The sequence below is a fragment of the Pseudomonas sp. TE3899 genome (genome assembly GCF_056279105.1).
This window is the reverse complement of sequence record NZ_JBWBQR010000001.1, coordinates 3,803,962-4,127,500: the sequence shown is the minus strand read 5'-3', so window position 1 is coordinate 4,127,500 and position 323,539 is coordinate 3,803,962. Positions and strand designations below refer to the sequence as shown.

Sequence of the window (323,539 nt, the reverse complement as noted above, 5' to 3'; positions counted from 1 at the left end):
AGTGGCTTTGAGATTAGCGGAACGTTCTGGAAAGTACGGCCATAGTGGGTGATAGCCCTGTACGCGAAAATCTCTTAGTCATGAAATCGAGTAGGACGGAGCACGAGAAACTTTGTCTGAATATGGGGGGACCATCCTCCAAGGCTAAATACTACTGACTGACCGATAGTGAACTAGTACCGTGAGGGAAAGGCGAAAAGAACCCCGGAGAGGGGAGTGAAATAGATCCTGAAACCGTATGCGTACAAGCAGTGGGAGCCCACTTTGTTGGGTGACTGCGTACCTTTTGTATAATGGGTCAGCGACTTATTTTCAGTGGCGAGCTTAACCGAATAGGGGAGGCGTAGCGAAAGCGAGTCTTAATAGGGCGTCTAGTCGCTGGGAATAGACCCGAAACCGGGCGATCTATCCATGGGCAGGTTGAAGGTTGGGTAACACTAACTGGAGGACCGAACCGACTACCGTTGAAAAGTTAGCGGATGACCTGTGGATCGGAGTGAAAGGCTAATCAAGCTCGGAGATAGCTGGTTCTCCTCGAAAGCTATTTAGGTAGCGCCTCATGTATCACTGTAGGGGGTAGAGCACTGTTTCGGCTAGGGGGTCATCCCGACTTACCAAACCGATGCAAACTCCGAATACCTACAAGTGCCGAGCATGGGAGACACACGGCGGGTGCTAACGTCCGTCGTGAAAAGGGAAACAACCCAGACCGTCAGCTAAGGTCCCAAAGTTATGGTTAAGTGGGAAACGATGTGGGAAGGCTTAGACAGCTAGGAGGTTGGCTTAGAAGCAGCCACCCTTTAAAGAAAGCGTAATAGCTCACTAGTCGAGTCGGCCTGCGCGGAAGATGTAACGGGGCTCAAACCATACACCGAAGCTACGGGTATCACTTAGGTGATGCGGTAGAGGAGCGTTCTGTAAGCCTGTGAAGGTGAGTTGAGAAGCTTGCTGGAGGTATCAGAAGTGCGAATGCTGACATGAGTAACGACAATGGGTGTGAAAAACACCCACGCCGAAAGACCAAGGTTTCCTGCGCAACGTTAATCGACGCAGGGTTAGTCGGTCCCTAAGGCGAGGCTGAAAAGCGTAGTCGATGGAAAACAGGTTAATATTCCTGTACTTCTGGTTATTGCGATGGAGGGACGGAGAAGGCTAGGCCAGCTTGGCGTTGGTTGTCCAAGTTTAAGGTGGTAGGCTGGAATCTTAGGTAAATCCGGGATTCTAAGGCCGAGAGCTGATGACGAGTGTTCTTTTAGAACACGAAGTGGTTGATGCCATGCTTCCAAGAAAAGCTTCTAAGCTTCAGGTAACCAGGAACCGTACCCCAAACCGACACAGGTGGTTGGGTAGAGAATACCAAGGCGCTTGAGAGAACTCGGGTGAAGGAACTAGGCAAAATGGCACCGTAACTTCGGGAGAAGGTGCGCCGGTGAGGGTGAAGCATTTACTGCGTAAGCCCATGCCGGTCGAAGATACCAGGCCGCTGCGACTGTTTATTAAAAACACAGCACTCTGCAAACACGAAAGTGGACGTATAGGGTGTGACGCCTGCCCGGTGCCGGAAGGTTAATTGATGGGGTTAGCTAACGCGAAGCTCTTGATCGAAGCCCCGGTAAACGGCGGCCGTAACTATAACGGTCCTAAGGTAGCGAAATTCCTTGTCGGGTAAGTTCCGACCTGCACGAATGGCGTAACGATGGCGGCGCTGTCTCCACCCGAGACTCAGTGAAATTGAAATCGCTGTGAAGATGCAGTGTATCCGCGGCTAGACGGAAAGACCCCGTGAACCTTTACTATAGCTTTGCACTGGACTTTGAATTTGCTTGTGTAGGATAGGTGGGAGGCTTTGAAGCGTGGACGCCAGTTCGCGTGGAGCCAACCTTGAAATACCACCCTGGCAACTTTGAGGTTCTAACTCAGGTCCGTTATCCGGATCGAGGACAGTGTATGGTGGGTAGTTTGACTGGGGCGGTCTCCTCCTAAAGAGTAACGGAGGAGTACGAAGGTGCGCTCAGACCGGTCGGAAATCGGTCGTAGAGTATAAAGGCAAAAGCGCGCTTGACTGCGAGACAGACACGTCGAGCAGGTACGAAAGTAGGTCTTAGTGATCCGGTGGTTCTGTATGGAAGGGCCATCGCTCAACGGATAAAAGGTACTCCGGGGATAACAGGCTGATACCGCCCAAGAGTTCATATCGACGGCGGTGTTTGGCACCTCGATGTCGGCTCATCACATCCTGGGGCTGAAGCCGGTCCCAAGGGTATGGCTGTTCGCCATTTAAAGTGGTACGCGAGCTGGGTTTAGAACGTCGTGAGACAGTTCGGTCCCTATCTGCCGTGGACGTTTGAGATTTGAGAGGGGCTGCTCCTAGTACGAGAGGACCGGAGTGGACGAACCTCTGGTGTTCCGGTTGTCACGCCAGTGGCATTGCCGGGTAGCTATGTTCGGAATAGATAACCGCTGAAAGCATCTAAGCGGGAAACTAGCCTCAAGATGAGATCTCACTGGGACCTTGAGTCCCCTGAAGGGCCGTCGAAGACTACGACGTTGATAGGTTGGGTGTGTAAGCGCTGTGAGGCGTTGAGCTAACCAATACTAATTGCCCGTGAGGCTTGACCATATAACACCCAAGCAATTTGCGTCGAAAGAGCAGATTGCGGTGTGTGAAGACGAAACGAACCGAAAGTTCGAAAGACTCACAAAACACCGAAAGCTATCACATACCCAATTTGCTGAAGCGAGGCCAGCTGGCCGCGACTCAGTACCCGAATTTCTTGACGACCATAGAGCATTGGAACCACCTGATCCCATCCCGAACTCAGCAGTGAAACGATGCATCGCCGATGGTAGTGTGGGGTTTCCCCATGTGAGAGTAGGTCATCGTCAAGATTAAATTCCGAAACCCCTATCTGCGTATGCAGGTAGGGGTTTTGTTTTTGCCTGCAAGAAAGTTCGTACAGCATTCTCGGACGGCTCCCGGCTGTCACAGTGTCTCGACAGTGCTAAGGTTCGGCCCTAGCTTTTCTATTTTTCCAAGGAAGCCTTTATGTCGGACGCCGCGTCCCTCAATGCCGGTTTTATGGTGGTTCAAAGCAACAGTCTGGATGAACTGCGTAGCCTGGTGATCAGCGTCATGCGGCACTACCCGCGGGCTCCCCTGGAAAATGAAATAGCCTTGGTACAGAGCAACGGCATTGCTCAATGGCTGAAACTTGCACTGGCCGAAGACCCTGAAGACGACGATATGGGTGGCTGCGGCATCGCGGCTGCTATCGATGTTCAACTGCCGGGTAGCTTCATGTGGCAGCTCTATCGGATGGTCCTGGGGCGTGATGAAATTCCGGTCAAATCCCTGCTCGATAAGGCGCCGTTGACCTGGCGTCTGATGCGCCTGCTGCCGCAGTTAATCGACCAACCCCATTTCGAACCTTTGCAACGCTTCCTGACCCACGACGCCGATTTGCGCAAACGCTATCAATTGTCTGAGCGTCTGGCGGATCTGTTCGACCAATACCAGGTGTACCGCGCCGATTGGCTTGAGGACTGGGCTGAAGGCCGACATCAACTACGCAATGGTCGAGGCGAAGCCAAGGCCCTGACCCCGGCCAATTGCTGGCAGGCAGCACTATGGCGTGCGCTGCTACTGGATGTTGGGGAGCAAGGCATGGCGCAAAGTCGTGCCGGTGTTCACCAACGGTTTATCGAACGCATCAACAGTCTCGACGTGGCACCTGCCGGATTACCTTCCCGAGTGATCGTTTTCGGGATTTCTTCACTGCCCGCTCAAGCACTGGAAGCGCTCGCCGGTCTGGCTCGATTCAGCCAGGTGCTGCTTTGTGTTCACAACCCGTGTCGTCACCATTGGGCGGACATCGTCGCCGATAAAGACCTTCTACGGCATCAATACAAGCGCCAAGCCCGCAAAAGCGGTATGCCGGTTGTCCTCGATCCGCAAACCCTTCACCAGCATGCACATCCCCTGTTGGCTGCATGGGGCAAGCAGGGACGGGACTACATCAACCTGCTCGACAGCTACGACGATCCCGGCAGCTATCGCTCGGCATTTCGCGACGGTCGCATCGACCTGTTCAGCGATAGCCAGCCACAAAATATGCTTAATCAGTTGCAGGACGACATCCTGGAGCTGCGTCCCCTAAGCGAGACCCGTGAACATTGGCCCGCTGTTGATCTGCAGACCGACAAGTCGATCCGTTTTCACATCGCCCACAGCGCCCAGCGGGAAGTGGAAATCCTTCACGACCAACTGCTCGAACGCTTCAGCGCCAGTCCGGATCTGAGGCCTCGCGACGTGATCGTGATGGTCCCGGATATCGACAGTTACGCTCCGCATATCCGCGCGGTATTTGGTCAACTGGAACGCAACGACCCGCGCTTTATTCCTTTCACCCTGGCGGATCAGGGCCAGCGCGGTCGTGACCCGCTGCTGATCGCTGTCGAACACCTGCTCAAGCTGCCGGACAGTCGCTTCCCGGTCAGCGAGATCCTCGATCTGCTGGACGTACCCGCACTGCGTGCCCGCTTCGGCGTGGAAGAGCCCGACCTGCCAACCTTGCACCGATGGATTGAAGGCGCCGGCATCCGCTGGGGAATGAATGCCGAACAACGAGCCGCCCTCGGTCTGCCGCAAGAGCTGGAGCAAAACAGTTGGCGTTTCGGCCTGCGTCGGATGCTGCTCGGTTATGCAGTCGGCAGCGCCAGTGCCTGCGAAGGCATCGAACCCTATGATGAGATCGGCGGGTTGGATGCCGCGCTCATCGGTCCTTTGGTTGCGCTGCTGGACGCGCTGGAAATCGCGCATCAGGAACTCACGCAGCCGGCTCCGCCAAAACAGTGGGGAGTACGCTTGCAAGGGCTGGTCCAGCTGTTTTTCAAGGCCAGCAACGAACATGACGACTATTTGCTGGCTCAACTCGAAGAGCTGCGCGAAACCTGGCTCGATACCTGCGAGTCAGTGGGGCTACAGGACGAGTTGCCACTGACGGTCGTCCGCGAGGCGTGGCTGGCCGGTCTTGATCAGGGGCGTTTGTCCCAGCGTTTTCTGGCCGGCGCAGTCAACTTCTGCACCTTGATGCCGATGCGGGCGATCCCGTTCAAACTGGTTTGCCTGCTCGGGATGAATGACGGGGATTACCCTCGTGCACAACCGCCGCTGGATTTTGACCTGATGGGCAGTGACTACCGACCCGGTGATCGGTCTCGGCGTGAAGATGATCGTTATCTGCTGCTGGAAGCGCTGCTGTCCGCCCGCAATCAACTCTATATCAGCTGGGTAGGCCGTAGCATTCGGGATAACAGCGAGCGACCGGCGTCGGTATTGATCGGGCAGTTACGCGACCACCTCGCCAGCGGTTGGCGACTCGATGAAGAACACAAACACCTGCTCGAAGAAATGACCCAGGAACACCCCCTGCAACCGTTCAGTGCCCGCTATTTCCACGAAGGCGATGCTTTGTTCAGCTACGCCAGCGAATGGCAGGTGCTTCATCAAGCTAACAAGCAAACCGCTGATATCGAGATTCTGGAACCCTACATTCAGGATGAACCACTGGGTCTGGGACAATTGCAGGACTTCCTGCGCAATCCCGTACGACATTTCTTCAGCCAGCGACTCAAGGTGTTCTTTGAAGCGGCCGAAGTCCCTTTGGCTGATGAAGAACCTTTCGTGCTCGACGCACTGCAACGCTACAGCCTCAGCGACAGTTTGCTTGAGGCGGCACTGAGTCAACTGGACCACTCTGATCAGGCGTTGGAAGCTCACGCCATACGCCTGCAAAACAGCGGCCTGCTGCCCATGGCCGGTTTTGGTGAATGTCTGCAGCGAGAGTTGATCGAGCCGCTGCCGGATTTGCTGCAACGTTATCAACAGCTCCTGGCGCTGTGGCCGACGCCCCTGACCAGTGCTTTGCCGGTGAATCTGGAATTACACGACTTGCGCCTTGAAGGTTGGCTCAGTGGCCTGCATCAACGCGCCGATGGGGGAATGTTGTCGGTCACCACAATTCCCAACAGTATCGGCTCGATCAAGACCCGCAAGTGGCATCGACTGACGCGGCCCTGGGTCAATCACCTGGTGGCGTGCGCCAGCGGTCTGGCGATGACCACAGCGCTGGTAGCCAGTGATGACACTCTGCTGCTGGAGCCTCTGGAGAAGGGGGGCGCGTTACAGATCCTTGGTAACCTGCTGCTGGCCTGGCAAACGGGCATGCGCCAACCACTGCCGATCGCAGTGAAAACCGCGTTCGCCTGGCTCGGTCAAACCGACCCGGTCAAAGCCGAGGCCGCTGCGCGAAAAGCCTATGAAGGCGATGGCCAGACCACCGATGGCGAGCGACGCGAAAGTCCGGCACTGGCCCGGCAATTCGCCGACTACGACAGCCTGGTTGCAGATGAAACCTTCCCCGGTTGGTGCGACGCTTTGTACCGGCCATTGCTAGAAGCGCCTTGGCGTTCACTGACCAGCGAAGGCGCACGCTCATGACTACCAAAACACCGCTGGCCCTGGCCTTTCCTCTGCGCGGCAGCCAACTGATCGAAGCCAGCGCCGGGACCGGCAAGACCTTTACCATCTCTGCACTTTATTTGCGTCTGGTGCTTGGGCACGGTGGCGAGTCGACGGGGTTTGGCCGTGAGTTGTTGCCGCCGCAAATCCTCGTCGTGACCTTTACCGATGCCGCCACCAAAGAACTGCGCGAACGTATTCGCACACGCCTGGCCGAAGCGGCAAGGTTCTTCCGGGATGAGATTCCGGCGCCCGATGGCCTGATAGCCGAGTTGCGGGACGAGTTCCTTCCCGAGCAATGGTCCGGCTGCGCAAACCGTCTGGACATCGCCGCTCAATGGATGGACGAAGCGGCAGTCTCAACCATCCACAGTTGGTGCCAGCGCATGTTGCGTGAGCACGCGTTCGACAGTGGCAGCCTGTTTACCCAGACCCTGGAAACCGATCACAGCGATCTGCTGGGCGAAGTCCTGCGCGATTATTGGCGGCTGTTCTGTTACCCGATGCAAGGCGACGCGCTGAACTGGGTGCGTGGTAATTGGGGCGGTCCCGCCGCGTTGCTGCCGCGAGTGCGAGGGTTGTTCGCCAGCGAGCGCGACAGTGTCGAGGGAAAAGAGCCTGCTGAGCTGATTGCCGAGTGCCTGCTCGAACGACGCACAGCGCTGCTCGAACTCAAGATGCCCTGGCGCCAATGGGCGGACGAATTACTGGCGATCTGTCACCAGGGCGTGGCGAGCAAAAGCGTCGACGGGCGCAAGATGCAGGCACGCTACTTCGAACCATGGTTTGAAAAGATCAAAGCCTGGGCTGAAGACGAGGCCCTTGAACAACTGGACATCGGCACCGGCTTCACCCGCCTGACTCCCGATGGCATGGCTGAAGCCTGGAAGGGTGAAGCACCGCGTCATCCCGGTTTGGAGGCGATGCCTGGCCTCAAGGTCAGTCTCGATGGTTTGCCGACGCCGGATGCTGCGGTGCTGCAACACGCGGCCCAGTGGGTCGGCGCACGGTTCGAAGAGGAAAAGCGTCGCCGCGCGGAAATGGGCTTCGATGACATGTTGCTGCGCCTCGATGCAGCCTTGCAGTCCGACGGCGGCGAACGCCTGGCTACCCTGATCCGCGAACAGTTCCCGGTGGCGTTGATCGACGAATTCCAGGACACCGACCCGGTGCAATACCGCATCTTCGAAAGCATTTATCGCATCGAAGACAACAACCCCGAATGCGGGTTGTTCCTGATCGGCGACCCGAAGCAAGCGATCTATGCCTTTCGCGGCGCCGACATCTACACCTACCTGCGTGCCCGTCAGGCCACCAGCGGCCGCTTGCATACGCTGGGCACCAACTTCCGTTCCAGCCACGGCATGGTCGATGCGGTGAACCATGTTTTCGCGCGTGCCGAGTCGCGGGAAGCCGGGCGCGGTGCATTCCTCTTTCGCGAGAGCAACGGCGACAATCCGGTACCGTTCCTGCCCGTCGAATCCCAAGGTCGTAAAGAGGTTCTGCAGGTTGAAGGCCAGGGTGTGCCGGCGCTGAACATCTGGCACCTGTCCGCGGATCAGCCGCTGTCCGGTGTGGTGTACCGACAACAACTGGCCGCTGCTTGCGCCAGTGAAATCACGGCGTTGCTCAACGGTGGGCAACAAGGTCGCGCTGGGTTTATACAAGACGGCAAAGATTTCCGGGGGCTGCTGCCGGCCGACATCGCGATCCTGGTGCGCGACGGCAAAGAAGCCCAGGCCGTGCGCGGTGAACTCTCTGCACGCGGTGTGCGCAGCGTTTATCTGTCGGACAAGGACTCGGTGTTCGCCGCCCAGGAAGCCCACGACCTGCTGACCTGGCTCAAGGCATGCGCCGAGCCGGACGTCGAGCGTCCACTGCGCGCCGCCCTGGCTTGCATCACGCTGAACCTCTCATTGACTGAACTCGAGCAACTGAACCAGGACGAACTGGCCTGGGAAGCGCGGGTCATGCAGTTCCGTCGTTATCGCGAGATCTGGCGCAAACAGGGCGTGCTGCCGATGCTCCGGCGTTTGCTGCATGACTTCCAGTTGCCCCAGGCATTGATCACCCGTAGCGACGGCGAGCGTGTATTGACCAACCTGCTGCACCTGTCCGAGCTGCTGCAACAAGCCGCCGCCGAACTCGACGGCGAACAAGCCCTTATCCGGCATTTATCCGAGCACCTGGCGTTGTCCGGGCAGGTGGGTGAAGAACAGATCCTGCGTCTGGAAAGTGACGAGCAACTGGTCAAGGTTGTGACCATCCACAAGTCCAAGGGCCTGGAATATCCCCTGGTGTTTCTGCCTTTCATCTGCTCGGCGAAACCGGTGGATGGCAGTCGCTTACCGCTTCACTACCACGACGCCTCGGGCAAGGCGCAGGTGACTTTGAGGCCGACGCCCGAGTTGATCGCCCAGGCCGACGACGAGCGGCTGGCCGAGGATCTGCGCTTGCTCTATGTTGCGCTGACTCGCGCGCAACATGCTTGCTGGCTCGGGGTGACCGACCTCAAGCGCGGCAATAACAACAGCTCGGTGCTGCACTTGTCGGCCTTGGGCTATCTGTTGGGCAGCGGTGCGATATTGCCCGAGTCCGCCGGTCTGAAGCGTTGGCTGGAAGACCTGCAACAGGATTGTCCTGCGCTGAGCTACGCAGAGATGCCCGAAGCGACTACCGAGCATTACCATCCGCCGCGTAACGAAGCGACGTTGCTCGCACCGTTGGTGCCCAAGCGCAAGGCCAGTGAAAACTGGTGGATTGCCTCCTATAGCGCTCTGCGCATTGGCGACAGCATGAGCGTGGGTACTGACGAGGCGCCGGAAAGCCCACAAGCGCAAAAGCTCTTCGACGATGAACGTCTCGACCCCGAAGCCCCGCGGGAAGTAATGACCGGTGGCGCGGATATTCACCGATTTCCTCGCGGTCCGAACCCCGGCACCTTTCTCCATGGTTTGTTGGAATGGGCCGGTGACGAAGGTTTCAGCGCAATGCCAAAAGCCGTGGAAGATGCCGTTGCCCGTCGCTGCAATCGTCGTGGCTGGGAGGGCTGGATCGTCACGCTGAGCGACTGGCTGCAGCACCTGCTCAAATCCCCGTTGCACATTGGCGGCGGTCAGCCACCGGTCGTGTTCGAGCAACTGGTCCAATACCGGGTCGAGATGGAATTCTGGTTCGCCAGCCATAAAGTCGATGTGCTCAAACTCGATGAACTGGTGCGCCAATACACCCACAACGGTGTTGCCCGAGTGGCCGCCGAGCCGGTGATGCTCAATGGCATGTTCAAGGGTTTTATCGACTTGACCTTCGAACACGATGGTCGCTATTACGTCGCCGACTATAAATCCAACTGGCTTGGCATCGACGACGCGGCCTACACCGAGCAAGCCATGGAGCAGTCGATTCTCGACAATCGCTACGACCTGCAATACGTGTTGTACCTGCTGGCATTGCATCGTCAGCTCAAGGCGCGACTGCCTGACTACGATTACGACCGGCGCATATCGGTGGCGCCCTTTACCTGTTCCTGCGCGGTACGCGAGCGGCCAGCCAGGGCGTGTATTTTGCCCGTCCGCCACGGGAGTTGATCGAGCGTCTGGATCGTCTGTTCCAGGGCAAGCCGGAACCCAAGGCCGAACCCGCCTGGGAACAGGGAGTACTGCTATGAGCCGCACCTTTGCCGATTTGCTGCCCACGCCACTGGCGGATGAAAGCCTGACGGACCTGGCGCCGCTGACCCGCGCTGATGATCTTTTGCTGCTACTCACCCGGTGGGTCGAACGGGGTTGGCTGCGTGCCCTGGACAAGGCCTTCGTCGCCTTTCTCCACGAACTCGCCCCCGATGATGATCCGCTGGTCTTGCTGGCGGCGGCGTTGACCAGTCACCAGCTCGGCCACGGTCATGTGTGTCTGGATCTGTTCGAGACACTCAAGGCGCCGGACTTTGCCCTGTCACTGCCGCCAGAAGGTGATGTGCAAGGTGGCGCGATGTTGCTGCCGTCGCAGTTGCTTGAAGCGCTGGACGGCGCTCACTGGTGCAAAGTGCTGGCCTCCAGCAGTCTGGTGGCGTTGGCGGTCGATGGTCGTGAGGCCGCGCGGCATCGGCCACTGGTGTTGTCCGGAAAGCGCCTGTATCTGCGCCGCTATTGGGCTTACGAGCGCCGCATCGATAATGCGTTGCGCCAACGCCTGTCGGAGCACGAGGCAACACCCGGCGATTTGCTTCAGCGCCTGACCGGTTTGTTCGGCCCTGCCAGGCCTGGCGAGGTGATCGACTGGCAAAAACTCGCCTGTGCCCTGGCCACCCGCGGTGCGTTCAGCATCGTGACTGGCGGGCCGGGGACCGGCAAGACCACCACGGTCGTGCGCTTGCTGGCACTGCTTCAGGCGCCAGCCGTGGAGGCGGGAAAACCGCTACGTATTCGCCTTGCCGCGCCCACCGGCAAGGCCGCGGCAAGGCTGACGGAGTCCATCAGCCAGCAAGTCCAGACCTTGACCGTTGCCGAAGCGGTGCGGGCAAAAATTCCGTCCGACGTCACCACCGTGCACCGTCTGCTGGGCAGCCGCCCCGGCACCCGACATTTCCGTCACCACGCCGGTAACCGCTTGCCGCTGGATGTGTTGGTGGTCGACGAAGCCTCGATGATCGACCTGGAGATGATGGCCAATCTGCTCGACGCATTGCCCGCGCATGCGCGGTTGGTGCTGCTCGGTGACAAGGACCAGTTGGCCTCCGTGGAAGCGGGGGCCGTGCTGGGGGATTTGTGTCGCGATGCCGAGGCCGGTTGGTACAGTCCGCAGACACGCCAGTGGCTGGAGGCCGTCAGCGGCGAAAGCCTTGAAGCCAGCGGTTTGCACGAGGATACCGAGGGCACTCATCCGTTGGCCCAACAAGTGGTAATGCTGCGTCACTCGCGTCGATTCGGCGAAGGCAGCGGCATTGGCCAGTTGGCCCGATGGGTCAATCAACAACACCCCGAAGAAGCGCGCAAGCTGCTGGCCGAACGCAGCTTTAAGGACGTATTTTCCTTGTCCCTCAAAGGTGAGCAGGACAAAGCGCTGGAGCGTTTACTGCTCGACGGTCACGACGACGGCCCACAAGGTTATCGACATTACCTGAGCCTGCTGCGCACGCAGCGACCACCCCTCGGCAGCAGCCTCGATGAGCCTTGCTGGACCGAGTGGGCACGGCAGGTGCTGAATGCTTTCGATACCTTCCAGTTATTGTGCGCCGTACGCAAAGGGCCTTGGGGCGTCGAGGGTTTGAATCAGCGCGTGACCGAGGCCTTGCTCAAGGCCCGGTTGATCGACAGCGATCAGCAGTGGTACGAAGGCCGACCGGTGTTGATGACCCGCAACGATTACGGCCTGGGCTTGATGAACGGCGACATCGGTATTGCGCTCAAGCTGCCGGAGCGCGACGGGCCCGAGGCTGGCAAGCCGGTGCTGCGTGTCGCCTTCCCGCGTAACGACGGTCAGGGCGGCGTGCGATTTGTGCTGCCGAGTCGCCTCAATGACGTCGAGACGGTCTACGCGATGACCGTACATAAGTCCCAGGGCTCGGAATTTGCCCACACGGCGTTGATCCTGCCGGACGCCCTGAATCCGGTCCTGACCAAGGAATTGATCTACACCGGAATCACCCGGGCCAAGGACTGGTTCACCCTGATCGAACCGCGTGCCGGGGTGTTTGAAGAGGCGGTGCAACGCAAGGTTAAGCGCTTGAGCGGACTGATGCTGGAGCTGGAGGAGGGTATTGAGTTTAGCCCTTAATATGCCAATCGGTTGACGACGTAAATCTGTCCGAAGCGCCGTGTTCTGCGGCCTCGCGGGCATTTCGGTGCTGTGCTATCGTTGCGGCATCATTTCGTTGTAATCGAAGAGAATCCCTGCATGAAGTTGGCTGTCCGGGCGACAGAGAGCGTTACTGGCTGCAAGCGATTTTTGCTTGTTGGCCTGCTCTGTTTGCTGACCGGCATTGCGTTCGCACAACCTGAAGCCGCCGTCAGCATGGCCGATCAACGGGCTAAAGCGGTGACCCAGGTGGTGCTCGGGATCCTCAGTTATGCGCGCTGGCCGGTGGAGCCTGCGCAGTTGCGCCTGTGCGTGGTCGGCCCGACCGAATACACCGACAATCTGGTCAAGGGCTCGACCCAGGCCACCGGGCGTCCGGTCACCGTACGACGCCTGCTGGCCGACAACCCGGCGATTGTCAGTGAGTGCGATGCGGTGTACATCGGCAAGTTGACCGCCGATGAGCGCAGCCGTCTGTTCGCCTCGTTGATTGGCCAACCGGTGTTGAGCATCAGCGAAAGCAGCGATCAGTGCACCGTCGGCAGCCTGTTCTGCCTGCGGGTCAGCGACGATCAAGTGTCGTTCGAGGTCAATCTCGACTCCGTCGCCCGCAGTGGCGTGCGCATTCACCCCAGCGTGCTGCAACTGTCGCGCCGTAAGCCGGCGGCGCCATGAGCCTCTTCAAATCGAAAAGTCGTCTTACGTTACGTTCGGTCATCGGTCGCGGCCACCTGATCGTCGCATTGGTGGGCGTGACCATGGCCAGCGTGTCCCTGACCCTGCTCGGGGTCCTGGCGTTGCGGGTCTATGCCGACCATAACCTGCACCTGATCGCACGCTCGATCAACTACACCGTGGAAGCTGCGGTGGTGTTCAACGACAAGTCTGCGGCCACCGAAGCCCTGGCGTTGATCGCCTCCACCGAAGAAGTCGCGGATGCCCAGGTGCTCAACGCCCGGGGCGTGTTGCTCGCTCGTTGGCAGCGACCGGAAACCGGATTGTTTTCCGATCTGGAAGCGCAGATCGCCAAGGCCTTTCTCGAAAAACCCATCAACATGCCTATCGTCCACCAGGGCCTGGAAATCGGCAGCATCCAGCTCACCGGACATGGTGGCAGCCTGATGCGGTTTTTGCTCAGCGGTCTGATGGGCATTGTGTTGTGTACCGCCATCAGTGCCTGGGTTGCGCTGTATCTGGCGCGCCGCCAGCTTCGCGGAATCACCGGGCCACTGCGCAGTCTGGCCGCCGTAGCCCACGCCGCGCGCAGAGACCGAGCCTTCGACCAGCGCGTGCCGCCCGCCGACATCGCCGAACTGGACGACTTCGGCAATGACTTCAATGCCCTGCTTGATGAACTGGAGTCCTGGCAAACCCACCTGCAAAGCGAGAACGAAACCCTGGCCCACCTAGCCAGCCATGACAGCCTCACCGGGCTGCCGAACCGGGCGTTTTTCGAAGGTCGACTGATTCGTGCGCTGCGCAATGCCCACAAGCTCAACGAGCGGGTGGCGGTGCTGTTCCTCGACAGCGACCGGTTCAAGGAAATCAACGACAGCTTCGGCCATGCCGCCGGCGATGCGGTGCTGGTCGCGGTGGCTACGCGGGTACGTGCGCAATTGCGCGAAGAGGATCTGGTGGCGCGTTTGGGCGGCGATGAGTTTGCCGTGCTGCTGACGCCGCTGCACAAGACCGAAGACGCCGAGCGGATCGCCGACAAAATCATTGCCAGCATGGAAGTGCCGATCACCTTGCCGGGCAACACCACGGTGTTGACCTCCCTCAGCATCGGCATCGCCGTCTATCCCGATCACGGCGCCACGCCCGGCGCTCTGCTCAACGCTGCCGACGCGGCGATGTACCAGGCCAAACGCTTGTCCCGAGGCGCACAGCATACGGCCGGGTCGGAGCTCCCGGTCGCCCACATTCAAACCAGGAGCTAATTTCTGTGTTCTCAATTCCCCAGCGTTACCTGCGATTGTTCTCCATCACCCTGTTCATGGCTTTATTGGCATTGACCGGATGCCAAACCACGCCGCAAAAAGGCCTGACCCCGGCGCAAATCTCTGTGCTCAAGCAACAAGGCTTCGAACTGACCGACGAGGGCTGGGCGTTTGGCCTGTCCGGCAAAGTGTTGTTTGGCAGCGATGTCGAAAACCTGAATGCGCAAAGCACCGAGATCGTCCAACGCATCGGCAAGGCCCTGCTGGGCGTCGGGATTGAGCGGGTGCGGGTCGATGGTCACACCGACGCTTCGGGTAAAGAAACCTACAACCAGCAACTGTCCCTGCGGCGGGCGAAAAGTGTCGGCAAAGTCCTGAGCGAGGTCGGGATGAAAGAGCAGGACATCAAGTTGCAGGGGCTCGGCAGCAAAGAGCCGGTGGCATCCAACGACACACCGGCTGGCCGTACCGAAAATCGTCGAGTCTCGATTGTGGTGAGCGCCGACTAATCCGCAAACACCATCTCCCGACTGTCCCCCATCAACAGACGCTGATTCTGCTCGGTGACTTCGCGGATGTAATCCCACAACAGGGTGATCCGCATGAGCTTGCGCAGATCCTCCCGGCAGTACATCCAGAACTGTCGGGTGATGTTGATCTCAGCCGGCAATACCGGCAGCAACCGCGGATCCTGCGCCGCCAGAAAGCACGGCAGAATCGCCAGCGACCGCCCTTGCTGCGCCGCCACGAACTGCGCGATCACGCTGGTGCTGCGCAGGTTGGCGCTGGCGCCGGGCAGTACGTTCGCCAGGTACAGCAGCTCCGAGCTGAACGCCAGGTCATCGACATAACTAATGAATGAATGTTTGGCCAAGTCGGCCGGGCGGCGGATCGGTGGGTGTTTGTCCAGATAGTCCTGGGTCGCGTAGAGCTGCAATTTGTAGTCGCAGAGCTTGCAGCAGACGTACGGCCCGTGTTCCGGGCGTTCCAGGGCGATGACGATGTCCGCTTCGCGTTTGGACAGGCTGATGAAGTGCGGCAGCGGCAGGATGTCTACCGAGATGGCCGGGTAGGCGTCGACGAAGTGGCTCAGCTGCGGGGTGATGAAAAAACTGCCGAAACCTTCGGTGCAGCCCATGCGCACATGCCCGGACAGCGCCACGCCGGAGCCGGAAACCTGTTCGCAAGCCATGTGCAGCGTGCTTTCAATCGACTCCGCGTACCCCAGCAGGCGCTGGCCTTCGGCGGTCAGCACGAAACCGCTGGTCCGGGACTTTTCGAACAGCAATGTGCCCAATGCCGCTTCCAGCGAACTGATGCGCCTAGACACGGTGGTGTAATCCACAGACAGGCGCTTGGCCGCGGTGCTGGCCTTGCGGGTGCGGGCGACTTCGAGGAAAAACTTGAGGTCATCCCAGTTCAGCGAACCTAAAGACGTGATGTTTTTTTGCATGTTGGACCGGCTTTTATGTGCGTTCTTATTAGAAGTTTGCACATCTATACTCCAAAAACAGTCCGACAACCAATTCGCGACACACGCCTCATCTCAAGGCGACTTACCCGCCTTGGCTCCCTGCATAACAATAAGTATTGGAGACCAGCATGAACGCATCGCTCACGCCCAACGAAACCACCGTCCAGACCGTCAAGCTGTTGATCAACGGCGAGTGGGTCGAGTCCCAGACCACCGAGTGGCACGACATCGTCAACCCGGCGACCCAGCAAGTGCTGGCCAAGGTTCCCTTCGCTACCGCGCAAGAAGTCGACGCCGCCATCAGTGCCGCCCATCGCGCCTTCCAGACCTGGAAGCTGACGCCGATCGGCGCGCGGATGCGCATCATGCTCAAGCTCCAGGCGTTGATCCGCGAGCATTCCAAACGCATCGCCGTAGTCTTGAGCGCCGAGCAGGGCAAAACCATTGCCGACGCTGAAGGCGACATTTTCCGTGGCCTGGAAGTGGTCGAGCACGCGTGCTCCATCGGCACGCTGCAGATGGGTGAGTTCGCCGAGAACGTCGCCGGCGGCGTTGACACTTACACCCTGCGCCAGCCCATCGGCGTCTGCGCAGGCATCACCCCGTTCAACTTCCCGGCGATGATTCCGCTGTGGATGTTCCCGATGGCCATCGCCTGCGGTAACACCTTCGTGCTCAAGCCGTCCGAACAGGATCCGCTGTCAACCATGCTGCTGGTGGAACTGGCGATCGAGGCCGGCGTTCCGGCGGGCGTGCTCAACGTCGTTCACGGTGGCAAGGACGTGGTGGACGCACTGTGCACCCACAAAGACATCAAGGCTGTTTCCTTCGTCGGTTCGACCGCCGTCGGCACCCACGTCTACGATCTGGCTGGCAAACACGGCAAGCGCGTGCAATCGATGATGGGCGCCAAGAACCACGCTGTGGTGCTGCCGGATGCCAATCGCGAACAAACCCTCAACGCCTTGGTCGGTGCCGGTTTCGGTGCGGCCGGTCAGCGTTGCATGGCCACTTCCGTGGTGGTGCTGGTGGGCGCGGCCAAGCAATGGCTGCCGGACCTGAAAGCGCTGGCGCAGAAGCTCAAGGTGAACGCGGGCAGCGAGGCGGGCACTGACGTTGGACCGGTGATTTCGAAAAAGGCCAAGGCGCGGATTCTCGATCTGATCGAAAGCGGCATCAAGGAAGGCGCCAAGCTCGAACTGGATGGTCGCGAGATCAGCGTTCCGGGCTTCGAGAAAGGCAACTTTGTCGGCCCGACCCTGTTCTCCGGCGTAACCACCGAGATGCAGATCTACACCCAGGAAATCTTCGGTCCGGTGCTGGTGGTGCTGGAAGTCGACACCCTCGATCAGGCGATTGCCCTGGTCAACGCCAACCCGTTCGGCAACGGCACGGGCCTGTTCACCCAGAGCGGTGCGGCGGCGCGCAAGTTCCAGAGCGAAATCGATGTCGGCCAGGTCGGCATCAACATCCCGATCCCGGTGCCGGTCCCGTTCTTCAGCTTCACTGGTTCCCGTGGTTCGAAACTCGGCGACCTCGGTCCGTATGGCAAGCAAGTGGTGCAGTTCTACACTCAGACCAAGACGGTCACCAGTCGCTGGTTCGATGACGACAGCGTCAATGACGGTGTGAACACCACCATCAACTTGCGTTAAGGAGCCAGGCATGAAAATCGCTTTTATCGGTCTCGGCAACATGGGCGCGCCGATGGCGCGCAACCTGATCAAGGCTGGCCATGCGCTGAGCCTGGTCGATCTGAACAAAACCGTACTGGCGGAACTGGAGCAACTGGGCGGCAGCATCAGCGCTACGGCGCGGGAAGCGGCTCTGGGTGCAGAACTGGTGATCACGATGCTCCCAGCCGCTGTGCATGTGCGCAGCGTCTGGCTCGGTGAAGACGGCGTGCTCGCCGGTATCGGCAAGGGTGTGCCGGCGGTGGATTGCAGCACCATTGATCCGCAGACGGCCCGCGATGTGGCGGCCGCTGCTGCCAAACAAGGCGTGGCCATGGCCGATGCGCCGGTGTCCGGTGGCACTGGCGGTGCAGCGGCGGGGACGTTGACCTTTATGGTCGGCGCCACCCCTGAGTTGTTCGCCACCCTGCAACCCGTGCTGGCGCAAATGGGCCGCAACATCGTCCATTGCGGCGAAGTCGGCACCGGGCAAATCGCCAAGATCTGCAACAACCTGTTGTTGGCGATCTCGATGGTCGGCGTCAGTGAAGCCATGGCGTTGGGCGATGCGTTGGGGATCGACACCGGTGTGTTGGCCGGGATCATCAACAGCTCGACCGGGCGTTGCTGGAGTTCGGAAATGTACAACCCGTGGCCGGGCATCGTCGAAACGGCGCCGGCCTCGCGCGGTTATACCGGCGGTTTCGGTGCCGAACTGATGCTCAAGGATCTGGGGCTGGCCACGGAAGCGGCCCGTCAGGCGCACCAACCGGTGGTGCTTGGCGCAGTGGCCCAGCAGTTATATCAGGCGATGAGCCAGCGCGGAGAGGGTGGCAAGGACTTCTCGGCGATCATCAACAGCTATCGCAAACCTCAATAAGAGGTTTTCCCGGGGGCTGCGTCGGGCAGATCCCCGGTTTTTTATTCAGGGGAAAAGAAAAGATCGCAGCCTTCGGCAGCTCCTTGGGATGTTCACATTCCCATGTAGGCGCTGCCGAAGGCTGCGATCTTTTGCTTTGTCAGGCAAACACAAAATACTTACGTACTGTCTCCACCACTTCCCACGTGCCTTTCATCCCTGGCTCGATGACGAAGATATCCCCGGCGCGCAGGTGGATCGGCTCTTTGCCCTCGGGGGTGATGATGCAGTAGCCCTCGCGGAAATCGCAGTATTCCCACTTCACGTATTCCACATACCACTTGCCCGGCGTGCAGATCCAGGTGCCCATGATCTTGCTGCCGTCTTCGCTGGTGTAGGCGTTAAGGTTGACGGTGTGCGGGTCGCCTTCGAGCTTTTCCCATTTGCAGGCGTCGAGGACGGGCAACGGGTGGGTATCGCGAAGGACGGTGATAGGTGCGGACATGACAGCTCCAGGCGAATGACAGGTTTGAACAGCCACCCTATCGTTCGGCGGCAGTGGCCGGATGTCTGGCTTCGACATCCAGTTACCTGTTAGCGCTGGGGACATTCACTGCGCAGGAATAACGAGTTGCACCGATTTTGTGCAGATATGACGGAACTACTACAGTAATGCACCATAAAAGTTCAGTATTTTTTTAGACTTAAACGAGATAACCAGCCGGACACCTATTGCAAAACAAAATCGTCTGTACTATAACATTCGTACTAAAGGACATTCCCCTCAATGGAGTTACATCGTAGTCACGGACGGACTTAATTCAGCAAGCTCTCTCGTTAATATCTGACTTGGCCCCGGCACAAGCGTGGACATTTATCTGTCATTTATGGAAGGCGATCAGATAATGGAACAGTCAGTTAATTAAGTGGCGCAGACGCAACGTCAGGCGTGCTTAGAGAAGTTTGATTTATCACTAATTAGTTAACAGTTGCGCATCGGCTGACTCAGTCAGCGAAGTTTTGTGCGCGCTGAATTTATTATGTTCCCGGCATCAATGGAATGAGGCTTTATTGTGGACGATATTAATCTGATCGAAGTTTTAACGACGATTGATTCCGCCAGCGACCTGGGTCGACATGTCTGGATTCGGGCGGCCTGTCGCCTGGAAAGTGCGGAATTGGGCGATGACATTTTTGTCGGCTTCAAGTCGGATTTGCGCCATGTCAGCCTCGGCAAGTCGAGCATGCTGGCGACCGGAGTGCAGTGCCTGGGCACCCCGGAGGCACCGATTCGGGTCGGCGAAAATGCCTGGCTCGGCGCCAAGGTCACGGTGCGTGCCGGCGTCACCATCGGTGCGGGGGCCGTGATTGCGGCGGGTGCCCTGGTGACCTCGGATATTGCGCCGGACGCCATTGCCGTGGGCCGCCCGGCTCGGGTGATCAGCTATCGCAAAGTGATCGAGGATGGTACGCCGAGCCCGGCTCATGTGTTGGCCAAAGTGCGGGACAGAGCCCGCCAGGGCTTGCCTTCGCTGATCGACAAAGCGTCGCTGTCCGTGGCCCGGCTCAAGAAGTTGAACCCCGACACCATCACCTGGGACATCAGCGAAGACGCGTTGATTGATGCCGAATTGCGTGGCGGTGCGTCGGTGGAAATCGCCCGGGACTGCATCCTGATCGGGCGCAGTCAGCGCCAGGGTGGCCTGTCCCAGCAAGGCGGCATTGAACTGGGCACCGGCGCCACGCTGGGTGAAGGCGTGGTGATAGAGGCCGCCGGTGGTGTCGCGATCGGCGACTTCACGGAGGTCGGCGCCGGGGTCACGATTGTGGCTTCAACTCATGATTATTCGTTTCGTTCACTGCCTTGGGAGGAAGCTCCGATAAGGATCGGAAGTCGTTGCGTTATTGGCGAAGGTGCCATCTTGGTAGGTCCACTGAATATTGGTGAAGGTGCCGTTATAAAGCCCTATTCCGTGGTTATAAGGGATGTATTGGAAAACACTGTGGTTCATGGCGTTGTTCAACTAATGGAGATTCAAGAATGATTTTATTTGCCCCTAATCCAACCGGTTCCGGTCATAACATGCGCGCGCTGTCCATCGCCCAGGCGATTAAAAAGCAAACGCCGGACATGCCGCTGACTGTCGCGCTGGCGTCCTTGCAACCCACGTTTACACCGTTGTTTGAAAAGGCCGGTGTCGAGGTCGTGGATATTGCCGGCCGGTTGGTCGACTACTCGAAAAAGAGCAACTTGTCGAAAGAACTGGACTGGGCCAATTACATTGGCGGTTATATCGCCAATACGTTCTTGTCCGGCGAGCGAATTCTGTCTTACCTGGCGCTGATCACCGAGTACAAACCTTCGGTGCTGGTCTCGGACTACAACATGGCCGCTTGCCTGGCCGCCATTTTCAGTGGCACGCCGCTGGTGTTTGTCACCGAACGCTATGACTTCACCCTCTGCCAACTGGAAGACCATGACCTGGCCGACGGTGGCTTCGAGGTCAATGCACTGGAAATGGCCCGTGCTCGAGCGGCATTGCACAGCCAGTTCAGCTGGATGATCAACCAGACCCAATTGGTCTTGACCGATAAGCCGTTTGTGGCAGCGCTTGATCAGGGCACGCCGGTCGCCGAAGCCCTGAGCAACGGCAAGGCGCACTTTGTCGGGCCGATGATTCGCGAATACGTGCAAAGCGGTCTGGATGTGCGCGCCGAACTGAACATCGGCGATTCGCCGTTTATCGTCGCGTCCATCAGCGGCACCACGATGTTCTCGCAAAACAAGGATGCGCTGCTCGCCGCCTACCTGGACAGCTTCAAGACCCTGCGCGAACGCAATCCCGACCTGAAAATGGTGCTGCTGGGACGTCAGGACATCGCGGCCCAGGACGGCGTGATTTGCGTGCCGTACTACCCGGACTGGATGGGCTTGCTGCATGAAGCCAGCCTGCTGATTTCCGCGCCGGGCTGGATCACCGTGACAGAAATTGCCGCGTTGAAGATCCCGACCTTGTTCGTGTTGCCGTCCAAATCGGAATACCACGAACTGGAAGCCTTGCGTCGCCTGGAACTGCTCGGTTTTGCAACGCACCTGGGCCACGACCAGCACCGCATCGTTGAATTGGTCCAGGCCGAACTCGACAAAGACACCCAGGCCCTGAACTATTTTGCGCCGCATCAACAGGTCGCCTCCCCGGACGGCGACGGTGCCGCCCGCGCCGCCACCCGCATCATCGAGTTGTGCCAGGGCGTCGTGATGCCGCTGGCTGAAAGCCAGGCCGCTTAACCTCAAGGAAGAGGGATTCACCATGTCGCTTCATCCGCAGTTCTTTTTTGATCAAGGCCTCGCCGACCCCGAGCACGGTGGCTATTTTGCAATCACCGATGCCAGTGGGCAGGTCGCCATTTCCAGTGACAAGCAGTTGCAGGATCAGGTTGAGGCGACGCTCTACCAGGCCGAGCATGGCGATGAAGCGCAATTGCGCTTCGCCCATGACGGGTTGATGGGTCTGTACGATGCCCAGAACGCGGGGTTCCATGAACTGGCCGATCAGTTCTGGACGCCCCACGGTTCGGGGCGCTGCCGGACCCTGGCGCTGCAACTGGATGCGCTGAATGCCTTGATGGCCTATCAGCGCCGGGTGCCACAGAGCGCGGCGAACCGCGAGCTCATCAGCGCGATGCTGGAAAAGATCGAAGCGCTCTACGCCCGGTCCACCGTCGCCGGCGTCTACAGCAGCGATTGGTCGACGCCCCTGGAAGTGGCGACGTCCATTGAGCTGGATATCAGCGCGGCCAACCTGCTCACCCGGATCGGCAACGATCCGTTGGGCCAGGGACTGGTCGGGCACCTGCAGGTGCATACCGAAAACCTGATCGCACGCATCGCCGGCGGTGACAGTGACTCGTGCGTCGACGTGGACTTGAGCCGCTGCGCCGTGCGCGCCCACATCAGCCTTGCACTGGCGCGACTGGCGAATGTTCGCGACGACAATGCACTGTCGAATCTGGCGCGCTCGTTTCTGCTGCAAACCCTGGCGCTGTTTCGCGATCCGGCCTATGGCGGGTATTGGGACCGGGTGTGCATCAACGGCAAAGTGCGGGTCGACTGGCACACCTCGTACAAAAAACACGAGTCGCCGTTCCCGATCAAAACCGCCTACGACGTCGCGTTACTGTTGCAGGCGATGCGGGCATTCCCGGGCGGTTTCGAAGGGCCGGATCGCACGTCGGTGACTGCTGCGTTGCTGGAGTTTCATGACCGCTGCAACGGCGGGCTGTTCCTGGGCAAGGGCTACTTCTGGTCCACCCCCGACGACCCGACCGTGCCGTTTATCCGGCAGTTTTGGGCGCCGCCGCGTCAGCCGGGGATCTTCAGCATCGGCAACCTGACTTACTTGCCGCTGCACTTGAAGAGCCTGAAAACCCAGTTGGCCGCCGCCCACGCCCTGCAAAACCTGGCGCCACCGGCCACCGTGCATCATCACGACGATGCGGCGTTGGTGGCGCAGGAACTGATCGCGATCGATGGCAGCGGCGATGTGCAAGACATCCATCCTGCGGCCGTGCCCGCCATCAACGTGGATCTGAAACGCTACCTGGCCTGGCTGTCCAAGGCCCGCGCTTCAAGCGATACGCCGTACGGGCTGACCGCCGAAACCGCGCCGCTGGGCTTTCGGGCGGACAAGACCTGGCAGGTGTTTTCCGGCTTGCACGTGATCTCGGACCTGCACGCGCTGGGCATCCAGATTGAAAACAAGGCGAGCCTGATCGATTGCATCAAGTCTTCGCAAAACACCGACGGCGGCTTCGCCGAGCAGCCGGGGCACCTGAGCGATGTGTTCGCCAGTTACTGCGCGGTGTTGTCGTTGCGGGTGCTGGGCGCTCTGCCGAACGATATCGACGGTTGCGTGCGTTACTTGCAGGCAAGCCAGAACCCGGACGGTGGTTTCGGCGATGTGCCGGGTTTTGCCTCGGATATCTGGCACACCAACCTGGCGGTGCTATCGCTGCATGCGCTGGGCGCCAAGGCCCCGGACGAGCAAGCGGTCCTCGCGTTCGCGTTGCGCTGCCGCACCGCAGACGGCGGGTTTGCCAACAAACCGGGTTATCCGCCGGACGCGTTTTCGGTGTACCGCGTGGTGTCGACGCTGTTCATTCTCAACAAGCGCATCGTCGACGCCGGGCACACCGTGGCCTGGCTGCAAAAACTGCAATTGGCCAATGGTTCGTTCCATTACCGGCCGGGCAAAGCCGTGAGCCTGGTGGGCACGTACATGGCCATTGCGGCGATGTACTTGCTTGATGCCCAACCGGTTTATCTGCAGGAATCGAAGGACTGGATTGCCGCCCATCAAAAACAGGACGGCGGATTCGGCCCGCTCAACTCGACGTCGGCCACCACCGATGAAAGCTTTGTCTGCATCCAGACGCTGCTGATTCTGGAGCAGGGCTTGAGCCAGTACGGGGTGGCTTTGCTCAACTGAGCGAACGTTCAAGGATTGTTGAATCATCAATTGGCCAAGGGAGGCGCTGATGAAAATTTTAGTGACTGGGGGCGCGGGTTTTATCGGCTCGGCCGTCGTGCGGTATCTGATCAATGAAACCGACTGCGAAGTCATCAACGTGGACAAGTTGACCTACGCCGGCAACCTGGATTCGTTGGCCGACGTGGCCGCCTCGCCGCGCTACTCGTTTTACCAGGTGGATATCCGCAGCAAGAATGCGCTGGACGAGATCTTCGCCGCCCAGCAACCCGATGCCGTGATGCACCTGGCCGCCGAGTCCCACGTGGACCGCTCGATCGAAGGCCCGCAGGCGTTCATCGAAACCAATATCGTCGGCACCTACACCTTGCTCGAAGCGGCGCGCAGCTACTGGAACCGACTGGATGCGCCGCGCCAGGCCGCGTTTCGCTTCCACCACATTTCCACCGATGAAGTGTATGGCGACCTTGAACCCCAGGACCCGGCCTTCACCGAAACCACGGCTTACGCGCCGAGTTCGCCGTATTCCGCGAGCAAGGCCAGTTCTGATCACCTGGTGCGTTCATGGCACCGCACCTTCGGTTTGCCGGTGGTGCTGAGCAATTGTTCGAACAATTACGGGCCGTTCCATTTCCCGGAAAAACTGATTCCCCACGTCATTCTCAATGCGCTGCAAGGCCAGCCGTTGCCGGTGTACGGCGATGGCGCGCAGATCCGCGACTGGCTGTTTGTCGAGGATCATGCCCGGGCCTTGTATGCCGTGGTCAGTCGTGGCGAGGTCGGGCAGACCTACAACATCGGCGGTCACAACGAGAAGACCAACCTGCAAGTGGTGCACACCTTGTGCGATTTGCTGGAGGAGCGCGGCGCGGTCAAACCGGAAGGCGTCGCGCACTTTCGCGACCTGATCACCTTCGTCAAGGATCGCCCGGGCCACGACAAACGCTACGCGGTCGACGCCGGGAAAATCCACGCCCACCTGGGCTGGACGCCGCAGGAAACCTTCGAGACCGGCATGCGTAAAACCGTCGACTGGTACCTGGAAAACAGCCCTTGGTGGGCGCGGGTCCTGTCGGGCGACTACGCCCTGGAACGCCTCGGCGAACACGCCACCGAATCGGTTGAAGCCTGAACATTACCCCCTTCAAACCTCTCTGCTTAAAAGGAAAAAAGCATGGCCAAGTACAAAGGAATTCTGTTGGCGGGCGGCGCCGGTTCGCGTCTGCACCCGATCACCCTGGGCGTGTCCAAACAGTCGCTGCCGGTGTATGACAAACCGATGATCTACTACCCGCTGTCGGTGTTGATGCTGGCGGACATTCGCGAAATCCTGATCATTTCCACCCCGGAAGATTTGCCCGGTTTCCAGCGCATGCTCGGCGACGGCAGCCAGTTGGGTTTGAACCTGAGCTATGCCGTGCAGCCAAGCCCGGACGGCCTGGCGCAGGCCTTCATCATCGGCCGCGAATTCGTCGGTGAAGACAATGTGTGCCTGGTGCTGGGCGACAACATTTTCTACGGCGCCGGCTTCGGCGAAACCCTGCTGCAAGCGGCCGGCCGCGACGAGGGCGCGACGGTGTTTGGCTACTACGTGGCCGACCCCGAGCGCTTTGGCGTGGTCGAGTTCGATGCCACCGGCAAGGCCTTGAGCATCTGCGAAAAACCGACCGATCCGAAATCCAATTTCGCCGTCACCGGTCTGTATTTCTACGACAACGAAGTGCTGCAGATCGCGGCGGATATCAAGCCGTCGCCTCGGGGCGAGCTGGAGATTACCGACGTCAACAATGTCTACCTGCAACGGGGCAAATTGAATGTCTCAGTGATGGGGCGCGGCATGGCCTGGCTCGACACCGGCACCCATGATGCGTTGCTGGAAGCAGGCAATTTCGTGCACGCCATCGAGAAGCGCCAGGGCTTGAAAATCGCCTGCCTGGAAGAGATCGCCTACAACAAGGGCTGGATCGACGATGCGCAGTTGCTGGTGCTGGCCGGCGCCATGAGCAAGACCGGTTACGGTCAATACCTCGCCCGGCTGATTACCGATGATGTGTTGACGGTGATGGGCGCGCATCCGCCATTGCGGGGCGCGGCCTGATCCTCGGCAAGGGCCCTCGATGGATCGAGGGCGCTTGCCGGGTGGTTTTATCGACCGGTGACGGTGTCGTGAGACGTGGTTTTCAAACCGGTTCGCGGGTCGATTTCAAGCATCTGTGTGGAATGCAAATGGGCCAGGCGATTGGCGTGGGTGGGGGCTTCGGCCGCCAGCGGCGAACGGCGTTTGCGGGTTTCTTCGCGCAGCACCGGCAGCACTTCGGCGCCGAACATGTCCAGTTGTTCCAGCACGGTTTTCAACGGAATGCCGCCATGGTCGAACAGGAACAATTGGCGCTGGTAGTCGCCGAAATGCTCACGAAAGGTCAGGGTCTTGTCGATGATTTCCTGGGGGCTGCCCACCGATAACGGGGTCATCTCCATGAACTCTTCGAGTGACGGTCCATGGCCGTACACCGGGGCATTGTCGAAGTAGGGACGAAACTCGCGTCGCGCATCCTGGGAGTTGCGGCGCATGAAGATATGCCCGCCCAGGCCGACGATGGCTTGCTCGCGCGTGCCATGGCCGTAGTAGGCAAAGCGTTCCCGGTAAAACTCGACCAGGGCAATGAAGTGTTCGCGGGGCCAGAGGATATGGCTGGCGAAAAAACCGTCGCCGTAATACGCCGCTTGTTCGGCGATTTCCGGGGTGCGGATCGAACCGTGCCAGACGAAGGGCGGCAAGTCGTCCAGGGGCCGGGGAATCGAGGTGAAGTTCTGCAACGGGGTGCGAAAACGACCGCTCCAGTTGAGGTCTTCTTCGCGCCACAACTGGTGCAGCAGCCGATAGTTTTCCATCGCCAACGGCAGGCCATCGGTGATGTTTTTGCCGAACCAGGGGTAGACCGGCGCGGTGTTGCCGCGACCCAGCATCAGGTCCATGCGCCCGCCACAGAGGTTTTGCAGCAGCGAGTACTCTTCGGCCAGGCGCACCGGGTCGTTGGTGCTGATGAGGGTCGTGGAGGTCGAGAGGATGATGCGTTGGGTCTTCGCCGCGATGTACGCCAGCAGGGTAGTCGGGGAAGAGGTAATGAACGGCGGATTGTGGTGCTCGCCGGTCGCGAACACATCAAGACCGATGTCCTCGGCTTTTTGCGCGATTTGCAGGGTGGCCTGAATGCGCTGAGATTCACTTGGGGTACTGGCGTTGGTCGGGTCTTGCGTGACGTCGCCAACGGTGTAGATCCCGAATTGCATAAAGCCTCCTTGCCTTGCGTATAGGTATGTTTGAAACCGGTGCTCCGAAGGTTAAATAATCGAGGCACTTGAAATGTACGCCTGTACACGTACAATCGCAATTCTGATTCGCCGTGCAACGGACATTCCGGGCACCTGACACCGACAGGAGCAAGACATGGAACTGGGTTTTATTGGTTTGGGCACGATGGGCGCACCGATGGTGCTGAACCTTCTGAAGGCCGGTCATCAGGTCCGCGTGTGGAATCGCTCGCCGGCGCCGCTGGAAGAACTGGTCCGTGCCGGCGCTCAAGCGGTCGACCGTCCGGCCCTGGCGGCGAACGCCGAAGTGTTGATCTCGATGCTGGGCGACGATGCCGCCATTCGCTCCGTGTTCATCGATGCCCAAGCGCTGGACGGCCTGGCGCCGGGCAGCGTGCATGTGAACATGTCCACGGTGTCGGTGGCGCTGGCTAAGGAAATGGCGGCGCTGCACGCCGAGCGCGGGGTGGCTTATGTGTCGGCACCGGTGCTGGGGCGGGTGGATGTCGCGGCGGCCGGCAATCTGAATATTCTGGTGTCCGGGCCGGCCGATGCGTTGGCGCGGGTCCAGCCATTGTTCGATGTGCTGGGGCGCAAGACCTGGCCGTTCGGCGAGTGTGCAGAACTGGCGTGCGTCGCCAAGCTGTCGGCCAACCTGATGATTGCCGCGGCGATCGAATCAACGGCCGAGGCCTCGACCCTGGCCAGCGGCTACGGCATCAGCCGTGCAGCCTTCATCGAGATGATCACCTCGACGCTGTTTGCGGTGCCGGTCTATCAGGGCTACGGAAAACTGATGGTCGACAAACAGTTCGAGCCGGCCGGGTTCAAATTATCCCTGGGCTTAAAAGACATTCGCCTGGCGCTGGAGGCGGGTGAAGCGGCGCAGGTGCCGTTGCCGTTTGCCAGTGTCTTGAAGGACAACCTGCTGGATGGCATGGCCCACGGCCAGGGCGATCAGGATTGGGCATCGCTGTCGGAGGTGAGCGCACGACGCGCCGGCGCACGCTAATTCCTTAGTGTTTAAACGCCGTAACTTCGTTGCAAGTTCGGATGTTTCTTTTCGCCTTTAATTATTATCAGTGCCTTCTAAAAAATAGGTATTGCTCCTGATAATAACGCTTGCCAATGTACGACTGTAGACGTACATTTTTCACGGGGTTTAATAACAATAAAACGTTGTCTGTTTTTCGTCTGCTGAACGTTAATAAATAATAGCTAGGAGCCGTTATGAAAAATCTAATGCAATGGAATAACCTTCCCACCGAATCCAATGAATGGCTTGAGAAGGTACGTGCACTGAATCCTTTGATCCTTAAACACCGGGATTACAGCGAGCAGACGAATGCGACTCACAAGGATGTGATGTCTGAGCTTTTCAAGGAAGGCTTTGCCCGGACCTCCGTGTCCAGGGCGTTTGGCGGTTCCCAGGTCGATATCCAGACCACCTCCGCCATGCTGCTGGAATTCGCCCGGCATGACGCTTCCGTCTCCTGGCAATTGGCCGTACAAGTGGCGATGGGGCGCCTCTCCGACTATTTGCCGGAGCACACTTCCGAAGCGATCTACAGCACCTGCAACGGTTTCGTGATCGGGGCGATCCACTCCGGCGGCGAAGCGTTGCCCGTGGGCGACGACTACCTGTTGAGCGGCAAATGGGCCTTCGCCAGCGGCTCGGCCCACGCCGACTGGCTGGTGTGCACCGCCACCGTCAAAGGCCCGGCCAACGGCTCGGCGCCTGAGGTGCGGATGTTTTTCGTCCCGGCCAGCCAGTGCAAGATCAACCACACCTGGGACACCCTGGGCATGCGCGGCACCGGCAGCAACCACTTTGAATGTTCACAGGTGCTGGTCAACAAGGCGTTCTCCCTGGACGTCGAAACCCTGAAAAAATCCCCGGAAATTCGCAGCTCCCGCGCTTATGCCACGGGGTACTACGAGTTCGGCACGCTGGCGGCGATGTCCACCGTACTGGGCGTGGCCCGGGCCGCGGTCGATCACTTTCGCAATGACCGCGCGGTGAATACCGATCCGGGGCTGGAAGGGGTGATTTTCGAGAAGACCGGCCGCGCCATTTCTTCGGTGCACACCGCGCAATTGTTGCTCGAAGACGCCATCTGCCAAGTGATCAACCGCGGTGAAACCATCGGTGAACCGGTGAGCGCACGGGTCGGCCTGGCCGCTTCGGTCCTCACGGAAAACTCGGTGAATGCGGTCAATCAGATCTATGCACTGGCCGGTTCCAAGGCGGTTTACAAAACCAGCTTCCTGGAACGTTGCTTCCGCGATATTCATACCGGTTCAAAGCACTTCACCTTGTCGCCTTTGAACTTGCACGGTATTGGCAAACTGTATTTGGATAAAACCAACGTACTGATTGCGGCGTAATACGCTAATAAACAAGTTCGGCGAGTTATGAGTGATTGATCACAGGGATTAATAACTCGCCGGGTTTGTGTTGCCTCTTTTTTCTTAATTCTTAAACTTTTGTGCTCGCAGTAAAGAGTCAAGGGAGTGCCACATGCTTGCTCGAAATATAGTTAAAACACTGGTCTTTATTATCTTCGTCGTGATCATTTCCAGCGCATTGGGCTGGCGTTTCTGGTCACCGGCCCCGGCGGCTGCCGAACAACGAATCCCCAGCACCCGGGTCGGTCTGGCCCAGGTCAAGAAGCAACCGTACACCTACTACCTCGAAGCGATCGGCAAGCTCGAAGCGCAGCGTCAGGTCTTGGTCTCGGCTGAAGTCAGCGGCAAGGTGGTTGATATCGATTTCGAGTCCGGCGATGAAGTGAAGGCCGGGCAAGTGTTGCTGACCCTTAACGATGCGCCCGAACAGGGTGAGCTGGTACGCCTCAAGGGCGAGTTTGAATCCGCCAGGGCGCAATTCGCCCGGGTGCAGGAACTGGCCAAGACCGGTGCCGAAAGCCGCCGTGCCTTCGACAGTGCCCGCGCTCAACTGGATGCCGCCAAAGGTGATATGGAGCGCATGCAGGCGCAGATTGCCCAGCGGCATATCCGTGCACCGTTCGCCGGCACCCTGGGCATTCGCCAGGCGCATCTGGGCCAATACCTCGAAGCCGGCGGCGCTGTCGCGACGCTGACCGATCCGGGTGTGCTGCGGGTCAACTTCACTCTGGCCGAGCGCGATGGTTCCCGCGTGGAACTGGGCCAGACCGTGCAGGCCAAGGTCGATGCCTGGGCCGATGTGAAATTTCTGGGAAAGATCGTGGCGGTCGATCCACAGATCAACCAGTCCCACACCATTAACGTCCAGGCGGTGATTACCGATACCAAAAAACTGCTGCGCCCAGGCATGTATGCCCGGGTTTCGGTGACGCTGCCGCAGACCGCGGAACTGCTCATCCCGGAAACCGCCATCACCTACAACGCCTACGGCGAAAGCGTGTTCTCGGTGTACCTCGACGAGGCCGGCGTGACCAAGGTCAAACGTGAAAGCATCAAGGTCGGTGAGCGTCGCGATGGCTGGGCGGTGGTCAACAAAGGCCTGACCGAAGGCGTGCAAGTGGTGACTTCCGGGCAGTTGAAACTCCATGACGGCGTGGCGGTGGAAGGTGTTCCGGACACGATTGGTCTTAACCTCGCAACCGGGTCGAAACAATGAAATTTACCGACATCTTTCTCCGCCGCCCCGTGCTGGCAGTGGTGGTCAGTACGCTGATCCTGCTGTTCGGTGTGCGTGCGTTGCTGAACTTGCCGATCCGTCAGTATCCGATGCTGGAGACGTCGACCATCACGGTCACCACCCAGTACCCCGGCGCTTCGTCGGAGCTGATGCAAGGCTTTGTCACCCAGCCGATCAGCCAGGCCGTGGCCTCGGTCGAGGGCATCGACTACCTGTCGTCGTCATCGACCCAGGGCCGTAGCCTGGTCACGATCCGCATGGCCCTCAACAGTGACTCGATCTCGGCGTTGACCGAGGTGATGGCCAAGGTCAACCAGATCAAGTATCGCTTGCCCAAGGATGCCTATGACCCGGTGGTGGAACGCACCTCGGGCGGCTTCACCAGCGTGGCCTACGTAGCGTTTGCCAGTTCCAACCTGACCATCCCGGAGATGTCCGATTACATCTCCCGCGTCGTCGAGCCGATGTTCGCCGGTATCGAAGGCGTGGCGAAAATCAACATCATGGGCGAGCAGAAACTCTCCATGCGCCTGTGGCTGGACCCGCAACGCCTGGCCGGTTACGGCATGACCGGGCAAGACGTGTCGAAAGCCATCGAAGGCAATAACTTCCAGGCCGCACCGGGTCAGGTCAAAGGCCTGTACGTGGTCAGCAACCTGCGGGTCAACACCGACCTCAACAGCGTCGAAGACTTCCGCGACATGGTGCTGCGCAACGACAACGGTCGCATCATTCGAGTCCGCGATGTGGGCACGGTCGAGCTGAATGCGGCCGCGACCGACACCAGTGGTTCGATGAGCGATGTCCCGGCGCTGTTCCTCGGCCTCGATGCCGCACCGACCGGCAACCCGCTGGTGATCGTCAAGCGTGTGCGGGAACTGATCCCGCAGATCCAGGAAACCCTGCCGCCGGGTGTGACCGTACAAATCCCGTTCGAAGTGGCGCACTTCATTCAGTCCTCGATTGATGAAGTGTCGTACACGCTGCTCGAAGCGCTGGTGATTGTGGTGCTGGTGATTTATCTGTGCCTGGGCACCTTCCGCACCGTGCTGATTCCGTTGGTGACCATTCCGCTGTCGATGCTCGGCGCGGCGATGTTGATGCAGATGTTCGGCTTCAGCCTCAACCTGCTGACCTTGCTGGCGATGGTGTTGGCCATCGGATTGGTGGTGGACGATGCGATCGTGGTGGTGGAGAACGTCCACCGGCACATCGAGGAGGGCAAGACCCCGTTCGATGCCGCGTTGATCGGTGCCCGTGAAGTCGCGGGGCCGGTGGTGGCGATGACGTTTACCCTGGCGGCGGTGTACGCGCCGATCGGCTTGATGGGCGGCCTGACCGGTACGCTGTTCAAGGAATTTGCGCTGACCCTGGCCGGTGCGGTGGTGATTTCCGGGATCGTCGCGCTGACGTTGTCGCCGATCATGAGTACCCGCCTGCTGGATGCCAAAAGCAGCGAAGGCTTCATGGCGGTCAAGGCCGACCGCTTCTTCCAGTACCTGGCCCGGCGCTACGGCGCATTGCTCGGCGGTTCCCTGGCTCGACGCTGGATCAGCCTGAGCGTGGCCCTGGTGATCTTTTTCAGCCTGCCGTTCCTGTACCGCTCGGCCCAGACCGAACTGGCGCCGCTGGAAGACCAGAACATCCTGCTGACCGCCATCAAGGCACCGCAGCATGCCAACCTCAACTACCTGGAAGCCTACGCCCACAAGCTCTACGAAACGTTCAACGAGATTCCCGAGGGTTACAGCAACTGGGTGGCCAACGGTTCCGACGGGCTGTCCAACAGCGTCGGCGGGATCAACCTGGTGGACTGGGAAAAACGCGGTCGCGACGCCAACACCATCCAGCCCGACTTGCAGGCGAAGGTGAACCAGATCGAAGGCACCAGCATCTTTGTGTTCCAGATGCCGCCATTGCCGGGCTCGACCGGCGGGTTGCCGGTGCAAATGGTGATTCGCAGCGATCAGGAATACCTGGCGTTGTTCAACGTGATGGACCAACTCAAGCAGGCGGCCCAGGCCAGTGGTTTGTTTGCGGTGGTGGACAGCGACCTCGACTTCAACAACCCGGTGGTCGAAATCCAGATCGACCGCGCCAAGGCCAACGCCCTGGGCATTCGCATGCAGGACATCGGCGAAACCCTCAACAGCCTGATCGGCGAGAAATACGTCAACCGGTTCTCCTTCCACGGGCGTTCCTATGACGTGATTCCGCAGTCGATTTCCGCCGACCGCCTGACCCCGGAAACCCTCAAGCTGTATTACGTGAAAGACCAGAAGGGCAACCCGGTGCCGCTGTCGACGCTGGCCACCCTGAGCATGAAGGTCGAGCCTAACCGCATGACCCAGTTCAACCAGCAGAACTCCGCCACGTTCCAGGCCATTCCGGCCCCGGGCGTGACCCTGGGCGATGCCGTGGGCTTCCTGCAAAAACAATCGGAAAACTTCCCGGCCGGCTTCAGTTTCGACTGGCAGTCCGATGCGCGTCAGTACGTGCAGGAAGGCAACAGCCTGGTGTTCACCTTCGGCCTGGCCCTGGTGATCATTTACCTGGTGCTGAGCGTGCAATACGAGAGCTTCCGCGACCCGTTCATCATTCTGATCAGCGTACCGCTGTCGATCTGCGGTGCCCTGGTGCCGCTGGCGCTGGGCATGACGTCGTTGAACATCTACACCCAGATCGGGCTGATTACCTTGATCGGATTGATCAGTAAGCACGGGATCCTGATGGTCGCGTTCGCCAATGAACTGCAACGCAAGCAAGGCATGGACCGCGTGCAAGCGATTCAACATGCCGCGCAAGTGCGTCTGCGGCCGATTCTGATGACCACCGCCGCGATGGTGGTGGGCCTGGCGCCGCTGTTGTTCGCCAGCGGCGCGGGTGCCAACAGCCGCTTCGGTCTGGGTCTGGTGATTGTGGTGGGGATGCTGATCGGCACGCTGTTCACGCTGTTCATCCTGCCGTCGGTCTACACCTTGCTGAGCTCGATCAAGCAGCCGGCTCGCGCCGCTGAAACTCACTCGGTCAGTGCGCCGCAACCCATCTGAGGAAGTTGTATGTATCGGATTACACGCTTCATGCTGGCGCCGCTGGCCGCTTCGATCCTGTTGACGGCCGGCTGTGTGAACTACGCCGGGATCGATCATCAGGGCCAATTGCTGAGCATTGACCAGGCGTCCTCGAACAGCTTGAAAGACACGCTGCCACCGGCCAATTGGCCCCGTGCCGATTGGTGGTCGTCCCTCGGCGATCCACGCCTGGGGGCTTTGATCGAAGAGGCTTACGCGAGCAACCCGGATTTGCAGGAAGTCTCGGCGCGGGTCGCCAAGGCCAACGCTTTTCTGGACTTGCGCGATGCCGAGCGTTACCCGGAAATGGACGCCTCGGCGGGCGTCACCCGTGGGCGTCTGTCGAAGTTCGAGGACTACAGTGGCGAAGGCCACAAGTACTTCACGGCGCGCAACCTGGCGGTCAATTTCAACTACACCTTTGACCTGTGGGGCGGCCAGCGCGCGGCCTGGGAATCGGCGCTCAACAGCGCCATGGCGGCGGAAGTCGACCTGCAATCGTCGAAGCTGATTCTCACGGTCAACGTGGTCAAGGCTTACAACCAATTGGCGTATGCCTGGCAGGTCTCGGAGCTCAATCGCCGGGATCTGGAGCGCTTGAGCAAACTGGTGGAATTGTCGGACTCGCGCTACAACTCGGGGCTGGACAACCTGTCGCAGTTGAAGCAGGTGCAAAGCCTCAAGGCCCGCTCGGAATCGACCCTGATCGGTGCGCTGGACGACATCGAAATTGCGCGGCTGCAATTGTCTGTGCTGGTGGGCAAGGGCGTTGATCGGGCGCAGGGCATCGAGCGGCCTTCGACCTTGCAAGCCAGCGCGGTGGCGCTGCCCGCACAACTGCCGGCGCAGTTGCTCGGGCGCCGGCCGGACATCGTCGCGGCGCGTTGGCGGGTGGAGGCCGAGAACAAGAATGTCGACGCGGTCAAAACCACGTTTTATCCCAACATCAACCTGGTCGCTGCGGCGGGCACACATGCCTTGTCTGGTGACGCGATTTTCGCCAGCGTCAGCAAGTTCTGGAACATCGCGCCGACCCTCTCCTTGCCAATTTTCGATGCCGGGCGCTTGCGCTCCGACCTCAAGGCCGGGAATGCCGAGCTGGATGTTTCCATTGCTCACTACAACCAGGTGCTGACGTCGGCGCTGCACGAAGTCGCGATCTCGGTGACGCAGCTGCGTTCCTTCGAACAGCAGATCGTGGTGCAACAGGATGCGTGTGCGATTGCCCAGTCGTCCTATGAGCTTTCGCAGTCGCGCTACAAGGCCGGGGAAGATACGTTCCTCGACGCGCTAAACATCGAGCAACAATTGATTCAGGACGAGATGCGCCTGGCTTACCTCAACAGCAAGCACGTCGACAGTTCGATTTCATTGATGGCGGCGTTGGGCGGCGGCTTCCAGGAGCCTGAATCGCCCTTGGCGAAGAACACCGAACAGTAGCGTTCAGCGGGCAGTAGCGCCCGGGGCGTTGATCGCGGGAAAAGGGATCTTTGTGTATAGTCTTACTGTTCTCGTATAGACGAATTCACGCATGACTTTTCCCGCCTATATCCTCAAAGGTACCTACCTATGAACGTCCCGAATCACCCCAACCAGGATCAGATCTTGTTAGAGAATGTTCTGTCCGCGCTGGGGAGCCCGTTGCGCCTGACCGTGTTGAAGGTGTTGGCCGATGGCCAGGAACACCCCTGTGGCCGGATCCTCAAGGGCGCATCGAAGTCGACCATGACCCATCACTGGCGGGTTTTGCGCGACAGCGGCCTGATTTGGCAACGGCCGTACGGTCGGGAAAACCTCTTGTCCTTGCGCCGCGAGGACATGGACCTGCGGTTTCCCGGGCTGCTCGATTCGCTGCTCACCGCGGTCAAGTTCGATGAACAGACTGTTGATGTCATCAGCAAGCATGAAGTCACCGAAGACGCCGACGCTTGAATGCAGTTGATCCACCGCAGGTGAAGGGCAGTGCCCTTCACGGCAACCAACCGATTCACGATCACCAGGGAGGTGTGTGAGCATGGGAACGAATCATTATTGGTCATCCGGGCCGTTGTCGGAGTTGACCGCCCCCGAGCACCATTGGCTGTTTTTGCCCGGCGCGTTGACCCCGCGCCTCAAAGCCATGGGCGACTATTCCATCGAAGTCATCGAGCAGTCGCATACGCTGCTCAATCATGACGAAGCCGAAGCGCTTGATGTCCCGCCGACATCCACCGGCTGGGTGCGCGAAGTGGTGATGAAGATCGACGGCGAGGCCTGCGTCACGGCGCGCAGCCTGACCAGTGTGCCGGCCCTGAGCGCCGATTGGGCTGAGTTGAACGGGTACGGTGGCCGACCGCTGGCGGAGATTCTCTACCGCTCGGAACAGACCCTGCGCGAACCGTTCCAGTGTGCCTTGCTGAGCCCCGGCGCGCCGTTGGCGGCGCTGTCCTATCGTTACGCGCCACACGCCAAACGGCTGCTGGCCCGGCGCTCGCGCTTTACGCGCAACGGCTCGGCCTTGTTGGTCAGCGAGTGCTTTCTACCGGCGTTCTGGGCGCGGGTCTAGTTCGACATCAGGCTCGGCAATCGAGCTTGAAAAAACACCCAGACATCATCCCCCAAAGATCATTTCCCCAGCCGCTATCATCGGGCGGCGAACCCTTGGCCGTTGGCCGGCCAAAGGGCTGTCTGCCTGATGCGTCTCAGAGGTTGATCACGGCTTCAATCTGGCTGATGGCCGGGGTGAGGGCCAGGGCCAGTTTTTCCGCTTTCGACGTCGGGCGCATCGTGTTGCACGAGCGCAGGAACAGCGGGTCATCAAACTTCTTGCGCAAGCGCGCCAACGAACCACTGATTGCCGGCTGTTTGACGTGCAGGCGTTCGGCCGTGCGCGAAACACTTCGCTCGCGAAACAACACCAGGAAAATGATGATCAGGTTCAGGTCCAGATCCGCGAAGTTGTCTTCATTGAATAACATGGTTTCATCCCTGTCATGACCCGTTGCGCACGAGCTGCCGGTCAGCAAAAACCGGCGGCGGTCACGCAGGTCGGGGCATCGATTACTGATCGGGGGCCAAGCGCATTTCGTCATTGAGACGGTAGTAATTGCGATTGAAATAGACCAGGCCTTCCTTGGCTTCGCTGTGTTTGAGCTCAAGGATTTCACAGTAAAAAATGCTGTGGGTACCGACCTCGTCAATCTTGCTGACACGGCAGTCGAGATTGACCAGCGCTTCTTCGATGGCCGGCGAGCCGGTCACCAGGGTCTGGCAGTTAACGCTGGAGAAGCGTTCCTGCATGGTCAACTGACGATTGGCGAAGGCGCCGGAGGTGGATTGGTGGCCCCCGGTCAGCACGTTCACACAGAGCACGCCGTTGGTTTTGAAATGCTCGTGGTTGGCCGAGGCGCGATTGACGCACACCAGCAGCGTCGGCGGCGAATCCGTCACGCTGCACACGGCAGAAGCGGTGAAGCCGAAACGGCCTGCGGGGCCATCCGTTGTGACGATGGTGACGGCGCTGCCCAGCATCGCCATTGCGTTACGAAACTCCGATGAATCAACCATAGCGTCCCCTCATTCCTTGTAGGTTATTGGAGCTGATCCGTTCTTCCTTGACCGCTGTCGCTGTGCGAAAACGGCTCTCGGACAACACGTTCGCTCCGGAGCTATAGTACGTATGTAGCCGTACCTTGCAAGTTATTCCTTGGGCTTATTTTGCGTTGATTAACGTACGGACAATGGCGTTCAAGTTCGCTCTAAAGGGCAGTGTTTCCAGGCGTTTTGCAGGCTGTCTTCAAACTCGACCAATTGCGCGTGCCGTTGGGTCAGCGCCGCGATCTGGTCGTGGACCTCGCGCTTCTTGTCCGTGATCGCCTGCTGCGCGTCGCTCCATGCCAGTGGCTGGCCGGTGTGGCCGGCGAAAATCGCCTGCAACTCCTTGAGCTTGAAACCCAGTTGCTGGGCGCACTTGATGATGCTCAGCAGATCGACGCTCTGTTGGTCATAAACCCGGTAGTTGCCCTGGCGCCTGGCGGGCGGCAACAGGCCGATGGCCTCGTAGTGACGGATGCTCTTGACGGTGGTTCCTGAACGCTGCGCAGCCTGGCCGATGTACATGGAAAGTCCTTTTTTGCCGTGGGTTAACCGGGCCCATTATCGGCAGACTTATTGGCCGGCGATAGCCTGGGCTCGCAGCAGCCAGGCTTCGCGCTGACCCGCGCTGGAGCCCAGGATCGGGCCGAAGGTGAGGGTGCGCCGGGGTTCTATGCCACAAAACGCCAGGGTGGTTTTGCGGATCTGGTGCAGCCCCGGCATGCGATAGACCCAGCGGTAGTACCAGGGCGGTGTGTCCATGGTCACCAGCAAATGCGCGGTGCGACCGTGCAGGAGTTTGTCGGGAAACGCCTTGCCTTCGCGGTACTTGAAGGCAAATCCGGGCAGGAACACCCGGTCGAAAAAGCCCTTGAGCAACGCCGGAATCCCGCCCCACCAGATCGGATACACCAGCGTCAGATGCTCGGCCCACAGAACGTCGGCCTGAGCCTGGCGCAGATCGGCTTCCAGCGGTTGGATCTGTTGATAGCCTTCACGCAGCACCGGGTCGAAATCCAGCTGGCCGAGAAACAACTGCCGCACTTCGTGCCCGGCGCGTAACGCCGATTGCGCATACCGCTCGGCCAGCGCGCCGCAAAAACTGTTGCTGGAAGGATGACCGAGAATCACCAGAATTTTCTTGCCCATCGTCTGCGTCCTTGAGGATGAAACCTCAAGGGTAAAGTCTGCCCCTCAGGGGAGAGTCAAGGCGTGCAGCAAGGCGTTGGCGTAACCGGGCAGTGCGGCGAAGTCCCGGGCGCACAGCAGCAGTTTGCGTTGGGCCCAGGGCTCTTGCAGGGCGCGGCTCTGGAAAGGCTTTTCGCCTGGCCAGCGTTCGACGGCGGCCAAGGGCACGATCGCCAGCCCGGCGCCCCGGGCGACCATGCGCATCACGCCATCGAAGCCGTCGGCGCGGATGCGGATTTGCATCCTCGAACCGATATGCAGGGCTTGTTCTTCCAGGTACACCGCCAGTGCGCTGTCGGCACTCAGTCCTACGTAGTCATGGTGCAAGGTGTCGCTGAAACTGACGTCGCCGGCGTCGGCCAACGGGTGATCGCGGGGCAGGATCAAGACCAGCGGGTCGTCGCGGAAAGGCCGGGTTTGCAGGTCGTCGGTGTCGATGGCGTCGGAAACGATACCCAGGTCCGCCGCCCCTTGGCGCAGGGCATGGGTGATGCGCGCGCTGGGCAGTTCTTGCAGGTCGATGTCGAGGTTGGGGTGCTCGCGCAGGAAGTCCGCAAGTAACTCCGGCAGGTATTCCGTGATCGCCGTGGTGTTGCACAACAACCGCACCTGGCCTTTGACCCCTTTGGCGTAGTCGGCGAGATCCTGCTGCATGCGCTCGGCCTGTTGCAGCAGCACCCGGGCGTGTTGCGCCAGCGCCTTGCCGGCGGGCGTGGGCGTGACGCCGCGGCGATTCCTTTGTAGAAACTCGATACCCAGCGACGCCTCCATGGCGCGGATGCGTGCACTGGCGGCGGCCAGGGACAGATGCGTGCGGCCGGCGCCGGCGGTGATGTTGCCGGTGTCGAGGATGTTCAGGTAGAGGCGCAGGTCGGTGAGGTCGAAGTGCATAAGTTTCCACAGGATCGTTCCCACGCTCTGCGTGGGAATGCCTCATTGGACGCTTCGCGTCCGCTTCGGCAAGTGACGCGGAGCGTCACGGGCTGCATTCCCACGAGAGCGTGGGAACGATCGTGCCTCTGTCATTTCAAGAGGCACCCTCAGTATATGGCAGATTTTCAACCCGGCCGCCGGGGCGCAGGATAACCCCATGAATACACTCGCCGCGTTCTACCAAAACCTCGGTCTGGCCCTGTCTGTATTGGTCATCGCCACCTTCCTGCTGGCCGGCATGATCAAGGGCGTGATCGGCCTCGGCCTGCCCACCATCGCCATGGGCCTGCTCGGCCTGGCTATGGCGCCGTCGCAGGCTGCCGCGTTGTTGATCATCCCGGCGACCCTGACCAACGTCTGGCAACTGGCCTTCGGCGGGCATCTGCAAGGGCTGATCAAACGCTTGTGGCGGATGCTGCTGGCGATCTTCATCGGCACCGGCGCCGGTACGCTGTGGATCGGCATGGCCGGCGGGCATTGGGTGGTGCGGGGATTGGGGGCGGCGTTGTTGGTGTACGCCTTGAGCGGATTGTTTCTGCCAGCGTTGCGAGTCAGCAGTCGCACCGAGCGTTGGCTCGGCCCGGTCTGCGGTGTGCTAACCGGCGTTATCACTTCAGCCACCGGCGTGTTCGTGATTCCGGCAGTGCCTTATCTGCAAGCACTGGGCTTGAACAAGGATGAACTGGTGCAGGCGCTGGGGTTGTCCTTCACCGTCTCGACCCTGGCCCTGGCCGCCGGCCTGTTCTGGCGCGGTGCCTTGGGCGGTGGCGAGTTGAGCGCCTCGCTGTTGGCGCTGATCCCGGCGGTGCTCGGCATGTTGCTCGGGCAGTGGTTGCGTCAGCGGATCAGCGCCGTGCTGTTCAAGCGGGTGTTCTTCATCGGCCTTGGTGTACTCGGCGGCCACTTGCTGATCAGCGGCTAGACGACGGGCTGAGCATCTCGATGGCGCGAATGTCGAAATCCCGCTCAAGGAAGTTCATGCGCTGCTCGCGGAACTGCTTCATGTGCGGCAGGTTCGAGTGCACATCCAGATGCGCCTGGGATTCCCAGATCTCGTAAAAGATAAACAGCGTCGGGTCCTGCTGGTCGCGCAGCATGTGGTACTCGATGCAACCGGGTTCGGCGCGGCTTGGCGCGACATAGGCGCGAAACAGCGCTTCAAAGGCCTCGGCTTTTTCCGGGCGGGTCTTGGCGTGCAGGATGAAGCCTTGTACATCACTCATCGAAAAAATCCCTCGAAAATAAGAATCGGCGAAAGTCTATGGCAACAATCGCCTATCGATTCGTGCGTTTTGGTCAAATGAATTTTGTGAATTCGTGGCTTATTCCGCGCGAGGCGCATCGCTACTCTGCCGCCATCGAATTCCCAACCTTCTGAGATCCTTCATGAAAAAAGTCCTCTTGCTCAACGGCGGCAAAAAGTTCGCCCACTCCGATGGCCGCTACAACACCACCCTGCATGACACCGCGCTCAGCGTGCTGGATCGTGGGGGCCTGGACGTGAAGACCACGTTCATCGACGAGGGCTATGACCTCGCCGAAGAAGTCGCCAAGTTTGTCTGGGCCGACGTGATCATTTACCAGATGCCGGGCTGGTGGATGGGCGCGCCGTGGACCGTGAAGAAGTACATCGACGAAGTCTTCACCGAAGGTCACGGCAGCCTCTACGCCAGCGACGGCCGCACCCGTTCCGATGCGTCACAAAAGTACGGCAGTGGTGGTTTATTGCAGGGCAAGCAATACATGTTGTCCCTGACCTGGAACGCGCCGCAGCAAGCCTTTGACGATCCGACCGACTTCTTCGAAGCCAAAGGCGTGGACGCGGTGTACTTCCCGTTCCACAAGGCCAACACCTTCCTCGGCATGACCGGTTTGCCGACTTTCCTGTGCGTGGACGTGATGAAACGCCCGGACATTGAAGGTGATGTGAAGCGCTATGAGCAGCATTTGACTGAGGTGTTTGGGCTCAAGGCCTGACAGTCAGCTACTATCGACAGTCGGAATCTGTGACCAGAGCCACAGTAAACCCCTCATCTCCAGGGATTTGTCGCAGCAATATCGATAAGAGGAATTCAGTGAAAGCCAGATCCGATGAATTGCAGATTTTCGTCTGCGTGATTGAATGCGGGTCGATTTCCGCTGCGGCCGAGCAAGTCGGGCAAACGCCGTCGGCGGTCAGCCGCACGTTGTCGCGCCTGGAAGCCAAGCTCGATACCACGCTGATCAACCGCACCACCCGGCGCATGGACCTGACCGAGGAAGGCAAGTATTTCTTCGAACACGCCAAGCGGATCCTCGATCAGATGGACGAACTCGAAGAACGCCTCAACTCCCGCCAGCAAACCCCGTCCGGACGCCTTCGCATCAATGCCGCATCACCGTTCATGCTGCACGCCATCGTGCCGCACATCGATGAGTTCCGCGGTCTCTACCCGGACATCCAGCTCGAACTCAACAGCAACGACCTGATCATTGACCTGCTGGAACAAAGCACCGACATCGCCATCCGTATCGGCACCCTGGCGGATTCGACCTTGCATGCGCGCTCCCTGGGTTGCAGCCCGCTGCACATCGTCGCCAGCCCGGCTTACCTTGAGCAACACGGCACACCCACTGCCGTCGCCGACCTCAACGATCACACGCTGATCGGCTTCACCCAGAACGAAGGCCTCAACCAATGGCCGTTGCGTCATGTGCACGGTGATCGCTGGCCGATCAACGGGGCGATCAACGCTTCCAGCGGCGAGACGGTGCGGCACTTGGCGCTGGAAAACCAGGGCATCGCCTGCCTGTCGGATTTCATGACCCACGACGACATCCGCGCCGGACGCCTGAAAGAGGTGTTGTCGGCATTCAATAGCGGTTATCGCCAACCGATCAACGCGGTGTACTACCGCAACTCGCAACTGGCCCTGCGCATCCAGTGCTTCCTGGACTTCATCCAGGGCAAATTGGCGGTGTACGCGAATTCCGATTTCAAGGGCTGATTCGTGATCCCTGCGCAAGAGTGAATTGGGCCACCGGGGATTTTTCGACAGGGATCGGTCGTTGATACTCGTTGCATCACTTATTCACGCAGGGAGTTTCTCCATGAACGTATTCGTTACCGGCGCTGCCGGTTTTATCGGCGGTTCCATCGCCACGGGTCTGGTCCAGGCCGGCCATCACGTCACCGGTCTGGTGCGCAGCGCCGAACAAGCCAATGAACTGACCGCTCTGGGCATCACGCCGGTAATCGGCACCCTCGATGACAGCGCCTTGCTGGCCGAGCAGGCCCGCGCCGCCGACGCCGTGATCAACGCCGCCAGCAGTGACCATCGCGCCGCTGTAGAAGCTTTGCTCGATGCGTTGCGCGGTTCCAACAAAGTGTTCCTGCACACCAGCGGTTCGAGCATCGTCGGCGATGCGTCGGGCGGTAAATCCAGCGACGTCATCTACTACGAAGACAACCTGCCGGCACCCACCGTCGACAAAGCCGCCCGAGTGGCCATCGACGACCTGATCCTCGCCGCCGCGAAGGACGGGGTGAACTCGGCCGTCATCTGCAACACCCTGATCTACGGCCACAGCCTGGGCGTCAAGCGCGACAGCGTGCAGTTGCCGCGCTTGCTCAAACAGGCCCGTAAAAGCGGTGTGGTGCGCCACGTCGGCACTGGCCAGAACATCTGGTCCAACGTGCACATCGAAGACGTCGTCGCCCTGTACCTGCTGGCGCTGACCAAAAACGTCCCGGGCACGTTCTACTTTGTCGAAAGCGGCGAGTCGTCGTTTATCAACATGACCACCGCCATGGCCAAGGCCCTGAACCTCGGCGAGCCGCAAGACTGGCCGCTGAAAGACGCCGAAGCCGAGTGGGGTTATGAAATGGCCAACTATGGCCTGGGGTCGAACAGCCGGGTGCGCGGCAAACATGCCCGTGAACAGCTGGGCTGGGCGCCGAAACGAACGTCGGTGACCGAGTGGATCCTGCACGAAATGGTCTGAGGCAAATGCCGACTGATCCTGTCTGAAGTTACAAGCAATGGCCTGCCGACGAGCAAAATGCTCTTCGGCGGGCCTTTTTTATGCCGGGTGAATCTAACTGTTTATTTTGCCCACTGAAGTCCCCGGAAACAGGGGAGGTCAGCGTGGTATTTAATTTTTAGTGGAGGGTGCAAGAGATTCTTCGCAAGTTTGCTACTAGGCTGTTGCCTGCACCGACATAGCCAACTCTGATGGCAAGAATAAGAAGTATCGACATCCACTTGTTACCCCGGCATGAAGCCGGGCACACAGGTAAATGCCCGTGGACTTTTTTTGCAAAAGGACTTTGCGATGGCAATACACACTCTTGATGTCTTCCCGTAAGGCATATCTCAGGCGAGCCGTTTGACTCCGCCACTTCACCTTTTATGACGTTCGGCGATAGACGCCGCAAATTCGCTCATAAACCCAGGCTAGAGCGCTGCGCTTATCAAGCGTAGGCACAGTCATCACTGGAATTGGCAAGAACAAGGAGCAGTTATGATCATTTTAGGCATTACTAATAATGATTTGTCGGGTGCCTGCCTGGTACGTGATGGTCAGATTCTTTCAGCGGTCAGCGAAGAGCGCTTTACTCGTATAAAAGATCACAAGATCTGGCCGGAACAGTCCATTGAGTTTGTACTGAGCCAAGCGGGGTTATCACTCGAAGATGTCAATTATGTTGCGTATGGATGGAATGCCGGTTTCAGTGCCGATAAACACCTTGAGTTGTACTTTGATCGCATCGTTGAAGAAGTCCGGAATAATCCGCAAGGGCTGACACAATTCCGACAACGTATAACGGATGAAGTCAAAAACGATAAAGAGAAACGAACCGAGTTTGAAGCATTCATTACGGCCAATGAGTTGACCGGCAAGGCTTATTACATTGACCACCATGAGTGCCATGCCCTCGGCGCCTATGTCTGCTCACCGTTTGACGAGGCATTGACCCTGACCTGCGACGGCCGCGGTGATTTCCAGTCCTTGACCGTGACCTGGTACAGCCCCACCGAAACCACGGTGTTGCAGCGCGAAACCAGCGTCGACAGCTTGGGTTATTTCTACGGTCGGATCACCCACTTGCTCGGTTACAAACCCAATCGACATGAAGGCAAAGTCACTGGCCTGGCCGCGTTTGGCGATCCACAAAAGCTGCTCGGGGTGATGCAGCAAATGATCCGTTTCGAAGACGGGCGCATCAAGGCCTGCTGCGGTGATCTGTTCCTGCCGTCCTACCACCACTACAGCGAACCGCTGGAAACCCTGTTCGCCCGGCAAACCCCCGAAGACATCGCCGCCGCCGTGCAACGCCACACCGAAGACCTGCTGGTGGCGACGGTCACGCATCACCTGGCGCAACGGGGCAGCACCAACCTGTGCCTGGCTGGCGGCGTGTTTGGCAACGTAAAACTCAATCAGCGCCTGCGGGAAATTCCAGGGGTGAAGAACGTCTACGTGTTGCCGTGCATGGGCGATGGTGGCCTGGCCTTGGCGGCGGCGGTCGGGGCGGCGTACCTGGAAAACGGCACCCGTTTCAAGAACCCGGCGATGGCCCTCGGGCCGCAAGCGCGCAGCGTGTCGCAGAACATCAACCTGATCACACGTGACTACCCGGAACTCGGTTACCACACGCCGTCGAACATCATCGACGTCCTGACCGAGGCGCTGCTGGAGAATCAGGTGCTGGGCATGTTCAAGGGCAAGATGGAATTCGGCCCTCGTTCGCTGTGCAACCGCAGCATCGTCTATCACGCCCAGGATGCCGAGGTGAACGACTGGCTCAACAAGCGCATGCACCGCACCGAGTTCATGCCGTTCGGCCCGGTCACGGCCATTGAGCAGGCCGCCGCGTGCTACGTCGGCTGGGATGAGGATCAGGTCGCGGCAGACACCATGACCATGACCTACGATTGTCACCCGCAGTTTCGCGAGGCCAGCCCGGCGGTGGTGCACATCGACGGCACCGCGCGGCCGCAGGTCATTCGCCCGCAAGGCGACCCGTTCATGCATCGCCTGTTGAACGCCTGGCACGACAAGACCGGCCAGGCAGCGTTGATCAACACCTCGTTCAACCGGCATGAAGAACCGATCGTCTGTTCGTCCCAGGACGCGCTGGATGCGTTGAAGGAAGGCATGGTCGATCTGGTGGTGATGAGTGAATCGCTGATCGTCTGGCGCAAGGGCAAGAACAGCTTCACCCAACAACGCTTCGAATAAGGGATCGTTTTCAGGGCTCCCGTGGAGCCCTGCTTTGGAGCATTGAGCGTATGGTTGACGAATGTATTTGATCTTTTTCGGGTTCTTTGCGGCCGAGGGGATTATTTATCCGTTCTGGCCGACCTGGCTGGATTCGCTGGGGTTCAGCGCCAGCCAGATAGGCCTGCTGATAGCAGCGGCTTATTGGCCCCAGGTGTTTACCGGGGTGTTTATCACGTACGTGGCCGACTGGCGCGTGGACCAACTGCGTCTCGCCGCTTTTCTCGGGTTCTCGGCGTCATTCTGTACGTTGCTGTTCTACTTCATGCCGGCGCACCTGTGGATCTTCGTGTGCGTGAGCGTGCTGTTTGGCGGACTGTGGATGGTGGTGTTGCCACTGTCCGAGTCCTATCTGCTCAAGCGTGACAAACAGGCATTGCAGAACTACGGCTGGGTGCGGGCGGTGGGCTCGTCGGCGTTTATCCTGACCTCGACCCTCGGCGGTTTGTTGTTCGCGCACTCCAGCCAATCCTGGGTGCCGATCGTGATTGCGGCGAGCATGTTGTTCACCGCGCTGGCCTGTCTGTGCTTGAAGCGCCAAGTGTCCCGGGCACATTTGCAGCCGGTCAGCCGCACGATTAAACGACCGGACTGGAAGGCGCTGTTTGCGCACAAAAGTCTGTTGATCGCGATTGCCGCCGCCAGTTTTATTCAGCTGAGCCACACCCTGTACTTTTCCACGGCGTCGATTGGCTGGGGCGTGAAGGGCTACTCTTCGGCCTATATCGGCGCGTTCTGGTCGGTGGCGGTGTTGGCGGAAATCACTTACTTCGCGCTCTCCAATAAGGTCCTGTCGTTCTGTTCGCCCTTGTCCATCGTGATCTTTTCCAGCGTCTGTGCGGCGCTGCGCTGGGCGGTGTTTTCCAACAGTGATGCGGTGTCGGTGATTCTGCTGGGGCAGTGCCTGCATGCCCTGAGTTTTGCCGCGTACCACTCGGCGATCATGCGGTTTATTCGCGACCATGCGCCGCAAGACATTCAGGTCTTTACTCAGGGCGTCTATTACTCCCTGGCGGTGGCGCTGCCCATGGGCCTGGCCACGCCTTTTGCCGGGTACTTGTACGAAACGCAGCCGCAGTGGTCCTACTACGTAATGGCGCTGTTTGCCCTGATCGGCACAGTGCTGGCGTTTATTGCTCATCAGAAGATGCGAAGTTCAACTCATGACACAACGAACGTTTACAGCCGTCTGCTTTGATATGGACGGCGTGCTTATCCAGTCCCGCGACGTCATCGAATTCGCCTGGACCAGCGTCGCCCGGCGCTACGGCGTGGCCGTGGATCAGGCCTTTATCGCCGAACACATTCACGGCCGCCCGGGCGGTCATACGATGCAGGCGCTGTTCGGTCAGTTTGACGAGCCGCAGCGCGTGGCGATCAAGCAGCAAGTCGATGCCGTCGAGCAGGTCTCGACTTGTGCGCTGGTGCCGGGGGTGGCCGCGTTTATCGCGCAACTCAAGGCGAGCGCGGTGCCCATGGCGCTGGTCACCAGCAGTTGGCGAGCGCGGGTCGAACATGTCCTGCAGCAACATAATCTGACATCGGTGTTCGACAGCATCATTTGCCGCGACGACGTGCGCAGCGGCAAACCGGCGCCGGATGCCTATCGCCTGGCGGCGGCGCAACTGGAGCGCCAGAGCGATGAATGCCTGGTGTTCGAGGACTCAGTCAGCGGCGTGCAGTCGGCGATCAGCAGCGGCGCGCTGTGTGTCGGCATCGGCGAAGACTCGACGTTGACCGATCACGGCGCGGCGCGGGTGTATGCGGATTTCACCGCGCTGCCGGTCTCGCTGACCGATCTGGGGCCTCACGTCTTTGGCAATAGCGGTCTGTTCATCAGTGGGCGGGTTGCCCAGAGGTTCGCCCGATCATGACGCCGACCCTGCAACACGCCACCGTCCTGTGGGACTTCCTCGGAGCAGGGCGCCAGCACCAGGCTTGCGAGCTGATCGTCGTCTGTGGTTCCTATGATTTGCGGGTCTGCGATTACGCCTGCGAACTGCTGAAAAACGGCGTCGCCCCGCACCTGCTGTTCACCGGCAATACCGGTAACTGGACGAAGCATTTGTGGAAACGCACCGAAGCCGATATTTTTGCGCAACGAGCCCTGGCGCTGGGGGTGACGGCGGATCAATTCACCCTGGAACCGCGCGCCACCAACTTTGCCGAGAACATCGCGTTTGCCAAGGCGCTGTTCCCACAGGTGCATCGAGCGACGTTCCTGACCAAACCGAACTCCATCCGCCGTGTGGCCTTGACCTTGCCCGTGCAGTGGCCCGAACTGGAGGCGTGTGTGGATGCGCCGTCGTTCGCTTTTCCGGGAGGGATCAGCAACCTGATCGGGGTCCTGGGGCTGATCGACGAGATGGTCGGGGATGTGCACCGCATCATGGTTTACCCTGCGCAGGGCTTCCAGGCGGAACAGGTGATTCCCGACGAGGTTCAGGTCGCCTGGCGCTACCTGGTGGAGCAAGGGTTCGATCACCATTTGATCAAGGGCAGGCGCTGAGGCCTGGAGACTGACATGTTGTACGACACACTGATTCGCAACGCCCTGGTCATCGACGGCAGCAACTCGCCCGGTTATTCCGCTGACGTGGCCATTTTGAACGGCCGCATCGCGTTTATCGGCGACCTGCACGACGCTCGCGCCACGGATGAAATTGACGCCGCCGGCCGGGTGCTCGCGCCGGGTTTTATCGACGTGCACACCCACGACGACACTGTGGTCATCCGCCAACCGCAGATGCTGCCCAAACTCAGCCAGGGTGTAACCACCGTGATTGTCGGCAACTGCGGGATCAGTGCCTCGCCGGTCAGTCTGCGCGGCGATCCTCCGGACCCGATGAACCTGCTCGGCACCCGTGCGGCGTTTGTGTATCCGAGGTTCAGCGATTACCGCGCCGCCGTCGAAGCGGCGAACACCACGTTGAATGTGGCGGCGCTGGTCGGCCATACCGCGTTGCGCAGCAATCACCTCGACGACCTGTTTCGCACGGCCACTGCGGATGAAATCAGCGCGATGCGCGAGCAGCTGCGCGAAAGCCTGGAGGCGGGCGCGCTGGGGTTATCCACCGGCCTGGCCTATGCCAGTGCGTTCTCGGCGTCCACCGATGAAGTCATGCAATTGACCGAAGAGCTGAGCGCGTTCGGCGCGGTCTACACCACCCATTTGCGCAGTGAGTTCGAACCGGTGTTGGAGGCCATGGACGAGGCGTTCCAGATCGGCCGTCATGCCAAATCCCCGGTGATCGTGTCCCACCTCAAATGTGCCGGCGTCGGCAACTGGGGTCGCAGTCCGCAGTTGTTGGCGTCCCTTGAACATGCGGCGAAAACCCACCCGGTGGGCTGTGATTGTTATCCCTATGCGGCAAGTTCCTCGACCCTGGACCTCAAGCAAGTCACCGATGCCCATCGCATCACCATCACGTGGTCCACGCCCCATCCTGAAGTGAGTGGCCGCGACTTGATCGACATCGCCGCCGAGTGGAGCATGCCCCTGCTCGATGCCGCCCGGCGCCTGCAACCGGCCGGTGCGGTGTATTACGGGATGGACGAGGCGGATGTGCGGCGCATCCTCGCGCATCCGTTGTCGATGGTCGGCTCCGACGGGTTGCCGGAAGATCCGTTTCCTCATCCACGTTTGTGGGGGGCATTCCCGCGGGTGCTCGGGCATTTCAGTCGTGATGTCGGGCTGTTTGCGCTGCACACCGCCGTGCACAAGATGACCGGGTTGTCGGCGGCGCGCTTTGGCTTGAAAGAACGCGGTGAAATTCGTGAAGGGCATTGGGCGGATCTGGTGTTGTTTGATCCGTTGACCGTTCGCGACGTGGCGGATTTCCATGACCCGCAACGGGCGGCGGAAGGGATTGATGGGGTGTGGGTCAATGGTGTGTTGAGTTACATCGATGGCCAGGCGAACGGCAAAAGGGAAGGGCGGTTTCTGGCGCGGGAAGGGGATTTGCGCGACGGGTTCCGGTAAACATTCCGAGAGCTGCATCACAGTGGTGGCACTCTGCAATTAAAGAAAGCCATCGCCAAGCCGAAGCGCTGACATCCAGCCCAGCTACACTGGGCCTTTCCAACCAGGGAGCAACCCATGAGCTTCGGCAAAACCACCCCGATCCTGCGGATTTTCGATGAAGCCAAGGCAGTGGCGTTCTACGTCGACTTCCTGGGCTTCAACATCGATTGGCAGCATCGCTTCGAAGCCAATTTCCCGTTGTACCTGCAAGTCTCCCGGGGCGAATGCGTGCTGCACCTGTCCGAACACCATGGCGACGCCACGCCGGGTTCGGCATTGCGCATCGAGACCGATGAACTGGAAGCCTTTCAGCAACAACTGAGCGCCAAGGATTACACCTACGCCAAACCGCAGATCCAGGCCACGCCATGGGGCAGCCAGGACCTGACCGTGATCGACCCGTTCGGCAATCGGTTGGTGTTTACCAATGCGATTTGTGTCTGAGTTTCAGCCTTCGTCCGGCGCGCGGTGGGTCTGGCGAAACTCGCCGGGCGGCATCCCGCGCCGGCTCTTGAACGTACGGTGAAACGAGCGCGGTTCGGTGAAACCCAGGTACTGGGCGATGTCCTGGATCGGCAAGGTGCTGTTGAGCAAATAATGCTCGGCCAGCTCCTGGCGCAGGTCATCGAGAATCTGCTGGTACGACGTGCCCGCCTGATGCAACTGGCGTTGCAGGGTGCGCACCGACACGGCGCATTGCTCGGCCACCTGCTCTTTGCGCGGCAGCCCTTCCTTGAGCAACTGGCGCAGGATGCTTTTGACCCGCTGCTCCAGTGACGCGTCCTCCAGCGTGGCCATGAGTCCCAGGGCATGTTCTTCCAGGGTGCGCAGCAATTGTGGATCGGCCTGGCGCAACGGCAACTGCAAATACGGCAACGGCACAATCAGGGCCGAATAGGGCTGGTCGAACAACACCGGGCAGTCGAAGAACTGTTCGTACTGCGCCTGCGTCGTGTCGGCCGGTCGTGGATGTTCGAGCCAGACGGCGGCCGGTGACAGTTGGGTATCGGCGATCCAGCGCGCGTATTGCAGCCAGGAACCGAGCACGTTTTCCACCAGATGCCGGCGGATGCGCGGCCGTTGATGACGGCAGGTCCAGATCAAGTGCACATGACTGTCCCGCACCTCGGCGCGGCTGACCCCCATGTCCCCCACCAGCTTCTCGAACGGCATGATGCGGCTCATGGCATCGCCCAGGGTTGCGCAGTTCATGGTGATGTAACCCAGCACGCTCCAGGAGTTGGGCAACACAAAACGCGCGGCGTTGAGGCCGAACAACGGATCGCCCGAATGTTCGCAGAAATAATCGAGCAACCGTTCATGCACTTCGCCCGGCAAGCGCAGGCTGTTGTCGCTCAACTGCTGCGCCAGCAACCCGGCCGCCGCCAACGCCGGCTCGATGGCCACGCCCAGTTGTTCGGCATGGCGCACGTATTTGAGCAGCGGAGGGACCGAAGTGAAGCCCAGGGATTGCATGATCGTAGTCCTTTGATCAAAGCCCGCGTGCGCGGATCAATGCGCTGAAAGGTAAGTTGAAACCACAGCTAAAGTAAATGGCTGAGGTTTACGCGACGTTTGACTCAATTGGCTACTCGAACTGGCCGGATGCGACCGTGACACTTTTCGGCAGCTGACTAGTATGGGCTCCTGAAATATCACTATCAGAACCGCAAAAGGACACACGCATGCGACGCTGGAACGGCTGGGGAGATGCAACCACGGTGGTCGAACTGCCGGCCCAGGGCGCGGGATTTCTCAATGAGCGGCTCGGTGTCGGTCGAACGTTGCCCGATGCAACGCTCGAGACGGCATTGGCCCGCGTGCCGGCCTCACGGTTGGCGGAACATCCCTTGTACAGCGTGACGGCGCAGGATCGTCTGTTGCATGCGCGGGGTCAGAGCCTGCCGGACTGGCTGGCGCTGCGCGAAGGAGCGCCGGGGCTTTATCCCGACGCCGTGGCCTTCCCCGAAAGCGCCGAGCAGATTCGTCAATTACTGGCGCTGGCCCAGGCGCAGGACCTGTGCCTGATTCCCTATGGCGGCGGCACCTCGGTGGCAGGGCACATCAATCCGCCGCGTTCCACACGGCCGGTGGTGACGGTGTCCCTGGCGCGGATGAATCGCCTGACGGACCTCGACGAACAGAGCCTGCTGGCAACCTTCGGCCCCGGCGCGACGGGGCCGCAAGTGGAAAGTCAGTTGCGTGCCCGGGGTTACACGTTGGGGCATTTCCCGCAGTCGTGGGAACTGTCGACCCTGGGCGGTTGGGTCGCCAGCCGCTCCAGTGGCCAGCAATCGTTGCGCTATGGGCGCATCGAGCAGTTGTTCGCCGGTGGCACCCTGGAAACCTTTGCCGGTCCTCTGGAAATTGCCACGTTCCCGGCCTCGGCCGCCGGTCCCGATCTGCGCGAAGTGGTACTGGGCAGTGAAGGCCGTTTCGGGATCATTTCCGAGGTCAAGGTGCGGGTCAGTGCGCTGCCGGCCGATGAGCGTTTCTATGGGGTGTTCCTGCCCGACTGGCCGCAGGCGCTGCGAGCCATCCGTCAGTTGGCCCAGGCCCGCGTGCCGCTGTCGATGCTGCGCTTGTCCAACGCGGTGGAAACCGAAACCCAGTTGGCGCTGGCCGGTCATCCACAGCAGATCACCTGGCTGGAAAAGTACCTGGCCCTGCGCGGCGCCGGTGCGGGCAAGTGCCTGCTGACGTTCGGCGTGACCGGCAATCGCCGGCAAAATGCGCTGTCCCTGAGCCAGGCCCGGCAGCACCTGAAAGCCTTCGGCGGCGTGTTCACCGGCACCTTGCTTGGCAAGAAATGGTCGCAGAACCGTTTCCGTTTCCCCTACCTGCGCGAGAACCTGTGGAACGCCGGTTACGTGGTCGACACCCTGGAAACCGCCACCGACTGGAGCAACGTCGACAACCTGCTCGGCCGGGTCGAAAACAGCCTGCGCGACGCCTTGGCCGCTGAAGGCGAGCAGGTGCATGTGTTCACGCACCTGTCCCATGTCTATGGCGAAGGGTCGAGCATCTACACCACTTACGTGTTCCGTCCGGCAGCGGACTACGCCGCCACCCTGGCGCGCTGGCAGGCGCTCAAGCAGGCCGCGAGCCAGACCATCGTCGACCACCACGGCACCATCAGTCACCAGCATGGCGTGGGCAAGGACCATGCGCCGTACCTGCTGCGGGAGAAGGGCGCACTGGCGATGGACACCTTGCAGGCGCTGAGTCGGCATTTCGATCCGGCCGGGCGCCTGAACCCCGGCACGCTGTTGCAGGAGTGACGGCCATGAGCCTCGACTGGAACGCGGCGTGGCGCCAGCAGATAGTGCCAACGCTGGCGGATGAAACCTGGGACCTGATCGTCATCGGCGGCGGCATCAGCGGCGCCGGCATCCTGCGCGAAGCCGCACGGCGTGGCTGGCGTTGCCTGTTGCTGGAGCAGCGGGATTTCGCCTGGGGCACGTCCAGCCGTTCCTCGAAAATGGTCCATGGTGGTTTGCGTTACATCGCCAAGGGCCAGTGGCGCCTGACCCGCGATTCGGTCCGCGAACGCCAGCGCCTGCTCGACGAAGCGCCGGGGCTGGTGGAACCGATGAGTTTCCTGATGCCGCATTACCGTGGCGGCTTTCCCGGCCCACGGGTATTGGGCGGTTTGTTGAGTGTTTATGACGCACTGGCCGGGCGGCGCAGTCATCACTTCCATGATCCGCAGCAGCTGGGTTATCTCGCGCCAGGCGTGAAGCAAAAAGACCTGCTGGGCGGCACCTGTTTTGTCGATGCCCTGACCGATGACGCGCGCCTGGTGATGCGGGTTTTGGGCGAGGCCAGGGCCGACGGCGCCGTGGTCATCAACGGCATGCGCGTGCAGCAATTGCTGCGTGAAGAGGGGCGGGTGTGCGGGGTTGAGGTCGAGGACGGCGAGGGCGGTGCATCGCTGCGATTGCGCTGTGCGGTGTTGGCCGTGGCCACCGGCGCCTGGGCTGAACGCTTGCGGCCATCCGACGCTCCGCGTCAGTTGCGCCCGTTGCGCGGCAGTCATGTGTTGCTGCCGGGCTGGCGCCTGCCCGTGGCGCAGGCCTTCACCTTCCTGCATGAGCGCGACCGTCGACCGGTGTTTGTTTTCCCTTGGGAAGGCGCCACGGTGGTCGGCACCACGGACCTCGATCATCAGGACGATCTGGACCAGAGCGCGAGCATCAGCGCCGAGGAACTCGACTATCTGCTGGCCGCCTGCGCTCAACAGTTTCCCGATGCCGGCGTGGTCGCCGCCGATGTGTTGTCGACCTGGTCGGGTGTGCGCCCGGTGGTCGGCAGTGCGGCGGGTGAGCACCAGGGCAAACCGTCGAGTGAAACCCGCGAGCATGTGCTGTGGCTGGAGCCCGGCTGCGTGACCCTGGCCGGTGGCAAGCTGACGACCTTTCGCCCGCAGGCCATCGAAGTGCTCAAGGCCTGCGCGACGATGCTCGGGCGCGCCTTCAATGATGACGGCGGCCCGGTGTTTGCCGCCGTGCCGCCGCTGCCGATTGCCGGGCTCAGTGGCAGTCAATGGCGGCGCCTGGCCGGACGCCATGGCCGTGACCTGCCGAGGCTGGCGCACCTGATCGCCGAACTGGGCCATGCCTGCGTCGGCGCCACGGACACCTTGTGGGCGGAACTGGCCTTTGCCTGCGACACGGAAATGGTCCTGCACCTGGATGACCTGCTGCTGCGGCGCACCCGTCTGGGTTTGTTACTGCCAAGTGGCGGCGAGGATTACTTTGCCGCCATTCGCCGACTCTGCCAGCCGCGACTGGGCTGGGACGATGAACATTGGCAGCAGGAACAACAGCGTTACCAAGCGTTGTGGCAACGTCATCATGGTTTGCCGGATGCCTCGCAAAATGCCCATTGAAGAGAGCTCCATGGATAACCACCCGAACAAGCGTTACCTGCTGGCGATCGACAATGGCACCCAGAGCGTGCGCGCGCTGCTCTTCGACTTGCAGGGCAATCTGCTGGGCAAAGGCAAGGTCGAGTTGCAGGCCTATTACTCGACACAACCTGGCTGGGCCGAGCAGGACCCGGACTATTACTGGGCAAAATTGGGGGAGGCCTGCCAGCAGTTATGGCAGCAAACCGGCATCGACCGCGCGCAGATTGCCGGCGTGTCCCTGACCACCCAGCGCGGCACCGTGATCAACGTCGATGCCCAGGGCAAAGCGCTACGCCCGGCGATCCTGTGGCTCGATCAACGCCAGGCCGAAGTCGAAGGCCGGCTGAAGGGACCGTGGGGCTGGCTGTTCAAACTGGTCGGTGCGCAAGCCACCGTGGATTATTTTCGTGCGCAAGCCGAGGCCAACTGGATCGCGCGCCATCAGCCTGACGTGTGGGCGGCGACCGACAAGTTTTTGCTGCTGTCGGGGTTTCTCACCCATCGCTTGTGCGGGCGGTTTGTCGACTCGGTGGGTTGTTGCGTCGGCTACCTGCCGTTCGACTTCAAGCGCCTGCGCTGGGCCGCTCCCCGCGACTGGAAATGGCAGGCGCTGGCGGTGCGTCCCGAGCAACTGCCCACGCTGCACAAACCCGGTGAAACCCTGGGTCACATCAGCGCCGAAGCCAGCCGCCACACCGGTATACCCGAGGGCTTGCCGCTGATTGCCGCCGGTGCCGACAAGGCCTGCGAAGTGGTGGGTTCCGGCGTGGTCGATGCGGACACGGTGTGCCTGTCCTACGGCACCACGGCGACGATCACCAGCACCCGCTCGCGCTACCTGGAAATTGTCCCGTTGATCCCGCCTTACCCGTCGGCGGTGCCGGATCAGTACAACTGCGAGGTGATGATTTATCGCGGCTACTGGATGGTCAGCTGGTTCAAGAACGAGTTCGGCCTGCGAGAAATGCAGCAGGCCAAAGCGCAAGGCATTGAGCCCGAGCAATTGTTCGACGCGCTGGTCAACGCCGTGCCCCCGGGCTCCATGGGCCTGATGCTGCAACCCTACTGGTCGCCCGGCATTCGCGAACCGGGGGTGGAAGCCAAAGGCGCGATGATCGGCTTCGGCGACGTGCATACCCGCGCGCATATTTACCGGGCGATCCTCGAAGGTCTGGCGTATGCCCTGCGCCAGGGTTTGCAGAGCATCGAGCAGCGTTCGAAGGTCTCGATCAAGCGCTTGCGCGTCGCCGGCGGTGGTTCCCAGAGCGATGCCGCGATGCAGCTCACGGCGGACATTTTCGGCCTGCCGGCCGAGCGTCCGCACGTGTACGAAGCGTCCGGTCTGGGCGCGGCCATTTGCTGCGCGGTGGGGCTTGGCTTGTACGCGGATTTCCCCACGGCGATGGCGGCCATGACCCGGGTCGGCGCGATTTTCATGCCGCAACCCGAGGCGCAGCAGGTCTATGAACGACTGTACAAGGAGGTCTACCTGCGCATGTACCGCCAGCTCAAGCCGCTGTATCAAAGCATTCGAAAAATCACCGGGTACCCGGCCTGACGTGTGTTTTGCACCCGGCGTAGACCGTGGGTGAACGTGGCGCTATCGGAGAACTTTTCTGGTGAGATTGGACAGTGTCAGCGGCGGGGTCGGTTGTTAGGCTCACCCCCACTGCATATCCAATAAGAACTAAAAGCAATGAAGCTGACATTCCTCCTGCTGCTGTTGTGTGGAACGGTCCCGACAGCCTGGGGCTGGTCCAACCATACGGTGGGCAGCTACCTGGCCTTGCAGGATCTGCCGGTTTTGCGCGACGCCTCCCTGGTCGACGTCGAACCGCTGGAGCAGTTCCTCGCGCAGCAATACGACGCCGTGCGCGCCTTGCTGGATGAGCAGGAAACCTACGCCCGTCAGCACTTCGCCCAGTACCCGCCGCGCCCCGACAACCTGCAACTGCCCGCCCTGCCGGGGGACAATCTGCGCCACGACTTCCTCACCGCGTTACGCATCAATCCCCTGATTCATCTGGCCATGGTCATCCAGCCGCTACCGGGCAAGGACCTGCCCGAGCGTGAACACTTCAAGGCCGAGCAGGTGATGGTCGAACAGACCCTCTCGCCGTGGAATCGCCAGCGCTTTATCCGCGTGATCGACGGCGAACAAGTCGCGCCGCTGGCCGTGCTCGCCAGCGCCGCCGATGAACCCGATTACGGCCACGACATCAACCTGTTCAGCGACAACCCTGGCGAGGTCGGCGCGGTGTACGGCTTCGGTCCGCAGCCGTTCGGCGATGCGCGGTTTCAGTACAGCTCCCAGGCGCCGTTCCACATGGGCTTCTTCCATGAAAGCGCGGTGGTGTATGCCGCGGCCGGGTTTCTCCAGCGCAGTTGGCCGGACTGGCGCGCTTACCAGTACATGGGCCTGGCGCGACTGGCGTTTGCCAGTGGTCATCCTTACTGGGGCTATCGTTTTCTCGGCTGGGGCCTGCACCACATCCAGGACCTGACCCAGCCTTATCACGCCAAACCGCTGCCCGGCGTCGAGCTGTCGAGCCTGCTGCTGCTCGAAGGCAAGGCACTGGCCGGGTATGAGGCCGACAAACACGCGGCCATCGAACGGGTCGCCACCCGGCACATGGAAGTGGAGAAATATCAGTCGACCTGGCTGCGTCGCCTGCTGCGCGCCGGCCAGCCACATCCGATGCTCCAGGCGTACGCCGACTTTGCCCAAGACGCCCGTTACCCGCCGTACTCGGTGGATGACCTGCGCGACGTCGTGAGTGCCGAATCCGCCGACGCATCCGCCGCCTTCGATGAAGCGATCGGCCGATGGCTGGAGACGGCGCCGATCACCAGCGATTTCAGCGCCGGCAATCAGGTGCAGCACGAAGACTACGACCATCCGGCCTTGAACCAGCAGCTGTTCAAGTTGCTGGGGCATTTCGGTGCGCACAGCCGGATTTATGTCAGTGCGGGCCTGGCGCCCTAGCCATTGCGACAACGTTGACCGGACACAAAAACAAAAAAACAGACAAGGAGGAACAGACCATGAGGATTCGATTGCGCCTGTCTGGCGCGGCGCTACCCGGCGTCGGCCTGGCCGGGCTGCTGCAACTGTGCGTGGTCGACGGGGTGCAGGCCGTGGAGTTCAGCGTGCTGGACAAACAGGTCACCGGCTCGTTCGACAGTACCTTGTCCTATGGCCGCTTGTGGCGGGTTCAGGGCCGGGACAAGAGCAACGATGACGTCAACACCAACGACGGCAATCGCAACTTCGACACCGGGCTGGTTTCCGAGGTGTACAAAATCACCTCGGAGCTTGAAGCCAACTATCAGAACTACGGGCTGTTCATGCGCGGCACCGCGTTCTATGACACCCAGTTGATGGACAAGCGCAACGATTACTACCGCAACAACAGCCCGTCGCAACCCAGCCAGAGTTACCCGCAGGACGACCGTTTTACCGGCCAGACCCGCGACATCGCCGGCAGCCGGATCGAGATGCTCGACGCCTATGTCCACGGGAGCTGGGACGTGGCCCAGATGCCGGTCACGGCCCGCCTCGGGCGCCAGGTGTTCAACTGGGGCGAGGGGATTTTCTACCGTGGCGGGATCAACACCACCAACCCGGTGGACGCCGCCAAGTACCGTTTGCCCGGCGCCGAGGTCAAGGAAGTGCTGGTGCCGGTGGAAGCGCTCAGCTTCAACATCGGCCTGACCGACACGTTGACCATGGAAAGTTTCTACCAGACGAACTGGAAGGAAACCCGCATTGATCCGGTCGGCACGTTCTACTCGCAAACCGACCTGTTCGCCGACGGCGGCAACACCGCCTACAACGACTTCACCGGCACCGCGCTGGACACCCCGGTGCCCGGCTTCGGCAACGTGATCGATCTGTACAGCGCGCTGGGCAACAACCCGCTGCTCAAACAGGCCCTCGGCGGCACCGGCCTGTACGCCAACGGCGTGACCCCGGCCTTCGGCAACACCCTCAAAGTGGCCTCGGTCGGCAAGGATTACAACGCGCGCAACGACGGCCAGTTCGGCTTCGCCTTTCGATACATTGCTGAAGAGCTCAACAGCACCGAGTTCGGGCTGTACATGGTCAATTACCACGCCAAGGAGCCGACCGTCTCCGCCGATCTTGGGGGTTATAAAGGCATCGACATGAACGCCCTGACCAACCTGTTGGCTGGTGTCGCCGGCAGCCAGGCGGGGCAACTGGCCAATGGTTTGGCGACCGCGGATGTGCTGGGCAATATTCAGGCGCACCGGCGCTACGCCGAGGACATCCGCATGTACGGCTTCAGCTTCAACACCACCCTGGGCCAGGCGTCGGTGTTCGGTGAAGTCGCCTATCGGCCGAACCTGCCCATCGGCGTCGCCGCCACCAACGACTTGATCGGCGACCTGGCCAATGGCGCTGCCGCTGCGGCGGCCGGCAAGACCATCAACATCGGCGGGCAGAGCGTCACCCTCGACAGCCAGATCAACAACGGCGAGCGGGTGGAAGCGTTCAACACGTCCCTGGGCAGCATCTACAACTTTGGCCCGAGCCTGTCGTTCGACTCGATGTTCGGCGTGTTCGAACTGGCGTCCGAGCACCTGCGCGGCAGCAGCCTGCAATACACCGCGTATGACGGCAGCACCCGTTATTACGCCGGCACCGGTAACTATTCCTATGTGTCCGGAGGCGAACGCAGCGACCAGGTCGACCGCAATTCCTACAGCTACACCGCGATGTTCAATGGCACCTGGAACGACGTGTATGCCGGGGTCAACGTCTCGCCCTACGTCGTCTACAAGGACGACTTCAAGGGCAACAGCTACCAGGCCGGCAACACCATCGAGGGGCGCAAGGCCTACACCCTGGGGGTCAAGGCCAATTACCAGAACAAGCTGGAGGCCGAGCTGCAATACACCAATTTCTACGGCGGCGGGCAGGACAACGGCCTTCGCGATCGGGACAACGTCGGCTTCAACCTCAAGTACTTCTTGTGAGTGCCCCTAACCGCGAGTTATTTCGGAGAACCTCCATGTTCACACCTCGACTGACCAAGACCACGCTGGCGCTGGTCCTGAGCCTGGCGGCCGGCAGCGCCCTGGCCGCCATCACGCCCCAGCAAGCCCAGCAACTGAAAACCACACTGACGCCGCTGGGCGCCGAACGCGCAGGTAACGCGGCCGGCACCATTCCGGCGTGGGACGGCGGCATCACCCAGGCTCCGGCGGGCTACAAGCCAGGTCAGCATCACCCGGACCCCTACGCAGCGGACAAGCCGCAGTTCACCATCACCAAGGCCAACCTTGAACAGTACAAGGCCCACCTCAGCCCGGGCCAGATGGCGCTGTTCAACAGCTATCCCGACACGTTCCAGATGCCGGTCTATCCGTCTCGCCGCTCGGGCTCGGCGCCGCAATGGCTGTATGACAACACCTTCAAAAATGCGACCTCGGCCAAGCTGCTCGACGGCGGCACCGGGTTTGCCGATGCCTATGGCGGCGTGCCATTCCCGGTGCCCAAGGACGGGATCGAGGCGCTGTGGAACCACATCACCCGTTATCGCGGCACCTACGTGGTTCGTCGTGCTTCCGAAGCACCGGTGCAGCGCAACGGCAGCTTCGCGCTGGTGACTTCGCAGCAGGAAGGGCTCTTCAACTATTACCGGCCGGGCGGGCAGTTTGCCGACCTGAAAAACATCCTGTTCTACTACTTGGCCTTCGTAAAAAGCCCGGCCCGGCTGGCCGGCGGTGCAGCGTTGATCCACGAGACCCTCGACCAGCTCAAGGACCCGCGCCAGGCCTGGGTCTACGACGCCGGCCAACGCCGGGTGCGTCGCGCGCCAAACCTGGCGTATGACACGCCCATCGCCTCGTCCGACGGCCTGCGCACGGCGGACGATACCGACCTGTTCAACGGCTCGCCGGACCGCTACGACTGGAAGCTCAAGGGCAAGCAGGAAATTTACATTCCTTACAACAGCTACAAAGTCGGCAGCCCCGACGTGAAGTACGCGCAATTGCTCACACCCGGCCACCTCAACCCGCAATACACCCGTTATGAGCTGCATCGGGTCTGGGTAGTCGAAGGCACGCTCAAACCCGGTTCGCGGCATATCTATTCCAAGCGCGTGCTGTTTCTGGACGAGGACAGCTGGGGCGCCGCACTGGTCGATCAATATGACGGGCGAGGGGAGCTGTGGCGGGTGTCGATGGCCTACCTGAAAAACTTCTACGACCTGCCCACCACCTGGAGCGCGCTGGACGTCTTCCACGACTTGCAGGCGCGCCGCTACTACGTGCAAAACCTGGACAACGAAGAACCCGCCACCGTGGACTTCACCCAACCGGTGCCGGAGGACGCGTACTTCATGCCGTCGGCATTGCGTCAGCGCGGGACGCGGTGAATGGGGGGTGGAGCGTAAGCGGCGTTACTCCGGCATCGAGCGGAGGATGTCCGCCAAATCGTCCCGGGTGATTTGATTGGCCTTTATGGCGGCGGCGACGTCTTCCTTGGACAGGGGGAAGCGTTTGAACAGGTCCTTCAGCGTATCGGCGTCGATGTTCGATAACCAAAGCGGATCAATCAAAGCGCCGCCGTATTTCGGCTGCATCGGCACTTCTTCGTGGGCGATGACGCCTTTGTGGTTCAAGTAAACCCAATAACGATCGAATCCTTCGGGGTAGCTTTTATCGTAATAAAGCGTGGTTCCGAGGGGCAGCACGTAGTCATGTTCATCGCCGTTGCGACCTTCGATCAGAAGAGGTTCTGTGGTTTTGATCATGTGCCGGCCATAGGCGCTTGAGACGTTGCTCAGCACGACGGCTGCCAGCACGGCGATATTCACCAGCACCAACACGGCAAGGCCTAGGTAGATTCGCTTCTTGGTAGACATTGTCATGACACGCCTTGGGATTTTCTTCGAGCTTAGCGGGTGCCGGGCTGGGGAGGGTAGTCGTCGGGTTTGATGTTGGCTATCAGGGCCTCTTCGCGGGCAAGCCTCGCTCCTACAGGATTTGCGTCGACCACATTGATCGTTCCCACGCTCCGCGTGGGAATGCAGCCCGTGACGCTCTGCGTCACATGCCGAAGCGGACGCGGAGCGTCCATTGAGGCATTCCCACGCGGGAGCGTGGGAACGATCAGACAGGATTTGCGTCGACCACATTGATCGTTCCCACGCTCTGCGTGGGAATGCAGCCCGTGACGCTCTGCGTCACATGCCGAAGCGGACGCGGAGCGTCCATTGAGGCATTCCCACGCGGGAGCGTGGGAACGATCAAACAGGATTTACGTCGACCACGTTGATCGTTCCCACGCTCTGCGTAGGAATGCAGCCCGTGACGCTCTGCGTCACATGCCGAAGCGGACGCGGAGCGTCCATTGAGGCATTCCCACGCGGGAGCGTGGGAACGATCAGACAGGATTTACGTCGACCACGTTGATCGTTCCCACGCTCTGCGTGGGAATGCAGCCCGTGACGCTCTGCGTCACATGCCGAAGCGGACGCGGAGCGTCCATTGAGGCATTCCCACGCGGGAGCGTGGGAACGATCAGACAGGATTTGCGTCGACCACATTGATCGTTCCCACGCTCCGCGTGGGAATGCAGCCCGTGACGCTCTGCGTCACATGCCGAAGCGGACGCGGAGCGTCCATTGAGGCATTCCCACGCGGGAGCGTGGGAACGATCAGACGGTGAATGTCAGACCCGGAAGTGGCTGACCATCTGCTGCAACTGACCACCCAGGCGTGCCAGTTCAACACTGGACGCGGCGGTTTCGTCGCTGGCGGCGGCGGTTTGTTCGGAGACGTCGCGCACGTTGATGATGCTGCGGCTGATCTCTTCGGCCACGGCGCTTTGCTGTTCGGCAGCGGCGGCGATCTGCTGGTTCATCGACTGGATGTTGGACACCGTGCGGGTGATGTTTTCCAGGGACACGCCAGCCTTGCGAGTCAGGGCGACGCTGCTGTCGGTCAGGGCGCGGCTGTTGTTCATCACCGCCGACACTTGTTGCGTGCCGTTCTGCAAACCGGCCACCAGGCCTTCGATTTCTTCGGTGGATTTCTGCGTGCGTTGGGCCAGGCCACGGACTTCGTCGGCCACCACGGCAAAACCACGACCGGCTTCACCGGCACGGGCCGCTTCAATCGCGGCGTTGAGCGCCAGCAGGTTGGTCTGTTCGGCCACAGCCTTGATCACGTCCATGACGCTGCCGATCTTGTCGCTTTCCTGTTGCAGCACGCTCATGGCTTCGGTGGAACGCGCCACTTCAGTGGCCAGGCGTTCGATCTGGGCGATGGCTTCGTTGACCACTTTGTCGCCGGCGCGGGCTTCGCCGTCAGCGGCGGCGGCCGCCTGGGAGGCTTCTTCGGCGTTACGCGCGACTTCCTGCACCGTGGCCGTCATCTCGTGCATCGCGGTGGCCACCTGATCGGTCTCGATCTTCTGGCTGTTGACCCCGGCGCTGGTTTGTTCGGTCACGGCGGACAACTCTTCGGCGGCGCTGGCGATCTGGGTGACGCCGTCGCGGATGCCGCTGATCAAGTCGCGCAGGGTCACGCCCATGCGGCCGATGCCTTGTTGCAACACACCGAGTTCGTCGCGGCGGGTGACTTTGACGTCCTGGGACAGGTCGCCGCTGGCGATGCGGTCGACCACGGTCATGGTTTCACGCAGTGGGCCGGTGATCTGACGGGTGATGACCACGGCGGCAATCACGCCCACCAGCAACGCCAGCAAGGTGCTGATCAGTTGCAGGGTGCGGGCCTGGGCGCTTTCGATGTCACGACGGTCGATCTGGAATTGATAGAGCTTGTCGCTCAGGTCGACGATGGCGGTGCCCTGGTCGGTCATGTCCTTGCGCACGCGCACGGCGTCGGCAGTGGCGGTTTTGAACGCCAGCAAGGCGCTGCGGTAATTGGTCAGCGCGGTGTCCAACTGACGCAAGGCGTCTTGCTGGGTGTCGGCGAAATGCACGTTCAGCGGCTTGAGGCTGGCGATGGCCGCGTCCAGTTGACCGACGGCTTTTTGCTCTGTCTCGGCGTTGGTGGTGGCGGTGTAGCCGCGCACTTCGTAGCGGGCCAGCATGAACGCTTCCTTGGCTGCCGTAACGGCCTGGAACTGCTCGAAACGCTGATCGCTCAGGGGCATTTCCTGGACCCGCTTGCCGATCGTATTGATCAGCGTGTTGGCGGCTTCGGCATTGGCGCCCATGGCATCGCGGGCGCTGTTACCGGTGCGGTAAGCGCTGCGCATTTCCTTGAGCGAGGCCTGATAAGCGGCGATGACGCCGGCCTGCTCCTTGAGCATTTTCAGGTTGTCGACATTTTTGAAACTGCCCAGCAGCGCGGTTTGTTGCGCGGCAAAACTGTCGAGGGTGGTTTGTACGTTCTGTGCGGCGGTTTCGTCGCCGTTGGTCAGCATGTATTGCAGACGCACCACACGCAGCTTGGTCAGGCCGGCATTGAGCTGGGTGATGTCGCTCATCCAGTTGCTGCGGTCGATCAACCCGCCCAGGCTCGTCCAGCCGGTGAGGGCCAGGACGCAGGTCAGGGCCAGGACCAGGCCGAATCCCAGGCCCAGTTTCATATTCACGCTGATGTTGCCGAACCAGCTATTCATCACAATTCCTCCAGGAACGTTGCATTTCTCTATCGTCAGTTGGCTGGAAGATTGTTGTTTTTAGGTGCCAGCAAGGTGTGTCGCAGACCTGTATCGGCAGCATTGCCGAGAGCTGAAAGGATTTTGTCGGACAGAACCTGTAACAAGGTATTGGGTCGGTTTTCAGCTTTTTTTCACATGGGTTTCACTTGCCGGGGACGCTTGCCTCTCTACCCTCGCGGCATCTAGTGACAGGTGCGACATGTCGGCGAGGCGGCTTGATGTGGAAGTGAGACTGAGTCTGTTCGGGATAAAGCGCTCGATTGATCTGAGCCGTTTGGCCCGTTATCGCAACACCTTGGTGGTGCTCGCCTCGGCGCTGTTGGTCATTCCGCTGACCTTCTGGCTGCTGGCGCCCGCCGCTGTGCCGGACCTGGCCCATGGCAACGTGGCCGGGGCCAAGGCGTTGATGTCCGGCTGGGCCAAGGGCGACATGATTGTGCTGGTACGCCACGTCGAGCGCTGCGATCACTCCACGGCGGCATGCCTGAGCGGCAACGATGGCATCACCGATCGCTCCCGTGGCGTCGCCGTGGAGGTGGGCTCGCATTTCGAACGCCTGGGCCTGGCCAAAGCTGATATTTATAACAGCCCGATGGTGCGCACGGCGCAGACCGCCGGCTACATGTTCAACTCGGTCAGTGCCGGTGAAGACTGGTTGATCAGTTGCAAGGGCACCATGCTGCGTGACGCCCTGGCGCATAAAGTGCCGGGCCGCAACCTGATTCTGGTGACCCACAGCGAGTGCATGACGGCGCTGGAAAAAAGCATGAACGTGTCGACGTCTACCCTGGGTTACGGCGCCTCGCTGTTCGTGTCGACCGAAACACCGCAAGCGCCCACCATTCTCGGTTACATCGAGGCCTCTGACTGGCGCTCGGTGACGACCCGATAATTTCCCTGACTCAGGATTTCCGATGCAGACGGCTTCTTCTAAGCGCTTTTATTGGGTGAACTTCGGCATTCCACTGGCCTGCGCGGCGGTGGTGTTCCTGATGTTCGACATGACCAACATCGACATTGCCTTCAGCAATCTGCTGTTTGACCCGGTCGCCCAGATCTTCCCGCTGGACAAGGTTCACTTCTTCGAGAAGCTGACCCACAAATGGGCGCGGATCATTCCGAACTGGACCGGTGAAGTTGCCGTGATCGGCGCGATCCTGTCGTTTGTCTGGCCACTGATCAATCCGCAGAAGCACCCGCGACTCGGCGGTTTTCTGCAGCGCACTAAAGCGTTGCCGGTGCTGCGCTTTGCCCGTGATCATCGGCGGGATTTTCTGTTCGTGGTGGTCGCGTTTGCCATTTGCACGGGCGTGATCCATTTCCTCAAGGCCCACACCAGTGTGTATTGCCCGATTGAGACGACCCTCTACGGCGGCAAACTCGCCCACGTGGAGTGGTACAACAACTTCCAGCTGTTCAAGGAGGCGGGCGAGGGGCGCTGCTGGCCAGGCGGGCACGCTTCGGGTGGCTTCACCATGCTCGCGCTGTACTTCGTGGCGCGCCGCTACCGCTGGCGCTATTCGAAAGCCGTGATGTGGGGCTCGTTATTGCTCGGGTTCATCTACGGCACCGCCCGGGTCCTGCAGGGCTGGCACTACATGTCCCACACCTTCTGGGCCGGGATCTTTGTGTGGCTGGCGTGTTTGCTGACGGCGCTGGCGTTTTATGGCCGGGCGCGGCTGGAGGTGCCGGTGTTGCAGCGACATGAGCGGGTGGGGCAGATGGCTGAGGCGCAGACTGTCGGCTGAACACGGTCCTGAATGACAAAAACCCGCCAGCCTCTGATCGAGGGTGGCGGGTTTTTTGTTGTCTGGATTGGGGGATGGTGGTGGCAGGGAGATTGCTTTCGCGGGCAAGCCTCGCTCCTACAGGGTTTGTGTCGCACACAACTTTTGTGATCGACCTCGCTCCTGTAGGAGCAAGGCTTGCCCGCGAAGAACGATAACGCGGCCTACCTGAAGGAATCACTCCCCGACAAAATAATACGGCTGCCGTCCTACCATCATGACCTTCAGCACCTTCAATGGCGCGACGGGCTCGCTTTCGCCAGACATCACTGCGACGTTGGTCGGCGATGCTTTCAGAAACTCATGCAACTGAGCCTCGGTGTCCAAGCCCTTGAGCACTTTCCGGGTGTAGAACACGGTCGCGCCGCCGACCCGTTCATTGGCCTGGAACAGGGCGACTTGTTGCCCATTGGCCTGTAGCGTTTGAATCTGCTCGGTCAGCGGCAGGAAGGACAGCGCGACATCGGCCCGTGGCATTGCCCATTGTGCGGCAGCCAGGTAGCTGGCGATCACCACGGTGAGCAAACCGGCGGCCAAGCCCTGCCGGTGCCGGGCGATACGACCGATCAGGGTCGAGGCACCTTCGCGGGCCTTCAGCCTTTCAAACAGGACACGGGCATATTCCGCTGCAATCACCGCCGCGGCAGGCGTCATTGACATCAGGTACACCGTGCGTTTGCTCGACGCCAACGACAGCATGACGAACTGTGCCAGGATCCACAGGGTGAAAAACAGCAAGTAACGATTGGCCATCAGGCTTTTGCGAAAGTGCCACAACCCCAGGTACACCAGGATATTCCAGGGCAGGAAGGCTTCCGGCAGTTTGGCGAGGTAGTAGTAGAACGGTTCGTAATGCCCGGCTTCTACAAAGGAGCCGCTGAAACGGCCGACGCTGTTGGTCAGCAACACTTCGCTCACTGCATGTGTACCGCCGCGCTGATAGAGCACGGCGAGCCAGATCAGCAGGGGGATCAGCCCCACTAGCGTCAACAGGCCGGGGCGCAGCCAGTCAGTGATTTTCAGGCGTTTATCCATCAGGCTCTCGGCCAGCAGGAACGCGAAGATCACCACACCTGGCATCGCCAGGCCCAGCACGCCTTTGCTCAGGGTCGCAATGGCAATCCCGAGAGCGAACAGCAAGGCATTGCCGACCGTGGCATGTCGCTGTCCCTGGAAAAACGCCAACAGCGCCATGGTCACACCGAGGGCGAGCAAGGCGTCTTCACCGACACCCCGCACGTTGCTCCAGTAACTGGCCATGGTCGCCAGCAGGATCCCGGCGGTCCAGGCAATGGCTTTTGGCCGGCCGAACCGACGCAGCATCGCGTACAACAGCATCACGCTGAACAACCCGGCAAACGCCGATGCCAGTCGTACCGCCCACGGTGTGCCGCCGAATGCACGAACTGCCCCGGCGTCGAGCCACAGGCTCAGGGGCGGTTTCTCCAAAAAGGGTTCACCGAACAGGCGCGGGGTCACCCAGTCGTCATCCAGGTGCATTTCCATAGCGATTCCGGCAACCCGGGCTTCGGTGGAGCCTTGTAGCTGGTGATTGCCAAGTGCGAAGAAAAACAGCAGACAGCCAAGCAGAAACAGCAACGGGGCAGGACGCGACATAAGGTTCTGGCTACCGGAGAAAAGGGGCCGAAAAGAACGGGCTGAAAAAAGTATACGGGGCGAATTCTTAACAAAGTGTGAACAAACGATGTGATCTATTACTGGCAGACGCCGAACCTGTTTTTCCCTTATGCCTGACTGGCCCTGCCAAGTGAGCTCTTGATTGAAACACACCCCAACTCCATTGCCGGCTGCAAGACGTGCCGCTCTTGGAAAAGCTGTTCGCAGGTCCGGTATTGCCTTGATCATCCTGCTGATCGCCGCAGCGATTGTGGGTTACTGGATGTTCACACCACCGGCGCCGTATGTGCCGTTGATTGACCTGGACCCTGCAGTCGTGTCGATGATTGCCTTGGGCGATCAGGGCAGCGGCGATCTGCAACAGTGGCGAGTGGGGCAGGCCATGGAGCGTGTCGCGGCCAGGGACGGGCGGCTGGACATGGTCGTGTTGTTGGGCGACAACTTTTATGGCAAATCGCTGACCGGCATTCACGACCTGAGCTGGCAGATGAAATTCGAGCGCGTTTATTGGGGCAAATGGCTCAGCCACGTGCCGTTCTACGCCGTGCTGGGCAATCACGATTACCCGGTGTCGCAAAAGGTCGAAGTCGAATATGGTCAGCGGCACGAGGGCTCGGGCCGCTGGCAGATGCCGAGCACGTTCTACGTCAAGGATTTCGGCAGCGTCGATGGGCGCCCATTGGTGCGCATGGTGTTCCTCGACACCTCGGCGCCACGGGAATCCTTCCAGCAGCAGATCGATTTGCTTGACCAGGCCTTCCAACAACCGGGACCAGCGCCTGTATGGCGCATCGCGGCAGCCCATCACCCGGTGCGCAATCATGGCAAGCACGGTGAGGACGGCGAACTGGTCACCCTGTTGTTGCCCGCCCTGGAGCGCAACAAGGTCGACGTGTTCCTGGCCGGGCACGATCACAATCAGCAACTGTTGTTACGCGCCGCTGAGCCCGCCTGGGTAGTGTCCGGGGCTGGCGGCCAAAAACTCTACGCCGTTGGCGCCACTGCGCTGGACACCTCGTTTGCCAATGCGCACGCAGGTTTTGCCAAACTTGACTTCAATGCGAGCCAACTACGGCTGAACTACTACGACGACCGAGGCAATCTTGAAACCGGTTTTCTTTGGGCCAGGGATTGTCAGTGGATGGCCAAGGGGTGCTTGTTGCCCGATGTCGCGCAACAGATCGTCGCGCAATAACACGCTCAGTGTTTAACGGAATTGGGCATGTGGTGCCGAGTTGATCAACGCCGTCAGCACATGATCCTGCCAGCGCCCGGCGATGCTCAGGTACGCCTTGGCGTAGCCCTCACGCTCAAATCCCAGGCGCTCCAACAGCCGCGCACTGCGTTCATTGCCCGGGATGTAATTGGCCATGATCCGGTGCAGTTGCTGTTCTTCGAACATGTAGCGGATCCCCGCTTCCAGCGCTTCCTGCATCAAGCCGCGCCCCTGATGGGCTTCGTCGATGTGGTAGCCGAGATAGCAGGCCTGGAATGCGCCGCGCGTGATGCCGCTGAAATTGCAGGCGCCGATCATCTGGCCGTTGTCCGGGTCGAGCAGCGCGAAGTGCACCGCCAGGCCGGCGGCAAAAGCGCTGGCCTGCACTTCAAGGCGCGGGCGGGTGCGTTCAGGGCTGTGGTAATCGGCGGGGCGAATCGGTGACCAGCGGGCGAGGTGTCTTTGATTGCGCCGGTAGAAGTCGCTTTCCAGCGACGCCTGTTCAGGGTCGAGCACCGCCAGCGTCAGGCGTTTGCAGGGCAGGGACAACAGCGGCATACAGCGCTCCGGTACGCGGGGGATCGTCGCGCAAGCATTACGCGGTCAGCGGAAAAACTCAAACCACCAGCGGCAATGTCACGATAAAAGTACTGCCCTGGCCATCGCCGTCGCTCATGCCGACCACCTTGCCGCCGTGGGCTTCCACCAGTTCGCGCACCACCGTCAGGCCAATACCGAGGCCGGCGCCGTTGAAGCCGATGGCATGCACGTCTTGCACAAACGGCTCGAAGATAAACGGCAAGGCCTGGGCGGAAATACCAATGCCGTCATCGCAAATGCTCATTTCCAGCACGTCATCCTTGGCGGTGACGGACAGCGTGACATTGCCCCCGGCCGGTGTGTACTTGGCCGCGTTACCCAGCAGGTTGCCGAGGATTTGCGTCAGGCGTACCGGGTCGCCGTCCACCGACAGCGCGCACGCGGGCAGTTCGGCGTTGAAGTGCAAGTGACGGGTGTTCATCACCGGGCTGCACACTTCGATGGCGCCCTGGATGATTTCCACCATGTCGACGATCTGGCGATCAAGGCGCAGCTTGCCGGTGCTTGCGCGGGACACGTCGAGCAAGTCGTCCACCAGCCGCGACATGTGCTGCACCTGGCCTTCAATCAGCGCCTGCATGCGCGGCAGTTCTTCGGCGGGCACTCGTACCAGGCGACCGGCGATCATGCTGATGGGCGTCAGCGGGTTGCGCAGTTCATGGGCCACCAGGGTCAGGATGTTGCGTTGCTGCGCCAGCGTGTGTTCGGCCGAGGCTTGCAGGTTTTGCGCGCTGAGGGCGGCGATCACCAATTGTGCATTGGCCTCGCGCATCTCCAGGAACAGCCGTTGCTCTTCTTTCGAGCGCTGGGGTTTTTCCGCATCGGTTTGCGCCAACAGCACCGCCAGCACCAATTGCTGATTGGCTTCGACCAGATGCTCGATTTGCTGGGCATCCACCAGTCGATTGTTGGTGTCGTTCAGTTCTTTTTGCAGCGCCGTCAGCACCGCACGTGCTTCCACGGTTTTCTGGCCGAGCAGGAACAACTCACGCGCGGCGGTTGCCATCGCTTGTGCGTTCGTGCCAGTGGCCTCAGTCATGGTCCTTGTTTACACCTTGTCCTGGAGGGTGGGCCGACGGGTTGGCCGGCCACCGAGCAAACCTTCCTGATCCGGCAGCATCTCGCCGATCTGCAAGCCGTCATCGTCGATGCGGTACAGGCGCAGCTCATCGGAGTGCGCGCTGGCGCGGACCTTGACCACGGCCATGATGCGCAGCAAGCGGCTCTGCACTTCGATGTAGCGCTGGACGATGATCGCGTCGGTGAGGAACGCCGTGCCGTAAGGGCTGAAACGCAGGTCGGTGTAACGGTCTTCCAGCTCCGAGGTCATCAATACGCTGACCCCGGCACTGGTCAGCGCGGTGACCATGCGCGACAGCGACTCGCGAAAGTCCTCGCGGAAGGTCGGCGCCAGCGCCAGTTCGAAGCCCGAGAGCGAATCGATCACCACGCGGGTGGCTTTGAGTCGGTCAATCTCGCTGAGCAGCAACTGGACGATTTCATCGATGGACAGGTCCGGCGCGCGGCTGTCGACCAAACCGACCTGGCCGCTCTGGATCAACCCGGCCAGCGTAGCGTTTTGCGAGTGATTGGGCCGTTGCTCGAACACGGCGATCACGCCGGTCTCGCCATTGCGCGCGCCTTCGGCGAGGAAGGTTGCCGCCAGGATGCTTTTGCCCGAACCCGACGGACCGGCCACCAGCAACGAATAACCCCGGGGCAAACCGCCGCCGAGCATGTCATCGAGCTGCGGCACGCCCATTTTCAGGCGTTTGATCGGGAACTCCAGCGGCGCTTCAACCGGGTTCAGGGGGGCGGGGGCGAAGACCTTGATCCCCGACGAGTCAATGCGGAAGGTGTGCAGCCCCGGCAATGTCGGCTGGCCGCGCATCTTCATGATTTCCATCTTGCGCACCATCGAGTTGCGCTGAACGCTCTGGCGCAGCCAGATCAGGCCATCGGCCACGGTGAAAATCGGGTTGGTGTCGGTTTCGGTGAAATATTCGCCAATCAGGAAGGTCGTCGCCTGCCAGGTGGTCATCAACATGCCCAGTTGCTGAACGAACTGCGGCAGGTTGTTATTGGGGTTGTCCTGGGTCTGGCTGGCCAGCACCACGGAGCGGAACGAGTCGACAAACACCAGTGACGGAGAGTGGGCCTCGACCTCACTGACGATGCGCCGCAGCACCTCGTCCAGATTCCCGGCCAGGGTATCGTCGGCCAGGTTGATGTAGCGGATCGACTGGTTGATCGCTTCGGCATCGAAAAAGTCGAATTGCTGCTGGTAGCGCAGCATCTTCAGCGGCGGCTCGCCCAGTACGGTAAAGAACAACGCCGGGCGTTCAGGCGTCGCCAGGGCGAACATCATCTGATGCGCCAGGGTGGTTTTGCCACAGCCTGGAGGACCCGCAATCATGTTGAACGAAAATTCCGGCAAACCTCCGCCCAGCACCTCGTCCAGGCCTGGCACGCCGGTGGCCAGACGGTTGATAGTTACTTTGGTGCTCATGGCGAATTTTCCTGCGAAGGGGTGTCGCTCAAAGAAGGTTCCCACACGCCACGAAGCAAACGTGCGGTGAGCGAGGGCCCGATCAGCGTGGTCAGCAATTCATAGAACGTGGTCAGCAGCACTTCACCGAAAAACAGTGCATCGACTTCGCTTTGCTCGACGAGTACGGAGTTGAGGGCAATCAGATCCAGCGCGGCCTGCACACTGTCATAGGTGCCGGCCAGACGCGGATGAGTGGAGGCGCAGAGGTGGAGGCTGCGACGATAGAGAGCGACAACCCCTTGCTGGCCGATGATGGGCGTGAGGGCTGCGTTCATATCCTGCAAGGTGGACACGATCGCCTGGGCGATGCTTGCAGTGTCAGCGTTGGGACCAACACGGTGCGCCAGAGAAGCTACGATCTGGCGGCTCTCTTCGCTTAGCGTGGACATGGCTAACTGATATCTGATTGACAGGTGCCGATGGTACACCGAATACGGGGGTTGGAAGTGATTTGCATCAACGATATTAAGCGCCCGGAAACAGGGCGTTTCGTGGCTTGCCAGTCAATTGCCAGGCAAAAAAAAAGCCCGCGGGAGGGCGGGCAAACCGTAGTTTCTTGAATGAGCGAGGGCACTGTACCGGTTGGCGCGGGGCGAATGGGTGAAGAAAAATTCATCTGCGTGGGCCCATCGCAAGGATTAGGGCAAATGGTCTGCCGCAAAATCCGCCTCCGAACGCGCCTGCAAGCGGCCCTTGCGACAGGCCTTCTGAAACAGCTCGAAGTCCTGCTCGTTCTGCCTGGCATAGCCTTTGGCGTACTTGAACAGCGCATCGGCCAGCGCCTCGCTTTTGCCGATGTAACCACTGATCTGCGCGGCGTGCCCTGACGATTTGGCGTGAGCCCGGGCCAGGGCGCGGCCACAGGTCCGGGCGTAGGCGGCGAAGGTTGGTGCATCGAACGTCTCGATTTCCGCCGAGACTTTCATGTCCCGCAGCTGACGCACATAAAAGTACCGGCCACTGGGCCCGGTGGTCCAGCCGAGAAACAGATCGCTGGCCGATTGCATCAAGCGCTGGCCATTCACCACCCGCTGTCCCTCGTGCTGCACTCGCGGCTTGGTCTTGACGTAACCGGCGAGCACCGAGCGCCGCGCTTCCTTGAATTGCAGGAACAGCGGGTGCTCCTGTTCGTCGGTCAGCAGCGCCACCAGGCAACGCGTGCCGACACTGCCCACGCCCACCACTTTGAACGCCATGTCGTGGGCATGAAAACGCGACAACAGTTCACGTCGATCCGCTTGCAGCGTTGCCCGATAGTCGCCCATGAACGTCTCGTAAAGCGGCTTCCAGTCCGACAGACGCAGCCAGTCATCATCGGCATCCAGCAACGTGGTGTTTTTATGCAGGTGGAAGATTTCCGGCAAGTCATCGCGAATCGTCAGACGGCCATTGGCGTCACGTTCGCAGATTTTCGGCAGCAACTCCGCGTGGGTGCGTCGTTCGGCTTTCTCGATGGCCCGCTCCACGTGTTCCAGCGTGGCTTTGCTGGCTTGCTCCAGCAAGTCGTCGTAGCTGATGGACTCGTACCAGGTTTCCATCGCGCTCTGTTCGGCGCACTCGACCATGGTTTTCTGATAGGCCGCGACCACCTCGCGGCACACCGCTTCCTCAACCGTTTCGCCGTGCCGCAGGTCCTTCGCGGCGATCAGGAAACTCGCCACCAACCGTTTAAGGTCCCACTCCCAAGGCCCGGGGTGCGCTTCGTCGAAGTCATTGAGGCTGAACAGCAGATTGCGCTCGGGCGTGGCGAAACCGCCGAAGTTCATCAAGTGACTGTCACCGCAGATCGGCGAGATCAGCCCCATGCTGGAGGTGCCCGCCAGGTCATGGGCCTGGAGCAGGGCGTTGCCGCGATAGAAGGTGAAGGGGGAGACCAGCATGCGGCCGTAGCGCAACTCGACCAGCGACTTGATGCGGCCCTCGCTTGACGCCTTGATCAATGGCAGCGGGTCGCGATCGACGTGGCCGAGGGACGACTGGGTGTTGCGGGGGCAGGTTCTACGCGCGTCCTTGCCTTGCTTGAGGCGGTCTTTGAGGGTGGTCATGGGGGCTCGGTCGGTGAGTTTTTGGAGGAAGCGAGATGAGTGTAGAAGGGCGGTTGGGTTCAGGTGTTGTGTTCGTGGGACAAAAAGCTTTGCTTTGAGAAGGTTGTATGGGTGTTGATTGGGCAATATTTAAATGTCCCTCGCGGGTACCGTATTGATGTTACGTATATGCTGCATTTAGTTATAAATGTAACGGTAGCGGAACATGGATTATCACTTATTGATTTTGCGACTTGCTACGCAGATACGCGAAAAGCGTATGAATCGCGGCCTGACGCAGGCAAATCTCGCCGAACTCGCCGGGCTGACTCGCCAAAAGGTCATTGCTGTGGAGAAGGGCAGTCCTTCCATAGGGATGATCGCCTATGCGCGGGTTCTGAGCGCTCTGGATTGTGAGCTGGCTGTCATTCCGGCAGCCATGCCGACACTTGAAGAGCTTGGAGATTTGTTCGAATGAAAATGACTTCTCTCAAAGTCAGTACGCCTGAGGGCAGCAGCGGCAGCATTCTGACAAGCCGCGTGGATTTTATTTTCCGCTATCACGACGATGCATCTCCCAACATGGCCATCAGCCTGTCGATGCCCGTTCGAGCTGACGAGTTTCGTCGCCGAGACCTGCACCCGATCTTTCAGATGAATCTGCCGGAAGGGTATGTGCTGGAACAATTGCGTAATCGTCTGGCTAAAACCGTAAACGTCGATCCGATGTTGCTGCTGGCTCTTTCCGGTAGCAGTTCGCCTATTGGCAGGGTTCAGGTGCGTTCCGAAGCGGTCGATGTTTTGCTTGGCGGACGGCAATTTCCAGGTGAAAAACTCGAAGAGATCCTGAGCTGGGATGGGACGGAAGATATCTTCGGCGGCCTTCTTGATCGCTACATCCTGCGGGCTGGTATTTCGGGTGTTCAGCCCAAGGTGCTGGTGCCGGAGCAGCAGCAAACCGAGGTGCCAAGGGTGACCTCGAAAACCTCGGACTTGATCATCAAAAGTGGTCGGGACGAGTTTCCCGGACTGGCGATCAATGAATTCCTGTGCATGTCCATCGCCAAGGACGCCGGCATTCCCGTGCCGGAGTTTTACCTCTCTGATAACGCCAGGCTGTTTGTCATGCGCCGCTTTGACCGAGACGAGCAGCTCAATCCAATTGGCTTTGAAGACATGGCGGCGCTGATGGGGCTTTCGGCTGATCAGAAGTACAGCAAAAGTTATGCGGCTATCGCTAAAGCAATTCGGTTGTTTTGTCCGGCGCAGCATCATCGATCCTCGCTTGATCAACTCTTCGATAGCGTGGCCTTAAGTTGCATCGTTGGAAACGGTGACGCTCACTTGAAGAATTTCGGCTTGCTCTACTCAGACCCTACGCAACGGGATGCGCGGCTGGCGCCGGCATACGACATCGTCAACACAACCGCTTACATCCCCGAGGATGTTTTAGCGCTGGATCTTATAGGTAACAAGTCAATGTTGGCCTCGCGGCAAGGACTGCTGGAGTTCGCGCAGAATTGTGAGATTGAACGCCCCAAAGAACGTATTCAGCGGTTGCTTGCTTCTGTTGAACGCGTGCTTGAGCGTTATCCTCAGCATAAGGAAAAGGCGCCCCACGTGGTGAGCGCCATCCAACAGTCTGCGGCGCCCTTTTCTTTGACCTTTGGGTAGTGTTGATCTCAAAAGCGATGGAGGTGTCAGCATTAAAAGGGCGACTTCAATGAAGTCGCCTACTCAGTATCAGACCGGTTCAATCCTGGACTCGCGCGAGCGGATGTTTTCCAGCGCCTGCTTGACCAACAGCTCAACCAAGGCAGTCAGCCGCTGAATCGTAAGTAACACGTTGCGATCGGGCCTTTCGGACTGGGCTGCCAATTTGGCGGACATGAACGTCAACACGGCGAGGTTCTGACTGGCGTGAGTGAGCAGGGTATGCGTGTCGATGTCCGGGTTGACGGCGAAAATATTCTGCGCCGGAACAGATCGTGTCGGGTTGCTCTGGCGAGCGCTGACGCGGCGCTGGATTTCTTCGGATATTTGGGTCAGGTCGAGCGCGTTGGATTCTGGAAAGTTCGGATTTTTAATCAAGGTCAGGCGGGGCTTTTTCATGGAAGAACTCCGGAAGGTTGGGGATCCCACGCTTTACGGCTTTGCAAAACCGTTCGCCGGGTTACAACACGAATGGGAAGTTATCTTCTCGGGCCTCCGCTCGATACTTCATGGAGTTCGACAGACCTTGAGGGAAATGTCCTAGGACGTGATGGGTGTTGATGACAACTCACTCGATTTCACCGTGTGCCCAAAATGATGCTCCCAAAGCCGCACCCCCAACCCACCCGTCCGATCCAGCGATGAACCCACCGTCAAATCCGTAATCAACGTCGGTCGCAATCCCGCATCGAACAACGCAAACCCCGCCGCCAGGCAACAAGTCTCGGTCTGTAGCCCGCAGACCAGTACCCGATCCACCTTCAGGCTTTTCAAATACTCGATGGTTTCCGGTGACGGCGCATAACCGTGCTTGATGAAGATGCGATCAGCCTGGATCAGGCTGTCGTCGTCCGGCGCAGGGTGCCAGCCGAGTTGCTTCTGGAACGGGGTTTTGGATTCGTCGTGGCGTTCGACGGTGGCGACGCTGGGCAAGGTACCGATGAGCGCCTGAATGCCGTCGATGAGCCATTGCGGTGGGGCGAAGCTGGGTTGGACGTCGATGATGAGGAGGGCTTGGTGCATTGGCTTCTCCAGGGGGCAGTGATGGTTTGTCATACCCCAGATGCAACAAAACCCGCACTTGGCGGGTTTTGTTTTGCTTCGTTTGGTGGAGCCGGGGGGATTTGAACCCCCGTCCGCCAGTACTCCGCTGTCGGTACTACATGCGTAGCCGTATCTATTAAGTTAACCCTCAGCGACCCGAAGGGCAGGGTGCTTTGGGCGAGTTGTGTAAGTTTTAGCCGCTTCGTCCACAACGTACTGCACGGCGATTCTGTTCTATATGACAATCACTTTGGGTTTACAGACATCCCCTGGTGATTGCTGGACCCGAAGGTACCAGAAGCTCAGGATCTAAAGCTGCTTACGCAGCGAGAGAGAATTCCTGGCCGTAGGTTTCGTCATTGGCAACTATAAGAAGTTGCAACAGTGGATTTACGAGTTCTGTTACCAACTCGGCATGCACCTAAAGTTTCGCGACCGGCGTCGAATCCTAAACGGCCCCGTGCCTGTTGCTCGGTGAATCTTATTGAGCAACAGACGTGCGCAGTGTACGCCAACGCAGCTCAGAAGGCCAACCCGAAGGTTGGCCTCGACTGATTATGGGTTCGGTTCGTTGGACAGCTTGTCCGCACGGGACAGCGCCTGGGTGGCTTCGGTGACGCATTTCTTGTCATCGCCGGCGGCTTTTGATGCCTGGGCGCTGGCGAGCAATCGGTTGAGTTCCATCTTGGTGTTTTCGGACGTTGCCGGCAGTGACGTCACTTTGTCTTTGAGCTCTTGCACCTTGACGGTACAGAGGTCGTTGTCCGCAGCGAATACGGGAGAGGCCAACATTGCAGCGGAAATGAACAGACCAGCGAGTGCGGTACGTTTCATGGGTATCTCCTGAACGTTTGGTCTCGATGCTGAGGCGCTTAATGGCCGCCACGTCGAGTCAGTGATAAGCCTTGTTCTACCGGGCTTATACAAATGACTACGGAGACGTACAGGAATTCGGTTTTTTTGAAAAAGGCTATGAAAAACCGGTTATTCGGAGAAAAGAGCACTAAAAAGGGGCGCATTCGCCCCTTCTGCTTAGTGAAATTGCTTCACGCTGACCTGGCCTGGGTCACCCGATCCACCAGATAGACCAGCCCGTGGTAGTCAATGCCGCCGTGTTGCGTCAGCCCGATCTCACACGTCCTACTGGTGGAAATCCCCTCGCTGCAGTGCTGGACCGCGTCCTTGAGCGAGCGCAGCGAATGCGCGTTCAGCTCCGGCGTGGTAAAGCCCTTGTCACCGGCAAACCCACAACAATGAATGCCTTCGGGAATGACCACATTGTTGCTGCATTTACGTGCCAGATCGATCAGCGCCTGGCTCTCCCCAAGATGCTGGGTGCTGCACGTGACGTGCACCGCGATGGGCGCATCCTGCGGGGTGAAGTCCAGTCGATCCATCAAATGCGTACGGATGAAGCGCACCGGGTCGTACAGATCCAGGCGCACTTCGCCGAGGTCCTGCACCAGGCGCAAGGTGCAGGGGCTGGTGTCGCAGTAGATCGGATCGAGCCCGCCGCGGCTGGCGTGCAGCAGTGCGCCGATCAGTTCCTGGCGTTTGTGTTCGGCCTGTTCGGCGTAACCTTTGGAGGCAAATGGCTGGCCGCAGCAAAGGTTGTCCTGATTGTCTGGAAAGACCACTTGGTAACCGGCCTTTTCCAGCAGCCCACGGGTTTTGTCGTACAGCGACATCTGCTCTTTATCGCCCGCCGCCGGGCCCATTGCCCGTGAGACGCAAGCCGCCAGGTACACCACCCGCGGGCGTTCGTCCGATACGGTCGGGCTGAAGCGAATGGCTTTTTCCGGTTGCGGCATCGCGTTGGTCCATTGTGGGACCTGGCCTTTGGATAACCGTGTCAATGTCGCCGACAGCTTGGCCAACCGTGGCGCCCCCAACAGCATCCGCGCGCCATTGGCCACGTGCAGGGTGAAGCGCGCACCTTGCAGTGCGGTGGCGAAATTTCCTTCCAGCCAATTGGCGGTTTTCGTGTGCGTCGCCTTACGGCTGCGCAGCTTTTTCACCAGGTCGCCGGTGTTGATTCCTACAGGACAACGTTGCGCACACAACCCGGTCGCGGCGCAGGTGTCGATGCCTTGGTATTCGTAAGCGGCTTCAAGTTCGCGGGTGTCGACACCGGCACGTTTCTTCGCCTGAATGTCACGCCAGATAACGATGCGCTGACGCGGGCTCAGGGTCAGTCCTTTCGACGGACAGACCGGCTCGCAAAACCCGCACTCGATGCACTTATCCACAATCTCGTCAGCGGCGGGCAGCGGCTTCAGGTGTTTGAGGTGGATTTGCGGGTCGTCGCTGAGCACCACGTCCGGGTTAAGGATGCCGTTGGGGTCGAGCAATCGCTTGAGCTGCCACATCAACTGATAGGCATCGCTGCCCCATTCCAGTTCGACGAAGGGCGCCATATTCCGCCCGGTCCCATGTTCCGCCTTCAGCGAACCACCGAACTCCACGGCCACCAGTTGCGCCACGTCATCCATGAACGCCTGATAGCGTGCGACTTCTTCCGGGTTGTTGAAGCCTTGGGTGAAGACGAAGTGCAGATTGCCTTCCAGGGCGTGTCCGAAAAGGATCGCTTCGTCGTAGTGATGTTTGTCGAACAGCTCGATCAAGCGGTTCACGCCGATCGCCAGTTGTTCCACCGGGAAGGTCACGTCTTCGATGATCACCGTGGTCCCGGTTTTGCGCACCGCGCCGACTGCCGGGAAGGTGTCCTTGCGGATCGCCCAGAGCCGGGCGTTTTCCAGCGGGTCTTCGGTGAAGTCGACTTGTTTTTCCACCGGGAACGAAGCCACGGACGCCATGATCTGCGCCAGTTGTTCGCGCAACAACGTGGACGAGGCCGCGCGGGATTCAATCAGCAGGGCGCAGGCATTGTTCGACAGCTGCTGTACGAAAGCGGGCATGCCGGGTTTGTCCTGCACCGAGCGCAGGCTGCGGCGGTCCAGCAGCTCCACGGCCGACACCGGTTGGCTTTTCAGCACGGTGACGGCGTTGCAGCAGGTTTCCACGTCCGGGAACACGATCAGCGCCGAGGCTTTGTTCGGGTGGTCGATCACCGTGTCGTAAGTCACCGCGCTGATGAAGCCGAGCGTGCCTTCGGAGCCCACCAGCAAATGGCTCAAGATATCCACAGGCTCGTCGAAATCCACCAGGGCGTTGAGTGACAGGCCGGTGGTATTTTTCAGACGGTATTTGTGGCGGATTCTGGCAGCCAGTTCGGCATTGGCGCGGGTCTCGCGGCCCAACGTCGCCAGACGCTCCAGCAGTTCGGCATGGCTCTGGCGAAACGCCTCGACACTGTCGGCATCTTCGGTATCGAGTCGGCTGCCATCGGCCAGCACCAGACGAATGCCGGCCAGGGTGTGATAGGTATTTTGCGCCGTACCGCAGCACATGCCACTGGCATTGTTGGCGACGATGCCGCCGATCTTGCAGGCGTTGATCGAGGCCGGGTCCGGGCCGATCTTGCGCCCGAACGGCGCCAACCACGCATTGGCCTGGGCGCCGATCACGCCGGGTTGCAGGCGGATTTGCGTGCCTTGGCCACGGATCTCGCGACCGTTCCAGTTATCTCCCAGCACGATCAAAACTGAATCGCTGATGGCCTGCCCGGACAGGCTGGTGCCCGCCGCGCGAAAGGTCACCGGGACCTGATCCCGTTGCGCCAGTTTCAGCAGCGCGACCACTTCGTCTTCGGACTCGACACGAATCACCAGTTGCGGAATCAGCCGATAGAAACTGGCGTCGGTGCCGAATGCCAGCGTCGATAGCGGGTCGTCGAAACGTCGGTCCTGGGGTATCAGTTGCTGCGCATCACGCAGGAAAGTCGAGGGTAACGTCATTGATCCTCCAGGATCAGCACCACCAGGTCCTTTGGACCGTGGGCGCCGTAAGCCAGGACTTGCTCGATGTCGGCAGTCTTCGACGGACCAGACACCAGCAAGGCGTTGGTCGGCATGCCCTGGGCCCATTCGAATTCCTGCTGCACTTGATAGAAGTTGTCGCGGATTTCACTGGCCTTGAGCAGGGCGAAATGCACCGGCGGCACCAGGCTCATCAAACGCGGTTCTTCCCGCGTCGGCCAAAGAATCAGGCTACCCGTCGCGGCGATTGCGCCGAGTGTAGTCGTGAGGCTGGCCGGGGTGTCGTTAAACAGTTCGGCTTTCCAGTCTTCTATCGGGCGGTCGTAGGATTTGAGCGTCGGCAGGCCGGGATTGTTCGACCAGTGTTGAGTGACACGTTGCCCATGCGCTGTCGTCGGCGCGATCAACAGGCTCGGCAACTGACGATCTCGCAACAGTTGGGCTAACAACTCAGGCCAATCTTCGCCCGAGGTCAGATGGATTTCGGTGTGCACCGCTTCCATCAGTTTGCGCAATTGCGGGATGCGTTGTTCGGGCGCGTAGGTGTAAGGGGCGGTCAGCAGTTCCACATCGAACTCGTCAGGCACCGGCGTCGTTCCGGTCAGACTTTTCCGCAATTTGCCGAGGATATTTTGCTTGGCGCTCATCAACGATCTCCCTGTTTGGCCAAGTGCTCGCGGGCCAGGTCATGCAGCGAGCGGGCAGCGGGTTTTGGTGCGCTGTGGTTTTGCGTCCACGGGCCGACATTGCTCGGTGCAAGCGCGCGCAGGCGCGTGGCGAAGAAGCCGAACAAACGATAGAGCGTCGGCGAGCTGTTGAGTCGCGCCCAGGCGTTCCAGATAAAGCGTTCCTTGCGCGAATACTTGCTGCCCTGGCCGCGCATGACTTGATGCGGGCTGTCCGGGGCCTTGACGTTTTCTTCCCGCAGGCGCCGCAGCAGTGCCGGAATCGGAATTTTTACCGGGCAGACTTCACCGCAGGCGCCGCACAACGACGATGCACTCGGGTGATCCGGGACTTTCGCCAGGCCAACCATGTGCGGGGTGATGATTTTTCCGATAGGCCCAGGGTAAACCTCCCCATAGGCGTGGCCGCCGATTCGGGTGTAGACCGGGCAATGATTCATACAGGCGCCGCAGCGGATGCAGTTCAGGGTCTGGCGCAATTCGCTGTCGGCGAAGGCCTGGCTGCGACCGTTGTCGAGCAATACCAGGTGCACTTCTTGCGGGCCGTCAAGTTCATGCGCCTTGCGCGGGCCGGAGATCATGTTGACGTAGGTGGTGATGGGTTGGCCGAGGGCCGAACGAGTCAGCAGCGATAGCAGCGGGACGACGTCGCGCAGGTTTTCAACGACTTTTTCGATGCCGGTGACGGCTATGTGCACCGGCGGGACCGTGGTGGTCATGCGCCCGTTGCCTTCGTTTTCCACCAGCAGCAGGGTGCCGGTTTCCGCCACGGCGAAGTTGACACCGGAGACGCCGATGTCTGCTTCGAAGAATTTCTGTCGCAAGACTTTGCGACCGATCTGAATGAGTTGGTCAACGTCCTTGGTGTATTCCACGCCAAGTTTGTCGTGGAACAAGGACGCGACCTGACCGGCGTTCTTGTGGATCGCCGGCATAATGATGTGTGAAGGCTTCTCGTGGTCGAGCTGGACGATGTACTCGCCCATGTCCGATTCCAGGCATTCAATGCCTTGATCAGCGAGGAAATGATTCATCTCCATCTCTTCGCTGACCATCGATTTGCCCTTGATCACTTGCCGCCCCTCGTGAGCGCGGATGATCGATAAGACGATGCCGTTGGCCTCGTCCACCGTTTCCGCCCAGTGCACTGTCACACCGTTGCGGATCAGGTTTTGTTCAAGCAGCTCGAGCAGGTCGGGCAACTTGGATAACGCACGGGCGCGGACAGCATTGCCCAGCACTCGCAAATGTTCTCTTTCATGGGCATCGCTGAAAGACGCGGCCCGTTTTGTCATCAGTGAATCCATCGCGCTGCGAAAGTTATTTCGCAGTTGCGTGTCAGCCAAAGCCTCATGAGCCCGGCCGCGAAAATCTTCTTCCACGGCAACCGTAGGAATAATCGCGGAAGCGTTCATCGAACACCCCCGGTGCGTTGCCAAAGGAAACTGGCCAGATGTTGGCCGCGCAACGCTTCCTTTTGTTTCTCCAGAGAGCCGTTGATGTTCATCAAGCAACCGCAATCGGCACTGAGTACCTGATGCGCGCCGGATTCCTTCAGCGACCGGGTCTTGTCCGCCACCATAGCGCCGGAAATGTCTGGCATACGGACGCTGAAAGTCCCGCCAAAGCCACAGCATTCACTTTCGTGGCTGTGATCGACCCGTTCTACGTTGCCCAACTGCGCCAGCAACTCGCGACCGTGCAGGTGAGTGTTCATCTCCCGGCGGGCTGAACACGAGGTGTGCAGCGCCACTTTTACCGGTGCGCCGCGGTCCTTGAGCTGCACCTTGCAGACAAAGAGCAAGAACTCCGCCAATTCATAAGTCCGGGCTGCAAGCGCCTGAACCTGTTTCAACGTGTCCGGCTCGTCCTTGAACAAGTCGGCATAGTGCTCGCGCAACATGCCCGCGCAAGAACCCGACGGCACCACCACCGGGTAATCCCCGGCAAACAGCGCCAGTTGCGAGCGCGCCACGGTCCGGGCCTGTTCGGTGTAACCCGAGGTGTAGGCCGGTTGCCCGCAGCAGCTTTGCCCTTGCGGATACTCGACACGAATGCCTTCGCGTTCCAGCAGGTGAATCGCGTCCATCCCGGCTTCGGGGTAGAACAAATCCACCACGCAGGTCCCGAACAGGTACACCCGTGACGGTTTTTCGCCAGGGTATTGCCGAGGCTTGGGCAGTGGCGGGGCGACGCGGGTCGCGTTTGGCACCGCGTTGTAAAAAAGCTCGCTCATCAGGCGTGTCTCCGGGTGGTCCCGGTTATCCGTCTGAGGCTGCTGAATATAGAGAGAGAAGCTTTCAGCAGCCTTACAGACCGGGTTGTGAATAGCTGACGCCGGAATCGTGGTCCGGCGTCGGTTTTTTCCGTGTTGCTTGTAGGCTTAGTGCACCAGCATGCCGGTGAGCCAATAGGCCTGGACGTAGGTGATCACGCCCACGATTGTTGCGAAGAACAGGCTGTGCTTGAGGGTGAAGCGGAACAGGTCCGACTCCTTGCCCACCAGCCCGGTCGCGGCGCAGGCCACGGCGATGGATTGCGGCGAAATCATCTTGCCGGTTACGCCGCCGCTGGTGTTCGCCGCCACCAGCAACACATCGCTGACGCCGATCTGGTGTGCGGTGGTGGCTTGCAACGAACTGAACAGCGCATTGGACGAAGTATCGGAACCGGTCAGGAACACGCCCAGCCAACCGAGGAACGGCGAGAAGAACGGGAATGCCGCGCCGGTTGCGGCCAGGACCAGGGCCATGGTCGACGACATGCCCGAGTAGTTGGTAACGAAGGCAAACGCCAACACCATGCCGATGGACAGAATCGGCCAGCGCAGTTCGTAGAAGGTCTCTTTCAAAGTGGTAAGACCAATTTTGAAGTTGATCTTCAGCACCAGCATCGAGATCAGCGCCGAAAAGAAAATCGCCGTGCCGGTCGCGGAAATCGGGTCAAGTTTGAATACGGCTGGAAGGGCGGTCGGAGCCGTCACGATCGGCGCGACCTTGATCACCATTTGGTCCAGGTGCGGGATGGCGAAGTTGAACACCCAGCTGTACATCGAACCGCCCGCGGCAAACATGGCCTTGAACGGTTTCAGGGTCCAGATCGTGACCAGCACGGTGAGGATCAGGAACGGCGACCAGGCCTTGAAAATTTCCAGCAGGCTGTAGGGCGAAGCCACGGTGGTGCGCTTCTGGCCGAATCCTCCGACGCTGGCGGTGACCACGGACGCCGAGACGGCGCCGGCGACGTGTTGGCCGGCGGCGCGTTTCGGCTGCCAGACTTTCAGGAACAGGGTCAGCGACACCAGGCTGACCAGCGCCGAGGTGATGTCCGGCAGCTCCGGGCCGATGAAGTTCGACGTGAAGTATTGGGTCACGGCAAAGCTCAAACCCGCCACCAGTGCGGCCGGCCAGGTTTCGCGAACGCCGCGCAGGCCATCCATCATGAACACCAGCCAGAACGGCACGAACAGCGACAGCAGCGGCAGTTGGCGACCGGCCATGGCGCCGATCTTGAACGCGTCGATGCCGGTGACTTGTCCGGCGACGATGATCGGAATCCCCAGGGCGCCGAACGCGACGGGCGCGGTGTTGGCAATCAGGCACAGGCCGGCGGCGTACAGCGGGTTAAAACCCAGTCCTACCAGCAGCGCGGCGGTAATCGCTACCGGCGCACCGAAACCGGCGGCACCTTCCAGGAACGCGCCGAAGCAGAAGCCGATCAGCAGAACCTGCAAGCGCTGGTCGTCGGTGATCGACAGCACTGAGCTGCGGATCACTTCGAACTGCCCGCTCTTGACCGTCAGTTTGTAGAGGAACACCGCCGCGACGATGATCCAGGCAATCGGCCACAAGCCGTAGGCGAAGCCATACCCGGCGGCGGCGAAGGCCATATCGACCGGCATCTGGAAGGCGAAGATCGCCACCGCAATCGATAACGCCAGGGTGATGCTGCCGGCCACATGGCCTTTGAGGCGAAACACGGCCAAGGCCAGGAAGAAAAATACGATGGGGATGACGGCCGCGAGCGCGGACACGCCGAGACTGCCGAGCGGGCTGTAGAGCTGTTGCCAGGTTTGCATATGGGGTGGCCCCTAATTGTTGTTGGTCAGGCACTGTCAGCGTTCTTGGTTAATTGGTAATACCAATTTACAATCGCTGTTGGCTAGGGTAAAAGCCTTGAAGGCGGTGTGTCAATTTGTCGCCCTAAAACTTTTGTCGAATAAGCGGTGCAGAACGCATCTGAGCTGTTCGCTCAGGCGTCGTCTGGTAGGTGCTGCCGCAGCGCCGATAGGCCAGAATAGAGAGCCCGGCGAGCTGCCGGGATCGTGGAGAATTGAGTTATGGGGTTTGATCAGATTCGTCAGCGCCGTTTGTCTGACGATATTGTCGAGCGGCTCGAGGGGATGATTCTCGAGGGCACGCTGAAGTCCGGCGAGCGCTTGCCGGCCGAACGCGCGTTGGCCGAGCAGTTCGGCGTATCACGCCCTTCGTTGCGCGAAGCGATTCAGAAACTGGCGGCCAAGGGCTTGCTGGTCAGTCGCCAGGGCGGTGGCAATTATGTGGTGGATTCCCTGGGCTCGACCTTCAGCGATCCGCTGCTGCATCTGCTGGAAAGTAACCCCGAGGCCCAGCGCGACCTGCTGGAGTTTCGTCATACGCTGGAAGCGTCCTGCGCTTATTACGCGGCGTTGCGTGCTACGGATGTTGATCGCGAACGGCTGACGGCGGCATTCGACGAATTGCAGGATTGCTACACCCGTCACGATGAGGTGAGCCGGATAGAAGAGGGCGCGGCGGATGCAAAATTCCACCTGGCCATCGCCGAAGCCAGCCACAACGCCGTGTTGTTGCACACCATTCGCGGGCTGTTCGACCTGCTCAAGCGCAACGTGGTGACCAACATTGGCGGCATGTACAAACAACGTACCGAGACGCGGGACATGCTGATCAGTCAGCATCGCGAGTTGTACCTGGCGATTATCGAAGGGCGGGCGGAGCAGGCGCGGGAAGTCTCCAGTCGTCACATTTTGTATGTGCAGGAAGTGCTGGAAGAAGTGCGTCAGGAAGTGCAGCGCATGGCTCGGGCGGAGCGGCGCAAGGGGATGTGATTTCGTCGATGGGTTTCAATGTGGCGAGGGAGCTTGCTCCCGCTGGGGTGCGAAGCGGCCCTCGCTTGGGCGACGGCTTCGCAGCCGAACGGGAGCAAGCTCCCTCGCCACAGGAGCCGGGATCAGGCCAGAAGACTAATCTTCCTTGCCCTTGTTCCGCACCGCACGCTGCAACTCGCGACCGGCGTCGCGTTCGCGCTCGGTATCACGCTTGTCGTATTCCTTCTTGCCCTTACCCAGAGCGATCTCGCACTTGACCATGTGCTTGCTCCAGTACCAGGACAGGCATACGCAGGCGTAACCTTTTTGCTGCACGGCCGTGGCGAGCTTTTCCAGCTCGCGGCGGTTGAGCAGCAATTTGCGGGTGCGGGTCGGATCTGCGATGACGTGGGTGCTGGCCGTCATCAGCGGCGTAATGTGGCTGCCGAGCAGCCAAGCTTCGCCATCCTTGAGCAGGACATAACTGTCAACCAGTTGCAGCTTGCTTGCCCGCAGACTTTTTACTTCCCAGCCGGCCAGGACCAGACCAGCCTCGAACTTATGCTCGATGAAGTAATCGTGTCGCGCCTTTTTATTTTGCGCGATGGTCCCTGTTGGGTGTTTCTTCTGTTTAGCCATAGGGGCGGCATTATAGGGAGTTGCACGCAAGTCGGCTACGGTATCGCTACGTGCTTGAGCAGGTTGATTGAATCCCGGACAATGCGGCCTCTTTTTTGAACGCTTGGGCGTGATAACGATGTCGACAGACAAGGTTTCTGTCCACGGCAGTTGGGCTAGCCGCTGGGTCTTCATACTCGCCGCGACCGGTTCGGCCGTGGGCCTGGGTAGCATCTGGAAATTCCCGTACATGGTCGGCGTCTATGGCGGCGGTGCGTTCGTGCTCATGTTTCTGGCCTGCATCGCGTTGATCGGTGTGCCGGTCATGCTGGCCGAAACCCTGATTGGCCGCCGCGCCCGGCAAAGTCCGGCCAACGCCTTGAAGGTATTGGCGCTGGAGGCGGGGCATTCCGGGAGATGGTCCTGGGGCGCGTTCGCGGGGATGATCACGGCGTTGCTGATCCTGTCTTTCTATAGTGTGGTCGGCGGCTGGTCGCTGGATTACATCATCGACATGGGCCGTGGCGACTTTCAGGGCGTGACGGCGGATCAGGTTGGCGCGTATTTCGGCAATGTGATCGCCGATCCATGGCGCCTGACACTTTGGCACACGATTTTCATGCTGCTGTCCGCCGTGGTGATCGCCAAAGGCGTGGTCGCCGGGCTTGAGCGCAGCCTGCGCATCATGATGCCGCTGCTGTTCGTGATGGTGATTGTGCTGCTGGGTTACAGCATGACCACCGGCCACTTCATGGAAGGCGTGCATTTCATGTTCGACTTCCACCCGGAAAAAGTCCTCGACGGCTTGCTGCCCGCCATGGGGCACGCGTTCTTCTCCCTGAGCGTGGGCGTTGGTTCGATCATGATCTACGGCGCTTATATGCCGAAGAACTCGTCGATTTCCGGCACAGTGGTTGGCGTGGCGCTGCTCGATACCTTTGTATCGTTGGTGGCCGGTCTGGCATTGTTTCCGATTGTGTTCGCAGCGGGCCTGAACCCGAGCGAAGGTCCTGGCTTGATGTTCGTCAGCCTGCCATTTGCCTTTGGTAACGTAGCGTTCGGTCAGTTGATGGGCGTAGTGTTCTTCGTACTGGTGGCGGTTGCGGCCTGGAGTTCGGCGATTTCATTGCTCGAACCGATGGTGGCGTATCTGGTTGAGCGCACCAAAATCAGCCGTGCCTGGGTGACTTTCTGGCTGGCATTCATCTGCTGGTTCGTCGGTCTGGGCACGGTGTTTTCCTTCAATATCTGGAAGGAAGCCAAATTTTTCGTGAACGAAGGCGGGATGTTCCATCTCTACCAATGGGGAGCTGCTGGCGGTCTGGACTTCTTTGGTGTGATCGATTTCTTCACCTCACGGATCATGTTGCCACTCGGTGGTTTGTGTTTCGTGGTGTTTGCAGGCTGGATCATGGGGCGTGAAGCGGTGCGCGACGAGTTGTCGATCCGCAGCCCGGTTCTGTTTGCCCTGTCTTTGTTCTTGATGCGCTATGTGGCGCCCATCGGCATTCTCGTAGTGTTTGCCGCCCAGCTGTGGAAGTGACGCTGACATGACGACACATATTCAACGGTCGGCCCTGTTGCCGTACCCGGCGCAAGCCCTCTATGACCTGGTCAACGACGTGGCGCGTTATCCGGAATTCCTGCCGTGGTGCTCCGCGGCGGAGGTTCTGGAGAGCTCCCCTGAACACATGCGTGCCAGTGTCGGCGTGGCCAAGGGTGGGCTGAGCCAGCATTTCGTGACGCGCAACACCCTGGTGCCCGGGCATTCGATCGAGATGAACCTCGAGGAAGGCCCGTTCAACCAGTTGCATGGCGTCTGGGTGTTCAAGCCTTTGGGTGAGAAGGCCTGCAAAATAAGCCTGGACCTGTCGTTCGACTACGCCGGGCCAATCGTGCGGGCGACGCTGGGGCCGCTATTCAATCAGGCCGCCAATACGCTGGTGGACGCGTTCTGTCAGCGCGCCAAGCAGATGCATGGTTGAGTCGGTGATCGAGGTTGAAGTGGTGTATGCCGCCGTCGATCGTCAGGTGTTGCTGAGCGTGACGGTGCCGGCGGGTGCGACGGTTCGGGATGCGTTACGCAAATCCGGCGTAGGTGCCGAGTTTCCTGAACTGGACTTGGCCAGTTGTCCGGTCGGGATCTTCGGCAAGGCGATTGCGGATCCTGACGCTCGCGTGGTTCTGGCGGGCGAGCGCATCGAGATTTACCGCCCGTTGCTCGCCGATCCAAAAGAAGTTCGCCGCTTGCGCGCTGCCAAGGCCGCCGAGGCCAAAGCGCGAAATCAGTGATCCACTAATCGCCAGACAATAAAAAACCCGGACATGCCGGGTTTTTTATTGCGTCGCAAATTATTGCGGCGTGGTGTCCAGCGGTTCCGGACTTGGGACGGGAACGGTTTCTACGCCGTCGACGTCCTTCTGGATCTGGTCCAGCAGCGAACCTGGCTTCACCGGTTTTTCCGGTTTTGGCTTCTCGGTGTTTTCTGCAGGAGCGGTCACGGTAGTGCCGGGTTCCTTGCCGAGAATGGCTTCGTCGCGGCTCACGCCAGGCATGAAGTCGCCTGACAGGCTGACAAGCTGGTCATTAGGGTTGAAGATAACGCTTATGCGTTCCTGTTGGCGTTCACCACCACCCGGTTGCAGGCTATACAGGTAATCCCAGCGATCGGCATGGAACGTGTCGGTCAGCAGAGGGTTGCCCATGATAAACCGTACTTGCCGACGGGTCATTCCCGGGCGTAACTGGTCTATCATGTCCTGCGTGACGACATTGCCCTGCTGGATGTCGATTTTGTAAACCCCGGGGAATGAACAACCGGCGAGTGCGAGCAGTCCCACGAAGGTGAAACTGGTTAGCAAGAGCTTGGTGTTTTGCATCGGTGGGCGACTTCCACTATCTTGGCTGGGACAACGTAAACGCCGATCATACCCGCATTAAGAGAAGCTGCGAAGCAGCATCGCGAGAAAGCTGACCATGGTTGAAAATAGCGAACTACGAAAAGCCGGCCTCAAAGTGACCCTGCCACGGGTCAAAATTCTGCAAATGCTCGATTCCGCCGAGCAACGCCACATGAGTGCCGAGGATGTCTACAAGGCCCTGATGGAGGCTGGTGAGGACGTCGGTCTGGCCACGGTTTACCGTGTACTGACTCAGTTCGAGGCAGCTGGCCTTGTGGTGCGACACAACTTCGACGGCGGTCACGCGGTCTTCGAACTGGACGACGGCAAGCATCACGACCATATGGTCAACGTCGAAACCAGTGAAGTGATCGAATTCTTCGACGAAGAAATCGAGCGTCTTCAGAAGGCGATCGTCGATAAGTACGGTTTCGAGATGGTGGATCACAATCTCGTGCTGTACGTACGCAAGAAAAAGTAAGTATGTCGCGCGAACAGGATGTTCGCGAAACGAGCGAAGGCGACCCCAGGGTCGCCTTCGTGCTTTCTGCCGCGCTTAAATTTTCGCGGTGATGACCATTTTCTTCGCGTGAGCCAGGGATTCCTTCGTGAGATCGATGCCCCCGAGCATACGCGCGACTTCTTCGACACGATGGGTTTTGCTCAACTTGGACACCGCCGTGTGGGTGGCATCTTCGCCGCGTACTTTGTGCACGAATAAATGCTGGTGACCTTGCGCCGCCACTTGCGGCAGGTGAGTGACCGTTAATACCTGCCCGCGCTCCCCGAGTCGTCTCAGCAACTGGCCGACGATCTCGGCAGTCGGCCCGCCGATGCCCACGTCCACTTCGTCGAACACCAGAGTTGGAACCCGGGAGGTCTGTGCGGTGATGACCTGGATCGCAAGGCTGATTCGGGACAGTTCGCCGCCCGACGCCACTTTCGCCAAGGCTTTCATCGGTTGTCCGGGGTTGGCGCTGACCAACAGTTCTACCTGTTCAAGTCCATTGGGCAGCAATTCATTGCTGGTATTGGGGCGCAACTCGATGGTGAAGCGCCCGCCGGGCATGCCCAGACGCTGGATTTCCTGTTCCACCGCGCTGGCCAGACTGCCTGAGGCTTGATGGCGCAGGTCGCTCAGGTCGCGCGCCTTCGCTTGATAATGACGGGCATAGGACGCCAGTTCATCGCTCAGGCGTTCGATGGATTCGTCGTTGGCATTGAGAGTTTCGATTTCATCCAGCAGCTTTTGCTGCATCTCGGCGACTTCGGTTGGCTGGATGCGGTGTTTGCGCGCCAGGGTGTAGATCGCGTCGAGACGTTCTTCCAGGTATTGCAGGCGTGCCGGGTCGGCGTCGAAGTTGTCGAGGAAGCGGTTCAGTTCGCCGACGGCTTCTTCAACCTGGATCTGCGCACTGGTCAGCAGGCTGCTGGCCCTCCCCCAGGGCGCTGATCGAGTTGTTCACGCTCGACAGCCGGTTGAGGCTGGCGGTCAGTGCGTTGAGTACATTGCCGGAATCACTTTCGCTGCATTGCTCGACCACTTGTCGGCAGATGCCTAGCAGCGTTTCCGCATTGGTCAGGTTCTTGTGTTCCTGTTCCAGTTGCTCCAGTTCGTTTTCGCCGAGGCCGAGGTTTTCCAGCTCTTCAAGTTGATAGCTCAGCAATTGGTGGCGAGCACGCTGCTCGTCGCCGGAGTTGGAGAGGCGTTCCAGCTCCTGACGAGTCTGGCGCCAGCGCTGGGCCGCCAGCTGAACCTGGCGGGCAAGGTCCGTGGCGCCGGCGTACTCGTCGAGCAAGCGGCGGTGGGTATCGGTCTTGAGGAGGGATTGGTGTTCGTGCTGGCTGTGGATATCGATCAGCAATTCGCCCAAAGCCTTGAGATCGCCAAGCGGGCAGGGCGTGCCGTTGATATAGCCGCGTGAACGGCCTTCAGCGGTGATCACCCGGCGCAGGATGCACGGGCCGTCGCTTTCCAGGTCGCGTTCGGCCAGCCAGGCACTGGCTTCCGGTATATCGATCAGGTCAAAGGTCGCCAGGATATCGGCCTTGTCGGCGCCGGGGCGAACCACGCCGCTGTCGGCGCGATCGCCCAGGGTCAGGCCCAGGGCGTCGAGCATGATCGACTTGCCGGCGCCGGTTTCCCCTGTGATCACGCTCATCCCGCGATCGAGTTCGAGATCGAGATGTTCAACGATGGCGTAGTTGTGTACGGACAGGTGCACCAGCATAAAGGCCGCTCCCAGGCTTTAGGTCTGGTTATTTATACAGTGTTTTATTTGTGGCTGACAATGCCCTCGCTTAGCTCGTTTTGCTTGATCCGACGAAATCGTTAGCGCATCAGGGAATGACAATGCAGTGCTTTTTGTAGGGTTAATCACCGCAAACCCCTTGAAGCTGAATTTTGCGACCCCATATAGCTGGGCAGAAGCGCGAGTTGAGCTCGCGGACGTTATTGAAAGGAGAAATTCTATGGCTGACGAACAGACAGTGGATACGCAAAATCTCGACGCCGATCAGGCCGCCCAGGTTTCGGGTGATGAACTGGCGGCGCGTGTACAAGTGCTCGAAGAGCAACTGGCGGGTGCTCATGATCAGGCTTTGCGTGTAGCGGCTGATCTGCAGAACGTCCGCCGTCGCGCCGAGCAGGATGTCGAAAAGGCTCACAAATTCGCGCTGGAAAAATTCGCCGGCGACCTGCTGCCGATCATCGACAGCCTGGAGCGTGGCCTGGAGTTGTCCAATCCGGATGACGAAAGCATCCGCCCAATGCGCGAAGGCATCGAGCTGACCCTGAAAATGTTCCAGGACACCCTGAAGCGTTATCAGTTGGAAGCAATCGATCCGCATGGCGAACCGTTCAACGCCGTTCATCATCAGGCAATGGCCATGCAAGAAAGCGCCGATGTCGAGCCGAACAGCGTGCTCAAGGTGTTTCAGAAGGGCTATCAGCTTAACGGTCGTTTGCTGCGCCCGGCCATGGTTGTGGTCAGCAAGGCACCTGCGCCGGTTTCGCCTTCGATTGATGAGCAGGCTTGAAATCAGCCGCAAGGCCCCCATTTATAAGTCAAGCGTTTAAGTGCTACCGCAGTTAGCCACCACTGCTGCGGCAACCAAATCCAAAGTTTCGGGAGAGTTAACATGGGCAAAATTATCGGTATCGACCTGGGGACCACCAACTCCTGCGTCTCCGTGCTGGAAAACGGCGTAGCCAAAGTCATTGAAAACGCTGAAGGCGCGCGTACCACGCCGTCGATCATCGCTTACGCCAACGATGGTGAGATCCTCGTTGGTCAATCGGCCAAGCGTCAGGCTGTGACCAATCCGCACAACACCCTGTATGCGGTGAAGCGTCTGATCGGTCGTAAGTTCGACGAAGAAGTCGTACAGAAAGACATCAAGATGGTCCCGTACAAAATCGCCAAGGCTGACAACGGCGACGCATGGGTTGAAGTGAACGGCCAGAAAATGTCGCCGCCACAGATCTCGGCTGAAATCCTGAAGAAAATGAAGAAGACCGCCGAAGACTACCTCGGCGAGCCAGTGACCGAAGCGGTGATCACCGTTCCGGCCTACTTCAACGACAGCCAGCGTCAGGCCACCAAAGACGCCGGCCGCATCGCGGGCCTGGACGTTAAACGTATCATCAACGAACCCACCGCAGCCGCTCTGGCTTACGGTATGGACAAGGCGAAGGGCGATCACACCGTGATCGTTTACGACCTGGGCGGCGGTACTTTCGACGTTTCCGTAATCGAAATCGCTGAAGTCGATGGCGAGCACCAGTTCGAAGTGTTGGCCACCAACGGTGACACGTTCCTGGGTGGTGAAGACTTTGACATTCGTCTGATCGACTACCTCGTCGACGAATTCAAGAAAGAAAGCGGCATGAACCTCAAAGGTGACCCGCTGGCCATGCAGCGCCTGAAAGAAGCCGCTGAAAAAGCCAAGATCGAACTGTCTTCGAGCAATTCGACCGACGTGAACCTGCCGTACATCACTGCAGACGCCACCGGTCCTAAGCACTTGAACGTGAAAATCTCCCGCGCCAAGCTTGAAGCGCTGGTGGAAGACCTGGTTCAACGCACCATCGAACCTTGCCGCATCGCTCTGAAAGACTCCGGTATCGACGTTGGCGCAATCAACGACGTGATCCTGGTCGGCGGTCAGACCCGTATGCCACTGGTTCAGAAGCTGGTGACCGAGTTCTTCGGTAAAGAAGCGCGTAAAGACGTGAACCCGGACGAAGCCGTTGCCATGGGTGCTGCTATCCAGGGCGCGGTATTGGCCGGCGACGTGAAAGACGTTCTGCTGTTGGACGTCAGCCCACTGACCCTGGGTATCGAAACCATGGGCGGCGTGATGACCGCGCTGATCGAGAAAAACACCACGATTCCTACCAAGAAATCGCAAGTGTTCTCGACTGCCGACGACAACCAGGGCGCTGTGACTATTCACGTGTTGCAAGGTGAGCGTAAGCAAGCGGCTCAGAACAAGTCCCTGGGCAAGTTCGACCTGGCCGAGATTCCACCAGCACCACGTGGCGTGCCACAAATTGAAGTGACCTTCGACATCGACGCCAACGGCATCCTGCACGTAGGCGCCAAAGACAAGGCTACCGGCAAGACTCAGTCGATCGTGATCAAGGCCAACTCGGGTCTGTCCGAGGAAGAAATTCAGCAGATGATTCGCGATGCTGAAGCCAACGTCGACGCCGATCGTCAGTTCGAAGAGCTGGCCGCTGCCCGTAACCAGGGCGATGCACTGGTTCACTCGACGCGCAAAATGGTCGCTGATGCTGGCGACAAAGTAAGCGCTGAAGAGAAGACTGCAATCGAAGCAGCCGTTGTTGCCCTGGAAGCCGCCGTCAAAGGCGACGACAAGGCTGCAATCGACGCCAAGGTTGAAGAACTGTCGAAAGTCTCCGCGCCAGTGGCTCAGAAAATGTACGCCGAACAGGCCCAGCCTGCTGAAGGCGCTGCACCGCAAGGCGAATCGGCTGAGAAGGCTGACGACGTCGTCGACGCTGAGTTCGAAGAAGTCAAAGACCACAAGTAAGTTGTTGGTCGGCCGGTTGACTGCCTTTGGGCGGTGACTGGTAGGATGTCGCCGCGCGGGAGCTTGCTCCCGCGTTGGCGTGTCTGGAGTTAGCGATTTTTTACAGCATGCGACAACGCTCGGGTGCTGGCGGTATGGCCGGGAATGCTCCTGCTTTTCGCGCCGAAAGTACCGCAATGAACAAAGACCAGGATCGTTGAATTGACGTGAGTTGGGTCCGGGCCTGTATTGGGGCTCAACGAGTTTGGCGAAGCTCAGGAGGGGTTTGCCGAACGTCCTTAAGAGTGCAAAGACTTATGGCAAAGCGTGACTATTACGAAGTATTGGGTGTTGAGCGCGGCTCAAGCGAAGCAGACCTGAAAAAGGCCTACCGTCGCCTGGCGATGAAGCATCACCCGGACCGTAATCCCGATGACAAAGCATCGGAAGACATGTTCAAGGAGGCCAACGAGGCCTACGAAGTGCTGTCCGATTCCAGCAAGCGCGCGGCTTACGACCAGTACGGTCATGCCGGTGTCGACCCGAGCATGGGTGGCGGCGGTCCCGGTTTTGGCGGTCAGAACTTCTCCGATATCTTTGGCGATGTCTTCAGTGACTTCTTCGGTGGTGGTCGCGGTGGTTCTCGTGGCGGCGCTCAGCGCGGCAGCGACCTGCGTTACACCCTGGAGCTGAACCTGGAAGAAGCGGTGCGTGGCACGACCGTGAATATCCGCGTTCCGACACTGGTCAACTGCAAGCCTTGCGACGGTTCGGGGGCCAAGAAAGGCTCCTCGCCGATCACCTGCCCGACGTGCGGCGGTATCGGTCAGGTCCGTATGCAACAAGGCTTCTTCTCGGTGCAGCAGACTTGCCCGCGCTGCCATGGCCAGGGCAAGATCATTTCCGATCCGTGCGACTCCTGCCACGGCGAAGGTCGCGTCGAAGAGTACAAAACCCTTTCCGTCAAAGTGCCGGCCGGTGTTGATACCGGTGACCGCATTCGCCTGTCTGGCGAAGGCGAGGCGGGCGCCCAGGGTGGCCCAACTGGCGACCTGTACGTGGTGATCAACGTGCGCGAGCACGCGATCTTCCAGCGCGACGGCAAGCATCTGTTCTGCGAAGTGCCGATCAGTTTCGTCGACGCGGCATTGGGCGGCGAGCTGGAGATTCCGACCCTCGATGGTCGGGTCAAACTGAAAATCCCGGAAGGGACCCAGACCGGCAAACAGTTCCGTGTTCGCGGCAAAGGCGTTGCGCCGGTGCGTGGCGGCGGTGCGGGTGACTTGATGTGTCGCGTGGCGGTGGAAACCCCGGTCAACCTGGGTCGTCGTCAGCGTGAATTGCTCGAAGAGTTCCGCAGCTCCCTGGCGGACGACAACAGCCATTCGCCGAAAACCACCGGTTGGTTCGAAGGCGTGAAGCGCTTCTTCGGCGATTTGTAAGGAGTGAACATGCGACGTATTGCGGTGATGGGCGCTGCCGGGCGCATGGGCAAAATCCTGGTCGAAGCGGTGCAGCAACGCGCACCGTTGACCGGTCTGACGGCGGCCATCGTGCGCCCTGGCAGCACGCTGATTGGCGTGGATGCCGGGGAGCTGGCTTCCTTGGGGCGTATTGGTGTGCCGTTGTCCGGGCATGTAGAAGCGGTGGCTGAAGAGTTCGATGTGTTGATCGACTTCACGTTGCCGGAAGTCATGCTGAAAAACCTGGCGTTCTGCCGCAAGGCGGGCAAAGCCATGGTGATCGGTACGACCGGGCTGGACGCGGCGCAGAAGCAGTTGCTGGCCGAGGCGGGCAAGGATATTCCGATCGTGTTCGCGGCTAACTTCAGTGTGGGTGTGAACCTGTCATTGAAGCTGCTCGACATGGCGGCTCGTGTGCTGGGCGATGAGGCGGATATCGAAATCATCGAAGCGCACCATCGGCATAAGATCGATGCACCTTCCGGCACGGCGCTACGCATGGGTGAAGTCATCGCCAGCGCACTGGATCGTGATCTGCAGAAGGTTGCGGTTTATGGTCGTGAAGGCCATACCGGCGCTCGCGAGCGCGAAACCATCGGCTTTGCCACGGTTCGCGGTGGTGATGTGGTGGGGGATCATACGGTGCTGTTCGCCTGCGAGGGTGAGCGCCTTGAGATCACGCACAAGGCATCAAGCCGCATGACCTTCGCCAAGGGTGCGGTGCGTGCTGCATTGTGGCTGGATGGGCGTGAGCCTGGCCTCTACGACATGCAAGACGTACTCGACCTGCGTTAAGATGCGCCCGAAATCGGGTTCAAACCTTGCGTTTGAGCCCGGTTTTACACTGCCAGGCGACGTCCTGTCGCATTCCCCGGCCTTTAAGGCTCATTGGCGGTAGACCAAAAAAGCCTTTTTCTGTAAGCTACAGCTTTAGTGTGTCCACTAAAAGCGCGCAGAATTATTCGGTGAAGAAGCGGGGTGACGTGTCCATACGTCACTCCGCTTTTTTACAACCTGCGATCGCCCTTTCAGGCTTTATTTACGGGAGGTCTTCTTGACTAAGCCAGCCATACTCGCCCTTGCTGATGGCAGCATTTTTCGCGGCGAAGCCATTGGAGCCGACGGTCAGACCGTTGGAGAGGTGGTGTTCAACACCGCCATGACCGGCTATCAGGAAATCCTTACCGATCCTTCCTACGCCCAACAGATCGTTACCCTGACTTACCCGCACATCGGCAACACCGGTACTACACCGGAAGACGCCGAGTCCGACCGCGTCTGGTCCGCTGGTCTGGTCATCCGTGACTTGCCACTGGTTGCGAGCAACTGGCGTAACACGATGTCCTTGTCCGATTACCTGAAAGCCAACAACGTTGTGGCTATCGCTGGTATCGACACCCGCCGCCTGACACGCATCCTGCGTGAGAAAGGCGCGCAGAATGGCTGCATCATGGCCGGCGACAACATCTCCGAAGAAGCCGCCATCGCCGCTGCCCAGGGCTTCCCAGGCCTCAAGGGCATGGACCTGGCGAAAGTCGTCAGCACCAAAGAGAAGTACGAGTGGCGCTCGACTGTCTGGGACTTGAAAACCGACAGCCACGCGACCATCGACGCCTCCGAGCTGCCTTACCACGTGGTGGCCTACGACTACGGCGTCAAGCTGAACATCCTGCGCATGCTGGTCGCGCGCGGTTGCCGTGTGACCGTGGTGCCAGCCCAGACTCCTGCTGCTGACGTTCTGGCGCTGAAGCCGGACGGCGTGTTCCTGTCCAACGGCCCTGGTGACCCGGAGCCTTGCGACTACGCAATCCAGGCGATCAAGGACGTGCTCGAAACCGAGATTCCGGTGTTCGGCATCTGCCTCGGTCACCAACTGCTGGCCCTGGCCTCCGGCGCCAAGACCCTGAAAATGGGCCACGGCCACCACGGCGCCAACCACCCGGTCCAGGACCTGGACACCGGCGTTGTGATGATCACCAGCCAGAACCACGGTTTTGCGGTAGACGATGCGACCCTGCCAGCCAACGTCCGGGCGATCCACAAATCGCTGTTCGACGGCACCCTGCAAGGCATCGAGCGTACCGACAAGAGCGCCTTCAGCTTCCAGGGTCACCCTGAAGCCAGCCCTGGCCCGAACGACGTAGCGCCTCTGTTTGATCGCTTCATCAACGAAATGGCCAAGCGACGCTAATCGCTGGCACTGATGCAGCAAAGCTTGAGGGAGGTCCTGACACCAGCGACCCCCTCAAGGCTTAACAGATTGACAAGACGGCTTGCCGACTGACCTGCGGATTTGAGTGACAAACCCATGCCAAAACGTACAGACATAAAAAGCATCCTGATTCTCGGCGCTGGCCCGATCGTTATCGGCCAGGCTTGCGAATTCGACTACTCCGGCGCCCAGGCCTGCAAAGCCCTGCGCGAGGAGGGTTACCGCGTCATCCTGGTGAACTCCAACCCAGCGACCATCATGACCGACCCGGACATGGCCGACGCCACGTACATCGAGCCGATCAAGTGGCAGACCGTTGCCAAGATCATCGAGAAAGAGCGTCCGGACGCGCTGCTGCCGACCATGGGTGGCCAGACTGCCCTGAACTGCGCACTGGACCTGGAGCGCGAAGGCGTTCTGGAGAAGTTCGGCGTAGAGATGATCGGCGCCAACGCTGACACCATCGACAAGGCTGAAGACCGCTCGCGCTTTGACAAGGCGATGAAATCCATCGGCCTGGACTGCCCGCGCTCGGGTATCGCCCACAGCATGGAAGAGGCCAACGCAGTGCTCGAGAAGCTTGGCTTCCCGTGCATCATCCGTCCGTCCTTCACCATGGGTGGCACCGGCGGCGGCATCGCTTACAACCGCGAAGAGTTCGAAGAAATCTGCGCCCGTGGCCTGGACCTGTCGCCGACCAAAGAGCTGCTGATCGACGAATCCCTGATCGGCTGGAAAGAGTACGAGATGGAGGTTGTCCGCGATAAGAAGGACAACTGCATCATCGTCTGCTCCATCGAAAACTTCGACCCGATGGGTGTGCACACCGGTGACTCGATCACTGTTGCGCCAGCACAGACCCTGACGGACAAGGAATACCAGATCATGCGTAACGCCTCGTTGGCGGTACTGCGTGAAATCGGCGTGGAAACCGGCGGTTCCAACGTCCAGTTCGGCATTTGCCCGGACACTGGCCGTATGGTCGTGATCGAGATGAACCCGCGTGTATCCCGCTCTTCGGCGCTGGCCTCGAAAGCCACTGGTTTCCCGATCGCGCGTATCGCTGCCAAGCTGGCGATCGGCTACACCCTGGACGAGTTGCAGAACGAAATCACCGGCGGCGCTACGCCTGCGTCCTTCGAGCCGTCGATCGACTACGTCGTCACCAAGCTGCCACGCTTCGCCTTCGAAAAATTCCCGAAAGCCGACGCACGCCTGACCACTCAAATGAAGTCGGTCGGTGAGGTCATGGCCATCGGCCGGACTTTCCAGGAATCCCTGCAGAAAGCCCTTCGCGGTCTGGAAGTGGGCGTTTGCGGCCTGGACGAGAAGCTCGACCTGAGCAACCCGGAAAGCATGAGCGTGCTCAAGCGCGAACTGACCGTGCCAGGCGCCGAGCGTATCTGGTACGTGGCTGACGCCTTCCGCGCCGGCCTGTCGGTCGAAGACATCTTCGGCATGAACATGATCGATCCATGGTTCCTGGTGCAGATCGAAGATCTGATCAAGGAAGAAGAGAAGGTCAAGACCCTGGGTCTGGCCAGCATCGACCGCGACATGATGTTCAAGCTCAAGCGCAAGGGCTTCTCCGACATGCGTCTGGCCAAGCTGCTGGGTGTGACCGAGAAAAACCTGCGTCGCCATCGTCACAAGCTCGAAGTGTTCCCGGTCTACAAGCGCGTTGACACCTGCGCGGCCGAGTTCGCCACCGACACTGCCTACATGTACTCGACCTACGAGGAAGAGTGCGAAGCCGCGCCGACGGGCCGCGACAAGATCATGATCCTCGGCGGCGGTCCTAACCGTATCGGCCAAGGCATCGAGTTCGACTACTGCTGCGTACACGCGGCACTGGCCCTGCGCGCCGACGGTTACGAGACCATCATGGTCAACTGCAACCCGGAAACCGTATCCACTGATTACGACACCTCCGATCGCCTGTACTTCGAGCCAGTGACCCTGGAAGACGTGCTGGAAATCTGCCGCGTCGAGAAGCCAAAAGGCGTGATCGTCCAGTACGGCGGCCAGACCCCGCTAAAACTGGCGCGAGCCCTTGAAGAAGCCGGCGTACCGATCATCGGCACCAGCCCTGACGCCATCGATCGCGCCGAAGACCGCGAGCGCTTCCAGCAAATGGTTGAGCGCCTGAACCTGCGTCAGCCGCCAAACGCCACCGTGCGCAGCGAAGACGAAGCGATTCGTGCCGCTGCCAAGATCGGTTACCCGCTGGTGGTTCGTCCGTCCTACGTACTGGGCGGCCGCGCGATGGAAATCGTCTACGAAGAAGAAGAGCTCAAGCGCTACCTGCGTGACGCGGTGAAAGTGTCCAACGACAGCCCGGTGCTGCTCGACCACTTCCTCAATTGCGCCATCGAAATGGACGTGGATGCAGTTTGCGACGGCACCGATGTGGTGATCGGCGCGATCATGCAACACATCGAACAGGCGGGTGTTCACTCCGGTGACTCTGCGTGCTCCCTGCCACCGTACTCGCTGCCTGGCCACATCCAGGACGAGATGCGCGAACAGGTCAAGAAAATGGCTCTGGAGTTGGGCGTTGTCGGCCTGATGAACGTGCAATTGGCGCTGCAAGGCGAAGACATCTACGTCATCGAAGTCAACCCGCGCGCTTCTCGTACCGTACCGTTCGTGTCCAAGTGCATCGGTGTTTCCCTGGCCATGATCGCGGCTCGCGTGATGGCTGGTAAAACCTTGAAAGAAATTGGCTTCACCAAGGAAATCATTCCGAACTTCTACAGCGTGAAAGAGGCGGTGTTCCCATTCGCCAAATTCCCTGGTGTGGACCCGATCCTGGGCCCAGAGATGAAGTCCACGGGTGAGGTGATGGGCGTGGGCGACACCTTCGGCGAAGCGTTCGCCAAGGCCCAGATGGGTGCCAGCGAAGTGCTGCCGACCGGCGGTACCGCGTTCATCAGCGTGCGTGACGACGACAAGCCACTGGTTGCAGGTGTGGCGCGTGATCTGATCAACTTGGGTTTCGAAGTGGTTGCCACTGCCGGCACTGCCAAGCTGATCGAAGCCGCAGGCCTGAAAGTGCGTCGTGTGAACAAGGTGACCGAAGGTCGTCCGCACGTGGTCGACATGATCAAGAATGACGAAGTCACCCTGATCATCAACACCACTGAAGGTCGTCAGTCGATCGCTGATTCCTACTCCATTCGTCGTAATGCCTTGCAGCACAAGATCTACTGCACCACCACCATTGCTGCTGGCGAAGCTATCTGCGAAGCGTTGAAGTTCGGTCCCGAGAAGACCGTGCGCCGCTTGCAGGACCTACACGCAGGATTGAAGGCATGATCAAATACCCAATGACCGTCCAGGGCGCCAAAGCCCTGGAAGAAGAACACGCTCACCTGACCAAGGTCGTCCGTCCGAAGCTCAGCCAAGACATCGGCACCGCTCGCGAGTTGGGCGATCTGAAGGAAAACGCCGAATACCACGCTGCTCGCGAGCAGCAGGGTATGGTTGAGGCGCGGATCCGTGACATCGAAGGCCGCATGCAGAACGCGGTGATCATCGATGTCACGACCATTCCTCACACCGGTAAAGTGATTTTCGGCACCACCGTTGAAATCGCCAACGTCGAGACCGACGAAACCGTTACTTACCACATCGTGGGTGAGGACGAGGCTGACTTCAAACTGGGCAAGATCTCGGTGGGTTCGCCTCTGGCTCGCGCCTTGATCGCCAAGGAAGAGGGTGACGTGGTTGCCGTGAAAACGCCGAGCGGCGTTATCGAGTACGAGATTGTCGAAGTCCGCCACATCTGAAAGAAGGCGCCCGCTGCGTGCGGGCGTCATGCTTTGGCAGTTGACTCAGATGCTGTGGGTCGGCGGCTTGTGGTTGTTGCACATCGGTTTGCTGCCGGTGCTGGGCAAAATTGGCCTGGCACCGCTGCTGATCGACGAAATTACAGGCATGCTGGATGCGCTGATGGTCGGTTTCGCCACAGCGTGTGTGATTTTTCAGGCTTTGGTGCTGATTCAGGCCGAGGGCCTTGTCAGTCTATGGCGGGATATTCGCGGGCAACTGCTGTTGATGGCGTTGTATGCGTGCGGGATGTTTTTCATCGTGCGCATGGGCTGGCCGGAGGCGGTGCGCTGGGAAACGTTCAGCTATCTTGTTCTGGGGTTTTCCGGGCTGGTGCTGGTGTTGCAACCGGTGCCTGGATGGAGTGGCAGGGTGCGCGAAGCACACCCTTGACCCTTGCCATCACTTGAAGCGATGGACGTTCGACAGCTGCTTGTTGACGCTGAAGTTCTTGCGGTAAATCAGTGCCATCTTGCCGATGACCTGAACCAGGTCCGCTTTGCCGACCTTGCACAGTTCTGCAATGTTGGCCAAGCGCGACTCGCGATCGAGGATGTTGAGCTTGATTTTAATCAGCTCGTGATCCGCCAACGCGCGTTCAAGTTCGGCTAACACACCTTCAGTCAAACCGTTATCAGCCACAGTCAAAACTGGTTTCAGATGGTGGCCAATGGATTTGTACTGTTTCTTCTGCTCTTGAGTGAGCGGCATAATCTGACCCCTGCGTCTGATCTTGTAAAAAGCGGCGGCCAGTTTACCCGAGCGAGTCCGGGACCGCCCAGTTAATCACGACCCGTTTTATTTTCGAGGTGGCCCGTGGCCCGTTCCAAGACAAGCCTTAAGTGGCTGCAAAGACATGTCAATGATCCCTATGTGAAGCAGGCGCAGAAGGATGGTTACCGTTCGCGTGCGAGTTACAAGCTTCTGGAGGTCCAGGAGAAATACAAACTGATCCGTCCAGGTATGAGTGTTGTCGACCTGGGAGCGGCGCCCGGCGGCTGGTCGCAGGTCACTAGTCGGCTGATCGGTGGTCAGGGGCGTCTGATCGCCTCGGACATCCTGGAGATGGACAGCATTCCGGACGTGACTTTCATCCAGGGTGACTTCACCCGGGACGACGTGCTCGCTCAGATCCTTGAAGCCGTTGGTAATTCGCAGGTGGACCTTGTGATTTCCGATATGGCCCCCAATATGAGTGGTACGCCTGAAGTGGACATGCCGAAAGCCATGTTTCTCTGCGAGCTGGCTCTTGATCTGGCGGCTCGGATACTCAAACCGGGTGGTAATTTTGTGATCAAGGTGTTTCAGGGCGAAGGGTTTGATGCTTACGTGAAGGACGCTCGTCAGAAATTCGACAAGGTCCAGATGATCAAGCCGGACTCTTCCCGTGGCAGTTCCCGCGAGCAATACATGCTGGCTTGGGGCTACCGCGGCCGTAGTGAGTAAATCGAGGTTTTTTCGCGGGTCGATAGGATTTTCGTATTTCGCCCCGTGAGCATTAGCGAATATTGTGTAGAAAGTGTTTCACAAAGGGTTACAGACGGCGCCTGCCAGAGTCGTAGGTAATGTAGTAAGTTAGGCCGGTGAATATCATGCGAAGCGCGCGCCAGTAGCGGAGCTTGCTTCAGAGGGTAGTTAATTGAACGATATGGCAAAGAATCTGATCCTGTGGTTGATCATCGCGGCTGTCCTGGTGACGGTGATGAACAACTTCTCCAGCCCTAACGAGCCGCAGACCCTTAACTATTCCGACTTCATCCAGCAGGTCAAGGATGGCAAGGTCGAGCGCGTAGCCGTGGATGGCTATGTGATTACCGGCAAGCGCAACGATGGCGACAGCTTCAAGACCATTCGTCCGGCAATCCAGGACAATGGCCTGATCGGCGATCTTGTGGACAACCACGTTGTGGTCGAAGGCAAGCAGCCTGAGCAGCAAAGCATCTGGACTCAACTCCTGGTCGCAAGCTTCCCGATCCTGGTGATCATCGCCGTGTTCATGTTTTTCATGCGGCAGATGCAGGGCGGTGCCGGTGGCAAGGGCGGGCCGATGAGCTTCGGCAAGAGCAAGGCGCGTCTGCTTTCCGAAGATCAGGTAAAAACTACCCTGGGTGACGTTGCCGGTTGCGACGAAGCCAAGGAAGAAGTCGGCGAGTTGGTCGAGTTCCTGCGCGATCCGGGCAAGTTCCAGCGCCTCGGCGGCCGCATTCCTCGCGGCGTGCTGATGGTAGGTCCTCCGGGTACCGGTAAGACCTTGCTCGCCAAGGCAATTGCCGGCGAAGCCAAGGTGCCGTTCTTCACCATTTCCGGCTCCGACTTCGTTGAAATGTTTGTGGGTGTCGGTGCAAGCCGTGTTCGCGACATGTTCGAACAAGCCAAGAAACACGCGCCATGCATCATCTTCATCGATGAAATCGACGCCGTTGGTCGCCATCGTGGCGCCGGCATGGGTGGCGGTCACGATGAGCGTGAGCAGACGCTCAACCAGTTGCTGGTTGAGATGGACGGCTTCGAAATGAATGACGGCATCATCGTCATTGCCGCCACCAACCGTCCGGATGTCCTTGACCCTGCATTGCTGCGTCCCGGCCGTTTCGACCGTCAGGTTGTGGTCGGCCTGCCGGACATTCGTGGTCGTGAGCAGATTCTCAAGGTCCACATGCGCAAAGTGCCAATGGGTGACGACGTCGCTCCAGCCGTGATCGCTCGTGGCACTCCTGGCTTCTCCGGTGCTGACCTGGCCAACCTGGTGAACGAAGCGTCGTTGTTCGCAGCCCGTACCGGCAAGCGCATCGTCGAGATGAAAGAGTTCGAACTGGCCAAAGACAAGATCATGATGGGCGCCGAGCGCAAATCGATGGTCATGTCCGAGAAAGAGAAGCAGAACACCGCTTACCACGAAGCTGGCCACGCAATCGTCGGTCGCGTCGTGCCTGAGCATGATCCGGTCTACAAGGTGTCGATCATTCCGCGCGGTCGTGCGCTGGGTGTGACCATGTTCCTGCCGGAAGAAGATCGCTACAGCCTGTCCAAGCGTGCACTGATCAGTCAGATCTGCTCGTTGTACGGTGGCCGTATCGCCGAAGAGATGACCCTGGGCTTTGACGGCGTTACCACGGGTGCTTCCAACGACATCATGCGTGCCAGCCAGATTGCACGGAACATGGTGACCAAGTGGGGTCTGTCGGAAAAACTCGGTCCGTTGATGTACGCCGAAGAAGAGGGCGAAGTGTTCCTCGGTCGTGGCGGTGGCGGTCAGAGCGCAAGCTTCTCCGGTGAGACAGCCAAGCTGATTGACTCCGAAGTGCGCAGCATCATTGATCAGTGCTACGGCACGGCCAAGCAGATTCTCACGGATAACCGTGACAAGCTCGATGCTATGGCTGATGCCTTGATGAAGTACGAGACGATCGATGCTGACCAGATCGACGACATCATGGCCGGCCGTACGCCTCGCGAGCCACGCGATTGGTCGGGTGGTGGGGCAGGTTCCTCCGGAACACCTCCGGTGGCGCAGGATCCTCGTCCGGAAACACCGATCGGCGGTCCGGCTGCTGACGTTTAAGGTTTGAAATGACTTCTGTTCAGTCCCTGACCCGGTTGCCTTGCGGCAACCGGGTTCTTGATTTGGCCCATACGCATGTCATGGGCATTCTCAATGTCACTCCCGATTCCTTTTCCGACGGCGGCCGATACAGCCAGCTCGATGCGGCGCTGCGTCACGCTGAAGCGATGGTAGCGGCTGGCGCGACGCTGATTGATGTAGGTGGCGAATCGACTCGACCGGGCGCCAGGGCGGTTTCGCCGCTTGAAGAGCTCGAACGTGTTGCGCCGATTGTCGAGCGCATCAATCGCGAGCTGGATGTGATTATCTCGGTCGATACTTCCACGCCGGCAGTCATGCGCGAAACCGCGCGACTGGGGGCAGGGTTGATCAATGACGTGCGCGCCTTGCGGCGTGATGGCGCCCTGGATGCAGCGGCGGCCACCGGTCTCCCGGTGTGCCTGATGCACATGCTCGGCGAGCCGGGCGATATGCAGGACAACCCGCAGTATCAGGACGTGACCAAAGAGGTTGGCGAGTTTCTCGTCGAGCGCATGGCGCAATGTGCGTCAGTGGGGATTCCGGCCGAGCGGATCATCCTTGATCCGGGTTTCGGTTTCGCAAAAAGCCTGCAGCACAATCTAAGCTTGTTCAAACATATGGAGGCTCTCCATGCCTTGGGGCGGCCCCTGTTGGTCGGGGTTTCGCGAAAGAGCATGATTGGTCTGGCGTTGAATCGTCCGGTCGGAGAGCGCCTTTTTGGTGGTCTGGCGCTCGCAGCGCTGGCTTCGGTCAAGGGCGCGCGTATATTGCGCGTCCATGATGTGGCCGAAACAGTCGATGTGGTGCGAATGATCGCCGCAGTAGAATCAGCCGAATAAGAATGATGGGGCACTTATGACTAGGAAATACTTTGGTACCGACGGCATTCGTGGTCGGGTCGGGCAATATCCGATTACTCCAGACTTCATGCTCAAGCTCGGCTGGGCGGCTGGCATGGCGTTTCGCAAAATGGGCGCCTGCAAGGTGCTGGTAGGCAAGGACACGCGTATCTCCGGATACATGTTCGAGTCGGCGCTGGAAGCCGGGCTTACCTCCGCAGGCGCTGACGTAATGCTGCTGGGACCGATGCCGACGCCGGCCATCGCCTATCTGACGCGCACGTTCCATGCCGAAGCAGGCATCGTGATCAGTGCTTCGCACAATCCTCACGATGACAATGGCATCAAGTTTTTCTCCGGGAAAGGCACCAAGCTTCCGGACGAAGTCGAATTGATGATCGAGGAATTGCTCGACACCCCAATGACCGTGGTCGAGTCGAGCAAGATCGGCAAAGTGTCGCGCATCAACGACGCTTCGGGTCGTTACATTGAATTCTGCAAAAGCAGCGTCCCGACCGGCACCAGCTTCGCGGGCCTGAAGATCGTGATCGACTGCGCCCATGGCGCGGTCTACAAAGTGGCGCCTAGTGTGTTTCGTGAGCTGGGTGCCGATGTTGTCGTGCTGTCTGCCCAGCCAAACGGGCTGAACATCAACGACAATTGTGGTTCGACCCATATGGGGCAGCTCCAGGCCGCCGTACTGGCCGAGCATGCCGATCTGGGTATCGCCTTCGACGGTGATGGCGATCGGGTCCTGATGGTCGATCACACGGGCGCTATCGTCGATGGTGACGAGTTGCTGTTCATCATTGCCCGCGATCTGCATGAGCGTGGCAAGTTGCAGGGCGGTGTGGTCGGCACATTGATGAGTAACCTTGGGCTGGAACTGGCCCTGGCGGATCTGGCGATTCCTTTCGTGCGTGCCAACGTTGGCGACCGTTACGTGATTGCAGACCTGCTTGAGCGCAATTGGTTGGTCGGTGGCGAAAACTCCGGGCACATCGTCTGCTTCAACCACACCACGACCGGTGACGCGATCATCGCTGCGTTGCAGGTGTTGATGGCGCTGAGAACGCGTTCCGAAGGGCTGGCTCAGGCGCGCCAGGCGTTGCGCAAGTGCCCGCAGGTGCTGATCAACGTCCGTTTCGGTGGTGGTGCGAGCCCTCTCGATCATCCGTCGGTCAAGGAGGCCAGTGAGCGTGTTACGCAAGCCATGGCGGGTCGCGGGCGCGTGCTGTTGCGCAAGTCAGGGACAGAGCCTCTAGTGCGGGTCATGGTCGAAGGCGAGGACGAAACACTGGTTCGTGGTTATGCCGAAGAGCTGGCAAAACTGGTTACTGAAGTTTCTGCCTGAATTCGGCTTGCCAGTCATGATTGTGTTGGGTAACATCTGCGCCCACTTTGACCGACGAGGTACAGCATGCGTCGCCCTATGGTAGCTGGTAACTGGAAGATGCACGGTACCCGCGCCAGCGTCGCTGAGCTGATCAAGGATCTGGGTAACCTGACCTTGCCGAGCGGTGTTGATGTAGCGGTATTCCCGTCTTTCCTGCATATCAATCAAGTGATTGATGGTCTGGAAGGCAAGTCGATCAAGGTCGGCGCGCAGAACGCTGCGGTGGAGCCCAAGCAAGGTGCGTTGACCGGTGAAGTTGCGCCGAGTCAGCTGGCTGAAGAAGGTTGCTCACTGGTGCTCGTGGGCCACTCCGAACGTCGCCAGATTGTCGGCGAGAATGATGAAACACTCATTCGCAAGTTCGCAGCAGCGCAGGCATGCGGCTTGATTCCGGTGTTGTGCATAGGGGAAACCCTTGAGCAGCGCGAAGCCGGTAAAACTCTTGAGGTTGTCGGGCATCAGCTGGGCAGCGTCATCGAGAAGCTGGGTGTTGAAGTTTTTGCAAAGGCAGTAATCGCTTACGAGCCGGTCTGGGCCATTGGCACCGGGCTGACTGCTTCGCCGCAACAGGCGCAGGATGTGCATGCAGCCATTCGCGCTCAGTTGGCGGCAAAGAATTCTGAGGTCGCACAAGGTGTGCGGCTTCTATACGGCGGCAGCGTGAAGGCGGCCAATGCGGTCGAACTGTTCGGCATGCCGGATATCGATGGGGGGCTCATTGGTGGAGCTTCCCTGAATGCAGATGAGTTCGGTGCGATCTGTCGCGCCGCGGGAAACTGAAAAAATGCTGGAAACAGTCGTAGTCGTTTTTCATCTGCTGGGTGCATTGGGCGTAGTTGCTCTCGTATTGCTGCAGCAGGGTAAAGGTGCGGATGCTGGCGCGTCTTTCGGTGCAGGTGCTTCAAATACTGTGTTCGGAAGCCAAGGTTCCTCTACCTTTCTTAGTAAGTTTACTGCTATACTTGCCGCAGGTTTCTTCATAACCAGCTTAGGGTTAGGTTACTTTGCTAAAGAGAAAGCTCACCAGCTGACTCAAGTAGGTTTGCCAAACCCAGCAGTGTTGGAAGTTCCAAAGCAACAACCGGCTTCTGATGATGTCCCGGTGCTTCAAGAGCAAAAGTCGGCTACCCCAGCGACTGACGTGCCTCCAGCTCAAGAGCAAAAGTAAGAAGGGTTTCAAACGTAGTATTGCCGAGGTGGTGGAATTGGTAGACACGCAACCTTGAGGTGGTTGTGCCCATAGGGTGTAGGGGTTCGAGTCCCCTTCTCGGTACCAATTATCAGGAGAGCCCGCTGTTGCGGGCTTTCTTGTAGGTGGAAGGTTACATTGACCCTGTCAAGGATCGGTCGTATACTTCCGCCCCAGCTTTGTCGCGGGGTGGAGCAGTCTGGTAGCTCGTCGGGCTCATAACCCGAAGGTCGTCGGTTCAAATCCGGCCCCCGCAACCAGTTTAAGGAGCCCCTTTTAAGGGGCTTTTTGTTAGCTGGACACTTTCAACGCCGCTGTTCGACGGCGTTTCAAGGATGGGCGTTTCGCCCATTTTTTTATTTTGCATAGCATGCACATACATGCACGAGGGGGTTCAGGTGTCGAGCAAGCTAGAAGAGTTGCAGGCCTTGCTGGCCCCGGTGGTCGTGGCCCTAGGCTATGAATGCTGGGGTATTGAGTTTTCGGCTCAAGGTCGCCACTCAATGTTGCGCGTTTATATCGATAAAGAAGGCGGCGTGCTGGTGGACGACTGTGCCATCGTCAGCCGCCAAATCAGCGGTGTCCTGGATGTTGAAGATCCGATCGCCGTTGAGTACACCCTTGAAGTTTCCTCGCCTGGCATGGAACGCCCACTGTTCACTCTTGAGCAGTTTGCAAAATTTGCCGGTGAACAAGTGAAGATCAAGCTGCGCTCGCCTTTCGAAGGCCGACGCAACTTTCAGGGCCTTCTGCGCGGTGTAGAAGAGCAGGACGTCGTGGTGCAGGTGGAAGACCATGAGTTTCTGTTGCCGATCGATATGGTCGACAAGGCCAACATTATTCCCAGTTTTGACTGAGACGCGGATCCCGCGGATCCAATGGCTTGCGAAAGGCGAGGCGTACGATGAGCAAAGAAGTACTGCTGGTTGTTGAGTCGGTATCCAATGAAAAGGGCGTACCGGCAAACGTAATTTTTGAAGCGCTGGAGCTGGCTCTGGCCACTGCTACCAAGAAACGTTTCGAGGACGAAGTCGATCTGCGTGTGGAAATCAATCGCCACACCGGTGCTTACGAGACATTCCGTCGCTGGACGGTCGTCGAAGAAGCTGACCTGGACGATCCGGCCATCGAAACCTGGCCAAGCAAGGTTGCAGAAACGCATCCGGGTGCCCAGGTTGGTGATGTAGTCGAAGAAAAGATCGAATCCATCGAGTTCGGCCGTATCGCTGCACAGACTGCCAAGCAAGTCATCGTGCAGAAAGTTCGTGAAGCCGAGCGCGCACAGGTTGTTGACGCATATCGCGAGCGCCTGGGTGAAATCATCTCCGGCACCGTGAAGAAAGTGACCCGCGACAACGTGATCGTCGACCTGGGCAACAACGCTGAAGCGTTGCTGGCCCGTGAAGACATCATTTCTCGCGAAACCTTCCGGGTTGGCGTGCGTCTGCGTGCGCTGCTCAAGGAAATCCGCACCGAGAATCGCGGCCCGCAGCTGATCCTGTCGCGTACCGCACCGGAAATGCTGATCGAGTTGTTCCGCATCGAAGTGCCGGAAATCGCTGAAGGCTTGATCGAAGTAATGGCTGCGTCCCGCGACCCGGGTTCGCGCGCCAAGATCGCGGTCCGCTCCAAGGACAAACGTATTGATCCGCAAGGCGCTTGCATCGGTATGCGCGGTTCGCGCGTCCAGGCAGTGTCGGGCGAGTTGGGCGGCGAGCGTGTGGACATCGTCCTGTGGGACGATAACCCGGCGCAGTTCGTGATCAATGCAATGTCGCCAGCTGAAGTGGCGGCAATTATCGTTGACGAAGATGCCCATGCAATGGACATCGCCGTTGGCGCAGACAATCTGGCTCAGGCCATCGGTCGCGGTGGTCAGAACGTACGTTTGGCTAGCCAGTTGACTGGCTGGACCCTGAACGTGATGACCGAATCGGACATCCAGGCTAAGCAGCAAGCAGAAACCGGCGACATCCTGCGCAACTTCATCGACGAGCTGGAAGTCGACGAAGACCTGGCGCAAGTGCTGGTAGATGAAGGCTTCACCAGCCTGGAAGAGATTGCCTACGTACCGTTGGAAGAAATGCTCAACATCGACGGCTTTGACGAAGAAACCGTCAACGAGCTTCGCGCTCGCGCCAAGGATCGTTTGTTGACCAAAGCCATCGCTACTGAGGAAAAGCTGGCAGACGCCCATCCGGCCGAAGACCTGCTCTCGCTTGAGGGTATGGACAAGGATTTGGCGATGGAACTGGCGGTGCGCGGCGTAATTACCCGCGAAGACCTGGCCGAGCAGTCTATTGACGACCTGCTCGACATCGACGGCATTGACGATGATCGTGCCGGCAAGTTGATCATGGCCGCCCGAGCCCACTGGTTCGAGTAATTAGGCGCGGCCTGAGGAGAGAAGTGCATGACGCAAGTCACGGTGAAACAACTGGCCGATGAGGTCAAAACACCGGTAGAGCGCCTGTTGCAGCAGATGCGTGAGGCAGGTCTGCCGCACACCGCCGCCGAAGAACATGTGACTGACAGTGAGAAGCAATCTTTGCTGACTCACTTGAAAAGCAGCCACAAGGCGAAAGTGGAAGAACCACGCAAGATCACGCTGCAGCGTAAAACCACCAGCACCCTGCGTGTTGCTGGCAGCAAAAGCATCAGCGTTGAAGTCCGTAAAAAGAAAGTTTTCGTACAGCGCAGCCCGGAAGAAATCGAAGCCGAGCGCAAACGCGAACTGGATGAACGTCGCGCAGTAGAAAATGCTGCCCGTCAGAAGGCTGAAGAAGAAGCCAAGCGTCGCGCCGAAGAAGAAGCACGCCGCCAGCCTGCTACCGCGCAAAACGCTACTAACGATGCTGTCGCAGCGCCTGCTGCGGTTGCCGAGCCAGTTCGCGAAAGCGCACCGGTTGTGGCGGCTGCACCGGCTCCTTCGGCCGACCGCAAGCCGAACGATCAGCGTCGTCCGGACAAACCACGTGCCGACGATAACAATCGTCGTAGCGGCGGTGGCGATGGCGAGCGCAAAAACGCTCCGCATCGTGCTTCGGTCAAAGAGAAAGCGCCTGCTCCACGTGTTGCGCCACGTACTACCGACGAAGAAAGCGATGGCTTCCGTCGTGGTGGTCGCGGTAAGGCCAAGCTGAAGAAACGCAACGCCCACGGTTTCCAGAGCCCAACCGGCCCTGTCGTGCGTGATGTGCAAATCGGCGAGACCATCACTGTTGGCGATCTCGCGAATCAGATGTCGGTCAAGGCTGCTGAAATCATCAAGTTCATGTTCAAACTGGGTACTCCAGCGACGATCAACCAGGTACTGGATCAGGAAACTGCCCAACTGGTTGCCGAAGAGCTGGGCCACAAAGTGACCCTGGTCAGCGACACCGCCCTGGAAGATTCCCTGGCCGAGTCCCTGAAGTTTGAAGGTGAGACGTTCTCCCGTGCACCGGTTGTGACCGTAATGGGCCACGTCGACCACGGTAAGACCTCGCTGCTCGACTACATCCGTCGTGCCAAGGTAGCTGCTGGCGAAGCCGGCGGTATCACCCAGCACATCGGTGCGTACCACGTTGAAACTGATCGCGGCATGGTCACTTTCCTCGATACCCCGGGTCACGCTGCGTTTACCGCAATGCGTGCTCGTGGTGCCAAGGCGACTGACATCGTGATCCTGGTCGTTGCAGCGGACGACGGCGTAATGCCGCAGACCATTGAAGCGGTCCAGCACGCCAAGGCTGCCGGTGTTCCTCTGGTAGTGGCTGTGAACAAAATCGACAAGCCGGGCGCCGATCTCGATCGCATCCGTAGCGAACTGTCGGTTCACGGCGTGACTTCGGAAGAGTGGGGCGGCGACACCCCGTTCGTATCGGTTTCGGCGAAAGTCGGTACTGGCGTGGACGAGTTGCTCGAAGCTGTTCTGCTGCAAGCCGAAGTTCTGGAACTGAAGGCAACACCTTCGGCTCCTGGCCGTGGTGTTGTGGTTGAATCGCGTCTCGACAAGGGCCGTGGCCCGGTGGCTACCGTGCTGGTTCAAGACGGTACCCTGCGCCAAGGCGACATGGTCCTGGTCGGTTCGAACTACGGCCGTGTACGTGCCATGCTCGACGAGAACGGCAAGCCAATCAAAGAAGCCGGTCCTTCCATCCCTGTCGAGATCCTCGGCCTGGACGGTACCCCGGACGCTGGCGACGAGATGAGCGTGCTGTCGGACGAGAAGAAAGCCCGTGAAGTGGCTCTGTTCCGTCAAGGCAAGTTCCGCGAAGTCAAACTGGCTCGTGCTCACGCTGGCAAGCTGGAAAACATCTTCGAAAACATGGGCCAGGCAGAGAAGAAGACGCTTAACATCGTCCTCAAATCTGACGTTCGTGGTTCGCTGGAAGCGTTGAACGGTGCCTTGAACGGCCTGGGTAACGACGAAGTGCAAGTGCGTGTTGTGGGTGGCGGCGTCGGTGGTATCACCGAGTCCGACGCTAACCTGGCACTGGCCTCCAACGCTGTACTGTTCGGCTTCAACGTGCGTGCCGATGCTGGCGCTCGCAAGATCGTCGAGCAGGAAGGCCTGGATATGCGTTACTACAACGTGATCTACGACATCATCGAAGACGTCAAGAAAGCCCTCACCGGTATGCTGGGCAGCGATGTTCGCGAGAACATCCTGGGTACCGCTGAAGTGCGTGACGTGTTCCGTTCGCCGAAGTTTGGCGCGATCGCCGGTTGCATGGTTATCGAAGGTGTTGTTCACCGTAACCGTCCAATCCGTGTACTGCGTGAAGACATCGTTATCTTCGAAGGCGAGCTGGAATCCCTGCGCCGCTTCAAGGATGACGCTTCCGAAGTACGTGCCGGCATGGAATGCGGTATTGGCGTCAAGAGCTACAACGACGTCAAAGCTGGCGACAAGATCGAAGTTTACGAGAAGGTTCAGGTTGCTCGCAGCCTCTAACTCGCGCACTTCAAGGGCCACGGCGAGCCGCCGCATGCAAGTGCGCGGCACGGCGTCAGGACTCTAAACGCAACGCCCGGTCTGGCTTTTGTCAGGCCGGGCGTTTGCCGCTTTCAGACCCCACGGGTTTCACCGTGTGGCAGTAACAGGTAACAAGACATGGCAAAAGAATACAGCCGTACCCAACGTATCGGCGATCAGATGCAGCGTGAGCTGGCACAGCTGATCCGTCGTGAAGTCAAAGACCCGCGCGTCGGCCTGGTCACCATTACCGCTGTTGAAGTCAGCCGTGACGTCGGTCACGCCAAGATCTTCATCACCGTGATGGGCCAGGACAACGCCGAAGACATCGCACAAAGCATCAAAGTGCTCAACTCCGCCGCTGGCTTCCTGCGCATGCAGTTGGCTCGCGAAATGAAGTTGCGCAGCGTTCCGCAGTTGCACTTCCACTACGACGAAAGCGTCGTGCGTGGCGCGCACCTGTCGGCCCTGATCGAACGTGCGGTGGCTGAAGACAATCAGCACCCGGTTGCGGCTGAAGCCGAAGACACCAAGGAGTAATCGGTGGCTCAGGTCAAACGTATCCGTCGTAACGTCAGCGGCATCATTCTGCTCGACAAGCCGCTGGGGTTTACCTCCAACGCGGCGTTGCAGAAGGTTCGCTGGTTGCTGAACGCCGAGAAAGCCGGGCACACCGGCAGTCTCGATCCGCTGGCCACCGGCGTGTTGCCGTTGTGCTTCGGTGAAGCCACCAAGTTCTCGCAGTATCTGCTCGATTCCGACAAGGCTTATGAAACCCTGGCGCAACTGGGCAAGACCACCACCACGGCGGATGCCGAGGGTGAGGTTTTGCAGGAACGCCCGGTGACCGTTGGTCGCGCCGATGTCGAAGCTGTTTTACCCGGTTTTCGCGGGCAAATCAGTCAGATACCGCCGATGTACTCGGCGCTCAAGCGTGATGGCCAGCCGCTGTACAAGCTGGCCCGTGCAGGCGAAGTAGTGGAGCGCGAACCGCGTTCTGTTACTATTGCGCGCTTGGAATTGCTGGCCTTTGAGGGTGATACTGCGCGCCTTGCAGTGGATTGTAGCAAAGGCACCTATATCCGCACCCTGGTGGAGGATATCGGTGAGCAACTCGGTTGTGGCGCTTACGTTGCTGAATTGCGACGTACCCAGGCCGGGCCTTTCACGCTGGCGCAGACGGTCACGCTTGAAGAGTTGGAAGCGGTACATGCCGAAGGCGGCAACGAAGCGGTCGACCGCTTCCTGATGCCATCGGACAGCGGCTTGCTGGATTGGCCGCTGTTGCAGTTCTCGGAGCACAGCTCGTTCTACTGGCTCAACGGCCAACCGGTACGAGCCCCGGATGCACCGAAGTTCGGCATGGTACGGGTACAGGATCACAACGGTCGTTTCATCGGTATCGGTGAAGTGAGCGAAGACGGGCGCATCGCGCCGCGTCGACTGATTCGGTCAGAATGACCGGAACCAGTTTGGTGTAAAAGCGCAGTAGCTTTTACACAAACTGGGACGAGGGTGGCTGTTAGCAGGCACGGTCACTACTCATTTTTAGATACAGGGATTTGTCCCTGGCCTGTTGAAGCTGTTTCTCTGAAACAGTTTCCTGATAAAAGGATTGCCTCATGGCTCTCGACGTTCAAGAAAAAGCTCAAATCGTAGCTGACTACCAGCAAGCTGTTGGTGACACTGGTTCGCCAGAAGTGCAAGTTGCACTGCTGACCCACAACATCAACAAGCTGCAAGGTCACTTCAAGGCCAACGGTAAAGATCACCACTCCCGTCGTGGTCTGATCCGCATGGTAAACCAGCGTCGTAAGCTGCTGGACTACCTGAAAGGCAAGGATCTGGGTCGTTATCAGGCTCTGATCGGTCGCCTGGGTCTGCGTCGCTAATAAGCGATTGCGCTAGAGGTTGGTTGTCTGCCGTGTGCCAGTGGGTTTCCCGCGGGTGCATGGCAGGCTCCCAGCCTCAAGTTTTATCTGGATACACGTTTTACCCTGGACAGGCGTTGGGCCGATTCCCGACATTGCCCAAGAATTTCGCAAGAAGACAAGTTCCCCAAGAGCCACAAAGAAGGTAGGACACCGTGAACCCGGTAATCAAAAAATTCCAGTTCGGTCAGTCGACCGTTACCCTCGAGACTGGCCGTATCGCCCGTCAGGCCTCCGGCGCAGTATTGGTCACCGTTGACGACGACGTCAGCGTGTTGGTGACTGTCGTTGGTGCCAAGCAAGCCGATCCAGGCAAGGGCTTCTTCCCTCTGTCCGTTCACTACCAGGAAAAGACTTACGCTGCCGGTAAGATCCCTGGCGGTTTCTTCAAGCGCGAAGGCCGTCCTTCCGAGAAAGAAACCCTGACTTCCCGACTGATCGACCGTCCGATCCGTCCGCTGTTCCCAGAAGGCTTCATGAACGAAGTGCAGGTTGTCTGCACCGTCGTTTCCACCAGCAAGAAGACCGATCCGGACATCGCTGCGATGATCGGTACCTCGGCTGCCCTGGCGATCTCCGGCATTCCTTTCGATGGCCCGATCGGCTGTGCACGCGTTGCGTTCCACGAAAGCACTGGCTACCTGCTGAACCCGACTTACGAACAACAGAAAGCTTCGAGCCTGGACATGGTCGTTGCCGGTACGTCGGAAGCCGTGTTGATGGTTGAATCGGAAGCCAAAGAGCTGACCGAAGACCAGATGCTGGGCGCGGTACTGTTTGCTCACGACGAGTTCCAGGTTGTGATCAACGCCGTTAAAGAGCTGGCCGCTGAAGCTGCCAAGCCAACCTGGACCTGGACTCCACAGCCTGAAGCCACCGCTCTGCTGGGCGCGATCCGTGCCGAGTTCGGCGACGCGATCTCCCAGGCTTACACCATCACCATCAAGGCCGACCGTTACGCTCGCCTGGGTGAGCTGAAAGACCAGGTCGTTGCCAAGCTGTCCGGTGAAGAAGGCCAGCCTTCTTCCAGCGAAGTGAAAGCAGCGTTTGGCGAAATCGAATACCGCACCGTTCGCGAAAACATCGTCAACGGCAAGCCACGTATCGACGGCCGCGACACCAAGACCGTACGTCCTCTGAACATCGAAGTCGGTGTTCTGCCCAAGACCCACGGTTCGGCGCTGTTCACCCGTGGCGAAACCCAGGCTCTGGTCGTTGCAACACTGGGCACCGCCCGTGACGCGCAACTGCTGGACACCCTGGAAGGCGAGAAAAAAGACCCGTTCATGCTGCACTACAACTTCCCTCCGTTCTCGGTAGGTGAGTGTGGCCGCATGGGTGGCGCTGGTCGTCGCGAAATCGGTCACGGCCGTCTGGCCCGTCGTTCGATTGCAGCCATGCTGCCTGCTGCCGACGTGTTCCCATACACCATTCGTGTTGTGTCGGAAATCACCGAGTCCAACGGTTCGAGCTCCATGGCTTCGGTCTGCGGCGCTTCCCTGGCCCTGATGGACGCTGGTGTTCCGATGAAGGCACCGGTTGCCGGTATCGCCATGGGTCTGGTTAAAGAAGGCGAGAAGTTCGCCATCCTGACCGACATCCTGGGTGACGAAGACCACCTCGGCGACATGGACTTCAAAGTAGCGGGTACTGCCAAAGGTGTTACCGCGCTGCAGATGGACATCAAGATCAAAGGCATCACCGAAGAGATCATGGAAATCGCTCTGGGCCAAGCCCTGGAAGCGCGCCTGAACATCCTCGGTCAGATGAACCAGATCATTGGTCAGTCCCGCACCGAGCTGTCGGAAAATGCTCCGACCATGATCGCGATGAAAATCGACACCGACAAAATCCGTGATGTCATCGGTAAAGGCGGCGCGACCATTCGTGCGATCTGTGAAGAGACCAAGGCTTCGATCGACATCGAAGACGACGGCTCGATCAAGATCTTCGGCGAAACCAAGGAAGCGGCTGAAGCAGCACGTCAGCGCGTTCTGGGCATCACCGCAGAAGCTGAAATCGGCAAGATCTACGTCGGTAAGGTTGAGCGCATCGTCGACTTCGGCGCATTCGTCAACATCCTGCCGGGCAAGGACGGTCTGGTTCACATCTCCATGTTGAGCGACGCTCGCGTTGAGAAAGTGACCGACATCCTGAAAGAAGGCCAGGAAGTGGAAGTACTGGTACTGGACGTGGACAACCGCGGCCGTATCAAGCTGTCCATCAAAGACGTAGCAGCAGCCAAGGCGTCGGGCGTTTAATCACCCCCGCCTGACCGCTTCAACGTTATAAAAAAGGCCCCGCAGTGAAAACTGCGGGGCCTTTTTTTGTCTGCGATAAACCGAGGTGGAGCTTGCGGTTGCGACTCGCGAAAGCTGTGCTAGGTTTAGCTCACCGCCCGTGTAGCTCAGCCGGTAGAGCAGCGCACTCGTAACGCGAAGGTCGCAGGTTCGATTCCTGTCTCGGGCACCATTGCCGCTGTTATTTCACTTTTCGGCTCAGGTCTTCGACCGTGCGTTTGAGCTGATCCAGTTGATTGTCCTGATCGCTGACTTCCCGCTTCAGGTTGGACAGGTCGCTGGAGCTTGAGCTGGAACTCGAGCCGGCGCTGCGCTTGAGGTCTTCCACCTGGCTGGCGAGCTTCTTCAGGTCGTTGTCCTGATCGCTGACAGTGCGCTTGAGGTTGGACACCTCGCTTGAGCTGGAACTGGAGCTTGAACCGGTGTTGCGCTTGAACTCCTCCATCTGACTGGCGAGTTTCTTCAGGTCTTTATCCTGTTCCTCGACAGTGCGCTTGAGGTTGGATATTTCATTGCTGCTCGAGCCGGTGCTGGTGCCGGTGTTGCGTCTGAGTTCTTCGATGAGGCGCGCTTGTTCGCTGACGGTGGTCTTCAGTTTGTCGATTTCAGCCGTATTGGTTTTAACCGTGCCTTGTAACTTTTCCACCTCGCTGATTTCCAGATTGGTTTTGACCAGTACGGTCTTGCCATAGGAAGTGTGGGTGGCAGTGAGCGTGTCGTTAAACGATGGGTTGTCGGAGCTGAGCTCGATAGCTTGAGCCGTACTGGCCAGTGCCAGGTTGCCGAGCAGCAGGGCAGCCATGCCGGTTGCAAACAGGGTAGACGAAAGCTTTGGGAAATTGCGCATCACCTGAGTTCCTTGTGAAGTGCCTATATGGCACATCGCTATGACTTCGATTTTCGAAACATGTTCCTGAGGGGGCGCAAAAATGACGTGGCCGGGGAGGGCATCCGGTTTTTTGTAGATTTGATGTAAACATGCATATAAATCGTCAGCCAAAGGTCCTATATTCGGAACTTGCATGAGCACCACCGAGCTGTTTTCAGATGATCCCGAATGGTTCTGAAGGCCAGACAAACCGGGCTTTACGCGGTTTTTTGCGTCAGAGAGATCCTTGATGATCCAGATCCATCTTCCATTCCTAAGATCAGCGAGAACCCCATGACCGTTAAAGAATTGACCCAAGAAGCCAGACACGAAGAAGCGCTGAAGAAGTACTTGCTGGAATCGCCCCAGCTCGCCGAAGAGATCAAGGACTTGCCCGCCGACGATCAGAAAGACCAGATCCAGTGGGCGTTCGAGGATGAAGCGGAATCCCAGGGCTTGCAGCCGTGGGAACTGACGCTCAAGTACACCTCGAGCCCGGAAGAATTCGAGGCGGCGCGCCTGGTTCTGCACAAGGAGGCGGCCGAAGTGTTGGGCGTCGAATGGGAAGAGTACTGCGAGATGAATAATCTGGTGGTTTAAAGGCAGCTTCAAGTTTCAAGCGGCGAGCTACAAGTAAAAGCAGAACTGCTTGAAGCTTGTAACTTGCCGCTTGGAGCTGCTCAGAGGCTGAGCCGCATCGACAGGTCGACAGCCTTCACATCCTTGGTCATCGCACCAATCGAAATGTAATCCACACCGGTTTCGGCAATCGGTAGCAACGTGCTTTCGTTGATCCCGCCGCTGGCCTCCAGTTTTGCCTGGCCGTTGTTCAGGCGCACCGCTTCGCGCATGTCATCCAGGCTCAATTCGTCGAGCATGATGATGTCGGCACCGGCCGCCAGGGCCTCTTTGAGCTCATCCAGGCTTTCCACTTCGATTTCCACGGGCTTGCCCGGGGCAATCTTGTGCGCGGCCTTGATGGCTTCAGGGACACCGCCGCAGGCTGCGATATGGTTTTCCTTGATCAGGAACGCGTCATACAGGCCGATGCGGTGGTTATGGCAGCCGCCGCAGGTCACGGCGTACTTCTGTGCCAGACGCAGCCCCGGCAGGGTTTTGCGGGTGTCGAGCAGCTTCACCTGAGTTTCGGCGACGAAGTCCGCCAGGAACTGCGCGCGAGTCGCCACGCCGGACAGCAGTTGCAGGAAGTTCAGCGCGCAGCGCTCGCCCGTCAGCAGCGAGCGCGCCGGGCCTTCGAGGTGGAACAGCGCCTGATTGGGTTTCACCCGTTCGCCATCGCGCACTTGCCAGTGCACCGCGACTCGCGGGTCCAATTGCCGAAAGACGGCATCCACCCACGCGGTGCCGGCGATGACGGCCGCGTCGCGGGTGATGATGGTGGCTTTGGCCAGGCGTTCGGCCGGGATCAGTTGCGCGGTGATGTCGCCGCTGCCGATGTCTTCGAGCAGCGCGCGACGCACGTTGGCTTCGATTTCGGCGGTCAAATCGGCGAGGCGTAGATTCGGCATAACGGGCTCCACAAACAAAGTGGCCCGATTATAGGGCCATGGCGCAGGCCAACCCAAGGCATGCCGAGTGCCCGGATCGCTCTGAAACCTGCATTTGGTCGATTCGCGTGAGCATAGGCGGCAAAACCGGGGTCTGTCCTGTACGTCTATTTCGTTGTGAAGCAAAGAGTCTGCTGGCACAAGCGGCGTGTTTTGCCGATAATCCGCCTTGCATTTGACGTCATAGCTTTGACGTCTCGTTGGGTCCCCGATTATTGAATGACAGCGGGTGGGCAGTGTTCCCCGTTGAGCGCCGGCTGTGAGGCCGGCGCAGTCGATCTTTCTTACCGAACCGAAGACTCACCGTTTCAGGAGGCTTGGATGCACAACGACGGGAATGTAGTGCCTTTGCACAAGGCGGCTACCGACCAGGCGACTCACTCGCCGCTCGCCCGCCTGCCTGTGATTCTGCTTCAGGTTCGCGACAAGGCTGCGCAACAGCTCAGGCATGGTTTGCAGGCGCTGTTCGATAACGCCGACGACACCCTGTTCGAAATGGCCGACCGGGCCCGCAACGACGTCGAACAGAACATTTTCTTCGAAGCCATGCGCGACTTGCGCCTCAAGCGCAAAAGCATCGAGCGCGGGTTTCTTGAGCAATTCTTCGAGGCATTCATCAGCCTCACCCAATACGACGTCACGCAGTCCACCCTGTCCCAGGCCATGGCGTTCGATGCCAGCGCAACGCTGCCCCAGGATGACCTGGAGCGCAACGTGGCGGTCGAGGCGATGGTCAGCAAAGTGCTGAGCCGCGAAGGTTTTGCCCTCGATCAACTGACCACCCGGCTCAGCGTGTTGTTGGGCAAGGAATTGCTCGAACAGCACAACCCGCTGGGCCCGGCGATGCTATGCGAGTATTTCCTCCAGGCCGGGCGCAACCTGGGCGTGGAGATCAAGGTCAAGTTGATCATCCTCAAGCTATTCGAGCGCTACGTGCTCAGCGGCGCCGATCAGCTCTACAGCGAAGCCAATCAACTGTTGATCGCCACTGGCGTGCTGCCCGAACTCAAGCCAGCTCCGGCCAGACGTGCCGCTGATCGCGCGGCGGCCAGTGTGCAGGCCGAACCCGTCGAGACGGTCGCCAGGTCCGGCAGCACGCACATTGATGACAGCGTGCAAGAAGTCTTCGCCGCGTTGCAGGAGCTGTTGTTTCACGTGCGCGGCAGTGTCGCGCCAACCCTCGAAGCCAGCACCCCGGCCCAGCCGATCTCCACCCGCGACCTGCTGCGCCTGCTCTCGCATTTGCAGCAATACGTCCCGACCCTGGCGGCTCAGGACGACTTCGACCTGCGCAACCAGCTCGAACAACTGCTGACCCGGGTCAGCGTCAAGAGCGGCAAGTCGCGGGTGGTCGGTGTCGCCGATGAAGACGTGATCAACCTGATCGCGATGCTCTTCGAATGCATCCTCGATGACCGCAACCTGCCGGATTCCCTCAAGGCGCTGATCGGGCGTTTGCAGATTCCGATGCTGAAAATCGCCGTGCTCGACAAGAGCTTCTTCAGCCGCAGCAGCCATCCGGCGCGGCGCCTGCTCAATGAAATCGCCGCCGCAGCCATGGGCTGGGGCGAGTGCGACGATCATGCGCGGGACACGCTGTACTTGCGCATCGAACAAGTGGTGCAGCGGTTGTTGAACGATTTTGTCGATGACCCGGCGATTTTCTCCGAGTTGCTGGCGGACTTCCTGGCGTTTACCGGTGACGAGCGCCGCCGTAGCGAGTTGCTGGAGCAACGCACCCGCGACGCCGAGGAAGGTCGGGCCAAGACCGAGCTGGCGCGTCAGCGGGTCGAGCAAGCATTGAATGACGCGCTGTTGGGCAAGCTGCTGCCCCAAGGGGTAGTGGCGTTCGTGCAAGAGGCCTGGAGCAAGGTACTGTTGCTGACCTGCCTCAAGCACGGCGATCAGTCCGCCGAATGGCACGCTGATGTGCAGACCATGGCGCAGTTGATCTGGAGCGTGCAGCGCCACGACGAAGCCGATGCCAGCCTGCGCCTGCTGTCGCTGGTGCCGGGGTTGCTCAAGTCGCTGCGCGATGGTTTGAGCAGCTCGGCGTTCGATCCGTTTGCCACCAGCGAATTCTTCGCTGAACTGGAAGCCTTGCACATGCAACTGTTCGAGCGGCCGTCCCAGGAGCCGGCGTCTTCGAGCGATACGCCGGTGATGGTCGAAGTGGTCGAGGAAATCGTCCTGCGCAATGCCGATGAAGGTCCGGTCGAAACGGCTTCGGTGCGTTTACCGGCGGACGATGTCGGGCTGCTCCAGGTCGATCAATTGCGCGTGGGCAGTTGGGTGGAATTTCAGGAAGACGAAGAAAACACCCTGCGCTGCAAACTGGCGGCGATCATCGATGCCACCGGCAAATACATCTTCGTCAACCGCACCGGCATGAAGGTGCTGGAGCGCAGCCGCACCGGGCTGGCCCTGGAGTTTCACCGGGGCGCGGTGCGTGCGCTGGACGATACGCTGCTGTTCGATCGGGCCCTGGAATCGGTGATTGGCAACTTGCGGCGCCTCAATCACGCCAAGTGATCGCGTACCGAGGGTCTATCGCGGCATACTGGGCGCCAACACGGTCGTCGTTGAAGGAACCTGTATGCAGTTGGACCCCGCGAGCGGTTGGTGCCAGGGCGTAAATATTTGCCCCTCGCCCAACTTCAATGCGCGCCCCTCGGATGAAATCTCCCTGCTGGTGATTCACAACATCAGCCTGCCGCCGGCGCAGTTTGCCACCGGCAAGGTGCAGGAATTTTTCCAGAATCGTCTGGATGTCACGGAGCATCCCTACTTTGAAGGGATCGCTGACCTGCGGGTGTCTGCGCACTTTCTGATCGAGCGTGACGGCACGGTTACTCAGTTTGTCTCCTGTCTTGAGCGCGCCTGGCATGCCGGCATCTCGAATTTCGAAGGGCGAGAAGTCTGTAACGACTTTTCCGTGGGCATCGAACTTGAAGGCACAGATGATCTGCCGTTCACCGATGCGCAATACCAGGCCTTGACGGCCCTGACCCGACAGCTGCAAAACGCTTTTACCGGCATCACTGCACAGCGCATTTGCGGGCATAGCGACATCGCCCCCGGGCGCAAGACCGATCCGGGACCGGCGTTCGACTGGGCACGCTATCGCGCCGCTTTGGCTAAAGAGGAACAACAATGAGTTTTCTGGTGTTGCTGCTGGCGGTCTGGATCGAGAAGTTCTCGGCCCTGCGCCATCGGGTTCAACGTGATGGCGGTTGGGTGCGCGAGCTGCACAAGCTGGAAGCCAGCCCGCGCCTGAAGGACCGTTCGTGGCTGGTGTTGGTGCTGTTGGTGTTGTTGCCGGTGGCGCTGCTCGGTTTGCTGCTGGTGGTGCTGGAACCCGTGGCCTATGGTTTGCTGGCCCTGCCGGTGCACCTGTTGGTGGTGATTTACAGTTTGGGTCGCGGCGATCTGCTGGGCGAACTCGGGCCGTTTCGCGACGCCTGGCGCCGGGAAGACCTGCAAGCCGCCGCGCATGTGGCCAATCGCGATCTGAATATCTGCGCCGACAGTGGCGAGCAACTTCTGGAGCGCGTGCAGGCCCATCTGCTGTGGCAGGCCTACCAGAGCTTTTTTGCGGTGATTTTCTGGTACTTCCTACTGGGCCCGGTGGCGGCGCTGAGTTATCGCTTGCTGGCGCTGGCTGAAGAACATGGGCAGAACCCGGCGGTGGTCGAGCGCGCCGCACAACTGCGCCACGCCTTCGATTGGGTGCCGGTGCGGCTGCTGGCGGCAAGTTTTTGCCCTGGTCGGCAACTTTGTCGCGGTCGGTCGGGTGATGCTGCACGAACTGCTGAACTGGAACATCACGGCCGCGCAATTGATCGAAAAGGTCGGACTGGTAGCGGGTGAGATTCCGGCGCCAGTGGTTGGGCCAGATGGCATCAACAGTCTGGATCGCATCTGGGAACTGCTGCTGCGTGCGGCGGTGCTTTGGTATGCCGGGTTTGCGTTGTGGACGGTGTTGCCTTAGGCCTCCAAAGATCATTGTGGCGAGGGAGCTTGCTCCCGCTGGGGTGCGAAGCACCCCCAATACCTGCCAAGGTGATTGATCAGGAAAATCTTGCCCGATTGCTTTGCGACTGCTTCGCAGCCGAGCGGGAGCAAGCTCCCTCGCCACAAAGTCCTCATCAGGCCCATCCTGCCGTTAACCTTAAGTTACAAAACCCCCCTCCGATTTGAGCTATACAGAGATAGCGCCCAATAGTGGCTATCTGCTGTATCTGTGCGCCTGCCAATAAAAATAAGAAATCCAAGGGAGACTTCACAGTGAAGAGCTTGCTCTATCCCGCTGTCGCGCTGATGAACCGCCTGAGTTTCGGCATGAAGTTCAGCCTGATCAGCGTGCTGTTCCTGGTGCCGATGCTGGTGACCAACTTCTACCTGGTGCGCGATTCCTATCGCGAATTTCAGGGCACCCGCGTCGAACTGCAAAGCCTCGACCTGCTGGGCAGCAGCCTGACCCTGCGCCGGGATCTGGAAACCCTGAACAACCTGGTGCAGATCAACGTCACCCTCGGTCAGTCCGGCAAGGCCGGCGATGTCGAGACCAAGATCAGCGCCCTGGAGCAAAGCGTGCTCGCCCGTCTGCAAGGGCTGACGGCGATGAGCACCGACCCGGAACAGGTCACGGTCTTCGATGGCAAACGCGATGAAATGATTGCCGCATTCAAGGTCCAGCAAGCGGAAAACTCCCTGCAAAGCAAAAGTGCGCTGATCGGCAAGTTGCTGGGCAATGCGCAGATTTTCAGCCAGATCATCACCAGTCAGGCCGGCCTGAGTCGCGACAACCAGAGCGACATGCGCCAGCTCAGCGAACTGATCACCAACGTCACCCCGCCGGTCACGCAGATTCTCGGCGAAGGCCGGGCCATGGGCTCGCTGTCCCTGGGGCAGGGCTTTCTCAATTCGGCATCGAGTACGCGCTTCGACGAACTGCTGGCGCAGATCGAAAAGCTTCAGGCTGAATACGGGCTGAAGCTGCACGACGCATTGGGCTCCAGCAAAGCCGCTAACGAATCTCTGGCCGCCCAGGCCGAGAGCAGCAAAGCGTCGCTGAAAAAGGCCAGCGAGCTGTTCGAAGAACAAGTGGTGATGGCCGACACCCTCGATGCACCGTGGCAGGGTTTTTACGATCAGGTCACCGGCCTGATGGACCACACCTACCAGCTCAATGAAGCGACCCTGAAGTTTCTCGGCACCCAGTTGCAGCAGCGCCTGGAGCAGAACCGCACGCACATGGTGATGCAGGCCGTGGCGCTGTCGCTGGTGTTTGTCTTGATCTTTTACCTCTACGGCGGTTTCTACGCCTCGACCCGCACCACCCTCAAGCGCCTGGGCGCGATGATGGACCGAGTGGCGGCCGGCGACATGACCATCACCTTCAGCGCCAACAGCCGCGATGAACTGGGCGAGTTGGGTGAGGTGTTCAACGGCACGGTGAAGAAAATCCATGACTTGATCGAGCGGGTCGGCCAGACCGTCGGCGAAGTCGAGCGCCAGGCCGGGCAAGTGGAAAGCGTTTCCGCCCAGAGCAACCAGGCCGTGGCCGGGCAGCGCAGCCAGATCGAACAGGTCGCCACGGCCATGAACCAGATGTCGGCCACCTCCCTGGAAGTGGCGCGCAGTGCCGCGGCGGCGGTCAGCAGCGCCCACAGTGTCAACGACGAAACCCTCAGCGGTCGCGGGTTGGTGGAGTCCCAGCAGGGCAGCATTGCGGCGCTAGCCACTGAGATCGATCAATCGGTGCTGGTGATCAATCAACTGGCCATCGACAGCCAGTCCATCAGTCGGGTGCTGGACGTGATCAAAAGCATCGCCGAGCAGACCAACCTGTTGGCGCTCAACGCGGCCATCGAAGCGGCGCGGGCGGGGGAGCAGGGCCGTGGTTTCGCGGTGGTGGCGGACGAGGTCCGGACCTTGGCCAAGCGCACCCAGCAATCGACCGAAGAAATCGAACAGATGATCGCCAAGCTTCACGGCGGGGTCGGCGCGGCGGTGAAGGCCATGGGCGTCAGCCATCAAATGGCTAACGGCACGGTGGGACAATCGGAAAAGGTCCAGCAGGCCCTGGAAAATATCCTCGGCGCTGTGGGAATGATCGTCGACCAGAACCAGCAGATCGCCGCCGCCGTGGAACAACAAACCGCCGTGGCCCACGACATCGACCAGAACATCGTCGAAATCAACCGCGCCGGCGAACGCACCGCCGAGGGCGCACACCAGACCGAGCATGCCAGCCGGGCGTTGTCGGCGCAGGTGGTGGAGTTGAAACAATTGATCAGCGCGTTCCGGGTCTGATCAACATCACCAATCCCCTGTAGGAGCAAAGCTTGCTCGCGAAAGCGGCCGTACAGTCAACGTTGATGTTGGCTGACACACCGCCTTCGCGAGCAAGCTTTGCTCCTATAGGGATTGGTGTTGTGTGAGTAGTCTGTAGGACGTATTACCTTTCCCGGTGCGGTGTTTCCTGATTTCGCGCGGGTGCTGGTTTTTGGTCTTCAATAGAGGAAGATCCATGTCTCTAACCTGCCCTGAGGAAGCCCGGTTATGTCCGCTGCCACGCTTGGAATCCTGGGCCGCTGCGCCCATTGCCAGCGCACCCTGTTGCTTGAACCCTGGCAACTCAACGCCATCGCGATCGACGAAACGTTTACCTGTTCTCACTGCGAGAAGGCCCTGCAACTGCGCGACCCCAAGCAGATCAAGCGCTTCAAGTCGCTCGATTCCCTGGCCTGGTTGCGGGCGAGCACGCTGATCATGGTCTGCACCGCGCTGTTGGTGGCGCTGGTGATGGAGTGGGTCGGGTTGCTCAGCGTTGTCGAACAGCTGAATTTTTCGCTATTGGCGATTCTCGTCTACTTCGGCGTCGTCCGGTTCGCCCGGCATCGGCAACACATCACGCTGACGCTGGAGGCCGCCAGGGCCCACGTCGACTGACTACCAGTTGAACAACTCGCAGGCATTCGCCGTACTGACGGCCGCCAGTTGTTCGGGGCTGATCGCCATGATCTGCGCCAGCGCCGTACAGATCGCCGGCAAGTGCGCCGGGCTGTTGCGCTGGCCGGGGAACATGGCGGGCGCCATGTCCGGGGAGTCGGTTTCCAGCACCACTGAATCCAGCGGCAGTTGGGCCAATACGCGGTGCATACGCAAGGCCTGCGGCCAGGTCGCGGCGCCACCCAGGCCGAGTTTGAAACCGAGCTTGATGTATTCCCGCGCTTCTTCCTGACTGCCAGCGAAGGCGTGGATGATCCCCGCGCGCTTCAGGCGAAAGCGTTTGAGCGTGGCAATCACGGCGGCATGGCTGCGGCGCACGTGGATCAGCGCCGGCAGATTGAAATCCACCGCCAGTTGCAACTGCGCGTCGAACAGCGCCTGCTGCCGTTCGCGATCGAGGGTTTCGATGAAATAATCCAGGCCGATTTCGCCCACCGCGCACAGCTGCCGATGGCCGGCCAGCCGCGTCAGCCAGTCGCCAAGCGCCGTCAAATCCTCGGGGCGGTGATCGTCCAGATACACCGGATGCAGCCCGAACGCCGCGTGCAGATCGGGATCGCTCTGCACCAGATCCCAGACCCGCTGCCAATTGCCCTGAAAAACCCCCAACACCACCATCCGCCGCACCCCCAGGGCGCGGCTTTCGGCCAGCAACGCCGTGCGATCGGCGTCGAAGTCCGGGAAGTCCAGATGAGTGTGGCTGTCGATCAGCTCCACGGCTCAGTCCTGCAGAATGCGCTGCTTGAAGGTCCGCGCGATGGCCAGCACGCCGGGTTGGTAATCCGACTGTTCGATGGCGGCCAGGGCCAGCTCCAGGGCTTTGTCGGCGATCAACTGATGTTGCTGGGCCATGGCGTTGACCGGCAACGGCAGGAAATCCAGCAACTGGGTGTCACCGAAGGTGCCGAGGCGCAGCGGGCGGGTTTTCAACGGGAAGTCATGCAAGGCATCGAACACGCCTTGCAGCAGTACGTAGGACGTCGTCACCAGGGCATCCGGCAAATGGCCCAGGCGCTGTAGGAGTTCTTCCATCAACTGCTTGCCGCACTCGCGGCTGAACGACTCGCCGTGTTCGATCAGGATTTCGCCTTTGAACCCCGTCAGAGCCTCTTTAAATCCGGCCGCACGCTCCTGGCTGATGCTCAGCTCGGGACGGGCGCCGATCAGGGCGATCTGCTTGGGCACCGGTTCGAGCAGGCTGCGGGTCAGTTGCAGGCTGGCTTCGCGGTCGTCACTGATCACCGAGCAGAAATGCTCGGGTTCCATGACCCGGTCGATGGCGATGATCGGAATGCCCTTGGCCTGCAACTGGCGATAGCTGTCGTCGTCAGTCGGCAGGCAACTGGCGACAATCAAGGCATCACAACGCCGGGCGCGGAACAGTTTGAGCAATTGCCGTTCACTTTCCGGCGCATCATCAGAACTGGCGATCAGCAGTTGATAACCGCGCGCCCGGGCGCCTTGCTCCAGCAGCTTGGCGATCCGTGCGTAACTGGGGTTTTCCAGGTCCGGCAGGATGAAGCCCAAGGTGCGGGTATGCCGACTGCGCAGCCCGGCGGCCTGAGGGTTGGGCGTAAAGCCATGTTGCTCGACCACGGCGCGAACACGCTCCACAGTCGCGGCGCTGATGCGTTGCTGCGCGGCCTTGCCATTGATGACATAACTGGCGGTGGTAACGGACACACCGGCCAACTGTGCGATATCACTGAGTTTCAACTCGGGATTTCCTTGTTTTTTCGAGCTTGCCCCGACATTTTCGCCAATCCTACCCGATTCGGGCAGGCGACTATTGTCGCAACGCATCCGACAAGTTGGACTTCAAGGATGGGACATTATCGAGTAACGTGCCAAACATTCTAGATTAATCGTTTCAGCAAGCGTATTTTCCGCGTTATAGGGTCCTTTGGCCGGTTCTGCCGCGAAACCGCCAAAAGTCATCATCAAGGGCCTAAGCTGAAACATTCAAAACAATACCTGGCGTCCCAAGGCGCCAAAAAGGAGAAAGCATGCTCGAGCTCACCATAGAGCAGATATCCATGGGCCAGTCGGCTGTGGATAAGTCAGCCGCGTTGCACCTGCTGGCCCAGCATCTGGTTGCCGATGGTCTGGTAGCAGAGGGTTATCTCGCCGGTTTGCAGGCGCGGGAAGCCCAGGGCTCGACCTTTCTCGGCCAAGGTATTGCCATCCCCCACGGTACGCCGGAAACCCGCGACCAGGTGTTTTCCACCGGCGTGCGGTTGATGCAATTTCCTGAAGGCGTCGATTGGGGCGATGGCCAGATCGTCTACCTGGCGATCGGCATCGCCGCCAAATCCGATGAACACCTGCGTTTGCTGCAACTGCTGACCCGCGCCCTCGGCGAGACTGATCTGGGCCAGGCCCTGCGGCGCGCCAGTTCCGCCGAAGCGCTGCTGAAGCTGTTGCAAGGCGCGCCGCAAGAACTGGCGCTGGATGCACAGATGATCGGCCTCGGTGTCTCCGCTGATGACTTCGAAGAATTGGTCTGGCGTGGTGCACGTTTGCTGCGCCAGGCCGATTGCGTGAGCAACGGTTTCTCCGCCGTGCTGCAACAGGTCGAAGCGCTGCCCCTGGGCGATGGCCTGTGGTGGCTGCACAGCGAACAAACCGTGAAGCGTCCGGGCCTGGCCTTCGTCACGCCGGACAAACCGATGCGTTACCTCGGCCAGCCATTGAGCGGTCTGTTCTGCCTGGCCAGCCTCGGCGAAGCGCATCAGGCCTTGCTCGAACGTCTTTGCGCCTTGCTGATCGAAGGTCGTGGCCACGAATTGGGCCGCGCCACCAGCAGTCGCAAAGTCCTCGAAGTGCTCGGCGGTGAAGTGCCCGCCGACTGGCCGAGTGCCCGCATCGCCCTGGCCAACGCCCACGGCTTGCATGCGCGCCCGGCGAAGATCCTCGCGCAATTGGCGAAAAGCTTTGAAGGCGAGATTCGCGTGCGCATCGTCGATGGCCAGGACAGCGCGGTGTCGGTCAAGAGCTTGAGCAAACTGCTGAGCCTCGGCGCCCGTCGCGGTCAGGTGCTGGAATTCATCGCCGAACCGAGCATCGCCGCCGACGCCTTGCCGGCCTTGCTTGCGGCTATTGAAGAAGGCCTCGGTGAAGAAGTTGAGCCGTTGCCCGCCGTGAGTCAGCAGCGGGAAGTGTTTGCCGACGTCGCCGAAGTACTCCTCGCCCCAGCTTCGGGCAGCCTGATCCAGGCCATCGCCGCCGCGCCCGGCATCGCTATCGGCCCGGCGCATATTCAAGTGCTGCAAGCCATCGATTATCCGCTGCGCGGTGAGTCCGCCGTCGTTGAGCGCGAGCGCCTGAAACAAGCGCTGACCGATGTCCGTCGCGACATCGAAGGGTTGATCGAGCGCAGCAAGTCCAAGGCGATTCGCGAGATTTTCATCACCCACCAGGAAATGCTCGACGACCCGGAATTGACCGATGAAGTCGACACCCGCCTCAAGCAGGGCGAAAGCGCCGAAGCGGCGTGGATGGCGGTGATCGAAGCGGCGGCCAAACAGCAGGAATCCTTGCAGGACGCGCTGCTCGCCGAACGCGCCGCCGACTTGCGCGACATCGGCCGCCGGGTGCTCTCGCAGTTGTGTGGTGTCGAAACCCCGAGCGAACCGGAGCAACCGTACATTCTGGTGATGGACGAGGTCGGTCCGTCCGACGTGGCCCGTCTCGACCCGGCCCGGGTGGCCGGCATTCTTACTGCCCGTGGCGGCGCCACCGCTCACAGCGCCATCGTTGCCCGCGCATTGGGGATTCCGGCGCTGGTCGGTGCTGGCGCGGCCGTGTTGCTGCTGGCACCGGGCACGCCATTGCTGATCGATGGGCAACGCGGTCGCCTGCATGTGGACGCCGATGCCGCGACCTTGCAGCGCGCCACCGAAGAACGCGACACCCGCGATCTGCGGTTGAAAGCCGCTGCCGAACAACGCCATCAACCGGCGCTGACCACCGACGGCCACGCCGTGGAAGTGTTCGCCAATATCGGCGAAAGCGCCGGTGTGACCAGTGCGGTGGAGCAGGGCGCCGAAGGCATTGGCCTGCTGCGCACCGAACTGATTTTCATGGCGCATTCGCAAGCGCCGGACGAAGCCACCCAGGAAGTCGAATACCGTCGCGTCCTCGATGGCCTCGCCGGGCGGCCGTTGGTGGTGCGCACCCTCGATGTCGGCGGCGACAAACCGCTGCCGTATTGGCCGATCGCCAAGGAAGAAAACCCGTTCCTCGGCGTGCGTGGTATTCGTCTGACCTTGCAACGTCCGCAGATCATGGAAGCGCAATTGCGCGCCTTGCTCCGTGCGGCGGACAACCGCCCATTGCGCATTATGTTTCCCATGGTCGGCAGCGTTGATGAATGGCGTCAGGCCCGGGACATGACCGAACGTCTGCGTCTGGAAATTCCGGTGGCGGATTTGCAACTGGGGATCATGATTGAAGTGCCGTCGGCGGCGTTGCTCGCGCCGGTGCTGGCCAAGGAAGTCGATTTCTTCAGCGTCGGCACCAACGACCTGACCCAATACACCCTGGCCATCGACCGCGGTCACCCGACCTTGTCGGCCCAGGCTGACGGCTTGCACCCGGCGGTGCTGCAACTGATCGACATCACCGTGCGTGCGGCCCATGCCCATGGCAAATGGGTCGGCGTGTGCGGCGAGTTGGCGGCGGATCCGTTGGCGGTGCCGGTGTTGGTCGGCCTCGGTGTGGATGAACTCAGCGTGTCGGGCCGCAGCATCGCCGAGGTCAAGGCGCGCATCCGCGAACTTAGCCTGGCCCAGACCCAAACCCTCGCCCAACAGGCTTTAGCCGTGGGTAGCGCCAATGAAGTGCGCGCACTAGTGGAGGCCCTGTAATGGCCAAGATCCTAACCCTGACCCTCAACCCGGCGCTGGACCTCACGGTCCAGTTGCCGGTGCTGACACCCGGTCAGGTCAACCGCAGCGATGAAATGCACACCCACGCCGCCGGCAAAGGCGTGAACGTGGCGCAAGTGCTGGCGGACCTCGGGCATCAACTGACGGTCAGCGGCTTTCTCGGCGAAGACAATCTGCAAGCCTTCGAAACCCTGTTCGCCAAGCGCGGTTTTGTCGACGCGTTCATTCGTGTGCCGGGCGAAACCCGCAGCAACATCAAACTGGCGGAAAGCAGCGGGCGTATCACCGATATCAACGGTCCGGGACCACAGGTCAGTGAAACGGCGCAGCAAGCGTTGCTCGATCGACTGGATCAGATCGCGCCGGGGCACGACGCCGTCGTGGTCGCCGGTAGCCTGCCGCGCGGCGTCAGCCCGCAGTGGCTGCAAGCGCTGATCGAGCGTCTGAAAAACCTCGGATTGAACGTGGCCCTGGACACCAGCGGCGAAGCCTTGCGTGCAGGGCTGGCGGCCGGCCCGTGGCTGATCAAACCCAACACCGAAGAACTCGCCGATGCGCTGGATTGCGACGTGGTTTCAGTGACGGCCCAGGCCGAAGCCGCTAGCCGCTTGCATGCGCAAGGCATCGAGCACGTGGTGATTTCCCACGGCGCTGACGGCGTGAACTGGTTCAGCGTGGGCGCGGCGATGCATGCCACGCCACCGCGGGTCAGTGTGGTCAGCACCGTGGGCGCGGGCGATTCATTGTTGGCGGGGATGCTCCACGGTTTGCTCAGTGCCGACACGCCGGAACAGACCGTGCGCACCGCCACGGCGATTGCCGCGATGGCGGTCACGCAAATCGGTTTCGGCATCAGTGATGTCGCGCAATTGACGCAGCTCGAACAGGGCGTGCGCGTGCGCCTCCTGACAGAACAATAAGAGGGGTTGTCATGAAGTTAGCCATTGTTACGGCCTGCCCGAACGGCATGGTCACCAGTGTGCTGTGCGCGCGGCTGCTCGACGCCGCGGCCCAGCGTCAGGGCTGGAGCACTTGCGTCGAAGTCAACGATGCAGCACACCCGGAACGTCAGTTGTCGGCGGCGACGATTGAGTCCGCCGAGTGGGTGTTGCTGGTGACCAGCGCTCCGGTGGACATGTCGCGATTTGTCGGCAAGCGGGTGTTTCGCAGCACCCCGGCCCAGGCCCTGCAAGATGTTGAAGCGGTGTTGCGTCGGGGCGCTGAAGAGGCCGAGATTTACATCGCCGCCGAAGCGGTCGAAGAACCTGTCGTGGCCGCCAAAAACGCACCGCGCCTGGTCGCAATCACCGCATGCCCAACTGGCGTTGCCCATACCTTCATGGCCGCCGAAGCCTTGCAGCAAGCGGCCAAGCGTCTGGGCTACGACCTGCAAGTGGAAACCCAGGGCTCGGTCGGCGCGCGCAATCCCCTGAGCGCAGCGGCGATTGCCGATGCCGACGTGGTGCTGCTGGCCTGCGATATCGAAGTTGCCACCGAGCGTTTTGCCGGCAAGAAGATTTACCGTTGCGGCACCGGCATCGCCTTGAAACAGGCCGAAGCCACGCTCAATAAAGCCCTGGCCGAAGGCAAGCAGGAAAGCGCTGCGACGGGGGCCAAGGGGCCGGCCAAGCAAGAGAAAACCGGCGTCTATAAACACCTGCTGACCGGGGTGTCGTTCATGCTGCCGATGGTGGTGGCGGGCGGTTTGATGATCGCGCTGTCGTTCGTGTTCGGCATCACCGCGTTCAAGGAACCGGGCACGCTCGCCGCCGCACTGATGCAAATCGGCGGCGAGACCGCGTTCAAGTTGATGGTGCCGTTGCTGGCGGGGTACATCGCCTACTCCATCGCCGACCGTCCGGGCCTGGCGCCAGGGATGATCGGTGGTTTGCTCGCGAGTACCTTGGGCGCCGGTTTTATCGGCGGGATCCTTGCCGGTTTCATCGCCGGTTACGCGGCCCAGGCAATCAACCGTTATGCGCGATTGCCGCAAAGTCTTGAGGCGCTGAAACCGATCCTGATCATCCCGTTGTTCGCGAGTCTGTTCACCGGTCTGGTGATGATTTATGTGGTCGGCAAACCGGTGGCGGGGATGCTCGAAGCGCTCACGCACTTCCTCGACAGCATGGGCACCACCAACGCGATCCTGCTCGGTGTGCTGCTCGGCGGCATGATGTGCGTCGACCTCGGCGGGCCGATCAACAAGGCGGCTTATGCGTTCTCCGTGGGGCTGCTGGCGTCGCAGAGCTATGCGCCGATGGCAGCGACCATGGCCGCCGGCATGGTGCCGCCGATTGGCCTGGGCATCGCGACGTTTATTGCCCGGCGCAAGTTCGCCCAGACTGAACGCGAGGCCGGTAAAGCGGCATTGGTGTTGGGGCTGTGCTTTATCTCTGAAGGGGCGATTCCGTTTGCGGCGAAAGACCCGTTGCGGGTGATCCCGGCGAGCATTGCCGGTGGTGCGCTGACCGGTGCGTTGTCGATGTATTTCGGCTGCAAACTGATGGCACCGCACGGTGGGTTGTTTGTGCTGATGATCCCGAATGCGATCAACCATGCGTTGCTGTATCTGCTCGCCATCGTGGCCGGGAGTTTGCTGACGGCGGTGGCGTATGCACTGCTCAAGCGGCCGGAAGGGGTGGAGTTGGCGCTGGAACCCGCGAAGGCCTGACACCCTGCCACTTACCCCTGACACCCTGCCACTTACCCCTGACACCCACCCCTTGTAGGAGCGAGGCTTGCCCGCGAAGAGGCCGTCACATTCAACATCTATGTTGAATGACACACCGCCTTCGCGGGCAAGCCTCGCTCCTACAGGGGGCGCGTTTCACACGGGCGTCATGCGCACATGCTTTAGTTTCCCTTTTCCAGGGAGAACACCATGAGCGAATTCAACCTCGGTCGCCGGCGTGTCATGCAAGCGGTTGGCGCCGGATTGTTGCTGCCCGGCCTGGCCCCGGCGGTGATCGCTTCGGTCAAGGATCGGCCGCAACTCACCGACGGCGTGCAGTCCGGCGACTTGCTGGGCGACCGGGCGATGGTCTGGAGTCGCAGCGACCGCCCCGCACGCATGGTGGTGGAATGGGACACCCGCAGCCTGTTCACCAATCCCCGCCGTTTCGTCTCGCCTTTGGCTGACGCCCGCACCGATTTCACCGCCCGGGTCGAACTCACCGGCCTGCCCGCCGATCAGGCGATTTTCTACCGCGTGCACTTCGAAGACGCCCAGAACGGCACAAGCAGCGAACCCTGGTTCGGCCACTTGCGCAGCGTGCCGACGGCCCGGCGCGACATTCGTTTTGTGTGGAGCGGCGACACCGTCGGCCAGGGCTTCGGCATCAACCCGGACATCGGGCGGCATGCGCATCTACGAAGCCATGCGCCTGCGCCTGCCGGATTTCTTTATCCACAGCGGCGACACCATCTACGCCGACGGCCCGGTGCCGGCACAACTCACCACCGAGAGCGGTCGGGTGTGGCACAACATCACCAGCGAAGCCAAGAGCAAAGTCGCGGAAACCCTCGACGAATATCGCGGCAACTATCGCTATAACCTGATGGACGAAAACATCCGCCGCTTCAACGCCGAGGTGCCGCAAATCTGGCAGTGGGACGACCACGAAGTGGTGAACAACTGGTCGCCGGGTAAACAACTCGACGAGCGCTACAAGAGCAAAGATATCCACAGCCTGGTGGGCCGCGCGCGCCAGGCCTGGCTCGAATACGCACCGATGCGTTTGCAGAGCGCCGACAACGGCGGGCGGATTTATCGCCAGCTGAGCTATGGGCCGATGCTTGATGTGTTCGTGCTCGATATGCGCAGTTATCGCGGGGCGAATGACGACAACCTCGGCGGGGAAAAACCGTTTCTCGGCCGCGAGCAACTGGACTGGCTGAAGGCTTCATTGAAAGCCTCAACGGCGCAATGGAAAGTCATCGCCGCCGACATGCCGATTGGTCTCGGCGTGCCGGATGGTGAAGTCAGCCCGGGTGTCGCGCGCTGGGAAGCGGTGGCCAACGGTGATCCGGGACCGGCCCAGGGACGCGAGCTGGAAATCGCTGAATTGCTGGGTTTTCTGCGTCAGCAACAGGTACGCAATTTCGTGTTCCTGACGGCGGATGTGCACTACTGCGCGGCGCATCACTACCACCCGGATCGCGCCGCGTTTCAGGATTTCGAACCGTTCTGGGAGTTTGTCGCCGGACCGTTGAATGCCGGGAGTTTCGGGCCAAATCCGCTGGATAAAACCTTTGGCCCGGAAGTGGTGTTCGAGAAAGCACCGCCGGCGCAGAACACCTCGCCGTTTGCGGGTTTTCAGTTTTTTGGTGAGGTGAATATTGAAGGGCAGACGGGGGAGATGAGTGTGGTGTTGCGGGATCTGGATGGGGTGAGTGTGTTTGAGCAGAAGTTGCAGCCGGTTTGAGGTGAGGGGGAGATCGTTCCCACGCTCTGCGTGGGAATGCCTCAACGGACGCTCTGCGTTCGGCTCTTGATGGGACGCGGAGCGTCCCGGGCGGCATTCCCACGCGGAGCGTGGGAACGATCTGGCTTGAGGTGTCAGTAAACGTCGCGGCGGTAGCGGCCTTGTTCGATCAACCGGTCAACCTCTTCAATCCCCAGCACTTCGTTAAGCACGTGATCCACCCCCGATGCCATCCCCTGCAAGCTGCCGCAGATGTAGATCACTGCACCCTCGGCCAGCCACTTCTTCAGCTCGACGGCCGATTCGCGCAGGCGATCCTGGACGTAGATCTTCTCGGCCTGATCCCGTGAAAACGCCAGGTCCAGTCGTTCCAGATCACCTTCAATCAACCAGCCTTCCAACTCATCGCGACACAGGAAGTCATGCCGGCGATTGCGTTCGCCAAACAGCAGCCAATGCCGCTGCTGCCCGTCGGCAATCCGCGCTTTAAGCAAACTGCGCAGCCCGGCCAGGCCCGTTCCGTTGCCCAACAGGATCATCGGCACCGGTTCCACCGGCAGATGGAAACCGCTGTTACGCCGCACTCGCAGGCTGATGCTGCCGCCCACTGGCGCATGTTCGGTCAGCCAGCCGGAGCCGATGCCGAGGCTGCCGTCGGGGTGCAGTTCCTGGCGCACGATCAGTTCCAGTACGCCGTCGGCGGTGATCGAGGCGATGGAGTATTCGCGCATCGCCAACGGCACCAACGCCTGCACCAGCGCCTGGGCATGCAGGCCGACCAGATGCGTGCGGTTCTCGGGGAGCTGCCGACTGGCCAGCGCCTGGTCCAGCGGTTGCGAGAGACCATCGAGTTCAACACTGGCCCGACCATCAATCCCCAGGCCATCGAGGAAATGCTCGATCGCCCATGGGCAGTTGCGCGGCATGACTTCCACCAGGTCGCCGGCCAGCCAACTGCTGGTGGTCGGGGCGATGAGGCCGAGCAGGTACACCGGCGCACCGCTGCTGTCAGGGTTCATCAGCTCGCGGCGGGCCAGGGTCCAGTTGTCGTAGTGGGGCGCTTGCCAGGTGTCCACGGGGGCCTGTCCGGTCAGCAGGCCGAGTTGCTGCTGCCAGTGGCGCAAGGCGTAAGGGTCGCCGCTGTCGACTTCCACCGGGGCAAACAGGGTCTTGCCGCCGTGTTCGCCGAGCCAGGTGTGCAAGCGCCGGGCGAAGCCGCAGAAGTGCTGATACTGGCGGTCACCGAGACCGAGTACCGCGTAATTCAAACTGCCCAGGCTCAACGCCCGCCCCAGCACTTTGCGTTCGAACCCCCGGGCGCTGTCCGGCGCTTCGCCGTCGCCGAAGGTGCTGACCACGAACAACGCGTTGTCCGAGTCCTGCAAATCCTGCTCGCTGACCGTCGCCAGCGGCTGAACCTTCACCGGTAACCCGGCGGCCTGTAATTGCCCCGCGGTCTGCCACGCCAGTTGCTCGGCAAAACCGCTCTGGCTGGCGAAGCCGATCAGCCACGCCGGTGCGTCGCTGCCCGGTTGCGCCAGGCCTTTGCGCGCATCCTTGATCTGGCGTTTCTTGCGTCGACGATCCAGGTACAGCAGCCAGCCCGTGATGAAAAACAACGGCATGGTCAGCGCGGTGACGGTCAGGATGATCCGTCCGACGATGCCAAAGTAGCTGCCGGTGTGCAGCGCATAAATACTGGTCAGCAGTTGCGCCTTGAAGCTCTTGTCGCTGTAGCGATCGTGACGTTTGACGATGCCGGTCGCCGGATCGAGGCTGATCTCGTTCAGCGCGCGGTCATGGGGCGAGGTATTCAACAGGTAAAACACGGTCGCCGGTTGGCCGGCCAGCGGTGGCATGCGGATGTTGTAGGCAGACAGGTTCGGGCCGGCGGCGCTGTAGATGCTGCTCCACATCGCCGCGTAATCGGCGCTCGGCGCCGGACCGCTGGGCGCCGGGCCACGGTTGCGCACCCGCTCGTTCTGCGGCGCGTCGGAGAGTAATTGCGTCAGGCCCTTGTTGTACCACTCGTAGGACCAGGACAACCCGGTCAGCGCGGCCAACAGGTAAAACAGCATGCACCAGGTGCCGGCCACCGAGTGCAGATCCCAATTAAAGCTGCGGCCTTTTTTCTTCCAGTCGAGAGTGAGCCAGGCACGCCATTTATTCCATTGGCGCGGCCAGCGCAGGTAGAGGCCGGACAGGCAGAAGAACACCAGGAGCAGCGTGCACGCGCCGGTGATCTGCCGCCCGGTATCACCCATCGCAAGGAATCGGTGCAACTGCAACATGAAGCCAAAGAAGTCCTGGCCTGTAGCGTCGCCCAGGAACTCGGCGGTGTATGGGTCGAAGTAACGCATCTCGCCGCGACGTTCGCCCGGTGGCGGGGTGAAGATCACCCGCGCGGCGTTGCCGCTGTCGGTTTCGACCCAGAGCATCGAGACTTTCTTGCCGGAGGCGGCTTCGATGTGTTCAACCAGTTCGGCGGGCGGCAGCACACCGGCGACCTGTTTCTCCACCTGCAACACAGATGGATTCAGCGCCCGCAGGATTTCATCCTGAAACGAATAGGCCGCACCGGTGATGCCCATCAGGGCCAGGACCAGCCCGGCACTGATGCCAAAGAACCAGTGCAACTGGAACAGGGTTTTCTTCAACACGTCACTCGCCTTGTTCGTTCGAAAGTAATCATCACGGCGCGCATTATGCCGTGGGTTGTCGAGAAACATTCTTTATTACGCACAAAAGCCCCGTTCAATTCAATGAACGGGGCGTTAAGACCGAATGTTGCCTTTGTGGCGAGGGAGCTTGCTCTCGCTGGAGGCCGAAGGACTCCCCAAAAGGGCAATACGGTTTAAGGGGAAAACCGCAGTGCCTGGTTTTGGGGCGGCTTCGCCACCCAGCGGGAGCAAGCTCCCTCGCCACAGTTATGCATTCGACGACCGACTCCCTGTTAGAAGTGGAAGTTCGCGCTCAGCAGGGCGGTACGACCCGCCGCCACGTGGGCATAGTGCGTCTGGAACACCTGGTCGAAGTAACGCTTGTCAGTCAGGTTTTGCACGTTGAGTTGCAGGTCGACGTTCTTGGTCAGCGCGTAGCTGGCCATGGCGTCGTAGCGCCAGTAGGACGGGATCTCCACCGAGTTGGCGACGTTGCCGAACTGCGAGTCGACGAAGGTCGCGCCACCGCCGATGGTCAACTTCTCCGGGATCAGGTCATACGTCGACCACAGAGTGAAATTGTTCCGTGGCGTGCTCGGCATGTGGTTGCCTTTGTCGGCGGCGAGGGTGGTCTTGACCACTTCGCTTTCCATATAGGTGTAGCCGCCGAAGACTTTCCAGTTACGGGTCAGCTTGCCGGTGTAGGTCAGTTCCAGGCCGTTGACGGTTTGTTCGCCGTCGAGCACTTGGGTGGTGGCACCGTCCGGATCGTCGATACGCGCGTTGGTTTTCTCGGTGCGGAACAGCGCGGCGGTCAGCGACAGGTCGTCACCGAAGAAGTCCCACTTGGTGCCGATCTCGTAGTTACGGTTCTTTTCCGGGTCCAGATCGCTGTTGTTCGCCGCCAGTTCCAGGCCGCCGTTACCGCTGGTTTCGCCGGCCGGGTTGCTGGAGGTGGAATAGGCCGCGTACACGCTGCCGTTCGGCAACGGGTTGTAGACCACGCCGATCTGGTAGTTGACCAGGTCACTGGTGTTCTCGCGGGAGAAACTGCCCGCAGGTGTGCTACGCCCCGCATTGGCATAGCCGCTGGATTCGGTCTGGTAGTTGTCGTAGCGCAGGCCCAGGTTCAGGGACCACTGCTCGTTGAACTTCAGGGTATCGAACACATAGGCCGCAGCGGTCTTGGTGTCGGTGTCGGTGAAGGCGTTGCTGTCTTTGATCGTGCCCGACCAGTTATCCCCAGGCGTCGGCTTGTACAGGTTGGTGCAGTCGCCAGAATTGAACAGCGCGCGGTTGCAAGTGGTGCCGGCAGCCGTCGAGGTCAGGATGTACGGGCGGTTGTGGGTGTCCTGATAGGAAAACTCCAGACCGGTGACCAGGCTGTGTTCGATAGCGCCGGTGTTGAACTTGGCGCTCAGGTCGGTCTGGTTGACCCAGCCGCTGGACGTCGAGTTACGGCTTTTCGAGCCACGGTACACGCTGCCATTGGCCACGTTGCCCTTGCTGTCATCCGGGTTGGTGACGATGTAGTCGAGGGTCGAGCGGGACATGCGGAAGCTGTTGGAAACGGTCAGGTCGTCGTTCAGATCGTGTTCGATCTTGATCGTGCCGCTGTCGTTTTCGGTCTGGCGATAGTCGCGGCCGGTGAGGCCGTAGAAGTTGTCTTTATTGACGTTGGCCGGCTTGTCGACGTGGTACTTGCTGCGATTCGGGCTCAAGGTCAGCGGCACGCCGTAGTCCGGCATGTCATCGGTTTCGACGTGGTAGTAACCGACGGTCACACGGGTGTCGGTGCCCAGGCCGAAGGAGAAGGTCGGCGCCACGCCCCAGCGGCTGACGTCCACGGCATCGCGGCCGGCGACGTTGGCTTCGTGCTTCATCAGGTTCAGGCGAAAGGCCGAGGTGTCGTTGATCTGCTGGTTCAGGTCCAGGGTGGTGCGCTTGGTCTGGTCCGAGCCCCAGGTGAAGCCGCCGTTGTAGAAGTTGCCAAGTTTGGCGGTCTTGCTCACCAGATTCAGGCTGCCACCGGTGGAACCAGCGCCGGTGAAGGCCGAGCCTGGGCCCTTGCTGATTTCGATCGATTCGACGTTGAAAATCTCGCGGCTCTGGGACGCCGGGTCGCGCATGCCGTCGACGAAGGTGTCGCTTTCAGCGTTGAAGCCACGAATGATCGGACGGTCGCCGGCCGGGTTGCCGCCTTCACCGGCACCGAAGGTGATGCCCGGCGTGGTGCGCAAGGCGTCGACCAGGCTAGTAGCGCCGGTGTCACGGATCACCTGTTGCGGGATCACGGTGACGCTTTTCGGCGTTTCACGCAGGGGGGCGGTGTATTTCTTGGAGGCCGAGGTATCGGTTTTGTAGGAGGTGTCTTGCTGCTCGCCAACAACGCTGGTGGCGTCGAGGGAAATCGCATTGCCTGGGGCTTTTTCGTCAGTCTTCTCGGCAGCGAAAACCATGTGGCCCGCGGAGCCCGCAGTGATCGCCATACCAATGGCAGACGCGAGCAAACGTGGTGAACTGACCGGTAATTGTGGTTGTTGGCGTGACATGTGAATTCCCCTCCCCAAGGATTTGAGGCCGCGGAATATAGGGTAAACAGGTATTTGTATCAATTGCGAAACGTTGCTATTCGCGACAAATTTACATTCTTTACACTTTGACCTTACGGTTTTTGTTGGCTCATTCGTCTGCGGGGTTTTACACGAGCAATAAGAATCAATACCATTGGCGCCTCTTTGAAATCAGGTCTCGTCCTCATGTTGCTGCACATTCCCGGCGTGTTCGCGAAAGAAGAAGTGCAGCGCATCCGCGAGGCGCTGGAACAGGCTGATTGGGCGGACGGCAAGATCACCGCCGGCTTCCAGTCAGCCAAGGCCAAGCACAATCTGCAACTGCCTGAAGGTCATCCACTGGCCAAGGAAATCGGCGCGGCGATGCTGGAGCGGCTGTGGAAAAATCCGCAGTTCATGTCGGCGGCGCTGCCGCACAAAGTCTTCCCGCCGTTACTGAACTGTTACACGGCGGGCGGCAGCTTCGACTTCCATATCGATAACGCGGTGCGCCAGCCCCAGGGCAGTATCGAGCGGGTACGCACTGACCTGTCGGCGACACTGTTCTTCAGCGAACCGGAGGACTACGACGGCGGCGAACTGGAAATCCAGGACACCTTCGGCACCCAACGGGTCAAGTTGCCCGCCGGCGACCTGGTGCTGTACCCCGGCAGCAGCCTGCACAAGGTCAACGCCGTCACGCGCGGAACGCGTTATGCGTCGTTCTTCTGGACCCAAAGCCTGGTCCGCGAGGACAGCCAGCGCGCCTTGCTGTTCGAGATGGACGGTGCGATCCAGCAACTGACCCAGGACCTGCCCGACCACCCGTCGCTGATCCGCCTCACCGGCACTTATCACAACCTGCTGCGCCGCTGGGTCGAGGTATGAGTTATCAACTGCGCCGCGAGGAAGTGCTCGACGGTGATCGCCTCAAAGCCATGCTCGAAGAAAGTCCGGCGCGCGCGGCCCAGGCGATCCTGATCGCGGCCGGCGAAGGCGTGGTGGAGGCCCAGGCCTTGTTGGGGCAGATCCTGCTGGACGGGCAGGGCATTGAGCAGGATCAGCCGCTGGCCGTGCGCTGGTTCGGCATCGCCGCTCAGGGCGGGCACCTGATGGCGCGCAACATGCTCGGTCGTTGTCATGAGCATGGCTGGGGGTGTGCGGCGGATGCTGCGACGGCGGCGGGGCATTATCGACTCGCGGCTGAGCAGGGGCTGGATTGGGCGATGTACAACTACGCCAACCTGCTGGCCACCGGGCGCGGTGTCGCTGAAGACCAGGCGCAAGCGCTGAGTCTTTATCGCAATGCCGCTGAACTGGGCCACGCGAAATCGATGAACCTGCTCGGGCGTTATCTGGAAGACGGGCGGGTGTACCCGGCGGACCCGCAGGCTGCACGCGACTGGTATCGACGCTCGGCGCTCGGTGGGGATTTTCGAGGGCAATTCAGCTACGCCGCGGTACTCGCGGATGAAGGCAATATCGAAGACGCGCTGGACTGGTTGCGCAAGGCGCTGGCCGGCGGGAATCTGAATTTCCTGAAGGTGGCGAGTCAGACGCTATTGAACGCAGCGCATCCACGCATTCGCGAGTTGGCCGCTGACTACGCCAAACGCTGCGCCGAACTAACACAGCCCTGACAAACGACACACTCCCCGGAGATGCCGAAGGCTCTGATCGTTCCCACGCTCTGCGTGGGAATGTAGCCCGGGACGCTCCGCGTCCCTGCCGAAGCGGACGCGGAGCGTCGATTGAGGCATTCCCACGCAGAGCGTGGGAACGATCATCGCAGACACAAAAAAGCCCATGACACGTCATGGGCTTTTTGATTTGCGCGTGCAGTACTTACACGTAGAAGGATTTCAACGGCGGGAAGCCATTGAATTCAACCGCGCTGTAACTGGTGGTGTAGGCACCGGTGGACAACCAGTACAAACGATCACCAATCGCCAGGTTCAGCGGCAAACCGTACTTGTAGTTTTCATACATGATGTCGGCGCTGTCGCAGGTGGGACCTGCGATGACCACTTCTTCCATCTCGCCTTTCTTCTCGGTCCAGATCGGAAACTTGATGGCTTCGTCCATGGTTTCGATCAGGCCGGAGAACTTGCCCACATCCGTGTACACCCAACGCTCGACGGCGGTACGGGATTTACGCGCGACCAATACCACTTCACTGACCAGGATCCCGGCGTTGGCGATCAACGAACGGCCCGGCTCGAGGATGATTTCTGGCAAATCGTCGCCGAAGTCTTCCTTGAGGAAACGGATGATTTCTTCTGCGTAGGTTTCCAGGCTGTTGGTGCGGGTGATGTAGTTGGCCGGGAAGCCACCGCCCATGTTGATCAGCTTCAGGTGGATGCCGTCTTCTTCTTTCAAGCGCTCGAAGATCACTTTGACCTTGGCAATCGCCGCGTCCCAGACGCTGATGTCGCGCTGTTGCGAGCCAACGTGGAACGAGATGCCGTACGGCACCAGGCCCAGGTCGCGGGCGAGGATCAGCAGGTCCATGGCCATGTCGGTCTGGCAGCCGAATTTGCGCGACAACGGCCAGTCGGCGGTGGTCGAGCCTTCGGTGAGGATGCGCACGTAGACTTTCGAACCCGGTGCAGCCTTGGCGATGTTGCGCAGGTCGGCTTCGGAGTCGGTGGCGTACAGGCGCACGCCCTTCTCGTAGAAGTAGCGGATGTCCTTGGATTTCTTGATGGTGTTGCCGTAGCTGATGCGATCCGGGCCGACGCCCTGGTTCATCACTTTGTCGAGCTCGTAGATCGAGGCGATGTCGAAGTTCGAGCCTTTCTCTTTGAGCAGGTCGATGATTTCGACGGCCGGGTTGGCCTTGACCGCGTAGTAGACCTTGGCGAAATCGAAACCGGCGCGCAGGTCGTCATAGGCCTGGCTGATCATCGCGGTGTCGATCACCACGAACGGGGTTTCTTGTTTGTCGGCAAATGCCTTCATTTTGTTGAAGGTATCGCGCGCGAAATAGTCTTCGACGTTGATCGACATGCTTGGGACTCCTACTGGCAAACTGAGTAAATAAATGGGTGCAAATGAACGTCCTCCGTATCCCCACTTTGGTTCGCCTACTTCCCAAGGCATGTCGCCGAAAGCAAAAAGGCCACGGGAGGCGGTGCTGCCCTTGGCCTTGCTGTCTCGTCGTCAGTACTTGAGCCGGATGGATCGTTTCCAGCATGGACGTTCGGCGCGAACTTTAGGGCGTGAGGGGCTTGAGATCAACTAAAAATGTCGCGTTTTTGCACGCTTCCGTCGTGCGGTCCCGGACAGCTACTGATGTAACCGACCTGCATGACAGTGTGATGTTCCCTCGAATGATCGTTCCCACGCTCTGCGTGGGAATGCATCCGGAGACGCTCCGCGTCTCAAAGGGTGGACGCAGAGCGTCCCGGGCGGCATTCCCACGCAGAGCGTGGGAACGATCAATTTGAGGTGTTTCAAGGGGATTTGTGGTGCCCCATTCGCGGGCAAGCCTCGCTCCTGCAGGTTTTCGGTATGCCGTGATGTTGCGTACGACACCGCACCTGTAGGAGCGAGGCTTGCCCGCGAAGGCGTCAGATCAGGCGACCGCAGCCTCAGCCGGCGAAACAATGCTGGTCTTGCCGCCACGGGACTTGCCGGAGCTCAGGTACTCGGCAATCGACTCCTGGGTCACTTCTCCCAGGAACACCCGCTCGGCATCCATCACCGGCAACCACGAGCGGTTGAACTCGTACATGCGCGACAGCAGGATGCGCAAATGCTCGTCGAACGCGGCGGTGGCGTTGAACTCGCGCAGGTATTGCGCGCACGTACCGGCCTGACGGTGCAGGTCGCGACGTCGTACATAACCCAGCGCCTTGTTCTCGCCATCGGTGACCACCACATAACGACGGTCCAGTTCGTCCATCAGCTCCAGGGCCTCGGCCACCGGGGTTTCCGGGCTCACCGACGGCGCGTTGTCCGCCGCGTCTTCGGCTTTCACCAGCAACAGACGCTTGAGGGTGCTGTCCTGGCCGACGAAGTTGCTCACAAAGTCGTCCGCCGGGTGTGCCAGCAGGGTGTCCGGGTGGTCGATCTGCAACAGCTTGCCGGCGCGGAAGATCGCAATCTTGTCGCCCAGCTTGATCGCTTCGTCGATGTCGTGGCTGACCATGATCACGGTCTTGTTCAGCGCGCGCTGCATCTCGAAGAACTCGTTCTGAATCATCTCGCGGTTGATCGGGTCGACCGCGCCGAACGGCTCATCCATCAACAACAGCGGCGCATCCGCCGCCAGTGCCCGGATTACACCGATCCGCTGCTGCTGGCCGCCGGACAACTCACGCGGATAGCGATTCAGGTACTGCTTGGGTTCGAGCTTGATCATGCTCATCAACTCGCGGGCGCGGTCGTGGCATTTCTGTTTGTCCCAGCCCAGCAGGCGCGGAACGATGGTGATGTTTTCCTCGATGGTCATGTTCGGGAACAGACCGATCTGCTGGATCACATAACCGATGTTGCGACGCAGGGTCACGGCGTCGAGGTCGGTGGTGTCTTCGCCGTTGATCAGGATCTTGCCGGATGTCGGCTTGATCAGGCGGTTGATCATCTTCAGCGTGGTGCTTTTGCCGCAGCCCGATGGCCCGAGGAACACACAGATTTCGCCTTCATTGACGGTCAGGCTTACCGAGTCCACGGCTTTCACATCTTTGCCGTTGCTTTGGAAGGTCTTGCTGAGGTTTTGAAGTTCGATCATTTGAGCAGTCCTTTAGGAGTCAGCGTGCGTTGCAGCCATTGCAGAAGCAGGTCGGCGAAGATGGCCAGGAGACTGACCAGCACGGCGCCGACGATCAGCATCGACATGTCGCTGCGGCTGATTGAAGCGAGAATAAGTACACCGAGGCCACCGGCACCGATGGTCGCGGCGATGGTCATGACACCAATGTTCATGACCACGGCGGTGCGCACACCGGCGAGGATCACCGGCACGGCAATCGGCAGTTCAACCATGCGCAGGCGCTGGCCGAAGGTCATGCCGATGCCACGGGCGGCTTCGCGAATGCCCGGTTCGACGCCGGTCAGGGCGAGGTAGGTGTTACGCATGATCGGCAGCAGCGAGTACAGAAACACGGCTGTGATCGCCGGCATCGGGCCCAGGCCCTGGCCGAATTTGGAGTAGAACGGCAGCAACAGGCCGAACAGCGCAATCGACGGCACGGTCAGCAGCACCGTGGCGCTGGCTTGCAAGGGACCGGCGAGCGACGGGAAGCGCGTCATCACGATGCCCAGGGGCACGCCGACGAGGATCGCCAAGGTCACGGCGATGCCGACCAGGGTGATGTGCTGCCAGGTCAGGTGCAGGACCTGCGGCCAGTCGAGATGGGAAAAGGCGTTCAAAAATTCCATGTCTTCTCCTCCTCAGTTGATCGGATGCTGACGCAGGAAATCTGCGGCAACCGATGAAGGGCTTTCGTGATCGACATCGACCCGCGCATTCAGCGCACGCATGGTGGCGTCGTCGAACAGTTCAGCCAGTGGCTTGAGTTCTTCGGCAAGCTTCGGATGAGCGTCGAGGTAAACCTGACGCACCACCGGCGCGGCGGTGTAGTCCGGGAAGTAGTGCTTGTCGTCTTCGAGCAGTTTCAGCTTGAAGGCGTTCAAGCGACCGTCCGTGGTGTAGACCAGACCGGCAAACACCTGGCCATTACGCAGGGCGGTGTAGACCAGACCGGCATCCATCTGCCGGATGTTCTTGCGGGTCAGGTTCATGCCGTAGAGGTCGACCATGCCGTCCAGACCGTCGGAACGGTTGGCAAACTCGGTGTCCAGGGCCACGAGGTGATTGGTCTTCGCCTCAGCCTGCAGCACCGTGTTCAGCTCGCTGATGGTGTTGATCTGCGGATAGGCCTGCGCGGTTTTCTCCGGCAGGGCCAGGGCGTAGGTGTTGCTGAACTTCGACGGTGTCAGCCAGACCAGGCCTTTTTTCGCGTCGAGTTCTTTCACCTTGGCGTAGGACTGAGCGCTGTCGAGCTTGTCAGTGATGTGGTTATAAGCCACCAGCGACACGCCGGTGTATTCCCACATCAAATCCAGCTGGCCACTTTCGTGGGCGCTGCGGGCCAGGTTGCTGCCCAGACCGCCGGTCACCTGGGTGTCGTAACCCTTGGTGCGCAGGTATTGGGAGGTGATTTCCGCCAGCAGGGTTTGTTCGGTGAACACCCGGGCGCCGATGCGGATCACGGGTTTTTCAGCGGCTTGTGCAAATCCTGCAAACAGCAGGGCGCAGCCTATTAGAAAGCTTAATTTCTTCATAAAAATTCCTTTGCCGAGGCTTAAGACGGGCGTAGGCCGCGTTCGAGCCAGAGGCGGCTGGCGAGTGTCACCAGGCCGTCAAGCAGCAAGGCCAGCAGGGCGGTGCAAGCCGCGCCGAGCAGCAGTTGCGGCTGATTGTTCAGGGCGATGCCGGGGAAAATCAGGCTGCCCAGGCTGTTGGCGCCAATCAGGAATGCCAACGGTGCGGTACCGACGTTGATCGCCAGGGCCACACGCACGCCACCGATGATGATCGGTACCGCGTTCGGCAGTTCGACCCGCCACAGCACTTGCGTTGGCGTCATGCCGATGCCGACGGCCGCTTCTTTCAGCGAACCCTGGACGTTTTTCAGGCCTTCATAGGTGTTGCGCACGATCGGCAACAGCGAGGCGAGGAACAGGGCGAAGATCGCGGGGCCGCTGCCGAGCGATGCCCAGAATCCCCAGGGCGATGGCCAGTACGGCGAGAGGCGGCACGGTGTTGCCGATGTTGAAGATCTGCATGAAGCGTTCAGCGCGGCCCACCATGGTCGGGCGGCTGAGGAAGATACCGGCGGGGATGCCCACAACGAGGGCGGCCAGCATGGAAACAAGGACGAGAATCAAGTGAGCTTGCAGGTAAAACAACAAATCGTCGCGGTAATGTTCGATCGTGTTGATGCCAATCCAATGGACCAGCAGGGCCAGGAGTGCGACGACAACCGCACCTCCTATAAGCCCCTTGCCATAGCGAATCGCCACAGGCGGACTCCTTTTTTTTCTTGGTCGGCGAACGCAGTCCTTTGTGGCAATGCCATCACTGGCTGCCGGGATATCGACGTTCGCGAGAAGCAGCTCTTCATGCTGGTAAAACCGCATGAGATCGAGCCATAAGCGCAGCCTCGTCAGGCTAACTTGCTGATTTATCAGCCCCTGATACGAGTGCCGTAACAGGGGAGTGGACGTCTGCACCTTTTAAAAGGTTCCATAATTAGCTGCAATTAGCCACCCTTGATCTCCCAACGGTCCCGTTAATCGCCATGGGCGACTGGGCGAGCGGTGGTCCGTGACGCTCGGTTTGCGCTATACTCGCCGCCCTTTTTTGAATCACCTGCCAGGCGATTTCCCATGACCAAACAGGCCGCCGAAGTCGCGAAACGCCGCACTTTCGCCATTATTTCCCACCCCGATGCCGGTAAAACCACCATCACCGAGAAGCTCTTGCTGATGGGCAAGGCGATTGCGATTGCGGGCACGGTGAAATCACGTAAATCCGACCGCCATGCAACGTCCGACTGGATGGAAATGGAAAAGCAGCGTGGTATCTCGATTACCACGTCGGTCATGCAGTTCCCGTATCGCGACCACATGATCAACCTGCTCGATACCCCGGGCCACGAAGACTTCTCCGAAGATACTTACCGCACCCTGACGGCAGTGGACTCGGCGCTGATGGTCCTCGACGGCGGTAAAGGTGTTGAGCCTCGGACCATCGCGCTGATGGACGTCTGCCGTCTGCGGGACACGCCGATTGTCAGCTTCATCAACAAACTCGACCGTGACATCCGCGACCCGATCGAACTGCTCGACGAAATCGAAGCAGTCCTGAAGATCAAGGCTGCACCGATCACCTGGCCGATCGGTTGCTACCGCGACTTCAAGGGTGTCTATCACCTCGCCGACGACTACATCATCGTGTACACCGCCGGTCACGGCCACGAGCGCACCGATGTGAAAATCATCGAAAAGCTCGACTCCGACGAAGCCCGCGCGCACTTGGGCGACGAATACGATCGCTTCGTCGATCAACTGGAACTGGTGCAGGGCGCCTGTCACGAATTCAATCAACAGGAATTCCTCGACGGCCAACTGACACCGGTGTTCTTCGGGACTGCATTGGGCAACTTCGGTGTCGATCACGTGCTCGACGCCGTGGTCAACTGGGCGCCGAAACCCCTGGCCCGTGTCGCCAACGAGCGCACCGTGGAACCGGTTGAAGAGAAATTCGCCGGCTTCGTGTTCAAGATCCAGGCGAACATGGACCCCAAACACCGCGACCGCATCGCCTTCATGCGTATCTGCTCCGGCAAATACGAAAAAGGCATGAAGATGCGCCACGTGCGCACCGGCAAAGACGTGCGGATCGGCGACGCGCTGACCTTCTTCTCCTCCGAACGTGAGCAACTGGAAGAGGCTTTCGCCGGCGACATCATCGGTTTGCACAACCACGGCACCATCCAGATCGGCGACACATTCACCGAAGGCGAAGCCCTGAGCTTCACCGGCATCCCGCACTTCGCCCCGGAACTGTTCCGCCGCGTGCGCCTGCGCGATCCGCTGAAATCCAAGCAACTGCGCCAGGGCTTGCAGCAATTGGCCGAAGAAGGCGCGACCCAGGTGTTCTTCCCGGAGCGCAGCAACGACATCATCCTCGGCGCCGTCGGCGTGCTGCAGTTCGACGTGGTCGCCAGCCGCTTGAAAGAGGAATACAAGGTCGAGTGCTCCTACGAGCCGATCACCGTGTACTCCGCGCGCTGGATCGATTGCGACGATAAGAAGAAGATGGAAGAGTTCAAGGTCAAGGCCGTGGAAAACCTCGCCATCGACGGCGGCGGTCACCTGACCTACCTCGCGCCGACCCGGGTCAACCTGGCGCTGATGGAAGAGCGCTGGCCAGACGTGAAATTCCGCGCGACCCGTGAGCATCATTAAGGTCTGATGGCTGTACCCAAAACCCCGTTGCGAAAGCTGCGGGGTTTTTTATTACGCAAAGGAAAAATCCCCCCTATGTTGATCGTTCCCACGCTCTGCGTGGGAATGCAGCCCGGGACGCTCCGCGTCCCAATAGCGGACGCAGAGCGTCCATTGAGGCATTCCCACGCGGAGCGTAGGAACGATCAAAATATCGAGCTCTGAAATGATCGTTCCCACGCTCTGCGTGGGAATGCAGCCCGGGACGCTCCGCGTCCCAAGAGCGGACGCGGAGCGTCCATTGAGGCATTCCCACGCGGAGCGTAGGAACGATCAAAGTATCGAGCTCTGAAATTGCTGTTCGGCATAGTCCCTATTCCAAACCAATCTGCCCATTAACGGCAATTCCCGCCTTCCGTCAGCGTCCTATCTGGAGAACCCGGCCGATCGGAACTAGATTTCATTCAGCGCCACGGCACTCGGGTCATGCGCCGTCAGGCACTTATGCTGCATCTCAGAAAGGATGGAATCGGCTATGAGCATTTTTCAACGCATTGTGTTGCTGCTGAAGGTTTTGGTGATGCTGTCCGTCGGCATGTCGGCGGCGTGGGCGGATTGCCCGGCCCATGGTGAGCAGGCTTCAAGCGGGCAGGTGGTGCACACGGGCATGATGATCGCTGCGGACGACTCCGAGGGCGGTGATAAGGGGCAGGGTGGCAGCGCCGGTGATGACGACTCGACCACCGATGAGCCGGATACCGACGATGACGAAGAAGGCGACAGCCAGACCTAAACCGCAGGCAAAAGAAAACCCCTTCCACCGGACTGATGCGCAATCCAGGTAGAAGGGGTTTGGTCAACTCATCAAAAGCGCGCCCCGTTGAAAGAGGCGCGTTTTTTTATGCCGCGCCGTCGAGGAACTGCTCGGCGTAGTGGCAAGCCACCTGGCGACTGTCGAGCAGGCGCAGGGCCGGCTCTTCGGTGCTGCAGCGCTCGGTGGCGTACGGGCAGCGCTTGTGGAAAGCGCAGCCGGACGGCGGGTTCAGCGGGTTGGGCAGTTCGCCGACGATCTTGATCTTCGGCTTGTTCGGGTCCGGGTGAATGGTCGGGGTGGCCGACAGCAACGCCTGGGTGTACGGGTGCAGCGGACGCTCGTAGATGTCGTTCTTCGGGCCCATTTCCACCGGGCGACCGAGGTACATCACCATCACGTCATCGGCCACGTGCTGGACGACGGCCAGGTTGTGAGAGATGAACACGTAGGCGGTGTTGAACTCTTGCTGCAAATCCATGAACAGGTTCAGCACCTGGGCCTGGATCGACACGTCCAGCGCCGAGGTCGGTTCGTCCGCCACCAGCACTTTCGGTTGCAGCATCATCGCGCGAGCCAGGGCGATCCGCTGGCGCTGACCGCCGGAGAACATGTGCGGATAACGCTGGTAGTGCTCAGGACGCAAGCCCACCTGCTTCATCATCGCCTGGACTTTTTCGCGACGTTCGGCGGCGGAGAGGTTGGTGTTGATCAGCAGCGGTTCGCCGAGTTGGTCACCGACTTTCTGCCGTGGATTCAACGAGGCGTACGGGCTCTGGAACACCATCTGCACGTCTTTGCGCAGTTGCTTGCGTTGCGCCTTGTCGGCGCCGGTCACTTCTTGTCCGGCGATTTTCAAGGAACCGGAGGACGGCTCCTCGATCAGCGTCAGGGCACGGGCCAGGGTGGATTTGCCGCAACCCGATTCGCCCACGACCGCGAGGGTCTTGCCGGCTTCCAGTTCAAACGACACACCGTTCAGGGCGCGCACGGTCGCATGGCCCTTGAACAGGCCACGGGACACTTCGTAGTGACGGGTCAGGTCGCGGGCGGTAAGTACGACGGCCATTACGCCACCTCCTGATTCAGCGGGTAGAAGCAGCGGGCGAGGCTGTTGCTTTTCGGGTCAAGGCCAGGACGTTGCTGGCGGCAGGAATCCTGCACGTACGGGCAACGCGGCGACAGCAGGCAACCCTGCGGACGGTCATAACGACCGGGAACGATACCCGGCAGCGTGGCCAGGCGCGTGGCGCCGAGGCTGTGTTCCGGAATCGCCTTGAGCAGCGCTTCGCTGTACGGGTGCGCCGGAATGTCGAACAGTTGTGGCACCTGACCGACTTCTACCGCTTGGCCGGCGTACATCACGCACACGCGCTGAGCGGTTTCGGCTACGACCGCGAGGTCGTGAGTGATCAGCACCAGGCCCATGTTCTGCTCTTTCTGCAGGGCCAGCAGCAGGTCCATGATCTGGGCCTGAATGGTCACGTCCAACGCGGTGGTCGGTTCGTCGGCGATCAGCAATTTCGGTTCGCCGGCAATCGCCATGGCGATCGCGACACGCTGGCTCATACCGCCGGACAGTTGATGCGGGTAGGCCTCCATGCGGCTGGCGGCGCCCGGGATTTCCACTTTTTCCAGCAGCTCGATGGCACGCTTGCGCGCTTGCTTGCCGGACATTTTCAGGTGCAGGCGCAGCACTTCTTCGATCTGGAAGCCGACGGTGTAGCTCGGGTTCAGCGCGGTCATCGGGTCCTGGAACACCATGGCCAGGTCTTTGCCGACAATCTGCCGACGCTGACGGTTGCTGAGCTTGAGCATGTTCTTGCCGTCGAAATTCAGGGCGTCGGCGGTGACGATCCCTGGGTGTTCGATCAGGCCCATCAGCGCCATCATGGTCACGGATTTACCGGAACCCGACTCGCCAACGATGGCCAGGACTTCGCCCTTGTCCACAGTAATGTCGAGCCCGTCGACCACCGGAACGGCGTTTTTGTCGCCAAAGCGAACGTTGAGATTCTTGATTTCTAACAGTGACATTTGAATCTCCTCAGGCGGCGTTCTTGAGTTTCGGGTCCAGCGCATCGCGCAGACCGTCGCCCATCAAGTTGATTGCCAGCACGCTGAGCAAAATGGTCAGACCAGGCAGGCTTACCACCCACCAGGCGCGTTCGATGTAGTCGCGAGCCGAAGCCAGCATGGTGCCCCACTCAGGGGTTGGCGGTTGTACGCCAAGGCCCAGGAAGCCCAGGGCGGCGGCATCGAGAATCGCCGAGGAGAAGCTCAAGGTCGCTTGTACGATCAGCGGCGCCATGCAGTTGGGCAGCACGGTGACGAACATCAGGCGTGGCAGGCCGGCACCGGCGAGGCGCGCGGCGGTCACGTAGTCGCGGTTCAGTTCGCCCATCACCGCGGCGCGGGTTAGACGGACATAGGACGGCAACGAAACCACGGCGATGGCAATGATGGTGTTGATCAGGCCAGGGCCGAGGATGGCGACAATCGCCACGGCCAGCAGCAGGGACGGCAGGGCCAGCATGATGTCCATCAGGCGCATGATGGTTGGACCAAGCACCTTCGGGAAGAACCCGGCGAACAGACCCAGCAGGATCCCCGGAATCAGCGACATCACCACCGACGACAAGCCGATCAGCAGGGACAGGCGCGAACCGTTGATCAGACGCGACAGCAGGTCGCGACCCAGTTCATCGGTGCCGAGCAGGAACTGGATTTGCCCGCCTTCCAGCCAGGACGGCGGGGTCAGCAGGAAGTCACGGTATTGCTCGCTCGGGTTATGTGGGGCAACCCACGGCGCGAAGATCGCGCAGAAAATCACCAGCAGCATGAACAGCAGGCCGGCAACGGCGCCTTTGTTCTTGGAGAAGGCTTGCCAGAATTCTTTGTACGGAGACGGGTACAGCAGGCTTTGATCGACTGCTGCCGCTGGAATTTGAGTGGTCATGGTCATGAGGTTCTCAGCGCTGGTGACGAATGCGTGGGTTGGCAAAGCCGTAGAGGATGTCCACTACGAAGTTGACCAGAATCACCAGGCAGGCGATTAACAGGATGCCGTTCTGCACCACGGGATAGTCCCGTGCGCCAATGGCTTCGATCAGCCATTTGCCGATGCCGGGCCAGGAGAAAATGGTTTCGGTCAGGACCGCACCCGCCAACAGCGTGCCGACTTGCAGGCCGACCACGGTCAGTACCGGGATCAGCGCGTTGCGCAGGCCGTGCACGAACACTACGCGCGCCGGCGACAGGCCTTTGGCACGGGCGGTACGGATGTAGTCTTCACGCAGCACTTCGAGCATCGACGAACGGGTCATCCGCGCGATAACGGCCAGCGGGATGGTGCCAAGCACGATGGCCGGCAGGATCAGGTGATGCAGGGCATCGAAGAACGCACCGACGTCATCGGCCAGCAAGGTGTCGATGAGCATGAAACCGGTGCGCGGCTCGATGTCGTACAGCAGGTCGATCCGCCCGGACACCGGGGTCCAGCCCAGGGACACCGAGAAGAACATGATCAGGATCAGGCCCCACCAGAAGATCGGCATCGAATATCCCGCCAGGGAGATGCCCATCACCCCATGGTCGAACAGGGATCCTCGCTTGAGTGCCGCGATCACCCCGGCCAGAAGGCCCAGGATGCCGGCGAACAACAGCGCGGCCATGGACAGTTCCAGGGTCGCAGGGAATAGAGAGCTGAACTCGGTCCAGACGCTTTCACGGGTACGCAGGGATTCGCCAAGGTCGCCGTGGGCCAACTTGCCGATGTAATCCAGGTATTGGGCATACAGGGGTTTGTTCAGACCAAGGCGTTCCATTGCCTGGGCGTGCATTTCGGGGTCGACCCGACGTTCGCCCATCATTACTTCCACGGGGTCGCCCGGAATCATGCGAATCAACGCGAAAGTCAGCAGGGTGATGCCGAAAAACGTGGGGATCAACAACCCCAGTCGGCGGGCAATAAAACTAAACATCTTGTGTGCTACCTCATCAGCCGGTTAGGCGTGCCCGGTGTTTCTGGGATCAGAGACACCGGGCGTTTTCTTATTTACTTCACCTGAGTGGTGGCGAAGTTATTCGTGGTGAGGGGGCTAATGTGGTAGCCCTCTACGTTGTTGCGCATTGCGGTAAACATACGGGTGTGGGCCATGCTGATCCACGGTTGGTCCTGGTTAAAGACCACCTGGGCTTGTTCGTACAGCTTGGCGCGTTCGGCCGGATCTACTTTAGCGCGGGCTTCGTCGATCAGCGCCTGGAATTTCTCGCTGCACCAGCGCGCGTAGTTTTCGCCGTTTTTGGCTGCCTCGCAACTGAGCATAGGCGTCAGGAAGTTATCCGGGTCGCCGTTGTCGCCCGCCCATCCGGCGGAAACCATGTCGTGCTCGCCGTTTTTGGCGCGCTTGAGCATTTCGCCCCATTCCATGACGCGAATGTCGATCTTGATCCCGACCTTGGCCAGGTCAGCCTGCATCATCTGCGCGCCGAGCATCGGGTTCGGGTTGGTCGGACCACCGCCGTTACGGGTGAACAGGGTAAACGTGGTGCCTTCCGGTACGCCGGCTTCCTTGAGCAGGGCGCGCGCCTTGTCGAGGTCACGTGGCGGGTTCTTCAGGTCGTGGTTGTAACCCAGCAAGGTGTCCGGGTACGGGTTGACCGCGACCGTCGCATTGCCTTTGCCAAACAGCGCATTGACGTAAGCGGCCTTGTCGAACGCGATGTCGATGGCTTTGCGCACCCGCACGTCGCTCATGTACTTGTGGGTGGTGTTCATGGCGATGTACGACACGGTCATCGCGTTCAGTTCATCGACTTTCAGGTTGGTGTCTTTCTTGATGCTCGGGATGTCATCCGGTTTCGGATACAGCGCGATCTGGCACTCGTTGGCCTTGAGCTTTTGCAGGCGCACGTTGTTGTCGGTGGCGATGGCCAGGATCAGCGCTTCTGCCGGTGGCTTGCCACGGAAGTACTCCGGGTTGGCCTTGAAGCGGACTTGAGCGTCCTTGGCGTAACGCTGGAAGATGAACGGGCCGGTGCCCACTGGCTTGTTGTTAAGATCGCCGGTCTTGTTGGCCTTGAGCAACTGGTCAGCGTACTCGGCGGAGTAGATCGAAGAGAAGGCCATGGCAATGTCGGCCAGGAACGGCGCTTCGCGACGGGTCAGCGTGAACTTGACCGTGTTGTCGTCGACTTTCTCGACGCTTTTGAGCAGTTCCTTGAAGCCCATGCTTTCAAAGTACGGGAAGCCCACGCTCGACAGTTTGTGCCACGGGTGATTCGGGTCCAGCTGACGCTGGAAGCTCCAGACCACGTCGTCGGCGTTCATGTCGCGGGTCGGCTTGAAGTATTCGGTGGTGTGGAACTTGACGCCTTTGCGCAGGTGGAACGTGTAGCTCAGACCGTCTTCGCTGATGTCCCAGGAATCGGCCAGTGCCGGAACCACTTCGGTGGTGCCGGGCTTGAAGTCCGCCAGGCGATTGAAGATGGTTTCGGCCACCGCATCGGCTGTGACTGCAGTCGTGTACTGGACCATGTCGAAGCCTTCCGGACTGGCTTCGGTGCAGACCACCAAGGGTTTGGCCGAGACGCCAACAGCGACACTCAGCAACGCGGCAGCGATGGCCGCACGTAGGGGAAGCATTTTCATCAAGAACCCTCTGCAATCGGTTGAACAGATAAAAGCCGAACGGCCGACTCATCTTGAGTCAGCCGTTGGCGTGCGTTTTTACAGAATGTTGAATGGGATGGTGGTCACGAGACGGAACTCGTTGAGGCTGCCATCGGCCTGGTTTTCGCTGGCGCGGTGGGCGGTGTAGGTCGCGCGGATGGTGGTCGCTTTAAGCGGGCCGCTCTGCACGGCGTACGAAGTACCGATGCCATATTCGTAATGGTGTTCGCCGTCCATCGCCCGCACGCTGTCGTACTCGCCACCTTTATAGTGAGTACCGTCGATGCCCCAGCCGCGAGCCTGGTAGATGTTGAACTTCAGGCCAGGAACGCCGTATTCGGCCATGTTCAGGCCGTAGGCGATCTGGAAGGATTTTTCGTTCGGGCCGTTGAAGTCGGACAGCAGGGAGTTGGCCAGGTAGATGCCGTTGGTTTCGTGCAGGTAGTCGAAGTATTCGTTACCGTTCACTTCCTGGTACGAGAAGGTCAGGCTGTGGGCCTGGTGGGTCAGGCCCAGCGACAGCGAGTAAGTGTCGTTGTCGATCTGGCCGAGCTTGGCTTTGCCTTCGTCAACGGTCTTGTAGTAGTTCAGGCCGGTGGTCAGGCTCAGCACCGAGCTGTCACCCAATACGTGGCTGGCGCCGAAGTAGTACTGGTTCCACATGTCTTCGGCCTGGGTGCCCCACAGGCTGGTGGTCAGGCTGGCGAACGGCTGGTAGGTGATACCGCCGGTGTATACGTGATCGACCTCAACGAGGTGGTCGGCGTATTCCGCGCGGAATTTACGCTGGCTCTCTTCTGTACGCGGTGAGTTGCGATCAAAGGCGGCCAGGTCAAACGACAGGTTTTCCAGTTCTTCACTCTTGATCGCCACACCTTCAAAGCTTGAAGGCAGTGGACGGTTACCGATGACATCGACCATCGGGCTGCTGAAGTTCATGCGGCCGGCGGTCAGCGTGGTGTTGGAGAAACGGGCCTTGACGTTGGCCAGGCCGAGCTTGCTCCACTGCCCCTCGGCGTCGCCGCCATTTTTAGTCAGGGTACGGTTATTGCCGAGACCGCCAACACCGGGAATGGGTGCGCCGCCATTGGCAGATGCCAGATCCTTGCGGTCACGATCCAGGGCGATAGCGTTGTAAGCCGCGACTTCAGTACTGAAGCCGACAGTACCCTCAGTGAAACCCGAGTTGTACTTGATGATCGTGCCCTGGACCCAGTTGATACGACGATCCGTTTCCTTCAGTACGCCGTCTTCCTTGTAACGGAGCTTGGCGCCACGCTTGAACTGTTCGTTGGCGTACCAGTTACGCGTGGTGCCGCTGATCGATTGACCTTCGACAAAGCCCGTGGCTTCGCTTTGGGCACTTTTCTCTTTCACGGTAACCGGGGTGAACGCCTGACTCTGGGTTTCTGCGTAAGCCGTGGCGGTTACGCTGCTGATGGCCAAGGCCAAAATCGCGGTGCTGCTCAGTTTCATGGGTGAAGCTCCTTTCTTTCTTTTTTTTAATGCCGGTCTTTTTTGGTGATCCGACTATTTGGTTGAACTCATTCAAGGCATCGCAAACGTTTGCTCCAGGCCTGTTTGGCGAATTACGGCAATACGCTTGCGTGAGGACGGAATCCGTCCTCAGCGTTTCAGGCTTATCGGTTATTGATCGATGCTGACACCCGAGAACACGTTGCGACCAAAGGGGCTTACCTTGAACCCTTCGATTTTGGCGCTTAACGGTTGGTTGACCGTCGAGTGAGCAATAGGCGTGATCGGCACTTGCTGCTTGAGCAATTGCTGCGCCTGTTTGTAAAGCACGGTGCGTTGGTCACGATCGGTGACGACCTTGGCCTGCTTGACCAATTTGTCGTAAGCCGGATCGCACCACATGGAGTAGTTGTTGCCGCCGATGGCGTCACAGCTGTACAGCGTGCCGAGCCAGTTGTCCGGGTCCCCGTTGTCACCGGTCCAGCCGATCAGGCTGACGTCGTGCTCGCCATTCTTGGTGCGCTTGATGTACTCGCCCCATTCGTAGCTGACGATGTTGACCTTGAGGCCGATCTTCGCCCAGTCCGCCTGGAGCATTTCGGCCATCAACTTGGCGTTGGGGTTGTACGGGCGCTGGACCGGCATGGCCCAGAGGGTGATTTCGGTGCCTTCCTTCACGCCGGCAGCCTTGAGCAATTCCCTGGCTTTTTCCGGGTTGTAGGCGGCGTCCTTGATGGTGTCGTCGTAGGACCACTGGGTCGGCGGCATGGCGTTGACCGCCAACTGCCCGGCGCCCTGGTACACGGCGTTGAGAATGCTTTGCTTGTTCACCGCCATGTCCAGCGCCTGACGCACTTCGAGCTGGTCGAACGGTTTGTGCCGCACGTTGTAGGCGATGTAGCCAAGGTTGAAACCCGGCTTCTCGATCAGCTTGAGTTTCGGGTCGTTCTTCAGGGCGGTCACATCGGCAGGGCGCGGATGCAGGGTGATCTGGCACTCGTTGGCCTTGAGCTTCTGCACACGCACCGAGGCGTCGGTGTTGATGGCGAAAATCAGGTTGTCGAGCTTGACCCGGCTCGGGTCCCAGTACTGCTTGTTGCCGCTGTAGCGGATGTTGGAATCTTTCTGGTAGCTCTTGAACACGAACGGCCCGGTGCCGATCGGCTTCTGGTTGATGTCGCTGGGCTTGCCGTCGGCCAACAGTTTGTCGGCGTATTCGGCCGACAGGATGGCGGCGAAGCTCATGGCGAGGTTCTGGATGAACGCGGCGTCGACGCTGTTGAGCGTCATGACCACGGTCAGCGGCCCGGTCTTTTCGACCTTGGCGATGTTCTTGTTCAGGCTCATCCCGTTGAAATACGGGAACTCGGTGGGGTAAGCCTTACGGAAAGGTTGCTGCGGATCGAGCATGCGGTTGAACGTGAACAGCACGTCATCGGCATTGAAATCACGGGTTGGCGTGAAGTAGGGCGTGGTGTGGAACTTCACCCCTTCGCGCAAGTGGAAGGTGTACGTGAGGCCGTCTTCGGAAATATCCCAGCGAGTGGCCAGGCCCGGAACGACGTTGGTGGCGCCTTTTTCAAACTCTGCCAGTCGGTTGTACAGCGGCTCGGCGGCGTCGTTGTCGGTCGCAGTGGTGTACTGCGCCGTGTCGAAACCGGCGGGGCTGCCTTCAGAGCAGAACACCAGGCTGTTGTTGGCGGCCTGGCTGATGGAAGTGGCGGCCAACAGGCCGGTGCCCAGCAATGCGGATAAAACCAAGGTATGGCGCATGACGCTCCCTCTTTTAGTGTTTAACAATGAGCCGCTGTCCCGTCCGGGGACGTGGAGACTTCATTGATCTCAAACCATGTGCAGCAAACCGAGGGCCCACGCATGAACTGGTCAGAACCCGACGGTAGGGGCCGTGGGTCTGGCAGTAAATGCGGAAAGGCCTGAAAAACGCGTAGGAAAAGCCGACACGTCCTTAACCTCTGCTGTGGTACGCAGCGGATTTGGATGTCAGTAAATTCCTACTTTCCCGGCAGATAAAAGCAGCGGCGACGTTAAACACGTCGCCGCTGCCAAATCTTATTTGCTAACGCTGACGCCGTAGAAGGAGTTCAAGCCGAATGGGCTGATCTTGAAGTCCTGCACGGTTGTGCGCATGGGTTGATACACCGTCGAGTGTGCGATAGGTGTCATTGGAACTGCATCTTTGAGGACGTGTTGCGCCTCTTTGTACAGTTCGGTGCGCTTGCCCTGGTCGGTCGTGCGCTTGGCTTCTTTGACGAGGCCGTCGAACTTCTTGTCGCACCACTTGGAGAAGTTGTTGCCGCTCAGCGAGTCGCAGCCGAACAGAACGTTGAGCCAGTTATCCGGATCACCATTGTCACCGCTCCAGCCAATGATCATGGCCTGGTTCTCGCCGCCTTTGGAACGCTTGATGTACTCGCCCCACTCGTAGCTGGTGATCTTCACGTTGAGGCCGATTTTCTTCCAGTCGGACTGCAGCATTTCAGCCATCAGCTTGGCGTTCGGGTTGTACGGACGCTGTACCGGCATCGCCCACAGGACGATCTCGGTGCCTTCCTTGACGCCGGCTTCCTTGAGCAGCTCTTTGGCTTTCTCAGGGTCGTACTTGGCGTCCTTGATGGTGGTGTCATAGGACCACTGGGTCGGCGGCATGGCGTTGACGGCCAGTTGGCCCGCGCCCTGATAAACCGAATCAATGATCTGCGGCTTGTTGACAGCCATGTCCAGCGCCTGACGGACGCGCAGGTCAGCCAGCGGGTTCGGCTCGTTGCTGCCCTTGACCTTGTCCATCACGTTGTAGGCGATGTAGCCCAGGTTGAAACCAGCCTGGTCAGGCATTTTCAGGGTTTTGTCTTCTTTCAGCGCTTTCAGGTCGGCTGGACGAGGGAACAGGGTGATCTGGCACTCGTTCTTCTTCAGCTTCTGGATGCGCACCGACGGGTCGGTGGTGATGGCGAAGATCAGGTTGTCGATCTTGACGTCGTCAGGCTTCCAGTAGTCCTTGTTCCCGGTGTAGCGGATGTTGGAGTCTTTCTGGTAGCTCTTGAACACGAACGGGCCAGTGCCGATCGGCTTCTGGTTGATGTCCGCAGCCTTGCCTTCCTTGAGCAGCTGGGCAGCGTACTCGGCGGATTGCAGGGAAGCGAAGCTCATGGCCATGTTCTGGATGAACGCGGCATCCACTTCTTTCAAAGTGAACTTGACGGTGTGGTCGTCGACTTTGTCGATCTTGGTGATGTTGGTGTCCATCCCCATGTCGGTGAAGTACGGGAATTCGGTCGGGTACGCTTTGCGGAACGGATCATCCTTGTTAATCATGCGATTAAAGGTGAACAGCACGTCGTCGGCGTTGAACTCACGAGTGGGCTTGAAGTACGGGGTGGTGTGGAACTTGACGCCTTCACGCAGGTGGAAGGTGTACGTCAGGCCGTCCGGGGTAATGTCCCAGCTGGTCGCCAGACCAGGAATGACAGCGGTGCCGCCACGTTCGAACTGAGTCAAACGGTTGAACATGGTTTCTGCAGAGGCGTCGAAGTCGGTTCCGGTGGTGTACTGACCAGGATCAAAACCGGCCGGGCTCCCTTCGGAGCAAAACACCAGGTTAGTCGCCGCTTGGGCGAAAGGTGCGGCAGCTAACAAGCTGGCGCCGACTAAAAACGGAATGACCGCGTGTTTAAGCATGGTGGCCTCATGATTTGTTGTCATTTTTGGAATTAGAGGACGACCTCGTGAGTCGTGCCTGCGGATACTTATGCAGGGGCCATACCCATTGCAAGATCCAGAACGGCCACAAGTCTTAAACAGTGGCACGAACGTACCTTAATGTCGCATATGTATAAATATTGACGCATTTGACCGTTTGCGCACGTTTTTTACGGTGCAAACGGCGCCCCACGAGGGGGCGACGGGCGCGTATGGCGCACCCGCCTGGGGCGCGGTGTTACTTATTTATACCCACGCCATAGAAGGGCGTGAGGCCAAACGGGCTGATCTTGAAGTCGGTTACTTCCTTGCGCAAAGGCTGGAACACCGTCGAGTTGGCGATCGGGGTAATCGGCACCTGTTGCTTGAGGATTTTCTGCGCCTGCTGGTAGAGCTTGACCCGTTCGTCACGGTCGGTGGACACCTTGGCCTGCTGGACCAGTTTGTCGTACGCCGGGTCGCACCACTTGGCGTAGTTGCTACCTTTCACCGCAGCGCAGCTGTAGAGCACGCCGAGCCAGTTGTCCGGGTCGCCGTTGTCGCCGGTCCAGCCGTAGATCATCGCGTCGTGCTCGCCGTTCTTGGCGCGCTTGATGTACTCGCCCCACTCATAGCTGACGATGTTGGCCTTGATCCCGACCTTCTCCCAATCCTGCTGGATCATCTGTGCCGACATCCGCGCATTCGGATTGGACGCGCGCTGCACGGTCATGGCCCACAAATTAATGGTCGTACCGGGTGCAACCCCCGCTTCTTTCAGTAGCGCCTTGGCCTTGGCCGGATCATGGGGCGCGTCCTTGATAGTCGGATCAAATGACCATTGCGCCGGCGGCAGGGCGTTTTGCGCGAGTTGCCCGGCGCTCTGGTACACGGCTTTGATGATCGCGGGTTTGTCGATGGCCATGTCCAGCGCCTGGCGCACCTTGAGCTGGTCCAGCGGCGGATGGGTCACGTTGTAGGCCAGGAAGCCAAGGTTGAAACCGGCCTGCTTGAGCACCGTCAGGTTCGGGTCCTTTTCCATCACTTCGATATCGGCCGGGCGCGGGTAGCCGCTGACCTGGCATTCGCCAGTCTTGAGCTTCTGCAAGCGCACGGCGGCGTCGGGGGTGATCGAGAACACCAGGTTGTCGATTTTCACATCCTCGGGTTTCCAGTACGCCTTGTTGCCGGCGTAACGGATCTGCGAGTCCTTCTGATAACGCTTGAACACGAACGGCCCGGTGCCGACTGGCTTCTGGTTGATGTCCGCCGCTTTGCCTTCCTTTAATAGCTGCGCGCCGTACTCGGCGGACTGCACCGAGGCGAAGCTCATGGCCAGGTTCTGGATGAAGGCGGCGTCGATGTTGTTCAGGCTGAAACGCACGGTGTGCTCGTCGATCTTGTCGACGCTCTTGATCGTCTTGTTCAGGTCCATGTCGGTGAAGTACGGCGACTCGGCGGGATAAGCCTTGCGGAACGCATTCTCCGGGTCGAGCAGGCGCTGGAAAGTGAACAACACGTCGTCGGCGTTGAAGTCCCTGGTCGGGGTGAAGTAGTCGGTGGTGTGGAATTTCACGCCGTCGCGCAGGTGGAAGGTGTAGCTCAAGCCGTCCTGGCTCACGTCCCAGCTGGTCGCCAGCCCCGGTTCGACTTCGGTGCCGCCTCGCTTGAATTGGGTGAGCCGATTGAAAACCGTCTCGGCCGAAGCATCGAAGTCGGTACCGCTGGTGTATTGGCTCGGGTCGAAACCGGCGGGGCTGGCTTCGGAGCAGTAGACCAGGGTCGTAGCGGCTTGGGCGAACGGCGCGGAGGTGGCTAAAGCGAGGGCGAGCAGCAGCGGTTTGACGGTGGTTCTTTCCATGGAGTCCCCGGGGGATTTGGGTAGCGGTATACCCCTGAGAGTAGCTGTGTTGACGGGTCGGGCGGAAATATCGTTTTTTGAGGGGGACTGCTCTATCCGGGCATAGTTGAGGAGGGCGCGGGTCGATTACGGCATGAACACGATGGCGTCCGGCGGATTATCGCAGGCAATAAAAAACGGCGGTCACGTCAGGTGATCGCCGTTTGATTGATCGTTCCCACGCTCTGCGTGGGAATGCCTCCCCCGGACGCTCCGCGTCCGCTCTTGGGACGCAGAGCGTCCCTTGCTGCATTCCCACGCGGAGCGTGGGAACGATCAGGCGCTCTGGTGTGTACGGGCTACTGAATCAAGGCGCCATCAACACTTCAATCGAGCCATCCGCCGTCATGCTGACCTGGCTGGTGCCAGCCTCAACTTCAGGTGTCACCGGCGCGGAGTCCATGCCCGCCGCTTTCATCATCATCGGCGCGCGCATGTAGGGTTGTGGATAACCGTTGCTGTTCAGGTTCAGGTTGACGATTTTGTAACCCTTGCCGCCCAGCGCATCGGTCGCCAGTTGCGCGCGGGCCTTGAACGCGGTGACGGCGTCTTTGAGCAGTGCGTCTTCGCTGGCCTTGCGGGTTGGCGTGGCGATGGCGAAGTCCATGCCGCCCATTTTCAGGTCGGTGAGCAGTTCGCCGGTCAGTTTCGACAGGGCGGCGAAGTCCGAGCTTTCCAGGCGCAGTTCGGCGCGTTCACGCCAGCCGGTGATTTTCTGGCCTTTGGTGTCGTAGATCGGGTAGCTGTTGCGGCTGCCCTGGCGCAGGGTGATGTCTTTGACTTGCTTGGCCTGGGCCAATGCCTTGTTCATGGTGGTGCTGACGTCGGCGGCGAGCTTGGCCGGGTCGGTGTTTTGTTCTTCGGTATAGAGCGTCACGATCATCAGGTCGCGGGCCACTTCCTGGCTGACTTCGGCGCGCAGGGCAATCTGGTTGTAGTGAAGTTCGTCGGCGGCCAGGGCCGGGAGACTGGCGACGGTGCCCACGCTGAGGGCGAGAAGGGCGGCGCTGCGGCGCAATGTGTGCATGAAAAGCTCCTTGGAAGGGCGCAGGGGTTAAGGTCCGAGCCTGCGTGAAACCATCAGACTCTATGGGGCAGCTGCAAGTTTCAAGCTACAAGCCACAAGCTTTTAACTTACAGCTTGCCGCTTAAAACTTGCCGCTGCTTCTATGTGTCCATTTGCCGCACTTTTGCCTGCCAGCCCCCGTGCTTGGTTATACTCCGTGCGATCCGCCTGGAGCGCTCATCAGGAGAGCTCATGCTCGCCCCCGTTCAAATCACTTCCGCGACTCGCCAGAATCTCTGGCGGCTGACGTTCATCCGCACTTTGGTACTCGCCGCCCAGGCCGGCTCCGTCGGGCTGGCCTACTGGTTCGATTTGCTGCCCTTGCCCTGGTTTCAACTGGCATTGACCCTCGGCTGTTCGATGCTGCTGTGTGCATTCACCGCCATTCGCCTGCGCACCTCGTGGCCGGTCACCGAACTCGAATACGCCGTGCAACTGGCCTGCGACCTGTTTATTCACAGTGCCTTGCTGTATTTCTCCGGCGGTTCGACCAACCCGTTCGTCTCTTATTACCTGGTGCCGCTGACCATCGCCGCCGTGACCTTGCCGTGGCGTTTTTCGCTGATTCTGTCCGGCATCGCCCTGGCCATGTACACCTTGCTGCTGGCGCGGTTCTACCCGCTGCAAACGTTCCCGATTGCCCGGGAAAACCTGCAGGTGTACGGGATGTGGCTGAGCTTCGCCCTCGCTGCGGCAGTGATCACGTTTTTCGCCGCACGCATGGCCGAAGAGTTGCGGCGTCAGGATGAGCTGCGCGCCATCCGCCGCGAAGAAGGCTTGCGCGATCAGCAATTGCTGGCCGTGGCCACGCAAGCCGCCGGCGCTGCGCATGAACTGGGCACGCCGCTGGCGACCATGAGCGTGCTGCTCAAAGAGATGCAGCAGGATCATCCCGACCCGCTGTTGCAGGATGATCTGAAGGTGCTGCAGGATCAGGTCAAACTCTGCAAAGAGACTTTGCAACAACTGGTGCGCGCCGCCGAAGCCAATCGCCGTCTGGCGGTGGAGATGCAGGACGTTACCGATTGGCTCGACGAAGCCCTGAACCGCTGGCACCTGATGCGCCCGGAAGCCAGTTACCGCTTCCAGCGTCTCGGCCAGGGCACGGTGCCGCGCATGGCACCGCCGCCGGATTTGACCCAGGCGCTGCTGAATTTGCTGAACAACGCCGCCGATGCCTGCCCCGAAGGGCTGCAAGTGACGCTGGACTGGAACGCCGAAGACTTGACCATCAGCATCCGCGATCACGGCGCCGGTGTGCCGCTGGCCATCGCCGAGCAGATCGGCAAACCGTTTTTTACCACCAAGGGCAAAGGTTTCGGCCTGGGCCTGTTTTTGAGCAAGGCCAGCGTGACACGCGCGGGCGGCTCAGTGAAACTCTACAGTCATGAGGAAGGTGGCACGCTTACCGAGCTGCGCCTGCCCCGTGTCGCCCGAGGAGACGAACATGAGTGACGAGATCCAAGTAGAAGGCGAAGAACTGCCGCATTTGCTGCTGGTAGACGATGACGCCACCTTCACCCGCGTGATGGCCCGTGCCATGGCCCGCCGTGGTTTTCGTGTCAGCACTGCCGGTTCCGCCGAAGAAGGCCTGACCATCGCCCAGGCCGACCTGCCGGACTACGCCGCGCTCGACCTGAAAATGGACGGCGATTCCGGCCTGGTATTGCTGCCGAAACTGCTCGAACTCGACCCGGAAATGCGCGTGGTGATCCTCACCGGTTATTCGAGCATCGCCACCGCTGTCGAGGCGATCAAGCGCGGCGCCTGCAATTACCTGTGCAAACCGGCGGACGCCGATGACGTGCTGGCGGCGCTGCTGTCCGAGCACGCCGACCTCGACACCCTGGTGCCGGAAAACCCGATGTCCGTGGATCGCCTGCAGTGGGAACACATACAGCGCGTGCTGACCGAGCACGAAGGCAACATCTCCGCCACGGCCCGCGCCCTGGGCATGCACCGCCGCACGCTGCAGCGCAAACTGCAGAAGCGTCCCGTTCGTCGCTGAACCTGCGCTGAATGAAGGCAGGCCGCTCCTCGCGGGGAACCGAACCGATCATCTATGATCGGTTCGTGTGTGTTCTTTTCTCTATCGAGCCTTATCCATGAATCAGAACGCTGAATATTCCGCGGTCAATGATGCGGTGCGCGGGCAGTTTTTCCGCAGGGTCTGGGAAATGGCCTCGCCGTATTGGCGCAGCGAAGAGAAGGCCAAGGCCTGGACGTTGTTGATTGCCGTGATCGCACTGTCGCTGTTCAGCGTCGCGATTTCGGTGTGGATCAACAGTTGGTACAAAGATTTTTACAATGCTCTGCAAGAGAAGGACAGCGCGGCTTTTTGGCGACTGATCCTGTATTTCTGCGGGATCGCTGCCGTGGCGATTTTGGGCGCGGTGTATCGGCTGTATTTGACTCAGATGCTGACGATCAGTTGGCGTCGCTGGCTGACGGAGACCCATTTCAAACGTTGGCTTGAGCACAAGAATTACTACCAGTTGGAAACTGGCGGTAATACCGATAACCCGGACCAACGTCTGAGCGAAGACATCAATAACTTCACCAGCGATACCCTGACCCTGACCTTGGGGTTGTTCCGCACGGTGGTGAGCCTGGTGTCGTTTTCGATCATTCTCTGGGGTGTGTCAGGTAGCCTGGAAGTATTCGGAATCAACATTCCCGGCTACATGTTCTGGTGTGCCTTTCTTTACGCCGCCATTGGTAGTTGGCTGACACGGATCATCGGTAGCAGCCTGATCCCGCTGAACAACCAACAACAACGTTTTGAAGCCGATATGCGTTTCTCTCTGGTGCGGATTAGGGAGAACGCCGAAAGTATTGCGCTGTACGATGGCGAGCCTAATGAAAACCGGCGTTTAAGCGCACGCTTTGGCAAGGTCTGGAGCAACTACTGGTCTCTGATGCGAGTCACAAAGCGCCTGACGTTCTTTACCTCCGGTTACGCTCAGATCGCAATTATTTTCCCTTTCATGGTGGCTGCCCCGCGTTACTTCGCCGGCAAGATTCAACTGGGCGAACTGATGCAGATCAACTCTGCTTTTTCCAATGTTCAGGAAAACTTTAGTTGGTTTATCGATGCGTACGCTGCGATTGCCGTCTGGAAAGCCACTTGCGATCGTCTCCTGAGCTTCCGTCAGGCCATGGCCGATAACGAAGAGCGCGCGCCGGCCATCGACGTGCAGAACCAGGGTTCTGAGCTGAAAATCCACAACCTGGGCCTGGACCTGGCGGATGGCCGTCACTTGCTGACCAACGCCGACATGACCGTGGAGGAGGGCGAGCGCGTCATGCTCAGCGGGCGTTCCGGCAGCGGTAAGTCCACGCTGCTGCGGGCGATGGGGCATTTGTGGCCGGCGGGCCACGGCAACATTCGGTTGCCGGCGGCGCGTTACCTGTTCCTGCCGCAGAAACCGTATCTGCCGATTGGCACGCTGCGTGAAGCCTTGAGTTATCCACAGCCCGGCGACACCTACGCGCCTGAGCGTTATGCCGAAGTGCTGGAAACTTGCCGCTTGCCGCATTTGGTGGCGCGTCTGGACGAAGCCAATCACTGGCAGCGCATGTTGTCGCCGGGTGAACAGCAACGTCTGGCCTTCGCCCGGGCGCTGCTTTACGCGCCGCAATGGCTATACATGGACGAAGCCACCTCGGCGATGGATGAAGAGGACGAAGCGTCGCTGTACCAGGCGTTGATCGATGAAATACCGGGGTTGAGCATTGTCAGCGTCGGCCATCGCAGCAGCCTGAAGCGTTTCCACCCAAGACATATCCGTATCGACAACGGCCATCTGGTGGATCAAGCCGTAACCGCCTGATCCCCACACATCCCTTGATGGGACGGGCCTTTGTGGCGAGGGGGCTTGCCTCCGTTGGACTGCGCAGCAGTCCCCTTCTTTTGCTGAAGAGGAGGGGGCCGCTTCGCGACCCAACGGGGGCAAGCCCCCTCGCCACACAAGCCTCGCTCCTACAGGGGCCGTGTTCTTCAACGGTGATCGTACAACCCGCTTGCGCTATGATGCGCTTTCAGCCGAATTCTCGAGACAGACGTTCACCATGGAAAACCCGATCGACGCACCTCGTCTCCCTCGCAAGCGCCGCAGCCTCGCTCAGGAACTGGTGACGGTGCTGTCCGAGCAGATCCGCGACGGTCAACTCAAGCGGGGCGACAAGTTGCCCACCGAGTCGGCGATCATGGACGCCCATGGCGTCAGCCGCACCGTGGTGCGTGAGGCGATTTCCCGTTTGCAGGCCGCCGGGCAGGTGGAAACCCGCCATGGTATCGGCACCTTCGTCCTCGACACGCCGAGCCCGAGCGGTTTCCGCATCGACCCGGCCACCGTGGTCACCCTGCGTGACGTGCTGGCGATCCTGGAGCTGCGCATCAGTCTGGAAGTGGAGTCCGCTGGCCTCGCCGCGCAACGTCGCAGCGCCGAACAACTTGGCCTGATGCGTGCGGCATTGGATGCGTTGAATGAAAGCGCCTCCCACGCCAGTGACGCGGTAGCTTCGGACTTCCAGTTCCACCTGCAAATCGCCCTGGCCACCGGCAACCGCTACTTCACCGACATCATGACCCACCTGGGCACCAGCATCATTCCGCGCACGCGGCTTAACTCCGCGCGCCTGGCCCATGACGACCAGCAGCACTACATGAATCGTCTGAGCCGTGAGCACGAAGAGATTTACGACGCTATCGCGCGGCAGGATTCCGATGCGGCGCGAGCAGCGATGCGACTGCATTTGACCAACAGCCGTGAGCGGCTGCGCCATGCCCATGAAGAGGCAGAAGCCCAACGCGGTTAAAAGATCGTGCCGACGCTCTGCGTGGGAATGCAGCCCGGGACGCTCCGCGTCCCATCAGCAGCCGAACGCGGAGCGTCCGTTGAGGCGTTCCCACGCGGGAGCCTGGGAACGATCAGGTCTGCGGGGGTTACGGAGCCGGGATGTTGAGCGGTTTGAAGATCGTTCCCACGCTCCGCGTGGGAATGCAGCCCGGGATGCTCCGCGTCCCATCAACAGCCGAACGCGGAGCGTCCGTGGAGGCATTCCCACGCGGGAGCGTGGGAACGATCAGGTCTGCGGGGGTTACGGAGCCAGGATGTTGAGCGGGGTGAAGATCGTTCCCACGCTCCGCGTGGGAATGCAGCCCGGGACGCTCCGCGTCCCATCAGCAGCCGAACGCGGAGCGTCCGTTGAGGCGTTCCCACGCGGGAGCGTGGGAACGATCGAGCGATCGGGGTCAGGCCTTCAAGATTCCCCGATCCACTCGCACCGCTAAGTCTCCAGCCCCAGGCTTGGCATCAAACGCCACCACCCCCTGAGCATCTACAACGCCCCGCGCAATCGGCAGCCCCTTGGACAACAATTCCAGCGGCGCACCTTTCAATGACTGGCCCGAAGCCAATTCCAGTTTCACTTTAATCGTCATGTTCAGATCTCCTTATCAGGCCACGTTGCCGGTTGGGTGGTAGTCCTTGAGCAGCAGGTACGTGCTCCAGCCCCACCAGTCATCGACGGTGGCGGTGTCGTTGAGGTTGTTCACATCCTTGCGCCGCAGCACCTTGCCACCCTCAAGCCGAAACAGCGGCGCGAAATTGCTCGCCAGGTTCAGCACCGCTTGCAGGTCCGGCAGCTGTTTCAACGCCGCGAAGCTGGTGAAGGCCGGAACGGTCCCGTTGAGGTAAGCCGCGAACACTTCATCCGCCGACACCTGGACCGCTTGATTAACGTGCAGGCGATTGGCGTTGTCGATGGCGTCGAAGTAGCGCTTGTCGCCATAGGCGCGCCATTGCTCGCCGTTGCCGTTACGCACATTGAGGCCGAACTTGCTGTCTTCGTCGTGCATGAAACGGGTGATCAGCGAGCCCAGGTCGCTCGGTGTCACCGCCGCCGCCATGGCTTTGCGCGGCACGCGCAAGTGGCCAGCGGAAAACAGGTCGGTGAGGTAGTGATCGGCAAAGGCATTCATCGCGTAGGCGATTTCCAGCTGTTTTTCATCCCGGCTGGTGTGAGCCGCCGCCGCGTGTTGAAGCGCGGCGGTGTGACCGGCGATATAAGCCTGCTGCGCCCACTCGCCAAAGTGGTCGGCGTTGTTCGCCGCCAGTTTCAGATATCGCCCCAGCGGAAATAGCGCCGAGACGAAACTGCCGCCGCCGGTGATCTTGTTCCACTCTTCCGACAACGTATCACCCAAGGCGTCATAGGCTTCGTGGGGTTGTTTGCCGTCCTTGATCGCCTGTTTAACCGCGTCGATTTCTTTCTGCATCACCGCGAGGATTTTCACCGCCTCGACTTTGGACGCGGACAACACCGCCAGGGTGTCGAACGCGGCAATAAAGCGGTTCAGGCGATCCACCGGCGTGGCGCCGTCGCTCACGGGGCGATCAGCAATACCGTAGAAGTCACCGCCCAATGCCAGTACCTGGCCGTAGGTTGGCGCGAGCCCGTTGGTCAGGTGCAATTGCACGTCCCGGGCGAGGATCGGTTCGGCGTTTTCGACGAAGCGCAGCAGGGTGTTGTCGCCAATGGCGGTGTGTTCGCCGCCCTCGAACTTCAGCACCGGCTTGCCTTTCAAGGCTTTGGCGGGGGCAGGCGTCGGTTGATGGCTGTGTTGTTCGGCGATGTGCAGCACCAGGTGATCGTTATCCCCGGCAATGGCGATGCCGTGCCCGGTAAAAAGATCATCGAAACGGGCGATGACCTGCTTGGGCTGTTCCTTCGGTTGCAAGTGTAGACCTGACATTTCTAGCTCCTTGATATGTCGTAGGTGGTTTCAGATTTAACTGTATGTATATACAGTTAAAACGATCTTAGTCGAGAATCTTCCTACGTCAAGAAATCACTTTGTCCGACTCCAATTTTGCGGTCGGCGATGAAATGCAGTTGACGGTTGTATTTTAAGTTGTACGATGACTTACAACTTCGGCCAAGGCTGAACGGTTTTCTCACACATCACGTCGCTACCCAGGGTGTTCGAATAATGAATCCACAAGAACTGAAGTCCATCCTCTCTTCCGGTCTGCTGTCCTTCCCGGTCACCGACTTCAATGCTCAGGGCGATTTCCATCGCGCGGGCTATATCAAACGTCTCGAATGGCTGGCCCCATACGGCGCCTCGGCACTGTTCGCCGCGGGCGGCACCGGTGAGTTCTTCTCTCTGGCGGCCAGCGAATATTCGGAAATCATCAAGACTGCCGTCGACACCTGCGAAACCAGCGTGCCGATCCTGGCCGGCGTGGGCGGTTCGACTCGCCAGGCCATCGAATACGCACAGGAAGCCGAGCGTCTGGGCGCCAAAGGCCTGTTGCTGCTGCCGCACTACCTGACCGAAGCGAGCCAGGACGGGGTTGCCGCCCACGTTGAGGCCGTGTGCAAATCGGTGAAAATCGGCGTCGTGGTCTACAACCGCAACGTCTGCCGCCTGACCGCGCCGCTGCTGGAACGCCTGGCCGAGCGCTGCCCGAACCTGATCGGCTACAAGGATGGCCTGGGCGATATCGAGTTGATGGTATCGATCCGTCGCCGCCTCGGTGATCGCTTCAGCTACCTGGGTGGCTTGCCGACCGCCGAAGTCTACGCCGCTGCCTATAAGGCGCTGGGCGTGCCGGTTTACTCCTCGGCGGTGTTCAACTTCATCCCGAAAACCGCGATGGATTTCTACCACGCCATTGCCCGCGAAGATCACGCCACCGTGGGCAAGATCATCGACGACTTCTTCCTGCCGTACCTGGACATCCGTAACCGCAAAGCCGGTTACGCGGTGAGCATCGTCAAGGCCGGGGCAAAAATTGTCGGCTATGACGCAGGTCCTGTGCGTGCACCGCTGACCGATCTGACGGCCGAAGAGTACGAAATGCTCGCGGCGCTGATCGACAAGCAAGGTGCTCAGTAACACACCCGATTAAACAAGGCTGCTGAGTAATCAGCGGCCTTTTGCTTGAGGAGATTTCCAGATGGCTGATTCAAAGCGTTTTGATAACTACATCAACGGTGAGTGGGTGGCCGGCAGCGAATACTGCGCCAACATCAACCCGTCCGAACTGACTGACACCATCGGTGAATACGCCAAGGCTGACCTGGCCCAGGTTCACGCCGCCATCGACGCCGCTCGCGCTGCGTTCCCGGCCTGGTCGACCTCGGGCATTCAGGCGCGTCACGATTCGCTGGATAAAGTCGGTACTGAGATCCTCGCCCGCCGCGAAGAACTCGGCACCTTGCTGGCCAGGGAAGAGGGCAAGACCCTGCCCGAAGCCATCGGCGAAGTGACCCGCGCCGGTAACATCTTCAAATTCTTCGCCGGTGAAACCCTGCGCCTGTCCGGCGACTACCTGCCGTCGGTGCGTCCGGGCGTCAACGTTGAAGTCACCCGCGAAGCGTTGGGCGTGGTCGGACTGATCACCCCGTGGAACTTCCCGATTGCGATCCCTGCGTGGAAAATCGCTCCGGCCCTGGCCTACGGCAACTGCGTGGTGCTCAAGCCTGCGGATCTGGTGCCGGGTTGCGCCTGCGCCCTGGCCGAAATCATCTCCCGCGCAGGCTTCCCGGCTGGCGTGTTCAACCTGGTGATGGGCAGTGGTCGTGTGGTTGGCGATGCGCTGGTGCAGAGCCCGAAAGTTGATGGCATCAGCTTCACCGGCTCCGTCGGTGTCGGTCGCCAGATCGCCGTCAGCTGCGTGTCGCGCCAAGCGAAAGTCCAGCTGGAAATGGGCGGCAAGAACCCGCAGATCATTCTCGACGACGCCGACCTCAAGCAAGCGGTCGAGCTGTCGGTACAGAGCGCGTTCTACTCCACCGGCCAGCGTTGCACCGCTTCCAGCCGCTTCATCGTCACCGCCGGGATTCACGACAAGTTCGTTGACGCCGTGGCCGAGCGCATGAAGTCGATCAAGGTCGGCCACGCGCTGAAAACCGGTACCGACATTGGTCCAGTGGTGTCCCAGGCGCAGCTTGAGCAAGACTTGAAGTACATCGACATCGGCCAGTCCGAAGGTGCGCGTCTGGTCAGCGGCGGTGGTCTGGTGACCTGCGATACCGAAGGCTACTACCTCGCCCCGACGCTGTTTGCCGACAGCGAAGCCGCGATGCGCATCAGCCGCGAAGAGATCTTCGGCCCGGTGGCCAACGTGGTTCGCGTGGCGGATTACGAAGCGGCCCTGGCCATGGCCAACGACACCGAGTTCGGTCTGTCGGCGGGCATCGCCACCACGTCGCTGAAGTACGCCAACCACTTCAAACGCCACTCCCAGGCCGGGATGGTGATGGTCAACCTGCCGACCGCTGGCGTGGATTACCACGTGCCGTTCGGCGGGCGTAAAGGTTCATCCTATGGTTCCCGCGAGCAAGGTCGCTACGCGCAAGAGTTCTACACGGTCGTAAAAACTTCCTACATCGGATCGTAACCCGCTGCACCCGCGCGAGGCCTTTGCCTGAGGCCTCGCGTGGCACAAGACCAAAGAATGTTTTACCCGCATAAAAATAATCAGTGGGAGTACATCTACATGCAAGCGACCAAGCCGACCCACGTCCGCTATTTGATTTTGCTCATGCTTTTCCTGGTGACCACGATCAACTACGCCGACCGGGCCACTATCGCCATCGCCGGCTCCAGCCTGCAAAAAGACCTCGGCATCGACGCGGTCACCCTCGGCTATATCTTCTCTGCATTCGGTTGGGCCTACGTGGCCGGGCAAATCCCCGGTGGCTGGTTGCTGGACCGTTTTGGCTCGAAAAAAATCTACGCACTGAGCATCTTCACCTGGTCGCTGTTCACCGTGTTGCAGGGCTATGTCGGTGAGTTCGGCATGTCCACGGCCATTGTTGCGCTGTTCATGCTGCGCTTCCTGGTGGGCCTGGCCGAAGCGCCATCCTTCCCCGGCAACGCACGCATCGTCGCGGCCTGGTTCCCAACCGCTGAACGCGGCACCGCTTCGGCGATCTTCAACTCGGCGCAGTACTTCGCCACGGTGTTGTTTGCGCCGCTGATGGGCTGGATCGTCTACACCTTCGGCTGGCAGCACGTGTTCGTGGTGATGGGCGGCATCGGCATCGTGTTCTCGCTGATCTGGCTGAAAGTTATCCACAGCCCGCGCCAGCACCCGATGATCAACGAAGCCGAGTTCAAGCACATCGCCGACAACGGCGGCATGGTCGACATGGACCAGGACAAGGGCAAAGGTAAAAAGGTCGACGGTCCGAAGTGGGACTACATCCGCCAGTTGCTGACCAACCGCATGATGCTCGGCGTGTACCTGGGCCAGTACTGCATCAATGGCATCACCTACTTCTTCCTGACCTGGTTCCCGGTGTACCTGGTGCAAGAACGCGGCATGACCATTCTCAAGGCCGGTTTCATTGCTTCGTTGCCGGCGATCTGTGGCTTTATTGGTGGGGTGCTCGGCGGGGTGATTTCCGATTACCTGCTGCGCAAGGGCCATTCCCTGACCTTCGCCCGCAAGGCGCCGATCATTGCCGGATTGCTGGTCTCCAGCAGCATCGTCGCGTGCAACTACGTGGACATCGAATGGATGGTCGTCGGCTTCATGGCCCTGGCGTTCTTCGGTAAAGGCGTGGGCGCGCTGGGCTGGGCCGTGGTGTCCGACACCTCGCCAAAACAGATCGCCGCGTTTGAGTGGCGGCCTGTTCAACATGTTCGGCAACATCGCGTCGATCACCACCCCGATCGTGATTGGCTACATCATCAGCGCCACCGGTTCGTTCAAATGGGCGCTGGTGTTCGTCGGTTGCAACGCCCTGGTCGCGGTGTTCAGCTACCTGGTGATCGTTGGTCCGATCAAACGCGTGGTGCTCAAAGAGCCGCCAAGCACCGGTCCTGAGCTGACCAAACTATCTGAAGCGCATTCCTGAGGAGCGGCGTCATGCAGTTGATTGAACATTCCGACTCGCCGCGCTACATCCGCCTGCACGAGCGGGACAACGTAGTGATTGTGGTCAACGACCAGGGCGTGCCGGCCGGCACCGAATTTCCCGATGGCCTAGTCACGGTAGATTTCGTGCCCCAGAGCCACAAGGTCACGCTCGAGGATATTCCCGAGGGCGGTCAGGTGATTCGCTACGGCCAGACCATTGGCTACGCCTTGCAGCCGATCCCACGCGGCAGTTGGGTCAAGGAAGATCAACTGCGCATGCCCACCGCGCCACCGCTGGACAGCCTGCCGCTGTCCACCGATGTGCCGGCGACCCAGGCACCGCTGGAAGGCTTCACCTTCGAGGGGTATCGCAACGCCGACGGCACCGTCGGTACGCGCAATATTCTCGGGATCACCACGACGGTGCAGTGCGTCACCGGTGTGCTCGATCATGCGGTCAAGCGCATCAAGGACGAGTTGCTGCCGTTGTACCCGCACGTCGATGACGTGGTGGCGCTGACCCACAGTTACGGCTGCGGCGTTGCGATCACGGCGACCGACGCATACATCCCGATCCGCACCGTGCGCAACCTCGCACGCAACCCGAACCTGGGTGGCGAAGCGCTGGTGATCAGCCTCGGCTGCGAAAAATTGCAGGCCGGGCAGGTGATGCACGACAACGACAGCTCGGTGGATTTGAGCGAGCCTTGGCTGTATCGCTTGCAGGATTCGAGTCACGGTTTCACCGAGATGATCGAGCAGATCATGGCGCTGGCCGAAATCCGTTTGAAGAAGCTTGATCAACGCCGCCGGGAAACCGTGCCGGCGTCCGAGCTGATCCTCGGCATGCAGTGCGGCGGCAGCGATGCGTTTTCCGGGATCACCGCCAATCCGGCGTTGGGTTATGCCTCGGACTTGCTGTTGCGGGCGGGTGCGACGGTGATGTTTTCCGAAGTCACTGAAGTGCGCGATGCGATTTACCTGCTGACCTCCCGCGCCGAAACCAAGGAAGTCGCCGAGGAACTGGTGCGGGAAATGGACTGGTACGACCGTTACCTGGCCAAGGGCGAAGCGGACCGCAGCGCCAACACCACGCCAGGGAACAAGAAGGGCGGGTTGTCGAACATTGTCGAGAAGTCCTTGGGCTCGATCGTCAAATCCGGCAGCAGCGCGATCAACGGCGTACTTGGCCCTGGCGAGCGCTTCAAGCGCAAAGGGCTGATTTTCTGCGCGACCCCGGCCAGTGATTTTGTCTGCGGCACGTTGCAACTGGCGGCGGGGATGAACCTGCATGTGTTCACCACCGGGCGTGGCACGCCGTATGGTTTGGCGATGGCGCCGGTGGTCAAGGTCTCGACCCGGACTGAACTGGCGCAGCGCTGGCCGGACCTGATCGACATCGATGCCGGGCGGATTGCCACCGGGCGCGCTTCGATTGAAGACCTCGGCTGGGAGTTGTTCCATTACTACCTGGACGTGGCCAGCGGCAAGAAACAGACCTGGGCCGAGCAGCACAAACTGCATAACGACATCACCTTGTTCAACCCGGCGCCGATCACTTAAGACCGCGTTATCGTTCTTCGCGGGCAAGTCGAATCGTCGCACCGCTCGCTCCTACAGACCACCGAACCTGTAGGAGCGAGGCTTGCCCGCGAAGGCGTTCTCCCAGACGCCGATGTCTTCCGTGGCATATCATTCGCCCTTAATGACGCCCACCCAAGGTCCCCTCCGGCATGCTGGCAATCTTCCTCGAAACCCTGAACATCACCGCGCCGGTGTTTGCCATGCTGTTTCTGGGTGTGCTGCTCAAGCGCATCGACTGGATCAACGACAACTTCATCCACACCGCCTCGGCCCTGGTGTTCAATGTCACCATGCCGGCGTTGCTGTTCCTCGGCATCCTGCATGCCGACCTGCACGCTGCATTGCAGCCGGCGCTACTGATCTACTTTTCGGTGGCGACCCTGGCGAGTTTCGCCATCGCCTGGGGCTGGGCGATCTGGAAGTGTCCGCGGGAAGACCGGGGCATCTACACCCAAGGCGCGTTTCGCGGCAACAACGGGGTGATTGGCCTGGCGCTGGCCGCGAGCATGTACGGCGACTACGGGATTTCCCTCGGGGCGATTCTCGCGGCGTTGGTGATCCTGTTTTACAACACCCTCTCGACCATCGTGTTGGCGGTGTACAGCCCGGTGATCAAGTCCGATCCGTGGAGCATCTGCAAAAGCGTGTTCAGCAACCCGCTGATCATCAGCGTGTTTGCGGCGGCGCCATTTGCCTATTTCAAGCTCAGTTTGCCGGGCTGGCTGGAGACTTCAGGCCAGTACCTGGCGCAAACCACCTTGCCGTTGGCGCTGATCTGCATCGGCGGCACCTTGTCCCTGGCGGCGTTGCGCAAAAGCGGCAACATGGCGCTGAGCTCAAGCCTGGTGAAGATGATCGGCCTGCCGGTGCTGGCGACCGTAGGCGCGTGGCTGTGGGGTTTTCGTGGGGCGGAGCTGGGGATCTTGTTTCTGTACTTCGGCAGCCCGACGGCGGCGGCGAGTTTTGTCATGGCGCGTCAGGCCAACGGCAACCATGAATTGGCGGCGGCGATTATTGTGATTACGACATTGATGGCCGCGGTGACCACCAATATCGGGATCTTTGTGTTGCAGTGGGGTGGGTGGATTTAGCGTTTCGCTTCCAGGTCGCTCAGCCAGCGGGCGACATTCGGTCGATAGCCGACCCCGTCGACTGCGCCCTCATCATAGCCGTAGTACATGGCGGCTTCCCTGAAGACTAGCGGTGGATAGTATTCGCGCCTTTCCGACAGCGCATAACCTTGCACGATCGCCAGGGCTGCCGCACACAGTGGGGTTGCACTCGAGGTTCCTGAATAGGAAGAGGTGTAGCTTGCGTTGATGCCTCGGTTTTGCAGATGTCCATAACCGGTAGTCGTCACTGAGTCACCCCATGAATTGAGCCACAGAGAGTAGTGGTTGTAGTTGGACGTTGATCTACGGCGCCCGGTGCTGGGTGTGCAAGCACCCACCAGTGTGCCGCCGCTGTCACCCCAATCATTCATAGCGCTTTCGCTCAGATTCATTGCACCGTTGGCGGCGGCGAGCAGAACGGTGACATGGCGCTGGGTCAGCGCGTGAATTTTGTCCCACCATGACTTACTGTCGATCACGGGCAGACGGCCACGGATGCTGTCATTGAATTCGATGTCCAGGGCCACAATGTCGGCCAACTCGGCGTTCTGAACAATTAAATCAAGATCCCCCGTGTCGTAGAAAAGAAAGCGGCAGCCGTGCGCTATGCCCTTGACCCCAAAGCTGTTGTCGGTTCCAACCACACAGCCACAGGAGGCTGTCCCGTGGTTGCAATCTTCGGTTTCCAAACGACTAGTGATCACCTGAACATTGGTCAGGTCTTCATGGTTTTTATACACACCGAAATCAAGATGGTGCACGGTTGCACCGGCGCCATGCCGTTCATCCCAGATGCTGCGGATGTTCATCCCACGAGGGGCATCAACGTAAGTTTGCAGTTGGGTAAAGTCCGGCGTGGGGGTGTCTGTGCTTGTCAGTTGTTCTTGTTCCTCAATGCCCTCAGCCGCCAGCGCGGGAAGTTCCGGCGCTTTCATCGATTTAGTGTCCGGTGTGACGGAACAGTAAATAACATAGTCCAGGGTTTCCAACTCCGTTGCGATCGGGATCAAGTCCTCTTTTGGGATAACGCCGTCAATCCGGTAGAAATCGGAAAATGCCTCAAGACCCTTTTTACGCGTGGTCACCGCCGAAAAAACCAGCCTGAAGCGGAGCGTATGCTTGATGCCGTTGAAGATGGACAGCACTTTGGCAGACTCGTGTTCAAGCTTCGCCAGACCGCCAGGTTGAAACTTGACCTCAAGGAAATGATGTTCGATACCTTCATAGAGCCAGTGACCACCTTTAAGAGATTTGCTGGGCCGTTGGTTCACGGCAGGCGCAACGGGATAGGGCTGAGAAATCGGGGATATATTGATTTCCATCGATTCGCCAGTCGCCAGTGTTCCATCATCCAGCGTCAGTCGGCAGGTAGCCTTATAAGTACCGGCTGGCTGATTATCAAAGCTCAGGGTTTCATCTTTTGTTAGTGAGTCAATCTGCGCGACCGTCTTACCCGCTCGTTGCAGGTGATACTGAATGTGCTTGAAGGCTTTTACGCCGATGTATCTAACGTGGATTTTTCCATCAAATTCAACGCTACTGAATATCATCAGGTCGGGTTTCATGGCTCTTGTCCCTGTCATTTGATAGGCGTGGGGGAACTCGCTGCAGACAGGCAGATTGTTGAATAGGGATGGAGGATTTTCGACTGTCAGAAATACCAGTTTCGACGAATGGCTATCTGGCGGGCAAACTTGTGAGTCAGGACAAACCAGAAGACTGGATCGTCTCCCGGTTCGAGTGGCAGAACGCCTTACTGTACCGGCTTGTAGGTTTCGATCACTTCCTGCGCCGCGCGAAACGCATCAATCGCCGCCGGCACCCCGGCATACACCGCGCAATGCAGCAGCGCTTCACGAATCTCTTCCACGGTGCAGCCATTGTTCAGCGCGCCACGCACGTGACCTTTCAACTCCTGCGGGCACTTCAACGCGGTCAGCGCGGCGAGGGTGATCAGGCTGCGGGTTTTCAAGGGCAAACCCTCACGGTTCCAGACGCTGCCCCAGGCGTGTTCGTTGACGAAATCCTGCAGCGGTTGGCTGAACTCGGTGGCATTGCCCAGTGCGCGGTCGACGAACGCATCGCCCATCACTTGGCGGCGTACTTCAACGCCGGGCTTCTTGTTGTCGGTCATGGCACATCCCTCTTGTGGTGTTGGCGGCGCCAGGCGCGCAGCGACGTGAACAGCAAGAACGCCACCAGCGCCGGCAGGACGAAAATCAGCATCAAATGTTCAAGCTTGCCGGCCAGGGGCATGCCGGTGGTGAACGACACCACGTGCAACCCGTAGGCCAGGTACAAACCCAGAAACAGCAGGCCCTCGGCCCGGGTCACCCGATAACCGGAATAGAACACCGGCAGGCACAGCGTGGCGACGCCGAGCATCACCGGCAGATCGAAATCCAGGGCATTGGGCGACACCGACAGCGGCGACGGCGCCACCAAGGCGGTAAAGCCCAGCACGCCCAACAGGTTGAACAAGTTGCTGCCGATCACATTGCCCACGGCAATCTCCCGCTGACCGCGCAGGGCGGCGATCAGCGAGGTGGCCAGTTCCGGCAGGGAGGTGCTGATGGCGACGATGGTCAGGCCGATGACGCGCTCTGACAGCCCCAGATCGGTAGCGACCGACACCGCAGCGCCCAGCAGCAAATGACCGGCATACACCAGCATCCCCAGGCCGGCGACGATCATCAGCAGGCTGGTGATCCACGGGGCTTGTGCGGTGGCCTCGTGAGTCGATTGTGGCCGGGTCGAGTGCCGCGACTGGCGCAACAGCAAACCCAGGTAAACCACCAGCGCGGTCAGCAGGATGACACCGTCGGTGCGGGTCAGTTCTTCGTTCCAGGCCAATACACAGACCAACAGGCTGGCGCCGATCATCAGCGGAATGTCCAGCCGAACAAGCTGGCGCGAGACCCGCAACGGAATGATCAGCGCCGACAGACCGAGGGTGACGAGGATGTTGAAGATGCTGCTGCCGATCACGCTGCCGACGGCGATGTCAGGGTTTTGCGCCAGCATGGCCTGCAGGCTGACCGCCATTTGCGGGGCGCTGCTGCCGAGGGCGACGATGGTCAGGCCGATGATCAGCGGCCGCACATGCAGGCGCGCGGCCAGGCGCACGGCGGCGCGCACCATCAGCTCGGCGCCGGCGATCAATAGAAACAGGCCGCTGAGCAGTTCGATCAGGCTCAGCAGAGGGATGTCTTCTAATCCGTAAATGGTCTCGGCTCCGTCAATCGTCGAGGGCTTGCACGCGAACCCGTGCGGTACCGGCGCGCAGCATGCCCAGCCGCTCGGCGGCTTCGTGAGACAGATCGATCAGGCGCCCACGGGTATGCGGCCCGCGATCATTGATGCGCACCACGCAGGATTTGTCGTTATTCAGATTGGTGACCTTCACCCGCGTGCCGAAGGGCAACTGGCGATGGGCGGCGGTCAGGGAATTCTTGTCGAAACGCTCACCGCTGGCGGTGCGTTTACCTTGGTGTCTGGCGCCGTAATAGGACGCGGTGCCGGTCTTGTCGTAACCGTGTGGGTCGATGATGTCGTTGCTGGCGCAACCGGCCAGCAGGGAGAGCAGGGCGCAGGCGCCCAGTAGACGCTTCATTCAAAAGCTCCCAAGTGATCGTTCCCACGCTCCCGCGTGGGAACGCATCCCGTGACGCTCTGCGTCACATTGCGATGGACGCGGAGCGTCCGGGGCGGCATTCCCACGCAGAGCGTGGGAACGATCCTCGGGCCCAAGACCACGGTTTAGCCTTCGAGCTTGCTTTTCAGCAGTTCGTTGACCTGTTGCGGGTTGGCCTTGCCTTTGGAGGCTTTCATGGCCTGGCCGACGAAGAAGCCGAACATCTTGCCGCGTTTGGCTTCGTCTGCCGCGCGGTACTGTTCAACCTGTTCGGCGTTGGCCGCGAGCATCTCGTCCAGCACCGCCGAGATGGCGCCGCTGTCGGTCACTTGCTTGAGGCCGCGCTTGTCGATGATCTCGTCCGCGCTGCCTTCGCCGTTGGCCATCGCCTCAAACACAACCTTGGCGATTTTGCCGGAGATGGTGTTGTCGGTGATGCGCAGCAGCATGCCGCCCAGTTGCTCGGCCGAGACCGGCGACTGTTCGATGTCCAGGCCCTGTTTGTTCAACAGGCTGCCCAGTTCAACCATCACCCAGTTGGCCGCGAGTTTGGCGTCGCCGCCGATGCTTACGACTTTCTCGAAGTAATCGGCTTGCTCGCGGCTGGTGGCCAGGACGCTGGCGTCATACACCGACAGACCGAACTGCGCCTGGAAGCGCTCGCGTTTCTGCGGTGGCAATTCCGGCAGGGTGGCGCGCACGTCCTTGAGGAATGAGTCCTCAATCACCACTGGCAGCAGGTCCGGATCGGGGAAGTAACGGTAGTCGTTGGCTTCCTCTTTACTGCGCATCGGACGGGTTTCGTCCTTGTTCGGATCGTACAGGCGGGTCTGCTGGATCACTTTGCCGCCGTCTTCGATCAGCTCGATCTGACGGCGCACTTCGCTGTTGATCGCCTTCTCGATAAAGCGGAACGAGTTGACGTTCTTGATCTCGCAGCGGGTGCCGAATTCAACCTGGCCTTTCGGACGGATCGACACGTTGCAGTCGCAACGCAGCGAACCTTCGGCCATGTTGCCGTCGCAGATGCCCAGGTAACGCACCAGCGCGTGGACGGTCTTGACGTAGGCCACGGCTTCCTTGGCGCTGCGCATGTCCGGCTCGGAGACGATTTCCAGCAGCGGCGTGCCGGCACGGTTCAGGTCGATGCCGGTGGCGCCGTTGAACTCTTCGTGCAGGCTTTTACCGGCGTCTTCTTCCAGGTGCGCACGGGTCACGCCGACACGTTTGATCGTGCCGTCTTCCATGGCGATGTCCAGGTGGCCCTTGCCGACGATCGGCAATTCCATCTGGCTGATCTGGTAGCCCTTGGGCAGGTCCGGGTAGAAATAGTTTTTACGGGCGAACACGTTGTGCTGGCCGATTTCGGCATCGATGGCCAGGCCGAACATCACCGCCATGCGTACCGCTTCCTGGTTCAGCACCGGCAGCACGCCGGGCATGCCCAGGTCTACCAGGCTGGCCTGGGTGTTCGGCTCGGAACCGAAGGTGGTGGAACTACCGGAAAAAATTTTCGACCGGGTGGTGAGCTGGGTATGAATCTCCAGCCCGATCACGACTTCCCATTGCATGTGTTTCTCCTCAGAAGCCGGTTGGGGTGCGGGTGTGCCAGTCAGTGTTGAGCTGATACTGGTGGGCAACGTTCAACAGGCGACCTTCCTGGAAATACGGGGCGAGCAATTGCACGCCGACCGGCAGACCGTCGACAAAACCGGCCGGCATGGACAAGCCCGGCAGGCCCGCGAGGTTGGCGGTGATGGTGTAGACGTCTTCCAGATAGGCAGCGACCGGGTCGCTGTTCTTGGCGCCGAGCTTCCAGGCCGGGTTCGGCGTGGTTGGGCCGAGGATGATGTCGACCTCATTGAAGGCGGCCATGAAGTCGTTTTTCACCAGGCGACGGATCTTCTGCGCCTTCAGGTAGTAGGCGTCGTAGTAACCGGCCGACAGCGCGTAGGCACCGACCATGATCCGGCGCTGTACTTCGGCGCCAAAACCTTCGCCACGGGAACGCTTGTACAGGTCTTCCAGGTTTTTCGGGTCTTCGCAGCGATAGCCGAAACGCACGCCGTCGAAACGCGACAGGTTGGAGGACGCTTCTGCCGGGGCGATTACGTAGTACGCAGGAATCGCGTGCTGCATGTTCGGCAGGCTGATTTCCTTGATCACGGCACCGAGCTTTTCCAGCTCTTTAATGCTGGTGTGGATCAGCTCGGCAATGCGCGGGTCGAGACCGGCGCTGAAGTATTCCTTCGGCACGCCGATGCGCAGGCCTTGCAACGAGGTGTTGAGGCTGGCGCTGTAATCCGGCACCGGTTCGTCGATGCTGGTGGAATCATTGGCATCAAAACCGGCCATGCCTTGCAGCAGAATCGCGCAGTCTTCGGCAGTGCGTGCCAACGGGCCGCCCTGATCGAGGCTGGAGGCGTAGGCGATCATGCCCCAGCGCGAAACGCGACCGTACGTCGGTTTCAGGCCGGTGAGGTTGGTGAACGCAGCGGGTTGGCGGATCGAGCCGCCGGTGTCGGTGGCGGTCGCGGCTGGCAGCAGGCGCGCGGCAACGGCAGCGGCCGAACCACCGGACGAACCGCCCGGCACGTGTTCCAGGTTCCACGGGTTTTTCACCGCGCCGTAGTAGCTCGACTCGTTGGCCGAACCCATGGCGAATTCGTCCATGTTGGTCTTGCCAAGGGTCACAGCGCCGGCAGCGGCCAGTTTGGCGACCACGGTGGCGTCGTACGGTGCTTTAAAGTTGTCGAGCATCTTCGAGCCGCAGCTGGTGCGGATGCCCTGGGTGCAGAACAGGTCTTTATGGGCGATCGGCGCGCCGAGCAGGGCGCCGCTCTCACCATTGGCGCGGCGTGCGTCAGCGGCTTTCGCCTGCTGGAGCGCCAGGTCTTCGGTGAGGCTGATGAAACTGTTGAGCTGTGGATCGAGCTGGGCGATGCGCGCCAGCAGGACTTTGGTCAGCTCTTCGGAAGAAAACTTTTTATCGGCGAGACCGCGGGCGATCTCGGCCAGAGTCATTTGATGCATTGCAGGCTCTTTCCCTTTAGTCGATGACTTTCGGAACCAGGTACAGGCCGTTTTCGACCGCTGGTGCGATGGACTGATAGGCCTCGCGATGATTGGTCTCGGTCACAACGTCGGCACGCAGGCGCTGGCTGGCTTCCAGTGGGTGGGCCAGCGGCTCGATACCGTCGGTATTGACCGCCTGCATTTCGTCGACCAGCCCAAGAATGCTGTTCAGGGCCGAAGTGATGTGTGGAAGATCGGCATCATTCAGGCCAAGGCAGGCCAGATGAGCGATTTTTTCCACGTCGGAGCGTTCAAGCGCCATTGCGATTCTCCAGTGGAAAACAGAACGGACGGCGTCCGTGTGTTAGATTGTCGGAACACTACCGCATTTCTACGGTCATAAGGCCGCGATTGTGGGGGTTGGTGCACAGAAAAGCGGCCAATTTAACATATTGGCGCCTTGCCCAAAATCCCTGTCGTTGTTAGAGTTTGCCGCACTTTTTTACCCACGCGTTGCCTAGGGTCCCTTTCCCATGTTCAAGAAACTGCGTGGCATGTTTTCCAGCGATCTTTCCATTGACCTGGGCACTGCCAACACCCTTATTTACGTGCGCGAGCGCGGAATCGTCCTGAATGAGCCCTCCGTTGTGGCTATTCGGACACACGGTAACCAGAAAAGTGTCGTTGCTGTCGGCACCGAGGCCAAGCGCATGCTCGGCCGTACGCCGGGCAACATTGCCGCCATTCGTCCGATGAAAGACGGCGTGATCGCCGACTTCAGCGTCTGCGAAAAGATGCTGCAGTACTTTATCAACAAGGTTCACGAAAACAGCTTCCTGCAGCCTAGCCCTCGCGTGCTGATCTGCGTTCCATGCAAATCGACCCAGGTCGAGCGTCGTGCCATCCGTGAGTCGGCCCTTGGTGCCGGTGCCCGTGAAGTGTTCCTGATCGAAGAGCCGATGGCTGCTGCGATCGGCGCCGGCCTGCCGGTTGAAGAAGCGCGCGGTTCGATGGTGGTCGATATCGGTGGTGGTACCACTGAAATCGCGCTGATCTCCCTGAACGGTGTGGTTTACGCCGAGTCCGTACGGGTTGGCGGCGACCGCTTCGACGAAGCGATCATCACCTACGTGCGTCGCAACTACGGCAGCCTGATCGGCGAATCCACCGCCGAGCGCATCAAGCAGGAAATCGGTACCGCCTACCCGGGCGGCGAAGTTCGCGAAGTCGACGTTCGTGGCCGTAACCTGGCTGAAGGCGTTCCACGCGCATTCACCCTGAACTCCAATGAAGTGCTGGAAGCTCTGCAAGAGTCCCTGGCCACCATCGTTCAGGCTGTGAAAAGTGCCCTGGAGCAATCGCCGCCGGAATTGGCTTCCGACATCGCCGAGCGTGGCCTGGTGCTGACCGGTGGTGGCGCCTTGCTGCGCGACCTCGACAAGTTGCTGGCCCAGGAAACCGGTCTGCCGGTGATCGTTGCCGAAGATCCGCTGACCTGCGTGGCTCGCGGCGGTGGTCGTGCCCTGGAAATGATGGATAAACACACCATGGATCTGCTGTCGAGCGAGTGATCTCGTCCGACACCTCTATGCTGTGAGCGCGCAGGCAGCACTTTGCAGTGCTGCCTGTTGCGTTTATCTTCTGTCAGTCTGCATCCAGGCCGGTTTGATGCCGTATGAATAAAGAGAACATTTGCCTGGGAGGAGCGGCTTATTAAACCGCTTTTCGCCAAAGGCCCCTCACTGGGCGTGCGCTTATTGGTGCTGGTCGTGCTTTCGGTCGCGCTGATGGTGGTCGATGCCCGCTTCACACTGCTCAAGCCAGTGCGTAGCCAGATGTCGCTGGTGCTGATGCAGTCCTACTGGATCACCGACCTGCCACAGCGGCTATGGCAAGGTGTGGCCAGCCAATTCGGCAGCCGTACCGAACTGGTTGCCGAGAACGAAAAACTCAAGACCGAAAACCTGCTGTTGCAGGGCCGTATGCAGAAGCTTGCCGCCCTCACCGAGCAGAACGTTCGGCTGCGCGAGTTGCTCAATTCCTCCGCGCTGGTCAACGAGAAGGTCGAAGTGGCCGAGTTGATCGGCATGGACCCCAACCCCTTCACCCATCGCATCATCATCAACAAAGGTGAGCGCGACGGTGTGGTCCTCGGCCAGCCGGTGCTCGACGCCCGTGGCTTGATGGGCCAGGTGGTGGAGTTGATGCCCTACACCTCCCGCGTGCTGTTGTTGACCGACACGACCCACAGCATCCCGGTGCAGGTGAACCGTAACGGCCTGCGGGCGATTGCCAGCGGTACCGGCAACCCGGAGCGCCTGGAACTGCGTCACGTCGCCGACACCGCCGACATTAAAGAAGGCGATCTGCTGGTCAGCTCCGGCCTCGGCCAGCGCTTCCCGGCGGGTTACCCGGTGGCGACGGTCAAGGAAGTGATTCACGATTCCGGCCAGCCGTTTGCCATCGTCCGCGCCGTACCGACTGCGGCCTTGAACCGCAGCCGTTATCTGTTGCTGGTATTCAGCGATGGTCGCACTGCCGAAGAACGCGCTAACGAAGCCGCCCAGGCCCAGGAAGCGCTGGACCAGCACGGCGGCGGGCCGATCATTCCGGCCACGGTGCCGAAACCGATTCCAGCCGTCGTGCCAGTTCCGGCCGTTGCCGCGCCAGTCACCGCACCAGCGGTCACAACGCCCACTGCAACGACACCGACCAAGCCTGCGGCCAGCACCCGTGCGGCCAAACCTGTCGCCAAACCGGCTGCCCCGAAACCTGCTGCCAAACCGCCAGTCACTGCACCGGCCACCACTGGGGGACGAGAATAATGGCGGGCGCTACTTCATCGCGTAACGGCTGGATCGTCTGGCTGACCTTCGCCATCGGCCTGCTGCTCAGCGTTTCGCCGCTGCCGCAGTTCATGGAAATCCTGCGCCCCTTGTGGCTGGCCTTGCTGCTGGCGTTCTGGGCGCTGGCCTTGCCGCAAACCGTCGGCATGGTCACCGCGTTTTGCCTGGGGCTGGCCGAAGACGTGCTCTACGGCACCTTGCTGGGCCAGAATGCGTTGATCCTGACGCTCATCACCTTCCTCGTGCTGTCGCTGCAACAACGTCTGCGCATGTTCCCGATGTGGCAGCAGTGCCTGGTGATCCTGGTGATTTTCGGCCTCGCGCAATTGGTGCAGTTGTGGCTCAGCGCCCTGACCGGCAACCGTCAGCCAACCTTGGCGCTGGTACTTCCGGCACTGGTGAGTGCGCTGCTCTGGCCGTGGATCAGCTTCGGTTTGCGTGGACTGCGTCGGCGCTACAAGATCAATTAATTCGGTCAGGCATTTGCCCGCACCTCGACAAGGGAGATGTCTGGATGAAATTGCTTTACCTCGCCTCAGGCTCGCCGCGTCGGCGTGAACTGCTCACGCAGATCGGCGTGCCGTTCTCCGCCATCAGTGCGGACATCGACGAAACCCCTTTGCACAACGAAACCCCATCGGCCTATGTCGAGCGCCTGGCGCGCGGCAAGGCCGAGGCCGGGCGCGGCACTGTCGTGTCCGACGCAGCGTTCTGTGTATTGGGCGCGGACACCGCCGTGGTGCTGGACGGGAAAATTCTCGGCAAGCCGGTGGACGATGCCGACGCTTGCGCCATGCTTATGCTGTTGGCAGGGCATGAACACGAAGTGCTGACGGCGATTGCCGTGCTCGAAGGTGAGCGTTGCGAGTCGCGGGTGGTGCGCAGCCGGGTGCGGTTTCGTGACATCAGCCGCGAGGAAGCAGCGGCCTATTGGGCCAGCGGCGAACCCCGGGACAAGGCCGGCGGCTATGGGATTCAAGGACTTGGCGCGGTGTTTGTCGCCGGGCTCGATGGCAGCTATTCGGCGGTGGTCGGATTGCCGCTGTGCGAAACCGCAGAACTCCTCGGCCATTTCGGCATACCCTGTTGGCAAACCCTAAACGCGCGCTAAGCGTCGTACTGACTAGATGCGGCCATTTTCGTGAACATGCCTGAACGAGACCCTGCCATGAGTGAAGAGATTCTGATCAACATCACGCCGATGGAATCGCGCGTGGCGGTGGTCGAAAACGGTGTTCTGCAAGAGGTTCATGTCGAACGCACGCAAAAGCGCGGGATCGTCGGCAACATCTATAAAGGCAAGGTCGTGCGGGTGCTGCCGGGCATGCAGGCGGCGTTCGTCGACATCGGCCTGGACCGCGCCGCATTTATTCATGCCTCGGAAATCTCCCTGCGCGAAGGCCCGGCGGTCGAAAGCATCAGCAGCCTGGTGCACGAAGGCCAGAGCCTGGTAGTGCAAGTCACCAAGGACCCGATCGGCTCCAAAGGCGCGCGCCTGACCACCCAACTGTCGATCCCGTCGCGTTATCTGGTGTACATGCCGCGCACGGCCCACGTCGGCATTTCCCTGAAGATCGAAGACGAAGCCGAGCGCGAACGCCTCAAGCAAGTGGTCACCGATTGCGTGGCCAAGGAAGGCATCAAGGAAGCTGGCGGTTTCATCCTGCGCACCGCCGCCGAAGGGGCCGGGGCCGATGAAATCCTCATGGACATCCGCTACCTGCGCCGGCTGTGGGACCAGATCAACGCCCAGATCAAAACCATCGGCGCGCCAAGTGTGATCTACGAAGACCTCGGCCTGGCTCTGCGCACCTTGCGTGACCTGGTGAGCCCGAAGATCGAGAAGATCCGCATCGACTCCCGGGAAACCTTCCAGAAAACCACGCTATTTGTCGCCGAACTGATGCCGGAAATCGCGGATCGCCTTGAGCACTACCCCGGCGAGCGGCCGATTTTTGACCTGTACGGCGTCGAAGACGAAATCCAGAAAGCCCTGGAGCGCAAAGTGCCGCTCAAGTCCGGCGGTTATCTGGTGGTGGACCCGGCAGAAGCCATGAGCACCATCGACGTCAACACCGGGGCGTTCGTCGGTCATCGCAATCTCGAAGAAACGATCTTCAAGACCAACCTCGAAGCCGCCACCGCCATCGCCCGCCAACTGCGCCTGCGTAACCTCGGTGGGATCATCATCATCGACTTCATCGACATGGAAGATGAAGAGCACCAGCGCCAGGTGCTGCGCACCCTTGAGAAGCAGTTGGAACGCGATCACGCCAAGACCAACATCATCGGCATCACCGAGTTGGGCCTGGTGCAGATGACCCGCAAACGCACCCGCGAAAGTCTCGAACAGGTGCTGTGCGAACCGTGCAGCAGTTGCCAGGGCCGCGGCAAGTTGAAGACACCGGAAACGGTCTGCTACGAAATTTTCCGCGAAATCCTCCGCGAAGCCCGCGCCTATCAGGCCGAAGGCTATCGTGTATTGGCGAATCAGAAAGTGGTGGACCGTTTGCTCGATGAAGAGTCGGGCAACGTCGCCGAGCTGGAAGGGTTTATCGGCCGCACCATTCGGTTCCAGGTCGAAACCATGTATTCCCAGGAACAATACGACGTGGTGCTGCTCTGAATCTCCAGGTTTCACCGCGACTAGAACGGCTGGCCTCAGCTTTTTGCAGTATTTTTGCCATGGGAGCCACCTGACATGGACCGTCTGACACGCATTTTGGCTGCACTGACCCGCTGGGGGCTGGGCCTGTGTGCGTTGGTTCTGGTGCTGATGGCGTTGTACGTCAGTCTCGGCCGAGAGCTGGCGCCGCTGGTGGCCGAATACCGCGCCGACATCGAGACCAAAGGCACTGAAGCGCTGGGCATGCCGCTGCAAATCGGCAAGCTGGAAGGCAGGTGGAGCGGTTTTGCGCCGATCCTGCTGGCGCACGACGTGACGGTCGGCGCGGGCACCAATGCCCTGCGCCTGGACAACGTGCGGGCCGTGCCGGATCTGTGGGCCAGCCTGTTGGCGCGCGAAGTGCGCATTGCCCACCTGGAACTCAATGGCCTGAAGATCAGCCTCAAGGAAGGTGAGGACGGCCAGTGGGCGCTGGAAGGTTTGCCGGTGCAGCAAGACCAGCCCATGGACCCGGCGCAACTGCTCAATCGCATGCAGATGGTCCAACAGCTGTCGGTGCTCGACAGCCAGATCACTTTGCAGCCGCTGGACCATGAGCCGCTGACCTTGACTTACGTCGGCCTGAATCTGCAAACCGGCGCTTCCCGTCAGCGACTCGACGCGCGCCTGACCCTGCCTGATGGCCAGCCTGTGGCCATGAGCCTGCGCACCCGTGTGCGCGCCAGTGCATGGAAGGACGGTGCAGCCGAGGCTTACCTGAGCCTGCCGCAAAGCGACTGGTCGAAATGGTTGCCCGCAGGCCTGACCCGGCAGTGGAATTTCTCCGAGATCAAGGCCGGCGGCGAGCTGTGGCTGACCTGGGGCGAGGGCGCGGTGCAAAGCGCGGCGATTCGTCTCAACGCCCCGCAACTCAAGGGCGCCTACGCCGAGCGCAAGCCAATCCAGATCAACAATTTTGCCCTCAACGGCTACTTCCAGCGCAGTGACGAAGGCGCCCTGGTGACCCTTGATTCCTTGTCGATGAACTTTGGCGACACGCGCTGGGAAACCCATCTGCAACTCAAGCAAAGCGTCGCCACGGACAAGACCGCGGAGCTCTGGCACCTGCAAGCCGACCGTCTCGACCTGACCCCGCTGACGCCGCTGCTCAATGCGCTGGGGCCGTTGCCGGAAGGCGTGGCCACCGCCGTCGAGAAGCTCAAGGTTACCGGCGCCCTGCGTAACGTGTTGATGGATTTTCGGCCCAACGCCACCGACGACAGCAAATTCGGTTTCGCCGCCAACCTGGAGCGCGTCGGCTTCGACGCCTATCACGGCGCTCCGGCGGCGCGAAATGTCAGCGGCAGCATCAGCGGCGACCTCGGTCACGGCGAGCTGCGCATGGACAGTAAGGACTTTTCCCTGCACCTGGACCCGATTTTCGCCAAGCCATGGCAATACATCCAGGCCAATGCCCGGCTGACCTGGAAACTCGATAAAGACGGCTTCACCCTGATCGCGCCGTACCTGAAAGTATTGGGCGAAGAGGGCAAGATTGCCGGCGACTTCCTGATCCGCCTGCATTTCGATCGCACCCAGGAAGACTACATGGACCTGCGGGTCGGCCTGGTGGACGGCGACGGCAAATACACCGCCAAGTACCTGCCCACCGTGCTCAGCCCGGCACTGGACGAATGGCTGCGCACGGCGATCCTCAAGGGCGCGGTGGACCAGGGGTTCTTCCAGTACCAGGGCTCGCTCAATCATGGCGCCGAAGACACGGCGCGCAGCATCAGCCTGTTCTTCAAGGTGCATGACGCCGAACTGGCGTTCCAGCCAGGTTGGCCGCACGTGAGCAAGGTCAGTGGCGATGTCTTCATCGAAGACAGCGGTGTGCGGATCCTGGCCAGCAAGGGGCAATTGCTCGACACCCAGGTCAGCGACATCTACGTCAACATCCCCCACGTGCCGGCCGGGCAAAACGTCCACCTGTTCCTCGACGGCGGGTTTGCCGGCGGCTTGGGCGATGGCCTGAAGATTCTGCAGCAAGCGCCGATCGGCACCGCTGACACTTTTGCCGGTTGGGAAGGCGAAGGCGACCTGCAGGGCAAGCTCAAACTGGACATTCCGTTGGCCAAGGGCGAGCTGCCGAAAATCCTGGTCGACTTCAAGACTGCCAAGGCGAGGCTGAAACTGGCCGAACCGACGTTGGAACTGACGCAGCTCAAAGGCGATTTCCGTTTCGACAGCACCAAGGGCTTGAGCGGGCAGAACATCACTGCGCGGGCTTTCGACAAACCGGTGAGCGCGCAGATTTTTGCCGATGGCAGCCCGGGCAAGCTCAATACCCGGGTCACGGCGTCCGGTCAGGTCGAGGTGAAGAAACTCACCGACTGGCTGAACGTGACCCAGCCGTTGCCTGTGTCCGGCGTCGTCCCGTATCAGTTGCAACTGAACCTCAATGGCGCCGACAGCCAATTGGTCGTCAGCTCGAATCTCAAAGGGGTTGCCATCGATCTGCCCGCGCCGTTCGGCATGGCCGCCGATGTGGGGCGTGACACGGTGTTCCGCATGTCCCTGCAAGGGCCGGAGCGGCGTTACGGCGTCACGTATGGCGACCTGGCGAACTTCACGTTCGCGTCACCCCCCGGCAATTTTGCCGACGGTCGCGGAGAATTGTTCCTCGGTAACGGCACCGCCGTCTTGCCGAACGCCAAGGGCCTGCGTATCAGCGGTGTGCTGTCGGAGCTGGATGTCGGCCCGTGGAAAGAGCTGGCGGACAAGTACGCCGGCCAGGACCCGGGTGGCAGCGCCAAGCAGTTGCTCAGCGGCGCGGATTTCAAGGTCGGCAAGCTCAGTGGCATAGGGCCAACCCTCGATCAGGTGTCGGTGCAGTTGAACCGCAAACCGTCGGCTTGGGCGTTGCAGCTCGACAGTCAGCAGGCCAAGGGCAGCGCGACGATCCCCGACGCGAAAGCCGCGCCGATTGCGATCAATCTGCAATACGTACGGTTGCCGGCGCCGGATCCGACCGTGCTGGCCGACGAAAACTCGCCGGACCCGCTGGTCTCGGTGGACCCGACCAAGATCCCGGCGCTGGATATCACCATCAATCAGCTGTTCCAGGGCAATGACCTGGTCGGCGCCTGGTCACTGAAAATCCGCCCGACCGCCAAGGGCATCGCCCTCAATACCCTGGACATGGGTCTCAAGGGCATCCTGTTGCAGGGCAGCGGTGGCTGGGAAGGCACGCCGGGCGCGACCAACAGTTGGTACAAGGGCCGGATCAGCGGCAAGAACCTGGCCGATGTGCTCAAGGGCTGGGGCTTTGCGCCGAGCGTGACCAGTGAAGAGTTTCATATGGATGTCGACGGTCGCTGGCCCGGTTCGCCGGCGTGGCTGGCCACCAAACGCTTCTCCGGCAGCCTCGATGCGTCGCTGAATAAAGGTCAGTTTGTCGAAGTCGAAGGCAGCGCCCAGGCGTTGCGAGTGTTCGGCCTGCTCAATTTCAACTCCATCGGCCGCCGTCTGCGCCTGGACTTCTCCGACCTGTTCGGCAAAGGCCTGAGCTACGACCGGGTCAAGGGCCTGCTGGTGGCAAGCAACGGCGTGTACGTGACCCGCGAGCCGATCCTGTTGACCGGTCCGTCGAGCAACCTGGAACTCAATGGCACCCTGGATCTGGTCGGCGATCAGGTCGATGCCAAGTTGCTGGTGACCTTGCCCCTGACCAACAACCTGCCGATTGCCGCGCTGATTGTCGGCGCGCCGGCCATTGGCGGTGCGTTGTTCCTGATCGACAAACTGATTGGCGACCGCGTGGCGCGTTTTGCCAGCGTGAAGTACAGCGTCAAGGGGCCGTGGAAAGAGCCGAAGATCACCCTGGACAAGCCGTTTTGAAAAAACACGCTCTGGGTTGATGGAGTAGCATGGCGCTAATCCTTGTAGGAGCGAGCGGTGCGGCGATCCGACTTGCCCGCGAAGGCGTGTTTCCTGACACCCTGCGGTGTATCGGTTCGCGGGCAAGCCTCGCCTACGGGTCATGTGTTGTTTTGAATAAGGAATGGCCATGTCTGTAGCGGTGATTCAAATGGTCAGCCAGAGCGATGTGCTGGCTAATCTGGCCCAGGCCCGGCGCCTGCTTGAACAAGCGGCAAACGCCGGCGCACGGCTCGCGGTGCTGCCGGAAAACTTCGCGGCCATGGGCCGTCGCGACATCGCCGACATCGGCCGCGCCGAAGCCATGGGCGAAGGCCCGATCCTGCCGTGGTTGAAACAGACCGCCCGCGCCCTCAAGTTATGGATAGTCGCCGGCACCTTGCCATTGCCGCCGGTGGATCAGCCGACGGCGAAAGTGCATGCCTGCTCGCTGCTGGTGGATGACCAGGGCGAAACCGTCGCGCGGTACGACAAGTTGCACCTGTTCGACGTCGATGTGGCGGACAATCGCGGGCGTTACCGTGAATCCGATGACTATGCTTATGGCAGTGGCGTCGTGGTGGCGGACACACCCGTCGGTCGAGTCGGCCTGAGCGTGTGTTACGACCTGCGTTTCCCGGAGCTGTACAGCGAATTGCGCGCTGCCGGTGCGGAGTTGATCACCGCACCCTCGGCCTTTACCGCCGTGACCGGCGCGGCCCACTGGGATGTGCTGATCCGTGCACGGGCCATCGAAACCCAGTGTTATGTGCTCGCGGCCGCTCAAGGTGGCACCCATCCGGGGCCGCGAGAGACTTACGGACATGCCGCCATCGTCGACCCGTGGGGCCGCGTTCTGGCGCAACAGGATCAAGGCGAGGCCGTGCTGCTGGCCGAACGCGACAGCAGCGAACAGGCGTCCATCCGGGCGCGGATGCCGGTGTCCAGTCACCGGCGCTTTTTCTCGCAGGGCGCCCAGCGACCTGCCTCAGAACGATGAATTTAAGGCGTAAAGCATATGAGCGAGTTGTTGTCCTCAGTCAGTGACCACCTGTTAGCGCCCGGCGGCGTGACGATCGAGAGCCTGCAAAGTGTGCTCGGCGATCTGGCCGGCCCGGGCATCGATGCTGCCGATCTGTATTTCCAGGGCCAGATTTCCGAGTCCTGGGCGCTGGAAGACGGGATCGTCAAGGAAGGCAGCTTCAACCTCGACCAGGGTGTCGGCGTGCGTGCGCAATCCGGTGAGAAGACCGGTTTTGCCTACAGCAATGCCATCACCCTCGAAGCCCTCGGCGCAGCGGCCCGTGCTGCCCGTTCGATCTCCCGCGCCGGGCAGAACGGCACGGTGCAAGCGTTCACCACCCAGGATGTCGCCCAGTTGTACGGGCCGGACAACCCGTTGGAAGTGCTGACCCGCGCCGAGAAAGTCGACCTGCTCAAGCGCATCGATGTCGCGACTCGCGCCCTCGACCCGCGTATCCAGCAAGTCACCGTGAGCATGGCCGGGGTTTGGGAGCGCATTCTTGTCGCGTCCACCGACGGCAGCCTGGCGGCGGATGTGCGGCCGTTGGTGCGCTTCAACGTCAGCGTGATCGTCGAGCAGAACGGGCGCCGCGAACGCGGTGGCCATGGCGGCGGCGGTCGCACTGATTACCGTTATTTCCTCAGCGACGACCGCGCCATGGGTTATGCCCGTGAAGCCTTGCGTCAGGCGCTGGTGAACCTGGAAGCGATTCCGGCACCGGCCGGCACGTTGCCGGTGGTGCTGGGTTCGGGCTGGTCCGGCGTACTGCTGCACGAAGCGGTCGGCCATGGTCTGGAAGGCGACTTCAACCGTAAAGGCAGTTCTGCTTACAGCGGGCGCATGGGCGAGATGGTTGCGTCCAAGCTGTGCACCATCGTCGATGACGGCACGTTGGCCGGGCGTCGTGGTTCGTTGAGCGTCGATGACGAAGGCACCCCGACCGAGTGCACCACGCTGATCGAAAACGGTGTGCTCAAGGGCTATATGCAGGACAAGCTCAACGCACGGCTGATGGGCGTTGCCCGTACCGGTAACGGTCGTCGCGAATCCTACGCGCACCTGCCGATGCCACGGATGACCAACACCTACATGCTGGCGGGTGAAAGCGACCCGGAAGAAATCATCAAATCGGTCAAGCGCGGTATCTATTGCGCCAACCTCGGCGGCGGCCAGGTGGACATCACCAGCGGCAAATTCGTGTTCTCCACCAGCGAGGCGTATCTGATCGAAGACGGCAAGATCACGGCCCCGGTCAAAGGCGCGACGTTGATCGGCAACGGCCCGGAAGCCATGAGCAAAGTGTCGATGGTCGGTAACGACCTGGCGCTGGACAGTGGTGTGGGGACGTGCGGGAAGGATGGGCAGTCGGTGCCGGTGGGTGTCGGCCAGCCAACGCTGAAAATCGATGCGATCACTGTGGGTGGCACAGGATCCTGATGGATGGAGCTTCGGGTGAACCGCTTGGCGGTTCACCCGATTCGGGACTTAACGCAGACCGCGTTGAGTCTCGTCCAGCTCACGGATGTACTTGAAGACTTTACGGCTCGATGCCGGTGGCTTGTTGGTCGCCAGTTCGTGCTGGGCCTGACGGATCAGGGAGCGCAACTGTTGACGATCAGCCTCCGGGTAGTCGAGCACGAACTTCTCCAGGACTGCATCGTCGCCCGTGATCAAGCGATCGCGCCAGCGTTCCAGGCCGTGGAAACGTTCGTTGTACTGCCGGGTGGAGGCATCGAGTTGATCGAGCAGCTTGAAAATGGCGTCAGTGTCCTGATCGCGCATCAATTTGCCGATGAACATCAGGTGCCGTTTACGCGCGATATTCGCGGTGTGCTTGGGCGCATCGGCCAGGGCCCGGCGCATGGCGTCGGTCAACGGCAGTTTTGCCAGCAAGTCAGGCTTGAGCGTTGTAAGGCGTTCGCCGAGGTCAACCAGAGCATGCAGCTCGCGTTTAACCTGGGATTTGCTTTTTTCTCCCGTATCGAGGGAGTCGTCGTAAGAATCAACCATGGTGGCCGTCCGCAAAGAAACGCCGCCATGATAACCAGTCGGGGGCCGCTTGTCCGGCCCGGTCGCTCGAAGGCCTTACCGAAAGCAGAATTTGAGTGGAGAACAGCATGAGTGCAGTTGAAAGCGTCGGCCCACAAGCGTTGCCGGCACTGCAAGAGCAAGTCGAGCAGATCATCGCTGAAGCCAAGCGCCAGGGTGCCAGTGCCTGTGAAGTGGCGGTGTCGCTGGAGCAGGGACTGTCCACGTCGGTGCGTCAGCGGGAAGTCGAAACCGTCGAATTCAATCGTGATCAGGGCTTTGGCATCACCTTGTACGTCGGCCAGCGCAAAGGCTCGGCCAGCACCTCGGCCAGCGGCCCGGAAGCGATCCGCGAAACCGTCGCCGCCGCGCTGGCCATTGCCAAGCACACCTCGGAAGACGAAGCCTCGGGCCTGGCGGATGCCGCGCTGATGGCCAAGGATCTGCAGGATTTCGACCTGTTCCACGAGTGGGACATCACCCCCGAGCAAGCCATCGAAATGGCCCTGAGCTGTGAAGCGGCGGCGTTTGCCACCGACAGCCGGATCAAGAATGCCGATGGCACCACCCTTAGCACGCACCAGGGCTGCCGCGTCTACGGCAACAGCCACGGCTTTATTGGCGGCTACGCGTCGACCCGGCACAGCTTGAGCTGCGTGATGATCGCCGAGGCCGACGGCCAGATGCAGCGCGATTACTGGTACGACGTGAACCGTCAGGGCAGCTTGCTGGCCGACCCGGTGAGCATCGGCCAGCGCGCCGCGCAACGGGCTGCGAGCCGCTTGGGCGCACGTCCGGTGCCGACCTGTGAAGTGCCAGTGCTGTTTTCGGCGGAACTGGCCGGTGGTTTGTTCGGCAGCTTTCTGTCGGCGGTGTCCGGCGGCAGCCTGTACCGCAAATCGTCGTTCCTCGAAGGCACCCTGGGGCAGAAGCTGTTCCCGGAATGGCTGACCCTCGACGAGCGTCCACACCTGATGCGGGCCATGGGCAGTTCGGCGTTCGATGGCGATGGTTTGGCGACCTATGCCAAACCGTTCGTCGAAAATGGCGTCCTGGTGTCGTACATCCTCGGCACGTATTCCGGTCGCAAACTGGGCATGCCGAGCACCGCCAACGCGGGCGGCGTGCACAACCTGTTCGTCACCCATGGCGACGAAGACCAGGCCGCGCTGTTGCGTCGCATGGGCCGTGGCTTGCTGGTTACCGAGCTGATGGGCCATGGCCTGAACATGGTCACCGGCGATTATTCCCGTGGTGCGGCGGGTTTCTGGGTCGAGAACGGCGAAATCCAGTTCGCGGTCCAGGAAGTGACCATCGCCGGCAACATGCGCGACATGTTCAAACAGATTGTCGCGGTGGGTAATGACCTGGAACTGCGCAGCAACATTCGCACCGGTTCGGTGTTGATTGAGCGGATGACGGTGGCGGGTAGCTGATAAAGATAGAAGCGCCTAACAATACGATTAGTTGTTAGGCGCGAATCAGCGTTGTGTAGATTTGTTATTTAAAGGGTGCGGGTAGTATTGGGCAAGTAGTCACTATTACTTGATTCATTCTTTTATGTCGGCAAGGAATGTCCTGTTTCTTTCGATGATGCCCAAGGCCTGCAGCGTGTCGTTAATGGCGTCGAGAAAGCCTGTATCTGCAGGGGTTGCCTTTGAATTCAGGGCTCTGCGCAGGGAAAGATAGAATCCAATCTTCGCGTGGGCAATTTCATCACTGACGCTTTTTTTGTCGATAATTCGTTGGGCAAGCAAGTTCAGCTCGGTTTCGATAAATACATTAAGTTCGATGTTTGTCATGTTTTCTCAAGATCCTTCATGGGAAAAATATGGGTGTTCGCCTGAGATAATAGATTCGTTTTTTTTAGAGAGTGCATATGAATGTGTTGCAGCGTTTATATAAGTTGATATTTTCCTGCGTTGTTTTGAAGTCTTGCGACGACTTTTCCCTGCTTGTCGTACTTTTTCCGAAGCTCTTGGGTGTCGGTACTTAAGCGGCCGACCTTCGACCGCGTCGTGCGCGGGGGATGATTCAAGCTTGTTTTGGTTCTCATTATCATCTAATAATAAATCTCATTACCGAATGAGCCCGGATTATGAGTTCTGCCTTGCACGAGCAGCCTTACCTCGAAAGCTGGCGTTGGATGAGTCGCCAGATTCGTTGCGCGATGGATCCCGATGAGCCGCGCCTGATCGAACATTACCTGGCCGAAGGCCGGTATCTGGCCTGTTGCACGGCCACCTCGCCCTGGACCATCGCCGAAACCTCTTTCCGTTTATTGCTCGACACCGCCGCCGATGTCGCGCTGCCGTGGCACTGGCGAACCTTCTGTCTCGACCAGGCCTGGCGCCCATTGCGCGAACTGGAACGCCTCTCCCTGTGCAAATGCCGCCTCAAGCGCTGGCAGAGCTACACCTGGCAACTGGCGACCTGCGAGTTGCAGCCTTCGATTCCCCTCTTAGAACTGGTGCAAGGATTTCCTGATGAGTAATACGCGTATCGAACGCGACAGCATGGGCGAGCTTCAAGTCCCGGAAGCCGCCCTCTACGGCGCACAAACCCAGCGTGCAGTGGATAACTTCCCGATCAGTGGCCAACCGATGCCGGTGCAGTTCATCCGCGCGTTGATCCTGGCCAAAGCTGCCGCCGCCCGGGCCAACGTCGAGCTCAAGCAGATCAGCGAATCCCAGGGCAAAGCCATCGTCGATGCGGCCCAAGGCCTGCTCGAAGGCGATTTCATGCAGCACTTCCCGGTGGATATTTTCCAGACCGGTTCCGGCACCAGCTCCAACATGAACGCCAATGAAGTGATTGCCACCCTGGCCAGCCGTTTGCTGGGCGAACCGGTGAATCCTAATGATCACGTCAACTGCGGCCAGAGCAGCAACGACATCATCCCGACCACCATTCACGTCAGCGCCGCATTGGCGTTGCACGAGCAATTGCTGCCGGCGCTGCTGCACCTGGTGCAAGTGATCGAGCACAAGGCCGAGCAGGTTCATCACCACGTCAAAACCGGGCGCACGCACCTGATGGACGCCATGCCGGTGCGCATGAGCCAGGTGCTCAACGGTTGGGCGCAACAGCTCAAGGCCAATATCGGCCACCTGCAAGACCTGCTGCCGAGCCTGCAATCCCTGGCCCAGGGCGGCACGGCGGTGGGCACGGGGATCAATGCCCATCCGCAGTTCGCGGCGCTGTTCAGTCAGCAATTGAGCAAATTGACCCAAGTGCAATTCCAGCCTGGCAAGGACCTGTTTGCGCTGATTGGCTCCCAGGACACCGCGGTCGCAGTCTCCGGGCAGCTCAAGGCCACCGCCGTGTCGCTGATGAAAATTGCCAACGACCTGCGCTGGATGAACTCCGGCCCGCTCGCTGGCCTCGGTGAAATCGAACTCGAAGCCTTGCAGCCGGGCTCGTCGATCATGCCGGGCAAGGTCAACCCGGTGATCCCGGAAGCCACGGCGATGGTCGCCGCTCAAGTGATCGGCAACGACTCTGTGATCACCATCGCCGGCCAGTCGGGCAATTTCGAATTGAACGTGATGCTGCCGATCATCGCCCAGAACCTGCTGAGCAGCATCGAGTTGCTGGCCAATTCCAGCCGTTTGTTGGGCGACAAGGCCATCGCCAGCTTCAAGGTCAACGAGGCCCGGCTCAAGGAAGCGCTGTCGCGCAACCCGATCCTGGTCACTGCACTCAACCCGATCATCGGTTACCAAAAAGCCGCGGAGATCGCCAAGAAGGCGTATCAGCAGGGCCGTCCGGTAATTGATGTCGCCTTGGAACACACCGACCTGACGCGCAGCCAACTGGAAGAGTTGCTCAATCCAGAAAAGCTCACCGCTGGCGGCGTGTAACTCACGCTACTGCTTTGGAGGCACACCATGGAGCACTGGAAACGCACGATCGAAAGGGCTAATCGCCATTTCATGCTGGGCGAGTTCGTCGATGCCCGCGAGGCTTACTTGCAGGCTCTGGCGCTGGCCCAGGTGTTGTTCGAGCGCTGGGCGGATGCCGACGAAGCGGTGGCCGCTTGCGTGATTTCCCACCACAACCTGGCGGACTTGCATTTGCGTCTGAACCAACCGGAGGAGAGCGCCGAGTACCTGTGCGCGATCCATCAGCGCTTATTGCAGACCATGCAGGACTCGCGACTGGCCCCGGCCCTGCGCGAAGCCGCGTTGCGCCAGAGCAGCAAGACCTACGTCGAACTACTGAATTTCATCAGCGAACACGGCGAATACCCACGCACCCATCGTTTGCTGCACATGGAGGCGGTGTCGCCGCGGCATCAGTCTGTCCCTCTTCACCATGGAGTCCATTGAAATGGCTTTTACCTTGCCTGCCTTGCCGTACGCCTACGATGCCCTGGAACCGCATATCGATGCGCAGACCATGGAAATCCACTACACCAAACACCACCAGACCTACATCAACAACCTCAATGCGGCCGTTGAAGGCACCGAGTTTGCCGAGTGGTCGGTGGAAAAACTGGTGGCCGGCGTCCAGCAACTCCCGGAAAAACTGCGCGCTGCGGTGATCAACCAGGGCGGTGGCCACGCCAACCATTCGCTGTTCTGGGAAGTCATGGCGCCCAATGCCGGCGGCAAACCGGACGGTGCGCTGGCCACGGCCATCGATGAGCAGTTGGGCGGCCTCGACAGCTTCAAGGAAGCTTTCACCAAAGCCGCGCTGACTCGCTTCGGCAGTGGTTGGGCGTGGTTGAGTGTCACGCCGCAAAAGACCCTGGTCGTGGAAAGCAGCGGCAACCAGGACAGCCCGTTGATGAACGGCAACACGCCGATCCTCGGCCTCGACGTCTGGGAACACGCCTATTACCTGCGTTATCAGAATCGTCGTCCGGAATACATCAGCGCGTTCTACAACGTGATCAATTGGCCCGAAGTCGCGGCGCGCTATCAGGCCGCGCTGGTTTAAGTCCTCTATAAAAACAATCCAAGGCTGACTATGGGCACTGAAACACTGGCGATCGGCGGCGGACGAATGTTCCGTTACGCGTTAGGATCGCTGTTGCTGCTGGCGGGTATGACGTTGTTGGTTGCCCAGGGATTGGCGTGGCTGGACCTTGAGCCGAGGTTGCTGCGTGCCCTGCAAGGTGGGGCAATTTGCGCCTTAGGCACGGCGCTCGGAGCGGTGCCGGTGCTGGTGATTCGGCGCATGCCCCAGGCGCTCAGCGATACCTTGCTGGGTTTCGGTGCCGGGGTGATGCTCGCGGCGACCGCGTTTTCGCTGATTGTCCCGGGCATCTCTGCGGCCGAAAGCCTGGGGCTGACGCCTTGGGTGGCCAGCGGCCTGATCAGTTTCGGCATCATGCTCGGCGCATTCGGATTGTTTCTGGTGGATCGCAAGGTCTCCGGGGCCAGTCCGGAAATGCTCGTTGGCACCTTGGAACGCCCGGTGATTGCGCCGCGAATCTGGCTGTTCGTGTTCGCCATCATTGCCCACAACATTCCGGAAGGCATGGCGGTCGGGGTTTCGGCCGGTGGCGGCATGCCTGACGCCGACAGCCTGGCCATGGGCATCGCCTTGCAGGATGTGCCCGAGGGGCTGGTGATTGCATTGGTGTTGGCCGGGGCAGGGATGTCGCGGGTCAAGGCGTTCCTGATCGGTGCGGCATCAGGCTTGGTTGAACCGGTTTTCGCATTGTTGTGCGCGTGGCTGGTGAGCCTGGCGGAATTGCTGTTGCCGTTGGGACTGGCGCTGGCGGCTGGGGCGATGCTGCTGGTGGTGACCCATGAGGTGATTCCGGAGTCGCGGCGCAATGGTCACGACAAACTGGCTAGCCTGGGGTTGTTGCTGGGGTTTTGCTTGATGATGGTGATGGATACGGCGTTGGCGTAAAAAAGATCGCAGCCTTCGGCAGCTCCTACAGGATCGGCGTAGAAGCTGCCGAAGGCTGCGATCTTTTGATGTTCAACCACCTTCGCCGAAGTAGTCGTTGATCAGGGCCACCAATGCCTGCAAGGCTTCGTCGGCCTGTTCACCTTCGGTACTCAGGTGAATGATGGTGCCCTTGCCGGCAGCGAGCATCATCATGGCCATGATGCTTTTACCGTCGACCATGGACTCGGGATTGCGTCCGACCCGGATCGTGCAATCCTTGAACTCACCGGCAACACCAACGAATTTCGCAGAAGCGCGGGCATGCAGGCCCAGCTTGTTGATGATTTCAATTTCCAGAGCAGGCATCGCGTAGTGAATCCTTTAGCTGAGGTCGCGGTGGCGAACCTGGACATTCTTCAGGGATTGTTGCAGGGCCTGGCCCAGACGTTCGGTCAGGTAGACGGAGCGGTGATGACCGCCGGTACAGCCAATGGCAATGGTGACGTAGGCGCGGTTGCTGGCGGCGAAACGGGGTAGCCACTTGAACAGATAGTTGTAGATGTCCTGGAACATCTCCTCGACGTCCGGCTGTGCCGCCAGATAGTCGGCCACCGGTTGATCGAGCCCGGACTGCGCTCGCAGTTCCGGCTTCCAATAAGGATTGGGCAGGCAGCGCACGTCGAACACCACGTCGGCGTCCACTGGCATGCCACGCTTGAACCCGAAAGACTCCACCAGGAACGCAGTGCCGGGTTCCGGCTGGTTCAGCAGGCGCAACTTGATGGTGTCGCGCAACTGGTACAGGTTCAGGTTGGTGGTATTGATCTTGAGGTCGGCGAGGTCCGCAATCGGCCCGAGCAGTTGGGACTCGTCGTTGATCGCCTCGGCCAGTGAACGGTTGGCGTTGCTCAGCGGGTGCCGGCGGCGGGTTTCCGAGAAACGCTTGAGCAGGGTTTCTTCATCGGCATCCAGATACAACACATCGCACTGGATATGCCGGCTGCGCACTTCTTCGAGCAGTTCGGGAAAGCGCGACAGATGGCTGGGCAGGTTGCGGGCGTCGATGGACACGGCGACCAGTGGTTGTGCCAGTTCGGTATGAATCAGGGCGCGTTCGGCCAGTTCCGGCAGCAGGCCGGCGGGCAGGTTGTCGATGCAGTAGTAGCCGTTGTCCTCAAGGACATTGAGCGCCGTACTTTTACCTGAGCCGGAGCGGCCACTGACGATGATCAAGCGCATGATTAGTGACCGTTTTGCTCGCTCAGGACGACCTGATACAAGGCTTCGTTGCTCGGGGCACTGCGCAGTTTCTCGCGGACTTCCTTGCGGTCAAGCATGCTGGCGATCTGGCGCAGCAACTCCAGGTGCGCATCAGTGGCGGCTTCCGGGACCAGCAGTACAAACAGCAGGTCCACCGGGGCGCCGTCGATGGCGTCGAAATCGATAGGTGCGTCAAGGTGCATCAGGGCGCTGATGGGCGAGGTACAGCCCTTCAGGCGACAGTGGGGGATAGCGATGCCGTTGCCAAAACCGGTGGAACCGAGTTTTTCACGGGCAATCAGAGCCTCGAAGACATCTTGCATCTCCAGATCCGGCACTTCCCGGGCGATCAGGTTGGCAATTTGCTCGAGGGCTTTCTTTTTACTGCCGCCCGGCACGTTCACGAGGGAACGGCCGGGGGTCAGGATGTTTTCAAGTCGGATCATGGGTTGGGGATGTTAACGACCGGTCGCGCCCTGGAGGAGGCTCTGGGTCTTTTCCTTATGCTTTTTGAGTTGTTTATCCAGCTTGTCGGTCAATGCGTCGATCGCCGCGTACATATCGGTATGTTCCGCGTTGGCGACTACTTCATTGCCGGGAATATGCAGGGTGGCTTCGATTTTCTGCTTCAGCTTCTCGACCGTCATCGTGACCTGCACGTTGGTGATCTTGTCGAAATGCCGCTCTAATCGTTCGAGCTTTTCGCCGATGTAGGCGCGCAGGGGTTCGGTCACTTCCAGTTGGTGTCCACTGATGTTGACTTGCATACAGCTTCTCCTTCGTTGCCAGTGCATAAAGCGGCAGATCAGATGATCTACCACTGGAACGCTGTGCTGTGGCTTACATCAACCGCTTGCGTTCGCTCGAAGGCGCGATTCCCAGGGATTCGCGGTACTTGGCGACGGTGCGGCGAGCCACCTGAATGCCTTGTGCCTCCAGTAAACCAGCGATCTTGCTGTCACTCAACGGCTTTTTCTGATTTTCCGCGGCAACCAGTTTTTTGATGATCGCGCGGATCGCTGTGGACGAGCATTCACCGCCTTCGGAGGTGCTGACATGGCTGGAGAAAAAGTATTTCAGCTCATATATGCCCCGTGGGGTATGCATGAACTTTTGGGTGGTCACCCGTGAAATCGTCGACTCGTGCATGCCCACCGCTTCGGCGATGTCATGCAGGACCAGCGGTTTCATGGCTTCGTCGCCGTACTCCAGGAAGCCGCGCTGGTGCTCGACGATCTGGGTGGCCACTTTCATCAGGGTTTCGTTGCGGCTTTGCAGGCTCTTGATGAACCAGCGGGCTTCCTGCAACTGGTTGCGCATGAAGGTGTTGTCGGCGCTGGTGTCGGCGCGGCGTACGAAACCGGCGTACTGAGCGTTGACACCGCAGCCGTGGCACCGATTCCTGGTTCAGCTCCACCAGCCAGCGCTCGTTGTCCTTGCGCACGATCACGTCGGGCACGACGTATTCGGCTTCGCTGGACTCGATCTGCGATCCTGGGCGCGGGTTCAGGCTCTGGACCAGTTCGATCACCTGGCGCAGTTCATCTTCCTTGAGCTTCATGCGGCGCATCAACTGGCTGTAGTCGCGGCTGCCGAGCAGGTCGATGTAATCGCTGACCAGGCGCTTGGCCTCGGCCAGCCAAGGGGTCTTGGCGGACAGCTGGCGCAATTGCAGCAGCAGGCATTCGCCCAGGTTGCGCGCGCCGATGCCAGCCGGTTCGAATTGCTGGATGCGGTGCAGGACGGCTTCGATTTCGTCCAGTTCGATGTCCAGTTCCGGATCGAAGGCTTCGAGGATTTCCTCGAGGGTTTCGTCCAGGTAACCCTGATTGTTGATGCAATCGATCAGGGTCACGGCAATCAGGCGATCGGTGTCGGACATCGGCGCCAGGTTCAGTTGCCAGAGCAGGTGGCTTTGCAGGCTTTCGCCGACCGATGTGCGAGTGGTGAAATCCCATTCGTCGTCATCGTTGCTGGGCAGGCTGCTGGCGCTGGTCTGGTAGACGTCTTCCCACGCGGTGTCGACGGGCAGTTCGTTGGGAATGCGCTCGTTCCAGTCACCTTCCTCGAGGTTGTCCACCGTCGGGGCGGTTTCCTGGTAGGAGGGTTCTGAAACATCGGCGTTGGGTTGCTGTTCGGCTTTGTCGGCCAAGGGATCGGCGTTATCGAAGTCGTCGCCTTCTTCCTGGCGTTCGAGCATCGGATTGGACTCCAGGGCCTCCTGGATTTCCTGTTGCAGGTCCAGGGTCGACAATTGGAGCAGGCGGATGGCCTGTTGCAGCTGAGGTGTCATCGTCAGCTGCTGGCCCATTCTCAAGACTAGCGATGGTTTCATGGCAGGGGCTTAACACCTTATTCGCCGGCGCGCATGCGCCATCCACTACAGGGCGCCGGAGCGCCAAACTTAAGCAAATTATATGCCCGAAACTGCATCGTTTGCCTAGAGCGCTGTAACAATAAAAACTTATTGATTTTTTATCGAGACAAGCGCTCGGACAACCAGCCAGACACCTCAGTGCTTAAAGGCGGAACTCATGACCCAGATACACTTCCTTGACCAGTTCGTTGGCCAGGATGGTGGCGGAGTCACCTTCGGCGATCAGTTGGCCATCGTTGACGATGTAGGCGGTTTCGCAGATATCCAGGGTTTCACGGACGTTGTGGTCGGTGATCAGCACGCCAATGCCCTTGGCCTTGAGGTGATGGATGATCTGTTTGATGTCGCCCACCGAAATCGGGTCCACGCCGGCGAAAGGTTCGTCGAGCAGGATGAATTTCGGGTTGGTGGCCAAAGCCCGGGCAATTTCCACCCGGCGGCGTTCACCACCGGACAGGCTCATGCCGAGGTTGTCACGGATGTGGCTGATGTGGAATTCCTGCAGCAGGCTTTCCAGCTCCTTGCGACGACCCGCCTTGTCGAGTTCCTTGCGGGTCTCGAGGATGGCCATGATGTTGTCGGCTACCGACAGCTTGCGGAAGATCGACGCTTCTTGCGGAAGATAGCCGATACCGGCCTTCGCACGACCGTGCATCGGCTGGTGGCTGACGTCCAGGTCGTCGATCAGTACGCGACCCTGATCGGCCTGCACCAGGCCGACGATCATGTAGAAGCACGTGGTCTTGCCGGCGCCGTTCGGGCCCAGCAGGCCGACGATCTGACCGCTGTCGATGGACAGGCTGACGTCACGCACGACCTGGCGGCTCTTGTAGCTCTTGGCCAGATGCTGAGCTTTCAGAGTTGCCATTACTTGGCCTTTTTCTCGTCGGTTTTCGGCTTCGGCTGGATCACCATGTCGATGCGCGGACGCGCCTCGGTGACCTTGCTACCCGTGGCACGGCCGGCGCTCGCCAGTTTCTTGACCGTGTCGTAGACGATTTTCTCGCCCTGGGTGGTGTTGTTGTCCTTGTCGACGACTTTGGCCTTATCGATCAGTACAACGCGGTTTTGCGCGGCATGGTACTGGATGGTCACGCCCCAGCCCTGAACAGGCTTGGTGTCACCAGCGGTCTGCAGTTGCTCGAAGTAAGCAAGATTGCCCACCGAGGTCACCACATCGATGTCGCCGGTCGGGGTGCGGGTGATGGTCACGGTGTTGCCTGTGACCTTCATCGAACCCTGGGTAATGATCACGTCACCTTTATAGGTGGCAACGCCATTCTTGTCGTCCAGTTGGGCATCGTCGGCCTGAATACGGATAGGCTGCTCTTGATCGTTCGGCAGAGCCCAGGCGCTCACGCTTCCCAGTGCTGCGCCCAGACTGAGCAAAATAGGGAGGGTTTTAACGAGCCTCATACTGTCCTCTTACGTTCGATAGCAGATGTATTCTGCTTTCTTTCAAATACGCTTTCATTCCGTTGCCAGTCGACACACCACCAGCGCCGTCGATTCTAACGGGTTGATCGGTCTGCGCATATTGCTGCTGCGGGAACACGGTCATCCGGGTGCTGGTAACGATCAAATTACGGTTCTTTTCATCGGTGCGTGCAATACGCACCGAATCGATCAGTTCTACCTGGGTGCCGTCCGCGTTCACTTCACCGCGCAAACTGGTGACGTGCCATGGAAAATCGGTGCCGCGGTACATGTTCAGGTCCGGATTGGTCAGCAACGACACGTCGGTCGCCTTGAGGTGCTCGACCTTGTCGGACGTCAAGTCGTACTGCAGGCCACCGTCGGGCAGGTACTGCACGCTGTGGGCGTTAATAGCGTAATAGTCGATTGCACTTTCATCGACCGCGACGACCGGCTTGTCGAGGAAGCGTTCCGGGCTGATGTTCCAGTAGCCGACCGCCGCAAATATCGCAGCGATGCAACCGAACAGCATAAATCTGCGAAACTTTTTGCTCAAAATAAACATAAATGGCTCACAGGTACGCGGCGTTGGCCGCATCGAGGCGGCCCTGGGCGCGCAGGATCAATTCGCAGAATTCGCGGGCGGCACCTTCGCCGCCACGGGCCAGGGTGATGCCGTGGGCGTGTTCGCGCACGAAGCTGGCGGCATTGGCCACCGCCATGCCCAGGCCGACACGGCGAATCACCGGCAGGTCTGGCAGGTCGTCACCGAGGTAGGCAACCTGTTCATAGCTTAGATTGAGTTGGGCAAGCAGCTCGTCGAGCACCACCAGTTTGTCTTCGCGACCCTGATACAGATGGGGAATGCCGAGATTTTTCGCTCGACGTTCGACCACCGGGGTCTTGCGGCCGCTGATGATAGCGGTCTGTACGCCGGCTGCCATCAACATCTTGATGCCTTGGCCATCGAGGGTGCTGAAAGTCTTGAATTCGCTGCCGTCTTCGAGGAAGTACAGGCGTCCGTCGGTGAGGACGCCGTCGACGTCAAAGACCGCCAGTTTGATGTTCTTGCCGCGTTGCAGCAGATCGTCGCTCATCACATTACTCCGGCACGCAGCAGGTCGGACAGGTTGAAGGCGCCCACCGGGCGGTCTTCCTTGTCGACGACTACCAGTGCGTTGATTCGATGGTCTTCCATGATTTTCAGGGCTTCGGCTGCCAGCATATCGGCCCGTGCGGTCTTGCCATGAAGGGTCATGACCTCATCAATGGTCGTGTGGTGGATGTCGATGGTCCGGTCGAGGGTGCGGCGCAAGTCGCCGTCAGTGAAGATCCCGGCCAGTTTGCCATTGGGTTCCACGATCGCGGTCATGCCCAGGCCTTTGCGGGTCATTTCCATCAGCGCGTCCTTGAGCAGCGTGCCGCGTTGCACCTGGGGCAATTCTGCGCCGGCGTGCATGACGGTTTCCACTTTCAGCAGCAGGCGGCGGCCAAGTGCGCCACCTGGATGGGAAAAGGCGAAGTCTTCCGCGGTAAAGCCGCGCGCTTCCAGCAGCGCCACGGCCAGGGCGTCGCCCATGACCAGGGCGGCGGTGGTGGAGGAGGTCGGCGCCAGGTTCAGCGGGCAGGCTTCATGCTCCACATGAACGTTGAGATTGATCTCGGCGGCCTTGGCCAGCGGCGAATCCGGGTTGCCGGTCATGCTGATCAACTGGATGCCCTGGCGCTTGATCAGCGGCAGCAGGGTGACGATTTCATTGGTGGAGCCGGAGTTCGACAGCGCCAGGATGATGTCGTCGCGGGTGATCATGCCCATGTCGCCGTGGCTGGCTTCAGCCGGGTGCACGAAGAACGCCGTGGTGCCGGTGCTGGCCAGGGTGGCGGCAATCTTGTTGCCGATGTGCCCGGATTTGCCCATGCCCAGCACGACCACACGGCCTTTGCTGGCCAGAATCATCTCGCAAGCGCGTACGAAATCCGCGTCGATATGGGGCAACAAGCCTTGTACGGCTTCCACTTCGAGACGGATGGTGCGTTGTGCCGATTGAATCAGGTCGCTGGATTGGCTCATGTCAGAATCGTATAGCCCGATGAAAAGGCGGCGATTATAGCGGTAATGATCGAAACCCTCACGCTAGTTCGTCATGCTTTGTAAATAGCTGTAACCGAATCCTTCTAAATCAACGGATTTGCCTGTCCTGTTGCTGAACATGCCCCGGCTTGGGCCTTGGGCGCTTGGCCTTTGCAGTGATATAGTTCGCCGCCAGTTCGGCCTGCCCGGGGAGGTATGTGCTTTCGACAGAAAGCCAGGCGTCCGAGTGAGAGGCTGCATCGCAAGGAGTTTAGATGAGTGCCGATAACGCCTACGCGGTCGAGCTGAAGGGACTGACCTTCAAGCGCGGTACGCGCAGCATTTTCAATAACGTCGATATCCGTATCCCGCGCGGCAAGGTCACCGGCATCATGGGACCTTCCGGGTGTGGCAAGACCACGCTATTACGGCTGATGGGCGCGCAGTTGCGACCTACCAGCGGCGAAGTCTGGGTCAACGGCCAGAATTTACCCAAATTGTCTCGCAGCGATCTGTTCGATGCGCGCAAGCACATGGGCGTGCTGTTCCAGAGCGGCGCACTGTTTACCGATCTCGATGTATTTGAGAACGTTGCTTTTCCGCTGCGCGTCCATACCGAGCTGCCGGAAGAAATGATCCGTGACATCGTCCTGCTCAAATTGCAGGCCGTGGGCTTGCGTGGCGCCATCGACCTGATGCCTGACGAATTGTCCGGCGGCATGAAGCGTCGCGTCGCGCTGGCGCGGGCCATCGCACTTGATCCGCAGATCCTCATGTATGACGAGCCCTTTGTCGGGCAGGACCCGATCGCCATGGGCGTGCTGGTGCGCCTGATTCGCCTGCTCAATGATGCACTGGGCATCACCAGCATCGTGGTTTCCCACGATCTGGCCGAAACCGCGAGCATTGCCGATTACATTTATGTGGTGGGCGAAGGGCAAGTCCTGGGGCAGGGCACGCCTGAAGAACTGATGAACTCGCAGGAGCCGCGTATCCGTCAATTCATGACGGGCGAGCCGGACGGTCCGGTCGCCTATCACTTTCCAGCGACGGATTACCGCGCAGATCTTCTGGGGAAGCGCTGATGCGCAAGATTTCACTAATAGAAAGAGTGCGCCGGTTCGGCCGCGCGGCCATCGATGCCGTGGGGGTGTTCGGGCGGGCGGCGATTTTCCTGTTCCACGCGTTGCTGGGTCGTGGTGGCATTGGCGGCGGTTTCGGCTTGCTGATCAAGCAACTGCATTCGATCGGCGTGATGTCTCTGGTGATCATCGTGGTCTCCGGGGTGTTTATCGGCATGGTGCTGGCGCTGCAAGGCTTCAATATTCTGTCCAGCTACGGTTCGGAGCAGGCCGTCGGGCAGATGGTTGCCCTGACGCTGCTGCGTGAACTGGGGCCGGTGGTGACAGCATTGCTGTTCGCCGGGCGTGCCGGTTCGGCCCTGACGGCGGAAATCGGCAACATGAAGTCCACCGAGCAGTTGTCCAGTCTGGAAATGATTGGCGTCGACCCGCTCAAGTACATCGTTGCCCCGCGCCTGTGGGCCGGTTTCATTTCCCTGCCGGTGCTGGCGATGATTTTCAGCGTCGTCGGGATCTGGGGCGGTTCGTGGGTTGCAGTCGACTGGCTGGGCGTCTATGACGGCTCCTACTGGGCGAACATGCAAAACAGCGTGACGTTCAATGGCGACGTGCTCAACGGCATCATCAAAAGCATCGTTTTCGGGTTTGTCGTGACCTGGATTGCCGTATTCCAAGGCTATGACTGCGAGCCCACTTCCGAGGGGATCAGTCGTGCCACAACCAAGACCGTGGTGTATGCCTCTTTGGCAGTGCTCGGCCTGGACTTTATTCTGACCGCCTTGATGTTTGGAGATTTCTGATGCAAAACCGCACCCTGGAAATCGGTGTCGGCCTTTTCCTGCTGGCTGGCATCCTGGCTTTGCTGCTGCTTGCGTTGCGGGTCAGTGGCCTGTCCCCGAGCGCGACCACCGAGTCATATAAACTTTATGCTTATTTCGACAATATCGCCGGTTTGACGGTCAGAGCTAAAGTGACCATGGCCGGTGTGACCATCGGCAAGGTCACGGCGATCGATCTGGACCGCGACAGTTTCACCGGTCGGGTGACCATGCAGCTGGAAAAGCGCGTAGATAATCTGCCGACTGACTCCACTGCATCTATCCTGACCGCTGGCCTGTTGGGCGAGAAGTACATTGGTATCAGCGTGGGCGGGGAACAAGCCTTGCTCAAGGATGGCGGGACCATCCATGACACCCAGTCGTCGCTGGTGCTCGAGGACCTGATCGGTAAATTCCTGCTCAATACCGTTAGCAAAGACGCCAAATGAGGAGCTTTTGAATGATCTCTACCTTGCGACGTGGCCTGTTGGTATTACTCGCGGCCCTGCCGTTGATGGCTAACGCCGTGGCGGCACAGTCGGCGCACGATCTGGTTCAGGACACCACGACCCGGATGCTCGCAGACCTGTCGGCCAATAAAGAGAAGTACAAAACGGATCCACAGGACTTCTACACGGCGCTGAACACCATTGTCGGCCCTGTGGTGGATGCCGAAGGCATTTCCAAAAGCATCATGACGGTCAAGTATTCGCGCAAAGCCACGCCCGCGCAGATGCAGACCTTCCAGGAAAACTTCAAGAAAGGCCTGTTCCAGTTCTATGGCAACGCCTTGCTCGAATACAACAACCAGGGCATCACCGTTGACCCTGCCAAGGATGAGTCGGGCGACCGCACCAGCGTTGGCATGACGGTCAAGGGCACCAACGGCGCGGTTTATCCCGTGCAGTACACCCTGGAGAAGATCAACGGCGAGTGGAAGCTGCGCAACGTGATCATCAACGGCATCAATATCGGCAAGCTGTTCCGCGATCAGTTCGCTGACGCGATGCAGCGCAATGGCAACGACCTGGACAAGACCATCAACAATTGGGCCGGGGAAGTCGCTAAAGCCAAGGAAGCCACAGAGAAGAAGACTCAATGAGTGAGTCAGCCGTTCGCATGAGCGAAACCGGCGAGTTGCTGCTCAGTGGCGTGCTGGATTACCGCACCGGCCCTGACTTGCGCAAGCAAGGTCAGGCGCTGATCAAGGCCAGTAAGGCCGCCGCCGTGGTGGTTGATTGTTCGGCGGTAACGAAGTCCAGCAGTGTCGGCTTGTCGCTGCTGCTGTGCTTCATGCGTGATGCAGAGGCGGGCGGCAAGGCTGTCAGCATCCGCGCCATGCCTGAAGACATGCGCGAAATCGCTCAGGTCAGCGAATTGACCGAGCTGTTGGCGCACCCCTAACCGGCATCTATAAAGAAGCCCCCCGTCAGAGTCCTGTGAATGCGGGGTTCGCAGGCGCGGGGCTTTTTTGTATGATGTCCGACCCGCGCGCACAGGGCGCCGATTGAGGTTGAGCATGCAGGCCGTAGAAGTGAAGAGCTTCCTTGAAGGAAAGCTGCCCGGAACGCTGGTAGAAGTTGAGGGCGAAGGCTGCAACTTTCAGCTGAACGTGATTAGCGATGAACTGGCGGCGTTGAGCCCGGTGAAGCGTCAGCAGCAGATCTATGCCCATTTGAACCCATGGATCACCGATGGCAGCATCCATGCGGTCACTATGAAATTTTTCAGCAGCGCGGCCTGGGCCGAGCGCACCTGAGCCCAAGGGCGTCGAGATTCTTATGGATAAATTGATAATTACTGGTGGCGTTCGTCTTGATGGCGAAATCCGCATTTCCGGGGCAAAGAACTCTGCCCTGCCGATCCTGGCCGCCACCTTGCTGTGCGATGGCCCGGTCACCGTGGCCAACCTGCCGCACCTGCACGACATCACCACCATGATCGAGCTGTTCGGTCGCATGGGCATCGAGCCGGTGATCGACGAGAAACTCAGCGTCGAAATCGACCCACGCACCATCAAGACCCTGATCGCGCCGTACGAACTGGTGAAAACCATGCGCGCCTCGATCCTGGTATTGGGCCCGATGGTTGCCCGTTTCGGTGAAGCCGAAGTTGCACTGCCTGGCGGTTGCGCCATCGGTTCGCGTCCGGTCGACCTGCACATCCGTGGTCTCGAAGCCATGGGCGCAGTCATTGATGTCGAAGGCGGCTACATCAAGGCCAAGGCGCCAGAAGGCGGCTTGCGCGGTGCGCACTTCTTCTTCGATACCGTCAGTGTGACCGGTACCGAAAACATCATGATGGCCGCTGCCCTGGCCAAGGGCCGTAGCGTCCTGGCTAACGCCGCACGCGAGCCTGAAGTCATCGACCTGGCGAACTTCCTGATCGCCATGGGCGCCAAGATCACTGGCGCCGGCACCGACACCATCACCATCGATGGCGTTGAGCGTCTTCACCCGGCCACCTACAAGGTGATGCCGGACCGGATCGAGACCGGCACCTACCTGGTCGCCGCTGCCGTGACTGGCGGTCGCGTGAAGGTCAAGGACACCGATCCGACCATCCTCGAAGCCGTCCTGGAAAAGCTCCGTGAGTCGGGTGCCGAAATCACCTGCGGCGAAGACTGGATCGAGCTGAACATGCACGGCAAGCGGCCAAAAGCCGTCAACGTGCGGACCGCTCCGTACCCGGCGTTCCCGACCGACATGCAGGCGCAGTTCATCTCCCTCAACGCCATTGCCGAAGGCACCGGTGCCGTGATCGAGACGATCTTCGAAAACCGCTTCATGCACGTGTACGAGTTGCACCGCATGGGCGCCAAGATCCAGGTCGAAGGCAACACTGCCATCGTCACCGGCACCGAGAAGCTCAAGGGCGCGCCAGTCATGGCCACCGACCTGCGTGCGTCGGCCAGCCTGGTGATCTCGGCACTGATCGCCGAAGGCGACACCCTGATCGATCGCATCTACCACATCGACCGTGGTTACGAGTGCATCGAAGAGAAACTGCAGATGCTCGGCGCCAAGATCCGCCGCGTACCGGGCTAGTTCCGGCTGCAATTGTGGCGAGGGAGCAGGCTCCCTCGCCACAGTTTGCTGTTAACTGATTTGCTTCATCGAGGCTGTAATGGCCTCGATGTATGTCCGGCGCCGATTGCGACCGGGCATGAGTACCTTGATAAGGACTGACGTTTCCCATGTTGACCATCGCACTGTCCAAGGGCCGTATCCTTGACGACACCCTGCCGCTTCTGGCTGAAGCGGGCATCGTGCCGACCGAGAATCCGGACAAGAGCCGCAAGCTGATCATCCCCACGACCCAGCCTGACGTACGTCTGCTGATCGTGCGCGCCACCGACGTGCCGACCTATGTCGAGCACGGTGCCGCGGACCTGGGCGTCGCCGGTAAAGATGTGCTGATGGAATACGGCGGCCAGGGTCTCTACGAGCCCCTGGACCTGCGGATTGCCCTGTGCAAGCTGATGACGGCCGGCAAGGTCGGCGCCATCGAACCCAAGGGCCGTCTGCGCGTCGCCACCAAGTTCGTCAACGTTGCCAAGCGTTACTACGCCGAGCAGGGTCGTCAGGTCGACATCATCAAGCTCTATGGCTCGATGGAACTGGCGCCGCTGATCGGCCTGGCCGACAAGATCATCGACGTGGTCGACACCGGCAACACGCTGCGGGCCAATGGCCTGGAGCCACAGGATTTCATCGCTGATATCAGCTCCCGGCTGATCGTCAACAAGGCTTCGATGAAAATGCAGCACGCCCGTATCCAGGCGTTGATCGACACCCTGCGCAAGGCAGTGGAGTCTCGACACCGCGGCTGATTCACCTGCGCGACGTTAAGTCGCGCCCGTCTATCCGCCTCATAGCCAGAATCTCAGGTGCCCAAGCGGAAACGACTGCTAAGTTAGGGCGCCTGAGTTTTTGCCATTCCTATGAGGCTCTCGCTATGACCGCACCGACTGCAATTCGCCGACTCAACGCTGCTGACCCGGATTTCGCGCATCATCTGGATCATCTGCTGAGCTGGGAAAGTGTGTCTGACGACTCGGTCAATCAGCGGGTGCTGGACATCATCAAGGCTGTGCGTGAGCGTGGCGATGCGGCGCTGGTGGAATTCACCCAGAAGTTCGATGGCTTGCAAGTCGCCTCCATGGCCGACCTGATCCTGCCGCGCGAACGCCTGGAACTGGCCCTGACCCGGATCACCGTACCCCAGCGCGAAGCGTTGGAAAAAGCCGCGGCCCGGGTGCGCAGCTACCACGAAAAACAGAAGCAGGATTCCTGGAGCTACACCGAAGCCGACGGCACGGTGCTGGGCCAGAAGGTCACGCCGCTGGATCGCGCCGGCCTGTACGTGCCGGGTGGCAAGGCGTCGTACCCGTCCTCCGTGCTGATGAACGCGATTCCAGCCAAGGTGGCCGGTGTGACCGAAGTGGTCATGGTCGTGCCAACCCCGCGCGGTGAACTCAATGAACTGGTACTGGCCGCGGCCTGCATCGCCGGCGTCGACCGCGTGTTCACTATCGGCGGCGCCCAAGCGGTTGCCGCGCTGGCTTACGGCACCGAAAGCGTGCCGAAGGTCGACAAAGTGGTTGGCCCGGGCAACATCTATGTCGCCACTGCCAAGCGCCACGTGTTTGGTCAGGTCGGTATCGACATGATCGCCGGCCCGTCCGAGATTCTCGTGGTGTGCGACGGCCAGACCGATCCGGACTGGATCGCCATGGACCTGTTCTCCCAGGCCGAGCACGACGAAGACGCCCAGGCGATTCTGGTCAGCCCGGACGCCGAGTTCCTCGACAAGGTGGCTGCCAGCATCAGCAAGCTGCTGCCAACCATGGAGCGCGCCGAGATCATCGAAACCTCGATCAATGGCCGTGGCGCGCTGATCCTGGTCCGCGACATGGAACAAGCCATCGAAGTGGCCAACCGCATCGCGCCGGAGCACCTGGAGTTGTCGGTCGCCGATCCGCAAGCCTGGCTGCCGCTGATCCGCCACGCTGGGGCGATCTTCATGGGGCGCCACACCTCTGAAGCCCTGGGCGATTACTGCGCCGGCCCGAACCACGTGTTGCCGACCTCAGGCACCGCGCGGTTCTCCTCGCCGCTGGGTGTGTACGACTTCCAGAAACGCTCGTCGATCATTTTCTGCTCTGAGCAGGGGGCGTCCGAACTGGGCAAGACCGCGTCCGTGCTGGCCCGTGGCGAGTCGCTGACCGCCCACGCCCGCAGCGCCGAATACCGCATCGTTGATGACAAGAAGGGGAACTGAAGATGAGTAAATTCTGGAGCCCGTTCGTCAAGGATCTGGTGCCTTACGTGCCGGGCGAGCAGCCGAAACTGGCGAAACTGGTGAAGCTCAACACCAACGAAAACCCCTACGGTCCGTCGCCAAAAGCCCTGGCGGCGATGCAGACCGAACTGAACGACAACCTGCGCCTGTACCCGGACCCGAACAGCGATTTGCTGAAGAATGCGGTGGCCAAGTACTACGGCGTTCAGAGCAACCAGGTGTTCCTCGGCAACGGTTCCGACGAAGTCTTGGCGCACATCTTTCACGGCTTGCTGCAACACGACAATCCGGTGCTGTTCCCGGACATCAGCTACAGCTTCTACCCGGTGTACTGCGGGTTGTACGGCATTGCCTTTGACGCAGTGCCGCTGGACGCCCAGTTCCAGATCAACCCGGCCGACTACGCCAAGCCCAACGGCGGGATCATTTTCCCTAACCCGAACGCGCCGACCGGTTGCCTGCTGGCGCTGGACGCCGTGGAGCAGATCCTCAAGGCCAGCCCGGATTCGGTGGTGGTGGTCGATGAAGCCTATATCGACTTCGGCGGCGAAACCGCGATCAGCCTGGTGGACCGCTACCCGAACCTGCTGGTGACCCAGACCTTGTCCAAGTCCCGCTCGTTGGCGGGGCTGCGGGTTGGTCTGGCGGTAGGGCACCCGGACCTGATCGAGGCCCTGGAGCGGATCAAGAACAGCTTCAACTCGTATCCGCTGGATCGCCTGGCGAATGTCGGGGCAGCGGCGGCGTTCGAGGATCGTGAGTACTTCGACAAGACGTGCCGATTGGTCATCGAGAACCGCGAGAAGGTTGTCGCTCAGCTGGAAGCGAAGGGTTTTGAAGTGCTGCCATCGGCCGCCAACTTCATCTTCGCCCGGCACCCGCAACACGATGCGGCCGGTCTGGCGGCGAAGTTGCGTGAGCAAGGGGTGATCGTTCGGCACTTCAAGCAGGAGCGGATTGCCCAGTTCCTGCGGATCTCCATCGGCACGCCAGAGCAGAACCAGGCGTTGATCGACGGCCTCGGCGATCTCTAACCAGTACCCCCCCCCTGTAGGAGCGAGGCTTGCCCGCGAAGGCGTCATATCAGTCGACATCATCGCTGACTGACCTGACGCCTTCGCGGGCAAGCCTCGCTCCTACATGATCGTTCCCACGCTCCGCGTGGGAACGATCAGGTCAGGCGGCGGGGTGGCTTACTCTTCTTCTTTGACCGGCGCCGGCGGCGGACGCAAACCAATCTCTGCGCTCAGCTTCAGTTCCTTGCCGTTACGCATCACCTGAATCGTTACCTTGTCGGTCGGTTTGATCCGCGCCACCTGGTTCATCGAACGGCGGCCATCGCCGGCCGGTTCGCCGTCGATGCTGAGGATCACGTCACCGAGTTGCAGGCCGGCCTTCTGCGCCGGACCGTCACGGAAAATCCCCGCCACCACGATGCCTGGACGCCCGGACAGGCCAAACGATTCCGCCAGTTCCTGGGTCAACGGTTGCACTTCAATCCCAAGCCAGCCGCGAATTACCTGCCCGTGTTCGATGATTGACTTCATCACTTCCATGGCCAGTTTGACCGGGATCGCAAAACCGATGCCTTGGGAGCCCCCGGACTTGGAGAAGATCGCGGTGTTGATGCCGGTCAGGTTGCCGTTGGCGTCCACCAGCGCACCGCCGGAGTTGCCGGGGTTGATCGCGGCGTCGGTCTGGATGAAGTCTTCGTAGTTGTTCAGGCCCAACTGGTTACGCCCGGTGGCGCTGATGATGCCCATGGTCACGGTCTGGCCGACGCCGAACGGGTTGCCGATGGCCAGCGCGACGTCACCGATGCGGATATTGTCGGAACGGCCGATGGTGATCGCCGGCAGGGTCTTGAGGTCGATTTTCAGAACTGCGAGATCGGTTTCCGGGTCGCTGCCGATCACTCGAGCCAGGGTCTCGCGGCCATCCTTGAGCGCCACGACAATCTGGTCGGCACCGGTGGTCACGTGATTGTTGGTCAAAATGTAGCCTTCCGGGCTCATGATCACGCCGGAGCCCAGGCTCGACTCCATGCGCTTCTGCTTCGGCGAGTTGTCGCCGAAGAAGCGGCGGAACTGCGGATCTTCGAACAGCGGGTGATTCGGCTTATTGATGACTTTGGTCGTGTAGAGGTTGACCACCGCTGGTGCGGCAATCACCACGGCATCGGCGTAGGACACTGGCCCTTGTTGCACGCTGGTGGTTTGCGGGGCTTGCTGCAGGTTGACGTCCAGGCTCGGAAGCCCGACCCACTGTGGGTAACGCTGGATTATCAACAGAGCAATAAGCACGCCGGCCAACAGCGGCCAGCCGGAAAAACGCAGCGCCTTAAGCATTAAGCAAGTCCTGGAAAGGTTGCAGGTGGTATGAGACCGCCCATAATGTCGCGCATTATACGAGGCGAGCGCGCCTCTGAACGGGATATTTAGGAGTCTTTTATGGCCGTCGCCCTGAGCACCCTGGTCGAAGAAGCCGACCGTTACCTTAACAGTTCAAAGATCGCCGACTACTGCCCGAATGGCTTGCAGGTCGAAGGTCGTCCGCAAGTGATGCGCATCGTCAGCGGCGTCACCGCCAGCCAGGCGCTGCTGGACGCGGCGGTCGAGGCCAAGGCCGATCTGGTGCTGGTGCATCATGGCTACTTCTGGAAGGGCGAGAACCCGTGCATCACCGGCATGAAGCAGCGCCGCTTGAAGACCTTGCTCAAGCACGACATCAGTTTGCTGTCTTATCACTTGCCGCTGGATTTGCATCCGGACGTCGGTAACAACGTGCAGCTGGCCCGTCAGTTGGACATCACCGTCGAAGGGCCGCTGGATCCGGATAACCTGAAAGTCGTCGGCCTGGTCGGCTCGCTGAGTGAACCGCTGAGCCCTCGCGACTTTGCGCGCCGGGTGCAGGAAGTGATGGGCCGCGAGCCGTTGCTGATTGAAGGCAGCCAGATGATTCGTCGGGTCGGCTGGTGCACCGGGGGTGGCCAGGGCTACATTGATCAGGCGGTGCTGGCGGGTGTCGATTTGTACCTGAGCGGCGAAGCCTCCGAGCAAACTTTCCACAGCGCACGGGAAAACGACATCAGCTTCATCGCCGCCGGTCATCACGCCACCGAGCGTTATGGCGTTCAAGCGCTGGGGGATTACCTGGCGCGTCGGTTTGCCCTGGAACACATCTTCATTGATTGCCCCAACCCCATCTGACACCGCCATACCCTGCAGGAGCGAGGCTTGCCCGCGAAGAACGATTACGCGGTGCATCAGGTAGACCGCGTTATCGTTCTTCGCGGGCAAGCCTTGCTCCTACAAGGGCTGTAGCCCAAACGAGCAGGTATATTCATATACCCTTTCGATCTAGCCCACGTCCTGATTAGAAGAGGTCGCTGTGCTAGGATTCCCCGCTCGAACACGGCCCGCTGGCCGTCCATAAGATCGTTTTCGTGAGTAGCCATGGTCGACAAACTGACGCATCTGAAACAGCTGGAGGCCGAAAGCATCCACATCATCCGCGAGGTCGCCGCCGAGTTCGATAACCCGGTGATGCTGTACTCCGTCGGTAAAGACTCCGCCGTGATGCTGCACCTTGCGCGCAAGGCATTCTTCCCGGGCAAGCTGCCGTTCCCGGTGATGCACGTCGACACCCGGTGGAAGTTCAAGGAAATGTACGCGTTCCGCGACCGCATGGTCGAAGAACTGGGCCTGGACCTGATCGTCCACGTCAACCCCGATGGCGTCGCGCAGGGCATCAACCCGCTGACCCACGGCAGCGCCAAGCACACCGACATCATGAAAACCGAAGGCCTGAAACAAGCCCTCGACAAGTATGGTTTCGACGCCGCTTTCGGCGGTGCCCGTCGTGATGAAGAGAAGTCCCGTGCCAAAGAGCGCGTGTATTCCTTCCGCGACACCAAGCACCGCTGGGACCCGAAAAACCAGCGCCCCGAGCTGTGGAACGTCTACAACGGCAACGTCAACAAGGGCGAATCCATTCGTGTATTCCCGTTGTCGAACTGGACCGAACTGGACATCTGGCAGTACATCTACCTCGAAGGCATCCCGATCGTGCCGCTGTATTTCGCCGCCGAGCGCGACGTCATCGAGATGAATGGCACCTGGATCATGATCGACGACGAACGCCTGCTCAATCACCTGAGCGACGAAGACAAGGCGCGCATCGTCAAGAAAAAGGTGCGCTTCCGCACTCTCGGCGACTACCCGTTGACCGGTGCAGTGGAATCCGAGGCGACCAGCCTGACCGACATCATTCAGGAAATGCTCCTGACGCGAACTTCCGAACGCCAGGGCCGGGTCATCGACCACGATGGCGCAGGCTCGATGGAAGAAAAGAAACGGCAGGGTTACTTTTAAGCTTCGAGTTACAAGCGGCAAGCTGCAAGTTAAAGGCGGTATGCGTAACGTTGTGGTTTGGTGCTTGTGGCCGGTTGCTGCGAGCCGTGATTGAGTTACTCGTTATGGATTTCGAGAGACTGGTTGTTTGGCAGCGTAGCAAGTGTTTGGCGGTGGGCATTTACAGAGAGTTCGCGCGTTGCAGGGATTTTGGTTTCAAGGACCAAATCACCCGCTCCGCGCTTTCGATGCCTTCCAATATTGCTGAAGGCATGGAACGGCGCAGTGCCAAGGAAAAAGTGCGTTTTCTTTGGATCGCCAAGGCTTCCTGTGGGGAGTTACGCACCCAACTCCTCATTGCCCGTGAAATTGCTTATATCGCCGATCCACTGGCTGAAAATTGGATTACAGAAACCCGCGAGCTTTCAAGAATGCTATGCGGCTTGATTAACAAAATTTCTGACTAGCTGTACGCCGACAAGCTTGCCGCTTGAAGCTTACAGCTCGGAGCTTAACCCCAATGAGCCATCAATCCGATTTGATCAGCGAGGACATCCTCGCCTACCTGGGCCAGCACGAACGCAAGGAAATGCTGCGCTTCCTGACCTGTGGCAACGTCGACGACGGCAAGAGCACCCTGATCGGGCGCCTGCTGCACGACTCCAAGATGATCTACGAAGATCATCTGGAAGCCATCACCCGTGACTCGAAGAAAGTCGGCACCACGGGCGAAGACATCGACCTGGCGTTGCTGGTCGACGGCTTGCAAGCCGAGCGTGAGCAGGGCATCACCATTGATGTTGCCTACCGCTATTTCTCCACCGCCAAGCGCAAATTCATCATCGCCGATACCCCGGGCCATGAGCAGTACACTCGCAACATGGCCACCGGTGCGTCCACCTGTGACCTGGCGATCATCCTGGTCGATGCCCGTTACGGCGTGCAGACCCAGACTCGTCGCCACAGCTTCATCGCCTCGTTGCTCGGCATCAAGCACATCGTGGTCGCTATCAACAAGATGGACCTCAACGGCTTCGACGAAAGCGTGTTCGAGTCGATCAAGGCCGATTACCTGAAGTTTGCCGAAGGCATCGCGTTCAAGCCGACCACCATGGCCTTCGTGCCGATGTCTGCCCTGAAGGGCGACAACGTGGTGAACAAGTCCGAGCGTTCGCCGTGGTACACCGGCCAGTCGCTGATGGAAATTCTCGAGACCGTCGAGATCGCCAACGACCGCAACTACACCGACCTGCGTTTCCCGGTGCAGTACGTCAACCGTCCGAACCTGAACTTCCGTGGTTTCGCCGGTACCCTGGCCAGCGGCATCGTGCACAAGGGCGACGAAGTCGTGGTGCTGCCGTCGGGCAAGAGCAGCCGTGTGAAATCCATCGTCACCTTTGAAGGTGAGCTGGAACACGCCGGTCCTGGCCAAGCGGTCACGCTGACCATGGAAGACGAGATCGACATCTCTCGCGGCGACCTGCTGGTACACGCCGACAACCTGCCGCAAGTGACCGACGCCTTCGACGCCATGCTGGTGTGGATGGCCGAAGAACCGATGCTGCCGGGCAAGAAATACGACATCAAACGCGCTACGTCTTACGTGCCGGGTTCGATCACCAGCATCGTCAACCGCGTTGACGTGAACACCCTGGAAGAAGGGCCGGCCAGTTCGCTGAACCTGAACGAGATCGGCCGGGTCAAGGTCAGCCTCGACGCCGCCATCGCCCTGGACGGTTACGCGAGCAACCGCACCACCGGTTCGTTCATCGTTATCGATCGTTTAACCAACGGCACCGTTGCCGCCGGGATGATCATCGCCCAGCCGTCGACCCATGGTGGTAGCACGCACCACGGCAAACTGGCGCACGTGGCGACTGAAGAACGCGCCCAGCGCTTCGGCCAGCAACCGGCCACCGTGTTGTTCAGCGGCTTGTCCGGCGCGGGTAAAAGCACCCTGGCTTATGCGGTTGAACGCAAGCTGTTCGACATGGGCCGCGCGGTGTTCGTTCTGGATGGCCAGAACCTGCGTCATGACCTGAACAAAGGCCTGCCGCAGGATCGTGCCGGGCGTACCGAGAACTGGCGTCGTGCCGCGCATGTGGCGCGTCAGTTCAACGAGGCGGGCCTGCTGACCCTGGCGGCCTTCGTGGCGCCGAGTGCTGAAGGTCGCGAGCAAGCCAAGGACCTGATCGGCAAGGAGCGTTTGCTGACGGTTTACGTCCAGGCCTCGCCGACGGTGTGTGCCGAGCGTGATCCGCAAGGGCTGTACGCCGCCGCTGGCGACAACATTCCGGGCGACTCCTTCCCGTACGACGTGCCGCTGGACGCCGACCTCGTGGTCGACACCCAGTCGCTGTCGCTGGAAGAAAGCGTCAAGCAAGTGTTGGATCTGCTGCGTAGCCGCGGCGCGATCTAAGATGGGAGCAGTGACAAGCTTTTAGCTTCAAGCTGCAAGAAAAAACCCGCCGATGAGTGATCATCCGGCGGGTTTTTTTTTGTGGCTGTGGGGACGCCTTCGCGGGCAAGCCTCGCTCTACGGATTGCGGGTGGCCGCACGTTCAACACACGACGCTAACCTGTAGGCGCGAGGCTTGCCCGCGAAGAGGCCAGTACAGCCGCCTCAAGACCTGGCGGGATACTCACGATGCATCTGCGCCAGCAACGCATCCTTGTCTTCCCAAAGCTGATTGATCCAGCCCTGAAACTGCAAGCGGTACTCGCCATCCTGGTCGTAATTCTTGCCAATGAACTGCGGCGGAATCTTCAACTCCTGAAAATGCACCACCACGTCTTTCACGTTCCCACACAGCAGATCCCAGTAGCCGGGCCGGCCAGCGGGGTAGTGAATGGTCACGTTGACGATGGACTCAAGCTGCTCGCCCATCGCGTCCAGCACAAACGCAATGCCGCCCGCCTTGGGCTTGAGCAGGTACTTGAACGGCGATTTTTGCTGCGCATGCTTACCCTCGGTAAACCGCGTGCCTTCGACGAAGTTGAAAATCCCCACCGGGTTATTGCGGAACTTGTCACAGGTCTTGCGCGTGGTTTCCAGGTCTTTGCCTTTCTTCTCCGGGTGCTTTTCCAGATAGGCCTTGGAGTAACGCTTCATGAACGGAAAACCGAGCGCCCACCAGGCCAGGCCAATCACCGGGACCCAGATCAGCTCTTGCTTGAGAAAGAACTTCAGCGGCTGGATGCGCCGGTTGAGCACGTATTGCAGGACCATGATGTCGACCCAGCTCTGGTGGTTGCTGGTGATCAGGTACGAGTGCTGATAGTCCAGACCTTCAAGGCCGCTGAGGTGCCAGCGAGTGCGGCAAACCAGGTTCATCCAGGCCTTGTTGTTGCTGATCCAGGCTTCATGGGTGTGGCTCATCAGCCAGCGGGTGAAGCGCTGGGTCAGGGCAAAGGGCAGCACTTTGAACAGCGCCACGATGAACAGGAACGAGCACAGCAAAATGGTGTTCAGTGCCAACAGCAACGAGGCGATGACGCCGCGTACGGGGGCAGGAAGGAAAGCCAGCATTTAAAGATCCATAGGTCGGTTGGCAGCTTGAATCGCGGTCAGCGCGATGGTGTAGACGATGTCATCGACTTGCGCACCGCGCGGCAGGTCGTTCACCGGTTTGCGCAGGCCTTGCAGCATCGGGCCGAGGCTGACGCAATCGGCGCTGCGCTGCACGGCTTTGTGGGTGGTATTGCCGGTGTTCAGGTCGGGGAACACAAACACCGTGGCGCGACCGGCCACCTGGCTGTTCGGCGCCAGTTGCCGGGCCACGGTTTCGTTGGCGGCGGCGTCATATTGCAGGGGGCCGTCGATCAGCAGAGAGTTCTGTTGTTCATGGGCGAGCAACGTGGCTTCGCGGACCTTCTCGACTTCTTCGCCGCTGGCGGATTCACCGCTGGAGTAGCTGATCATCGCCACTCGCGGCGTGATGCCGAACGCGGCGGCCGAATCGGCGCTTTGCAGGGCGATCTCCGCCAGTTCGCTGGCGCTCGGGTGCGGGTTCATCACGCAGTCGCCGTAGACCAGCACTTCCTCGGGGAAGAGCATGAAGAACACCGAGGACACCAGGGTGCAACCCGGTGCGGTTTTAATCAGCTGCAGGGCCGGGCGGATGGTGTTGGCGGTGGAGTGAATGACCCCGGACACCAGGCCATCGACTTCATCCAGCGCCAGCATCATGGTGCCGATCACCACGGTGTCTTCCAGTTGCTGCTCGGCCATCGGTGCGTTGAGGCTTTTGCTTTTGCGCAGGGCGACCATCGGTTCGATGTAATTACCGCGAATCAAATCGGGATCAAGAATCTCCAAACCGGGCGGTAACTCGATGCCTTGGGCGCGAGCCACGGCTTCGACGTCCGCCGGTTTGGCCAGCAACACGCAACGGGCGATGCCCCGGGCCTGGCAAATCGCGGCGGCTTGCACGGTCAGCGGCTCGCTGCCTTCGGGCAGGACGATGCGCTTGTTGGCGGCCTGGGCGCGCTGGATCAGTTGATAGCGGAACACCGCCGGCGACAGGCGCATTTCCCGTGGCGTGCCGCAACGCTGGTGCAGCCATTTGGCGTCGAGGTGGCTGGCGACGAAGTCCGTGATGATCTCCGCACGCTCGCGGTCGTCGATCGGGATTTCCTTGTTCAGGCCGTTCAACTGGTTGGCGGTTTCGTAGGAACCGGTGCTCACCGACAACACCGGCAGGCCGGCCTGCAAGGCGCCACGGCACAGGTCCATGATCCGTGGGTCGGGCAGGGTGTCGCTGGTCAGCAACAGGCCGGCCAGGGGCACGCCGTTCATGGCGGCGAGGCTGACGGCGAGGATGATGTCGTCGCGATCGCCTGGCGTTACGACCAGCACGCCGGGCTTGAGCAGCTCCACGGTGTTGCGCATGGTGCGGGCGCAGATGATGATTTTGGTCATGCGCCGGGTTTCGTAATCACCGGCGTTGAGAATCTGCGCGCCCATCAGGTCCGCCACGTCGCGGGTGCGCGGGGCGTTGAGTTCCGGTTGGAACGGAATGCAGCCGAGCAGGCGGAAATCGCCCGTACGCAGCAGCGGCGAATGTTCCTTCAGGCGCGAGGCGAAGGCCTCCATGCTTTCGTCAGTCTTGACCTTGTTGAGGATCACGCCGAGCACTTTCGGGTCTTTCGGCCCGCCGAACAATTGCGCCTGCAATTCCACCCGGCCGGACAGTTCGGTCAGGGCTTCGCTCTCCGGCGCCGACACCAGGATCACGTCGGCATCCAGGCTTTTGGCCAAGTGCAAATTGACCCGCGCGGCATAACTGGCGCTGCGGGTCGGGACCATGCCTTCGACGACCAGCACGTCTTTGCCCACGGCGGCTTGCTGGTAGAGGGTGATGATTTCTTCGAGCAATTCATCCAGCTGACCGTCGCCGAGCATGCGCTCCACGTGGGCCAGGCCCAGGGGTTGCGGCGGCTTGAGGCCGTGGGTACGCGCCACCAGTTCGGTGGACCGCTCTGGGCCGGTGTCGCCCGGATGCGGCTGGGCAATCGGTTTGAAAAAGCCGACTTTGAGGCCGGCTCGCTCAAGGGTGCGCACCAGCCCGAGGCTGATGGAGGTCAGACCCACACCAAAATCGGTGGGTGCGATAAAAAAAGTTTGCATGCGGATTCTCTGGAGGTGCATGGCAGTGGTGATCATCTATAACTGACGATCTACCGAAATTCAGTCGCCAAGGTTATCGCTAACCGAGCCTTGTGCGCACCAACCGCAATCAAAGGGCTGGCCTATTTTTTCAATACGTTGCGCCGGGTCCACGACCCAGGCCCGGGATTGCCATGGCGGCTGATGGCGCAGGTGTTGGGTGTGGCCACAGGAAAGCTCGGCGACCCAATGGCCGTCCTCGTCCTGATGGAAGCCTGTGACCGTTGAGGGTTTCATGGCAATCCGTCCGTCCGGGTTGTGTTCGCTTTCGGGCGATTGCTTCGCTAAACTCGCTCTTTCTATATTCTTCTGCAAAAGGTCTCGCCCCATGCTGATCGCCGCCAATAAGGCTGTCTCCATCGACTATACCCTGACCAACGACGCTGGTGAGGTCATCGACAGCTCCGCCGGCGGCGCGCCGCTGGTTTACCTGCAAGGCGCAGGTAACATTATCCCGGGCCTGGAAAAAGCCCTGGAAGGCAAAACCGTCGGTGATGAACTGACCGTTGCCGTTGAACCTGAAGACGCCTACGGCGAATACGCTGCCGAACTGGTCAGCACCCTGAGCCGCAGCATGTTCGAAGGCGTCGATGAACTGGAAGTGGGCATGCAGTTCCACGCTTCCGCGCCGGACGGCCAGATGCAAATTGTCACCATCCGTGACCTGGACGGCGACGATGTCACCGTCGACGGCAACCACCCGTTGGCTGGTCAGCGCCTGAATTTCCAGGTCAAGATCATCGACATCCGTGATGCCAGCCAGGAAGAAATCGCTCATGGTCACGTCCATGGCGAAGGTGGCCATCACCACTGATTTTCTGCGCTAAGCTTTCGAGAACTGGAGAGGCGCCCGAGGGCGCCTTTTTAGTCCGCGGCTGTCCCAGGCGGCGCCGCCAGGTGGCTGTTTCGAGAAGAACACGGGAATTTGGAGTTCGTCATGAGTGCTTTCCACGACCTTAAATTGACAGCCCTGGATGGTCAGGAGCTCCCTCTGGCGCCCTTCAAGGGGCAAGTCGTGCTGGTGGTCAACGTGGCCTCCAAATGTGGATTGACCCCACAGTACGCGGCGCTGGAAAACCTCTATCAGCAATTCAAGGGAAAGGGCTTCAGCGTGCTGGGCTTGCCGTGCAACCAGTTTGCTGGCCAGGAACCGGGCACCGAGCAAGAGATCCAGGAATTCTGCAGCCTCAACTATGGCGTGACCTTTCCGTTGTCCAGCAAGCTGGAAGTCAACGGTCACGATCGTCATCAGCTGTACCGTTTGCTGGCGGGCGAGGGCGCGGAGTTTCCGGGTGATATCACCTGGAATTTCGAGAAATTCCTGCTCGGTAAAGACGGCCGTGTACTGGCGCGGTTTTCGCCGCGGACAGCGCCGGATGATCCGACGGTGATCCACGCCATCGAAAAAGCGCTGAGCTGAATCTCTCCCTGTACCTGTAGGAGCAAAGCTTGCTCGCGAAGGCGTCATGTCAGTCGACTTAGTTGTCGGCGGACACACCGCCATCGCGGGCAAGCCATGCTCCTACAATGTTTCCTACCTTTTAGACCTTAATCACCGCAATCAATAGTGCTGTTCAAGGCTTGCGACTCTCCATATTATCCCCGTCATAAAGTCATTTCCCCGTGGAGCGTCCCATGCCCGTTAAAGCCCTGTTCAAACCGTTCCACCTCGGCACCCTCGAACTGCCGACCCGCGTCGTCATGGCGCCGATGACCCGCTCCTTCTCCCCGGGCGGCGTACCCAATACCAAAGTGATCGAGTACTACCGCCGCCGCGCTGCTGCCGGCGTGGGCCTGATCATCACCGAAGGCACCACCGTCGGCCACAAGGCCTCCAACGGCTACCCGAACGTGCCGCATTTCTACGGTGAAGCCGCGCTGGCTGGCTGGAAGAAAGTCGTCGACGCGGTGCACGCCGAAGGCGGCAAAATCGTTCCGCAACTGTGGCACGTGGGCAGCGTGCGTCGTATCGGCACCGAGCCGGACGCCAGCGTGCCGGGTTACGGCCCGTCGGAGAAACTGAAGGACGGTCAGGTCGTGGTTCACGGCATGACTAAACAGGATATCCAGGACGTCATCGCCGCATTCGCCCAGTCGGCCAAAGATGCCCAGAGCATCGGCATGGACGGCGTGGAAATCCACGGCGCCCACGGCTATCTGGTGGACCAGTTCTTCTGGGAAGGCACCAACCAGCGCACCGACGAATACGGCGGAAGCCTGGCCAACCGTTCGCGTTTCGCCATCGAATTGATCCAGGCCGTGCGTGCGGCCGTGGGCGAAGGTTTCCCGATCATCTTCCGTTTCTCCCAGTGGAAGCAGCAGGATTACACCGCGCGCCTGGTGCAAACTCCGCAAGCCCTGGGTGAATTCCTCAAGCCGTTGTCCGACGCCGGCGTGGACATTTTCCACTGCTCGACGCGGCGTTTCTGGGAGCCGGAATTCGACGGTTCCGAGCTGAACCTGGCCGGCTGGACCCGCAAGCTCACTGGCAAGCCGACCATCACCGTGGGCAGCGTTGGCCTGGATGGCGAGTTCCTGCAGTTCATGGTCAACACCGACAAGATCGCGCAGCCGGCCAGCCTGGAGAAATTGCTGGAGCGGTTGAATAACGAAGAGTTCGATCTGGTGGCTGTAGGTCGTGCGCTGCTGGTGGACCCGGATTGGGCACAGAAAGTGCGCGAGGGGCGTGAGGAAGACATCCTGCCGTTCAGCCGTGAGGCGTTGATGACGCTGGTTTAAGCGGCGCCTGGGAAGGCCTCTTCGCGGGCAAGCCTCGCTCCTACAAGGGAATCACCGTCCTCTGTAGGAGCGAGGCTTGCCCGCGAAGCTTTTAAGGCAACAACGCGCCATTCGGCAGCGATTGCCCCTGCACACAAGCCCCGCGCAACTGCCCCTCAAACTGCTCGATAATCGCCGCCCACCCCTGGCGACTCGCATGCTGGCGCGCATTCAAGCGCACGCAACGCAGTGTTTCCCGCTCTTCCAGCAACCAGCGCGCCGCCTCGCAGAACGCTTCCTCATCGCCCGGCATCGCCAGTACGCCGTTGTAGCCGTGGCGAATGTGCTGACCCGCTGCCGCCATATCGTAGGCCACCACGCCCAGCCCCGAAGCCAGCGCCTCCAGCACCACATTGCCGAAGGTCTCGGTCAGGCTCGGAAACAGAAATACATCCCCCGACGCATAGTGACTCGCCAAGGCTTCGCCGCGTTGTGTGCCGCAGAAGATCGCCTCGGGCAAATCCTTCTCCAGCGCCATTCGCAACGGACCGTCGCCGACCACGATCAACTTCAGGTTTCGCTGTGGATAGGTGCTTTTCAATGCCTCGAAGCTGCGCTTGAGCAAGCCCAGGTTCTTCTCCGGGGCCAGGCGTCCGACGTGGATCACGGCAATGTCATCGTCCGCCAGGCCCCATTGTTCACGCAGCGCGTCGAGACGTTTGGTGGGGTGAAACAGTTGGCTATCGACCCCCCGGGACAACAGGGCCAGGCGTTCGAACTGCCGGCGTTCCAGCTCCAGTCGCTGGCTGATGCTGGGCACCAATGTCAGTGTCGAGCGGTTGTGAAACCAGCGCAGGTAGTGGGTCAACAGGCGCGTCAGCAGGCCGAACCCATACTGGCTCGAGTACTGTTGGAAGTTGGTGTGAAAGCCGCTGACCACCGAAATCCCCAGGCGCCGCGCCGCACGCAAGGCCGACAGACCCAACGGCCCTTCAGTGGCGATGTACAGCACGTCGGGGCGATGGCGTTTCCAGCGCCGCAGCAACTTGTGCATCGACGACTGGCCCCACTGCAACCCCGGATAACCCGGCAGCGGCCAGCCGCGACACAGCAGCAGTGCATCGTCACTGCCCAACTGCCGATCACAGCCCTGACGCGGGCGAACCAGCTCGACCTGATGCCCGCGCGCGCGCAAACCGTCGCACAAGCGGCCAAGGGTATGGGCCACGCCATTGATTTCCGGGGGGAAGGTTTCGGTGATCAGGGTGATATGCAGAGCTGTCGTCATGACCTCAGTGTCGGCTGAGGCCATGTCGTCATTGTGTCAGTGCGATGATGGATTTATGACGCCGCGCGCTGGGGCACCAGATTCTCCGCCCCACGTTCACGCACCCAGAACAACGTCGCCCCGGCCACGGCGGCCGGCATCATCAGGATGTTGACCACGGGAATCAGCAGCGCCAGGTACACGATCCCGCCAAAGCTCATGCTCTGCCAGCGCTTTTCGCGCAGCCAGGCGAGCATTTCGTTCCAGCCGAGTTTGTGGTTGTCCGCCGGGTAGTCGATGTACTGGATCGCCATCATCCATACGCCGAACAGCAGCCACAACGGCGCGGCGATGATGTTGACCACCGGGATGAACGAGAGAATGAACAGGCCCAGCGCCCGGGGCAGGAAGTAGCCGAGTTTGCGCATTTCCCGGGCCAGGGTGCGGGGGATCATTTCGATCAGCTCGCCCCAACTGAAGGTCGGGAAGTCGTCGGTGCCGCGCACCACCACTTCGACTTTTTCCGCGAGGAAGCCGTTGAACGGTGCGGCGATGACGTTGGCGAGCATGGTGAAGGTGAAGAACACCATGAATCCCACCAGCACCACGAAAATCGGCCAGAGGACGTAGCTGAGGAAACTCAGCCAGTCGGGCAGGGACGGCATCAGGGTGTCGACCCATAAGCTGAATTGATGGCCGGCCAGGTAAATCAATCCGACGAACAGCACCAGGTTGATTGCCAGCGGCAACAAGACGAACAAACGCAGGCCCGGGCTCAAGACCAGCTTGAGGCCTTCGCGCAGGTATTGCGGGCCGGACAGAACAGGGGCGGGCATAGCGTGCTCCGAGCAAGGGGTAAACGCGCCGACCTTACCGGCTTTGCCTCACGGGCGAAAGCGCGGTCGCAGCGTCGACATTCACTGTAACAAAGGCGTCTATAAAATCACCGTATCGGGATAGAGACCGCCTATGAGCTGGATTGTTAAACCGTATTTCCTTAATCTTCGCCCCCTCGATACGCTGCACCCATTCTTTTTACAGGACTGTCGAGCTCAAGCCTTCCCCAAGTGCTTTCAACAGTCCTTTTTTATTCCCGCCGGCAAACCCGGCGTTCCGCGCCAGGTTATTCGGGCCGGTTAACAGGAGCAGGTCATGTCTGAAGTCCGTCATTCGCGAGTGATTATTCTCGGTTCCGGCCCTGCCGGTTACAGCGCCGCGGTGTATGCCGCCCGTGCCAACCTCAAGCCACTGCTGATCACCGGCATGCAGGCTGGCGGTCAACTGACCACCACCACCGAAGTCGACAACTGGCCGGGCGACGTCCACGGCCTGACCGGCCCGGCGCTGATGGAGCGGATGAAAGAGCACGCCGAACGCTTTGAAACCGAGATCGTCTTCGACCACATCAATGCCGTGGACTTCGCCGCCAAGCCGTACACCCTGACCGGCGACAGCGCGACCTACACCTGCGACGCCCTGATCATCGCCACCGGCGCCAGCGCGCGTTACCTGGGCCTGCCGTCGGAAGAAGCGTTCATGGGCAAAGGCGTATCGGCCTGCGCGACCTGCGACGGTTTCTTCTACCGCAACAAGCCAGTGGCTGTGGTCGGTGGCGGTAACACCGCTGTTGAAGAGGCGCTGTACCTGGCCAACATCGCCAGCACCGTGACCCTGATCCACCGTCGCGAAACCTTCCGCGCCGAGAAGATCCTGATCGACAAGCTCAACGCCCGGGTTGCCGAAGGCAAGATCATCCTCAAGTTGAACTCGAACCTGGACGAAGTCCTGGGCGACAATATGGGCGTGACCGGTGCTCGCCTGAAGAACAACGACGGCAGCTTCGACGAACTGACCGTGGACGGCGTGTTCATCGCCATCGGCCATACCCCGAATACTTCGCTGTTCGAAGGCCAGCTGACGTTGAAAGACGGCTACCTGGTGGTGCACGGCGGCCGTGAAGGCAATGCCACTGCCACCAACCTGGAAGGCATCTTCGCCGCCGGTGACGTGGCTGACCACGTTTACCGCCAGGCGATCACCTCGGCCGGCGCCGGCTGCATGGCGGCACTGGACGCCGAGCGCTACCTCGACGACCTGCAGAACGCCAAGCTCTGATTGCGTTGAAATGAAAAAACCGGCCTCGGCCGGTTTTTTTGTGCCCACAAAAAATGCGTTAGCCGCGCAATCGTTCCTGAACAAAATCCATGACCTTCAACGACTGATAGATCGCATTGGCCGCAATCTTCCCGAACGGCCCACCGTTCCAGTCCAGCAGATACGGCTTGAACAGCTGATAACGCGCACTGTCCCCACACAGCGCTTCAGCGATCACCCGGCCACCGATGGAGCCGGTGTTCAAGCCATGGCCGCCAAACGAAGTGCAGGCCCAGACACCCGGTTCCAGCAGCCCCAGGTTGGGCATTTTGTTGGTGGAGTAGCCCATCAGGCCGGACCAGGCCAGGTCGATCTTGACCGCAGCCAATTGCGGATACACCGAGACCATATCGGCCTTGAGCATCGCCGCCAGGGCTTTTTCGTCCTGTTCGTTGCGGGTGGTAATGCGTCCGCCCCAGAGCAGGCGGTCGCCTTCGACCACGCGGTAATAGTCCGATGCGCGGCGGTCATCGGAGAACGCGGCGCCGGAGTCGAGGACGTTCTTGATCCCGTCGCCCAGGTGTTCGGTCAGCACCACGTACGTGGCGATCGGTAGATAGGCGCGGCTGAGCTTCTGCAATTCCGGGCCGCCGTAGCCGCCGGCGCAGAACACCAGATCCTGGCAGCACACGGTGCCGTGAGCAGTGCGGACGATTTTGTCGGTGCCTTCCCGATGCCAGGCGAGCATTTTCGAATGTTCGAAAATCCGTCCCCCCACCGCTTCGATGGCGAGGGCCAGGCCCAGGCAATAATTCAAGGGGTGGAAATGCAGGGCATTGGGGTCTTCGACACCCTGGAAATAACGCGAGGTGTGCGCCCGTTCGCGCACCTGGGCGGTGTCGAGAAAGTTGAGTTCATAGCCGAAGTCCCGGCGCATGGTTTCGATGTGGTTTTTCACTTCGGCGCCGTCGTCGTAACGCTTGACGCGAATGGTGCCGGCGGACGGCGCGCACCCGGTCAGGGCCAGTTCACGGATGTTGTCGCGGACGATCTCCACCCCCTCGGCCGACATCTGGAACAACGCTCTGGCCTGTTCCAGACCGAGTTTTTTGCGGATCGCCCCAGAGCCTTCCGCCCAGCCCGGCGAGACCACGCCGCCATTACGACCGGACGCGCCCCAGGCGACTTGATGGGCTTCAAGGATGATCACGCGCTTGCCGCGCCGGGTCAGTTCGAGGGCGGCCGTGAGGCCGGCGATACCGGCGCCGATGATGCACACGTCGCAGGTTTGATCGCCGTTCAATGCGGGCCGGGCCGCGCGCGGCAGCGAGGTTTGGGAATACCAGGTGGTTGGAAAGGACATGATCAATCCTTGAAGAAGGGTGTTTGCGGGAGCGAGCCGGCTCGCTCCCACAGGGTTAGTGCGCTTACTTGATGGTCGAGTAATCGACGCCATACCACTTGTCCGAGAGCTTGGTCAGCGTGCCATCCTTGTGCATCGCGCCCACGATTTCACTGAGTTTGGCGGTCAGCTCCGGGTCACCCTTGTCGGTGGCGATGGCCAGCGGTTCGTAGAACGCCACGGCATTGTCCACGGCACGCAGCGGGTAGCCTTTCTTGACGGCCGCGTCCAGGGTGCTGCGTTGCGTGAGGATCGCATCCAGGCGTGTGCCATCGCCCAGGCGCAAATCGTCCAGCGGGCCGACAGAGCCGGAGTAGGTCTTCATTTTTTCGGTTTTGACGTCATACACCACGGGCGGCACGTCGGTGGTTTCAATGGCCAGCGCCTGGCTGAAATAGTCCTCGGACGTGGTGCCGCCTTCGACGCCGATGGTCTTGCCGTTCAGCGCTTTGTGGTCGGTGACTTTGGAGGTGCCGTGCACGGCAAACACGTAGGGCACGTAGTAATAGGTGCCGGGGAAATCGAGGATGCGCGAGCGACTTTTAGTCGCGGTCATCGAGCCCACGGACACGTCCCAGCGCCCGTTCCATTTGCCGGCGGTGATCACGTCCCAGTCCGGCGTGATGAACTTGACCGCGACCCCGAGGCGCTTGGCGATCTCCTTGGAGACGTCGATGTCGAAACCGTCGATCTCATTCTTGTCGTTGATGAATCCCTGGGGTGGCCAGGTCGCCGAGGTCGCGACGGTCAGGGTCTTGCTGCTCTCGATCTTGTCCAGGACCGCGCCGGCATTGGCTGCGCCGACGAACAACAGCGACAGGGTGGCAGCGAGGGTCAGCGCATGTTTTTTACTGAGCATGTTTATCTCCACTTTTCGTTTTTGTTATGCGGGGTAAAGCCGTTCTCAGTGACCGATGATTTGCGAGAGGAACTTCTGCGCGCGTTCGGTCTGGGGGTTGTTGAAAAACTCGGTCGGGGTGGCTTGTTCGATGACTTGGCCCTGGTCCATGAACAGCACGCGATCGGCGACCTTGCTGGCAAAACCCATCTCGTGGGTCACGCAAATCATGGTCATGCCGTCGGTGGCCAACTCGCCCATGACATCGAGCACTTCGTGGACCATTTCCGGGTCCAGCGCCGAGGTCGGCTCATCGAACAGCATCACTTTGGGATTCATGCACAGCGCCCGGGCAATCGCCACGCGTTGCTGCTGGCCGCCGGACAGTTGCGACGGATACTTGTGCGCGTGCTCGGCAATCCGCACTCGCTCCAGGTACACCTGCGCACGTTTTTTCGCTTCGGTGGACGACACGCCTTGCACCAATTGCGGGGCCAGGGTCAGGTTGTCCATCACGCTCAGATGCGGGAACAGGTTGAAGCTCTGGAACACCATGCCGATTTCCCGACGCACCGCGCTGACACTTTCCGCCTCGCTGGTGAGGGTGATGCCGTTGACCTGGATGTGGCCTTTCTGGAAATTTTCCAGGTGATTGATGCAGCGAATCATCGTCGACTTGCCCGATCCTGACGGCCCGCACACCACCAGTATTTCCCCGGCGGCCACGTTCAGATCGACGTCACGCAAGGCGTGAAAATTGCCGTACCACTTGTTCAGGCCAGTGATTGAAATCATGGATGGGCCGGTCTGCGTAGCAGGGGCCAGGTCGAGTCGCTCGGCGGTAGTCATCATGGATCAACCTCTGGCAGTGGATCGGTTGACCCGTTTTTCGATTCGCGCCTGCACCCGTTCGAGAATGAACGACAGCGCCCAGTAAATCATCGCGGCGGTGATCAGCATTTCCAGGTGACGGAAGTCCGCGCGGCCCTGGGTTTTGGCCAGGTACATCAGCTCCCAGACACCGATCACTGACACCAGCGAACTGTCCTTGAGCATGGCGATGAACTGGTTGCCGGTGGGCGGGATGATCACCCGCAAGGCTTGCGGCATGATCACCCGGCTCAGGGTTTTGAACGGGCTGATGCCCAGCGCCCGCGAGGCTTCCCACTGGCCGACCGGAATGCTCTGGATCCCCGCGCGGAAGATCTCGGTCATGTACGCGCCGTAGCACAGCGACAGGGCGAGGATGCCGGCCGGCACTGCGTCGACCACGTAACCGAGTTGCGGCAGCCCGAGGTAAATCAGGTAGATCTGGATCAGCAGCGGCACACCGCGAAAGAACGAGGTGTAGAACGAGGCGATGGCATTCGCCAGGCCGTTGTTCGACAGCTTGGCCACCGCGCCGATCAGCGCCAGCACAAAGGCAATCACGATGGCGACGGCGGAGATATACAGCGTGGTCGCGGCGCCCTGGATGATCAGGAAACCGATTTTGTCGAGGATGAAGCTGTAGGAGAGGTTGAAGGTGTCGAAGAAGGCGAGGAACAGGATCAGCAGTTCGATCCACACTACGGTGGTTTGCACTTTGAACTTCAGGCGCCCGAGGACATGGAAGTTCAGTGTGCCGAGCACGGCGATCAACAAACCGATGGCGATATTGCGGGCGGTCAGGCTGTCGGGAGCGTCGCCCAGCAGTGGATGCAGAAAGTGACTGAGGGCGCTGTTGCCCAGGTTCATCAGGTACGCGCCGAGGAACAACACCACAGCGACGCCAAGCAGGAATTGAGGATCATTGGACTTTTTTTTATAAATTATATTGTCGTGATACATGAATGCCTCGGCTTGTAGGTGGTTACGGTCTCGCTCGATAAAAGAGGTTATTTGCAGGAGCCAGGCTTGCCGGCGAAGGCGATTGGCGGGATGCCTTCGCCAGCAAGCCTGGCTCCTGCAGGTCGGGTATTTGGCAGTATTGCGACGCAAAATCCGGGACTACAAGCGAACATAATTCGCTATGTCAGTCCCGGATCGCAGTTTGCGTTTTCAGGAAAGCTTGGCCAGGCAGGCCTCTAAGATGTCCAGACCTTCCTCCAGCACCGCTGCCTCGGTGGTCAGCGGTGCCAGCAGTCGAATGATGTTGCGCGACTTGCCGCTGGGCATCAGCAGCAAACCCGCGTCCCGGGCCAGGGCCAGAAGCTGGGTCAGTTGCGCTGAGGCCGGTGTGCCGTCGGCGTTGACCAACTCGATACCGCGCATCGCTCCGACACCGGTCAGGCGGCCCAGATAGGCGCAAATGTCGTTGGCGCGCCAGGCTTCGTAGCGGCTGACGATGGCTTCTTCCTGTTGCGAGCCCCACGTGTGCAGGTTCGTATCGGTCATTTCGTCCAACGTCGCCAGTGCCGCCGCACAGGCGATCGGGTTGCCGGAATAGGTGCCGCCGAGTCCGCCCTTGGGCAGCGTGTCGAGCAGCGCTTTGCGCCCGACCACCGCGCCCAGCGGCACACCGCCGGCAATACTCTTGGCGAGCAGGATCAGGTCCGGCTCGATGCCCAGTCGAGAGAAGGCAAAACGCTCCCCGGTACGGCCGAAACCGGACTGGATTTCATCGGCGATCAGCAGGATGTTTTTCTCGTCACAGAAGCGCCGCAACGCCTGGGCGAATTCCACGTCCATCGCCAGGAAACCCGCTTCGCCCTGCACCGGTTCGACGATAAAACACGCCACGTCATTCACATCGATCTCGACGCTGAACAACCGATCCATCGCTTTCAACGCTTCGGCGCAGGTCACGCCGTTGTCCTTGCTCGGGAAAGGCAGGTGATACACCGGACCTGGCAGCACCCCGACTTTCTGTTTGTAGGGCGCGACTTTGCCGTTGAGGTTGAGGGTGGCGAGGGTGCGGCCGTGGAAGGCGCCGTCGAAAGCGATCACGGCGGTGCGGCCGGTGGCTCCGCGAACGATCTTCAAGGCGTTTTCCGCTGCTTCTGCGCCGCTGTTGGTGAGCATGCCGCTGACTGGGTAGCTCACCGGGATAAACGCCGTCAGGCGCTCCATCAAGTCGAGGTAAGGCACATGCGGCGCAGCGTTGAACGCGTAGTGGGTCAGCCGGGTGGCTTGTTCGCGTATGGCTTCGACGATGCGCGGGTGGCAATGGCCGAGGTTGAGCACGCCGATGCCGCCGACGAAATCGATGTAGCGTTTGCCCTCGGTATCCCAGACCTCGGCGTTCTTGCCGTGGCTGAGGGTGACGGGATGCACGACGTTGATCGATTGGCTGATGGTTTCGCTGCTCATGGATACCTGACTCAGAAGAAGGGTTGCTTCTTTTTATCTAAGCCGTGAGCAGGGGGACCGGGCAAACGAAATAAAGTCGCCGGGTCAATCTTAAAAGTCGGGATGTGCCGCAGGAGCATGGCTGACCGCGATGGCGTTCTTGAGATCGCCTTCGCGGGCAAGCCTCGCTCCTACGGGACGGTGGTGTTCGTGGGAACGCGGTTTTAGCGGCGGGTCAGGGGCTGTTGGGTGAACTTCACGCCGGCCAGACCATGAGCAATCAATGCGCGGATATTGCCGTGATCGCTGCCTTCAGGCGTCGCCACCACCGAACGGTAATGCTCGCCAAACGCCAACAGCGCCTCTTCATCGCTCAGACCTTCCAGCAGCGCCAGACCGAGGGTCTTGCACGAACCTTCGTTCTGTCCGGCGGCGTTTTCCACGCCACCGTTGTTGAAGGCTTGCGGCTGGTAATCGTAACCGGCGGCGATGAAGGCCAGGGTGTCGGCAAAAACGTGTTCGCCGCTTTTGAGGCTGGCGCGCAGGGTGTTCAAATCACTCATTGGGTTTTCCTTTGGCGAACGCCGCTTGTTGTTCGGCGCTGGCTTCTTGCTGGTATTGGGCTTTCCAATCGGCGTACGGCATGCCGTAGACCACTTCGCGGGCGTCATCGAGGCTGACCTCGATCTGACGTTCGTCAGCGGCGGCCTTGTACCACTTCGACAGGCAGTTGCGGCAGAAACCCGAGAGGTTCATCAGGTCGATGTTCTGCACGTCCTTGCGGCTGTCCAGGTGCGCAACCAGCCGGCGGAAGGCGGCGGCTTCAAGTTCCAGGCGTTGTTGATCGGTCATGGGAGTCTCTGCGAGACAGCGTTGAGCGGCAAGCCTCAAGCTGCAAGTTGGATTTCGGTGGCCGTTAGCTTACCGCTTGAAGCTTGAAGCTTGAAGCTTGAAGCTTGAAGCTTAGCGGCTCGCCGCTAGCGTTATCGACACCGATTCGGCAAACCGCAGGGCGTGGGGTTTGTCGACTTCGACCTCGGCATACAGCACCGACGCGTTGACCATGACCAAATCGAGGATTTCCTGGGTCAGGCGTTCGAGCAGGGCAAAGCGATTGCCCTCCACGTGGGCGATGATCGCCTTGGTGATGGTGCGGTAGTTCAGCGCGTGATCGATGTCGTTGTCGCGCACCGCGTCTTGCGCCGCGTAGAGGATGGTCAGGTTGATCAACACATCCTGCTTGTTGAGGATTTCGTCCTCGTTGATGCCGATGAAGGTGCGCAGGCACAGGTCCTTGACCCGGATGCGCGCCATTCCTGGTTGAAGTTGTGGCATTGCTACTTGCTCCGTCCAATCAATTGCAGGAACTCCTGGCGGGTGTTGCTCGACTCGCGGAAGGCGCCGAGCATCACCGAGGTGTTCATGGTCGAATTCTGTTTCTCGACACCGCGCATCATCATGCACATGTGTTTGGCTTCGATCACCACGGCGACCCCGGCGGCATCCGTCACGTGCTGCACCGCGTCGGCGATCTGCCGGGTGAGGTTCTCCTGAATTTGCAGGCGCCGGGCGAACATGTCCACCAGGCGTGCAATCTTCGACAGGCCCAACACTTTGCCCGTCGGAATATAAGCCACATGCGCCTTGCCGATGAAGGGCAGCAGGTGGTGCTCGCACAGCGAATAGAGCTCGATGTCGGCGACGATGATCATCTCGTCGGTGTCCGAGGAAAACAGCGCGCCGTTAACGATTTCCTCGACGCTTTGCTCGTAGCCATGACACAGGTATTGCATGGCTTTGGCGGCGCGCATTGGGGTGTCTTGCAGGCCTTCGCGGTCGGGGTTTTCACCGAGGCCGATGAGGATCTCGCGATAGCTCTGGGATAAGGCGTTCTGAGGCAGGGATAACGTCATGAAATATCCTCGCGGGGTGGCTTATTTGACGTGCCGTCCGCCGTTGACGGTCAGGGTCGTGCCGGTGACATAAGGGTTGTCGAGCAGATAGCGCAGGCTCTGGTAGATCACTTCGCTGCCGGGTTCGATGCCCAGCGCGGATTTGGCCAGGGCCTTGGCGCGGTACGCCGCGTCGTCGTCGGGATTGAACAATAGCAGGGCTGGGGCAATGCCGTTGACCTTGATCGTCGGCGCATATTTTGCGGCGAAGGACAGGGTCAGGCTGTCGAGCCCGGCTTTACTGGCGCAATAGCCGATATGTTGACTGCTGCCCTTGCGGGTGACGTCGTCGCTGATGTGCACGATGTCGGCCGGGCTCGAGCGTTCGAGCAAGTCGGCGCAGTGCAGGTTGATCAGGTAGGGCGCGAGCATGTGCACCGAGAACATCCGGGTGAAGGCCTGGGCCTCGGTGTCCGGGGTTTCGGCCAGCCATTCGGACGCGTTATGCACGATCGCCCGCAGGCTGTCGGTGTGGGTCTTGAGTTCGCTGATGAACGCGAGGATGCCGGTTTCGCTGGAGAAGTCCGCGAACAGCGCCGTCGCGCCCAGGTCGCGCAACATTTGAACGCCGGGGCGTTCGCTGCGGTAGCTGAAGATCACCGGGTGGCCGTCTTCGAGCAGACGCTGCGCACAATGCAGGCCGACACGCTGGCCGGCACCGGTGATGAGGAGGGGGGCTGCGGAAGAGGTCATGAACGGCTCGCGTCGCGGTTAGAGCAAAACTATACCAGCGACGGCGAGCGATCACCTACGACCTGTAGGAGCGAGGCTTGCCCGCGAAGAGGACGCCTCGGTCTATCTGTCAGACCGCGTTATCGTTCTTCGCGGGCAAGCCTCGCTCCTACAGGGGTTACGGATTTTGGGTGGTGGGCGCGACGGGCAACGGCCGCGCCGGCGTGCTGTGCAGCCAGTTGGCCAACACTCGGGTCGACAGCGGAATAAAGAAGTAGACCATCAATGGCGTCAGGCACAGCGTGCTGATGAACACCCGGGGCAGCAGGCTCATTTCGCCGAGCAACGGGCCCAGGACAAAGTTGAACAGCAGCGATACCGGGAAGAACGCCAGCCAGATCGCCACCGCCTGTTTCCAGCGCGGCGGGCGATTACCGGCAGCGCCGAACCAGCCTTCGATGCCGCTGACCCGATGTTCGGTCGGATGGGCGAACAAGTCGCTGCCCCGTGCCAGCCAGGCGGTACGCGAGGCGGAGTGCTCCCAGGCGTGCAGGGTCTGCTCGTCGGCGAAGCGGAAAATGATCTGGAATTCGTCATCGTCGGGCGGCGGAGCGAGCACGCCAGAGCCGAGATAACCGGGAAAGTCGGTGGCCAGTTGTTCGCCTTCACGCAACCAGGCGATCAGGTCCTGATAACGTCCATCGGCAACGCGGCGCGCCACCATCAGCGTGACGGGTGAGGTAGACATTTTGTATCTCCGTATTACAAACGCGTTGCTCCGGGTAGGAGTTTCGCCAGTCACAGCGCCGGGGTAGTGGGCTGCGTCTTTGGACAAGCAAGGATTATTCCCTAATCTGATATTTACACCAGAGACTTTCGTCACCCATCAATAACTTGAATGATTGCTGGGGATAGGCGTTAAATGGGATCCAATTTATCCAATGAACGATCGTCGTCCCATGCCTGTACTGTCTGATGTTGTCCCTGGCTTGTTGCCAGCTGCTTCCCTGGAACGGGAAGAGCTTTTTCCGATTCGAGAGGTGGCACGCCTGACGGGCATCAACCCGGTCACCTTGCGGGCATGGGAACGTCGTTATGGCCTGATCCAGCCGACCCGCACCGAAAGCGGGCATCGGCTGTACTCGATGACCGATATCGAGACGGTGCGCAACATCCTCGGCTGGATTGATCGCGGTGTGGCGGTGAGCAAGGTCGGCAAGATCCTGGCAAAGACCGAGCCGCTCAAAGCGCTCTCGCACATCATCCCCAATGAACTCGTGCTGGCCGACTACGCCCAATGGCAGCAACAGGTCCAGGCCGCTGTCAGCGGGTTTGACGACGTCCAGCTGGAGCGGGTATACGGGCAGATCTTTTCCAGTTACTCGCTGCCTGTGGTGTTCCAGGACATTCTGATGCCGCTCTGGAAGCAACTGTTGCAGCGCCAGGAGGGCTTCGGCCAGACCAGCGAATGGTTGTTCTTCGATGCGTTTCTGCGCTCGCGCGTGGCGCAGCGCCTGTTGATGGTCCGTGATACCTCAAAGCGCCGGATCGTGGTCAGCGCCCTGGCCGGTCAGTGTCATGAACTCGAATTGCTGGTCGCCGCGTTGTATTTGAGCGGGATGGATTCGGGCGTGCGGGTGCTCACGATCGGCCAGCCCTTCGATGAGTTGACCCTGGTTTGCGAAAGAATCCAGCCGCTGGCGCTGGTGCTGTTTTCCAATCACGTACCGGCTGCCGAGCTGCCGCGACGCTTGAATCGCCTGGCCTTGAGCCTGGATTGCCGGCTGATGCTCGCCGGTGATGCGTCCGACCTGGCACAGGACAGCCTGGCCGGTACGTCGATTGGTTGTCTGGGTAACGAGGGCTTGTTGATGCGACAGCGTCTGAAGCAGTTCCTGGCGGGCAACCTGGATACTTGAGGCTCAGACGTGCAGGGCGGGATGGGTCAGGCGATGTTGCTGGAGAATGAACTGACGCAGACGTTCGGTCTCGTCCTTGTCGCTCTGGCTCAACTGATAGGCGAAGAAACCTTGCTCGGTTTCCCGTTCGAACGTGCCGCGCAAGGCGATCCGCTCATAACCTGACGGGCTGAACCACAACGCGAAATGCTTCGGTGGCTTGGTCTTGTTGCGAACTTCCAACAAAACCCCTTTGAACGACACTTCGTGCACCCACATCGTGCCCGGCTGGCCCTTGGCATTCTCCAGCGCGACCGGCTCTTCGAGTGTCAGGCGCCATGGCCGGACCATCGGCCCGTCTTCAAAAATACTCGGCACGCCCAGGCGCAAATGCAGCGCATGGAACTCGTCTTCCACCAGGTGCAGCGGGAAGGTCATCTGCTGATTTTCGAAGTTGGCCTGGATGGTGACCTGCTCATGCGCGGCAAGGCGCGTGAGCAGGTCACGGATCTGCGATCCACCATTAACGAGCAGGCTCGACGTCGCATCCCGCACATTGAGCTGCGGGTTGTGCTGCATGGTCTGGATAAAATCCAGCTCATCCTGGGTCAGGAGTGCGTCGCGTTGCATGGCTTGCTCGTAAATAAAAGTTACAAAGTCATCGGTGATTGTAGTTAATGACAATTAATTCGTTGTTTTGTTTTCGCCGTTCGTCGTTTTGAGCGCAGCCAGCTCGGCCTGCAATTCAGCGACTTGCATTTCGAGTAGCGCTACCCGCTGCTGTGCCTTGACTTGAACGGTCACATCTTTTTGTACACCGACAATATACGTTTGTCCGTCACTTTCGTTTTTAACCGTCGAAAGGGACAGCTCATTCCAGAACGGCGTGCCGTCCTTACGGTAGTTGCGCAGCACTTCACGGCACGAGCCACCGTTCTCCAGCGCGGCACGAATCACCCCCAACGCCTCTTGATCCCGGTCGCCGGCTTGCAGGAAGCGGCAATCCTGGTAGAGGATTTCTTCGCTGGTGTAACCGGTCATGCGTTCGAAGGCCGGGTTGACGTAAATCAGGATGTTGTCTTGCTCGCCTTCCTTTTCGGCAATCACGATGCCGTCGTTGGAAGCGTTTACCACCAGTTGCAGCAATTGAGCGTTGATCATCAGAGAGTCCTTTCTGAATGTTTGGGGGCTGCATTCTAGAAGAACAAAATGAGCTGTCTACTGGCCACCAGCACGAATTGAGCGGCCATCGCCGGGTTTTTTGCCGGTGCTGTTAATATCCCCCGTCTTTTACAGCATCAGGAACAGATTGATGAAAGTCGCCATCCTTTCCGGCTCGGTGTACGGCACGGCCGAAGAAGTCGCCCGGCACGCTGCGAATATTTTGAAAGAAGCCGGTTTCGAGACCTGGCACAACCCCCGCGCGAGCCTGGCGGACATTCAGGCCTTCGGCCCCGACGCCTTCCTGGCCGTGACCTCGACCACGGGCATGGGCGAACTGCCGGACAACCTGCAACCGCTGTACTCGACGATTCGTGATCAGTTGCCTGCCGCCTGGCGCGGTTTGCCCGGTGCGGTGATCGGTCTGGGCGATGCGAGCTATGGCGACACCTTCTGTGGCGGCGGTGAGCAGATACGCGAATTGTTCGGTGAGCTGGGCCTGCGCGAGGTGTTGCCGATGCTGCGCCTGGATGCCAGCGAAAGCGTCACGCCGGAAACCGACGCCGAGCCTTGGCTGGCGGAGCTGATCACGGCTCTACGCGGCTGACCGGATGCTCACGCAGCAGCGCGAGCCAAGCCTGGGCGGCTTTTGACAGGTACGCACCCTGGCGCCAGATAAAGGCAATGTCCCAGCGTAGATAGGCCGGCGCGTTCAGGGTCAGGCGCACCACGCCTGGCCGCACCAGCCCCCGCGCCACCACGCTGGGCAACAGCACCACGCCTTGCCCGGCGGCCACCAGCGCCGCGAGAAAATCCGCCTGGCCGCTGCGCCCGCCTTCCCTGGGCGTGAATCCCATCTGTTGGCAGGCTTGCAGCAAACGGTCATTGAGCACAAAGCTGCGCTGATACAGCAGGAACGGCGTGTCAGCCAGTTCCTCCAGCCCAATCGCGGTCTTGGTGGCCAGCGGATGAGCGGCTGGCAGCAGCGCGTCCAACGGTTCATCGCAGAACGGTTGAAAAGCGAATTGCGGATCCTTCGGCAGCAGACTGCCGCCCAGTTCCAGTTCGCCGCTCAGCACCGCTTGTTCGATGTTCCGGCTGCCGCCTTCAAGCAGATGAATGTTGATGTTCGGGTAGCGCCGCCGGTACTCGGCGAACAATCCGGCGAACAACGCGTCACTGCCCAGCAGCGGCAACCCCAGGCGCAATTCCCCACGGGCCAGTTGGCTCAAGTCATCCAGCTCGCTGAGCAACTCATTGCGCAGTCTCAGCATGCCTTCGGCCCGTTGCAGCACCACGCTGCCGGCGGCGGTCAGGCGTAACTGCGAGCCGAGGCGTTCGAGCAGCGGGGTGCCGAGGCTTTGCTCAAGCTGTGCGACTTGCTTGCTCACCGCCGATTGGCTGATGTGCAAGGTCTTGGCGGCCTGGGTGAAACCACCCTGGCGCATCACTTCGATGAAGCTGCGTAGCTGCTTGAATTCCATGGTGCGGATTCCGTTTTGGAATGGCTTCGAGTCTAACAATTCGCTTCGGGGATAGCAGCCCGCTCCGTAAAATGAGCGCCTGTGAGGACCGAAACCATGAAATCAACCACCGTTAAATACCTGTCGCGACTGATCGCCGAGCTGGCCGTGTTGCTGGCGATCTACCTGCTCGGCTGTCAATTGGCCGCCTGGTTTTCCTGGCCGATCCCCGGGGGTGTGATCGGCATGGCGTTGCTGCTGCTGGCGTTCGCGTTCGGTTGGGTCAAACCGGCGGCGTTGCAACTGGGCGCCGGGTTGTTGATGGCGGAGATGCTGTTGTTCTTTATTCCCGCGTTGATGAGCCTGCTCGATTACGGTGGCCTCATGCGCGACGACGGCTGGCGGATTCTGTTGGTGATTGGAGTCAGCACGCTGACGGTGATGCTGGTGACGGCGTTTACCGTGGAGTGGGCGGTACGCATGCGGAGGTCCCATGAAGCTTGAGTGGATGCCGATGTTCTGGCTGGCCTTTACGTTGCTAGCGTATTTGTTCAGTCGCTGGATCTACCGGCGTACCGGGCGTTACGTGCTGTCGCCGCTGATCCTGGTCCCGGCGCTGTTGCTGGCCCTCGCCGTGCCGCTGCACACCGCTTATGCCGAATATTCGAGCAACACCCATTGGCTGATGCGGGTGCTGGGCCCGGTCACTGTGGCCTTCGCGGTGCCGATCTGGCAGCAGCGGCAGATGTTGGCGCGGCATTGGTCGGCGCTGTCACTCGGGATGCTGGCGGGCAGCGTGGCGTCCATCGGCAGTTCGTTCGGATTGGCCAAGGCGCTGGCCCTGGACAGCTCGGTGACGATGTCGCTGGTGCCGCGTTCGATCACCACGCCCTTTGCCATGCCACTGGCCCATGACCTCGGCGGCGTACCGGAACTGACCGCGGTGTTTGTGATGTTTACCGGGGTCATCGGGGTGATGCTCGGCGGGATCCTGCTCAAGTGGTTGCCCCTGCGCAGTGCCCTGGCGCGGGGTGCCTTGTTTGGCGTCGGGGCTCACGGTGCCGGGGTCAGCCGGGCCCATGAAGTCGGCGGTGAGGAAGGCTCTGTCGCAGGGTTGGTCATGGTTCTGACGGGGTTGCTGAATCTGTTCGCGGCCCCCTTGTTGGCGTCGGTGCTTTGACATGGATCCAAGGTCCTGGCGTCTCTGACTCGCTCGGCCATCAAGCTGGCTGCGAATGCAACTACACGATCCCCGAGGGCTGACTAGACTGCTGACACGTGAGCAAAATAATAAAAACCAGGAGGTTCTTGCCGTGAGTGTTGCCCCCGTCCAATCGCCCTACAGTGTCAAAGACCAGGTCAGTGCCGCCGAGTGGCAGACCCGCGTCGACCTCGCCGCCTGTTATCGCCTGGTCGCCTCCCATGGCTGGGATGATCTGATCTTTACCCATATTTCGGCCAAGGTGCCCGGCACCGAAGACTTTCTGATCAACCCGTTCGGGCTGATGTTCCACGAGATCACCGCATCGAGCCTGGTCAAGGTCGATCAGGCCGGCAACAAGCTGATGGACAGCCCTTACGAGATCAATCCGGCGGGCTACACCATCCACAGCGCCGTGCACGAAGTGCGTCACGACGTGGTCTGCGTGCTGCATACCCACACCGCTGCCGGCGTAGCAGTGTCGGCGCAGAAGCAGGGCATCCTGCCGATCAGCCAGCAGTCGTTGTTCGTGCTCTCGAGCCTGGCGTATCACGCTTACGAAGGGGTGGCGCTGAACCACGAAGAGAAAGCGCGGCTGCAAGCCGACCTCGGTGAAAACAATTTCCTGATGCTGCACAACCACGGGCTGCTGACCTGTGGCAGCACCATCGCCGACACCTTTTTGATGATGTTCACCTTCCAGCGCGCCTGCGATATCCAGGTGCTGGCGCAGAACGGCGGCGCCGAGCTGATCGCCATCGAACCGCAGATTCTGGCGGGCGCCAAGGCGATGATCGCCGGCGTCACCAAAAGCGCACAAGGGATGGGTGGCGCGCTGGCCTGGCCGGCGCTGCTGCGCAAACTCGATAAACAAGACCCGGGTTATAAACTCTGATGCCACTCGCCGAGATCCCGCTGTGTGTCTGGCGCAAGCGCGGCCAGACGTTCGTATTCCGTGGCCAGGCCATCCGTTACTGGACGGCCGGGCAGGGCGAGCCGCTCCTGCTGATCCACGGTTTTCCAACCGCCAGTTGGGACTGGCATTACCTCTGGCAGCCGCTTACCCAGCGCTATCGAGTGATCGCTTGCGACATGCTCGGCTTCGGCGACTCGGCCAAACCGGTGAACCACGAATACAGCCTGCTGGAGCAAGCCGATTTGCAACAGGCCTTGTTGGCGCATCTGGAAATCGAGCAGCCGGTGCACCTGCTGGCCCACGATTACGGCGACAGCGTGGCCCAGGAGTTGCTGGCCCGGCACCATGAGGCGCAGGTAAATATCGCCAGTTGCGTGTTCCTCAACGGGGGCTTGTTTCCCGAAACCCATCGCCCGTTGCTGACGCAGAAACTCCTGCTCAGCCCATTGGGCTGGATGATCGGTCGTGCCTTTACCCGTGACGCACTGGTGAAAAGTTTCCGCCAGATCTCCGGTCCCCAGACCTGGCCCACGGAAAGCGAAATGGATGATTTCTGGAGCCTGATCGACAGCAATCGCGGGCCGCGGATCATGCATAAATTGATCGGTTATATCCCGGAGCGACGGGTGCAGCGTGATCGCTGGGTCAGCGCCATGCAGCGCGGCGAAGTGCCGTTGCGGGTGATTGATGGCGAGGTCGATCCGATCTCCGGTGCGCACATGGTCGAGCGTTATCGCGAACTGATTCCCAACCCTGACACGGTGCTGCTGCCGGGCATTGGTCACTACCCGCAAACCGAAGCGCCGGGGCAGGTGCTCAAGCACTATCTTGAGTTTCGGGATCGGCAGGTGTCGGCGCCGCTCAAGCGGGCGTGTTCCTGACTCTAATCCCTGTAGGAGCAAAGCTTGCTCGCGAAGACGGCGGCACATCCAACGATGATGTTGGCTGACACGACGCTTTCGCGAGCAAGCTTTGCTCCTACAGGTTTCACAGCATTCACTTCATCATCCCCCAGCCTTATCGCACACCATTCAGCCCCCTCGTCTTGATTGTGACCCGACGCCCCGTGCCTGACACTCGAGGTCATCGTCCCTTAGGCCTGCTGGAGTCCCCCCATGAATGAGTCTGTGCGCTTCGAAGATAAAGTCGTGATCATCACTGGCGCTGGCGGCGGTCTCGGGCGGGCGCATGCGTTGCTGTTCGCCAAACAGGGCGCGAAAGTGTTGGTCAACGATCTCGGCGGCACGGCTCAGGGTGAAGGTGCCAACGCGTCGGCGGCGGACCGTGTGGTCGCCGAAATCCGCGAGGCCGGCGGCACGGCCGAGGCCAACCACGACTCCGTCACCGACGGCGACAAACTCGTACAAAACGCCCTTGACGTCTTCGGCCGTGTCGATGTCGTGGTCAACAACGCCGGGATCCTGCGGGACAAGACCTTCCACAAAATGGACGACGCCGACTGGGACCTGGTTTACCGCGTCCACGTCGAAGGCGCCTATAAAGTCACCCGCGCGGCATGGCCGCATATGCGCGAGCAAAATTACGGCCGCGTGATCTTCACGGCCTCGACTTCCGGCATCTACGGCAACTTCGGCCAGTCCAACTACGGCATGGCCAAACTCGGGCTCTACGGTCTGACCCGCACCCTGGCCATCGAAGGCCGCAAGAACAACATCCTGGTCAACGCCATCGCCCCCACCGGCGGCACGCGCATGACCGAAGGCCTGATCCCGCCGCAAGTGTTCGAACAACTCAAGCCGGAACTGGTCAGCCCGCTGGTGGTGTATTTGGCCAGTGAGCATTGCCAGGAAACGTCGGGGTTGTTTGAAGTGGGTGGCGGCTGGATGGGCAAGGTCCGTTGGGAGCGCAGCCTCGGTGCCGGGTTTGATCCGCGTGTGGGCTTTTCGCCGGAAGACGTGGCGGCGCATTGGCAGCAGATTTGTGATTTCGAAGGCGCGGCGCATCCGAAGGACAACATTGAAGCGTTGAAGGAGATGATGGGGAACTTGCAGAAGTACGCCCTCTGATCAGCGCCATCCGGCAGGGCTTGCCTGAGCCCTGCTGATCCCTTCACCCCATCCCCGCTGAAAAACCATCGCCCATAAAAAAGGCCGCTGCAAACGCAGCGGCCGAAGTAAGACGTAGATCAAGGAGCAATAAATCAACGTCAGTGAACACGGGGCGATGACTCGAAACACTTCAACTCATCTGAAATCTTGCGCGAGAGACCTGGGGTTCAACACAAGCCTTCGCGTCGTGCTTTGCGGCGGTTGCCCGTGAAAGCCCGGCAAGAATAAGGGTTTGAAGGCAAAGGAAAAATAGCGATTCCAGACATGCACTGTTACGGGGCATGTAACAGTCGCCTGCACCTCGCCAATGCGTCCATCCATTCCCCTGATAACCCGCCATCCAGCCCGTCCATACCTCGCGCAAAACCCCGCGCCATGCGGGCATTCATCCTTTGGAGGTACAGCGCGAATACCTCCTTGGTGCGCTTATCGCTCCTGGCGTGCGGCAGTAGGGTGGGGCCTTCTGTCACTCACCGGGGAAGACGCATGACAAAAACAACAATGCGCGCCATCTTCACACCGCAGGCGCTCGCCGCTGCGGTGGCCTTGGGTTGCTGCGCCCAGGCGCACGCCGTTGCATTCAACATCGGGGAAATCGAGGGCACGTTCGATTCGTCGCTCTCCGTCGGCGCGAGCTGGGGCATGCGCGATGCGGACAAGTCGTTGGTCGGTACGGTCAACGGTGGCACCGGCCAGTCCTCCACTGGTGATGACGGGCGGCTGAACTTCAAGAAGGGCGAAACCTTCTCCAAGATCGTCAAGGGCATCCACGACCTGGAGCTCAAATACGGCGACACCGGCGTGTTCGTGCGTGGCAAGTACTGGTACGACTTTGAGCTCAAGGACGAGGACCGCGAGTTCAAGCAGATCAGCGACAGCGGCCGCAAGGAAGGCGCCAAATCCTCCGGGGCGCAGATCCTCGATGCCTTCGTCTATCACAACTATTCCATTGGCGATTTGCCGGGCACCGTGCGCGCCGGCAAGCAGGTCGTGAGCTGGGGTGAAAGTACCTTCATCGGTAACTCGATCAACAGCATCAACCCGATCGACGTGTCCGCATTTCGTCGTCCCGGTGCGGAGATCAAGGAAGGCTTGATCCCGGTGAACATGCTGTTCGGCTCCCAGGGGCTGACCGATCAACTGACCGTCGAAGGTTTCTATCAACTGGAATGGGACCAGACCGTTCTCGACAACTGCGGCACCTACTTCGGTGTCGACGTGGCGGCGGACGGTTGCAACAACAACTACAGCGTCGGCAGCCCGGCGATTGCGCCGTTGGCGCCGCTGGCATCGGCCTTTGGCCAGCCGATCCAGGTCACCCGCGAAGGCGTGATCGTACCCCGTGGCGGCGACCGCGATGCGCGGGATTCGGGGCAGTGGGGCACGGCGTTGCGCTGGCTCGGTGACGATACCGAGTACGGTCTGTACTTCATGAACTACCACAGCCGCACGCCAACCGTCGGCACGGTGACGGCCGGTGCATCGACCCTGGCCAGCCTGCCGGGCATGATTGGCATTGCCAACCGACTGGCGCCGGGCAGCGGTTCGGGGCTGGCGCAAAGCGTGATGCTCGGTCGCGGCCAGTATTACCTCGAATACCCGGAAGACATCCGCCTGTACGGCGCGAGTTTCTCCACCACCTTGCCTACCGGCACCGCGTGGACCGGCGAGATCAGCTACCGGCCCAACGCCCCGGTGCAGGTCAACACCAACGACTTGACCCTGGCCTTGCTCAACCCGATTGCCGGCGGCGTCGCTTCGCCGATTGCCACCTCGCCTGGCGCTGACAACAAAGGCTACCGGCGCAAGGAAGTGACCCAGATCCAGAGCACCCTCACGCATTTCGTCGACCAAGTGTGGGGCGCCGAGCGCTTGACCCTGGTCGGTGAAGCGGCAGTGGTGCGGGTCGGTGGCCTGGAGTCGCGGACCAAGCTGCGTTATGGCCGCGATTCGGTCTACGGCCAATACGGTTTCGGTGGCGACACCGACGGCTTCGTCACCTCGACCTCCTGGGGCTATCGCGCCCGGGCGATCCTCGACTACGCCAACGTGATCGGCGGGATCAACCTCAAGCCCAACCTGTCCTGGTCCCATGACGTCAGCGGCTACGGCCCCAACGGCCTGTTCAACGAAGGCGCCAAGGCGATCAGCGTCGGGGTCGATGCGGACTACCGCAACACCTATACCGCGAGCCTGAGTTACACCGACTTTTTTGGCGGGGACTACAACACCCTGACTGACCGCGACTTCCTGGCGCTGAGCTTCGGCGTGAACTTCTGATCTGGCTGAGAAGGATGATTTAGATGCGCAAAATGATTCTGCAATGCGGCGCCCTGGCCCTGAGCCTGCTGGCTGCCAACGTGATGGCGGCGGTGTCGCCGCAAGAGGCCGAAAAACTCGGCACCACGCTCACGCCACTGGGCGCGGAGAAGGCCGGCAACGCCGACGGCTCGATCCCGGCCTGGACTGGCGGCATCCCGAAAAACGCCGGGGCGGTGGACAGCAAGGGCTTTCTGGCTGACCCGTTCGCCAACGAAAAACCGCTGTTCGTGATCACCCCGGCCACCGTCGACAAGTACAAGGACAAACTCTCCGAAGGCCAGGTGGCGATGTTCAAGCGCTACCCGGAAACCTACAAGATCCCGGTCTACCCGACCCACCGCACCGTGGCCGTGCCGCCGGAAATCTACGAGTCGGCCAAGCGCAGCGCGCTGAACGTGACCAGCATCAACGACGGTAACGGCCTGGCCAATTTCACCGGCAATCGCTACTACGCGTTCCCGATTCCGAAGAACGGCGTGGAGGTGTTGTGGAACCACATCACCCGTTACCACGGCGGCAACCTGCGGCGCATCATCACCCAGGTGACACCACAAACGAATGGCAGCTACACGCCGATCCGCTTCGAAGAAGAGATCGCCGTGCCGCAATTGATGAAGGACCTGGACCCGGAAAAAGCCGCCAACGTGCTGACCTTCTTCAAGCAATCCGTCACCGCGCCCGCGCGTCTGGCCGGTAACGTGCTGCTGGTGCACGAGACGCTCGATCAGGTGAAGGAACCGCGCCTGGCGTGGATTTACAACGCCGGCCAGCGCCGCGTAAGGCGTGCGCCGCAAGTGGCGTATGACGGGCCGGGTACTGCCGCCGATGGCCTGCGCACTTCCGACAACTTCGACATGTTCTCCGGTGCACCGGATCGCTACGACTGGAAACTGATCGGCAAGAAGGAAATGTACATCCCGTACAACAGCTACAAACTCGATTCGCCGAGCCTCAAGTACGACGACATCATCAAGGCCGGGCACATCAACCAGGACCTGACCCGCTATGAGCTGCACCGGGTGTGGGAAGTGGTCGGCACGGTCAAGCCGAGCGAGCGGCACATCTACGCCAAGCGCCACATGTACATCGACGAAGACAGCTGGCAAGTGGCGCTGGTGGATCACTACGACGGTCGCGGTCAACTGTGGCGCGTGGCCGAAGGTCACGCCCAGTACTACTACGATCACCAGGCCCAGGCCTACACCCTCGAAGCGCTCTACGACATCATCGCCGGGCGCTACATTGCCCTGGGCATGAAGAACGAAGAGAAGCACAGCTTTGAATTCGGCTTCGAGGCCAAGGCGGCGGACTACACGCCATCGGCGCTGCGTGCGGAGGGCGTTCGCTAAGGAACCCCCCAATCCCCTGTAGGAGCGAAGCTTGCTCGCGAAAGCGGCTGCCCATCCAACGATGATGTTGGCTGACACGACGCCTTCGCGGGCAAGCCTCGCTCCTACGGGGGAAGGCGTTCCGTCAGCCAGCATCATCGTTGGATGTACTGACGCCTTCGCGGGCAAGCCTCGCTCCTACGGGGGAAGGCGTTCCGTCAGCCAGCATCATCGTTGGATGTGCTGACGCCTTCGCGGGCAAGCCTCGCTCCTACGGGGGAAGGCGTTCCGTCAGCCAGCATCATCGTTGGATGTGCTGACGTCTTCGCGGGCAAGCTTCGCTCCTACAGGGTTGTGCGTGACTGGTGGGTCGCGTGCTTTATGAGGGGCAATCAGCGTTCTGAATACTTCTCAACAAGTGCGTTGTACAGGGCTAGGGTTGCGGCACAACTATAAAAGGCACGCCGCAATGACCGCCATGACCCCGTGTCTGGATCGTCCTGGATTCCTTCCTCGCCTGTCGTCCCATCACCTGCCCAGGGCTCGGTTGAGCGAACCGTTGCTGACGTCGCCAGCCCGGGTAAAACTGCTGTGTGCCCCTGCCGGGAGTGGCAAGAGCGCGCTGCTGGCCGAGTGTTTGTTGCAGGCACCACCATCGTGTCGGGTGGTGTGGCTGGCGTTGAGCGGTGTGGTGTTGAGCCGAGACGATTTCTGTCAGCGCCTGGCCGAGGTTCTGGAGTTGCCCTCGGCGCAGGAGTCCACCGTGCTGGCGTACCTGGCCCGGGTGCAGACCCCCATCTGGTTGTTTCTCGACGATTACTGCCGCGTGCCCGCGCCCGAACTGGATGGCCTGCTCGATCAGCTCCTGGCCGTCAGCAATCCCTTGATTACCTGGTGGCTGAGCGGTCGGCGGCGGCCGCACTGCAACTGGCCGCGCCTGTTGCTGGATGACGAGTTGCATGAATCCGAAGGGGGGACACTCGCGTTCACCCTGGCCGAGATCGAGCACTTGCTGCGACATGTCGAGGCACCCGTGGCCGCCAAAGCCGCCCGCCGGATTTTCCAGCGCAGCGGTGGCTGGTGCGCCGCCGTGCGCATTGCCTTGCTCGATAGTTGCCAGTGGGCGCGGGATCATCATTCCCCCGGCCGCTCGACCCTGCTCGATTATTTGCAGCACGAACTGTTCGCCAGCCTGCCCGCCGAACTGGCCGAAGCCTGGCGGGTGCTGGCCCATCTGCCGCGTTTCAATGCCAGCCTGTGCGAGCACCTGTTCGGAGCCGGGGAGGGCGCGCGCTGGATGCAGGCACTGCAAGTGCGCGGTTGTTTTATCGAAGCCTGGCAGGATTCGCCGGACTGGCTGCAAGTGTTCGCGCCGTTACGCCAGTTAATGCGCGACGAACCTTGGCCGGCCGGACGTTCCTGGCATCGTCGTGCCTGTCAGTGGTTTTGTGCCGAGGAGGACTGGCAAGCGGCGTTCGAACAGGCGTTGCTCGCCGAAGCCTTCGAAGTGGCGGTCAGCCTGTTGCAGCACTTCAGTCTTGAGCACGTGTTCCTTGGCCAGAATGTGGTGTTGTTGCTGCGCCTGCATGAGCAGCAGGGCGATGAGCTAATGCTCGGTACGCCGCATTTGGTCGGGTTGGTTACGGCGGCGTTGCTGTTCGCCGGTCGCTTCGAGCAGGCGGCCAATTGCATTGCGCAATTGGAGCGTTTTGCCCCGCAGCCGACGGCGATACAACAGCGTCAATTGTTGGCGCGCTGGCAGGCCCAGATGGGCTGGTTGTTGCATCTTCAGGGGCGCATGGCACCGGCGCGCGAGCATTTTCTCGACGCTTTGCAAGCGCTGGGCGCCAATGCCTGGCCCGTGCGTTTGTTGTGCCTGTCCGGGCTGACCCAGCAAGCCTTGCTCAACGCCGAGCTGGAGGTCGCCCAGGCCCTTAATCGCGAAGCGCTGTGCCTGGCGCGGGCGCAGGATTCGTTGCTGTTTGAAGGCTTGCTGGAACTCGATCACGCGCAGTTGCTGGAACAGCGCGGCGCGGCCGAGCGCGCCGAAAGCCTGCTGGCCAATATCCATGAACTGTTGAGTCAGCAGCCCGATCCGGCCACGCCGTTATTGGGGCGTATCGCCCTGCGCCGAGGTCGCCTGGCCCTGAGTCAGGGATTGGATGAGCGAGCGGCCGGCTTCTTTGATTCGGGTCTGTACGATTGCTTGCGCAGCCAGGACAAGCGCGTGTTGTACGGCTTCCTTGGGCAGGCGCAACTGGCGGCGAATCAAGGGGACTACGCCCAGGCCTTTATCCGCTTGCGCGACGCCGAACGCCTGATGCAGCAGCGGCAGATTCCCGACACGGTGTATCGCGGCGTGTTGTTGCAGGTGAGCAGCCAATTCTGGTTGCAACAAGGACGGCCGGAATTGGCCCGAGAGGCGCTGAGCCGGGTGTTGCGTCATTACTGCGGACCGAATGCCCGGCAGGCGCCGCCAGCGACGCTGGAGTTGATTGCGCGTATTGAATACCTGTTGGTGTTGGCGCAGGTGTATTTGCATCGCTGCCCGGATCCGATCCTGCAACTGAACCGGCTGCTGGAGCACGCTCGGCGTAGTGGCTCGGTGAATCTGGAGACCGAACTGTTATTCGCCCTGGCTGAAGTCTCATGGCTTATCGGTGATGAAACGGGCGCCCGTGAATCTTGGCGCGAGGCTCAAGAGCGGGTTGACCGCTGCCATTTTCAGCAAGCGAGGCGAGATATCTGCTCGCGCTTGCCAGAACAGATCAAGCAACTGGTCAATCATGAGGAGCACTTGTCGGTGGAACACTGCAAGGCTGATCACCCGCTAAGTCAGCGAGAACTTGAAGTGCTGGAGTTGATTGCTCGAGGGAATTCCAATCAACAGATTGCAGAACAATTGTTCATCTCGTTACATACGGTTAAAACCCATGCGCGGCGCATTCACGGGAAGTTGGGAGTGGAGCGTAGAACCCAGGCAGTCGCCAAGGCCAAGGGGCTGGGGTTATTGATCTGAATATTGTTTTATGAAGCCTGTAATGTCAGTTTGTTTTGGTTGAAGTTGTATCATTTGCAAAGTTTGTATTCTGTAATCAGGCCGATTGCACTACATAAGTGGCAATGGGTCGGCGCTGTTATTTTTACGGTGTGCTGATTAGCTTTGTTGTTGAAAGGGGAGTCATCAGGCTTTCCGAATAACACAAGGTGAGTAGAAGTGGATATCAAGACAGTAGAAGATCGCAGTTCCATACTTTCTTATTGGCGCGAAAAATTTGGCGAACATACGATGCGCCGCTTTGACATTCTTCAAACGGCGATGCTGGAAGCTGAAGTTGCACTGAAAAAAGTCATGGGCCCCCGCGCTTCGCTCAGGGCATACGCTCGACTCCGCGCGCTGGAATGGCTGCGCAGTGCAACCCATACGTCGATTGATCCGGATCTCTGCATTGTCAGAACACGTTATCGATATAAGTTGGGTAATCGGGAAGTGATTCAGGAAGATCGTCGCTCGTTAACCGACTATGCGATTTTTGGTCAGCAAGACAAAGACCGGATCACGCTTTCGTTCGAAGGGCAGACGTCTTCCGCGATCTCGTATTTTTCGCTGGAGAACTGGCTGTCCCAAGTGGACATCCGCTCTGATTATGCGCAAATGCTTATTAACGAACCGTCGCAGGCTGTGCATGACGCCTCTCAGGAATACCTGGCTCGGCAGATGGAGTTCACTGCGTTTTGCGATCGGTTTGAGCGCCCGGACAATGCAATAAGCGAGGACTGGCTGAAAAGGTTGCTGCAGGGTGATCCATCGATGTTAGTCCGCGGTGTTGTTTTACAAGGCACCGGTGCTCCACTGCGAAATCTCTTCCTCATCAGCGAGCGAAGCCAGCCCGAGGGTCAGGGCGTGTACTTTACGCCGGGCGATCCCGACGGTGGTGTTTGGCATCGGGTCGCCAATAGTGACGAAGCAAGAGCGCATATTCATAACTTGACGGTCAGGCATCCGGACTTTCTATCTCAACAAGTAGGCAGTCGATATCAGTTGAGCTTTGGTCATTTTCTTCGCGAACTAAGTCGGAATGTTCGAGCCTGGACACTTGAATCGGTGAGGTTTGTGGATGTTGCACAGTCGCTGCGCGAGCCGCCATTAGCGGGTGTAGTCTCCGGGCAAGTAAGATGGGACCGATTTGAAAGTATTGAATTGGCGCCGCCTAATTATCGAACGGCATCGTTTGATGAACGTCAGGAATTTGCCAGCCTGAATACACAACTCAAAGCGTTGTATACCGTTGAAGGACGCGAGGCCGCACTTGTATCCTACGAGAAGTTCGCCTACTCCCTCATCAAGGATCGGGTGGAGGGCGTACTGAAAGAGCGTGGCGAAGTCGTCACCGTCAATCCGGATCTGATCAATATCGAGTTCGGACCACAGGAGAAAATGTCACTCACCTCGGTGATTACCCGAGAGAAAGCGTTCTACGCCGTGGAGAATGATCGTCTGCCAGTCGATAGTTACCCCAGGTTCCGCGTCGGGGCAGATCATCCTTCGATAAATAAACTCAATATTCTCGACCTGGCCGGTTGGTCCCGGACGTTGCGCCCCGGCGAAAAATACATCGAGATGCTGCATTCGGTTTATTTGAATCCCGGCGATCCGGCCTACACATTCCGGCGTGACGTGCACTTCGAGCGCCAACAGGCCGAAATGAATCGAGCCGCGTTGTCTTCTTACTTTCAGGGGCGGATTTCCCGTGAAGTCTTCCACGACTTCAAACAAGCCATTGCGTCACTGCGTACACCAGATATCAACGGCGCTCCGTTCATAGGCGACATGCCGGTCAACCAAAACAGTGTTTATCAGTTCCACCTCGGTCGCCGCCGGCCCGTGGAAGGCGTCTATGTGTTTCGCTTCATGAAAGGGCGCGAAGTGAAAGACTATCTGTACACCCCGCAAGCGCCGGATGGAATCTGGTTCCGTCCGCTGGAGAATTTCGACACCTCTGTACGCATCAATGATCTGCGCCAGTACTACATTGACCGGGTTCACTACCTGAATCGCACTTTCGCCGGTGAATATTTCGATGCGCTGCTCGCTTCCAAGAGCACCGTCAAGGCGCCGGATCTCGAGGTGGGCAGCCGTGTGCGCAACTTTTCCGGGGCTTACGAGCAAATGATCCGGCGGGTCATTGACGATGTGGATGCGGTAACCACCAGCCTTGCAGAGATTATTGCCAAGGTGACCTACGACACGGTGATGCTGGCGGCACAAGTCCTCAGTCTGGCGATCCCGCCGGTTGGTCTCGCCGTCAGCGCGGTGCAAATCACCAAAAATGTGATTGAGGGCATTGAGGCGTATCACTACCGAGACAGGGCAAAGGCTGCCGATCGGGTGAAGACTGCACTGATCGAACTGGCCACGCTGGGTTATGGCAAGTACAAGGAACTGGGCAAGCCGGCCGTCTCCAGCCTGCAGAAAACCTTGATTGATCTCGCGGGTGATGCGAAGACCCTGGCTGATCTGGTGTCGAAGGCCGCAGGTCTTAAGGTGCCACACGAAGTGCTGCTGGAAATTGTCCAGGACACCTTAAAAACCGAGTCGCACAGTAAAGCCTGGGTACGCTGACGCCTAGGATTCATACCCCATCCGCCAACTCACGGCCCGGGTCGCCGCCAGCAAGCGCTGCGCCGCCGGGCCGTCTTCATCGGCGTGGAACAACGACGTCGGGCCGACGATGGTCAGCACGGCGGCGACATTGCCGACCGCGTTGAACACCGGCGCCGACAACGCATCCACGCCCGGCATCAACAGTCCGTGAACATGGTGCAAGCCGCGTTCGCGGATCTGTTCGCGCAATGCTGCGTACACCTGCTCATCAGTCAGGGCATGGGCTTCGCTGGCCTGGATTTCCAGTTCGCGCAATTCAACGGTTTCCCGATCCGGCAGGAAGGCACTGAACACCAGCCCCGTCGAAGAACTGAGCAACGGCAATACCGAACCCAATTGCGTCACCACCGTCACCGCGCGCACCGCCGGTTCGATGTGCACCACGGTTGCGCCTTGATTGCCCCATACCGCCAGAAAGCAGGTTTCATTCAGATCGTCGCGCAACTCGGCCAGGGGCAGGGCGGCGACTTTCAGCACGTCCATACTGTTGAGTGCAGCGAGGCCCACACGCAGGGCTTCACGGCCCAGGCCATAGTGGTTGGTGGCGGCGTTCTGCTCGGCAAAACCACTGGCGATCAGCGCCTGCAAATAGCGATGAACCTTGCTCGCCGGCATCTGCACGTGTTCGGCCAGGCGTGACAATGAGGTCGAGGGCGACAGTTCGGCCAGGGCCTTGAGGATGTCGGTGCCGACCTCGGCCGAGCGGACTTTCTGTTTATCGTTGGTGCGCGGCTTTTCCATGGAGGCGGTCTGAATCCCGGGACGAATGGGCGTCTTTATAGCTTGACGGTCAATACCAATCAAATTACGTTATGCGTAATTCGATTACGATAAAAACAACCCAGGCGTGCCGAGACCTCTGCAGCAGAGCGACAGGCCATTGCCAACTCCCTGTTCAGGAGGCTCCATGAACCCCGATTCAACCGCGCCAGCGCTGGCTTATCAGTCAGGCTTCGGCAACGAATTCAGCAGCGAAGCACTGCCCGGTGCCTTGCCTGTCGGCCGCAATTCCCCGCAAAAAGTCCCGTACGGCCTCTACACCGAGCTGTTCTCCGGCACTGCGTTCACCATGGTCCGCAGCGAAGCCCGGCGCACTTGGATGTACCGCATTCAGCCATCGGCCAATCACCCGGCATTCGTCAAACTTGAGCGGCAACTGGCCGGTGGCCCTTTGGGTGAAGTAACCCCCAATCGCCTGCGCTGGAATCCGCTGGACATCCCGAGCGAACCCACCGATTTCATCGACGGCCTGGTGAGCATGGCCGCCAACGCTGGCGCGGAAAAACCGTCCGGGATCAGCATTTACAGCTACCGCGCCAACCGTTCCATGGAGCGCGTGTTCTTCAATGCCGACGGTGAACTGCTGCTGGTGCCGGAACAGGGCCGCTTGCGCATCGCCACTGAACTGGGCGTGCTGGAACTCGAACCCCTGGAAATCGCCGTGTTGCCGCGCGGTCTGAAATTCCGCGTCGAGCTGCTCGACCCCCAAGCCCGGGGCTACATCGCCGAAAACCACGGCGCGCCATTGCGCCTGCCGGACCTGGGGCCAATCGGCAGCAACGGCCTGGCCAACCCACGGGACTTCCTGACCCCGGTGGCCCATTACGAAGACCTGCGGCAACCGACCACGCTGGTGCAGAAATTCCTCGGCCAGTTGTGGGGCTGCGAGCTCGATCACTCGCCGCTGAACGTGGTGGCCTGGCACGGCAATAACGTGCCGTACAAATATGACCTGCGCCGTTTCAACACCATCGGCACCGTGAGTTTCGATCACCCGGATCCGTCGATCTTCACCGTCCTGACGTCGCCAACCAGCGTCCACGGTCTGGCGAATCTGGACTTCGTGATCTTCCCGCCGCGCTGGATGGTGGCCGAGAACACCTTCCGTCCGCCGTGGTTCCACCGCAACCTGATGAACGAATTCATGGGCCTGATCAAGGGCGAATACGACGCCAAGGCTGAAGGCTTCGTGCCCGGCGGCGCGTCCTTGCACAGCTGCATGAGCGCCCACGGCCCGGACGGCGAAAGCTGCACCAAAGCGATCAACGCCGAACTGGCCCCGGCGAAAATCGACAACACCATGGCCTTCATGTTCGAGACCAGCCAGGTGCTGCGCCCGAGCCAGTTCGCCCTCGAATGCCCGCAACTGCAATCCAACTACGATGCCTGCTGGGCCACGCTGCCCGTCACTTTCGACCCGACCCGGAGATAACCCATGACTCAGACTTCCACCCCTCGTAGCTGGGTTGCCTCCGCCAACGGCCATGCGGATTTCCCGCTGCAAAACCTGCCGCTGGGTGTGTTCAGCGTGAACGGCTCGGCACCGCGCAGTGGCGTCGCTATCGGCGAGCATATTTTCGATCTGGAAGCAGCGCTGGACGCCGGCCTGTTTGACGGCGCGGCGCGCACAGCGGTCGAAGCGACCCGTGGCGGTCAGCTCAATGCCTTCTTCGAACTCGGTCGCGAAGCCCGGGTGGCCCTGCGCGAACGCTTGATGGAACTGTTCGCCGAAGGCAGTACGCTGCATGGCAAGATCGAAGCCCAGGGCAAAAAACTGCTGCCTCTGGCCGCCGATTGCGTGATGCACCTGCCGGCGAAAATCAACGACTACACCGACTTCTACGTCGGCATCGAGCACGCGCAAAACGTCGGCAAACTGTTCCGCCCCGACAACCCGTTGCTGCCGAACTACAAATACGTGCCGATCGGCTACCACGGCCGCGCCTCGACCATTCGCCCGTCCGGCACCGACGTGCGTCGTCCAAAGGGCCAGACCCTGCCGGCCGGTCAGACCGAGCCAACGTTCGGTCCGTGCGCACGCCTGGATTACGAACTGGAACTGGGGATCTGGATCGGCCAGGGCAACGACATGGGCGACTCGATTGCCATCGGCGATGCGGCGGATCACATCGCTGGTTTCTGCTTGCTCAACGACTGGTCGGCGCGGGACATCCAGGCTTGGGAATACCAGCCGCTGGGGCCGTTCCTGTCGAAGAGTTTTATCACCAGCATCTCGCCGTGGGTCGTCACCGCCGAAGCGCTGGAGCCATTCCGCCGCGCCCAACCGGCACGCCCGGAAGGTGATCCGCTGCCACTGCCGTACCTCACCGACAAACGCGATCAGGAGGGCGGCGCTTTCGATATCGAGCTGGAAGTGTTGCTGCTCACCGAAACCATGCGCGAGCAAAACCTGCCGGCCCATCGCCTGACCCTGAGCAACACCAAACACATGTACTGGACCGTGGCGCAAATGGTCGCGCACCACAGCGTCAATGGCTGCCAATTGCAGGCCGGTGATTTGTTCGGGTCGGGCACTTTGTCGGGGCCGGAAAGCGGTCAGTTCGGCAGCCTGCTGGAAATCACCGAGGGCGGTAAAAAGCCGATCGAACTGGCGTCGGGCGAAGTGCGCAAGTTCCTGGAGGACGGCGACGAAATCATCCTGCGCGCCCGTTGCAGCCGCGAGGGTTTTGCCTCCATCGGCTTCGGCGAATGCCGTGGCAAAGTCGTGCCGGCGCGTTAAGGGGATCGGGTCATGGAACTCTATACCTACTACCGTTCGACCTCGTCTTACCGCGTGCGCATCGCGCTGGCGTTGAAGGGCCTGGACTACCAGGCCCTACCGATCAACCTGATCGCGCCACCCGGTGGCGAGCACCGGCAGCCGCCGTACCTGGCGATCAACCCGCAAGGTCGGGTGCCGGCCTTGCGCACCGACGATGGTGATCTGCTGATCCAGTCGCCCGCCATCATCGAGTACCTGGAGGAACGTTATCCACAGGTGCCACTGCTGTCTAAAGACCTCGTCGCACGCGCCCGCGAACGTGGCGTGGCGGCGGTGATCGGCTGCGATGTGCACCCGCTGCACAACGTCAGCGTGCTGAACAAGCTGCGTCAGTCGGGCCACGATGAACCGCAAGTGGTGGAGTGGATCGGGCACTGGATCAGCCAGGGGTTGGCGACGGTGGAGCAGTTGATCGGTGATGCCGGTTACTGCTTCGGTGATCAGCCGGGGTTGGCGGATGTGTACCTGATCCCGCAGTTGTATGCGGCGCAGCGCTTCAATATTTCGCTGGAGGCGTATCCGCGGATTCGCCGGGTTGCAGCGTTGGCGGCGACACACCCGGCCTTTATGAAGGCCCACCCGGCGAACCAGCCCGACACCCCGCAGTAAGCTGATCGTTCCCACGCTCCGCGTGGGAATGCCGCCATGGACGCTCCGCGTCCACTGTGACGCGGAGCGTCACGGGATGCATTCCCACGCAGAGCGTGGGAACGATCGTTCACAAACATAAAAACAAAACAGGTACCTCGCGATGCACAACCAGATTGCCAGCTTCCGGGCGGCACTCGACGCCCGTCCTGTGTCCCGTTATCAGTGGTTACTCCTTTTGCTGCTGGCATTGCTGCTGGTCACCGACGGCTATGACGCGCAAGTCCTCGGCTACGTCGTGCCGGCCCTGGCCCAGGATTGGGGCCTGGAAAAAGCCGCGTTCGGCCCGGTGTTCAGCGCCAACCTGTTGGGCCTGACCCTGGGTTCACTGGCGGTGACACCTCTGGCGGATCGCTTCGGCGTACGGCGGATTCTGCTCGGCTGTGTGCTGATCTACGCCACCCTTACGGTGCTGATGGTGTTCGCAAACTCCCTGAATACCCTGATGGCCGCGCGATTCATCTGCGGGATCGGCATGGGCGGGGCGATGCCCAGCGCCATGGCATTGATGTCGGAATATTCGCCGCCACGCCTGCGCACCTTGATGGTGACGCTGGCTGCTTGCGGCTTTTCGTTCGGCGGGGCAGCGGGCGGGTTTGTCGCGGCGGGTTTTATCGACAGCTTCGGCTGGCAAGCGGTATTCCTCGCTGGTGGCATCACGCCTTTGCTGCTGTTCCCGTTCCTGGCCTGGTTTCTGCCTGAGTCCTTGCCGCGCCTGCTGCGCGATGCACCGCCTTATGCGCGCTTGCGCAAACTCACTGCGCGGATGCTCCCGGACTGGCAACCACCCGCCGCCTCGATGGCGCAAAACGAGCAGGAACAGGGCAGCAAACTGACGGTGCTGGAGTTGTTCCGCAACGGTTATGCGCGGCCGACCTTGCTGATCTGGGCGACCTTTTTCGTCAGCCTGATCCTGCTGTATTTCATGATCAGCTGGTTGCCGACGCTGTTGCTGGAAAGCGGCTTGAAACTCAATCAAGCCAACCTGGTGACCTCAATGTTTCTGTTCGCCGGCACCGTCGGCGCGATCTGCATGGCCTGGTTCGCCGACCGCCTCAAAAGCAAGGTGCGACTGCTGGCGGGTGTGCTGACGGCGGCGGCGGTGTGCACGATTCTGCTCGGCCTCAATCACGACAACCCGCGTTATCTGGTAGCCAGCGTGATCGCCGCCGGGTTCTGCATCATCGGCGGGCAACTGACCCTCAATGCCTTCGCCAGTAACTTCTACCCGGCGCACGTGCGCGCCACCGGCACCGGTTGGGCGCTGGGCGTGGGGCGTTTCGGTTCGATCCTCGGGCCATTGTTTGGCAGCATGCTGCTGGCGATGCACATCCCGGTGCAGCAGATTTTCTTCTTCTGCGCGATACCGGCGGTGATTGCGGCGTTGGTCATCATTCAGGTGCGTTCGCCCCAGGAAACAACACCACCCCCTGTAGGAGCGAGGCTTGCCCGCGAAGACGGCGGGACATCCAACATTGATGTTGGCTGACCCACCGCTTTCGTGGGCAAGCCTCGCTCCTACAAGGGTTCAGTGAACGACTGAGTTTGGGGGCAGGTGCCCGAGGCGCTCGGTCAGGCGAATCCGCTGGATCGGGTCATCACTGAGCAACAGCGCATGCTCCAGGTCGAAGCGCTCGGCATTCGGGCAGTCGAGCCGTTGGTAGAGACTGGCCCGGGCCAGGTAATCGGAGGCGCTGCCGTTGCCCAGTTCCAGCACTCGCTCGGCGTCCACCAGGGCGCCGATGTAGTCGTCGTTGGTGAGGTGCAACTGGCGCAAGTTGCGCGACAGCCGCTGGAGCATGTGCACCGGGTCGGCCGTCAGCAAATGCTCGGCGCTGAGTTTGAGGTTGGGACCGTACTGACGCTGCAGCAGATCGCGGCAATCGTTGGGGTACAGTCGGCGCCCGCCACAGGGGTCGAGCAGGTGATCGGCGCCCTGCACCCGCAGCAGGAAATGCCCGGGAAAATTCACCCCCACCAGGGGAATCTCCAGCCTTCTGGCCAACTCCAGTGCAATCAGCCCCAGGGCCAGCGGCTGGCCACGGCGACGTTCCAGGACCTTATGGACCAATGCCACTTGCGGACGCAGTGGAGTGAAGTCGTCCTGGGCAAACCCCAGGTCATTCATGCGCCGCAATAACGGCTGGGCCAATTCGCTCACCGGCAGCATCGGCAGGCCTGAACTGACCCGTTGTTGCAGTTCCATGAAGTCCGCCAGCACCGCTTCGAGCTTCATCTGGGCATCGTGTTCGGCCGCAATCCACAGCGCCGCCTCGAACAGGGCGGGCGGTGAACGTTGCAGGCAGTCGAAGAAGCGTTGGCGCGGGGTCATCTGAATCTCCATGGAATGCCTCGTTTTAGCCCCGCCACCGGCTTTCGTCCAGTCCTGCACACAGGCGCCTGCAGGTTATGTCGCAAAGCCCTTAAAGACGCGCGGCTTATTCCGGTGCGCTTCAGCAATTTTCAGGCGCAAGCCTATACTGGCGACTACCAGAAGTGATTCGGGAGCCCAACGATGTTCGCTCTCATGCAAAGCACTCGCCTTGAATCGCTACACCTAAGCGTAGACCCGGTCACCGGGTTGAAGGCGGTGATTGCCATTCATAACAGCCGCCTGGGGCCCGCCCTGGGCGGTTGTCGTTATCTTGCCTACCCCAGCGACGAATCGGCGGTCGAAGACGCGGTGCGCCTGGCCCAAGGCATGAGTTATAAGGCGGCACTGGCCGGCCTGGCCCAGGGCGGCGGTGTGGCGGTGATCATTCGCCCGGTCCACGTGGAAAACCGTGGGGCGCTGTTTGAAGCCTTCGGGCGTTGCATCAATCAGCTCGACGGCCGCTACATCACCGCCATCGACAGCGGCACCTCGGTGGCGGACATGGATTGCATCGCCCAACAAACCCAGCACGTCACCAGCACCACCTCTGCCGGCGACCCCGCGCCCCACGCCGCGATGGGCGTGTTCGCCGGTATCCGCAGCACCGCCATGGCGCGTTTGGGCAGCGACAATCTCGAAGGCTTGCGCGTGGCGATTCAGGGCCTGGGCAATGTCGGTTTCGCCCTGGCCGAGCAACTGCACGCGGCCGGTGCCGAACTGCTGGTCAGCGACATCGACCACGGCAAGGTGCAACTGGCCATGGAGCAACTGGGCGCCCATCCGATTGCCAACGATGCCTTGCTCAGCACCCCCTGCGACATCCTCGCGCCGTGTGGCCTGGGCGGTGTGCTCAACAGCCATAGCGTGACGCAACTGCGCTGCTCGGCGGTAGCGGGTTCGGCGAACAATCAACTGACTCATCTGGATGTTGCCGATCAGCTGGAACGGCGGGGGATTCTGTATGCGCCGGATTATGTGATCAATTCCGGCGGGTTGATCTATGTGTCGCTCAAGCATCGGGGCGAGGAGTTGGCGACGATCACGGCGCACCTGTCGAAAATCAGTTCGCGATTGACCGAAGTGTTTGCCCACGCGCAGGCGGAGAAGCGTTCGCCGGCGCGGGTGGCGGACGAGTTGGCGGAAAAGGTTTTGTATCGGTAACGCCCCGAGCTGCCGAAGGCTGCGATCTTTTGATCTTGATTTTTGGACATGAAAAAGGCCCTGAGCCATTCGACTCAGGGCCTATTCAATTCGGGCCTTGCTTACTTGACGGCTTTAACCGCTTTCGCTGGTTTCACCGGCTCGGCGTCTTCAACCACCGCCACAGGTTCAACCACTTCAGCAGGCGCGCTCAGCAGTTCAGACAGTGCGTCCGGCTGGCTCTTGAACGCCTTGGCGAACACATCGCGGTTCTTCGCCATGTAGATCCCGGCTTCTTCGACTTGCTGCTCGCTCAGGGACGGAACGGCTTTTTGCAACACTTCGGCCAGCAATTCGGCCAGTTCGAGCATTTTGTCATGACGGTCAGCTTCGGCTTTATCCATGAACAAGCGCTCCAGATCTCGGCTGCTGCGGTATACCACTTCGACGGCCATTCACCACCTCACATGCCTTCACATTAAGTTGTCTTTGCGACTACTGTATCTATATACAGCTAAAAGGATAAGCGAATCCCTGCGCTTTGGGTAGTGGCTTTTTAATGTAGACCGAAATTGGCGTTTGTCAGGTGAATCGTGTTGTCCCCTTCGCGACACCACAAACGTGTCTCATGTCACGCGGCCACCATCTCAACTCACAACTCCTGGCCTTTTTTCTGCATGCAGAACAACCGTCACGTCCAACCCGCATCATCCGCTCGAACCGAGCTAAGGAAGAATCATCGTGAAAATCAACTGGGCCGAGAACCTGCGGCAGAACGTGCATCAACTGGCCGAGTCCCTGGGCAACCTGTTCGTCGAGACCTTCCACTACCTGGCGCTGTTCGCCATCGGTGCGGTCACCGCGTGGGCGGCGGTGATGGAATTCCTGCAGATGATCGAGGCGGGGCACATCAAGATCGATGACATCCTGCTGCTGTTCATCTATTTGGAATTGGGCGCGATGGTCGGGATTTACTTCAAGACCAACCACATGCCGGTGCGCTTCCTGATCTACGTGGCGATTACCGCGCTGACGCGTTTGCTGATCTCCAACGTCTCGCACCACAACCCGCCGGACATCGGCATCATCTACCTGTGCGGCGGGATTCTGCTGCTGGCGTTCTCGATTCTGGTGGTGCGTTACGCGTCCTCACAATTTCCCTCGGTGAAGATCGAACACCCGCAGCGCAAGATCGGCACGGGCTCCGGTGAGCATCCCGAGGTGGAGAAGGGCGAGATCTAAAGCCGCATGGCTGGCCGGCTGTGGCCTTTGATCTGTGGCGGCGGCAGATTGCGATTGTCGCCGTCGGTCATCGCTTCAAGGATGGCCACGGCGCTGTGGCCCTGTTCGATGGCGATGCCGAACTGGATGCTTTGCACCAGGCGCTTGAGGCGTTTGGGGTCGTTGCGTTGTTCGGCGCTGATCATCCGTTTGGCGACCACGCGGCCACTGTTGGAGAGCGTCAGCATGATGCTGCCGTCCAGACCCTGAATGCTCAGGTTGATCTGATAGTCCGGTGCAAAGGCATCGGTAATGAGCTGAAAAGGGTTGTCCATGATGCGTCACCGCCTGATTGAACGTGCAGTTGTTGACCGGCCATGATCGGGTTGGTTCGCAATACCAGACCATCGGCCATTCCATAGCCATATCGCCATCATCGCTTTGTAGGAGCAGTCTTCGGCAGCGCCTACAGGGACGTAGCAAGGGGCATGCCGGGAAAACGGTCGAACAATGAAACGGGCACAAAAAAGGCGAACGGTGATGTTCGCCTTTTCCGAGCTGCCCGTTTCAGGGCAAAAGCAGTGCGGGTGCAACGGAAGCGGTCAACATTCCACCCAGCTCACCGCCAACCCACCCCGTGAAGTCTCTTTGTATTTGTCCTGCATGTCGGCGCCGGTATCGCGCATGGTGCGGATTACCCGGTCCAGGGAAATGAAGTGTTTGCCGTCGCCGCGCAGGGCCATTTGCGTGGCGTTGATCGCCTTCACTGCGGCAATGGCATTGCGCTCGATGCACGGCACTTGCACCAGGCCGCCGACCGGGTCGCAGGTCAGGCCGAGGTTGTGTTCCAGGCCGATTTCGGCAGCGTTTTCCAGTTGCTCCGGGGTGGCGCCGAGCACGTCTGCCAGACCGGCGGCAGCCATGGCACAGGCCGATCCGACTTCACCCTGGCAGCCGACTTCGGCGCCGGAGATCGAGGCGTTTTTCTTGCACAGAATGCCGACCGCCGCCGCGCCGAGGAAGAACGCGACCACGTCATCGTCCGACGCGTCCGGGTTGAATTTCATGTAGTAGTGCAGCACCGCCGGAATGATCCCGGCCGCGCCGTTGGTGGGGGCGGTGACCATCCGTCCGCCGGCGGCGTTTTCTTCGTTCACGGCGAGGGCGAACAGGTTGACCCATTCCATGGCCGACAGCGTGGACGTGATGACATTCGGCTTGCCGATTTCCAACAGGCTGCGGTGCAATTTCGCGGCACGGCGCGGAACATTCAGACCGCCGGGCAGGATGCCTTCGTGCAACAGGCCTTGCTCAACGCATTCGCGCATCACCGACCAGATGTGCAGCAAGCCTTGGCGGATTTCGGCTTCGCTGCGCCAGGCCAATTCGTTGGCCATCATCAGCTCGGAAACCCGCAGGCCATGCTGGTTGCACAGCCTGAGCAATTCGGCGGCGCTGGAGAAATCGTACGGCAGCACCACGTCGCTGGCAGGCGCGATGCCGGACTCGGCTTCCGCCGCTTCGATGATGAAACCGCCGCCCACCGAGTAATACGTTTGCTCCCACAACTCGCCGGTTTCGCCGAAGGCTGTCAGGGACATCGCGTTGGGGTGGTAGGGCAGGCTCTCGTCCAGCAGCAGGAGATCGCGCTGCCAGTTGAAGGCAATGGTCGATTGGCCGGCGAGGGACAGTTCGCCGGTTTCCCGCAGATGCTGGATGCGTGAATCGATAGACGTCGGATCGATGCTGTCCGGCCATTCGCCCATCAGGCCCATGACGCAGGCGCGGTCGGTGGCGTGACCAACGCCGGTCGCCGACAACGAGCCGTAGAGGCGGATTTCTACCCGCCGTACATCGGCCAACAATTGTTGGTCGATCAGGGCCTGGGCGAAGGTTGCGGCGGCGCGCATCGGGCCGACGGTGTGGGAGCTGGATGGACCGATGCCCACTTTGAAGAGATCGAAAACACTGATAGCCATGCTAAAGCCTATACAAGCAATGGAAGAGAAATCGCTGCCATTTTTGTAGGACAAGCGCAATGTCGGCGATACTGCCCACCTCGGTCCTACGTGACCAACGAAACTTCCTAAGACAGCCTTTAGCAGGACTAAACGATGAGTCGTCAATTGCACGCCCAGACCTACGTCTGGCTGCACGTGTTTTCCTGTGCCGCGCGGCACTTGTCGTTCACCCGTTGCGCCGAAGAGCTGCACATCACGCCGGGTGCGGTCAGCCAGCAAATCCGACAGCTGGAAGAGCGTCTGGGTTTTCGCCTGTTCCACCGTCGCGCTCGCGGCGTGGAATTGAGCGCGGAGGGCCAGCGACTGGCTATTACGGTCAACGAGGCGTACGGCAGCATCGACGCGGAATTGCGACGACTGGACGCCGGGATGATCAGCGGGACTTTGCGCTTGCGCTCTATTCCGTCATTCCTGAGCAAGTGGCTGACCCCGCGCCTGCCACGCTTGCAGCAACGTTTTCCGGACATTCAGTTGCGCCTGGTCGCCGAGGACAGCAGCGTGCCGCTGCACGAAGGCGACTTCGATCTGGCCATTGACCTGAACGACGGCAGCTATCCCGGTTTGTTATCCACCGCCTTGCTCGATGAGCAGATCTTTCCGGTCTGCGCCCCGAGCCTGCTGCGCGGCCGTCCGCCACTGCACGGCCCGGCGGACCTGATGCATTTTGCGCTGCTGCACGACATCACCGCCTGGCGCGGCAGCTACGAGTACGCGGAGTGGGAGTTCTACCTCAACGCCATCGGCTTCGAAGGCGCCGACGTACGGCGCGGGCACACCTTCAATCGCAATCACCTGACCATCGAAGCGGCGATTGCCGGCATGGGCGTGGCGATTGCTCGGCGAACCTTGCTCAACGATGAGCTGGAGCGGGGGACGTTGATTGTGCCGTTTGGCCTGGCGGTGCCGAATCACAAACGCTACATGCTGCTGTATGCGCCGGGGGCGCTGAGCCATCCGGGCGTGCGCGCGGTGCATGATTGGCTGGTAGAGGAAGCGGGGATTTTTCGCAGTCTGCATCCACTGGCGGAGCAGCAGATGTGAGCAATTGTGACAAGGAAGCGTGGCGACCCAACTCCCGACCTTAACAGCGCTTTTGGCCGTTGTCCGGCTTTTTTTGCGAATCCATATTTATCTTTTTTTAGGGGTTGAAATGTTCTGCGCACAGACCGATTGTGTAAGTAAGAGGCCACGGTGATGACGCCCAAGGGCAAGCCGACCGGCCTCTCGCGAGCTAGCTGAAATAAGGGATGAACTATGCAAATCCAAGTCAACAGCGATAACCATATTCAAAGCAGCATCCGACTGGAGGAGTGGGTACGTACTACCATTGAGAGCACGCTCGAACGTTACGAAGAGGACCTGACCCGCGTCGAGGTTCACCTGCGGGACGAAAACGGCGACAAGCCCGGACCGCATGACATGCGCTGCCAGCTGGAAGCGCGGCCTAAAGGCCACCAACCGATCTCGGTGACCCATAAAGCCGATACCCTGGAACAAGCCATCGACGGGGCGGCCGAAAAACTCGAACACGCGCTTGAGCATCTGTTCGGCAAATTGCGGGGCAAACCACGTGCCGCTATCGTGCCGTTCGAGAGAGTTGCAGCCGATGCGCTGCTGGAAGACGAGTTTCTAGAGAACGAACAGGCTGCACAAAACGGCTGAGGCCTGATTCACTTTTTACCTTTCCACTGACAAACGGGTCTGCTTATGCAGGCCCGTTTTTGTTTCCGGTGTTCACCAGCCCAAGTAGCGATAGATGATTCTCATCGGAGTCTTTTGCGTATGAGAATTTTTATCATTAGTATTGCGGCCTTGTTGGTCTCGAGACATTCACGAGGCCTTACCCGGTTTCAAGGTCGAACCATGAAAGGCAACAGCCGCACGCTCCCCGTTTCCTACCGACTGGCGGTTACCTCGCGGGTGTTGGCTGCCGTGCTGGGCGGTTATGTCGTGGCCGCGTTGGCGAGTGTCAGCCTGAGCCTGCTGCTGCCCATGGCCCGCGCCGAAGCGGTGGTCACCGGGATGATGACTTCGTTTCTGGCGTATCTGGTGGCGGCGCTCTGGTGTTTTGCCTGTCGCAGTGCCTGGCAGGCGTGGTTCGGCATGCTCGTGCCGAGCCTGGTGCTGGGCGCGGTGTCGGGGCTGGCGCACTGGGCGGGCCAGCCATGAAAGAGGGCTTTCGCCAGACCATGGCCTGGCTGCACACCTGGGTCGGCTTGATCTTTGGCTGGTTGCTGTTCGCGATTTTCCTGACTGGCACCCTCGCGTATTTCAAGGCCGAGACCAGCCACTGGATGCAGCCGGAGATTCCTGCGCGTTCGGTGTCTTCTGAAGCCAGCCTGACCCTGGCGCAAGATTATCTTCAGCAGCACGCGCCCAACGCTTCCCGCTGGCTCATCGACCTGCCGACCGCCCGCGAGCCCGGCCTGACGGTGCGCTGGCAGCAAGCCCCGGCCGAACCGGGCAAGCGCGGCCAATTCAGCAAAAAGACCCTCGACCCGCAAACCGGTGCCGAAGTGCAGGGCCGGGCCACCATGGGCGGCGACTTTTTTTACCGCTTCCACTTCCAGCTGCAAATGCCTTATCCGTGGGGCCGCTGGTTGTCGACCGCCGCCGCGATGCTGATGTTCATCGCGCTGATCACGGGGATCATCACGCACAAGAAAATCTTCAAGGACTTCTTCACCTTCCGCCCGCGCAAGGGCCAGCGTTCCTGGCTCGACGGGCACAACGCGGTGGGCGTTCTGGTGTTGCCGTTTCACCTGATGATCACCTACAGCAGCCTGGTGATTTTCATGTCGATGGTGATGCCGGCGGGCATTCTTGCTGCGTACAAGGGCAATGCCTCGGCGTTTTTCGAGGAGGTATTTCCGGCGGCCAACACGCCGACTGTTGCAGGCCAACCTGCGGCATTGGCGCCGCTGGCACCGTTGCTGGAACGGGCTCATGAGCAATGGGCTGAAGGGCGTGCCGGTCGCCTGGCCGTGAACAACCCAGGCGATGCGAATGCCTCGGTCATCCTGGAACGCGATGGCGCCGACGGCGTGGTCTACGATTTTGGCCGCGCGCTGACGTTCAACGGCGTCACTGGCGAGCTGCTCGGCACGCCACCGGAACAACCGATTCCAATGGCAATCGCCGGCGGTTTCTACGGTTTGCACATGGGCCATTTCGCCGGCCCGGTGTTGCGTTGGCTGTACTTCATCTGCGGGTTGGCCGGCACGGCGATGATCGGCACCGGGCTGGTGATCTGGCTCGGCAAGCGTCAGCTCAAACATGCCAAGAGCGGCGTGATGCCCTTCGAATTGCGGCTGGTGGAAGTGCTGAACATCGCCAGCATGTCGGGGCTGGTGATCGCCGTGGCGGTGTTCTTCTGGGCCAACCGCTTGTTGCCGGTGGCGCTGGCGGAACGAGCGGATTGGGAGGTGAACAGCTTCTTCATCGCCTGGGGTTTGAGCGTGCTGCATGCGCTGGTCCGCCGTGGTCGCGCGGCGTGGGTCGAGCAACTGGCGTTGGCCGCGGTGCTGTTCTGCGCGGTGCCGTTGCTCAACGGGTTGACCACGCCGTACAACGTGGGCGTGTCCCTGAGCCAAGGCGATTGGGCCATGGCCGGTTTCGATCTGACGTGCCTGGGCAGTGGCCTGTTCCTGGCGTGGGCTGCGTGGAAAATGCGGCGTGTGGAGAACACTGCACCAGTCACCCGCCGCCCCATCTCCCTTGAGCGCGAGGCGACCTGAATGCTGCTGGCCCTGTTGCTCTGCTACGGCGGATTTGCCGCGCTCTGTCTGTCGATGGATCGGCATCACGTCGACCTTCTGGGGCGCAAGCCATCGGCCAGGCGCCGACGCAATATGAGACTTGGCGGCTGGTTATTGCTGGCCTTGTCGTTATGGGCGGCAGTGTCCGCGACCGATTGGGGTTTGGGCCTGGTCGAGTGGTTCGCGGTGCTGATGTCCAGCGCATTGTTGCTGGTGTTGCTGCTGCCGTATCGCCCGCGCCTGGCCTTGTCGTTGGCAGCAATGGGTTTGCTCGCCAGCCCCGTTTGCGCAGTGCTGAGCTGATGATCGCCAGCCCTCCGGAGTCCCACGATGACGAACATCGTGGCGCCCGCGCGCATTTTCTCCAGGTGTTTTTGTCCCAGCGTTCGCAGATGGAAGCGCTGGTGAGTCGGCGCGTCGGGTGCCGGGCGACGGCGGCGGACCTGGTGCAGGACTTGTTCCTGCGGTTCTGGCGTCGGCCACTGGTGCAAGTCGAAGAACTCAGCACTTATCTTTTGCGCTGCGCCGGCAACATCGCCATCGACCATTTGCGCAGCGAAGGCACGCGGGTGCGGGTCAACGAGGGCTGGATGCCGGACGCGCCGGACAGCCAGGGCAGCGAACCGCAAGCCGCGTTGGAGGCGGGCAATGATTTGCGCCACGTCGAAGCCGCGTTGCGTGCGTTGCCCGAGCGCACGCGGCAGATTTTCCTGCTCAACCGCATCCACGGCCGCAAGTACGCCGAGATCGCCAAGGCCATGGGTTTGTCCCAAAGCGCCGTGGAAAAACATATGATGCGCGCCCTCGACGCCTGCAAGGCCAGCCTGCGGGAACCCGAACCGCGTACGCCAAGGAAAGCACCGTGACCCACGCCGAACGCGTCACCCCGACGCCCGCCCAGGAACAGGCCGCTTTCGCCTGGCTGAGCCTGTTGCACGATCAGCCGAGCACTGGCGATCAGCTCACGTTCAGTCACTGGTTGCAGGCCGATCCTGCGCATGCCGAGGCCTACGCCCAAGCGCAAGTGGTCTGGGAATTGAGCGAAGTGCCGGCGCGGACATTGGCCGATGAAGAGGCGTTTGCCCTGCTGGGGTATCTGAATGCGATGGACCGTTCGAAGCGCTCCAGCGTGCGGCGCTGGTCCGGGGCGCTGGCGATGGCGGCGTGTCTGATGCTGATGGTCGGCGTCGGCGCGGGGTGGCAGCCGCTGCGTTGGGCCGATGATCTGGGCGCGGATTATGTGTCGGCGCCGGGGCAAATTCGTACGGTCACCCTGGCTGATCAATCGCAAGTGACGTTGGATGCCGACAGTGCGATTGCCGTGGATTTCAGCCACGGCGAGCGTCACGTCGAACTACGTCGCGGCGCCGGTTTTTTCAGCGTGACCCACACCGGCGAGCCGTTTGTGGTGGAGGCCGAAAAGGGCCAGGCGCGGGTGCTCGGCACTCAGTTTGAAGTGCGCCTGCAACCTCACGGTGCGCAGGTGACGGTGTTGTCCGGGCGGGTCGGCGTCACGGCGGAGCGCGGCGCCGAGCAGCAAATCCTCACCGCGGGCCAGCGGGTCGCCTATGCCGATGGCTCGGCGGAAAAACTGCAGGCCGTGGACAGTGAGGCGCAATTGGCCTGGCGCCAGGGCTGGCTCAATTACTACAAGGCGAGCCTGGCGGAGGTGGTGCAAGACCTGCGGCGCTATTACCCGGGGCGGATCTTGCTGCTCAACGATGAACTGGCGGCGCGGCGGGTCAGCGGGAGTTTTCCGAGCAAGGATCCGCAGGCGGTGTTGAGTTCGTTGCAGGGGGTGTTGGGGTTTGAGCAGCATCACGTTTTGGGGCAGATGATTATTTTGCGTTAGGCGGCTGGCCTCTTCGCGGGCAAGCCTCGCTCCTACAAAGGGGGCGTTCGCATGTTCGGAATAAACACCCATCCCCTGTAGGAGCGAGGCTTGCCCGCGAAAGCGCCAGACCAGACACCACAAAACCCAAGATAAAAAATATTTTCAAAATAATGATGAGGTAAACCCTAACGCCATCCGTGTAGTGACTGAAACTGCGAGTCATTCGCATCCCGCTGCGGTTCTACACAGGTCATGAGCAATGAAGTCCAGGGCAAAATCGGGTTCGGTCAAACAATGGTTCGGTGCCTCGGCGCTGAGTTTTTCGGCAGTGGCATTGCTGCCGCTGAGCGTGGCCATCGCTGCTGAAACCACCAGCACGCAACAGCGCACGCAATTCAATTTCGCCATCGCCGCTAAACCGTTGCCCCAGGCCCTGAGCGACTTCAGCCGCATCACCGGCACCAGCGTGGTCTACACCGATGAAGCGCCCTACGGCCTCAACGCCCCGGCGCTCAATGGGCAGATGAGCGCGGAACAGGCGATCCAGCGCCTGCTCAGCGGATCGGGCTTCACCTTCCGCCGCACCGACGCCCACACCCTGGCGCTGGAACCCGTGCCCACCGAAGGCACTCTGAACCTGGACGCGACCACCATCACCTCGGTGCTGGACCAAACCCAGAGCTACCAGCCACCGCCGACCAGCAATGTGATGCGCAGCTCGGCGTTGCTCCAGGAAACCCCGCAAACCATCAACGTGATCCCGGCCCAAGTCATTCGCGATCAGGCGCCGCGCAATCTCGATGATGCGCTGGCCAACGTCAGCGGCATCACCCAGGGCAACACCCTGGCCAGCACCCAGGACTCGGTGATGACCCGGGGTTTCGGCGACAACCGCAACGGCTCGATCATGCGCGACGGCATGCCGATCGTGCAGGGCCGGGGCATGAACGCTACGGTTGATCGCGTGGAAGTGCTCAAGGGCCCGGCGTCCTTGCTCTACGGCATCCAGGACCCGGGTGGCGTGGTCAACATGGTCAGCAAGAAACCCGAACTGACCCAATACAACGCCCTGACCCTGCGCGGCTCGACCTACGGCGACGGCAAGAACGGCAGCGGCGGCGGCCTCGATAGCACCGGCGCGCTGGGCGAGTCCGGGCTGGCCTATCGCATGGTCCTGGACCACGAAGACGAAGATTACTGGCGCAACTTCGGCACCCACCGCGAAACCCTGGTGGCGCCGTCCCTGGCCTGGTTCGGCGAAAGCACCAAGTTGCTGTTCTCCTACGAACACCGGGAATTCCTCACCCCGTTCGACCGGGGCACGATCATCGACCCGCGCACCAACCACCCACTGGATATCTCGCGCAACGAGCGCCTCGACGAGCCGTTCAACAACATGGAAGGGCGCTCGGACCTGTATCACTTCGAGGCCGATCACGCGCTCAACGACAACTGGAAAGCCCACTTCGGCTACAGCTGGAACCGCGAAACCTACGACGCCAGCCAGGTGCGTGTCACCGCGATCAACACCAGGAACGGCACCCTGACCCGCAACATGGACGGCACGCAGAATGCGATCAGCACCGACCGCTTCACCACCGCCAGCCTCGAAGGCAAAGTGAACGTGTTGGGCCTGCAGCACGACCTGGTGTTCGGCGTCGATGACGAGTACCGCAAGATCTACCGCGAAGACCTGATCCGCCAGAAAAGCCTGAGCACCTTCAGCTACGTCAACCCGGTGTACGGTCGCGAAGTCGCCGGCACCACCGTCAGCCCGGCGGACAGTGCCCAGACCGATCAACTGCGCAGCGATTCGATCTTCGCCCAGGACTCTATTCACCTCACCGACCAGTGGATCTTTGTCGCGGGCGGGCGCTTCCAGGAGTACGACCAGTACGCCGGCAAAGGCGTGCCGTTCAAGGCCAATACCGACAACAACGGTCAGAAATTCGTGCCGCGCGCCGGGCTGGTGTATCGCTACACCGATGAACTGTCGTTCTACGGCAGCTACACCGAATCGTTCAAACCCAACTCGACCATCGCACCGTTGAGCGGCAGCACCGTGGTGCTCGACGGCAGCATCGCACCGGAAGAAGCCAAGTCCTGGGAAATCGGCGCCCGGCTCGACATGCCGGGCCGCATCACCGGTGATATCGCGCTGTTCGACATCAAGAAACGCAACGTGCTGATCGCCAACGCCGAAGGGCCGACCACGATCTACAGCGCCGCTGGCGAAGTACGTTCCCGTGGTCTGGAAATCGATCTGACCGGCCAGCTCACCGACCGTTGGAGCATGATCGGCAGCTACGCCTACACCGACGCCGAAGTCACCGAAGACCCGGACTATAAGGGCAAAAAACTACAAAACGTCGCCAAGAATACGGGCTCGCTGTCGGCCGTCTATGACTTCGGCACCCTCATCGGCGGCGATCAGTTGCGGGTTGGCGCGGGGGCGCGGTATGTCGGCGAGCGAGCGGGGGATGCGCCGAATGATTTCGACCTGCCGGGCTACACCGTGGCCGATGCCTTCGCCACCTACGACACCAAGGTCGAAGGGCAGAAGGTCAAGTTCCAGCTCAACGTGAAGAACCTGTTCGACCGCACCTACTACACCTCGGCGGCGAGCCGGTTCTTTGTGTCGATGGGGGATTCGCGGCAGGTGTCGCTTTCCAGCACGCTAGAGTTCTGATCTCAGACCGCGTCATCGTTCTTCGCGGGCAAGCCTCGCTCCTACAGAGGTACGCGTTCCTTCATGAGAATGCGATCAAATGTAGGAGCGAGGCTTGCCCGCGAAGAGGCCTTGAAGGGCGCCGATAATCTTCGGATCTAACGCAAAAACGCCTGCCGATACTCCCCAGGCGTCGCCCCCAACACCTGGCGAAACCGATTGGTGAAATGACTCGCACTGGCAAACCCGCACGCCAAGGCAATCTCCCCCAACGGCTGCGCGGTCGAACGTAACAACTCCCGCGCCCGACTCATGCGTCGCGCCAACACATACTGATGTGGCGGCAAGCCGAAACTCTCGCGGAACATCCGCGCGAAGTGGTATTCCGATAGCGCACACAACCCGGCCAGTTGCCCCAGGCTGATGGCGTCGGCCAGTTGATTGTCGATGAACTCCACCAACTGCCGCCGCTGATGCGCCGCCAGTCCACCCTTGAGCCGTAAACCCTGGCGCATGCCGACCTGGCTGAGCAGCGCGTGGCTGAGCATTTCGTGGGCCAGGCTGCTGGTCAGCACGCGTTCGCCCGGTTCTTCCCAATTGAGCGTGAGCATCTGCCGAAAGCGCCGGGCTTGTTGTGGGTCGTCGAGGAAGGTGCCTTCACGCAATTGCAATTCGCGCGGTTCGCGGTCCAGCAGCGTGACGCAGCCGAGGGCGAATTGTTCGGGGCTGAAATACAGATGGGCCAGGCGAATGTCGCCATTGATGACCCAACCTGACTGATGCTCGGCCGGCAGGATGCACAGCTTGTCGGGGCCACCCTTGGTGCCGGGCTGATCACGACGAAAGGTCTCGGTGCCGCCGGCGATGTAGCAGGACAGGGTGTGATGGCTCGGCGCTTCGTAGTCTTGAGCGTCGTGATGGTTGCTCCACAAAGCTGCAGCCATGCCGTCACCGAGCTCGGCGCTGTGCTCAAGGCGAGCATTGGGCGAGCGGTTGAGGGCTTGAAAGACTTGCAGGGTTTCCAGTGCGGGCATGATCGTTTTCTCTCCAACGCCTTGCATCCTACTCCGTAGACCCTGGCCTGCCAGCCCGCGGGCCGACAAAAGCGCAAGTTTATGCAAGTGCGTGCACGTTTGGCGCAGCACACTGGAGCCCTAATCAAGCAATGCCCTTGTGGCGAGGACGCTTTTGTGGCGAGCGAGCTTGCTCGCGCTTGAGTGCGCAGCACTCACAAAATTGGCGACGGTTGCCGAGATTTTGGGGCCGCTTCGCAGCCCAGCGCGAGCAAGCTCGCTCGCCACAGAAATGTACTCGCCACAAAAGCGTACTCGCCAGAACAGCGTGCCGCGTTGCCCCTCCAGGAGTTTTGCCATGAACCTGTCTTTGTACCTGTTGACCGTGCTGATCTGGGGCACCACCTGGATTGCCTTGAAATGGCAACTGGGCGTGGTGGCCATTCCAGTGTCGATTGTCTATCGCTTCGGCCTCGCCGCGCTGGTGCTGTTTGTGATGCTGCTGCTCAGCCGACGCCTGCAAGTGATGAACCGTCGCGGGCACTTGATCTGCCTGGCCCAGGGCCTGTGCCTGTTCTGCGTCAATTTCATGTGCTTCCTGACCGCCAGCCAGTGGATCCCCAGTGGTCTGGTCGCCGTGGTGTTTTCCACTGCCACGCTGTGGAACGCCTTGAATGCGCGGGTGTTTTTCGGTCAGAAAATCGCCCGCAACGTCTTGATGGGCGGTGCGCTGGGCTTGTTGGGGCTTGGCCTGCTGTTCTGGCCGGAACTGGCGGGCCACACTGCCAGCCCGGAAACCTTGCTCGGCCTGGGCCTGGCTCTGTGCGGAACGCTGTGCTTCTCGGCCGGCAACATGCTATCGAGCCTGCAACAGAAGGCCGGGCTCAAACCCCTGACCACCAACGCCTGGGGCATGGCTTATGGCGCGGCGATGCTGACCGTGTGGTGCCTGGTCAAAGGCATCCCGTTCGACATCGAATGGAATGCGCGCTACATCGGCTCGCTGCTGTACCTGGTCATCCCCGGTTCCGTCATCGGCTTCACCGCGTACCTGACGCTGGTCGGACGCATGGGCCCGGAGCGCGCGGCGTACTGCACGGTGTTGTTCCCGGTGGTGGCGCTGAATGTCTCGGCATTTGCCGAAGGCTACCAATGGACCGCGCCGGCGCTCGTGGGCCTGGTGTTGGTGATGCTGGGTAACGTGCTGGTGTTTCGCAAGCCCAAGGCACTTAGTGCTCAACCTTCAATGTCATGTAAATCAATAACGGCAAAATGAAATCGACAATATGCCGCGCCCAATCCTTGGCGTTCCACACTTGCGATTCATCCATGTCGAACCATTCGACACCGATCACTTGCATGCACACGTAATAGACGAAGATCGCAATTAACAGGCCGATGATGGATAACTTTTTAGCTTCGTGAAATACGTCGATGGATGCATGCCTGTGTTTAAAGAGTTGATAAGTGCCGAGCAGGCAGTAAGCGGTATACATAACTTCCAGGGTGATGATGAACCAGTAGATGCGGTGATGCAGAATCGGCGAGGTAATCGCCCGGTAGCTGATGTTAAGGTTCTCGCGGGTGGTGTCCATGCTCAGGATATGGCCGATATATTCATAGTTGGTGCTGTAGTCAATGATGTTGCTATATAGCACCAGCAGCCCAAAAAAACTCAAGAACGCCATGAGTGTGATTTTGCTGTATCTGATGAGTTGATCTGTGGTCAGGTAATTCAATGGATGGGCTCTCCGTAGCCAATACTCGTGATAGTCGAGTGAATGACGCGGAGTCTATAGCGTGGATAACTATTTTTGCGCTGGACTGAATTGCAAAGTGTGTATCGGAGTTAATCAATAACGGGCAAGTGTTTGTATAAACCTGCCCGTTTTTATTCAGCCTTTCCAGACCTGCGGGTTCACCAAGTCTTGCGGACGCTCACCGAGCAGCGCGCTGCGCAAGTTGGTCAGGGCGCGGTTGGCCATGGCTTCGCGGGTTTCATCGGTGGCGGAGCCGATGTGCGGCAGGGTGACGGCATTTTTCAACTGGAACAGTGGCGATTCGGCCAGCGGTTCTTTCTCGTAGACATCCAGGCCGGCGCCGCGGATCCGGTTGTTTTGCAGCGCTTCGATCAGCGCCGGTTCGTCCACCACGGGGCCGCGGGCGATGTTGACCAGGATTGCACTTGGCTTCATCAGCGCCAGTTCGCGGTGGCTGATCAGGTGGCGGGTTTTCTCGCTGAGCGGCACCACCAGGCAGACGAAATCCGCTTCGGCCAGTAACTGGTCAAGGCTGCGGAACTGCGCGCCGAGTTCCTGTTCCAGTTCGGTCTTGCGGCTGTTGCCGCTGTAGATGATCGGCATGTTGAAACCCAGCCGACCCCGACGGGCAATGGCCGCGCCGATGTTGCCCATGCCGACGATGCCCAGGGTCTTGCCATGCACATCGCAGCCAAACAACGGGGCGCCGACGGTCGCCTGCCACTGGCCGGCCTTGGTCCAGGCGTCCAGTTCCGCCACGCGGCGGGCGCTGCTCATCAGCAGGGCGAAGGCCAGGTCGGCAGTGCTTTCGGTGAGCACATCGGGCGTGTTGGTCAGCATGATCCCGCGTTCGTTGAAGTAGGCGACGTCATAGTTGTCGTAGCCCACCGAAACGCTGGACACCACTTCCAGTTTGGCGGCGTTCTCCAGCTGCGCGCGGCCGAGTTTACGTCCGACACCGATCAAGCCATGGGCGTGGGGCAGGGCTTCGTTGAACTGGGCATTGATGTCGCCGTTTTTCGGGTTCGGCACGATCACGTCGAAATCCTGTTTCAAACGCTCGATCATTTCGGGGGTGATGCGGCTGAAGGCGAGGACGGTTTTTTTCATGGGAATCGGCTCGGCGGGCGGTGGTGAATGCCAAGCACGCTAACATTCTTTCCGGGCGTTGCGCGAGGTCCCGGGCGGCATTGATCGTTCCCACGCGCAGCCAAGGAATGTCTCAACGGACGCTCCGCGTTCGGCTTTGGAGGGGACGCAGAGCGTCCCGGGCTGCATTCCCACGCGGAGCGTGGGAACGATCATCAACGATCAAGAGCCCGCTGGATGAGCGATCAATTCGCCAACCGCGCCCCGGCCAAGCTCCCGCTCAATTCATACGCCGCCAGTTCCGCCTGATGCGCCGCCAATATCTCCGGCAACGACCCACGCAGGTATTCGACCCAGGTCTTGATCTTGGCATCCAGGTACTGGCGCGAGGGGTAGATTGCGTACAGGTTCAATTCCTGCGAGCGGTAGTTCGGCATCATCCGCACCAGCGTGCCGTTGCGCAGCCCTTCAATCGCCGCATACACCGGCAACACGCCGACGCCCATGCCGCTGGTGATCGCGGTTTTCATCGCGTCGGCGGAGTTCACCAGAAACGGCGAGCTGTTAATGGTGACCATTTCCTGGCCTTCGGGGCCATCGAAGGTCCATTTCTCCAGCGGGATCACCGGGCTCACCAGGCGCAGACAGGCGTGGTTGAGCAAGTCGCTGGGTTTCTGGGCGCAGCCGTTGGCTTTTACATAAGCCGGGGAGGCGCAAACGATGCTGTAGGTGATGCCCAAGCGCTGGGAGACGAAGCCCGAGTCCGCCAGTTCGCTGGCGAGCACGATGGACACGTCGTAACCCTCGTCCAGCAGGTCCGGCACGCGGTTGGCCATGGTCAGGTCGAAGGTCACGTCCGGGTGGGTCTTGCGGTAGCGGGCGATGGCATCGATCACGAAGTGTTGGCCGATGCCGGTCATGGTGTGCACTTTCAGCTGTCCGGCGGGGCGGGCGTGGGCGTCGCTGGCTTCGGCTTCGGCTTCTTCGACGTAGGCCAGGATCTGCTCGCAGCGCAGCAGATAGCGCTTGCCGGCCTCAGTCAGGGCGATGCGGCGGGTGGTTCGGTTAAGCAGACGGGTTTGCAGGTGGGCTTCCAGGGTGGAGACCGCGCGCGAGACGTTAGCGGTGGTGGTGTCCAGTTGCACGGCGGCGGCGGTAAAACTGCCGGCCTGGGCCACGTAACTGAAGGCGCGCATGTTTTGCAAGGTGTCCATGGGGTGCTCTCGGGTTCGATGGCAAATTGTGACACGAAGTTACGGGGTCAGTGACCCCGACCAAGGGATTATCGCGTTAACGGTAACAAAGATTCACAGGAATCCCAGCTTATCGCCAACAAGGCCCACCCCTAGAATTGCGCCGGTCCCATGTAGGAGCGAGGCTTGCCCGCGAAGGGAGCGCCGCGGTGTATCAGTAACACCGCGTTATCGTTCTTCGCGGGCGAGCCTCGCGCCTACAGGACCCCTCTCTATTTCAGGAATTTTCAGCAGTGCCGCGTCGCATCAACAAAGCGCTCAAGACGCTCAGTGTTTTGGCTTTAACCCTGGCAATCAGCGGCTGCATCGGTACCGCAGGCATTGCCCCGCAGGGCAAGGCACTGGAGGCCGATTCCCTGGCCACCGATGAAGCCATCCAGCACGCCGCACAGGACGCTCACTGGCCCACCGCGCAATGGTGGCAGGCCTACGGCGACCCACAACTGAACCGCTGGATCGACCTCGCCGTGCAAGGCAGCCCGACCATGGCCATGGCCACCGCCCGGGTGCGCCAGGCCAAGTCCATGGCCGGCATCGCCGAGGCCGCCGAGTCGTTGCAGATCAATGGCGAATCGACCCTCAAGCGCCACAACTGGCCGACCGATCAGTTCTATGGCCCCGGCGAACTGTCCAACACCACGACCTGGGACAACAACGCCGCGCTCGGCTTCAGCTACGCCCTCGACCTCTGGGGCCGCGAAAGCAACGCCACCGAGCGCGCCGTGGACATGGCGCACATTAGCGCCGCCGAAGCGCGCCTGGCCCAGCTCGAATTGCAGAACAACATCGTGCGCGCCTACATCGAACTCTCGTTGCATTACGCGCAACGGGACATCGTCGCCGCGACGTTGCAGCAGCAACAGCAAATCCTCGATCTGGCGCAAAAGCGTTTGAACGGCGGCATCGGCACTCATTTCGAAGTCAGCCAGGCGGAAACCCCGTTGCCGGAAACCCATCGACAGATCGATGCCCTGGACGAAGAAATCGCCCTGAGCCGTAACCAACTCGCGGCGCTGGCGGGCAAAGGCCCGGGGGAGGGCGCGCAGCTGCAACGGCCGACCCTGGCGTTGGGCGCGCCGCTGAAACTGCCGTCGTCACTGCCTGCGCAATTGCTCGGCCAGCGCCCGGACGTGGTCGCGGCCCGTTGGCAAGTGGCGGCCCAGGCCCGTGGCATCGATGTCGCCCATGCCGGGTTCTACCCCAACGTCGACCTGGTCGGCAGCCTCGGCTACATGGCCACGGGCGGCGGCGCGCTTGAATTCCTGACCGGCAAGAAACTCAACTACAGCGTCGGCCCGGCGATCTCGCTGCCGATTTTTGATGGGGGCCGCTTGCGCTCGGAACTGGGCGAAGCGTCGGCCGGGTATGACATCGCCGTGGCCAAGTACAACCAGACGTTGGTCAATGCGTTGAAGAACATCTCCGATCAACTGATCCGCCGCGAGTCGATGGACAAGCAGCAGATGTTCGCCGCCGAGTCGGTGGCCACGGCGCAGAAGACCTACGACATCGCGATGATCGCCTACCAGCGCGGGCTCACTGATTACCTCAACGTGCTCAATGCCCAGACGTTGTTGTTCAAGCAGCAGCAGGTGCAGCAGCAGGTTCAAGCTGCGCGCCTCAGTGCTCATGCCGAGTTGGTGACGGCGCTGGGTGGTGGGCTGGGTGCCGGCGGTGATGTGCCGAAAGACAGCCAGACCGCCGCACCCAAAACCCCGGCCCTGCTTAAGAGCCTCTCGAATTGAACACACTGTTTCTGGCACACCCACATTTGTGGCGAGGGGGCTTGCCCCCGTTGGGCTGCGCAGCAGCCCCAAAACCGGCCAACGCGTTTTTTCAGGCACACCGCATCTACCGGTTTTACAGCGGCTACGCCGCCGAACGGGGGCAAGCCCCCTCGCCACAGGTACTCGTAGTTCCACAGGTTTTCGTGTGACTCAGGTTTCTTCTACATGAGCAGGATTTTGCCCACACCCCTGCGCTGGCTGTACTCCCTCGAATGGCGCCGAGGCTTCTACGACTGGGCACGCAGCGATGGCGTGACCTGGGTCTACATTTTCAAGGTGCTGTTCGCCGCGTTCCTGACCCTGTGGCTGGCCATGCGCCTGGAACTGCCGCAACCGCGCACGGCGATGATCACCGTGTTCATCGTCATGCAGCCGCAAAGCGGCCACGTGCTGGCCAAGAGTTTCTATCGCTTCCTCGGCACGCTCACCGGCTCGGCGGTGATGGTTGCGTTGATCGCGCTGTTCGCGCAAAACACCGAACTGTTCCTCGGTTCGCTGGCGATCTGGGTCGGCCTGTGCACCGCCGGTGCCGCGCGTTATCGCAACTTCCGCGCCTACGGTTTTGTGCTCGCCGGCTACACCGCCGCGATGGTCGGTTTGCCGGCATTGGCCCACCCGGACGGCGCGTTCATGGCGGCAGTCTGGCGGGTGCTGGAAATCTCCCTGGGGATTATCTGCTCGACCCTGATCAGCGCCGCGATCCTGCCGCAAACCGCCAGCGCCGCGATGCGCAACGCCTTGTACCAGCGCTTCGGCGTGTTCGCCTTGTTCGTCACCGACGGCTTGCGCGGTCGCAGCCAACGCGAGGCCTTTGAAGCGAGCAACGTGCGCTTCATCGCCGAAGCCGTGGGCCTGGAAGGCTTGCGCAGCGTGACGGTGTTCGAAGACCCGCACATGCGCCGGCGCAACGGTCGGCTCAGTCGCTTGAACAGCGAATTCATGAGCATCACTACCCGCTTCAACGCCTTGCACCAATTGCTCGAGCGCTTGCGCAGCAGCGAGGCGGATCACGTGGTGGCGGCGATCAAACCGGGCTTGCAGGACCTCGCCGAATTGCTCGACGGCTTCAGCGGCCGGGCGCTGACCAACGCCGATGCCGCGCGCCTGGTCACGGCGTTGACCGCGTACAAGGAAGGCTTGCCGGCGCGGGTACGCAGCCTGCGGGCGACCTTCCAGGAGAGCGCGCCAAGCGACGCCGAACAACTGGATTTCCACACCGCCTACGAATTGCTCTATCGCTTCGTTGACGACCTGCACAGTTATGCACAGACCCACGCGTCCCTGGCCGATCACAGTCACGCCCGCGAACAATGGGACGAGCCGTTCACCCCACAAACCAACTGGATGGCGTCGGCCGCTTCGGGGATTCGCGCGGCGTTTATCCTGGTGGTGCTCGGCAGTTATTGGGTCGCTACAGCATGGCCGAGCGGGGCGACGATGACGTTGATTGCCGCCGCTACCGTGGGCCTTTCAGCGGCAACGCCGAACCCGAAACGCATGGCCTTTCAAATGGCTTGCGGCACCTTGCTCGGCGCATTGATCGGCTTCGTCGAGATGTTTTTCATCTTCCCGTGGATCGATGGTTTTCCGCTGTTGTGCGTAATGCTCGCGCCGGTGATCGTGCTCGGTTCGTTCCTCACGTCACGCCCGCAATACGCCGGGGTGGGCCTCGGGTTGCTGATCTTCTTCAGCACCGGTTCGGTGCCGGACAACCTCACGGTCTACAACCCCTACACCTTTATCAACGACTACATCGCCATGGTCCTGGGCATGCTGGTGTGCGCCGCCGCCGGGGCGATCATCCTGCCACCCAACAGCCGCTGGTTGTGGCGGCGGCTGGAGCAGGATTTGCGCGAGCAAGTGGTGTACGCGATCAGCGGCAAGCTCAAGGGCCTGGGCTCGAGTTTCGAAAGTCGCACCCGGGATTTGCTGCACCAGGCCTATGGCCTGGCGGTCGGTTCGCCGCAGGTGCAACGGGACTTGCTGCGCTGGATGTTCGTGGTACTGGAAGTCGGTCACGCGATCATCGAGTTGCGCAAGGAACAGGCGATTCTGCCGGTGCACCCGGCCTATGCCCAATCCCAGCCGTGGCGCCAGGCGATCCGGGTGATGGGGCGTTCGCTGGTGCGGCTGTTCCTGCAACCGAGCCAGAGCAATCTGGAGCGCGGATTGATTGCCGTGGATCACGCAATCAGCCGGGTGCAAGCCACCGACGAACCCTTCGCCCCGCACTTCGATACCTCGGCGCTGCGGCGGGTGAAGAGTTATCTGCACTTCATCCGCACCTCATTACTGGACCCGCAATCGCCGCTATCCGGTTACATGAAAGTTACGGCCAAAGGAGTTGAACATGCCGCGTGAAATCGCCTTCCACGGCGTGTACATGCCGACCATGACCCTGATGTTTTTCATCGCCGCGGCACTGGCCTGGGCGCTCGACCGCTTCCTGTCCGGGTTCGACTTGTACCGCTTTTTCTGGCACCCGGCGCTGCTGCGCCTGAGTCTGTTTACCTGTCTGTTCGGCGCCCTGGCGCTGACTGTCTACCGTTGAGAACGTTCCGATGAAAAAGCTCTTCAGCCTGCTCGCCACCCTGCTGGTGCTGGCCCTCGCCATATGGATCGGCCGGACGTTGTGGGTGCATTACATGGATACGCCATGGACCCGGGACGGCCGGGTACGCGCCGACATCATCAACGTCGCCGCCGACGTCACTGGCGAAGTGGTGGACGTGCCGGTGCGCGACAACCAACTGGTGAAAAAGGGCGACTTGCTGATGCAGATCGACCCCGAGCACTACCGCATCGCAGTCAAGCAGGCGCAGTCGATGGTGGCGTCGCGCAAGGCGACGTGGGAGATGCGCAAGGTCAACGCCCATCGCCGCGCCGACATGGACGCGCTGGTGATCTCCAAGGAAAACCGCGACGACGCCAGCAACATTGCCAACTCGGCCCTGGCCGATTACCAACACGCCCAGGCGCAACTGGAAGCAGCGGAACTGAACCTCAAACGCACCGAAGTGCGGGCGGCGGTGGACGGCTACGTCACTAACCTCAACGTCCATCGCGGCGACTATGCGCGCATCGGCGAAGCGAAAATGGCTGTGGTCGATATGAACTCGTTCTGGGTCTATGGCTTCTTCGAAGAAACCAAACTGCCTCATGTGCGGGTCGGCGATAAAGCGGACATGCAACTCATGAGCGGCGAAGTGCTCAAGGGCCATGTGGAGAGTATTTCTCGCGGGATCTACGACCGGGACAACCCGGAAAGCCGGGAGCTGATTGCCGACGTCAACCCGACGTTCAACTGGGTGCGCCTGGCGCAACGGGTGCCGGTGCGGATTCACATTGATGAAGTGCCGGAGGGGGTGCTGTTGGCGGCGGGGATTACGTGCACGGTGGTGGTGAGGCAGGGCGACGCGGCAGAATGAAGATCGTTCCCACGCGCAGCAAAGGAATGCATCCCGTGACGCTCCGCGTCACAGCTTGGGACGCAGAGCGTCCCGGGCGTCGCGCTACCACGGGAGCGCGGGAGCGATCGGGGGCTCACTCGCCGCTACAAAACGTCTCCTGCAAATGCCGCCAGACCACCCGCCCGGATGCGATCTTTTCAAACACCACCGTCGACCTGCGATCCGAGTGCAATCCCGTCGCATCAGTCTGCTTTTCGCGATAACTCACCGTCGCGCCATGCTCGTGCAAGGCAATCCCACGCAGCTCGCTGAGCTCAATCCTGAACCCGATCTTCTTGCCGCCCGCCATCCGAAACAACGCGCTCAACGCGCCCAGATCCAGCACCCGGCCCAACGGCGAGACCATGGAAAACTGCGGCGAGAAACGGCTCAGCAACCGATCCAGTGCGGCGTCGTCTTCTTCCACGGCAAACCACTGTTCAATCGCCACGTGGGCCTGGATCACTTCGTCAAAGGTAGTCGGTGTAGTCAGTCATACGGATTTTTCCTGAAGGGGATTTGAGGTTAGCAGGGCGAGGACGTTCGTCGAATCGAAGCGCAGGACGGCGGTCATGGGCACCAGTGTCAACAGGGCGGCGGCGAGGAAGCAATAGTTGAAACCTTGAGTGCCCAGCGCGCCGAGCAATGAACTCAACAGCGCCGCGCCGAGGCAGAAACCGAGTTGGCGATTGATGTTCCACAGGGCGCTGGCGTGGCCCATTTTTTCCGGCGTTATGCCGACAAAGGCCAAGGTCTGTGCAGTGACGCTGCACAGGCTGCCACCCAGGCCCATCATGGCGTAGGCAACGATCAGCAGTGGGCCGGCGGGTTGTTCGATGCGCATCAGCAGCACAATGCCAAGGCATTGCAACAGCATGCCGCTGATCAGCAACGGCTTGGGGCCGATGCGATTGAAACTGCGTTTGCCCAGCAGGATTGCCACCCCCGAGCCGGCCGCCCACGGCAACATCAGCGCGCCGATTTGCGCTGCGCCGAAACCGAGCTCGTGCAGGTACAACACGGCAATCAGGTTTGTCCCGGTAAAAATGCCGGGCACACAGAGGTAGATCAGCATCGCCAGGCGCAGTGATGGATTTTTGATCAGTTGCAGGTCGAGGATCGCCTCGGGTTTGCGCCAGCTGTCGCGCAGGTACAACGCGGCCATTGTGGCGCTGAGGATCAATCCGAGCCAGCCGAACGCACGGGTGCCGGGTTCACTCAACAGGCTCAGGGCGATCAGCAACAGGCTCAGGGCCGAGATCGCCAGCAGCAAGCCACGGGCATCCAGAGTCGGGCGTTCGGTGACGGCTGGATCGGCTTTCAGCCAGAGCAGGCCGAGGCCGAAGGTGAGCAGCGCCACCGGCAGGTTGAGGTAGAAAATCCAGCGCCAGGACAACGTCTGCACGATCAACCCGCCGGCCATTGGCGACAAGGCCGGGACCATCAGCGCCACCAGCAACACCACGCCGGTGAAATGCGCACGCTGGGCCGGTGGAAACTGTCGATAGGCTAAGGCCTGGCCGACCGGGAGCAATAACCCGCCACCGAGCCCTTGCAGCAGCCGCCAGCCGATCAGGCCTTCAATCGACCCGGCCTGGGCCACCAACGCCGAAGCGATACCGAACAACAGCAAGGATGCGAGGATCAGCCGCCGCTCACCGATCCGCGCCGCCAGCCACACGCTCATCGGAATGATCAGCGTCAGCCCGAGCATGTAGGCGTTGCTGATCCAGGCCAATTCGGTGACCGAGGCATGCAGGTCCCGGGCGATGTCGGGGTAGGCGATGCTGGCGACAAACATGTTCAGCAGGTCGAGGGCGAACCCCAACAGATACACGAGCGCGACTTTCGAGCGATAGGCCATGGCCACTTCCCTGTAATGAGGTGTGCAGGGTAGGGCGCTGGCGAGGTTAGGAAAACGCTGGTTTGGCTGCTAGTTTGTCAAAATTATTTTGACAAAGGAGTGAGGCGTCCATGGTCAGCCTCGATCGATTCGACACCTTCAAGGCCGTGGTCGAGGCCGGATCATTGACCGCTGCCGCCGATTTGCTGGGCCAGACCCGTGCCGTGGTCAGTTTCAACCTCAAGCGCCTGGAGGAAGAACTGGGCGTGACGTTGCTCACGCGCAACACCCGGCAACTGGCCCTGACCGATGCCGGCGAACGTTTCTATCAGCGTTGCCTGCGCACCCTCGACGAAGCCCGGCTGGCGATCGAGGAGGCCCGGTCCGAACATTCGCAGCTCAAGGGCGCCTTGCGCATCACCACCACCGTGGAGTTCGCCTTGGCCCAGGTGGTGCCGGCGCTGGAAGTATTTCGTCAGCAACATCCGCAGTTGAACATTCACCTGTCCACGTCCTCGACCCACGCCGACCTGATCTCCGAGCGGTTTGACGTGGCGATTCGGCTGGGGCGTATGCACGACTCCAACCTGCGGGCGGTGCAGTTGTCGACGTTCGAGATTTTTGCCGTGGCGTCGCCGGGGTTGATCGAGCGTTTCGAAGCCGCCGATACGCTGGCGGCCGTGGAATCGTTGCCGACCCTGGGGCATGGGCGAGTGCCGGAATTGACGGTGACCGACCCGGCCGGGACCGAGCATCTGTACCAGCCAAAACCGGGGAGCACCGCGATTGTCGCGGACAACTCGGCAACGTTGCGGGCCTTTGCGTTGACCGGGCAGGGCGTGGCGATCTTGCCGCAGTGGCTGGTTCAGGAGGATCTCGAAGCGGGGCAGCTGGTTCAGCTGCTGGCGGATCACCGGTTTGCCCAACAGGGGGTGTATGCGTTGTACCCGGACACCCGGCACCTGCCGCTGAAGGTGCGGGCATTTATTGATTTTATGAAGGGGTGGTGCTGAGGATTTTTGGTGATTGGGCTGACGTCTTCGCGGTCAAGCCTTGCTCCTACAGGGTTTGTGTCGTTCGCATGATTGGCGTACGACTCAAAATCCCTGTAGGAGCAAGGCTTGCCCGCGATGAACGGTGACGCGGTCTCAGAGCTGCCCCCGCAATCCAAACCGCTTCATCAGCCCCGACTCCAGCAACCCTTTGGGCAACAACCCCGCCAGCAACGGCAACGCCCGGCTGCCATTGCCGATGCGGATCAGCCGTGGCGGTTTTTCCTGCTGCACGGCCTTCAACAATACAGCGGCAAATTCACTGGCCGGGGTCGGGTTGTCCTGAGAGGCCTTGGCCCGCGCACGAATGCCTTCGCGCAGCGGCCACCACGGTGATTGTTCGGTGATCAGTTGTTCGGCTTCATGGCCGGCATTTTTGGCGAAGCTCGACGCAATGGCCCCGGGCTGGACTTCCATCACGCGGATGCCGAACGGCGCCAGTTCCATGCGCAACGCATCGCTCAAGGCATGCACCGCAGCTTTCGAGGCGCAGTAAGCACCGGCGAACGGCGTGACCAACACACCGGACACGCTGCCGATATTCACCACCAAACCCTTGGCCCGGCGCAGTACCGGGAACAGCGCGCGGGTGACGCCGACCACGGCAAACACGTTGGTTTCGAACTGGCGCTGCATCGCCGGCACGCCACCATCGAGCAGCGGCCCCATGGCGCCATAACCGGCGTTGTTGATCAGCACATCGAGGCCGCCATGTTGCTGGTTGATGCGCTCGCTCAATTGATCCAGCGCCGCGCCATCGTTGACGTCCAGTTGTACCGCCGTGAAACCGGCCGTCGCTAACGCCGCCACATCTTCAGTCTTGCGGGCGCTGGCCCAGACTTCGTAGCCAGCGTGCTTGAACACATCAGCCAGGGCGCGGCCAATGCCGCTGGAGCAACCGGTAATCAACGCAACGGGCATGGCGCGGTCCTTGTGCAAAAAGAAAGGGGGATCAGTCGGAGAAACTACCCTGCAAATGCTCGGCGCGAAACTCCAGGGTTTGCGGGCGATAGCCGGGGCGCAGCGGTGGCAATGGCAAGCAATCGTCCCAGTTGGCACCGGCCTGCAATTCGCCGGGGCCGCGATAGCGCGGGGCGGCGTATTGGTTGTCGGCCAGGTTCACGGTGTCGCCCGGTGCGTAGGCGGCGATGCGCCAGCGCAGTTCGGTCAGCGGCACGTCGTTACCGTTGTTCATGGTCAGTTGCAGCGGGCGATCCGCCGGGCAGTGTTCGGGGGCGTAGGTGATGCGCAACTCAAGACGCGCCAGTTGCTTGACCTCGCGGTTGTCCATCCAGATCACCCAGGTGGCGACCAGGCCCAGGCCAACGGCGGCGGCCACCGAGACGGGAAACGCCTTGGCGGGGTAGCGCAGCAACAGGATAAGCCAGGTGATGACCAGCAGGACGCCGATGAACATGTCGCACAACCTCGGGGAAAGAGAAGGTCATCCTACCTAAGCGCAGGTGCGGTTGGCGATGGGCGTGATCGTTCCCACGCGCAGCAAAGGAATGCAGCCCGGGACGCTCCGCGTCCCATTGGAACGCGGAGCGTCCCTTGAGGCATTCCCACGCATAGCGTAGGAACGATCAAAAAAAAGCCCCCGACCAACCTACTGCGGATAGGGAAAACGCAGTGGGCTCGACGAGGGCTTTTTATTTCGCTAAACGCTTACTGCGCGATGGTTTTCACCGACACGCCGCGTTCAATCGGGGTGGAGCGACCGTAGATATCTTCGAAGCGCTCGATATCGTCTTCACCCAGGTAGCTGCCCGATTGCACTTCGATGATCTCGAGTGGAATCTTGCCCGGGTTGCGCAGACGGTGGACCGAGGCGATCGGGATGTAGGTCGACTGGTTTTCGCAGAGCAGGAACACGTTCTCGTCGCAGGTCACTTCGGCAGTGCCGCTGACCACGATCCAGTGTTCGGCGCGGTGGTGGTGCATTTGCAGCGACAGGCACGCGCCCGGTTTCACCGAGATGTGCTTGACCTGGAAGCGGCCACCCATGTCCACCGAGTCGTAGGAACCCCACGGACGATAGACCTCGCAATGGTTCTGGGTTTCGCTGCGGCCCTGTTCGTTGAGGGTGTTGACCATCTGTTTCACGCCTTGGACCGAGTCCTTGTGGGCGATCATCATGGCGTCCTTGGTTTCGACGACCACGATGTTTTCCAGGCCGATCACCGACACCAGTTTGCCGTTGCCGTGGATCATGCAGTTCTTGCTGTCCTGAATGACCACATCGCCTTTGGACACGTTGCCATTGGCGTCTTTTTCGTTCACTTCCCACAGCGACGCCCAGCAACCGACATCGCTCCAGCCGGCGGTCAACGGTACGACGCAGGCGCGCTGGGTTTTTTCCATCACGGCGTAGTCGATGGAGTTGTCCGGGCAGCAGGCGAAGGTGGCTTCGTCGAAGGTGATGGTGTCGTTGTCTTGCTCGCTGCGCTCAAGGGTCAGCAGGCAGGTGTCGTAGATGTCCGGGTCATGCTTTTTCAGCTCTTCGAGGAAGCGGCTGGCGCGGAACAGGAACATGCCGCTGTTCCAGAAATAACCGCCGGATTCGACGTATTCGGTGGCGCGCTTGACGTCCGGTTTCTCGACAAAATGCGAGACGCGGCTGACGCCTTCGGGCAACAGCGAATCGTTGGTGGATTTGATGTAGCCGTAACCGGTTTCCGGTTTGGTCGCCGGTACGCCGAACAGCACCATTTCGCCGTTTTCCGCAGCGACGGTGGCCAGGGCCAGGGCGCGTTGCAGGGCTTTCTGGTCTTCCAGCACGTGGTCGGCCGGCAGCACCAGCATCAACTCGTCGCGACCTTCATTGACCAGCATCATCGCGGTCAGGGCCACGGCCGGCGCAGTGTTGCGACCGAACGGTTCCATCAGGATGCGCTGCACTTCCAGTTTTCGGGTGCTCAGCTGCTCGTTGACGATGAAGCGGTGGTCCTTGTTGCAGACCACGATCGGGGAGTCCATGCCTTCGAACACCAGGCGTTCCAGGGTTTGCTGGAACAGGGTGTGCTCGCCGGTCAAGGCCAGGAACTGTTTAGGAAACTGTTTACGCGAAAGCGGCCAAAGACGTGAGCCGCTACCACCTGACAAGATTACCGGAATCATGTTGTTACTCCTTAAAATCGATTTGGTTAGAGCTACGAACGTTCTGTCGTTTCACTCTTGTTCTTATTCCGTATCTCGATTGCCACCCGATCCCCTGTAGGCGCGTGGCTTGCCCGCGATGGCGGTCTCAAGGGCCTCATCGCGGGCAAGCCTTGCTCCTACACAGGAGCGCGGCAATCCAGAAAAATAGTTAGCGCGTCGAAACCGGGCGTTTTACCCACACTGGCGACAGGCTGCTGCCTTTACCGGTGACGTACAGCACAGCCGCTTCACCGCGTTCCAGGGCAACCGGTTTCACGTCGCCGACTTTGGTCGCGCCGTCGTACAGGGCCAGGCTGACTTTCACCGGGTTGATTTCACGCTCGCCACGGCCCTTGGCCGCGACCGACGGGATCACTTCGGTCTTGCCGTCAGCGGTTTTCAGGGTCAGGGCCTTGTCGCTCAGGTTCTGCACGCGGACCAGGGACTTCTGCTTGTTCTTGAACGGCGGCTCTTCGATCAGTTGCGGTGCGCCGCTGGCGTTGTTGACCAGGGTGTAATAGTGGTCACCGGCGAGTTTGACCGGCAGGGTCTGGCTGCCGACCTTGGCGCTGTAGTCGCCGCCCGGCATGAAGCTGAAGTCGCTGCTGGCCAGTGGCGCAACATCGCTCAGGTTGGTGGTGCCGACGGTGGCGCTGACTTCAGCATTACCGGCGTTGTAGACCCGCACGAAGGACGAGCCTTTCGGTGCGGTCGGGCCATAGAGTGCGGCGTCGCCAGCGAAGGCGGACATCGACAGGACGCTCATGCCAGCAACAAGAGCAAAAGTCTTCGCGAGACGGCGAGGAGTTGTAGTGAAAGTCATGGTAGTACCTCTCTCTTTCAGTTTTGCGCCCGGTCGGGCGTCTCGGATTTGGTGTTTGCGGCTACGTTTTGTTGGCGCACGCCAGCTTCTTTGAGCTCTGCGACCCACTGCGGGTCGGCGTCACCGATTTCGTTGTTCACAGGCAGATAACGTTCAGGAAACTCCCAGATCAGCACCTGTGGCGGGCTGTTCTTGAAAGCATCGCTTTTGAGGTAGCTGAGCATCGGCAGAATCGGGCCGTGGCCGTCTTCGGCGTAATTGACTACGTCGCTTTTCAGCGCTTGCTTCAGCGCGCCGACGAAGTTCCAGTTCGGGTTGGCGCTGTAGCTGGTGCCGATCAGGGCCACCGGCACTTCGTTGTTGGCGAACAAAGCGTCGTCAGCGGCAGGCTGGTCGTCAGCCGCCACGGTGTTGCGTTTCTGCAGCGGCTCGGTGGCCGGCATCAGGTTTTCGAACAGCGGATCCAGCGGCAGGAACAGTCGCAGATCGCCCTTGTGGGTGACTTTTTCCGCCGGTGTCGTGACGAAGTTTTGCGGTTCGCCGCTGAGCGGGGTTTTCGCGGCAATGGTCTTGGCCAGGGTTTCGGCGGCGATTTGCGCGCCTTCCGGGGTCCAGTGGGTGTCGGTGCGCAGGAACACTTGCTCACCCGCAAGCTTGGCCTGATTGAACGGGCCGAGCAGGTCGGGAGCGAGGATCTTGTCCGCCGCTACACGAGCGTGGAAGTCCTGGTACAGATTGGCGTGGATGCTGGCCGGTTTCACTTCACCCAGGTGTTCCGGGTACAGGCGAACCTTGGCCGGCACGATCGCCATCACCAGCTTCACGCCTTTGGCTTTCAACTGTTGGCGCACGCCTTCGACCAGCGCGTAGTTGCCTTGCAGGTTCAGCTCTTCGTTGACGATCGGGTTGAATTCTTCATCGCTGTACAACCATTGATCGCGACCGAGCACCACGCCCGGACGGCCTTCGTTGAACAGTTTGAAATCCAGCGCGGCCCAGAGGTTGGTGCCCAGGCGCTTGATCGGGAACTCGGCGTCGTAGTGCGTCTCCACGGCTTTGGTCCAGCGGCCGTTGAGCACCGTGGTTTCGGCACTGGTGCTGAAACCGAAGAAGCTGCGCGTGGACCACAGGCCCAGGACCAACAGGGTCACCAGGAACAGGGCGATGTAGAGGATGCGTAATGAGCGGGTCATGGTCAGATCCCTCAGAACTGGAAGTAAAGGAACGGCGAGAAGCTTTGCGCCGAGAGTTTGAAAATCGAGGCGATGAACAACACCAGCACCAGCGTGCGCATCACGTAACGCGACCAGTCCGCCGTCCAGTAAGCCGGTTGCACAGTGGCTTCAACGCCAACGGTGTAGCCCGGTTCGTGGATGCTGCCCGGGTTGTCGCCCGGTACGGCTTTGATCATTCCAGGGGTCGCGGTGGCCGGGCCATCGGCCTCGACGTTCACCACTGGCTTGGTTTTTTCTGGCGGCAGGTTGGTGTAGAAGTCACGAATGCCGAAGAACGCCAGGGTCATGTAAGCCACCACCAGGGTCGCCACTTGCAGGCCGGTGAGGCTGGCCTGGTTGAGTTCCGACAGCGACCATTCGCCGAAGCTGAACATCGCGCCGTACATGCGACCGGCCACGTGCAGGTTTTCCGAGCGGAAGATTACCCAGCCCATCACCACCAACAGGAACGTCAGTGCCCAGCGGATCGGGTTGATGCTGCGTGGCGAGGTGTTCAGGCCCAACGCTTTTTCAATCGCCAGCCACATGCCGTGCCACGCACCCCAGACGATGTAGGTGATGTTCGCGCCGTGCCACAGACCACCGAGCAGCATGGTCAGGAACAGGTTGCGATAGGTCATCAACGTTCCTTTGCGGTTACCGCCGAGGGTGATGTACAGGTAGTCACGCAGCCAGGTGGACAGGCTGATGTGCCAGCGACGCCAGAACTCGGTGATCGACTGGCTGATGTACGGCTGCTTGAAGTTTTCCATGAAGCGGAAACCCATCATCAAGCCCAGGCCGATGGCCATGTCGCTGTAACCGGAGAAGTCGAAATACAGTTGCGCGGTGTAGGCCAGGGCGCCGAGCCAGGCATCGCCGGTTGTTGGCGCTTGCAAGGCGAAGCAATGGTCAGCCACCACTGCGAGGGTGTCGGCGATGAAGACCTTCTTGATGAAACCCTGCATGAACCGCGTGGCACCTTCGGAGAACTTGTCGAGGGTGTGGGTGCGGTTGTTGAACTGGTCGGCGAGGTCGCGGAAACGCAACACCGGGCCGGCAATCAAGTGCGGGAAGATCGCAACGAATGCAGCGAAGTCGATCAGGTTTCGGGTCGCCGGGGTATCACCGCGATAGACGTCGATGATGTAGCTGATGGACTCGAAGATGTAGAACGAGATCCCGATCGGCAACAGCACGTGGGTCAGGATGAACGGCGACAGACCGACCGACGTCATCATCGCGTTGATGCTGTCGACGCCGAAGTTGGCGTACTTGAAGTAGCCGAGGATGCACAGGTCGACGGCCACGCCCAGGAGCAACCAGCGTTGGGCTGGTTTGGTCCGAACGCCTGCCGCACCGACTTTGAGGCCGATCCAGTAGTTCCACAGCGTGACAGCGGCGAACAGCGCAAGGAAGTCCACGCGCCACCAGGCATAGAACACGTAACTGGCGATCAGCAGCAGCAGGTTGCGATAGCGAATCCCGCTCAAGTAATACATGCCGAGAAAGATCGGCAAGAACAAAAACAGGAACACATTGGACGAAAATACCATCCCGATCTCTCCATGTTTAACCAACAGTCAAGGGCCGCAGCCCCCCCAAACCCCCCACCGAAAAACGGGGGAATAACACTCAACTCAAATCTTGCGCTGACCCTGTAGGAGCGAGGCTTGCCCGCGAAGGCGGTGTGTCAGTCGACATCATTGGTGAATGTCAGACCGAATTCGCGGGCAAGCCTAGCTCCTACAGGGTTTTGCGTTTGGCTCTAGGAGCCTTTGTTGCCTTTTTCATTCGCCGGGTCGTAGACCTTGGTCAAGTCACCACCGAGGCGGAAGGTCTTGAACGGCTGCATCTCGTGCTTCTTCTCAAGCACATCCGGCGAGCAGGTGTAGAGCGAGCAGAACGGTTCGAGCCAGGCGAATTTCGAATCGACCTTGAGGTCGGTCATGTCCTGTTCCTTGCCGTTCTTCTTCTCGAACTCTTCCGGATCTTTCACCCCGGACAGCACGCGATCACCCAGGCGTTTCAGCGCGCCGTTGTTTTCCTGACGCAAATCCACACCGTTGACCAAGGCGAAACTGGCGATCATCGACAGTGGCGGCAGGGCGTAGTTGTGATAGGACAGGGCGCGTTGCTGGCGCTTGAGCTCGTTCGGCAGGAAGCCCTCGGCGTCAATCTGATTGGCGCCGACTTTGTATTCCTTCACCGACCAATCAAACAGGTCGCGACGGTTGGTGGCGATGGACGTTGCCATCACCGACCAGGCGGACCAGTACGAGTGGTTGTTGGTTTTGTCGAGCGGCAGGTTGTCCCAATCGCTGACCACCTGGTCGGCCATTTTGCTGAACCAGGCTTCGATCAACTGCGACTCTTGCTGGTGGTTGGCCAACGGATGCGAGTCGGAGAACTTCAGGCGAATGTACGACGACGCCATGCTGCCCAAGGCCCATTTGCGCATCGACTTGCCGGTGTGGTTGAAGTCCTTGGACATCAACGCATCGGCCTTGGCCCACGCGGTCAGCCAGTTGAGCGTGCATTCGAGTTGTTCCGGGCGACCGTCACGCATGTACTGCATTACGCGCTTGCTGGTGCCGCGTTCCAGTTTGGTGATGTCGGCGGTGGTGTCGCGGAAGGCTTTTTCCGACGCCACGTTCAGGGTCGAACGGGCCTTGTCGGAGCCTTCGTATTTGCTGCGAAATTGCAGGGCGCCGGTGTAGGGCGTCGGCATCGCATCACAGCCTTCGCTCTTGTCGCCGGTCTTCACTTTTTCAATCGGCGCGAAGTAGCCCTGGGGCGGACGCAATGGCGCGGCGGCCTGGGTGGCGCCGGCGAACATCGCCAACGTCAGCAGGGAGGGCGCGAGTAATCTTTTCAAAGTTCGGGTTTGCATGCAGGTCATAAGAGGGAGCCTCATTGTCCGGCCTGAGCGGTACGTTGCTCAGCACCAGAGAACACGTTGCGTTTGCAGATTTTCGCTTCGACTTTTTGTGGCGCGGCACCTGCTTCAGGGCCCTGGACTTCGACGGCCAGCAGATTCTGCGTGGCCCAGTCTTCGTCCGTGCGCAACTCAAAGGCGAAACGCCCGTCAGTGTCGGAGGTTTCCGGTTTTTCGATCTTGATGTCCTCGTGGCGACCGTTCATGTACCAGAGGGTGGCTTGCAGGACTTTCACCGACGTATCGGCGAACTGGATGTCGACCTGGTGACTGCCGTTTTGCAGGTTCAGGTTTTTGCTGTTGACCATTAATTCGTTTTTGCCCGGTTTCAATGTGGCGCTACCGGACATCTGTGCTTCCTTACCTTCGCAACCGTTGTCCAACAACGCCATCATCTGGCGGTAGATGGTTTCCTGGTCGAGGCGATAGAGCGGCGAGAATTCCCAGATGAGGATTTTCGGCGGCTTCTTCTGGAACTCGTCGCTGCCCAGGTACTGCAGCATCGAACCTTCCAGGCCACCGCCAGGGAATGCCACGTTGAGGATGTCGGCGCCGATGGCCTCTTCGAGGAAACCGGCGAAGTTGTAGTTCTTGCCACTGTGGCTGGTGCCGACCAGGGTGATCTCCGGATTGCCGGAGTCACTGAACAGATCGCCATCGGCCGCTTCGCCTTTTGGCTCCGTGGTGAACTGATCCATGTACTGGATCGCGTAGCTCGTGCCACAGAGTTGACCGGCCATGTTGTGTAATGTTCCGGTCTTGCCCATGCGACCCGACTTATGGCTCTCGAATTCGCGTTTCGGCACGTCGGCGAAGGCCGGCATTTGCTTGATTTGCTCACCGACGATTTTCGCCGTGCGCTGGGCGCCATACGGCGTCCAGTGTTGGTCGCCGCGGAAGTAGAAGTCGTGGGCGGGCAGGGTGTCGGGCAGCGACTCGTTGGTCAGCGGCGACAGGTCCGGCACGGTGTAGCCCATGGCGGCGAAACGGCCGAGCATGGTCTTGTAATTGCGCAGGGCCTTGTCGAAATCGTACTTGGCCTTGTCTTCCGGGTTGAGCTTGTTGCGGTTCACCAGGCCTCGGGTCGGCTGGTAGACGACGACCAGTTCCACGCCTTTACTCTTGAACGCATCGTGCAGTTCTTTCATGCGTTTGTAGCCGGCCGGGGAGGTATCGAACTCGGTGCGCAAGTCTTCTTGCGTACGGAACAACCAGTCGCCCTGGGCCTGCACCAGCGTGGTGAAGTTCTGCTGATACCGGGTGGTGTAATTCTTCGCGTCGTGGGCTTCCGGGCACAGGTTGCAGCACGGGTCGGCGGTGAACTTCGGCGCGGTTGCGCTAGCGGCGGCATCGTCGGCACGGGCCCCGGCGCTGGCCGCGAGAATGCCGGCGGTCAGGGCCGACAGGCTGAGTAATTTGATCAAGTGTGGGTGCATAAAATTATCCTCAGTCCTGCATTTCGGTCTGGCGTTCGACAGGGTCGATCAGCACGGCTTTCTGCTGGCGCACCAGCAGGTCGAGAATTTCATCCTGGCGCTCGCCAAGAATCCCGTTGAAGCTGATGCCACTGGATTTGGTCGGCGCGAGCATGGACACGCGGTACAACTCGACGCTCAGCGGCGAGTCAATGGCCAGCGGCCCGCTGCCATTGCCGGCCAGTTCACCGCCGACCACGATCAGCGACACCTGGGCGTCGAACGGGTCGAGCTTGATGTCTCGGTCGGTGTCGCTCAGGTCCTTGATGTGGCCGTAAACGCCGGTCAGGCCGTTGGCCATGGCGAGGTTTTCGTAGAGGCGAATGTTCACGCTGTTACGAATCCGGATGCCGTGGCGCTTGTTGCCCATCACCTTGTTGCCGTAGATCAGGTTGTCGGCACTCTCGTAGAGGGTGATGCCGTCGGTGTGGTTCTTGTAGATCTCGTTGTAGGCGATCAGGTTGTTCACGCTGTTACGGTCGATGACCAGCCCCGAGAGGTGGTTGTCGTAGCTGCGGTTGTTGAAGATGAAGCTGTCGTTGACCTCACGGGAAATGATGATCCCGTGCTTCTTCTTGGTCCCGTAGACGGTGTTGTCGGCGATGATCAGGCCATGCGACCGGTCATGCGGGTCAATGCCGTAGACGATGTTGTCTTTGTAGGTATTGCCCTTGACCACGAAGTCGCGGGTTTCGTAGCAGTAGAAGCCGTACCACATGTCCGAGAACTCGGAGCCGACGATCCAGCCGGTCGGTTCAGGGCGTTTGAGCACCTTGGCCATGTTCGGCGTGTACTGGGAAATACTCACGCCGTAGGACTTACTGTTGGCGTAGCCGAAACTGGCGATCTTGCTGTTCGCGATGTAGGTTTCGGTGCCGCCCCAGGACAGCAGGAACGGACGAAATTCTTTCGGCGTCTTGAACAGCGCCGGGCCGTTGTTCTTCTCGCTCCACCCAGTGATCTTGGTGTCGCGTACAAACAACTGGCCGTCGTTGACCAGGAACGAACCGGCCTCTTGGGACAGGCGCAGTTCCTGGGTCTGTTTGTCGATTTCGAGGATGCCCTTGCGACCGACCACGATCGGCAACTTCGCCAGGTACACGCCCGGCGAGGTTTCGCTGATGTACTTGGGTTCTTTCTTCGCCAGGTCCTTGAGGTTCATGTAGCCGTCGTCGACGAAGATCGCCTGCGGGATGCCGTGCTGACGCACCACCCACTCGGCCATCTTGTTGTCGCCGCCGATGAAGTCCTTCAAGGCGTCTTCCTGCATCATCCGGCGCACGCTGGCCTTGCCCGGTTTGCTGCGCACGATTTTCGCCGCGATGGCTTCGGCGGTGTAGCCGGACGTGTCCGGCAGCGTGGGCTTGGCCAGCTCCAGCGGCTCGGTCGGTGCGCTGCTGACGGTGTAGGTCTTGGCTTGTTGCAGCCCCTTGGCCAGGGTGGTCGGCTGGCCTTTTTGCGCAGGCGCCGTCGGCTCTGCACTGGCGAAGGCGACCGAGCTGGCCAGCAGCATCGCGCCGGCCAGCAAAGAGATCGAACCTCTCTTCGGATAGGTCATGTCGGGCACTCCTTTCGCGGCTCGCATCAGAAGCGCCAGATCACGTCGATGAACGCGCGGTGCATGTACGAATCGACTTCTTTGCCGTAGGCATCGCCGGGCTTGAACACACCGCCACGGAAACGCACCAGGGCCGAAGGCTCATCGATCGACTGGCTCAAAGCGGCAGGCAACAGCCCTTGCTTGAAGTACTTGGTGACCACCAGGTCCATTTCCTGACCGAGGTCTTTGTTGCCATCTTGCAGCGGCAGGGACGTGCTGGAGAGGATCGCGCCGGTGGCGTCGTCGGTGTTGTTCTCGACGGCGTTGATCCCGTTGCTGCCCACCGGCTTGCTGCCGTCCACGCGCCAGAACTTGTGGTACACGAGGCTGGCGTCGTATTCGTCGTTGAGCATCCACGAACCGAACAGGGTCGCGGTTTGCATGTTGTTCATTTCGCCACGGAAGGCTTCGCCGAAACGGTGCACCCGCGAGCGAGTACCGGTGTAGTTCGAGCGGTTGCTTTCCAGGCCGTTCTGTTGGTAATCGGCGCTGGCGCGGGCATAGGCTGCACCGACTTGCCATTGCGGATCGAGGCGCAGGCGCAAGCCGACATCGGTGGCCCAGCCGTTGAGGTCTTCACCGGTCTTGGCTTCGGTCGGGCGAGTGCCGTCGGCGTTGAGCGCGTTGACCGTATCGGTGTCGCCGCTCATACCGGTGATGCTGCCCCAGTAGTTGACGGTGTTGGTGTTGCGCCAGTTGTAGGCGTCGCTGTCGGCGGTGAGGCCGAGCCAGCTGATGTCACCGTTCTGTTTCTTGTCCAGCGAGTCGCCGGCCACACCCGGTTCCGGGTAGTCGAGCTTGCCGTCATCGTGGGTGTGATGACCACGGATGCCGACCCAGTTGCCCGGGGTCCACTGGTACGCGGCGTCGGCGTAGGCGTGCAGGCGATCCTTGTCTTTTGGCGCCAGCTCTTTCAAGTCGGTGCGGTATTCGCTGAAGCGTTCGGCGACACCGGCGTTGGCGCGCAACAGGGTGGTGTCGAAGGTCCAGTTCAGGGCTTCGATGTTGGTGTCGCGGAACTGGCCGTCGTCATTGCGCAGGCGCTGGCGACCGAGCTTGAGCATCTCGCCCGGGTAAGGCGTGAGGCCGCTGTAGCCGACCCAGAACTCACGCATGGCCAGGTAGTTTTTCTTCGACTTGCGATCACCGTTGTCGGTGGCCTGGTTGGTGTCGTCAGCCTGTTGCAGGGTGTCGGTTTCGATGATGTCGGTGGACGTCACCGCCTGACCCATCGCATAGGCGCTCCACGCGCCACGTTCGCCGTAGACCCATGGTCGCAGGTCGAGGCCCAGGCCGTTGACGTCGCCGCCCTTGGCGGTGCCGAGGTCGGCGTCGTCTTCGGACTGGCCGGTAATTTTCACTTCCAGACCGTAGTTCTTCGCATCGGTCATCGCGGCCAGGGTCGGGCACGACCACAGCAGGGCGAAGGTCAGGCCAATACCGGCCTGCACAAAGGGATTCAACTTCATAATTTTTCCTCGCCGTCTTCTTCTTGCAGGGCTTGCAGATCCAGCTTGTTCTGGCTCGAGGCGCCACGAACGGCCTGTTCTTGTTTCAACAGGCGTTGGGCCTCGGCGAGCTGGGCAGGCGGCAGTTGGGCTTCGAGTGTTGTCGCAAGCTCAGTGGCTTGCGGGGTGTCCTGAGCCTTGGCCAGCTGGCTGAAGACGTAAGCGTTGACCGGGTTGGGCTTGGTGCCCTTGCCTTGGGAAAACAGTTGGGCGATGGCGAAGTCGGCACTGTTCTGGCCGTTGCGCGCAGCGGTCAGCAGGTGATCCAGAGCCTTCTGGGAATAGACCTTGCCCAGGTAACCGCGGCGGTAGATCTGGCCGAGGTAGTAATCGGCGGCCACTTCACGGCCCACGGCTTTCTGGAAGTGTTCTTCGGCGACCTTGGCGTCGGCCGGCACCCATTTGCCTTCGTAGTAGAGCTTGCCCAGCAGCAGTTCGGCGCGGGGTTGGTCCGCGGCGCGACCGTTGTCCAGGTACTGCATCATTTTGTCGACGTCACCCAGTTCCGGGAAGTCGTAGAGCAGTTGCGCCAGGCTGACCCAGGAAGCGGGGTAGCCAGGGGCGATGTCTTCGAGCAGCGACTGCGCGGTTTTCTCGTCGGTCTTGCCCAGGGTTGCATCGCCCAGGACGCGAGCGACGCTGTCGACGCGTTGAGCGCTAACGGTGCCGCGAGTGTGAGCGGCTTGCATCTGTTTGATCAGCTCGGCGGTTTGCTCTGGCTTGGCTTGTTTCTGGTAAACCGTGGCCAGTTCGACGTAGCAGATGTCGGTGGTGTTCAGCGCCGCTTTGCAGATGCTTTCCACTTCGTCCAAGTGCTGGTCGTAAGTGCCCTGGGTGCGATAGAGCAGCACTTGGGCCAGGCCCGCTTCCGGCTTGCCTTCGGCGCGCCACTTGCTGATCTGCTGCTGGGCGTTGACGTTCGGGAAACTGTGCGGGTATTGCAGGTACAGCATGGCCAGCGGGATCAGGGTGTTGCCTTCGCCATTGGCCCCGGCTTTTTTCAACAGGCCTTCGGCTTCGTGCTGTTCGGCTTCGGTGGAACCGGGCTTGGCCACCAGCAGGCGACCGAGGCGAGCCTGGGCTCGCGGCGAGACGTCGACCGCGGCGCGGTAAGTCGCCTCGGCCTGTTTCATCTGCGCCGGGTCACGGCTGTCGACCTGGATATCGGCGAGGCCAACCTGTGCTTCGCTGTAGCCCAGGTCTGCCAGTTGCTGGTAGTTCTGCTGAGCCAGCGCGGTGTCGCCGCGCTTGAGCGCTTCGTTCGCCAGGCGTTGGTCGGGCAGGCCGGCGCAACCGGCCAGGGCAATTGCCATGGCCAGGGTCAGCGGGACCGGCAGGATTCTGAGTGGGCTCGTCACAGGCATGTCCTCTGCTTAAATACCGGCGGCCATGGCTTTGTCGATCAGCCAGTTCAGGTTCGGGCCACGATCGCTGTTCACTTCCACCGGGCGACCGGCGAAGGTGCTGCTCAGCGGCTCGTCAGGCTTGATCTGTACGCGGATGTCGGAAGACAGGTCGGCACTTTTCAGGCTGGTGCTGCTGACGATCTTGCCGGTGCGGATCTTGTCTTCGCCGGCGATTTCGAAGGTCACCGGTGCACCTGGACGCACATCGGCGAACTGGCGATAGGTGAAGCGCGCATCGATGTTGGCTTCGCTGTTACGCGGCACCAGGGTGAAGATCACGTCGCCCTTGCTGGCGTACTGACCGTTGGCGACCAGTTGCTGGGCCACGGTGCAATCGCACGGCGAAGTCAGGGTGCCGGTCATTTGTTTGCCGAACAGTTCTTCAACCTTGGCCGGTTGCAACTGGTCTTCGTCCAGATGGCCCTTGAGCACGTCGAGCATGCTGGTGCTGAAGGTCGCCAGCGGCGCGCCTTTGGCGGCGATGCCGTCGTCTTTGATCAGACTCTGCACGGTGCCATCGCGAGGCATGGTGATGTTCATGCCCGGGACGCTGACGATGCCGGCCTGGGCATGGCTGACGAAGTACATGCCGTACACCGACTTGAAAATGAAACCGAAGGCAGCGAGGCCGACCAGGAAAATCGCGAAGCTGAAGGTCACCGCACGCAAACGACCGAATGGGGTCATGCCGTGGCCGCCATCCTTGACCTTGCGCGCCTTGGTGAAGTTGTCGCGCTGCAGGGTCGCCAGTACTTCACCCATGCTGACGATGTCGCCGGACAGGTGGGAGGTGATCAAGTGACGCAGGGTCGAGATGTCTTGGGATTCCAGGTTCTGGAACTGGCAGCCGACACGCCCGGTCGGGCGATCGAAGGAGCGGATCTGCAACTCCACGTCCATGGCCAGGCCAAGGTTATCGATGACGAATTGCAGACGAGCCTTGTACACCTCGCCGATTTTCAGCGGCATTTGACCGGCGTTGAACGCCAGGCCGCCAGCGGACAGGTCGAGGACCCGGGCATCGACCGGAGTCCGGTCAGGGCCGAAGAACCGCAGCTTGGCCGGGATTTTCACTCGGGCGTGTTGGCGCTGGGCTTCAGATTCGTGCACTACGTTGGCGTTGACGGCGGTATTCATAGGGGCAATGTCCTGGTTAATTCAATAAGGGGGCGGTCAGACCATCATCAACAGCACGGCGACGAAAATGCTGCCGGCGGAGAAGGTCATGGTCCGAGACGACCAGGTGTTGAACCAACGTTGAAAGCTGGCGAGATCACGGGTCAATTTGGTGTCCTGGCGAGTCCAGGATTGTTGGTCGAGGCGGAAGAACACGTAGATCTTCACCAGCGCGCCGACGATCTGGTTGTAATAGAGAATCATCGGGTAGGCCGGGCCGATCCGGTGACCGGAGCACGACAGCAGCAGGGTCAGAATCAGGCGGGTGATGCCGATCCACAGCAGGTACGCGAGGATGAACGCGGCGCCGTACTTGAAGCTGGCGATGATCGCCACCGTCAGGCCGAGCAGGGAGGTCCACATCGACACACGCTGGTCGAACAGCACCACCGAGGTGAACAGACCAAGGCGTTTCATCCCCAGGCCCAGGGCGCGGGAGTTCTGGCGCAGGTTGTTGCCGTACCAGCGGAACATCAGTTTGCGGCTGGCTTTGATGAAGCTTTTTTCCGGCGGGTGTTCCACGGTGTGGATCGCCGCGTCGGGGACGTAGAAGGTGTCGTAGCCCAGGCGCATCAGGCTGAACCAGCTCGACTTGTCGTCACCGGTCAGGAACTTGAAGCGGCCCAGGCGCCAGTGTTGCAGCGAGTCGCTTTCCACGTCGGCGATGAAGTCCGGGTCGGTCACGACCGTGGCGCGGAACACCGACATCCGCCCGGTCATGGTCAGCACGCGCTTGGACAAAGCCATCGAGCACATGTTGATGTGGCGTTGGGCGAAACGCAGTTTGTGCCACTCGGCCATGACGTAGCCGCCGCGCACTTCGCAGAACTCGTTGGTGGTCAGGCCGCCGACGTTGCCGAACAGCTGGAACCACGGCACGGTCTTGAGCACGACGCCCGGAGCAAGCACGGTGTCGCCATCGATCACTGCAACCACGGCGCGCTCGTCCGGCAAGTGGCGGGAGATGGCGCGGAAGCCGTAGGCCAGGCCGTCGCGTTTGCCGGTGCCGGGAATGCGCACGAAGTCGAGCTTGACCCGGTCCGGCGGATTCATCCGGGACCAGAGGCTCTTGACCAGCTTCTCATCGGACATTTCCACGATGGAGCAGACCATGGTGGCCGGCAGGCCGCAGTCGATCGCTTCGCGAATCACCGAGGCGTAGACCTGGGCGGTGGTCAGCGCGTCGATACGGAAGCTGGTGACCATCAGGAACACGTGGGACGGGTCTGCCGCTTTACCCAGCTTGCGCACTTTGCGCCGCAGGTGCGGGTAGACCACGTACAGGAACAGCATGCCGCGCAGAAAGTGCGTGGCACCCATCGAGTAACGCCAGATCCCGATGAAACCGATCAGGAAAATGAAGTCCTTCGACTCGGAGTCGAACGTGGACGAAGGCAACGCCATGGCGATGCCCATCAATAAACTTAGGTAAAACAGCCAGCCGGCGGCCTGAAGTAGGCCGTGCTTTAGCCTGTGCATAATCGGAATCCTAAAGTCAGTTGAAAGCTTCAAGCCTCAAGCTGCAAGTGAAGAGCGCTTAACTTGCCGCTTGAAGCTTGTCGCTTATTGCTGCTTTACCAGCAGATCCCTTCGGTGCGACCGCTTACGCTGGTGGCTTGGGACATGAAGCCGACCAGGTCGATCACTTGCTTGCCGTGTGGAGCCTGTTCCGCCAGGGCGCGGAATTTCTCGTCACGGTTGCCGAGGATGATCACGTCGGAGTTGTTGATCACTTCGTCGAAGTCGGAGTTGAGCAGCGACGAAACGTGCGGGATCTTCGACTCGATGTAGTCCTTGTTCGCACCGTGGACACGGGCGTACTCGACGTTGCTGTCGTAGATGCTCAGGTCGTAACCCTTGCCGATCAGCATTTCCGCCAGGTCGACCAGCGGGCTTTCGCGCAGGTCATCGGTGCCGGCCTTGAAGCTCAGACCGAGCAGGGCGACTTTGCGTTTGTCGTGGCTGGAAACGATGTCGAAAGCGTTCTGCACTTGCGACACGTTGCTGCGCATCAGCGAGTTGAGCAGCGGCGCATCGACGTCCAGGGAACCGGCGCGGAAGGTCAGGGCACGCACGTCTTTCGGCAGGCAGGAACCGCCGAACGCGAAGCCTGGACGCATGTAGTACTGCGACAGGTTCAGGGTTTTGTCCTGGCAGACCACTTCCATCACTTCGCGACCGTCGACGCCGACCGCCTTGGCGATGTTGCCGATCTCGTTGGCGAAGGTCACTTTGGTGGCGTGCCACACGTTGCAGGTGTACTTGATCATCTCGGCAACGGCGATGTCCTTGCGGATGATCGGTGCGTCGAGTTCTTCGTACAGGGCTTGCAGCACGTCGCCGCTGGCCTTGTCGAATTCGCCGATGACGGTCATCGGTGGCAGGTCGTAGTCGGCGATCGCGGTGCTTTCACGCAGGAACTCAGGGTTGACCGCCACGCCGAAGTCGACGCCGGCTTTCTTGCCGGAGCAGTCTTCGAGAATCGGGATGACAACGTTTGCGACGGTGCCCGGCAATACGGTGCTGCGAACTACGATGGTGTGGCGGGTGGTCTTGTCGCGCAGGACAAAACCGATCTCGCGGCACACCGCTTCGATGTAGTTCAGTTCCAGGTCGCCGTTCTTCTTGCTCGGCGTACCGACGCAGATCATCGACAGGTCGGTGTCGCGAATCGCCTCGGCGAAGTTGGTCGTGCCGCGCAGTTTGCCCGTCTCGATGCCCTTCTGCAGAAGCTCGCCCAGACCCGGTTCAACGATCGGCGATTTGCCGGCGTTGATCATATCGATCTTGTCTTTGGCAACATCGACGCCAATGACGTCATGGCCACGTGCAGACAGGCAACCGGCACATACTGCACCGACGTAACCCAAACCAAATATGCTGATGCGCATCGCATTTACCTCTGTAATTATCAAGCCATTAGATGGCCGGAGTTAATGGTGTTCAGCGGTCGTAGTGCACTCGCAAGTGCAGCCTTACAGGCGCCACAATGCAGCGTGCAGGCATACTAAGTTCCGAGTGACTAAATAAGTGCACTCAAGATGTGCGCAACTAGGCCTTATTATTGTGATGTGCCCTGTTATGCATCCTGTGCCCTGTTAGCAGGGCCGTGGTGCAAAGGTCTTGCGCGCTCAATGCCAGGCGTGGGGCCCGTAAATCAAGCGGTTGGGTGCTCGGGTGGAGCACGTTTATAGGGGCGCTGCCTTGGCCGTATAGGGGATAGTAATGGTGCGTATCTCCTGTCCTATATGTGTTGCCCAAATAAGAGGTCATTAAGCGGAAGTTAGTGTGACAACTTGGCTACATGGTTCTCGTCTCTGCGTAAGTTATCTCCTACACGTTCAGGGAGAATCGTTACCGGTGGTATGAACGACGCATTTGGACATAGTTCCTGTCCGCCCATCGCGAATTCTGAAATTTCTTGAAATATTGAGAAAGATGGCACTGCTTTCAAACTGATAGCACTTACCGTTTGGCCCTTTATATATAGGGTAATTATCGAATCAGATGGGTAAGTGCCACCATTGTTAAAAAATGTCAGTGCCACTACTGAAAAAATTCATGATTGTCGAGTGAAACAAAAGTTAGAAATTGGTGTGATGTATTTTTGGCGCCAGTGAACTGACGAAACAGGCGGGGAATTGTTGGACGATCAGACGGCGTGCACGACCAGCGGTCGTGCGCCGAAAGTGTGCGTTACTCGGGAGCGTGGTCGCGCAGGAATACCAGATTGTCCGGTTTCGACTGCTCGGCACTGTAGCGATAACCCTGGACATCAAACTGCTTGAGGTCGGCCGGGTCGTTGATGCGCTCTTCGATGACGAAACGGCTCATCATCCCGCGAGCCTTCTTCGCGTAGAAGCTGATGATTTTGTACTGGCCGTTCTTCATGTCCTTGAAATCGGTATTGATGATGCGCGCGTTCAGGGCGTTGCGTTTGACCGCCGAGAAGTACTCGTTGGAGGCCAGGTTCAGCAGCACATCGTCGCCCTGATCGGCCAGCGCTTCGTTCAGCCATTCGCTGATTCGCGTGCCCCAGAAGGCGTACAGGTCCTTGCCGCGGGCATTGGCCAGTTTGGTGCCCATTTCCAGCCGATAAGGCTGCATCAGGTCCAGCGGGCGCAGCAGGCCGTAGAGGCCAGAGAGCATGCGCAAATGCTGCTGGGCGTAGTCGAAGTCGGCTTCGCTGAAGGTTTGCGCGTTCAGGCCGGTGTACACGTCGCCCTTGAAGGCCAGCAGTGCCTGCTTGGCGTTTTTCGGGGTGAACGCCGGGGTCCAGCTGCCGAAACGCGCGGCGTTGAGCCCGCCGATCTTGTCGGAGACGTGCATCAACTCGCTGATCTGCGCCGGCGTGAGGTCGCGCAGTTGCATGATCAGCTCCTGGGAATGGTCCAGGTATTGCGGCTGGGTGAAGCGCTGGGTGGCCGGCGGTGTTTCGTAATCGAGGGTCTTGGCGGGGGAAATCACCATCAGCATGAAGTCGTCTCCTTTAATCGTGCGGCGATTCTAGGGGGTTGCGCTTGATGACTCCAGCTATCAAGTCCATAGGTGATCGGTGGTTTGACTGGACGGGCTTTTGTGGCGAGGGAGCTTGCTCCCGCTGGAGCGCGAAGCGGTCGCAAGATTGCTGCACAGGTTTCACCTGAAGGAATGAGGTCGCGGGCTTTGGGTCTGCTTCGCAGCCCAGCGGGAGCAAGCTCCCTCGCCACAATGGGTTCAGTGCTGCTGCGGGAATGTCGGCGGGATCAGCTATAGTGCCGCGCGGGTTTTGTTATGGAGACATCCCATTGCGTATCGTTCTTTTATTCTCGGCCTGGCTCTTGAGTTTTGGCGCCCTGGCGGCGCCTGGCGACGTGGCGACGCTGGATCGCAGCACCTGGCCGGAACAACTCACCAGCCCGACCCTGTTCGACGTCGCCTCCCGGGCCGAAATCCTCATGTTTGCCCGGGTGCTGCTGGCCAGCGAGTCCCTGAATGAAGCGAGCCTGGCTCAGCGCCTGGGCCTGCGCACGATCAATCTGGACTCGATCAACGCCCTACGCGAGCGTATGTGGCAGCGCTTGCTGACCAACTACAACTTCGCCCAGCAGAGCTGCGACCAGGATGCGTCGTTCTGTTTCCTGGTCGAAGACCTGCCGACCCTGCGCGAGCAAGCGGCCAAGTTCGTGGTCAGCGACGACAGCTTCTATATCAAGTGGTCCGAGCCGAGCCGGTTATTCCACGCCCAGTACCTCGACGAGCAGTTGCGCAAGGCCGCGCTGTTTCCGCAAACCAGCAGTGAAGTCGATCGTTTTGGCGACTATGAGCGCAATGGCGACGAGATGCATGACCGGCTGTTTCTGCTGACCTTCGACAGCGCCGTCAATGCGGTGCCGGACAACACCGGGTGGGTGACCGAGTACCTGCGCAAGTCGAACATGAACGGCACGTTCTTCGTCCTCGGCAAGGACATCCAGGCGCGGCTGGCCGATCGTTCGGTGGCGAGCCTGCAAGCCATGTATTCACAGCAATGCCTCGGCGTGCAGGGCTGGGAGTTCCGCTCCCACAGCCATTGGCAGGACTGGCAGGACTCGGTGCGGCGCAGCGCCGACCTGGTCAAGAGCAAGCTCCCGGAGAACTACGTGCCGCTGTTCCGCCCGCCCGATGGTCAACGGCGTTCCGATGCCCAGGGCTTCTTCGAGTCCCAGGGTTTGCAGGTGGCTTTGTGGGACATCGATCCCCAGGACGGCGCCGGCAAGCTCAAGGGCCCACAAAGCGCACAACGGGTGCTGACCCTGATGCTGTTGTGGCGCCACGGCGTGATCAATTTCAATGTGAAGCAGGACGCGGTGAAAACGTCGATGCCCTGGCTGATCGCGCAAACGGCGCAAAGCGGGATCGGTTGGCAGGACTGTCAGGTGGCGTTTCGCTGAAAGCGTGAAAAGCCCGAAAACGTTGAGGCAGAGGGCAGGTTGGGGTGATTTTGGAAGGAATTTCGATGCAGGCGGACTTCCGACTTTAACGGCACAATGCCTGCACGCCAAGGGCTATTCGTCACTCTGAAAAATAAACTTCAAAAAAACGTCAAAGTGCTTTTTTCTGTCATGGGTTTTGGAGTATTACGAAGACAGACCGCCGAAACCTGCAACACAGGTGGCGTCTTCCAAGACCCATTTGTGAGCAGTTCACTTGAGTCCCAACAGGTGAATTCGGTGGCCACTTCGAGGCGCAGCACTGTCACGGTATTGCGTCGAATGGCTCCCACAAAGGTGACCGAGTATGGATGATCACGGACGTAGTTCTTCCTCCAACCAGCCAATCCTTTATGTACTCGATACCAACGTATTGATTCACGATCCAAACGCCCTGCTTAACTTCGAAGAACACCACGTTGCGATCCCGATGACCGTGCTTGAGGAGCTGGATAAGCTCAAGAGCGGGCATCACAGCGTTGCGGCCGAATGCCGTCAGGCGATCCGCCTGATCGACAAGACCCTGGGCGATGCCAGCCCGGAAGATGTCGAACTCGGTGTGCCGATCCAGCGCGGCAAGAGTGGGCCCAAGGGTTTGCTGTCAATTCTGATGAGCAAGCGCGCCGAGCCGAACATCATCTTGCCCGAGCACCTGAACGACAACATCATCATCAACCAGTTGATCGACCTGCACGCGCGCGAACCCAAACTGCCCGTGGTGCTGGTCACCAAAGACATCAACATGCGCCTCAAGGCCCGAGCGTGCGGGATCGCGGCCGAGGACTACAGCACCGACCAACTGGTCGACGACGTTTCGCTGCTGCCTAACGGCTACCACAACATGACCGGCTCCTTCTGGGACCTCGTGAGCAAGGTCGAAACCCGTCAGGACCACGGCCGCACCTGGCATCAGGTGAAGCTGATCGACAACCTGCCGGCAGTGCACATCAACGAATTCATCATCGACGAACAAGGGTTTGTCGGCTGGATCAAGGAAATCGAAGAGGACCGCCTGCTGATTCTCGACCTGCATCAGGAACCCCTGTTGCACCAGGAAGCCTGGGGCCTGAAACCGCGTGACATCTATCAGAGCCTGGCGCTCTACGCCTTACTCGATCCAGACATTCATTTGGTCAACCTGTCCGGCGCCGCCGGTTCCGGTAAAACCATCCTGGCCCTGGCCGCTGCCATCGAGCAGACCATGGTCAGCAAACGCTATCGCCGGATCATCGCGACGCGTAGCGTGCAGGGCCTGGACCAGGAGATCGGCTTCCTGCCCGGCACCGAAGCGGAAAAAATGGAGCCTTGGCTGGGCGCCATCACCGACAACCTCGAAGCCTTGCACATGGATGACGAAAACACCCATGGCAGCGTCGACTACATCCTCAGCAAAGTGCCGTTGCAGTTCAAATCCCTCAACTACATCCGGGGTCGCAGCTTCCAGCAGAGTCTGATTTTGATCGACGAATGCCAGAACCTCACGCCGCACCAGATGAAAACCATCATCACCCGTGCAGGCGCCGGTTCCAAAGTGGTGTGCCTGGGCAACCTGGCACAGATCGACACCCCTTACCTGTCCGCGACCAGCTCCGGGCTGACCTACCTGACTGAACGCTTCAAGGATTTCCCTAACGGTGTACACATCACCCTGCAAGGGGTGCCACGTTCGATTCTGGCGGAATACGCAGAGACTCATCTCTAAGCTGCAAGCTTTAAGCTGCAAGCTGCAAGCTTTAAGCTGCAAGCCGCAAGTTTCAGGCGAACCAAGTGAACCTCACTTAGCGCTTGAAGCTTGCGGCTTTTGGCTGCTTAAATGCTTTCCTCCATACCTGCAGCTACTGCGCTTTTCACTTGCCGCTCGTAGCTTGCCGCTTGTAGCTGCCTCAAGGAGGCCTCGTGCTGACTCATCTCGATTCCCAAGGTCGCGCCAACATGGTCGACGTCACTGAAAAAGCCGTGACGTTCCGTGAAGCGACCGCCCAGGCGCTGGTGCGCATGCAGCCCGAAACCCTGCAAATGATCGTCAGCGGCGGTCACCCCAAGGGTGATGTGTTCGCCGTGGCGCGCATTGCCGGCATTCAAGCGGCGAAGAAAACCAGCGATCTGATTCCCCTGTGCCACCCGTTGATGCTCACCGGCGTCAAGGTCGAGCTCAGTGCCGAAGGCGACGATACCGTGCGCATCGTCGCGCGTTGCAAGTTGTCCGGGCAGACCGGCGTCGAAATGGAAGCCCTGACCGCCGCCAGTGTCGCCGCGCTGACCATCTATGACATGTGCAAGGCCGTTGACCGGGGCATGACCATTGAAAGCGTGCGGCTGCTGGAGAAAATCGGCGGCAAGAGCGGGCACTTCCAGGCAGATCCGTCATGAAGGTCACGGTGAAGTTTTTCGCCCGTTACCGCGAAGCCCTGGGCGTGGACTCGGTCAAGGTTGAAGGCGACTTCGCCACGGTCGATGACGTGCGGGCGCTGCTGGCGCAACGCGACGGTGCCGACGTGTTGAGCGAACAAAACCTGATGTGCGCCCGCAACGAAGACCTCTGCCAGCTCGACGAGCCGGTGGTCGACGGCGATGAAGTGGCGTTCTTTCCGACCGTGACCGGGGGCTGAGCATGGCGATTCGCGTGCAAGCCACGGCGTTCGATCCGGGGTCTGAAGTCAACGCCATGCACGCCGCCAATGTCGGCGTCGGCGCGGTGGTGAGTTTTGTCGGCTACGTGCGCGACTTCAATGACGGGCTCGATGTTGCCGGGATGTTCCTCGAACACTATCCAGGCATGACCGAAAAGGCCCTGGGCAAGATTGCACTGGAGGCCGAACAGCGCTGGCCGCTGCTCAAGCTGGAAGTGCTGCACCGCATCGGCGCTCTGGAACCGGGCGAGCCGATCGTCTTCGTCGGCGCCGCCAGCGCCCACCGCCAAGCCGCGTTCGATGCCTGCGCCTTCGTCATGGATTACCTGAAAACCCGCGCGCCGTTCTGGAAGAAAGAAAACACCAGCGACGGACCGCGCTGGGTGGAAGGGCGCGACAGTGATCATGCGGCGGCGGATCGTTGGAAGAAATAATTTTGCAGCGCGCTTAAGTACGCCTTCGCGGGCAAACCTCGCTCCTACAAGTTTTGTGTCGTTCACCGAATGTGTGAACAACCGTAGGAGCGAGGCTTGCCCGCGAAGAGGCCCTCCGCACCACCAAAAATCCCCCCTGACTCACCACCCGACCAGAGGCGCAGCAGATCCACGCGCGCGATTGACGATTTGTACGTAAAAGTCCAGTATGGAATTACAAGTACAAAAAGTACCCGTTCCAGCTCTTCTTCTCTCTTGCCAAACCAACAACAACCCGCGAGAAAACGAACATGAAGAAATTCCCACTCATTACCGGTCTGGCCCTGAGCCTGTTGGCGTGCAGCAGCGTGTTCGCCGCCGAGAAAACCCTGCGCATCGGCATCGAAGCCGCGTATCCGCCGTTCGCCTCCAAGACCGACAAAGGCGAGATCGTCGGTTTCGACTACGACATCGGCAACGCCTTGTGCGCGCAGATGAAGGTCAAGTGCACCTGGGTCGAAGGTGAGTTCGACGGTCTGATTCCTTCCCTGAAAGTGAAGAAAATCGACATGGCGCTGTCGTCCATGACCATCAACGAAGACCGCAAGAAGTCGGTGGATTTCACCCACAAGTACTACTTCACCTCCTCGCGGCTGGTGATGAAGGAAGGCGCGACGGTGGATGATCAGTACGCCAGCCTCAAGGGCAAGACCATTGGCGTGCAGCGCGCGACCACCACCGACCGTTACGCCACTGAGGTGTTCGAACCCAAGGGCATCAACGTCAAGCGCTACGGCAACAACGAAGAAATCTACATGGATCTGGCCGCCGGTCGCCTCGATGCGATTTTTGCCGACACCATTCCGCTCAGTGACTTCCTGTCGATGCCTCGCGGCAAGGGCTACGCGTTTGTCGGGCCGGAGCTGAAAGACCCGAAATACGTGGGCGAGGGCGCCGGGATTGCCGTGCGCAAGGGCAATACCGAGTTGGTCAGCGAGCTGAATGCGGCGATTGATGGCATTCGTGCGAGTGGCGAGTATCAGAAGATTTCCGACAAGTATTTCAAGTCGGATATCTACGGCGATTGATTAACCGCCTTCGCGGGCAAGCCTCGCGCCTACAGGTATACGCATTCCACCTGTAGGAGCGAGGCTTGCCCGCGAAGAGGCCCGCTCAAACAACACACCTCAAAATGCCTAACCCTTCAATTCCTTCAAATGCTTGTACACCGTCGCCCGCCCCATGTTCAGCACATTGGCCACATAGTTCGAGGCGCTTTTGCCCTTGAACGCCCCTTCGGCGTGCAGCGCCAGTACCAGTTCGCGTTTGTGGTCGCGGGTCAGCACGTTCAGGCTCAACTGACGTTCGCGCAGCCAGGCATGCAGGAAGGTGTTGATCCGTTCCTGCCAGTCATCGCGAAACAGGGCGTCCGGTTGCGGGATCAGCTTGGTCGGCGACAGGAACAGATCCAGCGCCGCCTTGGCATTTTCGAACAGCGAAATATTCAGGTTGATGCACAGCACCGCCAGCGGGTGGCCGTCACTGTCACGCAGCACGCTGCTGAGGCTGCGAATCTTCTGACCGTCCCAATTGAGCTTTTCGTACGGCCCGATGTTTCGTTCGCTGACCTCTTCGCTGAGCATGTCCTCCAGCGCCGAGTCGTCACCGATTTCCCGTTTCGACAGGTTGTTGGCGATGTAATCGACTTTTTGCGTGCGCAAATCGTGCAGCACCACCTCGGCGTGAGGAAAGAACAGCGTGGCGATGGCGTCGGCGATCGCCCGGAAGTTGTCCAGGGCCAGGTCTTGTTCAGGTGCATTCATACAGGGAGCTCCAGGCAACGTCAGCGCCCCATCAAACAGGGCGCTGGAAGTTTGCCGCAATCGGGTCGGCACGTCACTCACGCGGCTCAGCCCAGGCGTGCCGGGGAGAGCATTGCGGCGTCCAGGCCGAATTGGCGCAGCTGTTGCGGCAAGGCTTCGCCGCGCACCAGCGCCGCGCTGGCCTGGCCCATGGCCGGTGAGGTCTGGATGCCGTAGCCCCCTTGCGCCGCAACCCAGAACAGTCCCGGCACCTGCGTATCGAAACCGGACAGCAAATCACCGTCAGCCACGAAACTGCGCAGCCCGGCCCAGGTGCGGGTCGGGCGGCGGATGGTCAGGGTGGTGGCTTCTTCGATTTGGTAGATGCCCATGGCGATGTCCAGTTCTTCGGGCTGGACGTCGTGGGGTTCCACCGGGTCGGCGTTGGCGGGCGAACCGAGGAACATGCCGGCATCAGGCTTCATATAGAAGGATTCGTCGAGCGCCACCAGCATTGGCCAGTGGTGGATGTCCACGCCCTCGGGGCCGGCGAAGATGAACGCTGCGCGGCGTTTCGGTTGCAGGCCCAGTGATGCGGCGCCGGCCAGCGCACCGACCTTGTCGGCCCAGGCGCCGGCGGCGTTGATGATGATCGGTGCGGTGAAGGTCTGGCCGTTGGTCTGCACGTGCCATACACCGTCGGCGTCACGGGCCAGGCCCAGGACTTCGCTGTCGGTGTGGACTTCACCTTTATTGCGCTTGATCCCGCGCAGATAACCCTGGTGCAAGGCGTCGGTATCGATGTCGCTGGCGGTCGGGTCGTAGATCGCGCCGTGGACTTTTTCCCGGCGCAGGATCGGCAGGCGCGCACAGGCTTCTTCGGCGCTGAGCAGTTGCATCTGCGGCACCGTGGCTTTGGCACTCAGGTATTGATTGTTCAGCTCGGCCGGATCACCGGTGAAATCCACGGTCATCTCGCCACGTGGGGTCAGCAGCGGGTGATCGCAGAAACCGGCGGGCGGGGCGTCGAAGAAGTCGCGGCTGGCCTGGGTCAACGCGCGCACTTGCGGTGTGCCATAAGCGGCGGTGTACAGCGCCGCCGAACGTCCGGTGGAGTGATAGGCCGGATGGGTTTCGCGCTCCAGCACGATGACGCGTGCGTGCTGCGACAGCCAGTACCCGGTGGAAGCGCCGGCAATCCCGCCGCCGATGATGATGAAGTCTGCCTGGCTCATGAACGTCTCCTGAAAAGGCGCAAATAATGTGTGTGCGTAGGAGCGAGGCTTGCCCGCGAAGGCGGTGTGTCAGTAGACAAATATGGAGACTGACACACTGCCTTCGCGGGCAAGCCTCGCTCCTACAGGGGCGGGGTTAGTGCTGGAGGTGGTAAAGGGCATTGGCCAGCGCAATGTCTTCCAGGCCCAGGCCTATGGAGCGGAAGAACACATGACGGTCGTAGCCCGGACGCTGCACTTTCTCGCTGAGCAAATCCGGCAAGTCGCCGACAATCGCATTTTTGTCCCAGCCATGCTGTTCACCGGCAATCAGCATTTCACCCGCCGAGCCTGGGGTGGTCTGACGATAGTCGCAGAACACCTGCATGTCGTTGAGGCGCTGGGGTGGCACTTCGTGGGCCCGTGGGGCGTTGGTGCTGATCGAGGTGATCAGGGCGGGTTTGCTCAGGGTGGCCGGATCGATCACCGGGCCGGCGGACGAGGTGCAGAGCATGATCACGTCGGCGTCGTGAATCGCTGCTTCGCGACTGTCGACGAGGCTCAGCCGTGAGTCGAGGCTTTGCAGGTGTGCCCGAGCCTCGGCATCCAGTTCGCTCAAGCCTGGCGAGAACAGGCTGATGCTCTGCCAGTCCCGCAGGTCCTTGACGTAGTGCAAATGCGCCTGGGCCACTTTGCCACTGCCGATAATCGCCAAACGTCGGGCGTTCAGCGGGGCGAGGGCGTCGACTGCTACGGCGGTGGTCGCGGCGGTGCGGGCGGTGGTCAGTTCCCCGGCATCGCACAGCAACAGCGGCTGGCCGGTTTGCATCGACATGAGCAACGTCCACGCGGTCACCAGCGGACCTTGTTCACGCACGATATAGGGCGAAGTCTTGATCCCGTAGACGCCATCTTCGGCCAACACGCCCAGATAGTTGATGAAGTCGCCTGCGCCCTGGGGGAATTCCACCAGTTGCTGCGCCGGTTGCACGGCTTGCCCGGCGGCCAGGTCGCGGAACAGTTTGCGCAGGATCTGCGGTACATCGACCTGGGCCAGCAGCTCGCGGGCCTGATGTTGGTGGATCACGTAGGGCGTACTGGACATGCTCGGCTCCGGGCGCTGAAAGTAAACTTATTTGTCCATTATGGACTTTTAGTGTTCTTGAGCAAGCCCTGTTAAAAAGCCGAGGCGAAAAAAAAGCGCAGTCCGTTGCCGGCTGCGCCTCCCTTCAGTGCGCCTGGGTTACGGGCGCTTGCGCTCAACCGCCCGCAGTAGATGCGTCGGTGGCGTTTCACAGCTGATTTTCTTGCCCAGCAGCGCCTCGATGGACGGTAGCTGGTAGGAGTCATCTTCGCCTGCGAAGCTGATGGACACCCCATCAGCGCCCGCACGACCCGTCCGACCGATGCGGTGCACATAGTCGTCCGGCACTTCCGGCAGGGTGAAGTTGATCACGTGGCTGATGCCGTCGATGTGGATGCCGCGACCGGCAACATCGGTGGCCACCAGCACGCGGATCTTGCCTTCGCGGAAACCTTCCAGGGTCTTGATCCGCTTGTGCTGCGGCACATCGCCGGACAGCTGCGCAGCGTTGACGCCATCGCGCACCAGGCGTTCTTCGATGCGCCGCACTTCATCCTTGCGGTTGGCGAAGACCATCACCCGCTCCCAACCGTTGTCGGTGACCAGGTTGTAGAGCAGTTTGTATTTGTCGGCACCGGCCACGGCGTAGATATGTTGCTCGACGTTTTCGCTGGCCACGTTCTGCGCTTCGATCTCGACGATCGATGGCTCGGTGGTCCATTGCTTGGCCAGGTTCATCACGTCTTCGGTAAAGGTCGCGGAGAACAGCAGCGTCTGGCGCTCGTTCTTCGGCGGGGTCTGGCGAATGATCTGACGCACTTGCGGGATGAAACCCATGTCGAGCATGCGGTCGGCTTCGTCCAGGACCATCACTTCGACCATGTCCAGGTGCACGTCGCCGCGCTGGTTGAAGTCCAGCAGGCGGCCCGGGGTGGCGACGAGGATGTCGCAGTGACGGGCTTCGAGGTGCTTGAGCTGCTTGTCGAAGTCCATGCCGCCGACGAACGTCATGACGTTGAGGCCGGTGTACTTGGTCAGGTCGGCCGCGTCCTTGGCGATCTGCACCACCAGTTCGCGGGTCGGCGCAATGATCAGCGCCCGCGGTTCACCCATGTAACGCTCTTTCGGCGGAGGGGTTTCCAGCAACTGGGTGATGATTGAAATCAGGAACGCGGCGGTTTTGCCGGTGCCGGTCTGGGCGCGACCGATGGCGTCTTTGCCGGCCA

General features: G+C 60.2%; 272 protein-coding genes, 3 tRNA genes, 2 rRNA genes, 1 other RNA gene and 11 pseudogenes (2 of these 289 running past the window's edge). 165 read left to right on the top strand and 124 right to left on the bottom strand.

Features of this window, described 5'->3' with window-relative positions; translation table 11 throughout:
- The 8 genes and pseudogenes from ACZ89E_RS18905 to yfiB form a co-directional block, all read left to right on the top strand.
- A 23S ribosomal RNA gene (locus ACZ89E_RS18905) occupies positions 1–2,620 on the top strand; it begins 272 nt to the left of the window's first position.
- A gap of 153 nt (positions 2,621–2,773) precedes the next feature.
- A 5S ribosomal RNA gene (gene rrf / locus ACZ89E_RS18900) occupies positions 2,774–2,889 on the top strand.
- A gap of 157 nt (positions 2,890–3,046) precedes the next feature.
- Positions 3,047–6,499 (top strand): exodeoxyribonuclease V subunit gamma, encoded by a 3,453-nt coding sequence (recC, locus tag ACZ89E_RS18895; RefSeq protein ID WP_476256226.1) that lies wholly within the window; start codon positions 3,047–3,049, stop codon positions 6,497–6,499.
- Positions 6,496–10,187, top strand: a pseudogene (gene recB / locus ACZ89E_RS18890) (exodeoxyribonuclease V subunit beta). Before recC ends, recB begins: the two are co-directional and overlap by 4 nt.
- Positions 10,184–12,292, top strand: coding sequence for an exodeoxyribonuclease V subunit alpha (gene recD / locus ACZ89E_RS18885; RefSeq protein WP_476256225.1), 2,109 nt, complete (start codon positions 10,184–10,186; stop codon positions 12,290–12,292). Before recB ends, recD begins: the two are co-directional and overlap by 4 nt.
- 120 nt (positions 12,293–12,412) lie before the next feature.
- Positions 12,413–12,988 carry a regulatory sequestration protein YfiR gene (gene yfiR, locus ACZ89E_RS18880; protein ID WP_149657719.1) on the top strand — a complete coding sequence of 192 codons (576 nt, stop codon included), beginning with the start codon at positions 12,413–12,415 and terminating at the stop codon, positions 12,986–12,988.
- Positions 12,985–14,253 (top strand): diguanylate cyclase DgcN/YfiN, encoded by a 1,269-nt coding sequence (gene dgcN, locus ACZ89E_RS18875; protein WP_463259335.1) that lies wholly within the window; start codon positions 12,985–12,987, stop codon positions 14,251–14,253. The genes yfiR and dgcN overlap by 4 nt, the downstream gene beginning before the upstream one ends.
- Before the next feature lie 5 nt (positions 14,254–14,258).
- The gene (yfiB, locus tag ACZ89E_RS18870; RefSeq protein ID WP_476256224.1) at positions 14,259–14,762 is read left to right on the top strand and encodes an outer membrane lipoprotein YfiB; all 504 of its coding nucleotides are present in this window, start codon (positions 14,259–14,261) and stop codon (positions 14,760–14,762) included.
- Here yfiB and ACZ89E_RS18865 read toward each other — a convergent pair.
- The gene (locus tag ACZ89E_RS18865) at positions 14,759–15,706 is read right to left on the bottom strand and encodes a LysR family transcriptional regulator (RefSeq protein ID WP_476256223.1); all 948 of its coding nucleotides are present in this window, start codon (positions 15,704–15,706) and stop codon (positions 14,759–14,761) included. The genes yfiB and ACZ89E_RS18865 overlap by 4 nt on opposite strands.
- 149 nt (positions 15,707–15,855) lie before the next feature.
- Between ACZ89E_RS18865 and ACZ89E_RS18860 the strand changes: the two genes are divergently transcribed.
- Both ACZ89E_RS18860 and mmsB read left to right on the top strand, forming a co-directional pair.
- Positions 15,856–17,382, top strand: coding sequence for a CoA-acylating methylmalonate-semialdehyde dehydrogenase (locus tag ACZ89E_RS18860; RefSeq protein WP_149657716.1), 1,527 nt, complete (start codon positions 15,856–15,858; stop codon positions 17,380–17,382).
- Between the two features lie 10 nt (positions 17,383–17,392).
- Positions 17,393–18,280 (top strand): 3-hydroxyisobutyrate dehydrogenase, encoded by an 888-nt coding sequence (mmsB, locus tag ACZ89E_RS18855; protein WP_476256222.1) that lies wholly within the window; start codon positions 17,393–17,395, stop codon positions 18,278–18,280.
- 139 nt (positions 18,281–18,419) lie between these two features.
- On the opposite strand, the gene ACZ89E_RS18850 is transcribed toward mmsB, so the two are convergent.
- Entirely contained in the window at positions 18,420–18,764 is a 345-nt protein-coding gene (locus ACZ89E_RS18850) for a cupin domain-containing protein (protein ID WP_008024653.1), read from the bottom strand.
- A 568-nt stretch (positions 18,765–19,332) separates the two neighbouring features.
- Between ACZ89E_RS18850 and ACZ89E_RS18845 the strand changes: the two genes are divergently transcribed.
- Genes ACZ89E_RS18845 through rfbA form a run of 5 tightly spaced genes read left to right on the top strand, consistent with a single transcriptional unit; the run spans position 19,333 to position 25,846 of the window.
- Complete coding sequence (locus ACZ89E_RS18845; RefSeq protein WP_463259337.1) at positions 19,333–20,304, top strand: acyltransferase; 972 nt, start codon at positions 19,333–19,335, stop codon at positions 20,302–20,304.
- Positions 20,301–21,548 (top strand): glycosyltransferase family protein, encoded by a 1,248-nt coding sequence (locus ACZ89E_RS18840; protein ID WP_149657713.1) that lies wholly within the window; start codon positions 20,301–20,303, stop codon positions 21,546–21,548. The genes ACZ89E_RS18845 and ACZ89E_RS18840 overlap by 4 nt, the downstream gene beginning before the upstream one ends.
- Before the next feature lie 22 nt (positions 21,549–21,570).
- Complete coding sequence (locus ACZ89E_RS18835) at positions 21,571–23,748, top strand: prenyltransferase/squalene oxidase repeat-containing protein (protein WP_476256221.1); 2,178 nt, start codon at positions 21,571–21,573, stop codon at positions 23,746–23,748.
- 49 nt (positions 23,749–23,797) lie between these two features.
- Positions 23,798–24,880, top strand: coding sequence for a dTDP-glucose 4,6-dehydratase (rfbB, locus tag ACZ89E_RS18830; RefSeq protein WP_476256220.1), 1,083 nt, complete (start codon positions 23,798–23,800; stop codon positions 24,878–24,880).
- A gap of 42 nt (positions 24,881–24,922) precedes the next feature.
- On the top strand, positions 24,923–25,846 hold the full coding sequence (gene rfbA, locus ACZ89E_RS18825; protein ID WP_476256219.1) for a glucose-1-phosphate thymidylyltransferase RfbA: 924 nt from the start codon (positions 24,923–24,925) through the stop codon (positions 25,844–25,846).
- A 47-nt stretch (positions 25,847–25,893) separates the two neighbouring features.
- Here rfbA and ACZ89E_RS18820 read toward each other — a convergent pair whose 3' ends face one another.
- A complete protein-coding gene (locus ACZ89E_RS18820; protein ID WP_149657709.1) occupies positions 25,894–27,039 on the bottom strand; it encodes an LLM class flavin-dependent oxidoreductase in 1,146 nt (381 codons plus the stop codon).
- 157 nt (positions 27,040–27,196) lie between these two features.
- On the opposite strand from ACZ89E_RS18820, the gene ACZ89E_RS18815 reads away from it, so the two are divergent.
- The 7 genes from ACZ89E_RS18815 to ACZ89E_RS18785 all read left to right on the top strand — a co-directional run bounded on the left by ACZ89E_RS18815 (position 27,197) and on the right by ACZ89E_RS18785 (position 36,322).
- A complete protein-coding gene (locus ACZ89E_RS18815; protein ID WP_476256218.1) occupies positions 27,197–28,072 on the top strand; it encodes an NAD(P)-dependent oxidoreductase in 876 nt (291 codons plus the stop codon).
- A 218-nt stretch (positions 28,073–28,290) separates the two neighbouring features.
- On the top strand, positions 28,291–29,448 hold the full coding sequence (locus ACZ89E_RS18810; RefSeq protein ID WP_149657707.1) for an acyl-CoA dehydrogenase family protein: 1,158 nt from the start codon (positions 28,291–28,293) through the stop codon (positions 29,446–29,448).
- 133 nt (positions 29,449–29,581) lie between these two features.
- The gene (locus ACZ89E_RS18805; RefSeq protein WP_149657706.1) at positions 29,582–30,685 is read left to right on the top strand and encodes an efflux RND transporter periplasmic adaptor subunit; all 1,104 of its coding nucleotides are present in this window, start codon (positions 29,582–29,584) and stop codon (positions 30,683–30,685) included.
- Positions 30,682–33,756: a MexW/MexI family multidrug efflux RND transporter permease subunit gene (locus tag ACZ89E_RS18800; RefSeq protein ID WP_149657705.1), complete on the top strand. Its 3,075-nt coding sequence runs from the start codon at positions 30,682–30,684 to the stop codon at positions 33,754–33,756. The genes ACZ89E_RS18805 and ACZ89E_RS18800 overlap by 4 nt, the downstream gene beginning before the upstream one ends.
- Before the next feature lie 9 nt (positions 33,757–33,765).
- Positions 33,766–35,217, top strand: a complete 1,452-nt coding sequence (locus tag ACZ89E_RS18795; protein ID WP_476256217.1) for an efflux transporter outer membrane subunit — start codon at positions 33,766–33,768, stop codon at positions 35,215–35,217.
- A 129-nt stretch (positions 35,218–35,346) separates the two neighbouring features.
- A complete protein-coding gene (locus ACZ89E_RS18790; protein ID WP_133838436.1) occupies positions 35,347–35,709 on the top strand; it encodes an ArsR/SmtB family transcription factor in 363 nt (120 codons plus the stop codon).
- A gap of 82 nt (positions 35,710–35,791) precedes the next feature.
- Entirely contained in the window at positions 35,792–36,322 is a 531-nt protein-coding gene (locus tag ACZ89E_RS18785; protein WP_476256216.1) for a chorismate--pyruvate lyase family protein, read from the top strand.
- Between the two features lie 136 nt (positions 36,323–36,458).
- Here the strand turns inward: ACZ89E_RS18785 and ACZ89E_RS18780 are convergent, their stop codons facing one another.
- The 5 genes from ACZ89E_RS18780 to ACZ89E_RS18760 form a co-directional block, all read right to left on the bottom strand.
- A complete protein-coding gene (locus ACZ89E_RS18780) occupies positions 36,459–36,734 on the bottom strand; it encodes a helix-turn-helix domain-containing protein (RefSeq protein ID WP_149657702.1) in 276 nt (91 codons plus the stop codon).
- 82 nt (positions 36,735–36,816) lie between these two features.
- Positions 36,817–37,323 (bottom strand): flavin reductase, encoded by a 507-nt coding sequence (locus ACZ89E_RS18775; protein ID WP_149657701.1) that lies wholly within the window; start codon positions 37,321–37,323, stop codon positions 36,817–36,819.
- 180 nt (positions 37,324–37,503) lie between these two features.
- The gene (locus ACZ89E_RS18770; protein WP_463259345.1) at positions 37,504–37,875 is read right to left on the bottom strand and encodes a MerR family transcriptional regulator; all 372 of its coding nucleotides are present in this window, start codon (positions 37,873–37,875) and stop codon (positions 37,504–37,506) included.
- 48 nt (positions 37,876–37,923) lie between these two features.
- Positions 37,924–38,499 carry an NAD(P)H-dependent oxidoreductase gene (locus ACZ89E_RS18765; protein ID WP_476256215.1) on the bottom strand — a complete coding sequence of 192 codons (576 nt, stop codon included), beginning with the start codon at positions 38,497–38,499 and terminating at the stop codon, positions 37,924–37,926.
- Between the two features lie 45 nt (positions 38,500–38,544).
- Positions 38,545–39,429: a LysR substrate-binding domain-containing protein gene (locus tag ACZ89E_RS18760; protein WP_476256214.1), complete on the bottom strand. Its 885-nt coding sequence runs from the start codon at positions 39,427–39,429 to the stop codon at positions 38,545–38,547.
- A gap of 199 nt (positions 39,430–39,628) precedes the next feature.
- On the opposite strand from ACZ89E_RS18760, the gene ACZ89E_RS18755 reads away from it, so the two are divergent.
- Entirely contained in the window at positions 39,629–40,393 is a 765-nt protein-coding gene (locus tag ACZ89E_RS18755; protein ID WP_476256213.1) for a sulfite exporter TauE/SafE family protein, read from the top strand.
- On the opposite strand, the gene ACZ89E_RS18750 is transcribed toward ACZ89E_RS18755, so the two are convergent.
- A complete protein-coding gene (locus ACZ89E_RS18750; protein WP_149657697.1) occupies positions 40,383–40,694 on the bottom strand; it encodes a putative quinol monooxygenase in 312 nt (103 codons plus the stop codon). The genes ACZ89E_RS18755 and ACZ89E_RS18750 overlap by 11 nt on opposite strands.
- Before the next feature lie 163 nt (positions 40,695–40,857).
- Here ACZ89E_RS18750 and mdaB point away from each other — a divergent pair, with 163 nt between their 5' ends.
- From mdaB to ACZ89E_RS18705, 9 genes are all read left to right on the top strand, one after another.
- The gene (gene mdaB / locus ACZ89E_RS18745; protein ID WP_149657696.1) at positions 40,858–41,448 is read left to right on the top strand and encodes an NADPH:quinone oxidoreductase MdaB; all 591 of its coding nucleotides are present in this window, start codon (positions 40,858–40,860) and stop codon (positions 41,446–41,448) included.
- A gap of 98 nt (positions 41,449–41,546) precedes the next feature.
- Positions 41,547–42,458, top strand: coding sequence for a LysR substrate-binding domain-containing protein (locus ACZ89E_RS18740; protein WP_476256212.1), 912 nt, complete (start codon positions 41,547–41,549; stop codon positions 42,456–42,458).
- 103 nt (positions 42,459–42,561) lie between these two features.
- Positions 42,562–43,455: an NAD-dependent epimerase/dehydratase family protein gene (locus ACZ89E_RS18735; protein ID WP_476256211.1), complete on the top strand. Its 894-nt coding sequence runs from the start codon at positions 42,562–42,564 to the stop codon at positions 43,453–43,455.
- A gap of 519 nt (positions 43,456–43,974) precedes the next feature.
- Positions 43,975–45,696 carry a carbamoyltransferase family protein gene (locus ACZ89E_RS18730; protein WP_476256210.1) on the top strand — a complete coding sequence of 574 codons (1,722 nt, stop codon included), beginning with the start codon at positions 43,975–43,977 and terminating at the stop codon, positions 45,694–45,696.
- A 61-nt stretch (positions 45,697–45,757) separates the two neighbouring features.
- Positions 45,758–46,933 (top strand): MFS transporter, encoded by a 1,176-nt coding sequence (locus ACZ89E_RS18725; RefSeq protein WP_476256209.1) that lies wholly within the window; start codon positions 45,758–45,760, stop codon positions 46,931–46,933.
- The gene (locus tag ACZ89E_RS18720; RefSeq protein WP_476256208.1) at positions 46,899–47,609 is read left to right on the top strand and encodes an HAD family hydrolase; all 711 of its coding nucleotides are present in this window, start codon (positions 46,899–46,901) and stop codon (positions 47,607–47,609) included. The genes ACZ89E_RS18725 and ACZ89E_RS18720 overlap by 35 nt, the downstream gene beginning before the upstream one ends.
- Positions 47,606–48,244, top strand: a complete 639-nt coding sequence (locus tag ACZ89E_RS18715) for a YdcF family protein (RefSeq protein ID WP_476256207.1) — start codon at positions 47,606–47,608, stop codon at positions 48,242–48,244. The genes ACZ89E_RS18720 and ACZ89E_RS18715 overlap by 4 nt, the downstream gene beginning before the upstream one ends.
- 15 nt (positions 48,245–48,259) lie before the next feature.
- Positions 48,260–49,717 carry a D-aminoacylase gene (locus ACZ89E_RS18710; protein ID WP_476256206.1) on the top strand — a complete coding sequence of 486 codons (1,458 nt, stop codon included), beginning with the start codon at positions 48,260–48,262 and terminating at the stop codon, positions 49,715–49,717.
- A gap of 117 nt (positions 49,718–49,834) precedes the next feature.
- Positions 49,835–50,203: a glyoxalase superfamily protein gene (locus tag ACZ89E_RS18705; protein WP_149657688.1), complete on the top strand. Its 369-nt coding sequence runs from the start codon at positions 49,835–49,837 to the stop codon at positions 50,201–50,203.
- A gap of 3 nt (positions 50,204–50,206) precedes the next feature.
- Here the strand turns inward: ACZ89E_RS18705 and gliR are convergent, their stop codons facing one another.
- Complete coding sequence (gliR, locus tag ACZ89E_RS18700) at positions 50,207–51,235, bottom strand: AraC family transcriptional regulator GliR (protein WP_476256205.1); 1,029 nt, start codon at positions 51,233–51,235, stop codon at positions 50,207–50,209.
- Positions 51,236–51,444: 209 nt separating this feature from the next.
- Between gliR and ACZ89E_RS18695 the strand changes: the two genes are divergently transcribed.
- The 6 genes from ACZ89E_RS18695 to ACZ89E_RS18670 all read left to right on the top strand — a co-directional run bounded on the left by ACZ89E_RS18695 (position 51,445) and on the right by ACZ89E_RS18670 (position 61,078).
- Positions 51,445–53,040, top strand: coding sequence for an FAD-binding oxidoreductase (locus tag ACZ89E_RS18695; RefSeq protein WP_476256204.1), 1,596 nt, complete (start codon positions 51,445–51,447; stop codon positions 53,038–53,040).
- Between the two features lie 5 nt (positions 53,041–53,045).
- A complete protein-coding gene (locus tag ACZ89E_RS18690) occupies positions 53,046–54,650 on the top strand; it encodes a glycerol-3-phosphate dehydrogenase/oxidase (RefSeq protein WP_476256203.1) in 1,605 nt (534 codons plus the stop codon).
- 10 nt (positions 54,651–54,660) lie between these two features.
- Positions 54,661–56,229, top strand: a complete 1,569-nt coding sequence (locus ACZ89E_RS18685; protein WP_476256202.1) for an FGGY-family carbohydrate kinase — start codon at positions 54,661–54,663, stop codon at positions 56,227–56,229.
- A 138-nt stretch (positions 56,230–56,367) separates the two neighbouring features.
- Positions 56,368–57,657: a phospholipase gene (locus ACZ89E_RS18680; protein ID WP_476256201.1), complete on the top strand. Its 1,290-nt coding sequence runs from the start codon at positions 56,368–56,370 to the stop codon at positions 57,655–57,657.
- A gap of 59 nt (positions 57,658–57,716) precedes the next feature.
- Positions 57,717–59,672: a DUF1302 domain-containing protein gene (locus tag ACZ89E_RS18675; RefSeq protein ID WP_476256200.1), complete on the top strand. Its 1,956-nt coding sequence runs from the start codon at positions 57,717–57,719 to the stop codon at positions 59,670–59,672.
- Between the two features lie 35 nt (positions 59,673–59,707).
- Positions 59,708–61,078 (top strand): DUF1329 domain-containing protein, encoded by a 1,371-nt coding sequence (locus tag ACZ89E_RS18670; protein WP_149657682.1) that lies wholly within the window; start codon positions 59,708–59,710, stop codon positions 61,076–61,078.
- A gap of 24 nt (positions 61,079–61,102) precedes the next feature.
- Here the strand turns inward: ACZ89E_RS18670 and ACZ89E_RS18665 are convergent, their stop codons facing one another.
- The 3 genes and pseudogenes from ACZ89E_RS18665 to ACZ89E_RS18655 all read right to left on the bottom strand — a co-directional run.
- Positions 61,103–61,567, bottom strand: a complete 465-nt coding sequence (locus ACZ89E_RS18665; RefSeq protein WP_256672226.1) for a hypothetical protein — start codon at positions 61,565–61,567, stop codon at positions 61,103–61,105.
- 809 nt (positions 61,568–62,376) lie between these two features.
- The gene (locus ACZ89E_RS18660) at positions 62,377–63,081 is read right to left on the bottom strand and encodes a methyl-accepting chemotaxis protein (protein ID WP_372242325.1); all 705 of its coding nucleotides are present in this window, start codon (positions 63,079–63,081) and stop codon (positions 62,377–62,379) included.
- A gap of 201 nt (positions 63,082–63,282) precedes the next feature.
- Positions 63,283–64,161 (bottom strand): annotated as a pseudogene (locus ACZ89E_RS18655) (methyl-accepting chemotaxis protein); the annotation flags it as partial.
- Between the two features lie 397 nt (positions 64,162–64,558).
- Between ACZ89E_RS18655 and pmrG the strand changes: the two are divergent.
- Positions 64,559–65,230 (top strand): lipopolysaccharide core heptose(II)-phosphate phosphatase PmrG, encoded by a 672-nt coding sequence (pmrG, locus tag ACZ89E_RS18650; protein ID WP_149657679.1) that lies wholly within the window; start codon positions 64,559–64,561, stop codon positions 65,228–65,230.
- Between the two features lie 22 nt (positions 65,231–65,252).
- Positions 65,253–66,086: a phosphatase PAP2 family protein gene (locus ACZ89E_RS18645; protein WP_149657678.1), complete on the top strand. Its 834-nt coding sequence runs from the start codon at positions 65,253–65,255 to the stop codon at positions 66,084–66,086.
- A 216-nt stretch (positions 66,087–66,302) separates the two neighbouring features.
- Here ACZ89E_RS18645 and ACZ89E_RS18640 read toward each other — a convergent pair whose 3' ends face one another.
- The gene (locus ACZ89E_RS18640) at positions 66,303–67,742 is read right to left on the bottom strand and encodes an ArnT family glycosyltransferase (protein ID WP_476256199.1); all 1,440 of its coding nucleotides are present in this window, start codon (positions 67,740–67,742) and stop codon (positions 66,303–66,305) included.
- Between the two features lie 241 nt (positions 67,743–67,983).
- On the opposite strand from ACZ89E_RS18640, the gene ACZ89E_RS18635 reads away from it, so the two are divergent.
- Positions 67,984–68,958 carry a metallophosphoesterase gene (locus tag ACZ89E_RS18635; protein ID WP_476256198.1) on the top strand — a complete coding sequence of 325 codons (975 nt, stop codon included), beginning with the start codon at positions 67,984–67,986 and terminating at the stop codon, positions 68,956–68,958.
- A 12-nt stretch (positions 68,959–68,970) separates the two neighbouring features.
- On the opposite strand, the gene rimJ is transcribed toward ACZ89E_RS18635, so the two are convergent.
- From rimJ to ACZ89E_RS18610, 5 genes are all read right to left on the bottom strand, one after another.
- On the bottom strand, positions 68,971–69,537 hold the full coding sequence (gene rimJ, locus ACZ89E_RS18630; RefSeq protein WP_149657676.1) for a ribosomal protein S5-alanine N-acetyltransferase: 567 nt from the start codon (positions 69,535–69,537) through the stop codon (positions 68,971–68,973).
- 58 nt (positions 69,538–69,595) lie between these two features.
- Positions 69,596–70,618, bottom strand: a complete 1,023-nt coding sequence (locus ACZ89E_RS18625) for a sensor histidine kinase (protein ID WP_476256197.1) — start codon at positions 70,616–70,618, stop codon at positions 69,596–69,598.
- Positions 70,619–70,627: 9 nt separating this feature from the next.
- The gene (locus ACZ89E_RS18620) at positions 70,628–72,088 is read right to left on the bottom strand and encodes an ATPase domain-containing protein (RefSeq protein ID WP_149657674.1); all 1,461 of its coding nucleotides are present in this window, start codon (positions 72,086–72,088) and stop codon (positions 70,628–70,630) included.
- Positions 72,085–72,519 carry a hypothetical protein gene (locus ACZ89E_RS18615; protein WP_476256196.1) on the bottom strand — a complete coding sequence of 145 codons (435 nt, stop codon included), beginning with the start codon at positions 72,517–72,519 and terminating at the stop codon, positions 72,085–72,087. Before ACZ89E_RS18615 ends, ACZ89E_RS18620 begins: the two co-directional genes overlap by 4 nt.
- Positions 72,520–72,768: 249 nt before the next feature.
- Positions 72,769–74,175: a DUF2252 domain-containing protein gene (locus ACZ89E_RS18610; RefSeq protein ID WP_476256195.1), complete on the bottom strand. Its 1,407-nt coding sequence runs from the start codon at positions 74,173–74,175 to the stop codon at positions 72,769–72,771.
- A 205-nt stretch (positions 74,176–74,380) separates the two neighbouring features.
- Between ACZ89E_RS18610 and ACZ89E_RS18605 the strand changes: the two genes are divergently transcribed.
- Together ACZ89E_RS18605 and ACZ89E_RS18600 are read left to right on the top strand one after the other, a co-directional pair.
- Positions 74,381–74,632, top strand: a complete 252-nt coding sequence (locus ACZ89E_RS18605) for a helix-turn-helix domain-containing protein (RefSeq protein ID WP_149657672.1) — start codon at positions 74,381–74,383, stop codon at positions 74,630–74,632.
- A complete protein-coding gene (locus ACZ89E_RS18600; RefSeq protein ID WP_476256194.1) occupies positions 74,629–75,828 on the top strand; it encodes a type II toxin-antitoxin system HipA family toxin in 1,200 nt (399 codons plus the stop codon). The genes ACZ89E_RS18605 and ACZ89E_RS18600 overlap by 4 nt, the downstream gene beginning before the upstream one ends.
- 69 nt (positions 75,829–75,897) lie before the next feature.
- On the opposite strand, the gene ACZ89E_RS18595 is transcribed toward ACZ89E_RS18600, so the two are convergent.
- The 9 genes from ACZ89E_RS18595 to ACZ89E_RS18555 form a co-directional block, all read right to left on the bottom strand.
- Complete coding sequence (locus tag ACZ89E_RS18595; protein ID WP_463259366.1) at positions 75,898–76,266, bottom strand: DUF6124 family protein; 369 nt, start codon at positions 76,264–76,266, stop codon at positions 75,898–75,900.
- A 141-nt stretch (positions 76,267–76,407) separates the two neighbouring features.
- Positions 76,408–76,890, bottom strand: a complete 483-nt coding sequence (locus ACZ89E_RS18590; protein ID WP_476256193.1) for an isochorismatase family protein — start codon at positions 76,888–76,890, stop codon at positions 76,408–76,410.
- 83 nt (positions 76,891–76,973) lie between these two features.
- Positions 76,974–77,371, bottom strand: a transfer-messenger RNA (tmRNA) gene (gene ssrA / locus ACZ89E_RS18585).
- A 95-nt stretch (positions 77,372–77,466) separates the two neighbouring features.
- Positions 77,467–77,745 carry a hypothetical protein gene (locus ACZ89E_RS18580; RefSeq protein WP_133838462.1) on the bottom strand — a complete coding sequence of 93 codons (279 nt, stop codon included), beginning with the start codon at positions 77,743–77,745 and terminating at the stop codon, positions 77,467–77,469.
- Between the two features lie 212 nt (positions 77,746–77,957).
- Positions 77,958–80,768: an FAD-binding and (Fe-S)-binding domain-containing protein gene (locus ACZ89E_RS18575; protein WP_476256192.1), complete on the bottom strand. Its 2,811-nt coding sequence runs from the start codon at positions 80,766–80,768 to the stop codon at positions 77,958–77,960.
- A complete protein-coding gene (locus ACZ89E_RS18570) occupies positions 80,765–81,436 on the bottom strand; it encodes a LutC/YkgG family protein (protein WP_476256191.1) in 672 nt (223 codons plus the stop codon). The genes ACZ89E_RS18575 and ACZ89E_RS18570 overlap by 4 nt, the downstream gene beginning before the upstream one ends.
- Complete coding sequence (locus tag ACZ89E_RS18565; RefSeq protein WP_149657654.1) at positions 81,436–82,890, bottom strand: LutB/LldF family L-lactate oxidation iron-sulfur protein; 1,455 nt, start codon at positions 82,888–82,890, stop codon at positions 81,436–81,438. The genes ACZ89E_RS18570 and ACZ89E_RS18565 overlap by 1 nt, the downstream gene beginning before the upstream one ends.
- Complete coding sequence (locus ACZ89E_RS18560; protein WP_476256190.1) at positions 82,887–83,711, bottom strand: (Fe-S)-binding protein; 825 nt, start codon at positions 83,709–83,711, stop codon at positions 82,887–82,889. Before ACZ89E_RS18560 ends, ACZ89E_RS18565 begins: the two co-directional genes overlap by 4 nt.
- 147 nt (positions 83,712–83,858) lie before the next feature.
- Positions 83,859–85,553, bottom strand: a complete 1,695-nt coding sequence (locus tag ACZ89E_RS18555) for a lactate permease LctP family transporter (RefSeq protein WP_348134002.1) — start codon at positions 85,551–85,553, stop codon at positions 83,859–83,861.
- Positions 85,554–85,814: 261 nt separating this feature from the next.
- Between ACZ89E_RS18555 and ACZ89E_RS18550 the strand changes: the two genes are divergently transcribed.
- Positions 85,815–86,582 carry an FCD domain-containing protein gene (locus ACZ89E_RS18550; RefSeq protein WP_149657651.1) on the top strand — a complete coding sequence of 256 codons (768 nt, stop codon included), beginning with the start codon at positions 85,815–85,817 and terminating at the stop codon, positions 86,580–86,582.
- A gap of 135 nt (positions 86,583–86,717) precedes the next feature.
- Here ACZ89E_RS18550 and smpB read toward each other — a convergent pair whose 3' ends face one another.
- Positions 86,718–87,200 carry an SsrA-binding protein SmpB gene (smpB, locus tag ACZ89E_RS18545; protein ID WP_008149046.1) on the bottom strand — a complete coding sequence of 161 codons (483 nt, stop codon included), beginning with the start codon at positions 87,198–87,200 and terminating at the stop codon, positions 86,718–86,720.
- A 118-nt stretch (positions 87,201–87,318) separates the two neighbouring features.
- Between smpB and ACZ89E_RS18540 the strand changes: the two genes are divergently transcribed.
- Genes ACZ89E_RS18540 through ACZ89E_RS18530 form a run of 3 tightly spaced genes read left to right on the top strand, consistent with a single transcriptional unit; the run spans position 87,319 to position 89,471 of the window.
- Positions 87,319–88,722: a sodium-dependent transporter gene (locus tag ACZ89E_RS18540; protein WP_463259372.1), complete on the top strand. Its 1,404-nt coding sequence runs from the start codon at positions 87,319–87,321 to the stop codon at positions 88,720–88,722.
- A 7-nt stretch (positions 88,723–88,729) separates the two neighbouring features.
- The gene (locus tag ACZ89E_RS18535; RefSeq protein WP_054050071.1) at positions 88,730–89,164 is read left to right on the top strand and encodes a type II toxin-antitoxin system RatA family toxin; all 435 of its coding nucleotides are present in this window, start codon (positions 88,730–88,732) and stop codon (positions 89,162–89,164) included.
- Positions 89,157–89,471, top strand: a complete 315-nt coding sequence (locus ACZ89E_RS18530; RefSeq protein WP_476256189.1) for an RnfH family protein — start codon at positions 89,157–89,159, stop codon at positions 89,469–89,471. Before ACZ89E_RS18535 ends, ACZ89E_RS18530 begins: the two co-directional genes overlap by 8 nt.
- A 60-nt stretch (positions 89,472–89,531) precedes the next feature.
- Here ACZ89E_RS18530 and ACZ89E_RS18525 read toward each other — a convergent pair whose 3' ends face one another.
- Positions 89,532–90,059: an outer membrane protein assembly factor BamE gene (locus ACZ89E_RS18525; RefSeq protein ID WP_054050068.1), complete on the bottom strand. Its 528-nt coding sequence runs from the start codon at positions 90,057–90,059 to the stop codon at positions 89,532–89,534.
- A gap of 97 nt (positions 90,060–90,156) precedes the next feature.
- Here ACZ89E_RS18525 and fur point away from each other — a divergent pair, with 97 nt between their 5' ends.
- Positions 90,157–90,561 carry a ferric iron uptake transcriptional regulator gene (gene fur / locus ACZ89E_RS18520; RefSeq protein WP_003197684.1) on the top strand — a complete coding sequence of 135 codons (405 nt, stop codon included), beginning with the start codon at positions 90,157–90,159 and terminating at the stop codon, positions 90,559–90,561.
- Positions 90,562–90,636: 75 nt separating this feature from the next.
- Here fur and recN read toward each other — a convergent pair.
- Positions 90,637–92,311, bottom strand: a pseudogene (gene recN / locus ACZ89E_RS18515) (DNA repair protein RecN).
- A 241-nt stretch (positions 92,312–92,552) separates the two neighbouring features.
- Here recN and grpE point away from each other — a divergent pair.
- The 8 genes from grpE to ACZ89E_RS18475 all read left to right on the top strand — a co-directional run bounded on the left by grpE (position 92,553) and on the right by ACZ89E_RS18475 (position 103,016).
- Positions 92,553–93,119 carry a nucleotide exchange factor GrpE gene (gene grpE / locus ACZ89E_RS18510; RefSeq protein ID WP_149657647.1) on the top strand — a complete coding sequence of 189 codons (567 nt, stop codon included), beginning with the start codon at positions 92,553–92,555 and terminating at the stop codon, positions 93,117–93,119.
- A gap of 102 nt (positions 93,120–93,221) precedes the next feature.
- Positions 93,222–95,138: a molecular chaperone DnaK gene (dnaK, locus tag ACZ89E_RS18505; RefSeq protein WP_054050062.1), complete on the top strand. Its 1,917-nt coding sequence runs from the start codon at positions 93,222–93,224 to the stop codon at positions 95,136–95,138.
- A gap of 296 nt (positions 95,139–95,434) precedes the next feature.
- Positions 95,435–96,559: a molecular chaperone DnaJ gene (gene dnaJ / locus ACZ89E_RS18500; RefSeq protein ID WP_476256188.1), complete on the top strand. Its 1,125-nt coding sequence runs from the start codon at positions 95,435–95,437 to the stop codon at positions 96,557–96,559.
- A gap of 9 nt (positions 96,560–96,568) precedes the next feature.
- Positions 96,569–97,375 (top strand): 4-hydroxy-tetrahydrodipicolinate reductase, encoded by an 807-nt coding sequence (dapB, locus tag ACZ89E_RS18495; protein WP_133838474.1) that lies wholly within the window; start codon positions 96,569–96,571, stop codon positions 97,373–97,375.
- Between the two features lie 259 nt (positions 97,376–97,634).
- Positions 97,635–98,771 (top strand): glutamine-hydrolyzing carbamoyl-phosphate synthase small subunit, encoded by a 1,137-nt coding sequence (gene carA / locus ACZ89E_RS18490; protein ID WP_463259374.1) that lies wholly within the window; start codon positions 97,635–97,637, stop codon positions 98,769–98,771.
- Positions 98,772–98,888: 117 nt separating this feature from the next.
- Positions 98,889–102,110: a carbamoyl-phosphate synthase large subunit gene (gene carB, locus ACZ89E_RS18485; RefSeq protein ID WP_123516477.1), complete on the top strand. Its 3,222-nt coding sequence runs from the start codon at positions 98,889–98,891 to the stop codon at positions 102,108–102,110.
- Complete coding sequence (greA, locus tag ACZ89E_RS18480; RefSeq protein WP_054050053.1) at positions 102,107–102,583, top strand: transcription elongation factor GreA; 477 nt, start codon at positions 102,107–102,109, stop codon at positions 102,581–102,583. Before carB ends, greA begins: the two co-directional genes overlap by 4 nt.
- Before the next feature lie 28 nt (positions 102,584–102,611).
- A complete protein-coding gene (locus tag ACZ89E_RS18475; RefSeq protein WP_149657644.1) occupies positions 102,612–103,016 on the top strand; it encodes an MFS transporter in 405 nt (134 codons plus the stop codon).
- Positions 103,017–103,025: 9 nt separating this feature from the next.
- Here the strand turns inward: ACZ89E_RS18475 and ACZ89E_RS18470 are convergent, their stop codons facing one another.
- The gene (locus ACZ89E_RS18470) at positions 103,026–103,334 is read right to left on the bottom strand and encodes a YhbY family RNA-binding protein (protein WP_008005472.1); all 309 of its coding nucleotides are present in this window, start codon (positions 103,332–103,334) and stop codon (positions 103,026–103,028) included.
- A gap of 105 nt (positions 103,335–103,439) precedes the next feature.
- On the opposite strand from ACZ89E_RS18470, the gene rlmE reads away from it, so the two are divergent.
- The 16 genes from rlmE (at position 103,440) to ACZ89E_RS18390 (ending at position 118,993) form a co-directional block, all read left to right on the top strand.
- On the top strand, positions 103,440–104,069 hold the full coding sequence (rlmE, locus tag ACZ89E_RS18465) for a 23S rRNA (uridine(2552)-2'-O)-methyltransferase RlmE (protein WP_020299918.1): 630 nt from the start codon (positions 103,440–103,442) through the stop codon (positions 104,067–104,069).
- 202 nt (positions 104,070–104,271) lie between these two features.
- Positions 104,272–106,185, top strand: coding sequence for an ATP-dependent zinc metalloprotease FtsH (gene ftsH, locus ACZ89E_RS18460; RefSeq protein WP_149657643.1), 1,914 nt, complete (start codon positions 104,272–104,274; stop codon positions 106,183–106,185).
- Positions 106,186–106,193: 8 nt separating this feature from the next.
- Positions 106,194–107,045 (top strand): dihydropteroate synthase, encoded by an 852-nt coding sequence (gene folP, locus ACZ89E_RS18455; protein ID WP_149657642.1) that lies wholly within the window; start codon positions 106,194–106,196, stop codon positions 107,043–107,045.
- Positions 107,046–107,061: 16 nt separating this feature from the next.
- On the top strand, positions 107,062–108,399 hold the full coding sequence (glmM, locus tag ACZ89E_RS18450; protein WP_149657641.1) for a phosphoglucosamine mutase: 1,338 nt from the start codon (positions 107,062–107,064) through the stop codon (positions 108,397–108,399).
- A gap of 66 nt (positions 108,400–108,465) precedes the next feature.
- Positions 108,466–109,221, top strand: a complete 756-nt coding sequence (tpiA, locus tag ACZ89E_RS18445) for a triose-phosphate isomerase (protein WP_149657640.1) — start codon at positions 108,466–108,468, stop codon at positions 109,219–109,221.
- Between the two features lie 4 nt (positions 109,222–109,225).
- Entirely contained in the window at positions 109,226–109,609 is a 384-nt protein-coding gene (secG, locus tag ACZ89E_RS18440) for a preprotein translocase subunit SecG (protein WP_017336473.1), read from the top strand.
- A gap of 22 nt (positions 109,610–109,631) precedes the next feature.
- Positions 109,632–109,717: transfer RNA gene (locus ACZ89E_RS18435), tRNA-Leu, on the top strand.
- Positions 109,718–109,813: 96 nt separating this feature from the next.
- Positions 109,814–109,890: transfer RNA gene (locus ACZ89E_RS18430), tRNA-Met, on the top strand.
- A 138-nt stretch (positions 109,891–110,028) separates the two neighbouring features.
- Complete coding sequence (rimP, locus tag ACZ89E_RS18425; protein ID WP_149657639.1) at positions 110,029–110,487, top strand: ribosome maturation factor RimP; 459 nt, start codon at positions 110,029–110,031, stop codon at positions 110,485–110,487.
- Positions 110,488–110,534: 47 nt separating this feature from the next.
- Entirely contained in the window at positions 110,535–112,016 is a 1,482-nt protein-coding gene (gene nusA, locus ACZ89E_RS18420) for a transcription termination factor NusA (RefSeq protein ID WP_008024459.1), read from the top strand.
- A gap of 27 nt (positions 112,017–112,043) precedes the next feature.
- Positions 112,044–114,569 carry a translation initiation factor IF-2 gene (infB, locus tag ACZ89E_RS18415; protein ID WP_149657638.1) on the top strand — a complete coding sequence of 842 codons (2,526 nt, stop codon included), beginning with the start codon at positions 112,044–112,046 and terminating at the stop codon, positions 114,567–114,569.
- A 159-nt stretch (positions 114,570–114,728) separates the two neighbouring features.
- Complete coding sequence (gene rbfA, locus ACZ89E_RS18410) at positions 114,729–115,130, top strand: 30S ribosome-binding factor RbfA (protein ID WP_008149016.1); 402 nt, start codon at positions 114,729–114,731, stop codon at positions 115,128–115,130.
- 3 nt (positions 115,131–115,133) lie between these two features.
- Entirely contained in the window at positions 115,134–116,051 is a 918-nt protein-coding gene (truB, locus tag ACZ89E_RS18405) for a tRNA pseudouridine(55) synthase TruB (protein WP_123405159.1), read from the top strand.
- A 161-nt stretch (positions 116,052–116,212) separates the two neighbouring features.
- Positions 116,213–116,482, top strand: a complete 270-nt coding sequence (gene rpsO, locus ACZ89E_RS18400) for a 30S ribosomal protein S15 (protein WP_003176135.1) — start codon at positions 116,213–116,215, stop codon at positions 116,480–116,482.
- Between the two features lie 194 nt (positions 116,483–116,676).
- Complete coding sequence (gene pnp, locus ACZ89E_RS18395) at positions 116,677–118,782, top strand: polyribonucleotide nucleotidyltransferase (protein ID WP_046045794.1); 2,106 nt, start codon at positions 116,677–116,679, stop codon at positions 118,780–118,782.
- A 135-nt stretch (positions 118,783–118,917) separates the two neighbouring features.
- Positions 118,918–118,993: transfer RNA gene (locus tag ACZ89E_RS18390), tRNA-Thr, on the top strand.
- A 9-nt stretch (positions 118,994–119,002) separates the two neighbouring features.
- On the opposite strand, the gene ACZ89E_RS18385 is transcribed toward ACZ89E_RS18390, so the two are convergent.
- Positions 119,003–119,845, bottom strand: coding sequence for a hypothetical protein (locus ACZ89E_RS18385; protein WP_463259378.1), 843 nt, complete (start codon positions 119,843–119,845; stop codon positions 119,003–119,005).
- A 138-nt stretch (positions 119,846–119,983) separates the two neighbouring features.
- Between ACZ89E_RS18385 and ACZ89E_RS18380 the strand changes: the two genes are divergently transcribed.
- Entirely contained in the window at positions 119,984–120,289 is a 306-nt protein-coding gene (locus ACZ89E_RS18380; RefSeq protein ID WP_128871926.1) for a DUF6388 family protein, read from the top strand.
- 80 nt (positions 120,290–120,369) lie between these two features.
- On the opposite strand, the gene nadC is transcribed toward ACZ89E_RS18380, so the two are convergent.
- Complete coding sequence (nadC, locus tag ACZ89E_RS18375; RefSeq protein ID WP_476256187.1) at positions 120,370–121,218, bottom strand: carboxylating nicotinate-nucleotide diphosphorylase; 849 nt, start codon at positions 121,216–121,218, stop codon at positions 120,370–120,372.
- Between the two features lie 360 nt (positions 121,219–121,578).
- Between nadC and ACZ89E_RS18370 the strand changes: the two genes are divergently transcribed.
- The 6 genes and pseudogenes from ACZ89E_RS18370 (at position 121,579) to ACZ89E_RS18345 (ending at position 128,214) form a co-directional block, all read left to right on the top strand.
- Positions 121,579–123,789, top strand: a complete 2,211-nt coding sequence (locus tag ACZ89E_RS18370) for a DUF1631 domain-containing protein (RefSeq protein WP_476256186.1) — start codon at positions 121,579–121,581, stop codon at positions 123,787–123,789.
- A gap of 64 nt (positions 123,790–123,853) precedes the next feature.
- Positions 123,854–124,414 (top strand): 1,6-anhydro-N-acetylmuramyl-L-alanine amidase AmpD, encoded by a 561-nt coding sequence (ampD, locus tag ACZ89E_RS18365; protein ID WP_149657635.1) that lies wholly within the window; start codon positions 123,854–123,856, stop codon positions 124,412–124,414.
- Positions 124,411–125,248: pseudogene (ampE, locus tag ACZ89E_RS18360) on the top strand (regulatory signaling modulator protein AmpE). The gene ampD and the pseudogene ampE overlap by 4 nt, the downstream one beginning before the upstream one ends.
- Positions 125,249–125,577: 329 nt before the next feature.
- Positions 125,578–126,669 (top strand): annotated as a pseudogene (locus ACZ89E_RS18355) (methyl-accepting chemotaxis protein); the annotation flags it as partial.
- A complete protein-coding gene (locus ACZ89E_RS18350) occupies positions 126,646–127,575 on the top strand; it encodes a methyl-accepting chemotaxis protein (RefSeq protein ID WP_372242323.1) in 930 nt (309 codons plus the stop codon). The pseudogene ACZ89E_RS18355 and the gene ACZ89E_RS18350, both read left to right, overlap by 24 nt.
- A 249-nt stretch (positions 127,576–127,824) precedes the next feature.
- Positions 127,825–128,214, top strand: a complete 390-nt coding sequence (locus ACZ89E_RS18345) for a hypothetical protein (protein ID WP_476256185.1) — start codon at positions 127,825–127,827, stop codon at positions 128,212–128,214.
- Here the strand turns inward: ACZ89E_RS18345 and ACZ89E_RS18340 are convergent, their stop codons facing one another.
- Positions 128,215–128,991: a TatD family hydrolase gene (locus ACZ89E_RS18340; RefSeq protein WP_476256184.1), complete on the bottom strand. Its 777-nt coding sequence runs from the start codon at positions 128,989–128,991 to the stop codon at positions 128,215–128,217. It lies immediately after the preceding gene.
- Between the two features lie 3 nt (positions 128,992–128,994).
- The gene (gene cra / locus ACZ89E_RS18335) at positions 128,995–129,990 is read right to left on the bottom strand and encodes a catabolite repressor/activator (RefSeq protein WP_476256183.1); all 996 of its coding nucleotides are present in this window, start codon (positions 129,988–129,990) and stop codon (positions 128,995–128,997) included.
- Between the two features lie 290 nt (positions 129,991–130,280).
- Between cra and ptsP the strand changes: the two genes are divergently transcribed.
- The 4 genes and pseudogenes from ptsP (at position 130,281) to ACZ89E_RS18315 (ending at position 137,587) form a co-directional block, all read left to right on the top strand.
- On the top strand, positions 130,281–133,142 hold the full coding sequence (ptsP, locus tag ACZ89E_RS18330; protein WP_149657629.1) for a phosphoenolpyruvate--protein phosphotransferase: 2,862 nt from the start codon (positions 130,281–130,283) through the stop codon (positions 133,140–133,142).
- Positions 133,142–134,083, top strand: a complete 942-nt coding sequence (gene pfkB, locus ACZ89E_RS18325) for a 1-phosphofructokinase (protein WP_476256182.1) — start codon at positions 133,142–133,144, stop codon at positions 134,081–134,083. Before ptsP ends, pfkB begins: the two co-directional genes overlap by 1 nt.
- Before the next feature lie 11 nt (positions 134,084–134,094).
- A complete protein-coding gene (locus tag ACZ89E_RS18320) occupies positions 134,095–135,834 on the top strand; it encodes a PTS fructose-like transporter subunit IIB (protein ID WP_476256181.1) in 1,740 nt (579 codons plus the stop codon).
- A gap of 210 nt (positions 135,835–136,044) precedes the next feature.
- Positions 136,045–137,587 (top strand): annotated as a pseudogene (locus ACZ89E_RS18315) (alkaline phosphatase D family protein).
- A gap of 134 nt (positions 137,588–137,721) precedes the next feature.
- Here the strand turns inward: ACZ89E_RS18315 and ACZ89E_RS18310 are convergent.
- Both ACZ89E_RS18310 and ACZ89E_RS18305 read right to left on the bottom strand, forming a co-directional pair.
- A complete protein-coding gene (locus tag ACZ89E_RS18310; RefSeq protein WP_476256180.1) occupies positions 137,722–140,247 on the bottom strand; it encodes a PepSY domain-containing protein in 2,526 nt (841 codons plus the stop codon).
- A gap of 293 nt (positions 140,248–140,540) precedes the next feature.
- Complete coding sequence (locus ACZ89E_RS18305; protein ID WP_463259389.1) at positions 140,541–142,799, bottom strand: TonB-dependent receptor; 2,259 nt, start codon at positions 142,797–142,799, stop codon at positions 140,541–140,543.
- Between the two features lie 207 nt (positions 142,800–143,006).
- Here ACZ89E_RS18305 and ACZ89E_RS18300 point away from each other — a divergent pair, with 207 nt between their 5' ends.
- Both ACZ89E_RS18300 and ACZ89E_RS18295 read left to right on the top strand, forming a co-directional pair.
- Entirely contained in the window at positions 143,007–143,687 is a 681-nt protein-coding gene (locus ACZ89E_RS18300) for a Fe2+-dependent dioxygenase (protein ID WP_149657623.1), read from the top strand.
- Positions 143,684–144,439 carry a tetratricopeptide repeat protein gene (locus tag ACZ89E_RS18295; protein ID WP_149657622.1) on the top strand — a complete coding sequence of 252 codons (756 nt, stop codon included), beginning with the start codon at positions 143,684–143,686 and terminating at the stop codon, positions 144,437–144,439. The genes ACZ89E_RS18300 and ACZ89E_RS18295 overlap by 4 nt, the downstream gene beginning before the upstream one ends.
- A 205-nt stretch (positions 144,440–144,644) precedes the next feature.
- On the opposite strand, the gene ACZ89E_RS18290 is transcribed toward ACZ89E_RS18295, so the two are convergent.
- From ACZ89E_RS18290 to ACZ89E_RS18270, 5 genes and pseudogenes are all read right to left on the bottom strand, one after another.
- Positions 144,645–145,808 (bottom strand): type III PLP-dependent enzyme, encoded by a 1,164-nt coding sequence (locus ACZ89E_RS18290; RefSeq protein ID WP_123405201.1) that lies wholly within the window; start codon positions 145,806–145,808, stop codon positions 144,645–144,647.
- A gap of 568 nt (positions 145,809–146,376) precedes the next feature.
- Positions 146,377–147,534, bottom strand: a complete 1,158-nt coding sequence (locus ACZ89E_RS18285; RefSeq protein ID WP_149657621.1) for an osmoprotectant ABC transporter ATP-binding protein OsmV — start codon at positions 147,532–147,534, stop codon at positions 146,377–146,379.
- Positions 147,531–148,184, bottom strand: a complete 654-nt coding sequence (locus ACZ89E_RS18280; protein ID WP_149657620.1) for an ABC transporter permease — start codon at positions 148,182–148,184, stop codon at positions 147,531–147,533. Before ACZ89E_RS18280 ends, ACZ89E_RS18285 begins: the two co-directional genes overlap by 4 nt.
- Positions 148,185–148,196: 12 nt before the next feature.
- Entirely contained in the window at positions 148,197–149,090 is an 894-nt protein-coding gene (locus ACZ89E_RS18275) for a glycine betaine ABC transporter substrate-binding protein (RefSeq protein ID WP_476256179.1), read from the bottom strand.
- Positions 149,091–149,110: 20 nt separating this feature from the next.
- Positions 149,111–149,831, bottom strand: a pseudogene (locus ACZ89E_RS18270) (ABC transporter permease).
- Positions 149,832–150,197: 366 nt separating this feature from the next.
- On the opposite strand from ACZ89E_RS18270, the gene ACZ89E_RS18265 reads away from it, so the two are divergent.
- Positions 150,198–151,781 (top strand): peptide chain release factor 3, encoded by a 1,584-nt coding sequence (locus tag ACZ89E_RS18265; protein ID WP_149657618.1) that lies wholly within the window; start codon positions 150,198–150,200, stop codon positions 151,779–151,781.
- 514 nt (positions 151,782–152,295) lie between these two features.
- The gene (locus ACZ89E_RS18260; protein WP_149657617.1) at positions 152,296–152,553 is read left to right on the top strand and encodes a hypothetical protein; all 258 of its coding nucleotides are present in this window, start codon (positions 152,296–152,298) and stop codon (positions 152,551–152,553) included.
- Positions 152,554–152,659: 106 nt separating this feature from the next.
- On the opposite strand, the gene ACZ89E_RS18255 is transcribed toward ACZ89E_RS18260, so the two are convergent.
- From ACZ89E_RS18255 to ACZ89E_RS18210, 10 genes are all read right to left on the bottom strand, one after another.
- Complete coding sequence (locus ACZ89E_RS18255) at positions 152,660–153,640, bottom strand: peptide ABC transporter ATP-binding protein (RefSeq protein ID WP_046045819.1); 981 nt, start codon at positions 153,638–153,640, stop codon at positions 152,660–152,662.
- The gene (locus ACZ89E_RS18250; protein WP_123598728.1) at positions 153,640–154,608 is read right to left on the bottom strand and encodes an ABC transporter ATP-binding protein; all 969 of its coding nucleotides are present in this window, start codon (positions 154,606–154,608) and stop codon (positions 153,640–153,642) included. The genes ACZ89E_RS18255 and ACZ89E_RS18250 overlap by 1 nt, the downstream gene beginning before the upstream one ends.
- Before the next feature lie 10 nt (positions 154,609–154,618).
- Positions 154,619–155,530, bottom strand: a complete 912-nt coding sequence (locus tag ACZ89E_RS18245; RefSeq protein WP_149657744.1) for an ABC transporter permease subunit — start codon at positions 155,528–155,530, stop codon at positions 154,619–154,621.
- Positions 155,531–155,543: 13 nt separating this feature from the next.
- Positions 155,544–156,554: an ABC transporter permease subunit gene (locus ACZ89E_RS18240; RefSeq protein ID WP_054049982.1), complete on the bottom strand. Its 1,011-nt coding sequence runs from the start codon at positions 156,552–156,554 to the stop codon at positions 155,544–155,546.
- A gap of 74 nt (positions 156,555–156,628) precedes the next feature.
- Entirely contained in the window at positions 156,629–158,224 is a 1,596-nt protein-coding gene (locus tag ACZ89E_RS18235; RefSeq protein WP_149657615.1) for an ABC transporter substrate-binding protein, read from the bottom strand.
- A gap of 78 nt (positions 158,225–158,302) precedes the next feature.
- Positions 158,303–159,721: an OprD family porin gene (locus ACZ89E_RS18230; protein WP_149657614.1), complete on the bottom strand. Its 1,419-nt coding sequence runs from the start codon at positions 159,719–159,721 to the stop codon at positions 158,303–158,305.
- Positions 159,722–159,892: 171 nt separating this feature from the next.
- Complete coding sequence (locus ACZ89E_RS18225; RefSeq protein ID WP_149657613.1) at positions 159,893–161,494, bottom strand: ABC transporter substrate-binding protein; 1,602 nt, start codon at positions 161,492–161,494, stop codon at positions 159,893–159,895.
- Positions 161,495–161,791: 297 nt separating this feature from the next.
- Positions 161,792–163,417, bottom strand: a complete 1,626-nt coding sequence (locus ACZ89E_RS18220; RefSeq protein ID WP_149657612.1) for an ABC transporter substrate-binding protein — start codon at positions 163,415–163,417, stop codon at positions 161,792–161,794.
- A 259-nt stretch (positions 163,418–163,676) separates the two neighbouring features.
- A complete protein-coding gene (locus ACZ89E_RS18215; RefSeq protein WP_476256178.1) occupies positions 163,677–165,278 on the bottom strand; it encodes an ABC transporter substrate-binding protein in 1,602 nt (533 codons plus the stop codon).
- 346 nt (positions 165,279–165,624) lie between these two features.
- The gene (locus ACZ89E_RS18210; RefSeq protein ID WP_476256177.1) at positions 165,625–166,344 is read right to left on the bottom strand and encodes an SIMPL domain-containing protein; all 720 of its coding nucleotides are present in this window, start codon (positions 166,342–166,344) and stop codon (positions 165,625–165,627) included.
- Between the two features lie 231 nt (positions 166,345–166,575).
- Between ACZ89E_RS18210 and ACZ89E_RS18205 the strand changes: the two genes are divergently transcribed.
- The 4 genes from ACZ89E_RS18205 (at position 166,576) to ACZ89E_RS18190 (ending at position 171,204) form a co-directional block, all read left to right on the top strand.
- On the top strand, positions 166,576–167,838 hold the full coding sequence (locus tag ACZ89E_RS18205) for an ATP-binding protein (protein ID WP_149657610.1): 1,263 nt from the start codon (positions 166,576–166,578) through the stop codon (positions 167,836–167,838).
- On the top strand, positions 167,831–168,391 hold the full coding sequence (locus ACZ89E_RS18200) for a response regulator transcription factor (RefSeq protein ID WP_007942792.1): 561 nt from the start codon (positions 167,831–167,833) through the stop codon (positions 168,389–168,391). Before ACZ89E_RS18205 ends, ACZ89E_RS18200 begins: the two co-directional genes overlap by 8 nt.
- A gap of 97 nt (positions 168,392–168,488) precedes the next feature.
- Positions 168,489–170,216 (top strand): ABC transporter ATP-binding protein/permease, encoded by a 1,728-nt coding sequence (locus tag ACZ89E_RS18195; protein WP_476256176.1) that lies wholly within the window; start codon positions 168,489–168,491, stop codon positions 170,214–170,216.
- Positions 170,217–170,454: 238 nt separating this feature from the next.
- Positions 170,455–171,204 carry a FadR/GntR family transcriptional regulator gene (locus ACZ89E_RS18190; RefSeq protein WP_054616145.1) on the top strand — a complete coding sequence of 250 codons (750 nt, stop codon included), beginning with the start codon at positions 170,455–170,457 and terminating at the stop codon, positions 171,202–171,204.
- A 436-nt stretch (positions 171,205–171,640) separates the two neighbouring features.
- Here the strand turns inward: ACZ89E_RS18190 and ACZ89E_RS18185 are convergent, their stop codons facing one another.
- Positions 171,641–171,829 (bottom strand): hypothetical protein, encoded by a 189-nt coding sequence (locus ACZ89E_RS18185; RefSeq protein ID WP_149657607.1) that lies wholly within the window; start codon positions 171,827–171,829, stop codon positions 171,641–171,643.
- A 15-nt stretch (positions 171,830–171,844) separates the two neighbouring features.
- Positions 171,845–173,143, bottom strand: coding sequence for a phospholipase (locus ACZ89E_RS18180; protein ID WP_476256175.1), 1,299 nt, complete (start codon positions 173,141–173,143; stop codon positions 171,845–171,847).
- 237 nt (positions 173,144–173,380) lie between these two features.
- Between ACZ89E_RS18180 and kdgD the strand changes: the two genes are divergently transcribed.
- The 5 genes and pseudogenes from kdgD (at position 173,381) to ACZ89E_RS18155 (ending at position 179,941) form a co-directional block, all read left to right on the top strand.
- The gene (gene kdgD / locus ACZ89E_RS18175; RefSeq protein WP_149657605.1) at positions 173,381–174,292 is read left to right on the top strand and encodes a 5-dehydro-4-deoxyglucarate dehydratase; all 912 of its coding nucleotides are present in this window, start codon (positions 173,381–173,383) and stop codon (positions 174,290–174,292) included.
- Between the two features lie 61 nt (positions 174,293–174,353).
- Positions 174,354–175,799, top strand: a complete 1,446-nt coding sequence (locus tag ACZ89E_RS18170) for an aldehyde dehydrogenase family protein (RefSeq protein ID WP_476256174.1) — start codon at positions 174,354–174,356, stop codon at positions 175,797–175,799.
- 99 nt (positions 175,800–175,898) lie between these two features.
- Positions 175,899–177,264, top strand: a pseudogene (locus ACZ89E_RS18165) (MFS transporter).
- Positions 177,265–177,275: 11 nt separating this feature from the next.
- A complete protein-coding gene (gene garD, locus ACZ89E_RS18160; RefSeq protein ID WP_149657602.1) occupies positions 177,276–178,829 on the top strand; it encodes a galactarate dehydratase in 1,554 nt (517 codons plus the stop codon).
- Between the two features lie 170 nt (positions 178,830–178,999).
- Positions 179,000–179,941 (top strand): AEC family transporter, encoded by a 942-nt coding sequence (locus tag ACZ89E_RS18155; RefSeq protein WP_133838521.1) that lies wholly within the window; start codon positions 179,000–179,002, stop codon positions 179,939–179,941.
- On the opposite strand, the gene ACZ89E_RS18150 is transcribed toward ACZ89E_RS18155, so the two are convergent.
- The 7 genes from ACZ89E_RS18150 to gatC form a co-directional block, all read right to left on the bottom strand.
- A complete protein-coding gene (locus ACZ89E_RS18150; RefSeq protein WP_476256173.1) occupies positions 179,938–181,527 on the bottom strand; it encodes a S8 family serine peptidase in 1,590 nt (529 codons plus the stop codon). The genes ACZ89E_RS18155 and ACZ89E_RS18150 overlap by 4 nt on opposite strands.
- 188 nt (positions 181,528–181,715) lie before the next feature.
- Positions 181,716–182,096, bottom strand: a complete 381-nt coding sequence (locus tag ACZ89E_RS18145; protein WP_149657600.1) for a carboxymuconolactone decarboxylase family protein — start codon at positions 182,094–182,096, stop codon at positions 181,716–181,718.
- Complete coding sequence (locus ACZ89E_RS18140) at positions 182,093–183,154, bottom strand: calcium/sodium antiporter (protein WP_476257060.1); 1,062 nt, start codon at positions 183,152–183,154, stop codon at positions 182,093–182,095. Before ACZ89E_RS18140 ends, ACZ89E_RS18145 begins: the two co-directional genes overlap by 4 nt.
- A 46-nt stretch (positions 183,155–183,200) precedes the next feature.
- The gene (locus ACZ89E_RS18135) at positions 183,201–183,575 is read right to left on the bottom strand and encodes a septal ring lytic transglycosylase RlpA family protein (protein ID WP_149657598.1); all 375 of its coding nucleotides are present in this window, start codon (positions 183,573–183,575) and stop codon (positions 183,201–183,203) included.
- Between the two features lie 146 nt (positions 183,576–183,721).
- Complete coding sequence (gatB, locus tag ACZ89E_RS18130) at positions 183,722–185,167, bottom strand: Asp-tRNA(Asn)/Glu-tRNA(Gln) amidotransferase subunit GatB (protein WP_463259401.1); 1,446 nt, start codon at positions 185,165–185,167, stop codon at positions 183,722–183,724.
- 10 nt (positions 185,168–185,177) lie between these two features.
- Positions 185,178–186,629 carry an Asp-tRNA(Asn)/Glu-tRNA(Gln) amidotransferase subunit GatA gene (gatA, locus tag ACZ89E_RS18125; RefSeq protein WP_123516360.1) on the bottom strand — a complete coding sequence of 484 codons (1,452 nt, stop codon included), beginning with the start codon at positions 186,627–186,629 and terminating at the stop codon, positions 185,178–185,180.
- 16 nt (positions 186,630–186,645) lie between these two features.
- Positions 186,646–186,933 carry an Asp-tRNA(Asn)/Glu-tRNA(Gln) amidotransferase subunit GatC gene (gene gatC / locus ACZ89E_RS18120; RefSeq protein ID WP_007901429.1) on the bottom strand — a complete coding sequence of 96 codons (288 nt, stop codon included), beginning with the start codon at positions 186,931–186,933 and terminating at the stop codon, positions 186,646–186,648.
- A 211-nt stretch (positions 186,934–187,144) separates the two neighbouring features.
- On the opposite strand from gatC, the gene mreB reads away from it, so the two are divergent.
- The 8 genes from mreB to tldD all read left to right on the top strand — a co-directional run bounded on the left by mreB (position 187,145) and on the right by tldD (position 198,441).
- Entirely contained in the window at positions 187,145–188,182 is a 1,038-nt protein-coding gene (gene mreB, locus ACZ89E_RS18115; protein WP_002555108.1) for a rod shape-determining protein MreB, read from the top strand.
- Positions 188,183–188,371: 189 nt separating this feature from the next.
- Entirely contained in the window at positions 188,372–189,436 is a 1,065-nt protein-coding gene (mreC, locus tag ACZ89E_RS18110) for a rod shape-determining protein MreC (RefSeq protein ID WP_372242322.1), read from the top strand.
- Entirely contained in the window at positions 189,436–189,927 is a 492-nt protein-coding gene (gene mreD, locus ACZ89E_RS18105) for a rod shape-determining protein MreD (RefSeq protein WP_133838528.1), read from the top strand. The genes mreC and mreD overlap by 1 nt, the downstream gene beginning before the upstream one ends.
- Positions 189,928–189,971: 44 nt before the next feature.
- Entirely contained in the window at positions 189,972–190,568 is a 597-nt protein-coding gene (locus ACZ89E_RS18100; protein ID WP_476256172.1) for a Maf family protein, read from the top strand.
- A 57-nt stretch (positions 190,569–190,625) separates the two neighbouring features.
- Positions 190,626–192,083: a ribonuclease G gene (rng, locus tag ACZ89E_RS18095; protein WP_149657594.1), complete on the top strand. Its 1,458-nt coding sequence runs from the start codon at positions 190,626–190,628 to the stop codon at positions 192,081–192,083.
- Positions 192,084–192,158: 75 nt separating this feature from the next.
- Entirely contained in the window at positions 192,159–195,962 is a 3,804-nt protein-coding gene (locus ACZ89E_RS18090) for a YhdP family protein (protein WP_476256171.1), read from the top strand.
- Between the two features lie 169 nt (positions 195,963–196,131).
- Positions 196,132–196,980: a carbon-nitrogen hydrolase family protein gene (locus tag ACZ89E_RS18085; protein WP_476256170.1), complete on the top strand. Its 849-nt coding sequence runs from the start codon at positions 196,132–196,134 to the stop codon at positions 196,978–196,980.
- 18 nt (positions 196,981–196,998) lie between these two features.
- A complete protein-coding gene (tldD, locus tag ACZ89E_RS18080) occupies positions 196,999–198,441 on the top strand; it encodes a metalloprotease TldD (protein WP_123405271.1) in 1,443 nt (480 codons plus the stop codon).
- A 48-nt stretch (positions 198,442–198,489) separates the two neighbouring features.
- Here tldD and yjgA read toward each other — a convergent pair whose 3' ends face one another.
- The gene (gene yjgA / locus ACZ89E_RS18075; RefSeq protein ID WP_149657591.1) at positions 198,490–199,014 is read right to left on the bottom strand and encodes a ribosome biogenesis factor YjgA; all 525 of its coding nucleotides are present in this window, start codon (positions 199,012–199,014) and stop codon (positions 198,490–198,492) included.
- A 107-nt stretch (positions 199,015–199,121) separates the two neighbouring features.
- Here yjgA and pmbA point away from each other — a divergent pair, with 107 nt between their 5' ends.
- Positions 199,122–200,468 (top strand): metalloprotease PmbA, encoded by a 1,347-nt coding sequence (pmbA, locus tag ACZ89E_RS18070; protein WP_476256169.1) that lies wholly within the window; start codon positions 199,122–199,124, stop codon positions 200,466–200,468.
- Between the two features lie 114 nt (positions 200,469–200,582).
- Here the strand turns inward: pmbA and ACZ89E_RS18065 are convergent, their stop codons facing one another.
- On the bottom strand, positions 200,583–200,834 hold the full coding sequence (locus tag ACZ89E_RS18065) for a hypothetical protein (RefSeq protein WP_476256168.1): 252 nt from the start codon (positions 200,832–200,834) through the stop codon (positions 200,583–200,585).
- 296 nt (positions 200,835–201,130) lie between these two features.
- Here ACZ89E_RS18065 and ACZ89E_RS18060 point away from each other — a divergent pair, with 296 nt between their 5' ends.
- From ACZ89E_RS18060 to ACZ89E_RS18040, 5 genes are read left to right on the top strand one after another with little or no spacing between them, the layout of a single operon-like run.
- On the top strand, positions 201,131–201,526 hold the full coding sequence (locus ACZ89E_RS18060) for a FagA protein (RefSeq protein ID WP_463259407.1): 396 nt from the start codon (positions 201,131–201,133) through the stop codon (positions 201,524–201,526).
- Complete coding sequence (locus ACZ89E_RS18055) at positions 201,519–202,895, top strand: class II fumarate hydratase (RefSeq protein WP_476256167.1); 1,377 nt, start codon at positions 201,519–201,521, stop codon at positions 202,893–202,895. Before ACZ89E_RS18060 ends, ACZ89E_RS18055 begins: the two co-directional genes overlap by 8 nt.
- A 27-nt stretch (positions 202,896–202,922) precedes the next feature.
- Positions 202,923–203,363: a hypothetical protein gene (locus ACZ89E_RS18050; protein ID WP_463259409.1), complete on the top strand. Its 441-nt coding sequence runs from the start codon at positions 202,923–202,925 to the stop codon at positions 203,361–203,363.
- A 1-nt stretch (position 203,364) separates the two neighbouring features.
- A complete protein-coding gene (locus ACZ89E_RS18045) occupies positions 203,365–203,976 on the top strand; it encodes a superoxide dismutase (protein WP_463259410.1) in 612 nt (203 codons plus the stop codon).
- A 30-nt stretch (positions 203,977–204,006) separates the two neighbouring features.
- Positions 204,007–204,900, top strand: a complete 894-nt coding sequence (locus tag ACZ89E_RS18040; RefSeq protein ID WP_476256166.1) for a ZIP family metal transporter — start codon at positions 204,007–204,009, stop codon at positions 204,898–204,900.
- A 72-nt stretch (positions 204,901–204,972) separates the two neighbouring features.
- Here the strand turns inward: ACZ89E_RS18040 and ACZ89E_RS18035 are convergent, their stop codons facing one another.
- From ACZ89E_RS18035 to ACZ89E_RS17990, 10 genes and pseudogenes are all read right to left on the bottom strand, one after another.
- Entirely contained in the window at positions 204,973–205,248 is a 276-nt protein-coding gene (locus ACZ89E_RS18035; RefSeq protein ID WP_149657584.1) for an HPr family phosphocarrier protein, read from the bottom strand.
- A 15-nt stretch (positions 205,249–205,263) separates the two neighbouring features.
- Positions 205,264–206,121 carry an RNase adapter RapZ gene (gene rapZ, locus ACZ89E_RS18030; protein WP_149657583.1) on the bottom strand — a complete coding sequence of 286 codons (858 nt, stop codon included), beginning with the start codon at positions 206,119–206,121 and terminating at the stop codon, positions 205,264–205,266.
- Positions 206,122–206,123: 2 nt separating this feature from the next.
- Complete coding sequence (gene ptsN, locus ACZ89E_RS18025; protein WP_149657582.1) at positions 206,124–206,588, bottom strand: PTS IIA-like nitrogen regulatory protein PtsN; 465 nt, start codon at positions 206,586–206,588, stop codon at positions 206,124–206,126.
- A gap of 12 nt (positions 206,589–206,600) precedes the next feature.
- Entirely contained in the window at positions 206,601–206,909 is a 309-nt protein-coding gene (gene hpf, locus ACZ89E_RS18020; protein WP_149657581.1) for a ribosome hibernation-promoting factor, HPF/YfiA family, read from the bottom strand.
- 73 nt (positions 206,910–206,982) lie between these two features.
- Positions 206,983–208,477, bottom strand: a pseudogene (locus tag ACZ89E_RS18015) (RNA polymerase factor sigma-54).
- Positions 208,478–208,661: 184 nt separating this feature from the next.
- Positions 208,662–209,387, bottom strand: coding sequence for an LPS export ABC transporter ATP-binding protein (gene lptB / locus ACZ89E_RS18010; protein WP_054049904.1), 726 nt, complete (start codon positions 209,385–209,387; stop codon positions 208,662–208,664).
- On the bottom strand, positions 209,387–209,935 hold the full coding sequence (gene lptA / locus ACZ89E_RS18005) for a lipopolysaccharide transport periplasmic protein LptA (RefSeq protein WP_149657579.1): 549 nt from the start codon (positions 209,933–209,935) through the stop codon (positions 209,387–209,389). Before lptA ends, lptB begins: the two co-directional genes overlap by 1 nt.
- A complete protein-coding gene (gene lptC, locus ACZ89E_RS18000; RefSeq protein WP_149657742.1) occupies positions 209,922–210,494 on the bottom strand; it encodes an LPS export ABC transporter periplasmic protein LptC in 573 nt (190 codons plus the stop codon). Before lptC ends, lptA begins: the two co-directional genes overlap by 14 nt.
- Before the next feature lie 13 nt (positions 210,495–210,507).
- Entirely contained in the window at positions 210,508–211,032 is a 525-nt protein-coding gene (locus ACZ89E_RS17995; RefSeq protein WP_149657578.1) for a KdsC family phosphatase, read from the bottom strand.
- Positions 211,032–212,006, bottom strand: coding sequence for a KpsF/GutQ family sugar-phosphate isomerase (locus ACZ89E_RS17990; RefSeq protein WP_149657577.1), 975 nt, complete (start codon positions 212,004–212,006; stop codon positions 211,032–211,034). Before ACZ89E_RS17990 ends, ACZ89E_RS17995 begins: the two co-directional genes overlap by 1 nt.
- A gap of 275 nt (positions 212,007–212,281) precedes the next feature.
- Between ACZ89E_RS17990 and ACZ89E_RS17985 the strand changes: the two genes are divergently transcribed.
- The 10 genes from ACZ89E_RS17985 (at position 212,282) to hisC (ending at position 220,244) form a co-directional block, all read left to right on the top strand.
- Positions 212,282–213,091, top strand: a complete 810-nt coding sequence (locus ACZ89E_RS17985; protein ID WP_054049897.1) for an ATP-binding cassette domain-containing protein — start codon at positions 212,282–212,284, stop codon at positions 213,089–213,091.
- Positions 213,091–213,888, top strand: coding sequence for a lipid asymmetry maintenance ABC transporter permease subunit MlaE (mlaE, locus tag ACZ89E_RS17980; RefSeq protein ID WP_133838548.1), 798 nt, complete (start codon positions 213,091–213,093; stop codon positions 213,886–213,888). The genes ACZ89E_RS17985 and mlaE overlap by 1 nt, the downstream gene beginning before the upstream one ends.
- A complete protein-coding gene (mlaD, locus tag ACZ89E_RS17975) occupies positions 213,888–214,355 on the top strand; it encodes an outer membrane lipid asymmetry maintenance protein MlaD (RefSeq protein ID WP_133838549.1) in 468 nt (155 codons plus the stop codon). The genes mlaE and mlaD overlap by 1 nt, the downstream gene beginning before the upstream one ends.
- A gap of 11 nt (positions 214,356–214,366) precedes the next feature.
- Positions 214,367–215,008, top strand: a complete 642-nt coding sequence (locus tag ACZ89E_RS17970) for an MlaC/ttg2D family ABC transporter substrate-binding protein (RefSeq protein ID WP_149657576.1) — start codon at positions 214,367–214,369, stop codon at positions 215,006–215,008.
- Positions 215,005–215,310 carry an STAS domain-containing protein gene (locus ACZ89E_RS17965; RefSeq protein ID WP_149657575.1) on the top strand — a complete coding sequence of 102 codons (306 nt, stop codon included), beginning with the start codon at positions 215,005–215,007 and terminating at the stop codon, positions 215,308–215,310. Before ACZ89E_RS17970 ends, ACZ89E_RS17965 begins: the two co-directional genes overlap by 4 nt.
- A 115-nt stretch (positions 215,311–215,425) precedes the next feature.
- The gene (locus tag ACZ89E_RS17960) at positions 215,426–215,665 is read left to right on the top strand and encodes a BolA family protein (RefSeq protein ID WP_007912386.1); all 240 of its coding nucleotides are present in this window, start codon (positions 215,426–215,428) and stop codon (positions 215,663–215,665) included.
- A 22-nt stretch (positions 215,666–215,687) separates the two neighbouring features.
- Positions 215,688–216,953: a UDP-N-acetylglucosamine 1-carboxyvinyltransferase gene (murA, locus tag ACZ89E_RS17955; RefSeq protein ID WP_133838552.1), complete on the top strand. Its 1,266-nt coding sequence runs from the start codon at positions 215,688–215,690 to the stop codon at positions 216,951–216,953.
- Between the two features lie 149 nt (positions 216,954–217,102).
- The gene (gene hisG, locus ACZ89E_RS17950; protein WP_092273233.1) at positions 217,103–217,738 is read left to right on the top strand and encodes an ATP phosphoribosyltransferase; all 636 of its coding nucleotides are present in this window, start codon (positions 217,103–217,105) and stop codon (positions 217,736–217,738) included.
- A gap of 125 nt (positions 217,739–217,863) precedes the next feature.
- Positions 217,864–219,189: a histidinol dehydrogenase gene (gene hisD, locus ACZ89E_RS17945; RefSeq protein ID WP_463259414.1), complete on the top strand. Its 1,326-nt coding sequence runs from the start codon at positions 217,864–217,866 to the stop codon at positions 219,187–219,189.
- A gap of 2 nt (positions 219,190–219,191) precedes the next feature.
- A complete protein-coding gene (hisC, locus tag ACZ89E_RS17940) occupies positions 219,192–220,244 on the top strand; it encodes a histidinol-phosphate transaminase (RefSeq protein ID WP_149657573.1) in 1,053 nt (350 codons plus the stop codon).
- A gap of 159 nt (positions 220,245–220,403) precedes the next feature.
- On the opposite strand, the gene algW is transcribed toward hisC, so the two are convergent.
- Positions 220,404–221,558 (bottom strand): Do family serine endopeptidase AlgW, encoded by a 1,155-nt coding sequence (algW, locus tag ACZ89E_RS17935; protein WP_054049878.1) that lies wholly within the window; start codon positions 221,556–221,558, stop codon positions 220,404–220,406.
- A gap of 102 nt (positions 221,559–221,660) precedes the next feature.
- Here algW and ACZ89E_RS17930 point away from each other — a divergent pair, with 102 nt between their 5' ends.
- The 4 genes from ACZ89E_RS17930 to cysN all read left to right on the top strand — a co-directional run bounded on the left by ACZ89E_RS17930 (position 221,661) and on the right by cysN (position 225,981).
- A complete protein-coding gene (locus ACZ89E_RS17930; protein WP_149657571.1) occupies positions 221,661–222,419 on the top strand; it encodes a Nif3-like dinuclear metal center hexameric protein in 759 nt (252 codons plus the stop codon).
- Positions 222,420–222,665: 246 nt separating this feature from the next.
- Entirely contained in the window at positions 222,666–223,583 is a 918-nt protein-coding gene (gene cysD / locus ACZ89E_RS17925; protein WP_090175435.1) for a sulfate adenylyltransferase subunit CysD, read from the top strand.
- Between the two features lie 104 nt (positions 223,584–223,687).
- The gene (locus tag ACZ89E_RS17920; protein WP_463259415.1) at positions 223,688–224,029 is read left to right on the top strand and encodes a four helix bundle protein; all 342 of its coding nucleotides are present in this window, start codon (positions 223,688–223,690) and stop codon (positions 224,027–224,029) included.
- 53 nt (positions 224,030–224,082) lie between these two features.
- Positions 224,083–225,981, top strand: a complete 1,899-nt coding sequence (gene cysN, locus ACZ89E_RS17915; protein ID WP_463259416.1) for a sulfate adenylyltransferase subunit CysN — start codon at positions 224,083–224,085, stop codon at positions 225,979–225,981.
- A 204-nt stretch (positions 225,982–226,185) separates the two neighbouring features.
- Here the strand turns inward: cysN and ACZ89E_RS17910 are convergent, their stop codons facing one another.
- From ACZ89E_RS17910 to ACZ89E_RS17900, 3 genes are read right to left on the bottom strand one after another with little or no spacing between them, the layout of a single operon-like run.
- Positions 226,186–227,091, bottom strand: a complete 906-nt coding sequence (locus tag ACZ89E_RS17910) for an acyltransferase (protein ID WP_149657567.1) — start codon at positions 227,089–227,091, stop codon at positions 226,186–226,188.
- The gene (pta, locus tag ACZ89E_RS17905; RefSeq protein ID WP_476256165.1) at positions 227,092–229,191 is read right to left on the bottom strand and encodes a phosphate acetyltransferase; all 2,100 of its coding nucleotides are present in this window, start codon (positions 229,189–229,191) and stop codon (positions 227,092–227,094) included.
- A 60-nt stretch (positions 229,192–229,251) separates the two neighbouring features.
- A complete protein-coding gene (locus tag ACZ89E_RS17900; protein ID WP_123406318.1) occupies positions 229,252–229,590 on the bottom strand; it encodes a DUF3565 domain-containing protein in 339 nt (112 codons plus the stop codon).
- Between ACZ89E_RS17900 and ACZ89E_RS17895 the strand changes: the two genes are divergently transcribed.
- The 3 genes from ACZ89E_RS17895 to ACZ89E_RS17885 all read left to right on the top strand — a co-directional run bounded on the left by ACZ89E_RS17895 (position 229,559) and on the right by ACZ89E_RS17885 (position 231,969).
- Positions 229,559–230,044, top strand: a complete 486-nt coding sequence (locus ACZ89E_RS17895) for an FKBP-type peptidyl-prolyl cis-trans isomerase (RefSeq protein ID WP_008150718.1) — start codon at positions 229,559–229,561, stop codon at positions 230,042–230,044. The genes ACZ89E_RS17900 and ACZ89E_RS17895 overlap by 32 nt on opposite strands.
- A gap of 123 nt (positions 230,045–230,167) precedes the next feature.
- Positions 230,168–230,650, top strand: a complete 483-nt coding sequence (locus tag ACZ89E_RS17890) for a glutathione peroxidase (protein WP_149657565.1) — start codon at positions 230,168–230,170, stop codon at positions 230,648–230,650.
- Between the two features lie 215 nt (positions 230,651–230,865).
- Entirely contained in the window at positions 230,866–231,969 is a 1,104-nt protein-coding gene (locus ACZ89E_RS17885; protein ID WP_149657564.1) for an NADH:flavin oxidoreductase, read from the top strand.
- A gap of 91 nt (positions 231,970–232,060) precedes the next feature.
- On the opposite strand, the gene ACZ89E_RS17880 is transcribed toward ACZ89E_RS17885, so the two are convergent.
- Complete coding sequence (locus ACZ89E_RS17880) at positions 232,061–233,260, bottom strand: glycosyltransferase family 4 protein (RefSeq protein WP_476256164.1); 1,200 nt, start codon at positions 233,258–233,260, stop codon at positions 232,061–232,063.
- Positions 233,261–233,289: 29 nt separating this feature from the next.
- A complete protein-coding gene (cysZ, locus tag ACZ89E_RS17875; RefSeq protein WP_149657562.1) occupies positions 233,290–234,051 on the bottom strand; it encodes a sulfate transporter CysZ in 762 nt (253 codons plus the stop codon).
- A 316-nt stretch (positions 234,052–234,367) separates the two neighbouring features.
- On the opposite strand from cysZ, the gene trxB reads away from it, so the two are divergent.
- Complete coding sequence (gene trxB, locus ACZ89E_RS17870; RefSeq protein ID WP_149657561.1) at positions 234,368–235,330, top strand: thioredoxin-disulfide reductase; 963 nt, start codon at positions 234,368–234,370, stop codon at positions 235,328–235,330.
- A gap of 58 nt (positions 235,331–235,388) precedes the next feature.
- On the opposite strand, the gene ACZ89E_RS17865 is transcribed toward trxB, so the two are convergent.
- The 11 genes from ACZ89E_RS17865 to ACZ89E_RS17815 form a co-directional block, all read right to left on the bottom strand.
- Complete coding sequence (locus ACZ89E_RS17865) at positions 235,389–236,672, bottom strand: NAD(P)/FAD-dependent oxidoreductase (protein WP_476256163.1); 1,284 nt, start codon at positions 236,670–236,672, stop codon at positions 235,389–235,391.
- 64 nt (positions 236,673–236,736) lie between these two features.
- Positions 236,737–237,570 carry a transporter substrate-binding domain-containing protein gene (locus ACZ89E_RS17860; protein ID WP_149657559.1) on the bottom strand — a complete coding sequence of 278 codons (834 nt, stop codon included), beginning with the start codon at positions 237,568–237,570 and terminating at the stop codon, positions 236,737–236,739.
- Positions 237,571–237,615: 45 nt separating this feature from the next.
- Positions 237,616–238,344: an amino acid ABC transporter ATP-binding protein gene (locus ACZ89E_RS17855; protein WP_476257059.1), complete on the bottom strand. Its 729-nt coding sequence runs from the start codon at positions 238,342–238,344 to the stop codon at positions 237,616–237,618.
- A 60-nt stretch (positions 238,345–238,404) separates the two neighbouring features.
- Positions 238,405–239,379 carry an amino acid ABC transporter permease gene (locus ACZ89E_RS17850; RefSeq protein WP_123515254.1) on the bottom strand — a complete coding sequence of 325 codons (975 nt, stop codon included), beginning with the start codon at positions 239,377–239,379 and terminating at the stop codon, positions 238,405–238,407.
- 210 nt (positions 239,380–239,589) lie between these two features.
- Complete coding sequence (locus ACZ89E_RS17845; protein WP_476256162.1) at positions 239,590–240,840, bottom strand: 2-aminoadipate transaminase; 1,251 nt, start codon at positions 240,838–240,840, stop codon at positions 239,590–239,592.
- 203 nt (positions 240,841–241,043) lie between these two features.
- Positions 241,044–241,382, bottom strand: coding sequence for a HopJ type III effector protein (locus ACZ89E_RS17840; RefSeq protein ID WP_008037347.1), 339 nt, complete (start codon positions 241,380–241,382; stop codon positions 241,044–241,046).
- Complete coding sequence (locus ACZ89E_RS17835; protein WP_149657557.1) at positions 241,375–241,671, bottom strand: DUF1244 domain-containing protein; 297 nt, start codon at positions 241,669–241,671, stop codon at positions 241,375–241,377. The genes ACZ89E_RS17840 and ACZ89E_RS17835 overlap by 8 nt, the downstream gene beginning before the upstream one ends.
- Positions 241,672–241,782: 111 nt before the next feature.
- On the bottom strand, positions 241,783–242,154 hold the full coding sequence (folX, locus tag ACZ89E_RS17830; protein WP_149657556.1) for a dihydroneopterin triphosphate 2'-epimerase: 372 nt from the start codon (positions 242,152–242,154) through the stop codon (positions 241,783–241,785).
- A gap of 2 nt (positions 242,155–242,156) precedes the next feature.
- Positions 242,157–242,732, bottom strand: coding sequence for a GTP cyclohydrolase I FolE (folE, locus tag ACZ89E_RS17825; protein WP_149657555.1), 576 nt, complete (start codon positions 242,730–242,732; stop codon positions 242,157–242,159).
- A gap of 21 nt (positions 242,733–242,753) precedes the next feature.
- On the bottom strand, positions 242,754–243,464 hold the full coding sequence (gene folM / locus ACZ89E_RS17820; RefSeq protein WP_149657554.1) for a dihydromonapterin reductase: 711 nt from the start codon (positions 243,462–243,464) through the stop codon (positions 242,754–242,756).
- 157 nt (positions 243,465–243,621) lie between these two features.
- Positions 243,622–244,191, bottom strand: a complete 570-nt coding sequence (locus ACZ89E_RS17815; RefSeq protein ID WP_463259423.1) for an antibiotic biosynthesis monooxygenase — start codon at positions 244,189–244,191, stop codon at positions 243,622–243,624.
- A 211-nt stretch (positions 244,192–244,402) separates the two neighbouring features.
- Here ACZ89E_RS17815 and ACZ89E_RS17810 point away from each other — a divergent pair, with 211 nt between their 5' ends.
- On the top strand, positions 244,403–245,362 hold the full coding sequence (locus ACZ89E_RS17810; RefSeq protein ID WP_476256161.1) for a MerR family transcriptional regulator: 960 nt from the start codon (positions 244,403–244,405) through the stop codon (positions 245,360–245,362).
- A 3-nt stretch (positions 245,363–245,365) separates the two neighbouring features.
- On the opposite strand, the gene ACZ89E_RS17805 is transcribed toward ACZ89E_RS17810, so the two are convergent.
- Positions 245,366–245,971: a hypothetical protein gene (locus ACZ89E_RS17805; RefSeq protein ID WP_054616118.1), complete on the bottom strand. Its 606-nt coding sequence runs from the start codon at positions 245,969–245,971 to the stop codon at positions 245,366–245,368.
- A gap of 54 nt (positions 245,972–246,025) precedes the next feature.
- Positions 246,026–246,502 (bottom strand): PAS domain-containing protein, encoded by a 477-nt coding sequence (locus tag ACZ89E_RS17800; protein WP_149657551.1) that lies wholly within the window; start codon positions 246,500–246,502, stop codon positions 246,026–246,028.
- A 151-nt stretch (positions 246,503–246,653) separates the two neighbouring features.
- Between ACZ89E_RS17800 and ACZ89E_RS17795 the strand changes: the two genes are divergently transcribed.
- Positions 246,654–247,109, top strand: a complete 456-nt coding sequence (locus ACZ89E_RS17795) for a flavodoxin (protein ID WP_463259426.1) — start codon at positions 246,654–246,656, stop codon at positions 247,107–247,109.
- Here ACZ89E_RS17795 and ACZ89E_RS17790 read toward each other — a convergent pair.
- The gene (locus ACZ89E_RS17790; RefSeq protein WP_476256160.1) at positions 247,090–247,986 is read right to left on the bottom strand and encodes a LysR family transcriptional regulator; all 897 of its coding nucleotides are present in this window, start codon (positions 247,984–247,986) and stop codon (positions 247,090–247,092) included. The genes ACZ89E_RS17795 and ACZ89E_RS17790 overlap by 20 nt on opposite strands.
- A 96-nt stretch (positions 247,987–248,082) precedes the next feature.
- Here ACZ89E_RS17790 and ACZ89E_RS17785 point away from each other — a divergent pair, with 96 nt between their 5' ends.
- The 9 genes from ACZ89E_RS17785 to ACZ89E_RS17745 all read left to right on the top strand — a co-directional run bounded on the left by ACZ89E_RS17785 (position 248,083) and on the right by ACZ89E_RS17745 (position 261,424).
- A complete protein-coding gene (locus ACZ89E_RS17785; protein ID WP_476256159.1) occupies positions 248,083–248,469 on the top strand; it encodes a CidA/LrgA family protein in 387 nt (128 codons plus the stop codon).
- Positions 248,459–249,145, top strand: a complete 687-nt coding sequence (locus tag ACZ89E_RS17780; RefSeq protein WP_476256158.1) for an LrgB family protein — start codon at positions 248,459–248,461, stop codon at positions 249,143–249,145. Before ACZ89E_RS17785 ends, ACZ89E_RS17780 begins: the two co-directional genes overlap by 11 nt.
- Before the next feature lie 133 nt (positions 249,146–249,278).
- Positions 249,279–250,061 carry a class II aldolase/adducin family protein gene (locus ACZ89E_RS17775; RefSeq protein ID WP_463259429.1) on the top strand — a complete coding sequence of 261 codons (783 nt, stop codon included), beginning with the start codon at positions 249,279–249,281 and terminating at the stop codon, positions 250,059–250,061.
- A complete protein-coding gene (locus tag ACZ89E_RS17770; protein WP_476256157.1) occupies positions 250,061–250,963 on the top strand; it encodes an alpha/beta fold hydrolase in 903 nt (300 codons plus the stop codon). Before ACZ89E_RS17775 ends, ACZ89E_RS17770 begins: the two co-directional genes overlap by 1 nt.
- A gap of 234 nt (positions 250,964–251,197) precedes the next feature.
- Entirely contained in the window at positions 251,198–252,109 is a 912-nt protein-coding gene (locus tag ACZ89E_RS17765; protein ID WP_149657544.1) for an SDR family oxidoreductase, read from the top strand.
- Between the two features lie 528 nt (positions 252,110–252,637).
- On the top strand, positions 252,638–254,431 hold the full coding sequence (locus tag ACZ89E_RS17760; RefSeq protein WP_149657542.1) for a DUF1302 domain-containing protein: 1,794 nt from the start codon (positions 252,638–252,640) through the stop codon (positions 254,429–254,431).
- Between the two features lie 23 nt (positions 254,432–254,454).
- Complete coding sequence (locus ACZ89E_RS17755) at positions 254,455–255,822, top strand: DUF1329 domain-containing protein (RefSeq protein ID WP_149657541.1); 1,368 nt, start codon at positions 254,455–254,457, stop codon at positions 255,820–255,822.
- A 448-nt stretch (positions 255,823–256,270) separates the two neighbouring features.
- Positions 256,271–258,820: a helix-turn-helix transcriptional regulator gene (locus ACZ89E_RS17750; RefSeq protein ID WP_476256156.1), complete on the top strand. Its 2,550-nt coding sequence runs from the start codon at positions 256,271–256,273 to the stop codon at positions 258,818–258,820.
- A gap of 198 nt (positions 258,821–259,018) precedes the next feature.
- Entirely contained in the window at positions 259,019–261,424 is a 2,406-nt protein-coding gene (locus ACZ89E_RS17745) for a dermonecrotic toxin domain-containing protein (RefSeq protein ID WP_476256155.1), read from the top strand.
- Between the two features lie 3 nt (positions 261,425–261,427).
- On the opposite strand, the gene ACZ89E_RS17740 is transcribed toward ACZ89E_RS17745, so the two are convergent.
- A complete protein-coding gene (locus tag ACZ89E_RS17740; RefSeq protein WP_476256154.1) occupies positions 261,428–262,207 on the bottom strand; it encodes an IclR family transcriptional regulator in 780 nt (259 codons plus the stop codon).
- Between the two features lie 166 nt (positions 262,208–262,373).
- On the opposite strand from ACZ89E_RS17740, the gene hmgA reads away from it, so the two are divergent.
- The 4 genes from hmgA (at position 262,374) to ACZ89E_RS17720 (ending at position 267,165) form a co-directional block, all read left to right on the top strand.
- Positions 262,374–263,678 (top strand): homogentisate 1,2-dioxygenase, encoded by a 1,305-nt coding sequence (hmgA, locus tag ACZ89E_RS17735; protein WP_476256153.1) that lies wholly within the window; start codon positions 262,374–262,376, stop codon positions 263,676–263,678.
- Positions 263,679–263,681: 3 nt separating this feature from the next.
- Positions 263,682–264,986, top strand: coding sequence for a fumarylacetoacetase (fahA, locus tag ACZ89E_RS17730; protein ID WP_476256152.1), 1,305 nt, complete (start codon positions 263,682–263,684; stop codon positions 264,984–264,986).
- A gap of 12 nt (positions 264,987–264,998) precedes the next feature.
- Positions 264,999–265,637, top strand: a complete 639-nt coding sequence (gene maiA / locus ACZ89E_RS17725; protein ID WP_149657535.1) for a maleylacetoacetate isomerase — start codon at positions 264,999–265,001, stop codon at positions 265,635–265,637.
- A gap of 142 nt (positions 265,638–265,779) precedes the next feature.
- Positions 265,780–267,165: an MFS transporter gene (locus ACZ89E_RS17720; protein WP_476256151.1), complete on the top strand. Its 1,386-nt coding sequence runs from the start codon at positions 265,780–265,782 to the stop codon at positions 267,163–267,165.
- 39 nt (positions 267,166–267,204) lie between these two features.
- Here the strand turns inward: ACZ89E_RS17720 and ACZ89E_RS17715 are convergent, their stop codons facing one another.
- Complete coding sequence (locus tag ACZ89E_RS17715) at positions 267,205–268,008, bottom strand: SirB1 family protein (protein WP_149657740.1); 804 nt, start codon at positions 268,006–268,008, stop codon at positions 267,205–267,207.
- 183 nt (positions 268,009–268,191) lie between these two features.
- Here ACZ89E_RS17715 and ACZ89E_RS17710 point away from each other — a divergent pair, with 183 nt between their 5' ends.
- A complete protein-coding gene (locus ACZ89E_RS17710) occupies positions 268,192–269,211 on the top strand; it encodes a Glu/Leu/Phe/Val dehydrogenase family protein (RefSeq protein WP_133838598.1) in 1,020 nt (339 codons plus the stop codon).
- 179 nt (positions 269,212–269,390) lie between these two features.
- On the opposite strand, the pseudogene ACZ89E_RS17705 reads toward ACZ89E_RS17710, so the two are convergent.
- Positions 269,391–269,645 (bottom strand): annotated as a pseudogene (locus ACZ89E_RS17705) (YebG family protein); the annotation flags it as partial.
- A 286-nt stretch (positions 269,646–269,931) separates the two neighbouring features.
- Between ACZ89E_RS17705 and ACZ89E_RS17700 the strand changes: the two are divergent.
- Entirely contained in the window at positions 269,932–270,432 is a 501-nt protein-coding gene (locus tag ACZ89E_RS17700) for a phosphate-starvation-inducible protein PsiE (RefSeq protein WP_476256150.1), read from the top strand.
- Here ACZ89E_RS17700 and ACZ89E_RS17695 read toward each other — a convergent pair.
- Complete coding sequence (locus ACZ89E_RS17695; RefSeq protein ID WP_149657531.1) at positions 270,429–270,746, bottom strand: DUF3509 domain-containing protein; 318 nt, start codon at positions 270,744–270,746, stop codon at positions 270,429–270,431. The genes ACZ89E_RS17700 and ACZ89E_RS17695 overlap by 4 nt on opposite strands.
- Before the next feature lie 267 nt (positions 270,747–271,013).
- On the bottom strand, positions 271,014–272,390 hold the full coding sequence (locus tag ACZ89E_RS17690; RefSeq protein WP_476256149.1) for an L-serine ammonia-lyase: 1,377 nt from the start codon (positions 272,388–272,390) through the stop codon (positions 271,014–271,016).
- Between the two features lie 135 nt (positions 272,391–272,525).
- On the opposite strand from ACZ89E_RS17690, the gene ACZ89E_RS17685 reads away from it, so the two are divergent.
- The 8 genes from ACZ89E_RS17685 (at position 272,526) to ACZ89E_RS17650 (ending at position 280,713) form a co-directional block, all read left to right on the top strand.
- The gene (locus tag ACZ89E_RS17685) at positions 272,526–273,473 is read left to right on the top strand and encodes a LysR substrate-binding domain-containing protein (RefSeq protein WP_149657529.1); all 948 of its coding nucleotides are present in this window, start codon (positions 272,526–272,528) and stop codon (positions 273,471–273,473) included.
- A gap of 213 nt (positions 273,474–273,686) precedes the next feature.
- Positions 273,687–274,094, top strand: a complete 408-nt coding sequence (locus tag ACZ89E_RS17680) for an HPF/RaiA family ribosome-associated protein (RefSeq protein ID WP_149657528.1) — start codon at positions 273,687–273,689, stop codon at positions 274,092–274,094.
- 201 nt (positions 274,095–274,295) lie between these two features.
- Positions 274,296–274,601, top strand: a complete 306-nt coding sequence (locus ACZ89E_RS17675; protein ID WP_476256148.1) for a DUF3649 domain-containing protein — start codon at positions 274,296–274,298, stop codon at positions 274,599–274,601.
- Complete coding sequence (locus ACZ89E_RS17670) at positions 274,598–276,169, top strand: PepSY-associated TM helix domain-containing protein (RefSeq protein WP_476256147.1); 1,572 nt, start codon at positions 274,598–274,600, stop codon at positions 276,167–276,169. Before ACZ89E_RS17675 ends, ACZ89E_RS17670 begins: the two co-directional genes overlap by 4 nt.
- Positions 276,170–276,493 carry a DUF3325 domain-containing protein gene (locus ACZ89E_RS17665; RefSeq protein WP_149657525.1) on the top strand — a complete coding sequence of 108 codons (324 nt, stop codon included), beginning with the start codon at positions 276,170–276,172 and terminating at the stop codon, positions 276,491–276,493.
- A complete protein-coding gene (locus tag ACZ89E_RS17660; RefSeq protein WP_149657524.1) occupies positions 276,493–277,056 on the top strand; it encodes an RNA polymerase sigma factor in 564 nt (187 codons plus the stop codon). Before ACZ89E_RS17665 ends, ACZ89E_RS17660 begins: the two co-directional genes overlap by 1 nt.
- Entirely contained in the window at positions 277,053–278,042 is a 990-nt protein-coding gene (locus tag ACZ89E_RS17655; RefSeq protein WP_476256146.1) for a FecR family protein, read from the top strand. Before ACZ89E_RS17660 ends, ACZ89E_RS17655 begins: the two co-directional genes overlap by 4 nt.
- A gap of 241 nt (positions 278,043–278,283) precedes the next feature.
- Positions 278,284–280,713 (top strand): TonB-dependent siderophore receptor, encoded by a 2,430-nt coding sequence (locus ACZ89E_RS17650; RefSeq protein WP_476256145.1) that lies wholly within the window; start codon positions 278,284–278,286, stop codon positions 280,711–280,713.
- Between the two features lie 137 nt (positions 280,714–280,850).
- Here the strand turns inward: ACZ89E_RS17650 and ACZ89E_RS17645 are convergent, their stop codons facing one another.
- Positions 280,851–281,726 (bottom strand): helix-turn-helix transcriptional regulator, encoded by an 876-nt coding sequence (locus tag ACZ89E_RS17645; protein WP_476256144.1) that lies wholly within the window; start codon positions 281,724–281,726, stop codon positions 280,851–280,853.
- A 337-nt stretch (positions 281,727–282,063) separates the two neighbouring features.
- On the opposite strand from ACZ89E_RS17645, the gene ACZ89E_RS17640 reads away from it, so the two are divergent.
- Positions 282,064–282,981: a DMT family transporter gene (locus ACZ89E_RS17640; protein ID WP_476256143.1), complete on the top strand. Its 918-nt coding sequence runs from the start codon at positions 282,064–282,066 to the stop codon at positions 282,979–282,981.
- On the opposite strand, the gene ACZ89E_RS17635 is transcribed toward ACZ89E_RS17640, so the two are convergent.
- From ACZ89E_RS17635 to ACZ89E_RS17625, 3 genes are all read right to left on the bottom strand, one after another.
- Positions 282,935–283,444, bottom strand: a complete 510-nt coding sequence (locus ACZ89E_RS17635) for a DUF2165 domain-containing protein (protein ID WP_149657518.1) — start codon at positions 283,442–283,444, stop codon at positions 282,935–282,937. The genes ACZ89E_RS17640 and ACZ89E_RS17635 overlap by 47 nt on opposite strands.
- A gap of 156 nt (positions 283,445–283,600) precedes the next feature.
- Positions 283,601–284,575 (bottom strand): 2-hydroxyacid dehydrogenase, encoded by a 975-nt coding sequence (locus ACZ89E_RS17630; RefSeq protein ID WP_476256142.1) that lies wholly within the window; start codon positions 284,573–284,575, stop codon positions 283,601–283,603.
- Positions 284,576–284,799: 224 nt separating this feature from the next.
- Positions 284,800–285,768 (bottom strand): LysR family transcriptional regulator, encoded by a 969-nt coding sequence (locus ACZ89E_RS17625; protein WP_149657516.1) that lies wholly within the window; start codon positions 285,766–285,768, stop codon positions 284,800–284,802.
- Positions 285,769–286,040: 272 nt separating this feature from the next.
- Here ACZ89E_RS17625 and ACZ89E_RS17620 point away from each other — a divergent pair, with 272 nt between their 5' ends.
- The 4 genes from ACZ89E_RS17620 (at position 286,041) to ACZ89E_RS17605 (ending at position 291,022) form a co-directional block, all read left to right on the top strand.
- Positions 286,041–287,552, top strand: coding sequence for an efflux transporter outer membrane subunit (locus ACZ89E_RS17620; protein ID WP_476256141.1), 1,512 nt, complete (start codon positions 286,041–286,043; stop codon positions 287,550–287,552).
- A gap of 207 nt (positions 287,553–287,759) precedes the next feature.
- Positions 287,760–289,955: an FUSC family protein gene (locus ACZ89E_RS17615; RefSeq protein WP_149657513.1), complete on the top strand. Its 2,196-nt coding sequence runs from the start codon at positions 287,760–287,762 to the stop codon at positions 289,953–289,955.
- Positions 289,945–290,145, top strand: coding sequence for a DUF1656 domain-containing protein (locus ACZ89E_RS17610; RefSeq protein ID WP_007896379.1), 201 nt, complete (start codon positions 289,945–289,947; stop codon positions 290,143–290,145). Before ACZ89E_RS17615 ends, ACZ89E_RS17610 begins: the two co-directional genes overlap by 11 nt.
- A gap of 10 nt (positions 290,146–290,155) precedes the next feature.
- Positions 290,156–291,022, top strand: coding sequence for an efflux RND transporter periplasmic adaptor subunit (locus tag ACZ89E_RS17605; RefSeq protein ID WP_476256140.1), 867 nt, complete (start codon positions 290,156–290,158; stop codon positions 291,020–291,022).
- 115 nt (positions 291,023–291,137) lie between these two features.
- On the opposite strand, the pseudogene ACZ89E_RS17600 reads toward ACZ89E_RS17605, so the two are convergent.
- Together ACZ89E_RS17600 and ACZ89E_RS17595 are read right to left on the bottom strand one after the other, a co-directional pair.
- Positions 291,138–291,540: pseudogene (locus ACZ89E_RS17600) on the bottom strand (DUF4440 domain-containing protein).
- The gene (locus ACZ89E_RS17595) at positions 291,537–292,907 is read right to left on the bottom strand and encodes an MFS transporter (protein WP_476256139.1); all 1,371 of its coding nucleotides are present in this window, start codon (positions 292,905–292,907) and stop codon (positions 291,537–291,539) included. The pseudogene ACZ89E_RS17600 and the gene ACZ89E_RS17595 overlap by 4 nt, the downstream one beginning before the upstream one ends.
- Before the next feature lie 110 nt (positions 292,908–293,017).
- Between ACZ89E_RS17595 and ACZ89E_RS17590 the strand changes: the two genes are divergently transcribed.
- Positions 293,018–293,899 (top strand): LysR family transcriptional regulator, encoded by an 882-nt coding sequence (locus ACZ89E_RS17590; protein ID WP_476256138.1) that lies wholly within the window; start codon positions 293,018–293,020, stop codon positions 293,897–293,899.
- A gap of 135 nt (positions 293,900–294,034) precedes the next feature.
- Here the strand turns inward: ACZ89E_RS17590 and ACZ89E_RS17585 are convergent, their stop codons facing one another.
- The 15 genes from ACZ89E_RS17585 to yaaA form a co-directional block, all read right to left on the bottom strand.
- Positions 294,035–294,859 (bottom strand): SDR family oxidoreductase, encoded by an 825-nt coding sequence (locus ACZ89E_RS17585; protein WP_149657508.1) that lies wholly within the window; start codon positions 294,857–294,859, stop codon positions 294,035–294,037.
- Between the two features lie 31 nt (positions 294,860–294,890).
- Entirely contained in the window at positions 294,891–295,355 is a 465-nt protein-coding gene (locus ACZ89E_RS17580; protein WP_149657507.1) for a multidrug transporter, read from the bottom strand.
- Positions 295,356–295,606: 251 nt separating this feature from the next.
- Complete coding sequence (locus tag ACZ89E_RS17575; RefSeq protein ID WP_123596984.1) at positions 295,607–297,058, bottom strand: mannose-1-phosphate guanylyltransferase/mannose-6-phosphate isomerase; 1,452 nt, start codon at positions 297,056–297,058, stop codon at positions 295,607–295,609.
- A 190-nt stretch (positions 297,059–297,248) separates the two neighbouring features.
- Positions 297,249–297,902, bottom strand: coding sequence for an alginate O-acetyltransferase AlgF (locus tag ACZ89E_RS17570; RefSeq protein WP_149657506.1), 654 nt, complete (start codon positions 297,900–297,902; stop codon positions 297,249–297,251).
- A 17-nt stretch (positions 297,903–297,919) separates the two neighbouring features.
- Entirely contained in the window at positions 297,920–299,095 is a 1,176-nt protein-coding gene (locus ACZ89E_RS17565; RefSeq protein WP_149657505.1) for an alginate O-acetyltransferase, read from the bottom strand.
- An 11-nt stretch (positions 299,096–299,106) separates the two neighbouring features.
- Positions 299,107–300,672: an MBOAT family O-acyltransferase gene (locus ACZ89E_RS17560; protein ID WP_149657504.1), complete on the bottom strand. Its 1,566-nt coding sequence runs from the start codon at positions 300,670–300,672 to the stop codon at positions 299,107–299,109.
- 212 nt (positions 300,673–300,884) lie between these two features.
- Positions 300,885–302,018 (bottom strand): mannuronate-specific alginate lyase, encoded by a 1,134-nt coding sequence (locus tag ACZ89E_RS17555; RefSeq protein ID WP_463259453.1) that lies wholly within the window; start codon positions 302,016–302,018, stop codon positions 300,885–300,887.
- An 11-nt stretch (positions 302,019–302,029) separates the two neighbouring features.
- Entirely contained in the window at positions 302,030–303,490 is a 1,461-nt protein-coding gene (locus ACZ89E_RS17550) for an alginate O-acetyltransferase (protein WP_463259454.1), read from the bottom strand.
- Between the two features lie 10 nt (positions 303,491–303,500).
- A complete protein-coding gene (gene algG / locus ACZ89E_RS17545; RefSeq protein ID WP_463259455.1) occupies positions 303,501–305,087 on the bottom strand; it encodes a mannuronan 5-epimerase AlgG in 1,587 nt (528 codons plus the stop codon).
- 26 nt (positions 305,088–305,113) lie between these two features.
- Positions 305,114–306,598 carry an alginate export family protein gene (locus ACZ89E_RS17540; protein WP_476256137.1) on the bottom strand — a complete coding sequence of 495 codons (1,485 nt, stop codon included), beginning with the start codon at positions 306,596–306,598 and terminating at the stop codon, positions 305,114–305,116.
- Positions 306,595–308,001: an alginate biosynthesis TPR repeat lipoprotein AlgK gene (algK, locus tag ACZ89E_RS17535; RefSeq protein WP_149657499.1), complete on the bottom strand. Its 1,407-nt coding sequence runs from the start codon at positions 307,999–308,001 to the stop codon at positions 306,595–306,597. The genes ACZ89E_RS17540 and algK overlap by 4 nt, the downstream gene beginning before the upstream one ends.
- A 9-nt stretch (positions 308,002–308,010) precedes the next feature.
- Positions 308,011–309,180 (bottom strand): alginate biosynthesis protein Alg44, encoded by a 1,170-nt coding sequence (locus ACZ89E_RS17530; protein ID WP_149657498.1) that lies wholly within the window; start codon positions 309,178–309,180, stop codon positions 308,011–308,013.
- A 36-nt stretch (positions 309,181–309,216) separates the two neighbouring features.
- Positions 309,217–310,698: a mannuronan synthase gene (alg8, locus tag ACZ89E_RS17525; RefSeq protein ID WP_476256136.1), complete on the bottom strand. Its 1,482-nt coding sequence runs from the start codon at positions 310,696–310,698 to the stop codon at positions 309,217–309,219.
- A gap of 95 nt (positions 310,699–310,793) precedes the next feature.
- A complete protein-coding gene (locus ACZ89E_RS17520) occupies positions 310,794–312,110 on the bottom strand; it encodes a nucleotide sugar dehydrogenase (protein ID WP_133837121.1) in 1,317 nt (438 codons plus the stop codon).
- An 805-nt stretch (positions 312,111–312,915) separates the two neighbouring features.
- On the bottom strand, positions 312,916–313,695 hold the full coding sequence (yaaA, locus tag ACZ89E_RS17515) for a peroxide stress protein YaaA (RefSeq protein WP_476256135.1): 780 nt from the start codon (positions 313,693–313,695) through the stop codon (positions 312,916–312,918).
- A gap of 311 nt (positions 313,696–314,006) precedes the next feature.
- Between yaaA and ACZ89E_RS17510 the strand changes: the two genes are divergently transcribed.
- The 6 genes from ACZ89E_RS17510 (at position 314,007) to ACZ89E_RS17485 (ending at position 319,301) form a co-directional block, all read left to right on the top strand.
- Positions 314,007–315,131 carry a polysaccharide deacetylase family protein gene (locus tag ACZ89E_RS17510; protein WP_476256134.1) on the top strand — a complete coding sequence of 375 codons (1,125 nt, stop codon included), beginning with the start codon at positions 314,007–314,009 and terminating at the stop codon, positions 315,129–315,131.
- 346 nt (positions 315,132–315,477) lie between these two features.
- On the top strand, positions 315,478–316,872 hold the full coding sequence (locus ACZ89E_RS17505; protein ID WP_054049712.1) for a PhoH family protein: 1,395 nt from the start codon (positions 315,478–315,480) through the stop codon (positions 316,870–316,872).
- A 194-nt stretch (positions 316,873–317,066) separates the two neighbouring features.
- The gene (gene moaC / locus ACZ89E_RS17500; protein WP_476256133.1) at positions 317,067–317,540 is read left to right on the top strand and encodes a cyclic pyranopterin monophosphate synthase MoaC; all 474 of its coding nucleotides are present in this window, start codon (positions 317,067–317,069) and stop codon (positions 317,538–317,540) included.
- Positions 317,537–317,779 carry a MoaD/ThiS family protein gene (locus ACZ89E_RS17495; protein ID WP_149657491.1) on the top strand — a complete coding sequence of 81 codons (243 nt, stop codon included), beginning with the start codon at positions 317,537–317,539 and terminating at the stop codon, positions 317,777–317,779. Before moaC ends, ACZ89E_RS17495 begins: the two co-directional genes overlap by 4 nt.
- 2 nt (positions 317,780–317,781) lie before the next feature.
- The gene (gene moaE, locus ACZ89E_RS17490) at positions 317,782–318,234 is read left to right on the top strand and encodes a molybdopterin synthase catalytic subunit MoaE (RefSeq protein ID WP_149657490.1); all 453 of its coding nucleotides are present in this window, start codon (positions 317,782–317,784) and stop codon (positions 318,232–318,234) included.
- A 290-nt stretch (positions 318,235–318,524) separates the two neighbouring features.
- Positions 318,525–319,301: an ABC transporter substrate-binding protein gene (locus ACZ89E_RS17485; protein WP_149657489.1), complete on the top strand. Its 777-nt coding sequence runs from the start codon at positions 318,525–318,527 to the stop codon at positions 319,299–319,301.
- Between the two features lie 108 nt (positions 319,302–319,409).
- Here the strand turns inward: ACZ89E_RS17485 and ACZ89E_RS17480 are convergent, their stop codons facing one another.
- From ACZ89E_RS17480 to rhlB, 4 genes are all read right to left on the bottom strand, one after another.
- Positions 319,410–320,036 (bottom strand): helix-turn-helix transcriptional regulator, encoded by a 627-nt coding sequence (locus ACZ89E_RS17480; RefSeq protein ID WP_149657488.1) that lies wholly within the window; start codon positions 320,034–320,036, stop codon positions 319,410–319,412.
- Positions 320,037–320,122: 86 nt separating this feature from the next.
- The gene (locus tag ACZ89E_RS17475; protein WP_149657487.1) at positions 320,123–321,250 is read right to left on the bottom strand and encodes an NAD(P)/FAD-dependent oxidoreductase; all 1,128 of its coding nucleotides are present in this window, start codon (positions 321,248–321,250) and stop codon (positions 320,123–320,125) included.
- A 136-nt stretch (positions 321,251–321,386) separates the two neighbouring features.
- On the bottom strand, positions 321,387–322,334 hold the full coding sequence (locus ACZ89E_RS17470) for an ornithine cyclodeaminase family protein (RefSeq protein ID WP_476256132.1): 948 nt from the start codon (positions 322,332–322,334) through the stop codon (positions 321,387–321,389).
- A 138-nt stretch (positions 322,335–322,472) separates the two neighbouring features.
- Positions 322,473–323,539, bottom strand: partial view of an ATP-dependent RNA helicase RhlB gene (rhlB, locus tag ACZ89E_RS17465; protein WP_149657485.1) — the 3' portion only. The gene runs 421 nt beyond the window's last position; only the last 1,067 of its 1,488 coding nucleotides appear in the window; its start codon lies beyond the right edge, outside the window; it ends in the stop codon at positions 322,473–322,475.

Bases quoted from the DNA above. Each gene is read 5' to 3' on its own strand.
- hisD (WP_463259414.1), top strand. From the start codon at position 217,864: ATGACCGCACCGACTGCAATTCGCCGACTCAACGCTGCTGACCCGGAT.
- dnaK (WP_054050062.1), top strand. From the start codon at position 93,222: ATGGGCAAAATTATCGGTATCGACCTGGGGACCACCAACTCCTGCGTC.
- mlaE (WP_133838548.1), top strand. From the start codon at position 213,091: ATGCGCAAGATTTCACTAATAGAAAGAGTGCGCCGGTTCGGCCGCGCG.
- ACZ89E_RS18605 (WP_149657672.1), top strand. From the start codon at position 74,381: ATGGATTATCACTTATTGATTTTGCGACTTGCTACGCAGATACGCGAA.
- ACZ89E_RS17695 (WP_149657531.1), bottom strand. From the start codon at position 270,746: ATGGACAACCCTTTTCAGCTCATTACCGATGCCTTTGCACCGGACTAT.
- ACZ89E_RS18265 (WP_149657618.1), top strand. From the start codon at position 150,198: ATGACCAAACAGGCCGCCGAAGTCGCGAAACGCCGCACTTTCGCCATT.
- ACZ89E_RS17665 (WP_149657525.1), top strand. From the start codon at position 276,170: ATGCTGCTGGCCCTGTTGCTCTGCTACGGCGGATTTGCCGCGCTCTGT.
- murA (WP_133838552.1), top strand. From the start codon at position 215,688: ATGGATAAATTGATAATTACTGGTGGCGTTCGTCTTGATGGCGAAATC.
- ACZ89E_RS17610 (WP_007896379.1), top strand. From the start codon at position 289,945: ATGCCGCGTGAAATCGCCTTCCACGGCGTGTACATGCCGACCATGACC.
- lptB (WP_054049904.1), bottom strand. From the start codon at position 209,387: ATGGCAACTCTGAAAGCTCAGCATCTGGCCAAGAGCTACAAGAGCCGC.
- ACZ89E_RS17740 (WP_476256154.1), bottom strand. From the start codon at position 262,207: ATGGAAAAGCCGCGCACCAACGATAAACAGAAAGTCCGCTCGGCCGAG.
- hisC (WP_149657573.1), top strand. From the start codon at position 219,192: ATGAGTAAATTCTGGAGCCCGTTCGTCAAGGATCTGGTGCCTTACGTG.
- dapB (WP_133838474.1), top strand. From the start codon at position 96,569: ATGCGACGTATTGCGGTGATGGGCGCTGCCGGGCGCATGGGCAAAATC.
- ACZ89E_RS17880 (WP_476256164.1), bottom strand. From the start codon at position 233,260: ATGGCCTCAGCCGACACTGAGGTCATGACGACAGCTCTGCATATCACC.
- ACZ89E_RS17855 (WP_476257059.1), bottom strand. From the start codon at position 238,344: ATGATTTCAATCACTGGCCTGAACAAGTGGTACGGCAATTTTCACGCC.
- ACZ89E_RS18345 (WP_476256185.1), top strand. From the start codon at position 127,825: ATGTCCGCTGCCACGCTTGGAATCCTGGGCCGCTGCGCCCATTGCCAG.
- dnaJ (WP_476256188.1), top strand. From the start codon at position 95,435: ATGGCAAAGCGTGACTATTACGAAGTATTGGGTGTTGAGCGCGGCTCA.
- ACZ89E_RS18850 (WP_008024653.1), bottom strand. From the start codon at position 18,764: ATGTCCGCACCTATCACCGTCCTTCGCGATACCCACCCGTTGCCCGTC.
- ACZ89E_RS17615 (WP_149657513.1), top strand. From the start codon at position 287,760: ATGAGCAGGATTTTGCCCACACCCCTGCGCTGGCTGTACTCCCTCGAA.
- ACZ89E_RS17720 (WP_476256151.1), top strand. From the start codon at position 265,780: ATGCACAACCAGATTGCCAGCTTCCGGGCGGCACTCGACGCCCGTCCT.
- ACZ89E_RS17800 (WP_149657551.1), bottom strand. From the start codon at position 246,502: ATGATCAACGCTCAATTGCTGCAACTGGTGGTAAACGCTTCCAACGAC.
- ACZ89E_RS18780 (WP_149657702.1), bottom strand. From the start codon at position 36,734: ATGTTATTCAATGAAGACAACTTCGCGGATCTGGACCTGAACCTGATC.
- ACZ89E_RS18675 (WP_476256200.1), top strand. From the start codon at position 57,717: ATGAGGATTCGATTGCGCCTGTCTGGCGCGGCGCTACCCGGCGTCGGC.
- folX (WP_149657556.1), bottom strand. From the start codon at position 242,154: ATGCCACAACTTCAACCAGGAATGGCGCGCATCCGGGTCAAGGACCTG.
- ACZ89E_RS18820 (WP_149657709.1), bottom strand. From the start codon at position 27,039: ATGCAATTCGGGATCTACACCGTTGGCGACGTCACGCAAGACCCGACC.
- rfbB (WP_476256220.1), top strand. From the start codon at position 23,798: ATGAAAATTTTAGTGACTGGGGGCGCGGGTTTTATCGGCTCGGCCGTC.
- ACZ89E_RS18245 (WP_149657744.1), bottom strand. From the start codon at position 155,530: ATGACCACTCAAATTCCAGCGGCAGCAGTCGATCAAAGCCTGCTGTAC.
- ACZ89E_RS18550 (WP_149657651.1), top strand. From the start codon at position 85,815: ATGGGGTTTGATCAGATTCGTCAGCGCCGTTTGTCTGACGATATTGTC.
- ACZ89E_RS18225 (WP_149657613.1), bottom strand. From the start codon at position 161,494: ATGCGCCATACCTTGGTTTTATCCGCATTGCTGGGCACCGGCCTGTTG.
- ACZ89E_RS18185 (WP_149657607.1), bottom strand. From the start codon at position 171,829: ATGACGATTAAAGTGAAACTGGAATTGGCTTCGGGCCAGTCATTGAAA.
- yfiR (WP_149657719.1), top strand. From the start codon at position 12,413: ATGAAGTTGGCTGTCCGGGCGACAGAGAGCGTTACTGGCTGCAAGCGA.
- ACZ89E_RS17845 (WP_476256162.1), bottom strand. From the start codon at position 240,840: ATGAGCAGCGAAACCATCAGCCAATCGATCAACGTCGTGCATCCCGTC.
- ACZ89E_RS18205 (WP_149657610.1), top strand. From the start codon at position 166,576: ATGCTCGCCCCCGTTCAAATCACTTCCGCGACTCGCCAGAATCTCTGG.
- mreD (WP_133838528.1), top strand. From the start codon at position 189,436: ATGGCGGGCGCTACTTCATCGCGTAACGGCTGGATCGTCTGGCTGACC.
- ACZ89E_RS18035 (WP_149657584.1), bottom strand. From the start codon at position 205,248: ATGCCTGCTCTGGAAATTGAAATCATCAACAAGCTGGGCCTGCATGCC.
- ACZ89E_RS17605 (WP_476256140.1), top strand. From the start codon at position 290,156: ATGAAAAAGCTCTTCAGCCTGCTCGCCACCCTGCTGGTGCTGGCCCTC.
- ACZ89E_RS18790 (WP_133838436.1), top strand. From the start codon at position 35,347: ATGAACGTCCCGAATCACCCCAACCAGGATCAGATCTTGTTAGAGAAT.
- ACZ89E_RS18670 (WP_149657682.1), top strand. From the start codon at position 59,708: ATGTTCACACCTCGACTGACCAAGACCACGCTGGCGCTGGTCCTGAGC.
- ACZ89E_RS18860 (WP_149657716.1), top strand. From the start codon at position 15,856: ATGAACGCATCGCTCACGCCCAACGAAACCACCGTCCAGACCGTCAAG.
- rimJ (WP_149657676.1), bottom strand. From the start codon at position 69,537: ATGCCGCTGTTGTCCCTGCCCTGCAAACGCCTGACGCTGGCGGTGCTC.
- ACZ89E_RS18765 (WP_476256215.1), bottom strand. From the start codon at position 38,499: ATGGGCAAGAAAATTCTGGTGATTCTCGGTCATCCTTCCAGCAACAGT.
- ACZ89E_RS17670 (WP_476256147.1), top strand. From the start codon at position 274,598: ATGAAAGAGGGCTTTCGCCAGACCATGGCCTGGCTGCACACCTGGGTC.
- ACZ89E_RS17640 (WP_476256143.1), top strand. From the start codon at position 282,064: ATGAACCTGTCTTTGTACCTGTTGACCGTGCTGATCTGGGGCACCACC.
- ACZ89E_RS18590 (WP_476256193.1), bottom strand. From the start codon at position 76,890: ATGCACCAAGCCCTCCTCATCATCGACGTCCAACCCAGCTTCGCCCCA.
- moaE (WP_149657490.1), top strand. From the start codon at position 317,782: ATGGCGATTCGCGTGCAAGCCACGGCGTTCGATCCGGGGTCTGAAGTC.
- ACZ89E_RS18625 (WP_476256197.1), bottom strand. From the start codon at position 70,618: ATGACTGAGGCCACTGGCACGAACGCACAAGCGATGGCAACCGCCGCG.
- grpE (WP_149657647.1), top strand. From the start codon at position 92,553: ATGGCTGACGAACAGACAGTGGATACGCAAAATCTCGACGCCGATCAG.
- ACZ89E_RS18295 (WP_149657622.1), top strand. From the start codon at position 143,684: ATGAGTTATCAACTGCGCCGCGAGGAAGTGCTCGACGGTGATCGCCTC.
- ACZ89E_RS18305 (WP_463259389.1), bottom strand. From the start codon at position 142,799: ATGTCACGCCAACAACCACAATTACCGGTCAGTTCACCACGTTTGCTC.
- tpiA (WP_149657640.1), top strand. From the start codon at position 108,466: ATGCGTCGCCCTATGGTAGCTGGTAACTGGAAGATGCACGGTACCCGC.
- ACZ89E_RS17765 (WP_149657544.1), top strand. From the start codon at position 251,198: ATGAATGAGTCTGTGCGCTTCGAAGATAAAGTCGTGATCATCACTGGC.
- algW (WP_054049878.1), bottom strand. From the start codon at position 221,558: ATGCTTAAGGCGCTGCGTTTTTCCGGCTGGCCGCTGTTGGCCGGCGTG.
- ACZ89E_RS17555 (WP_463259453.1), bottom strand. From the start codon at position 302,018: ATGACCTGCATGCAAACCCGAACTTTGAAAAGATTACTCGCGCCCTCC.
- ACZ89E_RS18150 (WP_476256173.1), bottom strand. From the start codon at position 181,527: ATGAAACCCGACCTGATGATATTCAGTAGCGTTGAATTTGATGGAAAA.
- ACZ89E_RS18475 (WP_149657644.1), top strand. From the start codon at position 102,612: ATGCTTTGGCAGTTGACTCAGATGCTGTGGGTCGGCGGCTTGTGGTTG.
- ACZ89E_RS18235 (WP_149657615.1), bottom strand. From the start codon at position 158,224: ATGAAAATGCTTCCCCTACGTGCGGCCATCGCTGCCGCGTTGCTGAGT.
- ACZ89E_RS18280 (WP_149657620.1), bottom strand. From the start codon at position 148,184: ATGGAATTTTTGAACGCCTTTTCCCATCTCGACTGGCCGCAGGTCCTG.
- ftsH (WP_149657643.1), top strand. From the start codon at position 104,272: ATGGCAAAGAATCTGATCCTGTGGTTGATCATCGCGGCTGTCCTGGTG.
- ACZ89E_RS18320 (WP_476256181.1), top strand. From the start codon at position 134,095: ATGAAGTTAGCCATTGTTACGGCCTGCCCGAACGGCATGGTCACCAGT.
- ACZ89E_RS17540 (WP_476256137.1), bottom strand. From the start codon at position 306,598: ATGAAGTTGAATCCCTTTGTGCAGGCCGGTATTGGCCTGACCTTCGCC.
- ACZ89E_RS17595 (WP_476256139.1), bottom strand. From the start codon at position 292,907: ATGGCCTATCGCTCGAAAGTCGCGCTCGTGTATCTGTTGGGGTTCGCC.
- ACZ89E_RS18250 (WP_123598728.1), bottom strand. From the start codon at position 154,608: ATGTCACTGTTAGAAATCAAGAATCTCAACGTTCGCTTTGGCGACAAA.
- ACZ89E_RS17575 (WP_123596984.1), bottom strand. From the start codon at position 297,058: ATGATTCCGGTAATCTTGTCAGGTGGTAGCGGCTCACGTCTTTGGCCG.
- ACZ89E_RS17470 (WP_476256132.1), bottom strand. From the start codon at position 322,334: ATGTCCAGTACGCCCTACGTGATCCACCAACATCAGGCCCGCGAGCTG.
- gatA (WP_123516360.1), bottom strand. From the start codon at position 186,629: ATGCATCAAATGACTCTGGCCGAGATCGCCCGCGGTCTCGCCGATAAA.
- ACZ89E_RS18620 (WP_149657674.1), bottom strand. From the start codon at position 72,088: ATGAGCACCAAAGTAACTATCAACCGTCTGGCCACCGGCGTGCCAGGC.
- rfbA (WP_476256219.1), top strand. From the start codon at position 24,923: ATGGCCAAGTACAAAGGAATTCTGTTGGCGGGCGGCGCCGGTTCGCGT.
- ACZ89E_RS17890 (WP_149657565.1), top strand. From the start codon at position 230,168: ATGAGTGCTTTCCACGACCTTAAATTGACAGCCCTGGATGGTCAGGAG.
- ACZ89E_RS18645 (WP_149657678.1), top strand. From the start codon at position 65,253: ATGCAGACGGCTTCTTCTAAGCGCTTTTATTGGGTGAACTTCGGCATT.
- mmsB (WP_476256222.1), top strand. From the start codon at position 17,393: ATGAAAATCGCTTTTATCGGTCTCGGCAACATGGGCGCGCCGATGGCG.
- ACZ89E_RS18735 (WP_476256211.1), top strand. From the start codon at position 42,562: ATGAACGTATTCGTTACCGGCGCTGCCGGTTTTATCGGCGGTTCCATC.
- ACZ89E_RS18470 (WP_008005472.1), bottom strand. From the start codon at position 103,334: ATGCCGCTCACTCAAGAGCAGAAGAAACAGTACAAATCCATTGGCCAC.
- ACZ89E_RS17520 (WP_133837121.1), bottom strand. From the start codon at position 312,110: ATGCGCATCAGCATATTTGGTTTGGGTTACGTCGGTGCAGTATGTGCC.
- rbfA (WP_008149016.1), top strand. From the start codon at position 114,729: ATGGCAAAAGAATACAGCCGTACCCAACGTATCGGCGATCAGATGCAG.
- ACZ89E_RS18260 (WP_149657617.1), top strand. From the start codon at position 152,296: ATGAGCATTTTTCAACGCATTGTGTTGCTGCTGAAGGTTTTGGTGATG.
- ACZ89E_RS17560 (WP_149657504.1), bottom strand. From the start codon at position 300,672: ATGGTATTTTCGTCCAATGTGTTCCTGTTTTTGTTCTTGCCGATCTTT.
- ACZ89E_RS18575 (WP_476256192.1), bottom strand. From the start codon at position 80,768: ATGACGTTACCCTCGACTTTCCTGCGTGATGCGCAGCAACTGATACCC.
- ACZ89E_RS17970 (WP_149657576.1), top strand. From the start codon at position 214,367: ATGATCTCTACCTTGCGACGTGGCCTGTTGGTATTACTCGCGGCCCTG.
- ACZ89E_RS18525 (WP_054050068.1), bottom strand. From the start codon at position 90,059: ATGCAAAACACCAAGCTCTTGCTAACCAGTTTCACCTTCGTGGGACTG.
- ACZ89E_RS18815 (WP_476256218.1), top strand. From the start codon at position 27,197: ATGGAACTGGGTTTTATTGGTTTGGGCACGATGGGCGCACCGATGGTG.
- ACZ89E_RS18045 (WP_463259410.1), top strand. From the start codon at position 203,365: ATGGCTTTTACCTTGCCTGCCTTGCCGTACGCCTACGATGCCCTGGAA.
- ACZ89E_RS17865 (WP_476256163.1), bottom strand. From the start codon at position 236,672: ATGTCCTTTCCAACCACCTGGTATTCCCAAACCTCGCTGCCGCGCGCG.
- ACZ89E_RS18145 (WP_149657600.1), bottom strand. From the start codon at position 182,096: ATGACCGACAACAAGAAGCCCGGCGTTGAAGTACGCCGCCAAGTGATG.
- ACZ89E_RS18540 (WP_463259372.1), top strand. From the start codon at position 87,319: ATGTCGACAGACAAGGTTTCTGTCCACGGCAGTTGGGCTAGCCGCTGG.
- pta (WP_476256165.1), bottom strand. From the start codon at position 229,191: ATGCAAACTTTTTTTATCGCACCCACCGATTTTGGTGTGGGTCTGACC.
- ACZ89E_RS17885 (WP_149657564.1), top strand. From the start codon at position 230,866: ATGCCCGTTAAAGCCCTGTTCAAACCGTTCCACCTCGGCACCCTCGAA.
- ACZ89E_RS18050 (WP_463259409.1), top strand. From the start codon at position 202,923: ATGGAGCACTGGAAACGCACGATCGAAAGGGCTAATCGCCATTTCATG.
- ACZ89E_RS17965 (WP_149657575.1), top strand. From the start codon at position 215,005: ATGAGTGAGTCAGCCGTTCGCATGAGCGAAACCGGCGAGTTGCTGCTC.
- rng (WP_149657594.1), top strand. From the start codon at position 190,626: ATGAGTGAAGAGATTCTGATCAACATCACGCCGATGGAATCGCGCGTG.
- ACZ89E_RS18580 (WP_133838462.1), bottom strand. From the start codon at position 77,745: ATGAAACGTACCGCACTCGCTGGTCTGTTCATTTCCGCTGCAATGTTG.
- ACZ89E_RS17910 (WP_149657567.1), bottom strand. From the start codon at position 227,091: ATGCTGGCTTTCCTTCCTGCCCCCGTACGCGGCGTCATCGCCTCGTTG.
- garD (WP_149657602.1), top strand. From the start codon at position 177,276: ATGCAGTTGATTGAACATTCCGACTCGCCGCGCTACATCCGCCTGCAC.
- ACZ89E_RS18085 (WP_476256170.1), top strand. From the start codon at position 196,132: ATGTCTGTAGCGGTGATTCAAATGGTCAGCCAGAGCGATGTGCTGGCT.
- ACZ89E_RS18685 (WP_476256202.1), top strand. From the start codon at position 54,661: ATGGATAACCACCCGAACAAGCGTTACCTGCTGGCGATCGACAATGGC.
- gliR (WP_476256205.1), bottom strand. From the start codon at position 51,235: ATGCAATCCCTGGGCTTCACTTCGGTCCCTCCGCTGCTCAAATACGTG.
- ACZ89E_RS17815 (WP_463259423.1), bottom strand. From the start codon at position 244,191: ATGTCTACCTCACCCGTCACGCTGATGGTGGCGCGCCGCGTTGCCGAT.
- recC (WP_476256226.1), top strand. From the start codon at position 3,047: ATGTCGGACGCCGCGTCCCTCAATGCCGGTTTTATGGTGGTTCAAAGC.
- ACZ89E_RS18810 (WP_149657707.1), top strand. From the start codon at position 28,291: ATGAAAAATCTAATGCAATGGAATAACCTTCCCACCGAATCCAATGAA.
- lptA (WP_149657579.1), bottom strand. From the start codon at position 209,935: ATGAGGCTCGTTAAAACCCTCCCTATTTTGCTCAGTCTGGGCGCAGCA.
- ptsP (WP_149657629.1), top strand. From the start codon at position 130,281: ATGCTCGAGCTCACCATAGAGCAGATATCCATGGGCCAGTCGGCTGTG.
- ACZ89E_RS18835 (WP_476256221.1), top strand. From the start codon at position 21,571: ATGTCGCTTCATCCGCAGTTCTTTTTTGATCAAGGCCTCGCCGACCCC.
- recD (WP_476256225.1), top strand. From the start codon at position 10,184: ATGAGCCGCACCTTTGCCGATTTGCTGCCCACGCCACTGGCGGATGAA.
- nusA (WP_008024459.1), top strand. From the start codon at position 110,535: ATGAGCAAAGAAGTACTGCTGGTTGTTGAGTCGGTATCCAATGAAAAG.
- ACZ89E_RS18300 (WP_149657623.1), top strand. From the start codon at position 143,007: ATGTTGCTGCACATTCCCGGCGTGTTCGCGAAAGAAGAAGTGCAGCGC.
- ACZ89E_RS17690 (WP_476256149.1), bottom strand. From the start codon at position 272,390: ATGGCTATCAGTGTTTTCGATCTCTTCAAAGTGGGCATCGGTCCATCC.
- ACZ89E_RS18135 (WP_149657598.1), bottom strand. From the start codon at position 183,575: ATGAAGCGTCTACTGGGCGCCTGCGCCCTGCTCTCCCTGCTGGCCGGT.
- ACZ89E_RS18840 (WP_149657713.1), top strand. From the start codon at position 20,301: ATGATTTTATTTGCCCCTAATCCAACCGGTTCCGGTCATAACATGCGC.
- mlaD (WP_133838549.1), top strand. From the start codon at position 213,888: ATGCAAAACCGCACCCTGGAAATCGGTGTCGGCCTTTTCCTGCTGGCT.
- tldD (WP_123405271.1), top strand. From the start codon at position 196,999: ATGAGCGAGTTGTTGTCCTCAGTCAGTGACCACCTGTTAGCGCCCGGC.
- ACZ89E_RS17960 (WP_007912386.1), top strand. From the start codon at position 215,426: ATGCAGGCCGTAGAAGTGAAGAGCTTCCTTGAAGGAAAGCTGCCCGGA.
- ACZ89E_RS18660 (WP_372242325.1), bottom strand. From the start codon at position 63,081: ATGACGGCCACGGTGCAGGAAGTCGCGCGTAACGCCGAAGAAGCCTCC.
- fur (WP_003197684.1), top strand. From the start codon at position 90,157: ATGGTTGAAAATAGCGAACTACGAAAAGCCGGCCTCAAAGTGACCCTG.
- ACZ89E_RS18240 (WP_054049982.1), bottom strand. From the start codon at position 156,554: ATGTTTAGTTTTATTGCCCGCCGACTGGGGTTGTTGATCCCCACGTTT.
- ACZ89E_RS17480 (WP_149657488.1), bottom strand. From the start codon at position 320,036: ATGAATGCACCTGAACAAGACCTGGCCCTGGACAACTTCCGGGCGATC.
- ACZ89E_RS18595 (WP_463259366.1), bottom strand. From the start codon at position 76,266: ATGAAAAAGCCCCGCCTGACCTTGATTAAAAATCCGAACTTTCCAGAA.
- ACZ89E_RS18180 (WP_476256175.1), bottom strand. From the start codon at position 173,143: ATGTCAGGTCTACACTTGCAACCGAAGGAACAGCCCAAGCAGGTCATC.
- ACZ89E_RS17895 (WP_008150718.1), top strand. From the start codon at position 229,559: ATGCTGATCGCCGCCAATAAGGCTGTCTCCATCGACTATACCCTGACC.
- ACZ89E_RS18720 (WP_476256208.1), top strand. From the start codon at position 46,899: ATGACACAACGAACGTTTACAGCCGTCTGCTTTGATATGGACGGCGTG.
- ACZ89E_RS18680 (WP_476256201.1), top strand. From the start codon at position 56,368: ATGAAGCTGACATTCCTCCTGCTGCTGTTGTGTGGAACGGTCCCGACA.
- ACZ89E_RS17840 (WP_008037347.1), bottom strand. From the start codon at position 241,382: ATGAGTGATTTGAACACCCTGCGCGCCAGCCTCAAAAGCGGCGAACAC.
- ACZ89E_RS18610 (WP_476256195.1), bottom strand. From the start codon at position 74,175: ATGACCACCCTCAAAGACCGCCTCAAGCAAGGCAAGGACGCGCGTAGA.
- ACZ89E_RS18690 (WP_476256203.1), top strand. From the start codon at position 53,046: ATGAGCCTCGACTGGAACGCGGCGTGGCGCCAGCAGATAGTGCCAACG.
- ACZ89E_RS18785 (WP_476256216.1), top strand. From the start codon at position 35,792: ATGGGAACGAATCATTATTGGTCATCCGGGCCGTTGTCGGAGTTGACC.
- ACZ89E_RS18570 (WP_476256191.1), bottom strand. From the start codon at position 81,436: ATGAGCGCCAAGCAAAATATCCTCGGCAAATTGCGGAAAAGTCTGACC.
- pfkB (WP_476256182.1), top strand. From the start codon at position 133,142: ATGGCCAAGATCCTAACCCTGACCCTCAACCCGGCGCTGGACCTCACG.
- cysN (WP_463259416.1), top strand. From the start codon at position 224,083: ATGAGCCATCAATCCGATTTGATCAGCGAGGACATCCTCGCCTACCTG.
- ACZ89E_RS17625 (WP_149657516.1), bottom strand. From the start codon at position 285,768: ATGGACACCTTGCAAAACATGCGCGCCTTCAGTTACGTGGCCCAGGCC.
- ACZ89E_RS17530 (WP_149657498.1), bottom strand. From the start codon at position 309,180: ATGAATACCGCCGTCAACGCCAACGTAGTGCACGAATCTGAAGCCCAG.
- ACZ89E_RS17570 (WP_149657506.1), bottom strand. From the start codon at position 297,902: ATGACTTTCACTACAACTCCTCGCCGTCTCGCGAAGACTTTTGCTCTT.
- ACZ89E_RS17475 (WP_149657487.1), bottom strand. From the start codon at position 321,250: ATGAGCCAGGCAGACTTCATCATCATCGGCGGCGGGATTGCCGGCGCT.
- ACZ89E_RS18760 (WP_476256214.1), bottom strand. From the start codon at position 39,429: ATGCACTTCGACCTCACCGACCTGCGCCTCTACCTGAACATCCTCGAC.
- ACZ89E_RS17860 (WP_149657559.1), bottom strand. From the start codon at position 237,570: ATGCTCAGTAAAAAACATGCGCTGACCCTCGCTGCCACCCTGTCGCTG.
- yjgA (WP_149657591.1), bottom strand. From the start codon at position 199,014: ATGGTTGATTCTTACGACGACTCCCTCGATACGGGAGAAAAAAGCAAA.
- ACZ89E_RS17630 (WP_476256142.1), bottom strand. From the start codon at position 284,575: ATGAAAAAAACCGTCCTCGCCTTCAGCCGCATCACCCCCGAAATGATC.
- ACZ89E_RS17850 (WP_123515254.1), bottom strand. From the start codon at position 239,379: ATGTATCACGACAATATAATTTATAAAAAAAAGTCCAATGATCCTCAA.
- ACZ89E_RS18170 (WP_476256174.1), top strand. From the start codon at position 174,354: ATGGCTGATTCAAAGCGTTTTGATAACTACATCAACGGTGAGTGGGTG.
- ACZ89E_RS17485 (WP_149657489.1), top strand. From the start codon at position 318,525: ATGAAGAAATTCCCACTCATTACCGGTCTGGCCCTGAGCCTGTTGGCG.
- yaaA (WP_476256135.1), bottom strand. From the start codon at position 313,695: ATGCTGATGGTGATTTCCCCCGCCAAGACCCTCGATTACGAAACACCG.
- ACZ89E_RS17780 (WP_476256158.1), top strand. From the start codon at position 248,459: ATGAAGCTTGAGTGGATGCCGATGTTCTGGCTGGCCTTTACGTTGCTA.
- ACZ89E_RS18380 (WP_128871926.1), top strand. From the start codon at position 119,984: ATGACCGTTAAAGAATTGACCCAAGAAGCCAGACACGAAGAAGCGCTG.
- ACZ89E_RS17835 (WP_149657557.1), bottom strand. From the start codon at position 241,671: ATGACCGATCAACAACGCCTGGAACTTGAAGCCGCCGCCTTCCGCCGG.
- ACZ89E_RS17660 (WP_149657524.1), top strand. From the start codon at position 276,493: ATGATCGCCAGCCCTCCGGAGTCCCACGATGACGAACATCGTGGCGCC.
- ACZ89E_RS18255 (WP_046045819.1), bottom strand. From the start codon at position 153,640: ATGGCCGTCGTACTTACCGCCCGCGACCTGACCCGTCACTACGAAGTG.
- ACZ89E_RS18555 (WP_348134002.1), bottom strand. From the start codon at position 85,553: ATGCAAACCTGGCAACAGCTCTACAGCCCGCTCGGCAGTCTCGGCGTG.
- ACZ89E_RS17680 (WP_149657528.1), top strand. From the start codon at position 273,687: ATGCAAATCCAAGTCAACAGCGATAACCATATTCAAAGCAGCATCCGA.
- ACZ89E_RS17930 (WP_149657571.1), top strand. From the start codon at position 221,661: ATGGCCGTCGCCCTGAGCACCCTGGTCGAAGAAGCCGACCGTTACCTT.
- ACZ89E_RS17810 (WP_476256161.1), top strand. From the start codon at position 244,403: ATGCCTGTACTGTCTGATGTTGTCCCTGGCTTGTTGCCAGCTGCTTCC.
- ACZ89E_RS18750 (WP_149657697.1), bottom strand. From the start codon at position 40,694: ATGAGTGATGTACAAGGCTTCATCCTGCACGCCAAGACCCGCCCGGAA.
- ACZ89E_RS18065 (WP_476256168.1), bottom strand. From the start codon at position 200,834: ATGACAAACATCGAACTTAATGTATTTATCGAAACCGAGCTGAACTTG.
- pmbA (WP_476256169.1), top strand. From the start codon at position 199,122: ATGAGTGCAGTTGAAAGCGTCGGCCCACAAGCGTTGCCGGCACTGCAA.
- alg8 (WP_476256136.1), bottom strand. From the start codon at position 310,698: ATGCACAGGCTAAAGCACGGCCTACTTCAGGCCGCCGGCTGGCTGTTT.
- ACZ89E_RS17675 (WP_476256148.1), top strand. From the start codon at position 274,296: ATGAAAGGCAACAGCCGCACGCTCCCCGTTTCCTACCGACTGGCGGTT.
- ACZ89E_RS18195 (WP_476256176.1), top strand. From the start codon at position 168,489: ATGAATCAGAACGCTGAATATTCCGCGGTCAATGATGCGGTGCGCGGG.
- ACZ89E_RS18805 (WP_149657706.1), top strand. From the start codon at position 29,582: ATGCTTGCTCGAAATATAGTTAAAACACTGGTCTTTATTATCTTCGTC.
- ACZ89E_RS17505 (WP_054049712.1), top strand. From the start codon at position 315,478: ATGGATGATCACGGACGTAGTTCTTCCTCCAACCAGCCAATCCTTTAT.
- ACZ89E_RS17805 (WP_054616118.1), bottom strand. From the start codon at position 245,971: ATGCAACGCGACGCACTCCTGACCCAGGATGAGCTGGATTTTATCCAG.
- ACZ89E_RS18775 (WP_149657701.1), bottom strand. From the start codon at position 37,323: ATGGTTGATTCATCGGAGTTTCGTAACGCAATGGCGATGCTGGGCAGC.
- ACZ89E_RS17920 (WP_463259415.1), top strand. From the start codon at position 223,688: ATGGATTTCGAGAGACTGGTTGTTTGGCAGCGTAGCAAGTGTTTGGCG.
- ACZ89E_RS18055 (WP_476256167.1), top strand. From the start codon at position 201,519: ATGAGTAATACGCGTATCGAACGCGACAGCATGGGCGAGCTTCAAGTC.
- ptsN (WP_149657582.1), bottom strand. From the start codon at position 206,588: ATGATCCGACTTGAAAACATCCTGACCCCCGGCCGTTCCCTCGTGAAC.
- ACZ89E_RS17760 (WP_149657542.1), top strand. From the start codon at position 252,638: ATGACAAAAACAACAATGCGCGCCATCTTCACACCGCAGGCGCTCGCC.
- hpf (WP_149657581.1), bottom strand. From the start codon at position 206,909: ATGCAAGTCAACATCAGTGGACACCAACTGGAAGTGACCGAACCCCTG.
- ACZ89E_RS18230 (WP_149657614.1), bottom strand. From the start codon at position 159,721: ATGAAACTGAGCAGCACCGCGATTTTGGCCTTGGCCATCAGCAGCGTA.
- ACZ89E_RS18190 (WP_054616145.1), top strand. From the start codon at position 170,455: ATGGAAAACCCGATCGACGCACCTCGTCTCCCTCGCAAGCGCCGCAGC.
- mdaB (WP_149657696.1), top strand. From the start codon at position 40,858: ATGAAAAAAGTCCTCTTGCTCAACGGCGGCAAAAAGTTCGCCCACTCC.
- ACZ89E_RS18560 (WP_476256190.1), bottom strand. From the start codon at position 83,711: ATGAGCGAGCTTTTTTACAACGCGGTGCCAAACGCGACCCGCGTCGCC.
- ACZ89E_RS17770 (WP_476256157.1), top strand. From the start codon at position 250,061: ATGCCACTCGCCGAGATCCCGCTGTGTGTCTGGCGCAAGCGCGGCCAG.
- glmM (WP_149657641.1), top strand. From the start codon at position 107,062: ATGACTAGGAAATACTTTGGTACCGACGGCATTCGTGGTCGGGTCGGG.
- dgcN (WP_463259335.1), top strand. From the start codon at position 12,985: ATGAGCCTCTTCAAATCGAAAAGTCGTCTTACGTTACGTTCGGTCATC.
- kdgD (WP_149657605.1), top strand. From the start codon at position 173,381: ATGAATCCACAAGAACTGAAGTCCATCCTCTCTTCCGGTCTGCTGTCC.
- ACZ89E_RS17685 (WP_149657529.1), top strand. From the start codon at position 272,526: ATGAGTCGTCAATTGCACGCCCAGACCTACGTCTGGCTGCACGTGTTT.
- gatC (WP_007901429.1), bottom strand. From the start codon at position 186,933: ATGGCGCTTGAACGCTCCGACGTGGAAAAAATCGCTCATCTGGCCTGC.
- maiA (WP_149657535.1), top strand. From the start codon at position 264,999: ATGGAACTCTATACCTACTACCGTTCGACCTCGTCTTACCGCGTGCGC.
- rapZ (WP_149657583.1), bottom strand. From the start codon at position 206,121: ATGCGCTTGATCATCGTCAGTGGCCGCTCCGGCTCAGGTAAAAGTACG.
- ACZ89E_RS17995 (WP_149657578.1), bottom strand. From the start codon at position 211,032: ATGAGCGACGATCTGCTGCAACGCGGCAAGAACATCAAACTGGCGGTC.
- ACZ89E_RS18220 (WP_149657612.1), bottom strand. From the start codon at position 163,417: ATGCTTAAACACGCGGTCATTCCGTTTTTAGTCGGCGCCAGCTTGTTA.
- ACZ89E_RS17990 (WP_149657577.1), bottom strand. From the start codon at position 212,006: ATGAGCCAATCCAGCGACCTGATTCAATCGGCACAACGCACCATCCGT.
- ACZ89E_RS17785 (WP_476256159.1), top strand. From the start codon at position 248,083: ATGAAATCAACCACCGTTAAATACCTGTCGCGACTGATCGCCGAGCTG.
- ACZ89E_RS18535 (WP_054050071.1), top strand. From the start codon at position 88,730: ATGACGACACATATTCAACGGTCGGCCCTGTTGCCGTACCCGGCGCAA.
- ACZ89E_RS18730 (WP_476256210.1), top strand. From the start codon at position 43,975: ATGATCATTTTAGGCATTACTAATAATGATTTGTCGGGTGCCTGCCTG.
- ACZ89E_RS17650 (WP_476256145.1), top strand. From the start codon at position 278,284: ATGAAGTCCAGGGCAAAATCGGGTTCGGTCAAACAATGGTTCGGTGCC.
- ACZ89E_RS18385 (WP_463259378.1), bottom strand. From the start codon at position 119,845: ATGCAAGTTCCGAATATAGGACCTTTGGCTGACGATTTATATGCATGT.
- ACZ89E_RS17585 (WP_149657508.1), bottom strand. From the start codon at position 294,859: ATGCCCGTTGCGTTGATTACCGGTTGCTCCAGCGGCATTGGCCGCGCC.
- smpB (WP_008149046.1), bottom strand. From the start codon at position 87,200: ATGGCTAAACAGAAGAAACACCCAACAGGGACCATCGCGCAAAATAAA.
- ACZ89E_RS18715 (WP_476256207.1), top strand. From the start codon at position 47,606: ATGACGCCGACCCTGCAACACGCCACCGTCCTGTGGGACTTCCTCGGA.
- ACZ89E_RS17715 (WP_149657740.1), bottom strand. From the start codon at position 268,008: ATGACCCCGCGCCAACGCTTCTTCGACTGCCTGCAACGTTCACCGCCC.
- folM (WP_149657554.1), bottom strand. From the start codon at position 243,464: ATGACCTCTTCCGCAGCCCCCCTCCTCATCACCGGTGCCGGCCAGCGT.
- ACZ89E_RS17985 (WP_054049897.1), top strand. From the start codon at position 212,282: ATGAGTGCCGATAACGCCTACGCGGTCGAGCTGAAGGGACTGACCTTC.
- folE (WP_149657555.1), bottom strand. From the start codon at position 242,732: ATGACGTTATCCCTGCCTCAGAACGCCTTATCCCAGAGCTATCGCGAG.
- nadC (WP_476256187.1), bottom strand. From the start codon at position 121,218: ATGCCGAATCTACGCCTCGCCGATTTGACCGCCGAAATCGAAGCCAAC.
- ACZ89E_RS18705 (WP_149657688.1), top strand. From the start codon at position 49,835: ATGAGCTTCGGCAAAACCACCCCGATCCTGCGGATTTTCGATGAAGCC.
- ACZ89E_RS18615 (WP_476256196.1), bottom strand. From the start codon at position 72,519: ATGTCCACGCTAAGCGAAGAGAGCCGCCAGATCGTAGCTTCTCTGGCG.
- hmgA (WP_476256153.1), top strand. From the start codon at position 262,374: ATGAACCCCGATTCAACCGCGCCAGCGCTGGCTTATCAGTCAGGCTTC.
- ACZ89E_RS18210 (WP_476256177.1), bottom strand. From the start codon at position 166,344: ATGCACACATTGCGCCGCAGCGCCGCCCTTCTCGCCCTCAGCGTGGGC.
- ACZ89E_RS18865 (WP_476256223.1), bottom strand. From the start codon at position 15,706: ATGCAAAAAAACATCACGTCTTTAGGTTCGCTGAACTGGGATGACCTC.
- ACZ89E_RS18695 (WP_476256204.1), top strand. From the start codon at position 51,445: ATGCGACGCTGGAACGGCTGGGGAGATGCAACCACGGTGGTCGAACTG.
- ACZ89E_RS17790 (WP_476256160.1), bottom strand. From the start codon at position 247,986: ATGGAATTCAAGCAGCTACGCAGCTTCATCGAAGTGATGCGCCAGGGT.
- ACZ89E_RS18770 (WP_463259345.1), bottom strand. From the start codon at position 37,875: ATGTACATCGGCCAGGCTGCGCAGCGTTCAGGAACCACCGTCAAGAGC.
- ACZ89E_RS18290 (WP_123405201.1), bottom strand. From the start codon at position 145,808: ATGTCGATCAACGTCGAAGACTATTTCGCGCGCGATACCTTCAACAAA.
- ACZ89E_RS18090 (WP_476256171.1), top strand. From the start codon at position 192,159: ATGGACCGTCTGACACGCATTTTGGCTGCACTGACCCGCTGGGGGCTG.
- ACZ89E_RS17795 (WP_463259426.1), top strand. From the start codon at position 246,654: ATGAAAGTCGCCATCCTTTCCGGCTCGGTGTACGGCACGGCCGAAGAA.
- ACZ89E_RS18200 (WP_007942792.1), top strand. From the start codon at position 167,831: ATGAGTGACGAGATCCAAGTAGAAGGCGAAGAACTGCCGCATTTGCTG.
- ACZ89E_RS17580 (WP_149657507.1), bottom strand. From the start codon at position 295,355: ATGTTCATCGGCGTCCTGCTGGTCATCACCTGGCTTATCCTGTTGCTG.
- algK (WP_149657499.1), bottom strand. From the start codon at position 308,001: ATGCCTGTGACGAGCCCACTCAGAATCCTGCCGGTCCCGCTGACCCTG.
- infB (WP_149657638.1), top strand. From the start codon at position 112,044: ATGACGCAAGTCACGGTGAAACAACTGGCCGATGAGGTCAAAACACCG.
- ACZ89E_RS18565 (WP_149657654.1), bottom strand. From the start codon at position 82,890: ATGAACGCTTCCGCGATTATTCCTACGGTTGCCGTGGAAGAAGATTTT.
- ACZ89E_RS18640 (WP_476256199.1), bottom strand. From the start codon at position 67,742: ATGTCGCGTCCTGCCCCGTTGCTGTTTCTGCTTGGCTGTCTGCTGTTT.
- ACZ89E_RS18600 (WP_476256194.1), top strand. From the start codon at position 74,629: ATGAAAATGACTTCTCTCAAAGTCAGTACGCCTGAGGGCAGCAGCGGC.
- ACZ89E_RS18665 (WP_256672226.1), bottom strand. From the start codon at position 61,567: ATGTCTACCAAGAAGCGAATCTACCTAGGCCTTGCCGTGTTGGTGCTG.
- ACZ89E_RS17565 (WP_149657505.1), bottom strand. From the start codon at position 299,095: ATGACCCGCTCATTACGCATCCTCTACATCGCCCTGTTCCTGGTGACC.
- ACZ89E_RS18725 (WP_476256209.1), top strand. From the start codon at position 45,758: ATGTATTTGATCTTTTTCGGGTTCTTTGCGGCCGAGGGGATTATTTAT.
- greA (WP_054050053.1), top strand. From the start codon at position 102,107: ATGATCAAATACCCAATGACCGTCCAGGGCGCCAAAGCCCTGGAAGAA.
- mreB (WP_002555108.1), top strand. From the start codon at position 187,145: ATGTTCAAGAAACTGCGTGGCATGTTTTCCAGCGATCTTTCCATTGAC.
- ACZ89E_RS18795 (WP_476256217.1), top strand. From the start codon at position 33,766: ATGTATCGGATTACACGCTTCATGCTGGCGCCGCTGGCCGCTTCGATC.
- ACZ89E_RS18060 (WP_463259407.1), top strand. From the start codon at position 201,131: ATGAGTTCTGCCTTGCACGAGCAGCCTTACCTCGAAAGCTGGCGTTGG.
- trxB (WP_149657561.1), top strand. From the start codon at position 234,368: ATGTCTGAAGTCCGTCATTCGCGAGTGATTATTCTCGGTTCCGGCCCT.
- ACZ89E_RS18215 (WP_476256178.1), bottom strand. From the start codon at position 165,278: ATGGAAAGAACCACCGTCAAACCGCTGCTGCTCGCCCTCGCTTTAGCC.
- gatB (WP_463259401.1), bottom strand. From the start codon at position 185,167: ATGCAATGGGAAGTCGTGATCGGGCTGGAGATTCATACCCAGCTCACC.
- ACZ89E_RS18350 (WP_372242323.1), top strand. From the start codon at position 126,646: ATGACCATCACCTTCAGCGCCAACAGCCGCGATGAACTGGGCGAGTTG.
- carB (WP_123516477.1), top strand. From the start codon at position 98,889: ATGCCAAAACGTACAGACATAAAAAGCATCCTGATTCTCGGCGCTGGC.
- ACZ89E_RS18100 (WP_476256172.1), top strand. From the start codon at position 189,972: ATGAAATTGCTTTACCTCGCCTCAGGCTCGCCGCGTCGGCGTGAACTG.
- cysZ (WP_149657562.1), bottom strand. From the start codon at position 234,051: ATGCCCGCCCCTGTTCTGTCCGGCCCGCAATACCTGCGCGAAGGCCTC.
- ACZ89E_RS17645 (WP_476256144.1), bottom strand. From the start codon at position 281,726: ATGCCCGCACTGGAAACCCTGCAAGTCTTTCAAGCCCTCAACCGCTCG.
- algG (WP_463259455.1), bottom strand. From the start codon at position 305,087: ATGACCTATCCGAAGAGAGGTTCGATCTCTTTGCTGGCCGGCGCGATG.
- ACZ89E_RS18530 (WP_476256189.1), top strand. From the start codon at position 89,157: ATGGTTGAGTCGGTGATCGAGGTTGAAGTGGTGTATGCCGCCGTCGAT.
- secG (WP_017336473.1), top strand. From the start codon at position 109,226: ATGCTGGAAACAGTCGTAGTCGTTTTTCATCTGCTGGGTGCATTGGGC.
- ACZ89E_RS17750 (WP_476256156.1), top strand. From the start codon at position 256,271: ATGACCGCCATGACCCCGTGTCTGGATCGTCCTGGATTCCTTCCTCGC.
- ACZ89E_RS18755 (WP_476256213.1), top strand. From the start codon at position 39,629: ATGAATACACTCGCCGCGTTCTACCAAAACCTCGGTCTGGCCCTGTCT.
- cysD (WP_090175435.1), top strand. From the start codon at position 222,666: ATGGTCGACAAACTGACGCATCTGAAACAGCTGGAGGCCGAAAGCATC.
- ACZ89E_RS17590 (WP_476256138.1), top strand. From the start codon at position 293,018: ATGGTCAGCCTCGATCGATTCGACACCTTCAAGGCCGTGGTCGAGGCC.
- hisG (WP_092273233.1), top strand. From the start codon at position 217,103: ATGTTGACCATCGCACTGTCCAAGGGCCGTATCCTTGACGACACCCTG.
- ACZ89E_RS18275 (WP_476256179.1), bottom strand. From the start codon at position 149,090: ATGAAGAAATTAAGCTTTCTAATAGGCTGCGCCCTGCTGTTTGCAGGA.
- folP (WP_149657642.1), top strand. From the start codon at position 106,194: ATGACTTCTGTTCAGTCCCTGACCCGGTTGCCTTGCGGCAACCGGGTT.
- fahA (WP_476256152.1), top strand. From the start codon at position 263,682: ATGACTCAGACTTCCACCCCTCGTAGCTGGGTTGCCTCCGCCAACGGC.
- ACZ89E_RS17900 (WP_123406318.1), bottom strand. From the start codon at position 229,590: ATGGAGACAGCCTTATTGGCGGCGATCAGCATGGGGCGAGACCTTTTG.
- ACZ89E_RS18155 (WP_133838521.1), top strand. From the start codon at position 179,000: ATGCTGGCAATCTTCCTCGAAACCCTGAACATCACCGCGCCGGTGTTT.
- ACZ89E_RS18710 (WP_476256206.1), top strand. From the start codon at position 48,260: ATGTTGTACGACACACTGATTCGCAACGCCCTGGTCATCGACGGCAGC.
- rpsO (WP_003176135.1), top strand. From the start codon at position 116,213: ATGGCTCTCGACGTTCAAGAAAAAGCTCAAATCGTAGCTGACTACCAG.
- ACZ89E_RS18040 (WP_476256166.1), top strand. From the start codon at position 204,007: ATGGGCACTGAAACACTGGCGATCGGCGGCGGACGAATGTTCCGTTAC.
- ACZ89E_RS18285 (WP_149657621.1), bottom strand. From the start codon at position 147,534: ATGATCGAACTTCAAAACCTCAGCAAGACCTTCCAAAGCAACGGCAAA.
- ACZ89E_RS17755 (WP_149657541.1), top strand. From the start codon at position 254,455: ATGCGCAAAATGATTCTGCAATGCGGCGCCCTGGCCCTGAGCCTGCTG.
- ACZ89E_RS17710 (WP_133838598.1), top strand. From the start codon at position 268,192: ATGTTCGCTCTCATGCAAAGCACTCGCCTTGAATCGCTACACCTAAGC.
- ACZ89E_RS17550 (WP_463259454.1), bottom strand. From the start codon at position 303,490: ATGCACCCACACTTGATCAAATTACTCAGCCTGTCGGCCCTGACCGCC.
- ACZ89E_RS17495 (WP_149657491.1), top strand. From the start codon at position 317,537: ATGAAGGTCACGGTGAAGTTTTTCGCCCGTTACCGCGAAGCCCTGGGC.
- ACZ89E_RS18800 (WP_149657705.1), top strand. From the start codon at position 30,682: ATGAAATTTACCGACATCTTTCTCCGCCGCCCCGTGCTGGCAGTGGTG.
- ACZ89E_RS18370 (WP_476256186.1), top strand. From the start codon at position 121,579: ATGCACAACGACGGGAATGTAGTGCCTTTGCACAAGGCGGCTACCGAC.
- ampD (WP_149657635.1), top strand. From the start codon at position 123,854: ATGCAGTTGGACCCCGCGAGCGGTTGGTGCCAGGGCGTAAATATTTGC.